The sequence below is a fragment of the Microbulbifer maximicatervae (SeqCode) genome (assembly GCF_052468155.1).
This window is the reverse complement of sequence record NZ_CP174335.1, coordinates 3,291,619-3,752,991: the sequence shown is the minus strand read 5'-3', so window position 1 is coordinate 3,752,991 and position 461,373 is coordinate 3,291,619. Positions and strand designations below refer to the sequence as shown.

Here is a 461,373-nt window from a genome sequence, read left to right as displayed (position 1 = left end):
TGTTGGTGGGTAGGATCATTATCAACTCAACTGGTGAAAGTATTACACCTTTACCGTCTTCCCTTGAAGGTTAGTGAGCCTTACCACCTGAACGCTCAAATCCAGCGTAAGGGTGATACAGAATTGACTTCAGGCCAGAGTGACGCTCGCGAAGTTCTTGTGGCATATCACCCAGGTGTACTAAGCGAGTGGGTTCAGCAGCCGCTATCCAGCGATCGGCGAAGTTGTCCCACGAGTCAATATGCTTATGGGCAGACTTGGAGTCCTTGAAATGCTCGTAGATAAGCACGTTTCCATCATCGGTTACGTAATACTGGTAGTTCAGGGTTCCACCTTCTTTCTTAGTTGCTGCGACCATCTCATTCACAACAGCTTTGAACTCCGCTTCATGTCCCTTTCTTATCTTTCCTTCGATAATCCAACCTACATTGTTAAACATGCTTGCTACCTCACTACCGAAAGTATCGTTTAACCATATACACCGGAAGAGTTAATGTATTACCCACGGCGCTTAAGTGGTGTGTTGAATTGTAGATGGTTTCAGAAGAATTACATGCTGCAGGCAGAATAGACCAATTCAAATCTAGTAACTAAAAGAGAGTTTAGGGTCAGTACCCGCTAGTCAATTTGGTAGTATCACAGTCTAATAAAACAACGCAAAACCGGTTGAATCAGTTACCCAAAGGCTTTTCAGTTATAGTTTTTTGCACACCAAAATCCTCAATGACTCTGATAACTTCATCCTTTTTAGTGCCAACGAAACGCGGAAAAGTAAGAATAAATATCTCAGAATTTTCATTTGATATAATAACTCCGAAAGAAGTTTCCCTATAATGCATCGCTCCAAAGTCACCATTTGGGTCAAATGGTAACTCTTGCAGTGTCAGGTGATACCATTTGTCAAGCATTGCATGCTTCTTTCCTGAAATCGTGAAAGTATGACCACTAACAATAATGAGCAGAAAACAAATCAGCAGAATAAAAATGACGGAAAGGTACTGCCCATTACTTAACTTAGCCCCAAAAACCACCACTACTAATGCAAACGCTAAAAACAAAGTAACTGTTATTATCTGTGTAGCTGGGCTAGGTATCTCATTCACATCTAAAACCTCACTGCCTCCGGCTAAAAGGAAGGTATTATGAATACTCGCCATCAGCAAAGACAGAAAGAGCCCAACACATAAAACAGAGAATATTTTAATCTTCATGATTTAATATTTAAACCCAATGCCTACAACATTAGTTTTGTTTTTGCTCACTCCTTGCCTCGCATAGAATTCCCCCCCGACCATTAGCATTGAAGAGTTACTACCATCCAAAAATATTGCATTATCAAAACCGCAACTGACAAGCTTATTTTTCATCTTTTCAAGTGTGGTGTTACTTCTACCATCTGGTTTAACAAATAAGCCCAGCTTTTTATGAGTTGAATGGTGAGCAACAACAGTCATTCCTGTCTTTGGAGCAGACTTATGATTACTAAATGCTTTAAAAGTGGCATTACTTCTACGAATAAGGTTTGGGGCATTCTCTTTGCTCGGCTGCCCTACAAGCTTACCTTTTGGGGCACCTTTCTTATAGAGGTTTGTTGGGCCATAGGGCAGTCCGTTTATTATAATAGGGCCCGCACCTCCAATTGCAGCATCAGCATTAGTGGGTGCTTGTCCAAATCCAAATGTATATTTCTTAGGGTGGCTGGAATGATTGGCGATATGAAAATTTTTTGGAGCTGGCCTCCCTGCTATAATCTCCTTACCAAATACAGTATACCCCTCAACCTCAATACCTTTCGGAGTTACCGCGTCATTGCCAATAGCATAGTCGGCATAGCCTTGAGGGGTTAGGTCATAAAATTGAGCATTAATAATCGCCAAGTAATCTTTATCTCTCGCCATTGACCTAGCAAGAACATCAAACATGATCTCTTCAGATCTCACAAAGGGCTCCATCTTTACCGTATCGTCAAAAATCACATAGTGAATACCACCATCCTTGCAAAAGGTATAACCACTCAGATTCTTACTCTTATTCATTTCGGCCCAAAAATCTGGCCCCCCGATAAGAAATTCATTTGGCGCACCCAAAGCTACGTCCTCATTCCATTTAATTAATGACAAATTTAGCCGCAACGAGAGACGACATCCAGGTAATCATTTTGATTACTAATAAAAATTAGCAGCACTAACTTACCAATTAACCTGCTAACTCTAACTTGCAATCCAAATTCAATGTGTTGTGCTCTATTGGGCTATACAGAAAAACTTGCCAACCCTTCCATATTAGATTGACCACAAGAATTCTACCTTTTAGGGTTATCAATGGCCACTTAATAATATATTTGCACTTGAATTTTCACATTAAAATATGTAACCAATCTCCTTAGCCATACTTATGTATTAGTGTTTTTAGCCTAAATATATCATATTACCGGAAATCATATTAATCTATTAGTAGAAATATTATGAACAACACATTTAACATTACATTGCTCTTAATCTCCTCACGAGACACTGAGCTAACCTACAGCTGAATAACTGGTACAGAAGATGCTGTCGCAACATATTTTGTTCAGGTCTACCTGAGATTAGGTAGTAAGGGACCCCTCAACAACCATGCCCGCAGATAAGAGTGGGGGGCAACTGAGGTACCATCATTCTAGCCAACCACCAAAAGGGGCAAATGCCCATTTGCTTTTACCACCACCCCATAATGGTAGTGGGAGCCTGGTAAATAGAGGCTACTCAGGCCAATCCAAGCTTTTTGGACAGATTGGTAGAAGAAATGTACCTTCTGCCTACTAGCCTAATTTTACTGGGTGTAGCAATATTTCTGGACATCCATAGATTCCACACTATAGATGTCATAGGCTTTACACATCGGGGCTACCTCGAATCAACTGTCGCCATAGGCGACCACCGAGGACAGATGAAAGAAACACACAGCTTGAATCCGTTCGGCAAACTATGACTGGACAATATTACAGATAAGCTGCTTCGCATGTAGCGAATTCTATACAAAAGCTTTGGGTTGATGTAAATAGTTAGCATCATGATGAAGCCGACAATAACGAAGACCAAATATTGCCTTGCCAGTCTCTTCCGTGGAATTGGTCAGGTCATCCTTCAAAAGAATGCAGTGAGTGGTTTTCTATTCTTACTCGGAATAGCAGTCAACTCAGTTACCATGGCTGTTGGGGCCATACTTGGTGTTATTATCGCAACTTCTTGTGCAGGCATTTTACATTATCCTAATAAAGAAATTGAAGAGGGTCTATTTGGATACAATGGAGCTTTGATCGGCATAGTTATGTTCTTATTATATGCCCCATCTCCGCTTACTGTCTGCTTAATTATTATCGGAAGCATCCTTACGGTCTTGATCATACGCTTCCTAAGGACCCTCTGATCAACGAAGCATTTTTCCAGAATTAAGCTGAGCTGCTTGAAAAATTCACTTTATTACGCACAAACGCGTAATTTGCGCGTAATAGTCCACTAATTTTTCATCTGAAACCCTCAATAGGTGGATTTCAGGCGAACCACCCCTAGGCAGCCAAGTATTTTCTCCCTATTATTAAGTTGGTAAAGCCTGCCAGTAAGCACAGCCTCTCAGTATTTTTTACCAGTCCCCGATAGCGGACCTTGTCATAACCAAATACCCGTTTGATGTAGCGGAAGGGGTGCTCGACCTTCGCTCTTATCTGCGCCTTGATCTTTTCCGCTTTACGAAGTGCATCACGCCCTGGAAGAGTTTTTAGCTTGCTCGGCTTCATTGCTATATACCAATCCGCCTCCCGCTCTTTCAACTCTTCACGTTTCTCCGCACCAATGTACCCAGAGTCTCCCCAGATTCTTTTCTCCTCCCCGTGGAGAACTCGCTCTGTAGTTGTGACATCATGCGAATTCGCTGCTGTTGTATCTATGCTATGTATTACTCCGAGCACATCATCAACCCCGATATGCATTTTCATTCCAAAATGCCACTGATTGCCTTTCTTTGTTTGATGCATTTCTGGATCACGTTTTTTCTTTTTATTCTTGGTTGAAGTTGGCGCAGAGATAATAGTGGCATCTACAATCGTACCTTCACGCAGTACCATGCCATTCTCAGCAAGATGCTTGTTGATTTCATCAAAAAGAGCTGCACCTAGCTGATTGAGCTCCAGTAAGTGGCGAAAGTTAAGAATCGTTGTTTCATCGGGAATTGGGCCGCTCAAAGTCAATCCAGCAAAACTACGCATGGATTCAATTTCATACAGTGCATCCTCCATAGCGGGATCACTGAGATTATAAAATAGCTGCATGCAATGAATACGGAGCATGACACTCAATGGATATGGCTGTCGGCCACGTTTGCCTTGTGGATAGCAAGGAGTGATCTGAGCTTCTAGTCGCTGCCATGGGATGAGGGCTTCCATTTGAGAAAGAAACTTCTCTCGGCGAGTTATACGGCGCTTTAGCTTATATTCTGCTTCGGCAAAGGTGACTTGGTGCATAATTCATCGTAGTCTTGATGGGTAGGTGAATATTACCAATATTGGCTTGGAATTATTCAGAGGTTCCTTAGTTTTAAAAGGACTTATATGCAGGATCGAATATCACAGCTGGATTTGTTAAGGGGAGTCGCTTTGTTGGGGCTTCCTTTATTGAATATGATAAATTTCTCTATGCCTATGGCGGCTTATTTGAATCCGAAGGCCTATTTGCCAAATGGCCCTTTGAATGATTTTCTCTTTAGCTTTTTCCATTTGTTTGCTGATCAAAAGTTCATGGGGCTTTTTGCCATGCTATTCGGCGCGGGGATCATACTATTAGCTGAGAAACGCGAGCAGCAGAATAAGTCTGCTGCAAAAATTCACTACAGTCGAAATTTCTGGCTACTGTTGATTGGCCTTTGTCATGGCATCTTCATTTGGGAAGGCGACATCCTGATGATCTATGCCTTTATAGCCATGTTTGTGTATTTGTTACGCAAGTTGCGCGGAAGCTGGCTGATTGCATTGGGGGTGATTACGCTTGCCTTGTCAGCATATAGCTCATATCTGGCAGGAGCTTTTATACAACCCCTAACAGGGGAAGCTCGATATGCAACGGCAGCCATTTTTGCCCCTGATACAGCGCAGATCCAGCAAGATATAGAAATATATCGAGGAGGGTTCTGGGATCTGGTCGGGAGTCGATTAGTTGCTGGTAATTTAGCTTCTAGTCCGGAATCAGCAATCGTTATTTCCTACTTTAGTCTCTCCATTGTTTTAAAAGCTGCCGCTATGATGTTGCTGGGAATGGGCCTGTTTAAGTTGGATATCCTACGTGGCAAAGCCAGTTCGTCTGCCTACAAAAAACTAGCTATTGCTGGGGTGGCTATTGGGGTGACATTGACCGGTATAGGGCTTATCTGGAACTATAGTCATGACTGGAGTATGGATGATTATTTCACCTATGGTGCCATTTTTAATTTGGTAGGGTCCACATTTACCAGTATCGGTTATATCGGCTTGATCTGCCTTTGGTTCAAATTAGGTAAACACCTATGGATCAAAGGCAAGATCCAAAGTGTTGGGCGGATGGCATTTACCAATTACTTGGCTCAATCATTTATTTGCATTTATATTTTTTATGGCTTTGGATTGGGTTTGTATGGTGAGCTGACACGTATAGAAGTACTTGGGGTCTGTGTGCTGCTGGGTCTGTTTCAGCTGGCCTATTCGGATCTTTGGCTTAAGGCATTTCGTATGGGGCCGCTAGAGTGGTTTTGGCGAACTTTAACATATTTCAGGTTTGCACCGCTGATAAAGGAAAGGGGCGTACCGGCGACCGAACAGCGCTTATAGAGTTTATAGCTAAAATTAGGCGGGCTGCGGTTAAACTTGAGAATAGGAGTTATCGGTAGCTCGTTACCTGTACCACAGATTTTTTATTGCGAGATCTTTTAAATATTTTTATAGGATGATTGGCCGTAAAGATAAGATGTTATCATATTAAAAATAGGCATGATTGAACTTGATCTGACAGGGCTTCTTCTAAGAAGCGGGTAACTGTCAGATCAAGTTGAAAGTTAGTAGATCTCTAATTACCTTAAGACAAAGAACCCTACAATATCTTTTTAGTAATCTACAGTTGTTATTATAAAGTCACCTTCAATTGTACCTTCACTATCCTGGTCAGTATAAGCAATCCAGGCTGCTGTCTCACTGGCAGCTGCCAGCTTACTTTTCAATGCGAGTGCTTCCATCATATTGCGAGGCACATCGAAGTGCCATTGAGTACCCAGTGCCTGACATTCACTCTCTCCATTCGACCAGGTAGACTTCCTCGTAGTCAGTGACCACATAACAGGGTAATCGATAGCGCCATCATCTTTTAAGTCGTTTACATGCAGTTCTCCATTTAACCGCCTTTTACAAGCAAATGAATAAGAGCGATCACATTGACGGTCGTTAAAGCGCCCGTCGCTTCTGATAACAGCGCAGTCCTCTCCGTTACCATGATCATTGGGTTCTCCCTCTCCCCAAGACCATAGTCCTTTATTTTGAAATCTGCTGTCTGTAGCACTGACATCATAGTGTTCTACGGTGTTGATACCGTCATCCCAGTTGTCCAGGGAATCGTCATCGCCACTCTTCCAGTGCCTGTCCAGTCCACCCCATCCATCGAATATTACATCGAATGACTCATTATCATCCCCAATATTGCTGTCATTTTTTGTCCAAAAAAATACGAATCTCTTTTTCCCATTTACACCATCATGTTTACGGACTGTCTCCCGTGATAACTCTTGAGAGGGAAGTGAGGTTCGTTTATAGCTCGTGACTTCAACCCCATTGGGAAAGTCCTCTCTATAGTCTTGGGGTGTGTAAATGTATTCCAGGCCTATCTGATCTATAAGATGGTTTTTAAAAGTTACCTGGGCACCGGACGATACCGCATTTTCGATATGTACGATTACTGTACGGTTAGTGCCATATTGATCCTGCTTGTAAGCCCAATCCCTCAAATCTCCCAATACAGTAGAGATAGGAACGCGTTGAGGATCAAGCCAGAAATTACAGTAGAATGAGCCATGACAAAAATATTGTTCACCACTGAACTGATGCAGGTCCAGCTCAATAATTTCAGCACCAATATCAATTTGGTCTTTAACCCTGGCAGATTGTTCAGAGCCTACCCAGATAGCACCATAGGCATCAGAGTTATAACTGTTGTGTGTTGCAAGGACTTGTGTATAGCGAATTGGTGTTGAGTAAGTCAGGCGCCGTTGTAGCTCGAGTGCATATTTTGCGTGGTCATTGGTACCTTGTTCTGTCTCGTAATCGTAATAGAGGTTGAATTGAACCAACATTGAATAAGGATCGGTCTCTGCAAATAGAGGCGTACTCATCAACGTTATATAACTAAATAAAGCGATACAAATCTTCTTTAGCCCTTTCGAGAGTGACCATGAATAGTTTTTTTTCATTATTATTCCTACTGTTCGCCTGAGTTTGTTATTTTTTAAACAGATTTAATTGCGCTCTCTATTACGACTGCCGAGATAAAAGTAATCGCATGCAGAAATACTTGCGTCTCTAAACGTATGAAGTTTATTTCTACCCGTCTCCCTTGTGAGGTCGGATATCAGGAACTTCAATAATCTTCAAATGTTTCAAGTATAAACCCCTGAAGGGCAATAGAGTGCGAAAGCAATGATATCGAAAAGATATAACCTGTTAGCTACTTTAAATGTATTAACGAGAAGCACCTCACAAAGTTATAGTTTTATAATGCTTAAACCAAAAACTATTTACTATTATTTAAAGGTTAAACACTTTCTAGCTAATACCCTAATAGTCAGTCGGTGACGAAAGGGTAATCAAAAAACGAACTGCTCGTGAAAGTAGCGATAGATATCATATAAGTAAAATAGGATAATAAGGGTAGGGCTAGGGCTTTCTGGCTGATAATACCGAGAAATAGCCGAGTGCCTGGTATGATTGAGGATTTACAAATCCTGCTGTCTCAAGCATCCGATAAAGCGCTTTGGCTGAGTATAGTTGGGAGCCGTGGTTCATAAACAAATGAAAGCAGAACAAGCTTGGCGTTAAACGAGTATCATCGAAGAGCATATCGTGGATAAATACCTGCCCACCTTTTGGTAAAAGTGCGAAGGCTCTGTCGATTAAGATTTGGCATGTAGCATGCTGCCAATCGTGCAACACATTGCTAAAGCAAATGCCATCGAACCCCTCAGGCCATGGGTCTCTAAAGAAATCCCCCTTAACTATCTGGATTTGCTGGTTTTTCTTGAACTTATTTATATACATTGCTGCTATATCGCAAACCGGCGGCAGGTCGAAGAGCAGCGCATTGCGCTCAGGATAGGTATCGCAGAAGGCGAGAGCAATGGTTCCAGAGCCTCCACCGGCATCGAGTAAGGTTTGAGCGTTTTCAAAAATACCGCAGGAAGCAGCCTCAACTGCGGAGGCAAACCCCTGCGAATGCATCAGATGAGTAAAAGCTGCTGCCGAGTCATTGTCCATGTCATTTTTTTGCCACATGTCGGTTACAGAGCGACCTTTACATTCCAGCTCATATTCTCTTTGTAAGCTGGTGAGTATCTTTTTATCCAGGTGATTGATGTCATAGATTTGAAAAGGATCGAGTAAGACTTCCCCCCAATAGTAGTGACTACTTTTGGAGAGGTAGCATTTTCCCAGCTCTGTATTTTTCACTTGTTGTTTGTCGAAGCAGATATACCCCAAATGACTCAGAATCAGCAGAAAGAAGCCCATTCCTTTATTGCTGAGCTGCAATTCCTTACTGAGTGCTTCGCAGGAATCATAACCGCGTTCAATTAGCCCGGTGATATCCAACTTTGCAGAAACCATCAGGCAGGCAAAATTATAGTTTCCCATAAGACGGTCCCACATAGGACCGTCGGATGCGCTAGGGGGAGTTATGCTTTGAGTTCTACCGCTATTTCCCATCGCTCATTCTCCAAATAACCCGGGGAACTTTGTTGGTGCGTTCGATACGCTTAAGTCGCTCGGCTTTTTGTACTGTGAAGGACTGAGGGTACTGTCTGACAACAGAGGCGAGGTTGTGAATGTTGTTCAAAATATGCTCACAGATGCTGTTGGCACTTGCCGTGCCTGTGAACTGAACGACTATTGAATCGGCAGACTTTTTTGTTTGTGTGTCGCCGCTGAGAAGTAGTTGAACTTCTTCGACGCCTTCACATTCATAGGTGAGTTCTATGATCTTATTGAGGTCCAGAAGGGCGCTGCATAACCCGACATTGTCATCTGCTCTCCCCTGAATAGATAGGCCATTAGGGCGACCACAGGGACAAGTTGCTTTTTGGATTAGGTCACCTAACCGGTAACGCACTATCGGTACTGTCCACCCTGTACCTACACGGGTAAGCAGGGCGCCTTGATCGTCAGTTTCGATCAATTGGTCCGCTAAAAGGTGATATATGTTCAAATCACACTCAGGGGAATTGACAGCAATGCTATTGGTTTCTACCGATCCATAGTCGCACCACAGCCCAGCATCAGGGAAAGCCTTACGTATGACCTTCAACTTTGCTTTGGTCCAAGGTTCCCCCATCCAGATAATTGTCTTTATTGGGAGTTGGCAGCCTGAATCTAGTATACCTTCGGCAAAATCTGCCAGTCCTGTGGGTGCGCCAGCAAGTGAGTCCACATCGATGTTATGTAGAAGTTCCAGCCAATTCTCCACCTCACCTGATATAAAGGGGCCTGTAGGTGCAATGGTGCATTTGGAAGCCTCTGCCAGTGTTTGAATGAAGTAGTGTGCACCCCATAGCCGCCCAGGATTAAAGAGATTAAGAAGAACACTTTGAGAGCTGAGCGGGCGCCATTCCTTGAGCAATCTTTGAATTGCCTGGTGATAAGGTGTATAGGCCAGCTTCGGCTTTCCAGTTGTGCCGCCGCTAGACATGATAATGGCTCCGTGTTCCTGCGCGGCATTTTGGCTGATATGTTTCAGTTCAACGGGGCCACAAACGGGGATGTCATCGAGACATACGGCAGAAACAGGTATATCTGGTCCGCCGTAGAGTGAAAGACTGCGGGCGTGGGCGAGAATGGCATTCCAATCCAGGTGGCCGATGTTCATAGCGTTAAGGTAGCTCCCGTTCAATCCCGTCTTCCTGGGGTGGTGAGGTATCGGGTGGAACTGAGGAAATTGTAGTAACAGGGCGCCTAGGTAGAGAGTGGTCTGGCCAATTGGGAGTTATCCTCATCAGTACCGATGCATTTCAGCAGCAATAGATCACGCCAGCTTTTGCCAGGGACTCCACTTCATCTTGTGGGATACCCAGGTCACCAAGGATCTCTCGAGTGTTCTCTCCGTAAAGTGGTGCTTGCTGAAAAGGCACTGGAGGAGTGTCGGGAATAGAGAAGGGGGCGTTTATAAATTGTATTGAGTCACGGCTTGTACTGCGTGTATAAGGAATTGATACAGTCTTGTCGTTATCTTGGACATAGGGGTTGTTAAGCGCCTCGGCGATATCATAGACCGGGGCACAGGGGATTTTACCCTCCATTTGAGCGCACCATTCTTTTGTTGTTCTCTTCTGGAAGTGCTGGTCCAGAGCTTCTGTCAGCAGCTCTCTGTTTTGCATCCTGCTTTCATTGGTCAAAAAGCGGGCATCAGTTTGTAATAAATCGGAGCCTAGTTCGTGACAAAGCATTTCCCAGAATTTCTGGGTTAAGCAGGCCACGTAAAACCAACCATCTGCTGTCTTTACTAATTGGCAAGGTGCTTGGGATGCGTGGGCTGAGCGAGGTTGCTTCCCTGGGACTATCCCCTCGTTGAGAAACCATAACCCTTGGTAGCAGAGGCAATTTAGCGCAATATCGAATAAGTTAGTGTCAAAATCACCGCCTTTTCCTGTGACTTCGGTCCTCAGTAACCCTGAAACGGTACAGAGGGCTGAATAGACACTCCCCAGGAGATCCACTACTGACACGCCAACTTTGGTTGGGATCGATCCTGGTTCTCCAGTCACTGACATCCAACCAGTTTCTGCCTGCATAAGGAAATCATATCCTGGCCAGTGCTTTCTATTGTTGTCTCTGCCATACCCTGAGAGATGGGTACAAACTATTTTGGGGTTCGCCACTTTGAGGTCAGCATAGGTAACGCTTAACTCTTCGGGCAAAGAACCTCGAAAGTTGTCGATAACAGCATGTGAGTTATTCACAAGCTTCAAGAATACCTCCCTGCCAGTGGGATCCCTGATATCCAGGGCCAAGCTCTTCTTGTTGTGGAGCGTCGATTCACTTGTCTCATTGTCTTCGCGAGCTTCATCAAGATAGATAGATCCCATTTTTCTAAGTGGATTCCCACCTTGTTTGGGGTCTTCAATATTGACTACTTCTGCGCCCAGAAAAGCTAGTAAAGTGCCATGAAAGGACCCTGCGCCCCAGGTTTCGAATGAAAGAATACGCTTTCCGTGGAGAGGGAGCATCATGATATACCTGATTTGCGCAAACAAAATTAATGGCCAGCCAAGTTTTGCCACTTAGTTACAAGTGGGTATTAGTTTATAGATCACTGTGTAATTCTGATGTGGGAAAAGAGAGTACGAAGTTTGCATTGGTTATTAGGATCTATTGAAGTTACGGCGGACATTGAGTGTTTAATTATTCCTCTTAGGTTTGACTGACAAATAGTATCCCGATCCGAGAAATAGTTTTTACCTAGTAGTAAGTCTAAGTATGCGCCACCAACGCACAACCGGGTATTGCAAACTAGACTCTTTGAGATCCAGTTAATGGCTTTTAAGGATGTGAATATGGATCGTTTTCATATCAGCAGGGTGGAGTTATATGCGATAGCCGATAAATGTGCGCCGCCAAAATGATATTGTTTTGCGTGACAACCCTGGACGCAATTTCGTATTCATTGACCGGGGTTGCCACAAAGAATCTTGATGCTGAGGTAAATGTTATGCCAGCATAAAATAGTTGGTCAAATGACATAAAACGGCAAGGGATCGCGGAGTGTCCTGATTTTCAGCCCTCCTCCTTGTGTTGCTCGGCATCAAAGTATGAATAATATAAGAGTATCGTTTTTGATTGTTGTTTATATCTGAAATTCAGAGTATTTAAACGGCGTGTATAAATCTAACGGCTTCGTTCTTACATTGTTGGTTTATGCCCGTTCATCACTTTGCTAACACCTTTCGCTACCCTGGCAGTAAATTGAGCCCTGGAAGTTAGGAGTAACTGCTATTTTTAAATTTATAGGAGTACAAATTTACTTTGAATCCATAGCTTTTCATTGCATAAGAACACCATTTGTCGATATCAAGATGGGAGCTTTGACAAATTGTTTTTTGTTCCGCTGTAAAGGACTTTTAGTCATATCGACAAATCAATGTATTGGATTCTGTGAGGGTCTTGAGTTGTGTAAAGCGACAAGGAGGTTACTATGCGCCTGCACTCAGCTGTCATTATTGGATCACTTATTTTTTCCATGGAGGCCATAGCTGCTGACTATGGTAGTCTAGAAAACCCGTGGGGGTTTCGTCCATATATTTCACTGAATGGTGGAGTTAATAGGCTGGAGGTTAAGCAGGATTATCGTACTGTGGGTGTATTTTATGACCCATATTTCTACTACGATTATTTTTACGAATATAGTTACTACAAAACCTCAAGTTCAGGAAGTGAGCCTTGGGGCAGCGTCGATATCGGGATCGACTTCAATGGCTACCCGTTTGAACTTCGCTTTAGCTATGGCAGAACAAATTTAGGGCGATCGATATCGGTAGAAAATATCGATTATATCGATGACGAAGTTACAGTTGTTGAGCGATACCAGGTCAATCAGAAACATCGCTTGGATGTATTTTCAATTACAGGAACTCTGGATTTATCTTGGTATTGCGACAGGTCCTGCATGTATTTGTTGTTGGGCTATAGTTTTGCGCAGCTGGACTGGTCATATACTATGGATGAATTTTACGCTGGTGGTAACTATTATGGGTCAAATGAATTCAGTAAAAGCTATTTCCATGTAGGTCTAGGTGCGCGATACAACTTTAATAATTCTTTCCGTATAAGTGCCGAATACATGCTGCATAATGTTGGTAAGGTGGGGGAGTATTATATAAATGACTTTGACCATATAGAATTTGATTTAAGGAACCTTAATGTGTTGCAAGTTGGTATATCCTTTATATTCTGATTTATACTTCTTGTTCATTTAAAATGAAAGTATGGGTTAAAGCCATACTTTCATGAATATGGGTGCTCAATCTCTCAAATAGTACTAATCGATAAGATCTAAGAGCTTCCTCTTATCAACTTTCCCGACTGCGGTAACCGGCAGACGAGATAACACTTTAAGCTGCTCAGGTAGCTTAAAGCTGGCCAGGCCCCTTTCGGTTAAGAAGTCGCGCAATGTTTGCAAGCTTGGCGCTTTATCCGTACATACGATAGTCGCTCCAACTTGCTCTCCCATCTCTTGGTCTGGCAAAGCAATGATAGCTGCTTGTTGGATGCTGGGGTGGGCGAGTAGATGCTCTTCAATTTCGTCACATGCAAATGTTTCCCCGCCCCGATTTACAACATCTTTGAGTCGTCCAGTAACTACAATATTGCCATTGTCCAGAATGCGTACACGATCCCCGCTGCAATAGAATCCATCTGGGGTAAAAGCGCGTCGGTTATGTTCTTCTGCACGGTAATAGCCTCTCAGTGTATAGGGGCCGCGAGTAAGCAGTTCTCCTTCTTCTCCGGCTTTCACTTCCTGTCCGTACTCATCAACCACTTTTAGAGTATCGAGGGAACTCATAGGTCTTCCTTGAGTATTGGTGATGGTTTCATTGTTATCTTCGCGATGGGTGTAACAAATCAACCCTTCGGCCATACCGAATACCTGCTGTAGTGCACCGGGAAAAGCATCTATCGCAGCATAGGCGTCAGTTGGACTCAGTTTTGAGCCACCAACTTGAAGTAAGCGGAGAGAGCTTAAATCAGCATCTTCCCATTCTGTCGCTGCAGTCCAGACTTGAGCCAGTGCTGGGACCAGGGCTGTGGCGGTTACGCCGTAACGCTCTATCAGCTCAAAGCAGTAGTCCGGGCTTGCATCTTTGGTGAATATTACCTGCCCACCCATGGATAGCGTGCCCAGAATGCCGGGGCAACCCAATGGAAAATTATGGGCGGCGGGGAGTACTGCCAGATAGATTTCATCTTTTCCTAAATTACAAGCAGCCGTAGCGCAGGTAATGTTGTAGCGATAGTCATTGTGGGAGCGTGGAATAAGTTTCGGAAGTCCTGTAGTGCCACCGGAAACGAGGAATAGAGCTGGGGCGTTGGGGTCTACGGGAACAGGGGTGAAGCCTTGGCATTCTCTTCTGGGCAGGGAGGGGAATGTGTCATTTTCATCAGAACTGTATATGCCTCGCAAAGTCGGAGATTGCGAAGCAATTTGTTCTATCATGCTGTGACGGCTTGCATCACTTTCCGCTCCTGAAGTGATATAGATACTGGCACCCGAGACCTGTGCAAAATGGCATATTTCATTTTGGCGATGCGCAGGCAAAGCTAGTACAGGAACCAGTCCCGCTCGAAATAAGCCGAGCAGGGTTGTAATAAAACTGACCTGATTGCTCCACTGGAGTATTGCCCGCTCCCCAACTTTGTAGCCTTGTTCCACCAGGCCTGCAGCAATGCTATCGGCCTCATTAACCAATTCAGCATAAGTTAATTGATCCGATAGGTCCCGAACTGCGCATTGATTGGGAAAGTTTTTCGCATTACGTGTGATCAGCTCCCAAATAGGTTGGTTATCCCAAATTCCTTGTTGCTGATAGAAATCCTCTAGTTCCTTTGGGTGAGGCGTGTATCCATTAAGTAAATTATTTTCCATGCTGGTCTCCTGAAATGTTTGGGTGGAGCAGGGGAGTGTTTTTTTGAATCTTCTTCAGATTTCTAAATTAAGAATTAACAGTTAGTATTCACGGCTTCAAATTTCTTATTGAGATAAATCTATGTCCGGCGCTTGGCTACAAATCCCTCGCCCTCAACCTAAAGCGGCTATCCGACTTTTGTGTTTGCCTCATGCTGGTGGTACAGCATCACTTTATCGACCTTGGGCGAAATTATTGCCAGATTCCATAGAATTGGTGCTCGTATGTTTACCGGGTAGGGAGCAACGCTGTAATGAAACTATGCCCACAAATATGCAAACTTTAATTGCTTTGTTAAGTAGGGCTATCAAACCTGTCATCGATAAACCCTGGGCAGTATTTGGGCACAGTATGGGAGCTACAGTTGCTCATGAATTGGCTCTCTCCTTGTATCGCGAAAAATTGTGCGGTCCTGAACACATATTTGTCTCTGCGCGCGAAGCTCCACAATTTCAAAAGATTGGAAACGTACACCAGTTGAGTGATGAATCTCTGTGCCAACAACTCATTGAGCTTGGCGGCACCTCTCCTGAATTATTGGAAATTCCTGAGTTAAGGGCTCTACTACTTCCTGCTATACGCCAGGATTATCGATTGATCGAAACCAGCAAGATGTCCTCGGACCAACTTTTAGATTGTCCCATCACCGCGATGCTAGGACGGGATGATCCTGAGTTGAGCACCGATGAAGCTCGGGGTTGGCAGCAGTGGACCAATGGTGAGTTCCAACTGAAAGAATACGCAGGTAACCATTTTTATCTGTCAGATTGTCCTGATCTGGTGGTTGGCCATATTGTTCAGAAGCTCCGCTTGGCCTAACTGCATGTAAAGTTAAGTTGGCCGTATAAAATCTTTCTGTTTCTTGTAACGCTATCGAAATTAATTATCGGGAGAATAGGGCTGTTGAGCGGCCCTATATTCTCCATCGTTCAATAGATAGCGGATCTCTGCCTCGATTAATCCGGGATCATTATTTTTGATGATGTTCGAATTATTTCTCTTTAGTAACAAGTAGCACACTCTCTCTCCACCCTGACGCCCAAATCCAAAACAAACATCCCGTTGATTTCGTAAATGATATGTTATAACGTTTCATTATTGATGGGAAGATGAACTGCTTAGGTGATGGAGTTTCTATGCAAGCAACGAAGCTACCAATGGAGTGTGAAAATCTGAATGAGATCCGCCAAGGTATCGATTCCATTGATCGCGAGATCATCAGGCTGTTGCAGCGGCGTATGGGGTATGTTTTGTCAGCAGCCCAGTTCAAGCCGGATGAAACGAGTATTCCTGCTCCAGACCGGGTTGCGGATATGTTGATTGACCGCCGTCGTTGGGCTGAGAAAGAACAACTTTCCGCAGATTATATAGAGCAGCTTTTTACCGGGATTATTCACTGGTTTATCAACCAACAAAAGCTGCATTGGCGCGCTGAGCGCGGCTTGCCCGTTGAGGAAGGTGTATGAAGGGCCGCTCTAAATATGCTGGCCTGGAAGCCTGTTTGCAGGAAGCCAAGTCCAGGGTAAGCCGGGGGCAGCCAGAGGTTCTGGCATCGTTTTCAACTCCATGTCATAGACGCAACCCAATAGAGTTGTTTGCCACCGGCTATCAGCATGAAAGATTCGCGTCTCTGTGGGGTGTGCCCTCTAGAGATGAATATGCTGTGACCTTTGGCTCTGCCTGTGAATTTAGTTGTGCCCCAGGGGAATCTTGGTCTGAAATCCAAGCCAATTGGCAAAAATTACTGTCCTCCGCTGTGGTAAGCGGGGGGCATCGGCCGGTTTTGTGTGGTGGGTTTGCTTTTGATAGCCAAAAAGATTCCTCATCCTTGTGGCAAGACTTTCCCGCAGGGGCGCTTACGTTGCCCGAGTTGGCCCTTTACTGTGAAGGGGGTCGCAGTTATCTGGTAATGAATTTTATCGTTACCGATCAAACAGAATGCAATCAGACTGCGGAGCGGATGAAGGCGCGGTGGCAGCATATTTTGTCTCGTAGCTCCGACCTTTCTGCGAATGACAATGTGTTTTCGGTGGAGTCTGATTTTAGCCAAAATTATGCAGGCCAAATAGCTTGGCAGCAGCGTGTAGTTGGTGCGGTCGAATCAATCAAGCGCAACGAGTTTCAAAAAGTAGTTCTCGCTCGTTCTGAATCACTGAGCGCGGATTGCTGCCCGGGAAGTATTCTCGGATATTTACAAGAATCTTACCCCGATGCCTATTTATTTGCCTTTTCCCGCGGAAAAAGTTGCTTTCTTGGGGCTTCGCCTGAGCGCTTAGCGGCTGGTAAAGACGGGCGTATTAGCACAGTGGCTTTGGCCGGTAGCGCACCTCGGGGAAAAGACCTGGCAACTGATTACAAATTGGGGATATCTCTGCTTGACAGCGAGAAGGACCGATTTGAACACGACCTGGTTGTCCAACATCTCCTTTCTATTTTGCGCAAATACTGCCACAGCGTAGCGGAACCTGAACCGCCCCAACTCTGTAAATTAAAGCAAATTCAGCATTTGCTGACGCCTCTAGAGGGCTTGGTGAAAGATGGTGTAAATCTGTTGGATATCTTATCGGATTTACACCCAAGTGCTGCGGTGGGAGGCCTGCCGAGGAAAAAAGCACTGAAGTATATCCGTGAAAATGAAGACCTGGATCGCGGTTGGTATGCCGGACCTGTTGGTTGGCTCAATGCCGAGGGGGAAGGGGAGTTTGCTGTTGCGCTGCGCTCTGCACTTACTACTCCGGGCAAGGTAACACTATTTGCCGGTTGTGGCCTGGTTGAGGCTTCCCTTCCTGCCCACGAGTATCGTGAAAGTTGTATCAAAATGCGTGTTATCCGAGACGCAATAAGGAGCGTATCTCTTGTCGCCGAAGCCGCAGAATAAATCAGAGCCAATCAGTCCGGCCAGTTTGTTAAAGGATTTAGTTTGTCAGGCTATTGATGCCGATATTAATGGCATTCATCCGCAAGCTGACTTAATTGCACTGGGGCTTAACTCAGTACAAATCATGAAGATAGCTGGTCAATTAAGGCAGAAAAAGATCAAAGTAAAATTTGCTGATCTTATTGCAGTGCCTCAATTGGAAGCCTGGCTTTCTCTACCTCAGTTGGCTACTGGAACTGAAGAAAGTACCAGTGAACATTTATCTGTGCAGGGAGTCTTTGATGAAGGCACTCCCTTTGATTTGGCACCGATGCAACATGCCTATTGGATTGGACGAGACCCGAACCAATATTTAGGGGGTGTAGCCGCACATTTTTATCATGAGTTTGATGGCCAGGATGTAGTACCTGAGCAACTGGAACAGGCTGTGCGCTCCCTATTCGAGCGGCATGGGATGCTGCGTGTTCAAATCCTCGATGATGGTCGACAGCAGATTCCCACAGAAGTGAGCTGGCCCGGTTTAAAGGTTCATGATTTCAGGCATCAGGCTACCGCAGAAGCGGAGCAGAGTCTTATCGCTGTTAGGGAGCAACTCTCCCATCGGCAGCTGGATATATCGCAGGGCGAGGTTTTTGATGTACAGCTCTCATTGTTACCTGCGGAATTAAAAGCTGGCGGCACACGCCTGCATATTAATCTGGATATGGTAGCTGCAGATGCCTTTAGTCTGCGCGTATTACTGAATGACCTGGCCAAGCTTTACCTGGAACCAGAGCAGTCTCTGGTACCGCTTAATTACATTTATCCGCGCTACCAGGCTGACCGCAGCGCTCTTCACTCAAAGGAAGAGCGCCGAGCTGAGAAGCAGCAGGCCAAAGAACACTGGCAGGGTCGCCTGGCAGATTTGCCCGGTGCCCCTCAGTTGCCAACCGCAATAGGTGCTGAGTCCAAAGACACTCGTCGAGTTGTTCGGCGTCACTATAGCTTGTCTGCGGACCAGAAAAACCAGCTGGCAGAACTTGCGAGCCGTCACCGTATTACTTTGTCCATGACCCTGGCAGCGGCGCTTGCGGAAGTGCTTACGGCCTATAGCGAAGAGTCAGATTTCCTGCTGAATCTCCCCCTGTTCGACCGGGAATCCCTGCACCGGGATGTCAACTCTCTGGTAGGAGACTTTACTTCTTCGATCTTGCTTGCCTGGCAGGGCAGCCAGAGTGGAACCTTTGTTGAGCGTGCACAGCGTTTACAACACAACTTCCGTCAGGATGTAGCGCACGGGAGTTATTCCGGCGTAGAGGTGCTGCGTGACCTCAGCAGGCAACAGGGACAAACGGTGTTTGCGCCGGTTGTTTTTACCAGTGCGCTTGGGTTGGGAGAATTATTTGGCGAGTCAGTTCGGAGTGCCTTTGGAGATGTCAATTGGATTATCTCCCAAGGGCCACAAGTGTGGCTGGACGTACAGGTTATGGAACTCAAAGGTGGCCTGTCCGTAAACTGGGATGCGCGGGAAGCTGCTTTTGCTCCCGGCGTCCTGGATGGCATGTTTGCGGCCTTTACGCAGTTACTGGAATGCCTGATCGGTAGCCCGGAATTTTGGGCCCAGCCGATACCATCGCTGCTACCAGCGGAGCAAAAGCACCAGCGCCAGCAGGTTAATTCCACAGCCAAGCCATACCAGTCTCACCAATTACACGAACATTTTTTTAGCAATGCCAAAAACTGCCCGGAAGCAGTGGCTCTCTATTGGAACGGTGAACAAATCCGTTACGGGGAGTTGGCCCACAGTGCTTTGGCGATGGCCGCGTATTTACAGCTTCAAAGTGTTGAGCCCGGTGATTTGGTCGGTATTTTATTACCCAAGGGGCCGGAGCAGATTATTGCAGCCTTGGGCGTATTAGCGGCAGGAGCGGTTTATCTGCCACTGGGTATAGACCAGCCACCGTTGCGTAGAGAGCGCGTACTCAAACTTGCTGGAGCCAAGCTGGTTATAGATAACTTGTCTGTGCTCTCTGGTGTCGCGCCTTTATCCAAGCCTGTTGTGGGAGAGGCAAAAGATCTCGCCTATACCATTTTTACCTCTGGCTCTACCGGTGAACCTAAGGGCGTCGAAATTAGTCACGGGAGTGCCTGGAACACCATAGCGGACATTAACGCGCGCTTTTCGGTTAATGAAAATGATCGCGTGCTGGCCGTATCGGCATTGGATTTTGACCTTTCCGTTTACGATATTTTTGGGCTCTTGTCCGCCGGCGGAGCATTGGTATTGGTTGAAGAGGAATCCCGGCGGGATGCTGAGCGCTGGCATCAGCTGGTGTGCCAGCATGGCGTTACTGTTTGGAATACGGTGCCGGCGCTGTTGGATATGCTGCTGGCCACGGGTGGTAATACCCCAGCTGGAGAGCTGCGCCTGGTATTAAATTCTGGCGACTGGATCAGCCTCGACCTGCCGGAACGGTTAAAACGAGTAAACCCCGGTTGCCGCTTTATCGCTTTGGGTGGCGCCACTGAAGCTTCTATCTGGTCGAACAGTTTTGAAGTCAAAGAAGTTGATTCCTCTTGGCGATCTATTCCCTATGGTTACCCCTTAGCCAACCAGCAATTCAGAGTGGTGGATGCCTTGGGGCGCGATTGCCCCAACTGGGTGACAGGGGAGTTGTGGATCGGTGGTGCTGGCGTTGCTTTGGGGTATCGCGGTGCTCCCGGTATCACCGCAGCCCGTTTTGTGACAGACGAAGGCGAGCGCTGGTACCGCACCGGAGACTTGGGTCGCTACTGGCCAAATGGTTGTCTGGAATTTTTGGGCCGCGCCGATAACCAGATCAAAGTGCGTGGACACCGCATCGAACTCGGTGAGATTGAAGCCGCGCTGACTGCGCACAATGCGATTGCGCAAGCGGTCGCTCTGCTGACCCAGCGAGGTGTGGTTGCGGTTGTAGTTCCAGAGCCCAAAGTGGCGAAATCCAGCACCGCTTCAGAAAAGTGCTTTGTTGATTTGCAGCAATTGCAGGAACCCTTGAGCGACTTGCGGGAATTCCTGACCCAGCGATTGACCAGCGCCATGCTTCCCAGTGAGCTTTGCTGTCTCACTGAGATCCCCCTTACCGCCAATGGCAAAATTGATCGCGGTAGTTTGCAGCAGCTTGCCGATGAATCCCTAGCGCAGCATCAGGCAAAGCAGAACCCGCCGCAAGGTAAATTAGAGCAGCAGGTGGCTGCCGCCTGGAGTAAATTCCTCAATGTTGCTGATATCGCCCGGGACGACAACTTCTTCGCACTCGGTGGAGACTCCCTGTTAGCAACCCGTGTTGTGCGAGATCTGCGTGAGTTTGGTTTTGAAGGTGTCACACTGTCGGAATTGTTTAGCCAGCCAAGCCTGGCCGCCTTTGCTGCGACATTAGCTCAAGACCCTGCTGAGAACCCAGAGCAGAATAACAGCGCCACCGAAATTGCCACTACGCCTTGGCAATCGGATACGGCCAATCGCCACGAGCTTTTTGAACCTACTGAGGTTCAACGGGCCTATTGGCTGGGAAGGGACCCAGAATTTGTTTTGGGTGGCATTGGTTGTCATTTTTATCGCGAATATGACGTTGTTGATCTCGATCTGGAGCGTTTGGAATCTGCGCTGAACGACATGATTGCCCGGCATGAGATGCTGCGGGCTGTATTCGACAGTGAGGGGCGACAGCGCATCCTTGCGGATGTGCCGAGATTTTCCATCAATGTTACAGAGATAGACAGTGATCCGACTTCTGCTTTAGCGGAACTGCGGCAGGAATATGCGCAGCAGGTGTTTGAGCCAAGCCGATGGCCGCTGTTTGATGTCCGTGCAGTGCGCTGTGAGCGCAATACCCGATTGGCTATCGGGTTGGATAATTTAATTCTCGACGCTTTCAGTATTCTGCTGTTTTACCGAGAGTTAAATATCCTCTATCAGAGCCCTGAAACTGATCTACCTGCAATCGATCTATCTTTCCGCGACTATGTGCGCAATGTGTTGCCGCAAACTACCGCGGTATTTGATAGTGATCTTGAAGAAGGTCCCCTGGCTGCCGCAAAAACATTTTGGCAGCACAAATTATCAGAGCTACCCCCCGCGCCCCAATTACCCATTATTCGGGAGCCGGCATCCATTGAACGGCCGCATTTCGTGCGTCATCAACAGCATATCGACAAGAGTACCTGGCAAAGCCTGGTTGCACGTGCTGCTGAACAGGGAATCACGCCTTCGAGTCTGCTTCTAACTGCATTTGCCGAAGTGCTTAGCCGCTGGAGCAGTCGCCCTGATTTGAGCCTGAACCTTACCTTATTCGACCGCCGTGAGGTTCACCCGGATATTTATCGGGTAATGGGCGACTTTACCTCTTTGACCCTGGTGGGTTACTGGCCAGAAGCCAGCGACAGTTGGTTGGCAAGAGCGCGAAAAATACAAGGGGAAGTTGGCGCGGCCCTGGAACATCGCGAAATTTCCAGTGTAAGCCTGATGCGGGAATTAGCCCGCCGGCAGAGCGACGCGGAAGCCACAATGCCCGTGGTTTTCACCAGTGCACTGGGTATTCCCGGTGGCACAGCGGCACCGGAGGATGGGCCTCTGCGGGAACCCATCTGGGCCCTGACACAAACGCCGCAAGTCTGGTTGGATCACCAGGTGGTCGAAGTCGAGGGAGGCGTTTTCTTAAATTGGGATGTGGTCGAAGCGCTTTTCCCTGAGGGGATGTGCGCGGAAATGTTCCAGGCCTATATCGGCTTACTCCAATGGGCGGGTGACGCTGAATGGGATTCCACACCGCCTGATTTATTACCCAAGGCTCAACGGGAACTGAGAACCCAGCTTGAAAAGCGTACCGCAATTGACCCAACGGATAATTTGTCGCAGCGATTTTTCCAGCGGGCAAAAGCAAATCCCGACAATATCGCCTTATATTGGGGAGACGATAATTCTCTGAGTTATGGCGTTCTGGCAGAACGTGCTTTGCGTATCGCTGCCTGGTTATTGGAAAGCCAGGTTTCACCTGCCGAGGTGGTGGCCGTTAACCTGCCGAAAGGACCCGACCAGATTGCCGCTGTTTTGGGCGTACTCGCAGCGGGAGCCACTTATTTACCTGTCGGTATCGATCAACCGCAGGCGAGGCGTGAGTCAATGTTGCGCCGTGCCGATGTAAAAGTGGTGCTCGACCAAAGTGCAATTCAACAGGCCGAACAGTTCGCTCCTATAGATGAGCCTATTGCAACAGAAGCTGAGCAACTGGCTTATATCATTTTCACTTCCGGCTCCACAGGTGAACCCAAGGGCGTCGAAATTAGTCATGGTGCCGCCTGGAATACCATTGCGGATATCAACGAACGTTTCTCTGTTGATGAAAATGATCGTGTACTGGCCATTTCAGCCCTGGATTTTGACCTCTCTGTTTACGATATTTTCGGACTGCTATCGGTCGGTGGTGCGCTGGTATTGATTGAAGAAGAGGACCGACGGGATGCCGAGCGCTGGCATCAATGGGTATGTCACTACGGCGTCACCATCTGGAATACGGTACCGGCACTACTGGACATGTTACTCACTGTCGGTGCCGGTACACCGCCTGGCAATTTGCGTTTGGTATTAAATTCCGGCGATTGGATTGGCCTGGATTTACCCCAGCGATTAAAACAAATACAGCCCGATTGCCGTTTTATCGCACTGGGGGGCGCCACGGAAGCTTCTATTTGGTCCAACAGTTTTGAAGTTATAGACGTTGACCCAAGCTGGCACTCGATCCCCTACGGATACCCCCTGGCTAACCAGAAATTCAGGGTAATGGATGCCCAGAGGCGCGACTGCCCTGACTGGACAACGGGTGAGCTGTGGATTGGCGGTGACGGAGTCGCCATGGGCTATCGCGCGGCTCCCGAGTTGACTGAAGCGCGCTTTGTTAGGGTCGATGGTGAGCGCTGGTATCGCACAGGGGATCTTGGACGCTACTGGCCGAATGGATGCCTGGAATTTTTGGGGCGCGCCGATTGCCAGGTCAAGGTCCGTGGCCATCGCATAGAGCTGGGTGAAATCGAAACCGTATTTAATCGTCAGATGTTTGTGCAGCGCGCCCTGGTGCTGGCCACAGAAGAACAACAGCTGGTCGCTGCCGTTGTGCTCAAACCTGAATGTCCTTCAACTTTTAGTACTGATGACTTACGCGAGTATCTTCGCTGTTACCTGCCTTCCTACATGGTTCCGGATTTCATAGTGACTTTGCCGGAAATGCCCCTAAGTGCAAACGGAAAATTGGATCGGGCTTCAGTATTAAAACTCGTGAATGCGGTGGAAAAACCGCAACAGGAAAAAGCGGCTGAACTGGTGACGGATAACGAGCGTCTGGTAGCCCAGATTTGGCAAGAGCTTCTTAGCCTGCCCGTAATAAACCGCGATCAAAATTTCTTTGAATTGGGTGGCGATAGTTTATTGGCAACCCGGTTTATTGACCGCCTAAAACAGCAGCACCGTTTGCTCCTTCCCCTCAGACGTTTATTTGCCTCTCCGAGACTGGCAGATGTTGCCGGTGCCCTAAGCACAATGGAACCGCCAGTGGATATTGATGCGGATATGGTGGAAGAGGGCGTGATATGAATTTGATAAGTAAATTATTTTTCAGCGATTGGACGGAGTTTTAACCCCATGACGGCTATGGAACTGATCGACGAACTACAAGGGCTTGGGGTTGAACTTTGGACCGAGTCTGAACAATTGCGTTTCCGCGCAGCCAAAGGCCTGCTGACCGAGCAGCACAAGCAAAGGTTACGGGAGCATAAGTTACAAATTATTGAAATATTAAACGCTGCTCAATCAGGCGCTGGCAATGACTCTGGTTTGGGGGTGGTGGTCGAGGCCGACACAGAAAATCGGCATGAGCCTTTCCCTTTAACCGATGTACAGACTGCCTATTTGTTGGGGCGGCAAAATGCATTTGGCTATGGTGGCGTTGCCTGTCACGGCTACCTGGAGCTGGAATATCCCGGATTAAACCCAAAAGGTTTGCAGGAAGCCTGGAACCAGCTGATTGAGCGTCACCCTATGTTGAGGGCGGTTATTGAGCAGGAGGGATATCAGCGGGTCCTCCAGGAAGTGCCGCACTACCAGATGATCAGTCAGGACCTCACCGGCATGGATGAGGAAGCCTTGGAACTCGCCCTTAAATCGGTGAGAGATGAACTGGACCACCGTGTGTACACCATTGGTGAGTGGCCGATGTTCGAGCTGCGCCATACCCGCACGGATAAAGGACATATCGTACATTTCTCTATGGATGCACTGATCGCAGATTGGGCCAGTGCGGGCATACTGTTCAGCGAGCTTGATACTCTGCTAGCGAATCCCAGTGCCTCCCTACCTGCACTGGAAATTGATTTTCGCGATTACCTACTGGCCGAACGGAGTCTACTGGACAGCCAAGGCTACCAAAACGATCGCCGCTATTGGTTGGACCGCCTCGATCAACTGCCGGCAGCACCTGAGCTACCGGTATTGCCGCCAGCCTCAGAAGCGGAATCTGTGCGCTTTAATCGCCATCACTACCGCTTGGATATTACCCATTGGCAGAAACTGAAGCAGCGAGCCGGTGCTGCTGGACTGACCGCATCAGTTGCCGTACTGGCTGCCTACGCCGGGGTATTGCAGCGTTGGAGTCGTCAGCCACGCTTCAGCCTGAGTCTTACATTATTAAATCGATTGCCCTTACACCCTCAGGTCAACCAGTTGATCGGGGACTTTACTTCGGTCAGTGTACTGGCGATTGATGATTCCACAGGAAAGTCCTTTCGCGATTGGGCGGCCAGTATCGGCGAGCAGCTGTTCAATGATATTGATCACCGCTTGTTCTCCGGCGTGGAATTACTGCGGGAGCTATCCCGTGCACGAGGACCGGAGGCCGCATTGATGCCGGTGGTATTTACCAGTGCTATTGGCCTGGGAGATACAGAAAAACCTGCCAGCGGTAGAGAGTCTGGCAGAGGAATTACCCAGACACCGCAAGTCACCTTGGACTGCCAAGTGAGAGATGACGCCGATGGTCTGGAAATCAACTGGGATGTGCGCCAGGGCGTTTTTCCATCGGGCCTGGTGGAAGATATGTTCGCGGCATTTACCGGCTTGTTGAATGAGCTTTCCACGAGTGGCGATGGGCAATGGCTGAGTACATCTCCAGTTTCTTTACCCGAGTGGCAGCAACAGGAGAGGCATCAGGTTAATCAAACCGATGGGCCAGTTCCTTCAGAATTATTGCATCAGGGCGTATTTGCCCAGGCAGCGGCGACACCGGAAGCTACCGCCATTATTGATAGCAATGGCAGTGTCAGTTATGGCGACTTGGCAAAAAAAGCGGCGGGCATCGCCAAAGCCCTGGCCAAAGAAGGTTTCCAGCTGGGTGGCCGTGTCGCTATTGCAATGCCGAAAGGGCGAGAGCAAATAGCGGCGACTCTTGGTGTGCTCCTGGCCGGTGGTATCTATTTGCCACTGGATGCGGCACAACCGGAAATACGGCTCAATAAATTATTGCTCAGTGCAGAGGCGGAACAGGTCCTGACTCTCAGTGACCTCGCCAGCCAAGTTCAGTGGCCATCAGAAGTGCAGGTGATCAGTGTCGATACCCTGGCTCCTGAAACTGAAATTCCGCTGGCCAGCAACGGCGACCCGGAGCAGCTCGCTTACGTTATCTATACGTCCGGTTCTACCGGCGATCCCAAAGGGGTGATGATTAATCATCGGGCCGCTTTGAATACGGTGCTGGATATTAATCGCCGTTTCGAGGTGGGCTCGAGCGATCGTATCTTGGGTTTGGCTCAACTCAGTTTTGATTTGTCGGTCTACGATATTTTCGGCCCCTTGGCAGTGGGTGCGACTTTGGTATTGACCGATCCGGCCCGTGGCGCAGACCCTTCGCACTGGGCGGAAGTCATGGATGAGCACCGGGTGACATTGTGGAACTCTGTTCCAGCGCAGTTACAAATGCTGGCTACCTATTTGGATACAGAACCTCGTCCATTGTCTGAGTGGCGATTGGCAATGCTGTCGGGAGACTGGATTCCGGTTACTTTACCGGAACATATCAGGCGCCATGTGCCAGCACTCGGCCTGATCGGTATGGGTGGGGCTACTGAAGCTGCGATTTGGTCCAATTACCACCGTATTGATCGGGTCGACTCTGCTTGGACCAGTATTCCCTATGGCGTGCCGCTGACGAACCAGGGCTTCAGGGTATTGGATAGCCAATTGCGCGATGCCCCTGTTTGGGTAGCGGGTGAGCTGATGATTACTGGCCTCGGATTGGCCGATGGTTATCTCGGTGATGCGGCGCTCTCTGAACAGAAGTTCTTTTCTCATCCGGTGGATGGCCAGCGCCTTTACCGCACTGGTGACTTGGGCCGCTATTTACCCGGTGGTGAACTCGAATTCTTGGGCCGTGAAGACGGACAGGTAAAAATTCGCGGACACCGTATTGAGCTGGGAGAAGTGGAGTCTGCATTGCTGGCCCACCCCGCAGTGTCAACAGCGGCGACGGTGATTGAAAAGAAAGAGGGAGACTCGCGAGGGGATTTAAATCTGTTGGGTTTTGTGGAAAGCCGTCGCTTAGATGATGCAGAACCGGCGACTATTGATCCCGAGCTGGTAAATTCAGTGCGTCAGTTTGCGCACTATCAGGCTGGTGAGCCAGAAGCTGTCAGTGTCGGCGATTATGTGCAGGCACTTGAAAATGCATCCCTGTTATCGATGCTTCACGGTCTGGTGGAATTAGGGGCGTTTACAAATTGTGAGCAGGGATATAGTGCAGAAGAAGTTCTCTTCCTAGCTAAAGTACATGAAAAGCATCACTGGTTAGTGCGTCGTTGGTTGGACCTTCTCGTTAACGCAAAGCTGCTCAGTTTCAGCAGCTCAAGTGGACAATATACGCTTGCTCAACAAATCGATGCTTCCATTGTTGATGCCGCCTGGAAGCGAGTTGAGCAGGGGATTGAATACGGATTTTGTAATCGGGAGTTCCTGCAATATCACCGGGATCATGTCGAATTATTACCGCAGTTATTAGCGAATCAACAAAATCCGTTTGAATTGTTGTTCCCCCAAGGTGACCAGCAGGTGGCTTTGTCCCTCTATCGGGATGATCTTATCGCTCGCTATAACAATGCCGCCGTTGCCGCATTGATTAACCGCATTGCCGCCCAGAGCGATAGAGGGTTAAGGGTTCTTGAGCTGGGTGCGGGCACAGGGGCTACCAGCGCTTCTGTTATTCCTATGTTGGATGGATATGACGTCGATTATCTATTCACTGACATGACCGCATTTTTCCTGACTGAGGCTCGCCGCCAATTTAAAGAGTGGCCTTGGGTACGCTTTGGATTAATGGATCTCAATACCGACTATCGCGCCCAGGGTTTGGCTCCTAATAGCGCAGATGTCATTTTATGTGCAGGTATGCTCAACAGCACCCGAGATCCAGAGGCGGCCATTGCCAGTGTTGTGGAGTTACTGGCACCCGGAGGCTGGTTAATCCTGACTGAGCCAACGGTGGATCACGCCCATATCTTACTTACCCAGGGCTTTATGATGGACCCGGCGGGTGATGATCGCGCTTGTGGTGCGACCAAGTTCCTTTCTATCGGGAAATGGCAGTCGCTGTTGAAAGCCAATGGCGCCGGACAGATTCTTTCCCTGCCTGAAGATGACCATCCTTTGTCTGCCTTCGGCATGAATCTACTGGCCGCGCAGATGAAAACTGACAGACAGGATTTGAGTGCCAGGACACTGCGGGACTTTTTAGCGAATCGGTTGCCCGCACATATGGTGCCCGCACATTTGCAAGTTCTCGACCAGCTACCGCTCACCGCCAATGGCAAGATCGATCGCAAAAAGCTGGCTGGTTGGCGCCCAGTGACGGGTGATACGCAAGAGGCTGGGAACTCAGAGCAAATGGACCCACTGGAAACCGCTCTGTGCAAACTCTGGGCGAATGCGTTGAGTCTCGATAATGTCGGACGCCAGGATAGCTTTTTTGATCTCGGTGGTGATTCGCTGATTATGGCGCGGGTTGCAGGGCGATTGCTGGAAGAAATTCCGGAAGCGAAACCTTTCACTTACGACGCCTTGTTGCGCCACATGCTCAATGGACCAACGGTTGCGGCATTGGCCAGAGCACTGAGAGTTGAGCCGGGTGCCGTTGCAGATGAGCAGGCAGACACGGATAGCGACAACCTGGTGGCAACTACCCGCGAGGGCAGCAACTCCTTGATGGTTCCTTTCAGTCATATAGGCGAGGGTAAAGGGGCATCCAAAGAAGGGGCGCCGGTACGGATTATGTTCCATGCAGCCCTGGGTACCCTGGATTATTTCCAGCACTTGGGCAAAGCGCTTGCGGCTCAAGATCTGGGTCCAGTATTTGGGATTGCGGTAGCGAATACGGAAGAGTATTTGTCGATCGATGCAAAAGAATTAATCGAGCGCACCGCCGACGATTACGCCCAGCGAATAATTGACGAGGGCTACCAGCGCTGCCAGTTAATTGGTTACTGCCTGGGTGGTCTGCTGGCGACGGAAGTTTCGCGGAGATTGCTGGAGTGCGGGGTCGATGTGATTGACCTGAGCCTGATCGACAGTATCCCAATGTTTGTCGATACCGATGAAGAGCTGGCTTTCGAAGCGATTTTTGCCCCCAACCTAAATCTCGACCCAGTAAAAGCGGTATTTGGTGAGCATATCGAGAGCGAAGATATTTCCCGCGCGATCGAGACCTTAATGCAGAAACACAACGGTCGTGTTCCCGCCGGTGCAATGGCAGAACTCGACGGTGATGCCGGGCTTAAAGCGGTAGCGGAAGCCGTGCGACAACGCTCTCAACTCACCCAGGGGCAGCGCCTGGCCGGTTATACCGAGATGGCCTCTGCCCAGGCGGGTGTGCCGGTTGAAGCTGCGATGATACCGGGGCTTTTCCGGGTGTGCCGACACAGTATGCGCGCTGCCTGTTTTGATCTGCCTCCCTATATTGGCGATATGACCTACTTGCGCTGCCAGGAAGAGCAATCCTTCGGTGTCACCGCCGGCGTAGGCCATATGGCTGCGCCTTATTGGCAGGATGTTTGTCTGGGTGATTTTGAATTAATCGATGTGCCGGGCAATCATTTCAGCGTGATGGAGCCGCCGCAGGTTGCCACTGTCGTTGAGCATTTGGCAAAACCCTTACAGCGCGGTAAAGCGGGCAAATAGATGGCTGAGCAAATTTTGCCAAAGACCAACTTGCGAAAGTCCAACCTGCGGGAACTGATGCGTCCATTTCGTGGCCTCGTGTGGCTGGGGGTGGCGCTCGGTGCCTGTGGTGCGCTCACTTCACTGATTCCTTTTATCGGTATTGTTGAGCTAGCTCGCCTGTTCCTGGCGTCCGATATCAGTGATATTGCAGAGGCGATTATTCCCGTTGTCTTCGCGATAGTTGCCGGGCTGGCGATGGGTTGGATCTGCACCGTGATCGGTTTGTGGTTAACCCATATTGCCGACCAGCGTATGCAGGCGGAACTGCGACGGGCCCTGGTGCGGAAATTGGGACAGGTGCCCCTTGGTTGGTACAGCGAACACACCTCCGGCGCGGTGCGCAAAGCGGTGCAAGACGACCTTGATGATCTTCACCATATGGTTGCGCACCACCAGGTGGAGTTGGCCGCTGCGTTTGTACTGCCACTGGCGGGCCTGGGTTACTTAACCTGGCTCGACTGGCGCTTGGCCCTGTTGGCGATATTCATCCTGCCAGTTTATCTGGTGTCCTACGCCTGGATGATGCGTGGTTTCGGGGAAAAAATTCAGCAGCTGGATAAGGACTTTGGTCGGGTCAGTGCTGCGATTGTCGAATTTGTTCACGGCATTGCGGTGGTTAAGGTTTTCTCGCAAACCGGCCGCGCTCACAGAAATTACCAACAGGCCGTCGAGGATTTCAGCCGCCGTTACACGGGCTGGGTGACACCGCTTGTCCGTTTGGAGGCCGTCACCTCCCTGGCTCTGTCGGTGCCAGTCATTATGTTGGTGAGTCTGGCCGGAGGCGCTTGGCTGGTGGTGAATACAGGCATTCAGCCGATTGATGTTCTCGCAACCACACTGATCGCGGTAATGATTCCTCAGACCATCCTGACTTTGAGCCAGGGATTAACCGCCCAACAAAAAGCCAAAGCAGCCGCAGCCAGGATTGACCAACTATTGGAGGTTGCGCCCTTGGCTGTGACTTCTGAACCCAAAGAGCCCAAAGATACAGGGCTGCTCTTTAAACAGGTCAGTTTTGCCTATACCCGGGATCGGCAGGTATTAAGCGATATTACTTTGCGTTGCCGCCCCGGTTCGATCACAGCTTTGGTGGGGAGTTCCGGTGCCGGTAAATCCACCCTGGCCAAGCTGGTGCCCCGTTTTTATGACGTGGCCCAAGGTGCTGTGCTTCTGGGAGACGTCGATGTTCGTGATATTGCTCCAGACAATTTATATCGACATGTGGGTTTTGTACTTCAGGAGACCCAGCTGTTGGCTGGCACTGTGGCAGACAACCTGCGCCTTGGGCGCCCGGATGCCAGTGACCAGGAGTTGGAGGATGCAGCGCGAAGTGCCTGCATTCATGAACACATTTTAAGTTTCCCCCAAGGTTACCAGGCGGTTATTGGCAAGGATGCCTTTTTTTCTGGTGGAGAAGCGCAGCGCTTAAGTATCGCGCGCACGCTTTTAGCAGATGCCCCTGTGTTGATTTTGGATGAAGCCACAGCCCATGCCGATCCGGAGTCCGAAGCGCAAATTCAGCAGGCATTGTCCTGCCTGGTGCGCAATCGCACGGTACTGGTGATTGCCCATAAGCTGCACACCATCACCGGCGTTGACCAGATTGCGGTCCTGGACGGCGGCCGCTTGGTTGAATGCGGAAGTCACCGACAACTGTTGGCTGAGAGCAAGCACTACGCGGAACTATGGCGTTTGTACAACAGTGCTGAACAAAACGAAGAAGCAATGAATGGTGGGGCTCAGGTTATTAGCGGGGTCTCATCATGATTCGTAGTTTGCTTGCCATTCTCGGACCCGCGCATCGCCGTGAAGTTGGCACTTATACAGTATGGCTTCTCGCCTATGGCGTGTTGCAGGGAATCGCGGTGACGCTTCTGGTACCTCTGCTCAGCGCACTGTTGGCCTCTGAGATGGAGGCGGTTGGGTATTGGTTGCTTTCCCTGTTATCGGTAGTTGTGATTGCTTGTATTGCCCGTTACCAGCAAGCCGTAAAAGGGGCTGCACTGGCCATCCTGGTATTGAAAACCCTGCACAATCGCTTGGGTGAACACCTCTCTCAACTTCCCCTCGGTTGGTTCAGTGCAGAAAAAGTCGGTCGTTTGTCCCGCAGCGCAACCGGGGGCACCTTGATGGTGACTAACGTTTTTGCCCACCTGTTGCCCCCTGTTGTCAGCGGTGTTGTCACTCCGCTTACCGTGGGGGTGGCAATGTTGTGGTTTGACTGGCGACTGGGGCTGACCGCTTTGTTGTTTGTGCCCTTGATTTATGTCGGCCATCGTTGGTCCTCCCAGTGGATCGGCGCCATGGAAACGGAAGTGGATGCTGCTGGTGCTCGCGCCAGCAACCGGGTAGTGGAGTTTGCGCGCAACCAGGCGGTAATGAGGGCATTTGGTAAAAACGTCAGTGGTTATCTCCCACTGGAAGAGGCGATTGCCGGGCAAAGCAGAGCGGCGGGTTCCATGTTGCAGCAGACCTTCCCCCGTTTGTTTGCCGGTGGATTTATGGTGCAACTCGCCTTTGCCGCAGTGATTGCCGTGGGTGTTTGGCTCACGCTCAATCAACAACTTCCCCCTATTGAATTGGTGGCTTTGCTAGCTTTAGCGGCCCGATTTACCGGTCCTCTGGCGGAACTCGCCGGGCGCAGTGGTCTGCTGCGCATGGCCGGTAATGATTTGCACAGACTGGCCGCTATCTTTTTTGAGCAGTCGCTACCTGAGCCATCCAGATCTCAGCCTTTTACCGAGCAGGGTGGGTTGGTTGAATTTTCAAATGTGAATTTTAGCTACGAGTCGGGGCAACCGGTATTGAAGGATCTTTCCTTTAGGGTTTCTCCGGGTACCACTACAGCGATAGTCGGTGCATCAGGCTCGGGTAAAACCACCATCACCCGTTTGTTATTGCGTTTTTTTGATACCGACCAGGGCTAGGTAAAAGTGGGCGGGGTGGATGTGCGGCAACTGCGCACAGAAGACCTGATGCGGCAGATCTCTATCGTTATGCAGGATGTGTATCTGTTCAGCGACACCCTGGAAGCGAATATTCGCTTGAGCTGTCCCGAAGCCAGTCAGGAAGAACTGGAACGTGTGGCGAAACTGGCTGGCGTGGATGAGATTATCGAGCGTTTGCCCCAGGGATGGCAGACGCAGGTAGGTGAGGGGGGCGCTGCACTTTCTGGTGGCGAACGCCAGCGGGTTTCTATCGCCCGTGCCCTATTAAAAGCCACACCGATCGTTGTGCTGGATGAAGCGACAGCGGCGCTGGACCCGCGCAATGAAAAATACCTGAACAGCTCCCTGAGGCAGTTACAACAGGTTTCCACTCTTATTGTGATCGCCCATCAATTGTCCACCGTGATGAATGCAGACCAAATTATCGTACTTGATGCAGGTACTGTGGCCGAGATTGGAAATCACCGGGAATTGTTATCCCTGCAAGGCCTTTACGCACATTTTTGGCACCAGCGCAGCCGTGCAACTGGCTGGCAACTGGTTGAGACCGATACGGAGGTGAGCTTGTGACAATTGCGATTTTAGGTGGCTACGGCGATGTGGGCGCAGCCGTTACCGGTTATTTACATTCCCTGGACGTGGGCCCTTTGCGTATCGGTGGTCGCAATGCACATAAACAGCCGCTATCCAGTAATTCAGTTATTTCCTATCAGACGGTGGACTACCTGGATACAGCCTCTCTGGATCAGTTTGTATCCGGTTGTAAGGTTCTGATTAATTGCGCAGGACCTTCACATTTAATTGGCGACAGGGTTGCCAAGGCTGCGGCACAGGCGGGGGCAGCCTATATCGATGTTGCTGGCGATGAAGCTCTCTATAAGCAACTCGATTCATCCTATTACCAGAGCAGTGGATTGATCGCAGTCTTATCTGCTGGATTACAGCCGGGGCTCAGTAGCCTGCTACCACGCTGGCTGGCAGAGCAGGAGTTTTCGCAGGTAGAGAGCCTGACCAGTTATTTCGGTCTGTGCGATCGGTTTACCGATGTCGCTGCCGATGATTATTTGCAAGGCGCCAATGAACAGCACAGCAAGCCCTTGGCGGCCTGGCGTAATAGTCGCCGTTTGAACGGTGTACTGAAACGCCGCTCCGATGTGGAGCTGCCGTTTTTCCCAGACACAGCCACGGTTCTCCCCTATTTAAACAGTGAAAGCGAGCGTTTGGCCCGGGACTTATCCCTCTCTGAAGGCGATTGGTATAACGCGATTACCGGCTCTCATATCTTGTCGGCCTTTAATAGCTCCCATGGTTTGAGCCGCGACGAAGCGCGGGCAGCGCTGTGTCGGGCCAGTGCGCTGGATCTGGCGGGGCGCCATCCTTATGTGGTCATGCTTTTGCAGCTTACCGGTAGATACAACGGGCAAGAGCGCACTCGCACGGCCGCGTTGCGGAGCACCGGCAATGCCGATCTAACAGCAGCGGTAGCCGCAGTTACCACTTTGGCTGTACTGCGCGATGAAATCCCAGCGGGTTGTCACTACTGCGCCGAAGTATTGCCGCCGGCATCAGCGATGGAGCGCATGTCGGAGATTGGGGCATTCAGTTTTTTAACCACCCTGGAAACAAGTATTGAAAATATGGAGTGCCTTGAGGAGGGAGCCATTTGAAAAACCTGACACTTCCACCTTCCAATACTGCCCATGAGGCTGGGCTGGCAGCTCTACCCGCTGAAATGACGGTAGACAGTGGTTTGGCGCAACTACCTGCTGCAATGCAAAGGCTGGAATTCATCAGCCTACGGGCGATTATGGAATTGCTTTCTTCCAGCGGCGCGTTGACCGCCGAAAATGCCGGGCGCAGCAGTGACGAAATTATTAATACACTGGGTGCCGCCTGCCGACACCACTGGTTGGTTCGCCGTTGGCTGGTGGCCTTGGTTGAGCGAGAGTTTTTGAAGCTCAGTAAAGGCTACTACTCCTGGGAGCAAATTCCCGAGAGTGCAGCTGGGGCAGATAAATTACCGGAGGCCTACGATGCGTTGGGGTTTCCCCCCGAAATGGCTCTGTCTCACCAAAAGCTCCTCACGCATTTGGCGGAACTGGTGCGGGATCAGGTCTCCATTAATCAACTGCTGTTCGAGAATGGAGAAATACTAACCGCATTGGCCGCCTATCAGAACAACTGGTTTACGACTTATCTCAATTATGCGGTGGCAAGCATTGTAAAACAGGCTGTTAAACCCGGTCCTATGTTAAGAGTGCTCGAATTAGGCGGTGGAGCGGGTCTAACTACTGCTGCAATTTTAGATACTCTGGCTGGCAGGCCGATTAATTATCGCTTTACGGATATATCACCTCTATTCACCACTGCTGCCCAGAAGAAATTCCGCAATCACATCGGTTTGCGTTGCAGCCTGCTCGATATCAATGCGGATTTCACCGCGCAGTCAATCCCTGCAGCCAGCACCGACATTGTTGTGGCTGGCAATGTTTTGCACAACGCCGCTCATATTGGCCAAACCTTACAGCGTATTCGTCGTTCTCTGGTCACCGGTGGCTGGCTGTTGTTTAGCGAATCCACTCGGGAAAACCATGCCATGTTAACGGCAATGCAGTTTCTTCTTTCTCCCGCAAAATCGGAGCCTCTTCTGGGGAGCGAAGACCGGAGAGGGGGAACCGACCAGGTGTTTATCGACAGCACAGCATGGCAGGAAGAACTGGTTAAGGCCGGCTTTGAGGTTAAGTGCTTCTTACCTGCATCGACATCGCCATTATCGGTCGCGGGTCAAACTCTATTTTTTGCGATAGCTGTTTAAGGAGCTGTAATGAAAAATGAAGTAATAACAGCGGAAATCTTAAGTGGATTAGAGCAGTTGGGAGAAGCGCCTGCATTATCCCTTGATGGTCATGAGTGGAGTGGTAACCAGGTACTGGCCTGGACAAAATTCGTGGCAGAAAACCTGAGTGAGCAGCTGGATATCTTGCAAGGTAAAGCACTGCTATTACCTGCCAATAGTTGCGAAGAAGCAGTTCGACTGCTTTTGCACCTGGTGGCGCTAAGGTTGGGGACCGGCTTTGAAACTGAAGCCCCGACTAATGCAGAGGTTGAGCTCCTTCAAGTACAAACCCCAGATTTATTGAAAATTGATCTAGAAGAACTTTCCCTTTTGATAACACACAAGGGGATGATAGAGGCTGATACCGCTGAAGCAAATATCACACTGTATAAATCCCAACAAGAGTCGCTAAGGACTCTTCAGGGCAGGGTAGGGGTATTTTCCCCTCTCAATAAATTTTCTCGATTTGCCATTTTTGCGGCATGGAGCTGTGGGCTTGCTGTCTATTTGCAGCCGCCTGAAATCAATCCCGCAAAAGCACTGGTTGTTTTGGAGCGCTGGGGGTTTAGCGGAGTAATACTGCCGGAAACTTTATTAAAGGGATTGGTCGCACATCCCGCAATTGCCCTGACAAACCTGAAAAATCTGCAATGCCTGTTATATGAAACCGAAGTTTTGTTGCCACAGCCCCTGTTGCAGGATGCTCGTCGCTTATTAAGCAGTGATATAGCCGGTTGGATCTCTTCCAAGGTGGGTATAGAACCTGTTGCAAAGGCGGAGCAGGCGTTTACTCAAAAGCTTGAGGCCATTACTGAGAGCGTTGCGAAACATCCCGCTGTCGCCAACTCTGTCACTGTGCCCCTTACCGGGGGTGACCGCTGGGCTGTGTTTGCACAAGCTAAGATACAGGAGAAGATGCAGGACAAGCCTGCTGCGCTCGATATAGCTGGGTTATTTGAAGGAATTAATACCGAGCTGGATACAGAATTTGCCCATATTGACTTGGAACATGCGGTAAAGGTTACCGAACAGCTTAACGCTACCGCTTTGCTATCCATGCTGAATGCCTTTAGTCACCTGGGACTGTTTTGTGATCAGCACTCAGCACACAGTTTGGCAGAGATACTCGAAACCCCACCGGTTGCCCAACAGCACCAAGCCTTGGTTAAACGTTGGGTCAGGGTTTTGCAAGAGCAACAGTTACTTAGTGCTGACGGTGACAGCTGGCGTGTCGAGGTTGATCCAGATAACTACAGTGATACCGCTCTTGCCCAGGCCTGGGATCAACTGGAACAGGATTGGCGAGCACTCTCTGGAGCTAGCAAAACGATCGATTACGCCCGCGCTAATGCGGAGCAATTACCAGATTTGATTCGAGGCAAAGTCCAGGCTGTGCACCTGTTGTTTCCCCGTGGCAGCACTGAGTTGGCGAGTGCGCTTTACCGGGAGGGTATCGCTGCCAGGTACCAACAGCGTGCAGTCAGTGATTTATTGAAGTCCATTTTAAATAACTGGGAAGGGCAGCCACAGCCCCTGAAAATTTTAGAGGTTGGTGCAGGCACTGGTGCGACAACCCAGGCCCTCTTGCCCGTTTTGGACGGTGCCAGTGGCCATATTCAGTTTGATTACCAGTTCACGGATATCTCTGCGGCTTTTCTCGACAGCTTTTTCGCACAACATGGTGATCAGGAGCAACGCCCCTGGTTGCGCCGTGGTTTGTTTGATATTGATCGTTCGTTGCGCAGCCAGGGATTTTCTCCCAATAGCTTCGACGTAATTATTGCCGGTGGTGTTTTTAATGCCGCTCATAACACAGATGCCTCACTGCGAAGAGTGGCTGAGTTATTGCGCCCGGGAGGTTGGTTCATTATGACGGAGCCAACCAGTGAGGAGTTCTGGGTAATGGCTTCACAGGCATTTATGTTGGTTGATGCCGTCGACGAACGTACGGATTCCGGTGCAACATTTCTGTCACTTTCCCAGTGGCACAATGCCCTGGAGGCTGCCGGCTTACAGCTGGCTATGGATTTGCCTGTCTCTGAACACCCCTTATCCAGACAGGGGCATCGCTTCTTTGCCTGTACAGCCAAACAGAATCAAATGCGACTGACGGCAGATTGCCTGGCCGAATATATCGATCATTTTGATTCAGAAATTTTTATCGAGGTTTTGGACCAGTTGCCTCTGACGCTTGAGGGACAGGTAGACCATGCCCAGTTGCAGGAATGGGCTCAGTCCATGGGCAGTCATCAGGGAGATTCGTCCTATGGGAAATGATAAGCGCAAGCGAGTTGTTGTTGCAGGGACAGGCTTTGGGCGTATTTATCTCGAAGCCCTGACTTCCTCCAGATTACCTGGTCGGGATTATTTTGAATTGGCCGGTTTACTGGCTCGGGGTAGTGACTATTCCAGAAATTGTGCTGAGCAATATGGGGTGCCGCTTTATACCGAGGCAGAGCAAATCCCCGATGATGTCGACATAGTTTGTGTTGTTGTTCGCTCTGGGGCAACGGGAGGCGAGGGTTCTGAATTGGCCCAATCGCTACTTAAGCGGGGTATTCATGTATTGCAGGAGCACCCGGTCCACACCAAGGAAATTACTGCAAACCTGCTGGCTGCAAAAAATGGAAATGCAGCCTATGCCGTTAATACGCTATATCCGAATTTGCGTCCCACCAGGCAATTTTTGGCGGCGGCCGAATATTTACGTCGGCACCAGCGCCTGGAAATGATCGATGCTATCTGCAACAGCCAAATGGCCTATCCGCTGCTGGATGTAATTGGCCGCGCGGTAGGCGGCCTTCGCCCCTGGTCTTTTAGCGAGCCGGTGCAAGCGGAAGGGCACCCTTTTCAAAGTTTATCGGCCACTCTTGGCGGGGTGCCTTTGACTTTGCGCATACAAAATCAGGTGCACCCACAAGACCCGGACAATCACTCCCTGTTACTGCATCGACTTGCCATAGGTAGTGAGGGGGGTGTTCTAACTTTGGCCGATACCCACGGCCCCGTGCTGTGGAATCCAAGGCTGCATTCACCACGGGATCAAACAGGCAGGCTGATACTTAGCGGTGAGGGTACCGAGCGATTGGCGGTTCCCAGCATGGTAACCCTGGGTGATACGGACATGCGCAGTTACCACGATATTTTTGCCCTCACTTGGCCTGAGGCCGTTAGCCAGGCTCTGCATACCCTTTGCGCCGATATCGCGCAACCCGAAAGACGCAAGCAGAGCGGCCAGTGGGCTTTGAGTGTGTCGATGGCATGGAGTGATTTAACTGCGCGTATCGGTATGCCGGCATTAATCCAGCCCGGGGAACCGGAGCCAGTATCAGTGCAGGCGCTTACCGATATTGTTAGCCAGGCTTGCGACTAAAAGAATACGCAAATAGCACAAAAAGTGATTACGGAATTTTTACTTATAAACGGGGTTAGGAGGAGAGATGCAAAAGCAATCAGGGTTGATCATTGAAGGGCTCTTTAAGACTTATAAAAACGGGGTGAAAGCGCTAAACGGTGTTGATTTGGAAGTTGGCCCCGGAATGTATGGGTTGCTCGGGCCGAATGGCGCGGGGAAAAGTAGTTTGATGCGCACTTTGGCAACCCTGCAAACGCCAGATAGTGGCCGGATTATTCTCGATGGTGTGGATGTTCTGGCAAATCCGGATTTTATGCGCAGTAAATTGGGTTATTTACCGCAACATATTGGTGCTTACCCCGGGATTGCCGCGCGGACATTACTGGATCGTTTCGCCTGGCTTAAAGGTTTTACCCAAACGAGTGCAAGGCGCCGCGAAGTGGACAGGCTTTTGGAGCAGGTCAATTTGGCCGATGTAGCCGATCGAGCTGTATCAACATATTCCGGCGGCATGCTGCGTCGCTTTGGTATTGCCATTGCACTTATCGGCGAGCCGCGCCTAATCATTGTCGATGAACCCACCGCTGGCCTGGACCCCGCTGAGCGCAATCGTTTTCACTGTGTTTTGGCGGATGTCGCGGCGGATGCGATTGTATTGCTGTCCACCCACATCGTTGAAGATATCGAAAACCTATGTCAGCGCCTGGCGATATTGGCCTCAGGGCGCATTGTCGTTGAGGGGACAGCCCCGGAAGTGGCTGCGCCCCATAAAGACAAGATGTGGCAAGCACTGATTCCTCGCGGCGAGCAGTTACCGGAATCCCTGCACAACATCGCTAAGCCCGATGGCACCCAGGTAATCGTACACGGTGAGAAACCCGAAGACCCTCGATTTACGGCCCATACCCCGCGCCTGGAAGATATTTATCACCTGGCGATTGAGCAGGTAAAAGACCAGCGGGAGGCGGCATGAATAAGCTGGCGCTTATTGCCCATGAGGCAAAGCTGGAAATAAGGGCCGGTTTTAGCAGCGGCATTGTGGCTTTGGCCTTTTGGGGCCTGGTGATGTACCTGCTATTGAATCTGGTGAATGCAGACTATATGCAAAAAATGGGGGCTACAGATATCCCCCGGAACTCCCCATCGCTCATTTACCTGATGGGTGCTGGGTGTATGTTCTTTCAGTTTTTTGCCTGGGCCTGGGTATTCTCACAACCGATTCTGCGCGATCGCAAAGCCAGTTTGCACGAAGTCATTTATACAACCCCGAATTCCTTGAGCGTAATGCTTTGGGGGCGGTTTATCGGTGCAGCGGTGATAGGGGCCATATTAAGTGCATCGGCGCTGGTGGGCTTTTTATTCTCCCCGGTATTGGTTTGGATGGGCTTATTGCCTGAAGCGGCGATTGGCCCAGCCCCCTGGAAAGCCCTCGGCTTTGCATGGATCTGGCTACAGATTCCTGCCAGCGTCGGTATCGGTGCTCTGTATTTTATTATGACGCTGCGCACTCGAAGCCTGGCGGGTCCCTTTGGGCTCGCTGCGGCTCTGATGATGTTGTGGATGTTTGCTGTAATCGTGCTTCAGGGTGCAAGCATTAATCCGCAGCTGGCTGCGGTCATGGACCCTTCGCTGTTTACTTTTGTTTATACGGAAGTCACCTCCTGGACACCTTTGCAAAAATCCTCTTCTTTATTGCCCTTTACCCTGGGCTCGGTATTAAACCGGATTTTTTGGTGTCTCTTACCACTGCTCGCTTTAGCTGTCTACTTGAAATACCTGCGAAGGGAGTCCCTGGTTCTGGAAGGGGCTGCCAAACCTTCTCGCGCTAAAGACAGCAAAAACAAATCCGCCAGTAAAGTAGTAGATCTCTCTCCATCCAAGCCGGATACCGCATCATTTGGCCGCAGCCTGCGTCAATTAATGCTGGAAGCCCGTTGGAGACTACACCATGTATGGACTAGTCGGGCCTGGTGGGTTGGTGTGGCGATCCTGGTTGTAATGGGGGTCGTTAGCTCTTTTACCCAGATTATCTGGCATGCGGAAGGGCCCATGGCACCGCGTTTGGAAATGCTATTGCCGCTCCTCAAGGACGTTATTTTTCTTGTGATTGCATTTGTGATCGCGGCACTGACTGGCTTGGTATGCCGCAGGGATCAGGTGCCAGGGTTTGAGGATATACTGGCTGCTACTCCAGCGCCGGACTATATGCGCCTGTTTGGTGTTGCCCTTACGGTATTTGCTATGACGGTGCTGTTGGCATTGCTACCGGGGTTATCGGGCATCTTTGCCGTGCTTCTTTCTGCTCCGGCCTCTGTCGATATTGGCCAGGCATTTACCTACCAGTTATTGATAGTGACAGCGCCGTTATTAGAGTTGTCGATGATGGTGCTCCTGGTGCATGCGCTATTTCGCCATGCGGGCTTTGCCTACTCCATGTCAATGTTCGTGACCTTTATTTTGGTACTGAATCATGAATTGGAGCTGGTGCATTACCCTCCCTATGAAGTTGGTATTACTGCACATATCCAACTGTCGGCTCTCAGTGGTTGGGAACCTTGGATCGGCTATTTGTTAGCCCTGGATGGATTCAAAGTTGCACTCGCCGTATTGATGGTCGGTTTGGCTGCGCTATGGATTCCAAGAGGATTGGATAGCCGCATGTCCCGGGGTTTTGCTCTGATACGCTCTCGCCTTATAGCTCCTCAGGGTGCCTTGGTGGCTTGTTCCGCTCTATTTCTTTTTGGTCTGGGTTCTGTACTGGAAGACAAGTTGGTAGTGCAGGGAGGTTATCAATCACCGGAGCAACTGAAGCGGGAGGATGCAGCCTGGGAAGCATACTGGTTGCCGAAAGCCACTGAGTTTGAATTATCTGGAGGTGATCTGAAAATCAGTATCAACCCGGATAATCAGACAGTGGAAGCTGAGTGGCAATTGCTCCAAGTCCAGGTTGATGGACAGGGCCTGCATTTTGAATTACCTCAGGGATTTGTCTTGGTAAGCGCTTTAGTGGATGGGCGTGAAGTAACGGCTGAACAACGTTACGACCATATGTCCCTGCCAATCTCAGGCTGCCCTGAGCCAGGTTGTAATATCAAACTATCGTGGCAACTGAGTGCTCCCGGCTGGTCAGCTGAGGGGGAGCCCTCGGGGCTGACACCCAGCGGAGTCTGGTTACAAGCCAGTGATATTGTTCCGCGTCTAGGCATTGATCCCGAGCGTATTTTGCGAGTGCCAGCAAAGCGTGAAGCACTGGGTTTAAGCCGTGAGTTCGCCCTGCCAACTGCACAGCTTGCCACACCCCTTGAAGGCGCCGCCCCTTCAGGAGATTGGCGCTGGCAAGTTCGTATTGAAAGCGCTGATAAGCCTGCCTTCAGCGAGCAGGACAGTACTACTGGCCCCTTGGATTTCGCCATTCAGTGGGCACCTGATAAGGAACTTGCAGTATTCGATGGTTTTGAAATTCCCCATGATTCCAACCGCTCTAATATGGTCTCCGCCATTGCAAAAGATGTGGGCCAGATGCAGGCCTGCGTTAATGAGCGGCTGGGTACGGATATCGAAATTAAGCGAATTGCCCAGTGGCCAAGAGGGCTCGGCGAGACTCGAGCCAGCGGTAGCTTGCTGCAATTATCCGAAGGTCCTCACTGGGATATTGCCGATGAGGGCACAGGACGTTGGCTGAGGCGTGTTGATATTGCCCGTGCCTTGGCCCGTCAGCATCTAGTTGCCAAGTCGGATTTACGACGTATTGCTGGTTCTGCATGGTTAAGCGATGGCGTATCGGGAGCGATAGGCCTGTTGTGTGTTGCAGAAATCGACGGTATCGAAGTGCTCGATGACGTTCTGGTTCGCTATTCCGACAAAACGACTAGAGATTTGGCTGGTAGCGAGATCCCTGTTGAGCGTTTAAGCACAGCGCCGATTTCTGGTTGGGCTCGGTATTACGCGCCGGTCGCCGCACTGGATTGGACACTTCATCAAACCCCGGAATCTCTGTCTGCATTACTCGATGATATTCAGCAGCAGAAAAACATTGAGAGTGTGCTGCACGCCTATGTGGGCGTGACACGCACACAAAATATGCTCGGGGCTCCTCTTTCATCAGCTTTAACGGTTGAGTATTTGGAAACAGGCCAGATACGCCTGGATGGGCAGCGCTGGCGCTGGGAGAAAGGTGGGTGGCAGCCGGTTACCGAAACAGCCACTTACCGTTTGTTAGCCGATATTAACGAGCTGGATGCAAAGATTATCAATGGAAACGCACTGATCGATCGGTTGCCATCCGAAAAAGCATTGGCGTTGGATATCTGGCCATCTTATCAGCGGGACCCTGCACAGAATTTACTGGCTGAGAGTTCTGAAGTTTTGAATAACGATTTATAGGCAGAAAGGAAATTAATTCATGCTCAGCTTAATCCGAGATAAAAAAGAACTCAGTAAACAGATTTCATTGCTGTCCGCAACTTTAATGTACGCCTCTGGAGCCTATTCTGCTGCGGAAAACGCAGATAAAGAGAGTGCTTCTGAAAATGCAATGGAAGTTGTTGAAGTCACTGCACGGCATACAAAAGAGAAAGCCAAGGATATTCCCTTCAGTTTAAGTGTTATTGGTGAAGAGGAGATAAAAAACCGGCTGCATCTCAACGTTGAAGATGCTTTACGCAGTGCACCTGGAGTTGATGTCTACTCATCTAGTGGCGCGGTGGATGCAAATATCCGCATCCGTGGTGTTGGTTCACTCAACCAGGTAAACAAAGACGATGGCTCCGTCGTGGTTAATATTGATGGGGTATCTATGCCAGCAGGGAATGTATCCCTCGGGACCCTGGATATTGAACGCCTGGAAATTTTAAAAGGCCCGCAAGGTACTTTGTTTGGTCGTAACAGTGAAGCTGGAGCGGTCAATATTACCACCCAGAAACCAACCGAGGAGTTTGAAGCTTATGGGCGCATTGAGCTGGGTGAAGATAACCAGAGCCTTTATGAAACTGTAATCAGTGGCCCGTTTTCTGAATCACTCCGAGGTCGCTTGGCAGTGCGTCATACCAGTGAGGATCACTGGGTTGAAAATATCACTAACGGTGAGCCAATGACCGAGCCTGAAGACCTGGCTTTTCGGGGGAGCTTGCTATGGGATTTGGGCCCGGAGACCTCTGCTTTATTTATCGCAGAGAGGCAGCACCAGGACGGCTTCCTGAACTTGCAGTTGTTGCAACCTTTTGGCGATGATCCGAGCAGTGAACATACCTTGGGGGCATTTGACGATAACGAGAAAACAGTTGAGCGTTTTTCCACGGAAATCAATCATCAACTGGGTAATAGTCAATTGACTTCAATCACCGCATTGGTCAATACAGATTTTAGTTACCTAACCGGATTTGATCAGGAGACAGCCGCCGCTGTTTTTAATTTCCCTGTAGAGTATCTTCGTGGCGACAGCCAGGATGAACAAACTATCAGCCAGGACCTGCGCCTGTCCTCACTGCCTGATGCATCTACTTTCTGGGTAGTTGGGCTTAACTTGCAAGAAGGTGAAAGAAGTTTCGATTCGATTGATTTGGTGTCCTACGCCAACCAATACCGGGATTATGAAACTGATAGCCAGGCTATTTATGGTGAGACTACGGTTCCTTTAACTGAAACCATAAAATTTACTGCTGGACTGCGTTACACCCAAGAGAGTAAGGACTACGCCGGTGAGTACGCCAGCTATGGCACGGATGGGAATTTTTATGTCACCCAAGATCAAAGAAGTTTGGATGATAATTATACAACTGGGCGATTGGCTCTCAGCTACTCCCTGACTGAGTACACTAACCTATACACAATGGCCGCACGAGGCCATAAATCCGGTGGCTTCAATGACTTTGCGTTACAGTCCGCTGATAGCGTGGCGTACGAGCCGGCAACCGTTGATAGTATCGAAGTCGGTTTCAAGAGAGAATCAGACAGCTTGAATATCAGCGGTGCGATCTTCTTTAACTCTGTGGGAGATGATCATTTGCTCGGCTTTGATTTCGCTTCCTATTCATCGGCTGCGGTGAATGCGGATACGGAAACCTTTGGAGCGGAGTTTGAAGCCGATTGGTTTATTACTGAGAGATTCAGTATTGCCGGAGGCCTGAGCTTCCTCGATACGGAAATTACCAAAGATGTGTACGGTGTTTCCGGTGGTGATGTTATGGCGGGTAATGAAGTACCTGATGTACCCAGCTGGAGTGCAAGTTTGGCATTAAACTACTATCAGCCGTTACCAGACTTTATGGGTTTAAGTGCACCAGCTCTCAATACCAATTTGACTGTTCGCCACGTGGATGAGCGCCCGGCAGATGCGCAAAACCACTTCAATCTGGATGCTTATAGTAAAGTGGATCTGCGTGTAGCCTTGCAAACTGACTCGATGGAACTCTACCTGTTTGCCGATAATCTGTTGGATGAGCAGTATCAGCTATATGGCTACACCAATGCGATATTTGCCCCTAATGCCAGAATAGGCGCACCGTCAAAAGGGCGTCGTGCGGGAATTGGAGCACTCTATCGTCTGTAATGAGGTTACAGCAGCTTAGCTAATAGCTGTTTTGTATTGCTTGATGGTTAATGGATCAATCTTTTTACAAGATTGATCCATTAATTTGTTTAATTTGCGGGGTTGATTTTACTTCCATGTAATAGAGTAGGGTCTAAATTTTCTTTCAGCCCGCTAACTTCTATGCCTGTGACTTTGGTTGTGGGACCAGGTTTGATATTAAATATGGAATCTTGATCGGTTAAACGTCGCACAGACTGCCAGTCCTGCTCACTGACTTCCATATGTACTTTACTCAGGCCAGTAGCACCATTTTTATGATTTGTTTTTTGGGGGTATTGAGGTGGGTTGTACGGACTCACTAAGAATGGCAGTCTCTCAGAGCGAGGATAGACAAAGCGGAAACTGGTTTTTTCTCCATTTGGCTTGGTGCGTTGCCATGGAATTACTCGCCCGGTTTGAACCCCTTCACGGTTCATTGCCGAAAGATCATTATCGAAATCGTCACTAACTAAGGCAACATCACAAAAACCTTCCCCTTCTTGTGACCAACGTATCATCCTACGTCCCGCGCCTCGACCGGCAAAGATATCAATAAGCCATTTGAAATAGTGGGCATTGGATGGAGATGTCAATAATTCAATAATAGCCCCTTCACTAAACCAAATATGGGCGTGCTGGGCGTTCTTTTCTTTTGTGGCGTAATCCACGGAAAAACCGAGTTGACGGAAATCTTGTACAGCTTGATGAATATCCTTCACCCAGAGTAAAACGTGGCTACAGCGTGTTCTCATAAGAGTGCCTTTTGTATAAAAATAGTGTTGTTTGTTTGGTTGTTATTTTTTAGGCGGCAGTCGTTAGTTAATCATTTTTTGTAGTTGATTTAACCATACCAGAAATTACGACTAGGGTGATTTAACTTTTTCCGGAATTTTAATAATTATGAAAGTAATAGAATCTACTTGGTGATTCGTTCAGGAATTGTATGGACCTCTAAACAGTGTAGGGATCAACGGTCCGTACTGCGAATCGGGTGTCTATTTCTAAAAAACACAAAAGATTGATGTGATTTGGATCGACAGAAATTACTCTGAAACCTTAGGCTTAATCCCTACACAATATTTGGCGGGAACCTCATCTAAGCTAAATGCCTTCATAAGTTGTCTGCTTGCTCCCACATAGGACTCTGCCGTTGCACCAGACCAGTAACCCGTATCGCAACTCAGGGAAACACAATCGCCCCCAAAAGTTACAAAAGGCTTATCACGTACAATCTTGCATGTGCATATGGCTTTGAGTGGATTCATCGGGTCGACAATGCAGGGTTGATCCAGGCAATCAGTCCACGGTTTACCTTCAGGGCAGGAAAGTACAGGCTTGGTAGGAGCCTGCGCGAAAGAAAATGTCGATAAGGCTTTTTTGACGTCGTTTGAGTCAGTAACAGGAGTCCGGTTTTTACATTCAGAAAACCCGAAGTTCAACCCCTTATTAACGTCACATCTGCAAATTGCATTTGAATCCGGATTGCTGGGATCTGGAATGCATGGGGCAGACGTGCATAGAACATACTCATTATTACAAATGATACCCTTACTATTCTTGACTGATTTATGGCCATCCTCTTCTGCTGCCGTTTTAACTCCCATAAAAGCAAGGACAATCAAAATTATTGTGAATAGATGTGACTGTTTCATCATGAGCAGCTCTTTTATACGTTAATCACCAAAATAGAATGAAAGCTGATATTTCCCAGATGAAGATGATTGAAGTGTCGTTTTTTAGATTGGACCTGACTTCACTCTACTCGATATCTCATAGGCTATCAGCTGTTGTACGGTGCCTCCGTTCTGTTCGACAAGGAATCTTTGCAGTTAAAAGATACACTGGGGCCGCTGTGGGAGTATGGTTGGGAGGCTGAAGGTTTTAGCGGTAAAATTTAGGATCGAACCCTGGCCCCATCCTTGGGGCCCCAAAAGAAGTGGGTAGCGGCTAGGTCAATGACACATAGATAAAATTCAAGTTAGCTTGCGGTGGTTTTGGCCAATTTCAATAGTCCAGCTTTCAGAGACACCGGAGGCTTCAGCGAACTGCTCCCAATTTGCTACCGCACTTGCGACCTGATCAATTATCTCCATTGGGCGCTTAATGCTTATGGATTCCCCTATAGTTATTAAGTCATCTAAAGTGAAGTGATCACGCTTTCCGTTAATACTCATCTGGTGTTGACTTGTCCAAGCTCCGCCAGGATTGTGGGCATAAGTCAGGTCAAAGGCTGGTGAAAGAGACCATTCTCCGGCTGGGTCCATAAGAAATGCAATATTCTTTGTATGATCATCTTGATTCCTGGCCAATACGTTGAAGACCATACGGCGATATTGCTGAACGGCTTCATTTTTAGGCAGATATAGTTCACGCATTATGCTGAATACTTGCTCATAGGAGTGGGCACCTGCCATGTTGAAATCCAAGTGCGCAATACCACATAGAGACTGCATATGAAGCTTTTGCCCGTTTACCCGATCAAAGCGCCGCGTCATAAAATGCGCTCGGCCATTTTCCTCCAGTAGCCTGCACTCCGCCATATTGATACCCGCTTCGCGAGCCATATGATAATAGGCGTATTCAACCCGCCCATAGCCATCACTTGCCCTGAGTTCAAGATCTCCCGCGCCGTCAAATTTTAGAAGCCAGTAGTCATAGCCTTTAGGGGCGGGGACCTGACCAGAGCGAATATCCCCCATAGCATTCATGGCAATAATTGCTTTTGCACGGGCGCCTCCCGCACTGGTTCCTACGCGCAATATGTCCAGCAAGGAGCCTGATTTTTCAGTATCACTATGTCCAAATTGCGTGTTGAGATCTGTCTGCCTATTGGTAATTGCGGCAGCTAGTTTGACTAATTCCTCAACGTTCAGGTCGACAGAATCTTTGAAGGTGCCGTCCACCGCCGGTTGAAATTCAAGCGCTCCCATGCCACGAGTACCGGTGTAACAGAGTCGCTCGATAGGGTTGAAGCTCTCTGGAGTTCGCCCTTGGCGTGCGAGCCAGGCATCAATCACCGCATTGCCGAATTTATCAGGCAGGCAATCGGCGAGGAGTCCCGGTAATCCTTTAAATGTTTCCCGACTGAGGCCGCGAAATGTATATGGCTCATGTGAAGCTTCAATGGGCATGGTTATCGGAGCTATATCCAGCCCCCGACGCAAGAACTCTGGCGCATACTCGAATGAACCATAGCCACTGTCATCCCAGTGGACAGCGCCTACCAATTCGCCCCACAAGTGAACTGTTGCGGCATTTGTCTGGTTTACCATTCCGGCTTGCTCCTTTTTTTATTGTTGTTCAAGGGCAGGGTATCGCGCTGATTTTGTGAGCTTCGGCTGGCTCTCTGCCGCTGTTTGCCTTGAGTAGCAATTTGCATCGGACTTACTGCTAGTTCAGGTAAGAAGTTATCCAATGAATCAAGTTGGCGAAGTACTCTCAGCGCAGCAACAAGGCTATCAAGCCTGCCACGACCAGCCTCCAGCCCTTTAATGGTGGAGGTGGATAGGCCTGCACGCTCAGCCATGTCATCCTGGGTAAGGTTCATTCGTAAGCGGTACTTTTTTAGACGATTGCCCAACGCCTCAAGTATTTGCTTATCTGATTGACCGTGAAACCCCATAATAGTTGCCTTTCCATCCTTTGTGTAAGTTTTAGCATATTAGTAGGTGCTTTTTAGACCATTATAGTATGTATAGGATCAAAGTGTTAATGGTTGGAAATGCAGCTATTAAGGCTTAATTTTATCGTTAACAGGTGTTATTCAGGCTGTAATATGTATTAATTCTATTATCGATGGAGGCTCGCCTTTACCGGAAACCCAACTTCTGCTGGCGATAAGAGAAACACCTGTTCTACATAACATTTGATGCCATTGGCGGGCGACTACTTTCCCGGGGGATGATTAGGCTCCACTGCTGCTATTAGATTTCTTGCCGTTGCCAAATGGGAACAACTAAGAGGTTTCTATGGAGATTTACATTAGATACTGCCATGAACAGTGGCCGCAAATTAACTAGAAGCAAATTGTTTCCCTATATTGTTCTATGGGTAAACCAACAGTAGCTGACCGTTACAAAAATTATCCCTGTTAACTTTAAGTTAGGAGGAAGGTTTTTGTATACGCTCACCTATAGTTTGTCGAGTAATTGAAAGTTGATCTATAGGTATGGTTGGGAGTTCTTTAGATTCGGGAGGCGATGAAGCTTACATATTGATAATTAGCTAGCAGAGCGACGGCAAGAGAAAGTACATAGATTAACGACGGGGCAATGCCTTAAATCAACTGCTGTTGACGCTCTCTAGGCCTTAAACCCTCTTGTACTTTTTATTTCTTCAGGTTTCATACCTAGAGACTCAAGAAACCTTTGGTGTTGTTCAGGTTCCATTTCCTCAAACTTATGGTGCCAAGCGAGCATAGAGGCTTCATCAAACCCTGCCGCTCTCATTATTTCTACCCATCGGTTCTTAGTGACCATTTGATCTTTAAGCAAACTTGGCTCCTTTAATAGGGCGACGATCGCTCTCTGTTGTTCTTTAAGCTTGTGGATTTCGCTCTCCAATTGATAGAAATGATTTTCCAGAATCCGAGACTGAGATGAAGTGTTTTGGCCATCAAGTAATCGTTTTATATCGTTCAGAGATAGGCCGTAGGAACGATAGGCAACAATAGCTTCCAGCCTTCTAGTCTCATTTTTTCCATACCAGCGATAGCCGTTATCTGAGCGCCGTGTGGGCGCAAGTATTCCTTCCCGTTCATAGTGGAGAATCGTTGCCCTGGTTATACCACAGTGCCTGGCCAGTTCCGTAACAGTTAGCATAAATGCTCCAGAAAGGTAGAGCAGGTGATGATGAACCCTAAACCTGTAGACAGGCCAAGTCGGAAGGCGACACCTTGAATTGCTCTTATGGAAGTGTAAAGGAGATTTGAACGGCTCCGTAGTATCCCTTCTTTTGTGTTAATGAAAATAACACTTACCGTAGGTTTGTGTATATGGCGAATATATGGTCATTTATTTGCTGTTGACCCGTCTATAGATGCAGGGTTCAAAGTTCTGGGCTTTATCAATCAGCGGGAGGTGTATTTGGTTATGGGTCACTCAATTAGCAATATTAAGAAGTCATTATTCTGGCTTTTGGACTATCATCCGGAGGTCGAAAAATACCCCAGTTTGTTGATGAAGCACTGTATAGAACATACGGTGCTGTCTGAAAGAGCTGGCTTCAATAGTGTTTGGTGTGCAGAGCATCACTTCCAGCATCTGGGACATATTCCTAACCCTGCTGTTTTCCTTTCAGCGCTTTCCCAATTGACTGAAAGGATACGCCTAGGTTCGGGAGTTTCTATCTTACCCCTAAGGAGTCCGATTCAGGTGGCAGAGGACTATGCCATGTTAGATATTTTGTCTGCAGGGCGCCTCAACATGGGAGTGGGTACAGGTGGGCAACTTCTGGAGTCGGACGGAATGGGGTATGACTTTTCAAGCCGAGGGGAGAGATTTAAGAATAACCTAGCTGAGATTCAAAAGCGTTGGAAGCTGGCTTTGGAGGGCCATAGAGGAGTTGAGTCCTTAAATATATCTCCTGTGCAAAAGCCTTCTCCCCCAATTTACATCGCGAGCAATAACCCCGAAAGTGCATATGAAATTGGAAGGTCGGGATATGGCCTGATAACAATTGTTGCGCCTTCAACCGAGAATATTGATGTAATCGCTGTGCGAATTGAGCGGCATCGTCAGGGATTGGCTGATGGCGGCTTTGGTAAGGACCATGCGGAAACTGTGGTTACCATCTTCTCCCAGGTGGGGGAATCGGAAAAGGACGTGAGGTATTCAGTAGAGCCTGCATTGGCCCGAGTGACTTCTTATCTTTCCGGTAACAAGGTCTCAGATGCTTCGGGGATATACAACTGTATGCGTGATAAGGGAACAGGGCTTTTTGGTACTCCAGCGGAAGTTCAACAAATGATTGCTCGTTATCAAGGTATTGGTGTTGAACATATGGCATTTATCAATCGATTTGGTGGTTTGGATTGGTCTGTTGCTTTACGTAGTCTCGAATATTTAGGAGACATTTAAGAGGCGATCTATAAGCGCTGGGATCAAGATCTCAATAAACCGGCCCCTGATTAAGGGGCTCATCCCCTCTACTTAAGCGCTATTCAATAGAGAGTTGTACGCTTTCCTTCCTACAAACCCAGCTTGTTGCTAGTCAAAATTACTGATAAATTCAAAATGTGATCACATTTTGATTGGGCAAAAATGTAAATAAGTTAAAGGGAAGGGATAGTTTATGGTGGGTCCGATTGTAAAGGCCGGGGCGAAGCAGAGTAGTGAGGTAGCAGGACTGGTAACAAAATTGCTACAAGCTCTTGTCGGTCATAAGCGCAACATCGATCCAGAGGTCATGGCAGTAACGGCTAAGAAGCTACTTTCACAAGAAAATGGATTTTATGCTTTCCTATATTATGCCGATGGAGCTCCAGTGGGCGTTATTACCCTATCAAGGTCTGCCGCTATTTATGCCGGTGGCAACTACGGGGTAATCGAGGAGCTTTATGTTGAACCAGAGTTCCGTTCACAGTTTATTGGCAAGGCTCTTTTGGATGAGGTGATCAGTTTTGCAAAGGAAGAGGGCTGGCCACGGCTGGAAGTTAGTACTCCGGAAAGAGAAAACTGGCAACGAACAATTGATTTTTACCTCCGAGAAGGTTTCCTTGAGAATTCGGTCGGGGAGAGGTTGAAGCTGGAGCTGTAGCTCTTAACCTGAAAAGGAAGAGGTCGCTTTGGAAAATGAAAGTCGTATTGGTTGAGTTTGATCTGACAGGGTAATTCTAAAAGTAGCGCTGTCTGCCAGATCAAGCTTGAGCCAAAGGGCTCAGTGGTGTGTCAAACCAGAGCTGCGACTAGCCTCAAATAAAAACCATGACCGCTTTTCCGCCTGATCAATATACTCTTCCAGCAAGCTTGCGGTAGCAATATCTCTGTGCTCATCACAAAGTTCGTGGACTTTACGCATACTTGCGATCATTTCCCGGTTGTCTTCGCCTAGCTCTAACAGCATATCTTGCGGATCTACATACTCGGCATCATTATCTGAAGATCGCTGTAGCTTAGCGATATGGCCAATGGAGCGAAGCGTAGTGCCTCCTAGTTTGCGCACCCGCTCCGCCAGTGCATCGGTCATCTCGAATACTTCATCGGCTTGATCATCGAAAAGCAAATGGTAGTCCCTGAAGTGGGGGCCGCTAACATGCCAGTGAAAGTTCTTGGTCTTCATATATAGGCTGAAAGTATCTGCCAGCAGGGTATTAACGGCGATAGTAATGCTTGCCCTCGCACTCTCACTTAAATCAGATGGGGCGGCTAGCCTGGATTGTGTGCCTACCGCTTCTCCAGTTGCTTTTCTCATATCAAACCTCACAAGTTATGACAAAGGGACAGGTGTGGCAGTCGGTGTCTCCATGGCACTAGATTAGACACCTATATGGCGACTAGCCATTCATAAAGGGTTGGAAGCCAGAGAGAACCAGCACAATATTTTTTTCATCAGTCTTATATTGGTTGATATATCTCAAGCGTATATGGAGGAGTCTGTTTGAGATATAAAGCGGATTAATCTGATTTTTTCAAAGGCTCATACGATAGGTAATGCAACTACGGAGAATTTCTAAATGGTCAGCAGCTTCAGTAAGGAGGAGTTATCCAGAGGATTGTGCAATCTTTTGACGGAAGCATATCTAAAGGTAAAAGACCTTGGTTATGATGAGATAGTTACTGAGTTTGACAAGGTTGAACGCACACATACCCCGCATATTCAAGAATATCAAGATTTAGTATTAGAAACAAAGCGGCGTATCGCTGAAATGAAATTCTTATTGCTCTCAGATAAAGGCTTACCTTTTGAAGTTATTCAAGGTCTTCACAAGGATGTGCGCGACTTGGGGTATTTAAGCATTGATAGCGAAGATACGCTTGAAACAATTTTTTGTCGGCACTGCTTAAACCACCAAAAGTATGCTCTTGCGATTGAAGTTGCTACTGCTCTTAAAAAGAGTGTTCTCTCTGAGCTTGATAGCTCTCGTGACAGCAAAGAGGCCTATGCCTATAAAGCTATAGCCAGGTGCGATCGTTTAATTTCACTAGCGAAAGAATACCTATAAAGACCAAGATATAGCAGCTATACAATTCGGAGGGATTAGATTTTCTGCTGATTTGTCAGGCGGTGAATGGTTAGCTCAAGTAAGTGGCTGATAACTAGTGTCGATTAAAGTAGTAGATTTTTTCTTTTCTTTCATGCTCACAAGAGTGCCCATCCCTCATTGAATCAACTTACCAATCATCAAAGTCATAGTTAAATAAAATACTTTTGATGTGATATAACATTGCTTTATAGTTAAGGGGTAAGGCCATATTTTTTGTCATAAGTGATCTGTTAATCCTCTTTGGCGGTGTCTCTCGTGAACCATTCCACACTTTTTTGCGGAAAAATATTTATTACCTGAGTTTTTTGTAGAGATTTAAAACTTGTCATCGTAGTCCACATGAGTTTCGAGATCTCCATTGAGGACAACAATTTCCAAGTCGTTATACATTTGTACCAAGTTGAAACAATGGTACCAATTTCGCTCAAGCTAACTAAATGATCCTAAATTCAGCAGTTTTTGGGCTTTCCCTTTATAGAATTTATTTAGCCAAAGCGGGGCGTTTTAGGAGTAACCGATATCGAATAATATTTTGGTATTGGAATAAATATAACTTCGGAGAAACCACAATAATGAAATTATCTTTAAAATTTCTTTTACAAAAGACGGCTTTAGCAAGTGCATTCTCATTGCTATGCACTGCGCCTTTTGGTGCCTATGCGGAAGAAGCGGATAACAAGCTGCTAACTGATCGCATCATCGTTAAGTACAAAGAAAGCGCTAAAGTTGGACGGGCCGCTACTATGGCTCAGGAAACTGTGGAAAAAGCTTCCCGTCGCGCTGGCCATAAAATGCACCATCTGCGCCGCATAGCTACTGGCGCTCAGGTAATGCGCCTGGAAGGTCGAAAAAATAGAGCTGAAGTAAATGCAATTATCGATCGCCTGAGGCAAGACCCGGATGTGGAGTACGCAGAACCAGATCTGATCTTGAAAGCAGTGGCTGTACCTAATGACCCAAGTTACCTCAATCAGTGGCACTACTATGAATCTACCGGTGGCTTGAACCTTCCATCAGCCTGGGATACCACTGCGGGTAACGGAGCTGTGGTCGCGGTGCTCGATACTGGTTATCGACCCCATGCAGACCTGGCAGCCAACATTTTGCCGGGCTACGACATGATCGACGATACCTTCGTTTCTGTAGATGGCGATGGTCGCGATAGCGATGCCACCGATCCGGGTGATTGGTATAGCTCTGGTACTTGTGGAGATAGCTCCTCAAGCAACAGTAGCTGGCACGGTACCCATGTTGCTGGCACTATCGCTGGCGTTACCAACAATAATCTTGGTATCGCTGGTGTTGCCTATGAGGCCAAGATTGTTCCTGTCCGTGTGCTCGGCCGTTGTGGTGGCTATACGTCAGATATTGCTGACGGCATCATTTGGGGCGCTGGCGGTTCTGTGAGTGGCCTGCCAGCCAACGCGAACCCTGCCGACGTACTCAATCTCAGTCTTGGCGGCAGCGGAAGCTGTGGCACTACCACACAAAATGCCATCGATACTGCTCGCAGTCTCGGTGCGACGGTTGTTGTAGCTGCTGGCAATAGCAATGCTAACGCAAGCCAATTTACTCCTGCCAGTTGTGATGGGGTGATCTCAGTGGCTGCGACTAATCGCAGTGGCGGTCGTGCTTACTACTCTAACTACGGCAATGTAGTAGATGTTGCAGCACCGGGTGGAGCACAGAGCTTCGCCAATGACTCCGACGGCGTCCTCTCTACCTATAACAATGGTGCTACTGACCCTGGCAGTGATAGTTACTATTACATCCAGGGCACCAGTATGGCGGCGCCTCATGTGGCCGGTGCCGCAGCATTGCTCTACTCTGTAGACCCTACCTTGACCCCAGATGAAGTTGAATCAATCCTCACCAGTACCGCACGGAGCTTCCCGGCTTCTTGCAGCAGCTGTGGCTCAGGTATTGTCGATGCAGCAGCGGCCGTAGCCTCGGCCAATGGTGGCGGCGGCGGTAACGACGGCGGTGAACTTGAAAATGGTGTTGCTGAGACTGGTATCGAGGGTAACAGTGGTGATGAAATTAGCTTCACCCTAGAAGTGCCTAACAACGCTACAGACTTGTCTTTTGTAATGTCCGGTGGAAGCGGCGATGCTGATCTCTACGTTCGCCATGGCAGCGCCCCCACAACCAGTACCTATGACTGCCGCCCCTATACTTCAGGCAATAATGAAACTTGTGATATCGATAACGTACAGGGAGGAACCTATCACGTCATGGTACGTGGATATAGCTCCTTCTCTAACGTTAGCCTCGTAGGCAGCTACACCGCAGGTGGTGGCGGCGGTGGCGGTAGCGACAGTTGGGAAGAGACAAATCTCAGTGGTTCCCGCAACAGCTGGCAGCACTTCACTATCGACGTTGATAGCGGAGCTTCATCGCTGAGCGCCGTAATGTCTGGTGGCAGTGGGGATGCAGACCTCTATGTTCGTTTTGGCCAAGAGCCTACCCGCACAGCGTATGACTGTCGTCCTTACGAGTGGGGTAATGATGAAAGCTGCAGCATCAGCAATCCAGGCGCAGGTACCTGGTATATCAGTATCCGCGGTTACTCTGACTACTCTGGCGTTTCTCTGAGTGCTAGTACTGAGTAAATGGGCCAACTCCCACTCCACAGGTTCCTGTGGGGTGGGTAGATAGCTGTTCTACTCAAATAATGCCAGTCAGTTAAGCTGACTGGCATTTTCATTTAACACGTTGATCTCCGCAGAATCCTTTCCCAGTTATATTGCCGGCAATATCACCAATTCTGTGATGATCATTTCCACTGCTCGATTAAAGCTCGTTTTATCAGAGTGGATTAACTTCAAGCTCCAGCCTTTTCTTTAAAGTTGATAAATTTCGAAAAGTATTTTGCAGCCTTTCTGTGCACAGTGATTGGAAAGCCCTTAGTTATCTCTATATCGGTGCAAAGACAGATAAATAAGTTTGTTTAGGTGGAGGCTGTCACAAGAATAGAAAGAGGCCGGCAATCACCTAAGAAGGATACATCGGTTGCCACTACTATCCCTGTGGGCAAAATTGAAACACTGGTACTAATTTTGTCTCGATATCCAGCCATGACTTGCTCAGGCATATATCTTGCGTAAAGCCTAACGTGCCCTGTCACAACAGGGACATTGGTACTAATGGTTAGGATGTCACACCCCGTCGGCTAAATCATCATGGAGAGATAACAATAATGAAGTCACTGTTGAAAAAATCCACTCTAGCAGGTGTGTTTTCACTTCTATGTACAGGCTCCTTCGCCACCCAAATAGATAACATAAGTAGTTCCCCAACAACTGACCGGATCATTGTGAAATACAAGCAGGATTCCACGATCGGACGGTCAGCGAGCATGACTCAGGAAACTGTGGAGAAAGCCTCTCGCCGTGCGGGCCACAACTTGCGCCACTTGCGGCGCATGGCGACGGGTGCACAAGTCATGCACCTGGGGAGCCGAAAAAGCCAAGCCGAGATCAACCTGATAATCAACCGCCTAAAACAAGACCCCAATATTGCGTACGCTGAGCCCGACTTGATGATGCACCCTATGGCGGTCCCAAATGACCCCAGCTATTACGACCAGTGGCACTACTTTGAAGCTGATGGCGGACTGAATTTGCCCGGAGCCTGGGATATAACTCAGGGGGAGGGCGTGGTAGTAGCAGTTATTGATACCGGTTATCTCGCTCACTCAGACCTCATGGACAACTTACTGCCTGGTTACGACATGATTTCGGATTCCGATATCGCTGTAGATGGGGATGGTCGTGATAGTGATGCCAGTGATCCCGGGGATTGGTATACCGATAGTTACTGCGGAAACCCACTGTATCCCGAGTTTGATAGCAGCTGGCATGGCACTCATGTGGCCGGCACCATTGCTGCCGTCACCAACAACAATATGGGTATCGCTGGGATAGCCCATAAAGCAAAAGTGCTCCCCGTTCGAGTACTCGGCCGCTGCGGCGGTTACACTTCTGATATTGCCGATGGCATTGTCTGGAGCGCTGGCGGCTCGGTTAGTGGTGCACCAGCTAATGAAACTCCGGCTCAAGTGTTGAACTTGAGCCTGGGGGGCTTTGGCCTCTGTGGAAGCACAACTCAAAGTGCCATAAATACGGCCCGTAGCCTGGGCGCTACCGTTGTTGTTGCGGCGGGTAACTCTGGGCGGAATGCCTTCTGGTTTTCGCCAGCTAACTGTTCAGGAGTTATTACAGTATCCGCAACCAACCGCTCCGGTGGGCTTGCTTACTACTCCAACTACGGCAATGTGGTCGATGTTGCCGCCCCTGGAGGTGAAACTAACTCGGTGGAATCCGATGGCGTTCTCTCTACATTAAACAGCGGAGCGCGAACTCCCGGTAGTGATAGCTTCGCATACTATGCCGGTACCAGCATGGCCGCTCCACATGTTGCCGGTACAGCTGCACTTATATATTCAGTCAAGCCCGATGTTACACCAGATGAGGTTGAATCTATTCTCATCAGTACAGCCCGAAGCTTTACGGGCTCTTGTCGGCGCTGTGGATCAGGCATTGTTGATGCGGCGGCAGCCGTTGAGGCCGCTATAGAGGATTGAATTGTAGAAAGGAGTAAGTTTGATAAAAGACCGGCACTTTGCCGGTCTTTTACACTTTTCCACTAAAGGATCTAGCCAAGTACAGGGGTGAGGTTAATATTCATTCTTGTTCCCATGCGGGAAATGGATCATTCAATGTCGCCCAGTATTCTTTGCCTCGTAGCACTTCGTCCTCGCTTAGCAGGCAGTCATCAAGCGCTTTTGTCATGCTGGTTTGATTCAAACTCTGGCCAATAAATACTAGTTCTTGCCGCATATCACCAAAGGGTTCTACCCATTGTTTTTCAATGGAGCTACGATAATTTTCGTCTGTGGGCCAGTTTTCTTTGGGTATAGCTTTCCAGAACATCCCAGCGAAACCATAGTGGGCAATGCCTCCCGCTTGACTCCATTCGCCTGCAAACTCAGGGCGGGACGCCAGCCAAAAATACCCTTTGGAACGAATTAACTTGCCGTGCCTCTCAGTATTGTGCAGAAATTGATGAAATTTTTCTGGATGGAAGGGTCTACGTGCTTCGTAGCTGAAACTGCTAATGCCATACTCTTCAGTTTCAGGAACATGCTCACCTCGCATCTCTTTAAGCCAACCAGGTGCTTGCTGCGCGCGCTCGAAGTCAAATAAGCCGGTATTTAGAACCTCGTCAATATTGACTTGCCCTTGAGAGATCGGAACTATTTTTGCCTGCGTATTTAGAGTTCTCAGAATGGCCTCTAGGCGCTCAACATCAGAAGGGCCAGCTAAATCTGTTTTACTGATCAGAATGACATCTGCGAACTCGACCTGGTCGATCAGCAAATCAGTTACACTGCGTTCGTCGTCTTCGCCTAATGATTCACCAGCATCCTGTAAAAATACTGCCTCGTCATAGTCCTTTAAAAAATTGACTGCATCGACCACCGTCACCATTGTGTCCAAACTGGCAACATCAGAGAGAGAAACACCATTTTCGTCGGCAAAAGTGAAGGTTTCTGCAACGGGTAAGGGTTCAGAAATCCCTGTTGATTCAATAACGAGATAATCAAACCGTCCTTCCTGCGCAAGCTTAGTGACTTCCTCCAGAAGGTCTTCCCGCAGAGTGCAGCAAATACAGCCATTACTCATTTCAACAAGCTTCTCCTCACTACGGTTAAGAGAAACTTCGCTCTGTACTTTCGTCGAATCAATATTGATTTCACTCATGTCATTGACGATTACAGCAACTTTTTTGCCTTCGCGATTGTTCAGTATGTGGCTAAGTACGGTAGTTTTACCGGCACCTAGAAAACCTGAAAGGACGGTGACTGGGAGTTTGTTTGTATGTGCCATTAGTCTCTCCACACTCTGAGTATTCATCCATGTGTACTAGGTTAATCAGATTGTGCGCAATGATATATCGTATCTTTTATGGGTCAAGCTATTTCATTTACATGAGGGTAGGGCGGTAGTATTACCGCTCCTCCTTTACCCGCTTACTCCGCCCACTTTCATGCCGCTCCCGCATGTCGGAATCAATGTAGCGATCGGTCGTAGCCATACTTGCATGTCCCGCATCATCGCGCACATGCTCGCGGGGGCGGTACTTCACATCTTCAGAAATACCCGTATGGCGGAGCCAGTGCACAGTGGCAGCCTTAAGGTCTTCAGCATCTTCCCCTAAGCCTTCTTCAACCATCCGTTGGTGGGCAGCATCAAAGCAGTTTTGAACAATCAAGCGAACCTGTCGGGTACTGGTAACCGGTCCCTTGCCACGGGACTTGTGCACCAGAGGTGTCTGCTCATTAATGCTGGGCAGAGCAGGGAGCTGCAAATAATTCCTGTAGCGCTTCAAGGCCTTCAACATTTGATCGCAAACAGTGATCGCCCGGCCTTTGTTACCTTTACCCGTAACATGAAACCACCAGTTTCCGTCGCGATCTTTCTTGAAATCACCCATAACTGGTGCCGATCTTTCATCCGCAACCAACTCAGAGATTCGCAAATACATAGCGAATAGGGCGTTCATAATAAATAAAGTTCGCTCGTGATCAGTTGGTGATGTCTCGGCCATGATCTCAGCAGTCTCCAGGACATAATCCCACTGCAAGTTGCTGATTCGACGTACAACCTGGCTTTGTTGCTCACGTCGAACAAACTTACTTTTCTGGCGAATCAATGCCACAGGATTGGCTGGAACCAAGCCTTCTTGATAGAGAAAATCGAAGAAGGATGACAATGCAGTAAAGATGCATTTGATCGCTGCCTGGGATGGCCGAAACTCCTTGGGAGAAGCTGTCTTGCCAGCACGAAACTCAACTTTGGACACACTGACTACGAATGGCCGCCAATCGGCATTCACAACGCGCTCGCCATTTTGTGTTTTGAATCTGGCAACATTTTTAGTTCCGATCCAGGCAATTGGTGGCTCAATGCAAAACTGCACAAACTCCTCAATGTGTTCGCGCTTCAGAGTCATTATTGAAACTTCTTCAATGCGCCAAGCCCATTGCAGCAAGCGCTCAAGTTCACGGCGGTAGCTGTTGAACGTTGCCTGGCTGCCGTTATAGCTGTAAAGAAACTTAAGCGTGAACTCCAGATCGGTATCAGCACCAGGAATCTGCTTGCTGAGATAACGGCTAGCTGAAAAGCTGGTGCAGCGGAATGGATTCTCAAGATTGCTCAGGTTGTCGATGATTGGTGCTGGTGGCCGGTTGGAAGCAGACATAGAAATATGGAGTTGTTGTTGGAATGCGGCAAATTATACGGAAAAACGGGCATTTATAAAATATCCGATATTCACAAATATCGGAAATAGGGGGGGGTGTAACAAGCCCTCTAGCTTAGTAACTTCCTTACATCGCCAGCTTAAATCAGCTTTCTGGGCTCTTCTCCTTCTTCATGCTAGAAATCACTATTCCCTAAGCGAGTACCGAATTAGATTGGCAACTCAAGGCTAGATTCCAGATATTACTTCAACGCCACATGATAAAGGTCTTATGACATGGAATATCATCATATTAAATATGAGCAAAATGGCCCTGTAGCCATCGTTACTTTTAACCGTCCAGAGGTTAAGAACTGTATTGGTACTCGCGCTCACCGTGAGCTGGTGGATGCATTCGATCGCTTTCGTACCGATGACGGAGCTAAAGTTGCGGTAATCACCGGTGCTGGCGATTCTGCATTTTGTGCAGGGGGTGATTTGAAAAGCAATCTTGCTGCAACTGAACCCACCAATCACCCCGATCCTGACGTGGCTGTTTTATGTCCTGTAGAACCCGCTGATATTGCCCGACATAATCGAGGTGAAGCTCCAGGTATTATAGGTCCATCCCGTTGGACCGATATTTATAAGCCTATCATTGCGGCTGTGAACGGAATTGCTTATGCGGGTGGCTTTGAGTGGGCATGTTTTGCCGATATGCGGATTGTAGAAGAGCACGCATCCTTTGGTATGACTTGTCGCCGTTGGAATATCGGCTTAGCCGATGGTGGTACTCAGCGTTTGCCGCGTATTGTTGGTATGGGGCGAGCGCTGGAGTTAATCATCACGGGAAAAGTTATTAATGCTAAAGAAGCTTATCGCATTGGGTTGGCCAACGAAGTGGTGCCAAAGGGAGCCGCATTAGATCGTGCTGTTGAGTTAGCACAGTATATCTCTACCCTTCCCCAGCCAGCGATTCACTCTGATAAAGAAGCCGCCATTCGTGGTTATGGAAAGGATCTTGATGAAGGTCTACGAATTGAGGCTGAGTGCTTCAACCGATTATTCAGCGACTCTGAATCCAGAGCAGAGCTATCCGAAGGCTTGAGGCGCTTTAACGAGCGCGATCATCCTGATCGAGTGCGAGGACAAGCCAAAACGCCCGGTATTATTCGTAGCGAAATGGAGTAATTGTGATAACCCAAAAGAAGGCTGTATTCAAGAGGATGTATTGTTTAGGGGCTTAGATACCACGAATATATCTCGGATAAAGTAATGAGGCCCATAGTGGCTATATGGGCCTCATTACTTTGGTGAATCAGTGGGGTTCTTATCGTCACTTTTATGATCTGGACAGGCGCCCTCTTCCCGGCGCCCAGTTTTTATTAGACGCATGAATCGGATACATGTTGTTTATTTGCTTTTACGCTCAACCATTCGAATCCATATCCTTACTCCAAGCCATTGGCAAAAACGCATCATCGAGACTGACATTCAGATTGTGGGTAGAGTAATTCGAGAGTACTTTTAGGCTAGTTCCAACTATCACCTCCAGAACCGTTTCTTTCGTATAACCTGCTGCAAGAAACGCCTCAACTTCCTCTTCTGTAGCCCATCCACGTTTCTCATTGATAATGACACTGAATGCTCGGAGCGCTTCGAGTTTAGGGTCATGGAGTGTTTTACCGCTACGCAGCGCTTTGATTACATTTTCATCTACACCGGCCATTTTGCAAACGGCGGTATGCGCAGCCATGCAGTAGGTGCAACCGTTTAGGCGGCTGTTTGTCATCAGGATTATCTCTCGCTCCGTTTCGCTCAAGCGAGATTTATCGAATAATCCCATAAGTGTTAGGTAGCTCTCTACCATTACAGGTGATTCGGCCATGGTTGCCATTAGATTGGGTACAAATCCCATTTTCTTTTTAGTGGCTTCTAGAGTGGGCTTAGAGGCTTCTGGTGCTGTTTCAATTGTGTAACGTGTAAAATTGACCATGAGTCTTACCATATAAGTTGGGTTTTACGGTGCTCGATATCGATTTACATTGAGTGCTTCCACCTCTTTGGCACTAGTCAGCGCGTAAAGAGGTGGAGGTGTTTACATACTATGCAGTTGTAGACTGACTCAGCTTTTCAAGTACGGGAAATAAGTCGCTGGGTTCGGGGCGACGCGTATAGTCAGGATTCACCTCCGCATATGCGATTGTTCCATCGGTATCTATGACATATCTTGCAGGCATAGGTAAGTTCCACGCGCCGTCACGATGGATGGTCGGGAGTTCGACTTTGAACACCTTGTGGAACTCAATTACATAAGGTTGTAATGTCCAGCGGATACCAAACTTTTCAGCAAGCTTTCCGCTTTGGTCAGTCAGAATTGGGAAGCTTAGCTTGTTATCTCTCTGAGATTTGCGGCTTTCGGCGGGCCCTTGCATGGAAATAGCAACCAGGGTTGCGCCACGCGCTTTGATCTCTGCGGCAACTTCTTCTAACGCTTGCAGCTCAATATTGCAGTAGGGGCACCACACGCCTCGATAGAACGTTAGAATAACGGGCCCTTTGGCAAGGAGCCCTTCCAGGGCAACGTCGTTACCTTCTGAATCTGGCAATGTAAAGTATGGGACTTTCTCCCCTACTTTAATCGAACGTTCAACTTGGCCACTAGCAGCCAATTCCTTGGATGATCTGGCAAAGGCTTCAAATGCTCCTTCCGGGGCCTGTTGCTTAAATACTTCTTTGAAAGCATCTAGGGAACCTCTGAATAATTCCAAGCCAATATTGGTAATATTCACCTACCCATCAAGACTACGATGAATTATGCACCAAGTCACCTTTGCCGAAGCAGAATATAAGCTAAAGCGCCGTATAACTCGCCGAGAGAAGTTTCTTTCTCAAATGGAAGCCCTCATCCCATGGCAGCGACTAGAAGCTCAGATCACTCCTTGCTATCCACAAGGCAAACGTGGCCGACAGCCATATCCATTGAGTGTCATGCTCCGTATTCATTGCATGCAGCTATTTTATAATCTCAGTGATCCCGCTATGGAGGATGCACTGTATGAAATTGAATCCATGCGTAGTTTTGCTGGATTGACTTTGAGCGGCCCAATTCCCGATGAAACAACGATTCTTAACTTTCGCCACTTACTGGAGCTCAATCAGCTAGGTGCAGCTCTTTTTGATGAAATCAACAAGCATCTTGCTGAGAATGGCATGGTACTGCGTGAAGGTACGATTGTAGATGCCACTATTATCTCTGCGCCAACTTCAACCAAGAATAAAAAGAAAAAACGTGATCCAGAAATGCATCAAACAAAGAAAGGCAATCAGTGGCATTTTGGAATGAAAATGCATATCGGGGTTGATGATGTGCTCGGAGTAATACATAGCATAGATACAACAGCAGCGAATTCGCATGATGTCACAACTACAGAGCGAGTTCTCCACGGGGAGGAGAAAAGAATCTGGGGAGACTCTGGGTACATTGGTGCGGAGAAACGTGAAGAGTTGAAAGAGCGGGAGGCGGATTGGTATATAGCAATGAAGCCGAGCAAGCTAAAAACTCTTCCAGGGCGTGATGCACTTCGTAAAGCGGAAAAGATCAAGGCGCAGATAAGAGCGAAGGTCGAGCACCCCTTCCGCTACATCAAACGGGTATTTGGTTATGACAAGGTCCGCTATCGGGGACTGGTAAAAAATACTGAGAGGCTGTGCTTACTGGCAGGCTTTACCAACTTAATAATAGGGAGAAAATACTTGGCTGCCTAGGGGTGGTTCGCCTGAAATCCACCTATTGAGGGTTTCAGATGAAAAATTAGTGGACTATTACGCGCAAATTACGCGTTTGTGCGTAATAAAGTGAATTTTTCAAGCAGCTCAGCTTAATTCTGGAAAAATGCTTCGTTGATCAGAGGGTCCCTAAGATACGTTACAGATGTAAAGAGGTGAAGATTACAGGAAAAAAGGAAGAAATCGCTATATTTTTTCTGCTCGTAGGTACCAACTAGGGCCTTTCTAGGGAAGCTTTGATAAATGGACTTCTAGCCACCCCCATGGGATGAGAGGATGCATCTGAGAAAGAAACTTCTCGCGGGGAGTTCCATGACGCTTCAGATTATATGCAGCTTCGGCAAAGGTAGCTAGGGGCAAGATCTTGACGGATAGCGGAATACTACCAAGTTGACTCGAAATTAATCAGAGGTTTCCTAACTAAGCTAAATATCAATTAACGTATTACTATCCAACATCGCCTTTGCCTGCTGAAATGCAGTTTCGGGTACATAAGGATGGGAGAAAATCCAAAACTGCCCGCTTTCTATACCACTAGTAATGATATCAGCAGCTTTTTCTGGCTTCATACCTTCAGAAACCACCTTGACAACTTTGGCTTTAACTTTTTTCTCGACTTCAGACTCAGGGTGAATTACCGCTACACTTGCAGGCCTATTACGTGAAGAGTCGAGAATATTAGTTTTTATAGCACCAGGACAAAATACAGAAGTTTTTATAGGCGAGTTAGCTAAACGAAGATCCCGCTCTAAACTTTGCATTAAACCTACAACACCAAATTTTGAAACATTGTAGGCCCCTAAGTACCCTATACCATATAGGCCGGATTCCGATGCTACAGACAATATATGGCCCTCGTCATTCTGTTCGATATGAGGGAGAAATACATGAATACCGTTAATAGGCCCCCACAAATTCACTGATAAAATCCACTCCCACTCATCCATAGAGGTTTCTGTTATAGCCCCCAAAGGACCTATTCCGGCCACATTACAAAGCAAGTGTACCTTATCAAAGTGCTTTAAAGTTCTATCAGCGATGTTTTGCACATCCCCAAGTTTAGATACATCTGCTTGTACGCAAATACACTCAGCACCTTCTAGTGCTATCAACTTGGCTGTCGATTCGAGATGACTTAGGGTATATCCGGCTAATACTAACTTCATTCCTTTTTCGGCTAAACGTATTGCTAAAGCCCGCCCTAGTCCACTTCCCGCTCCTGTAACAACAGCAACTTTATCAGACAAATCCATAACTTTCCTTTTTACAATATATTCAACATGACTAGGAACTTTAGATTCAACAAATCCTTAAATAGTTGATATATAGCTATTCACAGCAATAAAAATTGAATAAATTGAACCTCTACCAATAATCTGAATAACTGCCAGGAATCTTATCCTTTAAAGTCTGTTGTGGCCATTTAAGCCACTTAAACTTTAATTAACCTATAGATTAACAACCTAATGAACCGGGTATTGTATTTCTTTGGCAATCACCCACATTTTATAATCTGCAGGCATTTCAGATAAGTAATCGAGAGTTCGATAAATAAGATGCTTCTCCATTTCATCGACTCCAGAAGACTTGCTCCAGCCTTCTGCTGCTAACCGGTACATAAAAGTAACCAAAAGGAATTTCTGCTTGCTCGATAACCCATTTCCATGACCATTGATCATCATATGCATAGAAACAAGGTCATAATCCAAGTCAAAAATTGACTCATCAACCTGGACAGATATCTGGGCCGAACGACCCGATACAGAATTCCCCCGCGCAATCACCTGCATTTCATCAAGAAAGAAGGAGACATGAGCACTATTAGCGGCAGAGCTGTTTTGATAGCGCCCTCTAAGTGCCAAGTCCCTTATCTGACGATTTGAAATTTCACCCTTTAGCCAGAGTTCTGTCATCTGGGTAAACGGGTCGTAGTCCTCGCTCTGGACTATGTACTCATCTGCAAAGGGGGATAAGGAATAGAAAAGCGCGACAAGCCAAAAACAGATCCTTGTTACAGTCATTACAACTACCACTCGAAGTGAAGACCATGCCACGCGGTCGATTATGACGGGAAATCTATTAAATTAAGTATAATCAAGAATTATTGTAGGAACATTGATCGGGAGGACACTTGCACTCATTTACGGGCGAATCAACCGGGGGCTTAAATTCCACATTGACCTTAGCTTTTTTAGCCAGCCTTTTCTCTTGAAGCCTTTCCAAAGCCTCCTTCGTCATTGCGTTTATCTCCCCAGAAAGAAATTTATCAACAAACATTTCGGCTTCTTGATCCAGACTGTAACTACTACGTCCCATTCCCTCTCGTGAGTTATATTTCGATAAGCTATAGGTCAGTAATATCTCTTGAGCTTCACTATCAAACTTACTGAATAGATCTATGATCCAATTAGTTTCCAAGAGGTGTTCAAGAGCTTCAAGATTACCTTGAAGCTCTAAATAGATAGCGGCAAAGTCCTCACCTCCTTGAAGGATCCGGCCTATGTAACCAGCTTCCTCTTTGTGGAAATAATCTAATCTTGCCTGGATGTTTATTTCTTTGATGTCATTGGCGATAACATAGCGACCCAACTTTTCCACTTCAGCCACAGTCATACCAAGCTCATAAAGCTCCTCCTGATTCGTCTTTAACATATACCAAGAAGAGAGTACCCCTAGCAGTCTAAATGACGTCAGCCACGCTCGTTGCTTTCCTAAATCAATCTCGTACCACGCGGACTTTCTCTCAAGCCCATACTTACTGAGGTATGACAAGTCCTCCCCTCTATTAGCAGCTTCCCTAACAGCCCTCATTCTTTGCCAGGCAGCCCAGTTCCGCTCCCTACTCAGCACCCATTCACTGTTAATCTCTTCATTATGTTTATAGGTAGTCGCAAATAACTCCTCGAGAGATGTGCGTTTAGAATCTGCAAAAGAAGGTGCCGCCAATAAGAAGATCAGAAGGAGGCAAACCGGGGGAGTTAATTTCATAGAGACACCTTGTGGTGCTGTTGTAGTCGCATTTATCCAAGGGAATCTACTAACTATCGTCAAGAAATCTCTGCCGAAGGGTTAACCTGTGCCGTAATTACCCTTAATGGAAGAAGGAAAAACTTGGAAGTACCCCTTGGTCACATAGCGAAAGCAACCTTTGTCGAGCAACCGATCTCTGGTGTATGATTTATCAGTAATGAAGAACTATTCGTCCACATTTCGCGCCAAGCTGATAGCCATGGCGGCCCTGCTCCTGCTGATGTTGCAGGTACAGACCGTGCTCGCCTGCGAAATGATGGAGGACCCCAAGCCATCAGCGGAATGTTGCTGCGATGATATGGCCAAGGGGTCAGACTCAGGTGATGACTGTTGTGGCTATGACGCCCAAGTCTCCCTGAAGACTTCGCTGGACGACCACCAAGTTGCCGTCACCGCCGCATACTTGAATCTGGAACTTCCCCAGTTGGCGCCACCGCCAACTTACCAGTGGCCCCAAATTCTGGCTCCGCCATTCGGTACGCCTGAATTATCTCCTACTGCGACAGAATCCCACCCCGGCAACCGAACCTGGCTTGCCACTTTGCGCCTGCGTATTTGATCACTCCCTTTCTCTCTGACTAGCGAAATATGCCCCCAGCCCATGCTGGCGGCTTCAGAAAGATTGTTCTAGGAGTGAACCTTTTGATTTCCCAACAAGCTATAGCGGCCATTGGTGGCCTGCTCGTTGACCCGTTTATTGATAATGTGCTTTGCGCGCAGATGCCCCTTTCCTTCACTCAGGAGGGTGCCCTATGAGCCAGCAAAAAACATTGAGCTTAATCGCCCTTACCCTGATGTTAGCGGCTACCGGCGCGGCCTTTTATTGGAAGAAAATTTCTGCACAAGCCGAAGCTCCAAATGCCGATTTTGTGCAAGCTGGCCCCTTCCAGATCGCCGTGTCTGTCGACCCGTTGCAACCCCAAGCGGGTAAAAACCAAATTCGAATTGAAGTTCGTAATGCTGACAATGAGCCGATATCTGGAGCTGAAGTTCGCGCGGTAGCCGAGATGCCCGCCATGGGCGCCATGCCAGCTATGCGTGCCGTGGCAGATATCAGTGAATCCAGCCCCGGTATCTTCACCGGTGAAATTGAGCTGGCCATGGTGGGCTCCTGGCCCATGGTGGTAGATGTAGCGACAGGCCACGATAAGCATGTCGATTTGGCCTTTGATATGAGCACCAATCGCAAAGGCCTGCGCCTGAAATCTGCGCCTGAGGCTTCAGATACTGCCTATTACACCTGCTCAATGCACCCATCGGTAAGAGCTGCCGAAGCCGGTACTTGCCCTATTTGCGGTATGAACCTGCAACCTGTGAGCCACGATGAACTGCAAAGTGGCAGCATTGTGGTGGATAGCGGCCGGCGCCAGGCCATTGGTATCAAAACCGGTATCGTCGAGCGACAGCCATTCGCTTTGCCCATTCACCTACACGGCCAGGTTACCTATGACGAAACCCGCTTGCGCGATATCAGCCTACGCTTCGACGGCTGGATTGGTGAGTTAGATGCAGATTTTGAAGGAAAGCAGGTTAAACGCGGCGAAGTACTGTTTTCTGTTTACAGCCCGGAGTTGCTCGCAGTCCAAGACGAGTATCTAAAGGCCCGCCGACGTGGCGACGCCCTGGAGAAAGCAGCACGAAGGCGTCTACTGTTGTGGGGCCTATCTGAAGAGCAAATCGACTGGCTGGTTGAACAGCAAAAAGCGCAGGACTATATCCCGATTTTTGCACCCGCCAGTGGTGTGATAATTGAGAAGAATATTGTCGCGGGCTCTGCGTTTGAAAAGGGCGACAACCTGCTGCGCATAGCCGATCTCAGCCAGGTTTGGATTGAAGCCCACGCCTACGAAGATCAGCTGCCGTTGATAGAAAAAGGTATGCCGGCCAAAGTGCGTTTAACCAACGTCTACCACGAGGAAATCCCAGCCACCCTCACCCAGATTGATCCCTTCCTTAATCACAATAACCGCAGTGCACGGCTGCGTGTGACCCTGCCCAATACCGATGGTGAACTGCGCCCGGGACTGTTTGCGGACATCATGTTAACCGCCGAACTGGGAAATCTCCTGGTGGTACCCAGGGATTCAGTATTGATCTCCGGCAAGAAACGCATTGTCTTCCGCGACCTGGGCCAGGGTCGTCTTGAACCGGTACAAGTACGCACCGGATATGGCGACAGCGACAGGATTGTTATCCGCTCTGGCCTCCAGGCCGGAGATAAAATTGTCACCTCGGGTGTATTCCTGATCGCGGCGGAAAGCCGCCTGAAGTCGGGGGTGCAGCAGTGGTAAATTCCGAACCCAAAGGGCTGATTGCCCGAATTATTGGGGCCTGCGCCGGTAAGCCGGGGATCACTTTGATTCTTGTAGCGATCGCAGCCCTGGCGGGATACCGGGCGCTAACCAGTGTCCCCCTGGATGCTATTCCGGACCTGTCCGACGCCCAGGTGATTGTGATGACAGACTGGCCGGGGCGCAGCCCTGACCTGGTCGAGGATCAAATCACCTACCCGCTTTCCACCGCAATGTTAGGGCTGCCCAAAGTCAAATATGTGCGGGGCCAGAGTTTTTTTGGTCTCAGCTTTGTCTACGCCATCTTTGAAGACGGGACGGATATTTACTGGGCCCGCTCACGGGTTCTTGAGTACCTCAACCAAGTAGCTGACCAGCTCCCAGAAGGTGTTCAGCCAAAGCTTGGCCCGGATGCTACCGGAGTGGGCTGGGTGTTCCAGTACGCGCTGGTTGATCGAAGCGGTAACAACGATCTGCAAGAACTGCGTGCGCTACAGGATTTCAAGTTGCGCTATTGGCTCACTTCTGTTGAGGGCGTGGCCGAAGTCGCCTCCATTGGCGGCTACGAAAAGGAGTACCAGGTCCAAATCGACCCCCATCGCTTGCAGATGTTTAAGGTTCCGCTCGGCAAAGTGGTCGAGGCCATTCGCCGCAGTAACAATGACACAGGAGGAAGGGTACTGGAGATCGCGGGCCACGAACATATGGTGCGTGGCCGTGGCTATATCCGCAGTGTTGACGATCTCGAAGAGGTGGTGATCGGGGTCAATGCGGCAAAGATTCCGGTGACTTTGGATCAGGTAGCGGATATTACCCTGGGGCCTGCGATGCAGCGCGGTATTGCCGAGCTGGACGGCGAGGGGCAGACCGTAGGTGGCATCGTAGTAATGCGCTACGGTGAAAATGCCCTCAAGGTTATTGAGAGAGTTAAAGAGCGCATCGAGCAAATCCGTGCAGGCCTACCGGAAGGCGTTGAACTGGTAGTGACCTACGATCGCTCACAATTGATTAATAGCGCGATCGACAATCTCAAAAGCACCTTGATTGAAGAGATGCTAGTGGTCGCCGCCGTGATCGCTATTTTCCTACTCCACGCCCGCTCCGCATTGGTAGCTGTAATCACTCTGCCGATTGCAGTTTTACTGGCCTTTATTCCACTGTCCCTACAAGGGCTTACCGCCAACATTATGTCACTGGGAGGTATTGCCGTAGCCATCGGTGCCATGGTGGATGCGGCAGTGGTAATGGTGGATAACATCCACAAAAAGCTGGCAGCCGATGGGGATAAGGAGTTGTCTCCAGGCGAGAAAAGAACGCTAATCGTTCAGGCAATGCAGGAAGTCGGACCGAGTATTTTCTTCTCCCTGATTATTATCACGGTTTCATTCCTGCCGGTATTCGCGCTCGAAGCTACCGAGGGCCGCCTGTTCAAACCCCTCGCCTACACCAAAACCTACAGCATGGCTTTCGCCGCCCTATTGGCAATCACCTTGATTCCAGCTCTTGCTGTACTGCTAATGCGCGGCAAAATTCGCAACAGGGAAAATCCGATTTCCCGCGTTTTAGTCCATACACTACAACCAGTGATTCACTTTTGCGTACGGCAACGCAAGGTTGTAGCCACTCTCGCGGTACTAGCTCTGGTTTCTGTGGCTTACCCCATTAGCAAACTAGGTGGTGAATTTATGCCGCCACTCAATGAGGGCAGCATCCTGTATATGCCTACCGCCCTACCCGGCATGTCGGTTACCGAAGCGGGCAAGGTGCTGCAACAAATGGACGAGGAACTGAAAGCCTTCCCAGAAGTAGAGCATGTCTTTGGCAAGATTGGCCGCTCCAATAGCGCCACCGATCCTGCACCGCTCTCAATGGTAGAAACCGTTATCACCCTGAAACCTAAAAGTGAGTGGCGTCCCGGCATGACTTGGGACGACCTGCTGGCGGAAATGGATGAAAAGCTGCGCTATCCCGGTATGCCCAATATCTGGTGGATGCCCATCCAAACCCGCACTGAGATGCTTGCCACCGGCATTCGCAGCCAGCTCGGCATCAAAGTGTTTGGAGATAACCTGGAGGAGATCGAACAGACCGCTTTGGCCATCGAAGAAGCTCTGCGCAGTGACCAACGCACTTCGGAACAAACCCGAAGCGTCTTCGCCGAGCGTCTAACCGGCGGTTACTTCCTGGACTTTGATATCGATCGCGCACGGGCTTCCCGCCACGGCTTGAATGTACAGGATATCGAAGATGTGATCGCCGCAGCGGCTGGTGGCCTGGCCGCAACCCAGACCATCGAAGGCCGCGAACGTTACGATGTGTTAGTGCGCTATGCCCGCGACTACCGGGATACTCCTGAACAGCTTGAACAAATCCTGGTCCCCGCCTCTGATGGTTCCCAAGTGCCCCTGAACCAGCTGGCTGATCTGGACTTCCGCACCGGCCCGCCCATGATCCGCAATGAGGATGGGCAGTTGGTGGGCTTGGTATTTGTCGACTTGAAGGGCGATATCGGCGTTGCAGATTATGTTAATCGCGCAAAGCAGGTTGTTGCCGATCAGGTTAATCTGATTCCCGGGCAACGTATCGCCTGGGCCGGCCAATACCAGTACCTGGAGCGCGCCAAGTCCCGCCTGCAATGGTTAGTGCCCCTGACTTTGTTGGCTGTGTGCTTCCTCCTGTATCTGCATCGAGGCAGGCTATCCGACACCCTGTTTGTACTCACCGCCATGCCTATGGCACTGATCGGCGCCTTCTGGCTGTTATACCTGCTCGACTACAAGCTGAGCGTTGCTGTATGGGTCGGCATGATTGCCATGGCTGGTCTCGCCGCTGAGATGGGGTTATTAATGCTGCACTACTTAACTGCCGCCGGACATAACTCAGAGCGCGGTAATACAGCGACTGTTGCCCAAGCGGCAGCTGGCCGTATTCGCCCGATGCTAATGACCAGCCTGACACTGTTAATTTCATTGATACCAGTCATGGTTTCCGATGGCACCGGTGCAGATGTTATGAAACGGATCGCAGCACCAATGGTGGGCGGCACCATAACCACACTGCTGTTTGTATTGTTAGTGATGCCCGGGGTTTTCTATCAATGGAAAGCCCGCGAAGGTAAGCAAAGCTGACGTTAGTAAATTGGGGCACCGGGTTTATGCTACCCAGTGCCCCAGTTCTCATTTCACAAGAAGATAATCTGGATAGAAGAGACTTTAACGGGAACACCGTGATTCATAGGTTTCTTCAGGGTTAACTGTTAAAATTCCATACAAATTTTGTATTGCACAATCTGCAAAATTGCGGCGATAACACAGGCTAAGTAGGTGACGATCACTTTCCCTACTGCTTGTGTAATACGTGTATTTGACATTTAACGACTCCAGGATTCACCTTGACTGCACCTTTTTCCGATCTCCCCCTAAACCCCGCCCTGCTGAAAAACCTGGCGTCACTCAACTACAAGTCCATGACCGAGGTTCAGGCCAAAACGCTTCCGATCATTCTTGACGGCAAGGACGTAATCGCCCAGGCAAAAACCGGTTCCGGTAAAACGGCCGCCTTCGGTTTGGGGGTGCTGCATCGGCTCAATGTCAGCCGCTTTCGGATTCAATCGCTGATCCTCTGCCCAACACGGGAATTGGCAAACCAGGTTGCGCAGGAACTGCGCCGACTGGCACGAGCAATTCACAACATAAAGATTCTGACTCTCTGCGGCGGCATGCCTTTCGGCCCGCAGATCGGCTCCCTGGCCCATGGTGCCCATATCATCGTTGGTACTCCAGGACGTATCGAAGAACACCTGCGCAAAGGAACACTCTCCTTAGAGCATGTCGATACGCTGGTCTTTGACGAAGCCGACCGAATGCTCGATATGGGATTCCAGGACGTTATCGATACTATTCTGGCGCAGGTGCCAACTGGGCGGCAGTCGTTACTATTCAGCGCTACCTATCCCGATGAAATTGAAAAGCTCAGCGCCCGAGTGATGCAAAAACCGGTGATGGTTAAAATTGACTCTGCGCATAGTGACGAGGTGATCGAACAACGCTTTTACAGAACTGAGAGTTTCGAGGATCGCCTGGAGATGACACGGCGTGTTCTGCTCAATGACAAACCAGTCAATACCCTGGTTTTCTGCAACACCAAACGCGAAACCGATGAGGTGGCCGATGACCTGAAACAGGCTGGCTTCAATGTCCTCGCCCTGCATGGTGATATGGAGCAGCGCCAGCGCAATGAAACCCTGGTTCGATTTGCCAATGGCAGCGCTTCAATTCTGGTGGCCACCGATGTAGCGGCACGCGGTCTTGATATCGACAAGCTGGATGCGGTTATCAACTTTCATATCGCCAAAGACCCGGAAGTGCACACCCACCGCATCGGACGGACCGGCCGTGCCGGTGAACGCGGTTGCGCTTACTCCTTTTTTGCCGAGAAGGAAGGCCACAAACTGGTTCGTATGGAACTAACCCAGGACCCACTATCCGATCCAGATACTCCGCCACCTGCCAGCATATTAAGTGAACCCCCTTTCCAGGCACCGATGGCTACCCTACAAATCGATGGCGGCAAGAAGCAAAAGGTCCGCCCCGGCGATATCCTGGGTGCCCTAACCGGCGGCGATCGTCCGATTAACGGTAAAGATGTTGGCAAGATTAACGTACTGGACATGACCGCCTATGTTGCGATTAAACGCAATGTAGCATCACAAGCACTGAAGAAATTAGAAAACGGCAAGTTGAAAGGACGTAAATTTCGGGTGCGGCGTATTCGAGGCTAAGTCGAGTGATTATCCCCTGGCAACGCCGGGGGATCGACCTTTGGCAACCCAAGTCACATCTACACATTATTCATGCATGAATCTGGCCCTACGGGTTTGCGCGTAACTAGTGTTGCTCGTGTAACCATGCCTCTAGTTTTTATTCCTCACCCTCCACCTGAGCTCATGTATTTCTTTGGTTTTAGCATATTCGCAATAATACTTTTATTTCTTCATCTGCCAGTATGCAAAGATATGCCAATATTAATCCCCCAATTGCGCCGCATGCTAATCGCATTGATTTTATCTTTAGTAGCTCTAAGTCTATTGGCAAAGTATCATTATATCGGCGGTACCTTATATATAGCGCTGCATACCACCATCAGTGTTTTTTGGGGTGGTCTAGCAGTCTACAAACGGGTAAAAATAATAAGGCACAACCAGAAAGGGGGGGTGCCGTAAACGGTTCTACCCTTATGCCAGAAGTTTATGTCTCAAAATTGAATTTCATATGAAAAATCTTATATATATTGTGGTTGTCACTCTAGTCTCACTTACTGCTGCAGCGTCCACATTAGAAAAATATTCAGCACAGCAAGAAAGCAAAATCGCTGATTTACAGAACGATACTGTTTTTGAATATCTAAATGATATTAAGATCTGGCTAGAACGAAATGCCAAGCCCATTAAGTCTAATTTAAATGGTGCTGCTTCGGAATCAGAGATTAAAAGAGTAGAAGATGAATTAAATATTCAAATACCAAAGAGCTTACGCTCAGCGTACTTGATTCATAATGGAGAGAAGACTAGCTCAAGTGGCATTTTTGGCCTATGGCGCTGGCTTTCACTTAGTGACATGAGAGAAGAATTCAAGTTTCTGAATATGTATCCTGACACCGATACTATTCGAATTCCAGTGTTGATCTCACCTGGTGGTGATGCATTGTACGTTGAATCTGGTCCTGAAAGTGAAATCATTGAATGGTGGCATGAAAGACCATCTCGTGATGTGAAACATGATAACTTCAAGGAGTTTCTACAGTGGTTTGCAAACGAGCTACAAGAAGGAGAGTATGTGTATTTACCCGAAGATGTGTCCGGTCTCGTAGAAAAATCAGAGCTTTGAACTTAACAAGCGAAGCAGCACCACGCTATCGCGTGAGATGGCATCACAAACACTCAAGAAAATTGAAAGGCTGAAAACGTTTTCGAGGCTGAGTCTCACAGGAGAATGATCTAAGCCCGTTAAGATTCATCTACCACAGTTATAGATCAGCTCAAAGATGTAAGGTTAGCTCGGAAAGCCTATAAATAGCCTATCTCTATCGTTTGGAGCTGCGAACGTGCCTAAAATACTGATTCCCGTCGCCGATGGTAACGAGGATATCGAAACCATTGCCATCTACGATATTTTGAGCCGAACGGATGCAGAGCTTGCCTTAGCATCGATTATGCCAAGTAGGCGTATAACTACCCTGCGTAACCTTGTTATTGAAGCCCCCTGCTCCATAGAGGATTGTTTGGACTCTACGTGGGATCTAATAGCTCTGCCAGGCGGCAAGGAAGGTGCCGAGCAAATGCATAACTCGGCCCCCCTAATAAAGCTCATCCGAGAGCAAGTTGAGTCGGGCCGCTGGCTAGGGGCAATTTGCACCGCTCCGGTAATCGTTCTTGGCCGGCAGGGGTTAATAACCAATTTCAAGGCCACTTGCTACAAGACTTTTCGCGGTGAACTTAGTCAATATGTAAAGGAAACCAGTGATCAGAGAGTAGTTGTCGACCGGAATTTGGTAACCAGCCAATCACCCGGGACCGCTATCGAGTTCGCTTTTGAACTCGTCACCTGCTTGTTTGGGAAAGATCTATCACAGTCAATTGCGGAGACAGTGAATGTTTATCTACCTCCTAAATAAGCCAGCTTTATTTAACTCTGTAGAACTAATAAATGTTCGGGTACTGCCTCAATACTATCGCCTTAGGAGAAGACTTAATTAAGGTATACCACTAATCTCAACGTAATATACCTATAGTATTTCGATGCTACCACTCTGGATAGACGCAAAAAATTGCAAGTACTAAATGTTTTGTACTCATCTTATTCACAGCTTTCAGCACCGTCAGGCAAAAGACCTGGATCGGGTATATTGTGTTTCCCCTTATATTCCGATAATGCTCGAATATACTCGGACAAAGGTCTGCAAACCTTAAGATCCCTTGGGTAGTTCCTGGTACACACCACTGACAATGCCGACTTTAGTTCCATTTCGGAAGATGCAGTCTGCATGGAAATTAAACTAAGGCCCGCCTTAGTCGCAGGCATTTCAGAATCTTCCAAAACCATCTCTTTGAGACGACATATATCTTGTGTAGACCTCATTTGCCCCAAGCTAAGAGCAGCATAAGCTCTTGCGGCTTCTAAACTAGAGCCTAGCATTGATCTTACATAATTTAGGTACTTATAATCCTGGTCTCTGGATTTTTTCCATATCAATTCAGCTAAGAGTATCTTGACTTCGTGAGACTTTACTAAATCTTCGTTCCACCCGTTTTCCTCCGCACCCTTATAGTCAAACGCCTCTATTAATTCTTGTACCTGCTTATCATTAAGACTTCGATAATAACGTAAACTGACAAGAGTACTTAAGGCTTCTTCAAGCTCTATATCAGGGTCACGCAGAACATTTATAATGCCATCGATTCTTTTTTCGATTTTTTCAGCAGACGCCCCCTGGGATTCACCCATACCTGTGACCGGAAAGATGGATACGAGAACAAAAAATATATAAACAATAACTCTCATAATTTCTCAATTTTTATTGCGTCAATAAAAGTCTAGCAGACCGATATTTTTTATCTTAAGGGATTCCATATTTCAACCGAATCCATTTCGGTAATCGCCAAAAGTACCCACCATGCTTACAAGAAAATCAGCTTTTCTGGTATTTCTGCCTAAATTGACTTGGACTCATACCCACATGCAACTTAAATACACGTCGGAATACTGCATCATCGGAATAGCCTAATTCTTGCGCCACACCGGCTACTTTATTGACTGGGTTTAGTAAAAGGCTGCGAGCGTACTCCATACGGACGCTATCGATAAATTGTTTGGGTGCTTGCGCTGTTAACTGTTTTAGCCGCCGGTGTAATGTTCGCTCGGATATCGACAGTTCTTTTGCCAGCAACTGACTGCCTAACTGTTGACCAAAATATTGACGAACCACATTTTCAGCATCCACCAGAAACTGCTCTTTTGATACCTGGTAGCCTTTTGGTACATGCAAAGTTTGCGAACGCGGGTGGGAATCCATAACAGCAAGATCAGCAACTTTAGTTGCAACTTCTTCGCCAGCTAGCATCTTGATCACTTGTAGAGTCACATCCACCCAAGATAAAGGGCCACCCGCTGTCACAATATTTTGATCTACTAATAACCCACTGGCCCATAGCGGGCAGGCATTGCTAAAACGAGATTTCAACTCATTGTGTAACCACCAGGTGGTTGTGCATTGCCGTCCATTTAACAGACCCGCTTCACCCAGCGCCAAAACGCCACTACAAGAACCCGCGATAATCGCCCCGCGCCTATATTGGGTTCGCAACCACTCGCAGGTCGATAGGTCCAGCAACTTTTCAGGAGGCACACCAAACTGGTTGGGCATAAATCCGGGGACTATCACGGCTTCGCAACTGGATATTTGTGATACCCCATGGCCTACAGCAAAGTGCCTGCCCTGCCCGTCTACAATGTCGGCGCCATCAGAACTGGCGACTAGGATTTCGGGGGACCAGGACTGTTGATAGGCGGGGTCCAGGGAGTGCTGGCTTTCAGATAAGCGGAGGCCGCCCAGGGCAAACATATCCTGAACGCCAGCCAGAGCCGACGGCAAAACTCCTGGCATAGATAAGATGACTATCTGGGCCATAAATCCTCAAAGTGGCGAATTTTGTCTGATCATTGTCTTTTTGGACACTGATAGTCAAGCCTGAGCTTCCCCTAGGATACTCATCACCAAACAACGTGAGAGAAAACAATGACTGAAGTAAAGCTGGCCATCGTGGCACTGATCGACGCCAAAGCGGATAAGGCTGATGAGGTAAAAGCGCTACTCACCTCAGCCCAACCACTCGCTGTGGAAGAGCAAGGAACCCTGAGCTGGTATGCCGTACAAATCAACGCTACGCGATTTGCTATTTTCGACACGTTTAGTGATGAAGACGGCTTAACTGCACATCTTAACGGCAAGATCGCTGCAGCATTGCTTGGCAAAGCGGATGAACTGCTCGCATCAGAACCACAAATTATGACTGCGGATATCCTCGCATCTAAAGTCTAAGGAAGCCTTGAAAAACCAGGAGCTGGCTTTGGATACCCCTATCGTCTTTATCCACGGAACCAATGCCGGCCCCTGGACAATGGAGAACTTCCACCAGTATTTTGAGGAGGAAGGATTCTATTGTCACAGCCCAAGCTACCGCTACCATCAAGATCTAAAGTCAGAACAAAATCAGCAGCACCTTAAAGGACTGAGTATTGCCGACTACGTTGATGACATCAGGGCATTTGTACAATCTTTAGATGAAAAGCCTGTTCTAGTCGGCCACTCCCTGGGCGGTGTTATTGCACAAAAATTGGCAACTATGGATTTGGCACGGGCAATCGTATTGCTTAACGGAAGCGTGAACTGGGGAATACTGCCCACCACAGAAGAAGAGACTGCGCTGGGCAAGTTGTTTATGGCTGCGGGTGAATTTTGGAATGATGTCCTGTTACCGGATTTCGCGACAATGGTGAAATTCGGGTTGAACAAACTCAATCCAGGCGACCAGCACAAGGTCTTTGATCGATTAGGTCCTGAATCTGGGCAAGTCCTATTTGAATTGTTCTTCTGGATCTTTGACAGCAATAAAACAACCAGGATTGACTATCAAAAAATCAATTGCCCCACTTTAATGGTTTCGGGAACCGATGACCTGGCAATCCCCCCTCCCACAGCACAGTTAATTGCGGAGCGGCAAGGTAAAAATACCACCTTCTACCGAGCGGAAGGTTATGGTCACTATTTAATGCTGGAGCCAAAGTGGAAGCGAATTGCGGAATTCTGCAGTACGTGGGTAAGCCAACAAATTGAAGAAACCACCTCTGCTAGCAATAAATCACTGTGAACCCTTTACTAACCAAACCCTTAATCTGCCTCCTCCCTTTTCTCAAGTGAGATACTCGGCTAGATAATCAATCAGCAGCCTGACTTTCGGCGCGATATAGCGATTGCCGGGGTAAACTGCGTATACCCCTTCATCCCTATCTTCGAAATCACTTAAGAGGGTGATTAACTTTCCTTCAGCGATATATTGCTCGACGTAGTAATCGGGCAACTGCACAACCCCCAGGCCTTTAAGCGCAGCATCTACAAGCGCCCCGCCGTTGTTGTAACGAAGGCTACCTTTGACCCTAAGGTTTTTTTCTCCTTCCCTGGTATTGAATCGCCAGTAATCCAGTGTGCCCAGCAGGCAGTTGTGCCTGTTCAATTCCGACAACGAGTGTGGGGGCCCGTGCTCTTCAAGATAATCCGGTGAGGCGCACAGATGAATTCGCCGGTCCGCCAACTTTCTTGCCATCAAGGTTGAGTCCTGCAACTTACCCAGGCGTATGGCGATATCGTAACCCTCATCTATCAGGTCAACCTGGCGATTGGTGAAATAGGCATTGACCTCAATCTTGGGGTTTTGAATCACAAAATTATTGATCAGTGGTGCAACCTTCTTTTCAGCATAAGTGACCGGTGCCGTCAGTTTGATTTTGCCCTGTGGGTGGCTCTGTAATTGAGTTACTGCTCGTTCCGCCGCCTCCAGCCCATCGAGCACCCCCCGGCAATGCTGGTAAAACAGCGTACCTTCTTGTGTCAGTGACACCTTGCGCGTGGTTCGATATAGCAGTTTGACATTCAAACGGCTCTCCAAAGCACTAACCTGGCGGCTGACTTTAGCAGTAGAAATAGCCAGCCGCTGCGCTGCGAGGCTAAAGCTCTCGCTTTCAGCAACATAAACGAACTCTGTAATGCCTTCCCAGTCTTTCATTATTGCAAATATGTAAAAGTAAGTTTCAAAAACACCCAATTATAATCAATTCTGCAATCAATATAATGGCTCCCTAGTCGTCACAGCGGGGCCAACCAACTCCAGGCCCTGAATGACATGATTTAACAGCGAGTAATCTTATGTCTGAGCAATTTATCAAGTCGAAGGCCGCCATCGCTTGGGGGCCTGGCCAACCGTTATCGGTCGAAGAAGTGGATGTCATGCTGCCAAAGGCTGGTGAAGTATTGATCAAGGTCATTGCATCGGGAGTGTGTCACACCGATGCTTTCACCTTGTCTGGCGACGACCCGGAAGGCAAATTCCCCTGTATTTTGGGCCATGAAGGTGGCGGTATTGTCGTGCAGGTCGGTGAAGGGGTTACCAGTGTCAAAGCGGGTGATCATGTTATCCCCCTATACACCCCAGAATGTGGAGAGTGTAAATTCTGCAAGTCCGGCAAGACGAACCTCTGCCAAAAGATCCGTGAAACTCAGGGCCAAGGCCTGATGCCTGACGGCACCACACGCTTCTATAAAGATGGCAAGCCCATCTATCACTATATGGGCTGCTCTACATTTTCGGAGTACACCGTACTGCCAGAGATTTCACTGGCAAAAGTAAATCCGGCTGCACCGTTAGAGGAAGTCTGCCTGCTGGGTTGTGGTGTCACTACTGGTATGGGCGCTGTGATGAACACCGCCAAAGTTCAAGAAGGCGATACTGTTGCGATTTTTGGCCTTGGGGGCATCGGCCTTTCGGCGATTATCGGAGCTACCATGGCAAAGGCCTCGCGAATCATTGCCATCGATATCAATGAAAGCAAGTTTGAATTATCCCGCAAACTGGGGGCGACGGACTGCATCAACCCCAACAACTACGATAAGCCAATTCAAGAAGTCATTGTCGAACTCACCGAGGGCGGTGTGGATTACTCCTTCGAATGCATTGGCAACGTCAATGTGATGCGCTCCGCTCTGGAGTGCTGCCACAAGGGCTGGGGTGAATCGGTCATTATCGGTGTAGCTGGTGCCGGCCAGGAGATCTCCACCCGTCCGTTCCAGCTGGTAACAGGCCGAGTCTGGCGCGGGTCCGCATTCGGCGGCGTTAAAGGACGCTCCGAATTACCAGACTACGTAGAGCGCTACCTGAATGGCGAATTCCAGCTCAACGACTTTATCACCCACACCATGAGCCTGGATGACATCAATAAATCTTTCGATCTGTTACATAAAGGTGAAAGTATCCGCACCGTCATTCACTTCGATCAATAACCAGCAATGATCAATTGGGCCATCTCTTGGAGGTGGTCCAATTAGGGCTATCCATCATGTCTATTGAAAATATCAGTGCCAACCGGAGTTTTGGCGGCTGGCACAAGCAATACCTTCACGACTCACAGTCACTTAACTGCAAAATGCGTTTTGCTATTTATTTGCCACCGCAAGCTTCACAAATGCACAAGGTTCCGGTGCTCTACTGGCTGTCAGGTCTGACCTGTACCGATGAGAATTTTATGCAAAAGGCAGGAGCCCAGCGGATTGCCTCCGAACTAGGGATAGCCATCGTTGCTCCCGACACCAGTCCCCGTGGAGAATCTGTTGCCGATGATGAAGCCTATGATCTGGGGCAAGGTGCTGGATTTTATATCAACGCCACCCAAGCGCCCTGGAGTCGCCACTACCACATGTATGATTATATGGTGGAAGAACTGCCGGCACTTATCGAGACCACCTTCCCTGTGACAACACAGCGCGCCATTGCAGGACATTCAATGGGGGGCCATGGTGCACTGATGATCGCCCTACGCAATCCAGCAAGTTATATTTCCGCATCAGCCTTCAGCCCCATCAGCAATCCTTCTCAGTGTCCGTGGGGACAAAAAGCCTTTGAAACCTATTTGGGCAAAGATCGGGATAGTTGGCGAGACTACGATAGCAGCGAACTGCTCAAAAATGCCGACAAGCCTGTGCCGATGTTGGTGGATCAAGGGGAAGCCGATAGCTTTCTTGTTGAACAGCTGAAACCCGAGACGCTCGAAGCGGCTGCCAAAGCAAGTAACTACCCGCTCCAACTTCGCCGTCATTCAGGTTATGACCACAGCTATTACTTTATCGCCAGCTTTATTGAGGAACATCTTCGGTTTCATGGAGGCTTTTTCAATCAAGCACATTCAAATTAATTTATGTGCAAGAGAATGCTCCAATACCTGAAGCGGCCCTACCGAGTTCTATCAGTCTGCCAGGCCTTTTTCAATACATCGTAGATCCGGCACTATATCGAATCTCTCTTGATTATTTTGCAACCCTAAAGACTCGTACAAAGTTCTAACTTATATCATCCTTCGCATTTCGTGTAAGTATACTTGCTCGAAATGCACCCCGATCAACAACAGTCAAACTAGAGCGCTGGAGAATTCACTAAAATCAGAACGGTCTTCAGAGCTACTTAGCCAAAATGAGTTACTGTAGCTCAACCACCAGATTCAAGGCACTTGGCTACAAGCAATCTTGAAACCGTAACTCAATTTACATAATAACCGTAGAATTACTATCAAGCCTATTCCAAGCAAATAAGCCCATGAGGAAATCATTCGGTTACTGCAAAATCATTCCCATATTATTGCTTCCTGATTGAAAAGCTGAAGCAGTATTACCTGAGGTAGCTTGATCAATCTCATGGAGATTTGAGAGCCCAATTTGTGTTTGGCTAGCGCTATTGAATGAACTTGTTTGATCGATAAAAGCCAAATTAAGCGTACCCATTTGGCTGCTAGTGGCACTACTGAAATCTGCCATGTCCTGGTCAATCCCAACTCTATTCTGAACTCCTGATTGGAATACAGCAGCAGTATTATTACTTGAATTATTCAATGTCAGAACTTCACTTTCATTGGCATCTCCAATTTGATTAACGAAAACAGTATTAAAATCTCCCGTGAACTGTACCGTCACCGAGTCATTCGAGTTTCCAGTTTGCAATGTAGTGGCGGTATTCAATGAACTATCTGAGTGAGAACTGGAGGCAAAGTTAGAGTCACCTACTTGTACTACTGTAATGGTGTCACTGACTGATGCCGTTTGACCACCGCTAAAGCCATTAGAATCTCCACTTTGCTGAATAAGTGTAATGCTAAACTGAGAATCAATTTGCTGCATATCAACATCATTCATACTGCCTTGCTGGACTGCTGTAATCTGTGTGGAATCACTATTCTGCTGCAGTAAAGTCAATGCAGTATTTGAGGTCCCTGTCTGAGAGTGGATAACAATTGCGCTCTGAGTCCCAGCTGTCTGTATAGGAGCAGACTGATTAAAGTCTCCATTCTGCGTAATTTCAATCAGGCTATTCATTGTTGCTGAGTCACTTTGATTCGGGGTGGCAAGGTTACCCATGCCTATTTGGGTGACTACGGTGACATTACTATCAGCAATAGCTGAACCGCAAACTATCATTGTGATTGCACTAGCAAGAGGAGAAAACGCTTTCATATCATCTTCCAGGGAGGTGGAAATCATCATTAAGGTTTTTTAGGGAACCACCGGCAATTATTGGCGCCACGCACAGAAAACGACTCCTGCCATGACGTCCAGTTATTGCCATCAGAATGCATCACCACTTCCAAGCAATTATTACTGCTCTTGAAAGCCCGGGAAAATACTGGGTGACCTCTATAGTCTTGACCAAGCTCCTTATTTCAGCATTGAGAATAAATTCTCAAATGAGAAGCGCAGTTTTAAGGACTCATTACAGCTAAAATCGGAGGGGTATATAGTAAGCAGGATACCCGCAGAGAGATGAGTTCAGGCCTCAAGTTTTCTTTTATGCTCAAGAGAGAGGAGCTCAAGCTCACTGATTGACTTTAGATTAGTTAAATCTTCAATTCGTTCAAGCAGCAGATTAGCCACCTGCTCTCCCAGCAAGTCTGATATTATTTTCACTTTATTCCCGTTATCAACAACAAGGTAAAAATCAAAGTACTCCTTTTTCCTGTCGTCCCTACCTTTATAACCGGTATATTTTTTCATATAGACGCCAACTATCTTTGACTTCTCGAATACCTTTTGTTCATGCTTCGCCCACATCCAAGAGAAAAGGCAAGTAATCTTACTTTCTCCTATATATGTTTGATAGAATCTGACCGTCCTTTTTAATGCAGAATTAATAGGAAGTAACCCAGCTATCGCAAAGATAGCAGCGAAAATAAATGGTACGTGGGTAAATACTAATACCAATCCAACAGCAGACACGATCAGCCCACCAACGAACTGAATTACGGTGGGTACCGTGGTGAGAATTTTCTGCCGGATCTGGTAACCGGTATCTAACCTTTCGATCGATACAAGTTTTTTCAGATCTTCAGAGTAGTCCAACTTCTCTCGCCCAAGTGGGACTTTAACCAATACCTCAGAACTAAACACATCAGCCTCTTGAACTTCATAGCCCTCACTGAAAATTGGAACTTCGTAGGTTCGATTAAACCAAGCTCCTGACATGCCGCCCTTGACCTTAAGCCGCCACCAATCTCCAATATACCCCTCAATTATTGACTGGGGTAAATCACCTGCGATTTGAATTGCAAAATAGACTCTTGAACAATTATCGACCAACTCTAGATGACCTATCCCCCCAGCTTCCCAGTTGACAGAATTCTGAAGATTAGTGTTTTCATCCAAACCACTCTTATATGTGTTTACTTGTTGAAGTGAAAACTGAAAGTTGTGCTTGTTAGCATCAATTTCGTCCGGAAACTGCAAGTATCCAGAAAGAGTACGTCCCAGGATACCGGGAAATGGAACTAGCACCAAAGGCACCCTCCCATATCGAAGCTGCTGTATATTACCCTTAAGAGGGCGATAAAGCGCAATCAATAGAGATATTGAAAAAAACAACGCCATTATTATTTCAAGATCGTATACCCCTCTAGTTAGCTTATCAACGGCAACATATATGCAAGTAATAACCGGAGCGCTCAGGAGCATGATCAATAGCCACATAAACCATTGACTTCTATGCTCTATCGATAAAATCCCGCTCTTCCTCCATTCTTCTTTAAATAGGAAATCACTTGATTCCAGGTCGATATCGGCATCTCTTTTTCGCGTTACTGAAGCAACCATAACCATGAGTGCGAAAATCATTACGGGCAAGCAAAAGAAGATCAAGGGTAGTACTTGCATCCATCTCAAGTTTCGATCAATCACGGCCTCAGATGGATTTTTGGGGTTATACCACCCCTCAACTAGAAGACCTCTCTCTTTGGCATTGTTCAATCTATGGTAAATATGTTTCTGGTATTGCCCAAGGCTCTCAAAACGATCATTGATACCCACTCGATTGTTCCAGTAAGCCTTATCATCTACTATAAATTCATATGCTGAGAAAGTTCGATAACTTACTGAACCTCCACCTCCCCAACTCTCTGCCAATTCAACTTCGAGTATCTCTGCTGACATTGACTTCCAACTATGCATCTTAAGCAAATCTCGGACAGGACCAACAACTTCATAGAGAAATGCCGCAAAAGCAAAGCTAAAGAATATCCCTGCGATGCTAAATAAGTAAGGGTTGAAAGAAAAATAGAACCTACTAAACTTACTCATATTACCGCCGGCTATCCTTTCTCTACTGAATCAAGCCTACGAGGGCTCTTTTTAGCTTGGCGCGCTCGCCGCCCAATTATTAGGCTCACTCTTTTTCGTAATTGTTCAACTACTCCAAAACCAGGAATAAAATCTGCGATCAAAATATCCCGTCCACACTCACTTTTGGCAAATAGGTTGTAGTATTTTCGAGCCTGACCTCCTACATAAATTGTGTACCCAGTACTTTTAGCCGCTAACTCATTAACTGAGTTACGCCGTACCTGCTCAACATCTCGGAGAATGCCAAAGCGAATATTTTTTCGAATCAAATAGTCTCGCGTGATGTGTACCTCCCTCATCGAAAATATTGTCGGAATCGCCAAAGCAAAGATCAAGAATGCAACCCCAAATGCAAAAAGATAAAACTCAGCTTTTATAATGGAAATCACACTGGCAATGATTACAATAAGGAGTGACGCCCCCATCATCCACAAACAAAAATCATAAAGAATTGGCCTTTGCCTTATTATTGTTGTAGCTCCACATATTTCCATTTCAACTCTCCTTGACAGTTCTCCAGAAAAATTCTTAACTGGCTCACCCACAGGCACGGTAATTAGCGTTTTGCCAGCATTACTTGCATGACCTTTCTTAGGAGGCGGACTTAGCAGGCGATTAACTCTATCTCTTCCGAAATTTCTGTCTTGCTCTTTTTCAGTAGTTTTAGCTTTCGTTGAAAGGCTTCCTTTAAACACTGGGAGCTCATACCGTCTTTCAAAGTGATCCCCAGGTATCTCTCCACTAACATTTAAGAACCAATATTCCCCATCTCCACAGTAGACATCTGTATTGGATTCAGGCAAGTCATCAGGAGCATTGAAACTAAAATATATGCGAGATCCTAATTTAGTAACCTTCAGCTTGCCGAAAGTAACTGCTTCCCAGTTTACAAACTCCCTTTTATTATTGCTATTAGCCGTACGCTTTGTAACAATTTTGGATTGCTTTAGCAATATACGTATAGATTTATCTCTTATTGCTAGCAGTGGAGGAAATTGAATATATCCAGATACTTTTCCACCTATCTGGCCAGGGAAAGGTGTAATAGTAACGAAGACATCTCCAATCGACTTGAATCTAAGCCAACTACTAACTGACTTGAACATCACATAGAAACCAACCATCCCAATTACTATAAAGAACAGGCCACTATAAGCTCTATTTAGTATAAGCATCATCCCCACATAGCCAAAAATCACACCCAATAAAGCTGCTAGCGTGCCTCCCAAAAGCTGCCCTCTTATATCTTTTTTGGTTTCTGACTGTATCCCTTCAGGTTTCCACTTACTTTTTGCTAACCATGGTGTTCTTCTGACCACATCGGGGCTCTTTTCCTGCTCTCGAAAAATATAGGCCAGATAAACGACAAACCCCATGAAAATAAACACAAAACATACCAATCCAGGAATAATTATCTCCGACCACCGTATGTTTTTGTCTAGCACTGAATCATATGGATCTCTTGGGTTATACCAGCCGCTAAATATGCTCCCCTGCTTTATATGTTTCTGGAGCAATCTATACATAGTTGTATGATAGCTAGCAAGCTCGGTATCGTTTGGCTTTGAGTGTATATCGACCCGATTATTCCAATAGGTCTTTCCATTTATAGAGTACTCATAGCTAGCTACAACCTGTTTCTGTGTACCATCTTCACTCTCGTAAATTTCCATATCAACGTCAAGCAGTTGAGCATCCATTGGATACCAATTTAACATTCTGACATTATCAAATATTGGCGAAAGCACCCAAGGATATAGAAAACTGATAAATACAACTTGATAAAAAGTGAAAAACAGTAGGGATCTTGGTGTTATCTTAGCTTTCTTCTTAAGCTGATCTTCCATGAATAAAAACCTTGTACAACTTTAATTATTTTCGGAACCAATAGACTCCATCACCATGAAGACTTCTAAGAAACTTAGCAAATTGAGAAATAATAAACAGGGGGGCAAAAGAGGAAAGGAAACATGTATAGCGTACCAATTACTGCATTAAATTAAATTGATCGATCTACAATATCACAATCGGTATATACCAGAAATAAGATTTAGTTTTTCATTCCACTCTGCAGTTAAATGACTCGATTAAAAAGGAAAGCTCTAAATCCCTACCCTGGAGTTCGCACCACCATCAACCTCTCCTCGGTCATATCCGCAATAGCCCAACGTACTCCCTCCCGACCAAGACCCGAATCCTTAACACCACCATAGGGCATATTATCTACCCGCCAGCTGGGTACATCACCAATAACCACACCACCCACTTCCAAGGTATCCCAGGCTTGCTGGGCTTTGTAAAGGTCACGAGTGAATATTCCAGCCTGCAGACCAAAGGCACTGTCATTCACCTTGTCTAAAACATCATCAAAGCTATCGAAAGGCTCCAGAATTGCAACTGGGCCAAATGCCTCCTGCTGTACAATGGAGCAGTCATGGGGCACGTTTTCCAATAGCGTTGGATCAAGCATGGCGCCGTCTCGTGTGCCTCCACAAAGCAGGGTTCCCCCTGCTTGAACCCCCTCTTCCACCCAGGAATGCAAGCGGGTAGCCTCTCCCTCAGAAATCATTGGGCCAATAAATGTATCTTCTGATCGAGGATCGCCTTTCTTAAGCTTTTTGGTACGCTCAACCAGACGTCGCTTCAGGTCTTCATATAGACTGCAATGTCCATAGATCCTCTGGACGCCGATACAGCTTTGACCCGACTGATAAAAGGCACCAAAAATTAACCTCTCTACAGCATCATCAAGATCTGTATCTCTATCGATAACACAGGCTGCATTACCCCCCAACTCCAAAACCACTTTCTTTCGTCCCGCCCTGGCCTTTAGGTCCCAGCCCACAGCAGGTGAGCCAGTAAAGCTCAGCAGCTTAAATCGGTCATCCACTGTAAACAGCTCTGCTCCCTCTCTATGGCAGGGCAATACAGAAAAGGCACCTTTCGGCAACTGTGTTTCGGCCAGAATTTCAGCGATGATCAATGCTCCTATGGGCGTGCGGCTAGCGGGTTTTAGTACAAAGGGACATCCAGCAGCGATGGCAGGTGCCACCTTATGAGCAGCAAGATTCAAAGGGAAATTGAACGGCGATATAAATGAACATGCGCCTACCGGTACTCGCCTGATATATCCGCGATAGCCCCGTGAGCGTTTGGATATCTCAAGATTGATAATCTCACCATTGATACGCACTGCCTCTTCAGCGGCCACATGAAATGTATCGATTAAACGCAGCACCTCGCCCCGCGAATCATGAATTGGCTTACCAGCTTCAATACACAGCGCTTCGGCCAGCTCTTCAAACCTTTCACGAAAACGTACAACACAATGCTGTAAAACTTCCTGGCGGGTGTAAGACGGCAAATTAGCCATCGGTTTTTCTGCCAAAAGCGCCCAGTCGATGGCACTGTCAATAACCTTGGCATCAGCCATTGCAACCCGGGTAGCTACTTTCCCTGAATACTTGTCAGTAACTTCCAGATCGGTGTTGGCATGCACTGCTTCATTGGCCAGGTAGTAAGGGTAAGATTCTTGCAGCAAAGTAATATCCTTTTACTTGATGTCTGATCTATCTAGAGTGCCCCAACGCCAGATACAGCATTGTGCCCATCGTCGGGTATAGATGACCCGCAGGTATATATCAAATGCGTGTTCATTGGCTTATTAGTTTTGTTATCGGGGAAGGGCTTTCTTACTCGTACAAGCTAGATATGATGAAGAAGGAATCGAAACAGTGGAATCTTGTGAAGTTGGGGGCAAGCGCCCCACAACTTCATATTGACTGAGAACCAGCTACTTTTCGGTTAACCACATGCCAACAGGCTCATAATTAAACTTCTTATATACCGCTTTTTCGGTATCCGGGTTATCACTCTTCTTATCGATGTTGTATACGGTCCAGTTTAATTCATTGACATTGAATTCGATCACTGCATATCCATAGATATTACTAACAAAATCTTTGATATGTGGGTTATTGACCTGAACCCCGCCATTTAGCAGTGATGTAAACACACTGCCAACATCAATACCTTTCTCAATCGTATCGTTCATATTGGGAGAAGATATGGAAGGGGTCATCAGCTCAACGCCAACCAGGTTGTCGTAGTCCCAGTTGCTAATTTTGCTGAAATCAACTTTCAGGTATGAAGCGATACTGGAGTGGAGGTCCCCTGTCAGCACTACAAAGTTATCGACATTGCTGTCCTTAACAGATGACAGGATCTTTTCCCGCTCCCACTGGTAACCATCCCAGGCATCATAATTGGCATACACAAGAGAGCGTCCCAAAATAGTACCAGCCAATTGTGCCAGCAAAGTCTGGTTCCCCCACACTTTCCAGCGGGCACTGGAGTTAACAACTCCATCAATCAGCCAATCCCGCTGAGTCTTACCCAGCATGGTTTGGGTATCTTCTTCATAATCTGTGCACCAGTAGTTTTCCCAAGCTGTACCATCCTTGCACGGCTCCTTGGTCCTATAGGTGCGGCTATCTGTCATATACAGATCAACCAAGTCACCGAACTGGAAAGAACGATAAATCTGTAAGTAGTCAAAAGCGTGGCTTGCGGATTCATCGACTTTTACCCGCGCTGGAACATATTCGATCCAGGCCTGCTGAGCATCGCGACGCAGCTGGCGCAGCTGGTCAGGGTTGTTATCGCCGGTCTGGTAGGGATGAGATGGCACACCCAGAGTATCCCGCTCGTAATCCCAGTAAGCATTGTCTGCAGTTTCATGATCATCCCAGGTGATGATAAATGAGTGCATTTCCATCGCTCGCTGCAGATTCTTATCCTTGCGATACTCTCTGTAAATATGACGATAGTCCTCAAGATCCATCGCAACAGAGCCGCCAGAAGGCAGAGAGATCGAATGCACTATTGAGCTTTCAAAGCCCTCGTACTGGGCATATTCATAGATAAAGTCACCCAAATGCAGTACGCAATGTACATCTTCGTCCGCGATATGGTTGTAGGCGTTGTAATAACCGGTGGTGTAATCCTGACAGGTAACCACAGCCATCTTTAGATTTTCTAGGCTACCGGTAGGCAGTGTGTGACAACGCCCAACGCGGCTACTGACAGTCCCGTATTTGAAGCGGTAATAGTAACGTTGGTCAGAAGATAAGTAGCCTTCCAGATCAATGTTAACGGTGTAATCACGGTCTGCCGTGATATCACTAGCATTAATCTCAGCACTTAGAATTGGCTGGGTAAATTCCTCATCCAGCGCAACATCTACATACAGAGACTGGCCCGCGATATAGGAATCAGGGTTAATGTGCGTCCAAAGAACCACTCCAGTTTGACTGGGATCTCCCGAGGCTACTGATAAATCAAAAACAATTCCGTCGTTATCAATTTGATCAGCGAATGTGGTGCCGCCCAGTACAAAACGTGCATAGGTTTCACTATCAGTGTCCGCGAGAGAACGGACCGTAAAGGGGGTCAAAAGTGCGACACCCATGGCCTGGACAAAGGTTCGGCGGGAGATGGTCATAAATAAACTTCCTGTTATCGTACGTATGAAGAATCGGAAAGGGAGCGGATTCTATAGAAGAACGTACCAACAAAGAAGTTTGACTTTTTAGCTAGTAATCTCTTTTTCTCTCAAAATTAACACTTATGGAGTTAATACACAAAAGTCAGATTAAGGGAAGTAAAATCCCCCTCTCCTTCAGCTATAAACTTGAAAAACTAAGCGTTGCTAGCCATTAACAATCTGAAATCATCTCTGGCCTGAGATAAGCAAAAGCGTGCTGTACATAGTCGGCTTTTCCTAAGGGAATACCTTGAGCTCTCAAGATTGCATAGGCCGTGTTGATATGGAAATAAAATTGAGGTAGCGCCCAGTCCCTGGCATATTGCTCATTAGTCATATCGAAAGTCATCCCATTCGGGAGCTTAATCGTCACAGGCTCATCCACTGCTATCATCACTGCTTCTGGCGTAACGCTTCTTAAAAATGCCAGTGCCTCTTGAATTCGCTCTTGAGCTTCGGAAATAGATCCGGGGTTTTCACCAGCTCCCTGCCCTTCACGAGCCAACTGCTCCAGAAAATCTGGAAGCGCACGCCGCCCCAATCGAAATATTGCCTCTTGCGCCTGTAAGCAACTAAACCGAACTTGGGATGATAAGGGAAACATATCTGGTGCAAGCCTCGCTTTAAGGAGGGCTTCAGACTCATCTTCTGGAAATTCTGTTTTTGCCTTATCCAACCAACTAGAAAGTGCTTCCAATAGTTGTATATACGTAGGTAACAATAAATCTGTAAGGTTCATAATGTGTTTCCACTGGTTTTTATAGATAAGCGACAAAATATATCTCTGGTAGCATTCTAAAATAATAAGGGAGGCACAAGTATAATCTAGTGTCTTCTTGCCTCCATATCTAAGCTAAATTCATAAGGCGTCAACTCGAGATAAATAAATGCTCAGGATACTCAGATATATTGCTGCTAGTTTAATGGTATTGGTGTCACTAGCGAATGCTGAATCTATTGACGTCGCAGTTAATGGCACGCTAATGCGTGGATTCGCCCTCGAAAAACATATGCTTAAAAACCATGCCACTTTTGTACGAGAGGCTAAAACGGCGTCGATCTATCGCATGTGGTCAATTGGAGACAAATACCCCGCAATGGAAAGAGTTCTCAACGGCGGCACATGGATTAAACTGGAGATCTGGTCGATTCCGCAAGCCAACTTGGTCAACCTATTAGAGGAGGAAGCCAAAGGATTGGTTTTAGGTAAAGTTGCTTTAGCGGATGGAACACAGGTATTAGGCATACTGGGTGAAAACTATATTGTCCAAAACCAGAAGGATATATCCAAGTGGCATGGCTGGCGAGCCTATGCGGAGAGTATGGGTATGAGTGGTAATAAAACCGGTCAGTAGCACTAATATCAAATATTTGATTTAGACAATCGAAATGAGTACACATACAGAAGTCGCAGTAAATGGACCATTGATGCGTGGCCTGGCGTTAGATAATAACTTAATACAAAACAATGCAACATTTGTCAGGGAGGCTAAAACAGAAGCCATTTACCGGATGTGGGCAATCAAAGGCGAATACCCTTCGATGCAGAGAGTGCGTACTGGTGGAACATGGTTCAACATTGAAATTTGGTCCTTACCCAAGGCCAGTTTAATTGAAGTGCTTAATTTAGAGGCGACGGGACTAACTTTGGGTAAAGTAGTCTTAGAAAATGGCGTGCAAGTTTTAGGGATATTAGGAGAAAACTATTTAACTCAGCAACAAGAAGATATTTCCCGATTTCATGGATGGCGCAACTATATACAACAGAAATCTAAAAACTGACTTTGAAGCTGCTATTATTTGGCCCTAAACAATATCATTAGGTAGACAATCCACTCCGTCTATATCTTTGGGCGGTATAGCTGCCTACCACGGCACGGTATTCCTACCCACTCTAAGCACCCTGCATCCAGAATCGTTACTACCGCCCCACCTCTCGAGTCTTCGCAAAAGGCTATATTCGTGGGTCGTTTACCACAGGTGGGTATACGTTCGGCCACCCTTCCCTCACCATCAAGAACGGTCACATCACCTTGGCCAAACACTGCACAATACAATCGCCCGTCACTACCGAAAGCCATCCCATCTGGCCCTACAAATCCCTCTGGCGCCCCAACAACTACATTGCCGAAAAGCTCCCGTTTGGGGTGCGTTAACGAAGCGAGATCGTAGCGGTAGATATTGCCGCTAATAGTCTCCCCTACATACAGCTGGCCCCGATCATCAATGGCAATACCGTTGGGAAAACGCAATCCGGAATCAAGCTGTCGCAACACATCTCCATTGCGAGGATCTATCTCTAATACCTGTCCATAGTAGCGACAAGATCGGCAATCAGCTCGAATCACCTGCCCCTGAACAAAAATATCCGGGTCAATCCCGGAGTCTGTTATGTAAAGTAAGCCATTATCACCAAAAACCAGATCATTGGGCCATAAGTAGGGCTGATCTTCTGGTCCGTCATAAGCTTCAACAAGATCCCCATTTAGCCCCATGCGAACAAGCTGCTTACCCCCTCCATCTGCAATCCATAAATTGTCATACCCATCGATTGCCATGCCATTAGGTCGCCGAGCAGGATAACCTATTTGTTGATATTGACCCTGCAAGTCAATACGGCTTATACAGTGCCGTCCAGATGCCATTTCAGTGACATAAATGCGACCATCAGGCAGGCAAACGGGCCCTTCTGGTTCTTGTAAGCTTCTACACAGTACTTGTCTTTCCATGCTAACGACCACAGACTCAAGTTGCTTAAAAAGGCATCATTTTTGATGCGAGGGCGTATCAACTCCAGGAGACACTAGTCCAGCCAACCTAATACGTTTCGCCAAAGACTCCCCTTGAACTCCTTTCGGAAAAACCCAAAGTGGCCTAATGATGTATTTCCAATAGAGCTGGTTTGAATAACCTCAATATCTGTATTCGCATTACAGTAAAAATCTCGCAATGCACGGACAGCCTTCTCTGGTGCAAAGTCCTTATCGTCATCTATAAGCAGGAACTTCATATCACACTGCATGCGCTCGAACCCCTCACGAATCGGCCGACCATGCTGATCGACAACGTAATCCTTATGTCGAGCCCAGTAAGCCCATTCACGAGCTATTCCTGCAGGTAGGTTCTCTCCCCCCCAAAGTACTCCAGGCACCCATCCCAAAACATTCGATAGCAAAGGAAATGCGCAGTACCATCCGAATAATAGCTTTGGCTGATACCTTGCATCCCAATGCCCCCAATAGCCGCTCTGAGAAGAAACACAATACACACTCGCAAATCGGGTGTTATTTGATGCAAGACCTACAATTTGACCACCAACACTATGGCAAATGCAGTGCCACTCCAAGCTTTTAGCTCGTTTGCTACACCAGTCAATCACTGCCGCCAAATCTCTCTCCCCCCAGGCTCTTAAGGTCAGCCGTTTGTCCCTTTGACTCTCGATAGCGGACTTACCGATACCTCGGTAATCATAAGTAAGAACCAAATAGCCATTCCGGGCTAAGAAACAAGCAAAATCCCGATAGTAGCTCTGCTTAACCGCCATAGCAGAATTAATAATGATGCCGGCTTTGGGCACCTCACTCGGCGAGAATAGCCTTGCACCAAGCACTATCCCATCGTTAGTGGGGATTTGCTGAGCCTCAATCATTTACTCAAAGGTTCCCCCGTGTAATTCAACACAAACTATTGGGTAAGTTAAAATTCCACCCAATACTTCCGGTCTATCGCATGAGATGTAATTAACAAGCTGATCCCTAACAGGTATTTCCTCCTTCCAAGAGCAATAAATTGACTTGAATATTCACTTCTCGACATTTACCCCCCCCTAAAGACTAGAGCAAGTTAAAAGCCTTAATTATATCGCCCTATATAATGAGATTCGATGTTCCAGTTTATGAATTGAAAGGAGGTAGCTTTACCAAGAAGTCAAATAACATGGCAGACTATTGCTCTAGCTTTCCACTATTTCACCTGCAAATGTCCACGTGAGCTGCACAAAGATATACCCTGCCAATAATCCTCATATTCACTATCAAAAGTGCTAAAACTTCTAAGTACTCTAAAATGCAAGGATAAGGTTTGATAGCCGATCAATCCAGTCACCAAGTTAAGGAGATTCGATTTATCGCTCACCTTATATTCCACCTGATTCACTTAAAATGATTTTGAGCTATAGACAACAGGAAGTTTAGGTGCATGTCCGATCGATTCAGTATTATTATGCCATGCTACAACGATTCTGACCTTCTGTATAACCTATTACAAGGCTACACTTTACAAACCTTTCCAAAGGAAAATTTTGAAATCATTATTGTAGATAACAACTCGCAAGACCCCAACATCCTGTCATGTTACAACCAGTTTAAGAACCACCTTACTTTAACTTTACTATTCAGACCTCAATTACCAGACCCATTTGCACTTAACTCGGCGCGAAACTTAGGGGTAAAGATTGCTAAATACGAGTGGTGTGTATTTACAGATAGTGATTGTATCCCCGCCCCGAACTATCTGGCAGAGATTCAAAAAATAATCAATGATTATGGGCCTAGTATCTGCATGACCGGGATAAGGGAATTTATTCACTCTAAAGATATTGACCCAGCAGAAATGGACGGCGACGGCAAGTACCTTGATGCATGCCCTAGATTTAATAGCCCATCAAATTATGGGCTCAGTAAAGATAGGCGCCTAGGGAAAATAGAGCAATTACCCAATACAGAACACCCCTGGGGGCACTTTTATGGCTGTAATATGGTGTTTAAAAGGCAGGATGTCATTAAAGTTGGTTTTTTCGATGAAAAATACGATGGAACCTGGGGTTACGATGACATAGACCTGGCTTATCGAGTTATCAATGAGCTCAAAGTACAGCCAATTTTTATGAAAGAAGCCATTGTCTACCACCAAGACAACATAAATTTAACAGAGACAATCAATGGCAAGAAGAACAAAATTAAAGATTTGAGCAACCCAAACTATCAATATATATGCAAGAGAATTTCCGGATATTATGAGTTTAGTAATCGCGAATTTAAACGATTTGGGCTAACAGCTACTGCAAGCTAACAATTGACCTGAGCGACCAACTTAAATGCGCCTAAATATTATTATATATTTTTCAAGCATCTATCAGATATCTGATAGCTCAATCTCACTAGAGAAAGATTTCAGAAATAGAACAACCTTATCAAGAGAGAAAATAGCTTCATTAACAGCAACCTCAATATGATAACCATCAGAAGCTTTACTAATAACAAAAACCAGCGCATCTCTTGTGATTGAATAAGTCGCGATACAGTCGACCTCTCGAGCAGGCAAATAACTAAATGTAAAGTCTTCGTTAATACTTGATGTAACTTGCTTCTCAACTTTTAACATATTGAGAAGCACCATTGCATAATATGCAATATGGTACCTTTTTAATAGGTATATTTGATACCTAGAGAGTTTATTTAGAGAAAAATAGAAACCAGACGCCGTATTTCCTACCCCAGCCAGTCTTTCACCTTGATCCGGAATGTTGTGAATAAACTCTTGGGTAATCAATATGTTTGCTCGCTGTCTTTCGAATGTACTGACAAAATTGTCTATAAAAGATTTCAAAACATTTTCGAAAGATATCTCGCTAGATTCAACTTTAGCTGACACCAATACGATGTCATCGAGATCTCCTTTTATACAACCCTTTTCCTCCAAGAGAAATGGATTTGGCTTGTTCTCCTTCCTATTAAACATTCTCAGACTTAAACCAATAAATAAAGCTTGGACCAGCCCTATAACCCGGTGAAAATTTGAGTATTGCCCATTACCCTTGTATATATGCATTATTGAAGAGCAATATGCATCTGACTTTTCCTGATCTTTTTTCAACAAGCAATTGGCATATTTAGAAACGAGCAGGCCAGTGTAACCGGAAAAAAAATCATGATTTGCTATAAAGCATACAGATGTGCTATCAAAGTGGATGTAGAAGGGGATCTTTTCAACCTCCAACCTCTTATACAGGGCCTTCCTTCCAACGACACCTGTCAGCTCTTCCCTCAGCGCCTCTATCTTTTCTAAGTAAAAGCGTTTTGGGTGAGGCGCGGTAGTCAATGCAACTAAGTCATAGAGCTTGTCTAGACAATCAGTAATTTCATCTTGGTTACTTCTAGTGACAACATTTATAAGCAGAGTAGATACACAGCCATAACCTTTTAAGTGCTGCTGGACAAAGCTCTCTGGCGCTTCTATCGGCGTGAATAATCTGGACAGAAAGTTGGATTTGTCGGCCACGATACCACCTTACAAGGGAGGGATTGTCACTTCAGTCGATCACATACCATCTAAATTTAGTCAACTACCCTTATGGCCACAATTACTTCAAGGTTTTCCTTTGAGCAACTTAGCATAAAGAGGACGTAGAAAAACATAAGACAAGTAGTTATTATCAGCTAACAACCATTAACACAACTGTGAATGCGCCGGGGTCCATATCTAAATAATAACTAAAGAAAAACTACACGCCCATAGATTCCTGACAGGGTTGTCGCAAGACGCATATTTAATCAAATTATTTTCTTAAATTTAAAGCTAACGAAGCCTTATCCGATGATAATTTTCACCATCTAAAAAATTGGTATACCAAGCTGCGAAAACGGCCCAACAACTCTTTGAGATTGCCCTATCTCCACTTAGAGATAATGAAGGGAGCCAACCTTAGATGGTGAGGCTTTACTGTGACAAGTTTTTAGCCTTACCCTAAGCCAGGTTGGCGCCCCATATTGATGCCAGCTCCATAAAGGCTAGGTGGCGCCAGTAAAAGTTGTGAGATAGCTACACCTTATTGCTCAAATACTGATTGCCAGGCGTTCATGCTTTTCATCACTTTCATTGTAGTAGTAACATAAGTTGAGGTTACTAATCATCAATGGCCTCATACCTTGATATTCAGCGCGCCCCAGTCGCTTCAGTGCCTGCTAAATAGATATGTGCTCTTCACTATCTTTTAGGTTTCATTTATGGGGATGGCGCTGAATATCAATGCATAAATAAATTTTTCTAGCGCTATTGGTAGTTATTATTTTTAATACTATTTCCTGTATTAACAGACTTTAATGGGCAGACAATCTGTTTGAGTTAGCGATCATTGTGAGCCAACAACTGAAATCCTATCGTTGCGGATGTCCGGTATAATCTGTTGCTGCTATGGTAATTTTCATACCACTTTCGAAACTGTGCAAATTTTAAGAACTTGAACTCTCCCGCATTAGGGTCAAAATAATATGTGGTTTTATCTGCAGTGGGCTCAATCCTGAATGCTGTTGCATGTGCCCACTTAGCCCCAGAAAACCTTAACATGCTATAAATTGTTTGAGTCTGCTGAGTAAAGCATTGCTCTGCTTCAATGCCGTCAAACACAATGGAAAATTGTTCTTTTAAAGGAGGGTTTCCAACCTTGTCTTTTTGTTTTGAGGCCTTCCCTACATGAGTTATATGCTTGAAGCCTTGAGACTCCAAATACTTTTGGGATTCTTTTATCATTTGGAAACCCTTTAGTGGATCCCCCTCAGTTCCATCTTTAAATTTGAATCGATACATAGAGGCAAAGCGTTGGGCAACTACTGCCACTTTCGTTTTATCAACATCGCCTCCTGTAGACAATGCATCCTGAAGACCAGATTGAAGCCCCTTGCTAATCCAACTTACCGCTAGAGCTTCACAAATTCCACCCTTAGAATTTGGGTGCTTTTTAAGCATACTATTGTAATTGCCCTGGTTGAAACTCCAAGTTTTCTGACCTCCAAAATTGGAGGCTCCAGCATCATTTGGCATAGTTTGTCCTTACCACAATATTACATATTACATTGCTGATTCTATTTGTGAATCATGCAAAGAATATGAAAGGTAAATTTTGCAATGCTTAAAGCAACCATTATTTGGTGCAATAAGTCGTCTTTGCTCTAGCCTGAAACGTATTTTGAATTATGCAGATAAGGAAACTTCAATTTCCTTTAAGTCCGGACAGGCAAGTATATTTTGTGATCCTGGTAAGATACTGATAGTTATGATTCCCTTGCTTTCTCAAATCTAACCACACAAATAAACAAGTAAGGTAAATTTCATCAAATGCCAAAAAACCAGTGATTTCGATGCGTTTTAGGCTAAACACCCGGTCAGTGGTAACGAGGCCTGAAAATAAGTAAATAGCTTGCTGATCTAGTTCAATTGCCGGCTGAATACCGCACCTATACAGTCCAATATAAACCCCGCCTAGAGCTCAAACTTGACAGGTGCGAATCCTACCGATGCACCTTCCTCCATTTTTTAATGGACGTTCGGTTACATTTTTGAGTGTGTCAATTAACTGGATCGCAAAAATCATAAAGAGCAATTTAATGTATCAAGCGGCGCGATTCAGTGTATTTGGTTGCCTTCAGGAGTGGCTAAACTATTGCACTATGGAAATGCTATTTGTTTACTTGTTGCTCGGCGCCATCGCGGGTACAGCGGCAGGCCTCTTGGGGATTGGTGGGGGTCTGATCATTGTGCCTGCTTTGGTGTTGATTTTTTCTGCCACGGGTATCTCCCCCCAGGTGCTGACCCATATGGCGGTGGGGACTTCGTTGGCAACCATTATCGTGACTTCAATCAGTTCGGTCTGGGCACATAACGCAAAAGGTGCCGTTGACTGGCGCCTATTCTGGATTATGACTCCAGGGATACTTGTGGGGTCTTGGCTGGGCGGCGTGACAGCAGACTTGTTACCTGGTGCTTGGTTGCAGCTATTGATTGGCGTGTTTGCCATATTTATGTCCGTGCGTATGGGTTTAGGTGGATTGGCCTCAGCAACCTCACAAGAAAATGGCCATCACTTACCCGGGGCAGCACCTTTGATCTGTTCCGGAGGAGTAATCGGCTGGCTCGCAGCGATCTTTGGTATTGGTGGAGGGGCCTTAGTGGTTCCCTACTTATCGCACTTCGGTACAAAAATGCAGCGCGCTGTCGGAACCTCCGCTGCCTTTGGTCTGCCAATCGCTATTTCTGGTTCAATCAGCTTTGCCGTGCAAGGGTGGGACAATCAGTTACTACCAAAGTGGAGTAGTGGTTATATTTACTGGCCGGCTTTTGTGGGAATTGTACTTACCAGCGTGCTCTTTGCCAGGCTTGGTGCCAGCGTTGCACACAAGATATCTGCTAAGCGCTTAAAGCTGTGCTTTGCCTTACTGCTTTGTATTATCGGGGTTCGTTTTATCTGGCAAAACTTTAATCTGTTAGCTGGGCTAGGCTAGACCTACCCTCTGGATTGTGTTTAGCGGATCGGAAGTAAATAGTCTATTCCTCCCAAGCATCTATTATCAGATGCTCGCAATAAACATTCTGGTCTTAAAGGCTCCCGGTCGAATGACTCTTGCCAGCCCTTCAGATTACGCGGCTGAAACATCCTTATAGGATATTAGTAATACAATGATTGGTATTTCCCCCCAATACATGCCAACCAAAAATTATGCGTTCAAAGTGGCAAAGATTATTTTTAGCCATTGGTAATCTCTATTTTCAAACTAGAAAATACTTCGTTCTAAATTGAAATTACCAGCAGGAAATTGAAATAGAAAAGATGAAAGCCCATTAAAATATAGGCACGAAAATAATCTTATTGGATTTTATTAAGTTTGTTTTAGTGTCAAAGCCGCGTAAAATCGATAGATATTTATCAGTACTTGGTTCGCAATTCAGGGGTTTTCTACAGGGCTAATAGTCCAACAGAATCAATCGTTCCAAGATTTTTTATCAAAGCTTTCCCCCAAAAGGAGAACGGTAAAGTGACATAAGAGAAAAGTAAAAGCGCTGACCCAAGGTGCGCCAACACCAGAGGCCAGCTAACCAAGTTGATATCAGACCTATCAAAGTGGCTGTATGGATAATACGCTAGAAACCCGCTCGTCTTCAATAAAGTTGACTAGGCTCAGGAGCTTAGAGTGCTTCATCAAGCTCTGGAAGCGTTGCATCCGTATTTTCTTCTTTTATGCCTACCGTTCTCGTGCGCCTCCTAACCCTCCTCCACACACCACTTTCCAGCTTCCCCTTGTGTGGAATCCGCACATAATTTAGTTTCCGAAGGAAATAAGCATGTTGATTTTAAAGCGCCGGACTGGTGAAAACCTGAGAATTGGAACAAATGTTGTAATAACAGTTATTGAAGTAAAAGGCAGTCAAGTGAAGATAGGTATAGATGCACCCAAGTCTCTACCCATTCATCGTGAAGAGATCTATATACGTATCAAGAAGAAACAGAAACCTTAAAGCTATTTATCAGTCGTCGCCTCAACCAAACCACTATTCAGATTTTATACATACGGGCTGGAGATTTTTAGACCTCAGACAAGAACACCGTGTTGCCGAGAGCACAGCGCCTATCTCGGCACAGCCCACTCTATCAACCAGGCACTGACCATTTCTGAATCGGAATTCTTTGAGGCTTTACGAAGACTTTGTGAGATAGTGGGAGCAGTACAACAAACTTATATTTGCCTCAATAAATACTGATATCTTAGCGCGGGCTATTGCCGATGCTTCCTCCCCTGCGCACGCTGTAACTTAGTTCAAACCGTTTAATACATTTACCTCCAGCCGCATCAGCTTTAATGGAATTTATTCCGATAATAGATTAACCCCCTACCCTTTCACTCTTGAAAACCTTATCAAAGCGCTAGCCAGAATCATTGGTGAAAACTATAGGATCAACAATACCAATTAATATAGCGGACACCCCACTTGGCCTTCGACAAAAATTCTAGTGATCCCATGTAAAGCTTCTTCAAATACTCAAACAGAGGGGCTTCACAAGATTTCCTATCAAAATAATGCCCCTTTAGAGAAATTATTAAGTAACCCACAGAAAGGTAGATCGAGAGAACTAGAATGGCGCTCCCAATTCTAATAACTCAAAAATGAGATTTTGTCGACAATTTCACAGATAACAATCGATTCCAATCGCACATTTACGGGCAAACTTATGAGCAAGCTATTCAGCAAGAAAACTTTAGCACTGGCATTTACAGTCATACTGGCTTCATGTGGAGGAGGTGGAGGCTCTTCTTCAGATTCGGACCCAGCCCAATCATCTGGCGACAGTGGCGGGGGCCAAGGCTCTGGAGATGGTGGCGGGTTCAGGTAGTGGTAGCGGCTCTGGGGATAGCGGATCGGGGACCCTTCCAGACAACGAACCTGGCACTGTGACTGTTGGCGATATAGAAACGGCAGATCTGGGGTTTGCCCAGATTACTTCCCGGGATATCACATTGCCGAATGCCCAAACCAATGCTGAAGAAGTCCATGGACTCCCACACTATATAGCCAGAACAGATAGTAATCAGGATGACAATCTACAGTCTGTGCCCATGCGAAGTTACACCACCGCTTGTGCAACCGACACCGATAGACCTCGGATGTTTGTTTCCAAGACCCTTAGCGAAGGTAGTGGAGAAGATGAAATCACTTATGGCACCGTTTATGAGCTGCAATATAACCCTGAAACTCTAAGCTTCGACCAAACTGGCAATACCACAATTCTAAAACAATGCTATGAAGCCCATGGTATCGCAGCTAGCGCTGATTGCTCACGGGTTGCCGTCTTGTGCAACACTGAATACCAGGCAAACGAGCGCTATGACGTACAAGGGGATCTGGTTGAGCAATACGGTAGCGACTGGATGAAGATGGAAAATAATATCAGTGCTATTGACGGACGTATTGAAAGGGATATCGGCCTGATGATATCTACCAATCACAGTCAGTACATTGGCTATTTTACGGACCACCCCACACTGAAGTTCGAGGACTTCCTACCTGGGCTAAAAGAAAATTTCCCCGAGACCGACTTCGGCGATTCCCCGACCTTTAAGACAATTAAAGGTAACGAAATGCAAGAGGAGATGGCTTACATTGTCGATCAACTCTCTGATGCCGACTATAACGCTATGGTCGAGTATATTCGCGAGAATGGCTATAAATATAATGATCAGATCTGGCTAATGGAGTGGGATAACTTAGCGCTTAGCGAGAAGCCTGCGGCCTACGTTGTAAACAAGATGCACGGTGGTGGCCACGCCGGAGCCCAAGAGCTTATCTATGTCGAGAATGATAGCCAAGGCCGCACCAGCTACGCCTTCTCAGTAACTGCTCGGGTTTTTGATAGCAGCTATGGTGGCTCCCACTATTCTGCTGGAATGACTGTTATTGATCGCGATAACTGGTCCTTAAATATGAGTGGCAGTAATAACAGAGGCTGGTATTGGCTTTGCGGCTACGGTCATGTCTTGAATATCCGGGCATTTTATAATCCTGGAACCGAAAAATATGGTGCGATTTGCACTAGCGATGGTGGTCAATATAATCAATCGCGCGGATTAAATACTATTGCCATCAAAATGGAGGATATTTCTTCTACCAGTAGATTTGAAGGTTACTACAATTACCTGATCCCCTCCGACAATGCATTTTTCTCTAACGGAGGTGGACATACTGTAGTCCCTGTGGATGAAGATACTAACTTATCTCTCATCGTCTCCCCCAAGTACATTGATGATGAGGAAATGAATCGCTTCCTGCAAAGCGAATACGGCATTGATACCAGCACTGAAGGGCCTTTTGACCAGCAATGCTCCTCCGATGATGCGAACTGCTTCTTTGCCTACATGTCAAACAGCGATAATCCAACCATTTCAAGACAGGGACTACGCAGTGGGGATGCTCTGGAATCCTCATCCCTGACTCGCATTGGCATTGCTAAAGTGGATGGTGAAGGAAGTATTGAGGGGGAAGGCTTTAAATGGCTTGTAGAAGAGCCCGACTGTCAAATCAGTGACCCACAACTTATCGACTTGAAAAATGGGCGTTACCTATTTGGCTATGCTCAATTTCAGTGTATTTCCGACAACCTTTCTTATAACCGGAGTTCCGCTAAAAATGGGGCAATGCGGATGCTTGTTCCGAAAGCCTACTATGTTATGGAAATTGATGCAGACCTAAATGTATTGGAAGGCCCTGTAAAGCTGACGAATTTTGGTTGGGGCGGGCTTGACGAGCCTGTCTTCATAGGCAACGGCAAAGTCGCTTGGTCATATATCAAGAACCCTACAATTGATAGTTACGGCGGCGGCAAGCAGAACATTTGGCAAGCGATGATTTATCACTCAAATAGCGCCAATTGATTCATTCATAAAAAGTAAAACCAGCTGTGATAAAAATGGAGGTTTTTGCTCTCCATTTTTATCACACAACTATTAGATCTCCAGAAGCTACAATGATAAAGAAGTGCTATTCACCTATTTATCAACCGATAGCAAAAGCTTGTCGAATAAAAAATCAAAACCACTGTTTCTTCACACAATGACTACTGGATCGGTAGAATAATACGGCAACAGTTCAGTGTAATTGCTTGAAACTACGTGCCCAGATACAAGTATGCTAACCTCCCGCCTAAATAAAATTAGTCACTGAAATACAAAAAATTAACCGCCCTTTCTTCATTGAGTTTTGAATTTAGAAGCCAAGACGCAATAAGGAGATCGCGATGGCTATTACTGTTCATGTCTGGAAGCAAAAGACCGGGAATGTCGGACATGCTTCCATCACCATTGATAACACCTATATCAGCTACTAGCCTTCTTCAGCAACAGGAAAAAAGGACTTTAAAATCGGGCGATCGCACAGCCCTTCCTTTCCAAGTGGTTATCGAGTTGATAGGCGCCTCGAGGGTGGTGATGCGGATCAGAACATTCTTATCAATGGGCTGAATGAAACAAAAATGATTGAAGCCTGGGAAAACTTCAAGGGCGAACAGAAGCATTACAATATGAAGGATCAGAATTGCTCGACGGTCGTTGCCTGGCTACTTGAGACTGGCTCAGGGTTCGCATCACCTGGAAAAGGAGGAAACAAAATCAGTGACTGGGCAGCGAATCCTATTCACCATATTCTCTTCCAGTTACGCTTTTTTGGTAATCATATTGATATGTGGACACCCAATGATGGGTTAGCTTATGCGCTACAAATTCGAAGCCAGATAACCTCATGAGCCTACCGCTATTCTACTCGCCAAATTACAACATCAGCTTGCCGCTGCTTTCCAGCTTGCATCCTTTTGATGGCTGTAAATATGAGAGAGCATTGGCACTGATTAATGCCGAGTCAGAAGCGAACATTGAGTTAAAAGTTGTTTCAGAGCCTCTTAGTCAAGACTGGCTGTTATCTGTACATACGCAACCCTATTTAGATAGCTTGCATCAATCGAAAACACTGGCTCGCGTTATAGAGATGCCGCTACTGCGCTTGCTGCCCGCAGGCGTATTAAATAAATATTTCATGAAGCCAATGCGCTTTGCAGCAGAAGGCACTTGCTTGGCGGTACGGGAAGCCTTTAGCAAGAAAACCTCTGCTTTGAATCTCGGTGGAGGTTATCACCATGCATTCGCTGGTCACGGTGAAGGGTTCTGTGCTTTCGCCGATGTAGCCATTGCTATTAATCGTGCCCGCGAACAGCACCTGCTCTCACCAGATGACAATATCTGGGTAATTGACCTTGATGCCCATAGAGGGAATGGGTTTGCTGATTGGGCCATGGAGGACCCCAATATACATATCTTTGATATGTACAATATGCAAGCCTACCCCGGCTTGCACCCCGATGAGCAGGAATCTCGCTGGCCATTTTTAGTCCCCCTAAAGCAAGGAACAGATACTGAAGGTTACCTCAGTCGGTTGGAGTCGGAATTTTCGGACTTCATTAAGCAGAGTCCGCTGCCTAAATTGGTTATCTACAATGCAGGCACAGATATTATTGCCCAGGACAAGCTGGGGGGGCTCCAGGTCAGTATCGATGGGGCCAGAAAAAGGGACCAATGGCTGGTTGACCAGATTCAATCGCTGGATGTGCCTATGGTCACCGTAACCAGTGGCGGCTACTCCGAAAACTCCTATCGTCTAATAGCTGACTTGGCGATTTACCAGGCAAAAAAGGTAACAAGTTGAAGCTCTGGAGAGGCCTCTGTCATTGAGAAAAGTGGCCTAGTAAACAACCGCTCCCTAACCCACCAAATTTTTCAAAGACTTTTGAGTATTTAGGTACTTGATTGACGCTGGAGTACTGAGCACCAAGTTACTCTTTGAGCTCTTTCGCTCGCAACCAAGCCAACCCGAGACCAGCGGCAACCGTAATACCCATGCCTATCACACCACGGATACCGAATTCTGTGCCAAACATAAAACGATCAGCTAACACACCGACGAGGATCGCACTGTAAAACAGTGCCCCAACGAGGTAAGCAGGTGCAACACGATTAGCGATCGTGTAAGCAAGATTCTGTGGAACAAACAGCAGTGCGGGAATCGCGAGAATCCATAGCGACGATGTCTCTACCTTCGCCCCCTCCCAGAATACAATAGATAAGCTAAAGACCAACATCCCAACAGCGAAATAGAACATGATGCGCTCAGGTGGTTCCGTCCGGCCTGCGACACCGGTTGTGATACTACCCGCTGCACGCGCTACTCCCGCCAGCAACGCAAGGAGTGAATAGGGATTGAAAATGCCCTGAACACTGTGCTGGATCAAAATGAGGCATACTCCCAAGAATGCCAGTATCGCAAGAAAGATAGTGGCGATACTAACCCGGTGACCGAGGAATACTCGGGCCATCAACATGGCAAAGAATGGATTCGTGCTTTCCAGCACCAGCGCATCTGCGATGGGTATTCCCTTGACCGCCCAGTAAAAGGCAGCAAAATAGACAAAACCTGATATGGAGCGAAGGACAAGGATCTGAGGATTCACCGGCCTTATCCCCGCCACCCCTTGTCGCATCAGAAGAAACATACCCGACAATGGAGCAAGTAATATGACCTGTGCAGCCAATAGCAGAAATGGGCTAAGGCCTGCACCAGAACCCAGCTTTCCGGCAATACCAAGACACCCCATCAGCACTCCGCCGAGAAGAGCTAACCCAACACCCAGGGAATGATTTTGATAAGTAGATGGCAAACTGTCACTACCTTTGGCAATTAGAGGTCAAACCTGCCTGAGAGGTAATAATGATGCCTTCATTTATGTATCGGGCGGGTCATTACAGAGCAGGACTCTATGTAACATTAGCCCCCCGATTGATTCATTTCCTATTGGGCAAGCCAAAGAGTTTGGCGCAGTAATTACTTGCCTGCCGGCGTCAGTTTCCCTGTAACAAAAAATATGAACTTCATAATATGAAATCTGAGCTTTGACCACTTTAAGATCAAGAGTATTAATCCTGTCCCCAGTTCTGCCTCAACAGATATACAGCATAAGCGATTGTCGGCACTACCTTTCTGCCAGACGTAACCCCACATAATATCTAGTTACTTCTCCTTGCGGTTTATATCAAACCCTTTGGGCGTCATCGCACAAGGGTAGTTGGCAGCCCTAAATTACTTCAAATTGGTGGTGGAGCGTAAGAATCTATAGGCGCTCGCTTGAATATGACGATTGTACCCACACCCTGTTTACTAAAATCGAGTTATGCCCTACGATCGCTAACTTGCATAAAGATCACTGCTCTCGGAAAACTCTCTTAGTGTCTTCATATATTTTTCTACATACTATAAAGCACTTTCTTTGCTAACTAGCGGTTCACAATGCCCGAAAACAAACACCCCTTCTCCATCTATTGTACAAGTCACTAGCATTATTGGGTGTTCTCCATGTGTTTGAACAGTCATAGCCACACCAAAGTCAAAGAACATTAAGGAGCCTGTATACTCACTGATATCCCCTACATTGGATACACAAATCCCAGAGGGGAAATAGTCTTTCTCAGCACTAGAATTTTTAGCCAAATGTTTGATCTCATCAAGGCTGTAATCAGGCACAAGTGGAGGTTTAAAAAAATGCCCATTTCGCAATTGCAAATAAACTTTTCTTTGAATTAAACGTGCGAGGTTTAATAAGTCGAGACTATTTTCATCTGATGATAAGGATATGGTTAATACAGCTGTACATTCCCCTATAACATCTCGATCTATCTGGCGTTTACACAAATATTGTGCATTTATAGGTAACGTTAACTCTGTTGTTGAGCGAAAACTTGGTAATGACTGGGCAGCAATAACAGCAATGGCATTATAAATAGAGGTAACCTGAACATTCTCACGCTTTGAAATTAAATGTAAATAGGAACATAATTTTTTAGGGAGGACACGGTACATAGAACATCCCATTCTAAGGGAGGCGTTTGCTGCCTGCTCTACTGGCCACTTTGGAGAAACGTCATTTCCGCCACCAACTGCCGATTGTCTTTTTTTAAGGTGTTTTATGGAACTAACATACTCCACCACCGATTTTTGCATGATCGAAGCAGAGGGTTTACTTCCTGAACCCCCTCTCAAGAACCGATCCAAATCTCTAACCAAGATTAATAAGGAGCGTCCATCCATGGCAGCATGGCTTACCATAAAAGCAATCCACTTTACTTCTTCCTGCTCATTCATATAAACCGTGAAACGATACACATATTTATCCAGCTCAAGAACTTTACTTCCTAAGCGCCTGAACTCTTCCTGATAATTTAAAGACATTGCATCATGCTTTATTTCAAAAGGAATAGTTTCAAACCCCACATCACAGAACCAATAGGCATGAACATTTTTTTCTATACGAGAGCGGAGCATTGGGTGCAGGTTATGGAGGTATTCCATTCCCTTTAGTAATTCTTCGATACCGAGAGAATTACATACCCTGAAGAAGACTGCTAGTTGAACTGCGCCATTTGACTTTTCAGTCAACTCTACAGAGAGTGCTTCCTGAGCTCCAAGCTCACGAAAAGGTTTTGTATTTTTCATTGCAGGCTCTTCCCAGTCGGGAGATCACTGTCAATAGTATAGAACGAGAAAGCGCTATACCCTTGAAACATTTATAACAATCGATTCTAGATAACCACGAGACTCACACAAACCTTATAGATCTCGGCGCCATAGGTAATGAGTTCTCTTTCCACCTACTTATTGATGATATCTTTCAGGACCTTCATGAACTTTCACTTACTGTCAACGCCGCTCAATATTCTCCGCCTAACAAATACAAACAAATGATAAGCAACAACTACAAATCCGACCTTGCACCCCATCTGAATTGAGTTGATTGCCTTTTCATTCTCTGAATCAAAAAACAGTGAATACACATATGCAATAACATTTGTTAAATCAATCAACACAACCATTAAGAATATGACCAACCAATAACAAAACAATAAGAGCCTATTAAGGTTCATAAATATCAATCCATTTCCTCAGCGACTGTTAACTATCACCCCAACCTCTAGTTACTTCTCCTTGCAGCGTTTATCGAACCTAATGGGTTCCATCACACAACTAGGTTTTTTAATTTTTTACCATACCTTTGCCCTGACTTGAAGGGAAACATCCCTCGATACCGGTAACAATAATATAACTAGCTCTCATCTCTAGTCTTTTGGTGTCCTGGATTTATCATTTAGGATAAACCACTCCCTTTAGTCAAATATTGTATTCACCAGGAAGCAACTAGCCTTAAACTCCCGTTAGACTCTCTATGTACTTTCAACTCACGCTTGAATGCCCCCAAAACCATGACCCACATGCCACCCAATATTCTTCATCGCGCCCCTGCAAATAAAATACATCTTGAATATCGGACACCTTCCAAATCAACTTACTCTTGATTAGGTTGTTATTTTCTATACTTAAAATTTCTACGTTATTTGATTTTGCCCATAACTCAATCTTTTTTCTAAAGTAATTATATCGCACTATTAACAGAGTATATGGAAGCCCTCCAAAGCAACCTACTACCACCATCAGTATTCCATGGTACAGATACAATCCAACTAGATTAAAAAAAGTCGCACAATTCGTAGCGAAAGCGTCACAAATATTGACACATTAGGACCAGCAGGATCAAATACTGTGCAAGCACATGCCCCCTATATAGATATCGCTTACTACCGCAACACCCGGTCCACTACCACCACTGCTAACATCTTCATTCAACATTCAGGCCTCCTGAATTATTTTGAAAACTGATGCTTCCAGACTAATGAAGAGGATAGCTTAAGCAGTAAAACACAAGTGTTGACCTATTCTGATCTCAATATAGATATTGTGGGTAGATCTTGTAATCTCACAGTATCCCTCGCAGATCACTAACTTATATGTAAATCATTGCTCTCGGAAAAGTCTCTTAGTGTCTTCATATATTTTTCTACATACTTTAGAGCACTTTCTTTGCTAACTAGCGGTTCGCAATATCCAAAAACGAACACGCCTTCTCCATCTATTGTACAAGTCACTAGCATGATCGGGTGTTCTCCATGTGTTTGTACCGTCATAACTACACCAAAGTCAAAGAACTCCAAAGGGCCCGTATACTCACCTATATCCCCTACATTGGATACGCAAATCCCAGAGGGAAAGTAACCTTTAGCAGTACTAGAATCTTTAGCCAAATGTTTAATATCAACAAGGCTGTAATCGGGCACAATTGGAGGTTTAAAAAAATTCCCTCGCCTCACCTGCAAATAGAATTTTCTTTGAATTAAACGTGCGAGGCTCAATAAGTCAAGACTAGTTTCATTTGATGATAAGGATATAGTTAACGCAATTGTACATTCCCCAATAACATCCCGTTCTATCTGGTGCTTACACAAACATTGTGCATTTATAGGCAACATTAACTCTGCTGTTGAGCGGAAACCTGGTAATGACTGGGCGGCTATAATCGCAATGGCATTATAGATAGAGGTGACCTGCACATTCTCATGTTTTGAAAGTAAATACAAAAGAGAAAATAATTTTTTGGGTAGGACCCGGTACATAGAACATCCCCTTCGAAGGGAAGCATTTACTGCCTGCTCTACAGGCCACTTTGGAGGAATATCATTTCCGTCACCAACTGCCAACTGTCTTTTATTAAGGTGTTTTATGGAACTAACATAATCCACCACCGATTTTTTCATGATCGAAGCAGAGGATTCATCTTCAGCCCCGCCTCTCAAGTACCGATCCAAATCTCTAACTAGGAGTAATAAGGAGCGTCCATCCATGGCAGCATGGCTTACCATAAAAGCAATCCACTTTACTTCTTCATACTCATTCACATAAACCGTGAAACGATAAGCATATTTATCCAGCTCAAGAACTTTACTTCCTAATCGCTTAAACTCTTCCTGATAATTTAAAGGCAATGCATCATGCTCTATTTCAAAAGGAATAGCTTTAAAAGCTACATCACAGAGCCAATAAGCATGATGATTTTTTTCTACACGAGAACGGAGCATTGGGTGCAGATTATGGAGATATTCCATTCCCTTTAGTAATTCCTCAACACCCAGAGACCTACAGGTCCTGAAGAAGACGGCTAGTTGAACTGCACCGTTAGACTTTTCGGTCAACTCTACAAAGAGTGCTTCCTGAGCCCCAAGCTTCCGAAAAGGTTTTACTTTATTCATTGCAGGCTCTTCCCAGTGGGGAGATCACTGCCGACAGTATAGAATGAGAAAGCGCTATTGCCACATAACATCTATAAAAATCGATTCAAGATAACCACGAGGCATGCACAAAAGAAATCATAGCCGTAAACGCCAAAAACAAGGCTCACATAGCTTAAGAAACTTGCAAATCGCCTAGAAAACCCACATCGCCGCACTCCAGATATACTCGAATATAGTTAGACAAAAATAAAACTATACGCTAAACAACCTTCACCGCCATCTACATTCAGTCGAAGTACTAAAGCCTATATCCGTATATCCTAGCAACAATAACTGAGCACGAAGTTGATCAATGGCAACTGGAGTGGGCCGATAATGGCCAGAACAGGTGTTAACGAAAACTATCTTTCCACCCTCCGCTACGATCTCACCCGCTGCTGAAACACTATCTCCTGCCAGAAACGTCGAATGAGCAAAGACTGGCTTTGGATAAAAATAACTTGAATATATATTCCCATTCTTATCCATAACATAGATAGCGGCTCTACCATTATAATCTTCTGCCTGTTGTGCGCGCCTAGTATCAAAAAGCTCACCAGTAGAGTCATAAATCTTCCCGTCCATCACCGATAGTTTCGTCCCCTCTCGCTGGGCATCTGTGTAATAAATAACATATGCAGGACACATATATTTAAATTTTTTAAGACACCTTACATCTTCACCCTTGTATTTTGAATGAAGTTCAAAAAGCCTGTAGTTTTTTATTTTTGAATTACCATGTACCGCAACACTAGAGATACTTTCATTAGCCCTATTCGTATCGTTCATAGTAAGAATCCACTGAGAGATTCCTTCTGGTGCACATCTGCCCGCATTAACCCCATGGTAATTACATGTATTTTCACCTGACCACCAGTCAGTTGGTCTAGGCAATACACTATTGGAAAGACCTATTTCCATTAAGTATTCTGGTGTTTCATTTACATTTCTGCTCTCAACTATAAATGCCCTATCACGATAAGCCATACCGCTTGAGGGCTGGCCGCAATAGAGCGCAGTCAAAAGTACGGCAATAACTTTCTTTAGATTCTTAACGACCATTATCGGCAACTCTTTCGCAACTGAAAAGGACGGGAGAATACAGTGGTCTCAAAACGCGCTGTGAATAGGTGTTTATAAGCTTTCAGCCGGCATCTATGCTTATATTGTCCCGCACGCACTGTATTTTCCTTCGCAAATATAGGTTATTCAGTCATCAAAACCCACTCTAAGATGAACACCCAAGACTAACCAGCAGGACCTGATAAAGAAGAGTAAATAGTATGACGAGTCGGGCGACTTCCAAATCAAAATAGAAATGGTCCCCCTAGATGCTCAAGCCGCAGCATTCAACCAACCTAGAGCATCCCTCCACAAACTATCTTCGTAGCGCGCCTTGAAGAAACCAAAATGACCTATTGGCTTTGTATCCACGGTTTTAGCATTCACAATCTGTATTTCGGTATTTGCATTACAATAGAACGCCTTGAGAGCCTCCACAGCCTGCAGTGGAGCAAAATCTATATCATCATCTATGTATAGAAACTTCATATTGCACTCTAGACGGGAAAAGCCATCTCGTACGGGACTTCCTCTCTGGTCGACAATATAGTCTTTATGGCGCCCCCAGTAGGCCCACTGCCGGGCAATACCTGCGGGTAAACTCTCACCTCCGAGGAAAAGGCCTGGAACCTGCCCCAAAATATTTGATAAGAGCGGAATCATAGCGAACCAAGCAAACAATATTTTGGGCCTCTGACGCAATCCCCAATGACCCCAATACCCGCTTTGGGAGGATACACAGTAGACACTAGCAAGTTGGGTATTGTTATCTGCGAAGCCAATAATTTGGCCCCCTACACTATGCCCCACACAATGCCAGGTTAGCGTTTTGTGTTGGCTAGTAGACCAATCGATAACAGCGGCCAAATCGTACTCTCCCCACGCGCTCATAGATAGTCGAGAGTCTCGTTGATTGGCAACCGCAGACTTACCTATACCTCGATAGTCATAGGTCACTACCAAGTAGCCATTCTTAGCCAGGAATTTTGCAAATTCAGCATAATAGCCCTGCTTGACCGCAGTAGCCGAATTTATGATTACCCCCGCTTTAGGCGGACCTTTTGGTGAAAATAGCGTTGCCCCGAGAGATAGGCCATCCTGAGTTACTATTCGACATTCTTTAATCATTACTTGAGACCTCCATGTCTTGGTCTAATACAAAATTTATGAGAGGACCCAGCACCACATCCGGAGCCTCCAGCTCAGGGAAATGTCCAGCTTCTGCTATGCGTAGTAGAGAGGCCTCCGGGATCATATTCAAACTTGAATGCTTACAAGTACATTTATGAGAAAGGTCCCGCTCCCCCCAAAGAAATAAGGCTCTCACTGTTAAGGGTTTGGAGAAAAGAGTACCCTGCAAAGGAGATTCGCCGACTAATAATCGTTGAAAAGCTGACGCCAGATTAAAAGTTGCTCCATGTTGGTAGGCTTGTTGGGCCAATTCATTAAACGGTGTGATCAGCTCACTCCTCCCTAGCGCAGCTTCAAACCAGGCAAGTGTTCGCTTACGTTTCAGAGCTTTTAGCAACAGCTGACTTAAAATTGGCTTGCTCAGCAAACCTCGTGGATCTCTCCCCTCCTTCCATCTCAACATTTCTCCCCAGCTCGGTACTTGAGATAGCACTATGTGGTCAAGCAAATCTGGACGCTTGTACGCAAGTGCAATTGCTCCAAAGCCGAGTACGCATGGAGCAACAAGCGTCACACATCCAAGGGCAAGGTTTTGTAAAAACACCTCGGTAAGACTAACCAAAGATGCAAAGTTATAATCAAGACTCGTTGAAGGAATGGAAAAACCAAAGCCAGGTGGTTCAAATATTACAACGGTGAAATCACTTGGAACTTGGCTTACAAGATAGTCATAATGCTCAATAACAACTGGCGGATCTGCTTCAAAAACAATTACACGGCTGCCTCGCCCTATCTTTCGATAGCGAATCACACAAGAGCCCAAATCCATAAACTGAATACCATCTCTTGAGTGAGCTGCGTACCCTTTAAGGGTTTGACTTTTAAGCAAACTCGGCACAAAGCCATCTATAACTGCCGATATCATACTCTGGCCACCTGATTACTTTAGATACTCAATCAGATAATCCTAGGGAAGTGACAACACTGCGACAAATGGGTTTTTCCTTAGGCTCAGGCAAGAAAGTCTTGTCTGGGAAAATAAAGCTAGGTGATTAACCTTCTAGGGAATGGACAACTTCTATAAACCAGCGAACAAATCCTTCAATAATTTCGTTACCCTCCAATGACTTGCTAAAGGCAAGATACAAAGGAGCCAGCTCACTGAATTTTTCAGGGTAGAGTAGTTCAAGCTCTCCAGATCTGACTTTAGGCGTTAGTGCGGGAAAGTATCCCATTGCGACTCCCAACCCTTGCTCGGCCATCTCGAGTACGGGTTGTAAGCCATCACAAGTCAGCGTCTCATTAAATTCAACTGATAAGCCCCAATCTGCCGACCATCTTTGCCAACCCAGCTTATCTGTAGACAATTGGATCTGATTTGCTCGATCGTTCTTCAAGTAACCCGGCGCGCAAACCGGTGAAATTCGCACTCTTGAGATCTCCCGGTAACACAAATCATCATTCGACTCCTTGTCATAACGTATAGCAACCTGCAGCTCGCCAGGGTCTATGCTGGCGCGGGCGATTTGAGACTCGATACTAATACACACTGTGGGGTATAGCGCTTTAAAGGATTTGATATTTGGGGCGAGTACTGTATTGGTCAGAAATGGAATACTGTGGATGGTAAGTGTTTTATTTTGATCCCGCGCAAGTAAATCCAAAGTTGCCCGTCGAATCACTTCCAGTGCCTTGGCAATTTTCAGATGGTATTCCCTACCAACACCCGTAAGTTCAATAGTTCGATTGAAACGAATAAATAGCTTGGTTTGCAACTCCGCCTCCAGCGTTCGTATCTGGTGCCCAACAGCGGAAGGTGTTACATGAAGCTCTTGTGCAGCGTCCTTGAAGCTTAAGTGCCGAGCAGCCGCATCAAAGGTTACCAGCAAGTTAGTCGAGGGAAGTTTCCGCATGAAGAATACTGTGATGCCATACCATTATTTTGTGAATGGCAGATTATCATGGGTACTACAGGCTCCCTCAACGTGTTAGCTGCCAAAATTGAGGAGAATCTAGCCCAAAACAACCCCTCCCCTTGGAGCGGTTACGCTTGAAAGCAGCTCCAAACTCACCTCCCTCCTGCAAGCCCCTCTATCTGATCTAATGTAAACACATCCCCTCCCCGATCGTGTGAGCTACACCCATGAGAGATGTCGCCGTTGTTGCCTATTGCCGAACTGCCATCGCCAAAGCCAGGCGGGGTGCGCTGAATGAAACTCACGGTATTTCTATGGCTGCCCATGTCCTGAGGGAGGTGGTTTATAAGGCGGGTTTAACGCCACAGGAAGTGGAAGACGTTGTGTTGGGGTGCGGCTTACCCGAGGGGGCTACTGGGCACAATGTCGCGCGCAACGCGGCACTATTTGCCGGCTTTGGGTCTCAAGTGCCGGGTTTTACTATAAATCGCTACTGCGGCTCTGGCCTCAATGCGGCTTCTATTGTGGCCAACCGTATTGCCGCAGGCGAAATGCAAATTGGGGTGGCCGGTGGCGTCGAGAGTATCAGCCTGGTGCAGTTCAACTTGAACCTGAACCATTTTGTCTATGAGCCCTTACAAAAGAAAGTGCCGGCAGTTTGGTGGACCATGATCCAAACGGCCGACTATGTCGCCGATCAATACAACATCAGTCGTGAAGATCAGGATCGCTATGTGGTTGAATCACAAAAGCGTGTTGCCGAAGCTCAAAAGGCCGGAAAGTTTGCCGAGGAAATCACGCCGTTTGATACGGTAATGGCAGTGAAAGATAAGGAGAGTGGCGAAACCAATCGCCTGAAAGTCACCTTGTCAGAAGATGAAGGCCCCCGCCCCGGCACAACCATGGAAGCCCTGTCTGCGCTGGAACCGGTGAACACAGGAGGGACGATAACTCCCGGTAATGCGTCCCAATTATCCGATGGGGCCGCAGCGGTCGTCATGATGGATGCTGAACTGGCAGCGCAGAGAAACCTGCCTATTCTGGGGCTGTTTCGCGGTATGCAGCTGGGAGCGGTAGCGCCAAAAGAGATGAGTATTGCGGTAGCGCCAGCGGTCAGTCGCCTTATGAAGCGCCACCAACTCACCCAGGATATGATTGACCTTTGGGAGCTACATGAGGCTTTTGCCGTAACCACCCTATACAACCAAGCTGAACTCAAAACCCCTTGGGACATTACCAATGTTAATGGCGGTGCTATTGCGCTCGGCCACCCCTACGGTATGTCGGGCATCCGCTACCTGGGTTCAACCCTGTTAGAGCTGGGCCGGCGCGACGCCCATCGGGCAATTATTGGTGTCTGCACTGCCGGCGGCATGGCGACGGCTGCTTACTTAGAGCGATAAGGAGTCGCCCCATGAATACCTGGAAGCCTATAGCTGCCCTAGTATTACTGCTACTGCTCCCCTTGGCGGGTTATCTACAGGAAAATATGCAGGGGGTAAAATTTGACACACTGGTAGAATCGACCAAGGATTGGGTCGGAGATACCCTACCCCAATATCCAAAGGGGCAGCCAGAACTCTCTGTAGTGCGTGTGACAATCGAGCCCGGCGCACGGCTACCAGTGCACAAACACCCCGTACCTAATAGCGTCTATGTTGCCGAAGGTACTTTAAAAGTTACCCTCGTTGACCAAGATAAAAGCCTAACTTTGGATGAGGGGAAAGCCTACGTTGAAGTCACCGATATGTGGCATTTTGGGCGCAATGAAGGCGACAAGCCGGCGACACTTATCATTTTTTACGCTGGTGCTAAGGGAATTCCGACAACGGTCTTTCAAAGAGATAATTAGGAAGCACCCTACTCTAATAACTTGCCGATGAATTGGCAGCTAACTGACGCGCAGCAGGGCGTCTCTAAGATAGCCAGGTAATGGGGTCTTTAGCTTTTCAGGGGATGATAGAGTGACATAGGTAATATTGGCGGTGAACGCTAGTATCCCATTATCCAAAAAGCCTTTCGTTTGAAACGTAAAAGAGTGATTACCAATATCCGCAACAGAAACATGGATACTTAATTCTTGATCCCAGGTTACAGGGGATAGAAATTCCAGGTTAAAAGCTCTTACAGGTGTAAGAAAACCCAGTTGTTTCATTCTGGCGATAGCAGGCCCTTCAAGCAGAACAGCCATTGCATCATGGGTTGCCTCAAGTGCAAACGATGAGAACCTTGGGGTGTATACGATTCCCTCGGGATCACAATCCCCGAACAGTACTTTTCGTTTGACGGTTATCATCGTATCAACCCGTTATTTCTTATCTGGGCTGGAATTATATGTGAAGGTCCCCGCTCCATTCCTGCCAAACCACCTACCCAAATCCATCATTGAGAGATCAAACCTCAAGGACCAAATATGGATAATACAGTTACTTCTGGTGGCACCAGGAAACGTACTGGCAAAATACTGGTCCCTACCCCAGGGCTTACATAGAGGTGTTTATCACCTTCAACAATATGCCCAATAGCAAAACGCTGCCCGTAACTTGAAGGTACTATGGGCCGCCCAATAAACGGCAAGTAAACCTGGCCCCCGTGAGTATGCCCGGCGATAGTTAATGACAGCTCCGCAGGCAGTTCGGGGAAAATATCCGGATTATGAGTGAAGGCCAATATCGTCTCACCTTCATCTATCCCCTGCATTGCTTTTTTAACATCGTGAGGCCCCTCCCAAAAATCACTGATTCCCACTAGTCGTAATTTACATTCGCTACTAACCAGACTTACTGACTTATCCTCTAGCACTGAAATCCCCTGGCTTGCAAGGGACTGCTCAACTCGCGCTGCATCAAGCCACCAATCATGATTTCCCAATACGGCAAACACCCCCATCGGGGCCTTGAGTTCTTTAAGAATTCCCGCTGCATCCTCCGGCGGAACGAATTTACCTCCAACAACCCCCTGAATAACAAAGTCACCGGGTAGGAGAATAAGGTCGGGTTGGCTTTTATTAACAGCCTCAACAAGGTTTTGTAGGCTCTTCCGCCCCTTGTAAGGGGAACCTACATGCAGGTCAGCAAGTATCGCGACCCTTAGCCCGTTACATTCCTTTGGCCAGGTATCTACGACAATATCATCTTCATTAATTCGGAAACTTGCTGGCTCAACGATAAATGCCCATACGGCTAACAACAAACCAATACAAAATAATACGATAAAAGTTATACGCCACTTACTCAAAACAAGGCCCAAAATTTACGACTAACACTCATTATTATTTGCCGGATGGCCATGACAGCTACAATCTGTCAGCTCCCGCATAATGTCACAGGCATTAATTGCCTGGCCACCCTCACATCGATTGCGTAAATCTACCAAGCTTTTTCGCAACTGCTTGAGCGATTCCAGTTGTTTTTCGACTCTTTGAATTTGATCATCAACCACGCTATCAATATCAGTGCAGCTTTGCGATGGAGCCGCTTTTAATCTCAACAGGTTGCGAATATCCTCGAGGGGGATATCCAGAGAACGACAGTGGCGAATAAAACGCAGTTGTTCCAGGTGAGACTCTGAGTAGAGCCGGAAATTACCCTCTGAGCGAGCGGGCTCTGGTAGTAGCCCCGCCTGCTCGTAGTAACGAACCGTTTCCACTTTGCAGCCCACTCTCCTGGCAGTTTCACCAATCTTATAAGCCATGCCACTCCCTCTTGACTCTATAGTTACTAGAGGGATTGTAATACTGGCTCACTGACTGATCTATCCGAGAGTGAATAATGGTCAAGCGCGATTCCAGCTGTGGCTGCAGCGGGGCAACCCAAGCCACAACCATGACGCCAATTCAAAACACCAATAACAACAGCGACAAAGGTGACCTGTCCCTGTTCTCCATCAGCAAGATGGATTGTCCCACTGAAGAAGGGTTGATACGCGCCAAGCTCTCTGGCATGCAGGGAATTTACCAGCTGGACTTTAACCTGGTGCAGCGAATCCTACAGGTGCGCCACGCGCCCGGTATGGAGAGCAAGATCCTCAACACTCTGACCCCTCTTGACCTCGACGCACGCCTGGCCACCGAAGATGACATCGATTCCGCGCCACCTACCACCCATGCAAACTGGTGGTTATTGGGCGCTGCCGGTTTGGCGGCGATTGCCTCCGAGGTCGTATTCTGGTTACAGGGGGGAAACAATTGGCTGGTAATGATACTGGCTCTGGCCGCTATTGCTGGCGGCGGACTCACGACCTACAAAAAGGGCTGGATTGCGCTCAGCAATCGCAACCTGAATATGAACGCGCTGATGTCCATCGCGGTCACCGGCGCCCTGCTTATCGGTCACTGGCCCGAAGCGGCAATGGTGATGGTGTTATTCACCCTGGCAGAATTAATTGAAGCCAAATCCCTGGATCGTGCCCGCAATGCGATTCGGGAGTTAATGGACCTGGCCCCGGAAACCGCCACCGTACAGGGGCCAGATGGCGAGTGGGTTTCCATGTCAGCCAAGACTGTTCCGGTTGGCACAACCATCCGGGTGCGCCCCGGCGAACGTATCGCTCTAGATGGTGAGGTAATACGCGGCAATTCAGCGGTAAACCAGGCCCCAATTACCGGGGAGAGCCTTCCGGTAGACAAAGGCCCTGGAGATGAACTTTTCGCCGGCAGTATCAACGAATCCGGGGCACTCGAATACCAATCTACGGCAGCTGCCAACGATAACCTGCTCGCCCGAATCATTCATGCGGTGGAAGCCGCACAAGGTAGTCGCGCGCCAACCCAGCGCTTTGTCGACCAATTCGCCCGCTGGTATACGCCCCTAGTATTTGCAGTGGCACTGGCTACTGCGGTAATACCGCCGCTACTTTTTGCCGGCAGCTGGATGGAATGGATCTATCGCGCACTCGTGTTGCTGGTAATCGCCTGCCCCTGCGCACTGGTGATCGCAACTCCTGTCACCATCGTAAGCGGCCTGGCATCGGCCACCCGCCACGGAATCCTTATTAAAGGCGGGGCCTACCTTGAGCAAGGGCGCCACCTTCGCTGGTTGGCATTGGACAAGACAGGAACCATCACCCATGGCCTGCCAACCGTCACGGATTTTAAAGTGATAGCGCCAATGCCCGCGGAAGAGGTACAAACCCTGGCGGCGAGCCTAGCCGAACGTTCCGATCATCCGGTATCCAGGGCCGTACTGGAGTTTGCTCAGATTCCCCACGAACGCCTACAAGAAGTGGATACTTTTGAAGCCCTGGCCGGGCGCGGCGTCAGGGGCAGAATTCAGGGGGATCAGTGCTACCTGGGTAACCACCGGCTTATTGAAGAATTGGGCATTTGCTCCGCCGAGCTGGAGCGCCAATTGGGAACCCTTGAGGAAGAAGGGAAAACTGTTGTGATGCTGACCCGGGAGAACTCCGTTCTGGCAATATTTGCTGTCGCCGATACCGTGAAGGAATCGAGCCAACACGCCATTGAGAGCCTTCACAAACTGGGCGTGAAAACACTGATGCTTTCCGGGGACAACCAGCACACTGCAGATGCGATTGCCAAACAAGTCGGCATCGATCGGGCTGAAGGCAACCTACTGCCGGAAGACAAGCTCAGAGAGGTGGAGGCACTATCTGGAAAAGGCCAGGTTGGCATGGTTGGCGATGGCATTAACGATGCCCCCGCCTTGGCCCGTGCTGATATAGGGTTTGCGATGGGAGCAACGGGAACCGACACAGCGATAGAAACCGCTGATGTGGCCCTGATGGACGACAATCTGGGCAAGATCGCCACCTTTATCCAATTATCTCGTTCAACGGCCCACATTCTTTGGCAGAACATTATCTTGGCGCTGGGCATAAAAGCGGTCTTTCTAGTGCTTGCTTTTGCCGGAGAGGCAACCATGTGGATGGCTGTTTTTGCCGATATGGGGACCAGCCTGCTCGTGGTTTTTAATGGGTTGAGAGTGATGAGGAAATGAGCCGGTTTGATATACGGCTTTTCTAGTTAACGGTACTAATTCAGCAACACAGTCTTTCCGTTAACTCCGCTAGATACCGGATAGATTACTTGCTATTTAACAGCTACAGAGAAAATCTATAGGGTGTTACACTTGCCATTTCAAAAAGTGCAAAGAAGATTAAAAGTTTTGAACAAATTAGCCCTGATATCTATTATTTTTCTTCTTTGCAGTTGTACTGACTCTCCAACAAGCAAAAATTGCAGCTCTTACGACGAATGCCCCCAGTACGTTGACTTTTATAAATCCAGCATTGAAGACAGGGAAATGGCAAGAGAGAAAGGCGGGCCTGTTCCTGTTTACAAATCACTGCCAATATACCCGCAAGAAGCGCTGGAAAAGCAGATGGAAGGCTACGTAATTGTTGAGTATGACATTAATAAAAACGGCGATCCGGTAGACCCCCGAGTTATTAAAAGTAAGCCCTCGGGTTTCTTTGAAGAATCTGCTATCCAGACAGCAAAACACTTTAAATATGAAGCAACTCCAGAAGAGTTCAATAACATTAGAACCAAAGTCATTTATAATATTGCCGAAAATCAACCTGATAGCCAAGAAACCTTTTTTGCATATTTATTGTGGCTAGCGATTTAGTTATTTTTATACAAGATCGCAAGTATAAGTATTTACAGCTCTAGCCTTCTATCAAATGCTTGGAGTAATACCACATGCAAATCGTAATACCCCTTATCACTTCCACCAGCGTCTAAAACTTATAAGGCTACGGGCCAGCAAAAAAGAAACCAAAAACTGGCCACTCATCTGCAGCGCAAACTTTGGCCAGAAGTCTATTTCTTCAGAGAAGAATGACAATACAAGATTGCCTGGAAATAAAACTGTACCGAAATATGGCCAACCCCCACCAATTATTTTCCAGTTATACGCAAATGCCAGTAAGCCGATAGTCAGGGAAATTACCCCTACAACCAGTGAAAGCCGTAACCCTTTATCGCTAATCAACATTGCAACTCCTTGCTTCATATAGATTACTTACCTCGAACAACCTCTTTCTTGATGTAAACACCCAACCTTTTAGCGAGACGCACCAAGTTCCCTCGGTCTACGGATAGTAATTTGGCCGCTTTACTCCAGTTCCCATCGGTCTCAGCCAGGGCACGCCCAATGAGTTCGCGCTGATAGTTTTCCGTTTCCCCCCTTAAATCAATAGCCTCAGACAGCGACTCTACCGGTTTCTGCGGAGGCTTCTGAATAACCAGGTCATCGGGAATTTCAATTTGTGCTGCAGTAATGGCAACAATAGCTTCTGGAGAGCTACCTTTGCGGGCCCTAAGGGCTGCGCGGCTGATAATATGTTCCAGCTCGCGAACATTACCCGGCCAAGCGTATCGATGTAGCTTATTGGTGGCCTCTGTACTGAGACGCAACTGACGAAAACCCAGCTTCCTGCGGGAGCGCTCCAAGAAGTAGTCTGCCAACAGCAGGACATCATTACCCCTCCGGCAAAGCGGTGGGACTTCAAGGGGATATACAGAGAGACGGTGGTAGAGATCAGCTCGGAAAGTACCGTTTTCAATCCCCTTGCGTAAATCCCTGTTAGTCGCCGCTACAATACGAACATCTACATGCTGCACCGTGTCCTTACCTACCGGCTGAATCTCACCACTTTGCAATACACGCAACAATTTGCTCTGCACCACAAGCGGTAACTCGCCGACCTCATCCAGGAAAATAGTGCCGCCGTTCGCCAGTAAAAATTTACCGGGCCTCTCGCGATCTGCGCCGGTGAAGGCCCCTTTTGAGTGGCCAAAAAGTTCAGCTTCCGCCAGGGTTTCAGTCAGGGAAGCGCAGTTCAAATAGACTAAGGGCTTCTCCTTGCGAGTCGACAACCTGTGGACGGTACGGGCCACCAGCTCTTTCCCCACCCCTGTTTCACCGAGAATCAGCACGTTGTAATCCGACCCAGCCACGAGCTCTATCTCACTGCGCAGGGACTGCATTTCCGCGCTCTCACCAATTAATTCACCTCCATCCCGCTCCAGTGCCTGCTGGGTTAGGTCTTTCACCAATTGCTCGGCATGCTCGGCGGAGTGTGACAGGGCTTTTAGCTCGAGGGCTGTGCGCAAAGTGGCCGCAGACAGTGCGGCTATCAGCTCCAGGGTTCGATCACTGATTCGGGCATAGGCATCCGCAGACATGCTATCCACTGTTACCAGACCAATCAGATGGTTATCTGAATAGAGAGGCAAGCCCATACAAGAGTGCACGGGAAGATCTCCCTCCCTATCCAACAGCAAACCATCGAAGGGATCTGGTAGCTGACAGTCAGAGGGGAAGCGGACCGGGTGTTCCGAAGCGCAAATTTGCGCTAGCCGTGGATGCTCATCAATCAGGAATCGCCGCCCCAGGGTCCGTCGGGCAAGCCCTTGGACTGCGAGAGGGGTGAGTGTATCGCCGTTGAGCCCAAGCAAGGCAACGGCATCGCATTTGATCGCTTTGCGGATAGTAGACAGCAGGCGCTCAAAGCGATCGCTGTTGTTAAGGCTGTTAGCCAGGTCCAGAGCCACTTCGAGCAGTAAGGTTGCGTTGGTATCTACCATAGCCAAATCAGTCCAAAAGACATTTTAGAGTCATTATGACACAGCAACCATAAAGGTCAATTTGACACATAAATACCAAGAATAAACCATAACCCCTTGTTTTTATTGGTATTTATATTTGGCATAGCAGTTGCTAAAGATAGATTGACGCCGTTTGAACCTGAGGCCGATATGCTGAATACGGAAAACCCCTTACTGCGTGAGCGTTTCAAGCTTCTGCTAAAAGCCGGTAACTTTACGCTGCTTCTGTCAGTTCCCCTGCTGATTCTGACAATTGTTATTTGCTACCCCCTATCACACCTGTTTTCCATTCCCGCGCAAGTCGCAGGACATATCTTTATGGTGATTAGTGCGACGTTTCTAAAACTGGGCTATATAGGTCGTGTGGTTGCTCAATACAACCTGGACCTTGAGGTTCGATAAAGGCTGAACCGCCGCCTCCGAATTCCCCCTTCCTAATAGCAGCGAATAAATCAACCCAGAGCCCCTGCTGGCTCTGGGGTTCAGCATTGCCCGACACCTCAAACCACCGTGGACTATACTGACAGTCTCAGGTGACGCATCTCCTTGTGGCGACACATCAAGTCTGCAAGCACTTAATTGATTGATGAACAAAGGGCCAAAGTCAGGGGGTATCAAAATTGGGCTTAGCCTTAACAAGCAATGAGTTGAGAGCCCTTACCAATGAATGGAATCCAAGCGTAAGACCCACTCCGCACACTCAATCCCCTCCCCTTCTCAAAGAGGTACTGCCAGACACTAGCAGTGAGCCACATACGTTCGCTCCTATATCACAGATAGGTAACAGCAATAGCCGAGGGCCGCATTCGCCTATTGGGGAGCAAACCTAAATGTGGGAAATGATCGATGACGGAATTACTTTCTTTGCCACTCAGAGCTACGCCACTCTCTTTACGATGTTTTGGATTGTCGTGGTGTTGGAGTTTCCCAGATATTTAATGTCGTTTTTTACCTCTGTATTTTTTTTCGCCTCCAAACCTGAATTTGAAGAAGATATAGAGTCTTTAGGCAGACTCACAGCGGTAATCGCCGGTCACAACGAAGAAAACTCTATTGAAAAGTGTGGCGAGCGATTACAGGAACAGAGCTATATCCCCTACGAAGTGATCGCGATTAGCGATGGCTCCACAGATAAAACCCGGGACGATATTCACTACCTGCAAAATAAAGGTCGCTTGGATGGCGCTCATGCAACAGAACTGCGTGGAGGCAAGGCCTCAGCCCTTAATTTAGGACAGAGATTTTCAACCGGCGACTTTATCGCCTCAATTGATTGCGACTGCACCTTCGATCGCCACGCCATGAAATATGTAATGCAAGGCTTTGCCGATCCCAAGGTTGGAGTGGTTTCGGGCAATGTGATCGTCCGAAACTCAACAGCCAATATACTCAGCTCATTTCAAGCTATCGAATATGTAATCAGTATCTGTTTAGGGCGGCACTCCTTAGCGATGCTCGACCAGATGTGTTGCGCCTCCGGAGCCTTCAGTGCTTTTAGGGTATCCGCAATGAATCAAATTGGCGGCTTCGATGCCGGCGGAGGAGAAGACTTAGATATCACCTTTCGCTTGCGAGATTATGGCTGGAGAGTTGAATTTGCCCCTGAAGCGATTTGTTATACCGATGTTCCCACCAGTATTACCGTTCTGATGCGCCAGCGCTTTAGGTGGGAGCGAGATGCTATTCGTCTTCGCTACCGCAAGTACCTGCATTTTATTAATCCGTTCCGCCAAGGAATGCAACTAAAAGAATTCTTCCACCAGTATGAATTCCTGGTTTTCAATGTTATTGCCGCAATAGCTTTACCAGTCTATTTAATCTGGCTATTCGTGCGCTACGGTGATAACTCCTGGTTTATCTTGGCCGGTGCCCAAGTCGTACTGATTGCACTCGATACTATTACCTTTGCTTTAGCCTCTTATGCGACACCAAAAGTTAAATCACTTCCCCTTTGGCCTTATATTCCAGCTTACAGCATATTTTATGTGAATTTTATGCGAGTAGTGCGACTCTACGCTTATGTGCAGGAGTGGGTTTTTAGAACGTCTTACAAGGATTCTTTCGCACCATTAAAAGTCCATCGTGTTCGCGAGTAGCTTGAATGAAGGCTCTGCGAAAACGATTACGCCCCGACAGCTTCGAAAGCGAGCAACGCAAAACACGGGGTTCAGCGAGCCGTAGAATATATCTGGTTATGTTAATTCTTTTTGGTATCGGAGTTATCCGATATATATGGGGCGATTGGTTTCTACTGCGAAGCGATGGACTGGTGTTGCGCGATCAAAGCGTTATTGAAATGGGCTACTTGGTAAAAGTAGTAGAGGTTGCCGTAGATGAAGGACAAGCTGTTAAAGAGGGCGAACTGCTTTTAAGAATCGAATCAATGGAGTTGTTAGAGCGTATCGCTGACCTCTCCACCCGCCAAGCAAACCTGATGCAAATTTCTGCTGAATTCACTTTAGTGGCGGAAACTGCTAAAAAACTACTTGCCCCAGCCAAGGTGCGTAAAGAGCAAATTGGGCGAATCGTAGATAGGATCAATAAACTTGCAAACAAAGGAGTAGTCAGCGAAGTCGGCTATCAAGATGTTTTGAAAGATAGCTTCGAGGCCAGTGAAACCCTGGTAAAGTTACAAGTAGAAAGCGCTACCTTAGAGGGAAAACGCAGATCTGTTGAAGAGGCAATTTATCGCTCCGAACAAGCGCTGAGAAAGCTGGAGGAGCATTACAACAACGGTATTATACAAAGTCCCACCTCCGGTTTAGTTGGGGCTTCAGTCCCCCATGTCGGCAATGTCTATGATGCCGGTGAACCCCTAATGTCTATCTATACTGGGGAAGCCTATGTGCTTGCCTACTTGCCCAATCAATATCAATTTGCCATTAAACCCGGAATGGAGGTTCTAGTGGCCGGCGGGCGCTTTAAGGATAAAGGCGTATTAGTAGAAATGATCCCGCTCTCGGCGGCACTGCCTCAAGAATTTCAGAATACATTTAAGCCGACATCCCGCAATCAGTTAGCCAAAATTGTATTACTTGATCCTTCAAAATTCCCGGTGAATGAGAAAGTCACTATAACTCTAAAAATTGATTGGATTGACGTAATTGTTCAACGCTTTATAAATTAGCAAAAACCGTATTTTCATAATAATATCCCACGCCTACTCTGACGCCACCTCCCCTCGACACCTCTTCCACCAAGCCCAAACTAACTTCTTAGTTGTCAAGGGTTGGACACCATCAGCACTCCTCATCTATCTTTTCTTTGGTATCCAACGGTCTTTCTACTTTAAGGGGCAGACCATACATCCGTGCCATACCAACGGACCTGTATATTCGACTCTTAAATCATTATTAGGGCTCAAAATACCTCTTCACGCCACCAATTGTCGTAAATGACTTACGACTAAGGCGCACCTTGTATCAGGGACAGATAATTTTTTGAAAAGGAATTTGTTAAAGCGCTCAAATGAATCTCTCAAGCACTTTTAATCGTGTGGCATTTTAATGCTTACACTGTGATTTCTATTGGCGTGGAGGATTTAGTATCTCCTTCCTAAGTGATGAATATAGTTTTTTTCGCTGGCCTGGCGATTCAAAAGTCACATCGCATACTGGGGAATCCAAAGATGCGATATTAATAGAAGAACCAGCGACGATAGAAGACCTCACACATATATGGCATATGCGGGGCGGCCTTTACCTTCTTCCAGTCATTGACTTGACTGGTTCTATCGGTGAAAAAGCGGACCTGGATTGCTCATCGCTAAGCGCTCAAGATATGTCCGCTGTGAGCCAGGTCATTGATGATTTCCATTACCGTCGTGCACAAGTGCACCTGGATTTTCATACCACGCAAAAAGATAGCGACAAGATATTGGCACGTATATTTGTATCTGGCGTAAGCCTCTCGCCGCATTACAGCCCCAACTCCAGAGCTACCGTCGACTTCAACATTATCCTCGATAGCCCTACGGTAGTTACGGAAAGTGAAAAATTGATCGAATCGGGTTTTCTTCAAGGCAAGTTCTTTGATCGTCGCCATATATGTAATGGATGCGGCAACTCTCAGTTCAACGTTCGCGAAGAGTGCGCAGTTTGCAGATCCTCCAACCTTACCGAAGACTTCTATCTGCACCATTTCAGCTGCGCCTACCTGGGGCGTGAAGCTGACTTCAGGGAAGGTGAAGACCTGATTTGCCCCAAATGTCGAAAGGAGCTTTTACACTTCGGCAGTGACTACGACAAACCCGGCACACTGCTTATTTGCAATGCTTGCGGCCATGCCAGCTCAGAAGTGGAGATAGGTTTTTTGTGCCTCAACTGCCAGAAAGATACCGACAGCGAGTCAATACGCACAGGGGACATTCACAGCTACGACATTACGGAACGCGCCAGTAGCTACCTAAGAGCCGGATATGCATTTCTCGATTTCACTGATCATAACCCCATGTTCGCTGACCTGCCCTTCACCCTGATCGTAGAACTCAACCAGGCGGCAAGAGCATGGAAAGAGAGCAAAACAAATTTTTGCTTGGTGAATATCAACTACGAACATGCTCATGAACTCGAAGTCGAGCATGGGCCCCGACAAGCAATGCAGAGCCGCCGCCAGTTTATAGAGAATCTTCACGGAGTGTTATGTAGAGCTTACGAGGGTATACGGAAAGAAGATTTTATCACTGGCAAGTATGAAGATTATATGGTTCTACACGGTATCGCCAAGGAGGACATTCTAGAAGACCGAAGAGAAATGATAAAAATTGCAATGTCCTCGATAAGACTTGATATAGGGCCTTACTTTAAGGTTTTAGGCCCCGAGGAGCTTATCTAGTGGAGGAACTAATTAACAATGGCATAACCTTTCTAATCTCTCAAAGCTATACGTCATTATTTTTGATGTTCTGGGTGATTTTAATATTAGAATTGCCCCGCTACTTCATGGCGTTTTTAACCTCGGTATTCTTCTTTTCTACCAAACCGGAATTCGAAGAAGATACAAACTCTCTAGGGAAAATCACTGTAATAATTACTGGACACAATGAAGAGGCAAGTATTGAGAGCTGCGCCATATCTTTAATGGAGCAAAGCCTTCCACCAGATGAAATTGTAATTGTCAGTGATGGGTCCACCGACACCACACGCGCTAAAGTACAGAAACTCCAAAGGTACAATTCAAAAATCAAGGTCCACGCCACAGATTTACGCGGTGGTAGAGCATCAGCTCTTAATCTAAGCGAACGATTCTCTACCGGGGATTTTATTATTGAAGTTGACTGTGACAGCTCCCTTGATCGACATGCAATTAAGCATGTAATGCAAGAATTTACAGATCCCAAGGTTGGCGCAACGGCTGGAAATGTATTAATTCGAAACGCATATACAAATATTCTAACAACCTTCCAGGCTATTGAGTACCTGATCAGTATATCTCTAGGACGACATGCCTTGTCTATGCTCGATCAAGTAAACTGCTCCTCTGGAGCCTTTAGTGCCTTCAGAAGAACAGCACTAATGGAAGTTGGTGGATTTGATGCGGGTGGAGGCGAGGATCTTGACGTTACCTTTCGCTTGCGCAGTTATGGATGGAGGATTGGCTTCGCCCCAGAAGCTATTTGCTATTCCGATGGCCCCACCGATATAAATTCTCTCTCTCGCCAGAGATTCCGCTGGGAGAGAGATGCCATCCGTCTACGATATAGAAAATATTTGCACTTTATTAACCCATTCCAGGACAGAATCAAGCTAAAAGAATTCTACCATCAATTCGAATTCCTATTGTTTAATGTGATTGCAGCTATTGCCTTTCCCGTATATTTAGTCTGGCTTTTTGTGCATTATGGCACCAATGGGTGGTTCATTCTGGTAGGGGCTCAAATTGTTCTTATCGCGCTGGATATTATCACCTTTACATTAGTTTCAATTCTCACAATAAGGGAAAATACACTTAAATTGTGGCCATTTATCCCCGCCTATAGTGTTTTCTACGTAAATTATATGCGAACCATTCGTCTATCTGCTTACATTCAAGAGTGGATATTTCGGACTTCTTACTCCGACTCTTTTTCGCCAACCAAAGTTCACCGCGTTAGGGAATAACTTTCATGCAGCCCCTACGCAAGCGACTTAGGCCAGATAGCCTTGTAAGTGAACAGCGCAAAGAGCGCGGGTCGGTTAGCCGAAGAGTCTACCTTATACTACTTGCAGTGTTCTTCATTGCAATAATTCGCTACGTCTGGGGGGACTGGTTTCTTCTCCGAAGTGACGGTCTTGTAATGCGCGACCAAAGTGTTATCGCCATGGGGTATTTGGTAAAAGTAACTGATGTCGCTATTGATGAAGGGCAAGCTGTAAGCAAAGGTGAGCTGCTATTGAAAGTTGAGTCTGTAGAACTTCTTGAACGGATTGCAGATTTATCCTACCGCCATGCAAATCTCATCAGAATATCCACAGAGTTCACCTTACTTTCTGAGACTGCAAAGCAATTAGTGGCTCCCGCTTTGGAAAGAAAAGTACAAGTGGAGGATATCGTAAATCGGATTAACAATCTGGCAGACCGCGGAGCAGTAAGTGAAGTGACGTTTCAGGGAGTGCTTCGTGACAACTACGAAGCGCAGGAAAATCTGGTGCGCTTACAGCTTGAGAGTACAATACTGGATGAAAAACGTAAGTCTGTTGAGCATGCTTCAGCCGTTGCGACCAAAGCTTTAAAGCAACTTAAACAGCACTACAATAACGGTATTGTGCAAAGCCCAACAGCTGGGCTGGTAGGCGCCAAAATTCCCTATGTGGGTAATGTCTACTCTGCTGGTGAACCATTACTATCTATCTATACGGGCGAAGCCTATGTCCTGGCCTACTTACCCAATAGATACCAGTTCGCCATAAAGCCCGGCTTGGAAGTTTTGGTCTCCAGTGGGCGCTTTCAGGACAGAGGTGTTTTGATGGAAACTATTCCTCTTTCCGCGGCGTTACCCCAGGAATTTCAAAACACCTTCAAACCCACTGAACGTAACCAATTAGCAAAAATTGCACTGGCAAACCCGTCAAAATTTCCGGTAAACGATAAAGTTACCATCACTCTCCAATTGGACTGGGTCGATGTAGTTGTCACTGCCTTTCTGAACTAGCCCAGCTCAAAAACTCTAGCGAGTGAAAGTTCATAACTTGCTTGAAAGCTCCCTAATTTCATGATTCAGGATACGGTCGTTGTGGCTGTAATCCACGGGCACATCCACGAGATGGACCCCACCCGCCCTGCAACATTTTTCTATCATCGGCTTAAACTCATCCGTGGCCGTTATTCTGTGGCCATGAGCACCATAGGATTTTGCATAGTCGACAAAATCAGGATTACCAAAATCCAGACCAAAGTTGTCAAACTCCATCATGGCCTGCTTCCACTTGATCATTCCGTAGGCATCATCGCGCAAAATAAGTACGATAAGGTCAAGCTTTAATCGAACTGCCGTTTCAATCTCCTGGGAGTTCATCATAAAGCCCCCATCTCCACAAATTGCGACCACACGGCGGTCTGGACACACCAACTTGGCAGCCATTGCCGAAGGCAAGCCCGCCCCCATCGTTGCCAGTGCATTGTCGAGCAGCACGGTATTCGGGGCTAAAGCAGGATAATTCCGCGCGAACCAGATTTTGAACATGCCATTATCAAGCGCAATAATGCCCTTCTCCGGCATCACTTCGCGGAGATCCTTTACCAGTCGTTGCGGACGAATTGGGAAAGTGGTGGTATTTGAGCCCTCCTGGATATGCTTTTGAAGCGCGGCACGGATACGGTGCGCATCGGTAAAGCTCCAGTGATCCTGGGGTTCCAAGTGCTGGTCCAGCTGCCACAAGCTGTTGGCAATATCGCCAACCACCTCTATCTGCGGGAAGTAGACCGGATCCACCTGCGCTGAATTGAAGTTGATATGTACAACTTCCGGGCCACCGGGACGCATAAAGAAAGGGGGTTTTTCTACAACATCATGACCCACATTGATAATCAGGTCGGCCTGCTCAATGGCCCGGTGAACAAAATCCCCATCCGATAGCGCGGTATTGCCAATAAAGTGTGGGCCCGATTCATCAATTACTCCCTTTCCCATCTGAGTTGTGACCACCGGAATACCCAATTTGTCGACAAACTTGCGCAACATTTTGGCGGTTAATTTACGGTTTGCGCCTGCTCCCACCAACAGCAGAGGTTTACGGGATGCCTCAATCGCTTCTGCGGCTTTGCGCACCGCCTTCTCTTCGGCAATTGGCCTGCGGTTATAGCTGGGTTCCAAAACCGGCATGGTGGAGTGTTCACGGGCAATATCTTCAGGAAATTCCAAGTGGGTTGCCCCCGGCCGCTCCTCTTCCGATTGCCGGAAGGCTTCACGGACATGAGCAGGCACATAGTCGCCCCCCACAATGGTCTTGGTGAACTTGGTCAGCGGACGCATCATGTCAACAATATCAATAATCTGAAACTGGCCTTGCTTGGAACTTTTGATAGGTTTTTGACCAGTGACCATCACCATCGGCATTCCACCGAGCTGGGCATAAGCTGCGGCAGTCACCAGATTCGTGGCCCCCGGACCTAAAGTAGACATGCAGACACCTGGCTTGCCCGTAAGCCGACCATAGGTAGCAGCCATAAAACCGGCACCCTGCTCATGGCGCGTGACAATTAGTTTTATCTTTGAGCCCCGCAAAGACTCCAACATATCCAGGTTTTCCTCACCAGGAATCGCGAAGATATACTCAACGCCCTCTTTCTCTAGGGCACGAATAAAAAGGTCCGATGCTTTCATTGGGGAGGCTCCTGTAGTCCCGCCTTACTAACAATAAGATCTCCGCCAAAAGAGCTGTTTTTATAACTGCCTGACACGATTGCTCAATTACACGGATACCTCTCTTACATCTCACTTTATCGGCTCGTAAGTTTGCACCCTGCACAGTAGCTCACATGGTGCCTTAGCAATGTATTGCTAAGATCAGTCTCAGGGAAAATTAATTTCTTGCGCGCTGATACCCACCATCCAATTGATGACAGCAAACTCCCTGATAAGTATTAAATCACTGCCTTTGTATGACACCGGATGATAAGAGTTGCAAATGGAATCTCGCTCAGAAGGCGCAAGAAAACACTGGGTTCTATCACTTGCCGCTCTCGGGGTTGTATTTGGTGATATCGGTACCAGCCCACTCTACGCCTTTAAACTAATTTTCCACCCCCGGTTTGGAATTCCCCATAACACCGAGACCATTATTGGTGGGGTCTCTGCTGTCTTCTGGGCACTTACCCTCATTGTCACTATTAAGTACGTCTTATTGGTAATGCGCCTGGACAACCGAGGGGAAGGTGGGATCATGGCGCTGATGACACTGGCCCTGGAAGCGACAAAAGGGCGAGAATTATTAAGAAAGCTCATTATCGGCGGCGGAATCTGTGGGGCGGCACTATTTTTTGGTGATGCCGTTATCACACCAGCCATCTCCGTACTCTCCGCAGTCGAGGGACTGGAGATAGTCAATAAGACTCTAAAACCGTTTATCCTGCCAATTTCTATCGGCATACTCTTTGGATTGTTTTTTGTACAGCGCTTCGGCACCGAAACCGTAGGGAAACTGTTCGGCCCGATTACCGCCATCTGGTTCTTAATTTTGCTGCTTGCGGGCCTTTACTGGGTGCTCCAGAACCCTGTTATCCTCCACTCCATTAATCCCCTGCATGCTGTGAGTTTCCTCACTAACCATGGCATGGCTTCATTCTGGATATTAGGTGCAGTGTTACTGGTGTTTACCGGAGGAGAGGCTCTATATACCGACATGGGGCATTTTGGACGCATGCCTATAAGAATTGCCTGGATAGGTTTAGTGTTCCCCGCCCTCGTGTTGAACTATATGGGACAGGGCGCTCTACTTATTAGTGACACCTCTGCGGTAGACAACCCCTTTTACCGGATGTACCCGGACTGGTCGCTCTACCCAATGATTATTCTTGCAACTGTAGCAACCTGCATTGCTTCACAGGCCTGTATCTCGGGGACCTTCTCCCTGACAAAACAGGGGATCCAACTTGGCCTGATGCCCCGTTTCGCCATCCGCCACACGTCATCAGCACTCGCGGGGCAAGTGTATATGCCCGGTGTCAATTACCTATTAATGACAGCGGTAATACTGGTGGCAATTCTATTTGGAAGCTCAGTCCACCTGGCTAGTGCTTATGGTGTGTCAGTAAGTGGCGCAATGTTGATTACCTCCTGTATTGCAGCAATCGTGTATCGCCACTACCTCAAATACAATCTGATAATTTGCCTGGCTGTCGGCTCATTCTTTGCTTTTATTGATTTTGCCTTTGTTACTTCAAACCTGGCAAAGATAGGCCACGGGGGGTGGTTCTCAATAAGTTTAGCCGCCTTTATTGCGATGCTGATGATTACTTGGAGAGATGGAAAAAAAGCCATAAATTGTTACTTGCAGGGCAAGAATTATAAATTGGAACCCTATTTAAACTCACTTTTTGATAATCCCCCATTACGAGTACCTGGAACTGCAATATTTGTGGGAACCAATCAACTCTTTGTACCTCATGCCCTGATATACAATTTGAAACATAACAGTGTCCTTCACGAAAAGAACCTTTTCCTAACCGTTACGTCGGCCAACACACCAAAAGTACTCCCAAAGAACCGAGCAATCATTAGCAAGATTAGAGAGGGATGTTTCAGGCTAATCTTACGTTATGGATATATGGAACGCCCAGATGTCGAAGGAGCCATAAATAAACTTAACAAAATGCACCTTTTGGATATAGATCCAAGTAAGTCTTCTTTCTTTACCTGCCGATATAACATATTTCCTGTTAAAGGCGGTTATAGCAAAATGGCAAATTGGCGAGAGCGGATCTTTGCCGCCATGGTAAGGAATTCAAGTAGTACTATAGACTATTATCGTATTCCAGCTAATCGGACTGTAGAAGTGCAAGAGAATATAATGATTTGAATTGACAAGTTAATTTATCAATAATTGACGAGGCTGTGAGACTCACTTTAGGGGATAGAGTGGAGGGGTTAAAGCGTGATGGTCATACCGCCTGCTTCCTTTACAGATAATATGGAAACAGGCGACAGGTCAAGAAACCCCTAAATATCAAATTAAGAAGCACAAAGATATTCAGGAGCTCTCTATCCCATAATCAGTTCGCTTCGTTTTTAAGTATAGAAGCCATATCACCGGACCAACGGCCGATTACTTGTGTTAAAGCTTTATTAAGCCCTGCCATTGAAGAGGAATTGAATTTTTTAGCTTCTGGCTGGCTCAAGAACTCCTCATATTTCGCTAAGCTTGCATCGTCAAAGCCTTGATAAGTTTGCACGAAAGAGAGAGTTACAAATTGCTCAACATTTTGACGCATCTGGGGCTTCATTGCTTCCATTTGTGCCTTATAAGCATCTAAATTGATCTCTTGGCCGGGAGCCATCACTGCCATCACTGCGGAATAGACAGCTATACCCGTAGAGGCCTGCATCTCCATCGCCATATCGGTAGCACCAACAAGCTGATCAATACGAGTTGCCATTTCAACGCGCTTTGTGTCAGCCATCAACTGCTGTGCATTAGCCATCAAATTCTGGAATGCCTCTTCAGAGCTTCCTTCCTCTTCAGCCTTAGTAATTTTCTTACCGATATCTGACTCATACCAAGCCAATAAGACCTCAACATCTTTATCGGTCAAAGAAGTACTCAGTGACGAGCGCACTTCATCCATAATGATGGACGGCAAAATTGTATTATCTGCACTTTCAAGAATCTTTTGCAGTTTATCCTGAGGAATTGGTGCACCCTGCTGTACGCCTTCCGCAAATCCAGATTTTACTAGCTCAGGAAACCCCTCAACCTGCTTGGTGAAACCCGATACAAGCAGAAGCTTATCCAAATTGGCTACTTTATCGGCAGCCAGGCATAATGAGCAAAAGGTGCTGATGAATAAAGCAAATATAACTTTTACAGCTTGAGTTCCCATAGGAAGCCCCATATGAAAGTGAATTTGTTCGCCATTATGCCGATTGACTCACAACAATCAATCAAAAAGCCATAACCATTTGCAAAACAGACGTACTACAGCTTTGCTATAAAGAGCCTAAATAACCCCCACCTCAGATAGTTTCTTTCTGGCAATTTCAATTCTTTTCTTTTGTACTTCCCGAAAACTGCTGCCATCTATGTTAATCGCAAAATAATGAATATTGTTATTGGACTCTACAATTCCAATATACCAGCCTAAAGCCTTATTTTTGGCTATTGGCCCTCCTCCTGTTTTTGCATATAACTTATAGGTATCAGTCTCCTCTACCAGCATCACTTCTTTAAATTTATCTATAGCTGACTGCGATACAGGTAGTTGACCAGTAAATAAACGCTCCAGGAAGTCTACCTGCTCCAACGCGGATATTTTGATACTCTCATTGAGCCAGAAGGTATCAATACCAGACGAAGCATCCCGATTACCATAATTAAAACCTGCCAAATACTGATTCATTCTCTTAGCGCCAATCTCCGTTGCTAATTGCTGATAGATCGGAACCGCTGAATTTTGAAATGCTTCGCGAATTGTCAAAGGTCTTTCTGACCAGATTGTAGGCCACCACGCTTTAGCCGGGTATTTGTCATGATTATAGGTTAGCTCTTGTAACAGGTTCTCAACTAAACCCAAGTCAAGTGCAATAAGGGTATTGGGGACCTTAAAAGTAGAGAATGGTGTGAACTGCCTGGCTGCCCTCTCCCTATTAATTACCGTATATTCTGAGGTCCGACTATTCTTGAGCACAAAAGTACATAACTTGCTACATGAGCCCCCATCTTCTGCAATCACCGAGTTGCTGACACCAAAAACCAATATTGCAGCAGTGATAAACCATATAAAGTGTTTCAACCGGAATCTCCTTGATTTAGAGTGCGTAATACCCGAGGAACATCAATAAATTTAATCCGGATAAACTGGGTAATTAGCACACCGAAAAGTACCTTTCGGATATTGGGAGGAGTTACTTGGCAAGTCAAGTAACTAAGAGACTAACAAACAGTCCTTATTAAGTAATAACTGTACCATCATTTAGAATTTAGGAAATATTGCCAACTGAACAAACTAGGCTTGGCGTTTCCTATTGATAAACGCCAAACCTTTTGTGTAAAAAGCGAGCAAAAATCTAGCTTTGGGCCATCTTAATTTCTGCGGTCTGAGTTATTCCCCATATCCCACAGAATTGGCTGATCGCCACCCATAATGGTTGAAGGCATTTGACCATTCCATTGCTGCGCGCGGATATATTCAACCAAGGTATGGTTTCTGGCAATCGCATCAGCTTTTGCTTTAATCGCTGCGGCTTCCGCTTCCCCTTTCTCCAGAATCGCAAAAGCTTCCGCCTCGGCCTCTACACGAATCTTATGGGCTTCACCATCTGCTTTAGCTTTGGTGGCATCACGGCGCGCATTAGCAGTATTCACCTCACGTTGCGCTTCCAGTTTTTGACGTTCCAATTTATGCTTTTCCGCAGCCGCCAGGTTCAACTCTGTCTGCTTAGTTTCAATAGATTGGATGTACTTGGGAGGCAAGCTGATGCTCTCAATCTGTACATCTCCCAATTCCATAGGCAACCCCTTGGTTTCCTCCTCCAAGAGTTCCTCAATACGTCGAATTGCTGCATTCCGGTTCTGGATAATCTGCTCTGCCTTGAATTCAGCCAAACCAGCTTTACTGGCGCTTCTCAGCCTGGGATCGAGAATCCGCTGTTCAAATTGTTCCAAACCGCCATATTGCTTATACAAATCAATGGCTGCACTGCGAGTTACCGTCCAGTTCACCGCAGTCACTGCTTTTAACGGCATTTGTTCTGCAGTGGCGGCATTCATCGTCTCAACATTTTTCCGGGTTCTTACTTCGATTTCGACCACATTGTCCATAAATGGGACTTTCGTATGAATTCCAGGATCAACCTGTGAGATTGCCTTACCAAATCGCTTTACAATTCCTACGTGCCCCTCGTCAACCGTGAAAACAGTCCCCATGGCGATAGGAATAATCAGTAATGCAACACCAGCGAAAATTCCCTTCTTAAGATTTTCCACAAACTTTCCTTTAACTACTTACATCCAAAAACGGTTCTTAACTTCAAAGATGAATACATAAGCGGATATTCTTTAATCCCTACATTTCTAAACCAGAAGGGAGTACCAAATAAGCCCCACTAAAATTCACTCAAAATGACCCGCAGGATGATATAGATAATTTTTCAATAAAAAAAGTATGACGCTTCACTTCCACATATCAGTGGAGCGAACTCTTTGAACCGTAATATAGAAGTAAGCTTCAACTATCCAACCGCGATCTTGTTTGTAGATATTTAGCGCACAATAAAATCGCATTCGCAATTTCAAATGCTAGATATACGAATAAAAACCGCCTTTTAAATTTGATCAAATACCTGAAGAGACACGTATACACAAAAATATATGTCAAAATATTTTTGGCCTTTCATGAATAAAAGATATAGGAGAGATACGCCTAAACCCACTACCAGATGAGCACTTATTACTTATGCAAATCCAGCTACGCCTCACCTAAGCAAGAATTGTGCGCCCGATAAAGCCTTGCCATTCAATCAAGCTCTCAATCAACGCTATTATCCATTAGCAATCACTTTCTCTATCAATAAGTAGAGGCCTTGACAATGAGCACTTCAGATTCATCGGACAAAAATGGCCCTGTCGAGGCCAACCCATACAAGTGGCCATATAATGGGGATCTCAGGCCAGAAAACACCGCTCTCGTGGTTATTGATATGCAGGTGGACTTTTGCAGCCCCGGCGGCTATGTCGACAAGATGGGATATGATCTGGAGGCAATGCGCAAGCCCATCGAACCCATCCAGCAAGTATTGAATGCGATGCGGGCAGAAAACTACCACATTATGTACACCCGGGAGGGGCATCGCCCCGACCTTTCTGACCTCCCTCCAAACAAACGCTGGCGCTCGCGACAAATTGCTGCCGGTATCGGCGACCCGGGACCATGTGGACGTATTTTAGTCAGAGGGGAACCTGGTTGGGACGTGATCCCTGAACTAGCGCCCAAAGCTGGCGAGGTCATTATTGATAAGCCTGGCAAAGGTACCTTCTTTTCTACAGACTTCGGGCTCATACTCAAGCTTAAAGGGATCGATAACTTGATTCTCGTGGGCGTTACAACCGACGTCTGCGTACACACCACCATGAGGGAAGCAAATGATCGAGGATTCGAGTGCCTGCTTCTATCAGACTGCACTGGGGCTACCGACGTCGGCAACCATGAGTCGGCTCTCAAGATGATTACTATGCAGGGAGGTGTCTTTGGCGCTCATACAGATAGCCATAAACTTCTGAAGGGACTAGCGGAAGCCTCTAATACTAAGTAAGTAAAAAATATATTGTAGTTGGGAAAGAGCTTGTTACTGAGATCGCTCTTCCCTAATAGAATTTTAAATCAAGCGGGCTCCGTAATTCTCAGATCGCCAGCATATGATAAAATGAACCCCACTAAAAACATGTGCACACTGACACTGAACTGATACTGCCCTTCACTCTCTGTTTCATAAGCCTTGACTTTGGGCCAAAGAAACTTTGGCAAAGGTATACCTAATAGCTTCGTTTTCGAAAACTGATATTCAAGTGCTCCGTCGACATTATGAGCGGTAAACTGCATTTCCAAAGGGACGAGCCTTTCCACCAGGTAATTTTTTTCTGAATAAAATGATGAACTCATCTTGAACCCATCGAAATCTCTCACCCAATCCATCCGATCGGAAAAGTGCCCACAATCAACAACTAACTGCGAACTTGAGCTCGCCTTCGGAAATCGAAATATTGAACAAATAGTATTCGCAATAACTCCACCTCGCTTGACGACAACAGAACCCTCATACCTCTTCACCCCAGTGTGTGCAAATTGCAACAGTGGAGATAATTCATTGAATGAGGACCCCATATGAGCAGAAAGTATGTTCAATATTCACTCCTATTCCTATTCACGTCCTTTACCCACAGTACCATCTATACAGGTAGCTGGCAGGCTGTAAATATTCAACCTGCCAGCGCACTCTCAGTCAACTCGATGACTAAATCAAGCTTATTTTCTATTCGCTCTCAGAATAGTGCTCATAGCCCGATGAGCGTCAACGAACCCAAGCCCGGTGTTGTGATCACCTAGCCAACTGCGGCGAGCATTATCTTTCAATGACTTGCTCACTAGTTGAGCAGCTTCTACCCTGCTAAGGCCGTAGTAGTCTGCCATTTCAAGGAGCAATAGGCTGACAGCCGCTAGTTGAGGAGCGGCAAAAGAGCTACCAGACTCAAAGTTTTGACTGGAAGCTGAATATACTGCATCGCCGGCAATAGCAAAGCTCTGCTTAATAGCCAAGGGGTTGTAACCCGGAACCGTCGCCGTAAGTGAGATCTCATTTGAGAATGGTTGGAGGTTGATTGCAAAAAACAAATTCTCAGCACCGGCCTGCCCTTCGTTCTGAGCAAGGAATGCCCTGATTAAATCCAGGTCATAGGTAAAGAAGCTGCCGAGTGGTGGTAGCTCCAAGCGCTCTCTCACATCGGTGTTGTTATGCTCAAGATCTGTACCTGTATTCCCCAGTGACTTGGTAAAAATCTTACTTTGTAAAATAGCGGAAAGATGCTCTGCAAACTCTGGGTCGAGTTGGTCATTGGTGATATGAAATGCACGGCTCATATTGATCACACTAATGTCATCTCGATACCGCATATAGGCCATTGCATCATTATAAGTTTTGCTCTCGGCACTAACGGGTACAATAGTCGCCTTCGGAGCAATATCCAAAATGATATCAATTACGGTGTTACCATGAAGGAAAGTAATGGGATCACCAAATGCAACTTCTGCTTCAATATTGGGATACTGTTCGCGCTGCTCTTGTAAGCGTGTCGGATCAAACAAATCAAAGACAGCAATTACCATACCCTCGCCATCAAAGCGTCTAGTCAAAATTTGCTGTTTCAGTTTATAACCGGGTACATGGGGAAGCAGTAACTCATTAATTGCCAACCTGAAGAGATTCAGGTCGGCAATAGCGGCATCAAATTCCGGCCTATATTGCTCCTGGTAATCTTCTGGCTGAAACGTGTATAGAAGCTCAGCTAATACAATAAATTCTGTGATTGACTGGCCCCACTTGTGCATCAGTAATTCTTCAACCATGTAGTGGGATTTTGCCATTCCCGAATATTGATCAAAATCAGCTGCCAGATACTCTTCAATAATTGGAGTTACCGGCTCTTCCCAAGGCCAGGGGGTTAATTCTTTCACAATCTCTAAGGAATCTCTGGCCTGCTCAATATCTGGGGTTGAAGCAAATATATTGAGGCTACCCAGCAACATTAAGATTGTTAGTATTATCCTATTCAAAACTATTTCCTTGTTATCTTGATATCTATTAAGTATTTCTTGTAAGTAAGCCTTCATAGCAAATGTTATTGAAAATAACACTCAGAAGAACTCCATGTACTACAAACAAATGGGATCATGAAATATAGCAAAAAGCAATTAACACAGCAGATCAGTAAAATTTTTTACCTATTCAAGAAGACTAAATTTGACAGACCCCCTCTAATCACAAGAGAGCAAACAAAATTGTGACAATCCAAATAGAAAACAACCAAGCACATCTCTCCTCTATTAAAGAAGGGGAATGCCATAGGATGCTCATTCAAATAGCCGATAATAATAAAAAAATATTTGACACTTAAAAACTTTTATTTCAAAAAAAAAAGAAAATAATCCACTATAAGTATCAGCAAACTTCAACCAAAACTTGGCCAAGGTTAACCAAAAATAAAACTTAACTTCACAAATGCTAAACAGGGAACCAGTTATGATAACTAACAACCTATCTTTACCTATCGCATTTTTTACCATTGTATCTTTACCTACCCACCAAGCGCTTGCGATAGATTGTTACGACACTATTGATACAGCCGTTACCCTTGCTGAAAATCTCGAGTGTGAATTAAGTCAAGAAAACCCATATGCATTAATTGTTACTGATCCAGCAGGAAGATTAAGGATGACAGGAGAGGGGGGGATCACCTGCACAGGCAATGAACTAGGGGCCATTGAAGAATTTGCAATATTCGTAGAGGGGTCAGGAAATCAAGTTTTCGGAGGAAAGGTAGACAACTGCCCTGGTGGAATTTTATTGGGTGGTACAGGCTCTCACATTGTGTACGATACCGAAGTTAGTGAATATTTCGAGCATGAAGGCATTCGCAGTGATAGCGATAATAACATTATACAGTCTAGTGTAATAAATGGGGATCCTACTAGATCTGGAGGAGATGGAATTGAAGTAAATGGCGATTTCACTAACGTTTCACTAAATAGGATTATCGGTGCTGGCCAGGAAGGAATTCAGATCGAAGGGGACTTTGTTTATGTAGCACAGAACTATATTACTGGAAGTGATGACGACGGTATAGACTTGGAAGGTCTAAATGGAACCATTGTTCTCAATACTTCAGAGGAAAATGATGATGATGGGATACTAATTGAAACAAGCGATGCGTTGGTAATTCAAAACATATCTAGCTTCAATGGAGATGAAGGCCTGGAAATTGATGACGCGGGAACTAATAATATACTTCAGCTAAATACTGCGAATAACAATGAGTCAAATGGAATTTCTATTGATAACTCTGGCACAGAAGGTAATACCATTCGAGATAATACCGCGCTAAATAATAGCGAATTTGACCTAAACGACCCCTTTGCCGACCCTCTCTGTGTAGGTTTACAGAATAACTGGGGAAACAATCAGGCAAACACCTCGAACCCCGACTGCTTGCGTTTCCTTCCTTAGAAACATCGCTTGACCGAATTTCATACACCATGGATGAGTGGACCAAGCACCGTTCATCCATGGTGAGATCTTTAGACTGGTACGCTATTCATGGGGTATAGGATATTTAGAAAGCCGCCTTCCCTAACCTACTGGCCCATCTCCCGAACCAAGTATCCGGCCCCGTCAATATTCTCCATTACCCAGAGAATATAAGCGATATCGACATGAATCGCCCGGGTGCTATCGGTGAAGTCCCAATCAGCATTGATGCTATCGTATGTTCCGTCAAATACGACTCCCACCAGCTCGCCGCGACCATTCATTGTCGGAGATCCTGAGTTACCGCCCGTAATATCTACGGTACTTAGGAAATTAACCGGTACTGAATCCAGCTGCTTTTCATAGTAGCGGCCATAGTTCTTCTTATCGATCGCTTCCATCAAAGCCTTGGGAGCATCAAAGGGGTCCTCGCCGGTATACTTTGCCTTAATACCACGCAATGTTGTAAAAGGTACAAAGCCTTGTTTACCGTCATTACCATCTGCTGCCTCTTTAATTGTTCCAGCTGGTGGCTCATAGCCTTTAACCAGGCCATAAGTCACGCGAAGAGAGCTATTTGCATCCGGGTAGACCGGCTTACCTAGGGAGTGGTAATAATCTATCAGCATCTCCATATACTGTGGGCGCAATTGGGCGAAACGCCCTTTCATGGATTTCTCATGCTCTTCACGGGCAAGCATATCATCGTACATGGCCACTGCCAGCTGGATAAACGGATCCTTGCTCTCTTTGAAGTCTTCAGGCTTTTTACCGATCCACGCTTCACGTACCTCGACATCGGAAAGCTCTGTTTCCTTATACATTTTGTCGAGAGTTGCCTCTAGGTCAGTATTGCCTTTGCCGATATTCAAGTAACGATCAAAGCTGGCTATACGCTGCTCCTTCGGGAGCGCCTGATAACGGTCCAGGAAGTAAAGCCAGATCTGCTTGTCGACTGATGGGTGATAGCTGCGCTCTATACGACGCATGCCCTCTTTGAATCGGGTTAGATCCCGTTCCTGATAACCCGGCTTGCGCTCAGCATCCGGTTTTTCGTTCTCTTTAGCCAATCGATACAGTTTGCTCGCAGCACCCAGCATGGCTGAACGATCCATATAATCGATGGCCAGGTCCTGTTCACGGGTTGATTCTTTTTCTACAACCAGCGCCTCGAGATCATCGATCGTCGACTGGTATTTTTTCTCGCGGGCCTTGTCTGAATCCACCCAAGCTTGCAAATCTTTTTCCAGCTTTTCTTTACGCTGCAATAGATCACTGCGCTGGTAACCCTCCATCATGCCGGTAAAGTTTTTAGAGTAATTATTCAAACCTGCCACGAGGCTTGCATACTTTAACTCTGCATCTTTATTGTCGGCGGTAGCCGCACCAATCGTTTCTGACCACTCACCCAATACCCGCTGCATGTTTGGGTAATACCAATTAAAGTTACTTTCCACTTCCTGGGCGGTGCGATAGCGATTAGTGCGGCCAGGGTAACCGGCAACCATCACAAAATCGCCTTCCTTAGGGCCTTTTGCCGCTACGGGCAGGTAGTGCTTGGGCTCGTAAGGGACATTATCTTTGGAATAATCAGCCGGTTTACCATCTTTGCCAACATAGGCGCGGTAGAAAGCGTAATCGCCGGTATGGCGAGGCCACATCCAGTTATCGATATCGCCGCCGAATTTGCCAATCGAAGACGCCGGCGCATGAACCAAACGCACATCGCGGATTTCCAGCTGCTTAACCAGGTAGTAATTCAAACCGCCGTAGTAGCTATAGACCTCACAGCGATGGCCCGGATCTTTTTCACACTCGGAAACCAGCGCCTTCTCCGCTTCTTCGATTGCGGCAAAACGTGCAGCACCATCCATCTCATCTGTCAGGCGTTCGTTAACCTTGTCCGTTACTTCGTTCATTGCAACGGTGACGTAGACGCGGGAGCCCGGTGCAGCAGGCAGCTCTTCAGACAAATCTCCGGCCAGGAAACCTTCAGCCAGTAAATCCTTGGATTCAGTTGAATTGTATGAAATTGAACCGTAGGCGCAGTGGTGGTTGGTAATCACCAATCCCGTGGGAGAGACAAAGGAAGCGGAACACCCCCCCAGGCTAATCACCGCATTCATAGGGAATTCAGTAAGCTTGGTCATGCTGGCTGGGTCCAGCTCGAGGCCATGACTGCGAAGCTCCTTGGACAATTCAGGCAACTGGTGAGGCTGCCACATCCCCTCGGTCGAAACACTTTCTTTCTCTGCAGCAAGGCTGGAGTAACTGGCTCCAGCGAGTAGTGCAGCAGTTGCAACCCCGTAAACAATAGAATTATTTATTTTCATATTTACTCAGCAATATTTAAAAAAATAACGGATTAGTTTTGGATGTACCCCAACTCCAACCTGTCTTTTGCGACATCCACACCGAAAATTCACCTATAAGTGCGGCAGACTGACAGAGTAACATACCCGCCAGGACGGTAGGCCGACACGAAACTGTGCTCTTGGTTAAAACCAGTATTTCATCGATATTACTTCACTGGCTTATACACTCAAATGGGGCAAGCCATAGATACGTAATTGATACAAAATATCATTTTAATGTCGTAAAGTCCGGGCGAATCTAAATTATGGCGACAACAAGAAGGAAATTTGCGACAAGCTGTTTTGCCCTCAAAAAATCTTTGAGCAAGCCACTTCCGGTTCCGGCATGCACTGACCAATAAACTTCACTTAACGCCCTACAACCACTGAGATTTCTGTGTGGGTTCTGGATTCAAGCTTGATTATCTCCAACTACCTGGAGGCTATCTTACTAGACTAATCAGCAAAGTGATGCATCACATCATTTCAACACCGGAGAAGTGAACTGTACGATCAAGGAATACAGGTATTGGCCCGTCTTCAATAGCAGGAAGCAGGACAGCTAGAACCTCGGGAAATAATTTTCATTAGTTGAAGTTATCTAACGGAAGAATAACTTGAGTTTAATTACTCTACAGAAAGATACCTTGAGCAACGCATTGCACAAGTGAAGAGAACTCAGCTGACTCCAATCAAGAACGGACCGTCTGCGGTAACTTTACATATTCTCGTCGGGCAATATCTACAGATAAGTCAAAATTTTTTGCAGATATAGTGATCTAAATCTTTCAGACACATCGCTAAGATGGTAAGGCTATAAAGCAGGATGTCATATGTAGCAAACAGTATACGCCTGAATTTTAAACCGGAGTTCAAGAAAGTTGGTTCAAGAAAGTTGGCTCAAGAAAGTTGGCTCAAGAAAGTTGGCTATATCAATTGACCGCTTCTATCTGGTCTTGCCCTTTCAGGGCTGCTTACTGGTACGAGTTTCCCTAGGCCGCTGGTTTGTTTGTGCAGAAGTAAATCAGCACACAATCTACTAGCCTCCTTTGCTCTTGCCAAGCATATCCGTTGCTGTAAGAATTCAGATAGAGCTATTAATAAATTATATTACTTGAAAATCCCTGGAAACTCTATTATGCCAGCAACACCTATTCTAGACGAAGAAGTTATCGATCTCTCAGGGAGAGAAAATCTTACTGATCTGTCACCGTTAAGTGAATTTAGGAAGGTTAAAGAACTGTACCTAGAGGATACTCTGGTGGAAGACCTTACACCGTTAGCAAACTGTAAACAGTTAAGAGTTCTTTCCCTTTCCCGTTGCCCGGTAAAATATTTGAAGCCCATCGAAAGCCTTACTGAGCTTGAGGAGCTTCACATTGATCAAACATTAATATCAGAACTGAGTGAGTTTAAAAAAATTAAGAAACTATACCTGAATGATACTGATATAAAGGACTTAACACCAATAGCGAACTGCAAACAATTAGAGATCCTTTGTCTATCTCGTAGCCCCATTAAAGATTTGAAGCCCATTGAGAATCTTACTGAACTCAAGGAACTTCAAGTTGATCAAACACAAATCACGGACTTATCTTCCCTGACAAAGTTAAACATGCTTGAGTGGCTAAGAGCTGATCATTGCAGCTTTACCGCGATCGACTCACTTTCTGGAAAAAATAGACTTCAACGCCTAGACATCTCCGATTGCCCAGTTAAAGATTTTACACCACTGAGATCCCTAAGCTCATTGATAATGCTTGGGTTGCGGAATACCTATTTTGATGATTGCTCCATTTTAGTCAACAACCGGAATTTAGCTAATCTTAACCTGGCCCGAACAGAGGTAAGCGAAATATCTGCGCTTGGAGAAATGAAAGATCTGTGGTGTTTATCTTTAGAAGGAACGTTCGTAAAAAACTATTCTGCATTATCTTTATTGCCCAATCTGCGTGAACTTTCTATAGGCGATTACCTCTCTAAAGAGGAGTATGATGGAACTGACAGTATCCCTGTTACAGATCTAAATCTTAACTGGGAAACTATCCGAGGATTGGAGGAGGTTCAGGAATTTATTGGAAGACATTCACATTAAGTTTTTAAAATATCATTTTCTGAGAATGTCCAAACTGTTGTTAATATGAACAATTCAGTTTGGTTGTTTTTATACCAACCTTTAAGACTGGTAGAGGAAACTCCCAATGATATTAGAGCAACCAATCATTAGAACAGCCTTGTTACTTATGTACTGAGTAGAGCAGAGTTAAGAAAAAATGAGCAGATCTTTGCAAGAATTTCTATTAAGCCAGGCCAGATTTGAATACCTGGCCATATAGCTATTTGGATTCGTAAAACACTTTTGTTTCGGTACCCTGGTTATCCGCCAGGGCAGCGATCCAGGAGCTCTCCATTGCATCCCAATCCAGACGCGCTTGGTTAATCGCCTCTACCCGGCTTTCCAATGTGTCATCCAGCTCTAAAACTGTAAGCACTTTGTCAGCCTTATTAAATCCAAATACACCTTGCTCGGTAATAAATACCCCCTTGATTCTCTCAGCGTCAGTGCCACTGAATAGTGAAAAGAGCGCATCATAATCAAATATAAATTCAGGGCTAAAACGCCAGCCACAGCTGTAGTATCCCTCTCCGCTATTCTCTGAGCGGAGATAGCCACACTCCGGCAATAGCTCAACCTCGTCTGCCGCCTGAGTTACTGGGTGGTGGTGGTCACTCCCTGACGAGACCTGAAAACTGCAGGGCAGTTGGAGCCAATCCAATTCGATACGCCCCTGCTCCACCACTTGCAGCGGTTTTTCAGCGCCCTCACCTAAGAACGAGAGAAATCGCTGAAGGTTTTGCAAGTCTTCGGGGCCGTAGAGATCAGACTTATTAGCCACTACCAGATCAGCAACTTCTAATTGCTGCCGAAAAGTCTCACTACGTAAGTAGCGATTATCTTCAATACAGCCAGCATCGACCAAAGTTAGCGTACCGCGAAGGTCCAACACACCGCCGCGCACTGCATCAGACAAAGCCGCCAGCACCTCTCTAGGGTGCCCCAGGCCCGTCGGCTCAATTATTAATCGATGGGGCCTGGCCTTAGCCAATAACTGGTTTAAAGCGACCTGCATCGGCAAACCAGCAGCACAGCACATACAGCCGCCAGGTACCTCTCGAATATAAATATTGCCTTCCTGTTCTGGTTCAAAAAGTACGCCATCAACGCCCACTTCTCCAAACTCATTGACCAGAACAGCCCAGCGCTCATCAGCGGGCTTACTTTCCAGGAGATGCCGGATAGCCGTTGTCTTGCCGACGCCCAAAAAACCAGTGATAACGTTGGCAGGTACCCCGCGTATTAACTGACTAGCTGCCACTAGGCTGCATCCCGGCTGCACTCATCACAAACACAATCCAGCTCCAATTGGGATGTCTGGAGATGATATCCAGCACTTTCAACCGTATCCCGCAATGCATCAATGACTTCAGGCCTAATGCCAATTTCCCGCACTTTGCTGCAGCGATTGCAGATTAAAAACTGTGGGGTCTGGTGGCTGTGGTCACAGGCAATATGAGCACAGGCCAGGTACTTGTTTTCTGAATTAAGTTTGTGAACCAGGTTCTCTGCTGCCAGAAAATCCAGCATTCGATAGACTGACATGGCGGGAATTGAGTCGCCAAAGTCACCATTGTAATGCTCCGCTATTTCATAGGCAGAGAGCGGAGTTTTTGACCGCAACAACACGGTAAGAACGTTCTTACGCTTTTCAGTCAGGCGGGCACCTGAACTGCGACAGGTTTGTTCCGCCACACTCAGGGTCTGTTTGATTTGGGATGCTTTCATAGCCTATTTCATTTGCAATTTGTTGTCTTTACCAGTGAGCAGTTCAGCCCCCTGACGACCGGAGCTGATCCATTGCACTGCAATCCCATGAATACCGGGAAACCTCTCAAACAGGGTAACAATGACACTGTTGAACTGTGCCAGATTATCACACTTGAATTGGTAACTAGCACGGAAACCACTGTGCACTGAGTTGTCACTGGTAACTTCTGCGCTATATGGCGCCTTAACTTCCACACTTAAGGGATTGCACTGGGCACCGACAAACTCAAGAAAATGATCTGGCTTGGATAGCTCGTGAGCAACCTGCTCTAACCGCTGCTTTTGGGCATCGCTACGTGGCGCATGCTCAAATCCCACTAGATCAACTGTGGGTGACTCCAGCTCGATGATGATTTTGTCTGCTTCGGCCACCAGGTACATCATCGCCTTACCGTGAACATGACTTCCCATTTCCCCAGCGACCGGGCCGGCCCAAAACAACGCAACAAACAATGCTCCTGCAAGTTTCATAACCCTCACCTACTCGACTAAAGCATCCCGATAAATCAAGCGCAGGTTTACCCAGTGGGCAACAATCAATAAGCCTGCACCAAGAACACTGGCAACTAGCTCCCATACCCCCTCGATATATAGCGCACCAACCAACAGCAATGCCCCGGAGAAACCAACAATCATTACCGCGTAGCGCTGATGGCGCCGGCAAGAGGCTGGGAAGCTGGCCAAGGTCAGAATTACCACAGGTACAAGCAACAGCAAGTGGAGAAACTGGTCCTCTTGTAAAGCACCCAATATCCCCAAACCTCCCAATAGCGGTAACAAAGGAGTCAAAAGACAGTGCAGCAAGCAAAGCCCAGAAGCCAAAATTCCTAAAGTATCTCTCACAACAATCCTTTTAATCTACGAGAACCCAAGACAACCACATACACTTCAATCAACTTGATGATATGTTATATCATAAATTTAATATTTCAAGTCAACACGAGCTATGCAACAGGGGATTCATGGAATGCCAAAAATCAGTGAACAAGAACTGCTAGGGATGCCTGCATCAGACTATATGAACGAAAAGCAATTACTCTTCTTCAAACAGCTTCTGATGGAATTGAGAAATGACCTGCTGGCCGAGCTTGCACACGGGCAACAGGCTATTGCTACCACGAAACTTGCCCTAGCTGATGACCTGGATCGGGCAACTGCAGAGCAAGAAAACCAGCAACATCTGCGCTTTACCGGTCGAAAGAACCTGCTGTTGAGAAAGATCCAGCGGGCTCTGGAGAAAATAAAAGATGGCAGCTACGGTTACTGCGAAATCAGCGGTGACCCTATCGGGCTGCAGCGACTATTGATAAGACCCACCGCAGAGCTTTCCTTTGAAGAGAAAGCTCGCCAAGAAATACTGGAGCGTAACTACAGTAAGCGAAGATAAGGGTCGCCGTCTAAGAGACCACTAATATTTCTTTCATACAGCCCGATAGTTACGCATTGTACCAAGGTGGGACGATCCACTGACCAAAGTGCCAGTCGCGAGGTACAAACCTTCCGTAGCCTTGTCCCAATCGGTCTGGCTTATTATTGGTAGGGTTCATTGCCCAGCCCTCTGCCAGAGTGACATTGACACCATTTATTCTGCACATTGCTATAAGCTCTCTGAAAGCCTGCAAAGTTTGAATAACCACTTCACTGCGAGCAGGAGTAAATGCAATAAGGGGTAAATCTATGTCGTTCACATATGGGCGTGCGGCTTCATCACTGTGCCATAGTACATTTCTTCTGGGGAATGGCCCCCAATGCCCAGCTCCAGCTCTCGGGTTGCGAATGCCACCAATAGTGGAATTGAGTGTCTGGCTTACCTCATAAATCCGATTAGTTATATTTCCCAGCTTGGTGCCTTGCCTTTGGGTAGTGAAATTTCTCTCTAATTGGGTTTCGATATGCTGGCGCTGCGACCAAGCTTGAGCAGTGCCGAGAATACGGCGGTCATCTCCATATCGATCAAACTTCTTTGCGCCCCGCTTAAATGGCCAGATAGCAAACAGATCATAATCTCCAGTAATAGCATTAAGGGGGTGCTCATTTCGAAAATGACGATGCTCCACGGGGTTGGTCATTGCCAGTAGTGGCTCATACATGTCCTTATACTTAGTGTCATACTGGACAACAATGTTGCCACGCTCCTGAATAAAGCCTGACTGCCTACTTTTTTCCTTATCAACATAGACACCCCACATGTCTCCCAAGCATGTGTTAACCCTGATAAGAGAATAATGAAAAGTAATGCCACTGAGGTGGTTAGCTACACCTTCGTAACGATCTTGAGTTTTTCTTGTAACATTGATCTTTCCGCTCCGAATAAGCCAATCAACCCTTTCCTGATGTAAGCGAAGCGGTGTTGTTGATGCAGTCCAACCTGCGCCAGACTGTAGATCAGTAAAGGCTTCTCGATGTTGATCACGGTTATAGGCCGCTTTTCTCATCCCGTGTTTATTTAACCGGGGGTCTCGTAAGACAAAGCCTGCCATCGGCCCCCAATCACATGACTTCCCATGAATCCTAAAGCCCTTTGTGTCATATCCCTGCTCAAGTAATTGGGTACATGTTGGCCCTGTTGCGCGAACGATGATAACGCAACGGTGAGATGCTGCGGTGGTTTTAAATGCGTCTGCATGAGAAGCCGGGCAGCCTATAAGGTTTTGACGCAATGCAGCATTGTTAAATATAAGGTCCATGTATTAAATTCCTGTTTCGGGGCAGCCTACATATAAATTTCGATTAGCTAAATAAATGCTATTTATAGAAATTTATTACGATGAATGTAAAACTACTAAATCTATATTTTGTGCCTCTAAAAATAAGCACTAGTCCAATTACTATTATCAAACACGCCAAGGTAAAGATCTTGCCCATCGCCCTTAACCCTGACTTATTTATAGGCCTGTATCTGTGAACACAAACTGAATTAGTCTTTTGAATCCAATTAATAAAGCCAAATTCTTAGGAAGCTTGGCTTGAAAAATGCCCTACCCCAAATTCATACGCAAAGGAAAGGCTACAGAAATACCAAAGTCCGTGGATCGTATCACCTAAAGCATCCAAAGGATTTCCAGTTTGCTCTAAAACTTAAGCCTACACGCAGTCCGCAGCGCGGCCTTTAGGTTTTGGGCATATTTTTTTAGATTTTGGCCTTTTAAATTGAGAGGGGCTGGTTTATACAACTGAAGCATCACTACTAGACGTATAAGATATCCTGTAAATGGATATATTCTTAACAGGCAGAGAATTTACCAGATTAGAAAAGGGAGGCCGCATTGGATCACGAATTATAACCTAAAGAAAAAAGACCCCTAGCTAGCCTCCAAGATCTTTCCTTGAAGGAGCGCAATTAATCTACCTATCCGAGTCAGAACAGAGTCTGATATACACAAGAGGAATCATTGGGCTTTACTTCATTAAACGCACCTGGCCCCACTAGATCTTGCACACTAAGAAATTGAGATATATCAGACTGTACTAATTACATTGCCGACTACCTGTCACCGTCTAAAGTTCCAGATTCTGTTTTATCTCTATTGCTTAGTACTTGTTGCTTTACACATCTAACTGACACCAAAAGTATAGCGATGGCTCCAATAAATGTAGTGGCTGCCATTGACAACTCTATAGCAATCAATATTAAAGAAATGACACTTATCGATAACAGCTTTAAATTTTTAATATGAAATTGGAGATAATCTCGTCTCAGAAGATCTTCAATTAAAAACAACATGAGAATCGCCAAACCAAAAGCAATTACTATAAACTCAAAGCTTCCTGTCGATACCCCTCGATAAAACGATATATAACATAACAAACCAGTGCCTGGGATAGCTGCAACATTTTGCATTGTATAATAATCTGCTGAAGCCAGCCTCCAGAAGGTTGACCACTGACTACTTTCATCCTGTTCAAGTATAGTTAGTTTAATCACCAAATATGGGACGGCAAGCAGCCCTCCGACAAAGAGAATAAAAACAAATATCACCATAAAAATACCTAGCCAGTAAATTCAATTTCGATAATTGATCTACAAAATAATACGCTAAGAATGAGTCTTCCTGCTGATAAGCAGAAAAACTAACCGCTTTTTCTCACCCGATTCAAATCATCACAAACCATCTCCATACCATCCAGCACCCGGAAAGTATGTCGCTGGATGATATCCGGTGGTACATGAAACAGGTTTCCCTCTTTAACTGCATTAATTCTTGGGTATGCTTCCCAGGCATCCAACCAATCTGGCCGCTCCTCCCCCATTCCGCTGGCGATAATTACTCTCGGGTCTCTATCCAGTACAGACTCAATGCTAATCTTCGGTGCTAATACCAATGCATCGGCAAATATATTACGGCCGCCACAGGTTTGAATAACATCGCTAATCAGGTGGTCGCCACTAAGTGTTTGCAGAGGCTCATTCCAAACCTGATAAAAAACACTGACTGAATCCAGGTCCTTGTGGCTATGCTGTATTTGATTCAGTCGCTCAAGCCACTCTCCGGCAGATTTATCTGCATAGTCACTTGTGCCTGCAAGTGTACCGAAGCGCTTTACATTCGCAGCGATATCTTCAAGAGTGTGAGATTCAGATACGAAAACTGTAAAACCGAGATCCTCCAGTTTATTAATCATCTGATCGCCATTTCCCGATCCCCAGGCAACAATCAAGTCAGGATTTAGCAATAGTAAACTTTCATAATTTACAGCTTTATAGTTACCTATCTCCGGTAATTGCTTGGCTTGCTCGGGGTAGTCACTGTAGCTTACCGCAGCAATTAGCTTATCCCCTGCCCCGGCACTGTAAAAGTTCTCCACGATATTTGGCGCTAGCGCAACAATACGCTCTGCTGGTACAGGCAGTTCAACCCATTGGCCACGGGCATCTTTTACCCGCACGGAATCATCCGCCCAAGTATTACTCACCAATAACAGGTTCAAGGTTAAAACAACACGGACAATACTGCTTCGAGACATCTCTTTAACTCGACTATAACTAAGGAGCTTCTAAACAGCTCCGTAACTCACATTGGCAACCACTGCCACCCATAAAATCAATATCGACAACTCACTTATCTCGACCAAACCGCCCAAACAATCGCCGGTATAACCACCAATAGCCTTATCCCACAGGCGACGCCAGAATAAAACCAGGCCAATCAAACTACAGACGATGCCTATGGCAATGGGTATTGGCGCCGCTAAACATCCAATAGCAACTACGATTGCAACTACCGGCAATAGGTCCCATCGGCGCTCGGAGCCAGTGGGCGGTACATGGCCTTCAACACGTGCGTATTGTGAAATTCCCATTAAAGCCAGGGCCGCAGCCCTGGCTAACATAGGTGAGAGCACTAACGGCAGATAGACCCAAGCATCTTTTGTTACCGGGTTTATTAGCTCTAGCAGGGTTGCTATTGCAGCGAACTTTATCAGTAGGAAAACAACAACAGCCGCTACCGCAATAGAGCCGCAGTGGGGATCGTGCATTACCCTCAGAATATGCTGACGTTGTTCTTCAGGATCGGCACACTTATGTCCAGCAAAGTAGGCATCAGTACAGTCAGCAAGGCCGTCGAGGTGTAGTGCACCTGTCAGGACCACCCAGAAACCCAATAGTATTGCGGCTTGTAACTGAGTACCTAAAGGGGCCAGAAGGTAGGCGGCTCCGGATAACAGTACACCAATCACCACTCCAACCAGGGGGTAAAAATATATCGACCGCTTCACCGTTTCCTTGTCCACCTCCCGCAGCAAGCCCGCCACCGGCAGCCGGGTAAGAAATACCAGCGCATACAGAAATGCTTGGGATAGGTTGTACAACTTACGGGCAATAAACATAAGCTGACTGCTCTGGGTAGGAAACGGTAAAGGTCTTATTGTCCGAGTCGTATCTCAGCGATGCGGCAAACCCGTAATTAACTTGCAGTGAAATCATTTTGACTGGAAGCCAGTTATTCGCATATGCGAGCAACAACTTGATAACGCCACCGTGAGTAATAAGCAGCAGGGACTCTCCCGAGTATTGCTGGGCTAGATTATCAATAGCTTGAAGAACTCTGGATCGAAATGTGGGAAAGGGCTCGCCTCCCGGCGGAGCGTGCTTTTCCGGGTCACGCCCCCAAGCTTCACACAGTGCTCGTTGCTCAGTCCAGATCTTATCGACTGACTGCCCCTCCCAGTCCCCGAAACCAATTTCCCGGATATCAGGAACTTCAGTTATCGGCAGCTTTTTCTCTCGGGCAAGCTGGGCAGCAAAGCGCTGGCAGCGTTGTAAGGGTGAAGTAATAATCCGGTCCCAGGAGTCATCGAGCTCGGCAAGCCCTCGCAACATCTGCTCCCTACCCTCACTGGTTAGGGGCACATCGATCTGCCCGCGAAAAATATTTCCACCTTCGCAGGCACCGTGTCGTAAAAGATCAATCCGCAACTGGCACTCCTGCCTCACTGAAAGTGAACATTTTGTTATGCAGGCTCAGCGCTTGCTTGATAATACTTATGGCCAACACTGCACCTGTGCCCTCGCCAAGGCGCATATTGAAGCTCAGCAATGGCTTCACCCCCAGGCACTCGAGGGCCAGTTTGTGACCAGACTCGTCAGAGAGATGGGCGTAGAGCAACCAGGGCTTCACTGATGGATTAATAGCACCGGCAATAGCTGCCGCGGCAGTCGCCATAAAACCATCAACCAATACAGGGACACCTCGCTGGGCACTGGCGACAAACGCTCCCGTTAAGGCTGCAATCTCAAAGCCACCAAAAGTTTGCAGAATAGCAAGTGGCGAGCCCAGCGCTGCCCGGTGCTGCTCCAAGGCAGATTCGATCAGTTCCACCTTGCGGGCGAGCACTGCATCGTCGATACCTGTTCCTCGCCCCGTAATGCTGCCAACCTCTAGCTCAAAAAGGGCGGCAAACATGGCAGCGGCGGAAGTGGTATTGCCAATACCCATATCTCCGCCAATAAAACAATCTGCATCGGTAGACTGGCGGCGACCGGCATCAAGAGCAAGAGCCAGCTGCGCTTGGGTCATAGCGGGATTACCTTGGGAGAAGTCCGCAGTAGAGGGAGCTATAACTTCATCAATCAGGTCGGGGTGTTCAGCGGGGACCACACAACCCAGATTAATTGCGGCAAAGTCAGCATTCTGCTCGCGGCTCAACACATTAATAGCCGCCCCACCCTCGCAAAATAGTTTCAGCATTACAGAAGTGACGGCCTGAGGAAATCGGGAAGTTCCCTGGGCTGCAACACCGTGATCAGCACCGAATACGCGCACCGACAAATTATTCAGTAGGGGTTGCTCCCTCCCCTGGAATCCGGCGAAATCCACGGCAATGCTCTCGAGCCGACCGAGCGCGCCTTGCGGCTTAATCAATTGCTCCTGGCGGGCAATCGCGGCATTGCGAGCACTCTGGTCCGGGGTTGGTGCAGGCTTATCGAGCCAACTGAGTTCATCTATCATCATTATCAGTTTCAGGTAATTTTACTTTACAGTGAGCGGCAAACCTGCAATTGCCAAGGTGACGCTATCAGCTCGCTCGGCTAATGCCTGATGAAGCCAACCTGCCGCATCCACAAATTCCCGCGATAACTGCCCAAGGGGCACAATACCCGAACCGACTTCATTACTGACAAAAATCCAAGGTGGGGTATTACCGTTAGCGAGAGTACGCCTCTGATCGATACATTGCAGAAGCGCCTCTTGCTCACACTCCCAAACGCCCTGATGAAGACAGTTGCTCAACCACAAAGTGAGGCAGTCCACCAGTACACAATGGGACTCAGGAGCTGTAACCAGAGCCTCGGCCAGTGCAGTAGGTTCTTCCAGGGTCTGCCAGCGATGATCCCGATCTTCCCGATGTCGAGCAATACGGGTAGACATTTCTTGATCGCCCGCAGTAGCCGTTGCCAGGTAGGTAAGTCCACCATCGCTACTGCTGCTTAGCCACTGCTCCGCGCGCTGTTGCGCGAGCCGGCTTTTTCCGCTGCGTGCGCCTCCTAGTACCAGATGTACACCACTGGTGCTAGACATCGGCAATCACCAGGGATTGACCGGTTACGGGGTGTGGCATCACCGTGACACTGTAGCCGTAAAGCTGCTGCATATTCTCCGCAGTCAATACATCCTCTGGATTTCCGTAGGCCATACTGCGCCCCTGCTTTAAGGCGAGGATTCTGTCGCTATAGCCGCTGGCATGGGCCAGATCATGGACTGTCATTACCACAGCTACGCCACTTCGCGCGAAGTCTCTTACCGCTCTCATCATTCCATATTGGTGTGCAATATCCAGGCTGGCAGCGGGCTCATCTAATAAGAGGAGCCGCTCTCCCCCATCCTCTGCCCGCCAGATCTGGGCCATCACCCGAGCCAATTGCAAGCGCTGCTGCTCGCCGCCAGATAATGTTGGGTACAGGCGCTCAGACAAATGACTAACATCCAGCGCAGCCATGGCTTCCAGGCAGATTTCTCCGTCCCGGTCAGTGCCGGTGGAATGCGGAGTTCGACTGAGGGCGACCAGCTCCAGCCCGGTAAAGGCAAATGTCAGCGGGTTATTTTGCGGCAGGACGGCAACTTGCCTGGCTCGATTGCGGGCGGACAACTTTGAAAAAGAGTTACCTTTAAAGTGGACCTGCCCGGAATCCATCCTGACTGCACCGCAAAGGGCACGCAGCAAGGTCGACTTCCCCGCGCCATTGGGGCCAATCACACAAACCAGCTCGCCGACATCTACCTCCAGGTTGATATCTTGCAACAGCGGCCGATTATCGACACTAACCGTAACTCCCTCCACCTGCAGCAGAGCCATTAAATTGCCCCCCTGCTTTTACGCAACAAGGAAACAAAGAAAGGCACCCCAATCAGTGCGGTGATCAGCCCTACCGGGATCTCCACCGGGGCAATAATGGTTCGCGCCAGGGTATCGGAAACTAGCAATAAACTGGCTCCAGCCAGGGCAGAAAGCGGCAGCAGCTGCCGGTGATCAGGCCCTACCCACAAACGCACTATATGGGGCACTACCAGCCCCACAAAAGCAATACTACCGGCTACTGCAACCGAAGTGCCCACTCCCGCCGCAACAAGCACTATCAAACGGGTTTTTACCCGCTCCACATCAATACCGAGGTGCCGCGCCTGGGATTCTCCCAATAAAAGAACATTTAGTGAGGTGCCGAAGCGGGACATACTGGCAAGCAAAGCGCCCAGCACGGCCAAAACCAGAAAAGCGCGAGGATAGCTCGCTGCATCCAGCCCTCCCATAAGCCACAGGCTCATACGGCGCAGGGTGTCATTATCGGCAAAGTACTCCATTAGCCCGATCAGGCTTGCGGAAAAAGCGGTAACGGCAATCCCCATTAGCAACATGGTGGCCACGGAAGTGCCATTAATACTTTTCGCCACTTTGTAGACCAGTGTCACCGCTAAAAGGCCGCTGAAAAAAGCAGCTATGGATACAACGGGCAAACTCCCAAACGCAGCGGCAACCTCCGCTCCTAGCAGGATGGCCAAACAAGCACCGAGAGAAGCCCCTGCGGTAACACCAATCAGGGATGGGTCAGCTAGAGGGTTTCGAAATAAGCCTTGTAACATTGCCCCGCAGATGGCGAGCACAGCCCCCACTCCAGCCGCCAACGTCGCTCTCGGTAATCGTATTGCCTGAACAATATCCCCAGCGAGTCCACCATCGCCCTGGCCACTGATCGCGGCAAATAGTTGTGAGGGTGAGAGATACACTGCACCTATAGCAACGGCAGCAGAAAAACTAAGGGCAAGTGCTGCAGGCAGTAACCACCAGGCAATATTTAATGCTTTGATACGGGTAACAGTCACTGGGTACCCTCTTGCAGCGCTGCCGTCTCCCTGGTTCCCTCAAATTGCTCGAGCCAGTTTCCCTGGATATTCTCGGCAATAGTCTCAGCCAGCCTGTCCAATTGTTGCTGCCGCTGTTCACCCACATCCAACGGCGTAGAGTCTTTCAACCCACCCCAGGCAAAAAGTGCGCTCAGCGCTTCGGGTGAATCGAACAGCCCATGCACGTAGGTCGCGAATATCTGTCCATCAGCACTTATTGCACCATCAGGCCTGGAATTTCCGTCTTTATCACAGATATATACCGCCGGAGTTTGCAGAGCTACACCTTCTGTTATACCACAGTGGATTTCATAGCCCTGAACAGGAGTAGCTTCTTTTACTTCATTTTCCAAAGCTAAAAAGCCGGTAATATTTTTCAGTGCTTTGACTGGTTGCAATCGAGTTGTGAAATCCAGATAACCCAAGCCCGGTTCGTTGCCCGGGGTATCCTCTACCCCATCCGGGTCCTGTACCTCGCTCCCCAGCATTTGCAAACCACCGCAAATACCCACTAGTTTGCCGCCATAGCGCAGATGCCGATCCAACTGTGCAGGCCAATCGTTTTCTTTTAAGTAAGCCAAGTCTGCCCGCACATTTTTACTGCCGGGAAGAATAATCCAGTCGCACTGTGGGACTGGTTCACGGACACTGACAAATTGCAGATCGATATCCGGATGCAACCTCAGCGCATCAAAATCTGTATGATTGCTTATGCGCGGCAATACCGGCACTACCACTTTCAATCGAGCATCAGCACCGCTCTGTTGGGTGCTAATGGCATCCTCCGCGTCAAGGTATAGGTCATGGAGATAAGGTAAGACTCCGAGAACTGGCTTGCCGGTATACTCCTCTAACCAGTCGAGCCCCGGCTGAAGTAATTGCAGATCGCCACGAAAGCGGTTGATCACAAAACCAACGACACGCTCTCGCTCTGAGGAAGACAGCAATTCGAGGGTGCCTACCAAGTGGGCGAACACGCCTCCGCGATCGATATCAGCAATCAGTACAACCGGGCAATCAACAGCCTCGGCAAAGCCCATATTGGCAATATCGTTTTCCCGCAGGTTAATTTCTGCCGGGCTGCCAGCCCCTTCAACTAACACCAGCTCATATTGATCATCGAGCCGTGCGAAGGAGTCCAGCACTGCATTTTGCGCGGTGGCTTTGTAGTGGTGGTAATCCAGCGCCTGCATATTCCCCAACACTTTACCCTGGATAATAACCTGAGCCCCGGTATCTGAAGCGGGCTTAAGTAACACCGGGTTCATATCGCTGTGGGGGTCGATCCCACAGGCCTGGGCTTGCAGCGCTTGTGCCCGCCCTATCTCACCACCATCCACCGAAACGGCACTATTGAGTGCCATATTTTGCGGCTTAAAAGGTGCGACACTGACTCCGCGCTGGGAAAAGTAACGAGCGAGCCCGGCCACCAAAGTACTCTTGCCAGCATCGGAAGTCGTGCCCTGAACCATCAACACGGACATAGTGAAAACAACCTAGTAATCTACGCCTTTGCGGGCTTTGATGCCCGCTTTAAAAGCATGCTTAACATCTTTCACTTCAGATACCGTATCCACTAGCTCCTGTAGCGCACTACCACCACCTCGACCAGTTACCACCAAACTCTGTTCCTGTGGCCGCTGGGCCAGAGTCTCCAATACTTTGGACTCATCTAAGTATTTGTAAGCGAGCATATAAGTGAGTTCGTCCAACACCACTAAGTCATAGGTGGTATCGGTGAGCATTTTTTCTGCCTCTGCCCAGGTTCTCTCTGCAGCAGCAATATCACTGGTGCGATCCTGAGTATTCCAGGTAAAGCCAGTACCCATTTGATAGAGAGTAACTTCCGGGCAATGGTTTTTAAGGAAAAGCTCTTCCCCAGATTGCTGTGCGCCTTTAATAAATTGCACTACACCCACTTTCTGCCCGTAACCCAGTGCGCGTATCACCATGCCGAAAGCTGAGCTCGACTTCCCTTTGCCATTTCCGGTGAGCAGGACAGCAACTCCACGCTGGATATCGGCTGCTGCAATGTTGGCATCAACCTTCTCCTTGTGTTTTTGCATTGCCTGCTTGTGCTTGGCATTTCGTTTTTGCTCGTCTTCCGACATGGCCACCTCGTTCAAGAACCTATAAAAGAAAGTGCTTTAGAAGCTGAATTCCACACCAGCATAACCGGCGAGGCCCGCAGTGTTATAGCCAGTGACTTCCACATAATCTTCGTCGGTAAGGTTTTCACCGCGAACAAATACCGTCGTGGCGTTGTTCAGCTGATAACGGACACTGGCATCCAGCACTTGATAATCATCCAGCGAAGAGCCATCGCTATCTACCACATCCGCACTGGAACGCAGGTTCATAACAAGGCTCAAGTCACTAGTAGGCTTATAAGTGAAGCCGAGATTCGCCAAGTGCTTGGGACTGCGGGCTCGGGGAGAATCATCGGCTTCTTCAGCATCGGTGTAGGTGTAATTGGCAGAGAGCAATAGACTGTCAGTCAATTGCGCTTCGGCAACAAACTCAGCACCTTGGGACACGCTTTCTCCACTGCTTTGCAGGTAACCTGTGTAGTCGACCATATCGAATCCGATTTCATTCTCAATGACCTGTTTAAACAGTACGAACTCCAGGTAGAGAGAGTTTTCACCAAAGTATTCAACACCAAGATCCAGGCCTCGGCTCTCTTCCGGCTTAAGAGACGGCAACTCTAATGGAGTAAAAGTTAACCAGTCGAATGCGGTAGCGTTGTAGTCAACTTCATATAAGCTCGGGGCACGGAAGCCAGTGCCGTAACTACTTTTTATTTTTACCGTACCGTTGGCAACATCCTCAAATAAATAGGCTGAGCTGGCGCGGAAGCTGTTGTAGCTGCCAAAATCAGAGTTATTGTCATGGCGAAGGCCAAGGGTGATATAAGCCTGATCGGCATAGCTTCCCTGATATTCGGAATAAACTGCCCACTGATCCCGATCCAGGTCTCCCGAAGTATCTTCACGATGCTCTACCCCGTAGACCATTCCATGTTCGCGACTAAACCCGTAGGAACCGGTGAAGTTCAACTTTTCGATATCACCTTCCGCTTCATAAAAGGGCACGCCTTCACTGATATAGGTACGCTGCAAATCAGAACGCGTATAAGCCAACTCCTGCTGACCATCTTCGCCTTTATGAGCTAAGCTGACACGAACACTTTCCTGGCTGAAATCAAAGTTACAATCATCCTGAGAGGGCCAGCCGCAGCGATCATACTCACCTGAAGCATCGGTATCCCGCGCCACAGCCTCAAGTCGCCACTGCTCAGAAATATTCCAACCTACACGGCCATGCAAGGTTTCATTATCGTAACCGTCGTCATCTCTCAATTCCGTGTCATAACTACTGGTATTAAAACCATCGGTTTCTGCCGCCGCTGCAGAAATAAAATAATCCAGTGCTTCATTGGCTCCGCTAGCGCTGGCATTGTAGCGTTCAGTATCGAAGCTACCGCCCTCGGCAGACAGCTCAAAGCGCTGTCCTTGATCTTCGCGACGAGTTGAGATATCCAGCACTCCACCGGCATCGGCCCCGTAGAGCATTCCCTGCGGGCCACGCAGCAGTTCCACACGCTGTAAATTACTGCTCATAATATGTTCAATATGAGCACCGGCCTGAAGGCCGGTTGGGTCAGAAATATCAATACCGTCTACCTGGACCAAGGTTCTGAAACCAGATTCTCCACGCACCCTTAAGGAGGTAGTCTTGCCCATACCCCCTGTATTGGTAACAGACACAGAAGGCACACTGCGCAGAACATCGGCAAGGGACACCAATCCCCGCTCTTTTAGCTGCTCTTCATCCAATACAGTTACTGAAGTAGCTACCTGGCGCAGCGGCTCGCCCTGACGGGAACTCACAACAACCACGGTTTCCAGGTCCGGAATTGAAGATTCGGTAACAGTGGATTCAGCAAAAGACGGCGCGCTCACGGCTGACAGTACAGCCAGGCTCAATATAGATTTTTTCAAGTTTCAACCCCTAAGACAAAAGCACATGGGATCGAGGGAGGAATAGCAATGCGGCACGCCGAAGCGCGAAAGATCGTATTGCAAGATGGTAGCCCTCCGCTCCATCGTGTTTAGAAAAGAGGCCGGTATCGGGCTTACCACTCAGAATACAGGTGGATCACCGTTGCGGGGGCAGCGCCGGATTTCCGGACTTCCCGTTTAACCTTCTCAGCCAATTCAGGGCAGAAGGCACCTCTAATCGTGGTCGCGAAACTAGTGGAAAGGTACCGGAAAGTCAACCAAGGGCTTACAAAAAACGAACAGTAATTAGGGAAAAAATCTTTAACAAGACAGCTATACCTAAAGCGGGACTAGACAAGACACACGTTAACAAAAGCCACCCTAGATATCGACGCCTCCTAAAGACCGCAACACAATCAAGTGCAAACTTCCTTGTTACCATACCCTCCCTTTTAGCCAGTCTATAACCAGCAAAAGCAATAGGATAAATGGCGCCATAGATGTGGCGACAAATGCAATAACAATAATAAGTTGGAAATAACCAAGACTGATTATCATAGTTCCGTTAAGCGATTTTATCTCTCTCCTTCAGGCATACCCAATCAAACTTATTTTTATTTGACAGAACCCCAATCAAGCACACGATCAATGAAACTCCGGTTGAGACTAGTGCAGCCACGTAGAATCCAATTAAAAAATAGGCAGTAAGTCCAATGGTGCTACCCAAAATCATCGCCATGCTGGCAGCCCAGCCAGGCAGTCGCATGTAATAAAGCCCAAATACAATAGGCCAAATGGTACTGGAAACGAATGCACTGATGAAGTTCAGAACTTCACCCAAAGTCGATATCCTAGGCAAGCAGACTATCCATGTAAAAAATCCAAGGGCCAATATAAATATTTTTTTAACAACAATTAACCCCCTATCATCCAGTTTTGAGTTAATCATTCCTGCATAAACATCTTTTGTTAGCAAATCACTTGTTGCAGCAAGCAAAGAGTCTAAGCTTGACGCAATTGCAGCAAAAACAACAACAAAAATTACTGCTGCACCGACCCCCCCCAAGATACTCGCAGCAATTAACGGTCCAACCATATCTGCTACAGGCGGGTAAACACCAATAAGCGGAGCGACCAGAGCAACAAACCCTGCTGTAATAGGAATGGGAAACCACAAAAAACCGGCAAGTAAGAAGGCCTTCTCCCCAACACCGCTTTTGAAAGAAAAGGCCCGAGACCACCAGACATTGGAGTGGAATATTTCACCGACCCCAAAAAAAAGACTATTAAAAAAGAACATAATAGCCGCCGGGAAAATTAAATTTAAGAGCTGCGGACTCAGATCTTCTAGGGCATAATAAATTGACTCCAAGCTCAACTTATCAATGCAGGCATAACCAACAATAATCAACCCAAGCAATATTACAACAGCCTGAATAAAGTCAGTAGCGATGATTGCCTTAAGCCCGCCCAGCATTGTGTAGAACACACAAATAACAAGAATCACTGTCACCCCTAGCGCGTACCCCAAATCGCTTAGAGCAGATAACAACACTCCGCCAGCCATACCTAAACTGACCATCCAACCTAATGCATAACAAATCGAAACTATAAGAAAAACGCCCCAGGCAAAACGTCCATACCGCAATCTGAAAAAGTCACCGCAGGTAAATCCACGAGGCATCAACCGCCGGATTCGCTTTGCCAGAGTGGCAAAAAGTATCAACCCTGTTGCCGCCATTGAATACCCTAACATCCCCCAAACCCCAAACTGATAGGTTAGTTGAGGAGCAACCAAAGTTGTATTACTGGTTATCCAGGTTGCGAGAGCCGTAGAAGAGGCCAAAGCAAAACCAACATTTCTCCCCGCCAACATATACTCTTCAAGTGATATGCTCTTCCTTCCAAGCCACCAACCCATCAGTATCCACCCTCCCCCAAGGATGATTAGAATTGTCAATGCTGTAGTTGTAGAAATTGCAGTCATACACCCCATCCGATCTAAATGTAACTATTATCTAATCCACCCTGAGCAATATATAGAAACAATTAATATCAAAAAAAGAAAAGCTCCAGTGGCAAATAGAATTAATGCAACCACAATATTTCTATGGACTACATCAACGCTTACCACGTTACTGAAATACCTCCCTTCCTGACCTGCCAACCTGAAATAATAGTAGCCACTCTCAAAACCACTTAAGGCAACTTCACCTTCTTTAGGTAGCGAATAGGTCCTTTCTATATCACTAAATTCTTTGTCTAAACTAAGCTGTAAAATGTAAGTCGTATTTTGACTTACCCCCTGCCACTGAAAATCAAAAAAGCCTTCAGTTGACAACTGCTGATATGGTTTAAGCGTCAGCTTTCCCTCATCACAAATCGCGCCACAACATAATATTACCCCAAAAAACACGAACGAAGCTTTTGTATAAAAATTAACGGAATAAAGCATTTGCAACCGCGCTGGCATATATATCAACACTTCACTTTCTTTTAGCCGCATCTACACAATAGCCTTTAGGCCAGCCCCATCAAGCAGAATTTAAGTTACTAAAGCGCCATTCAGATGCAATCCTCTTCAATATAAGCCCACTACAAGAAGGTTTACATCTCTTACCCCTACTTAATCAAAACTTAACCACAATAGACTACACATGTAGCCTGCAAGACTAAATTTTCAGTCATCCTTAACATCATGAATATTTCGACCTCTGAACAAGTAATCCTTGAAGCACTCTGGAAAGGTCACCCTCTTACAGTAGAACGGATTATTGAACGGGCACAAGAAACGCCTGACTGGCATCCAAATACTGTAAAACCGATACTGAACAGGCTTGCAACCAAGATAACTCTTGAGAGAAGCAAAGATGGCAGACGCTATTTTTACTCTCTTGCTATTTCGAGGGATGAACTTGTTGAGGGGGAAACTAACAGACCCCTGTCACATTTTTTCAATGGCAAAATGGCTCCCCTGCTTGCACACTTCGCCCAGCATAAAAAGATATCAACATAAGAGTTAAAAGAAACTGCAAACAAACTGAAGAAGAAAAATTATTGAGTGGCTATATTAAACATCAGTTAAAATCACTTTTCTAATTGGTTTAGTTCTATTGATAAAAGGTTTGATCCGGCGTTATCCGGGCGCACAGATAGCATTCCTACTCTGGCTAATTCCTTTGGTTAGATGCTTCATGTGGCAAAAACCAGAAGTCGGAATTACACTTATTGAGTGTCAAGCCGTTTCAGCTGATAACATTTCAATAAAGATATATCCTAATCCAAATGTTACGGTACTTACTCCCGACTTTTATTTAATCTGGGTTTGGTTGATCGGTTTCTCTGCCTGGGTGATCTATAGACTTTTTTCTATACGCACACTTAAAAATCATTTAAGCAAAAATCGACAATCTATTTCGGTAGAAGAGATTATCAGAATTCATAAACCATTAGCACTGAAAGCCCACGCCATATATAAAACACACACCTTCCGCTCCATTTGTTACAGGCCTATCAAAGCCTGCAGCATACTTACCGGATGATTTCTATTCACGATATAATAAAATTCAGCAACGCTGTATTCTTGCCCATGAACTCTCCCAAATAGAACGTAAGGATTTATGGGTTCAATTGGTCTATGAAATCGTCCGTGCCGTATTTTGGTTCAATCCACTAATTCATATGGCTGCACCAATAATCCGAGAAGACCAGGAATTGGCATGTGACCATCGAACTCTAAAAAATAGCAGTAACAATGAACGCTTAGAATATGTTCGCGCATCAACAAAACGTTTATACGCGAACATCCTCCCCTCCACCATGGCATTTCTATTAAACCAAAAAGAGAGATTTATCATGCTTGAAAAACACCACAGCTCAACAGTAAAAACAACATTGGTGGCCTTCTTGTCCTTACTATAGGGTTTATTGGTCTAACCTAAACACCACATGTAGTAGCTGATGACTCATCTTGGCCAAAGGAAACCATGCAACTTAACTTTGAGGAAATCCCGCTAAGAGAAGTGACTAGAATGATTTTCAATTCCGCCGATCAAGATGTTGTCGGTATTGAACAGTTGTCAAATCAAAAGGTTACAATCAAAATTTACTCTGTAAGACCGTATCATGCGGCAATCACTTTATTAAGGTGTTATGAATTCAAAATGGAACAACGCGACAATCAATACACTATAATTCAAGAGTCTTCAATTATTACGTTTCACAGTTCACCTAAAACCTGCTTTAGTTCAGAGCTCGGCTAAATAGGAGCAAGAGGCCATCAGCTATAGGCAAGATATATATTAATAAGCAATTAAATACAGCTTTAAAAAGGCGCAATTAATAAACCACTCCCTATAACCATTATCAAATACTGCAATCCAATCCGCGAAATATTTATCGGTATATTGACGAAACAATGAAAACATCGAAGATGCATTTATTTATGTAGATTACAGCCACTTCCATCATGGATAATTACATTTTTGTCAACTATTCCAGTGAGAGCATGATATGGAGCCGAAGCGCGAAAGATTTCATTGCAAGATGGTAGCACTCCATTCCATTATATTTAAAGAAAGAGGCCGGTATTGGGCTTAACACTCAAAATACTGGTGGATCACTGTTGCTTGGTCAGCGCCGGTTTTCCGGACATCCCGTTTAACCTTCTTAGCCAATTCAGGGCATAAGGCACCTCTAATCGTGAACACGAAATTGGCGGAAAGGTACCAGAAGGTCAAATAACACTAATCAAATGAAGAGATACAACTGGGAACAGTTTTTATTAAAGCGCCATAATTCAATTTTTAATAGGGGCCTCAAAATAATTCTACAGTATATTGCAGGCATTGATGGTCGCAGACATTAGGCGCAGCATGCAACGAATGCCAACAGGGTCACAGTGCAGCAACTGCGGACTTCAAGGCTTCCCTATGGGACTTTCGAGGCATCACAAAATTGTCCACCCCCTAGATATTCATGTGGAAGCACTGAACCACCTGGTTATTAGAGCCTATCACTCCCAGAACTTGATCGTAGTCCCTACCTAGATTGCCATTTAAAACTACCCGGAGTATTGACCTTAAAGGAATTCAAAAAGTATTACCTAAGGTGATAAGTATCAGACAAGATAATTACACCCACTAATTCTCAATATCTATATAGGGCAACCGACACTAAACATTTCCATATAAATATTAAAAATCAACACCAGCACTTCCCGGGCAAAACTAACCTCATAGACCAAGGGAAACACCCAAAGACTTATAAAAAAATATAATTACAACAATCTCAAAACTCCAAATAAATATTTGGAAAAAACAACCACATAAAGCAGAATTGTTGCTGTAATAACAACCACCCACTTTAACCATAAAACTGCATTGAAGACTCTAAACAAACCATTTCAGGACACCTAAAAAACAAGGATAAACTAAACCCACTAATACCCTATTACATGGAAGGAATCATCAATGAATATCAAATTATCTAAGTCTTTGACTGCGCCCATCTACTTAATGGTAAGCACTTCAGCCGTTATACTTTCCCCTCAATCACTTGCCGTTGAATGTTTTGATACTATTAATTCACCTACCACTCTTACAGAAAATTTACTATGTGAGTTAACGCCAGAAAACCCTTACGCTTTAACCATTACCGGCCCCTCAGGAAACCTGTATATGTCAGGTGATGGCGGAATCACATGCATCGGCGGAGCTGGAGAAACTGGACAATTTGGTATAATGGTTGAGGGTACCTCTCGTCAAGTTATCGGTGGGAGCGTAGAGAATTGTCCAGGGGGCATTCTGGTAGCCGGCTCCGGCTTACACTCAATTCTTCACACACAAATCACTAATTTTCTCCTCGATGACGGAATCAGAGCAGAGAGTAATAACAATCTAATACAGGGCAATATTATTACTAGTAATGGGGCGGATGGTGATGATGGCATAGATGCCAGTGGCGACTTCACTACAGTAACACAAAATACAATTAATGGGGCAGGTGACGAAGGAATAGAAATTAATGGCGCCTCAGCCTCTATCATCCAAAATTATACTGCAGGCAGTGACGATGACGGAATTGATCTAAACAGATCTGGAGCAACCATATCATTCAATATTTCTGAAAACAATGATGGTGGCGGAATCGTCATTAATGGAAACAACTCTTATATATCCCAAAACATTGCCTCCAATAATGGTGATGATGGTATTGAGATCTCCGACAGCGGCTCTAGCAATACAATCCTCCAAAACACAGTCCAATATAATGGTGACCAGGGAATATATATAGAGCAGTCAGGAAGTGTCGACAATGTAATTCGAGGCAATATATCTACAGATAATGTTGGTTTCGACTTGCTGGACCCATTTGCCGATCCCACCTGCACTAATTTAAATAATACTTGGAGCTCCAATACAGCCAATACTTCCGACCCTGACTGTCTTCGATTCCTCTAGCGTATCAAATAACTGTGCTTGTAGATAATCCCTACATTTACAGCGTGGGCGATCGATCATGGGGGTAGACAGTGGAAAAAAGAAATTTAATAGCTGTGGATTGGCAACTTCCAGAGTTATGTATATTAGACAAGCCTACCCCCTAAATATAGGTACATTCAAATCCTAAAGAGCGATAATGAACCGAATAAAACCGATAACAATAATCACCCTAAATCTACTGAGCATTGAATAAAATACACAACCGTGCAATATAGCTGTAACACTAACCACATGTTCCGGATCATTCGATATGGAGAACAAACTCCTACCATTTCCCAAGCACCAACCTGACAAGTCCGTCGTGGGGCTACCATGGCGGCATGAATTGTAACCAAGGTCGTCAGGTCCGTAGAGAAGGCAAGTGCCTAACAACATATACTCTTTAAGAGAGAAACATCTCTATTAAAGCCACCAGCCGAACACTATTCACCCCAAATGACCAGGATAAATAGTGCAAGGTTAGAGGGAATTATAGTCATACGATTACCCAGGATTACCCAATTTTTCTGGGAGGGACCTGAACAATACCACATTGCGAAATTGGGCTTTTGACGAATATACCAAACTAAAGAAATTAGGACCATCTTCGAAATCGTGAAATGCAATTTCACTTTCTTTAGGCAGTGGATAGTCGCCACCAGCTTCGAGAATCACGAAGCCCAACTAAGCTGCAGAATATATCCACCCTCTTCAAGTGTAGCTGCACTCCAAATACAACTACGTATCAATCATTAACGGAACCTTCGCACTACTCAATTCACGATAAAATACTACCTCAAAGGCAACCCAAACTAAGCTATTGATATTCCGCAATGACCTACAAACATGCCTTATTCATCCAATATAATATTAAAGCCACCATAGATTAATCTCTTACCATCAAATGGCATGGGGTTTTGATCTGGGCTCATCCTCGGATCATCCATAACCGCCTGCCATCCAGAGTCTCGAACCGCTTTAGAAGGCCAGAGGACCCAGGAGAACACTACAGTTTCATTGCCAGCACACTTTACGGCCAAAGGAAAAGAGGTTAATTCGCCTTCTGGAACATCATCACCCCAAGTTTCAACAACCTTTAGAGCCCCCTGCTCTTTAAATACCTCTGCAGCAATTTTTGCATGCTTAATATATTCTTCTTTATTATTTGAGGGTACAGCTGCTACAAATCCATCTGCATAAGACATTTTTAACTCCCCGGTATTTTCTAATTTGATAAGTTACTATTGAAATTAAATACAGATTTGCAAAGCACTTCTACTGCCCTGATCTAGTGATAGCGATATCTCTCTATCACCAACCTTTCTTACACCCTACATAGAGCACAAAATCAAATGCTATCACTCTTTTCTCTTGAGGTATCTTCCAAACCTCCTTAGCCTTACGGTAGGCCCGCTCCATAAATTCACCACCCATGCCATCTATACATCTCCGCACGGCCGAAAAAGTATGTATAAAATTAAAAAACTCATTCAGGTCCCAGACTGCTTCCATAGTTGGCTTCGAAACCTGTATAGCACTAAAAGGAAAGTCTATATCCTTAAAGTGATTCCAGAGCAATTTGTTTTGTGGAGCCCAGCACGTCTCTATTGGACCCAAAATAAGTTCATTGAATATTTGAGCCAGATCTCCATCTAAGACTGGCCAGTTATAGCCCCAAGCTGAAAAAATACCTTTTGGCTTCAAAACCCTTAGAACTTCGGGCCAAAAATCATCAAGGTTAAGCCAATGCAACGCCTGGGCCACACAAACCAAATCACAACTCTCATTTGCCAAGTCACACTGCTCAGCAGGTCCTACTTGATAGTGAATATTAGGGTGGACTTTAGCCGCTTTTATTGGCTCGGCGCTAATATCAGTTGCGTACACACTACCAAATAGTTTAGCCAATCCTATCGCTGCCTGACCACTACCGCAAGCACAATCCCAGGCAAGTTTATTTGATGGAGCCAAGCTTGAGAGACACTTATAAAGCTCTGGAGGATAGGTTGGCCTAGCAGTCTTATAAAGCTCACTCTTGCCACTGAATAATTTGTGATGGTGCATTTCTGCCCCCGACAAATAAGGTTCTTTAAGCAGCCGCGGCAAGATAATATATATGAGCTACTATAGCTGCACCTCTTACCCTAGCTCTTAGGTCAAAATCAAAAAAAATATTATTCTTATTTATTAGCAGCTGGGACCCCCTCCAAGCATTACCCTACCAATAACTTCTTGAAATGCAACAATTCATGTGAGACCAATACTGGCGCGATAGTGGACATCAATACTCCTGCCCAATACCAACAAACCACAAAATAGCGATACCTTGCCCTTCCGAGACATAATACGAGCATCATCTTCCAGGTAAAAACTTGATAGCTACGATATCACGTATAATTTTCCGCCACTAACTATGCAGACCAAATACACATTAGGAGTCATAATAGAACTTCGAAACAGCAATAGCACAAAATACTCTAAGAGCTTTTCTTCAACGGCCTTCTAAACAGGCGAAACATAGTCCTCCATCCAGGGCCAAAAATAAGCCAAAAAAATAAGAGTGCTTTGAAAATATCATCCCACATATAAAGTGCAAATGATTTATCTAGATTACCGATCATTCATGTCATTGCTCGAATGAGAGCTAGGGTGATTACGCAGGCTAACAGTGTTTTTATAAATACAATCAATTCATACCTTAACTTGGGCCAACCATAGTCGGGACTAGCCGGCTTGGACTCGCCGGTAAAATGCCTAGCAAAGATCATATCGGCCCATTGACTCAAATTACGACCAAAGACAACTGATAAAGCAATATAAGCAGCGCCAAGAGCATGAAAAATGTTGTAGTTGTACCACTTAGAATATCAAGTACTGTAGCGCTGAGCGGTACGACATCAACTATCGGAGTAAAGTACTATCAAGATACCCCGAAGCTACCAAAGGATAAGCCCATAGGCTTACCCCTCGGATGACCTTACTAGACAGGCTCGGGCTCTCTCAGCGGCCGTTGTTTTGCTACCGCAGCCGACTTATCAGGTAACGGCAAAGCGACAGGTACTTGCTGCGCCTGGCTGGTAGCCATTACCACAGTACTACCGTGACGTGCAGCAGTTACCAGCGCATCATTATCTGCAATGGCAGTCATAAAGCGCAACGCTTCGTCTGCACTGGTACCAGCGCTGGTGAGAACCTTAATAGCCTCGGCTGCACTTTGTGCATATACCCGTCGTGCCTCCCCCATTTTCTCCATACGAATCTTTACGGACTCGCCATCAGCTTTAGCCTTACCCACTTCGCGCTCCCGGATCGCCTCAGCCTCGTAGGTAGCGGCCTGCTTCTCCCGCTGCATTTCCATAACTTTGTTAGCCTGAACTTCTACCGACTTGGGTAGCCGCGGCTCATCTGATAATACATCGACAATCTCTACACCAAAGTCGTGGAAAAATTGGCGAAGGCGCTCCTTAGCCTTGTCAGCTATATGTTCTTTTTTGTTATAAACGTCTTCCAGCTCAATGCCATTGGCAACAGGAATAGCTGCATCTGTTGCAAACGACTTCAGCTGTGCCTGGTAATTCTCTAGATCATAGAGAGCTTTGTATGCAAGCTGCACATCCGACGACACCTGATGCTGAACCTTTAGAATCAAGCCAAATGTGACATGATTACTGGTCTTTAGACTCAACTCAACAGGGGTTTCGTGTAGAGCCGTTGAGGCTTTTTTGTCTACCCAGGAAAGGTAGGGAATAATCAAGTTGAAACCAGGGGTGGCAGTTTTCCAGTACTTACCAAGAAATAGCACGAAGTGGTACTGCTTTGGCTCCACTATCACGATGGATTTAGCCAGCAAAAAAAGTACTACAGCTCCAAGTATCACAGGCCAAAAAGGTAAAAGTGTAAAGAGTTGTTCCGGCATATTTTAAAAGCCCAGTCAGAATAAATTATATAAGATGTGTAAATTATCTTACTCAGCAAGGGGCAACCAGTGTATGAGCAAATATCCCCCCTACTAAGAGCACTCACCCACAGCTTACATCAACTACAACATGCTGGCCACAAAACTACTGCCCTAAACCCAACTGTAAGTCTACTGTCCCCCAGTAGGGTAAAAGTAAATGTAAAGAGCTTCACTAAACCCGTTACAGACCAATAAACAAAAATTTTCCTGGAAAAACCCTTAAATTAAAATCCGCACCAACAAAACTATTGTTAGTACAACTTACCATCACTTAACTATTCTTCTGCAACAAAGTATCCAAAATCAAATCTACAGCCATTTATCTTTAAGCAATTGTTTTTTGCGATTCAAGCCTATTCAAGTTACTTTACATGATATGGATGGGCTTTAAAAAGGAGGTACTTTGTGCCGGCTACAGAGCTCTCCAGAGTATTAGGTGCAGAGGAGGCTATGTTCACCGAGTTGGCAAGGCGAACTTGCGGGGGGACATTAGTAATCTCCTTTATCAAAGTACTCACCCCTCTTAGCGTTGAAAAATTAATAAGTGGTTTCGCATCGGCACATAAAATCTACCCACTTCTACAGGCAAGAGTTGAGTCCGGCAACAAGCTTCGATGGCGCTGCGACGTACCATTCGAGTCAATTCCAATTGAGGTTCGAAAATTGAAGGAGCCTCTTGACTTCGAGGCTGAATTCAATCGTCGGGGGAAGACGGGCCTTGATGTTGAAAAATGCACATATACACTTTCCTTCTATATTAATTCCAATGACGAAGCTGAATGGATCTCACTGGTCAGCAGCCACGCAGCTTTGGATGGCCGATCAGTGATGACTTTATTCTGTATTTTAGACATATTCTTTAAAGATGAAGGAACATTCAGGTTGGGCGGGCAACCACTTTACGAAGCTGTCGAAAGCTACTTTAGTTCCTCTAAATACTTTGCCCATGAAAAACCATCACCTCAAAAAGATGAACTCTTTAATTGGCCCGTAGAGGAACCTGCTTTTGCAGCAGAACGTGAAGGTCACGCTATATATCGACAATTTCCGATTGCAGAAATTTCACAACTGGTAAAAATAGGGAAAACCCACAAGGTAAGGCCAAGCGCCCTGTTTTGTGCCATTGCAATTCAAGCATCCAAAATATTACCCAACCATAAAGATTGGATAAAGATTTTACTACCCGTGGATGTTCGTGAACTCTGCGGCACTGAAATTGGATTAAGTGCAGTAGGTGCTTTTTCATCAGCAACCACTCTTGAAATCATGCCCAATATAGATATAGAAGATACTTGGCAACTAGCGCGTCACTTACAGATTGAGCTTGATAAACAGGCGGAAGAAGGAGAACCATTCAAGTTCATGTTCCCCAAGAAATATAAACTCGAGGATATTATTGAATGGGCTCAGGACTACGAGGAAAAGAAACCTGTCTTTTCTGAAGGAATGTGTATATCTAATGTAGGCAGTATGAAAGCGCTTGGCACGGCAATGAAGCACTTCGAAATCATCACGGCAATTCCATTTCAAACACATGGGGCTCACCCTATCTCACTACTAACCTATTCAACGGTACGTAATTCTGTATTTATATTTTCATACTGTGACCCACTCACAAAACGAGATAGCGTTTTGAATTTTGCAGAAAAATTCATCAACACGATCAAGAGGCTTTTAGAACCTGAGAACTAACCCTTGACTTGAAAAAACGAACAAAAGCAAAAGTAAAGCAAAGGCGCCCACTACTCCCTAATCAGCCGAGGCTACACCCAAACAATTTCACCTTATGTACGATTCTCCAACAAAGAATCAATTGGTCACAACAAGTGACCACCAAAAATCAATGCAAGGAAATATTAGTAACGCCAACCAAGCACAGCCAGTCATATCACATGAATCTCCCGAATTTCTCCAATCATCAATTTTAACCTAATAAACCATCCAGAATTCAGCACTTATCTTTCATAATGTAACCTGCCAAAAGGAGACGACCTTACTAGCTTTATCGAAAGGCGCACATATATTCTAAAGGAACTATTGCCCCACACCCCCACTCAAGTAATGCACCTCAAACCAGTCAGAATTAGATCAAACCACGACAAATCTTAACCAACACTTATGTATTCCGAACATCTATATGTAGATAAGCAAGCAACATTTAGGCATCAATATTTTTGCATCTTAACTCCTATTTTATTAAGTTTGACATTAAGTCAATCTGTTCTTGGAAAGAGAACCTATGTCCAGCCCAGAACTATCCAGGGTGCTGGGGCCTGAAGAAGCATTATTTACCGAGCTAGCCAGGAGAACTTGCGGGGGAACCTTGCTGGTTTCCTTTTATAAAGTTCTAATTCCACTGAGTGTTGAGCAACTTAAAACTGCCTTTTCTTTAATCCATAAAATTTACCCCCTTCTACAGGCTCGTGTTGAGTCAACTGAGCAACTGCGCTGGTATTGCGATGTACCCTTTGAGGATATCCCTATAGAAATAAAAGAGCTTTCAACACCCATTAATATTGAGTATGAATATACTCGCAGAGGTAAAACAGGACTCAATGTTGAAGCATGTACATATACTCTTTCCTTCTATCTAAATTCACTCGGTAAAGTCGGCTACATATCTATGGTCAGCAATCATGCTGCATTGGACGGCCGGTCTGCCGGGATCATATTCTATATTTTAGATTTGTATTTTTTGGATCAAGGAAGATTCAGGTTAGATAGACAGCTGTTATACAACCCAGTTGAGACCTACTTTGATTCAAGCAAGCATTTCTCAAACAAGCAAAAATCTGGAATTAAAGAAAATTTATTTAAATGGCCAGTAGAAGAAGCCGCTTTTGTTACTGAAAGGGAGGGCCATATTTTATATCGCAAATTTCCTATGGAGGAACTCTCTCACGTTGCAACTATTGGCAGAAAACACAAAGTAAGACCTAGTGCGCTTTTTTGTGCTATTGCCATCCAGGCATCAAACATACTGCCAAATCACAGAGAGTGGATCAAAATCTTATTACCCATGGATGTCCGCGACCTATGCGGTACCGGAATCGAATTAAGCGTTATTGGTACATTTTCTGCAGTTACTACTCTTGAGGTTACACCAGATATCGATATCGAGAACACCTGGGAGCTGGCAAAGCACTTACAGACTGAACTTGATCGGCAGGCAGCGTCCGGTGAATATTGTAAGTTTAACTTTCACAAGAACTATGATTTAGGGAGTATTATAGAGTGGGTTGAAAAGTACGAAACCAACAACCCCTACTTTCTTGAAGGGTTATGTGTATCCAACTTGGGTAACCTGGAATCCCTGGGTGTGCACATGAATTTTTTTGAACCCATCATAGGTACCTCACTCCAAACTCATGGCGCCCATCCAATATCATTGAGCACTTATTCAACAGAAAAAAGTTCCGTTTTTGTCTTTTCATACTGTGAGCCACTGACAAAAAGAAATAACGCTTTAAATTTTGCTGAAAAATATATCAACACTCTAAAGAATTTGATATGAATCAGCTCCACATAAACTAGGCGTCTCAAGCTATCGAATCACTTTCAGTATGTACCACTCCCCAAAAAAACACAGCCCCATAAAAGCAATACATTTAAACCATACGCAGGCTATATATTAGACACTATGATTATCTTACAGACTCATAGGGGAGTTTATTAGGACGCCGAACGACCTGCACTCATACCTTTTGTTTAGAGCGTCACTAGGAGGCAATAAATTAACTGAATCTTGCCTCATTGGTTCTCCACCTACTTCACCTCTTTTGTGAGGTGAAGTAGGCAGAAACATCTACTTAATAGCGTTTTTAATCATCTCTTCCCCTCCCCTGCCATGCACAATCCGATACAGTAGCGGAAGTACAAACAGAGTTAGAAGTGTGGAAGAAATAATCCCCCCAATCACAACCGTGGCCAGGGGCCTTTGTACCTCTGCGCCGGTACCCACATTCAATGCCATAGGCACGAACCCCAAGCTGGCGACCAGAGCAGTCATCAGTACAGGACGAAGACGAATCATTGCTCCGTCAATAATCGAAACCAAAAGCTCACCGCCCTGTTGCCGCAGCTGACGAATAAATGACAGCATTACCAGGCCGTTTAAAACCGCAACACCAGAAAGGGCAATAAACCCAACCCCTGCAGAAATCGATAGAGGCATACCGCGCAGCCATAGAGCTAGCACCCCGCCAGTTAGCGCTAAGGGAACTCCTGTAAAAATGATCAAGGCATCCTTGAATGAGCCGAAAGCCATTACCAGAAGACCGAGGATTACCAAAAGCGTCAGCGGGACAACGATAGAAAGACGCGTACTTGCAGATTCCAGTTGTTCAAATGTACCTCCATATACCAACCAGTAACCGGCAGGCAAAGACACCTGTTGCTGGATTCGGGCTTTTGCCTCCTCTACAAAAGATCCTAAATCGCGATCGCGTACATTCGCGGTTACCACTACACGGCGCTTGCCATTTTCACGACTGACTTGATTGGGAGCCGGTGTCATTTCAAGATTGGCTACTTCAGACAAGGGCACATAGCTACCTAGCGGGCTACCAGCGGGTAAAGGTACAGGTAAGTCACCAAGGTTTTCATAGTCCCGGCGCAGACCTTCCGGCAGCCTTACTACCAATTGGAAGCGACGGTCACCCTCATAAATCAGCCCTGCAGATTCCCCACCAATTGCGGTTGATACCAAGTCCTGTAGGGTTTTCAGGTCGATACCATAGCGGGCAAGCGCTATACGCTTGGGGACTACAGAGAGAACTGGCAGACCTTCAACCTGCTCTACTCGAGCATCGGCTACACCCTCAATCCCATTTAACACTCCCAGGATTTGATTAGACGAAGCGACCAGCTGGTCCAGGTCATCACCAAATACTTTGATGCCCAGATCCGCACGCACACCAGAAATCAACTCGTTGAAACGCATCTGGATTGGCTGGGTAAATTCGTAGTTATTACCTGGAAGCTCTCGAACGGCTGCTTCGATTTCTGCCACCAATTGCTCCTGAGGCAGTTTTGGATTGGGCCATTGATTTCTGAGTTTCAGGATCACAAAGTTATCAGCCACATTCGGAGGCATTGGATCTGTAGCTACCTCTGGAGTACCAATTTTTGCAAATACCTTGTCTACCTGGGGGAACGCCTTAATGCGCTGCTCCAGTAGACGCTGCATTTCCACCGACTGCTCAAGGCCAGTCCCCGGAATACGTAAAGCGTGTAGTGCAATATCGCCCTCATTAAGCTGAGGGATAAACTCAGAACCGAGAGTAGTAGCTAGCCAACTACAAAACAGTACTAAAGCAAGAGCCCCTGATAGTACCAGCCAACGCACTTTCATTGCGGCAATTAAAAGCGGCTTGTACAGTGACTTAGTAGCAACAATCACCTTATTTTCTTTTTCACTGACTTTCCCGGTGAGAAAAACAGCAACTGCTGCAGGTACTACGGTGAGAGAAAGAACCAATGCAGCCAATAACGCCATAACCACAGTAGCGGCCATAGGGTGAAACATCTTTCCTTCGACACCAGTCAGTGTGAACAAAGGAATATACACCACCGTGATAATCAACACTCCAAAAAGGCTCGGGCGAATCACTTCATTGGTGGCCTGGAATACCAGCTCCAGTCGCTCTTGCAGAGGTAACTTACCGCTCTTGCGCTGTTGGGCTTCGGCGAGCCTGCGAATCGCATTTTCTACGATAATTACAGCCCCATCGACAATCAGACCGAAATCGAGCGCACCGAGACTCATCAGGTTGGCAGAAACACCGGTTTGCACCATACCAAATATAGTGGCAAGCATGGACAGCGGAATCACAGCGGCCGTAATAAAGGCAGCCCGAATATTTCCAAGTAGCAAGAACAGCACGACGACTACCAGCAACGCACCTTCAATAAGGTTTTTCTGTACTGTAGCGATGGCTTTGTCCACGAGCGTCGTGCGATCGTAAACCGCTTCCACCTTTACACCTTCAGGTACAGTGGATTTTACTTGCTCCAAAGCTACCGCCACATTGCGCGCCACCTCGCGGGAGTTTTCCCCCACCAGCATCATAGCGGTGCCCAAAACGGTTTCTTCACCATCTCGCGTAGCAGCACCGGTACGCAGCTCTTTACCAATAGCCACTTCAGCAACATCAGAAATTTTAACCGGCACCCCGGATCGGCTGGTAATTACTACGTCTTCAATTTCTCCGATATTCTGTAGTTGTCCCGGTGAACGCACTAACAGTTGGCGTCCATTATTTTCCAGATAGCCAGCACCTCGACTTTCGTTGTTGCGACGCAAAGCCTCGGCAATATCCTCCATAGATACGCCGAAGTTAAGCATCTGGCGGGGGTCCGGTGTTACGTGATATTGCTTGTTATAGCCACCGATAGTATTTAGTTCCGTAACCCCCGGAACGAGAGACAATTGCGGTTTAATAATCCAATCCTGAATCTCCCGCAGTGCAGTGGCGTCGTAGGGCTGGCCATTGGGCTGGGTTGCTCCGGGTAAAGCCTCCACGGTATACATAAAGATCTCACCGAGCCCGGTGGCAATGGGCCCCATTTCCGGCTCCAACCCCGGGGGCAGATTGCTCTCGATGGTACCCAGACGACTGTTTATTAAGTTTCGCGCAAAATAGAGATCTGTCCCCTCTTTGAAAACCACGGTCACTTGGGATAGCCCGTAGCGCGAAATCGAACGGGTGTACTCCAAGTTGGGAAGTCCGGCAAGTGCCGCCTCTACCGGATAGGTGATTCTCTGTTCAGCTTCTAAAGGCGAGTAACCAGGTGCTTCAGTATTAATCTGCACCTGAACATTGGTGATATCGGGGACCGCATCAATAGGGAGTTTCTGGTAACTCCAAACCCCGAGCCCCACCAGAATAAAAATTAGGGACAATACGAAATAACGCCGCTCAATGGAGAAGCGCAGGATGCTTTCAATCATCTTCTGGCCTCAATTAATGGTGGTGAGCAGCGCCGGATTTCTCTATATCCGCCTTGATTAAGTAACTGTTTTCAGTGACGTAGCGGTCTCCAGGGTTGAGTCCACTTAATACCTCTGTAACCCTGCCATCGGTCCGCCCAAGTTCCAGTGGGCGAATCTCATAAGCATCCCCTACTTTTACAAACACAACGGTCCAATTGCGGAAGGGTTGTAGCGCTTGATTTTCCACCACTAAGGGCGCAGGACTCTCATGGGTGACCACATCTCCTTGAACCATCAGGTCTGTTGTCCAAATGTCCTCTGGATTCTCAATCATCGCGCGGGCTATTGCGAAAGGCGTGCCATTGCCCCCCGGTGCCAAGCTGACAATTGTCGAATCAAATGAGAGCCCATCGGCGGTAATAGAAACTTTTTGCCCGCGAGCAATTTGTCCCCGGCGAGTGGGGAATACTTGAAGCTCTGCCCATATTTGCTTGTAGTTCGCAATCGTAAACAATACCCGATCACCGCTAAACTCCCCTCGACTGGCCTGTTTATCGATAATCTGACCGCTGATAGGCGCTATCAAGGAATAAGTCTGCAAGCTGTCATTGGACTCAATTGTTGCCAGCTTTTCTCCTTTCTGTATTGAATCCCCCAACGCTTTCTCAATCGTGACAACCGTGCCTGGATAACGAGCACGAACATGACTGAGACTGCGATGATCGATAGTAGTTTTACCGTAAAGGGTAATACGCTCTTGAATGACACCAGGTGCGGCTATCGCAGTTTTAATGCCGGCCTTTTCCGCCGTACTTTCATCTATCTTTACTCTTCCTTCATGTGATTCAAACTGCCATTTGGCACGGCCTCGCTTGTGAATCAAAGAGAGCTCAATGTCGAATGAATGGGGTTCAGCCAGATGCTCTTGGCTGCGCCAGTAATCAATATTTGTATCGCGGTATAAGGCAATATGTTGCGATTCGCCCCCAAGTCGAACCAGGGTTAGGGTCAATTCTGCATTGTCTAGCGCTTTTCCGCCTTCCTGAATCCATACGCGAAACTCAGCCTTACCACTCCGCTCTACCAGAGCCAGCTCAACCACAAGATCCCCCTGCTCTAAGAGGCGGCCCCCATGTGGCCCTTTACTTTCTTCTTGATGATGCTCTCCACCGTGGGAGCCACTGGCATAACTAAAATTTGCCACCCACCCTTGAGGTACCAAAAGGATTAGGAACAGCATCGCTAGCTTTAAAGTTCTATTTAATCTGCTCATTTTTAAACTCAACTTCATCTACTGCTCTCGACAGCCACGACACCTAATGGCCGGGCAGTTAATCTCTCAATTTCCGCTCCGTACACATGAACAGAGCGTGCCGCCACAATTCTCGAGCGCTCAGCATCGAGCAATTCCTCGCGGGCAGAGATCAACTCAACATAGGAATAGCGCCCCCGGCGATAGGCCCGGTCAACCTCAGAAAGCGCCTTGCGCAATGTGGGAATAACGGTATTTTGCATTTCGTCAACAATGGCCAGCGCTTGTTCACGGCTCGTTACCGCCAAGAAAAGCTGGGGATAGAGCTTTAGCAATGCCGCCTCTCTATCCAACTGAACCTGTTCCAGCTCAGCCATTGCAGAAATCTCTTTACCCCGATTACGTCGCCCGGTAAAAAGCGGCACGTTAAAGCCAACAACGACAGCATTCTCATCATCTTCTTTGTCGTTCCGATAGCCTGCATACCAACCAATATCAGGTATCGACTTCGCTTGTGTCAGATGCAGGTGAGATGCGCGCAAGCGCTCTTCAGAGGCAAAACGGGCAATAGAAGGGTTTTCCTGAGCTCGCTCGTACAGAACATCAAAGCTGGCATTTGGCTCAAATCGGAAGAGCACGCTGGAGTCAACTGCAAAGTCCTGGGTAGGTTGCCCCCACAGCGCGGATAGTGCGTACTTGTAGTAGCTCAGCATTCGCTCCTGTGCCTCGGCGGCCAAAATGGCATTCGCCAGTGCAGACTCAGCCCGCATGCGTTCAGCTATGGGGGACGCAGCAGCATTGACCCTTGTAGTTACAGCGTCCAACGCTTCTTGCGCCAGCGAGACCTTCTCTTTTTCCAGAATCAGTAATTCTGCGGCAGCGAGTACTTGCGCATAACCACGAACCACCTCGGCCAAGACATCCAGTGCTGTCGCTTGCTCATCGGCAATTAAGAGGTCCCGCTGAGCATTGACAACATCGATTCGAGCCTGGCGTTTGCCCCCCAACTCAATAACTGATGACAAAGAAGCAGTCAGCTCAAGTTCCTTGTCATCATCATCATCGTCGTCACTTGGCGGACCGGGCCGACCGGGGGAGCCTGAGCTTGAGCTTGAGCTTGAGCTTGATGAACCATCATCTCCGTATACCGCATACTCAGCTTCGAAACCAAAATCCCATGCAGGACGTAGGCCGGCTGTGAACTCAGCACCATCCAATGCCCATTGCTGGAGTGGAAAAACTGCAATCTGGGGATTTTGTGCCAGAGTTTTCTGTATTGCCTCTGGCAGCGTCAATACTTCTCCCCTCTGCGCAGAGGTAGCTTGCGCAGATATAAGTAGAGCGGTCGTCAACAAAAATCTAAAGGATGTACGACCAATCACGCTCAGCGAGAGCGTGGAAAAAAAATCCATGGAATTCTCCCAAGTCACAACTCGATCATCGTGTGCGAGCAAAAGCTACATACTTCTATAGCGGCACACGCAGTATTTAACTAATCAGACTTGGGTTATAGGTGGGCGTAAAAGTGGAGAAAAATAACCTGAGGGCACAGCTGCACTAATTGTGTCACTGTAACTGATAGTGCCCCGAAGAAGAGGTTGATAAGACTGCCCCAAAAGCCCGGTTGCATTAATTCCGTGACAATGGCAACAGTGATTACAGAAATCCAACGTCGGTGTAGATTGCTCTTCACCGGAGGAAGGCAGCGAGAAAGTGACGGAACCCCCATCAGGCTCGTCAGTAGGAGCTACCCCCGGGAGTTGATCAATATGATTTGAAGAGAAGTGGATGGTGATATCTTCTAGCTCATCATGACTGTCATAGAAGGCGCCAGCTGTCTGGAAAATCAGCAGCGCAATCAGTAAAAATGACAGACGAACCACATTCATAGGAGCAGGCTAGTATCAATAATGGACCGACTCTAGCAAACATAACCCAGAGCCTCAATTGAATACGGCAAAAGTTTTGAAAAACAACAGCTTATTGACCAGCAATTCTGGATAGCCAGTCTCGTTTCAATACTCGTTTTTACGCAACAGCAGGCGCGAAGGTTCTCCTCTACACTGATTCAGATGCCACAACTATGGCTATGTATTGGGAGGTACCGGTAAATGCTTGCTTTTCAACCCTTTGGTGGCTTGGCTAGGGCGCTGATTCTTGCAGCGACGGTGGCATTAGCCCCTGCGATTGTCGCTCAAAACCCGACACCACCCCCGCAACCCGATAGCACTGGCTCCCAAGGCCAAACCCCGCCACCAGGGCACCCCACTCAATCGACCGATGACAGCAATCCCCCCCAGCCACCAGGGCAAATGCAGCAAGGCAAACCTCCTCAAGGTCAAATGGGGGCCATGGAATCAAACGAGCCCCTAGACCCCAAGGCGATGGCAACCTTGAAACGAATGGGTGACTACCTCGCCAGCCTCAAAATGATGATGTTTAACGCCGATATATTCACAGAAGTCGTTCTGGAAAATCAGGAAAAGCTCCTGATTGGCGGTACCGTCAAATATATGGCAATGCCACCGAAGCAACTGCGTGTAGACCTGAAAACAGATTCTATCACCCGACAGTTTATTCATAATGGCGACAAGTTCACCGTGATTGCTCCCCGCGATGGTTACTTCGCAGAAATGGAAGCACCCCAGCCTACAGCGGAAGTTTTGACCAAAGCCGCCAAAGATTACGGCATTGAGATTCCTTTTGCCGACCTCCTCGAATGGGGAAGGAAGGAAAATGTTTGGTCCGGTATCAAAGAAGGCTTTCTGGTAAACCGGCCTATGGTTGACGGCCAAAAAACCGAGCACTGGGCATTTCGCTCTGAAAACCTGGACTGGGAAATCTGGATTAAGGCTGGTGACAAGCCCCTGCCCCTGCGTATTTCAACAGTGAATACCCGCGACCCCGCCAAGCCGCGCTTTATTGCCACCTTGAAATGGATGGAAGCCAAACCTGGTGCCGCCGGGCAATTTACCCCTTCCACCGACAAGCTCAAGCAGATCCAGTTTAAGAAGGCGGAACCCAATAAGGAGGCCACACCATGATGCATCGCAACGGTCAAAAGACGGGTTTCCTTGCACAACTGGTTGTGCCTGCCCTGGTCACGGGGGCACTACTGACTGCATTGGCCAGTCCCTCAGCCGAAGCCTTTGGTCGGTTTGGTGGTGGTGGGGCTCATTTCAATATTGGGGGACATTTTAATGGGATGCGTCCGATGGGTGGAGGCTTCCACGGTGGCTATGCCCCGGGGGAGTTTGCAAGGCGCTTTCCCAATCACCCCCCATTTCACCCCCATCATCCACCCTACCCACCGCCCCCTTGGCGCCCCCACTACTGGCCCTACCCGGGACCAGCATTTTGGGGTACGGCAGCAGCCGTAGGTGTCGGCGGGTGGTTATATACGTTGCCTCGCAGCTGTGTTGCAGTAACTGTTGGTAACGTTACCTATGAGCACTGCGGGTCCTACTGGTATGAACCGCACTTTGTCGGTGGCCATATCGCCTACCGCCCGGTTCGCCCTCCCCGCTAGGAACGCCAATATTGGATAAGTGGCCCCAAGTGCGAAATGCTATTTTTCGTTGTCAGCTTTTTCGGGGCCACCCTGAGCATAGGATTTGGTGATATGCCTGAGGGTCTTCATCTGCTTGCCGAAATTGCGGCAAGGTGTGCAAACCGCCAGATGTAACTTCAGGCTCGCCTTCTCGGAAATGAGCAGGTCCCTCTCCTGGGACTCAGACATCAGCCTCGTGGCTTCCCGGCAGGTCTTCATCATTGTCACTTCTCCACACCAAACCAGTTATCTTCCAGACACTCGCGCAAGCGAAGGCGCGCCCTGTGCAATGTGACATTTAAGTTGCTAACGGTAATCTCCATGGCAGCACAGATTTCATGGCTTTCCAGCTCAATAAATTCCCTCATCATAAAGATCTGCGCTTGGCGCGAGGGAAGATGGCTGAGACAGGCCTCGAAGATCCGCCAGAAATGCTTGTCGTGAATTGCCGACTCAGGATCAGCCCAGCGCTTGGGCTTTTCATCCTTCTGCCAGTGCCCCGTCTGATCAAACAGCTCATCGTGATCATATTCTTCCCTATCCCCACGAACCAATTGATCCGCATCCACGAAGCGCTGTCTCTGTCGCAATATGTCGGCAATCTTGTTCTTGAGAATGGCGAAGACCCAAGTCTTCAAAGCCGAGCGACCGGAAAAGCTGCGCGAGTTCTTTAGGGCACCCATCAATGCTTCCTGAACAGCATCCTCAGCCAGCTGTGTATCCTGCAACTGCAAACTGGCAAAACGCAGCATCTGCTGGCGTAAATCCACCAGGAACTGCGAATTCTGTAAGGAATCCTCGGCGGAGGCTGTCGAAGCACTGGGAGCTAGGTGATCGCTCAATTACGTTCCCTCATAATATCGAAGCGGAGAGAGTCGATATTAACGAAAATAATGCGATTCTCTACAAACCAATTCCCACTGGCGCCAAAAGGCAATTTTGCTGATTCTGAAATATCTAGTGCATCATGCTGGTATTTTTGTGCCAATTGAGACTTTTCAGCTTTACCCCGCCTCTCGAGCCAGAATGAGTGAAATATCATGCCAGTATAGAGCTCTGCATCAGATTCGAAAGCGGAAACCTTTGGCCAGAAGAACCTCTAACTCCTCAACTCTTCCGTGATTCCTCTGGTTTTTAGTCGCGGGAACCGCAGACTTGTTACACTTCCTCAACAAAATTACAAAGAGCGCCAATACCGGCGCAACTGCGCCTTTTTGGTTAACCCCCGCAATAGGTAAAGAGCCAATGCACGATTTAGTACAGGACTACTACGGACGCCAACTAAAGAACTCTTCAGACCTGAAGACCAATGCCTGTTGTGATCCCAGCGATATGCCAGAGTGGCTAAAACCATTGCTGTCCAATATTCATCCCGATGTCCTATCCCGCTATTACGGCTGCGGACTTGTCTGCCCTCCACTTTTGGAAGGCTGCCGGGTACTGGATCTTGGCTGTGGCTCAGGCCGGGATATTTACTTACTCTCCCAGTTGGTAGGCCCAAAAGGTGAAGTAGTAGGTGTCGATATGACGGAAGAGCAGTTGGCTGTGGCCAGGCAGCACCAAGCCCATCACGCCGACAAGTTTGGCTATGACAATGTCCGCTTCCTGCACGGCTACATCGAAAAGCTGGAGGAACTGGAATTAGAGCCTGAAAGCTTTGATGTGATCATTTCCAATTGTGTGGTTAACCTCTCCACAGACAAAGATGCTGTACTCAAAGGCTTGTTCCGGCTGCTGAAACAAGGGGGAGAATTTTACTTCTCCGATGTCTATGCCGACCGTCGCATTCCCCCCGCAATTAGCTCTGACCCCGAACTATTCGGCGAGTGTCTTGGGGGCGCACTCTACTGGAATGACTTTCTGGAAATTGCTCAGGGCAGCGGCTTCCGCGATCCACGCCTGGTGGAGAGTCGGCCATTACTTATCACCAACCCAACCCTGGCCCAGCGCTGTGGATCAATTCGATTTTTTTCCGCCACTTATCGATTGTTCAAATTAGCGCAACTGGAAAAAGACTGTGAGGATTACGGCCAAGCAGTGATTTACAAAGGCACACTACCGGGCTCTGCCGATCAATTCGTTCTCGATGGACACCACATTATTGAGACCGGACGAGTATTCCCTGTGTGCGGTAATACTTGGAGAATGCTCGCAGAGACCCGTCTCGCACCCCACTTCGAGTTTATTGGCGATTTTTCACGGCACTTTGGCCTGTTTCCCGGCTGCGGCAAGGAAATGCCATTTGCCAGCGACACTCCCGAAGCGGATCAATCGAGTACCCAGTGCTGTTAACCCTTAGCCTGGATATGGGAGCCCCCTAACGGGCTCCCTTTGGAAACCCAACGACTGCCCCCAAAAAGTAGGGTATTTTTTTCTCCAGCCAATAACTGGGGCTCCATACCGTCCCATCTATAAACCCTACATGCCCCCCTCGATCACTCACCGCCAAATCGACAGCAGAACTAACTTCGCTGGTTACAGGTATCGCTGATGGACAAATAAAAGGATCATCAACGGCGTTGATAATCAAAGTCGGCGTGCGAATATCTTTGAGTAAAGGCTTACTGGATGCCTGGGTGTAATACTCATCCACATCACGAAAACCATGTAACGGCGCAGTGAAAGCATTGTCGAAATGCCTGAAATCGACAAAGTCCTCACTGCAATTGAGATCGGGTAAGGCCGCAGCCAACTGTGGGTCTTTCGCCTTATGAAGCAGGCTCAAACGAAGCCCGCTAATCAGGTGGCGCTCATAAAGGTGGGATATACCAGTGTTGATGTAGCGACTACAGGCATGGAGGTCCATTGGCGCCGAAACAGCAATCCCAGCGGCTACCTGCCCGCGGCCACCATCTTCACCTAACATTTTCAGAACAACATTTCCGCCCAATGAGAAGCCAACCACGGCAATCGTCATTAATGGAAACTGCTTCTTAAGTTCACTAACCAGCCAGCGAGGATCTTCAGTGTCACCACTGTGATAGGCCCTCGGCAACTTGTTAGGCACACCACCACAACCTCGAAAATGCATTACAGCGACCTGATAATGGTATGCCAGAAGAGTTTCCATCAGCCCCTGCACATAGGGCGACTCTACCGAACCTCCCAAACCGTGAAGTATCAATACCAGAGGATAATCGGGGTCATTGCGTAGCGGCCTGGGAAAATGCAAAGAAAGGCGATCGCCATCAGGCGTTTCGTACCAGCGGCAATCTGTCTCAATCCAGGGGGTGGCGCGGTGAAAACGACTGAATACGGTCTGAATATGTCGATTGCCAAGGCCTGGGGCTGGAGAAAAAGAATTAACCATAGATTTCTATCAATAGTCGAAACAACCGGGGCTATCAGTTTCCTGCTGATGGTTTAGGGATTGTTGCCCCTTTCGTTTCTGGGACAAAAATCAGAAAAAATGTACCGGCGATCAGAGCAATAGCTCCCAAAGTAAGAAAAGCAACGCCATAGCCAAAATACTGAACAATATATTCCGCAGAAAAATTACTACATGCCGAACCAATTCCCACCAAGGCAGCCATAGCGCCCTGAGTAACATTGAAACGGCCCGTACCACGTGTCAGGTCGGCACACATTAAAATAATAATGACGCCAAATATACCATTAGCCACGCCATCCAGGGATTGAATTGCTACCAGGAAGTACGGATTGTCCGTAGACATAAACAACAGCGCCCGTACCGGATTGATAAAAAAACCGATAAGGAAGATTAGCTTGCGCCCCCAGGTATCCGCTTTGGCCGCACACAGAAAGGACATCAGCATCATCATAAACTGGGCGGCGATGATACAAGCTGATGTAAAGGCAATAGCTATATCGGCATTCGAGTTAATCGACAGTTTCTGACTCACCAAGGGCAACATCGCGGCATTGCCAAAGTGGAATAGAAACACGCTGACAGCCAAAGCGACCAGGCGCCTGTCAGACAGCAGTGACTTGAAGCCCGACGGCTGAGCTTTGCCCTCTAGATCCTTGTGCTCTCCGCCCCGAGCACGGATATGATCGATAGATTTTCCCGGAATAAAGGCTACCGAGATCGCCATAAGGGCACCCATAACCGCCATCAACCAGAACACCCCCTGCCCGGAAATAGTCAGGGCAAGAATCGCTGCAAGCCCAGCAGCAAAGACATTGCCCGCATGATTGGAGGCCTGGTTGGCACTGGTTTGATAGGTAAAGTTTTTATCGCTGGTAACCCCGAGTGTGATTGCCGCAATAGAAGGAGCCACGAAGGCAATTGCGCCTCCCATCAAAACCTGGGAGAGATAAATCAATGGCTTGTGGCTGGTAAATTCCACAATAGTGATAGAAACAATACCGATAATGATCCCGCAAGCGGCAATAAGCCCTCTCTTAAAGCGAGTACTATCGATAAATGCGCCAGCAGGTGTCTGCAGCAGTACAGTGGTTACCCCGCCAATTGCCAGGACAACCCCAATATCTCCCGGCTTCCAGTGCATGGCTGAGAGCAGGTAAATAGCCAGGTATGGTCCCAAACCCGCAACCACATCTCCAGCAAAGAAATTCGTAAAGAGAAGAGGTTTGTTTAAACTCTTATGAATGGCCTTGTTGGCACTCTGCTGCACTGGATAGAGCCTCAGAAAAATAGCAATGCTGAAAACCAGAGTAGCAGTTGGGACTAGCGACACTCGGATAACGATAGATGTCTATCAGCTTAACCGTCTCGGCAATCATCTTTATCCTAATAGCCGTGCGCCAATGGCTACCGTCTGCCGTTCGTATCTGGCACATCATGACCCTCGGCGCAGTAGCACTTTTGGCGCTGAGGCAAATCACACTTAAGGACGCATTCTTTGCTGTGGATTGGGATTTAATCCTCTACTTATTCTCTGTATTTTCGATTGCATCCGCTCTATACGACACAGGGATTTCAGCGCAAATCAGCAAGCGAATACTCTCGCGAAAAAAACCCAATACCATACTGGCAAGCTATGTCCTGATCATGGCCGTCTGCGCCGCCCTTCTCACCAATGATGCTGCAGCAGTGATTGGTGTACCCATCGCTCTATTGATGGCTAGGGATATGAACTGGGGTGTTGTACCCCTACTTATTTTACTTTGCGCCACAGTAACGATCGGCAGTATGATCTCCCCAGTCGGCAACCCACAAAATATCTTGATTGCCAACGCAGGGCAGTTTGACAATATGTTTCTGGTATTTGCCGAGTGGATCTTTATCCCGGCAGCAATCACCATGCTGCTGTCGATTCTTTGGTTAAAAAGGTTTCTTAAAGTTGACGAACCCAGTCACAATGTAGGCATTCAGCCTCGAGAGGACAATGAGATAGCACAAAAATGGCCACCTCTATTGTCGGCAGCCCTTCTGGTAATTCTAATAGCATTAGGCAGTGTACTTCATAACGTAGAAGGTATTTACCACCCAACCTTGGGTCAAATAGGCTTGGTCGCCTGCTCACCCATTTATCTGGCAAGTCATGAAAGAAGAAGAATACTGAGAGAAGTAGACTGGCCCACTCTCTTTTTCTTTATTTCCATGTTTATTGTGACCGGCTCACTACTCAAGTCCGGATCACTACAGTTTTTTCTGCACAAGAGCGGGATTAATCTGGCTGAACCTGAAACCGTAACTTTTGTCAGTTTTTTTGCCAGCCAACTGTTTTCCAATGTTCCCGTAGTGGAAATCTACCTGAATCTTCTACATGAACACGACATTCAAACACTTATGATGCTATCAGCCATATCTACAGTTGCTGGTAACCTATTTATCATCAGCGCAGCCAGCAATGTAATAGTGCTGCAGCAGGCGGAAAAATTTGGTGTGCAACCATTTAACTTCTGGCAGTTCTTTTTATTGATGTTGCCGGTAAGTGTTATCAGTGTGGCAGCGAGTTATCTCTATATTATTTGGTACAGCTCGCTACAGACCTAAAAACAAGAGCTAACTCTGGGGCTTCTCGACTCGGACAAAGGGGCGGTAGTCTCCCCCTTCCAGCAGCAGATAAATATTGTAAGGTTCAAACTTTCCATCCACTTCCATTCCTGGGCTGCCAACTGGCATCCCGGGTACTAATAGACCAATTCCATCCTCTGGAGGAGAGGAAATAAATTGCAGAATATGTTTGACGGGAACATGGCCTTCAAAAACATATTTGTTGTGCCACACCGCCGTATGGCAACCCTCCATCCCCCGAGGAACACCCCATTGCTCCCGAATTTTGGCCATATTCAGCTCAGAACTGGTAGATACAGCAATGTCGTTACCCCGTAGATAATCCACCCACTTGTTACAACAAAAGCAAAGCGGGTGTTTATACACAATAAAACTATCGGCATCCCACTGTTTTTTTTCCTCCGTACCAGCAAAACTTGCTGGTGCGGTCAATATCACCAGTGAGAAAAGGAGACCTAAAACCTCCCTAGATAGCCTGGGCATAGTGAATAGCATAAGATTCAGAGGAATCAGTCCAGTGGCGAACAGGTTTAAAGCCGCCTTTCATCAACAGGGTATTAAAACTACTCACTTTATATTTATGGCTATTCTCGGTATGAATAGTCTCCCCTTCCGAAAAGACGATTTGTTCCCCAGCGATTGCGACGCTTTGATCCCGGAGGCTAACTAAATGCATTTCTACGCGTTGTCGCAATGGCTGATAGAAGGCGCGATGAGAGAAAGATGACAAATCAAAGTTGCCTCCCAACTCACTGTTAATTCGTTGCAGGAGGTTCTTGTTAAACTGCTCCGTAATATGCTCACTATCGTGATACGCCCTCTCCAGCACAACTGAATCTTTAACTAAATCAGTTCCGATAAGCAGGCCGTCTCCCGCTCTCAAATTTGCCGCAAACGTCTCCAGCAATTGCTCCGCCCTATCCGGCTCAAAGTTTCCAATTGTCGAACCAGGAAAAAACACCACACGTTTTTTTGACTCAATATTCGACAGATTGTCCCATACTTCGGCTTGAGTAAAGTCACCCACTTCCGGCCAGATAGAAATATGAGGTAAGCCTTTTTTAATTCGTTGCCCCGCCAGATAGAGAATCTCCGGGGAAATATCGATGGGATAGTATCCGCTAGGGCTTTTTAATAGATGCAGTAGGCCCTCTACTTTTTCGCAGTTGCCTGCACCGGGCTCCACCAGTAGCGCCCCTGGGCCAATTTCCTCAGCAATATCCGGTAGATACTGACTGAATATCTTCGCCTCAGTACGGGTTAAATAATAATCGTCTACATCACATATTTTCTCGAATAACTGAGAGCCAAGTTCGTCGTATAGGTATTTACACGGTAGTGTTTTCTGATCTCCGGCCAACCCCCGTAACACATCATTGAGAAATTCATGGTCTTGTTGTGAACTTTCCTGCATCGATGATACGGCTGCTTTCACATTTAGTCTCCTGCCAAACGGATACCGGTAAATTGCCACGACTGGTGTGGATAAAAGAAGTTGCGGTAACTGATCCGGATATGGTCAGCCGGAGTTGCAAAAGATCCACCGCGAAGAACCTTTTGGTTACACATAAACTTTCCGTTGTACTCCCCTACTGCATCCTCCCGGGCTCTGAAGCCTCGATAAGGTAAGTAAGCGCTGGAAGTCCACTCCCACAAATCCCCTAAGAACTGCGTTTGTCCCCGTTGCGCCTGCAATGGCCTGAAGTGACGTTTTTCCAGGAAATTAGCTGATGCCATCTGGTTCGGCTGGCGTAAATGGCAAGCAGCTGCCTCCCACTCAAATTCGGTAGGCAATCGTTTTCCAGCCCAGGTTGCGAAAGCATCTGCCTCATAGAAAGAAAGATGACAGACAGGCTCAGCTGGATTTAAGGGTAGCAACCCATAGAGGGAGTACTGATGCCAACCATCACTGTTCAGCCGCCAATAGGATGGGTGCTTTTGCTGATTTTTCTGCAAATGCAGCCAACCATCCGAAAGCCATAGCCGATGCTGTTCATAGCCACCATCCTCTATAAATTCAAGATACTCGCCATTGGTAACCAATCGGGAGGCAATCACAAAGTCATCGATAAACTGCTGATGCTCAGGGCCTTCATTATCAAAGCAGAAAGCATCCCCATCACTCCCTATCCCATAGAAGTCCTTGGGTATGCTCAACCAACGCAGTGGTTCCAGTGCCCCGTCTTCTTCTTCAGGAAACATATCCCGGTAAGCTGGTGCCATGGGATTAGTTGATAGAGCATGCTTGATATCGGTCAATATCAATTCCTGGTGCTGCTGCTCATGATTCAACCCCAGCTGGACCAACGCGGCCAAATTTTCAGGAATCGGGTACTCACTGAGCAACCGGTGCATGGAGTCATCGATAAACTTTCGATATTCATAAACCTGGGCACTATCCGGACGCGAAATTAGCCCCCTGTTAGGGCGTGCAAAGGGGGTACCCAAACTGTTGTAGTAAGAGTTGAACAGGTGGTTGAAGTGTGGGTTAAACGTTTGATATCCCCGCAACCGGTTAGCAAGGATAAAGGTCTCAAAGAACCAGCTCGTATGTGCTAAATGCCATTTGGTAGGACTGGCATCCGGCATAGACTGTAGCTGCATATCCTCTGGGGATAACGGCAAAGCGAGGTTCTCTGTCTCTGCACGAACCTTCTGGTAATCACTGAGAAGTTGATGTTGTACTTCCTCTAAAGTTACTTCACCGACGTGTATTGCCATATTAGTAATCAACTGCGACACATTTCTTCTCTATTGAAATCATCATACGCAGTTTTAGGTGTAAACCTAGAGGCTTGCTATTCAACAGAAGGGTATATGCGCCAGTTTATTTTTCTCTTGAAGGGTCAATAAAAAAAAGGGCCGGATAAACCGGCCCACTCTCTCGTCATGCTGACAGGAATAACTTAATAAAATAGAGCAAAAATTGTTTTATGTACTATTTCTTTCAAAATTTAGACGCAATTTTCACAGTCTAAACGTTTTTTATAGACTACTGCCGGAATAAGGGGCTCTAAATAATCCCACAATACCCTTGTAGCCTTTAAATGCCCTCCCAAGGTCGACAACAGCACATCCCTGTGCCGTATTAACCCATGGGTTAATTAAAATCGGACAGTTAAATCCGCACCGTACATTCTCGGCATAAAGCGCCAAGCGGGACTGGCACCAATGGCTGCACCGGTACCACCATAGCCGCCAGCGATTTCTTCATCCGTCAAATTTTGTATCCAGAGCGCTAATGAATAACTATCTGAAGGGCTGTTCCAGGCCGCCCGCAGGTTGAACAACTGGTAGTCTTCCACGATACGTGTCCGGTCAGTAATCGAACCAATTCGCTCATCTGTCCAGTTGTAATCGCCACGGAAAATAAACTCCCCGCCAGATGCAAGGTCCACTGTGTATTCAGCCATTAGGTTGAATTTATTCTCTGGCGTTGATACCCGGGACTGACCTACTTTCGAGTCCTCTTCAGTCTCACCAATAGCTTCGATGATCTGGTAGTCAGTAAACTCTGTATCCAGGTAGGAGTAATTACCGGCAATAAACAAGCTCTCTGTTACTGCCCACTGCACTTCGATCTCCGCCCCAGTACCCTCCGCATCCGAATTCCGCAAGTTATAACTGGGAATAGGAGTACCCACCAGATCCAACTCCTGCAAATTGTTGTATTCGTAGGTGTAAATAGAGGTATTCAAGCGTACTCGGTTGTCGAACAGGCTGCTCTTAAGACCAACCTCCAGGTTAACGACATCTTCCTGATCGAAAGACGACTCAACCCCGGGACCAAAGTTCAGGCTATTGAATCCACCGGCTTTAAAACCATCCGCCAGGGAGACATAGGTCATCACATCGTCATTCCAGCGGTAATCCAGCACTATACGACCGGAAAGGTCGCTCCAGCTATCACTCAATTTGGAGTCCAAAACCGGCTGGCCATTGTTGAAAAACACAATGCCAAACAACTGGGACCCCAAGTCGACTTCAGGCAGGGTTACAGTGCCGATTACGTTGCCATCTCCGTCAACTAAGCGCACATCTCCGCCAGACAGTGACAGGGGAATACTGTTGCCATAAGCCGTCTGGATGGTGAAATCTTTTTGATCGTAGGTATAACGAGCACCGACAGTCAGGTCCATCTTATCGGTAAGGCTCCAGGTCATGTCACCGTAAATAGCACTGGAACGGTAATCACCTGTGTTGCGAACACTCTCTCCCCAATGTGCATCCGAGGCTATCCAGGGATTAAAGCCCGCCATCATCTGTCCGACTACATCTTCCGCATAGAGCATATCGCCGGTTATACCAGTGGCCCCTAACTGAGCGAGTAATGCATCCACCTGGCCTGTTTGCAGCATTAGGTCATAGACAAAGGAAGCGCTGGCAATTCCCTCCAACCCCGCCTGCTGTAACTGCGCACGGGTGATAACCGCTAAGTCCTCTTGCTCGGTTTGGGTCAGGTCCGGATAGGCAGCCTTTACCCCTTCATAAACGGCAAAGGATTCCACCGATCCGGTAGTGAAATTGGCATAAGTGGTGTGATCCACCTCTTCTTCGGAGTAAGAAGCTCCCAGAGTCCATTTGATGGTATCTGTAGCACCATTGAGACGGAATTCTTGAGAGAACTGGCTTTGATCATCAGTATTGGCGGACCCAAACATATAGTCCGGGTTGGCGGTACCATCCTCATCCTGCTGCAGGTGGGCATCGAATTCGCTGTAGGCAGTAATCGAAGTAAAAGTGAAATTATCGAAATCTTTGGTAATTGTCAGTGATGTGCCAAAGGAATCACGATCCTCAATGGTCGGGGTATCCAGGGCGTAGTCGCCAAAAACATCCGTTTCATCTTTAAGGCTGGGCACTATGGTTGTTCGCAAAGCGCTGCCTTGATCCATAATCCCGTAATTAGCGCGCCACAGCACCTCAGTATCCGTCGCCGGCTCCCACAACACAGAGGCGCGGTAGGTCTGAGTATCCTGATCCCCTACAGAGAATCCATTTGCTAAATTATCGGCAAATGGATCGCGACGATTTGTCGACGCCGAAAAACGGCCATACAGGTTGTCACTAATCTGGCGATTAACCAAAAGATCCGACGACTGGCGCCCATAATTACCGGCAGTTAGATTTAATTCCGTGGAGTCATCCGCCTGCGGTTTGGTGGTAATAATATGGATCGCACCACCGGTGGCATTGCGACCGAATAGTGTACCCTGCGGCCCTTTGAGGACTTCAACCCTCTCAATATCGGTCAGCGGTATCTCGGCACCTGCACTGCGGCCGGTATAAACCCCATCCACATAGACCGCCACTGCTGGATCAGAGCCTATGGTCCAGTCATTAGTTTGCACACCGCGAATACTGTACGTTGGCTGCAGGGCGGTATCATTGTGCATTTCCACGCCCGGCGTATATTTCCCCAAGTCAGTCAAATTTTTGACACCGGCTTCTTTTATATTTTCCCCGGTAAAGGCGGAAATCGCGATAGGTACGTCCTGTAGGTTTTCCGCTCGCTTCTGCGCAGTAACGACAACCTCCTCAATTTCCGCAGCGTGAACGTGAGAGCCAACAGCGGTGAGGAAAGCAATGGTTCCAGAAAGAATGGAAAGATTGAATCTACGGTTTGTTACATCTCTACCAACATCGTGCATCATCGCGTCCTCGCGTTTATTGTTATACAGCCTGATGTTTTCGATTTCTTGTTGTTTTTGTTATTGCACGCCATCTTACGGTTGCGTTTTCATATTGAAAACCCTGCGATGACTTTTTTCTTGTGACCAGTCAGTTCTTCGAGAAATAGCAGTGAATGACAGGAAAATCCTATAATTTAAAGCTTGGGTTTTGTCACTAAAAGTTACTCTTTGTATCGCTTAGTAACTTTGCGAGTGAAATTAAAATTGCACAAAAAAGTGCTACCGACATTAACTCAGAGATTTTGCAGCCACCACAATGACGACATTTCCATTTCTCAAGCGGTATATGCCAGCACTAATTATCAGCCTATTGGGTTTGATAATTATATTTTTAATTGGCTCCTGGATCTGGCTCCGACAGAGCTTGCCTATTCTCGATGGAACCATTACCACGGGTGAATTAAAAGACCCGGTTGTTATCGAGCGCGATTCACAGGGAGTGCCATTAATTCATTCTGAAAACCGAAACAGTTCGGCCTTCGCATTGGGCTTTTTACACGCGCAGGAACGTTTTTTTCAAATGGATCTGTTGCGGAGAAGTTCTGCTGGGGAATTATCAGAATTACTGGGCGCGTCCACTATAAAACACGATCAAAAGGTACGTTTGCATCAATTTCGCCAGCGAGCAGAGCGAAACATTGCTGCGATGCCGGCGGAACAAAAGGCCCTTCTGGATCAATATATCAACGGTATTAATTTTGGCCTCAACCAGCTTCCCGCAAAACCCTGGGAGTATTTGTTATTGGGTCAGGAACCGCGCCCCTGGAATTCTGCCGACAGCCTGTTAACTATCTACAGCATGTACCTGACGCTACAAAGTGAACGCGGTAGTTATGAACTTCGCGACACCGCTTTAGCCGAATTACTTCCAGCAGATCTCTACGCTTTCTATTTTCCCCAAGGCGGGCGGTGGGACGCACCACTATTTGGAGACGCACGAGAAAAGGTCAGCCTCCCAGAAACACCGATTTCTGCACTTTTAGATGAACAGGACACTATCGTTTATCAGGCGATGGAGAGTGATGACAAAATTTACGGCAGTAATAACTGGGTGGTCGGCGGTAATTTAACAGCGCACGGTGGAGCCATTCTTGCCAACGATATGCACCTCGGGCTGAGTGTTCCCAATATCTGGTTCCGAGCAGGCTGGAGCATACCAGGCACCAACCGATTTGTTCGTGGCGTAACCCTTCCAGGCGGCCCAATTATGGTTGCCGGAAGCAACGAATTAGTTGCCTGGGGATTTACCAACACCGGTGGCGACTGGAGTGACCTGATTCCACTGGAACTCAGCGAAGACGGCAATCAATATAAAACGCCTGAAGGCTGGAGGAATTTTGCCTATGAAACAGAATCTATCGCCGTCAAAGGCAGCGACCCAAAAACCATAGAAGTTCGCACAACTATCTGGGGTCCCGTTATCGGTACAAACCACGATGGCGTTCCTCTCGCATTCCGCTGGGTTGCTCACGACACTCTGGGCGGCAATATGAACTTGATTGATATGGAAGTTGTTCGCACCGCCGAAGAAGCTCTGGAGCTTGGCCCCACCATAGGCATCCCTCATCAGAACCTAGTGGTTGGCGATAGTAACGGCAATATTGGTTGGACTGTGGCTGGCGCTATTCCCAAGCGAGTCGGGTTTGATGGCAGTCGATCAATCAGCTGGGCAGATGGTAGTGCCTATTGGGACGGCTATTTAAGCCCCCAGGAGCATCCCCGCCTGTATAACCCGGAGTCCGGCCGAATCTGGAGTGCCAACGCTCGTATCGTTGATGGGGACTATCTCAAACTCATGGGCAACCACGGCTATGCGCTCGGCGCACGTCAGCAACAAATTCGCGAACGGCTTTTCGCTCAAGAAAAATTCAATGAGCAGGACCTTTTAAATATCCAGCTCGACGATCAGGCAGTTTTTCTCGAGCGGTGGCAGCAACACCTCCTCACCTTACTTGAAGATCAGCAAGACTACCGCGAGGTATATACACAGATTCAAAATTGGGGAGGCCGAGCCGCCATCGACTCCGTAGGCTATCGCATCGTTCGCAACTATCGCCTGAAGTTGATGGAGCTTACGACAGCGCCCATTTTGACTTACATGCGCCGCTATCAGCCTAAGTTTTCTTTCGGCCAACTCAAGCGCCAATTTGAATACCCACTTTGGGAAATGGCTCAGCAAGAGCCAAAACAGCTTCTCAACCCGGATTTTGAATCCTGGAACGCGATAAAGCTCGCCGCCCTGGATCAAGTACTGGAAAAAATGAACCGCAGCAATCAGCCCCTTAAGCGTCAATCCTGGGGTGCTGAAAACACGGCAAAGATCCAGCATCCACTGGGCAAAGCAATACCACCGCTGAACTGGTTCCTGGCAATGCCTGCGGAGCCTCTCGCAGGAGATACCCATATGCCCCGCTTCCAATCTCCCACTCATGGCGCATCCCAGCGCTTAGTGGTTTCACCGGGTCGGGATGCAGACGGTATTTTCCATATGGCAACAGGTCAAAGTGCCCATCCACTCTCACCATTTTTCGGTAACGGCCATCAGGATTGGGTAAAGGGAAACGCTTCATCATTTGTTGAACGCGAGCCTCGCTACCGACTCACGTTAAATTAGAGGTACCGCAGGGACGCTAAAGTCAAGCAGTCTCATCGAGAATTGCGAAAGACAGAAACGTGGTGAAGAAGGCAAGACTCACAACGAAAGGCAGCACGGGAAAGCACAACATCAATGCCGCCGATGTAATCCAGAGATTTCTCACCCAACTCTTCTTTTGCTGGTAGTGGTAGGTGTAGCGCCGGGTGTGACTGTCTAGCTGTGCAGGAATTGCTATTTCACGGACCGGTGGGAGAAAAAAGCGCACAGCATTGGTGCAATAAAAGCGAATAAATGCAAGCAGCATATTGAACACCACTCTGAGAGTACCTTTTCAGTATAGGTACTCTCGGCGTCATTGAGTGCCTGCCTTAATCCTCTCGATTTGGCTGATACCACTGAAGCTTTTCATGCAAGCTCACTACCCCACCAATGATGGTGAGTGTTGGCGCTCGAACTTCACTGTTTTCAGCAAGGGCCGGCAAGCTGCTCAAGTCACCGACAACTACTCGCTGGTCTCGCGTAGTGCCCTTTTCAACCAAGGCAGCCGGCGTATTCGCATCGAGCCCGTGTTTAATCAATTCAGCACAAATAGTTTGTAACCCCGTAAGCCCCATATAGAAAACCAGGGTTTGTGCTGGGCCCGCAAGTTCTTGCCAAGGGAGGTCCAACTCACCCTCTTTCAGGTGCCCGGTAATAAAGCGCACAGATTGAGCGTGATCCCGGTGAGTCAGTGGGATACCGGCGTAACTGGCGCAACCAGAGGCCGCAGTGATTCCCGGCACTACCTGAAAGGGGATCCCCGCCTCTGACAACTTGTCTATTTCCTCACCGCCTCGACCAAAAATAAAGGGATCGCCTCCCTTAAGCCGCAAAACCTTTTTACCTTGGCTGGCCAGATCTACCAACAGCTGATTGATATCGTCCTGTGGCACCGCGTGGAAAGCCTTGCGCTTACCCACATAGATTCGCTCTGCATCCCGGCGCACCAACTCCATCACTTCCGGTGAAACCAGCCGATCGTAGAGAACCACATCTGCCTGCTGCATCAAGCGCAGTGCGCGAAAAGTCAGCAGGTCTGGATCTCCCGGACCTCCACCCACCAGGTAAACCTCACCCACCGGATTGGGGCTCCCCTGCCAGTCTTGGAGCGCATCCACCAGCGCCTGCTCGGCATCTGCCGGTTGCCCGGCCTCCATGCGGTTGGCAACGGGGCCGGCAAAAACCCACTCCCAAAAATTCTTGCGGCGAGACTCTGGCAGCGCTGCCTTAACCCTATCGCGCATTCGCGCCGCCAAAGTTACCAGCGGTCCCAGACCCGGCGACAGCAGAGCTTCGAGCTGGGCCCTGATTCTGCGTGCCAGTACTGGAGCCGCGCCACCACTACTGATACCGATCGATAGATCTCCCCGCTCCACAATGGCCGGGAAAGTAAACGTGCACAACTCTGGCGCGTCCACCGCATTGACCGGCAGGCGCTGAGCCTGGGCATCGGCTGAAACCTGTGCATTCACGGACTCGCTATCGGATGCAGCAACGACCAGCCCCGCTTTCTGTAAATGCTCGCTCGCATAAACTGATTGAAACCATTCCCCACCAGAATCAGTCACCATTTGCTGAAGCTCATCGGTAATTTCCGGGGATACCACCAATATCCGTGCACCCGCTTTGTGCAATAAACGAGCTTTACGGGTGGCAATGGAGCCGCCTCCAACAATCAAACAGGGATGATCTTTGACATCAAATGCGAGGGGTAAATAACGCAACTTCTTATTCCATCAAATAGCGGGCAAAGTGAAACTCATTACTACAAACAAAAAAGGGCGAACTCTACGCTCGCCCTTTTGGAGTGCTACGCTCAGGAAGCTGAGATCACTTCCTGGCCTCGCATATAGGGCCGCAATACTTCCGGCACCTCAATACTGCCATCCTCGCGCTGGTAATTTTCCAGAACAGCGATGAGGGTACGACCCACGGCAAGGCCGGAGCCATTCAGTGTATGCACCAATTCGGGCTTATTGGTTTCCGGGTTGCGCCAGCGTGCCTTCATTCGGCGCGCCTGGAAGTCACCTACCAGGGAGCAAGAGGATATCTCGCGGTACTTATCCTGGGACGGAATCCAAACTTCAATATCGTATGTCTTTCGAGCAGAGAAACCGATATCGCCACCGCAGAGAATCACTGTGCGGTATGGCAGGTTCAGCTTCTGCAAAATGGTCTCCGCATTTTGCGTCAGGGTTTCCAGTGCCTCTTCAGACTGATCCGGGCGCGCCACCCAAACCAGTTCTACCTTTTCAAACTGGTGCTGGCGAATCATGCCACGAGTGTCGCGGCCGTGAGAGCCAGCTTCAGAGCGGAAGCAGGTAGTGTGAGCAACCAATTTATGCGGCAGGCTAGCACTGTCTTCAACAATATGATCGCGATACATATTGGTGAGGGGCACTTCCGCAGTCGGGATCAGGTAGAAACCACGATCATCTTCGAGCTTAAACAGGTCTTCCTCAAATTTAGGCAGCTGGGAAGTGCCGTACAGGGAATCAGCATTCACAACAACCGGCACATTGGTTTCCTGGTAACCATGCTCTTCGGCGTGAGTATCCAGCATAAACTGTGCCAACGCGCGATGCAGACGCGCAACATCACCGCTCATTACCGCAAAGCGGGAGCCGGTTAGCTTCACTGCCATCTCGAAGTCGAGACCACCAAGGTGTGTGCCCAGGTCTACATGGTCTTTAACTTCAAAGTCAAAAGTACGCGGCTGGCCCCAGCGGCGAACCTCTACATTATCGTCTTCACTCTCGCCTTCGGGCACTGAGGCATCCGGCAAGTTGGGAATCGCAGACAAGATTGCATCCAGCTCTCCCTGCAATTCTGTCAGTGCATGTTTGGCATCTTGCAACTCACCACCGAGGGACTCCACTTCTTTCAAAAGCGGGGCAATATCTTCACCATTCGCCTTGGCACGGCCGATATTTTTCGACTTGCTATTGCGCTCGTTTTGCAAACTCTCGGTGCGCACCTGCAATTCTTTGCGGCGTTCTTCAAGGGCTTCAAGTTTGGCAGTATCCAGTTCTACACCGCGCTTTTTCAGGGCAGCGGCCACCTGGTCCATATCCGTGCGAATCAGTTTGGGATCGAGCATCGTTTCCAGTTCGCCTGTTATCAGGCTCCTACAACAGAGAAGTTAAATTAAAAATACCGTGTCGCCAAAGCGACAGCAGCAGCGGTGGCCAACAAACAACCAACAAGGCTGCCGACAATATAGCCAAGGGCCACCAGCGGCTGGCCATTGTGCCACAGTATCAGGCTTTCGAGGGAGAAAGTGGAAAAGGTTGTCAGTGCGCCAAACATGCCGGTCATCAACAGTAGACGCCATTCCTCCCCCAACATGGCGCGGTGAGCGATCAGTACATAAACAATACCGATCAAAAAAGAGCCTGTTAAATTGACAATGATGGTTCCTAGCGGAAACCGACCCTCAAATACCGGAAAGCTCCAGATACTCACCAGGTGGCGAAGAACTGCCCCAAGTGCGCCGCCCAGGGCGACTGCCAGCCACTGCATTTAGCTGCTTCCTTTCTATCTATCTATTTAGAGTTTCTGTAACGCTGCCTGTCACTCTCGCGATTTAGTCGGCGCAGAGTCTGCAATTTTTCTGAAATTTTTAACTCCAGTCCCCGGGGAACCGGCTGGTAGTACTCGCGCTCAGCAATCTCTTCGGGGAAGTAATTCTCTCCCGCAGCAAAAGCATCGGGTTCGTCGTGGGCGTAGCGATACTCCGCACCGTGGGACAAGCTTTTTGCCAGTTTGGTAGGGGCATTGCGCAAATGCACTGGCACTTCATAACTGGGCTCGCGACGAACATCCGCCACGGCACGATTGTAAGCGGAGTAAACCGCATTGCTTTTTGCCGCAACCGCCAGGTAAGTAATGGCTTGGGCAATTGCCAGCTCGCCCTCGGGACTCCCCAGACGCTCCTGCACATCCCAGGCATTCAGCGACAACTGCAAGGCCCTCGGGTCCGCATTGCCGATATCTTCACTGGCCATACGTACGACACGGCGAGCGATATATAACGGATCGCAGCCTCCATCCAGCATCCGCACAAACCAGTAGAGCGCCGCATCCGGATCAGACCCCCGCACTGATTTATGCATGGCAGAAATTTGATCGTAAAAATAATCGCCGCCTTTATCAAAACGGCGAACATCGGCACTGAGCACCTCGGCGAGCACGTCTTCATCGACAATCAGTCGCCCGGCCTCCTCTTTGGCCAGATCGCAGGCCACTTCCAGCAAGTTCAAAGCACTGCGGGCATCCCCATCGGCAGCCCGGGCAATCTTACCCAACACTTCTTCGGGAATGTTGACGCTCCGCTCGCGCAATTGCTGGTCGGTTTGCAGGGCGTAGCCCAGCAACCCCAACAACTCCTCTTCGGGAATACTGCGCAAAAGATAGACCCGACACCGGGAAAGGAGCGCATTGTTCAACTCAAAAGCCGGGTTCTCCGTGGTCGCTCCGACAAAAGTCACAGTGCCCTCCTCCACGTAGGGAAGGAAGGCATCCTGCTGAGCCTTATTAAATCGATGCACTTCATCGACAAATAAAATAGTGTGGCGGCCCGACTGTATCCGGTGCTGTTCAGCTTCGGCCACCGCCTGGCGAATATCTTTCACTCCGGCGAGTACCGCAGACAGTGTGGCAAATCGAGCATCGCACTCTTCAGCTAGCAACCGCGCAAAAGTGGTTTTGCCCACACCGGGTGGGCCCCACAAAATCATTGAGTGCAGTTGGCCGCGCTCTACAGCCTCCCGCAGAGGTTTGCCCTCCCCCAATAAATGCGACTGGCCCACATAGTGGGCCAGGGAATTCGGCCGCATACGGGCCGCGAGGGGTTGGTGGGTTTTGGGAGTATCGAACAGGTCACTCATCTTTAATAATGTCAGTACCGGCCGGGGGCTTAAAATCAAATATAGAAGCGGATAATTTTGGGTTCGCCTCCATACCACTGAACTGAATTTCAGTGGTTTGTCCCATACCATCGCGCACGGTCATTGCCGACGGCAAGCCATTTTTGGCAAATCGAATTTCCATGGCTTTAAAAGGGGCCGAGGGGTTCTTGGGGGTCAGGTGATAAACCCCTTCTTTCTGGCTCACATTAAACGAGCCCCGTATTTCCTCTACTTTGCCCCCCAGCAATAGGGCTGGGGTATCCTTAATACGGGCATCCACTGGGCGAACTGTCACCTGCTCCAGATCCGGATCGTACAGCCAGAGTGTCTTGTTGTTTGTCACCAGTAACTGGGGATAAGGCTCACCGGTTTTCCAGCGCAATTTGCCCGGGCGCTGCACAGAGAAGCTACCATTGCTCTTTTGTGTGACCTCGCCACGCTCGTCGATCAATGTCTGTTTGAAATTACCCGAAATCGCTTCCAACGGCTTGAGTAAATCGCTCAGGTCATCGGTGGCATCAGCCCAGGCCGCGCTGGCGGTAACACTGATTGAAAGCAGCAGACCCTGCAGAATTCTTTTCATAGTGGAGTCCCAACGTATTGATTTCCTTAAAGATTAACCCCGACTAAGTGAACAGTGGCTTAACCCGCCACTGCTCCAAGGGCCAAACTCTTATCAGGCTGGCGGCGGTGCCAGCACCTCTCGATTGCCGTTGTGGCCCGCCGCAGATATCACCCCAGCAGCCTCCATGGCGTCAATAATTCGAGCCGCGCGATTGTAACCAATCCGCAGCTGACGCTGCACAGAGGAAATTGACGCCTTGCGGGATTTAGTGACGAAAGCTACGGCTTCATCGTAGAGCGCATCGGCTTCAGGGTCTTCATCCTCACCGCCTTCAGACTGTAATCCAGGCACAGGGATACTGTTATTACTATCGTCGACAATACCATCGATATAATCAGGCTCACCGCGACGGCCCCAATCCGCGACAACTTTATGCACTTCGTGATCGTCGACAAAAGCGCCGTGGACACGAACAGGAACACCACTTCCAGGCGGTAAGTACAACATGTCACCATGACCGAGCAGCTGCTCCGCACCGCCCTGGTCGAGGATTGTGCGGGAATCCACCTTGGACGAAACCTGGAAACCGATTCGAGTAGGTACGTTAGCTTTAATCAAGCCGGTAATAACATCCACCGACGGACGCTGGGTTGCAAGCAGTAAGTGGATCCCAGCTGCACGGGCTTTTTGTGCGATTCGCGCGATCAGCTGTTCGACCTTTTTACCGACGATCATCATCATGTCGGCAAATTCATCAATCACGACAACAATGGCAGGCAGTGCTTTCAGGGCCGGTGCGGTTTGTTCATCTTCCGGCACGCTGGAGGCAGGATCTGGCTGCCAGATAGGATCGATCAGCGGCTCCCCGGCCTCTTCCGCCTCTTTCACTTTGCGGTTAAAGCCTGCGAGGTTTCTCACCCCCATTGCCGCCATCAACTTGTAGCGGCGCTCCATTTCTCCAACACACCAACGCAAACCATTGGCGGCATCGTTCATATCGGTGATGACCGGGGTCAACAAATGCGGAATGCCCTCGTACACCGAGAGCTCCAGCATTTTTGGGTCCACCAGAATCAGGCGGACCTCATCGGGCGTGGATTTGTACAGCAGGCTCAACAACATAACGTTGATACCCACGGATTTACCCGAGCCGGTGGTACCCGCTACCAGCAAGTGAGGCATCTTGGCCAGATCGGCCACCACCGGCTGACCGGAAATGTCGTGACCGAGCGCCAGAGTCAGTGGCGATTTGGCATTATCGTAGACATCTGCCGACAACACTTCACTGAGGCGTACCATCTGTCGATTTTCGTTAGGGATTTCGATACCCACAACCGACTTGCCTGGGATTACCTCAACCACACGCACACTGATCACCGCCAGTGAGCGCGCCAGGTCTTTTGCCAGATTGGAAATCTTGCTCACCTTTACGCCGGGAGCTGGCTGAATTTCAAAGCGGGTTACTACCGGCCCCGGCAGAACAGATACCACTTCGGCAACAACACCGAAGTCTTTCAGCTTAAGTTCCAGCAGGCGCGACAGCGCTTCCAGGGATTCCCGGGAGAAACCGGCCTTCTTGTTTTGATCTGCTGGATCGAGAAGACCCAGCGGCGGCAGGGTTCCAGTAACCGGACCACTTTTGAAAAGCTCTCGCTGTTTTTCCTTTGCTGCCCGAGGACTCTGCTTCGGCTTGGGGGCAGTCGGCTCGATCTTCGGGGGAATTCGTTTGGCAACTCGCTGCTTCTCTTCCTCCACAGCGGCCTTGCGCACGACTATCGCCTCTCTGGCCACCCTTCGCTCATTGCGCTTTTGGCGCCAGCGCTGATAAAAGCTGCCCAGCAAGGCAAAAAAGCCGAGCACATTCTTTCCGATTGCCTCTGCCAATTTAAGCCACGACAACCCCGTAAAAACAGTGACACCGATAGCAAATATCGCCAGCAGTAAAATAGTTGCCCCTACATAGCCGAGGCTAGAACCCAGGGCAGACGCCATCGCGCTACCGATGATGCCCCCGTTGGTAAACGGCAATGGGTTTTCTGCGGGATCAAAACAAAGAGTCGCCATTGCCGCCCCGCTGACAAGAACAAGCAGCAAGCCAAATACTCTCAAAGCAAATAGCGGCAAATGGAAGCGGGCATTGCGATCGCGAAGGATGTGATAGGCCCGCAGACCAATCAGCAAGGGGAACAGATAAGCCATCCATCCGAGCAAAGACAAACACACATCTGCCAGCCAAGCACCGGCTGGCCCAATGGCATTGTGCACTTGTTGGGTACTGCCAGTTTGCGACCAGCCTGGATCTTCTGCGCTAAAGCTTAACAGGCTAATGGCGAGCAACAGGGCACCAGCCAGCAAACTGATCAGGGCCCCCTCGCGAACGAGTCGGGCGATCAATGAGTCTGGCAATGCATTGCTCTCTGCAGGGCTTTTTTCAGTTGCGCTTTCGGCCTTCAATGGCTTACCTCAATAATGCTGTACTTTTTATGTCCACATGAACTTGGCGGTGTCTACCTGGGACCTGAATCCCGATGCCGCCTGACAAAATTCTGTATTGCTTACAGAAGAAAGCAACTCAATCAGGCTATTTTACAATCTACGCTTTCAGATTGCGCCTTACGATCCCTGACACCAAGTAGTTTTTTGTTGTTTGGCGGCAGTATCGAAAAACCTGGAGCGCTTCCTAGCCAGTATTCTCTTCTAAATTTATCGGTTTGTACGTGCGATAGATGCAATTTGGAATCATCATCGAGATATCCTGCCCTGAATCCTCCCAGCAAACCTCATCAATAATCGCCTGGGTAACTCTCTCGCGGAGGTAACTATTCAGAATTTCCAATTTGTATTGATCCCCGCCCAACTCTGTTTTTAATTTGTCTTGAGTACTATCTCGGTAATAGGTTCTGGATACCCGCTCTGCTTGCGAAAAGCCTGCATCGCTGAGCAATTGTAACAACTGGTCTTCCCGCAAAAAGAACCGATCCAAGAGCAACGATTCACGGTGTGTCAGCGCTGACAATTTTCGCTTTTGGGCACACAGTAAATCTTGGACCCCGGCAGACGCCGGCATCAAGTCCCAAACCAACAGCGGACCTCCCGGCTTCAAAACCCGATAACACTCCTGGAGAACCAGGGGCTGATCTTTATAAGGCACTTCGTGCAGGCCCATTCTGATTGCCACAGCATCAAATAATTCACTGGGATATGGCAAGTTTCTTCCGTCACCTATAGTGATATCGGCAGCTAGCAATTGAATATTTGGGTCAAGGTTTTCAAGCTGCGAAGGGTGGGAATCGCACAAGCTACATTGAATAATAACCCCATGAGCTTTGGCAAACTTAAGCAGGTAGCTACTCAGGACTCCCCTGCCACACATCAAGTCGAGAACTCGACAACCATTGCTGAGGCCCAGCGCCATAGCAAACTTCTCGAGTTCTTCTGGCTCACCCGCGCAAGTAACCGCCCCACCTCCTGTATCACCATATCCATCAGAGACAATTTCACAGCGTATTTGCAAGTTAAGCGCGGTAAATAGATCCAGCAGGTGGGGTGGGCCATGTAAGCTCGCCCGGTGATCGCCATCGGGCTCCAGATCAATGGAAAAACGCAACGAATAACTATCGTCGATAATTTCGGCTACGAAAGCCTGGGCCTCCTCACTAAGGGTCAGAAAAGTTTTAGGATGCCCCAACTGCTCTCGCTTCAGGTTTAAGGGTATGAACTTTCTTTTATAGCGCATAACGATCCTCAACCCACTAGGGTTTGGGCACTTACTCGAAGTCACTGGCCTCTATGACGCTCACACACTCAATACATCTAACAATCCGTAATTCTAATTTGTGACACTCCATTCTCCCCCTATCAAAGCCAGCAGCAGTTACCTCAGATTGGAACTTTTTTACATTTTTCCAGCTCTTACGGCCAGCTTTGGCGCAAACTCCGATTTGAGCCAAAGCTCTAGCAAGGTCAAAGAGAGTTGAATAGGTAGGATCAATCGAACAAATTAAGGCAAACTATTTCGCCGAATGGTAAATATCGCCTATTATATCGCCCAATTTAATAGTCTCGCCTGATCAAAAAATGGACGGGCATATGGACTCCCAGCCCATTGGGTAAACTTCGCAAATTGAGAGTTTTAAAGAGTACTTCATGAGCAATAACCATCATCGACTGATCATCCTCGGCTCAGGCCCTGCCGGCTACACCGCGGCTATCTACGCTGCACGGGCAAACCTGAACCCGGTTGTTATCACGGGTATGCAACAGGGTGGGCAGCTGACCACCACCACTGAAGTCGAGAACTGGCCGGGCGGTATTCCGGAGCTTCAAGGTCCGGACCTGATGGTGCAAATGCAGCAGCACGCAGAGCGCTTCGAGACAGAAATCATCTTCGATCACATCGAATCTGTTGATCTGAAACAGCGCCCTTTCACCTTGAAAGGTAACGAAACTTACACCTGTGACTCGCTGATTATCGCCACTGGTGCCTCAGCTCAGTACCTGGGCCTACCTTCTGAGGAAGCCTTCCAGGGGCGCGGTGTCAGCGCCTGTGCGACCTGTGACGGATTCTTCTATCGCGACCAGAAAGTTGCTGTTGTCGGTGGTGGCAACACCGCCGTAGAAGAGGCCCTGTACCTCTCCAATATCGCCAGTGAAGTGACCCTGATTCACCGCCGCGACGAGCTTCGCGCAGAAAAAATCCTTCAGGACCGCCTGATGGATAAAGTGGAAAACGGCAATATCAATGTCTGCTGGCACAACACCCTGGACGAAGTGCTCGGTGACGACAACGGTGTAACTGGGCTGCGCCTGCGCAACACCCAGGACGACACCACTTCAGAGCTGGACGTTTCCGGTGTGTTTATTGCTATCGGTCACAAACCGAATACCGGCATCTTTGAAGGCCAGCTTGAAATGAATGGTGGTTACCTCATTGTGGAGAGCGGCCTGAACGGCAATGCCACCCAGACTTCTGTTCCCGGTGTATTTGCCGCAGGTGACGTATCCGACCATATTTACCGCCAGGCGGTAACTTCTGCGGGTACCGGCTGTATGGCCGCCCTGGACGCCGAGCGCTTCCTCGACGCCGAGAAGTAAGTCAAATCCCCGGGCAGAGCTTTTCTGCCCGGTATCCCCCTCTACCGACAGGAGTCAGATCGTGGCAGGGAACACCCAAAGCCGCCTGATGTGGCTCGACCACACCGTTGTAGACTTTCCCCCAACTGAATTCGCACTGGATGACCCCAATGGCTTGCTGGCAGCCGGAGGAGATCTGACTCCCGAGTGGCTGGTTGAAGCCTATCAAAGGGGGGTCTTCCCCTGGTATTCAGATGACCAGCCGATCTTGTGGTGGAGCCCCTCCCCTCGCTGCGTGGTTATCCCGCAAAACTTTCGTATTGGCCGCACTTTGCGCAAAGTATTGCGCCGAGGAACCTTTTCGGTCACCTTCGACCAAGCCTTTCCCGAGGTAATTGAGGCCTGCCGTGCCCCCCGGGCGGATGAAACCGGCACATGGATCACCGATGAGATGTGCGACGCCTATATCGACATGCACCATCAGGGATTTGCCCACTCTGTGGAAGTTTGGCGCGACGGTCAACTCGTTGGCGGACTCTATGGTATTGCGCTGGGGCGAGTGTTCTTTGGGGAGTCGATGTTTCACCGGGAGACAGACGCTTCAAAAGTCGCTTTTGTCCACCTCGTTCGGCAATTAGAATTGTGGGGCTGCCCACTGATCGACTGCCAGGTGAGCAATCCTCATCTCAGCAGCCTTGGGGCGGTGGAAATGTGTCGTAAGGATTTCGAACAACTGCTGGCAGACGGCGTTAAGCAGCCGCCTTTCCCGCAGCCCTGGAAGCTTTCGTGGACTTATGGGTAAATACTCTCAGCTGGATTCAGTGCGCCTATTGGCCACCCTGCCCCACCCCTGCGGTTACCTGCCGGATCGGGAGGCGACAACGGTGTTTGTCGATCCGCAAACAGAAGTGGATCAGCGTCTGTACAACCGCCTGTCAGAGCTGGGATTCCGGCGCAGTGGTGCCTACCTCTATCGCCCCCAGTGCGCGACCTGTCGCGCCTGTATACCGGCTCGCGTGCCTGTGAGCCTGTTTGTCCCCGACCGCAACCAGAGACGCTGCTGGAAGCGCAACAAGGACCTGGACATATTCCATATCGAGTCCATTGATACAGATGAGCATTACGAACTCTACGCCCGCTATATCGAGCAGCGCCACGCCGATGGGGAGATGTATCCACCCAGCCGGGAACAATACCGCAGCTTCCTGAGTCAGGCTTGGGGGTCTACTCGCTATATTGAGCTGAGAGCCCGCGGCAAGTTGGTGGCAGTAGCTGTAACAGATATCCTGACTGCCGGGTTATCGGCCATCTATACTTTCTTCGATCCCGATGAGGACAAACGGAGCCTGGGCAGTTACTGCATCCTCTACCAGATCGAATGGGCCCGGCGCTTGGGACTACCTAATCTCTACCTGGGGTACTGGATTGAGAAGTGCCACAAAATGGCCTATAAAAGCCAATTTCGCCCCATCGAAATGTTAAAAGAAAACCGCTGGAGCCTTAAATCGCTCTAGTTCAACACACTCTCCCTTTGCTCTATCTTGCCTTTTCGTGCAAAATGCTCGCCCGTCAAGCCGCGGCTAGGCCAAAGAGCCTCCGGGGTAAAGGTCTGATCAAGTTATTGTAAGGTTGCTGCCGCATGGCAAAAGACGATTATATTGAAATGGAAGGCGAGGTGATCGACACCCTGCCGAACACCACTTTCCGCGTAAAGCTGGAAAACGGACACGTGGTAATTGCGCATATCTCTGGAAAGATGCGTAAAAACTACATTCGCATTCTCACCGGCGACAAGGTGAAAGTGGAGCTGACTCCATACGACCTGAGCAAGGGCCGCATTACGTACCGCGCGCGCTAATTCGCTCAGAGGCCAAATTCCGCAAGGCAATTTGACCTGAAATAAAAAAGCCACCTCTCGGTGGCTTTTTTATTGCTTGGCTGAAGCTAATTTACTTTAGGCGGGCACCGCCGTTTTAATCGCCAGCTCATCATCTTCAATAGTGACGCAAACACGCCCACCCTCTTCCGCCAACTCACCAAAGAGCACGGCTTCTGCCAGAGGCTTGCGCAGCTTGTCGCGAATCAGACGGGACATAGGCCTCGCACCCATCTTCTCGTCATAACCCCGCACCGCCAACCACTCTCGAGCCTCATCATCAACAACCAGTGTCACCTTGGAGTCATCCAACTGGGCCTGCAACTCAACGATAAACTTATCCACCACCGTCTTCACGACATCCAGAGGCAGAGAACGGAATTGAATAATATTATCGAGGCGATTGCGGAACTCCGGGGTAAACATCTTCTTGATCTCCTCCATTCCATCGGTGGAGTGATCTTGATGGGAGAAACCGATTGAACGACGGCTCATCACCTCAGCGCCCGCATTGGTTGTCATAATCAGGATGACATTGCGGAAGTCCGCTTTGCGGCCGTTGTTATCAGTTAGAGTACCGTGATCCATCACCTGCAAAAGCAGATTGAATACTTCGGGGTGTGCTTTCTCAATTTCATCGAGCAGTACAACACTGTGAGGGTGCTTGGTAACCGAGTCTGTCAGTAAACCACCCTGGTCAAAACCTACATACCCAGGGGGCGCGCCGATCAGGCGGGAAACCGTATGGCGCTCCATATACTCAGACATATCGAAACGAATCAGCTCGATACCCATCACCTTCGCCAACTGGCGGCAGAGCTTCTGTCTTGCCGACTCCGGTGGGGCCCGAAAACAGGAAGGAGCCGATGGGTTTCTCTTCAGAGCCCAGGCCGGCGCGACTCAGCTTAATCGCCGTACCCAGGGCATCAATCGCGCTGTCCTGCCCAAACACCACCATTTTGAGATTGTCATCCAGGCGTGATAACTGCTCCTTGTCAGAAGCAGACACGCTCTTGGCAGGTATTCTCGCCATCTTGGCGATAACCATCTCAATTTCACAAACCCCAATAACCTCTTTGCGGTCCTCTTCAGGCAGCAAAGATTGGTAGGCTCCCGCCTCATCGATTACATCAATGGCCTTATCTGGGAGGAATCGCTCGGTGATGTGACGACTGGATAGCTGCGCAGCAGCATCCAAAGCTCCATCGGTAAAGCGGACCTTGTGGTGATCCTCAAAGCAGCTTCTGAGCCCCTGCAATATTTGCACGGTCTCTTCCACTGAGGGCTCACTGACATCGATCTTTTGAAAACGGCGCGACAGCGCGCGATCTTTTTCAAAGATACCGCGATATTCAGTAAAAGTAGTGGAGCCTATGCAGCGCAATTGACCGCTGGAAAGTAGCGGCTTAAGCAGGTTAGAGGCGTCCATGACACCTCCTGAAGCGGCGCCGGCCCCGATGATGGTGTGGATCTCATCGATAAACAGTACGGCGTGCTCACGCTTCTTGAGCTCCGCTAGCAGCGCCTTAAAGCGCTTCTCAAAATCACCGCGATACTTGGTTCCCGCCAGCAGGGAGCCGAGATCCAGAGAGTAAATAGTGCTCTCTTTCAAAGGTTCGGGGATATCCTCATCGACAATACGCCGTGCCAAGCCCTCAGCAATTGCCGTCTTGCCGACACCGGACTCACCCACCAACAGTGGATTGTTCTTGCGGCGACGAGCGAGAACCTGCGTGACACGCTCCACCTCAGGTGCACGCCCCACAAGCGGATCAATACGGCCAAGAATTGCCTCTTGATTGAGGTTGGTGGCGTAGCTTTCCAGGGGGTCGGAACCACCTGGCTCAGCGCCCCCACTAATTTCCTCATCTACCTGCTCAGGTGCAGTATCGGAACCGTGATGGTGATTATTACCACTGGAGCCAACGCGGGAAATTCCGTGGGTGATGTAGTTAACTACGTCTATCCGGGCAACACTCTGCTGCTTCAAGTAGTAAACAGCCTGACTCTCCTGCTCACAGAAAATGGCGACCAGGACATTAGCCCCTGTAACTTCCTTTTTACCGGATGACTGGACATGGAATACGGCCCTCTGCAGGACCCTTTGGAAACCCAATGTCGGCTGGGTTTCTCGATCTGTATCGGCCTCCGGGATCAACGGTGTTGTGGAGTCCACAAACTCCAGGAGTTCACGGCGCAATGCACTTAAATCCGCCCCGCACGCATGTAGAACATCTGCTGCGGATTCGTTATCCAAGAGCGCCAGCAATAGGTGCTCAACGGTCATGAATTCATGCCGTTTCGCTCGAGCACCTTTGAACGCTAGATTAAGCGTTACCTCTAAGTCCTTGCTGAGCATCTAAACCTCAAACCCTAATCGCCAATATTTCCCGCCGACTCCGCTGGTAGGCGCGCACCCTTCGCCGGCGTTTATATCCTGGCTGATTCCCTTCAGGTGACGGGACCCTTTGTTCAAAGCAGTTTTTGTCAGAATCAATCCTCTTTGCTTTCGTCCGCTTCAATTTCACATAACAGGGGATGCTCATTCTCTTGAGCGAACTGATTGACCTGTGCGGCCTTTGTCTCCGCTATATCCCGAGTATAGACACCACACACTGCTTTTCCCCGTGTGTGAACCTGCAACATTAACTGTGTGGCGCGCTCCCGGTTTACTGAAAAAAACAACTCCAAAGTCTCAACAACAAAATCCATGGGGGTGTAGTCATCATTGAGCATAACGACTTTATACATCGGCGGCCGCTTCAGCTGCGGCGGCGCCTCCTCAAGGGCCAACCCACCATCGAAATCATCGAAGTACGGGTTGTCTCCATCAGAGTCACTGGAGCTTAGTTTAATGATTCGCGAAGTACTCATAACAATTATCAATGAATTCTATCGAGCCTGAAAATTGCACCCAATGCAACCTTCAATGACGTGACATTGTAACCTTATTTGACCTTTGACACAGCGGTCAGCGGGGAACCTTGACAATCCCCCAGCTGTTGACTACAAGAGGTAGTGACCGCTACATCAAACGTTAGTCGCAGATAGGATCGCAGCCGACTAACCAGCAGGTCAAATAAATATAAAAACTCTGTAAGGTGGCCAGGGGCCACTCAGGCAATTAGAGGGAATCGTTATGCCTACCGGTACTGTAAAGTGGTTCAACAACGCTAAGGGATATGGGTTTATTCTTGCAGATGAGGGAGGGGAGGATCTGTTCGCGCACTATTCCGCAATTCAGATGGAAGGCTACCGAACCCTGAAGGCCGGCCAGCAAGTCACCTTCGATATTATTCGAGGAGACAAGGGCTACCACGCTGCAAATATCTCCGCATTGACCTCCGAAACCACTTCACCCAACACTTCGAGCAAAAGCGAATCTGATGCAGTACACACAGAAAAGTCGAGGGAGAAGGAAGCGGAAGCTGTCGGCTAAGCGAGCCCAGCAAACAGACAATAAAAAAGCCCTTCACCAATGTGAAGGGCTTTTTTCATGGGGCTCGGGCCAACTTAAAGCCAGCCCGGCCTCACGGATGTAGCTTAAGCCATGTGCTTGATAACTTCGTCACCAAACGCAGAACAGGACTTCAGCTCAGCACCGTCCATCAGACGCTCGAAATCGTAGGTTACGGTTTTGGCTTCGATAGCACCTTCCATACCCTTGATTACCAGGTCAGCAGCTTCGTTCCAGCCCAGGTGACGCAGCATCATCTCAGCGGAAAGAATCAGGGAGCCCGGGTTAACCTTGTCCTGGCCAGCGTACTTAGGCGCAGTACCGTGGGTTGCTTCGAACAGGGCAACGTCGTCGGACAGGTTTGCGCCCGGAGCGATACCGATACCACCAACCTGTGCAGCCAGTGCGTCAGACAGGTAGTCGCCGTTCAGGTTCAGGGTAGCAATTACGTCGTACTCAGCCGGACGCAGCAGGATCTGCTGAAGCATAGCGTCAGCAATTACGTCCTTAACAACGATTTCCTTGCCAGTCTTCGGGTTCTTGAAGCTGTGCCAGGGGCCGCCGTCCAGCGGCTGAGCGCCAAACTCGTCGCGAGCCAGCTCGTAACCCCAATCAGCGAAGGCACCTTCGGTGAACTTCATGATGTTGCCTTTGTGTACCAGGGTTACAGAATCGCGATCCTGGTCCACAGCGTACTGGATAGCCTTGCGCACGAGACGCTTGGTACCTTCTGCAGAAACCGGCTTAACACCGATACCACAGTTTTCAGGGAAACGGATCTTCTTAACACCCATCTCGTCCTGCAGGAACTTGATAACTTTCTTAGCTTCGTCAGTGTCAGCTTTCCACTCGATACCAGCGTAGATATCTTCGGAGTTTTCACGGAAGATAACCATGTCTACCTTGTTCGGCTCTTTAACCGGAGAAGGTACACCGCTGAACCAGCGCACCGGGCGCTGACATACGTACAGATCCAGCTCCTGACGCAGGGCTACGTTCAGGGAACGGAAGCCGCCGCCTACTGGAGTGGTCAGGGGGCCTTTGATGCTAACAACGTAGTCTTTGATTGCTTCCAGAGTTTCAGCCGGGAACCAGTCGCCAGCGTAAGTCTCTGCCGCTTTCTCACCGCAGTAGATTTCCATCCACTCGATTTTCTTCTCGCCGCCGAAAGCTTTTTCTACAGACGCGTCGATCACCTTGCGCATTACCGGAGTGATATCCACACCGATGCCGTCACCCTCGATGAAAGGAATAACCGGGCGATTCGGAACATTCAGCGAACCGTCGGAATTGACTGTAACTTTTTCGCCGTCTGCCGGCACTTGGATATGACCCATATTGCGTAAACTCCCAAAATTCTATGACTTTTTAGGTCCAGCGTTGCTTGCACCGCTCCCCCGGGACCTTAGGGCGGGGATGAAAAACGGCGGGATTATAGCAGCCTCGGCTAATTTTTGTAGTTGGATTACAATACTCAATTTTTCTTATGGCAAAGATTATTCTCCTCAACAAGCCTTTTGGCGTATTAAGCCAATTTACAGATGATCAGGATCGCGCCACTTTGGCTAACTTTATCCAGCACAAGGGATTCTATGCGGCGGGCCGCCTGGACTACGATTCTGAAGGATTACTACTACTGACTGATGATGGAGCGCTACAACATCAAATCAGTCACCCCAAGCGGAAAATGCCCAAAACCTATTGGGCCCAGGTGGAGGGTGACATTACTGATGATGCCCTTTATATGCTCAGGCAAGGGGTCGACCTGAAGGATGGCCGAACCGCACCTGCCAAGGCCAAGCGCCTACCTGATATGGAGCCCTGGCCCCGCACGCCGCCAATTCGCGAACGCAAATCGATCCCAACCAGCTGGCTGGAGCTGACTATCTCCGAGGGGCGGAATCGCCAGGTAAGGCGGATGACTGCGGCGGTAGGCTTCCCTACCCTGCGGCTAATTCGGGTGGCGATAGGCAGCTGGAAGCTCGACGCATTAAAGCCTGGCGAGTATCGAACGGAAGAGGTTTTTAGCGCTCCCAAGCCCCGAACAAAGCCGGCAAACAACCGCAATCGACCGCGCCGAAAGCGATAATCTATAACGGAAGATCAAAGCGGTCTTGGTCAAACGGGGCGTTCGCAGGTAAAATTCGCCCCCCTTTCATACCAGTGAAGTAGTGACTGTCCTTCTTATGCCTGATTCCACCCACAACAAACAGCCAAAGCGCGTCATCGTCGGTATGTCCGGCGGTGTGGATTCCTCTGTAGCCGCACACCTGCTGATCCAGCAGGGCTATCAAGTGGAAGGCCTGTTTATGAAAAACTGGGATGAAGACGACGGCACAGAATACTGTACCGCTAAGGCGGACCTGGCGGATGCCCAGGCAGTTTGTAAGAAGTTGGGCATCAAGTTGCACACCGCCAATTTTGCTGCCGAGTACTGGGATCACGTATTCGAGTACTTCCTGGCAGAGTATAAAGCCGGGCGCACTCCCAACCCGGACATCCTGTGTAACCGGGAAATCAAATTTAAGGTCTTTCTTGAGTACGCCGAAGTGCTGGGTGCCGATGCAATAGCCACCGGGCACTATACCCGTCGCCGCGATATCGATGGCCGCACCTATTTATTGAAGGGCCTCGACGGCAACAAAGACCAGAGCTACTTCCTGCACGCGGTGGGAGAAGCCGAATTTGCCCGCTCGCTCTTTCCCTTAGGGGAGCTGGAGAAGCCCGAGGTTCGCCGTATCGCTGAAGAAAACGGCTTTATCACCCACAACAAGAAAGACAGCACCGGCATCTGCTTTATCGGCGAGCGCCGCTTCAAGGATTTCCTCGAGCAGTACCTGCCCGCCCAGCCCGGCGACATGGAAACCCCAGAAGGTGAAGTCATGGGGCGCCACGCGGGCCTGATGTACCACACCATTGGCCAGCGCCAGGGGCTCGGTATTGGTGGCGTCAAGGGTGCAGGCGAACAGCCCTGGTATGTTGTCGGAAAAAACCTGGAGCGCAATGTCTTGGTTGTGGCCCAGGGTGCACACCACCCCCTGCTTTATGCAACGGGGCTGGAAGCAACACAAACCCATTGGATTAATGGCGCAGCACCGGACAAAACTTTCCGCTGCCAGGCCAAGACCCGCTATCGCCAACCAGATCAGGATTGCACCGTGCACCTGCAGGACAATGGCGATTTGGTTATAGAGTTCGACGAGCCACAACGCGCAATCACACCGGGACAATCTCTGGTACTGTACGATGGAGAAACCTGTCTCGGTGGTGCGGTGATCGAGAAAGCCACGGGAGTTGGCGTCGCAGTACCGGAAAAATACAAGAAAGATTAAGGAGTAATTTTGAATAACTGGCGGGATCAGGCACTGGCACTGGCAGGAATATTCCAATCCGCAACACTGGTGGAGCGCCTGGCCAAAACAGGCTCTGCACCGCAGGAACAGCTGGAAACCGGGGTATATAGCCTCTTCCAACTAAACCCTGATCGCACTGAAGATATATTCGCCGGTGCAGACAAGCTGCTGCCCGGCTTAAAAGTATCGCAGCAAATACTAAAGACCCGGCAACACCCGGAATATACCGACGGTCTACGCTACGCCCTCTCGGTGATCTACCTGCAGCGACAACTCAGCAAGAATAATGACCTGCTATCAATCATTGGCAGCCGATTGGATAAGGCCAAGACTCAAGCAGAGCACTTCGAGCTGACTCACGAGAATGTATTTTCCAACCTCGCCAGCATCTACAGCGATACGCTAGGTACCTTCCGCTTCCGGATTCAAGTACTGGGTGACTTCAATTACTTGCAACAGCAGCGTATTGCCAATCAAATTCGCTCCATGCTATTTGCCGGCATCCGCTCGGCAACCCTATGGCGACAGCTGGGTGGGCGTCGCCTGCACCTTCTGTTCCAGCGCAAAAAGCTTTTGAATGCGACCAACGAATTGATCGCACATATCGAATCTATAGAACACTAATCCCGGAGATTTACTATGACAGTTGAGCTTTCCGCACTCACAGCGGTATCCCCTATTGATGGTCGCTACGAGAGCAAGACTGCCCCCCTGCGTGAAATTTTCAGTGAATACGGCCTGATCCGCGCCCGCGTTGAAGTGGAAGTACGCTGGCTGCAAAAACTTTCCGCACATAAAGAGATCGCCGAAGTTGAGCAGTTCGACGAAGCTGCCAACAAGCTGCTCGACAGCATTGTGGCCGACTTCTCCCTGGAAGATGCTGAGCGCATCAAGGAAATCGAGCGCACCACCAACCACGATGTAAAAGCGGTTGAATACTTCCTCAAGGATAAAATCAGCAGCAATGCCCAGCTGGCAAAAGTGAGTGAATTCGTACACTTTGCCTGCACCTCTGAGGACATCAATAACCTGTCCCACGCCCTGATGCTTCGCGCCGGCCGCGACAACGTCATGTTGCCTGCGATGGAAGCCCTGATTGACGCTATCGTAGGCCTGGCCCAGGACTTTGCCGACGTACCCATGCTGTCCCGTACTCACGGCCAGACAGCCAGCCCGTCTACTGTTGGTAAAGAACTTGCCAACGTGGCCGCGCGCCTACGCCGCCAGGTAGCCCAGATTAAAGCGGTACCGCTGCTGGGTAAAATTAACGGTGCGGTAGGTAATTACAACGCTCACCTGTCCGCCTATCCCAATATTGATTGGGAGCAAAATGCTGAAGAATTCATTTCTTCTCTGGGCCTTAGCTGGAACCCCTACACCACCCAGATCGAACCGCACGACTACATTGCTGAGCTGTTCGACGCTGTTGCCCGCTTTAACACCATCCTGATCGATTTTGACCGCGATGTATGGGGCTATATCTCCCTGGGTTACTTCAAGCAAAAAGTCGTAGCCGGTGAAGTTGGCTCCTCCACTATGCCGCACAAAGTTAACCCCATTGACTTCGAAAACTCCGAAGGGAACCTGGGTATCGCCAACGCCGTATTCCAGCACCTGGCCGCCAAACTTCCAGTATCCCGCTGGCAGCGCGACCTGACAGACTCCACCGTGCTGCGCAATATGGGGGTGGGTGCGGGCTACTCTGCCATTGCCTATGCCGCCACCATGAAAGGCCTGGGCAAGCTGGAAATCAACCGCGAGCGCCTGGCGGAAGACCTGGATAATTCATGGGAAGTATTGGCAGAGCCGATCCAAACGGTTATGCGTCGCTACAACATTGAAGAGCCTTACGAAAAACTGAAGGCCCTTACCCGTGGCCAGGGCATCACCCGTGAAACCCTGAAAGTATTTATCGAGAACCTGGAGATTCCCGCAGAGGCCAAAAGCGATCTGCTGGAAATGACTCCGGCATCCTATATCGGTAACGCAGTGGAACAGGCTCGCAAAATTTAACCGAGCCCAGCTACCAGCCGCACCCAGTGCGGCTGGTCATCTTTTAAAAAATACAAAAGTACGCTGGATAGTTTCCGAACCTCAGAATATCCAGATACAAACCCCAGCCTTCTGACAGTGAGAGTTACCGTGGCCAGCCCCCTTACCCATCTTGGCGACATGCCCATCGAAGTTTTTATGCGTGACTATTGGCAGCAGAAACCCCTGCTGATACGCAATGCTTTCGCCAACTTTGAATCACCCATCTCGGGTGAAGAACTCGCAGGTATGGCCCTGGAGGAAGCGGTCGAGTCTCGCTTGGTATTGGAAAATGGTGAAAGCGGCCCCTGGGAGCTGCGCACAGGTCCATTCACTGAAGAAGATTTTCTCTCCCTCCCTAAAACCCACTGGACCCTGCTGGTACAAGCTGTCGATCAGTGGATGTCAGAAATTGCTGAACTAAAAGATTTCTTCCGCTTTATCCCCGACTGGCGTCTGGATGATGTGATGATCAGTTACGCCGCCGATAAGGGCAGCGTTGGCCCCCACTACGATCACTACGATGTGTTTCTTCTCCAAGCCGAAGGCAAACGCTTGTGGCAGCAAGGCCCCAAAGTGGATGAAAGCAATCCCCGCCTGGAAGGAACGCCCCTCAATATCCTGAAAGAATTCGAAGCAGAAAATAGCTGGGTACTAGAGCCCGGCGATATGCTCTACTTGCCGCCCCAATACAGCCATTGGGGAATAGCCGAAGGTGGGTGCACCACGATCTCTATTGGTTTCCGCGCCCCTTCCGCCGCAGCGATCCTCGAAGATCTCGCCGCTGAAGTTGCTATGGATTTGCCGGACAGCCAGCGTTACACCGATGCCCGTGCTGAAGTGGCGAAAAACCCAGCGGAAATTGACCCCGCCTCTGTTGTCCGCCTGCAACAACAACTCGGCGAATGGCTGCAGCAGCCGGCGAAAATCGCCCAGTGGTTTGGCGCGATTATGACCGAAGCGAAATACCCGGATACTATCGCCCTGGACGCTGACGACGCTGCAGACTGGCGCGAACAAATGCCCCAGGGAGCACAACTGGTTTTAAATCCCGCTTCCCGCACCGCCTTTTGCCGCGAGCCAGCCACTTTATTTGTTGATGGTGAAGCCTTCCCCTGCCCCCTGGCATTTGCCGAGCAGTTTGCTGAATCCCATGAAATATCCTGGGATGATATCGAAGCCTTCCCGGAAATTGCCGAAGACAGCGGCATTCTCGATCAGCTGGTTGCACAGGGCACCCTGATCTACCCTCCTGAGGATTTCTGAGATGCCAGTAGCTATACGCCTAGCCGATTGGGACACTGACCGGGACGCAATTCGCTCAATACGCGAGGCCGTTTTTGTGCAGGAACAACAGGTACCCGTAGACCTGGAATGGGATGATCAAGAGGAGACATCCCAGCACTTCCTCGCCTACCGCGAAACAACACCGGTTGCCACCGGGCGCCTCACCCAAGGCGGAAAAATTGGTCGTATGGCTGTACAGAAATCTTCACGCGGATGCGGCATCGGGGCCCGGCTATTGCAGGCCATCTGTGAGCGGGCGAAGGAACAAAACTTTCAGCAAGTCCATTTACATGCACAGCAACATGCTGAGGGGTTTTACTTGCAGGCTGGGTTTGAGGTGGAAGGCGACGTGTTTTACGAAGCGGGAATTCCCCATATCAAAATGGTGCGCAGCCTGATTTGACCATTTTGAGGCCTGCCACCAGCAACCATATGGCAGGCCCGGCCCCACCTCAACTCTCTACTGGGGCATAGCGTTTCTCGACAAAGTGAGCCAAAGGCGCTATCCCCAACACATACACTATCCAAAGCCCGAGCCCCCAATAGGGATTGAAAAGGGTCAACAAGCACGCCAGGATACTGGTACACAACATCACCATGCTGACTACTAGTACACGGTGCGCGGATACGTTCGTTCGATTCGCAGCGACACACCACATACCCGCAATTGCTATAGCGGCCACCGCATAGCTTGCTGACAATAAGACTACTGACCAAACCTGGTCTGGATACTCCCCCATCAAACTTGATGGAAAGGGAATAAACGCCACCGCCCCCAATAGCAAAAAGTTAAAACTGGTAAAGGCAACCGATTTAAATTGATGGTCCGACATCAGATGATTGTGGGTAAGCCACAGCCGGCAGAGAATTGCAAAGCTCAGTATCCAGGAAAAAAAATGGGGCAACTGCTGAAGAATATTGCTGTGGAAATCCTCGCCCGGCTTTATATCCTCCAGATCGGGAATCTGGATATTAAAAACCAACAGCGTCATAGCAATGGCAAAAACGCCATCACTGACGGCATTAATACGGCTAGCCAAGAAAGACTTTCGACGCATGGGCCACCATCGATTGCCAAGGTTGCATACTCATTAAAGCCCAGTCCCGAAGCAAGATCTCACCTCTAGTTTCAATATGCCAACAGCGTTCACACCACTCACATCCCTTCCACCTGATAACGAGCCACGGAATGTTTCTATTGAGGAGATGAAATCATATGGTAACGACTTTGTAAGTGTATTCTTTTAAACAAAGAGTCTATTGAAGCTCCTCAATACGGCACCGCCTAGCAAATAGCATTCAACTTCAACAGCCGTTGGCGATACTTTGATCAAACCTAGCTGCTCGATCGATTTCAATCCTGCTTACTATCAACTACTTGTGTTCGGGCTACGGCTCCTAATTGCTCTAAGATCTATCTAATGCGACTTGTTTCATATCCATTTAAAACCCTAGCGCTTTATCCCTATTGGCTGCTGCAATCATAAGCAGGAGCTGAGGAGTGAAGCCCAAGGCCGAGACGTGGCAATAGACACCGATAAAGAAAAGCCTATGGGGCAGAAACACTTCCGCTACGCGTCTTGGACAGTTGCAGTCATATTTTTCAGCGCCAGCGTAACCAACTCAATCCTATTTGCCCTACTATCACCTAGCCTCACTCAAGAACTCAATCTCAACCATCAAAGCTTAGGGATGCTGGGAGGATATTACTTTGTCGCCTATTCTATTGGTCAACTGACACTTGGCTCACTATTGGGCCCTATAAGTCCACGGTATTTACTGAGTATCTCAGCCGCCCTCGCCGCTAGCGGCTGTGTAATTTTTGCCAGCGGTCATTCTTTCGGAACAGCCCTTACAGGGCAGCTCTTAGTCGCACTTGGATTATCCAGTAGCTTCTTGGGAGTTATCTATGTTATCGGACGGGATTTACCTAATAAGTTTTCACTGATGGCCGCTGTTAGCCAAGGACTAGCTAATTTCGCAGCAGCTTCACTCTCATTATTTATCGGTTTGTTAGATACCGAAGTCTCATTCCGGGAGCCCTACTTCATCGCAGCGATATTTTTTATTTGCCTTGCTGTGCTGCTATTTATTTTAATTGGCAGCAATCAAAACTCTTCCCATGAACTCTCTGCCAAAAAAGCCACTCAATTTGACAAGCTAAATTCATGCTTCAAATCAAGAGCTTTTTGGCTGGCCCTCACCTTCTATTCCTGCCTTTTCGGCGTAATTATCGCCTACTCTGATTTATGGAATATACAGTTCCAAGTTGATTTTTTTCGTGAAACATCCAGAGAAAGTGCCCTACTCAATGCGATGATTTCAACGGGTATCATTATCGGCAGCTTTATTGTCGGTGCTTGGTCTCATTATCGGGGAGATTATGTAATTCCAGCGAGAACTTTTAGTTTCCTCTCAATTATTGCTGTCACAGCTTTACTGAGTATTCACTTGTCGGACTCCTGGACTTTGACAGCAAATTTTCTCTTAGGATTTGGCCTCAGCAGCTCAATTCTATCTCTCTCGATAGTACAATCTGAACTTCCTGAAAAGGCGCACGCCATTGCCTCTGCCCTTATTGTAACTGGGGGCTTTGTTTTAGGAGGGGTAATTCAAACCCTCATAGGGCTCTCACTTGATCAAGATATAGAGTTCGCTTATATCCGCTCCCTCAGCGATTTATTAGCCAGACTTTTTGATTTTGCTCCACAACCAACACAGCAATTCTACAATTACCAAGCGGGATTTCAGCTAATCGGGATTATCGTCATCGTAGGCTGCATCAGCAGCCTACTTTTGAGCAGCAAAAAGCTAGTCAAGAAACGTGGTCCTAAAATCGGAAGTTCGTAGTGCTAAGCCTGCGATTCGACGTCCTAAATGTACGGCTGTAAGTCGATCCAACTCATGAATTTCACCAGCTCCCTCAGCGACAGCTACCAAGCCCGACTGACAACCACTCCGGTTTCTACCCAGGGAATCTTGACTCGGTAGAATACCCAGGGGAACCCACAACATGCCCATTTGTGCAGCAAAGACCTGTAGAGTCCTGATGGTACCTAGCTGATCACCGCTAAAATTACTACCAACAGTAAATCCTGCAGCTAACTTATCCAGCCAGCACCGATCTCCATAGCGCTCACTTGCTGCATCCATAAATGCTTTGAATTGAGCGGAGACAGTACCCATAAAGGTCGGCGAACCCATTACTATGGTTTCACATTGATCCAACTGAGCTAATAATGACTGATCTTCATAACGTCCGTGAAGAATGCTCTCTCCCTGAATCTCAAGGGCAACACCAATACACTTCTCTAGCGTGTTAACCCCCTCCACCACGGACTCCGCAAGAACTTTACTGCAACCAGATACAGAATGGTAAACAACCCCTACCCTCTTCATATGACTCGCTCCGCTATGCCGTCTGACTCAAATATCCGGCCTAACCTTTGATCAATTTCTCTGCCATCCGGTACTTCTATCCCAAAGATATCCAGTAAAGTAGCCCGAAGCTCATCAACATCCGCTAACATGACAACACTCTTGGAGCCTAAAAGTGGTTGATAGCTTAACTGTCTATTGAAAAGTGTATGCCGCCCCTCTGGGAAAGACCGAGCAACAATCAAGTGCTCTACAAACCTGGATTCCGGGTGCGTTGAGCAATACCAACTACCAATTTTATAATCGCCATGAGTTTTAGGTTTCAAGTCAAAGCTGTACATAGGTTGCCAACCACTATCGGTTGTAACCTCTAACAGGTACTCATCATCTATTAAAGTAAAGCGGTAAACACCGTGCGGTGTGCTCTGACGATCACTGGAGTCTATATTTAGTGGCGCAGTCAAAGTGTTACTGCCGAATCCCGCATCAATCAGAAAGCGTGCGCCCTCAAGCTCCACCATCAGAATCATATGCGACTGAGCGGGTTGATGCCCTATCGGAATTTGCCACAGTATCCGTGCGGCGAGGTTCGTAACTTTAAAACCGATTTGCCCTAACACTGCCCCTAATAAGGCATTTTGCTCGTAACAATAACCTCCACGTTTTTGTTGTACCAACTTGGCCTCAATAGATTCCAACTCAATATCCACGGGGCTTCCCAAAAATGAAGTGACGTTCTCGAATGGAATCGTACGGACGTGCTGGGTCAACAACTGCTGTAGACACTGCAAGTTAGCACCCGGGGCTCCATCAAAATTAATACGGTCTAAATATTGCTGCAAGTTAATACCAGGGGTACCCATCTCGATTGTCTCCTCAAAATCCGGGCTCATAAACAATAGACGGGAGCTTAATACCTAAACCTAACTTGAGGTCAATAGCTTTTTTTCATCTTCTACACTGCTTATCAATCAGAAGTTAATCAAAGCCAAAGCTCAGGAAGACCCCTAGCCAGCGTAATCTTCAATTTTGCTAAACAATTAGGTAGCGACTAAGTGGAAATACTGTTTTTGGGGACATCATCAGGCACTCCGACCAAGCAGAGGAGTGTTTCTGGTATTGGGCTAATAGAAAGCCTGGGAAAGAACTGGTATTTGATCGACTGTGGGGAAGGTACCCAGCAGCAGATTCTACATACAAACTTATCACTAAATAGGCTAAGTGCAATCTTTATCACCCATAAGCATGGCGATCACTGCTACGGACTCCCTGGTCTACTTGGTAGCTCCGGAATGCAACGAAGAACAGCACCACTGACACTTATTGCCCCTCGAGCCGTTTATGAGTGGCTTCTATCAACTCAAAGAATCACCGAACTCTATTTCCCATTTGCGCTCGGCTTCATTCCTGTAGAAGATCTACCCCAAGTAGACATCGGGCAATTCACTATTGACACTGCACAACTTTCTCACAGGGTTCCTTCCTATGCATATAGTTTTACTGAAAGAAATATTGAGGTTACTCTTGATACGCAGAGACTAATTTCTGCTGGTATCCCCAAAGGGCCCCTATGGGGAAAACTAAAGGCCGGTATCGATGTCATCCATCAAGGTGAGACATACGCTGCAACCGACTTCATTCTGAAGCCAAGGTCTCCACGAAAAGTAACAATTTGCGGGGATAATGATAACCCGCAGTTATTAAATGATACCTGTATTAATAGCAGCGTTTTAGTGCACGAATCAACCTATGCAAAAAAAATGGCTGTAAAAGCAAGGCATGTGGGGCATAGCTACTCCACCCAAGTAGCTTCATTTGCAGAAAGTCTTTCAATACCTAACTTAGTTCTCACCCACTTTAGTACACGCTATCAAAAAGATATCGATGCAGATTGCTCAATTGAGACGATCAGAAACGAAGCTCAGTCCGTATATAAAGGGCAGCTGTATTTAGCCGAAGACTTCATGAACCTTAAGCTAGAAAAATCTGGGAATCTCATTCAAAAAAATTAGCCACCCATACACTAGGACAGCTAGCTAGCACTAGCTGACTCCCTCGGATGTAGTCGCACACTTGTTTCTTACCTAGATAGTAGAACGATTAAGTGAACTACACATAAATAAAGATGAAACGAATTAGTTTGCGCAAACTTTACACATCTTATTGACAAAGAGAACTGCCAGATTTGATGGCATTGCCCAAACGTCAAAACAAAGTCTTAGCTAAAACCGACCCAGTTAATCCTACTCATTCATCATCCAAACCAATATCACTTTGCCAAATTAATGGCCCATCTATTTGCATTTGGTTATCACCCGCTGAATCACTATTAAGCATCATCTGAGAATTCTGTGACATCATCGACGAGGTTGTACCGACCTTTAGCGCATATACATTATGAGTATTTCCGTGCACAAATAAGATAGATCCATCTTCACTAAGTGCTGGGGTAGCGCTAATTGTCTCGCTTTCCGGCAACTGATAACTCCAAACTTCATCACCACTATTTGTATCTAGACCAAATACAGAGCCATTATAAGTGACAACATAGAGGACACTTCCATCGTCATTAAGTACAGGACCCGCGATCACTCCATCTGCCATTTCATTCTTCCACTTTGTAGTTTTATCAGCTCCCAATGCAACAACACTCCCACCAGAAGCATTGTTTGTACCCACATAAATGGATCCACCAAAAGTTGCAGCTTTATTCATCACTATTCCGAGGTTTTCCAAAGTCCAATCTAGATCACCACTGGGTGTGAATCGATAATAATTATTATCAAAAGCTCCCAAAAATACCGTTCCATTTTCGGTAACAGTTAACGAGGCGCTAATTGCATCTTCAACTTGATCTATGGGGGACTCATCCCATTGGTTCTCAGGTACAGAAATCGAAACGGAAACTTCAACCTCTTTACTAGCACTACCACTTGGTCCCTTAGCTGAAATCATATACGTTGTAGCGAACTGAGGAGCAACACGCGCGGTCCCTTCATTAGACAACTGACTAAAAGACAAATCATTTGCATCGTTACTCAAAGAAATAGAAGTGGCCCCAGTAACAGACCAGCTCAATCCAACACTATCACCCGCCCGCGAAACTTGTTCTGGCAAGGCTGTGAAAAAATCAATATTTATTGCGGGATAACTGTTCATATCAAATGGATCACTACCAACTGCGATTTCTTCTAAATCGTAAATCCCATCAAAGTCTGAATCAATTTGAGAAGGGCCACAGCCCAAGCTATTTGCCTGCTCTTGAAGCTTGGTAAATGAACAGTGATCTTCAAAGTTTGCAATACCATCCTCATCAAAGTCTGCCGCGATTGAAATAACACTACGAGATATAAGGACATCAGACTTAAATAGGCTGGCTTCGACATCTACCCAATAATCACCAATAGAATGAGCTAATTCACATTTACCGACACCAGTTGTGGTGTCAAAACTACAGGCGGCATCATTACTCGCCACAGAGACTGTCAATAAGGCGCCATCTAAATCCGGACCAGAACTAGCCCTCAATCTTAGTGACGGTTTATCTGTACTAACTAATGACTTATGAACTGGAGATTCAAAAAATAATCCATCCTCGATCGCATTTTCTATGGGTTCAGGCACTTCAGGCATCTGATCGGAAGAGGCAAGAAGCATATTTATTGCCGGTAATATCTGAAGAAACTCATCTACATTAGATATACCATCCCCGTCACTATCTAGCTGAATAGGGCTACATCCATCTAAATCTGCGGCTAGTGGATCTAGTGTTCCTGAACATTTATCTTCGTGGTTTGGGATCTTGTCATTATCTTCATCTACGGCTATGGAGATCTCAATCTCATCTAGAAGGTCACTGCCATCAAACAACCAGACTTGTATAGATTGCCAGCCGTCAGAAAGGCTAATCGCCAAAGAGCAAAAAGCCATACTCAAATCTTCATCGATCAAACAGTTGCTTTCAGGTAAGCCATTTCTGCCAATTCTTAGACGGAGATCAGACAGACCTTGGGTATTCTCCAGCTTTATACTGAAATCCGGAAAACGGCTGGCCACTAATGAGTTATCTAGTGGAGAGTCGAATAGCATGGCTGGCTTTGACTCAGCCATCACTATAGACGCTAAGGTTAACCAAAGAATAGAAATTAAGATTCGCAACACCTTTACACTCCACAGCCAGATTAAAAACAGACACAGATCGGTCATTTCAATTTACAACCATAGATAATTATAATTTTTTTAAGATGACAGCGTTATAACATAAAGATAGAAACCGGGATCCCAAACACCACACCCACGTTTCGAGGGAAAGATACACAAAAAAATGAAAACCCTCTAAAAATCAAAAAAACAAATCGGCCACCAAGGCAATGACACATTAAAGAGAATATTTATCCCTCCGGAATAAAAACTTCCACTCACCACAAAGCACCAATAAACAACACTCAAGGAAAGCTAAATAAGATACCTTCAAAACCCCGAAAGGTAAACTTACAATCTCTCACCACCCCAATAATTCACAACTGTCAATTGAGAAGATTTTTATTAAATCTTCCATTACAACCTATTAACCCATACGAACTAAGACTTATTTAAACCATCTAAACTTCTGACCAATTTATCTCCCCCCATATAAAAAATTATACTCATAAAGAATATAGAGGTAACACCTTAATCTGCAACCTGCAAACTCACCCTTAAAATTTCTGAGATATATTCAAATCTTTCCAGTATCGGCATCACCCCAAAAACCGCCCTATTTAAATAGTGGAGCGTGGCCGCACCAACCATATTTCAACTAAAACCAGAAACCATATAGATAGCCTTTCTAAACTCTACGGAAGTTGTAATTTGTCTATTTTTTTTGGAGAAAAAGTCTGCCCTTTACTAAAACTAAACGCCATGCCATTTCTGAAATATAGCAATTCATCAACATGCTCATTCCGCAAGTCCGGCTCCTCTGTAGTTATATCAGCCCCTTTTAAGACAGAATACCCGTCCATGAGATCTCGAACTTGTAGCCTTGGGTGCAATGAGACCCCGCAAGATACAAATGCCTGATATGATGTGCTTCTTTTTCCAAAAGTTCCAATTTCCCCGCGAGTAAACAAAACCCCCATCATATTTTTTCCCACATAAACGTAGGCTCGATCAATATCCTCAGGAAAAACGTTACCCTTAATCCTTGTATACTCTACTAGACACAAGTCTATTGCTTTCACTCCTCGCTCAGAAAGTTGCGAATAGTCACCTATTGCATGTAACTTCACCGAGAAGAGAAAAATTATTAGAAATATAGATATTTTCTTCATTTAATCACTCGACTTGGGGGAGTCCCATATATCCCCACATGCGAACAGCCAGGGTCACAAACACCAATTTTTACAGTTCCTTTCACCACCACACCAAGGTACAGGGGTTTTTTCGCACTGGAAACCCAACTGGAATCTCCGCCATTAAAGTCCCCAGAGTAGTTATTCATCCTGTTAGAAAACATCAACCTACCATGAGGGTGAGTATGATAACCAATAAATCCTGTATTCAGATCCGCAGAGCCAGGCCCGCCAATTTTCGGTATAGTGTAATGCCATCCATTCTTAGACTTCCAAATATTGCCAGAAACTTCAAGTCCGTACTTTTCCGTTAACGGCGCTGTCGCATCCAAAACTTCTGTAGCGGCAGCGTCCGGACTAGTGAAACTACGATACCTATTTAAGGTTTTATCTGCAACTAGCGCATCCAACTCCTTTTGAAGAGCTTCAGCATTTTCAGGCGATCCTTCCCCAGCCGTAGAACTAACCTCTTGTACACCACTGTCACTCTGTCTAATAGAATTCATCACCACCTTAAACGCCGCCGTAGCCGCCCCATTTGCAAACTTACCACCTGAAAGTTTGGATACTGTACCGCCAATCACAGCTTCAATAGCGACCCTCCACCAGCTAAAGATGCCACCGCCGACAAATTGCGAGCTATTAAAAGTACTTGCTAGAGCTGTGATGCCTGCGGCAACAAATCCATGACCAAATTTCCCACCTTGGAGTTCAGCCATCACTCCACCAGTCAAGCCATGAAGCGTAACTTTTATTGCTAAGCCTTCCTTCGCGAAACCGGCAGCGAATTTCCCATAATTTGCGTTAAGACCCTGGCCAATACCTGCAAATGCAGCCGCAGAAACCCCTGCAACAAGTCCACTTTTCGCAGCATCTTTAAAACTTGCCCCCTGCAGCATGGCATCTGTAAATGCAGCTGCCCCCATCACAACGGCAATAACCCAAAGAGATTTTACCTCTAGAGCAACCAACATAAATGCCGCAAACATTTGCACTATATATCCACTTGGGTCGGTCGCATTTAGCGGATTATTCCAAGTATAAGCGTAACGATTATGGGATTGGCTATACTTCGGCTCTTGCACAAATGAATCTGCTTGTAGAAACTTTGCTAAACGTGGATCGTATATACGACCATTCATGTGGATTAGACCAACTTGATCCAGCATTTCATGGCCGGTAAAACCGCGAGTCGTTATCTCTGTAGCAAAACCAGTAAGCTCAGAACTCAATAGAGTTCCCCAATCCAATACGCTGCGGCGCTGGCCCCAGGCGTCAAAACTAAATTGCTGTTTGTTTCCATTTTCATCCTCTGCAATCTGTCCCAAGCTATCCGTAATTACATCGAGAGACCCAAGGTGATCCTTGTGAATGTAGCGACTCTGGCGTCCCGTAGAAGATGTCGTTACCAGTGCACCGCCAGGCAAATAACGCTTGATTTCGGTATTACCTCCTTGAGTGACTTTCTCAACATTACCGATATAACGGGTTTCAGTAATTTGCCCATTCTTAGCGATATCCTTGCGAAGGTAACGCTTACGCTCTGGACCATACAAAAACTCAATTTTATGACCATCCTTGGTGATTTCCGAAGGCTTATCAAAAGTGGTGTATCTTAATGAACGTCCACTAGAGTCACTGATCATGCTACCATTTCGATTATATTCGTAGCTGACCCCATCCGTAGTTTCACATACTGCGTTAGGTCCAAAAGCTTGAGCACATTCATTGCCGTAACGATACTCGCCAACATCTGACTTATAGATAATATTTCCCAAATCGTCATATTCCATTTCCAGCGTATCCCGCCCACTGACTTGGGATTGTTTCAGTCTATTCAATTCATCGTAAACAAAATCTTCACGCAGATTTTTATCGCCACTACGGTCCTCACGGTATTTAAGGTTGCCTAAATCATCCCAAAAGTATGTGAGGTCCTGAATAGTTTGAACCCCGAGAATATGCGCAACTTGGTTGGTAAGACGCCCAGTGTCTGGGGCAAACGTCTTCTCTGTAATAACTCCATTACCTGTCACGTACTCGGTCACATTTCCCCGAGCATCCATTTTAAGTACCGTATAAAACTCTTCAGCAGTGGCAAGATTTAACTGCTCAGCATCTACAACCTGTTCGAGATAACCGTACTCGTTATACTTATGCTGAATTGCACTACTTTCCCAGTTGCCAACACCGCCAGCATCAAATATCTGGAAAGCTCGACCATATTGGTCGTAATTACTTTTCTCGAAATAATCATCTCCTTCCGCAAAACTAGTTATTGTCTCGTTAGGTCGACCTAGATTATCGTAGCCATATAACTTGATGTAGCCAGAATTAAAAGCTTCTACTTCCCTCATTGCTGCCGGTGGAGTACCGTATTCATCTGCTTGTAAATTATTATTGTAGCGCCACTGAGTGGTTTCGACTGGATTTCCGTTAGCATCTATATCAACTCGTTCGATCAAGCGTCCAAGACGATCATAGTGATTTACCACCCCTTGATCTTCTGCATTTGTCTGCTGAACCAAATCACCAAACGCATTATAACGATAGGACCAGATACCTTTATCCGGGGCGGACATTAATACCTTACGACCTAGCAGGTCATACTCAATCTCCGTGACTATATTTCGCGAACTATTACCATGGTTTACTACAAATCGCTGGTTACCTTGGGCGTCATGCTTGAATACTTGTACATGCCCAAGATTGTCTTCTACTCGAACGGTTTCTCCAACCGCATTACTTGTCGCTCGGTGAACCTGGCCTTTAGGATTTATAGTAATCGCGGTATAGCCATCATATAGCATTGCCAAGTCATAAGTTGTGCCATTTGAACTACTAATGCCTGGCAGATTTGAACCTATCACCTTTCCGGATAAGTCATAAAACTGCGTTGTCCAGTAACTCGTACTACCAGATTGGTAGGGCTCTGATTTATGCTGGACACGCCCCAGCTTGTCGTACTCAGTATCTATATAGTTCCAGGCACCATTAAAACCAATATTAGCTTTGCGTACTTCTCGAGTGAGACTATCGAAACATACAATAGATTGCCCACCACCCGCTACACGCTCAATAGCCTGATAGACGGCGCTAGTCGGGCACTGCGCCCCCGCTGGAGCAAGCAGGTTGATTTTGTGGGCACCCGTTGTATTGTATTCTAGAATTTGACGCCCAAAAGCATCATAGGAAAGAAACGTGTCCATTCCAGTGATATCTGTAATCAGCGTTGGTTGACCAATACTATTACGTTCAAGCACAGCCATGATCGTCTGACCGTAACTATTTTCTTCTCGATCTATAAAACGTCCATTATCGTAAATCCACCGTTGCAGGCGGCTCTCTTCGTTATCTGCGATTTGCTCGACCAGGATTTTATTACCATAATGATCATACTTGTAATTTTTAGTTAATTGTAAATCCAGTGAATCAAAACCACCATTATCTGGCTCAACTACTTCGCTTCGCAATAGCCCAGCCTCACTACCGCTATCATAGTAAGTAAAAATACTCTTACGCGTCGCCTGATGAGATTCACCAGCTTCAACTCGACTATGAATAACTTCTGTCTTGGTCAAACGCCCTAATTCAGCATAACCACTAAGGTTGTGATCAGGGTTATTAAAGCTAACCTCCTGGCCTTCACCATACTCATTTAATGTTTCTGTTGAAAAATTATCCCCGTTAGGTGCATCGATAACAACATAGATACGCTTGGCATTGCCATGCTCATCCTGTTCATTTACGGTAGTAACTGTTTTTAGAAGCTGCCCTTGTACCTGACCGTTGTTTTTGAACTCATAAACCTTTTCTATACTTTCAGAAATATAAGGCTGTAAGGCTCCAAGAGCAGCTGTGCCATTGGATATTGAAATCTGCGGCCAATTTGACTGCCATCCATTAAGATTCCAGTTATTTTTTGCTTCACTCATCAACATACCTTCCCGCGTACGCTGCTCCGTAAAAACCGGATAACCGATATACGGGAAGTCCTGACGATAAGTCGTTGTAGTCGTAACACCAGACTGCTCATCTAGCGTTTGCACTTTTTCAAAGCCAAGATAGCCTCGCCCACCCGCTTGCATTCGCCCCCGACCATAAAAATAGCTAACAGCGCTAGTTGCTGTAATATCGACCAGACCCGGACTACTATCTGCGGCTGGAGCCGTACTTTCTACACGAGTGACTAGGAATTGGGGGCCCTTCATATCCATAACCACAGAAGATCTCCCAAGTGTATTATCTTCAGTCCAATCGCCGTTAGTAGCCGTGTAAAAACCGTTGAGATCTGATGCTTTATACGTTAAACACCAGTCCTTAGTAATAGTAGAATTATTACTTTCTTCATCGCAGTAATTATCTAACTGAGTTCCAATTGCTAACTGAGCATAGTGTGCACTCGAAGATGTAGAGCTATATTCAATCGTGGTTTTTGCTCCAAGTCCATTGGTGATCTCATTAATAACATTTGGTGCCACCTTACTATTTGGCGATAAGTACAAATGAAGAATGTTACCCAAGAACTCGGCATGATCAGTAACGCCATCACCATTCATATCTACGAAGAAATCCTTTCCTTCCGGAAATATATATGAATGTTTAAATGTCTCTGGGCTTAAATACTTGTTTGACCTTTCCTCCCAGCGCCTCAAATATAAGCTCCCCATATATTTTCCTGGCTGCCTGATAATTAAATCCAGATCTCCGTCGCCCTCAAAATCAAACCAATTAAAATCATCCTCTTGCTCATAACTCCCTAAGCTGACGTATCCCCCAAAATCAATACCGGTATTTAGTTGATACGAAACTTGATTTTCGTCCCGAATAAATAAATCAACGATCCCATCTGAATTAATATCGACAGTTTGCATGGATTTATTAAGATACCCATGCCTTTCATTTGGCAAAGCCTCAAATTTTCTACTATCCCCTTTAAAACCATCAGACTGCTGAAAATCAAATAACTTTTGATTCAGTATTAATTTGCTATCTTTAACTAGCGCCAGGTAGAAACGAGCATGCACCGACTCTAGGCCTGGTGCTTCTCGTGTAATCGGGTCAATTACCGAATCCCACTTTTGTTTGGTATTAACCAGCACCAGATCTACTTGTCCGTCTGCATCAAAGTCACCCAATGCCTGCGGATCCAAATAAAGTGAAGTGCTTTCTCGAGTTTCATCAATCCCTGACCAAGATTCGAGGCCAACTATGCTCCAGTCAACATGATCGCCGAAATGATAGAAGATTCTTGATGACTCCGATGCACTTGTGTCCCGCTGTAAAAGCCGATATCCACTTGCGCTAACCGCATCAACCAATCCATCTCCATTAATGTCAATAAAGCGAGTATTTTCCTCCGTTATAGGAAGTTCTAATGGCTGCAATGACGAAGGAGGTAAGCTCCATTCACCACTTATCGAGTCGGCCTGGCTGATATGGAGTACCCAATGACCGCGCTCTCGAACATAGATAGCCAAATCCGAACGGCCATCTGCGTTGTAATCAATCATCTCCCACTGATATGGGCTAGATAGATCCTCTCCATACTTGAAGGCTAACTTCTCACTTCCATATCCATTACCATCACTAAGAACATATTTAAAATACTGATCGTGAATTCTTCCATCATCATCCCAGTCTGGCTCCTGCCAAATTATATCCATATTCCCATCACCGTTTATATCGGATGGGCGAGGTGATAGTGCCGTACGATCTCGTTGGCTACTTAGTGTGATTGCTCTTGAATAATCTGGGTCAAAGTCCCTATTTAATAGGTGCCAATCAAAAACAGTATCCGGCAGGCAAAACCCACTCGAACACTTCCTAATTCGTTCCACTCTACTTAAATAATCATGTCCTGTATCTAAATAGTCTAATTCATAACTAAATAAAGATTCCCCATTAGATCCCAATATACTAATTTCAGTTAAACGTTTTTCACTGGAAAAGTATGCTCCAGCGTAATACCCATTAACCACATCCATTCTATCTTCATATTCAAATGCTACTCGTGCTTCAGGCAACCCTCCTCCTGCAAAAGCATACTGTATTTCACGAATACGATGGCCTTTATCTGTAGCATATATGTAATCAATCCCATTCCCAGCGCTATCCTCAAAACGACTCACCATCCAACTCAACGTTCCAAGTCCACTATATTCTTGATGAGATTTATTTCCATGCCCATAATATCTTATAGACCCATCTTTACCCTCAACAGTGAAGTAAAGAGGGCTTCCAGTAATACCCCCATGGGCCGTTATCAATACATAGGTATCAATCTCAGTTCTATATTGGGATTTAGGCTCTCCATAAGTATGATCTGAAACAAGTATTAATCTTGCTCCATCTAAACAAAATCGATCATCTTGTCCCCAGGATATCCCACTATTTTTCTGATCTTGAGACAATGTTTGTCGGCAACGAGTAATTGATGACAGGCCATCAATATTCCAGCCTTGTCCTACTAAACCGTTGCCTCGTTGGCTGGAATAAGAGAGTGCCAATTCAGGGGTTACACCGGCGGTTCCAACGGGAAGCTCTATGGGGATAGAGTAAGTAGATGCGCCAGTCTCACTGACTTTAAAATCGCCAGCAAGAAATCCTATTGATTGTGAGTCTCTCAACTCGACAGTACTGATTGCGGGAGCCTCAGCAGGCAACGGTGGCTCATCAGGAATACCATTGTAACAACCGGCTGCGCAGGGGCTTAGGTTTCGGTCAAACGCGTCACCAATTGTTACGAAATCTCCATCTGGATCATCACTAGGATCATATTCCGTGGTGCCAAGGAAAAGGATTTCCCACCAATCCGGTAATCCATCGCCATCACAATCCCGTGTATACTCATCTCCATCATCACATTCAGTTACTGCCCAGCTATAGTCTTGATCATATAAATAATCAAAGCTCAGCCCCAAAAATTGGCTGGTTTGGGCGGTATATTCCGTTGACTGAGTAAATAAAGTCGCTACCTGTCCCCTTGAGTACCCACTTGCTAACATATCAAGGAGCATTTGTTGACTGTAAGAGATCCCCCCCCACAAGAAGTTCGGTTGAGATTGACCGGGAAATATCCGTTCATATAACGATTCTAAGAAACGTTCATTGCTTTGCGTTTGAGGGAAATTACTCTTACCAGTATTGGAATTAAGAAACGCTTCCGCGATATCAACTTTGCTGACAGATTTACCTACTAGCTGATAAGTCCAAAAAGTTAATACCTTCTTGTCTAACGGCAAAGGGGGTTGTAACAGCCCACGATACAATCTAGCAACAGCCAGGAATTCTGCTTTCTTTGAAAAGTCTGGATACCAATCTCCGATTTCCTCCCATAGCAAGCTATCATCAACACTTTCCCAAATAATTTTTCCCGTACCTGAGTTATTACGCGGAAGCGCATAGATCTGACTGTCATCAACTGTAGTAAAATATATCAAATCTCCACCCGCGAGAACGGGGGTTTCAGCAATTCCTGAACCTGCTGGATAGGTCCATTTAATCGAGCCATTCGGGGCATTAACTGCGTATAGAAATCCATCCATTGACCCAAAGTACAGATTTCTTTCTTCATCAATTACTACTGATGAAATGACTTCACCTCCAGTACCTAATCTCCATTTCTGATTAGCATCAGGAGTTATCGCGTATAAGCTATGATCAAGCGATCCGACGTAAATAGTTCCATCAATACCATCAACCCGTGGTGTTGCCTTAATAATTCCACCGGTCTCAAATGGCCATGCAGGCAGAACACTGCCGTCTATCGAACTTAAGGCAAATAGATTATTTTCCGCACCAACATAAAGGGTTCCATCTTTCCCAAGTGCTGGGGCTGATTGTGTTTCCCCAATGATTTCCGTGGCTCTATTCCCATAGATAGTGATACCGGCACGGCTACTGTTTGGATTTACTATTGACGCCCTCACACCCAATTCAAAAAGAGCTTTGTAAATGTCACTGTTTGGAGATAGTTCCACTTTAACTCTAGAAGAAGAAATACTATCGAAATCAGAGAAAGATAACGTCTGCTCAATACTTGGATTATGGATACCAGAAAGCACAAGCGATGCTTCAGGGTCAATCCCTAGTCCTAAGATTTCTATACAAGAATCATCACAAGAGAGGGCAGCTCCAGTCAACCTTGGGGACAACACGGTCAAAGAAACTATCTGACTGGAATCACTACATCCAACCGCATTACATGCTTTTACTCTGTAGCTATATACACCCGGCTGTTTATCTATCACCGTATAATTATTATTTATGCTGTTATTACTCACTGTTACCCAGTCAGTTGGATCTTCTGGACCTCCATTTTTTTCCTGAAGCAGATAATACTTTGGCTGTATATCGCCACCACTAGAATCCCATACATTCCAACTTAACTCGTAATTGCCTGTAAAAACTTGCGCTCCTTTGTAAGGAGTAGCAATTAATCCAGCAGGTGAGCGCGGCTCTTCTTTAACAACAGATACACTAATTTCAGGACTTGCTTGGTCACTGCAATCCGCTCTATTACATGCAAAAACCCGAAACCTATAATCACCGGCAGCCATGTTTGAAAAATAATGTCCGGGGAGTTTATTGTTAGAAAGGGAGACTTCTTGAAAATCGCTATCAATACCTTGCTGTAATTGTTGTAAACGAAAGTACTCTGCACCTTCCGGCAGATTCCACTCTAGTTCAAAGTTGCCTGTAGTATTATCTGGAATAGGCGCAATTTCTTCGTCAACTGTTAACATTGAAGGAGCTTGCGGAGGGGCTAAAGCTAGGATCGTTAATGGGCTTCCGTTCGATTTCGCGCTTAAGCCCTCATTATCAGTCACTCTTACTTGCAACTGAAAATTTCCAGAGTAGTCAGGCGTCCAACCCACTAACTCATAAGGAGCTGTTTTATCTAACCCTAAAATAGCATCATCGAGCAAGAACTCCACTGAATCTACTGTTCCATCATCATCCAGAGCATGTGCAGTTAAGGTCACATTATCAAACTGTACGATGGTTGAAGGAGGAGAATCTAACCAAGCTGATGGGGCTGTATTATCTAAAACTGCTACAGATATTTTGGATGTAGTTTTTTTTGCTCCTAAACTATCTTCCGCTTCCGCCCAAAGTTTTACCGAATTACTTTTAGGGCTTGAATTCCAATTTACCCTAAAGCAATCAGAGCACTTATTATTATCTTTGGTAGCTTTACCCACCCAATATTCCCCAGAGCCACTCCCATTATCCCTATAAAAATTTACTTCTTTAATTCCATTATAATCAGAAGCTTGTGCATAAAGGGTAGGCAGCTGGTCTGGTCGATGGGTTTCACCGTGTGGAGAATCTAATAGCGAAATAGTAGGATTTTCATTTGTACGAACTTTGACGAAAACCTCACTACTCCAGCTATCGGCACATTCTATTTCATTGCAAGCTTTTAGCTTATAATAATAAGTCTTCCCTTTAGCTCTGGCCGTGTTCGTTGTATATGAAAGTGCAGTCGGCGTATCAAGAGCTACGGAGTTGTAAGTTCCAGAACTACCAACTTTTTCCTCTAAAATATATTTACTTACATCTCCAGCAGGCTTACTCCATCCTAACGTATATATTCCACTGGCTGCTTCTTTTTCGGTTGGAACATCAGATATTATTGCTTTCGCTGGCTTAACCAGAGTATTAACTGTAATTGACACTGTTTGACGCCAGCCACCACATCCCCCATAGGAATTGCACCCAGTTATAATTTCCAACTTATATTGGTAGCTGCCATTGCCCCTCGTTAGAGATTTATTAAAAAACTCAAGAGAACCTATCCGGCCCACATTAGAATTACATTCATTGCTAGATATCAAATTCCAGGAAACACCCTGATTCAGACTTTCATAAAAAAAGCAATTCCCTGGACCGAGTGGTGGTGGCATTGGCATGCCTATACCTACCCATCCAACATCACTATTTGACGTTCCCTTGACCGTAAAATTCCCACTAGTGCTTATACCTGAGGGAGAAACAGACAAGTTGACCTTATCTCCCCAGTCGTACCAATTCATCCCGCTAGGATCCCACGCATAGCTATAACGGGAAGATCCAATAAAAAACAGAAAAAATAAACATAGAAAAAAATGTAAATAACCTTTAGCTAAAACGGAATGCTTCATTCTTATTTTCTCAGCTCAACCAAATAGTTTTTCGCACACAGAAACAGAGCAACCTAAAATACACCCGCCCAACAAATAAACAGCCAAATTTATTTAAGTAAAACTCATCCAGCCTCACGATAAAACCCCAACCACGAGACAAGAACTTAACACCATAAAGCACTAACCTTCTCGATCACAAGAGCATCTATCAAAAAACAGAGCCATAACCTATTTACAAACACAGAACCAACAAAACCTAACACAACAAAATATTTATTTACAATTAATTTTCTACAGCCTTAAAAACATATACTGCACGACCGTCCAAACTATCAATTTTTAAAGACCAAAAACACCAGCCAATCAATTAATTTTTGTATAATAATCAAAGATATAACCTAAACAGCATAAACATACACCACCAAAGGTGGTAGAACATTTACAAGCCAACTCAAATAAAACACCCCTAAATTTTTATTAAAAATTAGCGGCCGTCTGTGCAGCTAATATATAGCATGTAGACGCCAACAAACACGATTGAAACTGACCAGCCTGACTCACCTGACCTGCTTGAAATCCGACTTATCACGCTAATGATTTACAGGGAAACCATAGCCTCACTGAAATTATATTGGCGCAGCAACTACGGTCATGCTTTATCACACCCCAGGAAATATTTTATTGTGCTCTCCACTTCTGAAAGGCAAGGCCTGATACCCAATCACAAAGACAGGAAACTAAAGCAGACTAGAAAACAAAATCATTATTTATAATTTAACGAAACAAGTTACATACCGATCAAATTTAACAACCGGCCTGCAGTATTTATTAAATAGGGAGCAGCACATGCACTAGATTTAAAATTCCGAGAGTAATCTTTGAATTTCATTTGACAGATACAGTATATTTGCCACCTCTTAAATCATACTTTGGTGCTAGCTCATTAGCTCTGATCCGATAAATTATTACCTCGCCACAATCAGCATTATTTGTCCGGATATTTTTACTTGACCTTGAAAAATAAGCAACCAATTGATTTAAGCAAAAAATTAAGTCGACACAAATGGGCTTAGTAAGTCTTGTTTATACTTAACACTCACACTATAAGGATAAAAGAACGTTCTTGACCTAAACACTTGAAGAAATAAATATCGATTGCGTGTCTCGCATTCTGCAATCAAAGCTCAATCCTAAACATTAATACCACAATAAAAACACCTTGAACATTGCCAAAGGTTTACCTATAAGGATCGTATGGAATCAGTTTGTACCTTTATTTTGATACCAATATTTTAGTCAACGTGACCTTTCCACTTAGCAAAACCAACTTGTTCAATGTAGCCAATAGATCATATATGTAGCCATCATTACCTAACCCTCTCTAGACATAGGTACCATTGCAACTCCAGGCTTAGCTTGATTTTACTATTAAAGTCAGATCAAGCTTGTCGCATCTATGTATTCAACTGAATAGAAGTTAAAATATTGACTCCCTACTTCAGATTTTGGAGTACAAATTGTATACTTACCATCAACATGAAGGACTAAACCAATGGTCTCCCTAAGTGACTTCCCCAGAAAAAAAGATACCGAACCAGATCGGAAATTTATTGAGGCTTTAGCTCGTGGGTTGGATGTGCTCCGAGCTTTTCAACCTGGCGATGGCTTTCTGGGTAATTTGGAGATCGCCCAGCGCACTGGCCTGCCCAGATCCAGTGTTTCCAGGCTGACTTATACCCTGACCAAATTAGGCTATCTGACCTACTCTGATCGAATGGAAAAATATCAGCTGGGTAGTGGCGTCCTGGCTCTTGGTTATGCTTTTGTCTCAAATCTCACAGTCAGGCAGGTAGCCAAGCCTTTAATGCAGGATCTCGCCAATTCTACTGGTACCGCTGTTGGTCTCTCTGATCGGGACCGGCTGGATATGATTTTTGTCGAGTTCTGCGCTCCAGCAAATGTCACAACTTTTCGCCATGAAATCGGAAATCGCGTACCCATAGCTTCCAGCGGCTCCGGGCGAGCTTTTTTGGCAGCACTCCCTCAAGAAGAACGAGAATATTTTTATGGCTACCTGGAGAAAAAAGCTGGTGATCAATGGCCAGCAATCAAAGCCGGTATTGAAGAAGCGGTCACCAGCTACCAGCAGCGCGGCTTCTGCTGCTCTTTTGGCGAGTGGAATCGCGATGTCAACGGTATCGCAGTACCTCTCTCTTTAAGCCAAGGTCATATTTACACTTTTAATGCTGGCGGACCTGCTTTTAGGCTTAACCCGGAATTTTTAGAAAATGAGGTAGCTCCTCTATTGAAAAATTTAGTAGGTAATATAGAAGCTATGTTAATCCGATATTAGTCGACTCAAACGCCAGGTCTTCTCAATCAGTACAGCTACAGCTTGAAACGCAGTAGAAAGTTGAAAATTTTATCAAATCTTTGGCCATAAGGTGGTCGTAAAGACACCGCCGCTGACTTTTTGGCTTGTGTAAAGATCGGTCGTAATTTTGAGAATTCCAAAAAACCCTCATAAGCGTGATATTGCCCCATGCCACTCGCCCCAATACCACCAAAGGGCAAGTCTGCCTGGGAGACATGCATCGCGCAGTCATTGATACAAACACCTCCAGACATTGTGCTTTTGATAATATTTTCCTGAATCTTCCCGCTAGAACTAAAAATATATAATGCTAAAGGCCTATCTTTACTATTTATGTAATCTATCATATCAGACAGATTCCTATACGTAAGAATAGGTAAAATAGGGCCAAATACCTCCTCACGTAGCAGGCTCATATCTTCTGTCGGGTTTAACACTAAGGTGGGAGCAATTTTTTGCAAACCTTTACTGTTTTCAACATCTAATAACGGCAGAACTGTAGCCCGCTTCTCCAGAGCATCCTTTAGACAAGTAGTCAGCCTATTAAACGCCTTTTCATCAATAATCGAAGTATAATCTTCTGAATTTAAAGATGGATACCATTTGGGCACAAGTCTCTTAGCCGACTCTAAGAATCCTGAAAGTTTTTCTTCAGGAATCAATAAATAATCTGGAGCTACACAAGTTTGGCCCGCATTGAAGAATTTTGAGCTCAAAATACGTTCCGCAGCAATATTTTCATCAAAGTCTCCACATATTATGGCTGGCGATTTGCCCCCCAGCTCTAGTGTCACAGGAGTTAGGTGATCCGCAGCCCTCCGCATTACCATTTTTCCTACCTTGCTAGATCCAGTAAAGATCATGTGATCATATGCCAGGGCTGTAAACTCCGTGGCGCTAACTTCCGGAAGAATAGCTACCAGATCCTCTGAAAAGAACCTATTAAATAGCTGATGTAATAATGTAGAAAGGGAGCGCGAGTTAGCAGCCATTTTGATCATACAGCGATTCCCTGCGGATATCGCACTCACCAAGGGCCCGACAGACAGAAGTAGTGGGTAATTCCAGGGGGTAACAATAGCAACCACCCCTTTTGGTTGAGGTAATACGCGATTTTTTACTCCTCGAAGTAGCAAAGGCACATGGCGCTTCTGAATTTTCATCCACTTTCTTAAGCGCTTACGAGTGTAACGAATCTCCTCGATACACCCATAGATCTCTGCAATTTTAGTTTCCTGGATGGCACGATTACCAAAATCCTCGCTTATTGCCTTTGCTATGGATTTCTGGTTTTCCAGGATCAATTGCTCTAATTTTTTTAAACTTTCCAGGCGCTCCTGAAGACTCGGGTAGGGGTTCCTATTAAATGCATCCTTTTGAAGTTTAAAAACACTCTCTACTTTACCTATGCTCACAGATCTGGTGTGCTCGACAACTTTTTCCATGTGTGTGCCCTCGCAAAGTGGCAAGTAGAGAGTGAGTTTGGCCGTATAGTAAGTACTTTATAATTTACAGCTTGGCAAATCGTAAAGTGTGGTAATCAGTACTGCCAAATAGGTACTGAGTTGTTGTTAGACGTTTAAAGTAGTGACTTACATCCAACTCCTCAGTAACCCCTATACCGCCATGTAACTGTATCGCCTCTTGGCCGATAAACCGCGCAGCTTTACCAATACGGCTTTTTGCAGCGGATATCGCCTTAGGCGCAACTCCGTTATTGCTATCAAGCTGTAGCGCAGCCATCAACAATATTGAGCGCGCTTGCTCATACTCAGTAAACATATCCACCATGCGGTGCTGTAGTGCCTGGAACTTGCCAATAGGAACACCAAACTGCTCCCGCGTCTTAGTGTATTCAACTGTCTTCTTATAGATCCTTTCCATAGCTCCAACAGCTTCTGCACACAATGCCAACGTCGCTCTATCAACAGCCTTTTCTATAGCTCCTAAAGCCGCCCCCTCTTCCCCTATCAGATTAGCTATGGGTACTTTCACGTTATTGAATTTAATTTCGGCGGCACGGTGTCCATCCACAGTGGCATATCCATGCCGCTGAAGCCCTTCTGTATTGGGATCGACAAGTAGTAAGGTGATCCCCTCACGATCTCGCTGTGCTCCGCTCGTCCGCACAGCAACTAAGAATTTATCTGCTACGTCACCATTTAGAACGACAGCTTTATGTCCATTCAGGAGGTAATTGTCTCCATCCTTTACCGCAGTCATGGCTATATCGGTAAGGTTATAGCGACTCTGTGACTCAGTAAAAGCGAATGCCAATTGCAATTGGCCTTCCATTAACATTCCCAGGAGTTCTCGCTTTTGCACCTCACTGGCGCAGTCAGCGATAAGACCACCACTGAGAACAACACTGGCCAGGAAAGGCTCAACCACTAAACCTCGGCCGAACTCCTCCATAACCACCATCAAGTCTACGGCGGAGCCTCCTAGGCCTCCATCATCCTTTCCAAATGGCACCATTAACCAGCCGAGTTCCGCAAATAGCTTCCAATTTTCCTTACTGAAGCCAATATCGTTACTCACTATTTTACAACGACGGTCAAAGTCATAATCCTGCTGGATAAACTTGCTCACACTGCTTTGCAGCATCCGCTGCTCTTCGCTGTAGGAAAAATCCATCGCTCAAGTCCTCTTTAGATGCTGCACTTACAGGCCAAGTACCCATTTACTGATAATATTTTTCTGAATCTCATTACTTCCGCCATAAATTGAGGATTTACGATTGTTTAAGTAACGAGGCACACTGCTGGCAATAACACCGGGACCCACCCATTCTCCGTCAAACCCGCTCCTAAACTGCTCTCTCACAAACGGCATTCCGTAGTAACCCGCAGTCTCCATATACAGTTCATCGATAAGTTGAGCGACTTCGGTTCCTTTGATTTTAAGGATGGAGGATTCCGCTCCTGGGGCACCACCCGTACTTACCGCCGCAAGCGTACGTAGTTCAGTAAACTCCAGGGCCAAGAGATCAATTTCAACTTCGGCCAGTTTTTGGGCAAAAGCCGGGTTCTCAAGCAGACTATTTTCTCCATCGCAGGTCTCTTTGGCTAAATCCTTTAACGTTTGTAAGCGTTTCTTGGATTTTGCCACCCGCGCAATACCGGTGCGTTCGTGGGTTAGCAAAACCTTGGCGTAAGTCCACCCTTGCCCCTCCTCGCCAATGCGGTTTTCTACCGGTACCCTCACATTATTGAAATGGACTTCATTTACTTCATGGTGACCACCCAAGGTCATAATTGGCGAAACCGTAATACCGGGGTGTTTCATATCAATTAGCAAGAAGCTGATAGCAGCCTGGTTCTTTACTTGAGGCCCACCAGTACGAACCAAACAAAATATCCAGTCTGCAAAGTGACCCAATGTATTCCAGGTCTTGGTGCCGTTGACAATATACTCATCGCGATCACGGACAGCTGTTGTTTTTAAGGAAGCTAAATCTGAGCCAGCATTTGGTTCCGAATACCCCTGACACCACCAGACATTACTTGCCAGGATGTCAGGCAGAAATCGTTGCTTTTGTTCTTCACTACCATAGGTAAAGATCACTGGAGCAACCATTTTTAAGCCGAAAGGAATCAATTCCGGTACACCATAGTTAGCACATTCGTCTGCCCAAATGTGTTTCTGAGTAGGTGTCCAACCGGTACCTCCATATTCAACCGGCCAATTCGTAGCTGCCCACCCTTGCTCATAGAGTATTTTTTGCCAGCGAACAAAATCCTCTTTCTCCAGGGGGATTTCCTTCAGGGTTTTCTCTCTAATATCTTCAGGAAGTTTCTCTTGGAGAAACTGCTGGACCTCCTGCTGAAAAGCTAACTCTTCGGGAGAAAAATCTATATTCATTCGCCTGCTCCTTTATTAGTCGGCGCATTGAACAGCAGCTCCTACAAACTGCTTCTATCACAATCTTGCGCAGCAAAAATACGCAATCTTTTGAAAGATCCCCGGTACAGGCGGAACTAGTGTTTAACAGATTCACCTCGACAAGTTACTTAATTGCCTTTGAATCGATCCCAACGATTTAAATTATTGGCGCAAAATGCCTTTAGCGAAATAAAAAACGGAGCATTTCTAGCGCCAATCAACTCCAGATAGGCACACAAATCAACCACTCGGAAAATAAAACAGGAAAAACTTCAACAACATGGCGCCTTTATATTTTTTATAAGTTTTTTTGCGCCATTTTCCATTAAAAAATGCATTAGGCACTTCTTAATAGGTAAAACACTAACACCTTATTCCGCAGAGTGGAATGCTGTATTCACTTTTGCTATGGTCGTCACTATAATAACCAAAGTGAGAGAAGCCCCCATGTCGATCACGCCCATTCAATCCTCCGATATAATGTTGCAGTCACTTGCTGAAATTCAGGAGTATGAAAAAGTCCCCCTTTCGCAGCGATACCCCTGGGAAAGCACTTTTGACTTAATCCGGCAATCTGCCCGCCTCTACCAACATGACTCAGCCATCGAATTCCTGCCAACGGCCGCACCTGACGAAGACACGGTTAAAGTAAGTTTCTTCGAGTTATCCCAGCGAGTGCACCAGACTGCCAATCTTCTTCACTCCATCGGTGTTGAACCAACCGATACAGTGACTCTATTACTACCCAATTTGCCAGAAACTCATTTTGCACTTTGGGGAGGCCAGGCAGCAGGTATTACCAGTCCTATTAATCCGTTGCTGGAACCCGAACATATAATCGAAATTATGAATACCACCAGGGCTAAAGTCCTGGTCACTCTTGGCCAAGATCTTAGCGAGGAAATATGGGATAAAGTAACGCAAATTCTCGAGCAAGTTCCCACATTAAAAACTCTGTTACTAATCAGTAAAAAGCCAATTAGCAATACTCCAGTTCCAGCGGGTATTCACGCAGATAATTTTGTCTCGGCTATATCCCAACAGCCGGACGATCATCTAAAGAGTAAACGTTATATCCAGGGGAGTGAAACCGCTAGTTATTTCCACACCGGGGGCACTACTGGAAGACCTAAAATAGCCCGCTTAACTCACAGCAATATTGCCTTCGTCGCTCAATTAAGTGCTGATACGTCATCCAGTAAAGGGCGCTTCGCTACCCTAAGCGGACTTCCACTGTTTCATATTTTCGGTACGGTTGTTGCGGGTATTGGCACCCTATTGGCCGGACGCACAATTGTTATCATGACACCCTCTGGTTTTCGCTCACCCAATGTCCTACCAAATTGGTGGCATCATGTTGCGCGATTTCAGGTGAAGGGCTTTGCCGCCGTCCCAACCATCCTCGGTGTATTGCTGCAAATTCCCGTGGGTGACAATGACATCAGCTGTCTAACAGATATTGGCTGTGGAGCCTCCACCCTGCCAACGGGTTTGAAGAATACCTTTGAGGAGAAGTTCAATGTCCTTGTCAGTAATGGCTACGGCATGACGGAGTCCAGCTGCCTTTTAGCTCGCCCTCCTACCGATATGCAAGCCCCTGAAGGCAGCGTCGGCCGGCGATTGCCTTATATGGAAATGAAAATTGCCGAAGTAGACGGTACCCGACTGGTTAGAACCTGCAATACAGGAGAGGTGGGCATAGTACTCGCGCGCGGGCCACATATTTTTTCTGGCTACTTATCAGAAGAGGATAATGCTAAAGCCTGGGTCGATAAGTCCTGGTTTAATACCGGCGATATGGGATATCTCGATGGAGATGGTAACCTGTTCTTAACTGGGCGGGCCAAGGATTTAATTATTCGCGGCGGCCACAATATAGATCCGGCTCTGATCGAAGAACCATTATCCCGTCACCCTGCCGTTGCTATTGCCGTTGCAGTTGGTCAACCAGATGCTTATGCCGGAGAAGTTCCAGTAGCTTACGTTACCCTGTTTCCATCCACTAACCCGCCCACAGAAGAACAACTCATTGACTATTGCCGCAGCCAAATTTCTGAGCGTGCAGCCATTCCTAAGCGCGTGGAAATTATTGATGAGATTCCACTCACTGCTGTAGCCAAAGTATTCAAACCGGCTCTGCGCAATCGCGCTACCGAATATGTCGTAGGCCAGGCATTAGAGGAAAAAAGTATTACCGCTAAGTTTTCCGCCCACTTTGATGCATCCCTTGGCCAGGTAGCAAAAGTTCAACTTGAACAAGCCTCCAGCAAAGCCGCTGTAGAGGAAGCCCTGGAAAATTTACCCGTGGCTTTGGAGTTTGAATAAAAGAAATTACCGCATTACTCAATGCACTTAGAATTCCAATATCGGAAATCTCACTATGTCACATGCCTATATTTATGACGGCGGCCGCAGTGTTTTTGGCCGCCACGGGGGCAGCCTTTCCAGTATCCGGCCCGACAACCTGCTTGCCCATGTCATCAGGACCCTGACTGAAAGAAACAATTTTAACCCTCAACATTTTGAGGACGTTATTGCGGGCAATACCAATCAGGCGGGAGAAGACAGTCGCAACATTGCCCGATTTTCAGGCCTGCTAGCAGGATTGCCCATATCCACAGGCGGCATAACGGTAAATCGCCTTTGTGGTTCCGGCTTATCCGCTATAGCAGATGCCGCTCGCTGCATTCGCGCCGCAGAAGGAGAGCTATTTATCGCGGGAGGTGTCGAATCAATGAGTCGCGCCCCCCTGGTTCTCTCCAAAGCCAACAGTGCTTTTGATCGCAATCAGGTATTGGCAGATACGACCCTAGGCCCCCGCTTCACCAACCCAGGCATTGTTGCTGAGTATGGAAGCCACACCATGCCTCAGACCGCAGACAATATTGCATCAGACCTGAATATTTGCCGGGAAGAGTGCGATACATTTGCATTGGCATCACAAACTAAATACGAGTCGGCACGTACCGATGGCTTCTTTGTCGATGAAATTATTCCCATCGAAGTACCCCAAGGTCGCAAGAAGCCAGCCCTTCTTATCGATACGGATGAACATCCCCGTCCCAATGCAACATTGGAGCGACTTCAAGCCCTACCCGCGCTTTTCGAAGATGGAGTGGTTACTGCCGGCAACGCTTCCGGCATCAACGATGGCGCGGCGGCACTCATTGTTGGTAGCGCCGAAGCAGGCCAAGCAGCAGATCTAAAGCCAAGGGCACGTATTCTCGCCAGCGCCATTGCAGGAGTAGAGCCGCGAGTGATGGGGTTGGGCCCGGTACCGGCTACCCGTAAAGCCCTTGCCCGGGCGGGCTTGGAGCTTGGGGATATGGATGTAATGGAGTTCAACGAAGCTTTTGCGGTACAGGCTATGGGCTGCCTCAAAATGCTCGAAATTGATTATGCGGACCCACGGGTAAATCCCAATGGTGGTGCCATCGCCGTTGGTCACCCCCTGGGGGCCAGTGGTGCCCGTATTTTGCTAACAGCATTGCGCCAGCTGGAACGTACCGGCGGGCGCTATGCACTGGCCACCATGTGTATCGGGATTGGCCAGGGCATCGCTGTAATCATAGAACGCATTTAAACCTGATTAGATGTAAATAAAACCGAGACCGAACAGTTGTCACTTAAGATCTGGAGATAGCAATGTCTAGTGTAAGTTATGAACTCATTGGCGATATCGGTGTAATTCGATTGAACAACCCTCCTGTGAACGCCCTCTCTCACGGCTTGCGTGAGGGCATTTGGGGGGCGATTAAGAACGCTCAAGGCGATGCATCAAAAGCCCTGGTGCTAGTGTGTGAAGGCCGAACTTTTATCGCTGGTGCGGACATTACGGAATTTGGCAAGCCACCACAGGCACCCGCCCTATCAGAAGTGATTGCGGAAATAGAAAACTCCTGTAAACCAGTGATCGCCGCCATTCACGGTACGGCACTCGGCGGTGGATTCGAAGTGGCTCTAGCCTGCCATTACCGCTGTGCAATAGCATCGGCCAAAGTGGGACTGCCAGAAGTCAAACTGGGATTACTGCCAGGAGCCGGTGGCACCCAGCGCACCCCACGCTTGTCTGGTGTTGCCGCTGCACTGGAATTAATCACAAAAGGCAGTCCAATACCGGCCTCTAAAGCCAAAAGTCTGAAGTTAATAGACCGGGTTATCGATGATGACTTGTTAGAGGGAGCCCTCGCCTTTACCTGTGAATTGATAACAAATGAAGCTCCTCTGCGCCGAGTCAGAGACATCGCAATAGATCCTGACAGCATTCCTGAGGGGTTATTTGATGATTTCCGCAAGCGCCTTGAAAAGAGATCACGAGGTCAGCTTGCACCGCAACATATTGTTACCTGTATAGAGGCCGCAGTTCACCAGCCTTTTGATCAAGGTCTCGCGAAAGAGCTCGACCTGTTTATCGAATGCTTGCTCTCCAGCCAATCAGCCGCCCTCAGGCATTTGTTTTTTGCCGAGCGCACTGCAACCAAAGTCACGGGCTTACCAAAAGACCTACCCACCAGGGAGATAAAGAGCGTGGGCATTATCGGTGGAGGCACTATGGGCGGAGGCATCGCCATGAATTTTGCCAATGTCGGTATTCCAGTCAAACTGGTAGAAATCGATCAAGCTGCGATAAATCGAGGGTTAGCAGTGATCGACAAGAATTACACCATCAGCATGCAGAAAGGGAAACTCACAGAAGGTCAAAAAACTCATTGTCTCTCGTTGATTTCCGGCACAACTGACTACGCAGACCTAGCTGACGTAGACCTGGTCATTGAGGCCGTATTTGAAAATATGGAGCTCAAACAGGAAATTTTTGCCAAATTGGATCGCTCCTGCAAACCCGGTACCATCCTTGCAACCAACACTTCTTACCAGGATATTGATCAAATCGCAGCTGCAACTAACAGGCCTCAAGACGTTATAGGGATGCATTTTTTTAGCCCTGCCAATGTAATGAAACTACTCGAGGTGGTTCGCGGCTCGCAAAGTGCTGACGATGTAATTGCCACTGCCATGCAACTCGCTAAAACGATCAAGAAAGTTCCCGTACTAGCGGGAAACTGTTACGGCTTTATTGGCAATCGTATGTTGCGCCCCTATGGCAGAGAGTCGCAGCTTTGTTTAATCGAGGGCTCAACCCCGGAGCAGATTGATTCGGTTATGCAGTCTTGGGGGATGGCTATGGGCCCTATCGCCGTTGGAGATCTAGCGGGACTGGATATCGGTTACAAGGCCCGCCAGGGCCTGAGCGAATCAGAAAGAGGAGAGCCAAAAACCTACTGTATTGCAGATGCCCTGGTTGAAATGGGCCGCCTGGGGCAGAAAAGTGGAGCCGGCTACTATCGCTACGATCCCGAAACTCGCGCTCGCAGCAGCGACCCTGAAGTGCTGGAAGTCATTGAAGCCCAAGCTAAAAGCCAAGGAGTTGTAAGGCGGGAAATTTCCGACGAGGAGATTCTAAACCGCCTAACTTTCGCGCTGATTAATGAAGGAGCCAAAATCCTGGAGGAAGGCATAGCCCAACGTCCGAGTGATATAGACGTTGTATATGTTTACGGTTATGGCTTTCCGCCCCATCGTGGAGGACCTATGCACTATGCCGACAGTATCGGCTTGAAGGAAATCTACGAAAAAATATGTACTTTCCGCCAGCAGCATGGAGATACCTACTGGACTCCAGCCCCTTTACTGGAACGGTTAGCCCAAGAGGGAAAAACATTTGCGCAATGGGCTGATGGCAAAATCTAAGCTTGTAAACTATAGGGGAAGTCAGTATGACTACTGGCTTCCCACTTTACCCGCTGCAGCCAAATAAAGAAGTTGTGTCACCATGAGTAGGCCTGATGCCTTAGTCGAAGTACAATCCCCATTAAGTCAGCCACTCCGCACGGATATCCAAAACTGGAAGGGCATTGGTTTTGCATTGGCTACCGCGCTGGTAGCAAGTACAGCGGCCGCAGCCAGCAAATGGGTGTCTACCGCGGTCCCCGTGCCATTAATTACGCTCAGCCAATACAGTATCTGCCTGATACTGCTAACCCCATGGCTAGTGCGACAAACACCTCGACACCTTACCACCCAACACTGGAGAACCCACCTAATACGCGGTTTTGCTGGGTGGTTATGCTTTTTCACATATTTTTCTGCCCTAAGCAAAATTTCACTAATGGAAGCAGGGTTATTGCGTAATGCAGCTCCCATTTTTGTTCCCCTTATTGCCTGGCTTTGGGCTCGAGCACAGATCCCCATAACCCACTGGCTACCAATCTTACTGGGCTTACTGGGGATCACCTTGATTCTTCAACCCAACGTAGACGGTATTAGTAGCGGTCATGCCTTCGGTCTGATTTCCGGGCTTACCCTGGCTGCCTCTATGGTCGGAACACGAATTTTGTCCCATACCGACCGGCCCAGCCTTATATTGTTTTACTACGTATTAATCTCGTTTGCATGCAGCCTGCCCCTGGGTATCTATTATTGGGAACCAATACCTTTATGGACACTCCCCTATCTTATTTTTAACGGCGTCTCAGTACTCTTGGCTATCTGGCTGTACACTAAAGCATATAGCTATGCAAAACCCAGCGTGGTATCGCCAATCAGTTACTTTGGTGTGGTTATTTCCGGACTTCTAGGTTGGCTCATTTGGCAGCACTTACCTAACACTATTGCACTGGTGGGGACGCTGATTGTTATCAGTGCAGGATTGCTCACAGTCTACCTTTCAACTCAGAAAACAGACTGTAACGGCCCATCATAAACTTACTTTCTAAGGTAAAATTGGATGAATTGGCAGAACAAGAAACAACCCCCGTTCAATGACCATCTAGGTGTAACCATAGATAATTGGCAGGAAGGCCATGTTGCAATCAGCGTAGAAGTACAGCCGGAACACCTGAATACCCACGGTGTACCCCACGGTGGTTTTATTACAACATTAATCGATATCGCTGGCTCTTACTGCGGCCTCTACTGCCCCCACCCCAACCGCCGTCGTAGAGCCTTTACACTTTCTTTAACAGCAAATTTCACCGGTCAGGCAAAAACTAATCAACTCACTGCGATAGGTAAGCTAACGAGTACTGGACGAAAGATATTCTATTCATATACAGAGGTATACGACAGTGAAGGAACTTTAATTGCTACCGGCCAAATGACCATGCGCTATCGTGGTGGCAGTGAAACATTGGATGGTGAGCTGATTGATGAAAACGCTTTCGAAGTTTCTGAGTAGGTATTGAAAGCATTGTTGCGATCAAATCTAATTTCACACCACTCTCTTCTTGATTTAACTCTATTCTTCAGCGTCACCGATATTTACAGCGGCTTTTACGGCCTGTGCGGCTAAAGCAATGAATGGTGATCTATTTCAGGCTATCGTTCAGTAGGTAGATTTTGCCCCAATCAGGCCTCTGTTCTACAGGGAGCTCCAATTGCTATAGTTGAAGGCGTAACCTATCCCAGCTGCCCAAAAACCTGATGGTGATACACTGCAATTTGTCGAGGATTAAGAAGACCTTGGACACTTTAATTGTCGTTAGCAGTAAAGCCTGAATGGGCATTCATTAACCGCAGCTGTGCATCCCGTGTAGAAACTTCAACAACGTTAATAAGAGCCCTTCCATGTAAGCCAAAATTAGCTAAAGCCATTACACTTTTGTCTAGCTCCTCCGCTGAACAACATCCATACTCATTTTGTACAGCATTAACACTCTGGCTGCATAGGCGGCAGCAGCTCGTGCTTTGTAGTAACGCTCAACATCACCAGCCAAACGAAGCTCTCTCTGTGCTTCTATTTCTCTTAAATTTCCCTTTTTTGCACGTTATTCGGATTAAAGCCCAATCAAGAATCTCCATGCTCTTTAAGATCTCCCAATCGTCCTTTAAAATCTTTTTTTGCTTTGAAGTACTCCTCGCAATCGATTCGGTATTCTAAAGCGATCAACTTCATCGCAGAAATAGCGGATTTATGTGCGTAAGAAACCATTTGTATCGGATATACGCCTTTGGGGGAATTCAATAACTTTGGATACGTCACATCCATCAGCTGAGCCATTTCGCACACTCTGCGAGGTGTTAGCATATCTGATTTAATGTTGTATTTAACAGCAACAGATGAAAAAGTAACCCAACCAACCAGTAAGTTAGTGTATAACTGAGCCTCTCTATTTGGACCTATTCCTTTTTCAAGCAGGTCGTACATAAAAGCGAGATTGTTTTCATGTGAGGTTATCAAATCTCGAAACTCCTTATCTTCTGCATAAACTGGCCCAATCAAAACCAACATTGCCATTAAAAACAAAGAATATTTCATAAGTTAATTGCCTTTATACGTCATAACATAGGGACCACCAGAATTCTCTATTCTCATCCCAATTTGTTTCGCAATAGTCGTTAAATTAGCTCCACTCTTAATCGTATCGTATGACTTCACAGAACTTACTACTGCAGTATTCGCTACTGCACTAAGAAGCGCACTTTGTGCTGCACTCTTCGGAACATCTCCAGGTTAAGAAGGTAATCCGTGATTAATTCTATTTATCGCTGAGATAGATTTATTACGATAAGATTCATCAAAATTATTTATAGCATTAACTACTTTTCAGGAGTCTATTGATCGCTAGGCCCACGAGAGTATAACTCCTAAAGCCGATGCTCTACTGCGTAAATTGCCTTACCACCAAGTTTAAGATTATCAAGCTCATCCTCACGCGAAGAGCCTGCCGAGCACCTAGAAGCACTTGAATATAATCCTCCCCCATAGATTTCTATCACGATGATAGGGATATCGGGTAGCAGTAGATGGCATTACCGTGGATTTAAGCGTCTATTTGTTTAACCCAAAGATTACAATGTCTTGCAAGTTGTGCTCTACTCTGTAATATCACGTAGAACAAATACCAGGATTATTGTCAGAAATATCATTATGTATCAGTTTACGTATGAGCCTACCCCTAAAAATGTCCTACTGGACCTGATGGGCGTTAACAAGCGACACGAGCTTGGAACCAGTCAGCTCAGCTTTATATCTGATGCATTTGACATTTCTATCAATAGTCTACGAGTAACATTAAATAGATTGGTAAGTACCGAATTGGTCAGCCATGATGGGCGGGGGGTGTACCGTTTAACAGAAAAAGCGATCGCCAAACGTGCTTTTATCAACCGCTGGCAACATGATACTTTTCATTATGAAACTTGGGACGGTAGTTGGCTTACTTGTCACTTACCTAAAGGAATATCACGTACGGTTCGTAGAAAGTCATTATCGGTTCTCCAATGGTATGGTTTTTCCGTAGGCCTCGACCACCTGTGGGTACGACCCAACAATCTAAAACTCGCCCATTCTGAAATAATCGCTTCATTAGATACTCTTGGACTTGAGGTAGGGGCGAACTGTTTTGTATTGCATGAGGTTCCCGATTCATTAGTCTCTCAATGGGCTCACCAGCTATGGGATATCGGAAGGCTTGATAGCGAATATGACGATCTCGTACGGTCCCTTGAGAACAGCCTTAAGACTCTGTCAAATAAACCTATTTATACAACACTATCAGAAACATGCCGGTTGGGTGGTGAGGCCATTCATCGCCTAGCGATTGATCCTCTACTCCCAAAGATAATAAGACCGCAAGAGAAGTACCAAGAATTGAAGAATATCGTGCGTAAGTACGATCGTGTTGGCCGTAACATTTGGCTGGAACAGTTGAAGAAGTTAGGTGTTGACTAATAATCACAACAAGGTACTCCTCAATGAATATCCCAATTAGCAAAGAAGAACTCAAACCTTTTCTACAGCGTAGTGATGCCAGAGCTTGGTGGATAGTAGCAAGCGCTTGGATTGGCATCGTTAGTATTTTTGTTATTTCAGCACTATTACCGTATTGGTACGTATATATTGCAGCAGTATTCTTGCTTGCTGGGCGTCAACAGGCCTTAGCTGCAATCATGCATGAAGCCAGTCATAAAACGCTTTTCGCAACCCGGGCCTATAATAAATTCGTTGCCAAGTGGTTATCTTCACCATTTTTATTGATGGATGGTGAGACCTATATTAAGAGCCATCTAAAACATCATCGAAATGCTGGTACAGATAAAGATCCGGATCTGAAGAACTACAAAGACTACCCTGTAAGTAAAAGGAGTCTAGCGAGAAAATTCATTAGAGATTTTTTGGGAATCACTGGTTTAAAGGCAAACCTATATCTTTTTTTAAGCGGTCGAGATTTGTTGAGCAGAAATAAGAGAGTTAATTATCAGTTGACACGGGGCCTGTTTGTTAACGGTATCATGTTTGCGGCGTTGTGGGCCTCTGGCTTTCCGCAGTTGTATATCCTATGGGTAATAGCCTACTTTACAGTCTATATGGCCATCATTCGAATGCGTCAAATCGCTGAGCATGCCGGGGTTAAAGATCTCTATCATCTGGAACCAAAATATAATACACGATCGGTTCCAAGGGGAATTTTAGGATTACTCTTTGTCAGCCCCACCGATGGATTAAGCTACCATTGTGAGCATCACGCTTTTATGGGTGTGCCCACCTATAACTTAAGGGCACTCCATAAGTTTCTTAAGGCCCGCGGGTACTATGATGATGTAGAGCTGGCTGATAACTACCTTGGCGTGTTAAGGCAGGTGTTAAGATAGCAACTGAAACTGAATACTTCGCGGCAAAACAGCTTAAGATAAGTATGATACTTCCACCGTATTTTCCATACAGGCAGCAGCAAAAGCCATACTAACCTATCCGTGAAATGGTTTTTTGCTTTGCTGCAATCCAAATCCATACATTAGAGCTTCGCTTTACATATGATAAATGCCGATCGAGCACCCACTATTGCGCTTACCAGGAATATTCTGCACATCCAACAGCCAACCTAATTGCTGCCTCCGCCAATAAATGATTGGAGTTCAAGGTAGGCAGAGGGGAGTTGGAGTCACTAATTATTAGTGGTATTTCTGTACACCCAAGTATAACGGCATCACAGCCATTAGCCTTTAAACTTTGAATAACCTCTTGAAAGTAAGTTACTGAATCTGGCATCGAGACACCACAGACCAATTCTTCCATAATTAAGCGGTCTATATTGTGTACCTGCTCATTTGTAGGTCGCAGCCAAGCAAGGTTCTGCCCTTCAATTTTCTTTGGGTAAACATCACTTTCCACCAGCCATTTGGTGCCTAAAATACCAAGCTTTTGATAACCGCGAGATTTCGCACTCTCTGCTACAGCTTCAGCAATATGGAGCCAAGGTAGCGGTGATAACTCTTTTACATACTCAAACGCCTGATGAATGGTATTATCTGGACAAATTAAGAAATCAGCACCCTGCGCTTTGAGCTTTTTAGCTGAAGAAAGCATTAGGTCACCAACACCCAACAAATCGCTGTTATTCAATCGATCCACATAGTCTGCCAAAGAGTGAGTATGCATGGAGATTTCCGGGTGTGCATACTCCCCCAAAATTTTGGGGCTTTCAGTACATATTGTTCTATAGCAAAGGGCGGCCCCTTCTGCGGAGCATCCAACTATACCTATATGTTTAGGCAAGGTTTTCATATTACTAAACTTCTATCTATTAGAATTAATCCGCCACTTAGAATTGCGGCGGTCCCTTATGATACGCACTACTATCGATACTCACTTTAGAGTAACTAAACTTAAAACCCAAAGGCTATATCTCTACCGATATCAATATTCCCTTCACATAACTTTTCAGCAAAAGTAATTTTGAAGACACAGCTAATCAATGTAACGCCTATCTCAAACGCTAAAGTACGCACCTTTTGATGGGGCAAATTAATTACTTGAGTATAGCGCTATTGATATCACGCTATTAGAGCGAGATACAGTATGGTTTGAAAAAATCTGACAAGATAAACGGAAGGGATAATACTGGTTTTTTGGCTTTGTGGGCTAGGTGAGCGTAGATAAGACTTTCAGCAGGGAGGCCTTATCTACGCACTTGCTATCGAGTATGATTTTTAATCAGCGCAAGTTATCTCTCTCTTCCTTCATGCGCTTACCTATCGCTAAATGCGTCGCTGGATCAAAATGGTAATAACCTGAGAGATCATCTGTTTCATGAGCCTCAACATTGTAGGTGGTATCGAGACAATTCTGGACACCCACCAAAGTAGAAGCTTAAAGCGTCAAGTCAATTGACACAACACAGGCAGAATGATCAAAATACTGGAGTCAAAGATAAAAATCCATGACTCTTCCGCGCAGCACGCAAATCTCTCTCGATGCGACACCCTATTATCACTGTGTCTCCCGCTGTGTGCGTAGAGCGTTCCTTTGCGGTAGGGATGCTAATCCGAAAAAGACTATGAGCACCGACGCCGGTGGATTGAGGCCAGGATGCATAAGCTGGCCTCAATCTTTGCTCTCGATATCGCTGCCTATGCGGTAATGAGTAATCACACCCATATTGTGCTCTATATCGATACCTACACAGCAAACTCATGGTCCACTATCGAGATAATTGAACGCTGGCAACAACTTTTCAAAGGTTCTGCGCTAAGCAAACGTTATCTTCGCGGTGAAGCCCTGGATGCCGTCGAGCTGGAAAAACTTCAGGAGGTGACATCCCTTTGGCGCGAACGCCTGGTCGATATCAGCTGGTTTATGCGCTGCCTGAACGAGTCCATCGCCCGCCAGGCCAATGCCGAGGACAGCTGCACCGGTCGTTTCTGGGAAGGGCTTTTCAAGTCTCAGGCCTTGCTGGATGAAAGAGCCCTTGCCGCCTGCCTGGCTTACGTGGACCTCAACCCTATCCGTGCTAGTATCGCTAATCCGATTACACTTCGATCCAGCAACGCATCCACACAGCCATCTCAGGCCAGCAGCCCAAAAGCCTACTGCCGCTGGTGGGCGGAGAGCGCTGGGATATGCCTAAAGGCTTGCCTTTTCAGCTGGATCACTATTTAGAGCTGGTAGACTGGAGTGGCCGGCAGCTGCACCCTAAAAAGCGCGGCGCTATTCCCGAAAACATCCCACCTATTTTAAATCGGCTGGGTATTTCGCCAAAACACTGGCTCTACCTAAACCGCAATTTTGAAAGCCGCTTTAAACGCTTGGTGGGCTCGGCGGAAGCGGTACGCCAGGTCTGTGCGCAGCAAAATAAACGCTGGGTACACGGGCTGCCCGATTGCCAGCGCTTTCTTTGCCCCGCCCCCTGCTAGATTACAGAAATCCGCTTATCAGCTGCCCCTAGATTCCATCGCTCCCGACTCTACACCCCACCTGATTCCCTATGGACTCCCAAAATGATCTTTTAACGTCAAATTGCCATCTATTTTGAGACAGATATACCGGCTACCAAGTGGTGGCGAAAAAATTCTTGTCTAGCTTCCGACTCTCCATTCTTTGGATGTTCTTTGGATGTCCTGGATTAATTTCTCTGGATTAATTTCTAATTCCTGGATTAATTTGAGGAATTATTCAGAGACTCACTAGATTCAATGAACTGCTATACGCACGAGATATACAACTTGGATATAGGAAGATTCTCATCATCAATTAATGCACATTCCAGATTTCAGAGCCCACATATCAATAAAATATTGATAGCTATTTACATACCATCAACTCAGATTTTTATTGAGCGCAGAAAGTACTACTCGGGTTGTGGCTGAAACCTCTTGTTTAGCACAATAGCCATATCTTTTGACAAGTTCGAGATAGACGGCAATAGATAAAGGAAAGAGGAAATAATAAACACAAATCCAGCAATAGACCACGCAATAGAAATACTAAAATAGTGAGCTGTATACCCTGCCACTAAAGCCCCTGCCGTCGCACCCCCTTGTGCAATTAAAGATTTCACCGATAGCATTGTTGATCTTCTAGATTCTGGAATTTTCTCGTGAAACATTGCCGATCCTGGAGCCATCGAAATCCCAACAACAACATGCAATAGTAAATATACAACTATAAAACCATACAAATCACTTTGAATTGCAAATATAAAAAATAGTAGTCCTGTACAGAACTCAAGCACCAATAGCATATTCGAATAATTATTTTTAAAAACTCTTGACAAGGGAATGGAGCATCCCTGCCCTACCGCCATACAAACATAATTTAACGCAAATAGAATACCAAACAACCAAAGACTTTCCTTGCTGTCGACTAAAGTAGAAAGCATTGGCTGCCAAAGTTGCTCTAAACTAATGAACGCGACCCCGCTTATGAAGTCAATTAATAAAAGTGGTTTAAAGACTGGATTCTCAACAATCACATCAAAAGCACTCTTAATGGTACTGTGAACCTCGCGGAAAAAATTCGAACCAACTGGCTCCCCCATAGAATCTGATTCACCAACAAAATAGAAAGTACAAAGCATATGTATTAATATTAAAGGAACAAGAAAGACAAAACCCACCTCATAAAACCCTATAAAATCGTAGCTATCACTTACAAATGAAAACCATACTGGGATAAGTCCTGAAAATACTGCCCCAACAGCTAAGCCAATCATCTGGAAAATATTTACTGAAGCTTGGGCTTCCATCAAGTTTGTTTCACCATCTCTAGAAACCACTTTAAACTGCTCAACAAAAAGTGCATCAATAGTTCCAGAGAAAAGAGCTATAGACAATCCATTAAGAATCATAAATACAATCAATTCCGCAAAGCTAGACGACCACCAAAAACCTATCACTACAAACAGTAGAACCAGCTCGCCAGCTATAAAGGTCTTTTTTCTCCCGTATCTATCAGCAAGCGCTCCAAACGGGACCTCTAAAGCAACAGTGGATATTGTTGCTACTGCCAACAATATACCCATTTCATGAAGCTCGATTCCTTTACTCATAAACAACAAGAATATAATCGGAGCAATCATCCCACTTATAGCTGATATTCCAGCCTGAACAAGACCAAACTTAATTATTAAAGCATGTACCGACCTGCTCATCTTTATCACCATTCCTGGTTGAAACGCCGCCATCGCATAGCAATAAATTATGGCTATGCCTAGCTAAAATTCATACTCTAACCTACTGTGATGGGTCAGCACGATTACATACAAGTACAATTACAACCTCACGAATCCATGTTAGGTATTAAGGGTTGCGATTAGATCAATTCACAAATGATATTCATAACTTTCTATTAGGATAGAAACTATTAACTCTTCACACCTAGGAAGTGAGGATTCCTAAAATACAACTCACGAGATGTTAAAGATCAATTTGCCCCTTGTGATTCAATACTCCAACGCTCACAGTATCAACTTGAATATCTGAAGAGGGTGAGTAATTCGAAAATTTTTAACAAAATTCCCATATGTCATTCGCCTCCAGTTGTAGAAGTAAATAATTAGCCGCATATATAAAGATTAAACTCTAGTCGGGCTGTGCGTTTTCACAAAATAAAGTAAAGCTTGTTTTGCTTCGCTACGAGTAGTAAGTGCCATTAATCAGGGAAAATTCTACTGGTAGCACTACCACCTTTCCCGGTCCAGAAAAAGGCAGCGATGAGTTGAAGGAATTGTAATAATGTGAGGAATGAACGACTTAAATTAGGTCTTAGGTACCTCGCTTGGCCTAGGCAAAGCGATATACCAAAGCAAGGCAACCTGAGAGTATATTGGAGTTAACTTGTAAGCCTTTAAGGCAAAGCCAGAGCGGATAAAACCTTAAGAATGATGGTTTTATCCACTACTTAACCCCTGTAAATGAGTCCTAAATCAATGTAAGTTATCCATCTCTTCTTTCATTCTCTTACCTATCGCTAAATGCGCCGCTGGATCAAAATGGTAATAACCTGAGAGATCATCTGTTTCATGAGCCTCAACATTATAGAGGTTGTCTGCAACAGACTGTTGGGCAGACTGGATAGCTCCACTGGCATCACCATAGTGGCTTTTAGCAATAACAATGGGCAAGTCATAATCATTTAGCGCTTCCCGTAGGCCATTCACCAGACAGGTCAAATTCGCCTCATAGTTGTTTTCATTTACACTTTGCCCTCCATCATTCCAACCCTGGAACCAGATAAAACTATCGATTTCAATCGACTTATTTTCATACTGCGGAAAGTAACCAGCCAAGACTTCAGGGTCGCGCAAGGCCTCAATCTTCTCCAACATCGCAGTGTAAAGAGACTCCTGATTTTCCTCATCTTGGGTCCACTCATTAGCGGCGGAGTCATGGCAGCCAGGGACCTTCCAGTCAACTCTCAGGTCAGTACCACCCTGAACCACTTTTAAAAGTAACAGATCGTTCTCAGTCTCTTCACCGAGATAGTGCCCTAAAGTGAGCTCTGGTCCATAGCGGTTAGTAGACACGCCGTAATTGGGGAACAATTCACCATGGCGCTCAGAGAAGGAGAGAGAACCGGTATCATTCAATGAACCCTGATACTGCAGTACAGTAATATCGTCTCGTGTACCTTCAAGAGCTGCGTCCAGGTGACCATCAGTATAAATCTCAGCTACCTCCATAGCAGTACTCATTTGCATCCAGGCATCGTAGTTGTACCCATAGGAGCCATCGCTAGAAGAGAAGTAATATCTACTGATGGTGGCAAAGAGTCGGTCAGTCAGATCAAAGTTACGGCTATCGCAGGTTTCACCTGTATGGGAGTCGAGACTGCCTGCACGGCAGAGGAATTGCCCGAGCTTCTGCACCACAGGATCTTCGTTATCATCGCTAAGTCTCTGGTTATAATCGGCTAGCGAATCACTATTATTGATAAACTGCTCTGTTATCTGGTCATCACTAATCGCCGTAGAACCACAGTCGACATCGCCGTAGGTGTAATCTGCATTGGCATGGCAAATCAGCTCTTGCAAGCGATCTAACCGGGTGTTGTTGCCTTCCATATTGGACTGGCCTGCCATAACCACAACTTTTACAACATCCTCATCTGAAGTATCACCCACTGGATCGGTATTTACGTCGCCACCAGATGGATAGATAGCAAAATCATAATCATAAAACTCAAAATCCCTGAAGGTGTCAGGAGTTGTGACTACGAGAGCATAGAGTTCATGATTGGCAGGTACCGGTACTACGGTACTTGAATCTTCCCCGGAGCTATCAATATCAAATGGATAATAACTACGAGAGCCGGTAGATGGGTTGTAAACCACTGCACGACCACGGAAGTCCGCATGAGCTGGGTTATTTTCAGCATCAACCCTAACCGCAATGGTGTAGTTACTGTCTTCAGTAATACCTTCTACCTTAAAGGCATTAAAAGCCCAAGAGCCTGGTACAAAACCGGTATCCATATCAGTCCAGCTGTTACCCGTCCCTTCCTGGTCAAATGTTTGAGTGTACTTATTATCGTGGGTGCTGGCATCAGGGTGCTCACTCAACATTCGACTCAAAGAGGCCGCCTCCGACACCTGGTAGGCCTCACTCTCAACCATATCCCAGGTCGTGATTTGTGCGGCAAAATCTGCAAACAGGGCCTTCATGTCGTGCCCTTGGGCTGTTAGATAAGCATCGGCTGCTTCCAGGTCGTTAAGTCCATCCCTGGAGTCACGGAATACCCCCCCCATCAGGTCCTTACTCACAGCATAATTAGTCAGCCAAGACCAGAAAATATAAGCGCCGTATTGATGCCCACCTTTAAAGTCATAACCATATTGGTGATCGACGGGAGAGTCTTGAATGGCCCAAAGGGTAATATGTGGGTGGAGGGTGTAGTAACCCAGCAAGCTATCTTTAACGCCCGGGATATTGTGATCCGCGCCCCAGCTTGCGGAGGATTCCAGGGTGTACTTACCACTGGACTCACCTGTAACCCTGTTTAGCTTACCCTGATAGGAGTGGAAGTTCTCATGCATCCAGTGCTGAGCGTTAGATTGGGTAAGCGGGTTATCCTCCAGGGTGTAATTCTTAACGAACGTATTACTGATTGAGTCATTGAGTTCTAAATCACGGGTGGAACCTTCATCACTGAAGTAAGTGCAAAGCTCGCCTTTTCCATACATGCCGGCTTCAAAGATATTCCTTTCCCATACCCGCTCTTGAGCCACAATATAATGCTCAAAATTAGCCATGGTTTTGTCGGTATCATCCGACCACCATTGGCACTGGTACGTTGAACAAAGATAGTTGTTGTAACCATCATAGGGGCTGGTAGCAATCATGGATTCATTGCACTTACTGCCACCCAGGTCCATGACTTCATCGTATGTCAGCACACGCTCATAGAGTCGCGCATCCCAGATTTTTCCCGCAAAGGGCCCAAATTGCAGCATGTCGCCCAAGTAAGGATAGCTATCACCATCAACAGATATCGAAGAAGAAGCTTCACCGTTTACGTACACGGTTAACGTGCCATTGTCCACCGTAACTGCGACATGATTACAGCTACGGGTTTTTAAAGTACTTTCTGCGTTAGAAAACTGCTGGCTGTCTTGGCCACCCAATTGCCCTACAACAACATCATCACTGATGCCTATATAAAAGCTGCCGGAGTTATTATCACCATTAGGATCAGCAATTGATCTCACCATCACTTCATCGCCTTCAGTACTATCCGGGATGAACTTAAAAGACAAGCTAAAATGCGCGAGGCCATCTTTCTCAGGAAGAGCCACCGTCATGTCTGCATTATTAAAGTCGTTGCGACTGACAAACATTGTGCGCCCTTCTACATCTGGATCCGAAGATGCACTTTCTGTTAGCGCAGTGCCCTCAACAATCACAGAATTTCCACCCGCTACATCACGGAATTCCAAGTGAGACGGAACATGCACCAGAAGGCTGTCAGCTGGTCCATCCAGGAAATCGCTGGCACAATCATTTGCCGCAACTTCAATAGTAACTGTCGCAATATTACTAGCACCACTACTATCTGACGCTAGATATGAGAAGCTATCAGTACCCGTAAAGTCTGTTGCAGGGAGGTACTCCCAGCGACGCCCACTTCCTGTTAAAGTGCCATGCGCCGGCTCCGACTGAATAGAATATTCTAGAGAATCCAGATCTTCATCATACGCAGCAAGAAATATAGATTTTGCAAGTCGGCCGTGTGCGGCCATCTGTACCAACTGATCATTGGCAATGGGTAAAGTGTTAGAATCATCACCTTCATCCGGGGTATCTACCACTCCCCCACCCGAATTTCCACCGCCCGAGTTATCACCGCCAGTGTTCTCTTGCGGTGTCGTCTCATCGTTACTACTACCTCCCCCACAGCCAAAAAGTAGTGCACTCAATAGTATTAAAAGCGGAGCCTTCAATATTTTTTTTGATTGAAGATTTTCATTAGCATTTATAAACATTAGTAGTCATTTAAAGAGCTGAAATTAACCAGAAATTTTAGAGAGATATAAAAACAAATGCCGTGAACCAGTTCTTTGATTTATTCTTTGATCTTAAAGTGATTTTTCAAGCAAAGGATCTGGCCTGGATGTGAATATGAGACCATGTGCTCCAATTCAGCAAACATAACCAAACTATGCGACTGCCCTTCAATATTCGCTTGCTATATCACAGAAATCTATAAAATTAACATCGCTCATGAGCAACTGCTCGGCAATTGCTCGATTAAGTAGATAACTTTAATCTGTTGAAATTTGAGAAAACTCATCAATAAACAAGCGAATAGACAAAGTTACCAGCGCTAATCTAGTGATTTAGGGGCTATAAATTGACCTCAAGTAATAGCTGCAATTCTTAATATTACAAGCAAATCACTTGCAGCCCCACAAAGAACCCTTTCGGTGACTGCCCAGCTCGACTCATTCTTGGTCTACTATCCAAGCAACCCGTCACAAATCTAACCTGCTCGCCTGTTACATCGTTAAAGCCAGTACTCTATGGGAAATATGGTTGAATGAGGCCGCTAGCATTTGCATTAACCACCCTGTCTAAATGAGTGAGCGGATAAATTAAACGTCAGCTTTCAAACCTTCCGCAATCGTTTCATGGCAAGCGAATTCAAGACCACTACCGAATGGTAATACTTTGGATTATATCTCTGATAACTGAGGCTCTCTTTCCAGTAACGTTTATTATCCAAAATCAAGATAAACTATCATTCATAATCATCTAAATACCAAATAGTCAATTAGATAAGCTATCACAGTATAGGGTAGATTATACGCCATGAATCAAAGGTCCAATAAAGAGACAAATATAGAGTACACCCTGGCATTAGTTGCCGGCTTTTCTGAAGCTGTATGCATTTTGGGTTTATTCGGAAGCTTTACAACTTTTATTACCGGCACAATTGTTCTCGCCATCACCGATTTTGCAAGCAACAATCCAAACTACATCACAAAAACTTTTATCCTCTTCGCCTTTATCCTTCTTCAAATATTTTGGATTTATTTCATCAGAAGATTACATTTACAAAAGAGAAACCCAGCAACTATCATGCTATTTTTAGAGAGTGGACTAATGCTACTATTTTTTGTCAGTGGCAGCTATATAGGAAAACTTTCATCTCCCTATGCTGCAAATACCTTCATCATCTCTTTTTTTGCAATTGCAACCATGTCTCTTCACAGTACAATATTCTTCAGGGTACTTAATAAGAAGGCGCCTACACACTTTATGACAGGAAACTCTACTAATCTTTTCGCTGCTGCTTTCGAAATGCTGGATAACTATCGTGTTGACAAAAGCACGAACGCTCCGCCCTATCCTAAGGCTTCTCGTAGAGCTAAGTACTATTTGGGGGTAATTATGGGGTTTATAACTGGTGTAATTCTTGGCACTATTGGATATAAAATTTGGGGGTTCCTCTCTCTTGCATTACCCGTAGTCATGACACTGTTCACAGCTGTATCGACTCAACGACACGACCCTCCTCCCGCGACCGATTCTTGATATTAATGAATATGAAGCTCACTTTAAGATATCAAACAAATGGCTAGGATCTACGTGTAATTCAGTATGGGAATGCTCATCTAAACTACTATCGGTTGTGCTTAAGCCTAGACGGAAGCATGCTTCCTCAGAACACCATAGCCTCGAATACCCTGCTTATTATATTCTGTATAGATACGCAAAAAAATCCGCACTAATTTTTAACAGGTAAATCCAAAAGGCCAGTCCACACAAAAATTCAATCCACCGTATATCTTACCGTTGTGGTAACTCAGAAATCGTTACGTAAAACGACCTTTTTTAGTACAAGCCTTTATCATAAACAATCCATAAGAAAGCACTGTACATGAGCTCTTACTTTTTACTCAAAAAACACAGCTATGTAGCTCGCCATAACTTCATCTGCTCTAAATAGTCACCTCACAATGAAATATCCGTATTAAACAAGCCTTCATCAAATACAATTATTTAGTCTAAACTGACATCTCCCCTTGCACATGTCACAATTAATTGAATACCATGATCCCTAGTGTTAGGAGATAGCCTTCGCTATGTTGAAATAAAAGCCCCGCATCAGTTAAACCAAACTCCTTCATTGGATAGAGACCCCCCGTTTACCACCCCCGCTGGTGACTGACAAAAATTATTGATCAGGAATCTTGTTCCAACAATTTCTTTTGCGGAACTTTGAGCGTACTCATATATTGTTCCAATAGCGCCTGGAAAGGATTCCCTGTCTAAAGGGATCTCTATATCATGGCAGCAGGCCATTGCAGTGTCAGTTATCCGTATTTCTTTCGTAACATCAAGCCTCTCTAAACACGCCAGAAGACCTACTCACCGATGGATAAGTAGCACCCCGCATCACTCAGCCCGCCCCAGCAGAGCCACCTCAACCGCTTTGAAAGTGCCAAACTGTTAAAGGGTGAATACAAATGAACATCCCAAACCAAGTCCAATTATTTGGTTGCAAATGAAACCCTCGCCCTATTCTTGATGGCAAAGTAGGATAGGTACTCCGCCTGCAGGTGCAGCGCGGCACTAAGGAATAGAGAAACCAGAAGACGCCATGACCACACAGCAGTTCGACGACTTAAATGTTGTCTCCCAGGAAGTACTGATCAGCCCGGAGACGCTGAAAGCAGAACTCCCCATTAGCGATGCCGCCGAGGCGACTGTCGCTGGAGGACGCGCCGCCGTGCGCGACATCCTAGATCGCAAAGACCACCGCCTGATGGTGGTAATCGGGCCATGCTCCGTTCACGATGTGAACGCCGCAATGGATTATGCTAAGCGCTTGAAGGCGATTGCGGACAAGGTTTCCGATACCCTGCTAATTGTAATGCGCGTCTATTTTGAGAAGCCCCGCACCACTGTTGGCTGGAAGGGCTTGATCAACGACCCTCACTTGAACGACTCCTTCAAGATTGAGGAGGGGCTGCATATTGGCCGCAAGCTGCTATTGGATGTTGCCGAGCTAGGACTGCCTACTGCAACAGAAGCACTAGACCCAATCTCCCCTCAGTACCTGCAGGACCTAATTTCATGGTCTGCCATTGGCGCGCGAACCACAGAGTCACAGACTCACCGGGAAATGGCCAGCGGCCTCTCCTCTGCCGTGGGCTTCAAGAATGGTACCGATGGTGGCCTGGAGGTGGCTATCAATGCCCTTCAATCGGTCGCCAACCCCCATCGTTTCCTCGGCATCAATAAGCACGGTCAAGTTGCGATTATCCACACCGCAGGCAACCCATACGGTCACGTTGTACTTCGCGGGGGCAATGACAAGCCAAATTACGATTCAGTGAGTGTTGCAATGTGCGAGCAGGAGCTGCGTAAGTCCAATATCGTGCCAAACATTATGGTCGACTGCAGTCATGCCAACTCCAATAAAAACCACGAATTACAGCCCCTGGTGGTCGACAATGTGACTCACCAAATCCTCGATGGCAATCAGTCAATTATTGGCATTATGGTGGAAAGTAACCTGAAAGCCGGCAACCAGAAAATTCTGCCAAACCTGAGCGATATGGAGTATGGCGTTTCGGTAACCGATAAATGTATTGATTGGGAAACTACTGAGTCCCTGCTGTTAGGCATGGCTGAACAGCTACGCGAAGCCCTTAAAGCACGCTCCTCTTAGATCTCCCCCTGGAGAGGCCCATAACGGGCCTCTTTCCTACCGAAAAGATAACCGCCACAGCTTGATCTCCCTACAAATTACGCTATCCACTTGATAAAGACCCTACAAAAAGAGTACTTTTGCCCTGCCGTAACAGATAGCTGTCGTATGCTTCCTTCAATCAGCTAAATAAAAATAAGCGGCCTACTAACTGAGGTTGAAATCTGGCACCTAATTTTACATTTATGGGAAATAGGAAAGCAGCACATATGGAACTGCAGTCCAACAAAGTACCAATCTATATCTTTGGTGGGTTTACTCTGACCTGGCTACTTGTCAGCCTAAGTTTTGCTCTCGATGGGGGCTCCACCATCTCCTGGCTGGCCACCGCTCTCTGCACTCTTCTCGCAGTAATCACATTCTCATTTCGGGCAACACATTACATTGATGGAGAATCAAAAAGCTATGTTTCCAAGAGACAAGCCCTCTGGCATAGCTGGACCGAGAGGCAATCGCTAGCGGCGTTCAAGGGGGTTAAGGTTGTCTCCTACTCACCCCATACCACAGACCGTAAAAGTAGCCACTCCAGCTGGCAGGTAATATTGGTCCCCCGCCAAAATAACGGTAGCAATAGTATCCAGGCGCAGGCCTTCCACTCCAAGAATGATGCACTGGCCTACGCGCATGAACTCGCGCTCTTTACCGCGCTCCCCCTACTGGACTAAAGAGCCAGTACTCTTAAGGCACAAGTGGGGATATAGCCCTTCTCACCCTAACCTCCTTGTTAAAGCTGTTGCCACCCAACTCCGCAGGGGTGCACAAATCAACTCTACTCGACCCTCCAGTCGAGACACAAAAACAGAGGAGCCTCGAAATGGACCCAATTCAATGGGAAATGTCGAGTTCTACCATCGTTCGCAAGTTGGACGAGGATGCACACCAAGTAACCTTCCCTCCCCCTCATCTCGATAAGGTGAAACAAGGCGAGCTGCTGAAGTTTCACGCTCATATTAATGTCGAACAAATGCCTGAGGGGCATCACCTAAAAAAAGCCACCATATTTTCCAACGTTCCTAATGGTGGAACATGGGAGCTTATCTGTGATGAAGGCACAGCCGTCGGCGGTAGAGGCAGCGCTCCATCTCCAATTATGTACTTCTCTGCAGGGCTAGCTCTTTGCATGATGTCTCACATCGAAATGCTGGCTAAACTTGGCGGGATCAAATTAAAAAGTGTAAGGCTAGAGCAAAAAACTGAGTTCTCAACCACTTTGAATTTTGGGGGTATCAAACCGGAAGAAGTCTTTGGCAAGGGGGATAGAGTGGAAATACATTTGATTGTTGAAAGTGATGAGCCAGAAGAAAAACTTGTAAAATTTATGCATTGTTGCCGACAGGCCTGTATGTCACTTCAAACCGTTTCCAGTGCTACACCTGTTGATACCCAGCTCTTTATCAATAGTAAAGCGATTGAGTTCAATTAAATACTCTGGAATGGCCTCACAGGCGAAGAGGCCATACCCTATTAGCGCTTGTTACTAATCGTTTTCTACATCTTCAATCCGGGCTTTAGATAGGGCAGAAGCGACAAGACCTGTCGGAATTGCAACCACCCCCAAACCAATCAAAAGCACAAAGAAAGTAAATATTCTCCCACCGAGAGTAACTGGATACATGTCACCATAACCCACAGTGGTTAAGGTTGTAACTGCCCACCACAAACTGTGAAAGATAGATTTAAATTGTTCCGGCTGAGCAGCGCTCTCAAAATAATAGATACCTACAGATGACAAATAAAGCAAGATCAGAGCTGTTACTCCAAACAATACCAGCTCCTCTTTAACCATACGAAATGCACGGCTAAATCGAGCAACTGCCTTACTGTAGCGCAACAGCTTTAAAACCCTAAACACTTGAAATAAGCGAACAATTCTAAGCGCCCTTAAATCCATTCCTGAAGCTATATAAAATGGCAAGAACGCCATAAGATCAATCAAACCATAAAAACTGAAGATAAAGCCCAGTCTATTTCTCGCCGCGTACACGCGACATATATATTCCAAAGTAAACACAATCACTGAGAACAATTCGAAGTGATCCAATACAGCTCTCTGTTCTGGTGTTAAATCAGGGATAGTACCCACAGAAAAAGAAATTAGCGATACAACTATCAGACACTGAATAAATATGGAAAAAAATCGCCCCTCTTTGCTCTCATAATTATCAACCAGCTTTCTAATACCCTGCTCCACACAATCACCCAGCTCGTATCATATTGAATATATACCGTATTTTAACACTACCTACTAATGTACATACATGTTTGGCTTTATCATTTTGTAAGTTATAAGCGATACACCAAACAATAAGAATCATGATTAGAGAGGCAATTTGCTTAATGGAGCTGAAACATGCCAATACCAAAAAGTCGGCCTAAACACTCTATTTCAGCTCCCAACAACGACCTCAAATGCTCTTTTTTTATACAGGCATACTTACAAAAATATCCCCAAAAAAGCCATCCAATGTACAGTATTTAGAACATCAAATGGCTCTTCCTTTGTATCTTTGTCAATAAAACTTTTACGCACTACGCCAGTATTACGAATTACTGGTTTGCCCGACTCAAAGACCAATGCTTTTGGTACATACAAAGTGCTATCCACCAAGTACACTTTACCCTGGAACTTGGAAGCCAATTCTTCCTGATGGCTATGACCTACCACAATATAGCTTACGTCAAAGTGCTCCATAGTGGCATTAACTAACTGCTGATCGGCCTCCGGATATTGATCCATCGCATAGGCATAGCCACGATATTGCATTGGAGAGTGGGGCCCAACTAACAGGCTATTATCTATCTTGGCCCCTGTTAAATAGGCTCTATGGGCACCATTAAATTCGCTGGTGCTCGGCCCCTGCTTGAGCACCTGAGGGCTTATACCTCCATGGGTAAAAAGTACTGATCCAAGCTTCAGCATTACATCTTTACTCCTTAGCCAAGCTCCTAAAACTGTATCTTCTGCCAAAGCTTGATCATATGGCCTCAACTGCTCTATAGCCCATAAGTGTTCAGCTTCTACAGATTTAATTCTATAAGTAAATGCATACTGTTCATGATTTCCTAGTAGAAAATGTACAGCTCCACCACTATTGGCCGCTTGCTCCTCAAGATGATAGATAAACCAGAGCAAATCATAAACATATCGCCCCCGGTCAAAGACATCACCTACAATCACTAATTGGCCTGAGCCATAAGACCATTTTTCATCGACATCAATAATACCCAGGTTTCTCGCCCAATTTTTAAAGAAGTCTAGATCTCCTTCCAAGTCACTCACCACAGCTATAGGGCTTATCCCATCATAGGGGACAAACTCAACTTCACCATCCCTCAAAGAATAAGTTCTTTGATCGCCCCCACATTCCAATACAATTTCCTTAGTAAGGAACGTCTGCTCTTTAACTTTATCGTCACAGAACCACCGTGAAATATAACCATCTGTGCTTTGAATGATCACCGGCCCCTGCATCCTTTCTAGAAGCGGGTTTTCAGCAATTCTACTCAAGTCGGCACGCCATCTAATAACCGAATCACCAATAGGAATCTTAATCCCTTGAAAGACTTGTCCTGTAGTTTTAATAACCTTACTACCACTTAGCAGGTAGGTTATACCTGCTACCCCAAAAATAAATATGACGAAAAATAAGGTGATAGCTCGCTTAACAACCGTTCCGACCACAAAAAAAACCTTTAACATAACCTGAATCAATTCGAACATTATCAAGACAAAGATTTTCTGAGTCAAAATCATTCAACTCATGGCAAAATTTAACCTGCACCTCAGTACAAATTAATTCGATAGAAACTCTCTACCAGCCAAATACAAGTCGAGTAAATTTGAAAAGAAAAATACTGTGAAAACAGCTAAAAATATGCGGTATTATGCCAAGCATAAATGAAATGGAGTTCAAAGCTATGCCGCTGCAAGATCAACTAAGTTCGCGTAATGCATTGAGAGAACTGAAAGCTGACCCGCAAACTGCACTACAAAATTATCGGTTGCAAGTCGGCCTCCAACCTGGACATCAAACGCAGCTGGCTCGAGTCCCATTCTCACTCAACTTGGGAAATATCAATATCGGCCCAGGTGCACCAAATAACGACAGTAGAATCTATATTCAGGCTCTCACAACCCCAACGCGAGGGCACAGTTCTGTGAATCGGTATACCGCACTATTACGGCCCAATACGGCAAATGCGGATTTTTGGGTAACCGAGCGTCAAACTGGCTGTAGCTTAATCATTCTTGACTGGGGTGGTGGTCAGCTCTCTATGGGACACTTGCAACCCCATCCCTTTAATAGTTACAACCAGGTAAATCAAACTATTATCAATAATACGCCTCTCAGCGTATTTGCCAGCACGCAGAGAAGCTACTTACGAACAGACGTCACTCAGCTAATCGATGCCTCTAAAGTTGGCGGCCTGGACCCTAATCGTTACATTTTGATTCAATCAAACTTTGCGGCCATTAATCTGCAAAATAAAAACGTAATAGGTGTTAAGGAAACGGGCCAGTGGAACTTTTACATGCAAACCAATGGTGTGAATAGAACTGTCCAGCAGCTCGTATGGACCGACTGGAGTTCCTACCTACCCTATTTTGCCTACTAATAATCAGGTTTCTAAAAAGGCCAGATTGGTTGAAAAGAGTATCAATCTGGCCAGTAGCAGGTCACACATAGCATGTACGGAAAAGGATACCTGTTTGGCATTGTTGCTGCGCTTGTCTTATGGCTACTGCTTAGATATGTCGACAAGCGCTACTACCAAGAGAAAAGAGAATTAAAAAGAAAGAAGCTTCAGGAAATTCAAAAGAACAAAAGAGATGATACGTAAAACCCTGCCATATTTGCTTTTAAGGCTGGATTAAATCCCTCTGCAAGCCCTCAACCAATGCCTGCCAAACTACCTCTACCGCTTTACTTCTTATAGACCTTCCCAAGCACACTAGATGGATCGGTTGCAACTCAGGGCTTCTCCATTGCTGAAAGATAGACATCAACTTGCCCTCCGCTAATTCCCTGCGCACCAGAAGAGGATCAATCATAACTATACCTTGACCCATTGTAGCTAATTCAACCAATGTACGGCCATCATCGACCACCATCGCCGGATCAATGGCAATGGTCTTTATTTCGTTACCTTCGTTAGAAAAGTGCCAGTGATCAATGGTTGTTGTTTGGTTACTAAACACTAAGCATTGATGCTGGCTTAAATCATCTGGAGAATTAGGCTCCCCCCAACTCGCCAAATAATCCGGGCTGGCAAACCACCCCCAACGCTTTTCACCTATTCGGCGCGCTACCAATGAAGAGTCCGGCAAGTGCCCCGTGCGAATGGCAATATCAACGCCTTCATCCAGTAAGTTCACAACCCTATCGCTTAAGTTCACTTGAAAAGTAATTTTTGGAAAACGTTGCTTTAGTAATGGTATGGATGGCAATAAGTACCGCTGCCCCATTAAGGTAGAACAACTTATCTTAACTCTACCAACAGCTTCATCCTGGTGGGAGAGGATCAGGTGTTCGGTATTGCTCATTAGCTGAGCCATAGTCTCCGTTGCTTCCAACAAAGCAGCACCGGCATCCGTAAGGCGCAATTGCCGCGTACTTCTATGCAATAGACGCTGATCAACAAACCCCTCCAGCTGTGCCAGCTTCTTGCTGACTGATGAGCGAGGTAAGCCCAGCTGATTAGCAGCCCCCTGAAAACTGCCTTGCTCAATGACTAACCGGAAGACGTACAAATGTCCCAAGTATTGATGTAGATGCTGCATTCTGCCTCATTGCTTCCAATTTAGAACCAAAGTGTTGCTATAATGGTGCCTTATTGATACCAATCTAACAACATATCCTCCTAAGCCTAATCTTGGCAACTGCCATTCATTGCACCATTACAATCGCAAGAGAGGATCTATGGGACACCAGCAGAGAACAAAAACCATCGCAATCACTGGTGGCACTGCCGGTATTGGACTCGCAACAGCTAAGCACTTTTTATCCGAGGGCTGGCAAGTCATCATCACGGGCCGAAACGCTGAAAAACTGGAACAAACAGCCGAGGATATCGCGGGCCTCTTTGGGAGTAGCGGCCAGCTGACATGCCACCTATGTGATAGTGGAAAACTCGACCAAATTGAGCAACTGGGAAAAAAATTACAAAACGATGAGGTTAAACTGGATGCCCTTATCTTGAATGCCGGTATTTTCAAGCCTGGGATATTTGAGGAAACCGATGAAGCCCTCTTCGATCACACTTTTGATATCAATGTGAAGGGACCTTTTTTCACGCTGCAAAAATTACTACCGGTGATGAATAACCCCTCCAGCGTGGTTTTGCTTTCAAGTATTGCCGTAGAGAAAACCTTTTCGGGAACTTCCGCTTATAGCGCGAGTAAGTCTGCCATTGAAGGTTATGCCCAGGTCCTGAATGCGGAGTTAGCGGTGAGAGGAATTCGTATAAATAGCATACGCCCCGGAATCACCCTGACCGAGATCCAGGAAAAAGCCGGCATGAGCCAATCAGACATTCAAAGTCTCGCAGAAAGTATGATGGTAACGCCACTGGGCCGGGCACTTGAGGTAGATGACATAGTGCCAGCAATCCACTACCTGGCCACAGATCACTCAGCCGGTATGCGAAATGCACACCTGAAGGTTGATGGGGGCTACTGCCTCTAACCGGCCTGAAAGTGCACAAGTGGGGGCCAAGCCCTCCACTTGTGCGAATGAGTACCTTTTGCCGAAGCTTTCTTGTAGTTCACCCCGGCACTCTTAAACACGGGAAATAAGCTACACTGCAAGCTCCAATGCAGCGCGATTACAATATGTAGCCCGCACAATCTCGCGGACCTCTACAGAAACCATCTCCACATCGGGTACGACTGCGCACAGTGCCTTGGCTAGTAAATGAGCCAAGTTTTGTCGCTGCTCAATACTTCTACCAGAAAGCAGACTGCATTCCAGGTGTACAAACGGTGCTGGTTCAGGTCCAACCAGATAGTGCTCGACAGGTAACAAACGAACTTTAATATCCCCCGACTCAAACAGTGCAGACTGATCTGCAGCGGCATGGATAGAAGTCAGTAAGCTATCAACATCTACCGACTCAAGTAGGTTAGAAGGACACTGGATAACACAGTGAGGCATAAATACTCCCAGGTGAATTTTGAAAGAAAAGCTACATGACCGGAGCGGGTAGTGTATCCGCTGGCAGCAAGCGATTAATGCTCCAATTCAAGATATGGGACACCCAAAGTCCGTCGTCATCCACATAGATCCCATGTACAAAGCCAAATTGCTTCTGTCCCCGCCCAGGCTGGCCCTGATAGCGCATCTTGAGATCACCAGACAGGTCGTACTGTCGCACTTCCTCGGCCCGCGCATCTGTCATCCACAAAGCATCACCTTTAAGAAACAGGACATAGGGGTAACCTATTCCACTCCATTGAGTTAAATATTTACCCTTTGAATCAAAGATCTGTACCCGGCGATTTTCACGATCGGCAATATATAACTGCCCCTCAGAATCAATCACAATGGAGTGAGGGAAATTAAACTCTCCAGGGGCCTCCCCCTGACCACCCCAGGTGGTTACCAAAAGGCCATTCTTATCCAGCTTTACGATGCGGCTGTTGCCCTTATCCACCACATAAATAAATCCATTTCTATCCACCGCAACATCTTGGGGCTGATCGAACAGCACCAAGTTGTAGTCGCGATCAAACCAGCCTTCACTGGCTGCACCTCGCTTCCCCAATACCATGGCTACTTCGCCATCAGGTGCAAATTTCAATACCAGGTGCGTGGCAGTATCGGTAGTCCAAATATTGCCCTTATGGTCTATACGAAGACCATGCGGATTTTCAAACAGTCCCGCACCGATTTCGCGAACAAAGCGCCGCTGTCCATCGAACTCCAACAGCGAATGAGACCCTCGGTGAAATACAACAAAGTGGCCATTCTCCCTGCGGACCACCCCCGCAACCTCCCCAAAGTGCCAACCCACTGGCAACTTAAAATCACCCCCCTTGACGTGAAATGGCTGGCTGTTTGGCGGTGCCTCGGCCAGCGTAAAGGCGCTGGGAACCAAAATCAGGCATAGCAATACAATCACTCTCATCAGAAACCCTTCTTAACTTGTCGATCTGCCAAGATATTGTGACTTTTTCCTATAAATGCGTTAATAGCATAATTTTGATATTCACTTTTTCCTGCCAGGAAATTATTGGAGGTTCCTTTGGACCGGTTCCACTTAATTCAGGTGTTTACTACGGTGGCGCGATTGGGGTCATTTACCCGTGCCGCCCGGGAATTGGGGTCCACGGTGTCCGCTGTGAGCAAGGCCATCCAACAGCTTGAGCAGCGACTGGGTACTCGGCTAATTCACCGTACTACCCGATCCCAAAGCCTTACGGATGCGGGGCGGGACTACCTGGAAACCACAGAGCGCGTCCTTAATGATCTTAGGGAAGTGGAAGAGCGCCTAACCAGCTCCAAGGGGCAGCCCTCTGGATTGTTGCGGATTACCGCCCCAACGGCTCTGGGGCAGTTCTGGCTGGCACCTAGGCTACCGAAGTTTACAACTGAGCACCCAGATATCCGTTTGGATCTGATTCTGGATGATCAGCTTCGGGACCTTACCGGTGAAGGGTTTGACCTGGCATTGCGCTCCCAACCTGCACAGCCCCAATCAACGCTCTACTCTCATCAAATCGGCCGGCACGATCGGCTCCTGGTAGCATCTCCTGAATACCTGGCAAGGATTAAGTCTTTTTCCTCCCCCGACCAACTCAATAAATTCCAACTACTGTGTTACAAGTACAGCCGCGATCCACTTTCCTGGACTTTTCAAAAGGGGCAAGAATCGATCACGATTGCCCCCAAGCCCTACTTTTCCAGTAATAACTACTATTCCCTCTACCAAGCAGCCCTGTCTGGCGCCGGTATAGCTTGCCTTTACGATTATTTGGTAGAGCGGGATATGACGGCGGGTAACTTGGTCCAGGTTCTGCCGGATTGGCAGCAATCAAGCAGGCCACTTTTTGCGGTGTATCAGCAGAGAAGGGCCGCCTCCGCCAAGCTGGATGCCTTTTGGAGGTTTCTGGAGGAATGTTTTGAGAACAACGCCTGCTGACACTCCTGTAGCATAGGCGTTTGTGTATTTAGTTGGCGCTGGGGGGGCGAACCATTTCATTGGCAAGTACAGGAACCCCGCTGTAGGTAGTTTGCAGCTCCCTGGTCACCACAAAACCATATTTGCGATACAGGTTTTTCACCGGGTCATTGGTCTTGGCAACCTGCAGATGTACAGAGCCACTGATTTCCCCTAACAGGTACTCCAGCAATTCCCGCCCTATCCCCTGACCTCTAAACGATGGATGCACAAACAGTGCACGAATCTCATTCTTATACCGTGCACCATAGCCAAGAACATCACCTTTATTGTACACATAAATATCCGACTCCATCAGCTGGGCCAAACGTTTTTGATCTTTATCCAGCGGCAGCAGATTGAAACTCCGGTTTTCAAACCGTAGCTCATCAAGTTTTGAACGGGCATATATATCCAGCACACGTGGATAGTCATTTTTATTGTATTTTCTAATCATTTTGAGAGTGAATCTGTACAAAAGAAGGCAAGTTCAAATTTATCTTCCTGATTATCAATTGAAGTAAAGGGGACAACAAGGACTATTCGCTACTTATTCCGTGACGTACATGAAACATTCGACTACTTAAACCAACTCCGAAACCCTATATTGGATACTCGTACAAGTGCGCTAATTAAGAATTGATGAATAATTCTTCCCGGAGCTCAAAGTATTACCACTGCTTTCTCTTAATCTTCCTTCTTCTACCAATCATTCCAGCTGCTTTTTCACTTCAACAATCAAGATTATCTGGGTGCTTTAGGTCGTAGAAGCGGCGATATCTTCAGGTAATCGATCTAGCGGCTCCTGAATTCGCTCAGTTAAGCCAAAGTCCTTGAGAATGCCATAAAGGGCTGGCAGGACTAACAGAATCAAAACGGTTGAACTACTTATCCCAAATACAATACTGGTCACCAGTGGAATCAGTATCTGGGCTTGAAGGCTGGTTTCGAACATCAGTGGCAACAAGCCGGCCACTGTTGTCAGTGAGGTAAGGAAAATAGCCCTGAACCGGTCGCGACTGGCTTGACTCGCCGCCGAGTGAACGTCCATTCCCTTTCGAACACGAAACTTCACAAACTCTACTAACAGGATTGAATCATTCACCACAATTCCAGTGAGAGAGACAAATCCCATCATGCTGGGCATCGTCATATTCTGCCCCATAATAATATGTCCCCAGACTACACCTATTAAAGCCAGGGGAATCGCCATCATCACAATTACAGGTTCGGTATAACTACGAAATTGAAGCGAGAGTATTAAATAGATTCCTATTGCCCCGATCAACAAGGCCTTACCCATCGATAGACCTGTAATGAGACTATTCTCAATCTCTCCCTTCATGGTTACCCTTAGGCCCGGAAATTCCTGCTCCAATGGTGCAAAAAAGTTCTGTTGGGTATCCAGCAGAATTTCACTGGCATTGGCCCTCTCTGTAAAAACATCTGCAAAGACCGTAACAACACGCTCACCATTTATTCTCTGGATACGCGCATAGTCCCGGTGCATTTCAATATCGGCAATTGCCATCAAGGGTACACGCTGCCTTGTTTCAGGGTGGATAATGACAAGCTCGTCAAATCGTGACAGCGCACTGCGAGATGGCTCATCCATTCGAACACGAATTTCGTAAGTCTCTCCCTGATACTGCACTTCATCAATCTCTGTGCCCTGATAGGCAGCTCTCAGTTGAGTGGCCACAACACTGGCATCAATACCAGAAGCATAAACCCCCTCCCGCATTCGGACCGTCAGCTGTGGCTTACCAGGACGCAGGTCATCCAGTACATTCACCACTCCTTCGTAACTGCGCAGCCAGTTTTGTAGACGTATAGATATTCCTTTTAGCTGATCAATATCCAGCCCGGCCAAGCGAAGGTAAATAGCTCGTCCAGCTGGACCAGGCGATGGCTCCTTATACAAAATCGCGATCGCACCAGGTATATCGCCAGCAGCCTTACTCCAGGCCTGACGTAACTCACTGATACTTGTATGGCGAACCTCTGCAGCCAGTAGGTCGACATTTATTGTGGCTACATGAGCTCCACTCTCAAAAGCATCGCCATTCACACCGTAAGTAACACTAATGTGCTCGATAAGTGGCGCTACCTCTTTCCCTGAGAGGTTTCCAGCAGCTAAATACAGGGCCTTCTTCTGATACGCCACCAGATTTTCCATTTCTACGAGGGAGGTTCCTTGGGGCATTAGAATTCGGGCCTGTAGTAAATCTCCCTCCAATGTAGGAAACCCTTGGAATTTAACTAACCCCGCAGGAAGAAGACTCACCGTAACAAAAAATAGTCCCACTACGCCGCCGACAAAAGCATATCTGTATTCCACCGCTTTATCAGCGACACGCCCGACATACTCTCTCCACAACTCAAATCGCTCAGCAAAAGCGACTTTCCAGGCTGATGGGTTTTCCTTGTACGAAAGGGCATGACGCAAATGGGCGGGGAGAATAAGAAAGGCTTCAATCAGGCTAACCACTAGTACAGAGATCAAAACAACTGGCAAAACTTTGAGGACCTGCCCCATGTCCCCTTTGATAAAAGCTAATCCAGAAAAAACGATCACGGTAGTAACAAATGAGGAGATAACCCCCCTTGCAACACGCTTGGTTCCGATAACCACCGCCTGAAGAGGTGTACGGCCATCCCGGTATTCGGTGGCGATACTTTCCGAAAGCACAATGGCATCATCCATCAAGATGCCAATTGCAATCAGCAGCCCCACCAAGCTGATCATATTGATAGATATACCCAAAGCAGTAATCACAGCAAAGGCGCCGAGAAATGAAACGGGCAGGCCCATAACTACCCAAAACACATATCGCCCGCTAAAAAACAAATAAAGGGTCAGCGCAACAAGAATAAGCCCTTGCCAGGCGTTGGTAATAATCATCCTTAAACGATCAGCAACAATTGAAGCGCTATCCTGAGTAAGAATCAACCGCATTTCTTCCGGCAAACGGGCATTTTCCGCCTGGACAAATTCGCGAACCGCTTCCAACACCCTCAAACTGTCATCCACGCTGTTTTTCTGAACAACAAGCAATGCGGCTCGCTGCCCATCAAAAGTGATTTTGTCCTCCTCCTTTTCAAAATTGTCGTAGATAGTGGCAATATCGCCCAAGCGCACCTCTGCGCCAGCCATTCCTTTTACAACAATAAGTTCTTCAAGCTCAGCTGCGGTACGCCGCTTTTCGGTAAAACGAACCTGATACTCCCGATCAGGTGCAGTTACCTTACCGGCGGGCATATCAATTGCCTGCTTATCGATAATTGCGGCAAGATCGGCAACACTCAGTCCATACTGTCGCAAATTGTAATCTGAAATTTCCACTTGCAATTGATGGTCTGAAAAACCGGAAATTTTGACAATGGGCACCAATGGATGACGAAGTAACTCTCGGCGATAGTGCTCGGCCAATTGGTTGAGCTGGATCAAAGGCAAATCTGCGCTTAGGGCAACACTCACCACCGGCTGAGTACGTCCCAGCTCTTCTATTACTGGCCTTTCGCTCTCAGCAGGAAGGGAGTCTATCGCATCTACTGCAGATTCAATGTCGGCAAGAAACTGCCCCATATCACCTGCTTCCTGCATTTTCAGTTTCATCACGCCAAGATTGTCTGCAGCTTCACAACGGCGCTCATCAATAAATGGGATGCCATCCGTTGCCTCTTCGAGGGGGAGACAGATACTGTCTTCGACCTCAGCGGTAGCTGCACCAGGATAAAATACTGAGACTTGTACTTCGAACTTGTCGATTTCCGGCATAGTCTCTCGCTTCATCGTCGGCAATACGAAAAAGCCAGCCAGCATTAAACCCACCATAAGCAAATTGGCAGCAGTTGGGTGGATCGCAAAAAAGCGAATCACTCGCCAATTTCCTCTGCTGCCACGGCCAGGTCTGAAACTCCCTTTTTGACATCGATGACAGATACTGCCGTCCCGCTGATTGCCGGGATAACATCAGTAGTTATCACCTGATCTCCAGGCACCAAGCCAGAGCGAACAACAGCTAGATCACCCTGGTAGTAGTCCACCGTTATGGTGCGAATCTTCAATTGATTATTTTCAGCCAAGTAGACCCGCCCTTCATGCATGGCTCTGCGAGGGATAACCAAAGCTGGCGAAGGAGGTGCAATAAGCTTAATCCGGGCATACATACCACGAAATAGGGGCGGCCGGCCCTCGGCTACTATATTTCGATAAGGGTTATCCACTGCAACCACTACGGAGAGAGTTCTGCTTGTGGTATCCATGGTACCTCCAACTCTCACTACCCTGCCCCGCCATTCCACCGGTTTAATACCACCTACCAATCCAACCCTGGCCTCCAATCCCAATAAGGCATCTGAGAAGTCGTCAGGCGAGAGAGTTTGATCACTGGGAGATTCAATACTCCGAAAAAGAGGCACTAATTGAGCCATCGTCAGTTCGGCTGAAACTTCCACCTGATCCATACCATAAGCGACAAAAAGCGGTGTCCCATGGGCAACAGACTGGCCAGCCTCCACATAGACATCACCGATCCGCACGTTATAGGGCAGGCTTATCCGGGTTCGCGATAACTGGTAGCGACTTTCACCAAGCAGCGCTTCAGCACGACTTATCTGGGCCTTTATCACCTGCCTACGAGTGGGAAATAGGGAGAGATTACCCTTTTGAAGTTCAACTTCTTGTCGCAACTTCAATACCCGTTGCTCCTCCGCATCAGCCGCTGAGCGAGAAACAATCCCCTTAACCGCCAACTGCTCTTTTCGCTGTAATTCCTGTTCTCCTAATTCCAGTGTCCTCTGAGCTATTTCCAACGAACGCTGGCTATTAGCCTTTTCAACCTCCAGTTCTTGCAGTTTTGCGCGATAAACAGCCAGGTCACTCTCCGCTTGAGCAACGGCCAATTGATAGCTGGTTTCGTCAATATTTAGGATTGGTGCCCCGGCAGATATTATTGCGCCAGGTTCCAAATCAGCCGACACTGAAACCACACGACCACCAACTTCAGAATTTGCCTCAAGGATAAGGCTCGGCATCACCTCTCCAAAAGCAACAGTTTCAGCTCGAATAGGCATTCGCTTCACTTCGATGGCTTCCACCAGCAGCTCCGGGGCTTGCCCTTCGTATCTTTGTGGTTTCTGTCGACTGGCCACCAGCGACATAGCCATTAAAATTCCACCAAGTATCAAAACGGGTAGCATTCGACGACGCTTTAGTAAGGCTTTAATTGCGCTACTTGTCATAGTTTTACCCATAAAGAACTGGCCGAACCAGACCTTAAAAAGCCTAGTGCCTCTAAAACCCAGCAGTTAAATACTCTATTAAAGTTCGCAGAACGCACAACACCTTATAAAGCTTAAAGTAGTTACTCAATATATTTATTTACCATGTAATCTGCGCCAACTCATATCAATCGACTATCAATATTGAATTCAATCCCACTTCGATTCGCTCCCCCCTTAAATTCACTGAACTATGCTTGGGCTACCAAATTCCGACCTAACTGACAGTGGGACAAAAATGGCGAACAATCACAAAGAGACATCAAAAGCGATACTGGAATTGTGGGGGGACAACTTCCCCGACAAAGCGACAGATTATTTATCACCGGATTATAAAAATCACCAAATGCCCTATGCTGGCGGTTCCACGTCGGTTTTATCGATAAAAGACTGTCTGGATTTAGTCGCTGAATTTCACCAGGGATTCTCCAACACAAAATTAGAAATTCTGGTACAAGTTGCCGAGGGTGATTATGTTTGTACCCGCTGGAGGATTACCGCCACCCATACGGGTAAATTCCTACAGTATGACGCAACAGGAAAAACCAGCAGTTGGACTGGTGTACATACCGATAGATATAAAGATGGAAAAATGGTGGAAAGCTGGGTGGACTGGGATAAATACACTTTCCTGGAGCAATTAGGTTTAGTTGAATAGCCGATCACGAACCAGTCAAAGGTAGCCTGCACAACGCTACCTTTGACAAATAACAATATATCAATCTTTCTGTATCTATTTACGATAACATCTCTATGGCAAAAGTTTTATTGACTGGCTTTGAGCCCTTTGGTAACACACCGATAAATCCAGCTGAGTCAGTTATGCGTATGCTGGACGGAACACGAATAGCCAATGGTGATATTCATGGTCTTTTGATACCCAACAACTTCTTTGAAAGCATTGAAGTTGTCACGGATGCTATTGAAGAAATAGAACCGCAATTAGTGGTGATGTTAGGAGAGTACAGTGGCCGTGCAATCATTACGGCTGAGAGAATTGCACAAAATTATAATGATTCCACCAGATATAATTTGAAAGATAACCGGGGAGTTGAAATGCAGGGTGAGCCGACTGTACAAAATGGTCCTGTCGCTTATCACAGCACACTCCCTATCCGCGCAATGGTTATGGCAATGCGCAATATTGGTGTTCCTGCCGACATTTCTGATACTGCGGGTACTTTTTGTTGCAACCATATGATGTATGGCGCGCTTCACTATATCGCGACTAATCAACTAAATATCCCCGCCGGCTGGATACACCTTCCTCAGCTACCCCAGATTGCCGCACTACCCGAAAATATCGGTAATCCCAGCATGTCAAAAGAAACTGCCGCCCTTGGGATACAGGCCGCCATTGAAGCCGCACTAGCTAATCCGCGGGACACTGACGATCCGATCCCTTCTCACTTACAAATCTAATCAAATTGAACTGTTTAGTAAGGTCATATTCTCCCTACTAGTAATTTTTATGCAATCAACATACAAAGAAGGAAATATCAACGAGATAATTCAAGGTGCCAAGTAGATCAATAAATGCTCTTACCGCACAAAAAAAGGCCATATCGACACTATAAAACAACCCCTTCTGGTGCTACTAATTTATAGCAACATCATCACTATATTTATCCCCTCCAGACAGACCCGACATCACAGCTACTGTGCCAGTCCAAAGAGTATTTCTACAGAAGAGACAATCAATGTCATTAAAGTGATGCCCCTTTTTCGCCAAGGTATCCAAAACCCACTTCAGGTTTACAGCTGCCATAAACTGTCTATTTCTTATGGTCAGAATACTGGGCGGCTGAAAGGACTGAATGCTATTTGCCTTGGCAACCATTCCGATATTATTAGCATTCTGAATTCTGCGTCTTCGACTATCGCTATCATTGTGAGACATAATCGCATTAATCGAAGTATAAGTTTCATTGTTAGTATTGTGTCTATTAGTAGCGCTACTGGTATACTTCGTCAGGATGTAGTTAAAACAAGTATCATTTAAACCTAAATCTTCAACAGAATTGGCCCCCCGATCATAAAACCTCCCAAGCCCAGGATCATTCACACTGAATTTATCACGCGAGTAAAAATGCAGGTTAACATTGTGCTCTATTTTGAAACTGGATGTGGTTCTGCGATACCCGTGAGCAGTTACAATTAACCGGTTTGTTGTCATTCCACGAGGAGTCCACAACCAAGCACGACCATCAAGATCTACACACTGATAGTTCCCTGCCACCGCCACTTCAGAATCATCAAAGGTATGCCAAAGTGCTGTTGCCTTATTACCAAAATAGTCCTTTAAAGCACTTTTGACATTACTGAAAAACTCCTTTGCAGGCATAAACCCTCCCCAGCTCTCAAAGCCTAAGTTAACAAATAGAATTATCTCGAGAAAAATCGTATTCCACTCAACAACCGAAGTAAATGTTTAAAATATGCGATTTTTTAATCAAAAATAGCTTTCAATAGCTACAGGAAATATGATCCGGAGCCTATCAGGCAAACCATTAGATACTCACTCTTCAGGAGCAGGAAGCAAAGAGTCGACAGTTAATATAAGTAATTTCGCGGGATCTGTTTTGGAGGGATTAATCGTACAATGCCCCTGCTGGTCAATAGCTATACCATTAACAGGCGTATCTCCCCCAAAATGAACATCTCCAGGCCTATATGTCACCTCAACACCGTCCCGAGTTGTCGTACGCCAACAGCCAGATAATGTAATAACCCACTGAGGGTTCGGAGTAGAGTGAAAATCGCTTTTCCACCCAGGAGGCAAAATTGCAAACTCACTTCGAATAACTTTAGGCAAATCACGATAGTGATATTCGGGCACAGGATTGGAGTATTGAATCAATTCAAAATCTGAAAAATGTCCTACAGTGGTTCTTGACCTTCCTCTTTTATCATACCAAAGATGATAAAAATCTTGGCGAACGATTTCTTTTTGCACTACGAGTATCTCACCTCATCAGCAAAAGCTAAAAATTGCCTCATCGATAAATCACTAATTATCCATAGGTTACACCTAGTTTCAGACAATCCAGATCACCTACTTAGAAACTGTAACACCGAAGAATTTGTCTTCCTCAAATATTGATCTACAGACCACTTTCTGCCACCAGTTAACACAAAAGATAAGCAAATAAAAGCCCAAAAAAGAGGGTATTCCCACCCACCATAAACGGTTTGTATATTTCCACTAATATCTATACCACTGACATGACTTGCCCATGAAAAACCTGCGAGATAATGCCGCCCTTCAAATAATGCAATCATCAAATAAAGAGCAGTCCCAACAGCGGCAAACCGCGTAAACAAACCGAAAGTAAATCCAACAAATGCAGAGAACGCACAAATACCAGAGATAATCACCATAGAGGATGAGTATCCAATCCCCTCAAAATAATGAACAACAAAATTGTAAGCGTCTGCGCCCAACAGACCAAACTTCTCAGCAAAATGATGGGTAAAATTGAGCCCGATATAAATTCGAATCAAGGCCAACTGTAAATCAGCTGCAGTCTCATAGCTTTCGTGCGTGCTCTGCTTCATATAACACTTCCTTAACACACAACTCAACCACAGCCATACCTTCCTTTTTAAGAGATATCATAAAAGGGTTTACAGTCATCTATAATAATAGGCCAAGCCCACCCCGTTGAACCGCAAAAATTGCCTAATTCGCAACACCATATATATTATTGCGGTAAACCAGGTTTACCTAAATGACAAAAGAGGCACTTCAAAGAATGCCCCAAACCTATTCTTCGGAGGAGGCCAGCAATTCATTGATGCATTTACACCGTAAATCCAATCTCACCGGCCTTTCTCTGAGTAAAGCCGCCCTATAAAAGCTGTAGGAAAAAGCTACTGCTCAAACACAGTGGATTTTATAGTAATTAGAGCCGTACCCATAAATATCAAAGCAACTCCACTCACAGCGTATACGTCAAACTTTTGCTGCCAAATAACCACAGAAGCTGCACAAACAAGAGCAATACCGACGCCTGACCAGATGGCATAAGTCATTCCCACATTCATATTTTTTAGTACAAACGCAAGAAATAGACTCGCCAGAGAATAAAAAAAGATAGAGGCCATTCCCAGCCACCACTTTTCCCAACCGTTGGAAGCCTTAAGTAGTAGGGTAGCTGTAACTTCGGTAATGATTGCAAAAAATAAAAACAAATAGGTCAAGTTCTACTCCATTAGAATTTATTGTAGTCAAATCACTTGATCAGCTAGATACTATCAAATTTATGACGAATAGCGCTATTGGAAAATAGCGGGGATTCTGCTATTTACTATGCGGCTGTACGAAATACAATGCTGGACTTTACAGTCAACAGTCAGCCCTCTGGCTACCCAAGATAACTCATGTCTTCCCATTGACAAATCAGCAATATAAAGAAGAGCTAGATTTCAGCCCCGACAACTACCTAGCCTATCGATACCAATAGATCTAATTGTAGTATTACAGCTGTTTCTTATACTCCTCCAGAAAAAAACGTGACTAATTTTACACTCATATTGGCCCCATACCTGCGATTACTGACTTGTTGAAAAATACTCAATATATGCAAATATTTATTAAACAGAGGAGTGCGGACCAAATAACATCTACCTCACGTAGCAGGCAAGTTGCATCGAGCAACAACTAAACGATATTTGGGATATAGGATTGAAATATCGTGAAACCGATACTTGGTATAATTTTTGTGGTTACACCCTATATCGCCAATGACGTACCCCTTTTTAGACCTGTGTTACTACAGGCATACAATCACGATAATTACAAATTTCTCGATTTAGCGTTTAGAGCGCAAAACACTTTTCTACCAAGCTATCGACAGAGCAGTATTCTTAGCACCTACCAGCTGAAAATCGAATCTTCTATTTTTATTGGAAGGGCGGTAGATAAAATACCCCCCCTACTTCACAAGGGTATTGAAGAAACTAAGTAGTATGGTCTCAAAATGCACTGGAATTGGTTGCTCAGAAGTTGGCTGCTCAAAATATCGCAGAAAGTCCTACAGAGATTTGAGGCATTACGAACATCAAATCCTTCCACAAATTTCATTACACATAATGATTGCTTCACAGGCAATCCATGTTCAAGCCCCTTACAGGCAATCTCGGATATCGAGGCAGACCATCAGCAACAAATGAATGCACAACAGAGCGGCGATACTTATGCGCAACATTATAGTCCGTTCCGTAACGGGAAACTCTGACGAGGCCTGGTCTGATTGGCGCTGGCAAATGCGCAATCGCATCAGCACATTGGATGGCCTAAAGCGATGGATCAATGTTTCTACTTCTGAATCTGACGCTATCCAACAGCTAAAAGGAATCTATCGGTGGAGTATTACACCCTACTACGCCTCCTTAATGGACCCTGATGACCCTAATTGTCCAATTAGATTGCAGGCAGTTCCTTCTCCAGAGGAAACCATCGTACCCGACAGTGCAGACATTGACCCTGTAGGTGATCAGTATTTTCGTAAAACCAACCGCGTCGTACATAAGTACCCAGATCGCGTCATCTTTCTGGTAACGTCTGTTTGCCCTGTTTATTGCCGTCATTGCACAAGGAAATTTCACACCACAACGGTGGGCCCGGAAAGTTATTTTGAACAAGGCGAAGCAACCAGCTGGGATGAGGATATTGCTTACATAGAATCACATCCACAGATTCGCGATGTATTACTCACCGGCGGCGACCCACTGATGTATTCCAACGACCGCTTGGCCAAACTATTGGAGAAGCTGAGAGCAATAAATCATGTGGAAATTATTCGTATTGGCTCACGCTTTCCCGTACTGGCCCCCCAACGTATCACCGACGAATTGTGCGAAATGCTCGCATCATTTCATCCAGTGTGGCTGAACACACACTTTAATCACCCCAAAGAAGTCACAGAAGAAGCCGCCGCTGCATGCGACCGCTTGTTGAGGGCAGGCATTCCGGTAGGAAATCAAACAGTGCTTTTAAAAGGCGTGAACAATTCACCGGATGTTATGCGCCAATTGATGCTCGCTCTGGTAAAAATACGAGTCAGGCCCTACTACCTCTATCACTGCGATAATGTGGTCGGTGTCTCTCACTTTATGACAAGCTTGAAGGAAGGACAGGCAATTTATGAGTCATTGCAGGGGCACATCACGGGTTTTGCGGTCCCTCAATATGTACTCACTACCGAGCTGGGCAAAAACCCGGTCATGCCCTACGAATATGTAAAACAAGGCGATATCGAAGGCGAATGGCACATTCGAAATTTCAGAGGGCAAACGGGTATATATCTGGAGTAACAAAGTGCTAACTACCAGAGAAGGTAATCATAAGTCAAAAATTTATTGCGCTGATGCCTTTTTGGATGTTCCTGAGATATCCAAAATACCAAGTGTTTGGCAACGGTAGTATGCACCGCAATATATCGCAGAATTTTTCAGAACCCAGGATATCTATAGATGACTGCTTATAGCTGATTCCACAATACGGTTGATCATGGCTCCATACTGAATACCCGCCAATTCACACATCACGGGCAGTTCAGAAACTTCAGGCCGCAAACCGGGTAGGACATTGACCTCCATAACCATGGGGGCCCCCTGTGCATCATAGCGAATATCAACTCGACCACCATCACGACACTCAAGTACTCCCCAAGTCTTCTGCGCAATTGCTCGGACCTTTAGCGCCTGATCATCGTCAACAAGCCGGCCGGGGAAAGCTCCATCATACTTGTAATACACAGGTTCATCGCCCAATAACTTTTCCATCACGCCAATGCACTCGGCAGTTGCACCCGTCCCCAAAAAGCCCACAGTAAACTCTCGGCCAGGTAGGAACGTTTCAACCAGTACTGGCTGATTAAATCGACTCAAAAGGTATTCACAGCGGTTTTTCAAAGCTGTCTTGTCGATAACTTTGGACTCAGGCGATACCCCCTTACTGGTTCCCTCCCTGAGCGGCTTTGTCATCAAAGGGTATTCAAGCTCCACTCGATTGACATCTGTAACGCTTCGAACAACTGTAAACTGTGCCGTTGGTATACCCATATCCCGCAATATGCGTTTGGTCATCTCCTTATTAAGAGTCACTGTGTTGGCAAATGGATCAGAAAATGTGTACGGTATCTTCCAGGCGTCTAACAAAGCGGGAACCTGTGCTTCGCGCCCCGTTCCATACATCCCCTCAGCAACATTGAACACTAGATCCCAGCTGTTACCTTCAACCAGTTGCTGCGCCAACCTGTGAATATTGCCGACCCGTTCGATATGGTGGCCTGCGCAGGTAAGCGCATCGTGAATCGCATCTATCGTCTCCAGGTGATCAAGTTCAGCGACATCCTCTTCACTAAACCCCATCCCGAGATAATCATCACGAAGGTCGTAGACTATACCGATACGCATCAATCATGCTCCGCTGCCACTACACAATCTATCGAATGCCGGACTGGAATATTAGCTACGCAACTGGTTTTCACTTTAACGCCCCCCAGCCCCTACTCGGAAAACTGAACGTAAAAAAGAAGTTAATGACCTTCATTAGTCCTGAGTTTTGGATAGGGTTGCACTCGAAGGTACTTGCGAAGTGACCATTATTAAAGATAACTAACCAAATGCCGTATTGCCCGTAGAGCTAATTAGCACAAAAGCTATCACGCAAGGTTCTTCACCTCGATTGACCCAATTATGAACTGTCCCCCGCTGGACAAGTGTATCTCCCGCAGACAGCTTCACAACAACCTCATCTCCCATTTCCATCTCGATACTCCCAGACATCACCACCGCATAATCAATGCTGTCAGTTTGGTGAGATCGTGGCGTAACTCCCGGCCCAAATTCTACGACCTTAAAAACCGAGCCTCCCGGAATCGTAGTTCCATCAAATTTTCTCCCGCCGTTGTCTCTACCATCTTCACAAAGCTCTACGGGCAAGTCCTGGGTAGTCCATAACTGCTGCTGAACCATATGAGGCCGCCAACTACTGGTATGCAAACCCTGATCATCTATGAACACTACTGGCTTTCCCTCTGGGTCGTGCCCTGTTACAACTCGCCGGACATTCACACTCATCGCACTCTCCTCTCTCCTGGGCAGCAACCATCTAGTTACGGGAGAATATAGTTCAGCCAGCAGCTAGCCAGCTTACCGGACAGTGCTGGTATCACCGATGTTGCGAAATCACTATAATCGCGCCCATGTCTGAGTTACCTATTAACAGTATCCTCCCCGAACTGCTCCAGGCCTTGAGAGGGCATAGTAATGTCGTGCTCCAGGCGCCCCCCGGAGCGGGTAAAACGACCGCCGTACCACTGGCATTAATAGATGAGCCTTGGTTGAGCGGAAAGAATATTATTATGCTGGAGCCGCGACGTTTGGCCGCTAGAACGGCAGCGGCGCGCATGGCTAACCAGCTGGGTGAGAAAGTTGGTGATACCGTTGGATTTCAGGTCCGGGGCGAGCGGAAGTCAAGCAAGAAGACTCGCATCCTGGTTGTAACCGAGGGAATTCTCACACGCCTCTTACAGGCCGACCCTGAATTGGCATCCAGCGCTCTGGTCATATTCGATGAATTTCATGAGCGCAGTCTGCAAGCCGACCTCTCCCTCGCCTTATGTCTTCAGTCCCAGGAGTATCTTCGCGAGGATTTAAAGGTTCTGGTGATGTCTGCCACCTTGGATACCAGCGGCATCTCCTCACTACTAAATAACGCACCCATCATATCCAGTGAAGGACGCAGCTATCCCGTCAATATTGAGTACTTGAACCAACGAGAAGAGCCCGAGGACAAACGACAAATCCCGGCTTTGATGGCAAATAAAGTTGTCGCATCCTTAGGTAAACAAGAAGGTAGTGTTCTCGCCTTCCTTCCTGGTGTCGCCGAAATCAAACAGGTTGAGAGCTTATTGGAGGAGCGACTATCTGAGGAAACCGAAAAGGGCCGCATTATTATTGCACCGCTTTTTGGGGATCTGAGCCGTGAGCAGCAGGATCAGGCGATAGCACCAGCGGCACCAGGCACGAGAAAAATCGTACTGGCTACAAATGTGGCCGAGACGAGCCTGACGATTGAGGGCATCCGAATAGTTATCGATTCAGGATTAATGCGCGAATCGCGATTTAATCCCAACTGCGGCATGAATCGTTTGGTGACAAGCTCGATTTCCCAGGCCTCCGCTACCCAGCGCACAGGGCGCGCCGGGCGCCTCAGCGCCGGCTACTGTCTGCGACTCTGGAGTGAGGACCGGCAGCGGTCATTGAGCGCCAAAAATACAGCGGAAATCACCCGCAGTGACCTGGCTCCCCTGGCACTTGAATTAGCCAAATGGGGGGTTACCGATGTCAGCGAGCTCAACTGGCTCGACACGCCACCCCCAGGACCTATGGCCCAGGCCCAACAGCTCTTGCAGCAACTGGGGGCACTGGATGACAAACTGCGTATTACCCCTCACGGGAATACCATGCTGGCCTTTGGCGCCCACCCTCGCCTCGCACATATGTTAGTTGCCAGTATCGGCTGGGGATTGCAGGAACAGGCCTGCCTGCTGGCAGCGCTACTATCTGAACGGGATATTTTCCGTGGCGAAGCACGATGGGATAGGGACATTAGCAAACGGATTCAGGCTCTGCAGTCCCAAGGCAACGATCGGCGGGTAGATCGCGGTACTGCTCACAGAATACGCCAGCAGTCTAAAACCTGGCTCTCTCAATTAAAGAAATTTGAGTCAAGTTCAAGTCCTGCACCACAGAGTATCGATCACTCCGATGAAACTGGTGCCCTGCTTGGACTCGCCTACCCAGACCGTATTGCGAAATCGCGCAGTGATACCGGCCGCCGGTTTCTACTCTCCAGTGGCCGAGGCGCACATTTCTCCCATGATGACGCCCTAGCTTTAAGCGAATACCTGGTCATTGCCGAACTGGATGGCCAGGGCCGAGATGCAAGTATCCAGCTGGCAGCAGAGATTTCCCTGCCCGCTTTGAAGTCGCATTTCGCCGCCCAGATCAAAGAAGAGATTTCAGTTCGCTGGGACGAGACTACCGGCCGCGCTGTCGCCCTACAGCAAACGCAATTGGGGGCGCTGGTTTTACACCAGCGGCCTGCAGCAGATATTCCCCCGGAGACCCTCAGTCGCGCATTATTAGAAGCCGTACGAAAGAAAGGTCTCTCCTCCCTCCCCTGGAACACAGAAGCTAACCAGTTACGTTTTCGAGTGGAATTTTTACGCCAAAGTGAAGAGTGCGGGGATTTTCTCGGCGATACTCGAGTACCAAACTGGAGTGATGAGGCTCTATTGGAGACTATGGAGGATTGGCTACTACCTCATTTGCAGGGGTTCAGCAAACTTGAGCAGCTAGGGCAGCTTGACTTGCAAAGCATCTTGCGCGGACAGCTTGAGTGGGACCTGCAACAAAAACTCGATGACTTGGCCCCCAGTCACTACCTGGTTCCCAGTGGCTCCCGGATAAGAATCGACTACGGAGAAACCCCACCTGTTTTGGCTGTGCGCCTGCAGGAGCTATTTGGATTGGCACAAACTCCAACAATTCTAAAAAACCGCTATCCATTGATGATTCATTTGCTCTCTCCGGCACGGCGCCCCGTTCAAATTACCCGTGACCTGGTGAATTTCTGGGCCAATACTTACCAAGAGGTAAAGAAGGAGTTGCGTATCAAATACCAGAAACACTATTGGCCCGATGATCCCCTGACGGCTGAGGCTACTACTAAAACGAAGAAGAGAATGGATATGGGACGGTAGTTCTTTTTTTAGATTTACTGCCCCTGGGCAGCAAAATTATCTTCTGGGCGGCGGTTAAGTTAACATTCAGCAACAACCGGATAGCATAAGCTGCCGCAAGGGATAGGAACTCGCGCCAATAGAGATAGTCTGAATTATTTTGGCCCGCAGCGACGCCCCAAAACCAGAACAAACTCTAACTCGTAGCAATGGAGATGTATTTTGCGCCGAATACTCTTAGCCGCTCTCAGCCCATTACTGATATTTGGCTGTAGCCTCGATGATCTTCCCGATGATTTGAATCAGTCAACTATCAAGTACGATAAGGAAATGCGTTACCTGGTAGAGGATATCAGCGCCTACGCCAAGGGCATCAACCGTCACTTTCTCATCGTACCCCAGAATGGGGTTGAGTTGATTACTACGACAACCACTACCACTGGTCCCGTCGATGAAGCCTACCTGGATGCCACAGACGGCATTGCACAAGAGGCCCTCTTCTTTGGCGCAAATGGTGTTGTCAACGAGCCCACCAGCGAGTCAGAAACCAAGCGCCTGCAAACTTACCTGGACTTGGCGAAAGATGAAGGGGATACAATCCTAATCACGGACTTCACCAATATTGAGCGGGATATTCAAGAGTCATATGAGAATAACGAAGAGGCTGGGTATATTTCTTTTGCCGCAGATAGCGAACTCCTGAACGATGTACCGCTATATCCCGATGAGCCCTTCAATGTTAACTCTCTGGACATTGATGACCTTGAGGAAGCCAAAAACTTTATCAATATCACCAATACCAGCAACTACTCTACGCCTCAAGATTTCATCGATAAACTAAGTGAAACCGATTACGACATATTGATAATCGACTTTTTCTTTGACGGTGAACCTTACACAGAAGAACAAATTGAGCAGCTCAGGGTAAAAGAAAATGGTGGGCGCCGCCTAGTGCTGGCCTATGTCAATGTCGGCGAGGCACAAGACGATCGTTATTACTGGAAATCCTATTGGTACAACACCCCTCCCGAATGGCTACTGGGGGAAATATCCGGCGAGCCAGGTAATTACTACGTAAAGTACTGGCAGGAGGGCTGGCAGAAAATTATCTTCGGCAACGATGATTCTTATATTTATATGATCGTTGATGCAGGATTCGATGGGGCCTATATGGATGGAATCGATGCATTTGAATACTTCGATTCCGACGATGAGTAATCATTAGGCCCCAACGCTTCACTCAGCGGGCATCAGGCCTGCTGAGTTTCCTTATATTGAGTCACATACTGGGAAAGTCGCCCGGACATTTCCTCTGCCAATTTTTGCAGAGCGTTGAGCGGGCGTATCATCACCTCAAACTCAATAATCTTGCCTTCATCATTAAAGCGGATAATATCCAATCCCTTCAGGCTCTTATCACCGATGGAGGCTGCGAATTCAAGAGCCAGATCGTGTCCCGATTCGGTAGTAAATTCACGGTCGTATTCAAAACTCTCAAAAACCTGCATCACCGTATTGAGAATCAGGCACACAGCAGCGGAGCTGTGGTAGGGCTTAAAAAATGCCGGTGAACGAAAAACAGCATCTTCTGCAACGATCGCTGGTAAGCGACTCAGATCTCGCGCAGCGACCATCTCGTGCCATAGGGCAATAGATTCCGCTATTTTATTATTGGAATTGTTCATTGGAGACTTCCTCTTCACTCACTTGTTTTTGTAAAAATTCTCTCCCATCAGCACACCCCAACTCGTAAGTTTTTTGGGCTAGCTCAGGATTTGTGTAATCCCAAACACTGATGAATGGCGGTTTCGAGGGCTGGACATAAGTCCAATCCTGATCGCCTTTGCGCTGTGTAAATATGTCCGGGAACTGATCGTAACGACGGGTCAACAACACCAGCACCCTTCCCTTTCCATTATCCAGCCCTGCCACAGGGATGTTATCTACCACCCCACCATCGAGTGCTGTTCGCCCCCGCAACTTAAGTCTTGGGGTGAATGGCGGCGTACAGGAGGAGCACAAAATCAGGTCCACCAACTCCTCAATACTGGAACAATCCCGGGCTCGATAAAATTGCTGCTTAAAACCTAAGCGCTGGGCGATCTTGGGGTGAAGGCTGCGTAAAAAATGCTTATCGGCATAGTAGGCCATGGCCCCCACTCCAAAAGCCAAACCCCCAGATAGGCCTTTTGGTGGGTGAACAACCGCAATTCGCAACTCTGCGCCCTGCTGAAGGGTCTCCAGTCCATCGCGAAACAGCTCTAACATCGCATTGCGGTAGATTCCATATTGGGGGAACACAGGTTCTTTACCAAAAAGGTTTCCCCAATAAGCATTTTTTTCATTAGTCTCGAACGCAGTCCAGAAATGCTCTCGAGCCTCCTCCGTCTTACCCATCAGCACCAGGCTCGACATTAGGCCCCCTGCCGAAACCGCAGTAACCACCTTCGGAGAAAGACTAATTTCGTTGGCTATGGACTCCCAAAAGCCAATCTGCCAGGTACACCGCCCACCACCACCGGCAAAAACAACTTGGTCAAACATGATCGCGCTTCCCTGCAGCAGCCTTCCGACTGGAACTTCCTGAGTCCATTCTGTGTTTTACATCCTCTCAAGTGCAGTTTCAGGCCGCTCTTTGCGTTACCGCCAACACTTTTGACCAATTAGTTTCAGCCTTCATGATGACATATTGATGACGACAACAATATGCAACTAATTGCATAAGCTAATCGAATCACAAGCATTGTGCAACTGATCGTCTTGATCCTGAACTCACTGAATACTCAAATTTCCACCAGGCGTTCCTTACCGGACACAAGCGCATCAAGAAAGGCATAACCGTCTGCAACCCCAATTTTCAAGGTGTGCCTCATCGCACTGGGGTCAGCAAAATTCCACATCCCGATGGGCAACGGACTGGAAGGCTGAACATAAGTCCACACCTGATCCCCCCTTTGCACACTGAAACTGTTCGGTAGGTGTGGAAAGCTCCCTGTATCCAAAATCAGAACCCGCCCTTTGCTAGCATCCAAGCCGGCGACCGGAGCATTACCTACCAGAGCTCCATCCAGCACCTCTGCACCATCAAGCGACAACCTTGGGGATATGGGGGGGGCACAGCAGGAACTCAAAATAAGCTGCTCAAGATCTGTCCCATCTTTGCATTTACTCACGGGGTGAAACATTTGGCGGAACCCAAGATGTAACGCTGTATTTGGATGCAAGTCGTGAAAGATGTGTTTGTTAGAGTAGAAAATTGCCAGCCCCAGCGTTAGAGCGAGAGGCACAGGCAACCATTCCGGGGGATAAGTCACTGCAATTCTGAGGTCGGCAGATTGACGCAGAGACTCAAGACTATCGTGAAAAAATTCATGTACCCCTTTGCGATAGATCTCAAAGTGCGGAAAAATTGGTTCTTTGCGGAATGAATTATTCCAGTAGAAATTCCTTTCATTTTTTTTGCAAACAGAGTGAAAGTAATTAACACCCTCACGGCAGCGATCCGTAAGCATGAGTGCCGCTACCATGCTGCCTCCGGATGCAGCACAAACAACTTTCGGCCGGATCGGTAATTCGCGACTTAGGGATAACAAAAAACCAAGCTGCCAAGTGCAACGGCTTCCACCGCCACCAAAAACCATTTGATCAAACATGACGACACCCTCTAAAAAAGGCTATCGAAATAGATACGGGTATTTTTGATTTTAATTTTAGGCAGGAGTTTTTGTCTCTATCGCCACCAAGCGTTAAAGCGAGATCACAGTTAATGGCTCTCTCCCAACTATTACGCATCACAATCAGCGAACCTGCCAACCACCTTGATACAAATAGATATAAAAAAGGCTTCACTTTTCAAACCAACTAGGCATTGAGACTAAAGGTGTCTTTATCTCAACACTCAGTGCAAACCTATGAGTAACTTTAAGATCGTAACCTTCCAATCAGTAATTCAAGATATCCCCAGTCACATCAGGGAGGACTCTCAATTAACCGCCCTTCGCCACTCAGTGCCGCTAAAAATGCACGGCCATCTGCAATCCCCATACGGAAAGTATCTTTCACCTCTTCCGGACTGGCAAAATCCCAAACATTAAGTGGAACATGTCCAGAGGGCTGAACATATGTCCATTCCTGGTTAAATTTTTGTACCGTAAAACGGTCCGGCAGCTGCGGGAAACGTCGGGTTAGCAAAATAAGCACCCGTCCTTCACCAGTATCCAGCCCACCAATAGGCACACTATCTACAACCCCTCCATCCAATACCTCTGCACCGCCCTGCTTCAGACGCGGTGTCAGAGGTGGCGTGCAGGATGAAGTAATAACCAGCTTCTCTAACTGGGACGGATCTGAACAGTGACGAACTTTATAAAAAGATTGGCGGAAGCCCAATTTAAGTGCAGTAGTGGGGTGAAGGTTCGGGAAAATATAAGTATCAGAGTAATCAATCGCAGCTCCAATCATTAATGCGATTGGACCAGGCAGCCATTTCGGCGAAGTACTGACTCCTATACGTAGGTCTGCGGCTTCCCTAAGTTGATCAAAGCCTCCAGAAAATAAGTCGCTTAATGCTCGCCGATAAATTGTATAGTGCGGGAATACTGGGTCCTTGCGAAACATATTGCCCCAATGGATATTTTTCCCATTGGACTTAAATGCCGAAACGAAGTAATCCACCCCGTCGAGTGACCTGTCCATCAGAACCAGGCTGGCAACCAGGGAGCCAGCGGATACTGCACTGACCACCCGAGGTGCCAGATCAATTTCCTTTGCAACCGACTCCCAAAAGCCGATCTGCCAGGTACAGCGCACGCCGCCACCGGCAAACACCACTTGGTCAAACATAGATTGTTCTTCCCTGGAGTTGGCGCACAAGCAATCACTAGCATGACCAATCACTGGATCGCTGCACCGGCACTTTACATTGCCCCAGCGCCTCAAAAGCACCGAGGAATATTTCAAATATATACAGTGTGGGAGTAGTTCGTAGGGAGGCTTACGCGGGATCTAACCTGAGAGGTTCACTGCAATAAAAAAGGCGAACACAAGGTTCGCCTTTTTCTTTTGAGCCACTTGGCCGACTCAGAATGGTCTCAGGAACTCAGTAGTAAGCCTGGGACTTGTCGGTGTGGTCAGTAATATCTTTCACGCCTGCTAATTCGGGGATTTTCTCTTTGAGAGTCTTTTCCACGCCTTCCTTTAAGGTCATATCAACCATGCCACAACCCTGACAGCCGCCACCAAACTTCAACACAGCAAACATATCCTCGGTCACTTCTACCAGGCTTACCTGGCCACCGTGAGCTGCCAGGCCCGGATTAACCTCGTTGTACAAAACATAGTTAATACGATCCTGGATAGGGCTGTCGTCAGTAATTTTCGGCATACGGGAGTTGGGCGCGCGAATCGTCAACTGCCCGCCCATCTTGTCCGAAGAGTAATCAACCCGAGCATCATCCAGATAGGGAACGCTGCGCCCTTCGAAGTAAGCTTTGAGACCGTTCATTTCCAACATCACATCACCTTCTTCCTCCTCTCCCGGGCGGCAGTAGGCGATACAGGTCTCGGCGTTAGGCGTGCCGGGACTGGAAACAAACATGCGAATGGCAATTCCCTCACAGTCCTGTTTGGCCAACAGCTCTTTCAGGTATTCCTGAGCGGGTTCAGTAATAGTGACATTCAAATCAGACATATAGGCTCTCAAATAACCAAGCTTCTTTGTCGGGTATTCTACTCTCAGAAAGACTCAAGGGAAACCGGTCAGTTGGAACCCTTTCGACCGACCGGCCTCACCACTCTCCTAGGTGGGGATAAATCCCATAAGAGTCTGGGCGGTTTCCTCTGAAGAGGCCGGATTTTGACCAGTTACCAGTTTGCCGTCTACCACTACGTAGGGTGCCCAATCACCACTTTTGGAGTAGTTTCCACCATTTCCCTTGAGCATATCCTCAACCAGGAAAGGCACGACATCCACCAGTTCAACCGCAGCCTCTTCCGAGTTGGCAAACCCGGTCACACCTTTTCCCGACACCAGGTAAGCGCCATCCTGACGGCGTGTATGACGGAAAATGCCCGGAGCATGGCACACAGCACCGATCGGCTTGTCTGCGGCAAAAAAGTTCTCAATCAGTGCAATTGAGACCGGGTCTTCCGCAAGATCCCACAAGGGACCATGGCCACCGGGATAAAAGACTGCATCAAAATCAGACTCATTCATATCAGCCAATTTGTGGGTATTGGCCAGAACCTGCTGAGCATCGGCGTCAGCCTGAAAGCGATGAGTCGCCTCCGTCTGAAAATCTGGCTCATCACTCTTAGGATCGAGAGGCGGCTGCCCGCCTTTTGGAGAGGCCAGGGTCACTTCAGCACCGGCGTCCTTGAAGGTGTAGTAAGGTGCGGCAAACTCCTCCAGCCAAAACCCCGTTTTCTTACCGGTATTCCCCAGTTCATCGTGGGAAGTCAGAACCATCAGTATTTTCATATTTCTGTCCTTATAAACTTTGTCAGCTTTGCTTCAATCATCATTTCCTATGCGCACAACTAACTTGCCGAAGTTCTTTCCTTCCAGAAGCCCGATAAATGCATTGGGTGTTTCTTCCAACCCTTCGACCATATCCTCAAGATATTTAATACTGCCTTCGGCAACCCACTGGCTTAATGTACGCACCGCTTCATGAAAACGTTCGTAGTAATCGAAAATAATAAAGCCTTGGATTTTCAAGCGTTTGGTCAGTACATCCCGCATTAACAAACTGGTGCGATCCGGGCCTTGCGGCAATGAGGTTGCGTTGTACTGAGAGATAAGCCCACATACAGGAATCCGCGCAAAATCATTTAATAGCGGTTGCACCGCATCAAAGACCTTGCCACCAACACTTTCAAAATAGATATCGATACCCTCAGGGCAAGCCGCAGCCAATTGATCGACAAAATCTTCGGCGCGGTGATCCAGGCACAGGTCGAAGCCCAACTCCTCTACCGCATAGCGACACTTTTCCTCACCTCCAGCAACACCGATTACCCGGCACCCTTGCAACTTGCCGATTTGTCCAACTGTTGCCCCCACAGGACCGGTAGCAGCTGCAACTACCAGAGTCTCTCCTTCTTTTGGCTCCCCAATTTCCAGCAAGCCAAAGTAGGCGGTGATTCCCGGCATACCCAGCACTCCCAGGGAGAAGGAGGGGTAATCCGGATTTTTACCCAAGTTAATCAACCCGGTACCATCAGAAATGGCATAGTCCTGCCAGCCGCTATAACCGAGTATCCAATCCCCCTCCTCGAATCCATTCAATCGGGACTCAACCACACGGCTCACCGTCCCTCCAACCATGGTCTCTCCCAGTGAAACAGGCTCTGCGTAGGACTTCGCATCACTCATTCGCCCCCTCATATAGGGATCGAGCGATAGGAATACTGTGCGCAACAGCACCTCGCCGACCTCCGGCTTGACCACAGGGGCATGCTCCAGGCGGAAGTTATCTGTCGTCGGGGCACCTTCAGGGCGGGATGCCAATACCAGGCGGCGGTTTATATCGCTCGATTGCATTCTCTATTCTCCATAACTTCGTAAAATGGAAGTCAAAGTCGCCAAATTAGACCGGTCGTCTAGAAAGGCGCCATAAAAATACCCGCAACGGTTTTCCCCTCGCGGGCTCAGTAAAAAACTCAGTGTTTCCCCAGTATCTCCTGGGTCGCCAGCATCGCCTCTGCCATTGGCGTATCGTTGCGGTTTAACTTGGCCAACAGGCTGGCTCCCAGCCACAGCTGGTACAAGGAAGCTGCGGTGGCACGGGCATTGAGGGTGCTAGGCAGAGAACCGTCTTCCCCTGCCAGCTCGATACAATTCTGGAGCTTCTGAATAATATGCTCAGTCCCATCTCTGAGGATAACCCGCATCGATTCAGACAGGTCTGCCACCTCAGCGCTAAGCTTAACCACCAGGCAGCGGTGTGCATCGTAACGCTCCCCACTACTCTTCTGCCAAGCATCAAAATAGGCCAATAAATTATCGGCGGCAGATTGATCCCGGGAGGAAAAGCCAACGTCCATCTGTTCCAGGTAGCTGCGAAAATAATCTTCCAGCAGAGCCTCGCCAAATTGCTCCTTGGACTTAAAGTAGTGATAAAAGGATCCCTTTGGCACACCGGCGGTTTTGAGAATTTCACTCAAACCCACACCGGAGAAACCTTTTACGGCCATCACGGTGTAACCGGTATCCAACAAATGTTGGCGAGTATCTTCATAGCTGCTTTTCATGCCTATCACTCTACGCAAAACTAGACCGGTCGTCTAGGGATTTATAGTGATTAGGCGCTGTGAAGTATCTATAAATTGCTCAACTTTATTCAAAACTGCTCTGTTATTGTGGTGGAACAACCCAAAAGGCGTAAGTCGCAGCCGGTGAGTGGGCGTGACTGTGCTAAGATTGGCGCCATTCCCACCATCGGCAAAAGATCGACAATATAAGGATTGGTAAATGTCCCAGCAGTCCCGCGACCAACGTCTCGAGCAAATTAATGCCGCGCTTGCGCAGCGTATCCTGATCCTGGATGGCGCTATGGGGACGATGATCCAGAGGGAGAAGCTGGAAGAGGCCGATTACCGGGGTGAGCGCTTCGCCGACTTCCCACGCGATTTGAAAGGCAATAACGACCTGCTCAGCCTGACCCGCCCGGAGCTGATCGAAAAGATTCACAGGGAGTACCTTGAGGCGGGCGCGGACATTATCGAAACCAATACTTTTAACGCGACCCAGCTGTCCCAATCTGATTACGATATGGAACACCTGGTGGTAGAGATCAACCGGGCCTCCGCAGAGATCGCGCGCCGTGCAGCAGATGCACTCTCTACCCCAGAGCGCCCGCGCTGGGTAGCCGGGGTCATCGGCCCCACTTCCCGCACCGCCAGTATTTCACCAGACGTCAATGATCCAGGGGCACGCAATGTCACTTTCGATGAACTGGTAGAAAACTATGTAGAAGCGGGCCGTGCTTTGGTCGAAGGCGGCAGCGACCTGATCTTAATCGAAACCATTTTTGACACCCTCAATGCCAAGGCCGCTATCTATGCCATGCAGCAGCTCTTTGAGGAGCTGGGTTTCGAACTGCCAATTATGATTTCCGGCACCATTACCGATGCCTCTGGCCGCACCCTTTCCGGCCAGACGACCGAAGCTTTTTACAATTCCGTTGCCCACGCAAAGCCAATTTCTGTGGGGCTCAACTGTGCCCTGGGCGCCACCGAATTGCGCCCTTATGTGGAAGCCTTATCGGGCGCCTGTACCTCTAATGTCTCCGCCCACCCCAACGCGGGATTGCCCAATGAGTTTGGCGAATACGACGAAACCCCTGAGCAGACCGCCGCAATCGTAGCGGAATTTGCCCGCAGCGGATTTATTAATATCCTCGGCGGCTGTTGTGGCACCACCCCCGATCATATTCGTGCAATTGCCGACGCAGTGGCCGATATACCCCCACGACAGCAGCCGGAAATAAAACCTGCTCTGCGCCTGTCCGGACTGGAGCCATTTGTCGCCGATGAAAACGCCTTATTCGTCAATGTGGGCGAGCGTTGCAACGTCACTGGCTCCGCCCGATTTAAGCGCCTGATCCTTGAAGAGGACTACGACACCGCCCTGCAAGTGGCTGCCGCCCAGGTAGAGGATGGGGCGCAGGTAATCGACTTCAATATGGATGAGGCGATGCTGGATGCACTCGCCGCTATGCGCCGCTTCCTCAACCTTGCCGCTACCGAACCGGATATCGCCAAGGTGCCATTTATGGTGGACTCCTCCAAGTGGGAGGTGATCGAGGCCGGCCTGCAATGCATCCAGGGCAAGCCCATTGTGAACTCCATCAGCCTCAAGGAAGGCAAAGAGGAGTTTATCGAAAAGGCTCAACTGTGCCTGCGCTACGGTGCAGCTGTGGTGGTGATGGCTTTTGATGAAGATGGCCAGGCGGATACTTTCGAGCGCAAAATTGAGATCTGTAAGCGCAGCTACGATGTGCTGGTCGATGAAGTCGGCTTCGATCCCACCGATATTATTTTCGACCCGAATATTTTTGCTGTCGCCACCGGTATTGAGGAGCACAATAATTACGCAGTGGACTTTATCGAGGCGTGCCGCTGGATTCGCGCAAATCTCCCCGGCGCCCAGATCAGTGGCGGCGTCTCCAACGTTTCCTTCTCTTTCCGGGGCAACAATCCGGTACGTGAAGCCATTCATTCAGTATTCCTGTTTCACGCTATTAAAGCCGGCCTGAATATGGGTATCGTGAACGCCGGACAGCTGGCGGTTTACGACGAACTCCCAGAGGAGCTGCGGGAAAAAGTTGAGGATGTGATCCTCAACCGCAGCCCGGATGCCACTGAAGCCCTGTTGGACATTGCCCCCAAATACCAGGGGGATGGCAGTGGAGCCGTGCGCAAAGAGGACCTGAGCTGGCGCAAATTGCCCGTGAAGGAACGCTTGGCACACTCCCTTGTGAAAGGCATTAACAACTATATCGAGGAAGATACCGAAGAGGCCCGCGCAAGTTCCTCACGCCCACTGGATGTGATCGAAGGTCCACTGATGGACGGTATGAATATCGTCGGCGACCTGTTTGGCGAAGGGAAAATGTTCTTGCCCCAGGTAGTGAAATCCGCCCGGGTTATGAAACAGGCGGTAGCCTACCTGCAACCCTATATTGAAGCGGAAAAAACCGAAGACAGCCGCTCCAACGGCCGTATCCTGATGGCCACTGTTAAAGGGGATGTACACGATATCGGCAAAAATATTGTGGGCGTGGTGCTGGCCTGCAACAACTATGAAGTAATCGACCTCGGCGTGATGGTGCCAGCGGAAACCATTTTGCAAACTGCAAAGGAAAAGGAGTGTGACATTATCGGCCTGTCCGGCCTGATCACCCCGTCCCTGGATGAAATGGTTCACGTAGCCGCCGAGATGGAGCGCCAGGGGTTCGATATCCCATTGTTGATCGGCGGAGCCACCACCTCCAAAGCCCATACCGCCGTAAAAATTGATCCTCAATTCCACCGCAACCAGGTGGTGTATGTAGCCGATGCATCCCGCGCCGTAGGCGTGGCCAGCAGCCTGATTTCCAATGAGCTGCGCCCAGCCTTTGTGGAAAAAATCCAGGCCGAGTATGACAAGGTGCGCACCCGCACCGCCAACCGCAAGCGCAATGACACCCGCTTAACCTACGAGGAAGCGCGGGATACTGCCCCGGAATTTGATTGGAAAAACTACCAGCCAGCACGACCCAACAAGCTGGGCCTTACCGTGATCGACGATTTCCCTCTGGAGAAACTGCTCGACACTATGGACTGGACGCCTTTCTTTATTTCCTGGGATTTGGCGGGTAAATTCCCGGCAATCCTTGAAGACGAAATTGTGGGAGAAGCCGCTACCGACCTCTACGACAACGCCCAGCGCATGTTGAAAGAGATTATCGATAAAAAGCTATTGCGCGCACGGGCCGTATTCGGCCTATGGCCAGCCAATAGCGTCGGCGACGATATCATCGTCTACAAGGATGAAAGCCGCAGTGAGGAGCTGGCTCGCCTTCACCATATGCGCCAGCAGGTACAGAAACGCGGTGGCGATGGCCTGTGCCGCTCCCTGGCAGATTTCGTCGCGCCGCTGGAGTCCGGCCAAATAGACTATGTGGGCGGCTTCGCGGTTACCACTGGCATCGGCGCAGACGAGTTAGCAGACACCTACGAAGCCAAGCACGACGATTACAACGCCATTATGGTAAAGGCCCTGGCAGACCGTATGGCAGAGTCCTTTGCTGAGACACTGCACCGTTTGGTGCGAAAAGAATATTGGGGCTATGCCGAAGACGAAACCCTCAGCAATGAGGAGCTGATCAAGGAAGCCTACCAGGGCATCCGCCCAGCCCCGGGCTATCCAGCCTGTCCCGATCATTCGGAAAAAGCTACCCTGTTCAAATTGCTACAAGCGGAGCAAAATGCAGGCGTCAGCCTTACCGAGCACTTTGCCATGATGCCCGCAGCTGCGGTGAGCGGTTGGTACTTCGCCCACCCCCAGGCAAAGTACTTCAATGTGGGCAAGATCGGCAGGGATCAGTTGCAAAGCCTGGCTAAACGAAAAGGGGTCAGCGAACCGGAATTGGAGCGCTGGCTACGTCCCAACCTCGAGGAGTGAGCCTGTGGAAGATAATAATAAGAAAGCGAAAAAGCCCAATTTCGGCCAGGTGGTAGTCAGTACCCTGGCCGCCGCGATTGGCGTGCAGAGTGATAAAAACCGCGAAAGGGATTTTCAAAGTGGCAGTATTATGACGTACGTTATTGCCGGCGTTGTTTTTACCGCCGTATTTGTAATCGGGTTGGCTCTAATTGTGAAAATAGTACTCGGCAATATGGGTTAAAAGCGCAGAGTGCTTTCCATCAGCTAGCAGCTACACAAATAAGCTGAGCGAAATGTCTATCGCTAATGCCCGGGACTACACAACTCCGGGCCAGCGGCGGGCTAGCGCGTGGCCACCCAAAAAACACAGGTGACTACGAAAATTGCGACCAGTGCTACAGCAGCAATTGCATCCACTACATTATCGTCTTCAGAAACTACAGCTACTTCATCATTCATCGAATCTCTCCGATCGTTCTTTATTGTTATTTAAAGTAGTTGGGCCGCTGGATGCGGCAACCCAAGTAGAGCAAATCAAGTCATCAGTTGCAAGGCGGGGCCGGCAAACAACCTTACCAACCCAACTGCCACTCTACGCCTGCCCGGAATAGAGAGCGATATGAAACCCTCCGGTGAGAGCCTGGCCAGTCTTAGCAACCTGTGTACGGCTGTTAACATCGACATTCAGATTGCCCCATTTATTTGGGGAAACTGACATAATTCCATTAACACCTTTGCCCTTGTTAACACTCGTCATATTGCAAAACACCACGGCTCCACCACCACTCTTGTTCGTCGCCAGAGAACCTGGACTCGGGCTTGAGCCATCGGAAATCAGAATATGTACATCGACAGTTTTACCACCTAGCGAGTTTTTTAGAATCCTATTGTTATGATCCAAACAAATATCAATGCCAAATGTTAAGCCCTTGTACGAAAAAGTACTGTCACTTGCCTTGGTCGAAAAAGCATCATCCGTCTGATACTTATCATTGCCAACTTTATATTTCTTCAGCAGGAAATTGCCACCGGCCAGGATAGGAGCAATGCTCAAGTAAGATGCTGAAGAAAAACATCCACCACCTTTTGTATAAGCAATAGTCCCTGCAACAATCAGAATGTTCGGGTACTGACGGGAAGCTCTGCGCAGGCCGGAATAAATATCACTCTTGGAGCCCTTGCTTAAAGAGTCGATGTGATTAGTTTTTGCTTTAGAGGCATACCCTGAAAAGTAATACTCCGGCGCAACCAACATCTTGATGTATTTATCGTCGGAGTACTCTTGCATCATGGCTTTAGCGCGAGCCAACGCCCCCTCAAACACATCGAAATTACTGTTACTCACACCAGTAAACTTTGATGAATCATCAAACTCAATCATCGCCGCAAGGATATCTTTAGCCATCCCGCTTACCTCTTATATTTTTTTAGGAATTCACTCACTGACTTACCCACTGACCAGCCTCATATGTGACTGGCGATTCGCACTTTATATCACCGCAAGTAAACTGAGAGGCGGTATCAATTCACAGCTAACTGAATTAGCGTCGATTTGCCAGGGCCCCGAAGTGGAGTCGCTACACTCAACAGGTAAGTTGCGGCTAAAAAACAGACAGGGCGGCATAGATAGCCATTACTCCAACGCTCCTCGAATCTGCAACAACAGACAAGCACTATGCTGATAAATCTCTCTTATAACTATTGGTTACAGATATAGCGGAAAATATTGTTATTTATTGCATAAGAGCGCTGGTATGTTATGCGCCAGCGGAGAATCGTCCGGGGCCTGCCCCTTTCTCCACCATCAGCGCACAAAGGCAATGGAATCAAGCTGTTATGTATCGATACGACGACCGGGACCGCGCCATCATCAACGATCGCGTAGCCCAGTTCCGCGGCCAAACGGAACGTTACCTTGCCGGCGAGTTGAGCGAGGAGCAATTCCTGCCGCTGCGCCTGCAAAATGGCCTCTATATTCAGCGACTGGCCCCCATGTTGCGTATTGCCGTTCCCTACGGCCTACTCAACAGTGCCCAGTTACGCCGTCTCGCTCGCGTAAGCCGCGACTACGATAAAGGCTACGCCCACTTCACTACGCGCCAGAACCTCCAGTACAACTGGCCGCAGCTGGAAGATGTACCCGCTATTCTCGATGAACTGGCGGAAGTGGAAATGCACGCGGTACAAACCAGCGGCAACTGTATCCGAAATACCACCTCGGACCCCTACGCCGGCATTGCGCTCGACGAAATTGCCGACCCGCGCCCCTACTGCGAGCTGATTCGCCAGTGGTCTACATTCCACCCAGAATTCGCTTTCTTACCGCGCAAGTTCAAGATCGCCGTCAGTGGTTCAGAGCAGGACCGCGCCGCCATCCGCGTACACGATATCGGTGTACAGATCGTCAAGCGCGGTGAAGAAATTGGCTTCCAGGTTTTGGTAGGTGGCGGTCAGGGCCGCACACCGGTTATTGCCGAGACCATCCGCGACTTCCTGCCGGAGGAAGACCTGCTCTCTTACCTTGAAGCGATTGTCCGCGTTTACAACCAGCTGGGTCGTCGCGACAACAAGTACAAAGCGCGCATTAAAATTCTGGTCAAGGCCCTCGGCCCGGAAGAGTTCGGCCGCCGCGTGGAAGAAGAGTGGCAACACATTAAAGACGGCGCTGAAAAGTTAACCCAGGAAGCATTGGATTGGGCTAAATCCTTCTTCACTGCCCCGGAATATCGCGAGTTTGACGGATCAGCTGCTGAAGCTGCACTGCAACTCCAAGCCGACAGCGACAAAGCCTTTGCCCGCTGGCTTGAACGCAACACCTACCCGCACCGGGTACCCGGTTATCGCGCGATTAAGTTGTCCACCAAACCCACTGGTGTACCCCCAGGTGATGTAACCGATACCCAATTAGAGGCTATTGCTGATCTTGCCGATACTTTTAGCTTTGGTGAAGCTCGGGTAACTCACGACCAGAATGTGGTACTCGCAGACGTCGAACAGGACAAACTATTTGAACTCTGGCAACAGACCCGCAAGCACGGCTTCGCCACACCGAATATCGGCACCCTGACCGATATGATTTGCTGCCCCGGCGGTGACTACTGCTCACTTGCCAACGCCAAGTCCATCCCAGTAGCCGAAGCCATCCAGCGTCGCTTTGACGATATGGACTACCTGTACGACCTGGGTGACCTCAACCTCAATATCTCTGGCTGTATGAATGCCTGTGGCCACCACCACGTGGGACATATCGGGATCCTCGGCGTCGATAAAAAAGGCGAAGAGTTCTACCAGATTCAGCTGGGCGGCAGTGCATCCAACGAGGCCAGCCTGGCTAAAGTATTGGGCCCCAGTTTCTCCCGCGCTGAAGTGCCAGACGTGATCAGCAAAATCCTCGACCTCTATGTCGAGCAACGCCAAACGGAAGAGCCCTTTATCGACACCTACAACCGCATCGGCCTTCAGCCCTTCAAGGAGAGAGTTTATGCCAAAGCCAGCTAAACTGGGCCCACAGCCGGGCAACCCCGCAGAACTGATCATCGATGGTGAGGTAAAGACCAACGAATGGCAGCTGGTACCCCAACTGGAAGCGGGAGAGGAGTTGGACCCAAGCACCCTGCCCTCCGGCAAAATTATCCTGCCACTGCGACAGTGGCTGGCGCATCGCGATGCGCTGTCATCCCGCAGTGACGAAGTCGGTGTTTGGCTGGACAGTGAAGAAGGTGCCGAGCAGATTGCGGAAGAAGCTCCCAAATTGCCGGTAATTGCCGTGCACTTCCCGGCATTTGCCGACGGTCGAGGCTTTACCGCCGGACGTATGCTGCGCGAGCGCTACAGCTTTACCGGAGAGTTACGCGCAGTAGGCGGATTTATGCGAGACCAGCTGACCTATTTACAACGCTGCGGCTTCAATGCCTACGCATTTGAAGGTGAGCAGCCTCTGGCAAGCCTTAAAGACTCGATGAGCGATTTTGGCGATAGTTACCAAACAGGGGTAGACCAACCGCTGCCCATGTTCCGTCGCCGCTTCTAAAGCTCAATTTAGACCTCTGAATACTCAGAGGTCTAAATTTCCACTTCCATCACGCCTCCAGCCCCAATCCATTAAGTGCAAACTCCAAAGAGGGTTCCACCTCCTTGAGTTCTCGCCCGGATCGCAATACCGATGCTGTGCCATGCAACAAGGTAATCAGGTACATAGCGCACTCCTCGGCACGCCGATCCAGCCCTATAGCCTGGGACTCTTTATCAAAACGAAACAAGTCAACCAGTTGCTTTACCGCTTCTGCGTCAGCAGCTTTTAAAGCGTCAATGGCATCAGAAGGCAAAGCATCACCGGCAGTTTCCGATAATCCAAACGCCAGATAACAACCCCTCGGGGTTCCCTCCCCGGCCTGTCCTTTAACGGTAGCCAGCAAATAACTATGCAATCGCTGCCGCAACGGCACTCCCTCTTCCGTTAGGAACTGCATACGATCTTTGGCATATCTATCCAAGTATTGCCCCAATGAAAGAACAAACAGTTTCTCTTTATTGCCAAAGGAAGAATACAGACTGGGCTTATTAATCCCCATAGCCTTGGTCAGGTCAGCCATTGAGGCGCCCACATAGCCCTTTTTCCAAAAGACTTTCGTTGCTGATTCCAGCGCATGCGCCTTATCAAACTCCGGCTTGCGTCCCGCCATTGGCAATCTCCCAAAAATTGTTTTGACAATATTGTACCGATCGGTAAGACTTAGCTCAAACCTTACCGATCGGTACAATATTGATCAACCCTTCACAGGAGAACGGAATTGAGCATTTCAATCGAAGGAAAAACTGCCCTTGTAACTGGAGCAAACCGCGGAATTGGCAAGGCAATTGTTGAGCGCTTTCTCGACGGTGGCGCAAAAAAAGTCTATCTGGCCGTGCGCAACCCAGAGACAACGACAGAACTGACAGAAAAATATGGCGACAAAGTAATCACATTGGAACTCGATGTGGCAAAAGCCCAAAGTGTAGGGGCGGCGGCAAAGGCGATTCAGGAATTGGATATTCTGGTGAACAATGCCGGGGTACTTGCGCCTGCAGACCCGCTTAGCGACCATGTAGAGGACTCCCTTAAGCAGGAACTGGAAGTGAATACCTTTGGGCTTGTCCGTGTAGCCAAAGCATTCACCCCCCATTTGGAAAAGAGCAAAGGCGCCCTGGTACAAATGAATTCGGTCGTATCCTTGCGTACCTTCCCACACGTTAGCACCTATTCCGCATCCAAAGCCGCCAGCTACGCAATTACCCAGGCACTTCGAGAAACGCTTCAGGAGCGAGGCGTACAAGTATTGAGTGTTCACCCCGGCCCCATCAAAACAGATATGGCCAAACAGGCTGGGCTGGAGGACGGAGAATCCCCCAGTGCAGTGGCTGAGGAAATTGTTGGCGCGCTAAAAAATGGGGATTTTCACCTCTTCCCGGATGCCATGTCGCAGACTTTTGAAGCCGCTTATCAGAGCTTCTCTGATTCGGTGATCACCGCAGACCTTAGCGAATAACACGGCCGAAGATTGTCTGAGTAAGAAGTAAAACAAGCCTCGAAGGAACCCGATCTAGGGTTCTTTCAAGAGGCTGGAAAATTCCTCTGAAGCCATAACGGGTACAAACTCAGTGATCGTAAAAGTCGACGCCCCATGTTTTGTGAAAGGGTCTTCTTCCAGAACCTTTCGCAGCTCTTCCTCAGAGGGATGACGTGAAATAATTATCGCGCCAGTTCTAGGTTCTTTCGCTCCCCCAAAAAGCAGGTCCCCCGACTTGTAGTGTCCTTCCAGGTAGCTCACATGCTCCGCCATTAACTCTGGAGTCAGTTTTTTAAGATCCGGGAAATTCAAGTTCACTAAAAACATAACATCTCCCCCCTCCTTAGGGGCTATATATCAACTCTTTACACCACTTTAAGCTTGTAGAAATAGCCTCCACCAATCTAATAGATAGCAAATCTTTCCACCTTGGCGATAGAGGATAATCCCCAAGTAGCAGCTTAAATGGAAACCATCGGAGATTGATGATCGGGCATCATTTAATTTAATGGTGCCATCAAGTACCTTTCCTTAGGCAATAGTGCTAACTAGACGATACTTCAGATTAATCAAGTTACATGTGGCCTGAAGAGCTTCATCTGCCTTCCAGGCTATGGTATCCCCCTCAAAGCCACATACCAAACTCCCCTCAAAACATTTGGGGATTAATGAGATGGCACTCCCTCTTTGAGCTCACTCTTAAGACTGTTAATGCGAACTCATCTTTAGAAGGTGTAAAAACTGCTCAGAGGCCATAACAGGCTCAAATTCAGTTAGCGAATAAACTGCCACTCCACTTTTTATAAAAGGGTCCTCATCAAGCACTCTCCGCAATGCTTCTTCACTGTTGTGGCGAGAAACAATAACCCCTCCAGTCCTGGGGTTTTTCCTTCCTCCAAAGAGCAAACTTCCAGACTTGTACTCTCCTTCCAGATAAAGCCTATGCTCCGCAGTCAGTTCTGGGGTTAGCTTTTTCATATCCTTAAAATGCATATCCACTAAAAACATACCCATTCCCTCTTCTCTAAAAATACCATAAAATTGATACTGATTTCGTAGCAACTGTAACGCTACTAATTTAGAAGCGCAAGAACTATGGCAACTCCTCTACCGAAAAAAACTGTCAGAGGCTCGACTAGCGGCATAGCCATCATGGCTGTATTCGATCTGCTCGGGCGAAAATGGAATATGAGAATACTGTGGGAACTGAGGAACACACCCCGGAGCTTCAGGGAACTCCAAGCCCAGTGTGATGCCATGTCCCCTTCGGTACTAAATACAAGAATCAAACAGTTGAGTGAAGCTAAATTGATTAATAAGTGTACGAACGGATATCAACTGACAGATCTGGGAGTTTCGTTAATGGAAACCCTTGATCCACTGAGGGAATGGGCTAATAACTGGGAGGAATCCCTCAAGGCCTAATAGACACTCTGTAAAAGCCAAAACCCAAGAGCCTTGCAGCCTAGATGCCGCTGGGTTCTTGGAGGCAGGTCAACAATCGCGAAAAAATGGACTAAACCGATGGGGCAGTCTCATTATCACTCGCATCATGCGCTAGCGAAAACGAATAATATTTATCGCCGCGCAAATCAAATCTACGAATAATTCTGCCAAACAATGCACCTGCTCACCATCAAGGGTAAAGGAGGGTTCAATCTCTTTAGAAGTCAACAAACCACTGCTCTTAAGGGCACTCTTATGAGTTACCTTTTTGTGCCCGTAAGCAGCGAGTCACGGGGATTGCAGGGAGATAAATTGAGAGAAATGTGATTTTCAGAAGTTTCCTTAATCCAAAAACAGCTGTGCGCTACATCCCCTACTTTTGATTGTTAAGGTCACATTTCTGGCATTTTTTCAAATTTTTGTAATTCCGGGTCCATATAGTCCCAAGATGCACCACTACCAGCATATACCACCATTGTCGGGTTGAATTGCTCCAGATCATGAAGACTTCCAGCGCGGATAAATTCAAACTGCGGCATACCGCTATTTTCCGCATAAATATGCGAACCGCAGCGAGGGCAAAAACCTCTCCTTACTGTATTGCCGCTATCTGTCTGCTTCTCATGAAATGCAAGATCGCCGCTAATGGCTAAGCTTCCGCGAGGAATAGCTATGTTAGCGATGTGTCCAGCCCCGCTAATTTTCTGACAATCTTTACATTGGCAATGACCCGCCATTACCGGCTCTTCAGAGCAAGAATAACTAATATAACCGCACAGGCATTCTCCAGATATTTTGGACATAAATTTTCCCTGTTACTTACGAAGTTGAAGCAACCTTAGCCTAAATCAATAACTTCAACTTCGCAAGTAACTAGGCTAGTATTTCATTTTCTGGCAGTAAGAGTGTGAGCATGAGTCCTGATAATCAATTTTTACGTTCGAGATGCCCTATCGTGAACGGACTGGACGTATTCGGCGATAAATGGACATTAGTTATTCTAAGAGACTTACTGTGTGGTAAAGAGACCTATAGCGAGCTAGCTGACTCACCAGAAAAAATACCAACCAACAGACTCGCAGAAAGATTAAAAATGCTAGAAGCAGAGGGAATGTTGGTGAGGGAACAATATCAATCAAAGCCTAAGCGATATAAGTACCTGCTAACACAGAAAGGCAAAGATGTCTTACCGATTCTTCAGGCAATCGCCAAATGGGGAAATACATATTTTGAAGGCTCATGGATTCCCCCGAAGTGGTTTATGGAAACCTAACCCTTTGATTCGGGGCCAGAAGCGCAACAATTCCGCAGGACCAAGCTAAGCTGAAAATTTAGCAATAACAGCAACTTTTATGCATTTTTACTCCGAAATTGCTCTCCATAAATGGCCAGAAGCTTATGATATTGACTCTGCCTGTTATGCTCCCCCCCAATCTCATTAAGAAACCCTCCTGAATCACTAACGAACCTGGCGGCAGCTGATACTAAGAGTATACTTTTTTACTGGAACACTTTTGCCCCTAACGGCCCGGCAGCTCAGTGCCGCCAAACTCTATGGATTAGCTCATCTATAGAGACAAAATAGACTGAACCGCTGCGACAACCTCATTATCACTCGCATCATGTGCTAATGAAAATGAATGATATTCATCGCCCCGCAGACCAAATCTGCGATCAATTTCAGCCAAACAGTGCACCTGTTCACCATCAACGATAAAGGAGAGTTCAATCTCTTTTGAAGTCAACAAGCCACTACTCTTAAACTCTATCTCCTGGTAGCAACCAGACCGGGAGACAAAATTGTTTCCACGCAAATGCCCCTTTTCAACATCCGCTTTTACCATTTTAAAGCCACTTTCCTCGATCATGGAAAGTACCTTCTCTACAACAGGTAAAGGTCTTATCCGCAAGGGGTCCCTGTCTTTCGGGTCCAGCGCAAAATCAATATCCAGGGAAGTTTCCAGCCATACATAGCTTTTATTTTTACGGGTGTTTAAAACAGTAACCGGCGTCTCTTCATGCAACGCCAACTGAAAAGGAACTTCCCGGCTCTCTCCAGCGCCAATAGTGAAAGGGTCCTGTACCTGTAATTCATTCAGTACAAAACGCTCATGGCTTACCCCTTCATCGGTCTCCACCTTGATCTCGGTGCAGAGCTTTAAACTTATAGCATCCACCTGCTGGTCGATATCACCACCAATGATATGGATAGCCCCTTCAATGATTCCACCCTGAACTTGCTCAGAGTTTTGTAGAACTGTATCAACTTTAGCTGCACCAATACCTATTGACGCTTTGAGTTTTTGAAACATAGACATACTTGGGGTACTCACCTAACCAAACAACCTGGCCTTAAAATATGGACTTCAACCTATTTCTTAGCCCAATAAATAGAGTCCAACATTAACATAAATCCAATTTAGGTAATACCAGGCCCAATAAGTTCATTTATGTCTTGAACTTCTACATAAATAATTGATAACACCCATACCTACCTCTACCAGGCTCAGGGAGAGTTTGCCTGATTAAAAAGAGATATTTTTATTACATATTTCCCCAACAATAAAAAATTCAATGCTTGAATAAGGCCACTTACTTTTTCTAAATGTGTCATTTTTCGTTGGAATATCGGCAAAATCCTAACTGTTGTTAAGAAAATTCCAGCAGTACCATAGTATCTGAGCCCTATTTATACCGAAGAAGTAAAAATATGATCAGAAATAATTTCAAAATCACACCCTCTCACACCTTCATCATGCTGCAAGGGCTAGACCACTATCTGCAGCACCAGAAGTCGATAACAAACCAAAGGTAGATTGTAAATTTAAATCTGCAGATTGAAACTCTCCATCTCAGCCACTACGTATAGACACTCCATCTACAGAAAATTGAGAATAATCAATTTAGGGTACTCCTATTCACTTAAACCCCACTAGAAACATTTCTCAAACCATTAAGCAAGGTTATGCACATTTTAATTATTTACGATGGAAAACCGGGCCATCTCAGTCCTTCGCTGGGGCTATACCAGCTGCTCTCCCGCCACTCCAAGGGCAAATACTCTTATGAAATCACCATCAGCAAACCAGTTTTAAAGACCCTAAACAAACCAATAAGACTATTGACTCGGCATCTCGCCAGAAGCGCACACAATTTTATTATGTTCTTTCACAGAAACCCCTCCTTCAAAAGAAAACCAGATCTAATTATTTCCTTTGGTGGAAATAGCGTTGCTGCGAACGTTGCACTAACCCAAAAAATACAATGCATGAATATTGCCATAGGAAATATTTACAGCTTCAGCAAAACCGATTTCTCTCTAACCCTATCTACCAAAGAGGATATTAAAAAATCAAGGAAATACCTTCCGTTTAGCCGCATAGATGTAAATTTATGCAATGCATTGGGCGACAACTTAAAGAAGAAACACCACAAACCCTTTTACACTTTACTTATCGGAGGCAATGGGAGCGGCTATAAATACACACGGAAGGATTATATAGAATTGATAGAAGAGCTAAAAAAAATAGCGATCTATCAAAATATTTCATGGCTAATTAGCACCTCAAGAAGAACCCCTAAATATGTGGCTGAGCTAATTGAAAGCAACATGCCATTTGATACATGCTTCAACTTGCTAGATTATGAGGCCCCCAACGCCAGCCTCGAAGAAATACTCGGTGCAAGTGAAGCTATCTTTATAACCGAAGACAGTTCATCAATGATTTCTGAGGCCCTTGCTCTATCTAAACCTATATATACTTTAGTCCCCCAAGAGAATAACATCTACGGAGCCCACAAAACTCTCATTAATAAACTTTACAGTGAAACTTATATAAAGAGGATGCAGATTTTCGAACTGGCCAAGACCTTCAATGATTCCCTATCAACAGATTTCAACTTAGATTATGGATACCATTCTAAAGCAAGATACGATGAAATTATCTCTGCGCTTGACATCAGCAGCAATGGTAGGTGAGCGATCTCAATCGCTTAAATTGACCATCATAACGACAGAGACTTCAACACAAAGATCTATTGATATATAACCTGAGACAAACTTTTAACAGCAAGAGATCCTGCATATTCTAACTAGTCAATTGCAGCAGCAAAAACTACTAGCAGCAAATAATATTCTCTTCAGCCCCACCAAGCGAGTAGAACTTCATCAAAAGCCAACCTAAATTTTAATCTATACATTCACTGCCAACTCACAATTAAAAATATCGTCCTAAAAAATACAAGCAAGTATTTCGCGTGGAGAGCCAACCCCACAATATCTAGCATACTGTTAAAATGGACCCATATCTTCCAGAGACCTTCTCAACAATCCCTTAATATAATTGATGCGGCCTCCAAATTTAATTATTTCAATTTCTTCTTGGGAAAGATCATTTTCCAACCAAATCTTAATGCCTTTTGTCACATTTCTCAGCCCTAGCATCTTGTTACCCCCTGTACAGCTTGAGAGATCATAAAATTGAAGTTGATCATCTTTACTAAAGGCGTCAAAATCGCTTGGATTACAAAATGTTAAAATGAGAATTCCGTGGTCAATAAGATTCTTGCGATAGAGTCCTGCTACACTTTTGGCTATGACGCAGCGCACTCCCAAATATCGCAATGTAATTGAGGCATGCTCCCGGCTCGACCCATGACCTAAACTGTTGCCAGCAATAAGAAATATATCCTCCTTGGTGCTCAAAGCCCGCTGATAAAAAGATTCATCTACACTTGAAAAAGCAAAGCGGCTTAACTCTGGGACATTTGACCAATAAGGCAAAGCATCCGCACCTCCGGGAATAATATCATCGGTTGAAACATTATCCTCCAGCTTTAAAAGCGCAGGGCCTTCGATCACACTTAACATTTTTTCCAAAACTGGCAAAGGCTTAATGTTGGGGCCCTTTCTCACCTCAACTTTCACTGGTATTTCCTGCGGTGGCTCCAATAGTGATCGCATATCCATTAGATGTTCAGGCTCTTCAAATACCGGATAATCCATGTCTAAATTTCTGGGGTCAGTTATTTTTTCTTTCAGGGCGCTGGCCGTCGCAGTCTCTGGGCTGCATAAATAGACGCTATCTTCTTTAGTTCCCGAACGCCCAGGGAAGTTTCTCGGCACAGTTCTAAGACTATTGTGCCCGCTAGCTGGGGCTTGCCCCATACCGATACAGCCACCACAGCCGGTTTCATGCAAGTAAGCCCCTGCACCAAGTAGTTTTTCAAGGTCACCACTATGAGTCAGCTCATGAAGTAGTTGGCGCGACGCGGGATTAATATCTAAAGAAACCTCGTGCGGTACAAAGAGACCATTTACCATCCGGGCGGGAATAGAAAAATCACGCAACCCAGGGTTAGCCGAAGAACCGATATAGCTCTGAGAAACTGGCCTACCTTCAACTTCACGAACTTTAACAACCTTATCCGGCCGCGAGGGGCAAGCGATCATTGGTTCAATTTTCGATAGATCTAAAGTTGCAACCTCATCATAGGTTGCATCCTTATCGGCAAGCAGCTCGACAAAGTCGCTCTCGCGCGACTGCTGCCGCAAGAAAAGCCTCACTTGATCATCAGCTGGAAAGACACTTGTTACGGCCCCCATTTCCTGCCCCATATTGGCGATTACGTGACGATCCATTGCTGTAAGGTTTGCCAATCCAGGGCCGTGATATTCAACGATCTTGTTCCAGCAACCTCTCAATGTATATCTACGTACAAGCTCCAAAATAACATCTTTAGCGCTTACCCATGGCTGTAGCTCCCCCTCTAAACGCACCCCCAAAATAGTTGGCATTACCAGAGAAAGCGGAAATCCCATCATTGCGAGCGCAACCTCAATTCCTCCGGCTCCTATTCCTAACATACCTAACGAGCCCGCAGCACATGAGTGGCTATCCCCACCCAAAAGGGTTTTACCGGGGATACCAAAACAAGCCATGTGGACAGGATGGCTAATACCATTTCCGGGTCGCGAGTACCATATCCCGTAGTTTCGACAGGAACTTTGCAGGAATACATGGTCATCACCATTCTTGTGGTCTGCCCTCAATACATTGTGATCCACATACTGAGCGCATATTTCTGCTTTCACCTGCCTCGCCCCCAAAGCTTCAAGCTCCAACATCACTAACGTGCCGGTGGCATCCTCACTGAGGACTTGGTCAATTTTAAGCTCGATAACACTTTGGGGAGCCATATTCCCTTTGACCAAATGACTTTCAATTAACTTTCTAGCTACGTTTAGGCCTGTCATTAAGTTACACTAACGAACTCTAATACTTATTCACCTAGACAACTTATTGGCCTAGCAATTCCGTTTTCGTTATCGACATAACTAGAAATAACGTATTAGTATAAATAAATATCCACTAGAATAATTAAATATATTTAGAGGCTTAAATCAAAGAAACTATTTTTATCTAAAACATGCACACCCAACAGCCTTCACAGCAACTCAAACCGCCTCATACGATAGAAAACTTCACCTTTCGGCACTACCAGATTGCTTGTCCCGTACAATCATCAAGAAGAATTACCCTGGCTGAATGTCATATATAGAGAAGTACTCAACATAAGCATGTTAATATTCAATTAATAGGAAATTCCAGCAGGATATTCGGAATTGAAAGTTTTACTTCTACCAGGACTTGATGGAACAGGAACACTGTTTTCAGGTTTGATTAAGGCACTACCAAAACAATGGACAACCGAAACTATCTGCCTTTCCAAGCTCCCAGGGGATAGTTACCTGGCTCAAGCTCAATCAATCGCCAAGAGCTATCTCAATGAGAAGACTTACATTATCGCTGAATCCTATTCAGGAAGAGTTGCATATGAGCTATCCCTTTTAGCTCCCGAGAAAATTTTAGGCATTACCTTTATAGCTAGCTTTATAAGCTCTCCTTCGCTGCTATCCAAGGCAGCACAACTAGCTCCAATTTCGCTTATAGACTGCCCATCTTTAACCAAAATCACACTAAATTTCTTTGGTTTCAATGGCAAAGGCAGTGACATACTCATTGACAGCACCTATAACGCCCTACTAAATACCAACAGAGGCAAACTAAAGCAAAGGCTTCATAATATCGCCTCTATCTCCAAACCATCCCAAAAATTGGAAATCCCTGCCGTCTATATCCGCCCGGGTAGAGATCGACTTGTAAGTAAAAAAGCTGTCATCGATATATCTGCGATATACATCAACCTCAATGTCATTGATATTCCAGGTGGGCACTTTATTGCTCAGGCACACCCCAACAAAGTCGCGAGAATTATTATGAATTTTGCAGAAGGATTATTGCCACCCTAACTTACCTCTCAATTAACGATTATATGGCGAGAAATTCCACAAATAATCCAGCCTTAGAATCTAAACTGATATTCGTTCATAAAATACCCCTTACCAATCTTGCTTCCCACAAAATTCTCAGAGTTAACAGTGAGCAATAGAGAGCATATTTCCTTTCTAGAGCCCATAAAAAATCCGCCCGCTTACTCAATGGATAAAGAAAATAGAAAATTAGAACTTAAACTTGATGTACAGTACGAAAAGAATAACATTTTCAGTTTTTACAAAACCCATGACACACCAACCTGGACCCGTGTATTTTCATCATCAATCACTCAAGAAGCAGGTTTCACACTGACAGGCCCTACCATTGAAATTCGCGCTGATAGCCACCTTACTATCCAGACAAACAACCTGCTGCCAGAGGAAGACCCCCTCAATACACCCGCTACAATAAACTTCCCCCATGAGTTCAATACCTACAACTTACATACTCACGGGCTCCACGTCTCCCCGGAATCTCCGGCCGACAATGTCTGCATGAAGATCAAACCAGGGGAAAGTTATACCTACGAATACGACATCCCAAAGGACCAACCCCCAGGGCTCTACTGGTACCACCCCCATAAGCACGGCTCTGTCGCTATACAAGTCGGCAGCGGGATGGCAGGTGCCCTAATCGTAAGGGATGAATTTGACGATGAACTTGAGGCAATGGGAGTTAAGGAACATATTCTTGTCTTCCAGAATATTGCCGTAGATGAGCACGGAAAAGTAGAGGATCAACACCAGGTCGCTAAGTTCCCAGATAGTGAATACTGTATTACCGTTAACGGACAATACTGCCCTATCATTCATGCAACGGTGGGCGAGCTTCTCAATCTGAGACTTCTCAATGCTACCACCAGGACATCGATAGATATCGATTGCCCTTGGTTCGCGCAAATGTACATCTACGGGTTTGATGGAAACCCTACTGATGACTACCGCCTACAAGACGGAGTAAGCCTGGGCCCAGCTAATCGAGCCTCCCTTTTCTTAAAAATCAGTGAAGCCGCCACTCCGGGAACTCATTTTTACATTTACAATAATGCGATTGAGTTCCAACAAATGCCGCATTATAAGTACCATAACAACAGTCCACTTTTTGTTATCGCTATTGCCCAGGGAGAGGAAATCGGAACGGCAATCTATGCCCCCAGCAAACCACCCGCCCGATGTGCGCCCCCACCCTTCCCCAGCAGTTTTAAAGTGGACTTACTGAAACCTATTACAGATGATGAGATCACCAATACACGTCGACTCACTTTCCAGGCCAACACGCTTGATGACCCTCAAAAATATTATCGCGGGCTGAATGTCAGTATTGATCATTCACCATTCGAAGGATGTGAAGTGGTTAATCATTACGTAGAGCTTGATGCAGTAGAGGAGTGGACCTTGGTTAATGAGAGTGAATTCCCACACCCAATCCATATACATGTTAATCCGTATTATGTTATCGAGGTGGTTGGAGAAGACCCCATGCACCACACACTCAAACTACCGTTTTGGTGCGACACTTTTCAAGTACCGCCCCATGGACATGTCAAATTCCGTACTCGTTTCAAAGATTTTACCGGAAAGTATCCTCTGCATTGCCACTTACTTTATCATGAGGATGGGGGCATGATGCAGCATGTTAGAGTTGTCAAAGATGCCTCTGAGATTCCAAAATAGTCCACTTATCTATCCAGTCATTGAATGCAAGGATCGTTAAAGTCCCGTAAGAACTAACACTTACTGGGGGCCACTTTTTGCGGGTCATGTAACTTGGGCGGAGTTGCATTACCACAATGCTTACTCAACCAATCGCAAGCATGGATAATATCCTTTGCAAGGCCACTGATTGCATTCTGATTGAGATGAGGGCGAACAACAATTCTCAGAGAGTTTACAGACTGAGCGTTTGGCGGCATCGAATAGGCAGAAAGAACCCATCCCCGCTCACGTACTTTATTGGATATATCATATTCATTAAAATTCTTATATTTTTTATTCAGGGTCATGGCAACAACAGGGATTCTCTGGGTTTTATTCATTATTTCAAAGTACCCACTGGCCACCAGAAGTTGACGAAGAGTCTGCGCATTTTCCAAGGTGTGCTGCATAATCTGCCTGTAACCCTCATAGCCTAGACGTATAAAGTTGTAATACTGGTAGGCAACCGGCGATGCATTTCGGCTGAAGTTCAATGTGGCTGTAGGCATCTCCCCACCCAGGTAATTAACATAGAACATCAAGTCTTCATCAAAAACTGCTCTTTCACGAAAAATTATCCACCCCAATCCCGGCGGCACCAAGCCAAACTTGTGCCCGGAGGCATTGATAGATTTCACTCTTGGCAAACGAAAATCCCATTTGTAATTCGGATAGAGAAATGGATTAACAAATCCTCCCGACGCCCCATCAATATGCATAGGGATATCGTTTCCTGTTCTCTCTTCATACTTATCCAACCAGTTTTGAATCGCCCTAAATGCATCATCCTCACCGGTAAAGGTTTGTCCGGCGATAGCGACAACAGCGATGGTATTCTCATCGACCAACTCATCCAGATGTTCACTGGTAAAGCGGTAATGACCAGGCTTTAACGGTGCTATGCGCGGCTCCACATCAAAGTAGCGCATAAATTTGTCCCAAACGATCTGCACATTGGCTCCGGTAACCAGGTTAGGTTTTGAGCCGTCTTTGCCGGCTTGCTGCCTCTTCTTACGCCAATTCCACTTGTGCGCCAAACCAGCCAACATGCAGGCCTCTGACGAGCCTATGGTCGCTGCGCCGTATGGCTCTACTCCCTCAGGTCCATTCCAGAGGTTGTGTAACCAGCGAACCATTCGCGCTTCCATCGCAAACAGCTGTGGATACATGTCGTGATCAATATAGTTCTTCAGATAATGTTTCTTAGCGACCTCAAATGCTTCTGACTCAGTAAAAGTTGTGACAAACGAAGATAAGTTCATCGCAGGCTTTGCGTCAGCCCAGGTTTCACTGGTTACAATAGCCTCAGCAGCCTCTGCTGAAATACTACACCGGGGAAAATGCTTTTCTGGAATATCTTCATTGTATTCGTCAAAGAACCTGTCAAATGGAGATTGCTCTTTCACTACCTACCTCCGGCTCACTCATCAATATCAGAAAATGACTGCTGTTGATGGCCCCCCTCCCCCCGCCAGGAGGGATTGTGAAAATAGAAAATTAACAAGGGAACGGTGATCGCTATAGCAATTCCACCCAGATTGAGAGCAACATAAGTTACAGGATTTTTTATCGTGAGCTGTTCTGGTGGAAAAAATGAAACTACCAAGGCAAAAACAACGGAAATTAGGCCTATTCCGGCAACAATACAAACCCCTGGCAGCCCTCCCGGGATACGAAAACTTCTGGGTAAGTCTGGTTGCGTGATCCGCAATCGAATAACCGCAGCAAACATCATTATGTACATAATGATATATAAGCTAATAGCCATCACTGAAATTAAAACAAAAGCTGTAGATACATTATCCATTAAAATGTAAATGGACGAGATTGCCGCTACCACTACAAACTGTGCGAGGAGAATATTTTTTTGTACACCCACCCGGTTTTCTCGCTGAAACCAGGGCGGCAACATCCCATCCTGGGCCGTAGCCAGTAGCCCTCGACTGGGGCCAGCCAACCATGCCAAGGCACCACTTAGTGCACCATAGCCAATTAGCCAGGAAAGTGCTTGCACGGGCCATTGAATCCCAAGTAGCTGCCCAAAAGCTCTTTCGTAAGCTGTAAATAAGCCAGTTTCTACAGATATCTCTTTATAGGGCAAAATTGCAGCAATAGAGAGAGCGCCGAGGGTGAACACCAGGATGGAAATAACGGCGGCGATGGCAATTACAGCTGGATATCCTCGACGGGTATCACGTAGTTCCGACACATGCGTGGCCTGTGCTTCCACACCAGCAAAGGCAAGTAATATACCCCCGAGAAAAGCAATAGCCCCCAAACCGTTAATATGGGGAAACCAGCGCGGGTGATCATAACCATCCCGACGCACTGCTACTTCCGGGTCGGTCAAGGTCTCCCAGCCAATAGGATTACCACTCACCACCCACCAAACAGCCAGGACAATCAAAATCAAACAGGGAAATACGATACCCACCAGAAATCCAAACTGTGCCACTTTTACCAGAAAGCGGGTTCCGGTAAGGGCAATCAATGTCGCTAGCAAATAGGCAAGAATACAAAACCCACCGATATAGTAGGTATTCTGGGCGATGGTATTATCGCCCACCGCATAAGCCACCGCCGCAGCGGCAAAACCCAACTCCGTGGGATACCAAACAATGCACTCGATCCATTGCAACCATATAGCGACAAAACCCACCTTCGGGGTAAAGGCCTCACCAACCCAGGTATAGACACCCCCAGTACGCTCTGAAAAGGCGCTGCCAAGTTCTGCCGACACGAGCCCTGCAGGAATCAAGAACAGCAATGCCGCAAAGCCGATATAGAAAAACATCGTCAGTTCTTCTTGCGCCATCATCGGCAGGGTACGCAAGCTGGTAACGACCGTTGCGGCAGTTAGGAGCCCGAGAGCAGCCACAGAAAACATCTTTCTGTTGGCAATATCCGGGGTGCTCGATGCACTGCTCCCTTTTGGTCGCACTGATGGGACCTCCCTGGAGTGCAATATTTTTGCGGCAGTACAAAGAAGCAAAGCCTATCGTGGGGGTCTGCGGGATAGATGGGATAACAGAGGTGCCGCTACCAAGGCATAAGCCGCCCTTTTAGCAACGGACTTATGGAAACATAGAATTCATAGCAAGTCGGTGCCCACACCATCTTTCACCCAAGGAGAAATCGGCTAGGGCAGCGGTATGTGGCAGTTAGCCTGGAACCCCATGTTTGGTGTAGATATCGAAGCGGCCGGATTTCCCCTCCAAGGAAAGGTTGGGCTTCATATCAGCCAAATAGGGGGCAAGCTTAGGGCGCTTAACTACTGTGCGGTAGTAGCAGGCCGCCAAGGCAGGGCTCAATAAGCTATCCGCATCCTCATCAGTCCCAACCAAATGATGGAAGGCAGCCATTTCCTTTTTGACCTTGGCAGCTTTCCCTCGCGCAGGGAACATCGGATCCAGATAAATAACAGGGATGGATTCCTCCGATTGCAGCGCGAGCCACTCTGACGCCGCCGTACAGCAATCCACCAAGCTCATTCGCTCAGAAATTGCAGCCAACTCAGCATCCCCGATAGACGCCTGTCGCAGCCGGCGTATTCCATCTTTCAGCAATTGGAAAACAACCGGATTGCGCTCCAGCATCTGCACCTCACATCCCAGCGCCGCCAGAACAAAAGCATCTCTACCCAAACCAGCGGTGGCATCGAGAACTTTGGGATGGAAGCCAGAACGCAGACCAACAGCTTTTGCTACTGGTTGAGCTTTACCGCCGCCATACTTGCGGCGATGAGCAAGTGTTCCAGCAACAAAATCCACCCATACTGGCCCGGCTGCTTTACGCCCGGTCGCACATAACTGCAGTTGCTCTCCGAGACACAACACTTGGGGAAAGTCGACCACATCAGCAGGAGAAATAGCTCCAAGGAGGGGGTAATCTAACTGAGCGGATAGTTCTTCCGCTGCGGAAACATATTCTGGCGCCGCAGCGACAATAGCCAACGATGGACTCACCTGCCCTCCAGGTAACATTGAAAAAGGGAGGCGATGCTAACCCGGTTTTTGTAACCATTCCAGAGCTTGAGCGGACTCCTCTTCGGGAAAGGGACGCACCTCAGCACTGATGAAGTGACAGGCAAGGTTGGGCATAAAGCGGAGGATAGGATTATCGGTAACCACGGCTATCCGGCGGATATGCCTTTGATGCTCTCGAATAAAGCGAAAATGAGAGATCATTGCGACGAAGCTCTCCCAGCCAGCGAAATCTCCCGCATTGACTAGCAACCCTTCTATACGTCCCCGCTTGCTAATGATCGGATCAACTTGAGCGGCTAGCAACTGGAAGTCCTCAACGGTTAACTTCCCAACTGGTCTAACCTCGAGTATTCGATCACCCTGATGCCAGATATGCTCAATCATATTTTGAGAATGCGGCAGGGCCACACTTCTGTGCGGCCCTGCTTTTCGCTTAGCTCGATGTAGCTGAGTCATTACTATTGGTCAGTTATCATTACTTTCCATTCCTTCATCCTGACCGGTATCTGCCTCTGTATCTGTTTCAGTGCCATCGGCAGAGGCATCCATATCGTTAGTCGCGCCCTCTACAGCATCATTGGCTTCCTTCGTAGCATCATCTACGACCTTATCCGCTTGCTGATTTAGGTCGCCGCCCGAGTTATTGCTCGCGTCTGGCATGGCGCTAGAATCATTAGCATCCGGGCTCATGTTGCCATCTGCACCCATATTGTCTGAACCAGACATAGTAGCGTCAGGTGAGCCCCCGTTATCTGAAGACCCCGGAGGGGCGGGATCGGTTGAGTCAGAGTCCTGGGGCATTTGGGAATCGGGATTGCCCATACCATCAGGGGAATCCGAGGTATCTGCTGGGGCCATTGAGCCACCGCTACTTCCTCCACTAGAGGGGGTAGAGGATCCCCTCATCTGTTCACTCTTCTGCTCCTGCTCCATCGAGTTATAGGCTTCTTTAGCCTTATGCTCGCCGCTGCGCGACATAAAATAACCGATGATCAGTAATAAAATGATCAGGGGAATCAGTAACTTCTTCATATCTGGACCTCTCGACCCCAGGCAAACTCAAAAGAAGACATTAATCATTAAAATCGAGCCGGTTACACAGTGCTGGTCGGTGTACTTTCTCGATAACAATCCCAAACCCTGACACTCCAGCCTGTTTACAACGGTGCGCAACTTAATGAGATGCAGCGCCTGTAAAAGAAGGTCGCGCCAATACTGATAAGAATAACCCTCCTTTGGGGTTCTTCAAGGGGGAGAGCCACTTCGTAGCAGGTTGGATTGCTGTAAAGAAAGAACCAGTTACAACTGATAGTTCTAACAGGTCTGCAAGAAAGCAACTTATTAGCCCTGTTTAATAAACTTATTAAGTTGGGCTAGTATCGCCGTGGCGTCTGACTCGGCAATAACCGCCTCACAACTCCTCAGGTGTAACCTTCCGTAGCTATCCAAATTCGCAAAAATCAGATAGTTTTCACCTTGCTCCAGCTTTAAATCGCAGGATTCAAATCCCAGGCGGAAGGTGATCTCTCCACCCATTGGCCCCTTCCAAACCTGGCTGGGAACGGCAGAGTAGATATAGCCAGATATGGCTGTAATTCCCTCCTCAGACAGTGCGCTATCCACATCCCTGTGAACATCAATAATTTCTACTTGCGCCACAACCTCAGCTTGGGCAAAACGTAATTCCAAATGAGCAGTAGATGCCGAAGCTATGTCCTCAGCCGCATGCGCCGTGCTACTCACTAGGAGATATAAAATAACGCTCACGATTTTGGAAAATGTCTCACAGGATATTTTTTGCGTCACAACCCTCTCCTTACTTATGCTCTTATCGCAGTAGACATAGCACAAGTAATTAGGATCGGCTTATTCTTTTTTACAGAGTCTGAAGGATGGCTAAGAGGTGAGGAAATTTGGCAGAAATTCCTCTAGCGTGAAAATCAATACAGTGGATAACCAAGCGGGCTACTCAGTGAGCAGCCCTGATAGCTATAAAATCGGCCATTTAAATACCGGTATAGGTTAAGCGATAGATTTTATGGGCAAAATCGTCAGAAATTAGCACACTACCATCAGGCATTTCTAAAAATGCAACAGGGCGCCCATAGGTGGTTTCATCCCGCATAAAACCAGTGACCAGCGGCTTGTAATCCGTGACCTCCCCATCTTTAACTGTCGCCATCATTACTCGGTAACCTGATTTTTTGCTTCGATTCCAGGACCCGTGCTCAGCAACCAACAAGTTCTGCTGGTATTCCTTGGGAAACTGCCCAGCGCGATAGAAGTGAATTCCGAGAGGCGCCACATGGGCACCTAAATTTAATACCGGCTTGGAATAATCAGCGGCCTTCTTACCCTGGCCAAATTCCGGATCTGCAATATCGTCACCGTGGAAATAAGGATAGCCAAAATGCTCTCCTGCAAAGCTTACCTTATTGATTTCACAGGGTGGGATATCATCACCCATCATGTCCCGACCATTGTCTGAAAACCACAATTCATTGGTTTGCGGATGAAAATCAAAGCCAACGGAGTTTCTCACTCCATTTGCAATCACTTTTGTTTTCTTAGATTGCAAGTCCAGCGAAAATATTTTTGAGTAATTTTCGTTGGCATCACAGATATTACAGGGCGCGCCGACGGGCACTATCAGCTGCCCTTCACTATCAAAACGCAAAAATTTCCAACCATGATGCCTGTCCGCTGGAAACTGATCGTAAACAACCTCAGACTTCGGTTTGTCAAGATTTTTATCAATCTGGGGAAAGCGAATAATCTTATTGACATCAGCCACATATAAATCGCCATTTTTATAGGCAATACCTGTCGGCGCTTTTAAATCATCCATCAATAGCCAACGCTGATCAGCTACACCATCATTATCTGTGTCCTTGAAAGCATAAACTTTTTTCGCGCTGAAAGAACCAGAAAATACTGTACCCGACTCAGAACGTGCCAATTGACGAGCAGTCTCAACATCTTCTGCAAAGTAGCTGAGCTTAAAGCCCTCGGGTACCTTGAGGTAATCAAGGTCTATCTCAGCACTTGCAGAAGCTGCAAATAGCAAACTGGCCAAAAGTAAGTATTTCATATTTATATTCTTGCAAAATATAAATATTAACTAAAAGTGAAGATGTTGATCAACTCAGAGATTCAGACATACATGAGCATTCATGCTTAAACCCTGAAAAGCCGCCTCCCATATCGAAGATAAGCCGAAAATCAACGAAATCCAGTATTTTCAAGCGAACTGTTTGCGGTATTTACTGGGAAGAATACCTTTCTGCCGAAGAAACGCCCTTCTCATTTGTTCCTGCGACGAAAAGCCACACTGGGTTGCCACTACATCCTGACTAATCCCTGCCTCCAATATTAACTGACAGGCCTTCTCAACTCTAACCTGCTCCAAATACCGAGCCGGAGTTACACCTATCTCGCTTGTGAAGCAGCGAGAAAAATTTCGGGGACTCATTGCTTGTTTTTTGGCCAAAAAATCAACACTGAGAGACTGCTCTAAGTTTAGGTTTATCCATTCCAACAACGGGGAGAACCTATTATTTTTTAATTGTGCCTGTAAATAACTACTGTACTGACTCTGATCACCATCACGCTTCAGGTACAAAATCATTTCCCGAGCAACTAAAAGGGCCAGTTTTCGACCGAAGTCCTCCTCAACCATAGCCAAGGCCAAGTCTATCCCTGCACTTCGCCCTACAGAACTGTAGATTTTCTTATCTCTCACAAAAATCGCTTTGTTATCTACTTCAATATCTTTATATTTTTTTAGATCACCGATGTATTTCTCATGGGTTGTAGCCCGATGCCCTGATAAAACTCCAGCCTTAGCAAGTACCAATGTGCCACTTCCGCTAACCCCTATCCTCTCAACTTCCTTTGCCTTAACTTTCAACCACTCAAGAAACTGACTGTCATCCGTTAAGTCAAGGCAACTTTTCGCAGTACCACCACCAACTAAAAGAGTATGGATGGAGCCTGCCTCTTCAAAAGACTTGTCAGGATATACTTTTAGACCTGTTGATATTTCCTTGGGCTCTTTGGACGCAGCCAAAAATTCGATGTTGTAAAGCTGGTTTTCACCGTAACCGAAATCGGCCATTTGCTTATTTGCAAATGAAAAAACCTCTGCTGGGCCAGCAATATCCAAGCATTGAGCGCCGGAGCAAATAACAATGGATACCGTTCTTTTATTTCTTTCCTTAAGACCCAGGTAGGGCGATGGGGTACTACATTTCACTTTGAACACCTAAAACTAACTTATCAAACTTAAAGGATTTTTTATGTTGTCTTGCAAAGTTAACCTGTCGCAAAAAGACAAAATGACTATTTTGGATTCAGTGACTTTAAGTGAGAATGTACCAGCATCCTATATTCTGTAAAGAGATATTATTATTGCTTTTCGGAATAACGGGTCATCTATTATTTGGGGCTCCTTAGCTGGTCAAATTCAACCCTATTTATCTTTACAAGCCACCCAAATATTTTTTATCTCTTTATTTGGCACCATTGAACCAACAATTATTTTGTTAGGCGGTAAGAGCTAGCATTTTTCACCCTTATAAAATTGGCGCTTTTTGCATGCTATTTAGCAGAAAATAGAAGGCCCTCTCTTAAAAGACCATTATTTGGAATAACATGTTTTGTACCAATTAGCTCCACCAAATAGTTTCAATAGTAAAACAAACTCACTACACCTCCCGTAATGGCATTACGTAAAAAGTAATTATTTGGAATGAGGCAACAATTAAATTTTTCAGGCATTGTCTTTTTTCAGTAATATTTGACCTCGCACCCAAGGATTGCAGGTTATATTTCTTTGAAATCAATAGAGCTTTAGTGCATTTTCCCTCACAGCTAGCCGAGATTTACTAGCCCCAATATCGTCAAACAAGGGGCACAATAAAAACCTAATGAAAGAGAATCAAATAAAACACATGCAGGGCAATTAAATGATATTTTGGATTAAAATTTTACACACATTAAGAACAACTTCTGCCCATTTTTCCACGTAAAGCTTTGGCCTTGTAATTCGCGACAAGCCGTAAGAACTATATGTCAGGCTGCCATTATGTAAACATGGTGTAGAGTGAGACCATATCTACGCATCTATCCCCCGTATAGCTCACTACCTTAACTTCAATAGAATTAAACAGGCAGCCTTTAAGCAATAGAAGGGAATCGACCTCTTGTAGGCACCTTCTTGTAAGAGCCCCCAGCCAAAGAGTAGAGAGGGACTCTATACAGTACTCAATTAGGCGGTACCGGCCATATTACACTTAATGACAGTTACAACTTTTCAAGTTTATGGATAAGGCCTCCAGATGAAATACTGCTAACCCCATTCCCTGCCCAGATCTGGCTTTGACTAAGGTTGGTAAATGACTCCACCAAATTCACACTGCCATCGCGACTAAAAGACCCAGAGGTTAACGCAGTAATATCCCAGTAAATGCTACTATAAAACTGCCTGTCCATTGCCGTGTTCATACCATCGCCACTATAGAGGGAAACATCACCTGCTGTTTTACGCTTGAAGGCTGTAACTAATGAAGGGAGTGAAGATCCGCTAAAGTCATTAGCTTCCATTGCAGTAATTGTGAAATCAGGGCTTGAATAAAAGTATCCGTACCCGGTTGCTGAAGTAATACCATCTCCACGATAAATTCGGGTTTCATCATCCGACTGGAAGGCCACTGTTAGCTGATCATGTCCTGCCCCCAAGAAATCGCCAGATGCCAACGCGGGGACTTCCCAGTAGTCACTGCGGTGTAGAACCCCCATATTTGTCAAGCCTTCAATACCGTCTCCACGGTAGATGATCGTTTCACCTGATGGAGCGGTCATAGCCGTGACAATTTCAGAAGCGCCATCGCCATCAAAGTCACCCGATACTATTGCGTCAATGCTCATATCAACGCTATTAAAAAGTTGCCCTTGATCAAATAAGCTTCTAGTGCCGTTACCACGGTAAACTATTGTCTCATCACTCTCCCTATTTGAAAGTACAGTAATAGCCTGGTCCGACTCACCACCACCGTAATTACCGCTCTCCAAATTAGAGACTTTATAATCCGAACCGATATAGACAACGTCCTTAAGGTATTTCCCTTCACCACCAGTAGCCAAAACAACTTTTGTAAAGTCGTTATAGTTTAATGCTACCAATATTTCATCCAGGCCATCTCCATTAAAGTCACCAGCGATGGTGCCTCCAATGCTTTCCTTAACTATTTGATCTCCATGATAGAACTTTTGCTCTCTTTCAATAAAAGTACCAACATCGTCAGACGCAAGAGTAGCTGTAACTTCTATTTTACTACGATCACGATAGGGGAAAGTAATTATGTTGTTTTTCACTAAATTACCAAACGAAGGCTGCTCCCCACCGGCTACATTACGCCAGCTAGAAAGAAAGGCTATCTTTCCAGAGCGATCTGAATAGTTACTGTGTATATTGTTAAAATTACTAGCATCCCTTACCCGAACAGGGTCACCTGATATAGTGTAAAAGTAGTTCCCATACACCTCATTCTCACTGCTATTATGAGCAAGATATACTGCATGCATTAACGATGATTGCTCAGGGATATTCTCCGCCTTATGAAAAACATTATTATAAATCACGTTATATTTTGAATTTACAACGTCAACCACACCATACCCAGCGCAACCTTCTGGGCAGTTACTAACATCAAATAATGTGCCCATTTCCACAAACTTATTATCGTGGATTTTATTACAGCCATTCCAGCTCGACGCTCTATTCTGCCTACCACCATTAAAGATTATTCCGTAGGTGGCATAGTTGCGCAATGTTAAGCCACTGATCTCAACATTGGTGCACTGACCATCTTGAGCGCTCAGATTAAAAAATGACTGGCTTCCCTGCCCCTCAAATACCGGCTCCTCATCAGCGTAAGGCTTAATAATTAACCGATATACCTTATCAGTCTCAGTCCATTTCACACTTTCAGCGTAATAAGTACCGCCACGAATAGCAATCGTGGTATCACCATCACTAAAATCCACTAGCTCCTGTGCCCGGGATAAAGTCTTTACCGGCTCCTCAATATTGATACCGGTATTGGAGTCATCTCCCTCAGAGGACATATAGATTGTCTTTGAAAAGCCAGCCGCCGGAAGCATCATCAACATCCAGGCAAAACACTTAAAATTAGACCTAAGTCTCATTTAAAACCTCACAGATAAGTTAGGTGACAAAAATGGGTAATTGTCACGAGGCTTCATCTTAGATTTCCTGACTTTTATTACAAAGGACAAGCTTCCTGCAAAAGCTCTACTTTTTGGTATTTGGCACCATCTTAGTTCACATTCATAAGAAATTAACACCGCGCCATACCTGAGATAAAGCATGTAAATATTTACTTCAAAAAGTATCCGACAATTGAACCTTAGATTGCCAAACTGAATACTGGGCAATAAATTAATTCACTCCTCATCGGAATCCATTTTAATTTTATATAACTGCAATTAAATAGATGTAACACTAAGCTCAAACTATTAAATGTGTCACACTACGATCTTTATTTGAATCAAAAACCTCAAGAAAATAGATACAATCAGAGCTTCACAAAACATTAATTATTACATCTTGGGTTTTTCTGAATCCACGAGTACACTTTAGCTTTACTCCATCTATTTTATCGTGACTGAATACTGTAACAGGGAGGGTTGCACAGCTGGAACGCAAAGCACTCTACGAGGTGACTTTTCCAGTATGAGGGGGCTGGAGGATAAAATTAAGGCGTTCATTAAGATCCACAATTGAGCGCCGGCGAAACCTTTCAATTGGACCAAAAGCGCCGCGAAAATTACTGCTTTAATTGAGCCAGTATAAAAAGTGCTAGCGAATTAACCCCATACATCACTATTTGACTGGAATGGCCGATAACTGCACCTTGAAAAAGCAGCACTATTGCCGAAGGTATCCCACAAATTCTAGAATGGCAAAATATATCATCAAAGTACCGGCTCTATTTCAACCATGTCTTTGAAAGCCGCTTTAAACGCTTGGAGGAACCCGTTGAGAAAGCAGCCAGTTGCATCTGCTCTTGCCGGCGTTCTTCAATCAACCTCTTGATTCTTGATGTACTCTCGAATCATCTGCTCATCAAGACCTACTGTACTCACGCAGTAGCCCCGAGCCTAAAAGTGCCTTCCTGTGAAATTTCTCTGCACATGCTTGTACTTCCGAAATATCTGGATCGCAGATTTCCCTTTCAGAAACCCAACCGTATTGGAAACACTTAACCTTGGAGGAATCATTAACAACATATGAATGTGATCCCTCATTGCGTACCCCTCGACCAACTCAATGTCTTTTTGACGACATAAGTCTCGGAATATTGCTCCAATCTCACGTTTCAATGCTCCAAATAACGTTTTCTTTCGATACTTGGGAACAAATACCACATGGTACCTGCAATAATGTTTCACGTGAGCTTGGCACTGCCAATCTCGCACATGGCCTCCTTAAAGAACTTGCCGGTTCATGGAGGTCATATTTTTACTCTGCACGCCGGAACGGCAGAGCCTTATCAAGTCTCACCGCCTGAGGCGGTGGTTTACCTATTTGTTAATTAAATGGTCCCACGGCATACGCCGTAGAACCATCAACCATTTATTAATTTTACAGCCAAATTCAATATCGATTTTTACTTTAAAACTCATTCTTTATCGCTCTCAAACTCAACCATGAACTCAACCAAATCAATAGCCGGCTTAAAACTATCAAAAATATTTATTGGTGTTTGAACCACTCCAGCATATACGGCTTTACCAAAAATTCCGGCATCAAATTTACTCGAATAAGTTGTCCATGCATGTGTCACATCAACTGCAGGCACAAATGGAATCATTGCATTTTTCTTATTAATTACATTTGGAACTCCAAAAGACACCCCTATTTTCAGTGAGTTCGCGCTACCTATCTGCTTCGCACCTTTCTTCTGTTGAATCATAGCGTGCTCCCATCCAAAAATTGGGTCTACAGGAACTTGCCTTGTCCGCAGAATAGAGCTGAATATACCTTTTGCGCCTTTCCCCCAAGTACTTTTGGATGCATCCCATTCAGTGCTAATAATGGTTGATTCTCCACCCTCCATGGCATATTCGGGGTAATCCACATCCGCAACAGTAGCAACCAATTGAGCTCCACCTTCAATCACCATCGAATTTAATGCTGCTCCAGATTCCCAGCCGGATGAGTAGAATAATTGCCCCGCTGAGTCCAAACCTACAAGTGAAAATTTACTACCAGCAAACGGCCCATATTGCAAATCTCCGGTCAGACCAATGCTCCCTGATCCTGGCTTATTATAATCATTCAGCCAGCCATCAAAATCATGCATTACTTCTTTAGACCATAAGAGTGCAGAGTCTAGTAAACTCGGCTCGACTGTGGGTAGACCAGTGCCGATACCTTGGTCAAGGTGCTTCTCTGCAGAGGATATTCCTACATTTTCGAAAATGATATTCTCTACACTACCCACCAACGCCTCTCCATAATCCACCTCATCCATTGGCGCTGGGCAGAAACCTATCTCCGTACGCTGATTATTAAGGGACTCTGCAACTACTTCGACACGGCTATCGGTCTCGGCCGTGTGCACAGCGGCGGGTTGGGATTGCAAGACGAGTTGCGTTTCGGTTTTAGTTTGCTGGGCCGTTTGAGCTACCTCGACAGCGTGCTGAGGCGTAGGCTCTGTTGCTTGGCCGACAGCCCTATCAGCAACGGGCTCAACGGCGATCGGCGATTGGCGCACCGGTGCAGACAGGGCGTATCCCAGGTGGGAAACCGCAGCATTTTGTGCCACTGACGCGAAGCTGAATTTCTGATCCCATACGCTTGCATTTAGCGCTTCATTAATAGAAGTGGATAGAAGTGTCTTGGTCAGCTGCCAACCATCAGAGGCCTGGGTTAAGAAGTCCTCGGCATTATTCAGGTTTGCAGTGCTGTAAGTACGTTCCGCATAGCTCGTCTCATACTCAAAGCTTCCTTCCATCCCTCCTTGAATTGCACCATTAACCCCTGCAACGGCCACCGCGCCCCAGTTAAAGCTGTGCTGATCACCGAATGCCATATTGACTCCCTGATCAACTACATTGGTTGTAATCGCAGAGCCAACGGTGTTGGAGCTGAAGAAGTCAGACGTACCAGCAACGGCACTCTCACTGCCAGCGAGGCTTTCCAGCCCATACATTACTCCAGCAGTCGCCATTGCTGTGACGCCGGCCTGAGCAACCCCACTCCAGTCGAAGCCACTCTGTAAACCAACAGCCATGCTGGCCACCTGCGTGGTAGCAGCAACGGCGGCTCCAGCGGCAAAGGCACCCACCGCTCCGGCAACGAAAGCAGTAGCACCAGCACCAGCAAGTGCACCCGATACCATACCCATCACCCAAGGCCCCAGATACATCGAGGCCACCACAGCAACCACCAGTACAACTACCTGGGCCAAACCACAACCATCGGAATCAACCGGTGGTGGTGGCGGTACATCTGGCAGGGTTGGGCTGATATCGCCCAGCTGTAGACTGCCGTCTACAGGACGGAAAGTGTCGGCATTGTTATGGATATTGGTGACTACGTTGGGCAGTTCCAGGCGCTGTCCCCGGGTCAGTACTTCATCCCCACGCAGACCGTTGGCATCCGCCAGCAGGTACCACAGACTGGAGTCTCCCCAAATCGTGGCCGCAATAGTTTGCAGGCTTTCACCGCCCTGGGCCTCGTAACTGGTATAGCTGGCGGCCGGGTAACTGGGATTGATCGGCTGGAAGTTCTGGTCAAAGTCTGCCGATTGCACCGCCTGTACATGGTCGCCGTTGTCGTTTAGGTGGCGGTTGCCGCTACCGTCAGTTTCCGCCAGCGCTTTCACATAGTCATAGCGGCTCGGTACCCGGTCATTACCCACATCCCCCACGGCGTGGCCATTGAAGTAATAGAAGTGACGCATCTCGCGACCGAGTGTAGTTTCCCCGCTATCGCGAATCTCTTCGCGCACCAGAGTGCGGCCCTCTTTATCGGTTACGTAAGCCCTGGCACTTTCATTGGCCACATCGTAGACCCGGCGTATATGGCCGTTGCTGTCATAGGTATAGTAGGCCTCACCGCTCTCCCACTGGGCGCGCTGCTCCGGGGTGAGATCAGCGTTATCGGCGTTGATCACTACCGACTTAGTTTTGTAGGTATCCCACTTCTCGTAACTGTTGTGCAAGGTGGTGACCGTGGGCGCCGCACCGCCTTCGGGATATGCCCTGGTAATCGAGGTATCCACTGTTGCGCCATCACCGAGGAAGGTGTTGCGCATCCGCGTAACCTCATCGGTCGCCCGACCGCTGTCGTCATAGCGGGTCGTCTGGTAACCCAACAGGGTGCCATCGGCATTGTGATGATTCTCGGTCACACTAAACAGGGTGCCATCCGAGTCATACTCGTAAGAGGCGGTCACCTGCCCTGCATGGTTATTGACTCGTTGGGCGCGCAAGACAAAGCCGCTGCCCTGGTCGATATGTACGGTGGTGACACGGCCATTGGCATCGTAGGCGTACTGCTCGCGAATGCTGCCATCACTGGCGCGCACAGCTTGATAACGCTGATCCAGGCCGTTGTAACTGATCGCGGTTCCACTCTCTCCCATCACTATCTGGCCGTCCTGGAATTCGCCCAGGGTCAGGGTAAAGCGGTTGTTCTTGTCGTAGGTGTAATAGAACGATTGGGTTTCCCCTTCGATAGTGCCGTCTAAGTTATCCACATAGCGGCCGTTGTAAACACTGCTGACACTGCGGCGATTACTAAAGGCATCGAAGGTGTAGTCGATCTGGTAGGCATTTCCGTATTCGTCGTAGCCCTCAATGCTGACAATACGGCCCTGCTCATCGTATTCAGCGTTGCTGTGCTGATACACCACGCGTCCGTTGTTGTTATACAAGTCGTTAGAGCGGTAATAGAGCTCACCGGTGCGGTTGCCCGCCTTGTCATAGCGATACTCGGTCACCGCCGGCGCCACCGTATCCCCGACTGCGGCCTGATCCCCATCGACCAGGCCGTTGTTGCCGTAGTCGAAGGTGCGGAACAGGTTGCCGTTGTGGTAATAGGTGTAGCGAATATCCTGGCTGTTCCGGTCCTCCCACAGGGCGTCGCCGCTCATACCGGTATTGCCTGTCTGACGCGACAGCCAGCCGGCATAGTTATAGGAGTATTCGATGCGGTGGCCACCTAAGTCGTCGTGCCAGACCGCTTTGCCAAAGTAGTCGCTGACATCAGTAATCACGTCTTCGCGGGAGCTCTGGCTCCAATTGACCGCGACGGTACCGCCCATACCGGCTCTGGCCACCGAGGTGATATAGCCCCCCAGGCGCACCTGGATGGCGTCGTCCTGGGCCTGCTCGCCGCTGGCGGCGAGCACACTGCGCGTAACATAGTCACTCCAGGCGTAGGCGTAATCGGTCACCTGGCCGCTGTAACTTGTGTACTCCAATACCCGGCCGAGACCGTCGTAGCGATAGGTCTCCTGTCCAACTGTGCCGCTGGCACTGGCATCGCCCGTATTGTCAAAGCTGGAATTGAGCACATAGCGGGTGTCGCCGTAGAGGGCGTTGCGATGGCGGATGCGATTGCCAAACTCGTCGTAGTCCCACTCATCGTAGTAGGCGGAGGCGCCGTAGTTGTAGTCGATCGCCCGGCTGCTGTCCTGGAAGCGATTCATCCGCACCAGCTGGTTATTGGCGTCGTAGTGGTAGGCCACCTGATAGTAGAGCGCACCGGTACCGCTGCCGCGCTCGCCGGCCCGGTAGGCCAGTTGGCTGGTCCCCTTGAGGTTGCCGGCCTGGTCGAAGGCCTGGGTATCGTAGTCTCCCACCGCGTCCTGGCTGGCAACCAACAAGCCCGCAGCATAGTCCTGCAAGCTCACCTGCTCGTGCTTGATGTTGTAGTTGTCGACAGCGGTGCGGGTGGCGCTGCTGGCGCCTGCGGCGGCTTGCGCAGCCACTTTTTCCATCACCGTCTCGCCGTAAGCGTTAACGCCGTACACAGTGGCGGTGTGGGCGCGGAAATGGGTCATCTGCTCCGTGTAGACATCCGCCTCTGGTTTCAACTCCTGCACCACATTGCCGCGCTTGTCGTACTGGTACAGGGTGGCATTGCCATTGTTGTCGATAGAGGCCACGGTTTCGCCAAAGGCGTTATAACTAGCGTGGTGGGCAATCAGTGTCTCGTCATTGGCGGCACCAGTCAGTTGCAAAGCAATATTGCGGACTGCCTGGCGGTTATACATGCCCACCAGGGAGTAGAACACCGAGCTATTCGCGTCACCATCGGAACTCGCACTGCGGGTATAAGTATTTGTGTCAACAGTTTTCAGCACCTCGTTGGTGATATTGCTCACCGAGCCGCCACTGTCGTTATTAAATTGGCCTTTGGCGTGATTGAGCAAGGTCCCGGTCTGGTTGTTGCCGCTGTAGGCCCAGAGCTCGAAGTCGAGAGCGGTAGCACTGTTGTCCATATCTGAAGTGTCGACATAAACCCAATCCTGCCCGGTAGGTACATCGACCTTCCTCGTCTCGCCATCGGCCGCAAACGTGATGGACTCAGTGCCCGGCGGCAAAGCGTAGACCTTGACGCGTTCAGGCGAGGTATAAGTCGCACCACCGTCGCCGGCGTAATGCCCCCAGCTCTGGCCGTTAGTCTTCATAGACACGGAGATGGCAGGGTTTGGCCGGCTCTCTGTAACCGCTCGGTAGAAACCGGCAGCGATCGTAAAAGTGCCATTACCGGTGACGATAACCGTTGCCGAATTGCCACCTATGGATAGATTCAGCTCAGCGCCTGTCGCATCCCGCAACCCCGAGACCGTAAAAGTGATCTCAGCCTGCATGTCGTACATTCTGAGATCACCGTTGCCAGTCGGCTCAGAACCCAGAACAACACTTTGCACCGAGTCATAGGTAACCGACACGTCACCATAAGCCTCTACCTGCCCCGGGTAACTGGCAGCGACGCTGCCCGGAGGCAGTCCATAGGTTGTCTCATTGGTAGCTAGCGAGTCGGCGTAACGCAAGTCGATATCTTTACCTCCACCCCGTCTTGAGGATTTATAACCCGCCGACAGCCAGAAGGTATTTACCTCCGGCAGATGTTCCAGGCCCACACCCTCCCCCGGAAGGCCAATACTGCCCTCTTGGGTAGTGGCGCCGTTGCTATAGAGGTTCACCGCGTGCAGCACCAGGCCATCTGGGGACAGGAAAGTCAGCGACAGCGAGTGCACCCCGGGCGCGAGAGCAATTTCCATGCCGTCGCTCCAGTCGTACTGGGTGTTATCCATTACCACTGCGCCCTCGGCATTCTTTGCCAGCACCTGCACCTTGGCGGTGCTGCCAAAAACATCGGCTACATCCGCGCTGGTGAGGCTGAGGGTGTTATCTGCCAGGGTCCAATCCAGGCTGGGCATCAGCGCCAGGGGGTTATTCTGAGCGTCATCCAGGATATCAGCGGCCTCATCATCGCCGGCCTGAAGGAAATTACTGGTGACGTTGTAGTTGTAATCACGAGTAGTAATCACTACTTCGCGCCAGCCGTACTCGACGCCATCGTGGGATAGCGGTACCAAAATATGCAACTGCTCAATTTCTTCGTAGTGAGTAGTCTCCACGGTGATCGTGCGACCGCTGTCGAGAGTTACCTCGCGGCTGGTAACATACTCATGGAAAGTCCGCTCCAGGTACCCCTGACGAGCTTGTTTATTTGTGTCGTCTAAAAGAAATTCATCACTATCGAGTAAACCGCTAAGGCCCTGCCGCTGCTCAGTGGTAAGGTCCAGCTCCTCAAGGCGAAGCCTGTCATCATTCTCACTTAAATAAGTGAGTTCATCGGAGTGCTCCACCCAAGACCGCGAGCTGTCCACCGCCTCGGCATCACCGGGGTTGCTGGTGTAACCGCGCCCCTCATCGTCGACAAAATGAATATTGTAGTAACGTTCGGTTGCCATCGGCCGTTCAGGGGGAAGACTCATTTCATGACTGGCAGCCACAGTGGTGCTTGCCGGCATGTCCCCGCTGCCCAGGTCCACCCACACGGAGCTACTACTGGATTGGGTGGTCTCCCGATTGCGGACACCTACGGTCGGTACACTGCCACTGCTCTCGCCATAGCTAACCTCGTTTTGGGTTTCGCTGCCGTCGTTGTCGACATTCCACCCCACATCCAGGTTCGGGTTGTCATCCGGGGTATCCAGCGGTGCCTCCACTACGGTGATCAGCTGATCTTCCTGGTCGTAAAGGCTGTATTTCCACTGGGTCTCACTCTGGGTGGTCTCGTTCAGCGCCTGCTGCACGGTGGTGACATCTTCCAGACCATCGTTATTGATGGCGGAGATTTCCAGCGTGGTGTTGCCGTTTTGGTCATACAAGTAGATGCGCGGGGTGCCATTGCCGCTGTTGGTTTTAAACAGGCGACCCAGCTCGTCGTAGACAAAGTACTCCTGGTACTGGTGCTCTGCGAAGCCTATGCGGTTGGCGGTGTTGATACCCTTGCCAACAATCTGCCCGTGGGTGTTGTAGGCGATATCGTGCTGCACCAGACCGCCACCTACGGCCTGGTCGGCACTGCTCACTCGGGCGGTCTCGCGGCCCTGGGCGTCGTATTGCACCCAGGTCACCACCTGGGCCTGTTGGTTGTCGATATCGGTTTGGTAGCTGGTCTGGTAGACCGCATGGCCGAAGGCATCGAAGACAAACTCCGTGGTGCCTTGGTAGTTGGCATCGCCGCGATTCTCCCGCGCATCGCGAGTCTCGGTGCGCACGCCCAGGGCGTTGTAGCGGTGGCTGGTCACCTGGTCGCCGTCGTTGTGCACTGTCTCTGCGGTGCGGTTGCCATACAGGTCATAGTGATAACTCACCGTGGCGCGCACGCGGTCGCCGCTGTAGTTGGTGTACTCCGCGCCCTGAGTTTGTGCCTGCTGGCCGAGGGCGTTGTAAGACACACTCTCCGTGCGGCTGTCGCTGGCATTTTCATCCCCGTCGTAGCGCACCGCAGTGTCTTGCAGGCCGGTTTCGTTATAGCCGTAGCGGGTCACCAAATCGCTGCTTACCTGGCTGCGACTCAGGGCGGTGCCCGAGTTGCTGATACGGGAGAAGGATTCGCCTTTGAGGCGCTCCTCCAATAGCAAGCCGCGGCCGCTGTAGACATACTCGGTGGTGCGCAGCTCTTCGTCATATTCCTCAGAAGTGAGGTTGGCAATCAAACCATCGCGATTGTCATTGTAAAGAGACTCCAGCCAGGCGTGGCGCGCCTCATTGTCGGCGGGGGCCCCGAGGCCATCAAAGTTGAGGGCCATGGCATAGCGGGTTTGCGCGATTACTTGGCCGAGACCATCGTAAACAGATTCAGTGACATAGCCGAGGCGGTCTACCATCAGCACTTGGTTGCCGGCGGCATCAAAGAGGGCAAAGCTGGGTTGGTCTTTGCCGTCGATCTGGATAATGCTGTTGCCATTGGCATCGTAACTTACCTGATACCCCTGGGTGCTGCCGTGGCTGAAGCCCTCTTGCAGCTCGCCCTGGTCACCGCTGGTGGAATCCGGGTCGACCAGGTTGTTGAGGTCAAAGAAGATGCCCTCGTCGCTTTCCGTTCTCACCAACAGGTTGTTGGCGTTGTAGTAGAAGTGCGTGCTGCGCCCGGTGGTAAGTTCGTGATCCTGTAGCGCCAGGGCATCGTGGCGCCAGTGCCCGGAGGCACTGTCGAGATCCAGTGCGGCTGCACTGCCGTCCCAGGTGCTGCCGTCGATGTGCAGGCGCTGGTCGTAGCGGACCTCCGTGGTGAGGTTCCCGGCGGCGGTATACACGTTAAACGTGAGGCCGCCATCGGCATCCAAAACCAGTACCTGCTGATCCAGGCGGTTGTAAACCGAGGCGACAGCTTGGATCTGGCCGTGCTGGGTGCCGGAGACACTGCCGTCGCTGTTGAGTGCGGCTCCACTCAGGCCGCGCTGGCCTTCGTAGACCTGGCGGCCCAGGGCGTCGTAGCGCACTTCGGTAACCTGGCGCAGGGTGACCTGGCCGATCGCGCCATCAAAGTCCGGGGTGCTCAATGCACTGTTGCTGGCAGCGGCAAACTCCGGTCCGATAGAGGTGATCATCCGGCTGCGGTGGTCGTAAGCCATCTCGGTGGTGCGCAGACCCTGGGAATCGGTTTTCTCACTGGCGGCACTCACATCCCAGTAGCGCCCCTGAGTCATCTCCACCCGGTCAAAGGCGTTGTAGACATATTCGGTAATGGCGCGCACTTCTCTTGTCGCGGTGCTGTGGGCGCTCAGCGCTGCGGCAAACTGCGGTCCAGTTTCCTGGGTAATGCGCCCCTGGGCATCAAACTGGTAGTCGGTGCGGGCGCCGAGGGCGTCGATGGCCGCAGTGCGGTTGCCGGCGGCGTCGTATTCATAGCGGGTCTCACTGGCGATTGCCTGGGACGCAATCAAGTCGTAACCGTATTGCGTCGTCGAAAGTAGCTGACCCCGGTTGTCATAACTGTTGGTGATATAGCGGTCGCGCACCACATCCTGTTTGCCACTGAGCAGTGCGTCGAGTGCGGCGGCATCCAGTGCGGCAATATCCACATCGCCAGCAAGCTTCTCGGCGTAGCTGCGCACCGCCGTGGCTTGGCCAAAGGCGTCGTATTCATAGGTCGTTACGCCGCCATTGGGCAATACCTGGTGGGTGAGACGATTGTTGGCATCGTAGATAAAAATGCCGACATTGCCGTTGGGGTCGGTGGTGGCGACGATATTGCCAAAGGCATCGAGTACCGAGTGGGTACTGCCACCGCGGGCATCCACCTCAGCCACTTTGCGCCCCAGTTGGTCGTGCTCCTGGGCGCTGACATAGATCTCGCCTCTCGGGCTGACCAGGGTCGCCAACTCATCGAAGTGGTTGTAGCTGAAGTAGGTCGTGGCGATGCGCTCGTGCCGACCGAGATCAGCTTCACCGAGGGTGGCGCGATTGGCAATGGTGTCACTCTCGGCGTCCGGCAGACCCGCAGTCTCCTCTACCAGCCGCCCCAGGGCGTCGAAGCCGCGGTAGGTCACCCGCTGCTCGGGCAGTCCCTTGGCCTCGATCGTGAGCCAGGTTTCACCGAAGGCGGTGTAGCGCTGTTCAGTAATCACATCGGCGCTGTCAATGGTGAGGACCACTTCACCACGGGCCGAATAGGTGTAGCGGGTCGAGCGATCCTGGGCGTGTGCCAGGGCACCGGTATCGATACTACTGGGTTCGCTATTCAGCGGGATCGCCTGGCTGTAATGGGTCTCGGTCAGCACCTGGCCCAGGGCGTCGTAGTTCCAGGTGGACAGATAGCCCTGTGAGCCATTGCGCGGTACCAGTTGATGGGTCAGTCGACCGGCGGCATCGTAGCTGAGGTAGGACTTGTAGCCGAGCTGATCGGTGATCTCAGTGCGGTTGCCCAGAGCGTCGTAGCCGTAGTACTCGGTAAAGCTGCTGAGTCCGCTGCCATTCCAAACTTGCTCAGTGATGCTGGTTTTGCGTCCAGCGCTGTCGTACTGGGTAACGAACACTTGGTCGGTGGCGCTGCTGCTACCAATAGACAGGTCTCCAGCGCGCAAGCTACCCCAATCGGCGACAGCGGGTACGCTAATTCGGTTGGCATAGCGGATAACCGTCTCGCGGTTATCGCTGTCGCTATAGCGAGTCTCGGTCACATAACCGAGGCTGTCGACACTGTGGGTGCGGCGCCCGCTGGCATCGTAAATAAAGAGGCTGCGGCGATTGTTCGCGGCATTGGGGTCCAGGTCTGCGGTGGTCTCACTGGCCAGGGCAATGGCCCGGGCGTAGGTGATCTCTCCGGCCACTTCGCCACGGGCGGTGTACAGGGTCTCGGTCACATAAGCGTACTGGGCCCCATCCCGCTCAAAGACCTGCAAGCGGTGGGTCTGGCGACCGGCGGCGTCGTATTGGTAGCGGGTCTCCCGATCCAGGCTGGTATCGCGCACCAGGTCGTCGACACTCTCGGTAGACGGATTGATTTTGTGCGCATAGCGGATCTCCGCACTGACGCGCCCGGCAACATCGTAGCGGGTCTCGCTCACCTGACCCAGTGAGTCAATGGTGTAGGTGAGCTGGCCGTCGCCATTGTAGATATAGCGGGTGCTGCGCTGGGCCACGCCACTGTCGAGCAGTGCGGCAATCGCCTCGGGGGCGGCGCCACTGGCGATGTTCGCCGGCAGGTCTGCGCTGTCTAGGAACGCGCCGTACTGCACCTTGCCAACCAATTCGCCGGCCGCGTTGTACTGGCTCTGCACCAGGGTGTACTGCGGGTTGTCCGGGTTGCCACTGGCGGAGAGGGTGTATACCGCGCGGCCTTCGGCGTCGTATACCGTATAGCTGGTATGGCCGAGGGCATTGGTCACGGCGGTGCGATTGCCATCCCGGTCGTACTGGTAGTGAGTTGCGATGGCCAGCCCATCCGGGTCGACCGTTTCACTTTGCACTCGTCCCAGTTCGTCGTAACTGTACACTCGGGTGCGGGTGTAACTGGCGGTGCCCGCCACGCCGCCGCTGAGATAACCCTCGCGCATCTGCAACAGGTTGCCCTGGCCGTCGTAGTCAAACTCAGTGAGCAGGTTGAGGCCCGAGTTATCGCTGCTGGCATCCACGATCACCCGCACCACGCGGCCGTTGTGATCGAATTCCGTGCGAGTCATGCTGCCATTGGCATCCACCGTCTCTTCAAAGCGGTGGCCGTAGCGTTGGGTCGTGGTGAGGTTGAGTCCACCCACATCCTCGGTGCGGGTCAATACCCGCCCCTGGGGGTCGTAACGTATCTCGGTGCGCACGCCGCGCTCATCCAAAGTGGCGGTGAGCTGACCTGCAGCGTCGTATTCACTGCGACGCGCCTCACCCAGCCCATTCTCGGTACTGACCAAGTTGCCCTGGGTGTCGTACTCATAGCGCGCCTGGCGGTGCCAGCTGCCATTGGCGTAAAGGGAGACCTCGAGGGTTTCACCGTGAATGGTAAACAGCGTTTCGGTGTGCACCCCCTGTGGAGTGGTCATTTTCTGTGAACGGCGCACATCGTCATAGCTATAAATAGTGGTGCGATTGAGCGCGTCGGTGCGGGTCAGGACGCGGCCGTAGGCGTCATAGCTCAGCTGGGTGCTCTGCCCCAGCGCATCGCGCTCCTCGACCACCTGCCCCAGGCGATCATAGAAATACGCGCGCTGGTTGCCCCGCGCATCCGCAGTCGCCTGTACCTGGCCGAAGGCGTTGTACTCACTGCTCGTGGTCACCGCCGTATAGGCGCCGTAACTCAGGTGCGTACTACTGGTCAGCACTTCACCGCGGCGGCTATAACTGAAGTCCGTCTGCGCAAAGCGGCTGTTGGCCCGGTCGATGGCCTGGCTGAGGTGGGTGCGCTCGCCGAAGGCGTTGTAGGTAGAGGTGCTGGTAAAACCCTCGCCGTCTGTGCTGCTCATCAGCAGGCCGCGCTGGTTGTACTCGCTGCTGGTGACGGTGTCCCCATCACTGGCGAGCCCCTCGACCAAGCTGTCCAACTGCGCTGCATTGCCATTCAGGTTCAAGCTGTGCAGCAGGCTGTCGCTGAGGCGATTGGCGTACTGACGGCTGCGGGTCAGCTCGCCAAACACACTGTAAGCCAGCTGGCTGACCTGCCACTCCAGGGTCTCCGAGCCCGGTTTGAACACCGGCGCAATGGTATATTTCAGTTGCCCGTCTTCGGTGTAGGCATAATAGGTGGTGTAACCGTTGGCATCGGTACTGGACAAGCGCCGCCCGGCGGCATCGTAGCTGTACCCTTTGACCTGCCGCCCCAGGTGATCCCACTCACCGGTCACCCGTCCGTGTACATCGTACTCCCAGTGGGCGTCGCGAGCGGCGCTGTCATTGGCGCTAAAGGTCGCATCGCCCTGGTAGTTGTCCAGGTAATTATCCAGGATCGAGCCGGAAGTTATCGCGAGACCACTGCGGCTGCTCTGCAGCTGGCCGTCGGCGGTATAGGTGAAGTGACTGGTATTGCCGTAGACGTCGGTGCTGTGGGTCACCTGGTTGCGGCTGTCGTAGCGCCACTCGCTCACCTGGTCGTCATCACTGCTGACCAGGCGCCCAGTGGTCTCGGTGGTAACTTCCAGGGTGCCGATACGACCGCTGCCGCGCACCAGGAACACGCCGATATTGAGCAGCTCCACATCCGGGTCCAGGGAGGCCAGATCCGCCTGTAAATCTCGCTCGAAGGCGTGCCAGTTGCCATCCAGGTAGCTGGCATCCAGGGGGAACTGGTAGTAGGGAGTTCCCGAGGAGGAGTAATAGATCCCCGGGCTGGTCACCTGCGAGCTGTACTCGATAAAGGCATAACCCTTCGAGGTCTCCACCGAAAAGAAGATCCGGCTGGGGGCACTGAGGTTCATCTCGAGACGCACACTGGCACTACCCTCGATATTCCACTGCTCGTGCGCCGCGTTCTTATACAGTTTGAAGCCGTCGTTAGTGCCCGAACCGGAAAGCTCCACCACTTCCCGCTGCATACGAATATCGTACACCTTCTCTATCGTGGCACTGCCGGAGTTCTGGGCGTAGATATCCCAACTACCCAGATCCAAATTGTCTTCGTTAAAACGGTGTTGGATAAAATTGAGGCCCTTGAGGGTGAGGCGCGAAGCATCGCCGTTCACCGCATCGAGTGCGTTGTCGAGGCCGTTGAGTGCGCTGGCGTAACGAATGGTTTTAACCCGGTTGCCGGCGACATCGTACTGGTGCTCGGAGAGGTAACCCTCTGCATCAATCTCGGCAACTTCGCGACCCTGGGCGTCGTAAATCCAGTAGCTGGTGCGGTCATTCTGCGCGTCCACCACCGGGCGCAGGGTCTTCAGGGTACCGCTGTTCAGCCAGTGTGCGCTCTCGCTATAGCTGGCCACCCGGTTGGCATAGCGGGTGGTTGCCACCAGCTGGCCTGCGCGATTGTAGCGATACTCAGTGAGATAGCCCTCCTGGTCCAGTGTGCCGCTGACCCGTCCCGCCTCATCGTAAAAAGTGCGGCTGATACGGGCATCGGCCAGGTCCACTCCACTGGCCGTGGCGCTGAGATATTGGGTATAGCTGTCGCCGGGAGCGAGGGTAAAGCGGCCCTCGCCGCTCTTGCTCACAGCAACACCATCCACATCCAGGGTGTAAGACAGGCGGTATTCGTAGACACCGCTGCCATAAAAGTCCTTGTCCAGCTCCACCGTGCCATTTTCTGCATCCACCGGCAGAGTGACCCACTCACCCTCGGGCAGTGAGCGAATGGATAGCTCCATCCCACTGGCGCTGTAGGACGGGTCCAGGGCCAGGGTTAGACGGGGGTTTTCCACCATTTGCAGCTGCCGCCCCACCTGCTGTTGGAAGGGGTCATCCACCAGGCTGGTGCCATCGTTGTAGTAACGGGTCACCTGCACGGTGTAATCGCCGTCGGGCAGCGTGGCGCCCATCAGCAGGTTGAGGCGGCCGGCAAAGGAGCCATCGCGCAGGGTGGCGGGATCAATCCAGGTTTGCACGGGGGCGCCGATGGCCGTGCCGGTGGCATTGTCGATCACCACCGCCTCCATATAGGCGATCGCCGCCGCCTCCTCGGCACTCAGGTAGCCCTCAACGGCATAGCCCTCCGCAGTGCTGCGGTGGTAGGTGGGCATTTCCCAGGTGGCCGGGGTAATACCGCTGTCGTTGGCGGCGAAAGTCCCAGACAAACTGCGCAGCAGGCGATCGTTGTCTCCGTAGCGATTGCTGTCCAGGCGATTAGTACCAATCTCAATGGTGCCGATACGGCCGCTGCCGCGCACCAGGAAAGCATCCACAGACTCCAGCTCAACACCTGCATCCAACTGCGCGATATCCGCGCGGATATCCCGCTCAAAGGTATGCCAGTTGCCGTCTAGGTACTCCGCCCCCAGGGGAAGCTTATAATAGGTTATGCCGCCGCCGCTAACGTACATTTCGGGAGCGGAAATATCCGAGCGATACTCGACATAGGCGGAGCCCGCTGAGGTCTCTATGCGGTAGTAAAGTACGGCGGGAGCACTCAGGTTGATCTGGGCACTCACCGTACTGGCATCAGTAACCCCAAAACCCTGGTCAAGGGTGTTGCTATAGAGCCTGAAGCCATCATCGATTCCCTGAGCGGAAATCTCGACCACCTCCCGCTGTAAATAGCTGTCGTAAACCGTACCGAGCGCCGCCGTTTCCGAACTATTACTGTAAATATCCCAGTGGTCCAGATTGAGGTTGTCGGCGCTGTTGTAGGTGTAACCGACATAGTCGGTAACACCATCCCGGTAAGTGACAACCCGATACTCGTAATCGCCGCTGAGATCACTCCCCAGGTTAGCGCTGAAGTGGTCTCCGTTTTGCTGCACGGCCACCCGCTGCCAGGGATTTTCGCCACTGACAGGGGTATCGGTCGTAATTTCTACGGTGCCGATACGGCCGTTGCCACGCAGAGTAAATTCGCGGAAAGCCTGTATTTCTTCAGTGGGGTCCAAATAGGCAATATCGGCGAGGATATCCCGTTCGAAGGTGTGCCAGTTGCCATCCAGGTATTTATCATCAAGGGGGAAGGTATAATAAATATAGCCGGAAACCACTTGAATATAGGGTTCTGTGGCTTCTGAATCGTACTTGGCATAGGCGATACCGCTGGCGGCCTTACTGCTGTCCAGCTTGTAGTAAATTCGATATTCACCTTCACCAGCATATTGCATCTCAACGCTGGCATTGACCCCATCGGCAATATCCCAAGAATCCCTATCGGCATTTTTACTGAGCGAAAAGGCATTATTGGCACTATCACCGGAAGTCTCCACCACCTTGCGCTGTAACTGGGTGTCGTACACCTCCGTCACGGTGGCTCCCGCCGGGCTAGAGTCAGAAACCCGCCACTGTTTCATATCTAGGTTATCGCCGTTGTTATAGGAGTGACGTACAACATCGCTCCCCCCAACCCGGCGGTACTCCAGGTAGGTGACTTCATCGGCTTCACCGAGGGTAATCGCACCGATACGGCCACTGCCGCGCACCAGGAAACGATCGACCTCTAACAACTCAACATCCGGGGCCAAAGTAGCGAGATCCTGGCGCAAGTCACGCTCGAAAGCATGCCAGTTGCCATCCAGGTATTGGCTGTCTAGAGGGAGGTTATAATAAATAGTCCCCGATTCAGAAACTTCAATAAAAGGACTGGAGATAAAGGGGTTATATTTTAAGTAGGCGCCCCCCCCCGAAGTCTCAACCCAAAAATATAAGTAAGTATCCCCCTGCAAGTTAACTTCAATACGGGCCTGAGCGCTGTCACTAATATTCCATGCTTCGTGCGCGGCATTTTTATGTAACTTAAACCCATTACTTGTCCCCGTACCGGAGAAAGCGACGACATCCCGCTGCAAGAACTCATCGTAAACCCGATCAATGGTTGCACCGGCTGGAGTGCTGTCGTAAATCTCCCAGCTATTAACATCCAGGTTTTCACCGCTATTCAATACATGGCGAGGAATATTGAGCCCACCTGACTGAGCGGAAAAAACCGAGTCAATTTCTACAGTGCCGATACGGCCACTGCCGCGCACCAATAACTTATCAATAGCCTGAATATATTCATTTGCATCGAGGGAATTGACATCCGCACGGATATCCCGCTCAAAGGTGTGCCAGTTACCATCTAAGTACTGATCTTCCAATGGAAATTTATAATAAATTGTACCGCTAGAAGATACCGCAGCTTCAGGTTCTGTAATCCCAGAGTGATATGTCGCATAGGCAACCCCATTGCTAGCAAGACTACTACCTAACTTGTAAAAGAGAGCAAGGTCTCCTTCACCTGAGTGTTGGATCTCTGTGCGAACCACACCACCATCGGTAATATTCCAACTTTCTCCAGCCGCATTTTTACTCAGGTCAAAACGGTTATCCGTACCATTGCCTGAGAATTCCACTACCGAACGCTGTAATTGTGGGTCATAAACTTGTGTGAGCGTAGCTCCAGCAGGATCATTATCACCTACCTGCCATTGTCCCAAGTCGAAATTATCAGCCGTGTTATAACGGTAGCGGGAAAAACTCTGTGCGCTCAGCCCCGCATCGGACCAATTGACAATATCTACCCGACCGATACGACCACTACCGCGCACAAGAAGGTTATTAATACTTTGTATTTGTTCATCGGGGTCCAGAGAGGCCACATCCGCAACAATATCCCGCTCAAAGGTATGCCAGTTGCCATCCCGGTACTGGGCCTCCAAAGGGAAGTTATAAAAGATCGAACCGCTGGTAGCGCTTATCGATATAGAGGGACTGCTAACGCTTGAGGAATAGGAGACATAGGCAACCCCGTTGCTTGCCTTACTACTAGTCACTGTATAATAGAGGCGCGTATGCTCTTCACTGGAAAATTGAATTTCAGTGCGAACCACGCGGCCATCGGTAATATTCCAGGAATCCCCGGCTTCATTTATTCCCAGTTTAAATCCATTATCTGTACCAGTGCCGGATACCTCCACCACCGAACGCTGCAACTGCGAGTCATAAACTTGTGTAACAGTCGCCCCTGCGGGACTAGCGTCATAGACACTCCAGTGATTGATATTAAAACTATCCTCACTGTTAAAGGTATGACGGGAGTAACTGTGGGAACTCAGATTGGGGTCAGACCAGTGTATCACCCGGTCTTGGGCCGGTTGCTCACCGATCTCGACAGTAAAGGGCTCTTTGCCGACGGTGCTGTCATCGTCGTAATACAGGGTTAAGGTGACACGATAAGCCTGGCCCGGGGGCAAGTCACTGCCGACCGATAAATTTACTTCGCCATTATAACTGCCATACAACTGGGGCCAGGTCTCTGCACTGGAGATCAACTGGTTATTTTGATCGCGCACTTCGGCAACGATTTTTTGCAAGGCCGGACTGGAACCGATTGCCACCGGGTAACCAATAATCCCTACCCCCGTGTCTTCCTGTAGAGAAACGGTGGTGTACTGGAAATCAAAATCACTGGTTTTCGCAACCCCTTTATCTACGGTGAGTGTCGGATCGCCAATCGTTTGCTTTACTGTTTGCCCGTCTTTCTCGTAGCGAATTCGGAAATGGTAGTTCCCCTCAGTGATACTACCCTCATCCACATCGCCGAGTACGACTTTTAAATCGCTCCCTTCGTCATTGACCAAGACACTGCGCCAGTCGCCGGGGCTATGTTCATATTCAAAAATAACACTGGTGCCCTCGGGGCGCGAACTCGCGGGCCAGCGGAATTCGGTGGGGTGATACTCAGTTTGATCCCCTATCTCGTAGTCAAAAGTATTCGTGTCGATTTCATCTCCACTCAAATCATAAGTGGTGACTTCTACTTCATAGCGACCATTCTCCAGCTCACCGTCTTCGGACAGGTTAAGAAAACCGCTAAAGGTACCATCATTTTCTTCAACCCAAGCCACATAATCTGCGGGAACAGCGGTGCTACTGGATACTAGATCGCCACTGACCTTATCCCGCACTCGCACCTCAGTACGCTTAATTGTCGCGGCATCATTACGAGTAAAGTAGTCGGCAACACCTGAAGCGTTTGTCTGAGTGATATAACGGGTGGAGTAAAACTCAAAATCAGCATCCACAGAGCTGTTATTATCGGAAGTACCACTTTTATTAATTCTAAAAGTATCGTACGCAGTTTTTATGACCTGTCCACCATTGGAGTATTCGATCTTAAAATCATAATAACCATTGTCCAGCTCTGCACTGATAGAGGACTCGTAGTACTTACTTCCTTCCTGCTCAACTGGTGAAGCACCCTCAGGTATCCAGCTAGCACTACTATCTCCCTGACGTCGGTAATAGAATTTTACAGCTCCACTGCCACTTTCATCATCCAGTTCATCCGATGGCCACCAATCCCAACGAATTTTAGTTGGATCATAAAAGTGCTGGGTGCCCTGTTCGTAGGTAAATGTATCCGTATCAGATGAATCATCTGTTTTAGTAATTGTTAGCGTCACCGTGTAAACCCCATCGGGGAGTTCATTACCGATACTCAAATTTACCCAGCCATTCCACGAGGACATATCTTGTGGGTAGGTATAAGTTGTTTCTATATCCCCCGTCACCCAATTTACGGACTCTGCTTTTATTTGCTTAATGTCTGTCCTGGTCGAATAACCGGTTAAAGCTGAAGAATTGGATACAAATTCCGTCTTCGCCTTAAAGCTGGTCGATTTTACCTGATTGGAACTACCCCCTCCGGTAAACGTGCCATTAGCTTCCTGTTTCAGCCTACTACTCGAAGAGAGCTGTATTTCATCCTGCTCCAAACTAGTATCCGAGATATCCGCCGCGTAATACTGTATTTTAAAGTGAACGTCACCACTGGGGTGGTAGTCTAGAATGACCGTGTTATTGTTGCCACTAGAGCTGATAGTACTACTTATCCAAGAGATACCCGATTTAAATTTAAAGGTGGTAGAGTTCCCTCGGCCAGTAGTAGGGTCATCCCATTTAATACGAGAGCCAACATTAACGTCTTTTGTCTGCGCAGCGTGGTCTTTGTATTTCCACATTACATAGCCCGGTTCACCGGGAACGCCATCGCGGTTACTCTTTCGCCACTCTTCTAAACTGACTTTAACCCGATAGTCACCAAAGGGCAGGTTGTCCCCATAGAACTTTGTTAAATCTGCAGAACCGTCATATATGCTATTCGAATAATTATATTCAAAGGTCCGCTCATAGCCCGAAGGTAACCCGGTACCATTAATTCCTGTTACTGTAACTTTCACAGTAAAGAATGCAAATAGGTCTCCGGTTCCACTAGTTGAATTTGGTTTTGCAGTTACTGAAGAAAAAGTTCCCGCAGTTAATTTGGTGCTACTCGATGTGGACTCAACTGCACTGCTTTGAGGTTCGATCGTCACATTTTTGCTTTGAGTCACTGCGCCGTCAACATTGCGCACCGCAGTGCTGGAAAAAGCCATCCCGGCCGGAGGTTCAGCCGCGCGGCTTGTATGGTTGTTGTAAATATCAACTCTGCGATTTTCAATAACCGTATATTCCTCGGCCACAATCGCGCTGCTGGCATAGGTATAGGGCTGTACCGGTGCACGGGTATAGGCGGTGGTAATTGCGCTGCCACTGACCGATTCTGTCTGGGTATTTTCCACTCGCTGGTAAACAGTGCCGTACAACGTGTAATCGTTACGGGCGGTGCGCGTGCTGGGACTGCTGTCCAGGTCGACACTGCCTATATAACTGGCGGTGTCGCGCTGGTTAAACCCTGGACTATCTGCCTGGGCATAGCTCTGCACCGGCTCCACCCAGTGAGTGGCACTGCGGCTGGCAACTGTGAGACTGGCATCGTTGGAGGCATATTTTGCCTCTAGCGAATCCGTCGTTTCTGCAGCGGGGTCTTCAATATAAAGATTATATCGGGTGCTGCTCAGCACCTCGCCCTGGGCGGTGTACAGGGTTTCACTCAGGTAGCCCTCTGCATCGACAAAGAAGCGCACCCGGTCGGCATCATCATAGTATTGATAAGTGGCGCGGTCGGCGCTGCTATTGGCCGCCGGACGCAAATCCTCCAGGCTGACACTCTCCTCAATACCGACCAGGGCATCGCCGTCTTTAATCAGCAGGCTCTGCAACTGGGTGCCACTCACCGGGGTGCTGTAGTGCGTGGTTTGTATTTGCCGCCCCTCGGCATCGTAGTGGAATTCCGTAATTGCGCCCGAGGCACTGATCACCGCCACCATCTGTCCTTTATCATCGTAAAGGCTGTGGCTGACGGCTCCGGCGGCATCCTGAGTGGCCCGAATGCGCCCGAGGTGATCGTAGAAATACTGGACCTTACCCTGAGCGCTGAGACCGTCGTGGGTATCGTGATAGACCTCACTGATCAGGCTGCCGTTGGTGGCGTAGCTGCGGGTTACCTGTAAACCATTGGCATCGGTACTGATAATCTGCGACTGGGCGTCGTTGTAAATGCTGGTGCTGGTGTAGCCCTGGGCATCGGTACTGCTGAGCACGCGACCGAGCCCGTCGTAGACATAGCTGGTTTTATAACTGGTTGAGCTCTCACCAGTGCCGCGGGGGTCCACGGTGTGCAGCAGTTGGCCACGGGCATCATAAACGGTATAGCTGGTGGATTCAGTACCATCGAGAACGCCGTCCCCATTCACATCCACGGTACTGTAATCAGTAACGCTATAGACCTGACCGCGGAAGTCCAAACGGGTATCGCTTCTGCGCGTGGCATTCTCTAGTTCGCTACTGAGTATGTCCGCCTGGGTTTCCTGTGCCCAGGTATTCAGGGCACTGAGACTAAAATCGATATCGTAACTGACGCTTGCCTGGGTGTAGGTATCCACCAAGAACTGATCAAAGTAGCCGTGGTGCAAGTAGGTGATACTGCTGATAGTGCGCGCGGTAGCGGTTGCGTCGTCGTAGCGGGTCTCTTGTACTGTGCCGTCGTGGCCTACCACATAGCGCAGGCGCTGCATGTCGTCGTAAACATAGTGGGTTACCCGGGGGTCTGCTGGCATTTCCTCGCCATCGCCATCGGGGTCCGGTTGCAAGTAGACCGTTTCCTTAATCAGCTGGTTATAACTGTCGTATTCCCGCTCGAGCGTATTGCCCTGCCCGTCGCGCAGCAGGGTTTGATTGCCGCGACTGTCATATTCGTAAACCGTGGTATTGCCGCTGTGATCAGTTTTTGAGGTTAAATTACCTTCATCGTCATAACTGTACTGGGTACTCTCGCGCACGCCATTTTGGTCTGCAGGGGCTTTTAATTCGATAACCCGTCCGGCGCCATCAAAAACCAATTCCGTTTGCGGCCCAATCCAGCTGCTGGCATCGGATTCGGGGTTAACCACTTGAGTAATTTTGGTGGTGTTATTTTCCAGGTCATAGCTATAGGTGGTGATACGCCGATCGCTGCCATCCAACTCTTCTGCAAGACCGGAGTTAGAGTGGCGACCACTGCGCACTTCACTGACCCGATAATCTCCCAGGCCGTCGACATCGACGTACATAAACACCATGTAGCTGCCATCGCTTTGCTCAATCGTGTGAACGCGATTACTGCTGCCGTCATAGGTGTATTCGGTACGGTATACATTGCCATCGGCAATGCTGTTATCTTGTGGGGTTAAGTCAACGGTTACTGAGTCCAGCCGCCCCTGACTGTCGTAGCTGTAATACAGCCGCTGCTGAGCAGCGCCATCGGTGCTAACACTAACACCGGTAACTTTACTGCCGCTGTAGCTAATGGTGAAACTCTGCCCAGCCGCATCGGTGATGCTATCGACCAAGCCGCTGCTGTTATGACCAAAAACCAGTTGCCGGCCCTCGGCATCCACGCGGGCCACCATTTTCCATTCGCCATTAACCTGACCGTATACTTCTTCACTGCGACTTGAGCCCTCACGCCAGACCCATTGATTGCTGCCACTGTCATAAATGATTTGGTCGTGGGCACCGGCGCCGTCACTTGAAACATAGGCCTGTTGATGGGCATCAAACTGGTAAATTGTTTCTGAGCCATCACCACCGATACGGGTAACCTGGCTACCCGTCTGCCCGGGACTGCCAATCAGGTTGATCAGCTGGTTGGAAAAATTGAAGCGAAAACCGTCGTTGTTATCACCATCCATCTGCCCTTGGCTGTTGTAGGTGCGCAACATGGACAAGTCGAGGCCAGCTGCCGCTACAAATTCATCCTGTTGGCGCAAAACCAGGTTGCCGGTTGAGGCGTTCACATAAACAGACTCACGCCCCTGACCAAAACTCGCTGAACCGATACCGGTCTTTGTACTATTGAAAAGACCCAGTACGTCTCCGCTGATAATAGCAACCATAGAGATTCCCCAAAAACTATTCCATTTGACTCTGTCGCGGCATCTACCACTGTGGGCCACTTTATCCGCGTCGCTTTAAATACATATCCATCAGATTGGGGGAATCGTGCAGATATTTTTTTATTTTATTCTTAAAAGCTCAAAATACATTGATTTCATGACTTGCTAGCTAACTTAACGGACAACCTCCACAAGCAGTGATTTTAATCACATACATCTCAAAGAATGAGAATGGAACTAATACGAAGCACCAGAAAAGGAGGATTTAAGACAAATTTACATACCTAATTGTCATTCAGAGAATGCTCCCAGAATATTTTCATGTGAACATGTAAAATAGGCTTGAAAGTGAGGAATCGAGACATGCGACAAGAGATCCATAGCCACTTAGATACTGCCGAGCTCTTACACTGCGCCTTGGAAGCAAGTCGTACAAAAGACCATGACAAAGCAATTGAGCTACTTAAGCGTTGCCTTTTACTCGAGAAGCAACCGGCAACACATTTACTCCTTGCCGCAGAATATGCTCAGATAAAATTTTTTGATCGCGCCATCGAAGAAATGCAGATGAGTATAGAAATGGCCCCCACTTTATGGGTAGCTCATTTTCAACTGAGCCAAGTTTATTTAGTCACTCAGCAAATTGAGAAAGCTAAGAACATCTGGCAACACTTGGTTATCACGCCGAATACTCCTAAGTACTTTCAACTATTTTCTAATGGGTTGCTGGCAATAATAGAAGAGCAAACTCAAAGTGGTCTTGATCTGCTAAGGCAAGGAATACAGTCCAACACAGAGAACCCGGCCCTAAATTCTGATGTCGAACAAATTATCCAGGTAGTAACGGAAACAGCCAAAGAAGAAAAAAGTGTTGCCAAGGATAGCGATGCAATAAATAAAATGCTCCTATCACAATATGGAGCCGGCCAGCCAATATGAAGCTTGACAACAGGTTCAACAACCGAGCTTACCTCGCGGGGAGATCTTCGACACCCAGCAGGCCGGCACCACAACAAAAAGCAAACATAGAAAACGTTAGCGGCAACCCCACTGAGGCCCCTCAGGGAGTAAAAGCATTTACAACGCAAGAAATTATTGAGCTTCAGCGATTGGGGGGAGACTTGCAAAAGCAAAAAGAGACCATGATCAGTATCATTTTAACTAGAGAGTTTTCTCACAGGGTACCGTCAGAAGTTTTGCAAGATATGATCCACTCTGCATTTAACAAAGCCGGAAAAAATGAAGCCTATCAATATAAGCTGGAGAAGCTCATATTAGAAATTACACAGTAATTTGTCGCCTCTAATTAAAGCCACATTAAATTTTAAGACACGGTCAGTAAGTAGTGACCAAGATACAGAAAATTGAGGCAATAAATAGCCCACCGAAAAATAATCAAGCTGTATAGCGCCCAAGATCAGCACCTTGAGCACTAACAACGGCTTAATTTACAAAACTAACTAATTAAAGTGGTAGCAACTCCAACTCAACCCGGCGGTTAGCCTGGCGGCCTGACTCGGAATCGTTGCTCGCAATAGGATAACGCTCACCGTAACCTACCGCCTGCACCCGACCTGCAGAAACGCCCTGACCGCTGAAGAAGCCAGCAACGGAATTAGCGCGCTGTTCACTCAGGCTCTGATTGTACACATCTGAACCAGTGCTATCGGTATGGCCGCTGACTCGAATTGCAGTTTTATCGAACTCCTGCAATACAACAGTGACCGATTCCAGAGTGTCATAGAAATCAGTACGAATATCAGCGCGGTTAGTACCGAAGGTTATGTTACCTGGCATGATCAGGCGAATATTATCACCTTCACGCTCCACACGTACGCCGGTACCTTCCAAGCGCTGACGCAATAACATTTCCTGACGATCCATATAGTAACCAATGCCACCACCGATAGCGGCGCCACCCAGGGCACCGGTCAAGGCTCCCTTACCACGGTCTTTCTTACTGGCAGTAGCGACACCAACGATCGCTCCAGTTACAGCTCCAATTCCAGCCCCCTTGGCGGCATTACTGGTCTTACTTTCACCTGTGTAAGGGTCCAATGTGGAACAACCAACCATCGAACCCAGTGCCAGGGCTGCTACCCAATATTTCATTATTGGCTCTCCTAACGCATTTTTAAGTAACGGGTATTGAGCTACACATGTCTTGTGCAATCTCTGTATTGTTCAACACACTATCTGACTGGCGGCTGAACCAACCCAATGAAATTCTCCATAGACTAAAGCGAATCTATTGTCAGTTCTACTGACTAGTCCCCATTACGTAGTAACTATTCATAACTACGTACCAATGCTGGACAAAGTAGCGAGCAAGAAGTGATCAGCTTCCCGGTCTTCCACAAAATCTGTGGATAAAACTGTGCACTAATAAGCTATCCGTGGCGCCAACCGGCGTAAACTCTCGCCTACAGCGTTTTGCACATTTTTTAAACTCTTCAGTTTTCCTTTAAAAAACAACAAGTTAAAAATTTGCCTTGACGTAAAATAACGGTGGATATCTTCTTGTTTGAGGGCAAATTTTACCAACTGCGTATGTGGAAAAGTTTGTCAATAGCCCCACACTCCACTGAGGCAATTTTTTAGACGCTTTTGTTTTTAAAGACGCCCCCAAGAGGCAGCGAATACCTCTATGTCTGTCACTTAGTAACAAAAAAGATTTTCATGCCAGCCCCTGTGGACTTCTATAAAAACCCTTTTGTAACCACTGAATTAGTAATGCGGAGGTTTTTCATCCAGCGGCTTGCCGGCCCCCTGCATCTCAAAAGCAATCGTCCGATACTTTTCGCCCAACTCGCGCATATGTGCGAGTAGAGTGCGAATATCCGTATCCTGACGAGTAATCACATCATTTAATTGGCTTATAGTGTCTTCCTGAAAAGCCAAACGGCTCTCCAGTTCATCGACCCGCTCTACCAGAGCCTTTATTTCTTCAGTCATCACAACAACCCGTAAAGAACATCTACCAGACCGACCGCTCGACGATCCATAAATAAGCTCTGCCCCAAACGAGTTGTCACGTATCCGAATCCCAGCCCTCTTTCCGGATCAGCAAAGCCGACACTACCACCCGCTCCCGGATGTCCAAAGCCCTGGCTACCCCCAAAGCGCAAGTCCGCAGCGGAACTGCTGCGAATAAAACCACAACCAAAACTCACCTCAGCTTGCAATACTTTATCGCGGCCATGACTCTGCTCCTTTGCCGCTTCATCTATCAACCGCTTGGGCAAAATAGTCGGCTCGTCACAGGTGAGTTCACCGTAAACCGCTGCCAGGTCTCTCGCACTAAAGTGGCCATTGGCTGCAGGAATTAAAGCACCGCGCCACTCGGAGCTATTGGTACCCATCATCAAGCTCACCGGGTTGCTAAATGCCATCGCAACAGGCCCTTTGCGGTCTTCTTTTATGGCGCGGCCAATGGCATTTTCTCGAAGCTCTGGTAAGGGTTGTTTCAGCGGGCTGACATCGGCAATTCTCTGCGAACGATGTCCGTTTGCCCCAAAGCCCCCATCAAGATTGAGGGGTTTGGCTAGCAATTCCCGATAAAGTTCCAACAAGGGTTTTTCGGCAACCCTTTCAATTAATCCACCCAAGCTCCAGCCGTATAAAAATGGGGCGTAACCCTGTGCACTTCCGGGCTTCCACCAAGGCTCGCTGCCAGCCACCTGGTCGCAAGCCGCCTGCCAATCGTAAATCAAACTGTCTTTTACCCGCTCACGGAAAGCGACAAGTCCGCTGCGGTGGCACAGCAATTGGCGTGCGGTGACAGTTTCTTTGCCTGGGGCAAATTCAGGCCAGTAATCCGCTACCGGGCGATCCAAATCCAGTTTGCCTGCGGCAACTTGCTGCATCGCCAAAACTGCAAGAACGCCTTTGGAAGATGAGAAGACATTGGCCAATGTGTCTTCAGTAAATGGCCTCTCTGCACCCCGATCCGCACTTCCCGCCCATAAGGAACAGATTAATTCTCCATGCTGGCGCACGGCAAAGGCCGCTCCTGTATCACCGCACTCGCGAAAATTTCTGGCAAAAGCATCGTAAAGAGCCTCTAAACCAGGGGCACAAAAGCCGTATATGTCCATGTATTTACGTCCAGATAATTCGGATAACTCTGTTGCAAGCCCGCAAGGGTAGTTTCTTCCACTCTGCGGCGCAAATCGGTAGTATTGCGCGCTCATAGCGAGGGATAAATATGACTCAGGAAAGCGCAATTCAAGATCAGATCCAGGGCAATCATTGCTTCGGCTGTGGCCCAGACAATGACCAGGGCCTGCGTATTAAAAGCTACTGGACCGAGAAGGATCAAACCCGCTGCGAGTTCCTTCCCTGCTCCCATCACAATGCTGGACCTGCTCAATATTTAAACGGTGGAATTATCGCTACGGTTATCGACTGCCATACCGTATGCACAGCCATCGCCGATGGTTACCTGCAAGCCGGACGAGCTGTCGGCACTGGTGACAAGATCTGGTATGCCACCGGCAAACTGGATATTAGCTATCTGGCACCGGCTGCCATCGATAAACCAGTCATTCTCGAAGCCACTATTGTTCAGCGCTCCTCCAAGAAAACTGTTCTGCACTGCAATCTCACCAGCAATGGACGCCTCTGCGCCAAGGCAGAAGTCATAGCAGTCCGCGTCCCTGATGAATGGTAAAACCATAAGCTGATAAATGGCTGCCGGCCCTGTTTTGGCCGGCAGTGACAAAGTACGAATAACTTACAGTGCTTCGCTCTCTTCCATATCCTCCAGGCGATGGCCACAGAATTTGCAGTATTCCGCATCTGGGTCATGGGCACTACGGCTGCAGTTATCACAGCGCTGTTGCACTCGCTCCCGATGCATTTCTCCAGCCAACTCCGCCGTTAGAATGCCGGTAGGCACTGCAATAATTGAGTAACCAATCAGCATGGTCATTGCAGCAATGCCCTGCCCCAAAGGCGTTTGCGGAGAGATATCGCCATAACCAACGGTTGTGATGGTCACAATGGCCCAATAAACACTCGTGGGAATACTGGTAAATCCGTGGCCTGGCCCCTCCACCACAAACATCAGGGAACCAAAAATAATGCACATAACCAAAACACTGGAGTAAAAGACCAGGATTTTGCGCCGGGCCAGCCCGAGGGCTCGCAACAAGACGTTGGCATCACGTAAGTAGCGAACCAACTTCAGGATTCGGAAGATCCGCAGCACCCGCAACAGGCGAATCACCAAAAGATAAGTGGCGCCGGTATAGAGAAGCGCCAAGTAACTGGGGAGAATTGCGAGCAGGTCCACAATCCCATAGAAACTGAAAATATATTTGCGGCGATTCACCGTGCAATATATCCGGGCGATATATTCAATGGTGAAGAGACCAGTAAATACCCATTCCAGGCCGATGAGTAAGTGCTCATAGCGGTCGCGCACCGTACCTATGGAGGTCAGGAGCACCAAACCCACGCTGATCAGGATCGCCCAGATCAAAAAAACATCAAAATTCCGCCCTGCCCGGGTCTCGGTTCCGAAAATTACCTCATTGAGCAGTTTGCGACGTCCCGTCAACGCCATCTATCACCTCAACTACGCTGCTGTTTCATATTGCGGCAAAATTCTAACCTCTCAAGCCCCAGGGGTCGCCCCATTTTCAACATCGTTTACAGCGGCTTTGATATCCTGCGCACCTCGGGCACAATTCCCGGCATTTTCAGCAAATACCAACGGAGTATTCCCAGCCATGGCTAAGGAGAATCGTCTCGTCTATTCAACTGACCTCGGTCGAATTAAAGAGGAATCCAGGACAGAGAAGCGCCGTGATGGAGATGGCATAGTTCGAATCCAAAGGGAAACCAAGGGCCGCAAAGGAAAAGGGGTGACTTGCGTACGCGGGCTGCCAGGCACTGACAGCGAACTCAAGCTGCTCCTGGCAGAGCTCAAGAAGCGCTGTGGCTGCGGTGGCGCCCTCAAAGATGGGGTGATTGAGATTCAGGGTGACAAGCGTACTGAGATCAAAACATTCCTGGAATCTCGCAACCACACGGTAAAACTGGCCGGCGGTTAGCCGGCCTTAAGCAGTCGCAGTGGCTTTAACTGCAACTGCTTTTCCCGCTCCAAACACTGACTCAGCAAGGCGGCTAGCTGGATATGATAGTGCTCCAGAATCGCAGCGCGAATGTGTTTGCAACGCGATTCCATAACCTGCAGAGAATCCAGCACTTCCTGTCGCCCTTGTGGCAGCTGCCTGAAAGGCTCCCCCTGAGCTTTCAAATTTATTGCCGCCGCCACGCCTTGCTCTTTTAATAGAGCCGAACTCTCCACTGCCGCTACTATGGCATCTATCTCTCGCAAAGACAGCGCCGTATATTTTTGCAGCAGTTCCCTTTCATTCAACTCTGGTGATAGGTGCTGGGCAAATATTGCCAGCGAGTGGCTATAACCGGCGAGCCGATCCAGATGCGGTGCCAAGCTATCGTAGGCGGCCAAATGGCGCAGCTGATTCCTGGCTGTTTGACGCTGATCCGTGGGCATAGTTACCAGGGATAGACACAGGCGCTGATAGAAAACACCATAGATCTGCTGTAATTGCTTGTGTGACTCCTCCAGTTCAGCGCGCTTAACAGCGATCTGCTCTTGAGCTCCTGCAAGGCTGGCCCCCTTCAAGCAAAAGTCTTCAGCGGTAAAAGGGATTTTGCCGCGTATCAGCGCTGCTCCCAGCTGCATTGTAAAAACCCTGATCTGCAAGTCCTCACGGCGTCCACGCAAATCACGCAACTCCACCAGTTTACTGCGCAGCCAATCGATAGTGCCCTGCAGATCCAGCGCCTGCATTTCCGCAGAGGATGGCCTGCGCAGAGGCATCAGGGTCAAGGGCGCCAGGCGATTGAAATACTCGTCCAGTACCTCAGCAGACTCCTCTGACTCCTTACTTGAACTCAGTAAAAGTCGGTTTTCGACCATCTCACAGTCTTTGCCAGCAACTTCAGACGTCACAGCGGTTGCCAGCCCGGCAAAGTCCACAAACATGGATTGCAGGGGTATCGCAGATCTAACCTGCCCCACAAATTCTCGCTCAATCAACACCGTTACACATTCACTGTCGATCGCCTGCTGAATATCCCAGGGGTCCCTGGCCTGCGTCATAGCAGCCTCAACTACATCGCAGGTATCAACATCCAGATTCTCCTGCATCCAACGGACGGCATCGGGAATATTTGCACAACTGCGTCCCAGCGCCTGGGCTTCGCGATTAATTTCTGTCACTAAAAGATCTGCGTGCACTAACCTATGCCACTTCCTAGCGAAGTCTGCCAACGCATCACTACCTATTATCTGCGCCGCAACACCGTCAGCCCTCTCCTGTAGCATTACGGCGCTGCCTGCGGTTAAGCGGCAATGCAGTGCCTCCAGGCGCTGCAAGATAGGGAGCAAAATATATCCACCAGTCACTAGCATACGGTGAAATGGCGCGGCCAGTGGTCCGGGGGCATTCTCCGGGCTAACAACACTGCGCTCATTTTCAAAAGCCCACTGCATCAGTTCCAATCGCTGCACAGTGCCGTAAGTTAACCAACCAAGTGCGCCGAGCAAACGGCCGCGATAGAAGGCGAGCCCCCTACCCACGAGTGCCAGGACCTCCTTTCCGTCCAATGAGGCGACGCTGGCAAGCCCTACCGTAAGTGGTAAGTTCTGCCTAAAAACCTGGAGAAATCCCGGTTGGGACAGAATATGGGAGTCTGCACTTACAAAGACCTGGCTGATCTTTGGCAGCCCTAACTTATCGACCAATGAATTAATTAACTTCAAGGCCTCCTTACCTTCAGAGGGCAACAGCTGACGGGGCTCCGATGATTCTCGCAAACGGGAGGATAAGCAGAAAAATGGCCAGACAAACAGCAGACCAACAAGCAGGGCGAGAAGTACGGTTAAAATACTCAGCGACACCCCCACCCAAGTAAGTTCTCCCTGCCAAACAGCCATAGGGATTTGCCATAGGGCATATCCACTGGAGAAAACACAAGCGAACAGTACCAACCAGAATATTGAAGGCACGATTACTGCTTTGACCACTCCCCAAACTGCCTTGCCCTGACTCGTGACACTGTCAGCCTGTAATCGGCCTGCATCAGATAAATACCACTCAACCGAATCCTGGGAGCCTTCCGGCTTTATTACTGGATTGCCTGCGGCAGGAGTGGATGAAACGACTTTCTGGGGCTCGTTTGCTTCGAGAGTTTTCTGGCTAACAGGAACAAAAGGGTCAGTACCAGCGCGCGACTTATCCGGCGCATCCACCGATGCAGCATTGACCTGGGCCTTGCGCCGCTGGGCGACTTTTATCTTTGCAATCAGCTCGCGGTTATCAAATCGTCCCGCCGGACAAACCTCCACTCGCAGGCCAATTTTCTGCAGACTGGTGCGAAACTCCAGCGCCTGGTCAGAAACCAACCGATCTTTAATTACCCAGCCTTTTAGTAGCAGCCTGCGCGCCTGGGGCTCCGAGATAGAGAACAACTTCGCCACATCCCGGATAACCGGACCCGGTTCTTTGGCGTGAAGTGTCCTTCCCGTGGAAACCACCTGGTACAAATCCTGGCCCGCCATCTCCCTCTCCTGTCACCAAGTGACGCAAATTGTCACATTTATTACATCTTGCGCGGAGAGTAAAAGATTCAGAGAAAATCAGTTGCGCACCAGTTCTCACCAAGCCAGTTCAAAAACAAAAATGGCAGGAAAGAAGGCAAAGTTCACAGTTTTTATGGCACGCTTTGCCAATTTAGGAAGAATTCAGGGAGTGAATATCGCTAGAACACGCGCCGCCAGATCTGGAATAGACAACCCCTTATCTCTCGGCTTATACCAACTGTATGTGTGACTCAAGGCACCAACCAGCAAACGCCTTACCAGAGCGGGATCACCACCGGGACACTCGGCGGCCTCAATAGCGTCCAGCCATATCTGCTCATACTCCTCCCTTAAGCGTAAAACCTCCTGCTGACTCTCTTCGGATAGGCTTCTCCACTCCACCACCAGGATAGAAAAACCCGGTACTGCCAATCCATGAATAGCCTCTAATTCACACTGAATACAGGCCTGAAGCCTCTCTTGCGGTGTTCGACTCTGTTCCGCTGCGGTTCGCATTCGCGCACCGGCAAATATCGTCACCTCCCGCATTACTTCACAGAGAATCTGCTCCTTACTGGAGAAATGATGAAAAATACTGCCAGACAAAATACCCACTTCCGCAGCGAGATCCCGCACTGTTGTCCGGGCAAACCCTTTTTGCTCAAACAACCGCGCTGCAGCATTCAGCAAACGTCCACGGGCAGATTCAGGATCTGTTAGCACTCCCTCTGCCACCAAAGCACCTACCAGCTGCTGCGGCGATAACTCTTCGGGAACTCTCACAAAATCCTGCCCACTTTCAATCACGAACCACTCCCCATATTGGTCAATTTGAGTCAAACATCTTAACGGCCCTGAGAATTTTTAATCAAATAGGCGCCAAGTATTGAATACCAAGCGCTTGCTTGGTAGCGTTAAGCCATTCTGCGTTTTCCCACACGCAGGCGCAAGCGCCGACAAGAACAATAAAAACTGAATAAGCCGTAAGGCCGTAAAAAAGGAAACTTTCATGCGCTATCAAAGCCAGCTGCGCTCCGGCAGCTTTAGCGAGCAAACCTATATCGTCACCGGCGGCGGCAGCGGTATTGGACGCTGCATTGCCCACGAATTGGCCAGCCTCGGCGCCCATGTAGTATTGATCGGACGCAAACTGGACAAGCTGGAAAGGGTTGCCGGCGAGATCAACAACGATGCTGGCGAGTGCAGCTTATTCAGCCTGGACATCCGCGATGAAGAAGGAGTGCAGGAGACAGTGGGGCAAATAGTCCAGGCCCGGGGCCAAATTCACGGATTAGTGAACAATGCCGGTGGCCAGTTCCCCTCCCCCCTTGAGCAGATCAACACAAAAGGTTTTGATGCTGTTGTACGCAGTAACCTGCTCGGTGGCTTTTTAATGTCCCGAGAAGTTTTTGTTCAATCTATGAAACAGCACGGCGGCAGTATCGTAAATATCACCGCAGATAACGCCGGCGGTATGCCAATGATGGGCCATTCCGGTGCCGCTCGAGCAGGCATGGAAAATATTACCGAAACCTCCGCCTTAGAGTGGGCACCTTTTGGGGTTCGAGTTAATGCTGTAGCGCCAGGCTATATTCTCTCCAGCGGCTTTGATACTTACGACCCCAAATTCCTGCGCGAGCTATTACCGGGCTTCCGAGACAGTATTCCCCTCTATCGATTGGGAGAGGAAGCGGAAATTAGTGGGGCCGTGTGCTTCCTGCTTTCCGATGCCGCCAGCTATATCACTGGACAAACGCTGCGTATCGATGGTGGCTCGAGTCTCAAACATCACTCTCCCCTTTGGCAGCCACAGGCGGCTCGTAACTCTAAACGCTTCAACGGATTCCATCGCAAACGCCGGCCGCAGGTAGTGGAAGAATTGGAAGCGGAGGGCAAGCTCTAATGCAGCCGATTGATTCCCAGCTCGACAACCGCTCGGCAGAGTTCAATGACAACCAAGCTGCCATGCTGGAACAGATCAACCATTTTCGTGAAGCTGAGCAACGTCCGGTACAGGCAGAGAAAAGTAAGGCTGCGCGCTATCGTGACAGGGGCTGGCTGCTGCCAAGGGAGCGCCTAAATTTATTGCTCGACCCCGGCGCGCCTTTTGTAGAGTTGTGCTCCCTTGCCGGCTATAAACTTTTTGACGACCAGGATGGTACCGGTGCGGGTGGCGGAGCCATTTGTGGCATTGGCCAGGTCAGCGGACAACGTTGCATGGTTCGGGTGGATAACTATGCCGTAAAAGGTGGCACCATCTCACCAGCCGGGATGGATAAAGCCCTGCGAATGCAGAGGATCGCTCTGGAGAATCATTTGCCGATTGTCGCCCTGGCACAAAGTGGTGGTGCCAACCTGATGTATGCCAGCGACACTTTCGCTCCCGGTGGACGCGGATTTGCCAACCAGGCTCGAATGTCCGCTGCCGGTATTCCGCAAGTAACCGTGGTACATGGCGGCGCTACTGCCGGCGGTGCTTACCAGCCAGGCCTGTCAGATTATGTGGTCATGGTACGCGGGCAAACCGGTATGTATCTGGCTGGGCCGCCGCTACTGAAAGCAGCCACCGGTGAAATTGCCGATGCGGAAAGCCTCGGCGGAGCGGAAATGCACTGTACCGAATCCGGCAGTGGCGATTACTTAGCTGAGAACGACGCCGATGGTATCCGCATAGCGAGGGAAATTATTGCCGCCCTCCCCTCCCCCATTAAAAGCTCAGTACAAAAAGACTACCGAGACCCATTGCATCCTATCGACGACTTGCTCGGCCTGATTCCAGCAGACAGCAAAAAGCCCTACGACGTGCGCGAAATTCTCGCTCGTGTCGCCGACGGCTCTGCCATGCTGGATTTCAAGCCGGAATTCGATCGACAAACCGTATGTGGCCATATTCGTATCGAAGGCTTCCCTGTGGGAATTATTGGGAATAATGGCCCCATCACCCCCAAGGGCGCCAACAAGGCCGCGCAGTTTATTCAGTTGTGCGAACAGAGTGGCACGCCACTGCTGTTTTTACATAACACCACCGGCTTTATGGTGGGTACCGAGGTGGAGCGCAACGGCATCATCAAGCACGGGGCCAAAATGATTCAGGCCGTGGCCAATGCCAGCGTACCAAAACTCAGTATTGTCGTGGGCGGTTCCTATGGGGCCGGCAACTACGCCATGTGCGGTCGCGGATTCGATCCCCGCTTTATTTTTGCCTGGCCCAATTCCCGCACCGCAGTTATGGGCGCAGCCCAGGCCGGCAAGGTAATGCGTATCGTCACAGAGCAAAAAATGCAACGCAGTGGCAATGTGGATGAGACTGTATTGGACAAATTGGAAAATGACACCAGCGCATTTATGCATGGCAATTCCGATGCTCTCGCCTGCAGTGCACGCCTCTGGGATGACGGCATTATCGATCCCCGCGATACACGCAAACTTTTAGGCATGTTGCTAGAAATTTGCAATGAGGCCGAACAGAGAAAACTCAATAAAAATACCTTTGGCGTAGCTAGGCTCTAATGAAAAACTGGGGCAACAAGGAAGTGCGGTTGCCCATTAACACAATCACCGGGTTCACACTTCAAGGCAGGGAAAACAATAATGATATTTAGCGATCAGCACCGAGAACTGCAGCGCACTGTACAAAACTTTGTACAGCAGGAAATCAATCCCAATGTGGCGGAATGGGAAAAGGCCGGCCGCTTTCCTATCCACGAAATTTTCCAACAACTGGCCAACCTGGGCCTGCTGGGCATCAGCAAGTCCACGGACTTCGGTGGTCTGGGCCTCGACTTCAGTTACGAAACCGTTTTCCTGGAAGAGCTGGGCAGCGCCCACTGTGGCGGCGTACCCCTGTCAATTTCAGTGCAAACCTCCATGTGCACCCCGGCCCTGGCTAATTTTGGCAGCCAGGATCTGAAAGAGCAGTTCCTGATTCCCGCTGTGAGTGGCGAGATGATCGGTGCAATTGCCGTTTCCGAACCCGGCGCCGGTTCCGATGTTGCTTCGATTAAGACCACCGCCAAGTGCGATGGCGACGACTATGTGATTAACGGCAGCAAGATGTGGATCACCAACGCCCCCTGCGCCGATTTTTTCTGCACCCTGGTCAATACCAGTGAGGGCAAAGCCCATAGCAACAAATCCCTGGTCATTATTCCGGCGAAAACGCCTGGTGTACGCATCGGCGAAAAACTCGACAAATTAGGTATGCGCTCATCGGAAACCGCTCCCATCTTTTTTGACAATGTACGGGTGCCCAAACATTTCCGTATCGGCGATGAAGGTGCCGGATTCCTATTGCAGATGCTTCAGTTCCAGGAAGAACGCCTCGCCGGCGCCGCGCTGAACTTAAAAGGCCTGGAGCACTGTGTAACCAGCACCATCGACTATGTGCGCGAACGCCATGCCTTTAAAGCACCATTGATCGACAATCAAACTATCCACTTTGCCCTCGCAGAAATGCAGACCGAAGTGGAATGCCTGCGCTCTCTAACCTGGCGCGCGGTGGAAGCTTATGTGGCAGGTGAAGATGTCACTACCCTTGCTTCAATGGCCAAGCTCAAGGCTGGTCGCCTGTCCCGCTCTATTCCCGATCAGTGCCTGCAGTTCTGGGGTGGCATGGGCTATATCGAGGAGACTGTAATCAACCGCGCTTACCGGGATAGCCGTCTCACCGCTATCGGCGGCGGTGCAGATGAAGTAATGCTCGGCATTATCTGTAAGCTGATGGGCATACTGCCCAGCAAACGCAAACCCACCGCGTGAGGTCAGGCCATGGAGGCAATTATTGATGAAACCATCGGCATCGCCCGCTATCTCACGCTAAATCGCCCGCAGCAGCGCAACGCCATCAGTTTGCAAATGGTAGATGAGCTTCTGCAAAAACTCGCAGAAGCGGAAGAAGATCCGCAGGTGCGAGCGTTGGTACTGCGGGGTGCAGAACACAACTTCTGCGCCGGTGGCGATATTGCCGATATGCTCAATGCTCAGCAGGGCGCGAGCGATGGAAATAGTGATGTGTTTTTTCACCTAAACCGTCGTTTCGGTGAACTGATGGAACGCTTTAATCGCACCCCTTTAATAGTCATTGCCGTATTGGAAGGTGCCGTAATGGGCGGTGGTTTCGGGCTCGCTTGCAGTGCCGATATTGCCATTGCCGATCGCAGTTGCCGCTTCGCCCTTCCGGAAACCCGCCTGGGTTTACCGCCTGCACAAATTGCTCCCTTTGTCGTGGCACGGGTCGGTCTCTCCCAGGCCCGGCGCCTGGCCCTCAGCGGAGCAAAGGTCAATGCACAGCAGGCTTTGGAAATTGGGTTAATCCATCAGTTACTCGATAATTCCGAAGCCCTTGAAGGCGCGCTGCAGGAACACCTGGGCGCGATCAATGCCTGCGCTCCCGGCGCTCTGGCAACGACCAAGCAAATCTTGCTGGATGCGGCGCGGGTGAGTGATGAGACTGCCCTCAGCCAACTGCTCGACGGCGCTGCGCAACAGTTTTCCCGCGCAATTCAAGGCCATGAAGGGCGCGAAGGCGCCCGTGCATTTCTGGAAAAACGATCACCGGAGTGGCAGCACTGATGTCGACAACAGAGACCCTGTTAATCGCCAATCGCGGCGAGATCGCACTGCGAATTATGCGCACTGCTCAGGCGGAAGGCTATCGCACAGTCGCCGTCTACAGCGATGCGGACTGCGATGCACTTCACCCACAAGCTGCCGATATCGCCGTAGCCATTGGCGGGCAGACTTCGGCGGAGTCCTATCTGGATATCCAAAAAATTCTCGACGCGGCTAAAAAATCCGGAGCCACCGCCATCCACCCCGGCTACGGCTTTCTCGCTGAGAATGCGGAATTTGCCAGCGCTTGCGAAGAGAGTGGACTGAGTTTTGTTGGCCCGAGTGCCGAAGTCATAGAACTGATGGGCAACAAACGCAAAGCCAAGGAGTTTGTTGCCGCAGCCGGCGTACCCTGTATTCCCGGCTTCCAGGGTGCCCAGGACGACGACACCCTGATCGCCGAGGCGCGGCGCATTGGCTTCCCATTAATGATCAAAGCCGCCGCAGGCGGTGGTGGGCGCGGCATGCGCCTGGCTCACGGAGACAACGAGCTGGCCTCCCAGTTACGCGCCGCCCGCAGTGAATCCATGAGTGCATTTGGCAGCGACGAGTTAATTCTGGAAAAGGCACTGGTCAACGCTCGCCATATCGAAATCCAGGTGTTTGCGGATCGTCACGGCAACTGTATTCACCTGGGGGAGCGAGATTGCTCCGTACAACGACGCCATCAAAAAGTGGTCGAAGAGTGCCCTTCCCCTGCGGTCGACACCCAGCTGCGGGAAAGAATGGGGCAAGCCGCAGTCGACGCCGCGCGAGCCTGCGGTTATCTAGGCGCGGGCACCGTTGAGTTTCTACTCTGCCCCAACGGCGAGTTCTATTTCCTGGAAATGAACACCCGGTTGCAAGTGGAGCACCCGGTAACAGAAATGGTAACCGGTTTTGACCTGGTAGCTTGGCAACTGGCAGTAGCACGCGGCGAAGCCCTGTGCGTTTCCCAGCAGAGAGTCACCCAGCAGGGGCACGCCATTGAAGTCCGCCTGTATGCCGAAGACCCGGAACAACAATTCCTGCCCCAGGCCGGAAAAGTACTCCACTGGGTAGCGCCAAAGGGACAAGGAATCCGTATCGACCACGCATTGAAAAATGGTTGTGAAATTACGCCATTTTACGACCCCATGCTCGGCAAATTAATTGCCTGGGGGCAGGATCGAGAAGAAGCTCGGCGCAAGCTAACCCAAGCCCTGACCCGGCTGGAATTTATCGGCCCCAAAAACAATATCCATTTCCTGCAGAAGATCCTGGCGGAATCACAGTTTATCTCTGGCGATGCCGATACCAGTTTTCTCGACCAAAAAAGCACGCTGACATCCGCAGAACCAGTTCCAGCAGTAATTGCAGCCCAAGCCACATTACTTAATCACTTGCACCAAGCCAACCCTCAGGATCAGCGTAGCGGCCGCAGTGACTGGCGCAGTGGCGACAACAGCGTGCCGATCAACTACCGACTGGAAATTTCAGGACAAACCCTAAACTGTGAGCTGCTGGCGTTAGTAGATAATTCTTATCAAATCTCAGTAGGCGACCAACAGTTCCTGATTCAGTGGGTCCATTTTGAGAAATCAAAAAAAGAAAGTGGAGTTTATAGTGCTGAACTCCTGCTGGATGGCGTTAGCCAAAAGAGACTGTTCCTAGCCAACCAAAGTAATCTGTATGTCCTGTTAGACGGCAGGCAATTTCATTTTGTCGATATCACCCACGCCCCGGCCAAATTGAGCCTTAACGAAGGCAGTGGCCGCATCACGGCTCCTATGGACGGTTGCCTGGTGCAGGTATTGGTTGAACCCAATCAAAGCGTTCAGCGGGGAGACACTATCGCCTTAATGGAAGCCATGAAAATGGAGCACGCCCTGCGCGCAGACCGTGACGGTACCGTAATTAAACTGGGCGCCTGTGAAGGAGACCAGGTACGCGGTGGCCAGCTGTTAGTTCAGATCGAAGCCGCTCCCACGGAAACCGCCAAAATCCCCAGCGACGCTACTTCCTAAAGGAGATCAGCATGTACGATATTGATGCCTCCCGTATGGCAAGCCCCTTCTGTGACGAAGGCCATCAGGAATGGCGCACCCAGTTGCGCCGCTTTGTCGACCGCGAGATTACTCCCTACATCACTCAATGGGACGAAGATGGCCAACTACCCGCCGAGCTTTGGAAAAAAGCCGCAGAAGTTGGCCTTCTACAGATGAGTTACCCGGAAAACTACGGCGGCATCGAAACCGATGTCTTCCATATGATTGTTGCCGCAGAGGAGTTAGCCCGCCCCGGCGCTGGTGGCCTCTACGCCAGCCTGATGGTCCACGGCATTGCCCTGCCCCCATTACTGCACTATGGCAGCGAGGCCCTAAAAGATCAGGTTATTCCCTCGGTATTACGTGGCGAAAAGCATATTTCCCTGGCTGTTACCGAACCAGGCGCAGGCTCCGATGTAGCCAATCTCCAGTGCCGCGCAGAGCGTGATGGGGATGACTATATCGTTACCGGCGAAAAGACCTATATCACCGGCGGTATGCGCGCTAACTGGTTTACTACTGCGGTGCGCACTGGCGAGGAAGGCTTCGGCGGTATCTCCCTGCTCTTAATCCCTGCGGATGCCGAAGGCGTTAGCAGGCAGCTTCTCGATAAAAAGCAGGGCTGGTGGTGTTCTGATACGGCCAGTATCTTTTTTGATCAGGTGCGCGTGCCCGCGAGTAATCTAATTGGCGGTGAGAACCAAGGTTTCTTGCCCATAGTGCACAACTTCAATCGCGAGCGCCTGGGCATTGCCGCTTCCTGTGTAGAATTCAGCCGGGTCTGCTTGCAGGATGCCATTGAGTGGGCCCAGGAGCGCCAAACTTTCGGAAAGCGTCTAGCCAATCACCAGGTGATTCGACACAAATTTGCCCAGATGCTTCAACGCATCAATGCCACCCAAGCCTATCTGGACCTCTGTGCCTGGGCAGAGCAACAACATCAGCTCAAAGTAGCGGATATCGCACTACTCAAAGTCCAAGCCACAGAAACCCTTGAGTTCTGCGCTCGGGAGGCTATGCAGGTGTTGGGCGGCGCAGGCTATATGCGCGGCAGCCGTGTTGAGCGTATATATCGTGAAGTGCGGGTGAATGCGATTGGTGGCGGATCTGAAGAAATAATGCGGGATCTAGCGTCCAGGCAAATGGGGATTTAGTAAGTGTAAGACCCCCTGAAAACATTCATATTAATAATTACGAAGCTTTATTTGGGGTAGTTACTTTGACTCAAGCAGCAGCAACTTCTTAAGAGAACAGTTAACTACCCACTTTATAACCATCTTAACAACTACTAGAGGAATAAAAATATAGAGATAGTGAAGAGAATTGTGTGATATTTAGAAAATTCATCCCAAAAATTCACTTTCCCAAATAGTATTTCTGCATAAGGATCACCAAAGATCCAATCCGGCCTCTCCCCTCGAGCCAACCTGTTACATACAGTATGAAAGGCATAAAAGGAAGAACCCCTCGGTTTGAAAAACAAAGCCATCGGACTTCCATCCCTAAGCCATTTTTCATGGTACCTCTCAAATTGGTACTTAATCAGATCAGATAACTTTAGGTGACTGATTAAAATCGTAACTGGGAAGGAAAAAACCACTATAGTAAAAAAGTTAAACATAGCCCAATTCGGGAAACCAACTTATATAGCGCTGACACTTACTCAAAAATTAATTGGTACCCAACTGTGTAGCTCAGGCTCGCAATAACACGAGCCCGAGATCAGACTTAAATGCAGCTACCCTTACTTCTTGTCCTGAATGAAATCCCTTACCTGCTCACTTAGTACGGCCATAGGAACATTGCCATTTCTCAGAATGATTTCATGGAAGTCCTTAATATCGAAGTCTTCACCAAGTTCATTTTGCATCAGTTCTCGCAAGGCGAAAATCTCGAGGGCACCAGAATCATAAGAGGTAAGCTGCGCAGGCATAACCGCCATTCGGTCCATCAGAGTCCTCGGGCCTTTTGCAAATGAAGCGCCAGAATCCTGCAAAAACTCCGCAACCTTTTCATCACTCCAACCGAGTACATGCATTGCGGTGTCCGCTACCATACCTCGCGCAGGCCATGCTCTCCTTAGGATCTTGGTTGACCCATACTGATACATTCCCGCTTCCTCCGCTAGATGTTCAGAGTACCTACCCCAACCTTCAGCAAAAGCAGAGTTAGACAAAGCATCTTCTATTTTGTGAAACTTTTCTTGCTCTTGTACGAGAGCAATTTGCATATGATGGCCCGGGTACCCTTCGTGGATAGTAACCTTCTCTGCAGAAGCGTAAGACTCATCCTTGTAAGTTGTCGGATCATATCCAAACCTCGCCTTGCGCTCCTTGGTGCCCGGAATATAGTGTGCGCTGCGACCTGATCCCTGTTCATGCTCAGGGATAGCTTTTACTTCCATTTCGATCAAAGGCATTTCATGGAAGAAGTCAACGGTTAAATCTCTAGACTTATCTACCAGGCGCTCATAAAACTGATGCATTTCATCAGCGCTATTAAATTTCTGAGTTTTATCCTCACTGGCCCTTGCCACTGCCTCAGAATAGGAATCTACTTGATAGAACTCCTTGCCTAAGCGAACCACTTCGCTCTTGTTTGAGTTGACAGCCCTTAAACCCAACTCAAAAACTTCTTCAGGTGTTCTCTGCAAAGTCGTATAAGAACGATACTGAGCCATATAACATTTACGGCCATTAGGAATCGCATGGATACCAAGCTCCGCTCTGGCTTCAGGTAAATAGGCAGACTCTAGAAAATTCTTGTAATTCTCCATTGAGGGGATAACGTAATCTGAAAGCACCTGTTTAAATGCAGCTTCAAACTCAGGGTCCCCAGCTTTCTTCGCTAACCCCAAGAACGGGTGCTCATCGATAGGTACTTGGGTCAAGCCATCAACTTGCTGAATGACTCGCTTAACCACACTCTGAGGTGCGGAGTAACCTTGCTCTAACCCCCGGCGGAGATTGGCTATTTCTTGCTCATAGTAACGAGCCGCGTCAAGCCAACGTTCAATCGCATCTGCCTTTTCTTGGGCTGTTTCAACCGGCTGAACCTCGGTCAAAAAGCCAAGAATGATATGAGGCCCAAACATATGATCAACAGACCAGAGTTCAGTCTTACACACCCTTAGGCCAACATTGGACTCTAATCGCTCTTTTAGTTTGAAGTAGAATACCTTCTCTTGATCACTTTTTAGACCATTAAGATCTATCTCTGCCAATTTATTGAGTATTCTGTCCTCAGATGCCGCTAGAGAGGCAGCGTTACTGGGGGAGTTACTTAAAAAAAGGTTGTGCCTGTCCAGCTCCATATCTGAGAAGTAAGCGTACGGCTGGAAGTTTTCTAAATAAGCTTCAGCATATTGATCCGCTAGATCATGGAGTAGCGCCGAGTTGTCAATAGCTTCCCTACCGGCCACATCAGTTTGGTTATCAGTAACTGAGCACCCCATTAGGACCGATGAAACTACCAATACACCTAAACCCGCTCTTTTTACATTAATCATTCTTATAAGACCGCAACATAAAACTCATTAAAAAGGTTTCTATAAAGAAAACTTCAATTTCCTATTTTATAGTAGGCACTGTAACAAAATGAGTTTCAACACCTCAAATGCGGAATATCGGCGAAGCGAGGATATTTATAGATAAATCCCAGGGATAGAGCGTGAAACTCGTTTAATTGGCAGAGTCACAAGTAACAAGCGCTAGCAACTTGACATAGAGACCACCTAAGCCTCCATTAACCTATGCACTTGAAGGGTATGGCGATGCATAAGAAGCCCACTTTAATAAAAATGGGCTTCTTAAAGAACAGTAATTCCTTATAACACCGATGAATGTTACTTCATTTATATTACGGCACTAACTGGTAGCTATTACCTAAGTCGTCTTGTACAACCTCAGCAATACCATTGATGGCGGAGACTTCTAATGGCTCACTTAGAATGCGACTTCTAAATGTCCAGCCTTCTGGCAGATTGAGGCGACTTCCCAGGTCTTTCAAATCGTCAAACTGAAGATCAGAGACCTCAATACGACTAAATGATTGCATAATATACACCTGCCCATTGATATCAGTTAGCTCATAAACACGGCGACCTTCATAAAACAACCAAGTATTATTCCTTAGTACTTGTCCAGGAATATAGGAAACACTCTCTCCGAGATCAGAACTATAATTCATGGTAGTCAATAAGCGCATTTCTAAGTCACCAAAAAAACGGTATTCATCATCCGGACTGGGTGAGACAATATCGCCACCTAAAATTTCATCCACCACAAAAAAACGCGGCCCATTAGGGATTGCAAAAAGCGCACCATACTCAATTTCTATATCGTTGAAGTTGATAGTATCCCACTGACTTTGGGGACAAAAATTAACACCCGGGGTACCCCAAATCTCTGTTGACTCCTCAGCTCCGTCTAGATAAGACAGTAATATCTCACAATAGCGAAAATTAAAGAGTGGACCGCCAGCTTGCAATGGTTCCTCAACCGTAGTATTTCGCAAGAAATCTAAAAAGTGTATGGCCAATTCCTCGCCTACATCGTCTTGAATAAAGTGGCCTGCAGCAAAGCGCCTATGATCACCATCATCCGAACCTGGTACATGCTCCACCCACTTCTGTTGCGTTTCAATACTCCCCAAGTTGATATCATACTCACCGGCATTAAACATAAATGGGTTGTGAAAAGCTCCAAGTGTTTTCCAGGCAGAAAAATTCTGCATTTCAATGCCTACCATCATCGCAGGAAATGCTCGTATTGCCGCTTTATACTCAATATTTGGGTAGGGGGCGTTATACGCAAGTACTTCCTCATCACTTAGCAGGTTAATAGTCAATGTTTGTACCACATCTCCAGCAATTAATTCCGGTACACTAGAAGCATAGTTAATCCATTGTTGGAATCCCTCCACCCTGTCAGTCGATTTTGAAGTAAAGAATGTTTCTGCATCACCCAGTGATTCATCAATCTCAAAAGTCGGGTATATATAAGGATTTCCCCCCAATGGAATCACCGGAAGGTCACCATTCGCGACAACTAGCCTTCCGATAACTTGTGGCATATCACCTGCAATACGAAGACCAATAACACTTCCCCAATCTTGTACAAATAGATTAATATCAGTTAAATTTAACTTATCAATAAACGCCTTAGTCCAAGCAACATGTTGTTCATATTGATGAACTGTGACGTCGATCGGCTTGTCTGACCTTCCCATTCCAATATTATCTGGTGCAATCACTCGGTAACCGGCATCAGCAAGGATCGGGATCATTTTTCGGTATAAATAGGACCAGCTGGGTTGGCCATGTAGTAACAATATAACTTCGCCATTATCAGGCCCAACATCCACGTAATGCATATTTAAGCCGTCAATTTCTACGTAACTTGGCTCAAATTCATATCCTGAAAGGGAGTCAAAACAGGCATCGGGAGTAACAATATATTCCAAACCCGTAGCGGTTGCATATATTTCACTTTCAGACAATTTACAAGCATCGCTATTTGGACCTGTAACTAAGGGAATCTCTGTCCCTGAGACATCTTCAGAGTCATCCGAGTCACAAGCAACCAATAGGGAACCCAAAAAGCAGATACCGAACAGGCACCGGAATAGAGAGATATATTGGGGAGTTATAGATATAGAGACAAAAGAATAATTCATAATATAAACCTTCCTTTTACATTAAATATAAATTCCTTTAACTGGAGAGGATATTCATATCACCATCAGATCATCCACCTATAACAGAATTGTGCGGATGGTGAAAATCTCCGCACGACCAGAACTGTTGGAAGTTTTATCATTAATTAAACAGGGAAAACTCAATAAAAAAGCACATGACTAACCTCCGCCAATTTAAGAACCTGAGATACATAAACTTATGCTTAGATACTTAAAAATTTGCTTGCAATCGAGAATGTTTTGTATGAACGGTGCATATTTCAAGCTCAATGGAGCAAATGGCAAGTTTCTTTCATATAAGATTACCTATATCATTCACTGTTGATATTCTGATATATAAAATCGATATTGAATGCAATATAGGCAAGGAACCTTGTTTGAATTTCGCAAAATAAATAAGATCCAAGCATGGATATTTCTTCTAATTTGGCCATGGGTGAATATCTTTATCGTCTCTGCTACACTTTATTCACTTGAGTCACTAACCCCCCACCTCTTCCTGTTGGCTACAGCTAAAATATGGGGAACATTTATTTTTTGTCACCTTCTTTTCATTTTTATTGAAAATCTTCCCAACAGCCCTCTACGATTATTAAAAGAAAAACATACCTACTTACTTAGACCAATTGTAGTCATTTTTCTATTTATAAGCATTGCACCGATCGTAGAACCCCCATTAACTTTTAAAGTACCTGATATTAAAATATTACCATTGGCGATAATACTACTTGAATCCACAGTTTATATTTTTGCCATATATATATTTCAACAGCAAAGTTTCTTCTATCGCTCGCAGCTTCATGCACAACAGGCAGAGCTACAAATACTTAAAATGCAATCTAATCCTCACTTTCTATTTAACACCCTAAATTTGATTGCATCAGAAGTCATTCAGCACCCATCAAAAGCTAAAGAGCTCATTTACAGCCTTTCCGATTTATTGCGCGACACAATCAACTTAACCAAAACCCAATGGATAACTATTGAGGAAGAACTAAGATTAATCGAGTTATACCTCTTGCTGCAGCAAAAGCGCTTTGAGGATCGATTCACCTTTGATATTGACTGCCCACAAAATTTGAATGGAATGAATATACCGTCATTACTACTAATGCCAGCTGTGGAAAATGCCATAAAGTACGGTATTGCACCCTACGCTAAAAGTGGTCATGTGAGTGTAAATGTCGAACTAAATAATAGCTACATAGAAGTGGAAGTTCAGGATACAGGGGCATGCTTTGATGACAAGAACATTACCTATGGTGAAGGATTACGTATTCTAACTCAAACATTAAGAGTCAACTTCAGTGACAACCACGCCCTCAAGTTAAATTCAAGCGGTGAAGGAGCAAGTTTGAAAATTCGCTTCCCACAAGTAAATTCATCCATAACCCCGTAGATTGAAAATGGCGAAAATGAATACTAAAAAAGTAATTATTGTCGATGATGAACCTGCAGCAAGATCCAATCTAATAGAAGTAATTAACACCTTCGATGAATTGAAAGTTGTGGCGCAAGTAACTGATGGAAAGTCAGCAATAAAGCAGATCGTAACCAAAAGCCCTGATATCGTTTTCCTTGATATTGAAATGCCAGAGGTGAATGGCTTTGATGTGGCCAATGCAACTCAACATATAAACTATCAACTTGTCTTTCTAACAGCCTATCAGCACTATGCCCTGCGTGCGTTCGACACAAATGCAATCGACTATTTGACAAAGCCTGCTCATCCAGAATTAATAAAGAAAAGCATTCGCAAGATATTACGGCAAGAGATGTATGCCTTAGGGCAACAGACGTCTTCGACAAGCGGAAACCGATTGGTTTTGAGTGATTACAATCAAATGAAGATATTTGAATATGACCAAATTAACTATATCGACAGTATCGGTCGTTATCGTCGCATCCACCTTACCGAGACAGGAGTTAAATCCCACAATACAAATACCATTATTTCAGATATGACACTTGACAGTTTCAGTGAGCAGCTACCTAAGGAAACTTTTTACCGATTACATCGAAGCTACATCATTAACAGCCATAGAATCCTTGAATTAAAGTTACAGTCACGACGCCATTTTGTCCGACTTTCCGGAACAGATACACTTATCCCAGTATCTCGCAGTTTTCTTTCCATCTTAAAGGAGAGTATTAAAGTCTCAGCTAGCTCTCTAATTCGGTAATAGATGGCTCTAAGTAATCCCACAAATACTGCTATGAAATTACTCCGAGCCTCCATAATCCCAGAAACCTACATGTTCTTTTTAAGGAAACTGATGATCGACCCAAAAATAGCTCTATGGTGCTCACTATCAGTAGGGCCATGAGCCATATCTGGATATAGTTTCCACTCATAGTCCTTATCAAACTTACTTAACATCATATTCATGCGGTACATATGTTCAACATCAACAGTTTCATCCTTCTCACCATGAATAATAAATACAGGCCTTTGAAGGTTTTGTGCCAGATATACCGGTGAAATGTCCTTCAGTTTGCCATAGTCTTTAACAGTATCTCCAACATTCTCCTGCATCCACTTACTTTGAGCCTCAGTTGCATAGGGTGAGTTCAGGTAGAGGTTAACATCTGTGACACCGGCCACACTGACTGCACAGCGGAACAATTGCTGGTGTTTGATAGCCATCATTAGTGCAGCATATCCACCATAACTCATTCCAACAGAACAAATTTCCGAAGACAAAATATCGCTTCGGTCACTTACCACCTTTGTTGCTTGAAATATATCTTCAAGCATTAAGTTACCCCACTGGTGAACACCCGCTTCCTCCAGCTCAGTTGAATAACCACTCGACCCTCGATAATTCACCCTTAAAACGGCATAATTATTCGCCACAAAGAACTGTGTATAGTAGTCAAAATACTGATGGTCAAAAACGCCAAGAGGACCACCATGTGGCATAACTATAAGAGGGAATGGCCCGTTACCTTTTGGCATGGTCAATATATAGGGAATATCCAATCCCTCCACTTTAACCTGCTCGTGGTATTGGCGACTCTCAAGCTGATCATTTAAATGTGGAAATTTTGAGGCCACTAGCTGGTCAATTTTCTGGTTTTTCCTGCTAATGAAATAACGTCCTGGCTGGCCGTGGCTCTCACTATAGTAAAGTTCTATAGTACTATCGAGGCTTCTTCCTACTGTTGTTTTTAGTAGACTCGCCATGCCATTTTTTTCTTGTCTATCCTCATCAATATATTGATATTCTAACCGTCCATTATGAACGACTTTTACACCAATCAACTCCCCTGTCGATTGCTCTATTACCAGATCGATAATATCGTAGCTATCAGATCGATAAGCTATGCTCTGTTCTCCACTAGTGAAATTGCAGCGGTAAACTACCCGATCTTTCTCCGAATTAGTATCTAAACAAAAGTAAGTTCCAGGCTCTGAACTTATAGACACCGGAATAAGGACTCCATGCTCTGCTCCGGGAGCGGGCTCCTCTTCCAACTCTTCTTCAGACCAACTCTTTATTGGGGCGGTAGAGTTTCCATCAACAACTTTACTCAGATGAAGCTTGCTGTCATTGAAAAACAAAACGGACTTTGGCTGGCCTGATGGATCAAAAAACCAGCGTATCGCATACCCTTCAACCGACGCCACTTCATTCTGAACTGTAAACTGGCCTCCATCTTTTCGTAAAAGTTTACTTGCTTTCTGTTTAAATCGGTTAAGCTTAGATACGTCAATACTGTATACCTTGGAGTAAATCCCACTTTTTGCATACAGAAAATGGCCCGGCCTGTTTGGCAACGCATGGACCAACCAACCCGGCGTTTTTACCTCAAATATTTCTGGAGGCTGGCCTTCGGAGCCTGATACATCAAGCACTAATAGTCGATAAGCTGGCTTGGTATCTAGTAAATTTTTAACACCCATCTTGACTTCCTTAAACTGGGCAACAAGATACTTTGGGCCAACCCAACGGATAAATTGAATTGATGCATCCCTGGAAGTCAATGTTTCGAGATCAATTAGGGTATGACTAGATCCATCTTTACGACTCCAAATATCTAACTTTTGACTAGCGTCACTCTGCTTAATGGACGCTACCAACCTTCCATCTGGACTAACCTGTGCTGTTATAGTATCAACCGATTTAAAGTAGCTTTCTGCTGGCATTGCTACTACTGGACCAATTTTCACCAGAATGCATAACAAAACCAATAAAGCCCCTCGAAAAAAAACAATCATTGATTTATCTCCAGAGGACTTAACCAACTTTGCAAGAATTCATCTTGCACTCCCGCACCAGATACCAGAGGATACAACTCAGTTAATGAGTTTAAGGCTTCTTGAACTCCATCTAAATCTGTTGCTATTCGATTTTTGAAATAGACCTCTACCGTATCTGACTTTCTTTGCTTACCTATAAACAAGCTGCCAATATAATTTGTTTTTCCAGCTTCCACATGAAAACGCCATGTGCGCCGCTTAGCAGTATCTAGTTTGTAGGGAAGATTGAAGTAAGGTGCATTTATTTGGGTAATTTGGTACAGGCCAGCAGGGACTGTCATCAGGTAAAAGCCTTCGGACTTATCCTTGAGGCTGACTTTATAACGACCTTTCTTTCGCAGTTTATATTTTTGCCCACTCAGCAGGTATTTATTTCCATTAGCGTACATCTTAGCAAACTCTATTGAGGGCGCAGTACCTCCTACATCGAGCTTTACCAAAACATACCCACGCCCGCCCTCTAACTCAGGCGGACTATCATAGGGTACCAATGACAGCGCCCGAGCAATTACTGATTCAGACACAAGGATTGCCGCAAATATTATGCCTTTAAGAAGAGTATTAACTCCACTTGCCTGATAGCCTATCGGCATCACGCTTCTTAAATTTAGTGTCAAAATAACACTTCCATATGTTTATTTATAAATGAGTGACAACGTTTTGAATACTATCTCAGAGCCAAATGCAATACAATTGGCAAGCTTTGGTTCTAATTATGGAGAATAATATGTCAGGGATGAACGCTCTCAGGTACGTTAAGTCTTGCCCACTTCTTTTAACGGTCTGTTTATTATTTCTACAAGGTTGTGCGGTGCAAGTTAATATGCTACCGGCATTGAAAGAAGACACCCCTATTAACGAACAAGATGGAATTGTTGTCGCCCGAATCATTAACGCATCTGGAGTTGCCCTGCCGTTTAATCAACTCACAATTAACCCGGAAAACTTAAACGAGTCTAAGGCCATAAAACCTGAACGTCTCCTTGCGGATCGACCAAAGCTAAATGGTACAACTGTATTTGCCTCTTCTGTCAAACCAGGGAATTACTCTATTAGTAGCATTCGGGCGTTCTATTCAAACGGTAATGGATGGTACAGCCGTTTCGTAAGTGCAGATGAGAAGCTGGGGACCTTTTCAGTTACGCAGGGTGAGGTCACTGATCTTGGTACTTTGATCTATTATCCAAAGCCACAAGGTGACAGATACCTTGACCTTTTGATTCGCGCGCCTGAATCAAAAGAAGGGGAGGTAATTGCAAAGCACTTTCCATTCATAAAATACGATCCTCAATCAATCAACGGGTGGCATATCGATGAAAATGATGAAGAGCGTGAGTCAGCTTATATATCCATTGCACAGAATCCTCTGACATACAGCGAAGAGTATATTTCCCCTGATAGTTCCATCTACTTTCTTGGAAAGGTCGGCGTATTTATGAAACGTACTCCCGACGGGGACTGGGAGCTTGATGCTGTTGACACCAATCATGAACTAACGGCTATCGCACAAAATAATCATGGTGATCTAGTAGTCGGGGGGAGTGAAGGCGCGCTATTCTGGCGCTCTGCTAAAGGGGATTGGCTAGACATATCATTGGAGCATAATGCTCACATTGAAAACCTGAAACTTCTAGATACAGGAGAGATAGAACTTCTAGTTACTCGCGACTTCGAAGTGAATATCTATAGGGGAGTAGTAGCAAATTCACAAGTAAAGTGGAAACTTTTGAATCAATACTCCTCAAGATCAGGTCAAGGATGGAAGCATATTGCAGAAGTAAAAATAGGGGAAATGAAAGCTCACACCAAAAGTGACCAACATATATATAATACAACTATTTTTGAATTCAACGGCCAGAATTACATAACTGTCCGTGAGCAATCAACGTATGGAAGTATTATATTTTCTCCAATCAATAGCGAAATCTTCATCTATGATCCTGAAAGTTGGATGATTGAAAAAACAGTAGATGATTTTGACCTAAATGCAATTGTTGACGCAGGTGCAGTTCAGTTAGGTGTCGAGGAAGCTGGCTTCTGGTCTTGGACAGGAAAGCCAACCTATTACAAAATTGATAAAAATGGCAACCAGGATAAAATAACTACGTATATTAAAGAATGTAAAGAGAGCAAATCTTCCAGAAATCGCTGTATAAATAGAAATTTCACATTTCGATCCGTTCCCTGGTTCTCAACTGACAATGAAGCCGTTGCGATTGTTGGTTTTTCACAAAGTAACTTTTCCGGTAGGAAAAGTGAAACAGAAAACAGAATCTTAACAACAACGGATGGCGGAAAAAGCTGGATATCTACAGACAATAAACCACCTACAGATTACTGTACATCTATAGTTCCTCTGGTTGCCGATCGTTTATTAGTTTCCTGCGATGGTGCCAATGGTGATTTCTACGAATCAACCGACTTAGGGGCCAGCTGGAACCAGGTAAGACAACAAGATAATTTCTAGAAAAAATAAGGTGGATACAAATATCCAATGTATCCACCTTATTTTGGCTGTAAAATATACTACAGAATGGTTTTACTATAATAGAAAAAATAGTTATTTATAGCTCAAGTCTCTGTAAATCTAGCAGTAAAATGTCGTAGAACTTGCGGCTCATACTCGAAAGCTAACCCCCGCAATTCATTGGCCCGCGAGCTAAGTTCGATAATCGCATCTGCTACATAATCCATATGGTCATTTGTATAGACTCTACGTGGAATAGTAAGCCGCATTAATTCTAGATCTGCTTTCTTTTGTTCACCGGTATCCGGGTCCCGCCCAAGAAGTAAAGAGCCAATTTCCACAGCCCTGATTCCCGCTTCTAGATAGAGCGCATTGGTTAACACCTGTGCCGGAAACTGCTCTGATGGTATATGGGGAAGAATCTTCGATGCATCTACAAAAACCGCATGCCCACCTGTGGGATATTGAATGGGTACTCCAGCACATCTCAATCGCTCTCCCAGATAGGCCACTTGGCCAATTCGGTAGTTCAAATAGCTCTCATCGGCAGCCTCATAGAGCCCCCGGGCCAGCGCTTCCATATCGCGACCAGCCATCCCTCCGTAGGTCACAAAACCCTCCATAGGGACGCAGCGGGTTTGTACGGCTTGAAACAGTTCCTCATTGTTTCGAATACAGCAAAGGCCACCAATATTTACCATAGGGTCTTTTTTTGCGGACATTGTCAACATGTCCCCATATTGATACATCTCGCGAATAATTTCTAAAATCGATTTCTCTTGATACCCCTCTTCCCTTTGCTTTATAAAGTAAGCATTTTCGCAATATCGAGCCGAATCAATTACCACTGGGATATCATACTTAGTAGCAATTTCATAAACTGCCTGCATATTTTTCATGGACACAGGCTGACCACCAGAACTGTTACAGGTCACAGTAGTTATAATCGCACAGACATTGTGGCTTCCGTGCTCCTCAATAGTGGCAACAAGGCGTTGTAAATCAAAGTTACCTTTCCAGTCGTATGCTGTCGTGGTATCAAAAGCACGTTTATCCACCACATTAATTGCTTTTCCGCCATTTAACTCTATATGCCCTGCAGTAGTATCAAAATGATAATTTGAAATAAATACAGGCTCCGTCCCTCCACGCACTTGACGCATACGCTCAATCAGAGCAGGAAACAAAATTTGTTCTGCTCCACGCCCCTGATGTGTAGGAACAACCAATTTATACCCGAAAAAATGCTCTACTGCATTGCACAAATTGTAGTAGTTTCGGCTACCGGCATAGGACTCATCACCAAGCATCAAACCCGCCCATTGATTATCACTCATTGCACCAGTACCTGAATCTGTCAATAGGTCAATATAGACATCATCACTGCGCAGTAAAAACGGATTTAATCCAGCCTTATTGAGTGCAACCTCCCTATCTTTATAGGTTGTCATCTTGATCGGCTCAACCATTTTTATACGGAAGGGTTCAGGGATTCGCTTCATCACAATTATCCTAACAATACCTGCCATACTGCAGGCAATAACAATCCAATTATTATAAGTAAAGTAATTAGTATAAGAGAAACAGGACCGAATTATATTTTAATTAAAGTTAAGCCCTGTAAAACATCTAAAAACTGCAGAAATACTTCAACGGGATATTGTCCCCTACTGAGATTCAGACTCCTCTGTCAAAAATGATTGTCAAGTATTTCACTTCTTAACTTATGGTACAATAGGCTGCATTATCTATATGGCCTTTTCAGTCACTTGAGTGAACTTATTATCGGGTTCTTAGGTTCACATTTCTTGTGACCGGAAGCCACTCTAGATTTCCCAAGTATCGAGATAAAAGATTATCTAATGACAACTTAGCTCACATTTTAAACATTGATGAACAGAGGTCCCAGAATAGAAACATCTAACTTATAAATGAGGCAGAAGATACTAATTGGATTAGAGCTTATCAATTAGTGATTCTTCTGCCCCACGTCATCTCTCTTAGTTACCTTCTAATTTTGAGAGGTAAAACTGAAAAGCACGATGTGCCACTTGATGACCTATCGCCTGCCCTGCAGGTACTGAAGGCTCAAAGTGTACACCTCCCCATACACGACTGTTACCACAGTCCTCTTCAAATGAAGTCCAGGTAGGGAAATATAGATTCAAGTCAGTTTGTGGTGTTACACCAGGTTCAATCTGAGAGCTGCCAGACAGCGCAGTTACAGAATATCCCAAAGTATCGCCTTGAGGTAAAAACAAGCGGCTTGTCTCGGCATGCGCAGCACAAAAGCTAGCTGATGCGGAGGGATACTCAGGATGATCAGCTACAGGCAGATAGCTAGTCCACTGACTGGCGGGCAAATCATTTACAGTTCCCTTTCCAGCGCCCCCCCAAGCCGTTACAGGTTCATCCTTGTAGATATACCGAACAGCAGAAAAAGGTCTTACTGAGTTATGGCGACGCTTTTCCTTCCAAATCGCAATTGCAGTATCAAAAGCTGCCATATTAGTCAGGAAGTCATAGTGTATGAAATCCATCAGGGATAAACCTTGAGATTCAGATGCAAAAACGGCAGCGAAGCCTAAGCTGAATATCTTCATGTCAAATAGCTCAGCTTTCATCTTCTGCTCATCAGTTAAATTCGCTGATGTAGCCAATACATCATTTACTTGCGCTACGTAACTGGGGTAGTTCCAAATTTTGGATTTAATTGGTATCGGTGAAGTGAACTCATCAGGAGATTCGTAGCTGTAGGGCGTAGTCAAGGCAATTTGAGGAGTTACGAACTGCTGAACCCGAAATACGCCTGGTCGCTCCATTAAAACTGCCGGCTGCCATTTTGATGGAAAACGCAGCTTGTAGGCAGAATTAGCGGGTTTAAAGTCAGTATAATCGGCATAAGGCAAGCGATGATAAAGCTGGTTACCTTCATTACCTAACTGATTCATCCCATCATTGACACGTCCTTCCAGAACTTTTCTACCAGCGTAATTCCCTATACCAATTGGTGTCGTCGTATCTTCTGAAATATTTTCAGGGTCTAATCCTAGCTCAATTAGCATATCATCCCATTCAGATACCAAATGGGGAAATAAACCACTTAGTACTTTGTGGGAAGCATAGGTCAATGCAATATTTAACTCAGCATTATCTGTCGGCTCTGTCATTCGACTAATATCTGAGTAAACGCCCTTTGCTGTCGGATGATAAGGCGCTGTTGCATCAAACCAGGAGTTAGTGATAAGCGTCGTAAAACGGAGTACCAACGTCGCATCATTTGCAGCCGGAGACACTTCGAAGATTGCACAGGCTGCAGCTGGGATTATATTTTGTACCGCAACATTACAAGTTCCTAGCTCTTCAGAGCTACATTTTGGAGGCAATGAAACGTCCTCTAACTGAGGACAACTGATGGCCTGCGCTTGCCAACTTGCTGACACAAATATTAATCCTATAATACTTTTTAAAGCTTTTTTATAAGTTACATCTTTTAGCATTGGATTTTCCTTTTTGCTATATCCATGTGACCAATGTAGCATCCTAACTACCGATCACTTTTTAATGATAAACACCTAAAAACACTTTAAAATAGACTGTTCTCTATACCCTCCCCCATTTCAATAGTAAATGACCATAATTCTCGATATTCTTCTAATGTCAATGCCACCTGAATTATCAGGCCCTAAAATTTAAACCAACAAGTAAGGCAGGCCCTTGAAACTACTTACAAAGTAATTACTTGTAAAGATGCCAGTTCACGGAAACAGTAATTTTTGAGGTTCAAATTATTGGCAAGTTTTTTCAAATATCGGAAACCAGTGTTTTCTCTTAGCAAACTGCAAAGTCAAAAGGTTATGTTTTAGTAAATGTTTTTCGGATTAAATGGGTTGCTGGCTAACCACATATTTTCAACAAACATTAGCCAGCCCAACACAGATAGCAGTAAAAACACTAACACAGCAGCACTTAACACTGTAAATCCAGCACATTTCCATTAAATTGTCTAAATTATACTTTCTACTGATATTAGATATATTGATCTTATTTTATGAGCACCCAAATACTTACAGCACAATTAACCCGAAAATGAATAACGTGGGACTGTCGTTGTAGCCATATATAACAGCATCCACCGTTCGATTTTATTATACTAGAATTATGTTAACTAGGGAGTTACAGGTGCTTACACGATATCTCTTAAACAGTCACTCTCGATCGATCGAAACAAAAGACTCCTTCTCAAAAAGAGTAAAAATAGTTAGCAAGAAGAACTTTATGAACGATAACTTTATACTTTAGTGCCATTCTTGCTAGTACAATGCACCAATAAGCGAAGGTCTAAACGTGAAAGTATTACATACACATCTGAAAGGCTCTGGAAAAATCAGTTATAGTAGCTTTCAGAAATAAGCCAACCAACAATGGATTAGGTTCAGCATTATCAAAAGCATTTTCTTTTGAGTGCGGTCAGATGCTGCGGTCAACTATAACCGGACGCTTTCTCAAGCACGTCTTTCAAATTCGATGGGGCTATGTCCCCCTGTGTTGTATGCATTCTGCGTGGATTGCAATAAGCAATATAGGCCCTCATATCTGTTTCAGTGCATGACTTACCTGGGCCGTCATTATCTAACGATCTTAGCACCAACTAACAATCCGGCATGAATAAAGATCAATTACTACCGTGAGGTATAGTCAGCCCTACAAAGTCCAGATATATGTGATATCCGTAGTCCAAACTTGATTTTTAGTACTCGATGAGAAACCCCTATTCAGAAAATCCTCAGCAACTGTAAGTTGAAATTTGTGGTTAGAGTAAATTGCTTCTTATGTTTTACTGCCAAACCAAGTTTTTCATTAGCTTGCAAACTCTATAGCGCCCAATTTCAAAGCCTTCTTTACGTAGCAACTTCAGTGACCGACGGATTCTGTGGCTCTCATGAGATTCCGCAAATCGGGCTGGTGGGTGCCAACTCAATATGGCTGGCGCTGGTAGTGGTCATTACACAGCTGCCGCTACTGGTGGCGTGGAAGGTTAGTGTCTGGTTTGCGTTGTAGCGCTCGGTGGGGATATAGCTCAACGTGCTACGATCCAACAGGACAAAGCCCATACCCGATGAGCGCTGGGTTGCTTCGGTACCCAGGCGTACATGAAGCAGGTAACCTATTGCCCAGAGGCCGGGGTAGTGGCGTCGCTCCATGCGCTATTACTGCCTGCGATGGTGATGTAATAACCCAGATAGGTATCGTCGCCGCTGGATAGTATTGGCGCATTAATAAAATCGGTATAGGTTGAGTTCGCAATCAAGGTAACCTGATCCGGTACGGCCATGCCCCCCTAAAGGCTGGCTTTGGTAGACGCTTTTGCGGTCGTGAATCAGTTCATATTTTTGCTCGACTCGATCAATATTCACTTTATCAATACGGCAGCACCCTCCTGAAATAGCACCATGTCAACCGCCGTGAATCCCAGGTAACTGTGGGATAAAGTGATGTCAATCTCGCCGCGCTGTTCCTCGAGCATCACTTCATGCACAATCAAAGCGAACCGCATATCAAGCGGGCATTAAAGATATTCCACAATTCAAAATAATCCATCCACTCTAACACCCTCCCTAATTTTCACTATGTAATTACGGCCCTGTCATTTATTCATTACCTGCTATTTTCTTTAAGCAGCAATGCTGAAGCTTGGAGAGAGGGTAGTTATGTCTATCATGTGCCGCTTAGCCCTTTTGACATTAGTTTTGTAGGTTTGATGGGCTAGGGATTTCTGTTTCCAATCATCAATAAAATGGTCATGCCGACAAAAGCACCCTCGTCCCTCTGCAATAATTTTATCTGCATCTTTTCTATCGACATAACCCAGTGTTCTTAAATCTTCATCCGACTCTCGTACATAGTTATAGAACTCCCGACAAACCTTGTCAGACAATATATTTGGCAACCCTTTATTTGAATAAAGCAGCCCGAATAGCTCTCTATTTCGCGCAATATCAACCCTACATTCCTCGGCAAAAACTCGCATATACGCCACATCCGAAAAGGCTCTTTATGACCAAAACTTGTTTCTACATTTAAATATATATCTCGACCTATTTGTGACCTATATTTACTCCTGATAACTTAATAACGACTCTTAAGCGCCCACCAAAATCCACTATAATCAACATTCTTTTCTGAGTAATGTTTCAGGCAAGATTCTGCCTAGATCCCCGCAATAACTGACACAAGTGGCGATAGTGAAGGAGGCCAGCTGGCTGTAGGCTGGTTAGCTTCCACACAAACAAGCCAGGAACCTCATGAGAATCTATACCAACCAACTGACCTTGAATGAACGATAGCAGATCGAAGTCCTCAATGGACAGAGCTATTCGGCTCGAGGCGTTGCACTACATCTCAATCGCTCCAACAAAACTATCTCATTAGAACTTAATCGCTTTCACCCTTTTTGTGCTGAAAGCGCTCATCGCCAGGTGTTGCAGAGACGATATGGGGCTCGTAAGTACACCAAATTTGTTCGCCATGAAGGTGCAAATTGACTATCAGCTAAAAAACGCTAGCCCCGAACAAGTTGCTGGTCGGATGAAGCTTGAGAAATGTAATAAAACGGTCGGTTATTCTACTATTTGTCGCTGGATAGCTCAGCTTCGCTGGAGACCGCGACTTCCACGAAAAGGCAAAGTCTACCGAAAGCGTACAGGTTCTGAGGCAGGAGCAAAGCTCATTCCGGAGCGTATTGATATTGAAGAACGGCCTACGATTGTTGATGGAAACACCGAGCTCGGCCACTGGAAGGGCTATACGGTTTACGGCCAAGATGGCCGTCTTGTGACTTTAGTTGAACAAGTCTCTAAGTTGTTGCTCACTCGTCGGGTGTCCAACAAGAGTAAGAAGACAGTAAGTCGGGCAATCAATTGCACAGAAACTGGGGTATAAAATATATATTGAAGAGCTTTATCACTCCTGGGAAAATGGATTAAACGAAAATACGAATGGTCTACAGAGACGTTTCTTCCCGAAAGGTGTGAAAACTGGCAAGATACCCAAAATCCGTATTGACGATGCAGTGTTCCGAATAAACTCGCATCCAAAAGAGATTCTAAATTAGTTGAGCTCACTAGAATCTCTACCGGGCTGGCGTGTGTCACTTGTATTGGCAATCTAGGCTGCACTACCAGATCAATAAACGTACAGAGAAAAGCAGCGTAGAAACCACATCCCAAGCTGTTAAATAGTACTTCCCCACAAAGTGTTACAGAAAAGAAAGTGCCCCCATGTCTGTGACACCTCTCAGTTATCAGCTGGAGCGCCAGAGCTATACTCCGCCCCTCAGTCTTCTCACTTGTGAATCTAAAGCCCTACTAAGAAAAAGAAACATTATTTCAGCTTCATGGTTATACTCCAAGCAATATAACTGTAATTGACAACAAAGACATTACTAATGGAAAACCTTGATCTAGAATCTATCGCAAACCAGCTTTCATGCCCTGAGGGAAAGGCTGGCATTGAAATGGGCAACAAAATGAGTGCTTTCAATCAGATTATTACCAATCAAGCTATTCAAAAACTATCACCGCAAGAAGATGAGTCAATCGTCGAAATCGGACCAGGTAATGGATCGCTGTCGCTACCGATATTGAGCGGATTAGGCATTAATGGGCACTATTTAGGTATTGAAATGTCAGAAGTTATGGCCAGCGAGCTTCGAGAAACACTGAGAGACAGCCAGTGTGCAGCGGAAGTAATTTGTGGTGACTGCCTGGAAGTCCGTCTTGAAGATGGAAGCGTTAACGGTGTTATCGGAGTTAATATTCTGTACTTTATCGACGATTTATTAAGCTTTTTCAGTCATATTAGCAACTGGCTTTCACCTGGAGGGCGAGCAATTTTTGGGATTCGTTCAGATAAATCGCTCAAAAAAATACCCTTTACTCAATTTAAATTTCATATACGCTCTACGGAAGAAATTAAATCTCTTATGAAAAATGCGGGCTTTGATACCGTAGAATCCTATTGCTTTGACGAAGAACAAATTCCTTTTGAAAATACAACTGTACCAGCTGATTCGGTTATCATTGTTTGGAAAAAATCCATCTACACAGCTTGAAATACAAGCTCGCTTGCAGAGGCGGTATCTTGCTAAGTATCGCAAAGTAGATATCGCCTTTTGATGTTCCTGTTTACAAAATCTAGAATACTGAATAGGCAGCCAATTACCCTCTAATGTGCCCTATTATTTTCAACTAAAAAGCTCCCTCCGAAGTTGTCAATTGGTGCCGCTACCCTCCTAGAGTATAAAGATTTACGTAAAATTTCAGCCAGCACTCCAACTATGCGATACTTCCGCCCCAAAAGAAGTGAAAAGAAAACAGGGAAGACCCATGACTAAATTCACACTAACTCTGGTAGCGGTTTTATTGGCTGGCTGTAGCTCAGTCACTCAGCTCTCGGAAAAAACGGCAGGGGAAATCAGGCAGGCGGTATCTATCCAAGCTAGTGGGGAAAATTCTGGTACTCAGTTCTCAGGGCCGAAATTACAGGCCACTACTGATGGCTCTGACCTAAACCTCTACTACTACAACCTCCGCGCATTTGAACCCGCTGCTAACGAGCCAACGAAGTACCACCTACAGATCCATATCACCTATCGCAAGGCGTGGCGTCACTATGAGTCTGCGGAGTTAAATAGCGGACAACCAGTAGAGACGGCCCCTATTAACAAAAATGTCCTTCAATGCGTAAGTGGTAATGAATGTATGCTTGAAGAGATTCTGGATATTGCTCTCACTGAGGAACAAATACAGGCTTCGGTGCGCAATCGAGATAAACTCAAACTTAAACTGAGAGCAAGATCCGGGCACAGCTCTACCATTGAGGTTCCAGCAACCTACTTGCTTGGTTTTTACGCTGCGGTTGCCAATTACGAGGGGTGACTACCCCTCTCCGTAGGCAATGAATGTTGACTAAGTGCTCTTTTGTGGGGTCTGAGAGCTTCCTGCCTGGCAATATGCCTGTGCAGTCTCCGCCAGACCTTCACCTAAGGCCACCGGGGGGGTCCAGTCAAGCAACTCTTTGGTTTTAGTGATATCCACTTGTAGTGAACCGCACAAGCGCTTGGCAACTGCCCCCTTTCCTATTAGCTTCAGCGCACTGGTGAGTGCGAATTGGGGAAGAGGCAATAGTCGAGCATCACAACCCATGGCATGGGATAAACCACGCAACAAATCTGTTACCGATACATCCATATCATCGGATACCAGAAATACCTGGTTTGCCGCATTGGGATGAGAAATACAAACGCGGATCAGGTCGATCAAATTGCCGATAGATACCAAGCTTCGGCGATTATGAATAGCCCCTAGTGGCAGCGGGATCCCCTTGGTAAGCCAACGCATCATCGCTTGGAAGTTCGCCTTGACCCCAGGCCCATAGACCAGAGGTGGTCGGATAATAACAACTTCCATCTCAGTTGACTCAGCCAGCTCTAGCAGTGCGTCTTCGGCCTCCTTCTTTGAAATCCCATAGGGATCCGTAGGATCACATTGTTCATCCGCATTAAATGGCAAGCGGTTGTCGGTAGACTCCCCGTTAACCTTAATAGAACTAAGATAAATAAAACGTCTAACACCGGATGAAGCCGCCTGCTGTGCCAGCTTGATAGTACCCCCGACATTCACCCGACGGAATTCGTCCAGAGGGTTAGCAGAGGTCTCCTCCATTACATGGACGCGCGCAGCGGTGTGAATGACTGTATCTATATCGACAAGCGCCTGTGCCCAATCCGTATTGCTTGACAGGTCACCGATCTGAAAGCCACCCTCAACATCGCGGCGATACACCGGCAAAACCTGGTAACCGTCTTTGCGAAGCTGCGGCAAGAGTGCGGTTCCCACAAAGCCACTAGCGCCGGTTAGTAATATACGTCCTTTCAATGGGGGCCTATTTCTCAGCTGTAGAATTCACGTTAGTTTACACGGACCACTTTTTCGACACACCTTTATCTCGTCAACTACATAGTGAGCATGACAAACTACCCAAGCATCGCTGGCTATTAGAACTCTATTCAATACCACAAAGGCGTTCTTTGTCAGTAATAGCATTTTTAAGCCGAGCCCGGACATTCTTCAGGGCTCTCCCATGTGGAGCTTGAGTATCCGGCCTGCCCCAGCGGGCTTCCCAAGCCTCCCTGGCTTGTAAACAGGCTTTCGCTTGCTTGTACTTCCAGTTCGCCTCCTCGCAAAGAGACAACCCTTTGGGTGACTGACGATCACAAATCTGGTGGTATTTTTTATGGGCTATCTTTTCCTGAAAGTTCTTGGCAGTAGCACCTTCAAAGTGGCGGATCGGTGGTGTTTGGATTTTTCTATCCGGGCGCACCTGCTTATCCATAGTACTATCCAGATGGAGCATTCGAAAAAATGTAACTCCCAATAGCTCCTCATTAGCATATTGATCATCATTGGAGCTGGTTAATAGCCCTGGAGGATGGGGAGTTGCAATAACAAGAAGTGGCACAGCCAGCATGAAAAGTAGCAACGTCAACAGCAGCAAGAGTGGCCGCCCAGTCAAAATCTGTGTTGGCATTTAAGTCTGGAGCCTCCCTAAATAATCTACCTACGGCTGTGAATTCCGTACTGTGAAGGCCAAATGAACAACACACAGAAGTTTAGTGAACCACCTTATCACTCCCAAATAGCCTGAAGCTCAGGCACTAGCTATGAACTACTGTACCCAATAAGTCAACACAACAGGCAAAATAAAAATGCTCATAATAGTTGAGAGGAAAATAATACCGGATATCTTCGGGGTATCTTGGGGGCGATAAATAGATATCCAGAGGTAAGTACTAACAGCGCATGGCATAAGGGATTGCAGAATAAGCACCCCTCGCATAGCACCCGTAAAGTTAAACAGATTTATCAAAATAAGCGCGACGGCGCCACCGAGAATTATGTGCCCAATAGCAAAGACCAATCCAATCTTAGTATCACCCAGCTTAATTTGGGCCAAGCTATGTCCGAGGGTCAACAACATTAGAGGGATTGCCATACCGCCCAAAATATTAAGAGATGACATAACGGGCTTTGGTAAACTTATATTGAAAATCAATGCGACTATAGAAAAAACCACACTGTAAATTGCTGGGCTAAGCATAATTTCCTTGGCCGACCAGCTACCCGATGTTACTCCAGGAGCAACCACAAAGAAAAAAATCATTCCCACAACAACAAAAGCAATTCCGTATAGAACTCCCGCATGTCCAAATGCTAAGGCACATACTGCGAGGCCGATATTGCCTACATTGTTCATACTTAGACAAGAAAAGTAAGTACGTATATTTTGCCTAAATAAAGATAAGAATAGAAGGGCTAGCACTGACATCAACGAGTACATCAGGAAGGCGGCCAACAGCATCCATAGAAATCTACCCAATACTATCTGCTGGCCCAGCATATGATCCAATATCAGCGCCGGATAACCAATATGGGCCATTAATTTGGATACCATTTTGGAATTTAATTCTTGCTTACTTGCTGCAAACAGGTATCCAATAAGAACGCAGATAAATACGGGAATAATAACTTCAAATACGTTCTCAAATAGGGTTGTCATCGAACATCAAACTCCCTCTGCCCTACTTCTCAGCACTGCGTAACAAGCACCCCTTTAATACGCTGACAGCCCCACCAGAACACACAAAAAAAATCGATAATATATTTACCTTCTAATATCCCACAGAATTAAGCAGGCAAAATTGCGATGTTCTGACAGATTTTCAAGTCAGAAACAGCAACCATAAAAAATGCCTATAAATTCAACTGCAACTCCTTAAGGTTTAAGGTCGGAGTGATCCATATTTCAGCATCAAAGGCCGCAAAAAATTTTTCATTATAGGTCATCAACTGATCTTGACAGTTCTCCTCAAAGATAAAAATTGCTGCACGCTTTCCTTGCTCCAAAAAGAAGTAGGAAGCCTCAGGATTGGCTGAGGCGATAAAATCATTCATCGCTACAGACATACTATCATCAGCAATGGACTTGTTGCCGGCCTTTGCCGGTATCAGGATTTTCATTAATAGGCGCATTTTGATCCTAGCAGTTGTCGAGTTTGCAGGATCAAAACATAGCCTTTTCACTATCCAGCTGCGCTGCATTAAGTGACAATTCTCTGAGCATATCAGTGGTAATTTACAACTGATATTCAGTAAGTAGCCTTTTCCTTCCGGCCAATAGTATTACTACCTGAAGGCGCCATCGAATCTCTACAGCATGCCCCAGGGAAGGGAAAACATGACTTAGGTAGTCACCAAGTCACTGGGATCGCTCCCTTTCTTTGGCTTACGCTCAATCCACTTAATCCATTTTAAGTCCTCTACCATAGTTGTATAGATGACCGGCACCAAAAATAGTGTTCCAAAAGTGGCCAAGATAAGGCCGCCAATTTGCGCAAAACATAATGGCCGCCAGAGGGGGCCTCCGTGAATAGCTAAGGGGATTAAGGCGAAGGTCGTCGCTGCAATAGTGATTAAAATGGGGCGCAGTCTAAGAATACCTGCATCAAGTAATGCCTGACGAAGCGAATCTCCTGCAGTATGACGCATCTCAATAAAATCAAATAGGACAATAATATGACTGACAATGACGCCTATTAGACTCACTATCCCTAAAAACGCCATAAATCCAAATGGCTGACCAGATATAAACAACGCTACTAGTGCACCCACCATACCTAATGGAACCGTGGCGAACACTACCAGAGGCTTTATCAAACTACTAAATTGGAATACCAAAGCTAGGTATATTGCACTGGAGGAAACAGCCATGATCATTAGTAATTGCAAGAATCCATGACGAGTACTGGCTGCATCTCCAGATATCTGCAATTGATATCCAGCAGGCAAAGAATTTGAGAGTTCTTTTAACTCTTTTTGAATACCAGACATAATATCTGATGAAATGAACCCGGAATATGGAAATGCATATACTGTAATCGTTCGGAATTTTTCCAACCTATATATTCGTTCTGTCGAAAAGAGAATGGACGTAGTTGCAACTTGTCGCAAAGGGATATGAATATCGCTATCAGATGCGAATACATATAGATTATTGACATCCTCCAACTGCCCACGCTCCGCCAATCGAAGCTGGGCAACAATAGGTATTTCCTTGTCTCCCTGACGCAGGGTATCCACCGTGGACCCGGTGAAACCAGAAGACGATGCCAGAGCGATATCAGCATTGGTTACGCCCGACATCTCAGCTCGATCTTCTAGCACATTCATATTCATTACTAGACTTTTTCCTGCCCAATCAGCGCGAACCACACGAGCATAAGGAGATTTCTCAATAATTTCTTTAACTTTTGCAGCATATTCTCGCAGAAGTGCTATATCCTTCTCCTCCTCCAAAGACCCAACAGCAACTCGCCCAGAAACTCTTATCTCAACAGGGTGATCAACAGTACTTGTTTGTAGCTGGCGAACATCTAACTCCGCTCCAGGGATTCGTTCAGAAAGAGCAGCCTGGATAATTGGAACTAGAATAGGTGTCAGATACTTATCACTTAATCGAACGATAATCTGCCCATAATTGGATTGCTTTTGTTGAGGATTAGAGGTGTACCAAAAACGTGGCGCCCCACCACCTAAAGTGCTGCTAATCCCCTCCAATATGGGTCCATCACTATTTTTTACATACTCCCGCTGATACTCTTCGATAGTTTCTCTAATTATTTCCTCTGCGACCTTTGCTACATTATCCGTTGCATCAATACTCGCATCATTTTGCAACCAGACATCAACATAAAATAAATACTGAACATCAGCGGGAAAGAATGCATTCCTCAACTGGCTTTTTATAACAACACCCAATACAAGGATGCCTAAAGCAATTAATATAACAATCTTTCTGTTACTTATAGCCCAATCTGCTGTTCGGTAGTAGTGCCCGGTAAGCCCCTCTTTCCGCCGCACCTCCAAACTGCGCTCCGTTTGATCCGGCGGGCGTAATAACGTATTCCCAAGAAAAGGGATAAATGTCATGGAAACAATGCGGGATGCAACCAAAGCACAAACCATCACAACAGGAAGGCTATGTAGAAAATCTCCCTGGTTACCCGTTAGCAATAAAAACGGCAAATACGCAACAATATTTGTCAATGTCGCAAAAAAAATCGCCTTAGCCAGCAAAGTTGGGCCCAACCAAGCAGCAATAATTGAGGGTTTACCGGATGCCATTTGTCGTTTAATCGCGTCACTCGCCACTACTGGATCATCTACCAAAAGGCCCAGAGCTATTATCAACGCAGCAATTGACACCTGTTGAATATCTATCCCCAGCAGCTGCATAAATCCAAAGGTCATTGTCAGTGTTACTGGTATAGATATCATTAACAGTACAGCAGATCTCCAATCTGAAAACCCGATAAACGCAATTATCACCACTAAAATAATCGCCTCTATCAAAGCTTCTAGAAAGAGGCTTACACTCTCTCGCACTTGACGCGGCTGATCAGAAACTCTTTCAATAATAAGGTCTTTTGGTAAATCAACCTTAACCTTTTCCAAGACTGTGCTAACATTGCGACCAAGCTCGCCTATTTGTTTTCCATCCAGCATCTGCACAGAGAGGTTAATGCTGCGACTACGCTGCCAGTCTCCATTTTCATCTTTATTTACGTAGTAATTTAACAGGGGCGGTGGTGCTTGATACCCCATAATAATATCGACAATTCCTCGCAAATATACCGGCGTTCCTGTATCACTCAAAGCTACCGGGACATTGGCAATTTCTTCATGGTTATTAAATTCACCACTGGGCATAATCGCGATACCCAGATCATCCGAAATAATGGTGCCGCCGGGAATAGTTGTATTGCGGGCATTGAGAACAGGGGCAATCATATCCGGTCGCAGCCCATAGGAGGCCAACCTCTCCTGCGAATACAGAAGTTTCACTTCCTGAGTCAGCACACCAGTTCTTAACACCCTTTTCACTTCAGGAATGGCTCTTATATTTGCTGCAATAAGATCAGAGAAATCATCAAGTTGACGATAGCTATATTTCGCACCTGCCACTTTCATTAAATTGTCACGAGTATTGGCTAGATTACGAACTACGAAAGGGTCCCAAGCATCGGGAAAAAAGCGCTGGGCACTTAGCCTATCGGATAGGTAGAGCTTGGTAGCCGCTAGTATTTCACTGTTACTTTTATCAGATAAAAAATCCACCCCAAGGTAGCCAGCCCCATTTAATACTTCAAAATTCGTTCCGTATCCTTGGGCCTCCAGCCAGTTAGCAAAAATCCATAGGCCTGTAGCAGAGTACGTATCTGCTAAAGACAAAGGAAGGGCAACAACAATACTCACCCGTCCCTTACTATTTGACTCTTGCCCTCGAACCTCTGAAATACCTTCCCTAATATCCTCCGCACGTAATGTAATTTCAGTTGGCCCTGCGCGGGGGCTAGCAACACTGAGTAATATAGCTGCAGTATCACCAAACTCCGAGTTCAGAGAAATTTTGCTAGCTCCAGATGGCAATTGCTGCTGAGCATCAATCAGCTTCAGATTAAGATCATTAAATGCCTTGGTGACATCGGTTTTCGGTGCCAACTGCGCTTGTACGATAGAGACACCATTTAATGTAAGGGACTTTATTGCAAAGGTCCTTGAGTCTGGCTCGTGAAGATATTCACTCTGCGCTATCGCCTCTTCAACTTTTCGAGTTACCAACTCTTCAACTCTTACTGCAGATTGTCCACGCCAATGAGTTGTTGCTACAGCAATACGCACAGGAATATCTGGATCTTTGCTTTTCGGCATAAAGAGATATGCAACTACCCCCCATATCAGGATAGTAACCAGTAATGCAGCGGAAATACTTGGATTGTCTACAAAAAAGCGGGCAGTATTGAAGCGGTGGTGACTTTCCGCCTCAATAATTTCCGCCTGTCTTTTTTCTTCCTGATCTGCCATTCCCTAGCCCTCAAGGCACGACAATTATGGCTTCCCCATCTCTGAGCTGGGCAGCACCGGTTGATACAACCTCCTCACCTTCGGTTAACCCTTGGATAATGACAATATCATTGCCGACTACTTGCCCCGGGAGAACTTTTCTTAGTTTTGCGCGCAAGACCTTCCCATCATTTTCCAGTACAAATACAGCGAACCCTTCAGATTTACCAGGATGGGCTACTAAACATGAGAGAGGTATAACGACCCTATCTGGAGGTATCGGTATTTTATCCAAGGCCAAAGACATAATCATTCCTACCCGTAATTGCGCCTTAGGGTTGTCAACGGTAACCGTAATCGCAAATACTCTGGTGCGGGGGTCAGCCATGGGCGAAACTTCAGTGATCATCCCCTTGAATGTAAGGTCTGGCAGAGACTCTGTGCGCAATGACACCACACTTCCCAGAGGCGCAAAACTCAACACTATGTCAGGCACTGAAAACACCACCTTAACTCGGGAGATGTCGGCCACAACGAAACCAACCGACTGCGAATGAACCAAAGTCCCCACTTCAATATTGCGCTGCAGGATAATTCCGGTAAGCGGGGAGCGCAGTACCGTATCTTGCAACTCTTCCTCTGCCCGATCTAAGTGGGCCTTGCTGCCAACCACCGAAGCCTGCGCAATTTCATACTCTTCCCTAGCTGAATCATAATCAGGAGCGGTAATACTGGCAGTGGCAAAAAGCGCAGTTGCCCGTTTGTAATTGAGATCAGCTTTACGCCGTTCTGCCTCCGCTTTACTCACATTCGCAGCGGCCTCTACCACGCGATCTCTATATTGCTCGTCATCAATCTTAGCCAGTACTTCATGGCGTTTAACGTAGTCCCCTCCTTGCAGTAAACGCGTCTGCCCGAGCGCCTTTCGAGAGGGAATTACACGCACATAGCCTTCTGTACGAAATGCCACATCAACTTGCGTATAAGGATTGACGACTGCGGAGTAAGGATAACCAGCTGCTGCGTCTTGCGAGCGGGCAACAAAAACTTCCACCGGTGTGGGCTTTCTCTCCGGTGGTTGGCGGTGGCAACCACCGACGACCACTAATATAGCGATAATATAGAGGCTGATAACGCGCATTTATCACACTTCCCCCACCGACCTTTCATATTCCGCCAGGGACCCCCAAACAGACAGTATCGCGCGGTTGTAGTCGCTATTCGCACGAAAAAGCTGTTTTTCCGCCTCCAGGACATCACTCAGAACAGCAGCTTGTTCGCGGTAACGATTTGTCATTACCCGTACTTTTTCCCTATAGGCCGCTTGTAATTCCCGCGCAACGCCCACAGACTCTTGAGAAGTGCGCAAGCGACGCAAGCTTTCACGAACCTCTATTTCTATTCGATTTCGAACCTCTTCAGACTTTTTTTCCGCTTCGAGAATTTTATTGGCACGACTGGAAAGTTCATCCCGTTTCCGCCCCCAATCAAAAAATTCCCAGCGCATCTCCAGGGCAATGAAAGCTTCAGCATCGGGTATTAAACTGACGTCATAAAGCTTTAGGTATTCAATATTCAAATCTACTTCGGGGATATACTCGGACTTCTTCACATCGTAACTATATTCAGCCCGCTCAATCGACAGCTCTGATTCAGCGAGATCTGGACGCTGCTCAAAGGCAAGTCCTAAAGAGGTTTCGACATCGAACGCTAAATGATGTGGGTTTGGTAGACTCTGAATATTGAAGGGCGTTTCAACATCCCGGGCCATCAACGCATTGAGACGCTCCTTCGCTGTCGCCATCTCATCAATAAGGCGCTGGCGCTCCAGCCTGCGCTGGGCCAGGCGTGCTCGCACATCCAAAAGTTCATATTCAAGGGCAACTTGTTGTGCAACATAATTCCCTACAAGTTCACTCAAAGAAGTCAGGAAGATAATGGCTTCATCCACGGCCTGTAAATCACCAAGGATTCTGCCAATTTCAAAATACTGGATCTTGGTGAGGTAGCCTATATCCTGCTGCACCAAGCGAACCTTTTCCTCCGCCATTTCAGTGACAACGTAGCCCTCACAAATCTCTAGCTCTATGGTGTACAACTGTGTGATAGGTTGAGTCGCGCTAACAGAGAAGGTCTTGGTCACACCTTCCTCTGATGTGATCTCTATATCCCTAGGAGGGATAGGGCCTATCGGAGAATTCTGCACAAAAACGCCACGATCAAAGGTGTACCTCTGGCGTGTTAGGTTATCGATTATTCCCGCGTTCATTTCCAGCCGGGGATAGCGCTTTGTTTTTAATGCCTCGACGTCATCCCAAGCCTCGTTGACCTCTAGCGCAGCCGCTTGAATCCGTAAATTAGCTGTCACTGCCAAATCGACGGCATCTTCCAGGGTCAAAACCGGCTCGCTGGCATAGCTCCAGGCTCCGCCGCCAGTCAGCAGTATTGCGAGCACGCACTCGAACAACGGCCACCTCTATTTCCAGCAACAATTTAAATCTGCTCACTGCGCAAATAAATTTAGGATCGAGTAAGTATATCTGTTGACAGCCACTGACCGGACTGCTGGCCCCAGACTGGCGGATTCCTATTTATCCCCTTGGACAATATTCATATTTTTAATAACTTAATAAATTTATATTCCACCGACTCGCGACTAGAGATTCATTTTCGAAAACACCAGCACCTCTTAGAGCGGACAGCCCCCACCCATCAGTTTTCCGAACAGAAACTGTGCAGACGCCATAAAGAAGCATCACCTGTCGCGATCCTTTAGCTAGGCTAGTTAATGGCGGCAATCAAAACCGTATTTCTTTGGTTCCGTGGAAAACCCTATGGCGGTGAAGTTTATTCCTCTATTGATTCTCGCGGTTTGCACTATCGCCGTGGCTGGGGTGTTGAGCTTATTGGTTTATTTTGACCTGGATGATCAGATTATTGAGCTGATGCAGTGGCTCAATGAGCAGGGCTGGCAGACAAGTTTGCTATTTATCTTAATTGTGGCCGCAGCAATCGTCTTTTTACTCCCTGGCGTCATTTTTACCATGGGGGCGGGGTTTGTATTTGGCGTTATAAAAGGAACTCTACTGGTTATTGCCGGCACCGTACTCGGGGCAACCCTCGCATTTCTTATCGCCCGCTACCTTCTCGGCGAGAAGCCCTCTCGGTGGGTTATGTCTCATATCAAGCCCGCGACTGTCGGCGAAGTGATTCGTCGCGAGGGCTGGCAAATGATTATGTTGACCCGACTGGTTCCCCTATTTCCCTTCAAGTTGTCGAACTACTTCTTTGGACTGACTCCAGTTCGACTGCGTGACTTTGTGATCGGAAATTTCCTTGGAATTATCCCCCTTACATTGCACAACGTTTACATCGGCTCCATCGCTGCAGACCTCACTTCCCTGGGCAAGGTTGAGGAACGGACTCCCGTTCAATGGGGATTTTATATTGCCGGATTCGCCCTGGCAGTCATTGCACTCATCGGGCTCACCCGAATGGCTCGCCGAGCTTTGAAAAGAATTATTAAAGAAGAGGACCTCTGATGCCTTGGATGAAATGGCTACCCTGGCGCTTCTTCGTACGCCGCTTTGCCACCGCTCACGGTTTCCTTGATCCACTCACTTTGATGGCGCACTTACAGCGCTTTGCCGAGCCTTCAGAGGTGAGTGAACCCATCGAGCTGCTACGCGCAGGGGCGGTATTTCACGCTCGAGCACTGATCAACAGTAAAGTCATACAACACAACCTGGACTGGGTGTGGCCCTACTGGATTCAGCGCCAGTTCGACCCCTATGACAAGTCGTTTATCCCTCGGGCTTTTTCCATTAGCCACTGCAATTTGAGCCACCGCAATTGGACCGCTGTAGGTATACCCGACTGCGAAGAACTGCCGATTGTCGACCCCCGAGGCCTGCTTACACCTCACTACGATGGCTGGTCTATTGATGTCTGGGTCATCAGTGATAGCGGTGAAGAGCTAACGCCTTCCACCCTCGGCTTCTGCAACCAGCACCAGGAGCTGGGAGATGATATTGCGATAGTCACCGAATCCCATCGTCGGGGTCTGAAGTTGCACAATAGGGCCTCAGCAAGCCTGCTCCAAGGCCATCCCCGCTGTGTGCTTGAACTCAATGCCCAATGCCCGGGAGGCGGCTGGCTAATGGTGGTCTTGCGCCCCTGCAATCCTGAGGGCGTCAGCTTTGTTCACAAGGTTCGCCTGGGCGATAGCGGGCGCAATTGGCTTATTGAAGACAAGGCCGCCGTAGAGTTCAGCCAGCCGGTAGACAAACACCTGGCATCCAATTACAAGCGGGGCGATATCTACCTCCATCTCCGGGACAAGGAAAGCAATCGCGAGGGGCTCTGCGATATTGGCATGGCCTCTGCGGCCGCTATGTTTCGTATCGAAGACCGAAAATCCCGCAAGGTTGAAGTTGCTATTCCACTGGTTACAGAGGAGAGTAAACAGCGCTCTCCCCTGTGCTGGGAACACGTCCTGGAAGGTCACTGCGCCCTGACTGTTCCCGACGAAAAATTTCAGTTTCTCTACGACTCGGCAATACGCACCCTTATTCTCCACTCTCCCAAAGATGTCTACCCGGGGCCTTACACCTACAAGCGGTTTTGGTTTCGGGACGCGGCATTTATGATTCAATCGCTGCTTTATGCCGGACTGACAAACCGCGCAGAAAGAGCTCTGGAGCAATTTCCCCACCGGCAAAAGCGGGATGGTTTTTTTCACTCCCAGGACGGCGAGTGGGACTCCAATGGTGAAGCCCTGTGGATCTTCAACCTCTATTGTGAATTAACCGGCAAACCCTTAAAGCAGCCGTGGTGTGAACCTGTCGTCAGGGGTGCCAAATGGATTATCAACAAGCGCCTTCCGAATGATGGCAGCCCCTGTGGGGGCCTGCTCCCTGCGGGATTCAGTGCAGAACACCTGGGGCCCAACGACTGCTACTACTGGGACGACTTCTGGGGCGTCGCCGGTCTGCAGAGTGCCGCCAGTATTTGCACGCGCGAAGGTATGGATGACAACGCCCATCGCTTCAATACCGCGGCCAGCGACTTCCAGAGCACTATTGATCAAAGCTTGCAGGATGCACAGGACCGTCTGGGCCGCCCCGCGATGCCAGCCTCACCAAACCGGCGCCTGGATGCCGGTGCCGTAGGGTCGATCGCCGCAGGCTATCCCTTGCAACTCTACCCACCAGAGGACCCGAGGTTGGTAGACCTGGCGGAATACCTGATGGAAAAGTGCTTTGTGAGCGGCGGGTTTTTCCAGGACATGATCCATTCCGGCATTAACGCCTACCTCACTCTCCACATTGCCCAGGTACTGCTTCGCGCTGGAGATGCCCGTTGTATTGACCTTATGCGCAGTGTGGCAGAACTGGCATCGCCAACAGGGCAATGGCCGGAAGCCATCCACCCCCATTCTCTCGGCGGATGCATGGGGGATGGACAGCACGCCTGGGCAGCGGCTGAGTGGGTGGCGATGCAACGCAATTGCTTTGTCCGCGAAGAGCAGGACGCTCTGGTTCTCATCTCCGGGCTTCCCCCCGAGTGGCTCAAAGGTACTGACTCAGATCAGCCCATCCGCTTTGGGCCCGCGCCAACCCGGTTTGGCTCGGTCACCCTGGAGATTCAACCAGGCTCCACGCCAACGGTCTCTTGGGCTGCCGATTGGCATGGTAAGCCCCCACCTATCGCCATTAAGGCCATCGGCTTCCGGCCAGTGCTGATCACCGACGAATCACAGAGTGTGGAGTTGAGCCCCAAGTGAATATCGTGATGCTCACCAACACCTACTTGCCTCACGTGGGCGGCGTTGCGCACTCCGTCGCCGCGTTTAGTGAGGAATATCGCAAACGTGGGCACAAAGTACTGGTGATCGCACCTGAGTTCCCGCAAAAGTCTGACGATGAAGAACATGTTCTGAGAATTCACTCAATCCAGAACTTTAATGGCACCGACTTTTCCATGGCGCTGCCATTTTCAGGGGTTTTGAATGATGCGCTGGATAAATTCCGTCCGGATATCCTCCATGCCCACCACCCTTTTCTCCTGGGGCTGACTGCCCTACGTATTTCGCGAGAGCGCGAGCTACCGCTCGTTTTTACCCATCACACATTGTACGAGCACTACACCCACAATTTGATGGGAGATTCACAAGCACTCAAACGCTTTGTAATGGAAGTTGCCACCCGCTTCGCCAATAAAGCAAATCTGGTCTTAGCCCCAAGCCTGAGTATTGTGAGACTTCTCCGGGAGCGAGGGGTACAAACTCCAATCGCGGAAGTCCCTACGGGAGTGCACCCAGAGCAATACGCCCATGGAAAAGGAAATAAGCTCAGGAAAAAACTGAAAATACCCGCATCAGCATTCTTGTTGGGACACTTGGGCCGCTTTGGGAAGGAAAAAAACTTGGTTTTTCTTTGTCAGGCCGTCGCCAAATTTTTACAGGAGTATCCATCCGCACACTTTCTTCTCGCTGGCAGCGGCCCACTGGAAGATCAGCTCCAGCAGTTTTTTACCGACAAAAAATTAATGCAACGTGTACATATGCCAGGGAAAGTCATTGGCGATGCCCGCCGGGATGTCTACAGCGCGATGGACACCTTTCTATTTACTTCCACTACTGAAACCCAAGGTCTAGTGCTGTCTGAGGCAATGGCCTCTGGAGTTCCCGTGATCGCCCTGGAAGCCAATGGATCGAGAGATATATTGAAGCAAGGTATTAACGGCTGCCTGGTAACCAAAGAATCGCTGAATGATTTTGTGGCGGCGATACGTTGGTTCCACAACCTGCCTGATGACCGCCGCCAGCAGATGATCAAGGAAGCCAGAATTACGGCCCAGGACTTTTCCATGAATAGCTGTGCCCAGCGAGCACTGGATCTCTATCAACCCCTCGTGCACTACAACTGGCCGCTTGATAACTCTATTTATGCGCGATGTATACGCACTGGAAAATTAATCACCATACAGTGGGAGATTTTCGAGGGCTTCACAGAAGCCGCAGGCGCAGCCTTGAATCAACCACCCAAGCGTTAGTCCAGAAACTATGTTAAGCCGTATCGGACTATCAATCAGACGCTGGCGCCGCCGACTCAGTCGCAGCGAGTGGATTACTCGCTTGCTCGGACTATCCACCAACCCAAATAGCCCCCATGCTCCGGGGCTAATTTTGATCCAGATTGACGGACTGGCCTACCCCGAACTTCTCAAAGCACTGGCCCGAGGGCGAATGCCATTTCTGAAGCGGCTAATCAGAAAAGAGCACTATCGCCTGGAGCACATGTACCCGGGAGTCCCATCGACAACTCCTGCAGTACAGGCCGAACTTTTTTATGGAGTGCGCCAGGCCGTACCTGCATTTGGCTTCCTCGTCCACGAAACGCAAAAACTCGGACGGATGTACGATCCCGAGGTTGCCGCCCTGGTCGAAAAAAGAATTAAGACTCAACACCGCGATCCACTGTTGCGTGGGGGCAGCTGTTATCTCAGCCTATTTAAAGCCGGAACAAAAACCGGTGAAGCGCACTTCTGCCCCGCCGACCAGGGATGGGGCCCGGCACTGCGCGAAGCCAGCCCCATGGCAATCGCCATTCTGATTGTCACCAATATTTGGAGCCTTGTTCGCACTACCGCGTTAATTTTGATTGAGCTGGTTTTATCTCTAGTCGACTGCGTACGCGGGATAATCGGTGGCCAAAACCTACTCAAGGAATTGATGTTTATCCCCACAAGGGTCGCCATCACCATTCTCACTAGAGAGTTGTGCACCATGGGGGTGAAAGTTGATATCACCCGCGGCCTGCCGATTATTTATATCAACCTGCTCGGTTACGATGAGCAGTCCCACCGGCGCGGGCCGCAATCGGCCTTTGCCCACTGGGTATTGAAGGGGATAGACAGTGCGATAGCCAAAATCTGGAAGGCTGCTCACGGCTCTGAGCGGCGGCACTACGACGTTTGGATTTTTTCAGACCACGGGCAGGAACAAACAGTGGCCTATGAAGAGGTCAACGGGCGCAGTCTTGGCGATGCCCTTTCGGAAGCTCTATCCAATTTACCTTCAGCGCCGCAGATCAAATCTACCACCATCCCCAAAAAAGTCCGTTTCGAACGAGCTCGACTGTTCGGCAGTGAGTGGATGGACAAAAGCAGCATCGAGGAGGAATCCACGCAAGAGGGCGATAGAACGCCTACTGCCATAGCGGCCCTGGGCCCAATCGCGATGCTGTACAACATTGATCTGAACGGTACCAGCCGGGCAGATGCCGCCAAAAGAATGGTGGAGCAAGCCAAAGTGCCCCTAGTACTCTATCTGGAAGACCCATCCTCCCCCGCTTCCTCACCAGTGCATGGGTGGTGGAAAGATGGCCCCATCAAGCTTCCTGAAGACGGCCGCAAATTGATGGGGGACGAACATCCCTACCCGGTTGAAGCCTCAGAGGATATGGCCAGCCTGTGCCGGCACCCGGACTCTGGCGACTTTATGATGTACGGCTGGTGTGCCGGTATGCGGCAACCCATGACTTTCGCCATGGAGAATGGCAGTCACGGCGGCTCTGGCCCCAATGAAACCCATGCCTTCGCCCTGATGCCAGAGGATATCCAGCCCCCAGATCCCAGTCGGGGCTATTGGCGCCCGCAGGACCTGCGCTCCACAGCCCGCGCCTACCTCCGTGGCGCCCGCCCCATGAAGGTAGATAACCACAGGATGCCAAAAACTGTTTTGCGCATCATGACCTATAACGTGCACAGTTGCCGAGGGCTGGATGGCAAGCTCTCCCCGCAGCGAATTGCCCGGGTAATTGCCCGCTATCGCCCGGATGTGGTGGCATTACAAGAACTGGATGTCATGCGCAAACGCACCGGAGGCCTCGACCAGGCCGAAAGACTTGCTCGCCTGCTGGCAATGGACCTGCACTTCCAGCCCACCATAAATATGAAAGAGGAGCGCTACGGTGATGCGATCCTCACCCATCTCCCGGCCCGGCTCATCAAGAAAGGGATTTTGCCCGGCCCTCCCTCCGGCAAAGGGGGACTTTTTAACCCCGCTGCAGACGAACCGCGTGGAGCAGTTTGGGTGGAAATCGAGGCCAATGGCAAACCTATCCAGATTATCAACACCCACCTGGGGCTATCCCGTGCAGAGCGGCTGCGTCAGGTAGATGCCCTTCTCGGCCCCGAATGGCTTAGCAATCCCCGCTGCACCGGAGAGCGAGTGCTGCTGGGGGACTTCAACGCGCTACCCAACTCTGCCGAGTGCAAGCGACTCGGAGGCTATCTCAGGGATGCCCAGGAACAGGCGCCCCGCCACAACCCCAAAGGGACCTTCCTCAAGGTCCGTATCGATCACATGTTCCTAAGTGCGGGACTCAATGTGAAGCGGGTACGGGTGCCCAGGACATCGCTGACCCGCCAAGCCTCAGATCACCTGCCATTGATCGTGGATATCGACCTACCCATCAAGGGTGGAAAGTAATCGATCTCGGTTTATCGAGCCCCACACTCTTCGCACCCTCCAACCCGAGCGATAACACTTGAAAAATGCCCCACAGCCCCCACAATAAGCGGAGAATATTTGAATAAATCCTTTAAAAATATAGGGTTTTTGTGAATTCATAGAGACTGGCAGACGGACGCTAAAAGGGTTTTCCCGACTTGAAGGTCCCCACTGCGAGCTATATGATTCTTCTATCACTTAATAGCAGGAGTCGCTAAATGCAACCGCAAGCTTATACTCAAACCCGCGCACTGGATCGCTCGGAATCGGCGAAGGTGTTGCGCAATACCTATGCCCTACTGGCAATGACCGTTCTCTTCAGTGCCATTACCGCCGGTATTTCCATGTCTATTGGCATGGGTCGTGGCATGAGCCTGGTCTGCTCCCTCGGAGCCCTGGCCCTCATCTGGTTCGTATTACCGCGCACAGCAAACTCCGCCGCAGGCGTTGGTGTTGTATTCGCATTTACCGGCTTGCTGGGTGCCTCCATTGGCCCATTGCTTAACCACTACCTGGGCATGGCTGGCGGCGGTCAGATCGTTATGCAAGCCCTGGGCACCACTGCCCTGATCTTCTTTGCCCTGTCTGCCTACGTACTGACTACCCGCAAAGACTTCAGCTTTATGGGCGGCTTCCTGGCCGTTGGCTTGATCGCAGTACTGGTATGTTTCCTGGGCGTTATCATCGCTGGCTTCTTCGGCATCCACATGCCGCTGTTTAGCGTGGCCCTGAGCGGCGTTGTTGCCCTGCTGATGTCTGGCTTCATCCTGTACGACACCAGCCGCATCATCAATGGTGGCGAGACCAACTACCTGATGGCAACCGCCTCCCTGTACCTGAACATCTTCAACCTGTTCACCAGCCTGCTGCACATCCTTGGATTCGCATCCTCTGACGACTAAGCATAAGCATCAGCTTTGTTGAGCAAGTCACAATGCCCCGCACCGCGGGGCATTTTACTATTTGGCCCCCTATGAAGTTTTCCCTAGCCATCTACTCAGCCCCCCACAGCACCCAGTCTTCATCCAGTGCACTCCGGTTTGCCAAAGCCCTTCTAGAGCAAGGCCACGAAATTTATCGAGTGTTTTTCTACTGCGACGGCGTGCAAAACAGCAATGCCATTGCCGCACCTCCCCAGGACGAAACTGATCTGACTTCAGAGTGGCAGGCACTGGGCCACCAGCACCAATTGGACCTGGTAGTTTGTATTGCCGCTGCCCAACGTCGCGGCGTGCTGAATCAGAGAGAGGCCGAGCGTCTGGAAAGACCCGCCGCCAACTTGGCAGAGGGTTTTGAGCTGGCTGGCCTCGGCCAACTCACCGACGCTGTCGCCAATTCCGATCGCCTGATTACCTTTGGAGGTTGAGCATTGAGCACTAAATCATTGGCCCTATGCCGCACCGCCCCCTACGGCAATGCCCTGGCGCGGGAAGGTATCGAAGCTGTACTGGCAGCGGCGGCGATGGAACAGGACATGGACCTGCTATTTCTCGGCGATGGGGTATTCCAGTTGCTGGACCAACAATCACCTGCGGATATCGGCCAGAAAAGCCTGCGACGCAATTTGCAGGCTCTGCCGATGTTTGGCATTGAGCAGTTTTTCGTTTGTGAGAAAAGCCTCGCTGAACGCAATATCAGCCTGGAGCAGATCCAGGTTGCCGGCGCAGAGACTAAAGCCGTAAAAGACACCGGCTCACTGATCGCCGCCTACCCCACCGTATTGAGCTTCTGATATGACTTTGCATATTGTCAGTAAATCCCCTTATACCAGCAGCGCCCTTAAGGAATGCCTGGGTGCTTTTGCTCAGGACGACTCGCTCCTGCTTATTGAAGATGGTGTCTATGCGCTGAGGCATGAGGCTCTGGAAACAGTGCCAAGTACCCAAATTTTCTGCCTTGAAGCAGACGCTACTGCCCGAGGCCATCAGCAACTTGCAGTAAACATGGATAGAGTGGAAATGATCGATGATGCGCGCTGGGTACAGCTCTGTACCGAGCATCAACCCATAGTCAGCTGGTTTCGGTAACAAAAAATGAGCAACCTAGTAGTCAATGGCCAGGAAATCCCTTTGGACAAAGAGGGTTACCTGCGCAAGCTCAGCGACTGGAGCCGGGACGCCGCCCTTCAGTTAGCCAGTGCTGAGGGTATCGAGTTAACCGAGGAACACTGGCAAGTTATTGAGCTGTTACAAGAATTCTACCGTGAATTTGAACTCTCCCCCGCTATGCGCCCGCTGGTGAAATATGTTGGCCAGCATCTCGGCGCAGAAAAGGGCCGCAGTATTTACTTGATGCAGCTCTTCCCCCCAAGCCCAGCTAAAGTGGCCAGTAAAATTGCCGGCTTACCCAAACCAACCAATTGCCTATAAATTTCTCCACCGGCCAGGCGCACTTTGATACAGCCTGGTCAGTTTCCCCTCTAAATATCCGGCTGACCGCCCCCATCAATCACCTGCTCTAGACTCTGGTAGAAGCGCAAACTATCGCTCTCAATTTTAAATCTCACCAGGAGTCATCCAATGCCAAAGCTGCGCTTTGGAATAGTCGGCAGTGGCGCGATTGCCGACTTTACCTGCAAGGCAATCAGTCGAGCTAACAGTGCCTGCCTCTCATCCGTTGCCAGCAGACGGTATTCGCAAGCCAAGGAGTTTGCCCGTGAGCAACAAATTCCCAATACCTACGAGGATTGGAAATCCCTGCTAGAAGCGCAAGATTCGGATGCCATTTACGTGGCTAGCCCCACCACCAGCCGCGAGGAAATCTGCCTCGCGGCACTGGCCAACCATAAGCATCTTCTCTGCGAAAAACCTTTTCTCAATACTGCCTCGGTCGACAAAATTGCCGCCAAGGCTCAGTCTGAAGGATTGGCATTTATGGATGCCACACATTTCACCCATCACCCCCGCACTGCCAAGATTATTCAGCGGCAAAAAAATTATCTGGGCCAAGTTAATAGAGTTCACAGCGCCTTTTTTATCCCAATGATGGACCGCGACAATATTCGCTTCAATTCACAAAAAGAACCCACTGGCGCAATCGGGGATATCGGCTGGTACAACATGCGTGCAATCGTCGAATATATGCGCCCTACAGGAGCAATAAAGACAATTTCAGGAGCGATAAAGCGGGACTCGCAAACAGGGACCATTATTAGCGGTGCGGGCCTGATTGAATTTGCCAGCGGACAAACTTCAACTTTTGACTTCGGCTATGACTCAGGCGTTTGGCAAATGGACCTGGATATTCTGGGTGAAAACGGCCTGATCCAACTGGATAACTTTGTGCTCGACTGGAGAGACAGCGCAGTCTTTTACAACCCTGAATATACGCCAGAATTTGTGATTCGCCGGGGGGAGGCATCCCCAGACGAGTTCGAGCACCAGCAAGTGCCAATAGAGCGATCGCAGGCGGTACAGATGATCGAAGACTTCTGCCACTTAACAACCCCAGATAATAAAGTTGATCGTATCCAGGCTATCGAGAGGGCCCGCGCAACCCAGTCATTGATCGACCAGTACTGCCAGGCAGTTGGCGTAGCCGTCTAGCTATCGCCATTAATGCCTATCGAGATTGCTCTCTTGGCCATGTCGGCCACAATATTGAAATCTGTGGTCATAACTAACCGTCGTACCATATATGCTGGCAAACAAATACTGGGGAAACTCTCCCTGCTGTAAAACGAAAAGAACTCAGCCTGACGAAAATTTTTTACCTAGACTGATAACGTTTTGGCCGCACGCTGGGTTAAAAACTCAACCACTGGCATAAAGGCCTTATTGTTTTCACTTTCCTCATTAAAGACTGCAAAAATACTGCGGCTGGCACGATGAACATGCTTCACTTCAAACAGCTTGCGCTCTGCAAGCAGAGGTTCAATTAGATTGCTGGGCAGGAATGCAGCTCCACCATGCGTTAACAAGAACTCTAGTGCTATGTGGCTCTGTCCTGTGTGCAGTACTGGCGCAATAGCCTGATCAAAGAACTTGGCATGCTGTAAGTTAAACGCTGTCCCCCAGTCTACAAAGATATAACCTAGGCGCTCAATATCCTCCGCACAGGAGACATTTTCGCTAGAGACAAACATCAGTTCCATCTCACCTATTGGGCTGGTTCTCAGCTCCGATACCTTGGGTGGATCGAAAAGTACCGCAATATCTAATCGACCACTGAGGAGTGCCCTTGTCAATTCTCGCTGAGGGTTAATCTCGGTACGCAAATAGAGGCCCGGAAATGCCCCAGCCATTTGCGGAAGAAGGGACTGCAAGAAGGTATCCCACAAATTTGATGTCCCTCCAATCGATATTTGCAAGCACTTCTGGTCGGCTACACCTACATCCTGTAGCGCGGCCTGCCAGCCCGCTAGTAAGTTTTCCGCGTGAGGTAACAACCGCTCACCACTTGGGGTGAGCAGTATATTGTTGCGCTCGCGGGTAAACAGTTTCACCCCAACTACACCTTCCAGTTGTTTGATCCGAAAACTGACCGCTGATTGGGTCAAAAACAGGTTCTCAGCAGCCCGACCAAAGTGACGGGTCTTCGCAACCTCCAAAAAAGTGCGCAAAAGGTCTGTATTCATACCACTTCAATCAAAATATTTTATCAAAAACAAAAAAATAACTCGTTTTACCCAGGGTTCTGGGAGGACGTAAGATCGCCGCCAGATCTGAGGCTCTGTATTTATAGGATATAAGCCGATTTAAGCAACAAAATCAACAACCAGTAATATTTATCAAAGTTGAAAAATTTGGCTAAATGCGCCCATTTTAGCCCTAGGAGAACTTCATATGAGAATCGCAATTTTGTCCCGGGGCCCAGGGTTGTATTCCACTCGCCGCTTGAAAGAAGCCGGAGAGGCTCGTGGCCATCAGGTAGACATTATCGACACACTGCACTGCTACATGGACATTACCCGAAGCCGCCCGACCGTTCGCTATCACGGTGAAGAATTGCCGTATTACGATGCCGTCATTCCCCGAATAGGCGCTTCAATCACGTTCTATGGCACGGCTGTTGTACGTCAGTTCGAGATGATGGGCACTTTCTGTGTCAATGAATCTGTGGCTATTAGCCGCTCTCGAGACAAACTTCGCTCGCTGCAACTGTTGTCTCGCAAGGATGTGGGCTTGCCCAGAACTGGATTCGCAAGCAAACCCGACAATATTAAGGATTTGATCAGAAATGTGGGGGGTGCTCCTGTTGTGATCAAACTACTGGAAGGTACCCAAGGTATCGGGGTGGTGCTGGCTGAAACCAACAGGGCTGCCGAAAGCATTGTCGAAGCCTTTATGGGGCTAAAAGCCAACATATTGGTGCAAGAGTTTATCAAGGAGGCCGGAGGCGCCGATATCCGCTGCTTGGTTGTTGGGGGCAAGGTAGCTGCAGCCATGAAGCGGCAAGGAGCGGAGGGGGAATTCCGATCTAACCTGCATCGCGGAGGCTCAGCAAAGCTGGTGCGCCTGACCAAAGAAGAGCGCACTACGGCGGTAAATGCCGCCAAAGTTATGGGCTTAAGTGTGTGTGGCGTAGACATTTTGCAATCCAAGAACGGGCCGGTGGTGATGGAAGTCAACTCTTCTCCTGGGCTGGAGGGTATAGAAACAGCAACCAACAAGGATGTCGCCGGTATGATCTATGAGTTTATCGAAGCCAAAGCCAAGCCCAATCACACCCGCACCCGGGGGAAAGGCTGATGCAAGACAATAAGTTGACGATTGCCGGAGTGGACATCCTCCCCGGCCAATCAAGGCGCTTGGAAATACCGGTAGCAAATCTGTACACCGATACGGATATTTTTATCCCTATTCACGTCGTGCGTGCAAAAAAACCGGGGCCAACGCTGTTCGTTTCAGCCGCAGTGCATGGCGATGAGCTGAATGGCATAGAGATCATTCGCCGCCTGATTAACTCAAAATACCTGAATCTAAAGATAGGGAGTTTGATTCTGGTGCCAATGGTGAATGTCTATGGCGTGCTCAACCAGAGCCGCTACATGCCCGACAGGCGCGATCTGAACCGCTGTTTTCCGGGCTCTGAAAAAGGCTCATTGGCTGCAAGGGTCGCTTCTATTTTTCTGGAGGAGGTCGTTCAGCACTGCGACTATGGCATTGATTTACATACTGGCGCCATCCATCGCTCTAACCTGCCACAAGTTCGAGCGAATTTGTCAGATCCAGAAACCCGAGCATTAGCAGAGGCATTTGGTGTACCAGTACTTCTCAATGCCAACCTGAGGGATGGTTCACTGCGTCAAGCCGCAGTGGAATGGGAGACAAAGATTTTACTTTATGAAGCAGGTCAAGCATTACGTTTTGATGAAATATCGATTCGGGCCGGAGTTCGTGGTGTTATCAATGTATTGAGCAAGCTGGGCATGCTAAAGCGCAAGATCAGGCGAAAAAAAGTGATGCCCTTTGTGGCCAACAACAGTACTTGGATACGCGCTTCTGCCAGTGGGTTCGTGAACACTCTAAAAGAGCTGGGCGATCAGGTTACCAAAGGCGATATTCTGGCAGACATAGGTACACCTTTCGGAGATAGTTTAGCCAAGGTCACTGCAAATAAGTCCGGCATTATCATCGGTAAGCAGAACATCCCATTGGCGCAGGAAGGTGATGCCATGTTCCATATAGCTTATTTTTCGGAAAGTGACGAAAACATTGCCTCCATCATTGAAAAAATGCAGGTGGTACTTGAAGAAAGCCCTGAGCTGTCTTCGCCTGATATTGAGTCAATAGTAGATTGATTAGACAGATGCAGTAATAGGAGAAATTTATGGGTCTATACACAGCCGGGATATTGCTAACTGTAGTTATCGGCTTAATCCTAGGTAATCGGGCAATAAAAATACTAGTTAATCGAGTAGGTGCTGAACGCCATATTGATGAAAGCCGTATCGATTATGTCATCAAATCCATACAGCTGGTTTGGGTATTTATTGGTGTCGTAGCTGGCATTGCGCTGACGGGTAGCAGTGTTGAGGACGTGGGCGTACTGGTCGGATCGTCTCTGGCTTTTTTAGGTGTTGCACTGTTTGCCCAATGGTCCCTGCTAAGTAATGCCACTGCCAGTATTATTGTATTTTTTTTCTTCCCTTATCGAGTGGGAAATTGGGTGGAGATTATTGATGGAGACAATACGGTTATTGGACAAGTCAAAGAGATAACTCTGTTTCATGTCATTATGCATGATGAAGCTAATGCGATAGTCACCTATCCGAATTCATTGGTATTTCAAAAGGCCGTAAGAATCACTCGCAATAAGCCAGTGAAAAAGGATGTTGAAGATGAAATCAACAAATAAAATTACAATCGGTGCAATAGAGGTCTGTAATTTACCAGAATTAAGCATCTCCGATTTACATGTAAGGGTGGACACTGGTGCTAAAACATCTTCTCTGCACGTGGATAACATCCGGCGTTTGAAAAAAAATGGTCGTGCTTGGGTCACCTTTGATATCCACCCAGATATCCATAATGTTGATAAGGTAGTTGCTTGTGAATCACCACTTTTTGATGTTCGACGCATCAAGTCATCTAATGGAAAATCTGAGGAACGCTATGTGGTCAAAACCCAGCTTGATTTGGCTGGCCAGCAATGGCCGATTGAAATTACGCTGACAGACAGATCTGATATGTCTTACCTCATGCTACTGGGGCGTGAGGGTATGGGCAGCCGGGTTCTGATTGACCCCTCAGAAAACTTTATGATCACAGACTCCCCATTGACTGAAAGGAGCGGAAGAGATGAAAAAATATTTTCAGAATTTAACTAAGGCCCTGATGGGAAAGGATATCAAAGAGCTTGGCACTTCCGAAAAGCGAGTCATCAACAGTATCGCCGATCAAACGACCTTGGCAGAGAATGTCAATGATACTTATGTTGAGTCACTCACTTTCGGTGAGCGAGTTGCTGATAGAGTTTCACGTTTCGGAGGGTCTTGGAGCTTTATCTGCCTATTCTTTTTGATTATCGCGGTATGGATTATTACCAACAGTTATTTTTTTATGGCCGATAACGCCTTTGATCCATACCCCTATATATTGCTGAATTTAGGACTATCAACACTTGCAGCTTTCCAAGCTCCTATAATTATGATGTCTCAAAATCGCCAAGCAGAGAAAGACCGACTCAAGCAAGAAGCCGCGTTCCAGATCAATCTAAAGCTGGAAATTGAAGTCATGCGACTACATGAGAAGCTTGATTCTTTAAAAAACGGTATCGCCGTTTCCATTGATTAGTGATTAAAAGTTCACTCCCCCTATAAAGCGCACCTCCAAATTCTGGTATGGATCAGCGCTTATTGGCCGGAGATGAACTGCAATCGCCCACTAGCGCTTCGGGCGCATCCAAGTAGTGGGGGGCCAGAGACTTTCACAGAGTCGTTCCCCGCTACAGGCGTCATAAGTGATGATCTCTGTCGCATCTAGCAGCGCAGTTTTGAATGTGGCCTGATCCAGCTAGACGACTTTGCACCCGACTGGAGAGACAGTACTGCCAAGCAGTTGGCGTAGCCATCTAGCTATCGCCACCAACGCGCGGTATTGAATCAAATATGCAGGATAACGTGCCGAGCCCCGTGGTGATGGCGGTGCTCCCAAAGATAGATCCCCTGCCAGGTACCCAGCATCAAGCGCCCCTTTTGCACTGGAATGGACAAGCTGGTCGCGGTAAGGCTGCATTTGATATGAGCCGGCATATCATCTGGCCCTTCAAGGGTATGGGTATAAAGCGAGTCATTTTCCGGCACCAGTCGATTGAGCCAGTTCTCAAGGTCACGGCGCGCACTGGGGTCGGCATTTTCCTGAATCAGTAAACTTGCAGAGGTGTGCTGTATAAAAAGTGTACACAGACCCTCATCGAGGGCCTGATCACTGACCCAATCAACTACACTGCCGGTAAACTCGTGAAGCCCCTGTCCATGAACCGGAATTTTTATCTCACCTATTGCCATACGGTTTCCTATATAATTCGCGCCCGCTTTTTGTACTGACACCGCATTGTAATATGGCACTGTACCGCGTTAATACTGACGACTACCCACAACAGCTTCAAAACAAGGCCGAGCGCCTGCAAGAGGCTTACAGCAAGTTCACTGACCTGGAGCCGGAACTCTTCCCCTCCCCGCCCATTCACTACCGTCTGCGCGCCGAATTCAAGGTGTGGCATGAGGGAGGTGTAGCCAATTACGCCATGTACCGCCAGGGTGAGTACAAGAAGCCCTTTATCATCGATGAGTTTACCGTCGGCTCTGAGCTGATGAACCAGTTGATGCCGAAGGTGCTGGCTGCTGTCAATAATAGCGAAGTCCTACGCAAACGCCTGTTCTCCGCCGAGTTTCTTACCACGCTGAATGGTGATGCGCTGATTACGCTGATCTACCACAAGAAACTGGATGAGACCTGGGAGCAGGAAGCCAAAGCACTCCAGGCACAGCTGGGATTCCCGATTTTGGGGCGCTCGCGCAAGCAAAAAGTGGTTTTGGTGCGTGACTTCGTTACCGAAAAACTGGATATCGATGGGAAAACTTACCAGTACAAACAGGTGGAAGGCAGCTTTACCCAACCCAATGGAGCGATCTGTCGTTCCATGATCCAGTGGGCGAGAAGTGCCTGCGGAGACAGTGATAGCGATCTGCTGGAGCTCTACTGTGGCAATGGCAATTTCACCATCCCGCTCAGCGAGAAATTCCGCAAGGTCCTGGCCACTGAAATCTCCAAGGTATCGGTAAATTCGGCCCAGGAGAATATCGCCAACAACCAGATCACCAATCTGGATATCGTACGTCTATCCAGTGAAGAGTTTACCCAGGCCATCGATAAGGTACGCCCCTTTCGCCGCCTTAAGGATATAGATCTGGATAGCTACGACTTCTCCACCGTCCTGGTTGATCCCCCCCGAGCGGGCTTGGATGAAGACACCTGTGCGATGGTCGCCCGCTTCCCGAGAATCCTGTACATCTCCTGCAACCCGGAAACCCAATTGGAAAACCTGGAATCGCTGACCAAAACCCATCGCATCGAGCGCTTCGCGCTCTTCGATCAGTTCCCCTATACCGACCATACTGAAACAGGTTTATTGTTGGTGAAGAAGTAATCGCTTCCGTTATTCCTCTACCCCACCCCGGCGTGCTGTTATTTCGGCGCGCTGGGAGCTTCTAAATTAGCTACTCCCTATTAGGCGAATCTGCGATCCAAATTCAAGGCACCACAGCCCCGACAGTGTTTTATAAAAGTTTCCGCTATCCCCAAGGGCTCCTGGCAGAAAAAACAGCACCCCTCTCTCATAGTCAAATGATTAGCAAAATTTTTGCTGTAGAGCATGGGCAGCTTAAGTTCCCTTCTCAGCGCCTTTACTAAGCTTGCAGTAATGCGCCCCTCAGGAAAATCCCGTGCTATTCCTTGAATATTCGACAGGGTCTTAGCAGAAAACTCCCAAACTTCACCACAGTGGTCACAGGAAATTATCATTTCCCAATTTACTCCGCCTTTCCAAAGATACAATTATTTTAGTCCCAACGGCTGAAGTATTTTTTCCATCTGTTTAAAGGAAAGGCGACACAGCAAAGAGGGAAACAATCTTTCCAGCCACCACAGCAACTTAAGTTTTGCTGGCACAACAATGATTTCTTTGTTCTTTGCTATTTGAAACAAAGCCTTTTCTGCAAAAGCATCAGCAGATATTGGCCCCAGAGGCTCGAACATCTCTGCTTGCTGTTGAGGAGGAATGGGAGTTGGCATCCGCCCATTGACACCACCTCCCTGCAAAATCGGCGTTGATACTGCCCCGGGACACAAAATACTCACTCGAACACCACAGGACTCAGCCTCAGGGCGAATAGCCTTTGATATTGCTACCACAGCACTCTTGGAGGCTGAGTAGGCAGCCATTGCTGGCGACGGAACTAAAGCCGCCATCGAGGCAGTATTGATAATATGGCCAAAGCCCTGGCGCTTCATGACCTGAAAACCACATTGGAGCCCATGAAAAACGCCAAACAAATTGATATCAATCGCCGCTTTCCAATCTTCAAGATTATGATCGGAAAAATATCCACCCACCCCTATACCAGCATTGTTAAAAAGGAAATCTAACGGAGATATTTCACTAATGACCTGAAAAAATTGATCAAAGTTACGAACATCCAAGTGAACAAACGATGCTCTCCCACCGGACTCCTGTATTTGGCTGACAACCTGCGTAGCGAGGTCCTGCTGGATATCCGCGATAATGGCTTGAGCCCCAAGTGCTGCCAGTCGACAGGCCAAGGCCGCACCGATTCCAGAAGCACCACCGGTAATCAGTGCCGTCTTGCCACTGAAGTAAGATACCTGATCCATAAGCGCTTTCCCTTCCTTGCTTTTACCACTTTATACCCCAGTTTCTGCTATCATCGCGCCCGCAAAACCTAAGGGGTGGCCTTGCCTGAGATGTCCGGGGATCAAATTGGTCTGTCGCGACAAACCCTTGAACCTGATCCGGTTAATACCGGCGTAGGAATAGGTAGACAAAGCAAAACCTCCCCACGTCGCACTCCGGGTCTCTTTCACTGCCGTTATTCGAGAGAGAACCATGAAAAAACAGTTTCCCACCCACCCTATTGCCTGGTCTGTCAGCCTTGCCAGCAGCCTGTTCGCCGGTATCGCCACCGCTAATACCGCAGAAACCGGGCTTGAGGAAGTGGTGGTTACGGCACAGCTACGGGAAACCAACCTTTTGGAGCTACCTTCCAGTGTTACCGTACTGGATGAAAGCGCGATCGATGCGCGGGGCGCGGCCAACCTGGACCAGCTTTTGAACATGGCGCCCAATGTGAATTTTTCGTCTGGCGCCTCCAGGGGACGATTTGTACAGATTCGCGGCATTGGTGAGCGCAGCCAGTTTATCGATCCAGTAAACCCCTCAGTTGGCCTGATCATCGACGGTATCGACTTTACTGGCCTGGGGCTCGCAGCCAGCACCCTGGATATCGATCAAGTGGAAATCCTGCGGGGCCCACAGGGCACGGTGTACGGCGCTAATGCCCTGGCCGGCCTGATCAACATGACCAGTGCAGCGCCTACCAGTGAGTCGACCACCAAGGTGTCCGCCGAGCTGAGTGAGTACAATGGACAGAGCCTGTCTGCGGCTACCGGTGGTTCTTTGAGCGATGCTCTTGGCTATCGATTGGCTGCCAGCAAACGCAAATCCGACGGCTATACCGAGAATGTGTATCTCAACCGCGATGACACCAGCAATATTGATGAGTCTGTACTGCGCGGTAAGCTGGCCTACTCCCCGTCCGACGATTTAAAGCTGGGCGTTACCCTCTTCTATATCAACGTTGATAATGGCTACGATGCTTTCTCTCTCTATAACACTCGCGAAACCCAATCTGACCAGCCCGGCTGGGATCGCCAGGAAACCTTTGCCGGCGCATTGACTGCTCAATGGTCTGGTAACGAGAACTTTACCCTAGAAGGCACCCTCAGCCTCGCCGATTCAGATACAGAATATGGCTACGATGAGGATTGGAGCTATGTCGGCTTTCATCCTTGGGAATACAGCTCCACAGATAATTACCAGCGCGATAAAGACAATATCAGCATTGACCTTCGCGCACTCTCTACCGAAGAGTCCAAGTTATTCTGGGATCGCAGCCACTGGGTTGTGGGCCTTTATGGCCGCACGGAGCGCGAGGACCTTAATCGCAACCAGAGCTTCCGCAGCACTTTTGATACTGAAAACTCTGCCATCTACGGCCAGCTCTCTACGGAAATCACCCCTGCGATCAACTTGATCACCGGTCTGAGATTGGAAAGACGCGAAGCCGATTACTCAGATTCCTATAACATCGATGCAGATAATGGAGAAAACCTGTGGGGCGGCAATATCTCCCTGCAATACCATTACACCGACAACACCTTGCTCTACGCTACGGTTTCCCGAGGCTATAAAGCCGGCGGTGTAAACGGCAGAATCATCTCAGAATCAACAAGCAACACAGAGATCAACAGTGACATGTTCGAGTTCGATACCGAACATATGCTCAACTATGAATTAGGTATTAAGGGCAGCTGGCTGGAGAATCGTTTGCAAGCCCAGGTTGCGGCTTTCTACCAGGATCGAGATGACGTTCAGGCCAAGGTTTCTATCTTTAACCCTGCCGACTACTCATTTAGTGACTACCTTGCCAATGCTGCCGGCGGAAGCACTACTGGTCTTGAGGTGGAACTGAACTATCAGGCTACCGACGCCCTGCGCTTTTTCGCCTCTGCTGGCTGGCTGAATGCAGAATTTAAAGACTACGAAAGCAGTTCCCATGTCGATGCCCGCGATGACTACGCAGGAACAGTGTTGGCTGCGGTTGATCTGGATGGCCGTGATATCGCTCACGCCCCCAACTACCAGTTCTTCACCGGTACAGAAATCGATCTGCTTCCCAACCTGATCTTGCGATTGGAGCTTGAGGGTAAAGACGAATTCTACTTCTCAAACAGCCACGACGAAAAATCCACAGCCTACGAACTGGTCAATGCTCGCCTGACCTACCAGGGAGATAACTGGGATGTTGCCCTGTGGGGAAGAAACCTGACTGACGAAGATTACTATGTGCGCGGGTTTTACTTCAGTAACCAGTATGGCAACAACCCGGCCAATGGCTACGCACCCGAGCCCTACTATCAGTATGGTGAGCCCCGGATTGCCGGGATAACAGGCACCTACACCTTCTAATCACTCAGTGACTTTGGGGCAGCGTTTCGCTGCTCCAAAACTCTCTATCAAGAGGGGAATTATGCAGCTCTCTGTCGAAATCAGTATGTATCCGTTAAAGGACGAGTACATCCCAGCTATTCAAGCGTTTATCGCACAGTTAAACAGCCATCCAAAACTCAAGGTAATCACCAATACAATGAGTACTCAGGTGTTTGGCGATTACGATCTGCTGATGGATGTGCTCAAGTTGGAAATGCGCAAATCCTACGAACAGTTTGGCCGCGCCATTTTTGTATGCAAGTTTATTGACGGCGACCTGGCCCCGGGAGAAGCGCATGTTTGACCAGGATATCAGTACCGCAATCAGCGCTTCGATTGCAGCCATGTCCCTCTGGGAAGTAGCCGCTGTAATACTGGCTCTGGCCTATTTGCTTCTAGCCATGAGGGAGAAAATCAGCTGCTGGTATGCTGCCTTTATCAGTACGGCGATCTATCTGTTTCTGTTTTGGGATGTCAGCCTGTTAATGGAGTCTGCACTACAGGTTTTCTATCTGCTGATGGCGGTTTATGGCTGGTGGCAATGGCGAAATCACCGCAACCGGCAAGACGATTTAAAAATCCATCGCTGGAGCGGAAAAACCCACTCAATAGTTATTGGCGCTACCCTGATACTGACTTTACTGATCGGCTACCTGCTGGATCGCAACACCAGTGCCGCCCTCCCCTACCTGGATTCATTCACGACTCTGGGGGCAATCGTCACCACCTATATGGTCACCCGGAAGGTACTGGAGAACTGGCTTTACTGGATTGTCGTAGACGGTGCTTCAATCTATCTCTACCTGGACAGAGAACTCTACCTTACTGCCGTATTGTTTATGCTGTACCTGGTGCTGGTTGTGATTGGCTATTTCCAGTGGTTGGCCATTTTCCGAAAAGAGAAACAACAACCCGATAGCGCTCCTCAAACAATGGCAGCGGCATAGTGACCAACTGATATGAGCCAGGACTTGAGCAACATCATCCCCAACGATTGGCATCATTGGAGCAAGGCCCGGCCCAGGGTGGTCAGGGCCTTGGCTGGGGGGCTGACCAATAACGCCTTTCTGGTTGAGTCCGCCGATCAGCGGATGGTGCTCCGGATAAACTCCAGCATCAGCGATCAGCTCAATCTCGACAGGGCTGCTGAACAGCAGGCGCTGCAAGCTGCCACATATTCCGACAGTTGTGCTTCTTTGGTTTACTGTGACCCGCATTACCGATATTTGCTGACCCGCTATATTGAAGGCACTCCCTGGGATAAAAATGTCGCCCACAGTTTGGAAAAACTTGCCGATCTGCTGCGCCGTATACACGGTTCCCCTGCAATTGATGCCCAATTAAACATCGGTGAGAAAATCTCTAGTTACAGGCAGTTTATCGATAAGCGAGCCAGTTATTTCCACTTGCTCGACACACTGCAAGAGAAACTTCCGCAATTAATTGATGCTGCTTTTCGGATGGGCGACGAAATTTGCCTGTGTCACAACGATCTAACGGTTGGCAACCTGATCTGGGCACCCTCTGACAAGCTATACGCTATCGACTGGGAGTTCGCAGCAATGGGGGATAAATTCTATGACCTCGCTGTTTTGGTAGAGGAACACAACTTGAATCAGCGAGAGCAAAATAGTTTACTGGAGTGCTATCTTAATCGCACTGTGTCACCTGAAGACAATCAACGCTTGGAGTTATGGCAGCTGATCTACGGTTACCTTTGTATTCTCTGGCACGGGGTACAATGGAGTAACCAAACCCAAAGGTCCCCGGAGCAAGGGAGATATATCGGGAAAAAAGCCCAACAGTTATTGAAAGGCCTATCGGCTCACAGCCTCAGCTGAGTAATCCCTGCTAGAATAGGCCCAATCCCCAAGAAGCGACTTTCAGTCACTGCGGCGCAATCCAAGTTGCTGTCGAAGTAATTCAACTAGGGCCCGACTCGGCTAAAATACCCCCCTTTTTTCACCCCCCTAAAATAACCACAGAGGTACTCCTGTGATCAGATCATTTTTTGCAATACTACTTACCTTTATCGCTATCAACGCACAAGCGGTAGAGAAACCCGAAGGTTTTAAAACGATAGACGGGCTGTTTGCTGCGCTTTCAAACCTGGACCACCAGGCTATGCGAGACGGCGTCAGCGACGATTTTATACTCCTTGAGCACGGTGAAGTCTGGGATATTGAAGACCTTATCGCTGTAATGAAGCCCAATCCCTCAAAGCTGGAAAGAATCAACTACTTCAGCATTATCAACTTTGAAGAGCATGAGAACCTGCTGACCATCAATTACTGGACCAAGTCCATTTTTAAATCCGAGGATGGCAATAAAGAAGCGGTGTGGTTGGAAAGCGCCATTGTTAAGAAAATCGATGGCAAGTGGCTAGTAGCCCAATTGCACTCAACCCGCCTGCCCGCAGAGAAATTCCCCAAAGACGTCCAGTTTGAGCAGCAAGTCCTATAATAAAGTGCCATACAGGCCCTGATCGCACAGGGCCTGTGTCCATTTGATCGCTCTCAGCCCCCCCAACTGGAACAACTACCGGATTTCAAAGCTTCCAAGTGCTAGTATGTGACTCTAAATTGCATATTAGTCTCCAGTTCTACAGGGCCACTCAATGAAGCTTAAAGTTTACCTCTCCGGCGAAATCCACTCCGATTGGCGTGCGCAAATTATCGAAGGTTGCCAAAAAGAAGGGCTGGATATCTCCTTCTCTTCCGCAGTCACCAACCACGATGCCAGCGATGCCGCTGGTGATGGCCTGGGTGAGGAGCAGAACGCTTTCTGGCGGGATCACAAATCTGCCAAAGTTAACGCAATCCGAATCAAGCACCTGATTGAAAACTGTGATTTGGCGGTGATTCGATTTGGCGAGAAATACAAACAATGGAACGCCGCATTTGATGCCGGCTTTTGCGCAGCCTTAGGCAAGCCCTATATCACACTTCACGATGAATCCTTGGTGCACGCACTCAAGGAAGTGGACGGTGCCGCCCAGGCTTGGGCACAGACCCCCGCACAGGTTGTCGATATCCTGAAGTACTTAACCACTCAGGCCTAAAGAGCCTCTGGATAGCAAGTCGGCAGGCATCTACTAACAAAACTGCACAACCAGTAGGTGCCGCCAGCTAAAAGCCGTAATTAAGGACACCGGCATAGTTCGGCCTAGAGGTTGCCTCTGCTGATGGGTTGTGCACTACCTCGCCGCTACGATTGATCGCATAGATTTCTGCACCGCAGTGCTTGCAGAATGCCTTCTCCCGTAAAGCCCCCTCTTTAAAATGATATTTGCGCAGTGACTTTTCAGGATCGCTGATATGGATAGCGACTTCAGTATCAGCGTGCCCCCTTTGGCCCGCTGGTACAAACAGGGCATCTATAAGCTTGTTGAAATGAATCGCTCCACAATGACAAGTTAATGGATTCATAGCCTTATCTCCCTGGTCGATTAGTATGGGGAAGCAGTTTACTATTTACTTTAATTTAACAAAGGGGATATATTGAAAAGATCTTTTAGCTTTAAGGAAACAGTGTGTGCGCAGAGAGTACGACAAATACCACTTGATCAACGTTTTTTGCAGTGTTGTTGATCACGGCTCCTTAAGCAAAGCTGCCAAGCACTTGGGCCTGTCTACGCCCACCGTAAGCAAGACTCTCGCCCAACTTGAACAGGCCCTTGGTCAGGTGTTACTCAATCGCACCACCCGGGCAATCGCTGTCACAGACGCCGGAAGGATTGCCTACCAGAAAGGGCAAAAAATAATCAGCTCATTCACCGAGCTGGAAGACCAGATTGCAGAGGCGGCAACGCTCACCCGAGGAAAATTAAAAATCACTTTTCCGGAAACCCTCGGCCTAAAAGTATTCAGTCATATCTGCAATGATTTTCAGAAAGCATTCCCCGATTTCAGCTTGGAGCTTATCTTCAGCCCCTATCACCTAGATTTAATCGAGGACGATATCGACATTGCTTTTCGCGTCTGGGAAACCCTGCCCGATTGCCAGTTTTACGCCCAGCCCCTATTTAGTATCCGCCCTATTTTTATTGCCGCGCCGACCTATCTGGAAGAACACGGCTGCCCCAAATCCATTGCCGAGCTCAGCCAACACAACATCATGCTAACCCGCCTTGACGGCCTGGAAGATGGCTGGTCAATTGATGGGAAGTTCTATCAATTCAATGGAAATTTAATATCCAACAAAACTTTCCATACCCGAGCAGCCGCATTAAACGGGAATGGCATTGCCAAGCTTCCCTCCTATTTTTGCCAACGGGATATCAAAAAGGGGCGACTGGTAGAGGTACTCCCTGACTTGGAGCGAAAAGATAAAACTGTAGGCGCTATCTATAAAGTAAAGCGAAAAGATTCAAAGAAAATTGACGTGTTTTTGAACTTTGCACAAGAGCGCTTGCAGGAGTATGACTTTAGCCTGTTTGATGAGTGAGAATGTGCCACTAAAGAACTCTGCAGCGATTAGAGATCCTCTGTGAAACACTCAGCTGTTTAGCACCACATTAGGTGGTACCATAGAACAATAATAAGCGGCTTGCTACTGGGGCTGAAGAGAGTGAAAACAATACTCTCGAAATACACTGTAGATACATCCCCTCTCCTTTATTGGTAAAGCGGCACAACAGTCATACATTGGAGATTGAAGTGACAATCACTAAAGAGGTCGAACAAGGCCAAGCTGTCTATTCCAAACCCGTACTTTGGCTTTATGATATGTGGGTTCTGGGCATATCAAACCGCTTTATTTGGAAGTGCCCAACTCCTGGAATACTAGAGCACTTCAATCGAAATATATCCTCTAACCACTTGGATGTAGGTGTTGGAACGGGCTACTTTATGGACAAGTGCCATTTCCCCTCCGACAAAGTCCGCCTCGCCCTGATGGACCTGAATCAAAACAGCCTGGATATCTCAGCGCAAAGAGTGGCCCGGTATAATCCAACACAGTTCCGCTGCAATGTCCTGGATAAAATTACTTTAGAGACTGAAGTTTTTGATTCAATTTCCTTAAATTATCTATTTCACTGCCTTCCCGGCAAGCTATCAGAAAAACTGGTTGCGCTGGATAATGTCGCAACCCTGCTATCGGATTCAGGCACCGTCTTTGGTTCCACCATCCTGTCTGAAGGAGTACCGAAAAGTGGGGCAGCCAAGAAGTTAATGGCTATCTACAATAAGAAAGGAATATTTTCTAATACTCAGGATTGTGAAGAGGACCTTAATACATTTCTTGCCAGTCGATTTAAGGAGTACAAAATAGAAATTCGCGGGTGTGTAGCACTATTCAGTGCGCGGCACAAAATCACCGGCTAGAGCATCTACAGGGCACTTATGAGGATCAAGTTCTCGTTTAAGTTGGGGGTGAGAAATCCACTGATATTCGTTACCTTGTCAGCTTTAGCAGTAGTTCCCAATTATTGCCTGGGCCTGCATTTCAGTGTATTTGAAGATAAATTTGAATGCCTTAATATTCACAATTCTCTAAACTGTGCACGGTCAATCGAAAGTGGATTGAGTGCTCAGATCAACCATATCCAGCGGACGCAACCAGGGCACCTGACTATAGCCCTGAATAGCGGGAAATTACTGACGTACACAGACATCCTTCCCGCAAATAGTCCCGCAGAACACATAGCCTACTCTGCAATTGAGCAAATAACTGATAACCTGCTACTGATTCATCAACAGCTCTGGGAAGCACATTCCTATATTTTGCTCGACCTGAGAAACGGCCATGAATATTCTCTTGCCGGCTACCCTTTGCTGTCTCCACAAGGCGGCTACCTTTTTGTTGCCGAACAAGACCTGGATGCCGGTTTTAATGAAAATGCCTTACAGGTTTACAAGCTATCTGAAAATACTTTGGACTTACTATACGAGCTAAAGCCTGAAAACTGGGGACCAGAGCAAGCTTACTGGACGACAGAAAATACGGTCTCTTTTACACAAAAGCAGCTTAATCCCAACTACCTTTCAAGTAAACACCAGCCGTTTTATATTGAGACTAAAGCCGTACTTTCTATTGCCCCTGATAGCCAGCGTGTAAACATTCGATATTTTGATTAAAATACCCCTCTTTAATTTACCCGAAGTATCTTGGAGCAATTTTGACAGCCAATTCAGTTCTCTCGATATTATTTGTATGCCTCGGTAATATTTGTCGATCTCCCTTGGCGGAAGCCGTTTTCCGCACCAAGGCACAGCAGGCGGGTATTCCTGTTTCCGTCGACTCTGCGGGCATTATCAGCTACCACGCGGGTAAGCGACCAGATCCGCGAACTTTGGCGATTGGTGAAGAAAATGGCTATTCATTTGAAAATAGCTACGCTCGCCAGGTAGCCACCACCGACTTTACAAAATATGATCACATCTTTGCGATGGACAAAGATAACCTGAAAGCACTGCAATCCTTGCAGCCTGACTCATCAGACGCCCAACTAGGGTTATTTTTATCAGTGTTGCAAGATAGTGATTTCGCTGAAGTACCCGATCCTTACTATGGTGGTATTGAAGGGTTTCAACATATTCTCCAGCTTATAGAACAAGCATCTGATGCATTTATCGAGCAGCTTAAAAGCAGAGAATAAGCAAAGCCCCCACAAATTCTACCGGGCTTGTGGGGGGAAACTTTCCTCCAAGGCAGACCTATCCCACATTCCCTTATCGGCTGCAGCTTCATAAGTACTCTGCAAAAAATCAAACAGCGCCTCATCGGGGGAACGCGAAGCTCTCACCGCATCATAGGGCAGCAAGAACTCACCCAAATCTTTGGAATAGTAAGCTGAGGCCGGCGCCACCCTTGCTTCGGGAAACCCTTGGGGCTCTGGGTAAGTATACGAATAGAAGCAAGCGCCATCTACACCACCACCACCAGGCCAAAAACCGGCACTGCTAACCTCATGGGAGTAGGCTTCCCTGGCCACCCAATCGGGAAAATGTGGAACGCCTCCAGGGTGCGGAGGCGCCTCCCTGCCAGAAAAACGGGTAAGTGCTAAATCAAAACTTCCCCAAAAAAAATGAATTGGACTGCACTTGCCAATAAAGCGACTACGAAACTCAGTGAAAACCCGATGAATTTGCACCAATGCCTGCCATAGTTGTTTAGCATATTCGGGATCATACTCGTAGTTATCCTGATCCCTCTCAAAGGGTATCGCGTCCGCCACTTCGGATGGCATAGTGTTAATCTCAACCGGTATACCTAGCTGCTTGAGTGCAGCCATCACTTCCCAGTAGAAATCAGAAACTGTGCGGGACTCCAAGGGTAATACCCATTCTCCCCCCTCAGTGGTCAACAGCTTCAGTACGTGATGATAGAAATCAAAGCCAATAGAAAACGACCTCCCTCCATAAGGGATAAGAGATGTCTCCAGCCCTCTAGCGGTAATATATAAAGGAACATGCCAGGAGTGATTGATCCAAGGGGTTTGTACCAGGCGAATCTTGCCAATAACTTGCATCCACATATGCAGGGTGGCAATCGTATTTACCGACTCAGCGTAGGGTAACTCTGGCCAGTCTTTACTCTCAGACCAATTCTTTAAGTTGCTCACTATACGTGCTCCATCTATCCTTTGACTCGCTCGATACCTAGTGCCTTCTGTTAACCGCCAAGCTTAGACCACTAAAAATACCCCGTCCGAAAAAAACTAAAAACAGATAAACAGCTCTATTTTGATCATCATGAAAGACTACCTTAAATTCAGACTCGACAGCCAAGCAACAAGCATTATCGAGACCCCATAGAGAACAATAATGATAAGGGTTCCGATAGTGTTGATTTTTGTTAGCTTTCCTGACTTGTCAGACAACCAAATATTAAAAGTTCTAGTGATCAGCGGCATCGCCACCCAAGTAAGCGAAGCAACAATTAATAAATTGATAAAGAAGTTAGTCGTCGCAAAGGGCCAACTCTCTACCAAAGGTAACAACCATATCGTAATAACCATAACTATCGGATATAACATCAATAAAATGAGCATGGCCATTTTCCACTGCGAGGGCGCGGTGTCTTGAGCTCGGCCACGAGCCCGAGAAAACCAATCCTCAAAGCCATGCCCTATCCGCTTGATTTTTACATCTTCAAAAAACCCTTCACCACGTTTTACCAATCGCCTATGTTCATCAGAATTAAGCCAGCTGTCTAAATGCTTATTGGAGTCAAATCGAAATATTGCAACCCATTCCTCTTGAACCCCCTTTATTGGCTTAGTTAGACCAGCACCCAAGAAGCCTGGATATTTTTTAAGTGCTTTATCAATTTCTTTCTGCCACTGCATATATTCGCGAAAAAATTCAGGCTTCACTTTTTTGGATATCACAATCGTTACGGGCACTGTTAGTTGATCTGCACCAGCGACAACTTGAGATACTACTTCAACCGAGAATTTCTTCTCTAAAAAAGCAATTAGATCTTTAAGTAAGTTATTTCCAAGAAACGTTTCAAGGTGAGCAACCGTATCAAATTGAAATATTTGAACCCACTCATTTTGGATATTAGAAACGGGCTCTAACAAATTTACCTCGAGCAACCCATCACAATCTAGCGCAACATCCACCAGCTTCTGATGCCATGATCGATACTCATCCCCCAAGTACTTTGGCACCTCCTGAGACAATACAAGACAAGTACTGGAACCCTCTTCCATTATCTGGCAGCAGCCTCCGGCGGATGAACTAAAGATCAAAGTATTATGCAAGCAGAATATATTTGTGTTCATTTTTGCGAACGAATGCTTTTGCTGAAAACTATCGCAACAAACAAACTTAGACGAAATGTCAGGACTGACATCAAGGGTAGCATTTGGGAAGTAACGCTCCGTACGAATGACGGAGCGGTCTGCAGAAGTGTCGCCTATTTGGGTGACACTTCCGCTAGAAAAATAAATGCGCGAGCAATCAGCTAGTCAGGCTTTCACTAACAACCAGTACTTTGCCGTCACGCCCGCCTGCCGCAGCTATTCGTACCGCTTCTTTAATTTCAGACAGAGGGTATGTGCCATGAACTGGTGCAGATAACTTACCTTCCGCTACAAGCTTTGTGATAGTGCCAAAAACTTCCTGTTGCCGCTCTGGGGATGCCGAGCCGAACCATTTGGCCAACCAGAACCCGCGCACGGTGATATCTTTAAAGATGATCATCCCCGGTGCGATAACGCAAGGTTCCCCACTAAGCGCGCCATAATTCACTAAGGTTGCGCCATTTGACAGAGCTTCACCCATGCGAGCAGTTGCCATTCCACCAACAGCATCAATGCCTAGCTTGATCTCAGCACCACCAGTAGCCTCAGCCACTCGCTTACCCAGGTGCTCACCATCCACGAGAACCACATCAGCGCCTGCGGCCTTCATCGGCTCAATCAAAGACTCACGGCGGACAACATTGATCACTTTCAGGCCCCGCAACTTGGCCAGGGTTGTCAGATAAGACCCCACACCGGAATTTGCGGCATTCTGAATAACCCAATCCCCCTCCTTGAGATCTACAAATTCGCTCAACAGCAAGTAAGCTGTTGGCGGATTAATCGTTATCATGGAAAGCTGTAGAGGGTCCACATTATTCGGGAGCGGAATCAGCCCCTGGGCATTGGCCACCATATGTGTAGCCCAGGTGCCGCTTCCTACCGGCAGGAGAACGACCTGGCCAATGGCTGGCGCGGTAACATTAGGTCCATGTTTGACGACCTTAGCAACACCTTCATTGCCTCCAACCGCAGGAAGAGGAGGCAACATCCCATAATCGCCCGTCAGGGTCAGAACATCTGAAGGGTTAATTGGTGCTGCCAGCATCTCCAGCAACACCTGCCCCTCTTGAAGTTCAGGGGTATCAAAGGACACCGCCTCAATAACATCCTGCGGCACTGGTCCGCGCTCTTGATATTCCGCCTTTAACATATCGCCGTATCCTTTTTTCGATTGATTATGAACAACGACCTTCACGCTGTACAAAATGTACCATGAACACTAGAGTTTGACGCTTATTAACAGTGGGGCCATTTAGATTCCTCCTGATAAATCAAACCCATTTACAAATCGCCATTTGGATCTACTTATGTGTGGTTCAAGCTAGCAATTTCAAGTCAGCCGCTTGAAGATACTAAAAAGGGAGAAGGGAAGAATACATCGCGCTTGGGACCCTATGAGGCATGGATGCCGATTAGGAGCTTACAGGGATGTATTCACAGCGTGTCTCGAGTGCGGTGTATTCTTTCCTTCCACCCCAGTAGTAAGTCCAATGAAGCAAATTGCAGCAGCGATAACAATAAGCAGAAAAGAAGTTAAATTAAGCAGGCCGAAGTAAATAACGGCACTTTTGTGTTCTATCCGATCAATTACCACCTTAAGCACCGGGTCCGTAACAGCAAGTGCAGGGTCAGGCTCTATCACAGAAGCTAGAATGGTATAATTCCTGCCCTTTATTGTTTCGAATACATGCAGTGTTTTTCCCATTGTTGACCCCCAAAATCCTGAGGCCTTGTCACCGCTCTTACCCACTGCAACCTCGACCCCCTCCTCTAAAATTGCCCAATCGATAGCCAGCGTTTCAGGATGAACTTTATACTTTTCCCTATCAAGAAATTGAATACCCAACCGACAATTTTGCTCGCGAAAATCAAGCACCCTTTCTGTCTGCAACTCCAGCTCGAATGGCACACTTAATTGCGATCGGAAGTTAAATTCACTTCTTCCCTTTTTTGTAATATCAACAGGATACTCAATCGCTACCCATTTATATTTTTTATAGGAAACAGTTGCATATACCAGAAGCCAAACTTAGCAATTCGCAGCACCCAAAAGCAGACAAGCACATTAGCTACCAAATAGTGCACTCCAACACTGCTCAACAAGCAATTATTTAAATTTATTAAAATAATCATCATGGAAAATAAAATATATAGCAAAACGTACCAGTTGGGAGTAGAGTCGTAGAGGCATCCCTAAAATAATCATTTAGATAGTTACAAGATGTATTTCAAAAAAATTACAAAAAAAATTTTAATTTTCCAGGAATTCATCCTGCCTCGCTTACAAAATATACAACCTGACCAAAGAGAACTTTTCAGTTCAAAAATTCTAAGCAAGTACAGAACACTATTATTAAAATCATATCGATTAATACCTTTAGCTTTATGCTGCTTAAGTATTAATTTCCATTTAAGAAACTTCAAAAAGTCACAACTTTTCTCAGCCACGATAATTCGTATTGCGAGCAGGACAGGAGAATAACAATGGGACTCTGCATTGACTCCAGTAATATCACGTTTATCACACAAGTAAGGGCTGCCCTGAATACTCTTGTCGGCGGTGTCGGTACCGCACTTACTTATACACAGGAGCGATACCGAACCGGGGGGCGACATGTGCTGCGAATTACAGAGGGAGTTGGTATTTTGACTGCAGCTGGCTTGAGGGCAAACAGCACCACTCTGCTACGCCGACTAATTACCAGCCGCCACGACACCAGAATTACTGAGCACCACGCTCTCGGATTTCGTCCCGACCAGTGGCTGATGGATCAGGTATGGAGCGGCTTTAAGAGCTACCTCCCACTAGTAAGCCCGGACAGAGGCTTTATGGCCAAAGTGATGAGCAGCGGCTCCAGCGGCGTTGTAATGTGGAACAATACAGCCCTGCAAACCGCCAACCTGGCCAACAACGGCACCGTGGCAATGGGGAATTGCCCAAGCTATATCACCCTGGCCCATGAATTGGTCCACGCTGACCGCTGTAATCGCGGGCGATACCTGTCGGGCAGTGCAAATTCCACTTTCCTGGCGGATGAACGCCAGGCTCCCATGGGTAGAGTGCTCCGCCAGCAAAATGCTCCCTTAACCATGGCCCGCATTGCCAATGGCGGCCTAAATATTGTTTATAACAATATAACTATCCCGAACCGCAACAACCTGATCTCAACCAGGACTAGCGGCTGGATTTGGGTAGGTGGCTCCATGGAATTGCGTGAGGAGATCGCCACTGTCGGGCTCAGTGACGATGACGGTAATGTACCTACTGACCCGCTAGCCATTAACGAAAATATGATTCGGGCTGAACATGGCGTAGCGCAACGGATGAAGTATGGCCAGATCAGAAACCTGAACTAATCTCGCGCATATGGGCCCCGCCAGCACCAAAACCTGAGGCCGGCCCACCAGAGCAAACTGACAGATATGATCTGTGTACCTACTGCTAGCAGTATTAACTTATGAGATATCGCTAGCAGTAGGTTTCTTGCCTTCCCCGCTTTGCATATTGCATCCGACCACAGCATGTCGTTATGCTTTGGCGGCTAGAATCACACCTTCCCTTTGTCTGGAAGGTACACAGAACACCTTGGTCAACATACAGCCAGATCATAACCATGATTGATTATGCCCTTATAAAACACGTCCACATGACCGCCGCAGCGCTCAGTATCCTGCTGTTTACCATCAGAGTGGGATTGGAGTTCAGCCACAACACGGGCTGGCGAAATGGCCCTCTGCGCTGGGTGCCACACCTCAACGACACTTTGCTGTTAGCTGCGGCTGCCGGACTGGTAATTCTCGGCAGCTGGAACCCGGGCACATCGCCCTGGCTAGCTGCGAAAGTAGCCCTGGTATTTGGCTACATTATTGCTGGCGTCTTTGCTTTACGCCCCAACTTTTCCAAGCCAATTAGAATCACTGCCTGTGTACTTGCCTTCCTGCAAGTAGTCGCTATTTTTTATCTGGCTATGCACAAGCCCAGCTTGTAACTGGATGGCATTGAGCACTCTTGGTATCAACCTCAAACTGGTATCAACCCCAAACATCGTGCTCAATGCCTTTTATTTTAAATTTACTTCCATTGAACACCGGCTCACGCACCCCGGAAGACAACTGGCCCTCGTAATCTGCCATTACCTTAAAGGCCACACCAGACAAAAGTAAGATAGCTATAAGGTTTGCCGATGCCATAAAACCCATCGAGACATCGGCCATACGCCAAAGAAAGACAAAGTTTTCCGCACTTCCCGTATCTGCCACCCAAGCCCCAAAAAGTACGAACATTAAAAACAATAGCCGATAACATAAAATGGATGTTCGGGTATGGTAGAGGTAATAAATATTGGTTTCGCCGTAATAGTAGTTACCGATAATTGATGTAAAGGCAAAAAACATCAATGCAGTAGCAATAAAACTGCTTCCCCAGGTACCCACCTCGCTCGCCAGCGCGTCTTGAACCAACTCAACCCCTTCCAAATTACCGACCATAAAGACATCTGCCACCAAGATAATTGCTGCCGTGGAAGTGCAGATAATAATGGTATCGAGAAATACCGATGCCATTTGCACGTATCCCTGCACCATTGGGTGTTTTACATCTGCAGCAGCAGCGACATTGGGCGAGGAGCCAAGTCCAGCTTCATTGGAAAACAGGCCCCGCTTGATTCCATTGGCCACCGCCGCACCAAAGGCCCCCGCCCCAGCCTCCTGAAACCCGAAGGCATTTGCCAGAATTTCCAACAGCACCCCAGGTAATTCAGCAATATTGGCGACCAACACATAGAATGCTACCAACAAGTAACCAATTGCCATAAAAGGGACAACAATACCGGCAAATCGCGCAATTGAACGAATACCGCCAAAAACAATAATCCCGGCAAAGAGCGCAATAAAAAAACCCACCCATAAAGGGCTTACACCCCAAGCTCCATACAATGCGGCAGCCATCGTATTTGACTGCACAGCATTAAAGGTAAATCCGTAACAAATCATGAGAAAAACTGAAAAAGTCAGGGACAGCCATTTCCACTGTGGTCCCAGCCCCTTTTCAATGTAATAGGCAGGCCCGCCGCGAAACGCCCCGGGAACATCGCCGCGCTCTTTGTAAGTTTGCGCGAGAGTATTCTCCACCAAACTGGTAGCCATCCCCAGCAAGGCCACCAGCCACATCCAAAACACCGCTCCGGGCCCGCCAGCGGTTATAGCCACAGCCACACCAGCAATATTCCCGGTGCCGATTCTCGCAGCTGCGCTAGTGGCAAATGCCTGAAATGCGGTTACTGAATTTTCATTTTCCTTATGGATGCCACGAATCATGACTTTGACCATATGACCAAAGTGACGAAATTGTATAAAGCGAGTGCGAATAGAAAAGTAGAGCCCCGCCGGCAGCAATCCTAAAATCAAGATTCCAAGCCACCAGATGCCACCGACGCCACCCCAGGCAAGCAGGTTTGCCCACTCGATCAGGGTAGTGAAATGATCCAGAAACCCTTGCATTGACCACTCCCAGGACAACTTATCGTTATTAAACAAATCTGTTATTTGGCTCTAAGACTAGCAGGCCAATCTACTAGTCACCTTGGAGTTAATGCTGGAAAAACAGAGCCCATCGGCTCCATATAACAGAGCCGCATCAGTATTCTGATGCGGCCCAAAAGGAAGAAAAGTAATAGCTGACAGTCTACAGCCTCGGAAAGTAATTCCGCAGCAAGGGGCCGGACGCAATCATTGGCGCATGCTGCTTTTAGCAGAAAATCTCCCGCGCCCGACTCGGTGACACCACCTTTCGCCCAGTCTCTTCAGCTACAGCCGCAAGAGCCTCTATCAATTGACCATTCCCTGAAGTCCTCTCTCCTCCCGGCAAGTAAAAGGTATCTTCAACTCCAGTGCGCAAATGGCCGCCCAATTCTGCAGTCTTGCGATGCACCGGCCAGATTTCCTCACGGCCGATCACTGTGCTCTGCCATAAGCTGCCGGGCTTCATATATTTTGGAATAATTTCCAGTAAGTCGGGATCGGCAGGCATACCTGAAGCCACTCCCATCACCAGGTTGTAGTTGGGCTTATCCACCATCCCTACATCCGCATACATTCCCACAGAGCGAACGATACCGATATCAAAGCACTCAAATTCCGGGCGGGTACCGGTCTCCCGACAAACTGCCAACAGCTCCTCTACCTTATCGACCGGGTTATCAAATACCATGGGTGGCCAAGCCCAGGTGCCGTTGGATCGCGCCTTTAAATAGTTCAGGCTTCCCGCATTACAGGCGGCAATTTCCGGCTTACCGGCACGCACACAACTCAAGGGGCCTTGCTGATCCCGTCCGATAGTGCCAGTTGAAAAATTTAGAATAACACCAGGGCATTTATCGCGAATTGCATCGGCAATTTCCAAGGCTATTTGCGGGTCCCAGGTGGGTAAATGGCCTTTATTTTCCTCTTGCGCGCGGAAATGAACATGCATAACGGAAGCCCCCGCATCGTAGGCTTCACGGGCGGATTCCGCCATTTCCTTGGGGGTTACCGGGACCGGGTGCTGCTGGGGGTTGGTAAGCACTCCGGTTAGGGCGCAAGTAATCACCACTTCATCAGACATCGCTGGCTCTCCTGAATTATCTTTGTTAAGGCCGCTGTTTACAGGGCTATCCAGCGTGTGCGCGTCGCTCCTACAACACCAACTGATCGTAAAAGGACCAGAGCGAGTGGAAGAGCTGATTCTGGATAGCGCATCGACAAAATACAGCACCAAGCGCTTGCTTGGTTATGCGAGAGTATCATAGGGCCCCCGCCAAGGCACCTTGTTTCCCCGGATTCATCTCGGCAGAATGCGAAAAACCCAATAAGGAAGTAAGTACCTCATGAGCGAGACTATCACTCCAACCATCGCCCCTTACGGCAGCTGGAAATCTGCAATCAACGCAGAACTTCTCGTGGAGGGCAGCGTTCGCCTGGCAGAAGCCAATTTAGTAGATGGCCGCTATTACTGGCTGGAGTCCCGCCCGTCTGAAAAAGGCAGGAATGTACTGGTGCAGTATTGTCCAAAAAATGGGCTCAGAGATCTCACCCCCGCCCCAATCGCCGTACGCACCAAAGCCCATGAATATGGAGGCGGCAGTTATCTTGTTTACGGTGACACCGCCTATTTCGTACTGGCAGAAGATCAGCGCATTTATCGTATGAAGCTCGACAATGCGATCCCCGAAGCAATCACCGCAGAAAATAGCTCCCGCTACGCCGATCTGATTATCGACCCCCTGAGAAATCGATTAATTTGTGTCGAGGAAGATACCAGTGGCCACCAGCAGGGCGAGGAACCCCGTGCGCGCATTATCGCGGTAGACCTAAACAACCCACTGGCTAATCCACCGATAATCCTTCAAGAAGGTGCAGACTTTTATTCGAACCCAACTCTGAATCCGGCCGGTGATCGACTCGCATTTCTGCGCTGGCACCACCCTAACCTCCCCTGGGACGCGACAGAACTCTGTATCGCCAAACTCGATCAGGCGGGGGATATCGGTGAAGTCACCCAAGTAGCCGGAGGCGAGAATGAATCCGTCTTTCAGCCCCAGTGGTCTCCTGAGGGCGAACTCTGCTATGTCTCCGATCGCAACAACTGGTGGAACCTATATAGGCTCGGACAAAGCGAACCCTTGTGGGAAAAAGAAGCAGAATTCGCCACACCACAGTGGGTATTTGGAATGTCCACTTACGGCTTTATTAGCCCCACGGAAATCCTCTGTACTTACACCCAGAATGGCACTTGGCACCTTGGAAAGGTCGACATAAAAAGCGGAGAGCATCAAACTCTTCCCCAGCCTTATTGTGATATCGAAAGCCTGCACTGTGAAAATGGCAACGGGGTGATGATTGCCGCAGGTGCAGAGAGCTTTCCCGCTGTTATTAGCTTTAACCAAAAGACGGGTAAAACGGAACAGATTGCCAGTAGCAATAGCAGCTCGCTGCCAACTGATTTGTTCTCCATCGCTCAAGCCGTCACTTTCCAAGTGGATAATCGTGCAGTACACGGATTTTATTACCCACCCCACAACCCCAACTTCCAAGCACCCAGTGGCGATAAGCCACCGCTGATTGTATTTAGTCATGGGGGCCCCACCGGCGCTACATCAGCAGGCCTCAGCCTGAAAGTTCAATACTGGACAAGCCGGGGATTTGCCATTCTGGACGTAAACTACTCCGGCAGTACCGGCTATGGCCGCAAGTATCGGGACCGCCTCGCCGATAAATGGGGCATCTATGACGTAGAAGATGTCTGCGCCGGTGCAGAATACCTGGTAGAAGATGGGCTCGCCGACCCCAATCGCCTGCTGATCAAAGGTGGTAGTGCCGGCGGTTACACAGTTCTGGCGGCGTTGACTTACCACGATACCTTTAAAGCAGGTGCCAGCCATTATGGAATCGGGGAATTGAGTAGCCTCGCCAAAGACACCCACAAGTTTGAATCCCGCTACCTGGATAAACTGGTAGGACCCTGGCCTTCCGCAGAAAAAGTCTACCTTCAGCGCTCCCCCATTAACGATGTGGAAAAGCTGAATTGCCCCGTGATTTTCTTCCAGGGCATGGAGGACAAGGTAGTACCACCCAAGCAAGCCGAAACCATGGTGGATGCCCTGAGGGAGCGAGGTATCCCGGTGTCTTATATTACATTTGCCAATGAAGGGCATGGGTTCCGCAGTGGCGACAGTATCAAGTTGGCCCTGGAGGGAGAGCTTGAATTCTACAGCCGCATATTTAATTTCCCGCTCGCGGAACCCGGCCCGGGAATTACCATCGAAAACCTATAATTAAACAATATTGAATTAAAAAGAGTTTAAAAAAATACTATGGGAAGATGGAGACCGCCGCGTCCACGCGGCTCCCGCTACATCACCGCAGAGGGCGCGCAACGTATGCGCGCCGAAGTTAAGCATCTCTGGGAGGAGGAGCGCCCCCGGGTAACCCAGGCGGTTAGCGACGCCGCCAAGCTGGGAGATCGCTCGGAAAACGCAGACTATATCTACGGTAAAAAAAGACTGCGGGAAATCGACAGCCGCGTGCGTTTTCTCACCAAGCGCCTGGAAGAAATTACTGTTGTAGATCGAATACCGGACGATAAGGAAAAGGTATTTTTTGGAGCCTGGGTAACGCTTGAAGATGATGAGGGAGAGAGCGTTTGCTACCGCATTGTAGGACCCGATGAATTCGATGTAAAAGCAGGCTTGATATCTATGGACTCCCCCGTTGCCCGTGCCTTATTAGGGCGCAAGCTCGATGATGAGGTGGATATCCGTCAGGGGGAAAAGTGGCAGGCTTTCTACATTACTGACATTCGTTACGAGGAGTAGTTTCGGCCTCCAGAGCCTATGAAGAGGTCGTACTTATAGAACTAAATACGACCTCTAAACAACCAAGCTGAGATAATCATTGTCATAACTTCACCAATCCATGCCGGTACTTATACAACGCTTTCTCTTCCTCATAGTTTAATCGGCGCCTTGACACAGCCAGACAACACAAGATGTTTAATAGTGGAAGTAAAAATGTATAAATAGAAATCCCCCCTAAGCTCACCCAGATAGAGACGATCACCCCACTCAATAACCCAGGAATCACACGGTAGGATGCTGTTACAGGTCGCCCCATAAACTTAACGAGGATACCTGCAATAAATCCTGGGATCACATAAACATACAAAGGGATAATACCGCGGGCAAATGAAAGCAAAACGAGCGTACCCAATGTACCTAACAACACCGCAAATATCGCGAGGGGCATACTCTGTTCTTTCAGTAACCTCTCAATCAAAGAGTGGTACTTACTTGTATTTAATTCACTTTTAGGGGCTTTATAAATATCACTCATGGGGCTTGTACACTTTCAGAGTCTGCCGAAGTGCGACTATAGTATCTCAGGTCAGCGCTTTCAAAAACACTAGATGAATAATTTAGAATCGCTTACAAATACACGAATTGAAATGTGCCCATAAAAATAGTGTGAGCTCCAGGTGAAAATCGATGGCCATTCTGTAACAACCTTAGAAAGCGAACCTATACGCCCTATCAAAAGCCAAAAAGGCTTACCTTTTTTGGTAATCCTTCAGTAAATCTAAAAAAATACTTCTTATAGAGTATTATAATAATGAATCACACCAACAGTGCTTCCAGCAGAAAAAGCAGATTTAACCTGCTCTGAACTCATTCTAACTTTCAAATCTGCATTGTTTACGTTGAGCTCAATAAACAGGCTTCCCCCTTGGGAATACGCATCATTCCACTCGGACACCGCCTCGTTGAGGCCATTAATAACTGCTGTATAGTTTGCCCTCTCTTCATCAGAGATCGCAGTTTGAATATCACTTATCGCATCGGAAACATCACTTTCAATTCTTTGCCACTCTTGTAATACGGCCTGTAACTTATCTTTAACTTACTGGGCTTTTCTGCTAGTTATCCAAAGCTCTGGGACAGTTTTTGTAGAGTGGATACATCAGTAGTGAACAGGTTCATCTCTGCCTGTTGATCCTGAATACTCTTTTGATCGGCAACAATTTTTGCAGCTGCCACCGGACCCATCACAAACCATTTCAACAAACCCTCAGGAAAAGCCACGATAGAAGCAACCGTGCCCAGAGAGATAGCAGTGGCATCGGCAATATCCAGCGTAACGATGCTGGCAGTCAGGCGTTTGATATCTGCCTGTAAATTCTTGGTATCCTGCCTCAGATCAGCAACTTTCTGCTCGTCAGCCAGGGAATCCTTTACAGAATTGTCGAGATAGATTGCTTCTTATAATGAATCGCAAGAAAAAATACATTTATATTCACATTGCTGCTATCAAATCAAACCCTCTAGTCCAGTAAGCACCGATCAGAATCACTCAGCCTGGCAACTATCTCCGTCAAATGCTGCAATCAAATCCAAGGCACCCCCAACCTCTTTATATATGATTAGCTTCCGACTATAAGAACCCAGCAACCAGGAGCCGCAGGCCACCCAGTAAGTGGCTTCTCTTGAGGTAACACAGAAGACGCTTTGCGCATCAGATACACGCCAAAACAATCGTCCTTTGGAAAACCCCCTACTCTCGAGTCTCAAAACGCCAATATCATTCTGTTTAGCCCATTGAAGAATTTGCACCCTGAAAAACTCGGATCTAATCGGCATTAACAAATAGGGAACTGCACCCAATAGAGCCAATAAGGCCACTATTACATTGTTCCCCAGAGAGGGGCTAAACACATAGGCCAGCTTCCCCAAAGTTACCGATATTATTAATACAATAAATGGACGCATATTCACTGCCGCCGATTTCAGTTCCCTTTAGAAAGAATGGTAGATAAATATGCAGAGACAAGATTTAGCTACAAGGGCGATCGAGTGATCCCGAGTTGGTTACCCGCGTTATAGCATATTGAGACTAACAGGTAGAGATTGGTCGCATTGAGGCCAAACTCGTTAGAGCTTGACCCGCAGAATGACTGCCTAACGATAGAGCAAATACACAATAAGGTACTGGAGCAATTTAGTTGCTCTCGATTAAACCCAGCATTTCCTTTGCAACCAGCGCAGAAGAAGGTAAAAACATTGTAGAAACAATACGCTGATCGGATATGACATCATGCTTATCTGCAACATTATCCTTATTAATAATAATGGCTCCATTCTCTCGAAGGCGTTCCTCTACCAAGAACGGTAATAAAGTACCCTGCTTAGCCCAAGACTTCTCTTTTTCTGTGGAGTCAGGGAAACCGGCAACCTTCTTGCCCCTTACCATATAATGGCCATCTTTCAGTTTCACATCAGCAAACGCACCTGCCCCATGGCCACAGCTGCCCACAACTCCCCCTTTCTGGTAAATCTCACCCATAATATTAGGGAGCCTCTGAATAACTCCGTGATACCTCTGGCATGCAGAGCGGTTCACAATCAAGGCGCGGCTTCGCAGGAATGTCTAGACCTTTCAAGAAGTCGCAACGCGGAGTGTGAATCGCTCTGCAAGCCCCGAAGGGCGGGCCTTGAAGGCCACAGCTGCTGCGTTGCAGCTCTTGCAAAGGGCTACGGCCATTCGCGGCGAGCTGCGCCTAACATCTGCAGCCTTCAAGACCCGCAGAGGCATTACGGAGTTATTCAGAGGCTCCTTAGCAGCTCACGATTAGATGCCACATCAAATAAGGTTCCATAGCCTCCACCGATATAAACAGCTGCATAATTCTCTATAACTACTTGCTCAGGCTTTAGTGAACTATTTGCCCGCTCTAAAAAACCTTCATGTTTGATGGTGTAACTACTAATCCCCAGTGGATCCATCATAAACGGGACCACCCCACCTTTTGGCGAAACAAAGTCCACGTTATACCCATGGGAAACAAAAATATGGTAAGGCGGAGCGTACTCCCACAAATTATTTCTCGCATCGTGTTTCTCCGGATCACCCATATCCTGAAGATTAGAAGCAACGATTAGTATCCGCTTATTCTCAGCTGCTTGTGAAGGTGTAATAAAGCCCGTCACAAGAATTATCATAGAGCAGATAAGGCTACAGATTTTTGCCGTTTTTCTCACGTTCAACTTCCCCATTCGAATAACTTTGATACGAAATAGATAGATTACATGAGTAACGTACAACCTTGACATAAGATCGATAGTTTGCAGGAGAAAAGCGATATAGCGAGGTCAAACTGCCCCAAAAGTAACAACTGCCAAGATTTCTATAGCGCCAAGCCTACCACCACAAAGTTAACACCCTATTACCGAGCAGCCTTAATAGTTAGGGCAGTAACAACACCCCAAATCCAATTGAAAAACAATACCAGGACTGGTGTTAAGACTCCCAACTCAAATCCGGCAACACCCTTCCCTGCCATCACAGGGAAAACCACAAACAATTGAAATGCAGAGGGAAAAAAACTAAGAAGAGCTCCTTTTAAAAGTAACTTCGATGACCAGAACGGAAGAATAAATAGCAGTCCCCATAAGCCACCCCAAACAATACGAGGATAAAGCCACTCAGGAGATAGAGGAGGGGCAATTGATACGCCAAAAGCGGCATTAATCCCCAACTGGCCAAATAGCCACACCGCAATACTGTTTGCCAAAGCACCGAGGCTTCCGGCTGCGAAGAATATCAGTAGGTTTTTCATCTCCCTCTCCTAGAGTTGTAGGGCCACTGCAATATTTACTCGCGAATCAAACCACAATATAGAAGAACCATCGTCACTCAACGGAAAATAGCCTAGCGCACGAATCACAACCTCACCCGAGATGACAGAGTAACTTTTCTACTTTACCTACCCAATAATACAGAACATAAACCAAATTTATCTTGAGTACGCCTGCGTACCAATTAGACACAGCGGAAACGCCAGAAAAATTAGATAAAGCACTAGCCCCCTACTTCTCAAGAATGACTACTTAAAAAATATTTTCAATTTGAGAACCAGCAATATCCGCTGATCGTTTTTGCAACTAATCCCGAAAGAAAATAACTAGCTTCTCAAGCGTCAAATTTATGCAATAGATAAGTGGTACGCTTGTATTTATTTTATAAATCAATTAAAACCAAATAGGAACTAGTACTTATGAAAGTGCCATCAGCAGGAGTGCTGTACCCGATTTTATTAGGATTGGCGATTCAGTCAGCGACGTCTCAAGCCCAGTCCTTTGATGAGAGCGCCTATATTGACAGGCAGCTGCAATATATTGAGGAAGGAGTCACCTCTACCAACGATACTGCCGTCGTACTTCAGGCATACACCGGTGATGATCTCAACTGGGATGCGCTAAATAAGAACCTGGATGTACTCCGCAACGGCGGCAAGAAAAATTCTGACTTCACTCTCACCCGCCTAATCCGCATCTTATTCTTCCGCCCCGAAATAAAAGACGAACTCTTTGCCGCACTCGACGGCTATCACTTCTGGTTTAAAGAAGGCGGGACGGGTGACCATGTCTTTGCTTCAGAAAACCATATGATCATGTACACCTCTGCCCAATATCTCCTCCAGGAGAAATATGGGGCATTTGAGGACGACAGAACTTATAAGCGCCTAAAGCGCTATCTGGAAGTGAAGAACCAATATGGTTTCTATGAGTTCTACTCCCCTGTTTACTACCCCTATACCCTCTCGGCACTGCTAAACCTCGTAGACTTTGCAGAGGATGAGGAAATTCGTGAACTTGCAATCGGCGCTGCTCATCGCTTGCTGCAAGATATTTTATTGGTGACCAACGACCAGGGGATCAACTTCGCCGCAGCCGGGCGCAGTAATGACGGCTACCGCCGCAATGGGTCCGGAGGGAATATCAACCGGATTATCTACCTCCTGACAGGTCTGGGCAAAGAGTCAGTACGCACCCCCAGTCCCGCCGGCGTAATGCTCGCCACATCCGGGTTGGAAATCACCGATGAGGTTTTCGAATATTTCGGTAAAGATCTCAACATAAATTATTCAGTCGGCCATTCGCTGGGGGATGCCAGAAACGAGATCTATGCAGACTTTCCCCGGGAAGAGCGCGTACCCTTCTATTGGAGCCAGGGAGCCTACTTCCACCCCGATGTCGCAGCGGATACCGCCTGGTTCGCCAGCAAATACCAACTCGAAGGTTATGAGGGACTCAAAGCATTTGACCAATTCCTGGGACTATCCGAAGCAGCCGCCCCTGCGGCCGCCAAGGCCGGGGCTGTATTCAGCCGCAGCTCTGTCCTCTCCTCGGCCAACTTCTCCATGTACAAAGATGGCGGAGTCATGATGCACTCCATCCAGAATTATTGGGGAGGCCGCCAGGGCTACCAGCAAACCCCCTGGATAGCCACCACCGGTTCCCAATCTATCTGGGCAAAAGTCGGTGACGGCAATAGCACCATGCAAAATGACCACCTGCCGAAAATAAAGCAGGTAAACAATGTCGCCGTGATCCAATACAACCCCTACCCGGAAATAGAACTGTTTCACTCCGGTGGCTCCGATGTCGCACTACAGTGGCCCGAAGAGTTCGAGGAGGAGTCCCGCAGCGGTAACTGGAAGTTTGGTAGGGAAGATGATGGATACGTTGCTGTCCGCTACCCCTGTGGCAATGGTGACTCCAACACTGTGACCTGTGATTGGAACGAGCAGACCTGGGTCGTCATTATGGGAAGTGAAGAGCGCTACGGGAGCTTTGATGCTTTTAGACAGAAGGTGCTCAATGAAGTCAGTTACGATGCCGACTGGGAATGGCACGGCTCCTTCTGGAAAGGCACCTTGAAGTATGTGTACGATTCAGATGTAAAGTTTGATGGAACCGATATCAGCTTGACTTGGTAGCACCTAATTAAGCTCACGGGAAGGGGATACCCCCTTCCCAGCCTCCCTGCACCCCCAACCAAATTACCCTCCACAGACTATCAACCCAACCTCCTTCCACCTGAGCTTAGTTGACAGAGTCAACCAACACCCATAAAGTTGACACTATCAACCAGTTAGCATGGCGCCATGAAAGATACCGCAATCAATGAATCCCTCCACCAGCTTATTCACGCCTACAAACGGCGTTTGCGAGCTGGCATACAGGAGCAGCATATTGGCTTGCCGGTGAGCCATATACGGGTACTCAAAGGTGTCTTCAAATTTCCACTGAGTACTGCCCGCTCAATTGCCCAGCGGATGAATTTGGACAAAGCCCAAGTAACACGAGTGCTAAACGACCTGGTGCACTCAGGGCTAATCGCAAAGACCGACAACCCCAATGATCGGCGCAGCCAGTTTTTGACACTAACTACAGACGGAATAAGCACGCTGGAAAAAGTGAGCGGACAAGAAGCTGAAGTGGCCAGACAAATGACTCGCAACTTAAGTACTGAAGAGCTAGAAAACTTCGCCCGCATTACCAGCGTTATGGTCGCCAATATGAAAGAGCACTCCACCCCTGACGAAAGGAGCTAAACCCTATGGCCGAGAAAGTTACCAGAGAATTGGTCGTTATTCGCAGGACACAAGTTACTAAAAATATGCTGCGCATCACCCTCGGTGGCAATGATCTAAAAACCCTCGCCCCCAATCAGGAAAGCGCCTATATCAAATTTCTGTTTCCACAAGCTGGAAGCGAGCGCCCCCTATTGCGAAGCTATACCATCAGACACCAGCGTGAAACTGAAATTGATATCGACTTTGCACTGCATGAACACGAAGGGCCCGCTCTAAGCTGGGCACTTAAAACACAGCCCGGCGATACAATTTTAACCCGCGGCCCCGGCCCCAAAAAAATGACCAACCCCGAGGCAGACTGGTTTTTACTACTGGGGGACATGACTGCACTGCCAGCCATCAGCGTAAACCTTGCGGAGCTACCCAAGGATGCAAAGGGGTACGCATTAATTGAGATCTCCAGTGAAGCGGATATTCAGGAGCTGGAACACCCAGAGAACCTGCAAATCCAATGGATTATCAATCCGGCTCCATCCGGCGAGAAACTCCTGGAGAAATTACAGGCACTAACCTGGCTCGATGGGCAGGCCTCCGTATGGGCCGCCTGTGAATTCGACAGCATGCGCACCCTACGGCAATTCTTTAAGCAGGAAAGAGTAATCCCCAAAACCCATATTTATATCTCCAGTTACTGGAAAATTGGGCAGTCAGACGAAGGCCACAAACTCGCCAAGCGCCTGGACAATGAAAAGATGGAAGGACAGGCATAGTTTACAGGCAGGCGGGAAGAGAAAGTCTTCTAATTACAGGCTTTCCCTACTCAACAGAAACGGGCCTATCTAACCGATACCAGTAATTGGACAAAAAGCCCCGGGCATCGGGTTTAGAAATCTGCCTGATAATTTCCGGGGCACCCGACCTACAGCGCCATTCATACATAGAGGAACGGCCAGCCACTACCGCAGGAACGGTCCCGGAACTTTGATTATCTTTGCAATATGAAAGCATCGCACTACTCGGCTCCCGACTGGTGTCAGCTTTCTCATCACAGGGGAGATTAGCCCCAACAAAGCAGGCAAAGACACTTCCATCCATACATCGCCAATAGGTCCCCCTCGCGATCCAATCTTCAGGCGCCTCTGCACCGAGATTGGCTGCTCTTCTGATACCATCAACGATTTCCTTTGGCATAGCTTGTCCGGCAAAGCGCTGAACTGGGTTGTCATCATTCAATACCGTCGCGCAATATTCAAAGGGATTGCTGGATAGCTTGCCTCCTCCAGCGCTACTTACTTCAGAGTTAACCGCAACGATCAATATCCATAACAGCGCAAAAATACTCACGACTAGAGCAGCCACTTTTAACATCATCCCAGTCCGATCCATAAAGGGTTTACCTGCCACCTACCAAAAAGGGAGAAGGAAAGAATACACCGCGCTTGGGACCCTATGAGGCATGGATGCCGATTAGGAGCTTACAGGGATGTATTCACAGCGTGTCTCGAGTGCGGTGTATTCTTTCCTTCCACCCCAGTAGTAAGTTCCGCCCGCACTATTCAAGTGCCAGATCCAAGGGTGTTAACAACTTTAGTATGGCGCCCTCTAGCGCTTTACAAACTAACCTTTACTTTCCGTAGTAACCGAGCTTATCAGGCGGCAGAAATCACGAACAGCAACTATACTCACCCGAAGCGATTAGGCTGTGAGCAGAAGCTTCCGAGTTAGAAAGCTGGTTTAGAAAATTCCAATAAAAACCCTGTTTTCAAAAGGAGTAATAAGTTGATCAATCACTCCCCCTCAAAAATAGACAAAGTGGCCACTCCAGAACTCCCACAGTGGATCAGTTGCCGCGAACGCCTGCCCCATAAAGGGGATGCCACCAGCCGCGGCTATGTACGGGTAATATGGAAATCAACAAGATCTATTAATGGGGACGCCAATACCACCTGGGAAGTGGGTATGGATCATTATGAAAATGCTCGCACCTATTTAGGCTGGATGCCAATAGCCAAAAAGGGGGTATAAACAGTACAAACTAATTGTGCCCACAATTAATTACACCCTAATGATATTTTGGGTAGGTAGTATTTCAACATAAGATTTTAGGCGCTCATTTCTAGGAGCGATGCCATTGCTATCCAGCTGTGCGGGAGAGCGATTCGGTGGCTATAACTTACCGCAACAGGCTATTGAGAAAAGTAGAGGCTGCGGCTTAGAATACCAGCGCACCCAGGCAAGGACTTTCCTACCACCCTTTCCCTCGCCAAAACATGTACTGATTAAAGAGATAGAAAACTAATTGGGTACTTCAGAGGCAACTTAGTCATAGCGCCAGAAGTGCACACCTTTGAGCCCTATAACATCCCGCTTCTACAAGCCCAAACTGATAGAGTAATCGAACCCAAATCTATTTGGTTCAGTTCGTAACCGGATATTGAGGTTGCAGACTGGAGCCGTCATTTTCTTATCGCAATCAGTACTTACAGCTATTTATTTGTAGCCACCGAAATTACTCATATAACCAATAGCAACTGCGAACCCCACGTCTACAAGATTGACGAGCAATTGGAACATACCAAGCCTGCCGCCCCCTATCCCCTCGACAAAACCAGACCTCTAACTGAACAATAAACAACCAACCCGATTCCCCAAAAGACACAAGCTGCCCTACAGCCCTTGACGCCACCCGGCAGCTGAATCACCATCCCCGACATTTAGCGCAATCCGGGTTTGCCCCGGCCTTGTCTGGGAAGCTGCAACACCATCGGGACCATCGGGCAACCAATTCCCGACCATGCCCGACCAGCGAGCCACCCAAACAGATAGCACCGTAAAACCGGGTAACAACGCCCGCGACAACACCTGTAGCAATGCCAGCGCAAACCGAATTCGACTGGGCCACAGCGCCCCAGCAGTACACAAAGGACAAAAAACACCCCATGAGCAGCAATAGCGCCGCCGAACAGATCAGCCAGGACAGCATCAACAAGGCCCTGTGGAATGCCTGCGATACCTTTCGCGGCACCATCAGCGCCGACACCTACAAAGACTTTATCCTCACCATGCTGTTCCTCAAGTACATCTCCGATGTGTGGCAGGACCACTACGAGGAGTATGTGGAAACCTACGGCAACGAGCCGGAGCTGATCGAGGAGATGATGAAGAGCGAGCGCTTTGTACTGCCGCAAAGTGCCAGCTTCTACACCCTGTACGAGCACCGCCACGAGCCCGGCAATGGCGAGCGTATCGATCAGGCCCTGCACGCCATCGAAGAGGCCAACGGCACCAAGCTCAAGGACGCCGGCAAGAGCGTGTTCCAGGACATCTCCTTCAACACCGATAAGCTGGGCGAGGAGAAACAGAAGAACACCATCCTGCGCCACCTGCTGGAAGACTTTGCCAAAACCGAACTGAACCTGCGTCCCAGCCGTGTGGGCAACCTGGATGTGATCGGCAACGGCTACGAATACCTGATCAAGAACTTCGCCGCCAGCGGCGGCCAGAAGGCCGGCGAGTTCTACACCCCACCGGAAGTGTCCGAACTGATCGCCGAACTGCTCGACCCCCGTCCCGGTGACCGCATCTGCGATCCTACGTGCGGCTCCGCCTCCCTGCTGATGAAGTGCGGGCGCAAGGTGCGGGAACACCACAACAGCAAGCAGTACGAACTCTACGGCCAGGAAGCCATCGGCTCCACCTGGTCTCTGGCCAAGATGAATATGTTCCTGCACGGCGAGGACAACCACAAAATCGAATGGGGCGATACCATTCGCAACCCCAAGCTGCTGGACAAAAATGGCCACCTGGACCTGTTCGATATCGTCACCGCCAACCCGCCCTTCTCCCTGGACAAATGGGGCCACGACGAAGCCGGCAACGATCCCTTCGGCCGCTTTCATCGCGGCGTACCGCCAAAAACCAAGGGGGACTACGCTTTTATCCTGCATATGATCGAAACCCTCAATCCCAAGAGCGGGCGCATGGGCGTGGTGGTGCCCCACGGGGTGCTGTTCCGGGGTTCCGCCGAGGGCAAGATTCGCAAGCAGCTGATCGAGGAGAACCTGTTGGACGCGGTGATCGGCCTGCCGGAAAAACTCTTCTACGGCACCGGCATCCCCGCCGCCATCCTGATCTTCGCCCGCGACAAGCAGGACGACAGCGTCATGTTTATCGATGCCTCGCGGGAATTTAAAGCCGGCAAAAACCAGAACCTGCTTACCCAGGACAATATCGACAAAGTGGTGGCCACCTACCGCCAGGGCGCCGACCTGGACAAATACGCCTATGTGGCCGGTCTCAAGGAAATTCAGGATAACGACTACAACCTGAATATCCCCCGCTATGTGGATACCTTCGAAGAGGAGGAAGAGATCGACCTGCTGGCGGTGCGCGCCGAGCGACAGCAGCTGAAATCCCAGTTAAGTGAGCTGGAGGGGGAAATGGAGCAGTATTTGCAGGAGTTGGGTTATGGTGCCTAAGGGGTTTAAAGATACCAGGGGAGTCGGCTTTATACCTGAGGAGTGGGGATTATTATTAGCAGATGAAATTTGCCTCAAAATCAGTAAAGGCACAACCCCACCCAAATCTGAAATAGTAGAAGATAATATTACGCCCTTCTTAAGAGTAAATAACTTATCTTTTAATGGACAGCTTGATCGTAAATCAAACTTTCAATTCGTGTCTCAGGAATCTCACAATGGTTTCCTAGCTCGCTCTAAAGCATATCCGGGCGATATTCTAATGAATATTGTAGGCCCCCCACTCGGTAAAATCGCCTTACTTGATGATTTATATCCTGAGTACAATATGAATCAAGCAATTGTATTTTACCGGCTTGATCAAAATATCGTATCCAAAGATTTCTTTGTTTCCTTCCTTTGTGGAGTCTATGCTCAACAATGGCTACAGTCCCGCTCAAAAAAAACCTCTGGTCAGCAAAACCTGACAATCCAATTATGCAAAGAGCTTCCTGTACCTATTCCGTCTATACCCGAGCAAAAAAAGATCGCCCAAATCCTATCCACCTGGGATAAGGCCATCGATACCAGCGAAAAACTGCTCGCCAACAGCCGCCAGCAGAAAAAGGCCCTGATGCAGCAATTGCTGACCGGAAAAAAGCGCCTGCGGGATAAGAATGGGGTTCGGTTTAGTGAAAGCTGGCATGACACATATTTAACTGACGCCTCCCAAATTATCGTCAGCCCTGTTGATAAAAAAATAATTCCCGGTGAGATACCAGTAGAGCTTTGTAACTACACAGATGTGTATTACAACAATCAAATAACAAGAAAGCTGAGCTTCATGAAAGCTACAGCAAAGAAATCTGAAATTGAAAAATATATTCTAGAGAAAGGCGATGTAATAATAACTAAAGACTCTGAAACACCCGGAGACATAGCTGTTCCTGCACTGGTAGCAGAGGATTTAGGGGGAGTCGTTTGCGGCTATCACCTAGCAATAATTCGACCAAACCGAAAGTTTTTACATGGCCCTTTTCTTAGCCAACTACTTTCAACTCCTCAAATGAGATATTACTTCTTCACTCTAGCTAGTGGCGCCACGAGATTTGGCCTATCAGTGGGAGGAATAAATAAAGCTCACTTTAAATTACCAAATTTAATAGAGCAAAAAGCAATAGCGAACGTACTATCCAACGCCGATCGGGAAATCGAAACCCTGCAACAAAAACTCGACGGCCTAAAGCAGGAGAAAAAAGCTCTGATGCAGCAGCTGCTCACCGGCAAGCGCCGGGTCCAGATAGGGGAAGTCCAATGACTTTTAGCGAAACCCTCGATCTCGATGCGCCCATCTGTGAAGCCGATCTGGAATTTATTGAGGACGTGCTGCTCAAATACGGCAACGACGACTCGGTGCTGGATATCTGCGAACTGGACGGTTTTCTCACCGCCCTGGTGTCCGGCCCGGAAATGATTCCCCCCAGCCGCTGGTTCTCCGCCCTCTGGGGCGGCCCCGGCAATGAGCCGGAGTGGCAGAGCGAGGAGGAGATGCAGCGCTTTACCGCGCTGCTGTTCCAGCTGATGAACAGCAATGCCATGATGCTGGTGGAAACCCCCGCAGAGTTCAGCGCCCTGTTTCGTATCACCGAGCGAGAGGGCGAAGCTCCCCTCGCCATTGTCGAGGAGTGGTGCTTCGGCTATATGCGCGGCGTCGACCTGGGCCAATGGCCCAACCTGCCCGCAGAACTCGATACCCAGCTACAAGCCATCGCCCTACACGGCCGCGAGGAACACTTCGATCACCTCAGCACCCTCACCGATACAGAGCACCAGCACAGCATCACCCAAATAGAACCCGCCGCCCGCGCCCTGCACCGCCACTGGCTGCAACAGCGCGCCCCGGAACTCTCAACCAACCCCAGCCCCCACCGAGCAGCCCCCAAAACCGGCCGCAACAACCCCTGCCCCTGTGGCAGCGGCAAAAAATTTAAACGCTGCTGTTTGCATTAAGCACTCCAGCTAGAAATCCGGGGCAGCCCAAACCAAGAAAATAACCAGTTACAGGGATGATATAGATGGATACGGAAACCACCAGCGCCCGCAAACTCTCTAGCGCCGTTGCTACACTTTTTGGCGCTGCCGGAATAACCTTTCTCGATTCGAAAGCCCAGTGGGAAGCAGATTATAAAGATCTACTTTCCCGTATTCAGGAGGCGCGAGAAACCGCTACTATTTCCGATAAGCTACTGGAAGACTTATGGTGGACCCGCAGCAATGGCGTCGCCACCATAAAGACAGGAGCCCTCTCACGGAAAGCGCTCGAACAATTACAACAAGAGTTTCGCAGCCTAACTTGGCAAATTTTTTCTGATGGCTCAGAAGCAACACACCGTCAGGTTGTCGATAGCTTTATTGCTTTTAAATCCCAGGGCTTGGTTATTGGCGTATTGCACTCAGTGATTAACCGGGTCTTTGCTGCCGCTCACCCCAACCAATGTACCACTGTGGTATCCCCCAATATTTTTAGACTGCTTTTAAATGAAATCCATCGGCGATGGAATATAGACCTTCCTGATGGAAAAGAGCATTGGTTGGCGAGTAATAAAGCTCTCAAGAAAATTATCAACCAGTACAAGCCGGAAACTTTTGATGATGTGCAAACCAATATTCTGATCTGGCGGCTCTACGCAGAGAACGATTCGCAAGAGAATAAGCTTATGGATGAGAAACTCCCCCTCGCTAACTTACCTATCCAGCCTCTCAACCAAATCCTGTTCGGCCCTCCCGGCACCGGCAAAACCTACAATACCACCCGCCTGGCCGTACAGATCGCCGACCCGCAGTGGTACGCCAATCAAGATGAGCCCGATAATCGCGCAGTGAGAGAGCGCTACGACGCTCTACAGGCAGAAAAGCGCATTGTCTTTACCACCTTTCACCAGAGTTTTGCCTACGAGGACTTTATTGAGGGTATCCGCGCGGAGAGTAGTGACAACGGGCAACTAAATTATTCCGTTCAGGACGGTGTATTTAAGGAATTATGTGAGTCCGCCGATGCCAAAGTTACCCGCCAGAGCGGCGAACAGATTGACCTTAATGGCCGCCGTTTTTGGAAAATGTCCCTGGGTAATACCCTGGAAGACAACGACGATATTTATCAGGAGTGCCTGGAAAATAATTATGTCTTGTTGGGCTATGGCGAGAGTATCGATTTTTCTCGCTGTACTAGCCGCGATTCCGTGCGCAAACAGTTTGAGACGGCCAATAGCCTAGAAATTCAGCAATCTGACTACCCCATCACTGCGGTACATAACTTCCGCAATACTCTTCGAGTTGGGGATTTGGTGGTTATTTCCGATGGCAACCGCAAGTTTCGCGCAATTGCGGAAATCACCGGCGACTACCAACGCCTGGAAACCGATGAGCGCACCGGTTACCAGCAGGCGCGCCCGGTAAAATGGCACCGGCAATACGAACCCAGCCTGCCCCGTGAGCAACTGTTTAAAAAAGCACTCTCACAAATGACACTCTACGAGCTGCGTCCTTCCACCATTGATATAGACAAACTTGCAGAGCTATTGGCACCGCAGGATATTAGCGAGCCACAGCAAAAGCCATTGGTTTTGATTATCGACGAAATCAATCGCGGCAATATTTCGCGGATTTTTGGTGAACTGATCACCCTGCTGGAACCTGCCAAGCGCAAGGGTGCCGAGGATGCCCGCGAAGTGATACTGCCTTACTCCAAAAAAACCTTCGCTGTGCCGCCCAATGTGTATGTGATCGGCACCATGAACACCGCCGATAAATCCCTGGCGCAGCTTGACCTGGCCCTGCGCCGCCGCTTTAGCTTTGTAGAAATGCCACCCAATCCCGAGTTATTGGCGGGCACCCAGGTTTACGGTATTGATATCGGTGAGCTGCTCACAACCCTAAACCAGCGTATTGAGGCACTATTGGATCGAGATCACCTGATCGGCCACAGCTACTTTTTGCCCCTGTGCGGCCTCCCTTTAGAAGAGCGTGAGAGCAAGCTGGCCTCTATTTTCCAGCAACAAATATTGCCATTGTTACAGGAATACTTTTTCGATGACTGGCAGCGCATCGGCTGGGTACTGAATGACCCGGCGAAACATCCGCACCACCGCTTTATTATTGAGGGTGGCCAACAACCTTTAAACGAATTATTCCCTGCGGATATCGCCAGCCAAATCAATGAGCGGCGTTTTTCTCTCAATACAGAAGCCTTTACCCAGCCGGATGCCTATCGCGGCATACTGTCTACTTCCACCACCACTACATCACCGCAGCCGCGAGCATTAGAAGAAGCCGAGAGCGAAGTAGCGGAATGATCCAGGTTCGCGAATACGCCACTCTGCACAGCGACCTCGCCGGCCCCTCCAGTCTGGATCGGGCGCGAGTCTCAGC

Annotated in this window: 355 protein-coding genes, 3 pseudogenes and 2 riboswitches (1 of these 360 only partly in view); of the genes and pseudogenes, 167 read left to right on the top strand and 191 right to left on the bottom strand. The window is 47.6% G+C overall.

Annotated elements, in window-relative coordinates; translation table 11 throughout:
• Positions 1-70: 70 nt before the first annotated feature.
• The 3 genes from ACJJIY_RS15965 to ACJJIY_RS15955 form a co-directional block, all read right to left on the bottom strand.
• Positions 71-439, bottom strand: coding sequence for a putative quinol monooxygenase (locus tag ACJJIY_RS15965; RefSeq protein WP_444927837.1), 369 nt, complete (start codon positions 437-439; stop codon positions 71-73).
• Between the two features lie 232 nt (positions 440-671).
• The gene (locus ACJJIY_RS15960) at positions 672-1,211 is read right to left on the bottom strand and encodes a hypothetical protein (RefSeq protein WP_445358328.1); all 540 of its coding nucleotides are present in this window, start codon (positions 1,209-1,211) and stop codon (positions 672-674) included.
• 3 nt (positions 1,212-1,214) lie between these two features.
• Complete coding sequence (locus ACJJIY_RS15955; RefSeq protein ID WP_445358327.1) at positions 1,215-2,087, bottom strand: hypothetical protein; 873 nt, start codon at positions 2,085-2,087, stop codon at positions 1,215-1,217.
• A gap of 964 nt (positions 2,088-3,051) precedes the next feature.
• On the opposite strand from ACJJIY_RS15955, the gene ACJJIY_RS15950 reads away from it, so the two are divergent.
• Positions 3,052-3,408 carry an urea transporter gene (locus ACJJIY_RS15950; RefSeq protein ID WP_445358326.1) on the top strand — a complete coding sequence of 119 codons (357 nt, stop codon included), beginning with the start codon at positions 3,052-3,054 and terminating at the stop codon, positions 3,406-3,408.
• 139 nt (positions 3,409-3,547) lie between these two features.
• On the opposite strand, the gene ACJJIY_RS15945 is transcribed toward ACJJIY_RS15950, so the two are convergent.
• On the bottom strand, positions 3,548-4,498 hold the full coding sequence (locus tag ACJJIY_RS15945; protein ID WP_444895065.1) for an IS5 family transposase: 951 nt from the start codon (positions 4,496-4,498) through the stop codon (positions 3,548-3,550).
• A gap of 87 nt (positions 4,499-4,585) precedes the next feature.
• Here ACJJIY_RS15945 and ACJJIY_RS15940 point away from each other — a divergent pair, with 87 nt between their 5' ends.
• Complete coding sequence (locus ACJJIY_RS15940) at positions 4,586-5,833, top strand: DUF418 domain-containing protein (protein WP_445358325.1); 1,248 nt, start codon at positions 4,586-4,588, stop codon at positions 5,831-5,833.
• A gap of 272 nt (positions 5,834-6,105) precedes the next feature.
• Here the strand turns inward: ACJJIY_RS15940 and ACJJIY_RS15935 are convergent, their stop codons facing one another.
• The 4 genes from ACJJIY_RS15935 to ACJJIY_RS15920 all read right to left on the bottom strand — a co-directional run bounded on the left by ACJJIY_RS15935 (position 6,106) and on the right by ACJJIY_RS15920 (position 11,481).
• Positions 6,106-7,458, bottom strand: coding sequence for a lectin-like protein (locus tag ACJJIY_RS15935; RefSeq protein WP_444897410.1), 1,353 nt, complete (start codon positions 7,456-7,458; stop codon positions 6,106-6,108).
• A gap of 463 nt (positions 7,459-7,921) precedes the next feature.
• A complete protein-coding gene (locus ACJJIY_RS15930) occupies positions 7,922-8,893 on the bottom strand; it encodes a methyltransferase (RefSeq protein ID WP_444897409.1) in 972 nt (323 codons plus the stop codon).
• Positions 8,894-8,954: 61 nt separating this feature from the next.
• Positions 8,955-10,145 (bottom strand): AMP-binding protein, encoded by a 1,191-nt coding sequence (locus ACJJIY_RS15925; RefSeq protein ID WP_445358324.1) that lies wholly within the window; start codon positions 10,143-10,145, stop codon positions 8,955-8,957.
• A 118-nt stretch (positions 10,146-10,263) separates the two neighbouring features.
• Entirely contained in the window at positions 10,264-11,481 is a 1,218-nt protein-coding gene (locus ACJJIY_RS15920) for a CaiB/BaiF CoA transferase family protein (RefSeq protein WP_445358323.1), read from the bottom strand.
• Between the two features lie 962 nt (positions 11,482-12,443).
• Between ACJJIY_RS15920 and ACJJIY_RS15915 the strand changes: the two genes are divergently transcribed.
• Positions 12,444-13,202, top strand: a complete 759-nt coding sequence (locus ACJJIY_RS15915) for a putative outer membrane beta-barrel protein (RefSeq protein WP_444897406.1) — start codon at positions 12,444-12,446, stop codon at positions 13,200-13,202.
• 84 nt (positions 13,203-13,286) lie between these two features.
• On the opposite strand, the gene ACJJIY_RS15910 is transcribed toward ACJJIY_RS15915, so the two are convergent.
• The gene (locus ACJJIY_RS15910) at positions 13,287-14,891 is read right to left on the bottom strand and encodes a (2,3-dihydroxybenzoyl)adenylate synthase (RefSeq protein ID WP_445358322.1); all 1,605 of its coding nucleotides are present in this window, start codon (positions 14,889-14,891) and stop codon (positions 13,287-13,289) included.
• Positions 14,892-15,012: 121 nt separating this feature from the next.
• Between ACJJIY_RS15910 and ACJJIY_RS15905 the strand changes: the two genes are divergently transcribed.
• The 14 genes and pseudogenes from ACJJIY_RS15905 (at position 15,013) to ACJJIY_RS15840 (ending at position 45,763) form a co-directional block, all read left to right on the top strand.
• On the top strand, positions 15,013-15,750 hold the full coding sequence (locus tag ACJJIY_RS15905; protein ID WP_445354145.1) for a thioesterase II family protein: 738 nt from the start codon (positions 15,013-15,015) through the stop codon (positions 15,748-15,750).
• Positions 15,751-16,067: 317 nt separating this feature from the next.
• A complete protein-coding gene (locus tag ACJJIY_RS15900; protein ID WP_020415350.1) occupies positions 16,068-16,397 on the top strand; it encodes an isochorismate lyase in 330 nt (109 codons plus the stop codon).
• The gene (locus ACJJIY_RS15895) at positions 16,394-17,809 is read left to right on the top strand and encodes an isochorismate synthase (RefSeq protein ID WP_445358321.1); all 1,416 of its coding nucleotides are present in this window, start codon (positions 16,394-16,396) and stop codon (positions 17,807-17,809) included. Before ACJJIY_RS15900 ends, ACJJIY_RS15895 begins: the two co-directional genes overlap by 4 nt.
• Positions 17,787-24,413 (top strand): non-ribosomal peptide synthetase, encoded by a 6,627-nt coding sequence (locus tag ACJJIY_RS15890; protein WP_445358320.1) that lies wholly within the window; start codon positions 17,787-17,789, stop codon positions 24,411-24,413. The genes ACJJIY_RS15895 and ACJJIY_RS15890 overlap by 23 nt, the downstream gene beginning before the upstream one ends.
• 48 nt (positions 24,414-24,461) lie before the next feature.
• Entirely contained in the window at positions 24,462-30,035 is a 5,574-nt protein-coding gene (locus tag ACJJIY_RS15885) for a non-ribosomal peptide synthetase (protein ID WP_445358319.1), read from the top strand.
• Complete coding sequence (locus ACJJIY_RS15880) at positions 30,036-31,844, top strand: ABC transporter ATP-binding protein (RefSeq protein WP_445358318.1); 1,809 nt, start codon at positions 30,036-30,038, stop codon at positions 31,842-31,844.
• Positions 31,841-33,595: pseudogene (locus ACJJIY_RS15875) on the top strand (ABC transporter ATP-binding protein). Before ACJJIY_RS15880 ends, ACJJIY_RS15875 begins: the two are co-directional and overlap by 4 nt.
• The gene (locus ACJJIY_RS15870; RefSeq protein WP_445358317.1) at positions 33,592-34,692 is read left to right on the top strand and encodes a saccharopine dehydrogenase NADP-binding domain-containing protein; all 1,101 of its coding nucleotides are present in this window, start codon (positions 33,592-33,594) and stop codon (positions 34,690-34,692) included. The pseudogene ACJJIY_RS15875 and the gene ACJJIY_RS15870 overlap by 4 nt, the downstream one beginning before the upstream one ends.
• Positions 34,689-35,840, top strand: coding sequence for a class I SAM-dependent methyltransferase (locus ACJJIY_RS15865; RefSeq protein WP_445358316.1), 1,152 nt, complete (start codon positions 34,689-34,691; stop codon positions 35,838-35,840). Before ACJJIY_RS15870 ends, ACJJIY_RS15865 begins: the two co-directional genes overlap by 4 nt.
• Before the next feature lie 9 nt (positions 35,841-35,849).
• Entirely contained in the window at positions 35,850-38,138 is a 2,289-nt protein-coding gene (locus ACJJIY_RS15860) for a class I SAM-dependent methyltransferase (protein WP_445358315.1), read from the top strand.
• The gene (locus ACJJIY_RS15855; RefSeq protein WP_445358314.1) at positions 38,128-39,234 is read left to right on the top strand and encodes a Gfo/Idh/MocA family oxidoreductase; all 1,107 of its coding nucleotides are present in this window, start codon (positions 38,128-38,130) and stop codon (positions 39,232-39,234) included. The genes ACJJIY_RS15860 and ACJJIY_RS15855 overlap by 11 nt, the downstream gene beginning before the upstream one ends.
• Positions 39,235-39,301: 67 nt before the next feature.
• Positions 39,302-40,189 (top strand): ABC transporter ATP-binding protein, encoded by an 888-nt coding sequence (locus ACJJIY_RS15850; protein WP_445358313.1) that lies wholly within the window; start codon positions 39,302-39,304, stop codon positions 40,187-40,189.
• Positions 40,186-43,599: an ABC transporter permease gene (locus tag ACJJIY_RS15845; RefSeq protein WP_445358312.1), complete on the top strand. Its 3,414-nt coding sequence runs from the start codon at positions 40,186-40,188 to the stop codon at positions 43,597-43,599. The genes ACJJIY_RS15850 and ACJJIY_RS15845 overlap by 4 nt, the downstream gene beginning before the upstream one ends.
• A 19-nt stretch (positions 43,600-43,618) precedes the next feature.
• The gene (locus ACJJIY_RS15840) at positions 43,619-45,763 is read left to right on the top strand and encodes a TonB-dependent receptor (RefSeq protein WP_445358311.1); all 2,145 of its coding nucleotides are present in this window, start codon (positions 43,619-43,621) and stop codon (positions 45,761-45,763) included.
• An 89-nt stretch (positions 45,764-45,852) separates the two neighbouring features.
• Here ACJJIY_RS15840 and ACJJIY_RS15835 read toward each other — a convergent pair whose 3' ends face one another.
• The 5 genes from ACJJIY_RS15835 to ACJJIY_RS15815 form a co-directional block, all read right to left on the bottom strand.
• On the bottom strand, positions 45,853-46,503 hold the full coding sequence (locus tag ACJJIY_RS15835; protein ID WP_445358310.1) for a VOC family protein: 651 nt from the start codon (positions 46,501-46,503) through the stop codon (positions 45,853-45,855).
• A 324-nt stretch (positions 46,504-46,827) separates the two neighbouring features.
• Positions 46,828-47,439 carry a hypothetical protein gene (locus ACJJIY_RS15830; RefSeq protein WP_445358309.1) on the bottom strand — a complete coding sequence of 204 codons (612 nt, stop codon included), beginning with the start codon at positions 47,437-47,439 and terminating at the stop codon, positions 46,828-46,830.
• A 318-nt stretch (positions 47,440-47,757) separates the two neighbouring features.
• Positions 47,758-49,056: a type II toxin-antitoxin system HipA family toxin gene (locus tag ACJJIY_RS15825; protein ID WP_445358308.1), complete on the bottom strand. Its 1,299-nt coding sequence runs from the start codon at positions 49,054-49,056 to the stop codon at positions 47,758-47,760.
• A complete protein-coding gene (locus tag ACJJIY_RS15820) occupies positions 49,050-49,406 on the bottom strand; it encodes a helix-turn-helix transcriptional regulator (protein WP_445358307.1) in 357 nt (118 codons plus the stop codon). Before ACJJIY_RS15820 ends, ACJJIY_RS15825 begins: the two co-directional genes overlap by 7 nt.
• Before the next feature lie 679 nt (positions 49,407-50,085).
• The gene (locus ACJJIY_RS15815; RefSeq protein WP_445358306.1) at positions 50,086-50,604 is read right to left on the bottom strand and encodes a MerR family transcriptional regulator; all 519 of its coding nucleotides are present in this window, start codon (positions 50,602-50,604) and stop codon (positions 50,086-50,088) included.
• 270 nt (positions 50,605-50,874) lie between these two features.
• Between ACJJIY_RS15815 and ACJJIY_RS15810 the strand changes: the two genes are divergently transcribed.
• Positions 50,875-51,861 carry an LLM class flavin-dependent oxidoreductase gene (locus ACJJIY_RS15810; protein ID WP_445358305.1) on the top strand — a complete coding sequence of 329 codons (987 nt, stop codon included), beginning with the start codon at positions 50,875-50,877 and terminating at the stop codon, positions 51,859-51,861.
• A 214-nt stretch (positions 51,862-52,075) separates the two neighbouring features.
• Positions 52,076-52,540, top strand: coding sequence for a GNAT family N-acetyltransferase (locus tag ACJJIY_RS15805; RefSeq protein ID WP_445354161.1), 465 nt, complete (start codon positions 52,076-52,078; stop codon positions 52,538-52,540).
• 120 nt (positions 52,541-52,660) lie between these two features.
• On the opposite strand, the gene ACJJIY_RS15800 is transcribed toward ACJJIY_RS15805, so the two are convergent.
• A complete protein-coding gene (locus ACJJIY_RS15800; RefSeq protein WP_444913109.1) occupies positions 52,661-53,194 on the bottom strand; it encodes a Dps family protein in 534 nt (177 codons plus the stop codon).
• A gap of 262 nt (positions 53,195-53,456) precedes the next feature.
• Between ACJJIY_RS15800 and ACJJIY_RS15795 the strand changes: the two genes are divergently transcribed.
• From ACJJIY_RS15795 to ACJJIY_RS15785, 3 genes are all read left to right on the top strand, one after another.
• On the top strand, positions 53,457-53,945 hold the full coding sequence (locus ACJJIY_RS15795; protein WP_445358304.1) for a hypothetical protein: 489 nt from the start codon (positions 53,457-53,459) through the stop codon (positions 53,943-53,945).
• A 614-nt stretch (positions 53,946-54,559) separates the two neighbouring features.
• Entirely contained in the window at positions 54,560-56,599 is a 2,040-nt protein-coding gene (locus tag ACJJIY_RS15790) for a S8 family peptidase (protein WP_445358303.1), read from the top strand.
• 746 nt (positions 56,600-57,345) lie between these two features.
• On the top strand, positions 57,346-58,572 hold the full coding sequence (locus ACJJIY_RS15785; protein WP_445358302.1) for a S8 family peptidase: 1,227 nt from the start codon (positions 57,346-57,348) through the stop codon (positions 58,570-58,572).
• A 100-nt stretch (positions 58,573-58,672) separates the two neighbouring features.
• On the opposite strand, the gene zigA is transcribed toward ACJJIY_RS15785, so the two are convergent.
• Together zigA and ACJJIY_RS15775 are read right to left on the bottom strand one after the other, a co-directional pair.
• The gene (zigA, locus tag ACJJIY_RS15780) at positions 58,673-59,878 is read right to left on the bottom strand and encodes a zinc metallochaperone GTPase ZigA (protein ID WP_445358301.1); all 1,206 of its coding nucleotides are present in this window, start codon (positions 59,876-59,878) and stop codon (positions 58,673-58,675) included.
• A 121-nt stretch (positions 59,879-59,999) separates the two neighbouring features.
• Positions 60,000-61,253, bottom strand: coding sequence for a tyrosine-type recombinase/integrase (locus ACJJIY_RS15775; RefSeq protein ID WP_282932847.1), 1,254 nt, complete (start codon positions 61,251-61,253; stop codon positions 60,000-60,002).
• Between the two features lie 276 nt (positions 61,254-61,529).
• Between ACJJIY_RS15775 and ACJJIY_RS15770 the strand changes: the two genes are divergently transcribed.
• Positions 61,530-62,423 carry an enoyl-CoA hydratase/isomerase family protein gene (locus ACJJIY_RS15770; protein ID WP_445358300.1) on the top strand — a complete coding sequence of 298 codons (894 nt, stop codon included), beginning with the start codon at positions 61,530-61,532 and terminating at the stop codon, positions 62,421-62,423.
• Positions 62,424-62,661: 238 nt separating this feature from the next.
• Here the strand turns inward: ACJJIY_RS15770 and ACJJIY_RS15765 are convergent, their stop codons facing one another.
• Positions 62,662-63,228, bottom strand: coding sequence for a carboxymuconolactone decarboxylase family protein (locus ACJJIY_RS15765; protein ID WP_445358299.1), 567 nt, complete (start codon positions 63,226-63,228; stop codon positions 62,662-62,664).
• Between the two features lie 109 nt (positions 63,229-63,337).
• On the bottom strand, positions 63,338-64,024 hold the full coding sequence (locus ACJJIY_RS15760; protein WP_445358298.1) for a peroxiredoxin-like family protein: 687 nt from the start codon (positions 64,022-64,024) through the stop codon (positions 63,338-63,340).
• A gap of 25 nt (positions 64,025-64,049) precedes the next feature.
• On the opposite strand from ACJJIY_RS15760, the gene ACJJIY_RS15755 reads away from it, so the two are divergent.
• Positions 64,050-65,000 carry an IS5 family transposase gene (locus tag ACJJIY_RS15755; RefSeq protein WP_444895065.1) on the top strand — a complete coding sequence of 317 codons (951 nt, stop codon included), beginning with the start codon at positions 64,050-64,052 and terminating at the stop codon, positions 64,998-65,000.
• A gap of 446 nt (positions 65,001-65,446) precedes the next feature.
• Here ACJJIY_RS15755 and ACJJIY_RS15750 read toward each other — a convergent pair whose 3' ends face one another.
• The 3 genes from ACJJIY_RS15750 to ACJJIY_RS15740 all read right to left on the bottom strand — a co-directional run bounded on the left by ACJJIY_RS15750 (position 65,447) and on the right by ACJJIY_RS15740 (position 68,009).
• Positions 65,447-66,274 carry an SDR family NAD(P)-dependent oxidoreductase gene (locus ACJJIY_RS15750; RefSeq protein WP_445358297.1) on the bottom strand — a complete coding sequence of 276 codons (828 nt, stop codon included), beginning with the start codon at positions 66,272-66,274 and terminating at the stop codon, positions 65,447-65,449.
• A gap of 210 nt (positions 66,275-66,484) precedes the next feature.
• Positions 66,485-67,042 (bottom strand): hypothetical protein, encoded by a 558-nt coding sequence (locus tag ACJJIY_RS15745; RefSeq protein WP_282932883.1) that lies wholly within the window; start codon positions 67,040-67,042, stop codon positions 66,485-66,487.
• Between the two features lie 73 nt (positions 67,043-67,115).
• Positions 67,116-68,009, bottom strand: coding sequence for a hypothetical protein (locus ACJJIY_RS15740; RefSeq protein WP_445358296.1), 894 nt, complete (start codon positions 68,007-68,009; stop codon positions 67,116-67,118).
• A 199-nt stretch (positions 68,010-68,208) separates the two neighbouring features.
• Here ACJJIY_RS15740 and ACJJIY_RS15735 point away from each other — a divergent pair, with 199 nt between their 5' ends.
• The 6 genes from ACJJIY_RS15735 (at position 68,209) to ACJJIY_RS15710 (ending at position 77,014) form a co-directional block, all read left to right on the top strand.
• On the top strand, positions 68,209-68,610 hold the full coding sequence (locus tag ACJJIY_RS15735) for a hypothetical protein (RefSeq protein ID WP_444908216.1): 402 nt from the start codon (positions 68,209-68,211) through the stop codon (positions 68,608-68,610).
• 193 nt (positions 68,611-68,803) lie between these two features.
• On the top strand, positions 68,804-70,342 hold the full coding sequence (locus ACJJIY_RS15730) for an efflux RND transporter periplasmic adaptor subunit (RefSeq protein WP_444908215.1): 1,539 nt from the start codon (positions 68,804-68,806) through the stop codon (positions 70,340-70,342).
• On the top strand, positions 70,336-73,470 hold the full coding sequence (locus ACJJIY_RS15725) for an efflux RND transporter permease subunit (protein WP_445358295.1): 3,135 nt from the start codon (positions 70,336-70,338) through the stop codon (positions 73,468-73,470). The genes ACJJIY_RS15730 and ACJJIY_RS15725 overlap by 7 nt, the downstream gene beginning before the upstream one ends.
• 263 nt (positions 73,471-73,733) lie before the next feature.
• Positions 73,734-75,122: an ATP-dependent RNA helicase DbpA gene (dbpA, locus tag ACJJIY_RS15720; RefSeq protein WP_445358294.1), complete on the top strand. Its 1,389-nt coding sequence runs from the start codon at positions 73,734-73,736 to the stop codon at positions 75,120-75,122.
• Positions 75,123-75,612: 490 nt separating this feature from the next.
• A complete protein-coding gene (locus ACJJIY_RS15715; protein WP_445358293.1) occupies positions 75,613-76,227 on the top strand; it encodes an SMI1/KNR4 family protein in 615 nt (204 codons plus the stop codon).
• Between the two features lie 217 nt (positions 76,228-76,444).
• Positions 76,445-77,014 carry a DJ-1 family glyoxalase III gene (locus ACJJIY_RS15710; RefSeq protein ID WP_445358292.1) on the top strand — a complete coding sequence of 190 codons (570 nt, stop codon included), beginning with the start codon at positions 76,445-76,447 and terminating at the stop codon, positions 77,012-77,014.
• A 182-nt stretch (positions 77,015-77,196) separates the two neighbouring features.
• Here ACJJIY_RS15710 and ACJJIY_RS15705 read toward each other — a convergent pair whose 3' ends face one another.
• A complete protein-coding gene (locus ACJJIY_RS15705) occupies positions 77,197-77,901 on the bottom strand; it encodes a hypothetical protein (RefSeq protein WP_445358291.1) in 705 nt (234 codons plus the stop codon).
• A gap of 127 nt (positions 77,902-78,028) precedes the next feature.
• Positions 78,029-79,027: a GlxA family transcriptional regulator gene (locus ACJJIY_RS15700; RefSeq protein ID WP_445358290.1), complete on the bottom strand. Its 999-nt coding sequence runs from the start codon at positions 79,025-79,027 to the stop codon at positions 78,029-78,031.
• A 108-nt stretch (positions 79,028-79,135) separates the two neighbouring features.
• On the opposite strand from ACJJIY_RS15700, the gene ACJJIY_RS15695 reads away from it, so the two are divergent.
• Both ACJJIY_RS15695 and ACJJIY_RS15690 read left to right on the top strand, forming a co-directional pair.
• A complete protein-coding gene (locus ACJJIY_RS15695) occupies positions 79,136-79,438 on the top strand; it encodes a putative quinol monooxygenase (protein WP_445358289.1) in 303 nt (100 codons plus the stop codon).
• A gap of 28 nt (positions 79,439-79,466) precedes the next feature.
• On the top strand, positions 79,467-80,267 hold the full coding sequence (locus tag ACJJIY_RS15690; protein ID WP_445358288.1) for an alpha/beta hydrolase: 801 nt from the start codon (positions 79,467-79,469) through the stop codon (positions 80,265-80,267).
• Between the two features lie 42 nt (positions 80,268-80,309).
• On the opposite strand, the gene ACJJIY_RS15685 is transcribed toward ACJJIY_RS15690, so the two are convergent.
• Complete coding sequence (locus tag ACJJIY_RS15685) at positions 80,310-81,179, bottom strand: LysR substrate-binding domain-containing protein (RefSeq protein ID WP_445358287.1); 870 nt, start codon at positions 81,177-81,179, stop codon at positions 80,310-80,312.
• Positions 81,180-81,319: 140 nt separating this feature from the next.
• On the opposite strand from ACJJIY_RS15685, the gene ACJJIY_RS15680 reads away from it, so the two are divergent.
• Positions 81,320-82,450, top strand: coding sequence for an S-(hydroxymethyl)glutathione dehydrogenase/class III alcohol dehydrogenase (locus ACJJIY_RS15680; protein WP_445358286.1), 1,131 nt, complete (start codon positions 81,320-81,322; stop codon positions 82,448-82,450).
• A 56-nt stretch (positions 82,451-82,506) separates the two neighbouring features.
• Positions 82,507-83,358, top strand: coding sequence for an S-formylglutathione hydrolase (gene fghA, locus ACJJIY_RS15675; RefSeq protein WP_445358285.1), 852 nt, complete (start codon positions 82,507-82,509; stop codon positions 83,356-83,358).
• Positions 83,359-83,773: 415 nt separating this feature from the next.
• Here the strand turns inward: fghA and ACJJIY_RS15670 are convergent, their stop codons facing one another.
• The 6 genes from ACJJIY_RS15670 to ACJJIY_RS15645 all read right to left on the bottom strand — a co-directional run bounded on the left by ACJJIY_RS15670 (position 83,774) and on the right by ACJJIY_RS15645 (position 93,105).
• A complete protein-coding gene (locus ACJJIY_RS15670) occupies positions 83,774-84,667 on the bottom strand; it encodes a hypothetical protein (RefSeq protein WP_445358284.1) in 894 nt (297 codons plus the stop codon).
• A 312-nt stretch (positions 84,668-84,979) separates the two neighbouring features.
• Complete coding sequence (locus ACJJIY_RS15665) at positions 84,980-86,779, bottom strand: DUF3592 domain-containing protein (RefSeq protein ID WP_445358283.1); 1,800 nt, start codon at positions 86,777-86,779, stop codon at positions 84,980-84,982.
• Between the two features lie 11 nt (positions 86,780-86,790).
• Complete coding sequence (locus ACJJIY_RS15660; protein ID WP_445358282.1) at positions 86,791-88,668, bottom strand: DUF3592 domain-containing protein; 1,878 nt, start codon at positions 88,666-88,668, stop codon at positions 86,791-86,793.
• Between the two features lie 263 nt (positions 88,669-88,931).
• On the bottom strand, positions 88,932-90,362 hold the full coding sequence (locus ACJJIY_RS15655) for an aldehyde dehydrogenase family protein (protein WP_445358281.1): 1,431 nt from the start codon (positions 90,360-90,362) through the stop codon (positions 88,932-88,934).
• Positions 90,363-90,614: 252 nt separating this feature from the next.
• The gene (locus tag ACJJIY_RS15650; protein ID WP_444913134.1) at positions 90,615-92,324 is read right to left on the bottom strand and encodes an alkaline phosphatase D family protein; all 1,710 of its coding nucleotides are present in this window, start codon (positions 92,322-92,324) and stop codon (positions 90,615-90,617) included.
• Positions 92,325-92,538: 214 nt separating this feature from the next.
• Entirely contained in the window at positions 92,539-93,105 is a 567-nt protein-coding gene (locus ACJJIY_RS15645; RefSeq protein WP_445358280.1) for a DUF1993 domain-containing protein, read from the bottom strand.
• A gap of 148 nt (positions 93,106-93,253) precedes the next feature.
• Between ACJJIY_RS15645 and ACJJIY_RS15640 the strand changes: the two genes are divergently transcribed.
• Positions 93,254-93,721 carry an allophanate hydrolase-related protein gene (locus ACJJIY_RS15640; protein WP_445358279.1) on the top strand — a complete coding sequence of 156 codons (468 nt, stop codon included), beginning with the start codon at positions 93,254-93,256 and terminating at the stop codon, positions 93,719-93,721.
• Between the two features lie 34 nt (positions 93,722-93,755).
• Positions 93,756-94,148: an allophanate hydrolase-related protein gene (locus ACJJIY_RS15635; protein WP_445358278.1), complete on the top strand. Its 393-nt coding sequence runs from the start codon at positions 93,756-93,758 to the stop codon at positions 94,146-94,148.
• 59 nt (positions 94,149-94,207) lie between these two features.
• Here the strand turns inward: ACJJIY_RS15635 and ACJJIY_RS15630 are convergent, their stop codons facing one another.
• Both ACJJIY_RS15630 and ACJJIY_RS15625 read right to left on the bottom strand, forming a co-directional pair.
• Positions 94,208-95,095, bottom strand: a complete 888-nt coding sequence (locus tag ACJJIY_RS15630) for an SMP-30/gluconolactonase/LRE family protein (RefSeq protein WP_445358277.1) — start codon at positions 95,093-95,095, stop codon at positions 94,208-94,210.
• Between the two features lie 74 nt (positions 95,096-95,169).
• The gene (locus tag ACJJIY_RS15625; RefSeq protein WP_445358276.1) at positions 95,170-96,015 is read right to left on the bottom strand and encodes an alpha/beta hydrolase family protein; all 846 of its coding nucleotides are present in this window, start codon (positions 96,013-96,015) and stop codon (positions 95,170-95,172) included.
• Positions 96,016-96,563: 548 nt separating this feature from the next.
• Here ACJJIY_RS15625 and ACJJIY_RS15620 point away from each other — a divergent pair.
• Positions 96,564-97,436, top strand: coding sequence for a glycosyltransferase family 2 protein (locus ACJJIY_RS15620; RefSeq protein WP_445358275.1), 873 nt, complete (start codon positions 96,564-96,566; stop codon positions 97,434-97,436).
• 63 nt (positions 97,437-97,499) lie between these two features.
• On the opposite strand, the gene ACJJIY_RS15615 is transcribed toward ACJJIY_RS15620, so the two are convergent.
• Positions 97,500-98,645 (bottom strand): hypothetical protein, encoded by a 1,146-nt coding sequence (locus ACJJIY_RS15615; protein WP_445358274.1) that lies wholly within the window; start codon positions 98,643-98,645, stop codon positions 97,500-97,502.
• 843 nt (positions 98,646-99,488) lie between these two features.
• Positions 99,489-100,184, bottom strand: a complete 696-nt coding sequence (locus tag ACJJIY_RS15610) for a YopT-type cysteine protease domain-containing protein (RefSeq protein ID WP_413662119.1) — start codon at positions 100,182-100,184, stop codon at positions 99,489-99,491.
• Between the two features lie 563 nt (positions 100,185-100,747).
• Here ACJJIY_RS15610 and ACJJIY_RS15605 point away from each other — a divergent pair.
• From ACJJIY_RS15605 to ACJJIY_RS15585, 5 genes are all read left to right on the top strand, one after another.
• Positions 100,748-101,641: a sulfite exporter TauE/SafE family protein gene (locus ACJJIY_RS15605; RefSeq protein WP_445358273.1), complete on the top strand. Its 894-nt coding sequence runs from the start codon at positions 100,748-100,750 to the stop codon at positions 101,639-101,641.
• A gap of 838 nt (positions 101,642-102,479) precedes the next feature.
• Positions 102,480-102,653: a carbon storage regulator CsrA gene (csrA, locus tag ACJJIY_RS15600; RefSeq protein WP_444897449.1), complete on the top strand. Its 174-nt coding sequence runs from the start codon at positions 102,480-102,482 to the stop codon at positions 102,651-102,653.
• Positions 102,654-103,435: 782 nt separating this feature from the next.
• The gene (locus tag ACJJIY_RS15595) at positions 103,436-105,562 is read left to right on the top strand and encodes a hypothetical protein (protein ID WP_445358272.1); all 2,127 of its coding nucleotides are present in this window, start codon (positions 103,436-103,438) and stop codon (positions 105,560-105,562) included.
• A 485-nt stretch (positions 105,563-106,047) separates the two neighbouring features.
• On the top strand, positions 106,048-106,428 hold the full coding sequence (locus tag ACJJIY_RS15590) for a hypothetical protein (RefSeq protein WP_507021880.1): 381 nt from the start codon (positions 106,048-106,050) through the stop codon (positions 106,426-106,428).
• Positions 106,425-107,381, top strand: a complete 957-nt coding sequence (locus tag ACJJIY_RS15585) for a histone deacetylase family protein (protein ID WP_445358270.1) — start codon at positions 106,425-106,427, stop codon at positions 107,379-107,381. The genes ACJJIY_RS15590 and ACJJIY_RS15585 overlap by 4 nt, the downstream gene beginning before the upstream one ends.
• Before the next feature lie 127 nt (positions 107,382-107,508).
• Here the strand turns inward: ACJJIY_RS15585 and ACJJIY_RS15580 are convergent, their stop codons facing one another.
• The 7 genes from ACJJIY_RS15580 to ACJJIY_RS15550 form a co-directional block, all read right to left on the bottom strand.
• On the bottom strand, positions 107,509-108,390 hold the full coding sequence (locus ACJJIY_RS15580; RefSeq protein ID WP_444913923.1) for a DMT family transporter: 882 nt from the start codon (positions 108,388-108,390) through the stop codon (positions 107,509-107,511).
• Between the two features lie 590 nt (positions 108,391-108,980).
• Positions 108,981-110,219, bottom strand: coding sequence for a condensation domain-containing protein (locus ACJJIY_RS15575; RefSeq protein ID WP_445358269.1), 1,239 nt, complete (start codon positions 110,217-110,219; stop codon positions 108,981-108,983).
• A 1,337-nt stretch (positions 110,220-111,556) separates the two neighbouring features.
• Complete coding sequence (locus ACJJIY_RS15570) at positions 111,557-112,861, bottom strand: hypothetical protein (protein WP_445354110.1); 1,305 nt, start codon at positions 112,859-112,861, stop codon at positions 111,557-111,559.
• Between the two features lie 252 nt (positions 112,862-113,113).
• On the bottom strand, positions 113,114-113,944 hold the full coding sequence (locus tag ACJJIY_RS15565; RefSeq protein ID WP_445358268.1) for an IQM protein middle domain-containing protein: 831 nt from the start codon (positions 113,942-113,944) through the stop codon (positions 113,114-113,116).
• Between the two features lie 273 nt (positions 113,945-114,217).
• Complete coding sequence (locus ACJJIY_RS15560) at positions 114,218-115,072, bottom strand: alpha/beta hydrolase family protein (protein WP_445358267.1); 855 nt, start codon at positions 115,070-115,072, stop codon at positions 114,218-114,220.
• The gene (locus tag ACJJIY_RS15555) at positions 115,065-116,000 is read right to left on the bottom strand and encodes an alpha/beta fold hydrolase (RefSeq protein ID WP_413662130.1); all 936 of its coding nucleotides are present in this window, start codon (positions 115,998-116,000) and stop codon (positions 115,065-115,067) included. The genes ACJJIY_RS15560 and ACJJIY_RS15555 overlap by 8 nt, the downstream gene beginning before the upstream one ends.
• 127 nt (positions 116,001-116,127) lie before the next feature.
• Positions 116,128-116,988, bottom strand: a complete 861-nt coding sequence (locus tag ACJJIY_RS15550; RefSeq protein WP_444913151.1) for a LysR substrate-binding domain-containing protein — start codon at positions 116,986-116,988, stop codon at positions 116,128-116,130.
• A 230-nt stretch (positions 116,989-117,218) separates the two neighbouring features.
• On the opposite strand from ACJJIY_RS15550, the gene ACJJIY_RS15545 reads away from it, so the two are divergent.
• Both ACJJIY_RS15545 and ACJJIY_RS15540 read left to right on the top strand, forming a co-directional pair.
• A complete protein-coding gene (locus tag ACJJIY_RS15545) occupies positions 117,219-118,394 on the top strand; it encodes a thiolase family protein (protein ID WP_444908172.1) in 1,176 nt (391 codons plus the stop codon).
• Positions 118,395-118,405: 11 nt separating this feature from the next.
• Positions 118,406-118,843, top strand: coding sequence for a cupin domain-containing protein (locus ACJJIY_RS15540; RefSeq protein ID WP_445358266.1), 438 nt, complete (start codon positions 118,406-118,408; stop codon positions 118,841-118,843).
• Between the two features lie 39 nt (positions 118,844-118,882).
• Here ACJJIY_RS15540 and ACJJIY_RS15535 read toward each other — a convergent pair whose 3' ends face one another.
• From ACJJIY_RS15535 to cadR, 3 genes are all read right to left on the bottom strand, one after another.
• The gene (locus ACJJIY_RS15535; RefSeq protein ID WP_445358265.1) at positions 118,883-119,287 is read right to left on the bottom strand and encodes an acyl-CoA thioesterase; all 405 of its coding nucleotides are present in this window, start codon (positions 119,285-119,287) and stop codon (positions 118,883-118,885) included.
• A gap of 104 nt (positions 119,288-119,391) precedes the next feature.
• Positions 119,392-120,228 carry a metallophosphoesterase gene (locus tag ACJJIY_RS15530; RefSeq protein WP_445358264.1) on the bottom strand — a complete coding sequence of 279 codons (837 nt, stop codon included), beginning with the start codon at positions 120,226-120,228 and terminating at the stop codon, positions 119,392-119,394.
• Positions 120,229-120,249: 21 nt separating this feature from the next.
• Complete coding sequence (gene cadR, locus ACJJIY_RS15525) at positions 120,250-120,684, bottom strand: Cd(II)/Pb(II)-responsive transcriptional regulator (RefSeq protein WP_444933339.1); 435 nt, start codon at positions 120,682-120,684, stop codon at positions 120,250-120,252.
• Positions 120,685-120,761: 77 nt separating this feature from the next.
• On the opposite strand from cadR, the gene ACJJIY_RS15520 reads away from it, so the two are divergent.
• Both ACJJIY_RS15520 and ACJJIY_RS15515 read left to right on the top strand, forming a co-directional pair.
• Positions 120,762-122,948, top strand: coding sequence for a heavy metal translocating P-type ATPase (locus ACJJIY_RS15520; protein ID WP_445358263.1), 2,187 nt, complete (start codon positions 120,762-120,764; stop codon positions 122,946-122,948).
• Between the two features lie 132 nt (positions 122,949-123,080).
• The gene (locus tag ACJJIY_RS15515) at positions 123,081-123,581 is read left to right on the top strand and encodes an energy transducer TonB (protein WP_445358262.1); all 501 of its coding nucleotides are present in this window, start codon (positions 123,081-123,083) and stop codon (positions 123,579-123,581) included.
• A 96-nt stretch (positions 123,582-123,677) separates the two neighbouring features.
• Here the strand turns inward: ACJJIY_RS15515 and ACJJIY_RS15510 are convergent, their stop codons facing one another.
• Both ACJJIY_RS15510 and norR read right to left on the bottom strand, forming a co-directional pair.
• The gene (locus ACJJIY_RS15510) at positions 123,678-123,950 is read right to left on the bottom strand and encodes a hypothetical protein (protein ID WP_445358261.1); all 273 of its coding nucleotides are present in this window, start codon (positions 123,948-123,950) and stop codon (positions 123,678-123,680) included.
• A gap of 23 nt (positions 123,951-123,973) precedes the next feature.
• Complete coding sequence (norR, locus tag ACJJIY_RS15505) at positions 123,974-125,545, bottom strand: nitric oxide reductase transcriptional regulator NorR (protein ID WP_445358260.1); 1,572 nt, start codon at positions 125,543-125,545, stop codon at positions 123,974-123,976.
• Positions 125,546-125,716: 171 nt separating this feature from the next.
• Here norR and ACJJIY_RS15500 point away from each other — a divergent pair, with 171 nt between their 5' ends.
• From ACJJIY_RS15500 to ACJJIY_RS15475, 6 genes are all read left to right on the top strand, one after another.
• Positions 125,717-125,968 carry a hypothetical protein gene (locus ACJJIY_RS15500; RefSeq protein ID WP_444894013.1) on the top strand — a complete coding sequence of 84 codons (252 nt, stop codon included), beginning with the start codon at positions 125,717-125,719 and terminating at the stop codon, positions 125,966-125,968.
• Between the two features lie 428 nt (positions 125,969-126,396).
• Positions 126,397-127,662, top strand: coding sequence for a glycosyltransferase family 2 protein (locus ACJJIY_RS15495; protein ID WP_445358259.1), 1,266 nt, complete (start codon positions 126,397-126,399; stop codon positions 127,660-127,662).
• 5 nt (positions 127,663-127,667) lie between these two features.
• Complete coding sequence (locus ACJJIY_RS15490) at positions 127,668-128,693, top strand: HlyD family secretion protein (RefSeq protein ID WP_445358258.1); 1,026 nt, start codon at positions 127,668-127,670, stop codon at positions 128,691-128,693.
• A gap of 662 nt (positions 128,694-129,355) precedes the next feature.
• Positions 129,356-130,399 (top strand): TackOD1 domain-containing metal-binding protein, encoded by a 1,044-nt coding sequence (locus ACJJIY_RS15485; RefSeq protein ID WP_445358257.1) that lies wholly within the window; start codon positions 129,356-129,358, stop codon positions 130,397-130,399.
• On the top strand, positions 130,399-131,664 hold the full coding sequence (locus ACJJIY_RS15480) for a glycosyltransferase family 2 protein (RefSeq protein ID WP_445358256.1): 1,266 nt from the start codon (positions 130,399-130,401) through the stop codon (positions 131,662-131,664). The genes ACJJIY_RS15485 and ACJJIY_RS15480 overlap by 1 nt, the downstream gene beginning before the upstream one ends.
• A gap of 5 nt (positions 131,665-131,669) precedes the next feature.
• A complete protein-coding gene (locus ACJJIY_RS15475) occupies positions 131,670-132,695 on the top strand; it encodes an HlyD family secretion protein (protein ID WP_445358255.1) in 1,026 nt (341 codons plus the stop codon).
• Positions 132,696-132,725: 30 nt separating this feature from the next.
• Here ACJJIY_RS15475 and ACJJIY_RS15470 read toward each other — a convergent pair whose 3' ends face one another.
• Positions 132,726-134,366 (bottom strand): acetolactate synthase large subunit, encoded by a 1,641-nt coding sequence (locus ACJJIY_RS15470; RefSeq protein WP_413662143.1) that lies wholly within the window; start codon positions 134,364-134,366, stop codon positions 132,726-132,728.
• Positions 134,367-134,670: 304 nt separating this feature from the next.
• Between ACJJIY_RS15470 and ACJJIY_RS15465 the strand changes: the two genes are divergently transcribed.
• Positions 134,671-136,560 carry a potassium transporter Kup gene (locus tag ACJJIY_RS15465; protein ID WP_445358254.1) on the top strand — a complete coding sequence of 630 codons (1,890 nt, stop codon included), beginning with the start codon at positions 134,671-134,673 and terminating at the stop codon, positions 136,558-136,560.
• A gap of 193 nt (positions 136,561-136,753) precedes the next feature.
• On the opposite strand, the gene ACJJIY_RS15460 is transcribed toward ACJJIY_RS15465, so the two are convergent.
• The 3 genes from ACJJIY_RS15460 to ACJJIY_RS15450 all read right to left on the bottom strand — a co-directional run bounded on the left by ACJJIY_RS15460 (position 136,754) and on the right by ACJJIY_RS15450 (position 139,683).
• A complete protein-coding gene (locus ACJJIY_RS15460; protein ID WP_445358253.1) occupies positions 136,754-137,581 on the bottom strand; it encodes a DUF2059 domain-containing protein in 828 nt (275 codons plus the stop codon).
• Between the two features lie 117 nt (positions 137,582-137,698).
• Positions 137,699-138,490 carry a penicillin-binding transpeptidase domain-containing protein gene (locus ACJJIY_RS15455; protein WP_445358252.1) on the bottom strand — a complete coding sequence of 264 codons (792 nt, stop codon included), beginning with the start codon at positions 138,488-138,490 and terminating at the stop codon, positions 137,699-137,701.
• A gap of 290 nt (positions 138,491-138,780) precedes the next feature.
• A complete protein-coding gene (locus ACJJIY_RS15450) occupies positions 138,781-139,683 on the bottom strand; it encodes a prohibitin family protein (protein ID WP_444897472.1) in 903 nt (300 codons plus the stop codon).
• 602 nt (positions 139,684-140,285) lie between these two features.
• Between ACJJIY_RS15450 and biuH the strand changes: the two genes are divergently transcribed.
• Complete coding sequence (biuH, locus tag ACJJIY_RS15445; RefSeq protein WP_445358251.1) at positions 140,286-141,008, top strand: biuret amidohydrolase; 723 nt, start codon at positions 140,286-140,288, stop codon at positions 141,006-141,008.
• A 68-nt stretch (positions 141,009-141,076) separates the two neighbouring features.
• On the opposite strand, the gene ACJJIY_RS15440 is transcribed toward biuH, so the two are convergent.
• Together ACJJIY_RS15440 and ACJJIY_RS15435 are read right to left on the bottom strand one after the other, a co-directional pair.
• The gene (locus ACJJIY_RS15440) at positions 141,077-141,598 is read right to left on the bottom strand and encodes a DUF4166 domain-containing protein (protein WP_445358250.1); all 522 of its coding nucleotides are present in this window, start codon (positions 141,596-141,598) and stop codon (positions 141,077-141,079) included.
• 120 nt (positions 141,599-141,718) lie between these two features.
• A complete protein-coding gene (locus tag ACJJIY_RS15435) occupies positions 141,719-143,023 on the bottom strand; it encodes a S8/S53 family peptidase (RefSeq protein WP_445358249.1) in 1,305 nt (434 codons plus the stop codon).
• A gap of 466 nt (positions 143,024-143,489) precedes the next feature.
• On the opposite strand from ACJJIY_RS15435, the gene ACJJIY_RS15430 reads away from it, so the two are divergent.
• Positions 143,490-144,473 (top strand): right-handed parallel beta-helix repeat-containing protein, encoded by a 984-nt coding sequence (locus ACJJIY_RS15430; RefSeq protein WP_445358248.1) that lies wholly within the window; start codon positions 143,490-143,492, stop codon positions 144,471-144,473.
• Between the two features lie 128 nt (positions 144,474-144,601).
• On the opposite strand, the gene ACJJIY_RS15425 is transcribed toward ACJJIY_RS15430, so the two are convergent.
• Positions 144,602-146,827 (bottom strand): S46 family peptidase, encoded by a 2,226-nt coding sequence (locus ACJJIY_RS15425; protein WP_445358247.1) that lies wholly within the window; start codon positions 146,825-146,827, stop codon positions 144,602-144,604.
• Between the two features lie 1,159 nt (positions 146,828-147,986).
• Between ACJJIY_RS15425 and ACJJIY_RS15420 the strand changes: the two genes are divergently transcribed.
• Complete coding sequence (locus tag ACJJIY_RS15420) at positions 147,987-148,943, top strand: leucine-rich repeat domain-containing protein (RefSeq protein ID WP_445358246.1); 957 nt, start codon at positions 147,987-147,989, stop codon at positions 148,941-148,943.
• Positions 148,944-149,184: 241 nt separating this feature from the next.
• Here the strand turns inward: ACJJIY_RS15420 and ACJJIY_RS15415 are convergent, their stop codons facing one another.
• Genes ACJJIY_RS15415 through ACJJIY_RS15400 form a run of 4 tightly spaced genes read right to left on the bottom strand, consistent with a single transcriptional unit; the run spans position 149,185 to position 151,577 of the window.
• Entirely contained in the window at positions 149,185-150,225 is a 1,041-nt protein-coding gene (locus ACJJIY_RS15415) for a CobW family GTP-binding protein (protein WP_445358245.1), read from the bottom strand.
• The gene (locus ACJJIY_RS15410) at positions 150,225-150,692 is read right to left on the bottom strand and encodes a Fur family transcriptional regulator (protein ID WP_282933007.1); all 468 of its coding nucleotides are present in this window, start codon (positions 150,690-150,692) and stop codon (positions 150,225-150,227) included. Before ACJJIY_RS15410 ends, ACJJIY_RS15415 begins: the two co-directional genes overlap by 1 nt.
• Positions 150,693-150,695: 3 nt before the next feature.
• On the bottom strand, positions 150,696-151,205 hold the full coding sequence (locus ACJJIY_RS15405) for a ZrgA family zinc uptake protein (protein ID WP_444959495.1): 510 nt from the start codon (positions 151,203-151,205) through the stop codon (positions 150,696-150,698).
• A gap of 9 nt (positions 151,206-151,214) precedes the next feature.
• A complete protein-coding gene (locus ACJJIY_RS15400; RefSeq protein ID WP_444959494.1) occupies positions 151,215-151,577 on the bottom strand; it encodes a MerC family mercury resistance protein in 363 nt (120 codons plus the stop codon).
• A gap of 124 nt (positions 151,578-151,701) precedes the next feature.
• Between ACJJIY_RS15400 and ACJJIY_RS15395 the strand changes: the two genes are divergently transcribed.
• Positions 151,702-152,121 carry a TraR/DksA family transcriptional regulator gene (locus ACJJIY_RS15395; RefSeq protein WP_413662163.1) on the top strand — a complete coding sequence of 140 codons (420 nt, stop codon included), beginning with the start codon at positions 151,702-151,704 and terminating at the stop codon, positions 152,119-152,121.
• A 49-nt stretch (positions 152,122-152,170) separates the two neighbouring features.
• On the opposite strand, the gene ACJJIY_RS15390 is transcribed toward ACJJIY_RS15395, so the two are convergent.
• The 14 genes from ACJJIY_RS15390 to ACJJIY_RS15325 form a co-directional block, all read right to left on the bottom strand.
• Positions 152,171-153,421: an anthrax toxin-like adenylyl cyclase domain-containing protein gene (locus tag ACJJIY_RS15390; protein WP_444959493.1), complete on the bottom strand. Its 1,251-nt coding sequence runs from the start codon at positions 153,419-153,421 to the stop codon at positions 152,171-152,173.
• A gap of 797 nt (positions 153,422-154,218) precedes the next feature.
• Entirely contained in the window at positions 154,219-154,716 is a 498-nt protein-coding gene (locus ACJJIY_RS15385; protein ID WP_444959492.1) for a hypothetical protein, read from the bottom strand.
• 89 nt (positions 154,717-154,805) lie between these two features.
• Positions 154,806-155,699, bottom strand: coding sequence for a cobalamin-binding protein (locus ACJJIY_RS15380; protein WP_445358244.1), 894 nt, complete (start codon positions 155,697-155,699; stop codon positions 154,806-154,808).
• A gap of 30 nt (positions 155,700-155,729) precedes the next feature.
• A complete protein-coding gene (cobS, locus tag ACJJIY_RS15375; protein ID WP_445358243.1) occupies positions 155,730-156,563 on the bottom strand; it encodes an adenosylcobinamide-GDP ribazoletransferase in 834 nt (277 codons plus the stop codon).
• Entirely contained in the window at positions 156,547-157,152 is a 606-nt protein-coding gene (locus ACJJIY_RS15370) for a histidine phosphatase family protein (RefSeq protein ID WP_445358242.1), read from the bottom strand. The genes cobS and ACJJIY_RS15370 overlap by 17 nt, the downstream gene beginning before the upstream one ends.
• Entirely contained in the window at positions 157,142-158,188 is a 1,047-nt protein-coding gene (gene cobT, locus ACJJIY_RS15365) for a nicotinate-nucleotide--dimethylbenzimidazole phosphoribosyltransferase (RefSeq protein WP_445358241.1), read from the bottom strand. Before cobT ends, ACJJIY_RS15370 begins: the two co-directional genes overlap by 11 nt.
• Before the next feature lie 18 nt (positions 158,189-158,206).
• The gene (gene cobU, locus ACJJIY_RS15360) at positions 158,207-158,755 is read right to left on the bottom strand and encodes a bifunctional adenosylcobinamide kinase/adenosylcobinamide-phosphate guanylyltransferase (protein ID WP_444928000.1); all 549 of its coding nucleotides are present in this window, start codon (positions 158,753-158,755) and stop codon (positions 158,207-158,209) included.
• Positions 158,748-159,530, bottom strand: coding sequence for a heme ABC transporter ATP-binding protein (locus ACJJIY_RS15355; protein ID WP_445358240.1), 783 nt, complete (start codon positions 159,528-159,530; stop codon positions 158,748-158,750). Before ACJJIY_RS15355 ends, cobU begins: the two co-directional genes overlap by 8 nt.
• Positions 159,530-160,552: a FecCD family ABC transporter permease gene (locus ACJJIY_RS15350; RefSeq protein WP_445358239.1), complete on the bottom strand. Its 1,023-nt coding sequence runs from the start codon at positions 160,550-160,552 to the stop codon at positions 159,530-159,532. Before ACJJIY_RS15350 ends, ACJJIY_RS15355 begins: the two co-directional genes overlap by 1 nt.
• Positions 160,549-162,057: a cobyric acid synthase gene (locus ACJJIY_RS15345; protein ID WP_445358238.1), complete on the bottom strand. Its 1,509-nt coding sequence runs from the start codon at positions 162,055-162,057 to the stop codon at positions 160,549-160,551. Before ACJJIY_RS15345 ends, ACJJIY_RS15350 begins: the two co-directional genes overlap by 4 nt.
• A gap of 12 nt (positions 162,058-162,069) precedes the next feature.
• A complete protein-coding gene (cobO, locus tag ACJJIY_RS15340) occupies positions 162,070-162,684 on the bottom strand; it encodes a cob(I)yrinic acid a,c-diamide adenosyltransferase (RefSeq protein ID WP_413662193.1) in 615 nt (204 codons plus the stop codon).
• Positions 162,685-162,720: 36 nt separating this feature from the next.
• Positions 162,721-164,577 carry a TonB-dependent receptor plug domain-containing protein gene (locus tag ACJJIY_RS15335; protein ID WP_445358237.1) on the bottom strand — a complete coding sequence of 619 codons (1,857 nt, stop codon included), beginning with the start codon at positions 164,575-164,577 and terminating at the stop codon, positions 162,721-162,723.
• Positions 164,578-164,680: 103 nt separating this feature from the next.
• A riboswitch (cobalamin riboswitch) is annotated at positions 164,681-164,828 on the bottom strand.
• 314 nt (positions 164,829-165,142) lie between these two features.
• Positions 165,143-166,564: a sodium:solute symporter family transporter gene (locus ACJJIY_RS15330; protein ID WP_445358236.1), complete on the bottom strand. Its 1,422-nt coding sequence runs from the start codon at positions 166,562-166,564 to the stop codon at positions 165,143-165,145.
• A 27-nt stretch (positions 166,565-166,591) separates the two neighbouring features.
• Positions 166,592-167,083, bottom strand: coding sequence for a hypothetical protein (locus ACJJIY_RS15325; protein WP_445354061.1), 492 nt, complete (start codon positions 167,081-167,083; stop codon positions 166,592-166,594).
• A 192-nt stretch (positions 167,084-167,275) separates the two neighbouring features.
• Between ACJJIY_RS15325 and ACJJIY_RS15320 the strand changes: the two genes are divergently transcribed.
• The 3 genes from ACJJIY_RS15320 (at position 167,276) to ACJJIY_RS15310 (ending at position 171,038) form a co-directional block, all read left to right on the top strand.
• Positions 167,276-167,593 (top strand): BlaI/MecI/CopY family transcriptional regulator, encoded by a 318-nt coding sequence (locus ACJJIY_RS15320; RefSeq protein WP_445354060.1) that lies wholly within the window; start codon positions 167,276-167,278, stop codon positions 167,591-167,593.
• Positions 167,594-168,051: 458 nt separating this feature from the next.
• A complete protein-coding gene (locus ACJJIY_RS15315; protein WP_445359677.1) occupies positions 168,052-168,498 on the top strand; it encodes a M56 family metallopeptidase in 447 nt (148 codons plus the stop codon).
• Positions 168,499-170,048: 1,550 nt separating this feature from the next.
• Entirely contained in the window at positions 170,049-171,038 is a 990-nt protein-coding gene (locus ACJJIY_RS15310; RefSeq protein ID WP_445358235.1) for a right-handed parallel beta-helix repeat-containing protein, read from the top strand.
• Positions 171,039-171,910: 872 nt separating this feature from the next.
• Here the strand turns inward: ACJJIY_RS15310 and ACJJIY_RS15305 are convergent.
• From ACJJIY_RS15305 to ACJJIY_RS15295, 3 genes are all read right to left on the bottom strand, one after another.
• Positions 171,911-172,264, bottom strand: coding sequence for a DUF1428 domain-containing protein (locus tag ACJJIY_RS15305; RefSeq protein WP_445354058.1), 354 nt, complete (start codon positions 172,262-172,264; stop codon positions 171,911-171,913).
• A 106-nt stretch (positions 172,265-172,370) separates the two neighbouring features.
• A complete protein-coding gene (locus tag ACJJIY_RS15300; protein ID WP_445358234.1) occupies positions 172,371-173,123 on the bottom strand; it encodes a class I SAM-dependent methyltransferase in 753 nt (250 codons plus the stop codon).
• 916 nt (positions 173,124-174,039) lie between these two features.
• Positions 174,040-174,975: an SPFH domain-containing protein gene (locus tag ACJJIY_RS15295; protein WP_445358233.1), complete on the bottom strand. Its 936-nt coding sequence runs from the start codon at positions 174,973-174,975 to the stop codon at positions 174,040-174,042.
• A gap of 447 nt (positions 174,976-175,422) precedes the next feature.
• Between ACJJIY_RS15295 and ACJJIY_RS15290 the strand changes: the two genes are divergently transcribed.
• Together ACJJIY_RS15290 and ACJJIY_RS15285 are read left to right on the top strand one after the other, a co-directional pair.
• Positions 175,423-176,709: a hypothetical protein gene (locus ACJJIY_RS15290; RefSeq protein ID WP_445358232.1), complete on the top strand. Its 1,287-nt coding sequence runs from the start codon at positions 175,423-175,425 to the stop codon at positions 176,707-176,709.
• 547 nt (positions 176,710-177,256) lie between these two features.
• Positions 177,257-178,531: a hypothetical protein gene (locus ACJJIY_RS15285; protein WP_445358231.1), complete on the top strand. Its 1,275-nt coding sequence runs from the start codon at positions 177,257-177,259 to the stop codon at positions 178,529-178,531.
• 291 nt (positions 178,532-178,822) lie between these two features.
• Here the strand turns inward: ACJJIY_RS15285 and ACJJIY_RS15280 are convergent, their stop codons facing one another.
• The 4 genes from ACJJIY_RS15280 to ACJJIY_RS15265 form a co-directional block, all read right to left on the bottom strand.
• On the bottom strand, positions 178,823-181,969 hold the full coding sequence (locus ACJJIY_RS15280) for an efflux RND transporter permease subunit (RefSeq protein ID WP_445358230.1): 3,147 nt from the start codon (positions 181,967-181,969) through the stop codon (positions 178,823-178,825).
• A gap of 13 nt (positions 181,970-181,982) precedes the next feature.
• The gene (locus ACJJIY_RS15275; RefSeq protein WP_445358229.1) at positions 181,983-183,224 is read right to left on the bottom strand and encodes an efflux RND transporter periplasmic adaptor subunit; all 1,242 of its coding nucleotides are present in this window, start codon (positions 183,222-183,224) and stop codon (positions 181,983-181,985) included.
• A gap of 14 nt (positions 183,225-183,238) precedes the next feature.
• A complete protein-coding gene (locus ACJJIY_RS15270; protein WP_445358228.1) occupies positions 183,239-184,615 on the bottom strand; it encodes a TolC family protein in 1,377 nt (458 codons plus the stop codon).
• A gap of 84 nt (positions 184,616-184,699) precedes the next feature.
• Positions 184,700-185,092 (bottom strand): hypothetical protein, encoded by a 393-nt coding sequence (locus ACJJIY_RS15265; RefSeq protein WP_444908108.1) that lies wholly within the window; start codon positions 185,090-185,092, stop codon positions 184,700-184,702.
• 222 nt (positions 185,093-185,314) lie between these two features.
• On the opposite strand from ACJJIY_RS15265, the gene ACJJIY_RS15260 reads away from it, so the two are divergent.
• Positions 185,315-186,247: a DUF2092 domain-containing protein gene (locus ACJJIY_RS15260; RefSeq protein ID WP_444908107.1), complete on the top strand. Its 933-nt coding sequence runs from the start codon at positions 185,315-185,317 to the stop codon at positions 186,245-186,247.
• The gene (locus tag ACJJIY_RS15255; RefSeq protein ID WP_413662207.1) at positions 186,244-186,732 is read left to right on the top strand and encodes a hypothetical protein; all 489 of its coding nucleotides are present in this window, start codon (positions 186,244-186,246) and stop codon (positions 186,730-186,732) included. The genes ACJJIY_RS15260 and ACJJIY_RS15255 overlap by 4 nt, the downstream gene beginning before the upstream one ends.
• Before the next feature lie 39 nt (positions 186,733-186,771).
• Here ACJJIY_RS15255 and ACJJIY_RS15250 read toward each other — a convergent pair whose 3' ends face one another.
• Together ACJJIY_RS15250 and ACJJIY_RS15245 are read right to left on the bottom strand one after the other, a co-directional pair.
• Positions 186,772-186,975, bottom strand: coding sequence for a zf-HC2 domain-containing protein (locus ACJJIY_RS15250; RefSeq protein ID WP_282933051.1), 204 nt, complete (start codon positions 186,973-186,975; stop codon positions 186,772-186,774).
• Positions 186,976-186,977: 2 nt separating this feature from the next.
• Positions 186,978-187,595, bottom strand: a complete 618-nt coding sequence (locus tag ACJJIY_RS15245) for an RNA polymerase factor sigma-70 (RefSeq protein ID WP_444913968.1) — start codon at positions 187,593-187,595, stop codon at positions 186,978-186,980.
• Between the two features lie 403 nt (positions 187,596-187,998).
• Between ACJJIY_RS15245 and ACJJIY_RS15240 the strand changes: the two genes are divergently transcribed.
• Positions 187,999-189,045 carry a methyltransferase domain-containing protein gene (locus ACJJIY_RS15240; protein ID WP_444913969.1) on the top strand — a complete coding sequence of 349 codons (1,047 nt, stop codon included), beginning with the start codon at positions 187,999-188,001 and terminating at the stop codon, positions 189,043-189,045.
• Positions 189,046-189,070: 25 nt separating this feature from the next.
• Here the strand turns inward: ACJJIY_RS15240 and ACJJIY_RS15235 are convergent, their stop codons facing one another.
• On the bottom strand, positions 189,071-190,063 hold the full coding sequence (locus tag ACJJIY_RS15235; RefSeq protein ID WP_444897503.1) for a hydrolase: 993 nt from the start codon (positions 190,061-190,063) through the stop codon (positions 189,071-189,073).
• 34 nt (positions 190,064-190,097) lie between these two features.
• Positions 190,098-191,414, bottom strand: a complete 1,317-nt coding sequence (locus ACJJIY_RS15230) for an MFS transporter (RefSeq protein ID WP_445358227.1) — start codon at positions 191,412-191,414, stop codon at positions 190,098-190,100.
• Positions 191,415-191,428: 14 nt separating this feature from the next.
• On the opposite strand from ACJJIY_RS15230, the gene ACJJIY_RS15225 reads away from it, so the two are divergent.
• A complete protein-coding gene (locus ACJJIY_RS15225; RefSeq protein WP_445358226.1) occupies positions 191,429-192,676 on the top strand; it encodes an ArsB/NhaD family transporter in 1,248 nt (415 codons plus the stop codon).
• Between the two features lie 9 nt (positions 192,677-192,685).
• On the opposite strand, the gene ACJJIY_RS15220 is transcribed toward ACJJIY_RS15225, so the two are convergent.
• From ACJJIY_RS15220 to ACJJIY_RS15205, 4 genes are all read right to left on the bottom strand, one after another.
• Entirely contained in the window at positions 192,686-193,135 is a 450-nt protein-coding gene (locus tag ACJJIY_RS15220; RefSeq protein ID WP_445359676.1) for a DUF411 domain-containing protein, read from the bottom strand.
• A gap of 28 nt (positions 193,136-193,163) precedes the next feature.
• Positions 193,164-194,132: an L-histidine N(alpha)-methyltransferase gene (gene egtD, locus ACJJIY_RS15215; RefSeq protein WP_444897507.1), complete on the bottom strand. Its 969-nt coding sequence runs from the start codon at positions 194,130-194,132 to the stop codon at positions 193,164-193,166.
• A 2-nt stretch (positions 194,133-194,134) separates the two neighbouring features.
• Positions 194,135-195,439: an ergothioneine biosynthesis protein EgtB gene (egtB, locus tag ACJJIY_RS15210; RefSeq protein WP_445358225.1), complete on the bottom strand. Its 1,305-nt coding sequence runs from the start codon at positions 195,437-195,439 to the stop codon at positions 194,135-194,137.
• Positions 195,440-195,801: 362 nt separating this feature from the next.
• The gene (locus ACJJIY_RS15205; RefSeq protein ID WP_444913971.1) at positions 195,802-198,351 is read right to left on the bottom strand and encodes a TonB-dependent receptor; all 2,550 of its coding nucleotides are present in this window, start codon (positions 198,349-198,351) and stop codon (positions 195,802-195,804) included.
• Between the two features lie 295 nt (positions 198,352-198,646).
• Here ACJJIY_RS15205 and ACJJIY_RS15200 point away from each other — a divergent pair, with 295 nt between their 5' ends.
• Positions 198,647-201,004, top strand: coding sequence for a penicillin acylase family protein (locus ACJJIY_RS15200; protein WP_445358224.1), 2,358 nt, complete (start codon positions 198,647-198,649; stop codon positions 201,002-201,004).
• A gap of 22 nt (positions 201,005-201,026) precedes the next feature.
• Here the strand turns inward: ACJJIY_RS15200 and ACJJIY_RS15195 are convergent, their stop codons facing one another.
• The 8 genes from ACJJIY_RS15195 to ACJJIY_RS15160 all read right to left on the bottom strand — a co-directional run bounded on the left by ACJJIY_RS15195 (position 201,027) and on the right by ACJJIY_RS15160 (position 210,236).
• Positions 201,027-201,290, bottom strand: a complete 264-nt coding sequence (locus tag ACJJIY_RS15195) for a hypothetical protein (RefSeq protein ID WP_444908100.1) — start codon at positions 201,288-201,290, stop codon at positions 201,027-201,029.
• A 64-nt stretch (positions 201,291-201,354) separates the two neighbouring features.
• Positions 201,355-202,749, bottom strand: coding sequence for a siroheme synthase CysG (gene cysG, locus ACJJIY_RS15190; protein ID WP_444913973.1), 1,395 nt, complete (start codon positions 202,747-202,749; stop codon positions 201,355-201,357).
• A 92-nt stretch (positions 202,750-202,841) separates the two neighbouring features.
• Entirely contained in the window at positions 202,842-204,125 is a 1,284-nt protein-coding gene (serS, locus tag ACJJIY_RS15185; protein WP_445358223.1) for a serine--tRNA ligase, read from the bottom strand.
• Between the two features lie 47 nt (positions 204,126-204,172).
• The gene (gene crcB / locus ACJJIY_RS15180) at positions 204,173-204,547 is read right to left on the bottom strand and encodes a fluoride efflux transporter CrcB (protein WP_282933067.1); all 375 of its coding nucleotides are present in this window, start codon (positions 204,545-204,547) and stop codon (positions 204,173-204,175) included.
• Positions 204,548-204,570: 23 nt separating this feature from the next.
• The gene (locus ACJJIY_RS15175; protein WP_445358222.1) at positions 204,571-205,914 is read right to left on the bottom strand and encodes a replication-associated recombination protein A; all 1,344 of its coding nucleotides are present in this window, start codon (positions 205,912-205,914) and stop codon (positions 204,571-204,573) included.
• Positions 205,907-206,518: an outer membrane lipoprotein periplasmic chaperone LolA gene (lolA, locus tag ACJJIY_RS15170; RefSeq protein WP_282933069.1), complete on the bottom strand. Its 612-nt coding sequence runs from the start codon at positions 206,516-206,518 to the stop codon at positions 205,907-205,909. The genes ACJJIY_RS15175 and lolA overlap by 8 nt, the downstream gene beginning before the upstream one ends.
• A gap of 93 nt (positions 206,519-206,611) precedes the next feature.
• Positions 206,612-208,954 (bottom strand): DNA translocase FtsK, encoded by a 2,343-nt coding sequence (locus tag ACJJIY_RS15165; protein WP_444897513.1) that lies wholly within the window; start codon positions 208,952-208,954, stop codon positions 206,612-206,614.
• Positions 208,955-209,180: 226 nt separating this feature from the next.
• The gene (locus ACJJIY_RS15160; protein WP_282933071.1) at positions 209,181-210,236 is read right to left on the bottom strand and encodes a methyltransferase domain-containing protein; all 1,056 of its coding nucleotides are present in this window, start codon (positions 210,234-210,236) and stop codon (positions 209,181-209,183) included.
• Positions 210,237-210,646: 410 nt separating this feature from the next.
• Here ACJJIY_RS15160 and trxB point away from each other — a divergent pair, with 410 nt between their 5' ends.
• From trxB to infA, 4 genes are all read left to right on the top strand, one after another.
• The gene (trxB, locus tag ACJJIY_RS15155) at positions 210,647-211,594 is read left to right on the top strand and encodes a thioredoxin-disulfide reductase (protein ID WP_444917332.1); all 948 of its coding nucleotides are present in this window, start codon (positions 210,647-210,649) and stop codon (positions 211,592-211,594) included.
• Positions 211,595-211,682: 88 nt separating this feature from the next.
• Positions 211,683-212,375 carry a leucyl/phenylalanyl-tRNA--protein transferase gene (gene aat / locus ACJJIY_RS15150; RefSeq protein WP_444916208.1) on the top strand — a complete coding sequence of 231 codons (693 nt, stop codon included), beginning with the start codon at positions 211,683-211,685 and terminating at the stop codon, positions 212,373-212,375.
• Positions 212,368-213,087, top strand: coding sequence for an arginyltransferase (locus tag ACJJIY_RS15145; RefSeq protein WP_413662222.1), 720 nt, complete (start codon positions 212,368-212,370; stop codon positions 213,085-213,087). Before aat ends, ACJJIY_RS15145 begins: the two co-directional genes overlap by 8 nt.
• A 125-nt stretch (positions 213,088-213,212) precedes the next feature.
• On the top strand, positions 213,213-213,431 hold the full coding sequence (infA, locus tag ACJJIY_RS15140) for a translation initiation factor IF-1 (protein WP_010130378.1): 219 nt from the start codon (positions 213,213-213,215) through the stop codon (positions 213,429-213,431).
• 96 nt (positions 213,432-213,527) lie between these two features.
• On the opposite strand, the pseudogene clpA reads toward infA, so the two are convergent.
• Positions 213,528-215,808, bottom strand: a pseudogene (gene clpA, locus ACJJIY_RS15135) (ATP-dependent Clp protease ATP-binding subunit ClpA).
• 134 nt (positions 215,809-215,942) lie between these two features.
• Complete coding sequence (gene clpS / locus ACJJIY_RS15130) at positions 215,943-216,323, bottom strand: ATP-dependent Clp protease adapter ClpS (RefSeq protein WP_413662224.1); 381 nt, start codon at positions 216,321-216,323, stop codon at positions 215,943-215,945.
• A 265-nt stretch (positions 216,324-216,588) separates the two neighbouring features.
• On the opposite strand from clpS, the gene cspD reads away from it, so the two are divergent.
• Positions 216,589-216,888, top strand: coding sequence for a cold shock domain-containing protein CspD (gene cspD / locus ACJJIY_RS15125; RefSeq protein ID WP_413662225.1), 300 nt, complete (start codon positions 216,589-216,591; stop codon positions 216,886-216,888).
• Between the two features lie 104 nt (positions 216,889-216,992).
• Here the strand turns inward: cspD and icd are convergent, their stop codons facing one another.
• Entirely contained in the window at positions 216,993-218,243 is a 1,251-nt protein-coding gene (gene icd, locus ACJJIY_RS15120; protein WP_020415259.1) for an NADP-dependent isocitrate dehydrogenase, read from the bottom strand.
• Between the two features lie 149 nt (positions 218,244-218,392).
• Here icd and ACJJIY_RS15115 point away from each other — a divergent pair, with 149 nt between their 5' ends.
• The 6 genes from ACJJIY_RS15115 (at position 218,393) to ACJJIY_RS15090 (ending at position 223,980) form a co-directional block, all read left to right on the top strand.
• On the top strand, positions 218,393-218,995 hold the full coding sequence (locus ACJJIY_RS15115; protein WP_445358221.1) for a pseudouridine synthase: 603 nt from the start codon (positions 218,393-218,395) through the stop codon (positions 218,993-218,995).
• Positions 218,996-219,092: 97 nt separating this feature from the next.
• Positions 219,093-220,238 carry a tRNA 2-thiouridine(34) synthase MnmA gene (gene mnmA, locus ACJJIY_RS15110; RefSeq protein WP_445358220.1) on the top strand — a complete coding sequence of 382 codons (1,146 nt, stop codon included), beginning with the start codon at positions 219,093-219,095 and terminating at the stop codon, positions 220,236-220,238.
• A 6-nt stretch (positions 220,239-220,244) separates the two neighbouring features.
• Entirely contained in the window at positions 220,245-220,883 is a 639-nt protein-coding gene (hflD, locus tag ACJJIY_RS15105; RefSeq protein ID WP_413665869.1) for a high frequency lysogenization protein HflD, read from the top strand.
• 15 nt (positions 220,884-220,898) lie between these two features.
• Positions 220,899-222,272, top strand: a complete 1,374-nt coding sequence (gene purB, locus ACJJIY_RS15100; protein WP_413662229.1) for an adenylosuccinate lyase — start codon at positions 220,899-220,901, stop codon at positions 222,270-222,272.
• Between the two features lie 129 nt (positions 222,273-222,401).
• On the top strand, positions 222,402-223,556 hold the full coding sequence (locus ACJJIY_RS15095; protein ID WP_445358219.1) for a JmjC domain-containing protein: 1,155 nt from the start codon (positions 222,402-222,404) through the stop codon (positions 223,554-223,556).
• Position 223,557: 1 nt separating this feature from the next.
• Entirely contained in the window at positions 223,558-223,980 is a 423-nt protein-coding gene (locus tag ACJJIY_RS15090; RefSeq protein WP_445358218.1) for a GNAT family N-acetyltransferase, read from the top strand.
• A gap of 49 nt (positions 223,981-224,029) precedes the next feature.
• On the opposite strand, the gene ACJJIY_RS15085 is transcribed toward ACJJIY_RS15090, so the two are convergent.
• Positions 224,030-224,635 carry a TMEM175 family protein gene (locus ACJJIY_RS15085; protein WP_445358217.1) on the bottom strand — a complete coding sequence of 202 codons (606 nt, stop codon included), beginning with the start codon at positions 224,633-224,635 and terminating at the stop codon, positions 224,030-224,032.
• Positions 224,636-225,098: 463 nt separating this feature from the next.
• Between ACJJIY_RS15085 and ACJJIY_RS15080 the strand changes: the two genes are divergently transcribed.
• The gene (locus ACJJIY_RS15080; protein ID WP_445358216.1) at positions 225,099-226,427 is read left to right on the top strand and encodes an MFS transporter; all 1,329 of its coding nucleotides are present in this window, start codon (positions 225,099-225,101) and stop codon (positions 226,425-226,427) included.
• Here the strand turns inward: ACJJIY_RS15080 and ACJJIY_RS15075 are convergent.
• Together ACJJIY_RS15075 and ACJJIY_RS15070 are read right to left on the bottom strand one after the other, a co-directional pair.
• Positions 226,389-226,976, bottom strand: a complete 588-nt coding sequence (locus ACJJIY_RS15075) for a flavodoxin family protein (RefSeq protein ID WP_445358215.1) — start codon at positions 226,974-226,976, stop codon at positions 226,389-226,391. The genes ACJJIY_RS15080 and ACJJIY_RS15075 overlap by 39 nt on opposite strands.
• Positions 226,973-227,818, bottom strand: a complete 846-nt coding sequence (locus ACJJIY_RS15070) for an arylamine N-acetyltransferase family protein (protein WP_445358214.1) — start codon at positions 227,816-227,818, stop codon at positions 226,973-226,975. Before ACJJIY_RS15070 ends, ACJJIY_RS15075 begins: the two co-directional genes overlap by 4 nt.
• Positions 227,819-228,010: 192 nt before the next feature.
• Here ACJJIY_RS15070 and ACJJIY_RS15065 point away from each other — a divergent pair, with 192 nt between their 5' ends.
• A complete protein-coding gene (locus ACJJIY_RS15065; RefSeq protein WP_445358213.1) occupies positions 228,011-228,967 on the top strand; it encodes an MBL fold metallo-hydrolase in 957 nt (318 codons plus the stop codon).
• A gap of 235 nt (positions 228,968-229,202) precedes the next feature.
• Here the strand turns inward: ACJJIY_RS15065 and ACJJIY_RS15060 are convergent, their stop codons facing one another.
• The 3 genes from ACJJIY_RS15060 to ACJJIY_RS15050 form a co-directional block, all read right to left on the bottom strand.
• Complete coding sequence (locus tag ACJJIY_RS15060) at positions 229,203-231,116, bottom strand: BamB-related PQQ repeat family beta-propellar protein (protein WP_445358212.1); 1,914 nt, start codon at positions 231,114-231,116, stop codon at positions 229,203-229,205.
• Between the two features lie 674 nt (positions 231,117-231,790).
• Positions 231,791-232,267: a hypothetical protein gene (locus ACJJIY_RS15055; RefSeq protein WP_444897526.1), complete on the bottom strand. Its 477-nt coding sequence runs from the start codon at positions 232,265-232,267 to the stop codon at positions 231,791-231,793.
• Positions 232,264-242,436, bottom strand: a complete 10,173-nt coding sequence (locus ACJJIY_RS15050; RefSeq protein ID WP_445358211.1) for an RHS repeat-associated core domain-containing protein — start codon at positions 242,434-242,436, stop codon at positions 232,264-232,266. The genes ACJJIY_RS15055 and ACJJIY_RS15050 overlap by 4 nt, the downstream gene beginning before the upstream one ends.
• A gap of 1,534 nt (positions 242,437-243,970) precedes the next feature.
• On the opposite strand from ACJJIY_RS15050, the gene ACJJIY_RS15045 reads away from it, so the two are divergent.
• Positions 243,971-244,771, top strand: a complete 801-nt coding sequence (locus tag ACJJIY_RS15045; protein WP_445358210.1) for an IclR family transcriptional regulator — start codon at positions 243,971-243,973, stop codon at positions 244,769-244,771.
• 35 nt (positions 244,772-244,806) lie between these two features.
• On the opposite strand, the gene ACJJIY_RS15040 is transcribed toward ACJJIY_RS15045, so the two are convergent.
• From ACJJIY_RS15040 to ACJJIY_RS15030, 3 genes are all read right to left on the bottom strand, one after another.
• Positions 244,807-246,237, bottom strand: coding sequence for a coniferyl aldehyde dehydrogenase (locus tag ACJJIY_RS15040; protein WP_444897529.1), 1,431 nt, complete (start codon positions 246,235-246,237; stop codon positions 244,807-244,809).
• 64 nt (positions 246,238-246,301) lie between these two features.
• Positions 246,302-247,429 (bottom strand): acyl-CoA dehydrogenase family protein, encoded by a 1,128-nt coding sequence (locus ACJJIY_RS15035; RefSeq protein ID WP_444897530.1) that lies wholly within the window; start codon positions 247,427-247,429, stop codon positions 246,302-246,304.
• A gap of 27 nt (positions 247,430-247,456) precedes the next feature.
• Complete coding sequence (locus tag ACJJIY_RS15030) at positions 247,457-248,656, bottom strand: acyl-CoA dehydrogenase family protein (RefSeq protein ID WP_444897531.1); 1,200 nt, start codon at positions 248,654-248,656, stop codon at positions 247,457-247,459.
• A gap of 468 nt (positions 248,657-249,124) precedes the next feature.
• Here ACJJIY_RS15030 and ACJJIY_RS15025 point away from each other — a divergent pair, with 468 nt between their 5' ends.
• The 5 genes from ACJJIY_RS15025 (at position 249,125) to ACJJIY_RS15005 (ending at position 255,911) form a co-directional block, all read left to right on the top strand.
• Positions 249,125-251,002 (top strand): acyl-CoA synthetase, encoded by a 1,878-nt coding sequence (locus ACJJIY_RS15025; protein ID WP_445358209.1) that lies wholly within the window; start codon positions 249,125-249,127, stop codon positions 251,000-251,002.
• A gap of 55 nt (positions 251,003-251,057) precedes the next feature.
• Positions 251,058-252,260, top strand: a complete 1,203-nt coding sequence (locus tag ACJJIY_RS15020) for a 3-oxoadipyl-CoA thiolase (RefSeq protein WP_444897533.1) — start codon at positions 251,058-251,060, stop codon at positions 252,258-252,260.
• A 62-nt stretch (positions 252,261-252,322) separates the two neighbouring features.
• Positions 252,323-254,425 carry a 3-hydroxyacyl-CoA dehydrogenase NAD-binding domain-containing protein gene (locus ACJJIY_RS15015; protein ID WP_445358208.1) on the top strand — a complete coding sequence of 701 codons (2,103 nt, stop codon included), beginning with the start codon at positions 252,323-252,325 and terminating at the stop codon, positions 254,423-254,425.
• An 82-nt stretch (positions 254,426-254,507) separates the two neighbouring features.
• Complete coding sequence (locus ACJJIY_RS15010) at positions 254,508-255,437, top strand: DMT family transporter (RefSeq protein ID WP_444897535.1); 930 nt, start codon at positions 254,508-254,510, stop codon at positions 255,435-255,437.
• 24 nt (positions 255,438-255,461) lie between these two features.
• Complete coding sequence (locus tag ACJJIY_RS15005) at positions 255,462-255,911, top strand: PaaI family thioesterase (RefSeq protein WP_444897536.1); 450 nt, start codon at positions 255,462-255,464, stop codon at positions 255,909-255,911.
• Positions 255,912-256,520: 609 nt separating this feature from the next.
• On the opposite strand, the gene ACJJIY_RS15000 is transcribed toward ACJJIY_RS15005, so the two are convergent.
• A complete protein-coding gene (locus tag ACJJIY_RS15000; RefSeq protein WP_444897537.1) occupies positions 256,521-256,991 on the bottom strand; it encodes a hypothetical protein in 471 nt (156 codons plus the stop codon).
• A 612-nt stretch (positions 256,992-257,603) separates the two neighbouring features.
• Between ACJJIY_RS15000 and ACJJIY_RS14995 the strand changes: the two genes are divergently transcribed.
• Positions 257,604-258,407: a hypothetical protein gene (locus ACJJIY_RS14995; RefSeq protein ID WP_444897538.1), complete on the top strand. Its 804-nt coding sequence runs from the start codon at positions 257,604-257,606 to the stop codon at positions 258,405-258,407.
• A gap of 23 nt (positions 258,408-258,430) precedes the next feature.
• A complete protein-coding gene (locus ACJJIY_RS14990; protein WP_444897539.1) occupies positions 258,431-259,327 on the top strand; it encodes a fatty acid desaturase family protein in 897 nt (298 codons plus the stop codon).
• A gap of 196 nt (positions 259,328-259,523) precedes the next feature.
• On the opposite strand, the gene ACJJIY_RS14985 is transcribed toward ACJJIY_RS14990, so the two are convergent.
• Positions 259,524-260,240 carry an aspartate/glutamate racemase family protein gene (locus tag ACJJIY_RS14985; protein WP_444897540.1) on the bottom strand — a complete coding sequence of 239 codons (717 nt, stop codon included), beginning with the start codon at positions 260,238-260,240 and terminating at the stop codon, positions 259,524-259,526.
• Positions 260,241-261,044: 804 nt separating this feature from the next.
• Here ACJJIY_RS14985 and ACJJIY_RS14980 point away from each other — a divergent pair.
• Positions 261,045-261,614, top strand: a complete 570-nt coding sequence (locus ACJJIY_RS14980) for a nitrogen fixation protein NifB (protein WP_444897541.1) — start codon at positions 261,045-261,047, stop codon at positions 261,612-261,614.
• Positions 261,575-261,868 carry a hypothetical protein gene (locus ACJJIY_RS14975; RefSeq protein ID WP_444897542.1) on the top strand — a complete coding sequence of 98 codons (294 nt, stop codon included), beginning with the start codon at positions 261,575-261,577 and terminating at the stop codon, positions 261,866-261,868. The genes ACJJIY_RS14980 and ACJJIY_RS14975 overlap by 40 nt, the downstream gene beginning before the upstream one ends.
• 434 nt (positions 261,869-262,302) lie before the next feature.
• On the opposite strand, the gene ACJJIY_RS14970 is transcribed toward ACJJIY_RS14975, so the two are convergent.
• Positions 262,303-263,604 (bottom strand): MFS transporter, encoded by a 1,302-nt coding sequence (locus tag ACJJIY_RS14970; RefSeq protein ID WP_444897543.1) that lies wholly within the window; start codon positions 263,602-263,604, stop codon positions 262,303-262,305.
• Positions 263,605-264,378: 774 nt separating this feature from the next.
• Positions 264,379-267,867: a sialate O-acetylesterase gene (locus ACJJIY_RS14965; RefSeq protein WP_445358207.1), complete on the bottom strand. Its 3,489-nt coding sequence runs from the start codon at positions 267,865-267,867 to the stop codon at positions 264,379-264,381.
• A gap of 892 nt (positions 267,868-268,759) precedes the next feature.
• Between ACJJIY_RS14965 and ACJJIY_RS14960 the strand changes: the two genes are divergently transcribed.
• From ACJJIY_RS14960 to ACJJIY_RS14945, 4 genes are all read left to right on the top strand, one after another.
• A complete protein-coding gene (locus tag ACJJIY_RS14960) occupies positions 268,760-269,485 on the top strand; it encodes a YoaK family protein (RefSeq protein ID WP_444905493.1) in 726 nt (241 codons plus the stop codon).
• A 1,069-nt stretch (positions 269,486-270,554) separates the two neighbouring features.
• Positions 270,555-271,628, top strand: a complete 1,074-nt coding sequence (locus ACJJIY_RS14955; RefSeq protein ID WP_445358206.1) for a 3-deoxy-7-phosphoheptulonate synthase — start codon at positions 270,555-270,557, stop codon at positions 271,626-271,628.
• A gap of 248 nt (positions 271,629-271,876) precedes the next feature.
• Positions 271,877-272,332, top strand: a complete 456-nt coding sequence (locus ACJJIY_RS14950) for a hypothetical protein (protein WP_444957471.1) — start codon at positions 271,877-271,879, stop codon at positions 272,330-272,332.
• A 149-nt stretch (positions 272,333-272,481) separates the two neighbouring features.
• Positions 272,482-273,090 (top strand): OsmC-related (seleno)protein, encoded by a 609-nt coding sequence (locus ACJJIY_RS14945; RefSeq protein WP_445358205.1) that lies wholly within the window; start codon positions 272,482-272,484, stop codon positions 273,088-273,090.
• 54 nt (positions 273,091-273,144) lie between these two features.
• On the opposite strand, the gene ACJJIY_RS14940 is transcribed toward ACJJIY_RS14945, so the two are convergent.
• Both ACJJIY_RS14940 and ACJJIY_RS14935 read right to left on the bottom strand, forming a co-directional pair.
• Positions 273,145-273,858: an ion transporter gene (locus ACJJIY_RS14940; protein ID WP_444933001.1), complete on the bottom strand. Its 714-nt coding sequence runs from the start codon at positions 273,856-273,858 to the stop codon at positions 273,145-273,147.
• Between the two features lie 243 nt (positions 273,859-274,101).
• On the bottom strand, positions 274,102-275,421 hold the full coding sequence (locus tag ACJJIY_RS14935) for a metallophosphoesterase (protein ID WP_445358204.1): 1,320 nt from the start codon (positions 275,419-275,421) through the stop codon (positions 274,102-274,104).
• 164 nt (positions 275,422-275,585) lie between these two features.
• Here ACJJIY_RS14935 and ACJJIY_RS14930 point away from each other — a divergent pair, with 164 nt between their 5' ends.
• Complete coding sequence (locus ACJJIY_RS14930; protein WP_445358203.1) at positions 275,586-276,284, top strand: hypothetical protein; 699 nt, start codon at positions 275,586-275,588, stop codon at positions 276,282-276,284.
• A 244-nt stretch (positions 276,285-276,528) separates the two neighbouring features.
• Here ACJJIY_RS14930 and ACJJIY_RS14925 read toward each other — a convergent pair whose 3' ends face one another.
• Complete coding sequence (locus ACJJIY_RS14925) at positions 276,529-277,449, bottom strand: LysR family transcriptional regulator (RefSeq protein WP_445358202.1); 921 nt, start codon at positions 277,447-277,449, stop codon at positions 276,529-276,531.
• A gap of 139 nt (positions 277,450-277,588) precedes the next feature.
• Between ACJJIY_RS14925 and ACJJIY_RS14920 the strand changes: the two genes are divergently transcribed.
• Positions 277,589-278,353 (top strand): SDR family NAD(P)-dependent oxidoreductase, encoded by a 765-nt coding sequence (locus tag ACJJIY_RS14920; protein ID WP_445358201.1) that lies wholly within the window; start codon positions 277,589-277,591, stop codon positions 278,351-278,353.
• A gap of 111 nt (positions 278,354-278,464) precedes the next feature.
• On the opposite strand, the gene ACJJIY_RS14915 is transcribed toward ACJJIY_RS14920, so the two are convergent.
• Both ACJJIY_RS14915 and ACJJIY_RS14910 read right to left on the bottom strand, forming a co-directional pair.
• Positions 278,465-278,821: a 5-carboxymethyl-2-hydroxymuconate Delta-isomerase gene (locus ACJJIY_RS14915; RefSeq protein ID WP_445358200.1), complete on the bottom strand. Its 357-nt coding sequence runs from the start codon at positions 278,819-278,821 to the stop codon at positions 278,465-278,467.
• Positions 278,822-278,852: 31 nt separating this feature from the next.
• Positions 278,853-279,794: a peptidyl-alpha-hydroxyglycine alpha-amidating lyase family protein gene (locus tag ACJJIY_RS14910; RefSeq protein ID WP_445358199.1), complete on the bottom strand. Its 942-nt coding sequence runs from the start codon at positions 279,792-279,794 to the stop codon at positions 278,853-278,855.
• Between the two features lie 117 nt (positions 279,795-279,911).
• Here ACJJIY_RS14910 and ACJJIY_RS14905 point away from each other — a divergent pair, with 117 nt between their 5' ends.
• Positions 279,912-280,808 (top strand): LysR family transcriptional regulator, encoded by an 897-nt coding sequence (locus ACJJIY_RS14905; protein ID WP_282933124.1) that lies wholly within the window; start codon positions 279,912-279,914, stop codon positions 280,806-280,808.
• Positions 280,809-280,836: 28 nt separating this feature from the next.
• Here the strand turns inward: ACJJIY_RS14905 and ACJJIY_RS14900 are convergent, their stop codons facing one another.
• The 3 genes from ACJJIY_RS14900 to ACJJIY_RS14890 all read right to left on the bottom strand — a co-directional run bounded on the left by ACJJIY_RS14900 (position 280,837) and on the right by ACJJIY_RS14890 (position 286,073).
• Positions 280,837-281,283: a GNAT family N-acetyltransferase gene (locus ACJJIY_RS14900; RefSeq protein WP_445358198.1), complete on the bottom strand. Its 447-nt coding sequence runs from the start codon at positions 281,281-281,283 to the stop codon at positions 280,837-280,839.
• A gap of 300 nt (positions 281,284-281,583) precedes the next feature.
• The gene (locus tag ACJJIY_RS14895; protein ID WP_445358197.1) at positions 281,584-284,709 is read right to left on the bottom strand and encodes an efflux RND transporter permease subunit; all 3,126 of its coding nucleotides are present in this window, start codon (positions 284,707-284,709) and stop codon (positions 281,584-281,586) included.
• Positions 284,706-286,073, bottom strand: coding sequence for an efflux RND transporter periplasmic adaptor subunit (locus ACJJIY_RS14890; RefSeq protein WP_445358196.1), 1,368 nt, complete (start codon positions 286,071-286,073; stop codon positions 284,706-284,708). Before ACJJIY_RS14890 ends, ACJJIY_RS14895 begins: the two co-directional genes overlap by 4 nt.
• Before the next feature lie 277 nt (positions 286,074-286,350).
• On the opposite strand from ACJJIY_RS14890, the gene ACJJIY_RS14885 reads away from it, so the two are divergent.
• Positions 286,351-286,770, top strand: a complete 420-nt coding sequence (locus ACJJIY_RS14885; protein ID WP_282933128.1) for an ester cyclase — start codon at positions 286,351-286,353, stop codon at positions 286,768-286,770.
• Between the two features lie 95 nt (positions 286,771-286,865).
• Entirely contained in the window at positions 286,866-287,534 is a 669-nt protein-coding gene (gene pcp / locus ACJJIY_RS14880; RefSeq protein WP_444941958.1) for a pyroglutamyl-peptidase I, read from the top strand.
• Positions 287,535-287,709: 175 nt separating this feature from the next.
• Here the strand turns inward: pcp and ACJJIY_RS14875 are convergent, their stop codons facing one another.
• The 4 genes from ACJJIY_RS14875 to ACJJIY_RS14860 all read right to left on the bottom strand — a co-directional run bounded on the left by ACJJIY_RS14875 (position 287,710) and on the right by ACJJIY_RS14860 (position 290,315).
• A complete protein-coding gene (locus tag ACJJIY_RS14875; protein ID WP_444905511.1) occupies positions 287,710-288,456 on the bottom strand; it encodes a putative adhesin in 747 nt (248 codons plus the stop codon).
• 174 nt (positions 288,457-288,630) lie between these two features.
• Positions 288,631-289,068 carry a cupin domain-containing protein gene (locus tag ACJJIY_RS14870; RefSeq protein ID WP_444905512.1) on the bottom strand — a complete coding sequence of 146 codons (438 nt, stop codon included), beginning with the start codon at positions 289,066-289,068 and terminating at the stop codon, positions 288,631-288,633.
• A gap of 95 nt (positions 289,069-289,163) precedes the next feature.
• Positions 289,164-289,670, bottom strand: a complete 507-nt coding sequence (locus ACJJIY_RS14865) for a DoxX family protein (RefSeq protein WP_444905513.1) — start codon at positions 289,668-289,670, stop codon at positions 289,164-289,166.
• 315 nt (positions 289,671-289,985) lie between these two features.
• The gene (locus tag ACJJIY_RS14860) at positions 289,986-290,315 is read right to left on the bottom strand and encodes a DMT family transporter (RefSeq protein ID WP_413665519.1); all 330 of its coding nucleotides are present in this window, start codon (positions 290,313-290,315) and stop codon (positions 289,986-289,988) included.
• 996 nt (positions 290,316-291,311) lie between these two features.
• Between ACJJIY_RS14860 and ACJJIY_RS14855 the strand changes: the two genes are divergently transcribed.
• A complete protein-coding gene (locus ACJJIY_RS14855) occupies positions 291,312-292,430 on the top strand; it encodes a KamA family radical SAM protein (protein ID WP_445358195.1) in 1,119 nt (372 codons plus the stop codon).
• A 153-nt stretch (positions 292,431-292,583) separates the two neighbouring features.
• On the opposite strand, the gene ACJJIY_RS14850 is transcribed toward ACJJIY_RS14855, so the two are convergent.
• On the bottom strand, positions 292,584-293,534 hold the full coding sequence (locus tag ACJJIY_RS14850; RefSeq protein WP_445358194.1) for a D-alanine--D-alanine ligase family protein: 951 nt from the start codon (positions 293,532-293,534) through the stop codon (positions 292,584-292,586).
• A gap of 201 nt (positions 293,535-293,735) precedes the next feature.
• On the bottom strand, positions 293,736-294,200 hold the full coding sequence (locus ACJJIY_RS14845) for a cupin domain-containing protein (protein ID WP_445358193.1): 465 nt from the start codon (positions 294,198-294,200) through the stop codon (positions 293,736-293,738).
• Positions 294,201-294,325: 125 nt separating this feature from the next.
• On the opposite strand from ACJJIY_RS14845, the gene hrpB reads away from it, so the two are divergent.
• Entirely contained in the window at positions 294,326-296,890 is a 2,565-nt protein-coding gene (gene hrpB / locus ACJJIY_RS14840; RefSeq protein ID WP_445358192.1) for an ATP-dependent helicase HrpB, read from the top strand.
• 201 nt (positions 296,891-297,091) lie between these two features.
• Positions 297,092-298,087 carry an endo alpha-1,4 polygalactosaminidase gene (locus ACJJIY_RS14835; protein WP_444905518.1) on the top strand — a complete coding sequence of 332 codons (996 nt, stop codon included), beginning with the start codon at positions 297,092-297,094 and terminating at the stop codon, positions 298,085-298,087.
• A gap of 32 nt (positions 298,088-298,119) precedes the next feature.
• On the opposite strand, the gene ACJJIY_RS14830 is transcribed toward ACJJIY_RS14835, so the two are convergent.
• From ACJJIY_RS14830 to ACJJIY_RS14795, 8 genes are all read right to left on the bottom strand, one after another.
• Complete coding sequence (locus ACJJIY_RS14830) at positions 298,120-298,554, bottom strand: nuclear transport factor 2 family protein (RefSeq protein ID WP_413665513.1); 435 nt, start codon at positions 298,552-298,554, stop codon at positions 298,120-298,122.
• Positions 298,538-299,413 carry a patatin-like phospholipase family protein gene (locus ACJJIY_RS14825; RefSeq protein WP_444897564.1) on the bottom strand — a complete coding sequence of 292 codons (876 nt, stop codon included), beginning with the start codon at positions 299,411-299,413 and terminating at the stop codon, positions 298,538-298,540. Before ACJJIY_RS14825 ends, ACJJIY_RS14830 begins: the two co-directional genes overlap by 17 nt.
• A 239-nt stretch (positions 299,414-299,652) precedes the next feature.
• Entirely contained in the window at positions 299,653-300,522 is an 870-nt protein-coding gene (locus ACJJIY_RS14820) for a patatin-like phospholipase family protein (RefSeq protein ID WP_444897565.1), read from the bottom strand.
• Positions 300,523-300,838: 316 nt separating this feature from the next.
• Positions 300,839-301,711: a patatin-like phospholipase family protein gene (locus tag ACJJIY_RS14815; RefSeq protein WP_444897566.1), complete on the bottom strand. Its 873-nt coding sequence runs from the start codon at positions 301,709-301,711 to the stop codon at positions 300,839-300,841.
• Between the two features lie 256 nt (positions 301,712-301,967).
• Positions 301,968-302,558, bottom strand: coding sequence for a Fe-S biogenesis protein NfuA (gene nfuA, locus ACJJIY_RS14810; RefSeq protein WP_282933143.1), 591 nt, complete (start codon positions 302,556-302,558; stop codon positions 301,968-301,970).
• 108 nt (positions 302,559-302,666) lie between these two features.
• Entirely contained in the window at positions 302,667-303,347 is a 681-nt protein-coding gene (locus ACJJIY_RS14805) for a type 1 glutamine amidotransferase domain-containing protein (RefSeq protein ID WP_282933144.1), read from the bottom strand.
• A 33-nt stretch (positions 303,348-303,380) separates the two neighbouring features.
• Entirely contained in the window at positions 303,381-304,412 is a 1,032-nt protein-coding gene (gene curA / locus ACJJIY_RS14800; protein WP_444932977.1) for an NADPH-dependent curcumin/dihydrocurcumin reductase, read from the bottom strand.
• Positions 304,413-304,531: 119 nt separating this feature from the next.
• Positions 304,532-305,122 (bottom strand): TetR/AcrR family transcriptional regulator, encoded by a 591-nt coding sequence (locus ACJJIY_RS14795; protein WP_444905524.1) that lies wholly within the window; start codon positions 305,120-305,122, stop codon positions 304,532-304,534.
• A 220-nt stretch (positions 305,123-305,342) separates the two neighbouring features.
• On the opposite strand from ACJJIY_RS14795, the gene metH reads away from it, so the two are divergent.
• Complete coding sequence (metH, locus tag ACJJIY_RS14790) at positions 305,343-309,038, top strand: methionine synthase (protein WP_445358191.1); 3,696 nt, start codon at positions 305,343-305,345, stop codon at positions 309,036-309,038.
• Between the two features lie 4 nt (positions 309,039-309,042).
• Positions 309,043-309,261 carry a DUF2970 domain-containing protein gene (locus ACJJIY_RS14785; protein ID WP_413665506.1) on the top strand — a complete coding sequence of 73 codons (219 nt, stop codon included), beginning with the start codon at positions 309,043-309,045 and terminating at the stop codon, positions 309,259-309,261.
• Positions 309,262-309,612: 351 nt separating this feature from the next.
• On the opposite strand, the gene ACJJIY_RS14780 is transcribed toward ACJJIY_RS14785, so the two are convergent.
• A complete protein-coding gene (locus tag ACJJIY_RS14780; protein WP_444912854.1) occupies positions 309,613-310,425 on the bottom strand; it encodes a carbon-nitrogen hydrolase family protein in 813 nt (270 codons plus the stop codon).
• A gap of 431 nt (positions 310,426-310,856) precedes the next feature.
• Here ACJJIY_RS14780 and ACJJIY_RS14775 point away from each other — a divergent pair, with 431 nt between their 5' ends.
• Together ACJJIY_RS14775 and ACJJIY_RS14770 are read left to right on the top strand one after the other, a co-directional pair.
• Positions 310,857-312,518, top strand: a complete 1,662-nt coding sequence (locus tag ACJJIY_RS14775; RefSeq protein WP_445358190.1) for a nitrite/sulfite reductase — start codon at positions 310,857-310,859, stop codon at positions 312,516-312,518.
• Positions 312,502-313,050 (top strand): DUF934 domain-containing protein, encoded by a 549-nt coding sequence (locus ACJJIY_RS14770; RefSeq protein ID WP_444897573.1) that lies wholly within the window; start codon positions 312,502-312,504, stop codon positions 313,048-313,050. The genes ACJJIY_RS14775 and ACJJIY_RS14770 overlap by 17 nt, the downstream gene beginning before the upstream one ends.
• Before the next feature lie 49 nt (positions 313,051-313,099).
• Here ACJJIY_RS14770 and ACJJIY_RS14765 read toward each other — a convergent pair whose 3' ends face one another.
• Positions 313,100-313,702, bottom strand: a complete 603-nt coding sequence (locus ACJJIY_RS14765; RefSeq protein ID WP_413665502.1) for a TetR/AcrR family transcriptional regulator — start codon at positions 313,700-313,702, stop codon at positions 313,100-313,102.
• Positions 313,703-313,810: 108 nt separating this feature from the next.
• On the opposite strand from ACJJIY_RS14765, the gene ACJJIY_RS14760 reads away from it, so the two are divergent.
• The gene (locus ACJJIY_RS14760; protein ID WP_444897575.1) at positions 313,811-314,545 is read left to right on the top strand and encodes an SDR family oxidoreductase; all 735 of its coding nucleotides are present in this window, start codon (positions 313,811-313,813) and stop codon (positions 314,543-314,545) included.
• A 54-nt stretch (positions 314,546-314,599) separates the two neighbouring features.
• Here ACJJIY_RS14760 and ACJJIY_RS14755 read toward each other — a convergent pair whose 3' ends face one another.
• A complete protein-coding gene (locus tag ACJJIY_RS14755) occupies positions 314,600-314,893 on the bottom strand; it encodes a YciI family protein (RefSeq protein WP_444927586.1) in 294 nt (97 codons plus the stop codon).
• 381 nt (positions 314,894-315,274) lie between these two features.
• A complete protein-coding gene (locus tag ACJJIY_RS14750; RefSeq protein WP_444905530.1) occupies positions 315,275-315,574 on the bottom strand; it encodes a YciI family protein in 300 nt (99 codons plus the stop codon).
• Between the two features lie 87 nt (positions 315,575-315,661).
• On the opposite strand from ACJJIY_RS14750, the gene ACJJIY_RS14745 reads away from it, so the two are divergent.
• Positions 315,662-315,991 (top strand): winged helix-turn-helix transcriptional regulator, encoded by a 330-nt coding sequence (locus ACJJIY_RS14745; RefSeq protein WP_444927584.1) that lies wholly within the window; start codon positions 315,662-315,664, stop codon positions 315,989-315,991.
• A 413-nt stretch (positions 315,992-316,404) separates the two neighbouring features.
• Here ACJJIY_RS14745 and ACJJIY_RS14740 read toward each other — a convergent pair whose 3' ends face one another.
• Entirely contained in the window at positions 316,405-316,815 is a 411-nt protein-coding gene (locus ACJJIY_RS14740; RefSeq protein WP_444927583.1) for a GFA family protein, read from the bottom strand.
• Positions 316,816-316,925: 110 nt separating this feature from the next.
• On the opposite strand from ACJJIY_RS14740, the gene ACJJIY_RS14735 reads away from it, so the two are divergent.
• A complete protein-coding gene (locus tag ACJJIY_RS14735) occupies positions 316,926-317,285 on the top strand; it encodes a winged helix-turn-helix transcriptional regulator (RefSeq protein ID WP_445358189.1) in 360 nt (119 codons plus the stop codon).
• Between the two features lie 295 nt (positions 317,286-317,580).
• Here the strand turns inward: ACJJIY_RS14735 and ACJJIY_RS14730 are convergent, their stop codons facing one another.
• Positions 317,581-318,330, bottom strand: coding sequence for a sporulation protein (locus ACJJIY_RS14730; RefSeq protein WP_445358188.1), 750 nt, complete (start codon positions 318,328-318,330; stop codon positions 317,581-317,583).
• Between the two features lie 647 nt (positions 318,331-318,977).
• Here ACJJIY_RS14730 and ACJJIY_RS14725 point away from each other — a divergent pair.
• A complete protein-coding gene (locus tag ACJJIY_RS14725) occupies positions 318,978-319,991 on the top strand; it encodes an ELM1/GtrOC1 family putative glycosyltransferase (RefSeq protein ID WP_445358187.1) in 1,014 nt (337 codons plus the stop codon).
• Between the two features lie 312 nt (positions 319,992-320,303).
• On the opposite strand, the gene ACJJIY_RS14720 is transcribed toward ACJJIY_RS14725, so the two are convergent.
• Complete coding sequence (locus ACJJIY_RS14720; RefSeq protein WP_445359675.1) at positions 320,304-322,211, bottom strand: aconitate hydratase; 1,908 nt, start codon at positions 322,209-322,211, stop codon at positions 320,304-320,306.
• A 426-nt stretch (positions 322,212-322,637) separates the two neighbouring features.
• Here ACJJIY_RS14720 and ACJJIY_RS14715 point away from each other — a divergent pair, with 426 nt between their 5' ends.
• Both ACJJIY_RS14715 and ACJJIY_RS14710 read left to right on the top strand, forming a co-directional pair.
• Entirely contained in the window at positions 322,638-323,324 is a 687-nt protein-coding gene (locus tag ACJJIY_RS14715; protein ID WP_445358186.1) for an alpha/beta fold hydrolase, read from the top strand.
• Between the two features lie 129 nt (positions 323,325-323,453).
• Positions 323,454-325,022: a multicopper oxidase family protein gene (locus ACJJIY_RS14710; RefSeq protein ID WP_445358185.1), complete on the top strand. Its 1,569-nt coding sequence runs from the start codon at positions 323,454-323,456 to the stop codon at positions 325,020-325,022.
• 53 nt (positions 325,023-325,075) lie between these two features.
• On the opposite strand, the gene gad is transcribed toward ACJJIY_RS14710, so the two are convergent.
• From gad to ACJJIY_RS14655, 11 genes and pseudogenes are all read right to left on the bottom strand, one after another.
• Complete coding sequence (gene gad / locus ACJJIY_RS14705; RefSeq protein WP_445358184.1) at positions 325,076-326,449, bottom strand: glutamate decarboxylase; 1,374 nt, start codon at positions 326,447-326,449, stop codon at positions 325,076-325,078.
• Positions 326,450-326,463: 14 nt separating this feature from the next.
• A complete protein-coding gene (locus tag ACJJIY_RS14700; protein WP_413665489.1) occupies positions 326,464-327,984 on the bottom strand; it encodes an amino acid permease in 1,521 nt (506 codons plus the stop codon).
• Between the two features lie 220 nt (positions 327,985-328,204).
• A complete protein-coding gene (locus ACJJIY_RS14695; RefSeq protein WP_444905541.1) occupies positions 328,205-329,008 on the bottom strand; it encodes a class I SAM-dependent methyltransferase in 804 nt (267 codons plus the stop codon).
• 36 nt (positions 329,009-329,044) lie between these two features.
• Positions 329,045-329,413: a SpoIIAA family protein gene (locus ACJJIY_RS14690; protein ID WP_413665487.1), complete on the bottom strand. Its 369-nt coding sequence runs from the start codon at positions 329,411-329,413 to the stop codon at positions 329,045-329,047.
• Positions 329,414-329,494: 81 nt separating this feature from the next.
• Positions 329,495-330,061, bottom strand: coding sequence for a hypothetical protein (locus tag ACJJIY_RS14685; protein WP_444912840.1), 567 nt, complete (start codon positions 330,059-330,061; stop codon positions 329,495-329,497).
• A gap of 309 nt (positions 330,062-330,370) precedes the next feature.
• Complete coding sequence (locus ACJJIY_RS14680; protein ID WP_444897587.1) at positions 330,371-330,835, bottom strand: netrin-like domain-containing protein; 465 nt, start codon at positions 330,833-330,835, stop codon at positions 330,371-330,373.
• A gap of 199 nt (positions 330,836-331,034) precedes the next feature.
• Positions 331,035-332,120 (bottom strand): PQQ-dependent sugar dehydrogenase, encoded by a 1,086-nt coding sequence (locus ACJJIY_RS14675; protein WP_445358183.1) that lies wholly within the window; start codon positions 332,118-332,120, stop codon positions 331,035-331,037.
• 150 nt (positions 332,121-332,270) lie between these two features.
• Positions 332,271-333,194, bottom strand: coding sequence for a GlxA family transcriptional regulator (locus ACJJIY_RS14670; protein ID WP_445358182.1), 924 nt, complete (start codon positions 333,192-333,194; stop codon positions 332,271-332,273).
• Positions 333,195-334,333: 1,139 nt separating this feature from the next.
• Positions 334,334-336,076: a hypothetical protein gene (locus ACJJIY_RS14665; RefSeq protein ID WP_445358181.1), complete on the bottom strand. Its 1,743-nt coding sequence runs from the start codon at positions 336,074-336,076 to the stop codon at positions 334,334-334,336.
• A 1,056-nt stretch (positions 336,077-337,132) separates the two neighbouring features.
• A pseudogene (gene tnpA, locus ACJJIY_RS14660) lies at positions 337,133-337,531 on the bottom strand (IS200/IS605 family transposase).
• Between the two features lie 203 nt (positions 337,532-337,734).
• Positions 337,735-359,949: a hypothetical protein gene (locus ACJJIY_RS14655; protein ID WP_445358180.1), complete on the bottom strand. Its 22,215-nt coding sequence runs from the start codon at positions 359,947-359,949 to the stop codon at positions 337,735-337,737.
• A 363-nt stretch (positions 359,950-360,312) separates the two neighbouring features.
• Here ACJJIY_RS14655 and ACJJIY_RS14650 point away from each other — a divergent pair, with 363 nt between their 5' ends.
• A complete protein-coding gene (locus ACJJIY_RS14650; RefSeq protein WP_444897592.1) occupies positions 360,313-360,888 on the top strand; it encodes a tetratricopeptide repeat protein in 576 nt (191 codons plus the stop codon).
• A complete protein-coding gene (locus tag ACJJIY_RS14645; protein ID WP_444897593.1) occupies positions 360,885-361,241 on the top strand; it encodes a hypothetical protein in 357 nt (118 codons plus the stop codon). The genes ACJJIY_RS14650 and ACJJIY_RS14645 overlap by 4 nt, the downstream gene beginning before the upstream one ends.
• Before the next feature lie 172 nt (positions 361,242-361,413).
• Here ACJJIY_RS14645 and ACJJIY_RS14640 read toward each other — a convergent pair whose 3' ends face one another.
• The 3 genes from ACJJIY_RS14640 to ACJJIY_RS14630 all read right to left on the bottom strand — a co-directional run bounded on the left by ACJJIY_RS14640 (position 361,414) and on the right by ACJJIY_RS14630 (position 364,046).
• Positions 361,414-362,061, bottom strand: a complete 648-nt coding sequence (locus ACJJIY_RS14640; protein WP_444897594.1) for a YiaD family glycine zipper/OmpA-like lipoprotein — start codon at positions 362,059-362,061, stop codon at positions 361,414-361,416.
• Positions 362,062-362,676: 615 nt separating this feature from the next.
• Positions 362,677-362,904 carry a SlyX family protein gene (locus tag ACJJIY_RS14635; RefSeq protein WP_282933169.1) on the bottom strand — a complete coding sequence of 76 codons (228 nt, stop codon included), beginning with the start codon at positions 362,902-362,904 and terminating at the stop codon, positions 362,677-362,679.
• Complete coding sequence (locus ACJJIY_RS14630) at positions 362,904-364,046, bottom strand: serine hydrolase domain-containing protein (protein ID WP_445358179.1); 1,143 nt, start codon at positions 364,044-364,046, stop codon at positions 362,904-362,906. The genes ACJJIY_RS14635 and ACJJIY_RS14630 overlap by 1 nt, the downstream gene beginning before the upstream one ends.
• Positions 364,047-364,156: 110 nt before the next feature.
• Here ACJJIY_RS14630 and ACJJIY_RS14625 point away from each other — a divergent pair, with 110 nt between their 5' ends.
• Complete coding sequence (locus tag ACJJIY_RS14625) at positions 364,157-364,621, top strand: PaaI family thioesterase (protein ID WP_445358178.1); 465 nt, start codon at positions 364,157-364,159, stop codon at positions 364,619-364,621.
• 63 nt (positions 364,622-364,684) lie between these two features.
• Here the strand turns inward: ACJJIY_RS14625 and ACJJIY_RS14620 are convergent, their stop codons facing one another.
• Positions 364,685-365,518, bottom strand: a complete 834-nt coding sequence (locus ACJJIY_RS14620; RefSeq protein WP_413665480.1) for an ion transporter — start codon at positions 365,516-365,518, stop codon at positions 364,685-364,687.
• Positions 365,519-365,684: 166 nt separating this feature from the next.
• Here ACJJIY_RS14620 and yciH point away from each other — a divergent pair, with 166 nt between their 5' ends.
• The gene (gene yciH, locus ACJJIY_RS14615; protein ID WP_444932961.1) at positions 365,685-366,008 is read left to right on the top strand and encodes a stress response translation initiation inhibitor YciH; all 324 of its coding nucleotides are present in this window, start codon (positions 365,685-365,687) and stop codon (positions 366,006-366,008) included.
• Here yciH and ACJJIY_RS14610 read toward each other — a convergent pair.
• Together ACJJIY_RS14610 and ACJJIY_RS14605 are read right to left on the bottom strand one after the other, a co-directional pair.
• Positions 366,005-368,548 carry a mevalonate kinase gene (locus ACJJIY_RS14610; RefSeq protein ID WP_445358177.1) on the bottom strand — a complete coding sequence of 848 codons (2,544 nt, stop codon included), beginning with the start codon at positions 368,546-368,548 and terminating at the stop codon, positions 366,005-366,007. The two genes, yciH and ACJJIY_RS14610, sit on opposite strands and share 4 nt — an antisense overlap.
• Positions 368,549-368,731: 183 nt before the next feature.
• Complete coding sequence (locus ACJJIY_RS14605) at positions 368,732-369,376, bottom strand: TetR/AcrR family transcriptional regulator (RefSeq protein ID WP_413665477.1); 645 nt, start codon at positions 369,374-369,376, stop codon at positions 368,732-368,734.
• A gap of 202 nt (positions 369,377-369,578) precedes the next feature.
• On the opposite strand from ACJJIY_RS14605, the gene ACJJIY_RS14600 reads away from it, so the two are divergent.
• The 6 genes from ACJJIY_RS14600 (at position 369,579) to ACJJIY_RS14575 (ending at position 377,339) form a co-directional block, all read left to right on the top strand.
• On the top strand, positions 369,579-370,472 hold the full coding sequence (locus ACJJIY_RS14600) for an SDR family oxidoreductase (RefSeq protein WP_444894137.1): 894 nt from the start codon (positions 369,579-369,581) through the stop codon (positions 370,470-370,472).
• A complete protein-coding gene (locus tag ACJJIY_RS14595; RefSeq protein WP_445358176.1) occupies positions 370,472-372,079 on the top strand; it encodes an acyl-CoA carboxylase subunit beta in 1,608 nt (535 codons plus the stop codon). The genes ACJJIY_RS14600 and ACJJIY_RS14595 overlap by 1 nt, the downstream gene beginning before the upstream one ends.
• A gap of 81 nt (positions 372,080-372,160) precedes the next feature.
• Positions 372,161-373,327 carry an acyl-CoA dehydrogenase family protein gene (locus ACJJIY_RS14590; RefSeq protein WP_445358175.1) on the top strand — a complete coding sequence of 389 codons (1,167 nt, stop codon included), beginning with the start codon at positions 372,161-372,163 and terminating at the stop codon, positions 373,325-373,327.
• A 9-nt stretch (positions 373,328-373,336) separates the two neighbouring features.
• Positions 373,337-374,140 (top strand): enoyl-CoA hydratase/isomerase family protein, encoded by an 804-nt coding sequence (locus tag ACJJIY_RS14585; RefSeq protein WP_445358174.1) that lies wholly within the window; start codon positions 373,337-373,339, stop codon positions 374,138-374,140.
• Positions 374,140-376,164, top strand: a complete 2,025-nt coding sequence (locus ACJJIY_RS14580; protein WP_413665472.1) for an acetyl/propionyl/methylcrotonyl-CoA carboxylase subunit alpha — start codon at positions 374,140-374,142, stop codon at positions 376,162-376,164. The genes ACJJIY_RS14585 and ACJJIY_RS14580 overlap by 1 nt, the downstream gene beginning before the upstream one ends.
• Positions 376,165-376,175: 11 nt before the next feature.
• Positions 376,176-377,339, top strand: coding sequence for an acyl-CoA dehydrogenase family protein (locus ACJJIY_RS14575; RefSeq protein ID WP_413665471.1), 1,164 nt, complete (start codon positions 376,176-376,178; stop codon positions 377,337-377,339).
• A 590-nt stretch (positions 377,340-377,929) separates the two neighbouring features.
• Here ACJJIY_RS14575 and ACJJIY_RS14570 read toward each other — a convergent pair.
• Together ACJJIY_RS14570 and ACJJIY_RS14565 are read right to left on the bottom strand one after the other, a co-directional pair.
• Positions 377,930-379,693, bottom strand: a complete 1,764-nt coding sequence (locus ACJJIY_RS14570; RefSeq protein ID WP_445358173.1) for a DUF885 domain-containing protein — start codon at positions 379,691-379,693, stop codon at positions 377,930-377,932.
• 350 nt (positions 379,694-380,043) lie between these two features.
• The gene (locus ACJJIY_RS14565; protein WP_445358172.1) at positions 380,044-381,861 is read right to left on the bottom strand and encodes a haloalkane dehalogenase; all 1,818 of its coding nucleotides are present in this window, start codon (positions 381,859-381,861) and stop codon (positions 380,044-380,046) included.
• Between the two features lie 394 nt (positions 381,862-382,255).
• On the opposite strand from ACJJIY_RS14565, the gene ACJJIY_RS14560 reads away from it, so the two are divergent.
• Entirely contained in the window at positions 382,256-383,281 is a 1,026-nt protein-coding gene (locus ACJJIY_RS14560) for a sensor histidine kinase (RefSeq protein WP_444913522.1), read from the top strand.
• Positions 383,282-383,288: 7 nt separating this feature from the next.
• Positions 383,289-384,065: a LytR/AlgR family response regulator transcription factor gene (locus tag ACJJIY_RS14555; protein ID WP_445358171.1), complete on the top strand. Its 777-nt coding sequence runs from the start codon at positions 383,289-383,291 to the stop codon at positions 384,063-384,065.
• 68 nt (positions 384,066-384,133) lie between these two features.
• Here ACJJIY_RS14555 and ACJJIY_RS14550 read toward each other — a convergent pair whose 3' ends face one another.
• Both ACJJIY_RS14550 and ACJJIY_RS14545 read right to left on the bottom strand, forming a co-directional pair.
• Complete coding sequence (locus ACJJIY_RS14550) at positions 384,134-386,104, bottom strand: alpha/beta hydrolase family protein (protein WP_445358170.1); 1,971 nt, start codon at positions 386,102-386,104, stop codon at positions 384,134-384,136.
• Complete coding sequence (locus ACJJIY_RS14545) at positions 386,101-386,763, bottom strand: hypothetical protein (RefSeq protein WP_444905558.1); 663 nt, start codon at positions 386,761-386,763, stop codon at positions 386,101-386,103. The genes ACJJIY_RS14550 and ACJJIY_RS14545 overlap by 4 nt, the downstream gene beginning before the upstream one ends.
• A gap of 110 nt (positions 386,764-386,873) precedes the next feature.
• Between ACJJIY_RS14545 and ACJJIY_RS14540 the strand changes: the two genes are divergently transcribed.
• Positions 386,874-388,613, top strand: coding sequence for a WD40/YVTN/BNR-like repeat-containing protein (locus ACJJIY_RS14540; RefSeq protein ID WP_445358169.1), 1,740 nt, complete (start codon positions 386,874-386,876; stop codon positions 388,611-388,613).
• A 104-nt stretch (positions 388,614-388,717) separates the two neighbouring features.
• Here ACJJIY_RS14540 and ACJJIY_RS14535 read toward each other — a convergent pair whose 3' ends face one another.
• The 6 genes from ACJJIY_RS14535 to ACJJIY_RS14510 form a co-directional block, all read right to left on the bottom strand.
• On the bottom strand, positions 388,718-390,142 hold the full coding sequence (locus ACJJIY_RS14535; protein WP_445358168.1) for a tryptophanase: 1,425 nt from the start codon (positions 390,140-390,142) through the stop codon (positions 388,718-388,720).
• Positions 390,143-390,613: 471 nt separating this feature from the next.
• Complete coding sequence (locus tag ACJJIY_RS14530; protein WP_445358167.1) at positions 390,614-392,113, bottom strand: vanadium-dependent haloperoxidase; 1,500 nt, start codon at positions 392,111-392,113, stop codon at positions 390,614-390,616.
• A gap of 1,440 nt (positions 392,114-393,553) precedes the next feature.
• Entirely contained in the window at positions 393,554-393,817 is a 264-nt protein-coding gene (locus ACJJIY_RS14525; protein ID WP_444897617.1) for a hypothetical protein, read from the bottom strand.
• Positions 393,781-393,948 carry a hypothetical protein gene (locus tag ACJJIY_RS14520; RefSeq protein ID WP_444897618.1) on the bottom strand — a complete coding sequence of 56 codons (168 nt, stop codon included), beginning with the start codon at positions 393,946-393,948 and terminating at the stop codon, positions 393,781-393,783. The genes ACJJIY_RS14525 and ACJJIY_RS14520 overlap by 37 nt, the downstream gene beginning before the upstream one ends.
• A 78-nt stretch (positions 393,949-394,026) precedes the next feature.
• Positions 394,027-394,158, bottom strand: a complete 132-nt coding sequence (locus tag ACJJIY_RS14515; protein WP_445358166.1) for a hypothetical protein — start codon at positions 394,156-394,158, stop codon at positions 394,027-394,029.
• Between the two features lie 129 nt (positions 394,159-394,287).
• Positions 394,288-394,644, bottom strand: a complete 357-nt coding sequence (locus ACJJIY_RS14510; RefSeq protein WP_445354447.1) for a hypothetical protein — start codon at positions 394,642-394,644, stop codon at positions 394,288-394,290.
• Between the two features lie 464 nt (positions 394,645-395,108).
• Here ACJJIY_RS14510 and ACJJIY_RS14505 point away from each other — a divergent pair, with 464 nt between their 5' ends.
• From ACJJIY_RS14505 to ACJJIY_RS14495, 3 genes are all read left to right on the top strand, one after another.
• Positions 395,109-395,555, top strand: coding sequence for a hypothetical protein (locus ACJJIY_RS14505; protein ID WP_445354448.1), 447 nt, complete (start codon positions 395,109-395,111; stop codon positions 395,553-395,555).
• Between the two features lie 505 nt (positions 395,556-396,060).
• Positions 396,061-396,726: a class I SAM-dependent methyltransferase gene (locus tag ACJJIY_RS14500; RefSeq protein ID WP_445358165.1), complete on the top strand. Its 666-nt coding sequence runs from the start codon at positions 396,061-396,063 to the stop codon at positions 396,724-396,726.
• Between the two features lie 274 nt (positions 396,727-397,000).
• Entirely contained in the window at positions 397,001-397,552 is a 552-nt protein-coding gene (locus ACJJIY_RS14495; RefSeq protein WP_444897623.1) for a hypothetical protein, read from the top strand.
• Between the two features lie 30 nt (positions 397,553-397,582).
• Here the strand turns inward: ACJJIY_RS14495 and ACJJIY_RS14490 are convergent, their stop codons facing one another.
• The 7 genes from ACJJIY_RS14490 to ACJJIY_RS14460 all read right to left on the bottom strand — a co-directional run bounded on the left by ACJJIY_RS14490 (position 397,583) and on the right by ACJJIY_RS14460 (position 407,042).
• Complete coding sequence (locus tag ACJJIY_RS14490; RefSeq protein WP_445358164.1) at positions 397,583-398,551, bottom strand: UDP-glucose 4-epimerase family protein; 969 nt, start codon at positions 398,549-398,551, stop codon at positions 397,583-397,585.
• A 127-nt stretch (positions 398,552-398,678) separates the two neighbouring features.
• Positions 398,679-399,203: a hypothetical protein gene (locus ACJJIY_RS14485; RefSeq protein WP_444897625.1), complete on the bottom strand. Its 525-nt coding sequence runs from the start codon at positions 399,201-399,203 to the stop codon at positions 398,679-398,681.
• 138 nt (positions 399,204-399,341) lie between these two features.
• Positions 399,342-400,232 carry an AEC family transporter gene (locus ACJJIY_RS14480; protein ID WP_445358163.1) on the bottom strand — a complete coding sequence of 297 codons (891 nt, stop codon included), beginning with the start codon at positions 400,230-400,232 and terminating at the stop codon, positions 399,342-399,344.
• Between the two features lie 194 nt (positions 400,233-400,426).
• Positions 400,427-400,774, bottom strand: coding sequence for a hypothetical protein (locus ACJJIY_RS14475; protein ID WP_444907997.1), 348 nt, complete (start codon positions 400,772-400,774; stop codon positions 400,427-400,429).
• A 141-nt stretch (positions 400,775-400,915) separates the two neighbouring features.
• On the bottom strand, positions 400,916-404,596 hold the full coding sequence (locus tag ACJJIY_RS14470; protein ID WP_445358162.1) for an efflux RND transporter permease subunit: 3,681 nt from the start codon (positions 404,594-404,596) through the stop codon (positions 400,916-400,918).
• Between the two features lie 10 nt (positions 404,597-404,606).
• A complete protein-coding gene (locus tag ACJJIY_RS14465) occupies positions 404,607-405,716 on the bottom strand; it encodes an efflux RND transporter periplasmic adaptor subunit (RefSeq protein WP_444907995.1) in 1,110 nt (369 codons plus the stop codon).
• Between the two features lie 3 nt (positions 405,717-405,719).
• Positions 405,720-407,042 carry a TolC family protein gene (locus ACJJIY_RS14460; RefSeq protein WP_445358161.1) on the bottom strand — a complete coding sequence of 441 codons (1,323 nt, stop codon included), beginning with the start codon at positions 407,040-407,042 and terminating at the stop codon, positions 405,720-405,722.
• A 367-nt stretch (positions 407,043-407,409) separates the two neighbouring features.
• Between ACJJIY_RS14460 and ACJJIY_RS14455 the strand changes: the two genes are divergently transcribed.
• The 10 genes from ACJJIY_RS14455 (at position 407,410) to ACJJIY_RS14410 (ending at position 417,637) form a co-directional block, all read left to right on the top strand.
• Positions 407,410-408,117, top strand: coding sequence for a TVP38/TMEM64 family protein (locus ACJJIY_RS14455; RefSeq protein ID WP_444897631.1), 708 nt, complete (start codon positions 407,410-407,412; stop codon positions 408,115-408,117).
• Complete coding sequence (locus ACJJIY_RS14450) at positions 408,117-410,360, top strand: glucosidase family protein (RefSeq protein ID WP_444897632.1); 2,244 nt, start codon at positions 408,117-408,119, stop codon at positions 410,358-410,360. The genes ACJJIY_RS14455 and ACJJIY_RS14450 overlap by 1 nt, the downstream gene beginning before the upstream one ends.
• Positions 410,357-411,631 (top strand): glycosyltransferase, encoded by a 1,275-nt coding sequence (locus ACJJIY_RS14445; RefSeq protein WP_445358160.1) that lies wholly within the window; start codon positions 410,357-410,359, stop codon positions 411,629-411,631. The genes ACJJIY_RS14450 and ACJJIY_RS14445 overlap by 4 nt, the downstream gene beginning before the upstream one ends.
• A 10-nt stretch (positions 411,632-411,641) precedes the next feature.
• Positions 411,642-414,071 carry an endonuclease/exonuclease/phosphatase family protein gene (locus ACJJIY_RS14440; protein WP_445358159.1) on the top strand — a complete coding sequence of 810 codons (2,430 nt, stop codon included), beginning with the start codon at positions 411,642-411,644 and terminating at the stop codon, positions 414,069-414,071.
• Positions 414,072-414,310: 239 nt separating this feature from the next.
• The gene (locus ACJJIY_RS14435) at positions 414,311-414,994 is read left to right on the top strand and encodes a Bax inhibitor-1/YccA family protein (protein WP_444897635.1); all 684 of its coding nucleotides are present in this window, start codon (positions 414,311-414,313) and stop codon (positions 414,992-414,994) included.
• Positions 414,995-415,065: 71 nt separating this feature from the next.
• On the top strand, positions 415,066-415,458 hold the full coding sequence (tusD, locus tag ACJJIY_RS14430) for a sulfurtransferase complex subunit TusD (RefSeq protein ID WP_192879334.1): 393 nt from the start codon (positions 415,066-415,068) through the stop codon (positions 415,456-415,458).
• Between the two features lie 3 nt (positions 415,459-415,461).
• A complete protein-coding gene (gene tusC / locus ACJJIY_RS14425; RefSeq protein ID WP_444914053.1) occupies positions 415,462-415,824 on the top strand; it encodes a sulfurtransferase complex subunit TusC in 363 nt (120 codons plus the stop codon).
• Between the two features lies 1 nt (position 415,825).
• On the top strand, positions 415,826-416,119 hold the full coding sequence (gene tusB, locus ACJJIY_RS14420) for a sulfurtransferase complex subunit TusB (protein ID WP_444897638.1): 294 nt from the start codon (positions 415,826-415,828) through the stop codon (positions 416,117-416,119).
• Positions 416,120-416,125: 6 nt separating this feature from the next.
• Positions 416,126-416,461: a TusE/DsrC/DsvC family sulfur relay protein gene (locus ACJJIY_RS14415; RefSeq protein WP_444914054.1), complete on the top strand. Its 336-nt coding sequence runs from the start codon at positions 416,126-416,128 to the stop codon at positions 416,459-416,461.
• Positions 416,462-416,611: 150 nt separating this feature from the next.
• Positions 416,612-417,637 (top strand): Gfo/Idh/MocA family protein, encoded by a 1,026-nt coding sequence (locus ACJJIY_RS14410; RefSeq protein ID WP_445358158.1) that lies wholly within the window; start codon positions 416,612-416,614, stop codon positions 417,635-417,637.
• Positions 417,638-417,804: 167 nt separating this feature from the next.
• On the opposite strand, the gene ACJJIY_RS14405 is transcribed toward ACJJIY_RS14410, so the two are convergent.
• Positions 417,805-418,668: a LysR family transcriptional regulator gene (locus ACJJIY_RS14405; RefSeq protein WP_444897641.1), complete on the bottom strand. Its 864-nt coding sequence runs from the start codon at positions 418,666-418,668 to the stop codon at positions 417,805-417,807.
• 208 nt (positions 418,669-418,876) lie between these two features.
• On the opposite strand from ACJJIY_RS14405, the gene rimK reads away from it, so the two are divergent.
• Genes rimK through ACJJIY_RS14380 form a run of 5 tightly spaced genes read left to right on the top strand, consistent with a single transcriptional unit; the run spans position 418,877 to position 422,329 of the window.
• On the top strand, positions 418,877-419,782 hold the full coding sequence (rimK, locus tag ACJJIY_RS14400; protein ID WP_445358157.1) for a 30S ribosomal protein S6--L-glutamate ligase: 906 nt from the start codon (positions 418,877-418,879) through the stop codon (positions 419,780-419,782).
• Positions 419,782-420,834, top strand: a complete 1,053-nt coding sequence (locus ACJJIY_RS14395) for a succinylglutamate desuccinylase/aspartoacylase family protein (protein WP_445358156.1) — start codon at positions 419,782-419,784, stop codon at positions 420,832-420,834. The genes rimK and ACJJIY_RS14395 overlap by 1 nt, the downstream gene beginning before the upstream one ends.
• A gap of 29 nt (positions 420,835-420,863) precedes the next feature.
• Complete coding sequence (locus ACJJIY_RS14390; protein ID WP_444897644.1) at positions 420,864-421,391, top strand: mechanosensitive ion channel domain-containing protein; 528 nt, start codon at positions 420,864-420,866, stop codon at positions 421,389-421,391.
• On the top strand, positions 421,375-421,863 hold the full coding sequence (locus tag ACJJIY_RS14385) for an ATP-dependent zinc protease family protein (RefSeq protein WP_444897645.1): 489 nt from the start codon (positions 421,375-421,377) through the stop codon (positions 421,861-421,863). The genes ACJJIY_RS14390 and ACJJIY_RS14385 overlap by 17 nt, the downstream gene beginning before the upstream one ends.
• A complete protein-coding gene (locus tag ACJJIY_RS14380) occupies positions 421,835-422,329 on the top strand; it encodes a DUF1003 domain-containing protein (protein ID WP_444897646.1) in 495 nt (164 codons plus the stop codon). The genes ACJJIY_RS14385 and ACJJIY_RS14380 overlap by 29 nt, the downstream gene beginning before the upstream one ends.
• 308 nt (positions 422,330-422,637) lie before the next feature.
• Here ACJJIY_RS14380 and ACJJIY_RS14375 read toward each other — a convergent pair whose 3' ends face one another.
• Positions 422,638-423,042, bottom strand: a complete 405-nt coding sequence (locus tag ACJJIY_RS14375; RefSeq protein WP_444897647.1) for a secondary thiamine-phosphate synthase enzyme YjbQ — start codon at positions 423,040-423,042, stop codon at positions 422,638-422,640.
• Positions 423,043-423,095: 53 nt separating this feature from the next.
• On the opposite strand from ACJJIY_RS14375, the gene trmA reads away from it, so the two are divergent.
• Positions 423,096-424,184, top strand: a complete 1,089-nt coding sequence (gene trmA, locus ACJJIY_RS14370) for a tRNA (uridine(54)-C5)-methyltransferase TrmA (protein WP_445358155.1) — start codon at positions 423,096-423,098, stop codon at positions 424,182-424,184.
• A 407-nt stretch (positions 424,185-424,591) separates the two neighbouring features.
• Here trmA and ACJJIY_RS14365 read toward each other — a convergent pair whose 3' ends face one another.
• Entirely contained in the window at positions 424,592-425,428 is an 837-nt protein-coding gene (locus ACJJIY_RS14365; protein ID WP_445358154.1) for an SDR family NAD(P)-dependent oxidoreductase, read from the bottom strand.
• A 61-nt stretch (positions 425,429-425,489) separates the two neighbouring features.
• Positions 425,490-425,605, top strand: a riboswitch (TPP riboswitch).
• Between the two features lie 55 nt (positions 425,606-425,660).
• Between ACJJIY_RS14365 and ACJJIY_RS14360 the strand changes: the two genes are divergently transcribed.
• The 6 genes from ACJJIY_RS14360 to ACJJIY_RS14335 all read left to right on the top strand — a co-directional run bounded on the left by ACJJIY_RS14360 (position 425,661) and on the right by ACJJIY_RS14335 (position 430,884).
• Complete coding sequence (locus tag ACJJIY_RS14360; protein ID WP_445358153.1) at positions 425,661-427,802, top strand: TonB-dependent receptor; 2,142 nt, start codon at positions 425,661-425,663, stop codon at positions 427,800-427,802.
• A gap of 61 nt (positions 427,803-427,863) precedes the next feature.
• The gene (locus ACJJIY_RS14355; RefSeq protein WP_445358152.1) at positions 427,864-428,127 is read left to right on the top strand and encodes a hypothetical protein; all 264 of its coding nucleotides are present in this window, start codon (positions 427,864-427,866) and stop codon (positions 428,125-428,127) included.
• Complete coding sequence (gene pnuC / locus ACJJIY_RS14350) at positions 428,120-428,770, top strand: nicotinamide riboside transporter PnuC (protein ID WP_444957989.1); 651 nt, start codon at positions 428,120-428,122, stop codon at positions 428,768-428,770. The genes ACJJIY_RS14355 and pnuC overlap by 8 nt, the downstream gene beginning before the upstream one ends.
• A gap of 12 nt (positions 428,771-428,782) precedes the next feature.
• The gene (locus ACJJIY_RS14345; RefSeq protein WP_445358151.1) at positions 428,783-429,664 is read left to right on the top strand and encodes a phosphotransferase; all 882 of its coding nucleotides are present in this window, start codon (positions 428,783-428,785) and stop codon (positions 429,662-429,664) included.
• A gap of 154 nt (positions 429,665-429,818) precedes the next feature.
• Positions 429,819-430,286: a nuclear transport factor 2 family protein gene (locus tag ACJJIY_RS14340; RefSeq protein ID WP_444936125.1), complete on the top strand. Its 468-nt coding sequence runs from the start codon at positions 429,819-429,821 to the stop codon at positions 430,284-430,286.
• A 154-nt stretch (positions 430,287-430,440) separates the two neighbouring features.
• A complete protein-coding gene (locus ACJJIY_RS14335) occupies positions 430,441-430,884 on the top strand; it encodes a YtoQ family protein (RefSeq protein WP_445358150.1) in 444 nt (147 codons plus the stop codon).
• Between the two features lie 67 nt (positions 430,885-430,951).
• On the opposite strand, the gene ACJJIY_RS14330 is transcribed toward ACJJIY_RS14335, so the two are convergent.
• A complete protein-coding gene (locus ACJJIY_RS14330; protein WP_445358149.1) occupies positions 430,952-431,251 on the bottom strand; it encodes a GFA family protein in 300 nt (99 codons plus the stop codon).
• Positions 431,252-431,357: 106 nt separating this feature from the next.
• Between ACJJIY_RS14330 and ACJJIY_RS14325 the strand changes: the two genes are divergently transcribed.
• The 4 genes from ACJJIY_RS14325 to ACJJIY_RS14310 all read left to right on the top strand — a co-directional run bounded on the left by ACJJIY_RS14325 (position 431,358) and on the right by ACJJIY_RS14310 (position 434,424).
• Positions 431,358-432,269, top strand: a complete 912-nt coding sequence (locus tag ACJJIY_RS14325) for a LysR family transcriptional regulator (RefSeq protein ID WP_444893545.1) — start codon at positions 431,358-431,360, stop codon at positions 432,267-432,269.
• A gap of 212 nt (positions 432,270-432,481) precedes the next feature.
• Positions 432,482-433,150 (top strand): class I SAM-dependent methyltransferase, encoded by a 669-nt coding sequence (locus tag ACJJIY_RS14320; RefSeq protein ID WP_445358148.1) that lies wholly within the window; start codon positions 432,482-432,484, stop codon positions 433,148-433,150.
• Between the two features lie 18 nt (positions 433,151-433,168).
• Positions 433,169-433,903, top strand: coding sequence for a hypothetical protein (locus tag ACJJIY_RS14315; protein WP_445358147.1), 735 nt, complete (start codon positions 433,169-433,171; stop codon positions 433,901-433,903).
• Between the two features lie 41 nt (positions 433,904-433,944).
• Positions 433,945-434,424: a low molecular weight protein-tyrosine-phosphatase gene (locus tag ACJJIY_RS14310; protein WP_445358146.1), complete on the top strand. Its 480-nt coding sequence runs from the start codon at positions 433,945-433,947 to the stop codon at positions 434,422-434,424.
• 18 nt (positions 434,425-434,442) lie between these two features.
• On the opposite strand, the gene ACJJIY_RS14305 is transcribed toward ACJJIY_RS14310, so the two are convergent.
• The 4 genes from ACJJIY_RS14305 to ACJJIY_RS14290 all read right to left on the bottom strand — a co-directional run bounded on the left by ACJJIY_RS14305 (position 434,443) and on the right by ACJJIY_RS14290 (position 438,490).
• Positions 434,443-435,390, bottom strand: a complete 948-nt coding sequence (locus ACJJIY_RS14305) for a DUF5996 family protein (RefSeq protein WP_444959640.1) — start codon at positions 435,388-435,390, stop codon at positions 434,443-434,445.
• Between the two features lie 138 nt (positions 435,391-435,528).
• Positions 435,529-436,485 (bottom strand): antibiotic biosynthesis monooxygenase, encoded by a 957-nt coding sequence (locus tag ACJJIY_RS14300; RefSeq protein ID WP_445358145.1) that lies wholly within the window; start codon positions 436,483-436,485, stop codon positions 435,529-435,531.
• Between the two features lie 250 nt (positions 436,486-436,735).
• Positions 436,736-437,731 (bottom strand): zinc-dependent alcohol dehydrogenase family protein, encoded by a 996-nt coding sequence (locus tag ACJJIY_RS14295; RefSeq protein WP_444897661.1) that lies wholly within the window; start codon positions 437,729-437,731, stop codon positions 436,736-436,738.
• Between the two features lie 270 nt (positions 437,732-438,001).
• The gene (locus ACJJIY_RS14290; RefSeq protein WP_445358144.1) at positions 438,002-438,490 is read right to left on the bottom strand and encodes a hypothetical protein; all 489 of its coding nucleotides are present in this window, start codon (positions 438,488-438,490) and stop codon (positions 438,002-438,004) included.
• A 575-nt stretch (positions 438,491-439,065) separates the two neighbouring features.
• Here ACJJIY_RS14290 and ACJJIY_RS14285 point away from each other — a divergent pair.
• Together ACJJIY_RS14285 and ACJJIY_RS14280 are read left to right on the top strand one after the other, a co-directional pair.
• Complete coding sequence (locus ACJJIY_RS14285; RefSeq protein ID WP_413662402.1) at positions 439,066-439,938, top strand: M91 family zinc metallopeptidase; 873 nt, start codon at positions 439,066-439,068, stop codon at positions 439,936-439,938.
• Between the two features lie 257 nt (positions 439,939-440,195).
• Complete coding sequence (locus tag ACJJIY_RS14280) at positions 440,196-440,570, top strand: SirB2 family protein (protein ID WP_445354491.1); 375 nt, start codon at positions 440,196-440,198, stop codon at positions 440,568-440,570.
• A 43-nt stretch (positions 440,571-440,613) separates the two neighbouring features.
• On the opposite strand, the gene ACJJIY_RS14275 is transcribed toward ACJJIY_RS14280, so the two are convergent.
• Complete coding sequence (locus tag ACJJIY_RS14275) at positions 440,614-442,080, bottom strand: alanine/glycine:cation symporter family protein (RefSeq protein ID WP_445358143.1); 1,467 nt, start codon at positions 442,078-442,080, stop codon at positions 440,614-440,616.
• 247 nt (positions 442,081-442,327) lie between these two features.
• Positions 442,328-443,182: a beta-keto acid cleavage family enzyme gene (locus ACJJIY_RS14270; RefSeq protein WP_444913362.1), complete on the bottom strand. Its 855-nt coding sequence runs from the start codon at positions 443,180-443,182 to the stop codon at positions 442,328-442,330.
• A gap of 262 nt (positions 443,183-443,444) precedes the next feature.
• Between ACJJIY_RS14270 and ACJJIY_RS14265 the strand changes: the two genes are divergently transcribed.
• Together ACJJIY_RS14265 and greB are read left to right on the top strand one after the other, a co-directional pair.
• Complete coding sequence (locus ACJJIY_RS14265; protein WP_445358142.1) at positions 443,445-445,391, top strand: S9 family peptidase; 1,947 nt, start codon at positions 443,445-443,447, stop codon at positions 445,389-445,391.
• 39 nt (positions 445,392-445,430) lie between these two features.
• A complete protein-coding gene (greB, locus tag ACJJIY_RS14260) occupies positions 445,431-445,931 on the top strand; it encodes a transcription elongation factor GreB (RefSeq protein ID WP_444897666.1) in 501 nt (166 codons plus the stop codon).
• A gap of 82 nt (positions 445,932-446,013) precedes the next feature.
• On the opposite strand, the gene ACJJIY_RS14255 is transcribed toward greB, so the two are convergent.
• The 5 genes from ACJJIY_RS14255 to ACJJIY_RS14235 form a co-directional block, all read right to left on the bottom strand.
• Positions 446,014-446,448 (bottom strand): hypothetical protein, encoded by a 435-nt coding sequence (locus ACJJIY_RS14255; protein ID WP_282932369.1) that lies wholly within the window; start codon positions 446,446-446,448, stop codon positions 446,014-446,016.
• A gap of 584 nt (positions 446,449-447,032) precedes the next feature.
• Positions 447,033-447,194 carry a hypothetical protein gene (locus ACJJIY_RS14250; protein ID WP_445358141.1) on the bottom strand — a complete coding sequence of 54 codons (162 nt, stop codon included), beginning with the start codon at positions 447,192-447,194 and terminating at the stop codon, positions 447,033-447,035.
• A gap of 913 nt (positions 447,195-448,107) precedes the next feature.
• A complete protein-coding gene (locus ACJJIY_RS14245; protein ID WP_445358140.1) occupies positions 448,108-448,452 on the bottom strand; it encodes a type 1 glutamine amidotransferase family protein in 345 nt (114 codons plus the stop codon).
• Between the two features lie 260 nt (positions 448,453-448,712).
• Complete coding sequence (locus tag ACJJIY_RS14240; RefSeq protein WP_445358139.1) at positions 448,713-449,147, bottom strand: type 1 glutamine amidotransferase family protein; 435 nt, start codon at positions 449,145-449,147, stop codon at positions 448,713-448,715.
• A 185-nt stretch (positions 449,148-449,332) separates the two neighbouring features.
• Positions 449,333-449,725, bottom strand: a complete 393-nt coding sequence (locus tag ACJJIY_RS14235; RefSeq protein ID WP_444928164.1) for a hypothetical protein — start codon at positions 449,723-449,725, stop codon at positions 449,333-449,335.
• A gap of 438 nt (positions 449,726-450,163) precedes the next feature.
• On the opposite strand from ACJJIY_RS14235, the gene ACJJIY_RS14230 reads away from it, so the two are divergent.
• The 3 genes from ACJJIY_RS14230 (at position 450,164) to ACJJIY_RS14220 (ending at position 453,258) form a co-directional block, all read left to right on the top strand.
• Positions 450,164-451,888 (top strand): hypothetical protein, encoded by a 1,725-nt coding sequence (locus tag ACJJIY_RS14230; RefSeq protein ID WP_108733635.1) that lies wholly within the window; start codon positions 450,164-450,166, stop codon positions 451,886-451,888.
• A gap of 168 nt (positions 451,889-452,056) precedes the next feature.
• A complete protein-coding gene (locus tag ACJJIY_RS14225) occupies positions 452,057-452,506 on the top strand; it encodes a MarR family winged helix-turn-helix transcriptional regulator (RefSeq protein ID WP_445358138.1) in 450 nt (149 codons plus the stop codon).
• 5 nt (positions 452,507-452,511) lie between these two features.
• On the top strand, positions 452,512-453,258 hold the full coding sequence (locus ACJJIY_RS14220) for a siderophore-interacting protein (protein WP_445358137.1): 747 nt from the start codon (positions 452,512-452,514) through the stop codon (positions 453,256-453,258).
• Positions 453,259-453,304: 46 nt separating this feature from the next.
• On the opposite strand, the gene ACJJIY_RS14215 is transcribed toward ACJJIY_RS14220, so the two are convergent.
• The gene (locus ACJJIY_RS14215; RefSeq protein ID WP_445358136.1) at positions 453,305-453,874 is read right to left on the bottom strand and encodes a hypothetical protein; all 570 of its coding nucleotides are present in this window, start codon (positions 453,872-453,874) and stop codon (positions 453,305-453,307) included.
• 393 nt (positions 453,875-454,267) lie between these two features.
• Here ACJJIY_RS14215 and ACJJIY_RS14210 point away from each other — a divergent pair, with 393 nt between their 5' ends.
• Positions 454,268-454,513 (top strand): hypothetical protein, encoded by a 246-nt coding sequence (locus ACJJIY_RS14210; protein WP_445358135.1) that lies wholly within the window; start codon positions 454,268-454,270, stop codon positions 454,511-454,513.
• A 642-nt stretch (positions 454,514-455,155) separates the two neighbouring features.
• Here ACJJIY_RS14210 and ACJJIY_RS14205 read toward each other — a convergent pair.
• Positions 455,156-455,410 (bottom strand): hypothetical protein, encoded by a 255-nt coding sequence (locus ACJJIY_RS14205; protein ID WP_445358134.1) that lies wholly within the window; start codon positions 455,408-455,410, stop codon positions 455,156-455,158.
• A 17-nt stretch (positions 455,411-455,427) separates the two neighbouring features.
• Between ACJJIY_RS14205 and ACJJIY_RS14200 the strand changes: the two genes are divergently transcribed.
• The 5 genes from ACJJIY_RS14200 to ACJJIY_RS14180 all read left to right on the top strand — a co-directional run.
• Entirely contained in the window at positions 455,428-456,966 is a 1,539-nt protein-coding gene (locus ACJJIY_RS14200) for a type I restriction-modification system subunit M (protein ID WP_445358133.1), read from the top strand.
• On the top strand, positions 456,956-458,263 hold the full coding sequence (locus ACJJIY_RS14195) for a restriction endonuclease subunit S (protein ID WP_445358132.1): 1,308 nt from the start codon (positions 456,956-456,958) through the stop codon (positions 458,261-458,263). Before ACJJIY_RS14200 ends, ACJJIY_RS14195 begins: the two co-directional genes overlap by 11 nt.
• Positions 458,260-458,955, top strand: coding sequence for a YecA/YgfB family protein (locus ACJJIY_RS14190; RefSeq protein ID WP_445358131.1), 696 nt, complete (start codon positions 458,260-458,262; stop codon positions 458,953-458,955). Before ACJJIY_RS14195 ends, ACJJIY_RS14190 begins: the two co-directional genes overlap by 4 nt.
• Positions 458,956-459,020: 65 nt before the next feature.
• Positions 459,021-461,297 (top strand): DUF8426 domain-containing protein, encoded by a 2,277-nt coding sequence (locus tag ACJJIY_RS14185; RefSeq protein WP_445358130.1) that lies wholly within the window; start codon positions 459,021-459,023, stop codon positions 461,295-461,297.
• Positions 461,294-461,373 carry the 5' portion of an McrC family protein gene (locus tag ACJJIY_RS14180; protein ID WP_445358129.1) on the top strand. The gene runs 1,261 nt beyond the window's last position, so the window shows 80 of its 1,341 coding nt (coding positions 1-80); it begins with the start codon at positions 461,294-461,296; its stop codon lies beyond the right edge, outside the window. Before ACJJIY_RS14185 ends, ACJJIY_RS14180 begins: the two co-directional genes overlap by 4 nt.

What these genes read in the sequence shown, in the direction of transcription:
- clpS (WP_413662224.1), bottom strand. Translation starts at nt 216,323, where the DNA reads ATGAGTACTTCGCGAATCATTAAACTAAGCTCCAGTGACTCTGATGGA.
- ACJJIY_RS15775 (WP_282932847.1), bottom strand. Translation starts at nt 61,253, where the DNA reads ATGTCTGCTTCCAACCGGCCACCAGCACCAATCATCGACAACCTGAGC.
- ACJJIY_RS14580 (WP_413665472.1), top strand. Translation starts at nt 374,140, where the DNA reads ATGTCGACAACAGAGACCCTGTTAATCGCCAATCGCGGCGAGATCGCA.
- ACJJIY_RS15175 (WP_445358222.1), bottom strand. Translation starts at nt 205,914, where the DNA reads ATGAGTGACCTGTTCGATACTCCCAAAACCCACCAACCCCTCGCGGCC.
- ACJJIY_RS15815 (WP_445358306.1), bottom strand. Translation starts at nt 50,604, where the DNA reads ATGCTAACTGTTACGGAACTGGCCAGGCACTGTGGTATAACCAGGGCA.
- ACJJIY_RS14535 (WP_445358168.1), bottom strand. Translation starts at nt 390,142, where the DNA reads ATGGCAGGTATTGTTAGGATAATTGTGATGAAGCGAATCCCTGAACCC.
- ACJJIY_RS14595 (WP_445358176.1), top strand. Translation starts at nt 370,472, where the DNA reads ATGCAGCCGATTGATTCCCAGCTCGACAACCGCTCGGCAGAGTTCAAT.
- ACJJIY_RS14300 (WP_445358145.1), bottom strand. Translation starts at nt 436,485, where the DNA reads ATGGAAGAGGGTTCCAGTACTTGTCTTGTATTGTCTCAGGAGGTGCCA.
- ACJJIY_RS15495 (WP_445358259.1), top strand. Translation starts at nt 126,397, where the DNA reads ATGTGGGAAATGATCGATGACGGAATTACTTTCTTTGCCACTCAGAGC.
- ACJJIY_RS14820 (WP_444897565.1), bottom strand. Translation starts at nt 300,522, where the DNA reads ATGTTTGATCAAATGGTTTTTGGTGGCGGTGGAAGCCGTTGCACTTGG.
- ACJJIY_RS15005 (WP_444897536.1), top strand. Translation starts at nt 255,462, where the DNA reads ATGAATTGGCAGAACAAGAAACAACCCCCGTTCAATGACCATCTAGGT.
- curA (WP_444932977.1), bottom strand. Translation starts at nt 304,412, where the DNA reads ATGCAATCGAGCGATATAAACCGCCGCCTGGTATTGGCATCCCGCCCT.
- ACJJIY_RS14925 (WP_445358202.1), bottom strand. Translation starts at nt 277,449, where the DNA reads ATGCAGCATCTACATCAATACTTGGGACATTTGTACGTCTTCCGGTTA.
- ACJJIY_RS14610 (WP_445358177.1), bottom strand. Translation starts at nt 368,548, where the DNA reads ATGGCGGGCCAGGATTTGTACCAGGTGGTTTCCACGGGAAGGACACTT.
- ACJJIY_RS14475 (WP_444907997.1), bottom strand. Translation starts at nt 400,774, where the DNA reads ATGCAGCGCAGCTGGATAGTGAAAAGGCTATGTTTTGATCCTGCAAAC.
- ACJJIY_RS15940 (WP_445358325.1), top strand. Translation starts at nt 4,586, where the DNA reads ATGCAGGATCGAATATCACAGCTGGATTTGTTAAGGGGAGTCGCTTTG.
- ACJJIY_RS15090 (WP_445358218.1), top strand. Translation starts at nt 223,558, where the DNA reads ATGCCAGTAGCTATACGCCTAGCCGATTGGGACACTGACCGGGACGCA.
- ACJJIY_RS15325 (WP_445354061.1), bottom strand. Translation starts at nt 167,083, where the DNA reads ATGCGGCTAAAAGAAAGTGAAGTGTTGATATATATGCCAGCGCGGTTG.
- ACJJIY_RS14220 (WP_445358137.1), top strand. Translation starts at nt 452,512, where the DNA reads ATGGCCGAGAAAGTTACCAGAGAATTGGTCGTTATTCGCAGGACACAA.
- ACJJIY_RS15910 (WP_445358322.1), bottom strand. Translation starts at nt 14,891, where the DNA reads ATGGAAAATAATTTACTTAATGGATACACGCCTCACCCAAAGGAACTA.
- ACJJIY_RS15650 (WP_444913134.1), bottom strand. Translation starts at nt 92,324, where the DNA reads ATGACCATCTCCCGCCGAACCTTTGTCCAGGCCATGGGTGTCGCACTT.
- ACJJIY_RS14995 (WP_444897538.1), top strand. Translation starts at nt 257,604, where the DNA reads ATGTATCAGTTTACGTATGAGCCTACCCCTAAAAATGTCCTACTGGAC.
- ACJJIY_RS15860 (WP_445358315.1), top strand. Translation starts at nt 35,850, where the DNA reads ATGAAAAATGAAGTAATAACAGCGGAAATCTTAAGTGGATTAGAGCAG.
- ACJJIY_RS15070 (WP_445358214.1), bottom strand. Translation starts at nt 227,818, where the DNA reads ATGGGTACCCCTGGTATTAACTTGCAGCAATATTTAGACCGTATTAAT.
- ACJJIY_RS15700 (WP_445358290.1), bottom strand. Translation starts at nt 79,027, where the DNA reads ATGGCCCAGATAGTCATCTTATCTATGCCAGGAGTTTTGCCGTCGGCT.
- ACJJIY_RS14185 (WP_445358130.1), top strand. Translation starts at nt 459,021, where the DNA reads ATGGATACGGAAACCACCAGCGCCCGCAAACTCTCTAGCGCCGTTGCT.
- greB (WP_444897666.1), top strand. Translation starts at nt 445,431, where the DNA reads ATGGGAAGATGGAGACCGCCGCGTCCACGCGGCTCCCGCTACATCACC.
- ACJJIY_RS15570 (WP_445354110.1), bottom strand. Translation starts at nt 112,861, where the DNA reads ATGAATAAAGTAAAACCTTTTCGGAAGCTTGGGGCTCAGGAAGCACTC.
- ACJJIY_RS14270 (WP_444913362.1), bottom strand. Translation starts at nt 443,182, where the DNA reads ATGTCTGATGAAGTGGTGATTACTTGCGCCCTAACCGGAGTGCTTACC.
- ACJJIY_RS15030 (WP_444897531.1), bottom strand. Translation starts at nt 248,656, where the DNA reads ATGAATATAGATTTTTCTCCCGAAGAGTTAGCTTTTCAGCAGGAGGTC.
- ACJJIY_RS15705 (WP_445358291.1), bottom strand. Translation starts at nt 77,901, where the DNA reads ATGAGAGTTATTGTTTATATATTTTTTGTTCTCGTATCCATCTTTCCG.
- ACJJIY_RS14625 (WP_445358178.1), top strand. Translation starts at nt 364,157, where the DNA reads ATGACTCAGGAAAGCGCAATTCAAGATCAGATCCAGGGCAATCATTGC.
- ACJJIY_RS15610 (WP_413662119.1), bottom strand. Translation starts at nt 100,184, where the DNA reads ATGCCAAATGATGCTGGAGCCTCCAATTTTGGAGGTCAGAAAACTTGG.
- ACJJIY_RS15380 (WP_445358244.1), bottom strand. Translation starts at nt 155,699, where the DNA reads ATGTCTCGAAGCAGTATTGTCCGTGTTGTTTTAACCTTGAACCTGTTA.
- ACJJIY_RS14990 (WP_444897539.1), top strand. Translation starts at nt 258,431, where the DNA reads ATGAATATCCCAATTAGCAAAGAAGAACTCAAACCTTTTCTACAGCGT.
- ACJJIY_RS14395 (WP_445358156.1), top strand. Translation starts at nt 419,782, where the DNA reads ATGCAAGACAATAAGTTGACGATTGCCGGAGTGGACATCCTCCCCGGC.
- ACJJIY_RS15235 (WP_444897503.1), bottom strand. Translation starts at nt 190,063, where the DNA reads ATGGTTAATTCTTTTTCTCCAGCCCCAGGCCTTGGCAATCGACATATT.
- ACJJIY_RS15225 (WP_445358226.1), top strand. Translation starts at nt 191,429, where the DNA reads ATGTCTATCAGCTTAACCGTCTCGGCAATCATCTTTATCCTAATAGCC.
- trxB (WP_444917332.1), top strand. Translation starts at nt 210,647, where the DNA reads ATGAGCAATAACCATCATCGACTGATCATCCTCGGCTCAGGCCCTGCC.
- ACJJIY_RS15195 (WP_444908100.1), bottom strand. Translation starts at nt 201,290, where the DNA reads ATGCTGCTTGCATTTATTCGCTTTTATTGCACCAATGCTGTGCGCTTT.
- ACJJIY_RS14970 (WP_444897543.1), bottom strand. Translation starts at nt 263,604, where the DNA reads ATGAGCAGGTCGGTACATGCTTTAATAATTAAGTTTGGTCTTGTTCAG.
- ACJJIY_RS14775 (WP_445358190.1), top strand. Translation starts at nt 310,857, where the DNA reads ATGTATCGATACGACGACCGGGACCGCGCCATCATCAACGATCGCGTA.
- ACJJIY_RS15680 (WP_445358286.1), top strand. Translation starts at nt 81,320, where the DNA reads ATGTCTGAGCAATTTATCAAGTCGAAGGCCGCCATCGCTTGGGGGCCT.
- ACJJIY_RS14385 (WP_444897645.1), top strand. Translation starts at nt 421,375, where the DNA reads ATGAAATCAACAAATAAAATTACAATCGGTGCAATAGAGGTCTGTAAT.
- ACJJIY_RS14945 (WP_445358205.1), top strand. Translation starts at nt 272,482, where the DNA reads ATGGACCCAATTCAATGGGAAATGTCGAGTTCTACCATCGTTCGCAAG.
- ACJJIY_RS15685 (WP_445358287.1), bottom strand. Translation starts at nt 81,179, where the DNA reads ATGAAAGACTGGGAAGGCATTACAGAGTTCGTTTATGTTGCTGAAAGC.
- ACJJIY_RS14730 (WP_445358188.1), bottom strand. Translation starts at nt 318,330, where the DNA reads ATGTCTATGTTTCAAAAACTCAAAGCGTCAATAGGTATTGGTGCAGCT.
- trmA (WP_445358155.1), top strand. Translation starts at nt 423,096, where the DNA reads ATGGCACTGTACCGCGTTAATACTGACGACTACCCACAACAGCTTCAA.
- ACJJIY_RS14650 (WP_444897592.1), top strand. Translation starts at nt 360,313, where the DNA reads ATGCGACAAGAGATCCATAGCCACTTAGATACTGCCGAGCTCTTACAC.
- cobU (WP_444928000.1), bottom strand. Translation starts at nt 158,755, where the DNA reads ATGTCTAGCACCAGTGGTGTACATCTGGTACTAGGAGGCGCACGCAGC.
- ACJJIY_RS15800 (WP_444913109.1), bottom strand. Translation starts at nt 53,194, where the DNA reads ATGAGAAAAGCAACTGGAGAAGCGGTAGGCACACAATCCAGGCTAGCC.
- ACJJIY_RS14520 (WP_444897618.1), bottom strand. Translation starts at nt 393,948, where the DNA reads ATGGCCGTACCGGATCAGGTTACCTTGATTGCGAACTCAACCTATACC.
- ACJJIY_RS15000 (WP_444897537.1), bottom strand. Translation starts at nt 256,991, where the DNA reads ATGAAATATTCTTTGTTTTTAATGGCAATGTTGGTTTTGATTGGGCCA.
- ACJJIY_RS14275 (WP_445358143.1), bottom strand. Translation starts at nt 442,080, where the DNA reads ATGCAAGGGTTTCTGGATCATTTCACTACCCTGATCGAGTGGGCAAAC.
- ACJJIY_RS15260 (WP_444908107.1), top strand. Translation starts at nt 185,315, where the DNA reads ATGCTTGCTTTTCAACCCTTTGGTGGCTTGGCTAGGGCGCTGATTCTT.
- ACJJIY_RS14825 (WP_444897564.1), bottom strand. Translation starts at nt 299,413, where the DNA reads ATGTTTGACCAAGTTGTTTTTGCCGGTGGTGGTGGGCGGTGTACCTGG.
- ACJJIY_RS14725 (WP_445358187.1), top strand. Translation starts at nt 318,978, where the DNA reads ATGCACATTTTAATTATTTACGATGGAAAACCGGGCCATCTCAGTCCT.
- ACJJIY_RS14890 (WP_445358196.1), bottom strand. Translation starts at nt 286,073, where the DNA reads ATGACAAGTAGCGCAATTAAAGCCTTACTAAAGCGTCGTCGAATGCTA.
- ACJJIY_RS14795 (WP_444905524.1), bottom strand. Translation starts at nt 305,122, where the DNA reads ATGAAAAGCAGCTATGAAGATACTCGCCAACATTTGTTGGATACCGGT.
- ACJJIY_RS14455 (WP_444897631.1), top strand. Translation starts at nt 407,410, where the DNA reads ATGGCGGTGAAGTTTATTCCTCTATTGATTCTCGCGGTTTGCACTATC.
- ACJJIY_RS15300 (WP_445358234.1), bottom strand. Translation starts at nt 173,123, where the DNA reads ATGCACCATCACAAATTATTCAGTGGCAAGAGTGAGCTTTATAAGACT.
- ACJJIY_RS15960 (WP_445358328.1), bottom strand. Translation starts at nt 1,211, where the DNA reads ATGAAGATTAAAATATTCTCTGTTTTATGTGTTGGGCTCTTTCTGTCT.
- ACJJIY_RS15950 (WP_445358326.1), top strand. Translation starts at nt 3,052, where the DNA reads ATGATGAAGCCGACAATAACGAAGACCAAATATTGCCTTGCCAGTCTC.
- ACJJIY_RS14885 (WP_282933128.1), top strand. Translation starts at nt 286,351, where the DNA reads ATGGCGAACAATCACAAAGAGACATCAAAAGCGATACTGGAATTGTGG.
- ACJJIY_RS15420 (WP_445358246.1), top strand. Translation starts at nt 147,987, where the DNA reads ATGCCAGCAACACCTATTCTAGACGAAGAAGTTATCGATCTCTCAGGG.
- tusD (WP_192879334.1), top strand. Translation starts at nt 415,066, where the DNA reads ATGAAGTTTTCCCTAGCCATCTACTCAGCCCCCCACAGCACCCAGTCT.
- ACJJIY_RS14255 (WP_282932369.1), bottom strand. Translation starts at nt 446,448, where the DNA reads ATGAGTGATATTTATAAAGCCCCTAAAAGTGAATTAAATACAAGTAAG.
- ACJJIY_RS14575 (WP_413665471.1), top strand. Translation starts at nt 376,176, where the DNA reads ATGTACGATATTGATGCCTCCCGTATGGCAAGCCCCTTCTGTGACGAA.
- ACJJIY_RS15550 (WP_444913151.1), bottom strand. Translation starts at nt 116,988, where the DNA reads ATGCGGAAACTTCCCTCGACTAACTTGCTGGTAACCTTTGATGCGGCT.
- ACJJIY_RS15630 (WP_445358277.1), bottom strand. Translation starts at nt 95,095, where the DNA reads ATGGAAAGACAAGTACTGTGTAGAAGCTTACAAGAACCAGAAGGGCCC.
- ACJJIY_RS15475 (WP_445358255.1), top strand. Translation starts at nt 131,670, where the DNA reads ATGCAGCCCCTACGCAAGCGACTTAGGCCAGATAGCCTTGTAAGTGAA.
- pnuC (WP_444957989.1), top strand. Translation starts at nt 428,120, where the DNA reads ATGTTTGACCAGGATATCAGTACCGCAATCAGCGCTTCGATTGCAGCC.
- ACJJIY_RS15945 (WP_444895065.1), bottom strand. Translation starts at nt 4,498, where the DNA reads ATGCACCAAGTCACCTTTGCCGAAGCAGAATATAAGCTAAAGCGCCGT.
- ACJJIY_RS14980 (WP_444897541.1), top strand. Translation starts at nt 261,045, where the DNA reads ATGCATAAGCTGGCCTCAATCTTTGCTCTCGATATCGCTGCCTATGCG.
- ACJJIY_RS14525 (WP_444897617.1), bottom strand. Translation starts at nt 393,817, where the DNA reads ATGGAGCGACGCCACTACCCCGGCCTCTGGGCAATAGGTTACCTGCTT.
- ACJJIY_RS15320 (WP_445354060.1), top strand. Translation starts at nt 167,276, where the DNA reads ATGAATATTTCGACCTCTGAACAAGTAATCCTTGAAGCACTCTGGAAA.
- ACJJIY_RS14935 (WP_445358204.1), bottom strand. Translation starts at nt 275,421, where the DNA reads ATGATTTTGACTCAGAAAATCTTTGTCTTGATAATGTTCGAATTGATT.
- ACJJIY_RS15355 (WP_445358240.1), bottom strand. Translation starts at nt 159,530, where the DNA reads ATGGCTCTGCTGCAGGTGGAGGGAGTTACGGTTAGTGTCGATAATCGG.
- infA (WP_010130378.1), top strand. Translation starts at nt 213,213, where the DNA reads ATGGCAAAAGACGATTATATTGAAATGGAAGGCGAGGTGATCGACACC.
- ACJJIY_RS15280 (WP_445358230.1), bottom strand. Translation starts at nt 181,969, where the DNA reads ATGATTGAAAGCATCCTGCGCTTCTCCATTGAGCGGCGTTATTTCGTA.
- ACJJIY_RS14550 (WP_445358170.1), bottom strand. Translation starts at nt 386,104, where the DNA reads ATGATTGTTTTTTTTCGAGGGGCTTTATTGGTTTTGTTATGCATTCTG.
- ACJJIY_RS14335 (WP_445358150.1), top strand. Translation starts at nt 430,441, where the DNA reads ATGAAGCTTAAAGTTTACCTCTCCGGCGAAATCCACTCCGATTGGCGT.
- ACJJIY_RS14195 (WP_445358132.1), top strand. Translation starts at nt 456,956, where the DNA reads ATGGTGCCTAAGGGGTTTAAAGATACCAGGGGAGTCGGCTTTATACCT.
- ACJJIY_RS14985 (WP_444897540.1), bottom strand. Translation starts at nt 260,240, where the DNA reads ATGAAAACCTTGCCTAAACATATAGGTATAGTTGGATGCTCCGCAGAA.
- ACJJIY_RS15255 (WP_413662207.1), top strand. Translation starts at nt 186,244, where the DNA reads ATGATGCATCGCAACGGTCAAAAGACGGGTTTCCTTGCACAACTGGTT.
- ACJJIY_RS15560 (WP_445358267.1), bottom strand. Translation starts at nt 115,072, where the DNA reads ATGATTAAAGAATGTCGAATAGTAACTCAGGATGGCCTATCTCTCGGG.
- ACJJIY_RS15035 (WP_444897530.1), bottom strand. Translation starts at nt 247,429, where the DNA reads ATGGATTTTTCCTACAGCGAAGAGCAGCGGATGCTGCAAAGCAGTGTG.
- ACJJIY_RS15510 (WP_445358261.1), bottom strand. Translation starts at nt 123,950, where the DNA reads ATGTTGATTAGCGATAAAGGGTTACGGCTTTCACTGGTTGTAGGGGTA.
- ACJJIY_RS14330 (WP_445358149.1), bottom strand. Translation starts at nt 431,251, where the DNA reads ATGAATCCATTAACTTGTCATTGTGGAGCGATTCATTTCAACAAGCTT.
- ACJJIY_RS14865 (WP_444905513.1), bottom strand. Translation starts at nt 289,670, where the DNA reads ATGAAGCAGAGCACGCACGAAAGCTATGAGACTGCAGCTGATTTACAG.
- ACJJIY_RS14375 (WP_444897647.1), bottom strand. Translation starts at nt 423,042, where the DNA reads ATGGCAATAGGTGAGATAAAAATTCCGGTTCATGGACAGGGGCTTCAC.
- ACJJIY_RS15770 (WP_445358300.1), top strand. Translation starts at nt 61,530, where the DNA reads ATGGAATATCATCATATTAAATATGAGCAAAATGGCCCTGTAGCCATC.
- ACJJIY_RS14830 (WP_413665513.1), bottom strand. Translation starts at nt 298,554, where the DNA reads ATGAACAATTCCAATAATAAAATAGCGGAATCTATTGCCCTATGGCAC.
- ACJJIY_RS14685 (WP_444912840.1), bottom strand. Translation starts at nt 330,061, where the DNA reads ATGAAGAAGTTACTGATTCCCCTGATCATTTTATTACTGATCATCGGT.
- ACJJIY_RS15905 (WP_445354145.1), top strand. Translation starts at nt 15,013, where the DNA reads ATGTCCGGCGCTTGGCTACAAATCCCTCGCCCTCAACCTAAAGCGGCT.
- ACJJIY_RS15410 (WP_282933007.1), bottom strand. Translation starts at nt 150,692, where the DNA reads ATGAAAGCATCCCAAATCAAACAGACCCTGAGTGTGGCGGAACAAACC.
- ACJJIY_RS14675 (WP_445358183.1), bottom strand. Translation starts at nt 332,120, where the DNA reads ATGAAATACTTACTTTTGGCCAGTTTGCTATTTGCAGCTTCTGCAAGT.
- ACJJIY_RS15075 (WP_445358215.1), bottom strand. Translation starts at nt 226,976, where the DNA reads ATGAAGAGGGTAGGGGTTGTTTACCATTCTGTATCTGGTTGCAGTAAA.
- ACJJIY_RS14415 (WP_444914054.1), top strand. Translation starts at nt 416,126, where the DNA reads ATGAGCAACCTAGTAGTCAATGGCCAGGAAATCCCTTTGGACAAAGAG.
- ACJJIY_RS15920 (WP_445358323.1), bottom strand. Translation starts at nt 11,481, where the DNA reads ATGATGCTCCCTCTCCACGGAAAGCGTATTCTTTCATTCGAAACCTGG.
- hrpB (WP_445358192.1), top strand. Translation starts at nt 294,326, where the DNA reads ATGTCTGAGTTACCTATTAACAGTATCCTCCCCGAACTGCTCCAGGCC.
- ACJJIY_RS15585 (WP_445358270.1), top strand. Translation starts at nt 106,425, where the DNA reads ATGAGCCTACCGCTATTCTACTCGCCAAATTACAACATCAGCTTGCCG.
- ACJJIY_RS15750 (WP_445358297.1), bottom strand. Translation starts at nt 66,274, where the DNA reads ATGGATTTGTCTGATAAAGTTGCTGTTGTTACAGGAGCGGGAAGTGGA.
- ACJJIY_RS15330 (WP_445358236.1), bottom strand. Translation starts at nt 166,564, where the DNA reads ATGACTGCAATTTCTACAACTACAGCATTGACAATTCTAATCATCCTT.
- ACJJIY_RS15715 (WP_445358293.1), top strand. Translation starts at nt 75,613, where the DNA reads ATGAAAAATCTTATATATATTGTGGTTGTCACTCTAGTCTCACTTACT.
- ACJJIY_RS15115 (WP_445358221.1), top strand. Translation starts at nt 218,393, where the DNA reads ATGGCAAAGATTATTCTCCTCAACAAGCCTTTTGGCGTATTAAGCCAA.
- ACJJIY_RS15465 (WP_445358254.1), top strand. Translation starts at nt 134,671, where the DNA reads ATGGAATCTCGCTCAGAAGGCGCAAGAAAACACTGGGTTCTATCACTT.
- ACJJIY_RS15010 (WP_444897535.1), top strand. Translation starts at nt 254,508, where the DNA reads ATGAGTAGGCCTGATGCCTTAGTCGAAGTACAATCCCCATTAAGTCAG.
- ACJJIY_RS15305 (WP_445354058.1), bottom strand. Translation starts at nt 172,264, where the DNA reads ATGTCTTATGCAGATGGATTTGTAGCAGCTGTACCCTCAAATAATAAA.
- ACJJIY_RS15535 (WP_445358265.1), bottom strand. Translation starts at nt 119,287, where the DNA reads ATGATAACCGTCAAACGAAAAGTACTGTTCGGGGATTGTGATCCCGAG.
- zigA (WP_445358301.1), bottom strand. Translation starts at nt 59,878, where the DNA reads ATGGCACATACAAACAAACTCCCAGTCACCGTCCTTTCAGGTTTTCTA.
- ACJJIY_RS15405 (WP_444959495.1), bottom strand. Translation starts at nt 151,205, where the DNA reads ATGAAACTTGCAGGAGCATTGTTTGTTGCGTTGTTTTGGGCCGGCCCG.
- ACJJIY_RS15880 (WP_445358318.1), top strand. Translation starts at nt 30,036, where the DNA reads ATGGCTGAGCAAATTTTGCCAAAGACCAACTTGCGAAAGTCCAACCTG.
- ACJJIY_RS15765 (WP_445358299.1), bottom strand. Translation starts at nt 63,228, where the DNA reads ATGGTCAATTTTACACGTTACACAATTGAAACAGCACCAGAAGCCTCT.
- ACJJIY_RS15855 (WP_445358314.1), top strand. Translation starts at nt 38,128, where the DNA reads ATGGGAAATGATAAGCGCAAGCGAGTTGTTGTTGCAGGGACAGGCTTT.
- cobO (WP_413662193.1), bottom strand. Translation starts at nt 162,684, where the DNA reads ATGTCGGAAGACGAGCAAAAACGAAATGCCAAGCACAAGCAGGCAATG.
- ACJJIY_RS15520 (WP_445358263.1), top strand. Translation starts at nt 120,762, where the DNA reads ATGGTCAAGCGCGATTCCAGCTGTGGCTGCAGCGGGGCAACCCAAGCC.
- ACJJIY_RS14440 (WP_445358159.1), top strand. Translation starts at nt 411,642, where the DNA reads ATGTTAAGCCGTATCGGACTATCAATCAGACGCTGGCGCCGCCGACTC.
- ACJJIY_RS15050 (WP_445358211.1), bottom strand. Translation starts at nt 242,436, where the DNA reads ATGAAGCATTCCGTTTTAGCTAAAGGTTATTTACATTTTTTTCTATGT.
- ACJJIY_RS14755 (WP_444927586.1), bottom strand. Translation starts at nt 314,893, where the DNA reads ATGTTTTTAGTGAACTTGAATTTCCCGGATCTTAAAAAACTGACTCCA.
- ACJJIY_RS14555 (WP_445358171.1), top strand. Translation starts at nt 383,289, where the DNA reads ATGGCGAAAATGAATACTAAAAAAGTAATTATTGTCGATGATGAACCT.
- ACJJIY_RS14225 (WP_445358138.1), top strand. Translation starts at nt 452,057, where the DNA reads ATGAAAGATACCGCAATCAATGAATCCCTCCACCAGCTTATTCACGCC.
- ACJJIY_RS15575 (WP_445358269.1), bottom strand. Translation starts at nt 110,219, where the DNA reads ATGAAAAATACAAAACCTTTTCGTGAGCTTGGAGCTCAGGAAGCACTC.
- ACJJIY_RS14850 (WP_445358194.1), bottom strand. Translation starts at nt 293,534, where the DNA reads ATGCGTATCGGTATAGTCTACGACCTTCGTGATGATTATCTCGGGATG.
- cadR (WP_444933339.1), bottom strand. Translation starts at nt 120,684, where the DNA reads ATGGCTTATAAGATTGGTGAAACTGCCAGGAGAGTGGGCTGCAAAGTG.
- ACJJIY_RS14245 (WP_445358140.1), bottom strand. Translation starts at nt 448,452, where the DNA reads ATGGGTGAGATTTACCAGAAAGGGGGAGTTGTGGGCAGCTGTGGCCAT.
- ACJJIY_RS14630 (WP_445358179.1), bottom strand. Translation starts at nt 364,046, where the DNA reads ATGGACATATACGGCTTTTGTGCCCCTGGTTTAGAGGCTCTTTACGAT.
- metH (WP_445358191.1), top strand. Translation starts at nt 305,343, where the DNA reads ATGTCCCAGCAGTCCCGCGACCAACGTCTCGAGCAAATTAATGCCGCG.
- cspD (WP_413662225.1), top strand. Translation starts at nt 216,589, where the DNA reads ATGCCTACCGGTACTGTAAAGTGGTTCAACAACGCTAAGGGATATGGG.
- ACJJIY_RS15310 (WP_445358235.1), top strand. Translation starts at nt 170,049, where the DNA reads ATGAATATCAAATTATCTAAGTCTTTGACTGCGCCCATCTACTTAATG.
- ACJJIY_RS14975 (WP_444897542.1), top strand. Translation starts at nt 261,575, where the DNA reads ATGCCTAAAGGCTTGCCTTTTCAGCTGGATCACTATTTAGAGCTGGTA.
- ACJJIY_RS15900 (WP_020415350.1), top strand. Translation starts at nt 16,068, where the DNA reads ATGCAAGCAACGAAGCTACCAATGGAGTGTGAAAATCTGAATGAGATC.
- ACJJIY_RS15840 (WP_445358311.1), top strand. Translation starts at nt 43,619, where the DNA reads ATGCTCAGCTTAATCCGAGATAAAAAAGAACTCAGTAAACAGATTTCA.
- mnmA (WP_445358220.1), top strand. Translation starts at nt 219,093, where the DNA reads ATGCCTGATTCCACCCACAACAAACAGCCAAAGCGCGTCATCGTCGGT.
- ACJJIY_RS15045 (WP_445358210.1), top strand. Translation starts at nt 243,971, where the DNA reads ATGGTCTCCCTAAGTGACTTCCCCAGAAAAAAAGATACCGAACCAGAT.
- ACJJIY_RS15545 (WP_444908172.1), top strand. Translation starts at nt 117,219, where the DNA reads ATGAGAGATGTCGCCGTTGTTGCCTATTGCCGAACTGCCATCGCCAAA.
- ACJJIY_RS14645 (WP_444897593.1), top strand. Translation starts at nt 360,885, where the DNA reads ATGAAGCTTGACAACAGGTTCAACAACCGAGCTTACCTCGCGGGGAGA.
- ACJJIY_RS14855 (WP_445358195.1), top strand. Translation starts at nt 291,312, where the DNA reads ATGCGCAACATTATAGTCCGTTCCGTAACGGGAAACTCTGACGAGGCC.
- ACJJIY_RS14740 (WP_444927583.1), bottom strand. Translation starts at nt 316,815, where the DNA reads ATGTCCAAAATATCTGGAGAATGCCTGTGCGGTTATATTAGTTATTCT.
- ACJJIY_RS15295 (WP_445358233.1), bottom strand. Translation starts at nt 174,975, where the DNA reads ATGCCGGAACAACTCTTTACACTTTTACCTTTTTGGCCTGTGATACTT.
- ACJJIY_RS14930 (WP_445358203.1), top strand. Translation starts at nt 275,586, where the DNA reads ATGCCGCTGCAAGATCAACTAAGTTCGCGTAATGCATTGAGAGAACTG.
- ACJJIY_RS15385 (WP_444959492.1), bottom strand. Translation starts at nt 154,716, where the DNA reads ATGGTGATATTTGTTTTTATTCTCTTTGTCGGAGGGCTGCTTGCCGTC.
- ACJJIY_RS15820 (WP_445358307.1), bottom strand. Translation starts at nt 49,406, where the DNA reads ATGGGGTTTCACGGTCAATCAGATAAGCAAATACTTGAGGCGTTGGGC.
- ACJJIY_RS14845 (WP_445358193.1), bottom strand. Translation starts at nt 294,200, where the DNA reads ATGAGTGTGAATGTCCGGCGAGTTGTAACAGGGCACGACCCAGAGGGA.
- ACJJIY_RS14900 (WP_445358198.1), bottom strand. Translation starts at nt 281,283, where the DNA reads ATGATTAGAAAATACAATAAAAATGACTATCCACGTGTGCTGGATATA.
- ACJJIY_RS15540 (WP_445358266.1), top strand. Translation starts at nt 118,406, where the DNA reads ATGAATACCTGGAAGCCTATAGCTGCCCTAGTATTACTGCTACTGCTC.
- ACJJIY_RS14910 (WP_445358199.1), bottom strand. Translation starts at nt 279,794, where the DNA reads ATGAGAGTGATTGTATTGCTATGCCTGATTTTGGTTCCCAGCGCCTTT.
- ACJJIY_RS15040 (WP_444897529.1), bottom strand. Translation starts at nt 246,237, where the DNA reads ATGGAAAAAGTTGTCGAGCACACCAGATCTGTGAGCATAGGTAAAGTA.
- ACJJIY_RS15395 (WP_413662163.1), top strand. Translation starts at nt 151,702, where the DNA reads ATGCCAAAAATCAGTGAACAAGAACTGCTAGGGATGCCTGCATCAGAC.
- ACJJIY_RS15740 (WP_445358296.1), bottom strand. Translation starts at nt 68,009, where the DNA reads ATGAAATTAACTCCCCCGGTTTGCCTCCTTCTGATCTTCTTATTGGCG.
- ACJJIY_RS14635 (WP_282933169.1), bottom strand. Translation starts at nt 362,904, where the DNA reads ATGACTGAAGAAATAAAGGCTCTGGTAGAGCGGGTCGATGAACTGGAG.
- ACJJIY_RS15895 (WP_445358321.1), top strand. Translation starts at nt 16,394, where the DNA reads ATGAAGGGCCGCTCTAAATATGCTGGCCTGGAAGCCTGTTTGCAGGAA.
- ACJJIY_RS15160 (WP_282933071.1), bottom strand. Translation starts at nt 210,236, where the DNA reads ATGCGCTATAAAAGAAAGTTCATACCCTTAAACCTGAAGCGAGAGCAG.
- ACJJIY_RS15200 (WP_445358224.1), top strand. Translation starts at nt 198,647, where the DNA reads ATGACGACATTTCCATTTCTCAAGCGGTATATGCCAGCACTAATTATC.
- ACJJIY_RS15425 (WP_445358247.1), bottom strand. Translation starts at nt 146,827, where the DNA reads ATGAAAATAAATAATTCTATTGTTTACGGGGTTGCAACTGCTGCACTA.
- ACJJIY_RS14450 (WP_444897632.1), top strand. Translation starts at nt 408,117, where the DNA reads ATGCCTTGGATGAAATGGCTACCCTGGCGCTTCTTCGTACGCCGCTTT.
- ACJJIY_RS14600 (WP_444894137.1), top strand. Translation starts at nt 369,579, where the DNA reads ATGCGCTATCAAAGCCAGCTGCGCTCCGGCAGCTTTAGCGAGCAAACC.
- ACJJIY_RS14585 (WP_445358174.1), top strand. Translation starts at nt 373,337, where the DNA reads ATGGAGGCAATTATTGATGAAACCATCGGCATCGCCCGCTATCTCACG.
- ACJJIY_RS14640 (WP_444897594.1), bottom strand. Translation starts at nt 362,061, where the DNA reads ATGAAATATTGGGTAGCAGCCCTGGCACTGGGTTCGATGGTTGGTTGT.
- ACJJIY_RS15915 (WP_444897406.1), top strand. Translation starts at nt 12,444, where the DNA reads ATGCGCCTGCACTCAGCTGTCATTATTGGATCACTTATTTTTTCCATG.
- ACJJIY_RS14485 (WP_444897625.1), bottom strand. Translation starts at nt 399,203, where the DNA reads ATGCCAACACAGATTTTGACTGGGCGGCCACTCTTGCTGCTGTTGACG.
- lolA (WP_282933069.1), bottom strand. Translation starts at nt 206,518, where the DNA reads ATGAAAAGAATTCTGCAGGGTCTGCTGCTTTCAATCAGTGTTACCGCC.
- ACJJIY_RS14570 (WP_445358173.1), bottom strand. Translation starts at nt 379,693, where the DNA reads ATGATTAATGTAAAAAGAGCGGGTTTAGGTGTATTGGTAGTTTCATCG.
- ACJJIY_RS15430 (WP_445358248.1), top strand. Translation starts at nt 143,490, where the DNA reads ATGATAACTAACAACCTATCTTTACCTATCGCATTTTTTACCATTGTA.
- ACJJIY_RS15500 (WP_444894013.1), top strand. Translation starts at nt 125,717, where the DNA reads ATGCTGAATACGGAAAACCCCTTACTGCGTGAGCGTTTCAAGCTTCTG.
- ACJJIY_RS15645 (WP_445358280.1), bottom strand. Translation starts at nt 93,105, where the DNA reads ATGAACCTTACAGATTTATTGTTACCTACGTATATACAACTATTGGAA.
- ACJJIY_RS15885 (WP_445358319.1), top strand. Translation starts at nt 24,462, where the DNA reads ATGACGGCTATGGAACTGATCGACGAACTACAAGGGCTTGGGGTTGAA.
- ACJJIY_RS15935 (WP_444897410.1), bottom strand. Translation starts at nt 7,458, where the DNA reads ATGAAAAAAAACTATTCATGGTCACTCTCGAAAGGGCTAAAGAAGATT.
- ACJJIY_RS14215 (WP_445358136.1), bottom strand. Translation starts at nt 453,874, where the DNA reads ATGGATCGGACTGGGATGATGTTAAAAGTGGCTGCTCTAGTCGTGAGT.
- ACJJIY_RS15620 (WP_445358275.1), top strand. Translation starts at nt 96,564, where the DNA reads ATGTCCGATCGATTCAGTATTATTATGCCATGCTACAACGATTCTGAC.
- ACJJIY_RS14690 (WP_413665487.1), bottom strand. Translation starts at nt 329,413, where the DNA reads ATGATTGAGCATATCTGGCATCAGGGTGATCGAATACTCGAGGTTAGA.
- ACJJIY_RS14410 (WP_445358158.1), top strand. Translation starts at nt 416,612, where the DNA reads ATGCCAAAGCTGCGCTTTGGAATAGTCGGCAGTGGCGCGATTGCCGAC.
- yciH (WP_444932961.1), top strand. Translation starts at nt 365,685, where the DNA reads ATGGCTAAGGAGAATCGTCTCGTCTATTCAACTGACCTCGGTCGAATT.
- ACJJIY_RS14950 (WP_444957471.1), top strand. Translation starts at nt 271,877, where the DNA reads ATGGAACTGCAGTCCAACAAAGTACCAATCTATATCTTTGGTGGGTTT.
- ACJJIY_RS15240 (WP_444913969.1), top strand. Translation starts at nt 187,999, where the DNA reads ATGCACGATTTAGTACAGGACTACTACGGACGCCAACTAAAGAACTCT.
- ACJJIY_RS15665 (WP_445358283.1), bottom strand. Translation starts at nt 86,779, where the DNA reads ATGAGTAAGTTTAGTAGGTTCTATTTTTCTTTCAACCCTTACTTATTT.
- ACJJIY_RS15790 (WP_445358303.1), top strand. Translation starts at nt 54,560, where the DNA reads ATGAAATTATCTTTAAAATTTCTTTTACAAAAGACGGCTTTAGCAAGT.
- ACJJIY_RS15805 (WP_445354161.1), top strand. Translation starts at nt 52,076, where the DNA reads ATGGTGGGTCCGATTGTAAAGGCCGGGGCGAAGCAGAGTAGTGAGGTA.
- ACJJIY_RS14465 (WP_444907995.1), bottom strand. Translation starts at nt 405,716, where the DNA reads ATGCGCGTTATCAGCCTCTATATTATCGCTATATTAGTGGTCGTCGGT.
- ACJJIY_RS15810 (WP_445358305.1), top strand. Translation starts at nt 50,875, where the DNA reads ATGGGTCACTCAATTAGCAATATTAAGAAGTCATTATTCTGGCTTTTG.
- ACJJIY_RS14915 (WP_445358200.1), bottom strand. Translation starts at nt 278,821, where the DNA reads ATGCCTCACTGTGTTATCCAGTGTCCTTCTAACCTACTTGAGTCGGTA.
- serS (WP_445358223.1), bottom strand. Translation starts at nt 204,125, where the DNA reads ATGCTCGATCCCAAACTGATTCGCACGGATATGGACCAGGTGGCCGCT.
- ACJJIY_RS15830 (WP_445358309.1), bottom strand. Translation starts at nt 47,439, where the DNA reads ATGATGAAACAGTCACATCTATTCACAATAATTTTGATTGTCCTTGCT.
- ACJJIY_RS15555 (WP_413662130.1), bottom strand. Translation starts at nt 116,000, where the DNA reads ATGATATCGGCAGTTATAGATGGCTTTGTGCCGAGTTTGCTTAAAAGT.
- ACJJIY_RS14405 (WP_444897641.1), bottom strand. Translation starts at nt 418,668, where the DNA reads ATGAATACAGACCTTTTGCGCACTTTTTTGGAGGTTGCGAAGACCCGT.
- ACJJIY_RS15015 (WP_445358208.1), top strand. Translation starts at nt 252,323, where the DNA reads ATGTCTAGTGTAAGTTATGAACTCATTGGCGATATCGGTGTAATTCGA.
- ACJJIY_RS15625 (WP_445358276.1), bottom strand. Translation starts at nt 96,015, where the DNA reads ATGATTGAGGCTCAGCAAATCCCCACTAACGATGGGATAGTGCTTGGT.
- ACJJIY_RS15265 (WP_444908108.1), bottom strand. Translation starts at nt 185,092, where the DNA reads ATGAATGTGGTTCGTCTGTCATTTTTACTGATTGCGCTGCTGATTTTC.
- cobS (WP_445358243.1), bottom strand. Translation starts at nt 156,563, where the DNA reads ATGTTTATTGCCCGTAAGTTGTACAACCTATCCCAAGCATTTCTGTAT.
- ACJJIY_RS14230 (WP_108733635.1), top strand. Translation starts at nt 450,164, where the DNA reads ATGAAAGTGCCATCAGCAGGAGTGCTGTACCCGATTTTATTAGGATTG.
- ACJJIY_RS14360 (WP_445358153.1), top strand. Translation starts at nt 425,661, where the DNA reads ATGAAAAAACAGTTTCCCACCCACCCTATTGCCTGGTCTGTCAGCCTT.
- purB (WP_413662229.1), top strand. Translation starts at nt 220,899, where the DNA reads ATGACAGTTGAGCTTTCCGCACTCACAGCGGTATCCCCTATTGATGGT.
- ACJJIY_RS14345 (WP_445358151.1), top strand. Translation starts at nt 428,783, where the DNA reads ATGAGCCAGGACTTGAGCAACATCATCCCCAACGATTGGCATCATTGG.
- ACJJIY_RS14805 (WP_282933144.1), bottom strand. Translation starts at nt 303,347, where the DNA reads ATGAAAATACTGATGGTTCTGACTTCCCACGATGAACTGGGGAATACC.
- ACJJIY_RS14295 (WP_444897661.1), bottom strand. Translation starts at nt 437,731, where the DNA reads ATGTTAAAGGCGGAATATCAAGAGCGCGGACCAGTGCCGCAGGATGTT.
- ACJJIY_RS15205 (WP_444913971.1), bottom strand. Translation starts at nt 198,351, where the DNA reads ATGATGCACGATGTTGGTAGAGATGTAACAAACCGTAGATTCAATCTT.
- biuH (WP_445358251.1), top strand. Translation starts at nt 140,286, where the DNA reads ATGAGCACTTCAGATTCATCGGACAAAAATGGCCCTGTCGAGGCCAAC.
- ACJJIY_RS14750 (WP_444905530.1), bottom strand. Translation starts at nt 315,574, where the DNA reads ATGTTTTTAGTGGATATGCATTTTAAGGATATGAAAAAGCTAACCCCA.
- ACJJIY_RS14590 (WP_445358175.1), top strand. Translation starts at nt 372,161, where the DNA reads ATGATATTTAGCGATCAGCACCGAGAACTGCAGCGCACTGTACAAAAC.
- ACJJIY_RS15025 (WP_445358209.1), top strand. Translation starts at nt 249,125, where the DNA reads ATGTCGATCACGCCCATTCAATCCTCCGATATAATGTTGCAGTCACTT.
- ACJJIY_RS15965 (WP_444927837.1), bottom strand. Translation starts at nt 439, where the DNA reads ATGTTTAACAATGTAGGTTGGATTATCGAAGGAAAGATAAGAAAGGGA.
- ACJJIY_RS15785 (WP_445358302.1), top strand. Translation starts at nt 57,346, where the DNA reads ATGACTCAGGAAACTGTGGAGAAAGCCTCTCGCCGTGCGGGCCACAAC.
- ACJJIY_RS15640 (WP_445358279.1), top strand. Translation starts at nt 93,254, where the DNA reads ATGCTCAGGATACTCAGATATATTGCTGCTAGTTTAATGGTATTGGTG.
- ACJJIY_RS15730 (WP_444908215.1), top strand. Translation starts at nt 68,804, where the DNA reads ATGAGCCAGCAAAAAACATTGAGCTTAATCGCCCTTACCCTGATGTTA.
- ACJJIY_RS15470 (WP_413662143.1), bottom strand. Translation starts at nt 134,366, where the DNA reads ATGAAAGCATCGGACCTTTTTATTCGTGCCCTAGAGAAAGAGGGCGTT.
- crcB (WP_282933067.1), bottom strand. Translation starts at nt 204,547, where the DNA reads ATGCAGTGGCTGGCAGTCGCCCTGGGCGGCGCACTTGGGGCAGTTCTT.
- ACJJIY_RS15825 (WP_445358308.1), bottom strand. Translation starts at nt 49,056, where the DNA reads ATGGTAAACCAGACAAATGCCGCAACAGTTCACTTGTGGGGCGAATTG.
- ACJJIY_RS14960 (WP_444905493.1), top strand. Translation starts at nt 268,760, where the DNA reads ATGAATCAAAGGTCCAATAAAGAGACAAATATAGAGTACACCCTGGCA.
- ACJJIY_RS14500 (WP_445358165.1), top strand. Translation starts at nt 396,061, where the DNA reads ATGGAAAACCTTGATCTAGAATCTATCGCAAACCAGCTTTCATGCCCT.
- ACJJIY_RS14770 (WP_444897573.1), top strand. Translation starts at nt 312,502, where the DNA reads ATGCCAAAGCCAGCTAAACTGGGCCCACAGCCGGGCAACCCCGCAGAA.
- ACJJIY_RS15565 (WP_445358268.1), bottom strand. Translation starts at nt 113,944, where the DNA reads ATGGTCGTTAAGAATCTAAAGAAAGTTATTGCCGTACTTTTGACTGCG.
- ACJJIY_RS15270 (WP_445358228.1), bottom strand. Translation starts at nt 184,615, where the DNA reads ATGGATTTTTTTTCCACGCTCTCGCTGAGCGTGATTGGTCGTACATCC.
- ACJJIY_RS15285 (WP_445358231.1), top strand. Translation starts at nt 177,257, where the DNA reads ATGTCCAGCCCAGAACTATCCAGGGTGCTGGGGCCTGAAGAAGCATTA.
- csrA (WP_444897449.1), top strand. Translation starts at nt 102,480, where the DNA reads ATGTTGATTTTAAAGCGCCGGACTGGTGAAAACCTGAGAATTGGAACA.
- ACJJIY_RS14765 (WP_413665502.1), bottom strand. Translation starts at nt 313,702, where the DNA reads ATGGCGGGACGCAAGCCGGAGTTTGATAAGGCGCATGCGCTGGAATCA.
- ACJJIY_RS14530 (WP_445358167.1), bottom strand. Translation starts at nt 392,113, where the DNA reads ATGCTAAAAGATGTAACTTATAAAAAAGCTTTAAAAAGTATTATAGGA.
- ACJJIY_RS14510 (WP_445354447.1), bottom strand. Translation starts at nt 394,644, where the DNA reads ATGCGAGTTTTTGCCGAGGAATGTAGGGTTGATATTGCGCGAAATAGA.
- ACJJIY_RS14435 (WP_444897635.1), top strand. Translation starts at nt 414,311, where the DNA reads ATGCAACCGCAAGCTTATACTCAAACCCGCGCACTGGATCGCTCGGAA.
- ACJJIY_RS14380 (WP_444897646.1), top strand. Translation starts at nt 421,835, where the DNA reads ATGAAAAAATATTTTCAGAATTTAACTAAGGCCCTGATGGGAAAGGAT.
- ACJJIY_RS14470 (WP_445358162.1), bottom strand. Translation starts at nt 404,596, where the DNA reads ATGGCAGATCAGGAAGAAAAAAGACAGGCGGAAATTATTGAGGCGGAA.
- ACJJIY_RS15695 (WP_445358289.1), top strand. Translation starts at nt 79,136, where the DNA reads ATGACTGAAGTAAAGCTGGCCATCGTGGCACTGATCGACGCCAAAGCG.
- ACJJIY_RS14720 (WP_445359675.1), bottom strand. Translation starts at nt 322,211, where the DNA reads ATGGCTCCCCAAAGTGTTATCGAGCTTAAAATTGACCAAGTCCTCAGT.
- pcp (WP_444941958.1), top strand. Translation starts at nt 286,866, where the DNA reads ATGGCAAAAGTTTTATTGACTGGCTTTGAGCCCTTTGGTAACACACCG.
- ACJJIY_RS15145 (WP_413662222.1), top strand. Translation starts at nt 212,368, where the DNA reads ATGGGTAAATACTCTCAGCTGGATTCAGTGCGCCTATTGGCCACCCTG.
- ACJJIY_RS14505 (WP_445354448.1), top strand. Translation starts at nt 395,109, where the DNA reads ATGGGGCTCGTAAGTACACCAAATTTGTTCGCCATGAAGGTGCAAATT.
- ACJJIY_RS14780 (WP_444912854.1), bottom strand. Translation starts at nt 310,425, where the DNA reads ATGGCTAAAGATATCCTTGCGGCGATGATTGAGTTTGATGATTCATCA.
- ACJJIY_RS14495 (WP_444897623.1), top strand. Translation starts at nt 397,001, where the DNA reads ATGACTAAATTCACACTAACTCTGGTAGCGGTTTTATTGGCTGGCTGT.
- ACJJIY_RS14875 (WP_444905511.1), bottom strand. Translation starts at nt 288,456, where the DNA reads ATGCCTGCAAAGGAGTTTTTCAGTAATGTCAAAAGTGCTTTAAAGGAC.
- aat (WP_444916208.1), top strand. Translation starts at nt 211,683, where the DNA reads ATGTGGCTCGACCACACCGTTGTAGACTTTCCCCCAACTGAATTCGCA.
- ACJJIY_RS15275 (WP_445358229.1), bottom strand. Translation starts at nt 183,224, where the DNA reads ATGAGCAGATTAAATAGAACTTTAAAGCTAGCGATGCTGTTCCTAATC.
- cobT (WP_445358241.1), bottom strand. Translation starts at nt 158,188, where the DNA reads ATGATGATAGATGAACTCAGTTGGCTCGATAAGCCTGCACCAACCCCG.
- ACJJIY_RS15930 (WP_444897409.1), bottom strand. Translation starts at nt 8,893, where the DNA reads ATGGGAAACTATAATTTTGCCTGCCTGATGGTTTCTGCAAAGTTGGAT.
- ACJJIY_RS15085 (WP_445358217.1), bottom strand. Translation starts at nt 224,635, where the DNA reads ATGCGTCGAAAGTCTTTCTTGGCTAGCCGTATTAATGCCGTCAGTGAT.
- ACJJIY_RS14955 (WP_445358206.1), top strand. Translation starts at nt 270,555, where the DNA reads ATGACCACACAGCAGTTCGACGACTTAAATGTTGTCTCCCAGGAAGTA.
- ACJJIY_RS14815 (WP_444897566.1), bottom strand. Translation starts at nt 301,711, where the DNA reads ATGTTTGACCAAGTGGTGTTTGCCGGTGGCGGCGTGCGCTGTACCTGG.
- ACJJIY_RS14655 (WP_445358180.1), bottom strand. Translation starts at nt 359,949, where the DNA reads ATGGTTGCTATTATCAGCGGAGACGTACTGGGTCTTTTCAATAGTACA.
- ACJJIY_RS15670 (WP_445358284.1), bottom strand. Translation starts at nt 84,667, where the DNA reads ATGAAAGCGTTTTCTCCTCTTGCTAGTGCAATCACAATGATAGTTTGC.
- tusB (WP_444897638.1), top strand. Translation starts at nt 415,826, where the DNA reads ATGACTTTGCATATTGTCAGTAAATCCCCTTATACCAGCAGCGCCCTT.
- ACJJIY_RS15845 (WP_445358312.1), top strand. Translation starts at nt 40,186, where the DNA reads ATGAATAAGCTGGCGCTTATTGCCCATGAGGCAAAGCTGGAAATAAGG.
- ACJJIY_RS15745 (WP_282932883.1), bottom strand. Translation starts at nt 67,042, where the DNA reads ATGACTGTAACAAGGATCTGTTTTTGGCTTGTCGCGCTTTTCTATTCC.
- ACJJIY_RS14480 (WP_445358163.1), bottom strand. Translation starts at nt 400,232, where the DNA reads ATGACAACCCTATTTGAGAACGTATTTGAAGTTATTATTCCCGTATTT.
- ACJJIY_RS14735 (WP_445358189.1), top strand. Translation starts at nt 316,926, where the DNA reads ATGAGTCCTGATAATCAATTTTTACGTTCGAGATGCCCTATCGTGAAC.
- nfuA (WP_282933143.1), bottom strand. Translation starts at nt 302,558, where the DNA reads ATGTCTGATTTGAATGTCACTATTACTGAACCCGCTCAGGAATACCTG.
- ACJJIY_RS14280 (WP_445354491.1), top strand. Translation starts at nt 440,196, where the DNA reads ATGATTGATTATGCCCTTATAAAACACGTCCACATGACCGCCGCAGCG.
- norR (WP_445358260.1), bottom strand. Translation starts at nt 125,545, where the DNA reads ATGGTAGATACCAACGCAACCTTACTGCTCGAAGTGGCTCTGGACCTG.
- ACJJIY_RS14355 (WP_445358152.1), top strand. Translation starts at nt 427,864, where the DNA reads ATGCAGCTCTCTGTCGAAATCAGTATGTATCCGTTAAAGGACGAGTAC.
- ACJJIY_RS14200 (WP_445358133.1), top strand. Translation starts at nt 455,428, where the DNA reads ATGAGCAGCAATAGCGCCGCCGAACAGATCAGCCAGGACAGCATCAAC.
- ACJJIY_RS15390 (WP_444959493.1), bottom strand. Translation starts at nt 153,421, where the DNA reads ATGGACCTTATATTTAACAATGCTGCATTGCGTCAAAACCTTATAGGC.
- ACJJIY_RS15055 (WP_444897526.1), bottom strand. Translation starts at nt 232,267, where the DNA reads ATGAAGAAAATATCTATATTTCTAATAATTTTTCTCTTCTCGGTGAAG.
- rimK (WP_445358157.1), top strand. Translation starts at nt 418,877, where the DNA reads ATGAGAATCGCAATTTTGTCCCGGGGCCCAGGGTTGTATTCCACTCGC.
- ACJJIY_RS15795 (WP_445358304.1), top strand. Translation starts at nt 53,457, where the DNA reads ATGGTCAGCAGCTTCAGTAAGGAGGAGTTATCCAGAGGATTGTGCAAT.
- fghA (WP_445358285.1), top strand. Translation starts at nt 82,507, where the DNA reads ATGTCTATTGAAAATATCAGTGCCAACCGGAGTTTTGGCGGCTGGCAC.
- ACJJIY_RS15490 (WP_445358258.1), top strand. Translation starts at nt 127,668, where the DNA reads ATGAAGGCTCTGCGAAAACGATTACGCCCCGACAGCTTCGAAAGCGAG.
- ACJJIY_RS14315 (WP_445358147.1), top strand. Translation starts at nt 433,169, where the DNA reads ATGAGGATCAAGTTCTCGTTTAAGTTGGGGGTGAGAAATCCACTGATA.
- ACJJIY_RS14265 (WP_445358142.1), top strand. Translation starts at nt 443,445, where the DNA reads ATGAGCGAGACTATCACTCCAACCATCGCCCCTTACGGCAGCTGGAAA.
- ACJJIY_RS14565 (WP_445358172.1), bottom strand. Translation starts at nt 381,861, where the DNA reads ATGAATTATTCTTTTGTCTCTATATCTATAACTCCCCAATATATCTCT.
- ACJJIY_RS14620 (WP_413665480.1), bottom strand. Translation starts at nt 365,518, where the DNA reads ATGGCGTTGACGGGACGTCGCAAACTGCTCAATGAGGTAATTTTCGGA.
- ACJJIY_RS14190 (WP_445358131.1), top strand. Translation starts at nt 458,260, where the DNA reads ATGACTTTTAGCGAAACCCTCGATCTCGATGCGCCCATCTGTGAAGCC.
- ACJJIY_RS14235 (WP_444928164.1), bottom strand. Translation starts at nt 449,725, where the DNA reads ATGAAAAACCTACTGATATTCTTCGCAGCCGGAAGCCTCGGTGCTTTG.
- ACJJIY_RS15635 (WP_445358278.1), top strand. Translation starts at nt 93,756, where the DNA reads ATGAGTACACATACAGAAGTCGCAGTAAATGGACCATTGATGCGTGGC.
- ACJJIY_RS15460 (WP_445358253.1), bottom strand. Translation starts at nt 137,581, where the DNA reads ATGGGAACTCAAGCTGTAAAAGTTATATTTGCTTTATTCATCAGCACC.
- ACJJIY_RS14745 (WP_444927584.1), top strand. Translation starts at nt 315,662, where the DNA reads ATGGCAACTCCTCTACCGAAAAAAACTGTCAGAGGCTCGACTAGCGGC.
- ACJJIY_RS15660 (WP_445358282.1), bottom strand. Translation starts at nt 88,668, where the DNA reads ATGGAAGATCAGCTTAAGAAGAAAGCTAAGATAACACCAAGATCCCTA.
- ACJJIY_RS14540 (WP_445358169.1), top strand. Translation starts at nt 386,874, where the DNA reads ATGTCAGGGATGAACGCTCTCAGGTACGTTAAGTCTTGCCCACTTCTT.
- icd (WP_020415259.1), bottom strand. Translation starts at nt 218,243, where the DNA reads ATGGGTCATATCCAAGTGCCGGCAGACGGCGAAAAAGTTACAGTCAAT.
- ACJJIY_RS14365 (WP_445358154.1), bottom strand. Translation starts at nt 425,428, where the DNA reads ATGGATCAGGTATCTTACTTCAGTGGCAAGACGGCACTGATTACCGGT.
- ACJJIY_RS15735 (WP_444908216.1), top strand. Translation starts at nt 68,209, where the DNA reads ATGAAGAACTATTCGTCCACATTTCGCGCCAAGCTGATAGCCATGGCG.
- ACJJIY_RS15755 (WP_444895065.1), top strand. Translation starts at nt 64,050, where the DNA reads ATGCACCAAGTCACCTTTGCCGAAGCAGAATATAAGCTAAAGCGCCGT.
- ACJJIY_RS15250 (WP_282933051.1), bottom strand. Translation starts at nt 186,975, where the DNA reads ATGATGAAGACCTGCCGGGAAGCCACGAGGCTGATGTCTGAGTCCCAG.
- ACJJIY_RS15850 (WP_445358313.1), top strand. Translation starts at nt 39,302, where the DNA reads ATGCAAAAGCAATCAGGGTTGATCATTGAAGGGCTCTTTAAGACTTAT.
- ACJJIY_RS15345 (WP_445358238.1), bottom strand. Translation starts at nt 162,057, where the DNA reads ATGTCCGTGTTGATGGTTCAGGGCACGACTTCCGATGCTGGCAAGAGT.
- ACJJIY_RS15605 (WP_445358273.1), top strand. Translation starts at nt 100,748, where the DNA reads ATGTATCAAGCGGCGCGATTCAGTGTATTTGGTTGCCTTCAGGAGTGG.
- ACJJIY_RS15020 (WP_444897533.1), top strand. Translation starts at nt 251,058, where the DNA reads ATGTCACATGCCTATATTTATGACGGCGGCCGCAGTGTTTTTGGCCGC.
- ACJJIY_RS14920 (WP_445358201.1), top strand. Translation starts at nt 277,589, where the DNA reads ATGGGACACCAGCAGAGAACAAAAACCATCGCAATCACTGGTGGCACT.
- ACJJIY_RS14390 (WP_444897644.1), top strand. Translation starts at nt 420,864, where the DNA reads ATGGGTCTATACACAGCCGGGATATTGCTAACTGTAGTTATCGGCTTA.
- ACJJIY_RS14285 (WP_413662402.1), top strand. Translation starts at nt 439,066, where the DNA reads ATGGGACTCTGCATTGACTCCAGTAATATCACGTTTATCACACAAGTA.